Annotated in this window: 411 protein-coding genes, 8 tRNA genes and 2 pseudogenes (2 of these 421 cut by a window edge); 268 read left to right on the plus strand and 153 right to left on the minus strand. The window is 63.7% G+C overall.

Annotated elements, in window-relative coordinates; translation table 11 throughout:
* Nucleotides 1-395, plus strand: the 3' portion of a protein-coding gene (locus J7548_RS00280; protein WP_290968746.1) for an ABC transporter ATP-binding protein. It extends 334 nt beyond the left edge of the window; 395 of the gene's 729 nt are visible here — the last part of the coding sequence; its start codon lies beyond the left edge, outside the window; it ends in the stop codon at nt 393-395.
* Nucleotides 396-578: 183 nt separating this feature from the next.
* Nucleotides 579-1499 (plus strand): alpha/beta fold hydrolase, encoded by a 921-nt coding sequence (locus J7548_RS00285; protein ID WP_290968748.1) that lies wholly within the window; start codon nt 579-581, stop codon nt 1497-1499.
* A 69-nt stretch (nt 1500-1568) separates the two neighbouring features.
* Here the strand turns inward: J7548_RS00285 and J7548_RS00290 are convergent, their stop codons facing one another.
* The 3 genes from J7548_RS00290 to J7548_RS00300 all read right to left on the minus strand — a co-directional run bounded on the left by J7548_RS00290 (nt 1569) and on the right by J7548_RS00300 (nt 5944).
* Nucleotides 1569-2840, minus strand: coding sequence for an MFS transporter (locus J7548_RS00290; protein ID WP_290968751.1), 1272 nt, complete (start codon nt 2838-2840; stop codon nt 1569-1571).
* A 442-nt stretch (nt 2841-3282) separates the two neighbouring features.
* The gene (locus J7548_RS00295; protein WP_290968754.1) at nt 3283-4506 is read right to left on the minus strand and encodes an ABC transporter substrate-binding protein; all 1224 of its coding nucleotides are present in this window, start codon (nt 4504-4506) and stop codon (nt 3283-3285) included.
* A gap of 70 nt (nt 4507-4576) precedes the next feature.
* Nucleotides 4577-5944 (minus strand): hydroxymethylglutaryl-CoA reductase, degradative, encoded by a 1368-nt coding sequence (locus tag J7548_RS00300; protein ID WP_290971521.1) that lies wholly within the window; start codon nt 5942-5944, stop codon nt 4577-4579.
* 102 nt (nt 5945-6046) lie between these two features.
* Here J7548_RS00300 and J7548_RS00305 point away from each other — a divergent pair, with 102 nt between their 5' ends.
* The 3 genes from J7548_RS00305 to J7548_RS00315 all read left to right on the plus strand — a co-directional run bounded on the left by J7548_RS00305 (nt 6047) and on the right by J7548_RS00315 (nt 10682).
* Nucleotides 6047-7483, plus strand: a complete 1437-nt coding sequence (locus tag J7548_RS00305) for a PLP-dependent aminotransferase family protein (RefSeq protein WP_290968757.1) — start codon at nt 6047-6049, stop codon at nt 7481-7483.
* A 180-nt stretch (nt 7484-7663) separates the two neighbouring features.
* Complete coding sequence (locus J7548_RS00310) at nt 7664-9274, plus strand: methyl-accepting chemotaxis protein (protein WP_290968760.1); 1611 nt, start codon at nt 7664-7666, stop codon at nt 9272-9274.
* 187 nt (nt 9275-9461) lie between these two features.
* A complete protein-coding gene (locus tag J7548_RS00315; protein ID WP_290968764.1) occupies nt 9462-10682 on the plus strand; it encodes a serine hydrolase in 1221 nt (406 codons plus the stop codon).
* Nucleotides 10683-10702: 20 nt separating this feature from the next.
* On the opposite strand, the gene J7548_RS00320 is transcribed toward J7548_RS00315, so the two are convergent.
* Nucleotides 10703-11611 carry a LysR family transcriptional regulator gene (locus tag J7548_RS00320; RefSeq protein ID WP_290968768.1) on the minus strand — a complete coding sequence of 303 codons (909 nt, stop codon included), beginning with the start codon at nt 11609-11611 and terminating at the stop codon, nt 10703-10705.
* A 198-nt stretch (nt 11612-11809) separates the two neighbouring features.
* Here J7548_RS00320 and aceB point away from each other — a divergent pair, with 198 nt between their 5' ends.
* Nucleotides 11810-13396 carry a malate synthase A gene (gene aceB, locus J7548_RS00325; protein WP_290968770.1) on the plus strand — a complete coding sequence of 529 codons (1587 nt, stop codon included), beginning with the start codon at nt 11810-11812 and terminating at the stop codon, nt 13394-13396.
* Between the two features lie 107 nt (nt 13397-13503).
* Here aceB and J7548_RS00330 read toward each other — a convergent pair whose 3' ends face one another.
* Complete coding sequence (locus J7548_RS00330; protein WP_290968773.1) at nt 13504-14451, minus strand: LysR family transcriptional regulator; 948 nt, start codon at nt 14449-14451, stop codon at nt 13504-13506.
* A gap of 164 nt (nt 14452-14615) precedes the next feature.
* On the opposite strand from J7548_RS00330, the gene J7548_RS00335 reads away from it, so the two are divergent.
* The 7 genes from J7548_RS00335 (at nt 14616) to J7548_RS00365 (ending at nt 20185) form a co-directional block, all read left to right on the plus strand.
* A complete protein-coding gene (locus J7548_RS00335; protein WP_290968776.1) occupies nt 14616-15326 on the plus strand; it encodes a pirin family protein in 711 nt (236 codons plus the stop codon).
* Nucleotides 15327-15431: 105 nt separating this feature from the next.
* Nucleotides 15432-16124: a hydrolase gene (locus J7548_RS00340; RefSeq protein ID WP_290968780.1), complete on the plus strand. Its 693-nt coding sequence runs from the start codon at nt 15432-15434 to the stop codon at nt 16122-16124.
* Between the two features lie 73 nt (nt 16125-16197).
* Complete coding sequence (locus J7548_RS00345; RefSeq protein WP_290968783.1) at nt 16198-16470, plus strand: XapX domain-containing protein; 273 nt, start codon at nt 16198-16200, stop codon at nt 16468-16470.
* Nucleotides 16471-16526: 56 nt separating this feature from the next.
* Nucleotides 16527-18419 (plus strand): amidohydrolase, encoded by a 1893-nt coding sequence (locus tag J7548_RS00350; protein ID WP_290968786.1) that lies wholly within the window; start codon nt 16527-16529, stop codon nt 18417-18419.
* 14 nt (nt 18420-18433) lie between these two features.
* Complete coding sequence (locus J7548_RS00355) at nt 18434-18883, plus strand: DoxX family protein (protein ID WP_290968789.1); 450 nt, start codon at nt 18434-18436, stop codon at nt 18881-18883.
* On the plus strand, nt 18880-19578 hold the full coding sequence (locus J7548_RS00360; RefSeq protein WP_290968792.1) for a YoaK family protein: 699 nt from the start codon (nt 18880-18882) through the stop codon (nt 19576-19578). The genes J7548_RS00355 and J7548_RS00360 overlap by 4 nt, the downstream gene beginning before the upstream one ends.
* Before the next feature lie 13 nt (nt 19579-19591).
* The gene (locus tag J7548_RS00365; RefSeq protein ID WP_290968794.1) at nt 19592-20185 is read left to right on the plus strand and encodes a TMEM175 family protein; all 594 of its coding nucleotides are present in this window, start codon (nt 19592-19594) and stop codon (nt 20183-20185) included.
* An 89-nt stretch (nt 20186-20274) separates the two neighbouring features.
* Here the strand turns inward: J7548_RS00365 and J7548_RS00370 are convergent, their stop codons facing one another.
* From J7548_RS00370 to ispD, 3 genes are all read right to left on the minus strand, one after another.
* Complete coding sequence (locus tag J7548_RS00370) at nt 20275-20481, minus strand: cold-shock protein (protein WP_290968796.1); 207 nt, start codon at nt 20479-20481, stop codon at nt 20275-20277.
* A gap of 308 nt (nt 20482-20789) precedes the next feature.
* Nucleotides 20790-21287, minus strand: coding sequence for a 2-C-methyl-D-erythritol 2,4-cyclodiphosphate synthase (ispF, locus tag J7548_RS00375; RefSeq protein ID WP_290968798.1), 498 nt, complete (start codon nt 21285-21287; stop codon nt 20790-20792).
* Between the two features lie 5 nt (nt 21288-21292).
* The gene (gene ispD, locus J7548_RS00380) at nt 21293-22027 is read right to left on the minus strand and encodes a 2-C-methyl-D-erythritol 4-phosphate cytidylyltransferase (RefSeq protein WP_290968801.1); all 735 of its coding nucleotides are present in this window, start codon (nt 22025-22027) and stop codon (nt 21293-21295) included.
* A 129-nt stretch (nt 22028-22156) separates the two neighbouring features.
* On the opposite strand from ispD, the gene mfd reads away from it, so the two are divergent.
* From mfd to J7548_RS00405, 5 genes are all read left to right on the plus strand, one after another.
* A complete protein-coding gene (gene mfd / locus J7548_RS00385) occupies nt 22157-25597 on the plus strand; it encodes a transcription-repair coupling factor (protein ID WP_290971523.1) in 3441 nt (1146 codons plus the stop codon).
* 35 nt (nt 25598-25632) lie between these two features.
* Nucleotides 25633-26499: a phosphoserine phosphatase SerB gene (gene serB, locus J7548_RS00390; protein WP_290968804.1), complete on the plus strand. Its 867-nt coding sequence runs from the start codon at nt 25633-25635 to the stop codon at nt 26497-26499.
* A gap of 33 nt (nt 26500-26532) precedes the next feature.
* Complete coding sequence (locus J7548_RS00395) at nt 26533-26895, plus strand: hypothetical protein (protein ID WP_290968807.1); 363 nt, start codon at nt 26533-26535, stop codon at nt 26893-26895.
* A gap of 45 nt (nt 26896-26940) precedes the next feature.
* Complete coding sequence (locus tag J7548_RS00400; protein ID WP_290968810.1) at nt 26941-27396, plus strand: MaoC family dehydratase; 456 nt, start codon at nt 26941-26943, stop codon at nt 27394-27396.
* Between the two features lie 237 nt (nt 27397-27633).
* Nucleotides 27634-29475: a sensor domain-containing diguanylate cyclase gene (locus J7548_RS00405; protein WP_290968813.1), complete on the plus strand. Its 1842-nt coding sequence runs from the start codon at nt 27634-27636 to the stop codon at nt 29473-29475.
* A 6-nt stretch (nt 29476-29481) separates the two neighbouring features.
* Here J7548_RS00405 and J7548_RS00410 read toward each other — a convergent pair whose 3' ends face one another.
* The 5 genes from J7548_RS00410 to J7548_RS00430 all read right to left on the minus strand — a co-directional run bounded on the left by J7548_RS00410 (nt 29482) and on the right by J7548_RS00430 (nt 34343).
* On the minus strand, nt 29482-30174 hold the full coding sequence (locus J7548_RS00410) for a glutathione binding-like protein (protein WP_290968816.1): 693 nt from the start codon (nt 30172-30174) through the stop codon (nt 29482-29484).
* Nucleotides 30175-30327: 153 nt separating this feature from the next.
* The gene (locus J7548_RS00415) at nt 30328-31488 is read right to left on the minus strand and encodes a pyridoxal phosphate-dependent aminotransferase (RefSeq protein WP_290968817.1); all 1161 of its coding nucleotides are present in this window, start codon (nt 31486-31488) and stop codon (nt 30328-30330) included.
* Nucleotides 31489-31577: 89 nt separating this feature from the next.
* A complete protein-coding gene (locus tag J7548_RS00420; RefSeq protein ID WP_290968818.1) occupies nt 31578-32090 on the minus strand; it encodes a putative toxin-antitoxin system toxin component, PIN family in 513 nt (170 codons plus the stop codon).
* 12 nt (nt 32091-32102) lie between these two features.
* Nucleotides 32103-32390 (minus strand): hypothetical protein, encoded by a 288-nt coding sequence (locus tag J7548_RS00425; protein WP_290968820.1) that lies wholly within the window; start codon nt 32388-32390, stop codon nt 32103-32105.
* A 243-nt stretch (nt 32391-32633) separates the two neighbouring features.
* Nucleotides 32634-34343: a methyl-accepting chemotaxis protein gene (locus J7548_RS00430; RefSeq protein ID WP_290968823.1), complete on the minus strand. Its 1710-nt coding sequence runs from the start codon at nt 34341-34343 to the stop codon at nt 32634-32636.
* 245 nt (nt 34344-34588) lie between these two features.
* Between J7548_RS00430 and yaaA the strand changes: the two genes are divergently transcribed.
* Nucleotides 34589-35365, plus strand: coding sequence for a peroxide stress protein YaaA (yaaA, locus tag J7548_RS00435; protein ID WP_290968826.1), 777 nt, complete (start codon nt 34589-34591; stop codon nt 35363-35365).
* A gap of 86 nt (nt 35366-35451) precedes the next feature.
* On the opposite strand, the gene J7548_RS00440 is transcribed toward yaaA, so the two are convergent.
* A complete protein-coding gene (locus J7548_RS00440) occupies nt 35452-36252 on the minus strand; it encodes an outer membrane protein assembly factor BamD (protein WP_290968828.1) in 801 nt (266 codons plus the stop codon).
* Between the two features lie 117 nt (nt 36253-36369).
* On the opposite strand from J7548_RS00440, the gene J7548_RS00445 reads away from it, so the two are divergent.
* Together J7548_RS00445 and pgeF are read left to right on the plus strand one after the other, a co-directional pair.
* Nucleotides 36370-37491, plus strand: coding sequence for an RluA family pseudouridine synthase (locus J7548_RS00445; protein ID WP_290968830.1), 1122 nt, complete (start codon nt 36370-36372; stop codon nt 37489-37491).
* 9 nt (nt 37492-37500) lie between these two features.
* On the plus strand, nt 37501-38247 hold the full coding sequence (pgeF, locus tag J7548_RS00450) for a peptidoglycan editing factor PgeF (RefSeq protein ID WP_290968833.1): 747 nt from the start codon (nt 37501-37503) through the stop codon (nt 38245-38247).
* Between the two features lie 46 nt (nt 38248-38293).
* Here the strand turns inward: pgeF and J7548_RS00455 are convergent, their stop codons facing one another.
* On the minus strand, nt 38294-39217 hold the full coding sequence (locus tag J7548_RS00455) for a LysR substrate-binding domain-containing protein (RefSeq protein ID WP_290968836.1): 924 nt from the start codon (nt 39215-39217) through the stop codon (nt 38294-38296).
* 138 nt (nt 39218-39355) lie between these two features.
* On the opposite strand from J7548_RS00455, the gene J7548_RS00460 reads away from it, so the two are divergent.
* Both J7548_RS00460 and J7548_RS00465 read left to right on the plus strand, forming a co-directional pair.
* A complete protein-coding gene (locus J7548_RS00460; protein ID WP_290968838.1) occupies nt 39356-40123 on the plus strand; it encodes a sulfite exporter TauE/SafE family protein in 768 nt (255 codons plus the stop codon).
* Nucleotides 40124-40129: 6 nt separating this feature from the next.
* Nucleotides 40130-40405 (plus strand): hypothetical protein, encoded by a 276-nt coding sequence (locus J7548_RS00465; protein WP_290968841.1) that lies wholly within the window; start codon nt 40130-40132, stop codon nt 40403-40405.
* A 109-nt stretch (nt 40406-40514) separates the two neighbouring features.
* Here J7548_RS00465 and J7548_RS00470 read toward each other — a convergent pair whose 3' ends face one another.
* Nucleotides 40515-40751 carry a hypothetical protein gene (locus J7548_RS00470; RefSeq protein ID WP_290968844.1) on the minus strand — a complete coding sequence of 79 codons (237 nt, stop codon included), beginning with the start codon at nt 40749-40751 and terminating at the stop codon, nt 40515-40517.
* Between the two features lie 56 nt (nt 40752-40807).
* On the opposite strand from J7548_RS00470, the gene phaC reads away from it, so the two are divergent.
* From phaC to J7548_RS00545, 15 genes are all read left to right on the plus strand, one after another.
* Nucleotides 40808-42625 carry a class I poly(R)-hydroxyalkanoic acid synthase gene (gene phaC / locus J7548_RS00475; protein ID WP_290968847.1) on the plus strand — a complete coding sequence of 606 codons (1818 nt, stop codon included), beginning with the start codon at nt 40808-40810 and terminating at the stop codon, nt 42623-42625.
* A 156-nt stretch (nt 42626-42781) separates the two neighbouring features.
* Entirely contained in the window at nt 42782-43522 is a 741-nt protein-coding gene (locus tag J7548_RS00480) for a 3-ketoacyl-ACP reductase (RefSeq protein WP_290968851.1), read from the plus strand.
* A gap of 290 nt (nt 43523-43812) precedes the next feature.
* Nucleotides 43813-44370, plus strand: a complete 558-nt coding sequence (phaR, locus tag J7548_RS00485; RefSeq protein ID WP_290968854.1) for a polyhydroxyalkanoate synthesis repressor PhaR — start codon at nt 43813-43815, stop codon at nt 44368-44370.
* 205 nt (nt 44371-44575) lie between these two features.
* A complete protein-coding gene (gene rimO, locus J7548_RS00490) occupies nt 44576-45952 on the plus strand; it encodes a 30S ribosomal protein S12 methylthiotransferase RimO (protein ID WP_290968856.1) in 1377 nt (458 codons plus the stop codon).
* On the plus strand, nt 45949-46365 hold the full coding sequence (locus J7548_RS00495) for a hypothetical protein (RefSeq protein ID WP_290968859.1): 417 nt from the start codon (nt 45949-45951) through the stop codon (nt 46363-46365). Before rimO ends, J7548_RS00495 begins: the two co-directional genes overlap by 4 nt.
* 160 nt (nt 46366-46525) lie before the next feature.
* Complete coding sequence (locus J7548_RS00500) at nt 46526-47695, plus strand: cystathionine beta-lyase (protein ID WP_290968861.1); 1170 nt, start codon at nt 46526-46528, stop codon at nt 47693-47695.
* A gap of 591 nt (nt 47696-48286) precedes the next feature.
* Entirely contained in the window at nt 48287-48604 is a 318-nt protein-coding gene (gene flhD, locus J7548_RS00505; protein WP_058896060.1) for a flagellar transcriptional regulator FlhD, read from the plus strand.
* 162 nt (nt 48605-48766) lie between these two features.
* Entirely contained in the window at nt 48767-49366 is a 600-nt protein-coding gene (flhC, locus tag J7548_RS00510; RefSeq protein ID WP_290968870.1) for a flagellar transcriptional regulator FlhC, read from the plus strand.
* Nucleotides 49367-49428: 62 nt separating this feature from the next.
* Nucleotides 49429-50235 (plus strand): class I SAM-dependent methyltransferase, encoded by an 807-nt coding sequence (locus J7548_RS00515; protein WP_290968872.1) that lies wholly within the window; start codon nt 49429-49431, stop codon nt 50233-50235.
* A 173-nt stretch (nt 50236-50408) separates the two neighbouring features.
* Nucleotides 50409-51269: a flagellar motor stator protein MotA gene (motA, locus tag J7548_RS00520; RefSeq protein ID WP_290968875.1), complete on the plus strand. Its 861-nt coding sequence runs from the start codon at nt 50409-50411 to the stop codon at nt 51267-51269.
* A gap of 55 nt (nt 51270-51324) precedes the next feature.
* Nucleotides 51325-52254 carry a flagellar motor protein MotB gene (gene motB / locus J7548_RS00525; protein WP_290968878.1) on the plus strand — a complete coding sequence of 310 codons (930 nt, stop codon included), beginning with the start codon at nt 51325-51327 and terminating at the stop codon, nt 52252-52254.
* A gap of 35 nt (nt 52255-52289) precedes the next feature.
* Nucleotides 52290-52844: a chemotaxis protein gene (locus tag J7548_RS00530; protein ID WP_290968881.1), complete on the plus strand. Its 555-nt coding sequence runs from the start codon at nt 52290-52292 to the stop codon at nt 52842-52844.
* A gap of 154 nt (nt 52845-52998) precedes the next feature.
* Nucleotides 52999-53364: a response regulator gene (locus tag J7548_RS00535; RefSeq protein WP_290968883.1), complete on the plus strand. Its 366-nt coding sequence runs from the start codon at nt 52999-53001 to the stop codon at nt 53362-53364.
* Between the two features lie 49 nt (nt 53365-53413).
* Complete coding sequence (gene cheA / locus J7548_RS00540; RefSeq protein ID WP_290968886.1) at nt 53414-55564, plus strand: chemotaxis protein CheA; 2151 nt, start codon at nt 53414-53416, stop codon at nt 55562-55564.
* Between the two features lie 18 nt (nt 55565-55582).
* Nucleotides 55583-56089, plus strand: coding sequence for a chemotaxis protein CheW (locus tag J7548_RS00545; protein ID WP_290968889.1), 507 nt, complete (start codon nt 55583-55585; stop codon nt 56087-56089).
* A gap of 166 nt (nt 56090-56255) precedes the next feature.
* On the opposite strand, the gene J7548_RS00550 is transcribed toward J7548_RS00545, so the two are convergent.
* From J7548_RS00550 to J7548_RS00570, 5 genes are all read right to left on the minus strand, one after another.
* Nucleotides 56256-57506 carry a DUF2863 family protein gene (locus tag J7548_RS00550; protein ID WP_290968893.1) on the minus strand — a complete coding sequence of 417 codons (1251 nt, stop codon included), beginning with the start codon at nt 57504-57506 and terminating at the stop codon, nt 56256-56258.
* A 171-nt stretch (nt 57507-57677) separates the two neighbouring features.
* The gene (gene acnA / locus J7548_RS00555) at nt 57678-60389 is read right to left on the minus strand and encodes an aconitate hydratase AcnA (RefSeq protein ID WP_290968895.1); all 2712 of its coding nucleotides are present in this window, start codon (nt 60387-60389) and stop codon (nt 57678-57680) included.
* Between the two features lie 148 nt (nt 60390-60537).
* Nucleotides 60538-61071: a hypothetical protein gene (locus J7548_RS00560; protein WP_290968899.1), complete on the minus strand. Its 534-nt coding sequence runs from the start codon at nt 61069-61071 to the stop codon at nt 60538-60540.
* A 14-nt stretch (nt 61072-61085) separates the two neighbouring features.
* Nucleotides 61086-62087, minus strand: a complete 1002-nt coding sequence (locus tag J7548_RS00565) for an aldolase/citrate lyase family protein (protein WP_290968901.1) — start codon at nt 62085-62087, stop codon at nt 61086-61088.
* Between the two features lie 75 nt (nt 62088-62162).
* Nucleotides 62163-63152 (minus strand): malate dehydrogenase, encoded by a 990-nt coding sequence (locus J7548_RS00570; protein ID WP_290968904.1) that lies wholly within the window; start codon nt 63150-63152, stop codon nt 62163-62165.
* A gap of 472 nt (nt 63153-63624) precedes the next feature.
* Here J7548_RS00570 and J7548_RS00575 point away from each other — a divergent pair, with 472 nt between their 5' ends.
* From J7548_RS00575 to rlmD, 20 genes are all read left to right on the plus strand, one after another.
* Nucleotides 63625-64410, plus strand: coding sequence for a GntR family transcriptional regulator (locus J7548_RS00575; RefSeq protein WP_290971526.1), 786 nt, complete (start codon nt 63625-63627; stop codon nt 64408-64410).
* A gap of 151 nt (nt 64411-64561) precedes the next feature.
* Entirely contained in the window at nt 64562-64972 is a 411-nt protein-coding gene (gene sdhC, locus J7548_RS00580) for a succinate dehydrogenase, cytochrome b556 subunit (RefSeq protein ID WP_290968907.1), read from the plus strand.
* Nucleotides 64973-64974: 2 nt separating this feature from the next.
* Nucleotides 64975-65343: a succinate dehydrogenase, hydrophobic membrane anchor protein gene (gene sdhD / locus J7548_RS00585; RefSeq protein WP_290968910.1), complete on the plus strand. Its 369-nt coding sequence runs from the start codon at nt 64975-64977 to the stop codon at nt 65341-65343.
* A 3-nt stretch (nt 65344-65346) separates the two neighbouring features.
* On the plus strand, nt 65347-67125 hold the full coding sequence (sdhA, locus tag J7548_RS00590; RefSeq protein WP_290968913.1) for a succinate dehydrogenase flavoprotein subunit: 1779 nt from the start codon (nt 65347-65349) through the stop codon (nt 67123-67125).
* Between the two features lie 11 nt (nt 67126-67136).
* Nucleotides 67137-67847: a succinate dehydrogenase iron-sulfur subunit gene (locus J7548_RS00595; protein ID WP_141916252.1), complete on the plus strand. Its 711-nt coding sequence runs from the start codon at nt 67137-67139 to the stop codon at nt 67845-67847.
* A 169-nt stretch (nt 67848-68016) separates the two neighbouring features.
* On the plus strand, nt 68017-68286 hold the full coding sequence (locus J7548_RS00600; protein ID WP_290968925.1) for a succinate dehydrogenase assembly factor 2: 270 nt from the start codon (nt 68017-68019) through the stop codon (nt 68284-68286).
* 148 nt (nt 68287-68434) lie between these two features.
* On the plus strand, nt 68435-69736 hold the full coding sequence (gene gltA / locus J7548_RS00605) for a citrate synthase (protein ID WP_290968927.1): 1302 nt from the start codon (nt 68435-68437) through the stop codon (nt 69734-69736).
* 377 nt (nt 69737-70113) lie between these two features.
* Complete coding sequence (locus J7548_RS00610; protein WP_290968930.1) at nt 70114-72978, plus strand: 2-oxoglutarate dehydrogenase E1 component; 2865 nt, start codon at nt 70114-70116, stop codon at nt 72976-72978.
* A gap of 83 nt (nt 72979-73061) precedes the next feature.
* Nucleotides 73062-74297 (plus strand): 2-oxoglutarate dehydrogenase complex dihydrolipoyllysine-residue succinyltransferase, encoded by a 1236-nt coding sequence (gene odhB / locus J7548_RS00615; RefSeq protein ID WP_290968934.1) that lies wholly within the window; start codon nt 73062-73064, stop codon nt 74295-74297.
* A 118-nt stretch (nt 74298-74415) separates the two neighbouring features.
* The gene (gene lpdA / locus J7548_RS00620; RefSeq protein WP_290968937.1) at nt 74416-75843 is read left to right on the plus strand and encodes a dihydrolipoyl dehydrogenase; all 1428 of its coding nucleotides are present in this window, start codon (nt 74416-74418) and stop codon (nt 75841-75843) included.
* 105 nt (nt 75844-75948) lie between these two features.
* A complete protein-coding gene (gene zapE / locus J7548_RS00625; protein WP_290968939.1) occupies nt 75949-77046 on the plus strand; it encodes a cell division protein ZapE in 1098 nt (365 codons plus the stop codon).
* Nucleotides 77047-77072: 26 nt separating this feature from the next.
* On the plus strand, nt 77073-77867 hold the full coding sequence (locus tag J7548_RS00630; RefSeq protein WP_366004584.1) for a hypothetical protein: 795 nt from the start codon (nt 77073-77075) through the stop codon (nt 77865-77867).
* Between the two features lie 92 nt (nt 77868-77959).
* Nucleotides 77960-78166 carry a YdcH family protein gene (locus J7548_RS00635; RefSeq protein ID WP_290968945.1) on the plus strand — a complete coding sequence of 69 codons (207 nt, stop codon included), beginning with the start codon at nt 77960-77962 and terminating at the stop codon, nt 78164-78166.
* A 176-nt stretch (nt 78167-78342) separates the two neighbouring features.
* On the plus strand, nt 78343-80436 hold the full coding sequence (locus tag J7548_RS00640; protein ID WP_290968948.1) for an ATP-dependent DNA helicase: 2094 nt from the start codon (nt 78343-78345) through the stop codon (nt 80434-80436).
* Between the two features lie 3 nt (nt 80437-80439).
* Complete coding sequence (locus J7548_RS00645) at nt 80440-81390, plus strand: flagellar brake protein (RefSeq protein WP_290968951.1); 951 nt, start codon at nt 80440-80442, stop codon at nt 81388-81390.
* Between the two features lie 94 nt (nt 81391-81484).
* Nucleotides 81485-82222, plus strand: coding sequence for a 5'/3'-nucleotidase SurE (surE, locus tag J7548_RS00650; RefSeq protein WP_290968954.1), 738 nt, complete (start codon nt 81485-81487; stop codon nt 82220-82222).
* Nucleotides 82219-83220, plus strand: coding sequence for a protein-L-isoaspartate(D-aspartate) O-methyltransferase (locus tag J7548_RS00655; RefSeq protein ID WP_290968957.1), 1002 nt, complete (start codon nt 82219-82221; stop codon nt 83218-83220). The genes surE and J7548_RS00655 overlap by 4 nt, the downstream gene beginning before the upstream one ends.
* A gap of 192 nt (nt 83221-83412) precedes the next feature.
* The gene (locus J7548_RS00660; RefSeq protein WP_290968960.1) at nt 83413-84384 is read left to right on the plus strand and encodes a peptidoglycan DD-metalloendopeptidase family protein; all 972 of its coding nucleotides are present in this window, start codon (nt 83413-83415) and stop codon (nt 84382-84384) included.
* 3 nt (nt 84385-84387) lie between these two features.
* A complete protein-coding gene (gene rpoS, locus J7548_RS00665) occupies nt 84388-85407 on the plus strand; it encodes an RNA polymerase sigma factor RpoS (RefSeq protein ID WP_290968964.1) in 1020 nt (339 codons plus the stop codon).
* Nucleotides 85408-85575: 168 nt separating this feature from the next.
* Nucleotides 85576-86937, plus strand: coding sequence for a 23S rRNA (uracil(1939)-C(5))-methyltransferase RlmD (gene rlmD, locus J7548_RS00670; RefSeq protein WP_290968967.1), 1362 nt, complete (start codon nt 85576-85578; stop codon nt 86935-86937).
* 65 nt (nt 86938-87002) lie between these two features.
* Here rlmD and J7548_RS00675 read toward each other — a convergent pair whose 3' ends face one another.
* Complete coding sequence (locus tag J7548_RS00675; protein WP_290968969.1) at nt 87003-87695, minus strand: Bax inhibitor-1/YccA family protein; 693 nt, start codon at nt 87693-87695, stop codon at nt 87003-87005.
* Nucleotides 87696-87932: 237 nt separating this feature from the next.
* On the opposite strand from J7548_RS00675, the gene ndk reads away from it, so the two are divergent.
* From ndk to J7548_RS00755, 16 genes are all read left to right on the plus strand, one after another.
* Nucleotides 87933-88358 carry a nucleoside-diphosphate kinase gene (ndk, locus tag J7548_RS00680; RefSeq protein ID WP_290968970.1) on the plus strand — a complete coding sequence of 142 codons (426 nt, stop codon included), beginning with the start codon at nt 87933-87935 and terminating at the stop codon, nt 88356-88358.
* Nucleotides 88359-88457: 99 nt separating this feature from the next.
* Nucleotides 88458-89630, plus strand: coding sequence for a 23S rRNA (adenine(2503)-C(2))-methyltransferase RlmN (gene rlmN, locus J7548_RS00685; RefSeq protein WP_290968975.1), 1173 nt, complete (start codon nt 88458-88460; stop codon nt 89628-89630).
* Complete coding sequence (locus tag J7548_RS00690) at nt 89627-89932, plus strand: hypothetical protein (protein WP_290968978.1); 306 nt, start codon at nt 89627-89629, stop codon at nt 89930-89932. The genes rlmN and J7548_RS00690 overlap by 4 nt, the downstream gene beginning before the upstream one ends.
* Nucleotides 89925-91028 carry a helix-turn-helix domain-containing protein gene (locus J7548_RS00695; RefSeq protein ID WP_290968982.1) on the plus strand — a complete coding sequence of 368 codons (1104 nt, stop codon included), beginning with the start codon at nt 89925-89927 and terminating at the stop codon, nt 91026-91028. Before J7548_RS00690 ends, J7548_RS00695 begins: the two co-directional genes overlap by 8 nt.
* A gap of 4 nt (nt 91029-91032) precedes the next feature.
* Entirely contained in the window at nt 91033-92295 is a 1263-nt protein-coding gene (ispG, locus tag J7548_RS00700; RefSeq protein WP_290968984.1) for a flavodoxin-dependent (E)-4-hydroxy-3-methylbut-2-enyl-diphosphate synthase, read from the plus strand.
* 86 nt (nt 92296-92381) lie between these two features.
* Nucleotides 92382-93740 carry a histidine--tRNA ligase gene (hisS, locus tag J7548_RS00705; protein ID WP_290968987.1) on the plus strand — a complete coding sequence of 453 codons (1359 nt, stop codon included), beginning with the start codon at nt 92382-92384 and terminating at the stop codon, nt 93738-93740.
* 25 nt (nt 93741-93765) lie between these two features.
* On the plus strand, nt 93766-94410 hold the full coding sequence (locus tag J7548_RS00710; RefSeq protein ID WP_290968990.1) for a tetratricopeptide repeat protein: 645 nt from the start codon (nt 93766-93768) through the stop codon (nt 94408-94410).
* A gap of 126 nt (nt 94411-94536) precedes the next feature.
* Nucleotides 94537-95733: an outer membrane protein assembly factor BamB gene (gene bamB, locus J7548_RS00715; RefSeq protein ID WP_290968993.1), complete on the plus strand. Its 1197-nt coding sequence runs from the start codon at nt 94537-94539 to the stop codon at nt 95731-95733.
* Nucleotides 95734-95740: 7 nt separating this feature from the next.
* Entirely contained in the window at nt 95741-97084 is a 1344-nt protein-coding gene (gene der / locus J7548_RS00720) for a ribosome biogenesis GTPase Der (protein ID WP_290968996.1), read from the plus strand.
* A gap of 143 nt (nt 97085-97227) precedes the next feature.
* On the plus strand, nt 97228-97467 hold the full coding sequence (hfq, locus tag J7548_RS00725) for an RNA chaperone Hfq (RefSeq protein ID WP_050467890.1): 240 nt from the start codon (nt 97228-97230) through the stop codon (nt 97465-97467).
* 39 nt (nt 97468-97506) lie between these two features.
* Nucleotides 97507-98631, plus strand: a complete 1125-nt coding sequence (hflX, locus tag J7548_RS00730; protein ID WP_290969003.1) for a GTPase HflX — start codon at nt 97507-97509, stop codon at nt 98629-98631.
* A 68-nt stretch (nt 98632-98699) separates the two neighbouring features.
* A complete protein-coding gene (gene hflK / locus J7548_RS00735) occupies nt 98700-100052 on the plus strand; it encodes an FtsH protease activity modulator HflK (RefSeq protein ID WP_290969004.1) in 1353 nt (450 codons plus the stop codon).
* Nucleotides 100052-100942, plus strand: a complete 891-nt coding sequence (gene hflC, locus J7548_RS00740) for a protease modulator HflC (RefSeq protein WP_290969006.1) — start codon at nt 100052-100054, stop codon at nt 100940-100942. The genes hflK and hflC overlap by 1 nt, the downstream gene beginning before the upstream one ends.
* 275 nt (nt 100943-101217) lie before the next feature.
* Complete coding sequence (locus tag J7548_RS00745) at nt 101218-102378, plus strand: ATP phosphoribosyltransferase regulatory subunit (protein ID WP_290969008.1); 1161 nt, start codon at nt 101218-101220, stop codon at nt 102376-102378.
* A 3-nt stretch (nt 102379-102381) separates the two neighbouring features.
* Nucleotides 102382-103695 (plus strand): adenylosuccinate synthase, encoded by a 1314-nt coding sequence (locus J7548_RS00750; protein WP_290969010.1) that lies wholly within the window; start codon nt 102382-102384, stop codon nt 103693-103695.
* 54 nt (nt 103696-103749) lie between these two features.
* Nucleotides 103750-104283, plus strand: a complete 534-nt coding sequence (locus J7548_RS00755; protein WP_290969012.1) for a phosphoribosyltransferase family protein — start codon at nt 103750-103752, stop codon at nt 104281-104283.
* 90 nt (nt 104284-104373) lie between these two features.
* On the opposite strand, the gene J7548_RS00760 is transcribed toward J7548_RS00755, so the two are convergent.
* On the minus strand, nt 104374-105768 hold the full coding sequence (locus J7548_RS00760; RefSeq protein WP_290969014.1) for an ATP-binding protein: 1395 nt from the start codon (nt 105766-105768) through the stop codon (nt 104374-104376).
* Complete coding sequence (locus J7548_RS00765; RefSeq protein WP_290969016.1) at nt 105768-106445, minus strand: response regulator transcription factor; 678 nt, start codon at nt 106443-106445, stop codon at nt 105768-105770. The genes J7548_RS00760 and J7548_RS00765 overlap by 1 nt, the downstream gene beginning before the upstream one ends.
* Before the next feature lie 239 nt (nt 106446-106684).
* On the opposite strand from J7548_RS00765, the gene J7548_RS00770 reads away from it, so the two are divergent.
* Genes J7548_RS00770 through J7548_RS00790 form a run of 5 tightly spaced genes read left to right on the plus strand, consistent with a single transcriptional unit; the run spans nt 106685 to nt 114133 of the window.
* On the plus strand, nt 106685-107830 hold the full coding sequence (locus J7548_RS00770; RefSeq protein ID WP_290969019.1) for an efflux RND transporter periplasmic adaptor subunit: 1146 nt from the start codon (nt 106685-106687) through the stop codon (nt 107828-107830).
* Nucleotides 107823-110909, plus strand: a complete 3087-nt coding sequence (locus J7548_RS00775) for a CusA/CzcA family heavy metal efflux RND transporter (RefSeq protein ID WP_290969023.1) — start codon at nt 107823-107825, stop codon at nt 110907-110909. Before J7548_RS00770 ends, J7548_RS00775 begins: the two co-directional genes overlap by 8 nt.
* A 16-nt stretch (nt 110910-110925) precedes the next feature.
* Entirely contained in the window at nt 110926-112395 is a 1470-nt protein-coding gene (locus J7548_RS00780) for an efflux transporter outer membrane subunit (protein WP_290969026.1), read from the plus strand.
* 39 nt (nt 112396-112434) lie between these two features.
* Nucleotides 112435-113739, plus strand: a complete 1305-nt coding sequence (locus J7548_RS00785) for a carbohydrate porin (protein WP_290969029.1) — start codon at nt 112435-112437, stop codon at nt 113737-113739.
* Nucleotides 113726-114133, plus strand: a complete 408-nt coding sequence (locus J7548_RS00790; protein WP_290969032.1) for a hypothetical protein — start codon at nt 113726-113728, stop codon at nt 114131-114133. Before J7548_RS00785 ends, J7548_RS00790 begins: the two co-directional genes overlap by 14 nt.
* Here the strand turns inward: J7548_RS00790 and J7548_RS00795 are convergent.
* Entirely contained in the window at nt 114130-115209 is a 1080-nt protein-coding gene (locus J7548_RS00795) for an SDR family oxidoreductase (RefSeq protein WP_290969035.1), read from the minus strand. The genes J7548_RS00790 and J7548_RS00795 overlap by 4 nt on opposite strands.
* Before the next feature lie 114 nt (nt 115210-115323).
* Between J7548_RS00795 and J7548_RS00800 the strand changes: the two genes are divergently transcribed.
* The gene (locus J7548_RS00800; RefSeq protein WP_290969039.1) at nt 115324-116205 is read left to right on the plus strand and encodes a LysR family transcriptional regulator; all 882 of its coding nucleotides are present in this window, start codon (nt 115324-115326) and stop codon (nt 116203-116205) included.
* 1 nt (nt 116206) lies between these two features.
* Here J7548_RS00800 and J7548_RS00805 read toward each other — a convergent pair whose 3' ends face one another.
* A complete protein-coding gene (locus J7548_RS00805) occupies nt 116207-117796 on the minus strand; it encodes an MASE4 domain-containing protein (RefSeq protein ID WP_290969042.1) in 1590 nt (529 codons plus the stop codon).
* Nucleotides 117797-118127: 331 nt separating this feature from the next.
* Here J7548_RS00805 and J7548_RS00810 point away from each other — a divergent pair, with 331 nt between their 5' ends.
* Nucleotides 118128-124016: an MG2 domain-containing protein gene (locus tag J7548_RS00810; RefSeq protein WP_290969045.1), complete on the plus strand. Its 5889-nt coding sequence runs from the start codon at nt 118128-118130 to the stop codon at nt 124014-124016.
* Nucleotides 124017-124044: 28 nt separating this feature from the next.
* Nucleotides 124045-126252, plus strand: a complete 2208-nt coding sequence (gene pbpC / locus J7548_RS00815; RefSeq protein ID WP_290969046.1) for a penicillin-binding protein 1C — start codon at nt 124045-124047, stop codon at nt 126250-126252.
* Nucleotides 126253-126322: 70 nt separating this feature from the next.
* On the opposite strand, the gene J7548_RS00820 is transcribed toward pbpC, so the two are convergent.
* From J7548_RS00820 to argH, 8 genes are all read right to left on the minus strand, one after another.
* A tRNA-Leu gene (locus J7548_RS00820) sits at nt 126323-126407 on the minus strand.
* 138 nt (nt 126408-126545) lie between these two features.
* Nucleotides 126546-127961 (minus strand): DHA2 family efflux MFS transporter permease subunit, encoded by a 1416-nt coding sequence (locus J7548_RS00825; RefSeq protein ID WP_290969048.1) that lies wholly within the window; start codon nt 127959-127961, stop codon nt 126546-126548.
* A 198-nt stretch (nt 127962-128159) separates the two neighbouring features.
* Entirely contained in the window at nt 128160-128906 is a 747-nt protein-coding gene (locus J7548_RS00830; protein ID WP_290969053.1) for an ABC transporter ATP-binding protein, read from the minus strand.
* Nucleotides 128903-129664: an ABC transporter ATP-binding protein gene (locus J7548_RS00835; RefSeq protein ID WP_290969058.1), complete on the minus strand. Its 762-nt coding sequence runs from the start codon at nt 129662-129664 to the stop codon at nt 128903-128905. The genes J7548_RS00830 and J7548_RS00835 overlap by 4 nt, the downstream gene beginning before the upstream one ends.
* Complete coding sequence (locus J7548_RS00840) at nt 129664-130542, minus strand: branched-chain amino acid ABC transporter permease (protein WP_290969061.1); 879 nt, start codon at nt 130540-130542, stop codon at nt 129664-129666. Before J7548_RS00840 ends, J7548_RS00835 begins: the two co-directional genes overlap by 1 nt.
* Nucleotides 130543-130546: 4 nt before the next feature.
* On the minus strand, nt 130547-131428 hold the full coding sequence (locus tag J7548_RS00845) for a branched-chain amino acid ABC transporter permease (RefSeq protein ID WP_290969063.1): 882 nt from the start codon (nt 131426-131428) through the stop codon (nt 130547-130549).
* 255 nt (nt 131429-131683) lie between these two features.
* Nucleotides 131684-132841: an ABC transporter substrate-binding protein gene (locus J7548_RS00850; protein ID WP_290969066.1), complete on the minus strand. Its 1158-nt coding sequence runs from the start codon at nt 132839-132841 to the stop codon at nt 131684-131686.
* A gap of 298 nt (nt 132842-133139) precedes the next feature.
* A complete protein-coding gene (argH, locus tag J7548_RS00855; protein WP_290969069.1) occupies nt 133140-134534 on the minus strand; it encodes an argininosuccinate lyase in 1395 nt (464 codons plus the stop codon).
* A gap of 309 nt (nt 134535-134843) precedes the next feature.
* On the opposite strand from argH, the gene J7548_RS00860 reads away from it, so the two are divergent.
* A complete protein-coding gene (locus tag J7548_RS00860; RefSeq protein ID WP_290969072.1) occupies nt 134844-135668 on the plus strand; it encodes an HDOD domain-containing protein in 825 nt (274 codons plus the stop codon).
* Between the two features lie 112 nt (nt 135669-135780).
* On the opposite strand, the gene J7548_RS00865 is transcribed toward J7548_RS00860, so the two are convergent.
* Together J7548_RS00865 and ppc are read right to left on the minus strand one after the other, a co-directional pair.
* Nucleotides 135781-136737, minus strand: coding sequence for a dienelactone hydrolase family protein (locus J7548_RS00865; protein ID WP_290969074.1), 957 nt, complete (start codon nt 136735-136737; stop codon nt 135781-135783).
* A gap of 413 nt (nt 136738-137150) precedes the next feature.
* Nucleotides 137151-140048: a phosphoenolpyruvate carboxylase gene (gene ppc, locus J7548_RS00870; RefSeq protein ID WP_290969076.1), complete on the minus strand. Its 2898-nt coding sequence runs from the start codon at nt 140046-140048 to the stop codon at nt 137151-137153.
* A gap of 200 nt (nt 140049-140248) precedes the next feature.
* Between ppc and hemC the strand changes: the two genes are divergently transcribed.
* The 5 genes from hemC to ppa all read left to right on the plus strand — a co-directional run bounded on the left by hemC (nt 140249) and on the right by ppa (nt 145226).
* Nucleotides 140249-141205, plus strand: coding sequence for a hydroxymethylbilane synthase (hemC, locus tag J7548_RS00875; protein ID WP_290969079.1), 957 nt, complete (start codon nt 140249-140251; stop codon nt 141203-141205).
* Nucleotides 141189-141983: a uroporphyrinogen-III synthase gene (locus J7548_RS00880; RefSeq protein WP_290969083.1), complete on the plus strand. Its 795-nt coding sequence runs from the start codon at nt 141189-141191 to the stop codon at nt 141981-141983. Before hemC ends, J7548_RS00880 begins: the two co-directional genes overlap by 17 nt.
* On the plus strand, nt 141980-143176 hold the full coding sequence (locus tag J7548_RS00885; RefSeq protein ID WP_290969086.1) for a uroporphyrinogen-III C-methyltransferase: 1197 nt from the start codon (nt 141980-141982) through the stop codon (nt 143174-143176). Before J7548_RS00880 ends, J7548_RS00885 begins: the two co-directional genes overlap by 4 nt.
* A gap of 20 nt (nt 143177-143196) precedes the next feature.
* The gene (locus tag J7548_RS00890) at nt 143197-144396 is read left to right on the plus strand and encodes a heme biosynthesis protein HemY (protein WP_290969089.1); all 1200 of its coding nucleotides are present in this window, start codon (nt 143197-143199) and stop codon (nt 144394-144396) included.
* A gap of 293 nt (nt 144397-144689) precedes the next feature.
* Entirely contained in the window at nt 144690-145226 is a 537-nt protein-coding gene (gene ppa / locus J7548_RS00895) for an inorganic diphosphatase (protein WP_290969092.1), read from the plus strand.
* 87 nt (nt 145227-145313) lie between these two features.
* Here ppa and J7548_RS00900 read toward each other — a convergent pair whose 3' ends face one another.
* Entirely contained in the window at nt 145314-145859 is a 546-nt protein-coding gene (locus J7548_RS00900; RefSeq protein ID WP_290969095.1) for a MarR family transcriptional regulator, read from the minus strand.
* Between the two features lie 69 nt (nt 145860-145928).
* On the opposite strand from J7548_RS00900, the gene J7548_RS00905 reads away from it, so the two are divergent.
* Nucleotides 145929-146801 carry an EamA family transporter gene (locus J7548_RS00905; RefSeq protein ID WP_290969098.1) on the plus strand — a complete coding sequence of 291 codons (873 nt, stop codon included), beginning with the start codon at nt 145929-145931 and terminating at the stop codon, nt 146799-146801.
* Between the two features lie 79 nt (nt 146802-146880).
* Here the strand turns inward: J7548_RS00905 and J7548_RS00910 are convergent, their stop codons facing one another.
* A complete protein-coding gene (locus J7548_RS00910; protein WP_290969101.1) occupies nt 146881-148557 on the minus strand; it encodes a peptide chain release factor 3 in 1677 nt (558 codons plus the stop codon).
* A 255-nt stretch (nt 148558-148812) separates the two neighbouring features.
* Nucleotides 148813-150240 (minus strand): DUF3300 domain-containing protein, encoded by a 1428-nt coding sequence (locus J7548_RS00915; RefSeq protein ID WP_290969104.1) that lies wholly within the window; start codon nt 150238-150240, stop codon nt 148813-148815.
* 286 nt (nt 150241-150526) lie between these two features.
* Here J7548_RS00915 and J7548_RS00920 point away from each other — a divergent pair, with 286 nt between their 5' ends.
* Both J7548_RS00920 and J7548_RS00925 read left to right on the plus strand, forming a co-directional pair.
* Nucleotides 150527-150985, plus strand: a complete 459-nt coding sequence (locus tag J7548_RS00920; protein ID WP_290969107.1) for a GNAT family N-acetyltransferase — start codon at nt 150527-150529, stop codon at nt 150983-150985.
* A 69-nt stretch (nt 150986-151054) separates the two neighbouring features.
* Nucleotides 151055-151453: a DUF3224 domain-containing protein gene (locus J7548_RS00925; RefSeq protein ID WP_290969109.1), complete on the plus strand. Its 399-nt coding sequence runs from the start codon at nt 151055-151057 to the stop codon at nt 151451-151453.
* 5 nt (nt 151454-151458) lie between these two features.
* Here the strand turns inward: J7548_RS00925 and J7548_RS00930 are convergent, their stop codons facing one another.
* Nucleotides 151459-152373 (minus strand): LysR family transcriptional regulator, encoded by a 915-nt coding sequence (locus J7548_RS00930; RefSeq protein ID WP_290969112.1) that lies wholly within the window; start codon nt 152371-152373, stop codon nt 151459-151461.
* Between the two features lie 132 nt (nt 152374-152505).
* Here J7548_RS00930 and J7548_RS00935 point away from each other — a divergent pair, with 132 nt between their 5' ends.
* The 8 genes from J7548_RS00935 to J7548_RS00970 all read left to right on the plus strand — a co-directional run bounded on the left by J7548_RS00935 (nt 152506) and on the right by J7548_RS00970 (nt 160933).
* On the plus strand, nt 152506-153453 hold the full coding sequence (locus J7548_RS00935; RefSeq protein ID WP_290969114.1) for a ketopantoate reductase family protein: 948 nt from the start codon (nt 152506-152508) through the stop codon (nt 153451-153453).
* Nucleotides 153450-153830, plus strand: coding sequence for a VOC family protein (locus J7548_RS00940; RefSeq protein WP_290969117.1), 381 nt, complete (start codon nt 153450-153452; stop codon nt 153828-153830). The genes J7548_RS00935 and J7548_RS00940 overlap by 4 nt, the downstream gene beginning before the upstream one ends.
* A gap of 39 nt (nt 153831-153869) precedes the next feature.
* Nucleotides 153870-154358: a MaoC family dehydratase gene (locus J7548_RS00945; protein ID WP_290969120.1), complete on the plus strand. Its 489-nt coding sequence runs from the start codon at nt 153870-153872 to the stop codon at nt 154356-154358.
* Nucleotides 154358-155584, plus strand: coding sequence for a CoA transferase (locus J7548_RS00950; RefSeq protein WP_290971529.1), 1227 nt, complete (start codon nt 154358-154360; stop codon nt 155582-155584). Before J7548_RS00945 ends, J7548_RS00950 begins: the two co-directional genes overlap by 1 nt.
* A 13-nt stretch (nt 155585-155597) precedes the next feature.
* On the plus strand, nt 155598-156419 hold the full coding sequence (gene aroE / locus J7548_RS00955; protein WP_290969123.1) for a shikimate dehydrogenase: 822 nt from the start codon (nt 155598-155600) through the stop codon (nt 156417-156419).
* Nucleotides 156420-156455: 36 nt separating this feature from the next.
* On the plus strand, nt 156456-156911 hold the full coding sequence (gene aroQ / locus J7548_RS00960; protein ID WP_290969126.1) for a type II 3-dehydroquinate dehydratase: 456 nt from the start codon (nt 156456-156458) through the stop codon (nt 156909-156911).
* Between the two features lie 576 nt (nt 156912-157487).
* The gene (locus tag J7548_RS00965) at nt 157488-160403 is read left to right on the plus strand and encodes a YadA-like family protein (RefSeq protein WP_290969129.1); all 2916 of its coding nucleotides are present in this window, start codon (nt 157488-157490) and stop codon (nt 160401-160403) included.
* An 11-nt stretch (nt 160404-160414) separates the two neighbouring features.
* Nucleotides 160415-160933: a DUF4019 domain-containing protein gene (locus J7548_RS00970; protein WP_290969132.1), complete on the plus strand. Its 519-nt coding sequence runs from the start codon at nt 160415-160417 to the stop codon at nt 160931-160933.
* A gap of 209 nt (nt 160934-161142) precedes the next feature.
* Here J7548_RS00970 and J7548_RS00975 read toward each other — a convergent pair whose 3' ends face one another.
* Nucleotides 161143-161901 (minus strand): MCP four helix bundle domain-containing protein, encoded by a 759-nt coding sequence (locus J7548_RS00975; protein ID WP_290969135.1) that lies wholly within the window; start codon nt 161899-161901, stop codon nt 161143-161145.
* 271 nt (nt 161902-162172) lie between these two features.
* On the opposite strand from J7548_RS00975, the gene J7548_RS00980 reads away from it, so the two are divergent.
* Nucleotides 162173-163138 carry a site-specific integrase gene (locus J7548_RS00980; protein WP_290969138.1) on the plus strand — a complete coding sequence of 322 codons (966 nt, stop codon included), beginning with the start codon at nt 162173-162175 and terminating at the stop codon, nt 163136-163138.
* Nucleotides 163139-163274: 136 nt separating this feature from the next.
* Nucleotides 163275-164357: a site-specific integrase gene (locus tag J7548_RS00985; protein WP_290969141.1), complete on the plus strand. Its 1083-nt coding sequence runs from the start codon at nt 163275-163277 to the stop codon at nt 164355-164357.
* A 2-nt stretch (nt 164358-164359) separates the two neighbouring features.
* On the opposite strand, the gene J7548_RS00990 is transcribed toward J7548_RS00985, so the two are convergent.
* The 3 genes from J7548_RS00990 to J7548_RS01000 all read right to left on the minus strand — a co-directional run bounded on the left by J7548_RS00990 (nt 164360) and on the right by J7548_RS01000 (nt 167574).
* On the minus strand, nt 164360-165574 hold the full coding sequence (locus tag J7548_RS00990; protein ID WP_290969144.1) for a hypothetical protein: 1215 nt from the start codon (nt 165572-165574) through the stop codon (nt 164360-164362).
* A gap of 480 nt (nt 165575-166054) precedes the next feature.
* The gene (locus J7548_RS00995; RefSeq protein ID WP_290969146.1) at nt 166055-166756 is read right to left on the minus strand and encodes a hypothetical protein; all 702 of its coding nucleotides are present in this window, start codon (nt 166754-166756) and stop codon (nt 166055-166057) included.
* 206 nt (nt 166757-166962) lie between these two features.
* Nucleotides 166963-167574, minus strand: a complete 612-nt coding sequence (locus tag J7548_RS01000) for a recombinase family protein (protein WP_290969149.1) — start codon at nt 167572-167574, stop codon at nt 166963-166965.
* A gap of 32 nt (nt 167575-167606) precedes the next feature.
* On the opposite strand from J7548_RS01000, the gene J7548_RS01005 reads away from it, so the two are divergent.
* Nucleotides 167607-168578: a hypothetical protein gene (locus J7548_RS01005; RefSeq protein WP_290969152.1), complete on the plus strand. Its 972-nt coding sequence runs from the start codon at nt 167607-167609 to the stop codon at nt 168576-168578.
* Between the two features lie 165 nt (nt 168579-168743).
* Entirely contained in the window at nt 168744-169454 is a 711-nt protein-coding gene (locus J7548_RS01010) for a hypothetical protein (protein ID WP_290969154.1), read from the plus strand.
* Nucleotides 169455-169598: 144 nt separating this feature from the next.
* On the opposite strand, the gene J7548_RS01015 is transcribed toward J7548_RS01010, so the two are convergent.
* The 9 genes from J7548_RS01015 to J7548_RS01055 form a co-directional block, all read right to left on the minus strand.
* A tRNA-Arg gene (locus tag J7548_RS01015) sits at nt 169599-169675 on the minus strand.
* 88 nt (nt 169676-169763) lie between these two features.
* Nucleotides 169764-169840: transfer RNA gene (locus J7548_RS01020), tRNA-Pro, on the minus strand.
* Between the two features lie 72 nt (nt 169841-169912).
* The gene (locus tag J7548_RS01025) at nt 169913-172678 is read right to left on the minus strand and encodes a nitrate reductase (protein WP_290969158.1); all 2766 of its coding nucleotides are present in this window, start codon (nt 172676-172678) and stop codon (nt 169913-169915) included.
* A 27-nt stretch (nt 172679-172705) separates the two neighbouring features.
* A complete protein-coding gene (locus tag J7548_RS01030; protein WP_290969161.1) occupies nt 172706-173944 on the minus strand; it encodes an FAD-dependent oxidoreductase in 1239 nt (412 codons plus the stop codon).
* Between the two features lies 1 nt (nt 173945).
* Nucleotides 173946-174308 (minus strand): nitrite reductase small subunit NirD, encoded by a 363-nt coding sequence (nirD, locus tag J7548_RS01035; RefSeq protein ID WP_290969162.1) that lies wholly within the window; start codon nt 174306-174308, stop codon nt 173946-173948.
* Between the two features lie 42 nt (nt 174309-174350).
* Complete coding sequence (gene nirB / locus J7548_RS01040; RefSeq protein WP_290971532.1) at nt 174351-176930, minus strand: nitrite reductase large subunit NirB; 2580 nt, start codon at nt 176928-176930, stop codon at nt 174351-174353.
* Nucleotides 176931-176949: 19 nt separating this feature from the next.
* Nucleotides 176950-178269 carry an MFS transporter gene (locus tag J7548_RS01045; RefSeq protein WP_290969164.1) on the minus strand — a complete coding sequence of 440 codons (1320 nt, stop codon included), beginning with the start codon at nt 178267-178269 and terminating at the stop codon, nt 176950-176952.
* Between the two features lie 335 nt (nt 178270-178604).
* Nucleotides 178605-178922, minus strand: a complete 318-nt coding sequence (locus tag J7548_RS01050; RefSeq protein ID WP_290969166.1) for a YnfA family protein — start codon at nt 178920-178922, stop codon at nt 178605-178607.
* A 36-nt stretch (nt 178923-178958) separates the two neighbouring features.
* Complete coding sequence (locus J7548_RS01055) at nt 178959-179450, minus strand: MgtC/SapB family protein (protein ID WP_290969169.1); 492 nt, start codon at nt 179448-179450, stop codon at nt 178959-178961.
* A gap of 177 nt (nt 179451-179627) precedes the next feature.
* On the opposite strand from J7548_RS01055, the gene J7548_RS01060 reads away from it, so the two are divergent.
* Nucleotides 179628-180665 (plus strand): glycoside hydrolase family 16 protein, encoded by a 1038-nt coding sequence (locus J7548_RS01060; protein WP_290969171.1) that lies wholly within the window; start codon nt 179628-179630, stop codon nt 180663-180665.
* Between the two features lie 28 nt (nt 180666-180693).
* Here J7548_RS01060 and J7548_RS01065 read toward each other — a convergent pair whose 3' ends face one another.
* The 6 genes from J7548_RS01065 to xylF form a co-directional block, all read right to left on the minus strand.
* Entirely contained in the window at nt 180694-181575 is an 882-nt protein-coding gene (locus J7548_RS01065; RefSeq protein WP_290969172.1) for an amidohydrolase family protein, read from the minus strand.
* A 73-nt stretch (nt 181576-181648) separates the two neighbouring features.
* Nucleotides 181649-183433, minus strand: coding sequence for an IlvD/Edd family dehydratase (locus tag J7548_RS01070; RefSeq protein WP_290969176.1), 1785 nt, complete (start codon nt 183431-183433; stop codon nt 181649-181651).
* Between the two features lie 75 nt (nt 183434-183508).
* Nucleotides 183509-184276: an SDR family oxidoreductase gene (locus tag J7548_RS01075; RefSeq protein ID WP_290971534.1), complete on the minus strand. Its 768-nt coding sequence runs from the start codon at nt 184274-184276 to the stop codon at nt 183509-183511.
* Nucleotides 184277-184394: 118 nt separating this feature from the next.
* On the minus strand, nt 184395-185534 hold the full coding sequence (locus J7548_RS01080; protein ID WP_290969179.1) for a sugar ABC transporter permease: 1140 nt from the start codon (nt 185532-185534) through the stop codon (nt 184395-184397).
* A gap of 22 nt (nt 185535-185556) precedes the next feature.
* Complete coding sequence (gene xylG / locus J7548_RS01085; RefSeq protein WP_290969182.1) at nt 185557-187113, minus strand: D-xylose ABC transporter ATP-binding protein; 1557 nt, start codon at nt 187111-187113, stop codon at nt 185557-185559.
* Between the two features lie 107 nt (nt 187114-187220).
* Complete coding sequence (xylF, locus tag J7548_RS01090) at nt 187221-188237, minus strand: D-xylose ABC transporter substrate-binding protein (protein WP_290969184.1); 1017 nt, start codon at nt 188235-188237, stop codon at nt 187221-187223.
* A gap of 483 nt (nt 188238-188720) precedes the next feature.
* On the opposite strand from xylF, the gene J7548_RS01095 reads away from it, so the two are divergent.
* The 4 genes from J7548_RS01095 to J7548_RS01110 all read left to right on the plus strand — a co-directional run bounded on the left by J7548_RS01095 (nt 188721) and on the right by J7548_RS01110 (nt 192304).
* Complete coding sequence (locus tag J7548_RS01095; RefSeq protein ID WP_290969186.1) at nt 188721-189992, plus strand: DNA-binding transcriptional regulator; 1272 nt, start codon at nt 188721-188723, stop codon at nt 189990-189992.
* 69 nt (nt 189993-190061) lie between these two features.
* Entirely contained in the window at nt 190062-191126 is a 1065-nt protein-coding gene (locus tag J7548_RS01100) for an aldose epimerase family protein (RefSeq protein ID WP_290969189.1), read from the plus strand.
* A gap of 303 nt (nt 191127-191429) precedes the next feature.
* Nucleotides 191430-191726 (plus strand): cupin domain-containing protein, encoded by a 297-nt coding sequence (locus J7548_RS01105; RefSeq protein WP_290969191.1) that lies wholly within the window; start codon nt 191430-191432, stop codon nt 191724-191726.
* 143 nt (nt 191727-191869) lie between these two features.
* Nucleotides 191870-192304 carry a hypothetical protein gene (locus tag J7548_RS01110; RefSeq protein WP_290969193.1) on the plus strand — a complete coding sequence of 145 codons (435 nt, stop codon included), beginning with the start codon at nt 191870-191872 and terminating at the stop codon, nt 192302-192304.
* Nucleotides 192305-192385: 81 nt separating this feature from the next.
* Here the strand turns inward: J7548_RS01110 and J7548_RS01115 are convergent, their stop codons facing one another.
* The 4 genes from J7548_RS01115 to acnA (J7548_RS01130) form a co-directional block, all read right to left on the minus strand.
* Nucleotides 192386-192553 (minus strand): hypothetical protein, encoded by a 168-nt coding sequence (locus tag J7548_RS01115; protein WP_290969196.1) that lies wholly within the window; start codon nt 192551-192553, stop codon nt 192386-192388.
* A gap of 63 nt (nt 192554-192616) precedes the next feature.
* Nucleotides 192617-193357, minus strand: a complete 741-nt coding sequence (locus J7548_RS01120; RefSeq protein WP_290969199.1) for an ABC transporter substrate-binding protein — start codon at nt 193355-193357, stop codon at nt 192617-192619.
* 17 nt (nt 193358-193374) lie between these two features.
* On the minus strand, nt 193375-194280 hold the full coding sequence (locus tag J7548_RS01125; RefSeq protein WP_290969201.1) for a GntR family transcriptional regulator: 906 nt from the start codon (nt 194278-194280) through the stop codon (nt 193375-193377).
* Nucleotides 194281-194312: 32 nt separating this feature from the next.
* On the minus strand, nt 194313-196940 hold the full coding sequence (acnA, locus tag J7548_RS01130; protein WP_290969203.1) for an aconitate hydratase AcnA: 2628 nt from the start codon (nt 196938-196940) through the stop codon (nt 194313-194315).
* Nucleotides 196941-197194: 254 nt separating this feature from the next.
* On the opposite strand from acnA (J7548_RS01130), the gene J7548_RS01135 reads away from it, so the two are divergent.
* Entirely contained in the window at nt 197195-198241 is a 1047-nt protein-coding gene (locus J7548_RS01135) for a beta-propeller fold lactonase family protein (protein WP_290969205.1), read from the plus strand.
* Between the two features lie 61 nt (nt 198242-198302).
* On the plus strand, nt 198303-199601 hold the full coding sequence (locus J7548_RS01140) for an MFS transporter (protein WP_290969207.1): 1299 nt from the start codon (nt 198303-198305) through the stop codon (nt 199599-199601).
* Here the strand turns inward: J7548_RS01140 and J7548_RS01145 are convergent.
* The 8 genes from J7548_RS01145 to J7548_RS01180 are packed head-to-tail and all read right to left on the minus strand — an operon-like array spanning nt 199598 to nt 206817.
* Entirely contained in the window at nt 199598-199882 is a 285-nt protein-coding gene (locus tag J7548_RS01145) for a DUF971 domain-containing protein (RefSeq protein ID WP_290969209.1), read from the minus strand. The two genes, J7548_RS01140 and J7548_RS01145, sit on opposite strands and share 4 nt — an antisense overlap.
* 11 nt (nt 199883-199893) lie before the next feature.
* Nucleotides 199894-200862, minus strand: a complete 969-nt coding sequence (locus J7548_RS01150; protein WP_290969212.1) for a HEAT repeat domain-containing protein — start codon at nt 200860-200862, stop codon at nt 199894-199896.
* Nucleotides 200863-200871: 9 nt separating this feature from the next.
* Nucleotides 200872-201711 carry an ABC transporter ATP-binding protein gene (locus J7548_RS01155; protein ID WP_290969215.1) on the minus strand — a complete coding sequence of 280 codons (840 nt, stop codon included), beginning with the start codon at nt 201709-201711 and terminating at the stop codon, nt 200872-200874.
* Between the two features lie 3 nt (nt 201712-201714).
* Nucleotides 201715-202566: an ABC transporter permease gene (locus tag J7548_RS01160; RefSeq protein ID WP_290969218.1), complete on the minus strand. Its 852-nt coding sequence runs from the start codon at nt 202564-202566 to the stop codon at nt 201715-201717.
* A gap of 25 nt (nt 202567-202591) precedes the next feature.
* On the minus strand, nt 202592-204001 hold the full coding sequence (locus J7548_RS01165) for an ABC transporter substrate-binding protein (protein ID WP_290969221.1): 1410 nt from the start codon (nt 203999-204001) through the stop codon (nt 202592-202594).
* A 38-nt stretch (nt 204002-204039) separates the two neighbouring features.
* Nucleotides 204040-204273, minus strand: a complete 234-nt coding sequence (locus tag J7548_RS01170) for a ferredoxin family protein (protein ID WP_290969224.1) — start codon at nt 204271-204273, stop codon at nt 204040-204042.
* A 20-nt stretch (nt 204274-204293) separates the two neighbouring features.
* Nucleotides 204294-206027 (minus strand): fumarate reductase/succinate dehydrogenase flavoprotein subunit, encoded by a 1734-nt coding sequence (locus J7548_RS01175; protein ID WP_290969226.1) that lies wholly within the window; start codon nt 206025-206027, stop codon nt 204294-204296.
* Between the two features lie 34 nt (nt 206028-206061).
* Nucleotides 206062-206817 (minus strand): GntR family transcriptional regulator, encoded by a 756-nt coding sequence (locus tag J7548_RS01180; RefSeq protein ID WP_290969228.1) that lies wholly within the window; start codon nt 206815-206817, stop codon nt 206062-206064.
* A 273-nt stretch (nt 206818-207090) separates the two neighbouring features.
* On the opposite strand from J7548_RS01180, the gene J7548_RS01185 reads away from it, so the two are divergent.
* From J7548_RS01185 to J7548_RS01195, 3 genes are all read left to right on the plus strand, one after another.
* Nucleotides 207091-207588 (plus strand): sigma-70 family RNA polymerase sigma factor, encoded by a 498-nt coding sequence (locus tag J7548_RS01185; protein ID WP_290969230.1) that lies wholly within the window; start codon nt 207091-207093, stop codon nt 207586-207588.
* 13 nt (nt 207589-207601) lie between these two features.
* Nucleotides 207602-208570, plus strand: a complete 969-nt coding sequence (locus tag J7548_RS01190) for a FecR family protein (protein WP_290969232.1) — start codon at nt 207602-207604, stop codon at nt 208568-208570.
* Between the two features lie 148 nt (nt 208571-208718).
* A complete protein-coding gene (locus tag J7548_RS01195) occupies nt 208719-211157 on the plus strand; it encodes a TonB-dependent receptor (protein ID WP_290969235.1) in 2439 nt (812 codons plus the stop codon).
* 82 nt (nt 211158-211239) lie between these two features.
* Here J7548_RS01195 and J7548_RS01200 read toward each other — a convergent pair whose 3' ends face one another.
* A complete protein-coding gene (locus J7548_RS01200) occupies nt 211240-212154 on the minus strand; it encodes a LysR family transcriptional regulator (RefSeq protein ID WP_290969239.1) in 915 nt (304 codons plus the stop codon).
* A 171-nt stretch (nt 212155-212325) separates the two neighbouring features.
* On the opposite strand from J7548_RS01200, the gene J7548_RS01205 reads away from it, so the two are divergent.
* The gene (locus J7548_RS01205) at nt 212326-213891 is read left to right on the plus strand and encodes an MFS transporter (protein ID WP_290969242.1); all 1566 of its coding nucleotides are present in this window, start codon (nt 212326-212328) and stop codon (nt 213889-213891) included.
* A gap of 522 nt (nt 213892-214413) precedes the next feature.
* Here J7548_RS01205 and J7548_RS01210 read toward each other — a convergent pair.
* From J7548_RS01210 to J7548_RS01225, 4 genes are all read right to left on the minus strand, one after another.
* Nucleotides 214414-214845 (minus strand): hypothetical protein, encoded by a 432-nt coding sequence (locus J7548_RS01210; protein WP_290969245.1) that lies wholly within the window; start codon nt 214843-214845, stop codon nt 214414-214416.
* 357 nt (nt 214846-215202) lie between these two features.
* Nucleotides 215203-215361 (minus strand): hypothetical protein, encoded by a 159-nt coding sequence (locus J7548_RS01215; RefSeq protein ID WP_290969248.1) that lies wholly within the window; start codon nt 215359-215361, stop codon nt 215203-215205.
* Between the two features lie 246 nt (nt 215362-215607).
* Nucleotides 215608-215697: transfer RNA gene (locus tag J7548_RS01220), tRNA-Ser, on the minus strand.
* A gap of 96 nt (nt 215698-215793) precedes the next feature.
* Complete coding sequence (locus J7548_RS01225; protein ID WP_290969251.1) at nt 215794-216582, minus strand: SDR family oxidoreductase; 789 nt, start codon at nt 216580-216582, stop codon at nt 215794-215796.
* Nucleotides 216583-216955: 373 nt separating this feature from the next.
* Here J7548_RS01225 and J7548_RS01230 point away from each other — a divergent pair, with 373 nt between their 5' ends.
* Complete coding sequence (locus J7548_RS01230) at nt 216956-217720, plus strand: sulfite exporter TauE/SafE family protein (protein WP_290969254.1); 765 nt, start codon at nt 216956-216958, stop codon at nt 217718-217720.
* Here the strand turns inward: J7548_RS01230 and J7548_RS01235 are convergent, their stop codons facing one another.
* Complete coding sequence (locus J7548_RS01235; protein WP_290969257.1) at nt 217721-218695, minus strand: LysR family transcriptional regulator; 975 nt, start codon at nt 218693-218695, stop codon at nt 217721-217723. It lies immediately after the preceding gene.
* Between the two features lie 214 nt (nt 218696-218909).
* Here J7548_RS01235 and J7548_RS01240 point away from each other — a divergent pair, with 214 nt between their 5' ends.
* Genes J7548_RS01240 through J7548_RS01265 form a run of 6 tightly spaced genes read left to right on the plus strand, consistent with a single transcriptional unit; the run spans nt 218910 to nt 225259 of the window.
* Nucleotides 218910-219770 carry a MaoC family dehydratase N-terminal domain-containing protein gene (locus J7548_RS01240; RefSeq protein WP_290969259.1) on the plus strand — a complete coding sequence of 287 codons (861 nt, stop codon included), beginning with the start codon at nt 218910-218912 and terminating at the stop codon, nt 219768-219770.
* A gap of 42 nt (nt 219771-219812) precedes the next feature.
* A complete protein-coding gene (locus tag J7548_RS01245) occupies nt 219813-220979 on the plus strand; it encodes an acyl-CoA dehydrogenase family protein (RefSeq protein WP_290969262.1) in 1167 nt (388 codons plus the stop codon).
* A gap of 33 nt (nt 220980-221012) precedes the next feature.
* Complete coding sequence (locus tag J7548_RS01250; RefSeq protein WP_290969264.1) at nt 221013-222203, plus strand: CaiB/BaiF CoA-transferase family protein; 1191 nt, start codon at nt 221013-221015, stop codon at nt 222201-222203.
* Nucleotides 222203-223030 (plus strand): CoA ester lyase, encoded by an 828-nt coding sequence (locus tag J7548_RS01255; RefSeq protein ID WP_290969267.1) that lies wholly within the window; start codon nt 222203-222205, stop codon nt 223028-223030. Before J7548_RS01250 ends, J7548_RS01255 begins: the two co-directional genes overlap by 1 nt.
* 38 nt (nt 223031-223068) lie before the next feature.
* On the plus strand, nt 223069-224193 hold the full coding sequence (locus tag J7548_RS01260) for a zinc-dependent alcohol dehydrogenase family protein (protein WP_290969270.1): 1125 nt from the start codon (nt 223069-223071) through the stop codon (nt 224191-224193).
* Nucleotides 224194-224230: 37 nt separating this feature from the next.
* Entirely contained in the window at nt 224231-225259 is a 1029-nt protein-coding gene (locus J7548_RS01265; RefSeq protein WP_290969273.1) for a TRAP transporter substrate-binding protein, read from the plus strand.
* Between the two features lie 74 nt (nt 225260-225333).
* Here J7548_RS01265 and argC read toward each other — a convergent pair whose 3' ends face one another.
* Complete coding sequence (gene argC / locus J7548_RS01270; protein WP_290969276.1) at nt 225334-226266, minus strand: N-acetyl-gamma-glutamyl-phosphate reductase; 933 nt, start codon at nt 226264-226266, stop codon at nt 225334-225336.
* A 143-nt stretch (nt 226267-226409) separates the two neighbouring features.
* Here argC and J7548_RS01275 point away from each other — a divergent pair, with 143 nt between their 5' ends.
* Nucleotides 226410-227309, plus strand: coding sequence for a LysR substrate-binding domain-containing protein (locus tag J7548_RS01275; RefSeq protein ID WP_290969280.1), 900 nt, complete (start codon nt 226410-226412; stop codon nt 227307-227309).
* Nucleotides 227310-227331: 22 nt separating this feature from the next.
* On the opposite strand, the pseudogene J7548_RS01280 reads toward J7548_RS01275, so the two are convergent.
* Nucleotides 227332-228048, minus strand: a pseudogene (locus J7548_RS01280) (GNAT family protein); the annotation flags it as partial.
* A 124-nt stretch (nt 228049-228172) separates the two neighbouring features.
* Between J7548_RS01280 and J7548_RS01285 the strand changes: the two are divergent.
* Entirely contained in the window at nt 228173-229645 is a 1473-nt protein-coding gene (locus J7548_RS01285; RefSeq protein ID WP_290969284.1) for a PLP-dependent aminotransferase family protein, read from the plus strand.
* Between the two features lie 13 nt (nt 229646-229658).
* On the opposite strand, the gene J7548_RS01290 is transcribed toward J7548_RS01285, so the two are convergent.
* The 5 genes from J7548_RS01290 to prfB all read right to left on the minus strand — a co-directional run bounded on the left by J7548_RS01290 (nt 229659) and on the right by prfB (nt 235386).
* Complete coding sequence (locus J7548_RS01290) at nt 229659-230141, minus strand: DUF4118 domain-containing protein (protein ID WP_290969286.1); 483 nt, start codon at nt 230139-230141, stop codon at nt 229659-229661.
* Nucleotides 230142-230273: 132 nt separating this feature from the next.
* Nucleotides 230274-231185, minus strand: coding sequence for an alpha/beta fold hydrolase (locus J7548_RS01295; RefSeq protein WP_290969288.1), 912 nt, complete (start codon nt 231183-231185; stop codon nt 230274-230276).
* 414 nt (nt 231186-231599) lie between these two features.
* Nucleotides 231600-232247 carry a glycine zipper 2TM domain-containing protein gene (locus J7548_RS01300; protein ID WP_290969290.1) on the minus strand — a complete coding sequence of 216 codons (648 nt, stop codon included), beginning with the start codon at nt 232245-232247 and terminating at the stop codon, nt 231600-231602.
* A gap of 412 nt (nt 232248-232659) precedes the next feature.
* Nucleotides 232660-234207: a lysine--tRNA ligase gene (lysS, locus tag J7548_RS01305; protein ID WP_290969292.1), complete on the minus strand. Its 1548-nt coding sequence runs from the start codon at nt 234205-234207 to the stop codon at nt 232660-232662.
* Between the two features lie 74 nt (nt 234208-234281).
* Nucleotides 234282-235386, minus strand: a protein-coding gene (prfB, locus tag J7548_RS01310; protein WP_290969293.1) for a peptide chain release factor 2 whose coding sequence is annotated in 2 segments (ribosomal slippage) — nt 234282-235304 and nt 235306-235386 — 1104 coding nt in all. Because the reading frame shifts where the segments join, the coding sequence is not laid out codon by codon here.
* Between the two features lie 170 nt (nt 235387-235556).
* Here prfB and J7548_RS01315 point away from each other — a divergent pair.
* On the plus strand, nt 235557-237509 hold the full coding sequence (locus J7548_RS01315) for an alkaline phosphatase PhoX (protein ID WP_290969295.1): 1953 nt from the start codon (nt 235557-235559) through the stop codon (nt 237507-237509).
* A gap of 173 nt (nt 237510-237682) precedes the next feature.
* The gene (locus tag J7548_RS01320) at nt 237683-238381 is read left to right on the plus strand and encodes a hypothetical protein (RefSeq protein WP_290969297.1); all 699 of its coding nucleotides are present in this window, start codon (nt 237683-237685) and stop codon (nt 238379-238381) included.
* On the opposite strand, the gene J7548_RS01325 is transcribed toward J7548_RS01320, so the two are convergent.
* The 4 genes from J7548_RS01325 to J7548_RS01340 all read right to left on the minus strand — a co-directional run bounded on the left by J7548_RS01325 (nt 238323) and on the right by J7548_RS01340 (nt 245119).
* Complete coding sequence (locus J7548_RS01325) at nt 238323-240008, minus strand: diguanylate cyclase (protein WP_290969299.1); 1686 nt, start codon at nt 240006-240008, stop codon at nt 238323-238325. The genes J7548_RS01320 and J7548_RS01325 overlap by 59 nt on opposite strands.
* A 206-nt stretch (nt 240009-240214) precedes the next feature.
* Nucleotides 240215-241909, minus strand: coding sequence for a single-stranded-DNA-specific exonuclease RecJ (gene recJ, locus J7548_RS01330; protein ID WP_290969301.1), 1695 nt, complete (start codon nt 241907-241909; stop codon nt 240215-240217).
* On the minus strand, nt 241906-242943 hold the full coding sequence (locus tag J7548_RS01335; RefSeq protein WP_290969303.1) for a hypothetical protein: 1038 nt from the start codon (nt 242941-242943) through the stop codon (nt 241906-241908). The genes recJ and J7548_RS01335 overlap by 4 nt, the downstream gene beginning before the upstream one ends.
* Before the next feature lie 52 nt (nt 242944-242995).
* The gene (locus J7548_RS01340; RefSeq protein ID WP_290969304.1) at nt 242996-245119 is read right to left on the minus strand and encodes an ATP-dependent helicase; all 2124 of its coding nucleotides are present in this window, start codon (nt 245117-245119) and stop codon (nt 242996-242998) included.
* A 289-nt stretch (nt 245120-245408) separates the two neighbouring features.
* Here J7548_RS01340 and J7548_RS01345 point away from each other — a divergent pair, with 289 nt between their 5' ends.
* The 12 genes from J7548_RS01345 to pnuC all read left to right on the plus strand — a co-directional run bounded on the left by J7548_RS01345 (nt 245409) and on the right by pnuC (nt 258986).
* Nucleotides 245409-246674 (plus strand): lipoprotein-releasing ABC transporter permease subunit, encoded by a 1266-nt coding sequence (locus tag J7548_RS01345; RefSeq protein WP_290969306.1) that lies wholly within the window; start codon nt 245409-245411, stop codon nt 246672-246674.
* A gap of 16 nt (nt 246675-246690) precedes the next feature.
* A complete protein-coding gene (lolD, locus tag J7548_RS01350) occupies nt 246691-247377 on the plus strand; it encodes a lipoprotein-releasing ABC transporter ATP-binding protein LolD (RefSeq protein ID WP_290969308.1) in 687 nt (228 codons plus the stop codon).
* 5 nt (nt 247378-247382) lie between these two features.
* Nucleotides 247383-247997 (plus strand): hypothetical protein, encoded by a 615-nt coding sequence (locus J7548_RS01355; RefSeq protein WP_290969310.1) that lies wholly within the window; start codon nt 247383-247385, stop codon nt 247995-247997.
* A 61-nt stretch (nt 247998-248058) separates the two neighbouring features.
* A complete protein-coding gene (argE, locus tag J7548_RS01360) occupies nt 248059-249231 on the plus strand; it encodes an acetylornithine deacetylase (RefSeq protein ID WP_290971537.1) in 1173 nt (390 codons plus the stop codon).
* 331 nt (nt 249232-249562) lie between these two features.
* Nucleotides 249563-250369, plus strand: coding sequence for a TatD family hydrolase (locus tag J7548_RS01365; protein WP_290969312.1), 807 nt, complete (start codon nt 249563-249565; stop codon nt 250367-250369).
* Nucleotides 250369-252855, plus strand: coding sequence for a DNA internalization-related competence protein ComEC/Rec2 (locus tag J7548_RS01370; RefSeq protein ID WP_290969314.1), 2487 nt, complete (start codon nt 250369-250371; stop codon nt 252853-252855). The genes J7548_RS01365 and J7548_RS01370 overlap by 1 nt, the downstream gene beginning before the upstream one ends.
* A gap of 115 nt (nt 252856-252970) precedes the next feature.
* Nucleotides 252971-253786: an alpha/beta hydrolase gene (locus tag J7548_RS01375; protein WP_290969315.1), complete on the plus strand. Its 816-nt coding sequence runs from the start codon at nt 252971-252973 to the stop codon at nt 253784-253786.
* A gap of 140 nt (nt 253787-253926) precedes the next feature.
* Entirely contained in the window at nt 253927-255582 is a 1656-nt protein-coding gene (locus tag J7548_RS01380; RefSeq protein WP_290969317.1) for a CTP synthase, read from the plus strand.
* The gene (gene kdsA / locus J7548_RS01385) at nt 255579-256433 is read left to right on the plus strand and encodes a 3-deoxy-8-phosphooctulonate synthase (RefSeq protein WP_290969318.1); all 855 of its coding nucleotides are present in this window, start codon (nt 255579-255581) and stop codon (nt 256431-256433) included. Before J7548_RS01380 ends, kdsA begins: the two co-directional genes overlap by 4 nt.
* A 113-nt stretch (nt 256434-256546) precedes the next feature.
* Nucleotides 256547-257830 (plus strand): phosphopyruvate hydratase, encoded by a 1284-nt coding sequence (gene eno, locus J7548_RS01390; RefSeq protein WP_290969321.1) that lies wholly within the window; start codon nt 256547-256549, stop codon nt 257828-257830.
* Nucleotides 257831-257888: 58 nt separating this feature from the next.
* The gene (gene ftsB, locus J7548_RS01395; RefSeq protein ID WP_290969324.1) at nt 257889-258278 is read left to right on the plus strand and encodes a cell division protein FtsB; all 390 of its coding nucleotides are present in this window, start codon (nt 257889-257891) and stop codon (nt 258276-258278) included.
* A 90-nt stretch (nt 258279-258368) separates the two neighbouring features.
* The gene (gene pnuC / locus J7548_RS01400; RefSeq protein ID WP_290969327.1) at nt 258369-258986 is read left to right on the plus strand and encodes a nicotinamide riboside transporter PnuC; all 618 of its coding nucleotides are present in this window, start codon (nt 258369-258371) and stop codon (nt 258984-258986) included.
* Nucleotides 258987-259010: 24 nt separating this feature from the next.
* On the opposite strand, the gene J7548_RS01405 is transcribed toward pnuC, so the two are convergent.
* The 3 genes from J7548_RS01405 to J7548_RS01415 all read right to left on the minus strand — a co-directional run bounded on the left by J7548_RS01405 (nt 259011) and on the right by J7548_RS01415 (nt 262267).
* Nucleotides 259011-260609, minus strand: coding sequence for a GGDEF domain-containing protein (locus J7548_RS01405; protein WP_290969331.1), 1599 nt, complete (start codon nt 260607-260609; stop codon nt 259011-259013).
* Nucleotides 260610-260887: 278 nt separating this feature from the next.
* The gene (locus J7548_RS01410) at nt 260888-261541 is read right to left on the minus strand and encodes a response regulator transcription factor (RefSeq protein ID WP_290969334.1); all 654 of its coding nucleotides are present in this window, start codon (nt 261539-261541) and stop codon (nt 260888-260890) included.
* Between the two features lie 51 nt (nt 261542-261592).
* Nucleotides 261593-262267: a sensor histidine kinase gene (locus J7548_RS01415; protein ID WP_290969337.1), complete on the minus strand. Its 675-nt coding sequence runs from the start codon at nt 262265-262267 to the stop codon at nt 261593-261595.
* A gap of 196 nt (nt 262268-262463) precedes the next feature.
* On the opposite strand from J7548_RS01415, the gene J7548_RS01420 reads away from it, so the two are divergent.
* Nucleotides 262464-262540, plus strand: a tRNA-Arg gene (locus tag J7548_RS01420).
* A 163-nt stretch (nt 262541-262703) separates the two neighbouring features.
* Here the strand turns inward: J7548_RS01420 and J7548_RS01425 are convergent.
* Entirely contained in the window at nt 262704-264443 is a 1740-nt protein-coding gene (locus J7548_RS01425; RefSeq protein WP_290969340.1) for a methyl-accepting chemotaxis protein, read from the minus strand.
* Nucleotides 264444-264997: 554 nt separating this feature from the next.
* Between J7548_RS01425 and J7548_RS01430 the strand changes: the two genes are divergently transcribed.
* From J7548_RS01430 to J7548_RS01465, 8 genes are all read left to right on the plus strand, one after another.
* A complete protein-coding gene (locus tag J7548_RS01430; protein WP_290969343.1) occupies nt 264998-266113 on the plus strand; it encodes a patatin-like phospholipase family protein in 1116 nt (371 codons plus the stop codon).
* Between the two features lie 134 nt (nt 266114-266247).
* A complete protein-coding gene (locus J7548_RS01435) occupies nt 266248-267909 on the plus strand; it encodes a methyl-accepting chemotaxis protein (protein ID WP_290969346.1) in 1662 nt (553 codons plus the stop codon).
* Between the two features lie 196 nt (nt 267910-268105).
* Entirely contained in the window at nt 268106-268651 is a 546-nt protein-coding gene (locus J7548_RS01440; RefSeq protein ID WP_290969349.1) for an iron transporter, read from the plus strand.
* Nucleotides 268652-268788: 137 nt separating this feature from the next.
* The gene (locus tag J7548_RS01445) at nt 268789-269106 is read left to right on the plus strand and encodes a cupredoxin domain-containing protein (RefSeq protein WP_290971540.1); all 318 of its coding nucleotides are present in this window, start codon (nt 268789-268791) and stop codon (nt 269104-269106) included.
* Nucleotides 269107-269142: 36 nt separating this feature from the next.
* Nucleotides 269143-270015 carry an FTR1 family protein gene (locus J7548_RS01450; RefSeq protein WP_290969352.1) on the plus strand — a complete coding sequence of 291 codons (873 nt, stop codon included), beginning with the start codon at nt 269143-269145 and terminating at the stop codon, nt 270013-270015.
* Between the two features lie 58 nt (nt 270016-270073).
* Complete coding sequence (locus J7548_RS01455; protein ID WP_290971543.1) at nt 270074-271411, plus strand: 4Fe-4S binding protein; 1338 nt, start codon at nt 270074-270076, stop codon at nt 271409-271411.
* 146 nt (nt 271412-271557) lie between these two features.
* Complete coding sequence (locus tag J7548_RS01460) at nt 271558-271899, plus strand: zinc ribbon domain-containing protein YjdM (RefSeq protein ID WP_290969353.1); 342 nt, start codon at nt 271558-271560, stop codon at nt 271897-271899.
* 55 nt (nt 271900-271954) lie between these two features.
* Nucleotides 271955-272962 carry a bile acid:sodium symporter family protein gene (locus J7548_RS01465; protein WP_290969355.1) on the plus strand — a complete coding sequence of 336 codons (1008 nt, stop codon included), beginning with the start codon at nt 271955-271957 and terminating at the stop codon, nt 272960-272962.
* Between the two features lie 81 nt (nt 272963-273043).
* Here J7548_RS01465 and J7548_RS01470 read toward each other — a convergent pair whose 3' ends face one another.
* Together J7548_RS01470 and J7548_RS01475 are read right to left on the minus strand one after the other, a co-directional pair.
* The gene (locus J7548_RS01470) at nt 273044-274093 is read right to left on the minus strand and encodes an NADP(H)-dependent aldo-keto reductase (protein ID WP_290969357.1); all 1050 of its coding nucleotides are present in this window, start codon (nt 274091-274093) and stop codon (nt 273044-273046) included.
* Nucleotides 274094-274176: 83 nt separating this feature from the next.
* Nucleotides 274177-277383 (minus strand): EAL domain-containing protein, encoded by a 3207-nt coding sequence (locus J7548_RS01475; protein WP_290969359.1) that lies wholly within the window; start codon nt 277381-277383, stop codon nt 274177-274179.
* Between the two features lie 519 nt (nt 277384-277902).
* Here J7548_RS01475 and J7548_RS01480 point away from each other — a divergent pair.
* Both J7548_RS01480 and fghA read left to right on the plus strand, forming a co-directional pair.
* Nucleotides 277903-279009 (plus strand): S-(hydroxymethyl)glutathione dehydrogenase/class III alcohol dehydrogenase, encoded by a 1107-nt coding sequence (locus J7548_RS01480; protein WP_290969361.1) that lies wholly within the window; start codon nt 277903-277905, stop codon nt 279007-279009.
* 1 nt (nt 279010) lies between these two features.
* A complete protein-coding gene (fghA, locus tag J7548_RS01485) occupies nt 279011-279859 on the plus strand; it encodes an S-formylglutathione hydrolase (protein ID WP_290969363.1) in 849 nt (282 codons plus the stop codon).
* 85 nt (nt 279860-279944) lie between these two features.
* On the opposite strand, the gene J7548_RS01490 is transcribed toward fghA, so the two are convergent.
* Nucleotides 279945-280868, minus strand: a complete 924-nt coding sequence (locus J7548_RS01490) for a Gfo/Idh/MocA family oxidoreductase (protein ID WP_290969365.1) — start codon at nt 280866-280868, stop codon at nt 279945-279947.
* A 32-nt stretch (nt 280869-280900) separates the two neighbouring features.
* A complete protein-coding gene (locus J7548_RS01495) occupies nt 280901-281887 on the minus strand; it encodes an aldo/keto reductase (protein WP_290969368.1) in 987 nt (328 codons plus the stop codon).
* Nucleotides 281888-282042: 155 nt separating this feature from the next.
* Between J7548_RS01495 and J7548_RS01500 the strand changes: the two genes are divergently transcribed.
* On the plus strand, nt 282043-282960 hold the full coding sequence (locus J7548_RS01500; protein WP_290969370.1) for a LysR family transcriptional regulator: 918 nt from the start codon (nt 282043-282045) through the stop codon (nt 282958-282960).
* A gap of 24 nt (nt 282961-282984) precedes the next feature.
* Here the strand turns inward: J7548_RS01500 and J7548_RS01505 are convergent, their stop codons facing one another.
* From J7548_RS01505 to J7548_RS01515, 3 genes are all read right to left on the minus strand, one after another.
* Complete coding sequence (locus J7548_RS01505) at nt 282985-284550, minus strand: DHA2 family efflux MFS transporter permease subunit (protein WP_290969372.1); 1566 nt, start codon at nt 284548-284550, stop codon at nt 282985-282987.
* A gap of 14 nt (nt 284551-284564) precedes the next feature.
* Complete coding sequence (locus J7548_RS01510; protein ID WP_290969374.1) at nt 284565-285791, minus strand: HlyD family efflux transporter periplasmic adaptor subunit; 1227 nt, start codon at nt 285789-285791, stop codon at nt 284565-284567.
* Between the two features lie 80 nt (nt 285792-285871).
* Nucleotides 285872-287353, minus strand: coding sequence for an efflux transporter outer membrane subunit (locus J7548_RS01515; protein ID WP_290969376.1), 1482 nt, complete (start codon nt 287351-287353; stop codon nt 285872-285874).
* Nucleotides 287354-287638: 285 nt separating this feature from the next.
* Here J7548_RS01515 and J7548_RS01520 point away from each other — a divergent pair, with 285 nt between their 5' ends.
* The 4 genes from J7548_RS01520 to J7548_RS01535 all read left to right on the plus strand — a co-directional run bounded on the left by J7548_RS01520 (nt 287639) and on the right by J7548_RS01535 (nt 290133).
* Nucleotides 287639-288253, plus strand: coding sequence for a TetR/AcrR family transcriptional regulator (locus J7548_RS01520; protein WP_290969377.1), 615 nt, complete (start codon nt 287639-287641; stop codon nt 288251-288253).
* Nucleotides 288254-288348: 95 nt separating this feature from the next.
* Nucleotides 288349-288720, plus strand: coding sequence for a hypothetical protein (locus J7548_RS01525; protein ID WP_290969379.1), 372 nt, complete (start codon nt 288349-288351; stop codon nt 288718-288720).
* A gap of 31 nt (nt 288721-288751) precedes the next feature.
* On the plus strand, nt 288752-289300 hold the full coding sequence (locus J7548_RS01530; protein WP_290969381.1) for an RNA polymerase sigma factor: 549 nt from the start codon (nt 288752-288754) through the stop codon (nt 289298-289300).
* Nucleotides 289297-290133, plus strand: a complete 837-nt coding sequence (locus J7548_RS01535; RefSeq protein ID WP_290969382.1) for an anti-sigma factor — start codon at nt 289297-289299, stop codon at nt 290131-290133. Before J7548_RS01530 ends, J7548_RS01535 begins: the two co-directional genes overlap by 4 nt.
* A gap of 24 nt (nt 290134-290157) precedes the next feature.
* Here J7548_RS01535 and J7548_RS01540 read toward each other — a convergent pair whose 3' ends face one another.
* Nucleotides 290158-292194 carry a site-specific recombinase gene (locus tag J7548_RS01540; protein WP_290969384.1) on the minus strand — a complete coding sequence of 679 codons (2037 nt, stop codon included), beginning with the start codon at nt 292192-292194 and terminating at the stop codon, nt 290158-290160.
* Between the two features lie 219 nt (nt 292195-292413).
* On the opposite strand from J7548_RS01540, the gene J7548_RS01545 reads away from it, so the two are divergent.
* Nucleotides 292414-292602 (plus strand): hypothetical protein, encoded by a 189-nt coding sequence (locus J7548_RS01545; protein ID WP_290969386.1) that lies wholly within the window; start codon nt 292414-292416, stop codon nt 292600-292602.
* A 309-nt stretch (nt 292603-292911) separates the two neighbouring features.
* Nucleotides 292912-293100 carry a YjfB family protein gene (locus J7548_RS01550; RefSeq protein ID WP_290969388.1) on the plus strand — a complete coding sequence of 63 codons (189 nt, stop codon included), beginning with the start codon at nt 292912-292914 and terminating at the stop codon, nt 293098-293100.
* 92 nt (nt 293101-293192) lie between these two features.
* On the opposite strand, the gene J7548_RS01555 is transcribed toward J7548_RS01550, so the two are convergent.
* Nucleotides 293193-294746: a methyl-accepting chemotaxis protein gene (locus J7548_RS01555; RefSeq protein WP_290969390.1), complete on the minus strand. Its 1554-nt coding sequence runs from the start codon at nt 294744-294746 to the stop codon at nt 293193-293195.
* Nucleotides 294743-294955: a hypothetical protein gene (locus tag J7548_RS01560; RefSeq protein ID WP_290969392.1), complete on the minus strand. Its 213-nt coding sequence runs from the start codon at nt 294953-294955 to the stop codon at nt 294743-294745. The genes J7548_RS01555 and J7548_RS01560 overlap by 4 nt, the downstream gene beginning before the upstream one ends.
* 103 nt (nt 294956-295058) lie before the next feature.
* Here J7548_RS01560 and J7548_RS01565 point away from each other — a divergent pair, with 103 nt between their 5' ends.
* From J7548_RS01565 to J7548_RS01580, 4 genes are all read left to right on the plus strand, one after another.
* On the plus strand, nt 295059-295358 hold the full coding sequence (locus J7548_RS01565; RefSeq protein ID WP_290969394.1) for a helix-turn-helix domain-containing protein: 300 nt from the start codon (nt 295059-295061) through the stop codon (nt 295356-295358).
* Nucleotides 295355-296671, plus strand: a complete 1317-nt coding sequence (locus tag J7548_RS01570) for a type II toxin-antitoxin system HipA family toxin (protein WP_290969396.1) — start codon at nt 295355-295357, stop codon at nt 296669-296671. Before J7548_RS01565 ends, J7548_RS01570 begins: the two co-directional genes overlap by 4 nt.
* Nucleotides 296668-297567 (plus strand): pseudouridine synthase, encoded by a 900-nt coding sequence (locus J7548_RS01575; protein ID WP_290969398.1) that lies wholly within the window; start codon nt 296668-296670, stop codon nt 297565-297567. The genes J7548_RS01570 and J7548_RS01575 overlap by 4 nt, the downstream gene beginning before the upstream one ends.
* Before the next feature lie 103 nt (nt 297568-297670).
* Nucleotides 297671-298921, plus strand: a complete 1251-nt coding sequence (locus J7548_RS01580) for a M20/M25/M40 family metallo-hydrolase (RefSeq protein ID WP_290971545.1) — start codon at nt 297671-297673, stop codon at nt 298919-298921.
* A 57-nt stretch (nt 298922-298978) separates the two neighbouring features.
* On the opposite strand, the gene J7548_RS01585 is transcribed toward J7548_RS01580, so the two are convergent.
* The 3 genes from J7548_RS01585 to J7548_RS01595 form a co-directional block, all read right to left on the minus strand.
* Entirely contained in the window at nt 298979-299263 is a 285-nt protein-coding gene (locus J7548_RS01585) for a BrnA antitoxin family protein (RefSeq protein ID WP_290969400.1), read from the minus strand.
* A complete protein-coding gene (locus J7548_RS01590) occupies nt 299250-299516 on the minus strand; it encodes a BrnT family toxin (RefSeq protein WP_290969402.1) in 267 nt (88 codons plus the stop codon). Before J7548_RS01590 ends, J7548_RS01585 begins: the two co-directional genes overlap by 14 nt.
* A gap of 127 nt (nt 299517-299643) precedes the next feature.
* Nucleotides 299644-300312 carry a GntR family transcriptional regulator gene (locus tag J7548_RS01595; protein ID WP_290969403.1) on the minus strand — a complete coding sequence of 223 codons (669 nt, stop codon included), beginning with the start codon at nt 300310-300312 and terminating at the stop codon, nt 299644-299646.
* Nucleotides 300313-300466: 154 nt separating this feature from the next.
* Between J7548_RS01595 and dctP the strand changes: the two genes are divergently transcribed.
* The 17 genes from dctP to J7548_RS01680 all read left to right on the plus strand — a co-directional run bounded on the left by dctP (nt 300467) and on the right by J7548_RS01680 (nt 315623).
* Entirely contained in the window at nt 300467-301492 is a 1026-nt protein-coding gene (gene dctP / locus J7548_RS01600; protein WP_290969405.1) for a TRAP transporter substrate-binding protein DctP, read from the plus strand.
* The gene (locus J7548_RS01605) at nt 301489-302061 is read left to right on the plus strand and encodes a TRAP transporter small permease (protein ID WP_290969408.1); all 573 of its coding nucleotides are present in this window, start codon (nt 301489-301491) and stop codon (nt 302059-302061) included. Before dctP ends, J7548_RS01605 begins: the two co-directional genes overlap by 4 nt.
* Complete coding sequence (locus tag J7548_RS01610) at nt 302058-303407, plus strand: TRAP transporter large permease (protein ID WP_290969411.1); 1350 nt, start codon at nt 302058-302060, stop codon at nt 303405-303407. Before J7548_RS01605 ends, J7548_RS01610 begins: the two co-directional genes overlap by 4 nt.
* Nucleotide 303408: 1 nt before the next feature.
* Nucleotides 303409-305076: a malonate decarboxylase subunit alpha gene (gene mdcA / locus J7548_RS01615; RefSeq protein WP_290969414.1), complete on the plus strand. Its 1668-nt coding sequence runs from the start codon at nt 303409-303411 to the stop codon at nt 305074-305076.
* 293 nt (nt 305077-305369) lie between these two features.
* Nucleotides 305370-306842 carry an amidase gene (locus J7548_RS01620; RefSeq protein WP_290969417.1) on the plus strand — a complete coding sequence of 491 codons (1473 nt, stop codon included), beginning with the start codon at nt 305370-305372 and terminating at the stop codon, nt 306840-306842.
* Nucleotides 306843-306875: 33 nt separating this feature from the next.
* The gene (gene mdcC / locus J7548_RS01625) at nt 306876-307190 is read left to right on the plus strand and encodes a malonate decarboxylase acyl carrier protein (protein ID WP_290969419.1); all 315 of its coding nucleotides are present in this window, start codon (nt 306876-306878) and stop codon (nt 307188-307190) included.
* Complete coding sequence (locus J7548_RS01630) at nt 307187-308083, plus strand: biotin-independent malonate decarboxylase subunit beta (protein WP_290969421.1); 897 nt, start codon at nt 307187-307189, stop codon at nt 308081-308083. Before mdcC ends, J7548_RS01630 begins: the two co-directional genes overlap by 4 nt.
* An 11-nt stretch (nt 308084-308094) precedes the next feature.
* On the plus strand, nt 308095-308835 hold the full coding sequence (gene mdcE, locus J7548_RS01635) for a biotin-independent malonate decarboxylase subunit gamma (RefSeq protein WP_290969422.1): 741 nt from the start codon (nt 308095-308097) through the stop codon (nt 308833-308835).
* A gap of 19 nt (nt 308836-308854) precedes the next feature.
* Complete coding sequence (gene mdcG, locus J7548_RS01640; RefSeq protein ID WP_290969424.1) at nt 308855-309562, plus strand: malonate decarboxylase holo-[acyl-carrier-protein] synthase; 708 nt, start codon at nt 308855-308857, stop codon at nt 309560-309562.
* Nucleotides 309550-310518 carry a triphosphoribosyl-dephospho-CoA synthase MdcB gene (mdcB, locus tag J7548_RS01645; RefSeq protein WP_290969427.1) on the plus strand — a complete coding sequence of 323 codons (969 nt, stop codon included), beginning with the start codon at nt 309550-309552 and terminating at the stop codon, nt 310516-310518. The genes mdcG and mdcB overlap by 13 nt, the downstream gene beginning before the upstream one ends.
* The gene (locus J7548_RS01650; RefSeq protein WP_290969430.1) at nt 310515-311471 is read left to right on the plus strand and encodes an acyltransferase domain-containing protein; all 957 of its coding nucleotides are present in this window, start codon (nt 310515-310517) and stop codon (nt 311469-311471) included. The genes mdcB and J7548_RS01650 overlap by 4 nt, the downstream gene beginning before the upstream one ends.
* 12 nt (nt 311472-311483) lie before the next feature.
* The gene (locus tag J7548_RS01655) at nt 311484-312089 is read left to right on the plus strand and encodes a TIGR00730 family Rossman fold protein (protein ID WP_290969433.1); all 606 of its coding nucleotides are present in this window, start codon (nt 311484-311486) and stop codon (nt 312087-312089) included.
* A gap of 112 nt (nt 312090-312201) precedes the next feature.
* The gene (locus tag J7548_RS01660) at nt 312202-312450 is read left to right on the plus strand and encodes a DUF6139 family protein (RefSeq protein ID WP_290969436.1); all 249 of its coding nucleotides are present in this window, start codon (nt 312202-312204) and stop codon (nt 312448-312450) included.
* A gap of 32 nt (nt 312451-312482) precedes the next feature.
* Nucleotides 312483-312734, plus strand: a complete 252-nt coding sequence (locus J7548_RS01665) for a hypothetical protein (protein WP_290969438.1) — start codon at nt 312483-312485, stop codon at nt 312732-312734.
* Nucleotides 312735-312939: 205 nt separating this feature from the next.
* Nucleotides 312940-313929, plus strand: coding sequence for a fimbrial protein (locus J7548_RS01670; RefSeq protein ID WP_290969441.1), 990 nt, complete (start codon nt 312940-312942; stop codon nt 313927-313929).
* 140 nt (nt 313930-314069) lie between these two features.
* The gene (locus J7548_RS01675; protein ID WP_290969444.1) at nt 314070-315002 is read left to right on the plus strand and encodes a 2-hydroxyacid dehydrogenase; all 933 of its coding nucleotides are present in this window, start codon (nt 314070-314072) and stop codon (nt 315000-315002) included.
* A 141-nt stretch (nt 315003-315143) separates the two neighbouring features.
* Nucleotides 315144-315623: an acyl-CoA thioesterase gene (locus J7548_RS01680; protein WP_290969447.1), complete on the plus strand. Its 480-nt coding sequence runs from the start codon at nt 315144-315146 to the stop codon at nt 315621-315623.
* 72 nt (nt 315624-315695) lie between these two features.
* On the opposite strand, the gene J7548_RS01685 is transcribed toward J7548_RS01680, so the two are convergent.
* The gene (locus J7548_RS01685; RefSeq protein ID WP_290969450.1) at nt 315696-316484 is read right to left on the minus strand and encodes a fumarylacetoacetate hydrolase family protein; all 789 of its coding nucleotides are present in this window, start codon (nt 316482-316484) and stop codon (nt 315696-315698) included.
* A gap of 36 nt (nt 316485-316520) precedes the next feature.
* A complete protein-coding gene (locus J7548_RS01690; protein ID WP_290969453.1) occupies nt 316521-316976 on the minus strand; it encodes a CopD family protein in 456 nt (151 codons plus the stop codon).
* A 143-nt stretch (nt 316977-317119) separates the two neighbouring features.
* Between J7548_RS01690 and J7548_RS01695 the strand changes: the two genes are divergently transcribed.
* From J7548_RS01695 to J7548_RS01740, 10 genes are all read left to right on the plus strand, one after another.
* Nucleotides 317120-317947 (plus strand): IclR family transcriptional regulator, encoded by an 828-nt coding sequence (locus tag J7548_RS01695; protein ID WP_290969455.1) that lies wholly within the window; start codon nt 317120-317122, stop codon nt 317945-317947.
* Nucleotides 317948-318124: 177 nt separating this feature from the next.
* The gene (locus tag J7548_RS01700; RefSeq protein WP_290969458.1) at nt 318125-319747 is read left to right on the plus strand and encodes an ABC transporter substrate-binding protein; all 1623 of its coding nucleotides are present in this window, start codon (nt 318125-318127) and stop codon (nt 319745-319747) included.
* Nucleotides 319748-319812: 65 nt separating this feature from the next.
* Nucleotides 319813-320760, plus strand: a complete 948-nt coding sequence (locus J7548_RS01705; protein ID WP_290971547.1) for an ABC transporter permease — start codon at nt 319813-319815, stop codon at nt 320758-320760.
* Nucleotides 320757-321644: an ABC transporter permease gene (locus J7548_RS01710; protein WP_290969461.1), complete on the plus strand. Its 888-nt coding sequence runs from the start codon at nt 320757-320759 to the stop codon at nt 321642-321644. Before J7548_RS01705 ends, J7548_RS01710 begins: the two co-directional genes overlap by 4 nt.
* The gene (locus tag J7548_RS01715) at nt 321641-322735 is read left to right on the plus strand and encodes an oligopeptide/dipeptide ABC transporter ATP-binding protein (protein WP_290969464.1); all 1095 of its coding nucleotides are present in this window, start codon (nt 321641-321643) and stop codon (nt 322733-322735) included. The genes J7548_RS01710 and J7548_RS01715 overlap by 4 nt, the downstream gene beginning before the upstream one ends.
* Complete coding sequence (locus J7548_RS01720) at nt 322732-323727, plus strand: ABC transporter ATP-binding protein (protein ID WP_290969466.1); 996 nt, start codon at nt 322732-322734, stop codon at nt 323725-323727. The genes J7548_RS01715 and J7548_RS01720 overlap by 4 nt, the downstream gene beginning before the upstream one ends.
* Before the next feature lie 6 nt (nt 323728-323733).
* Nucleotides 323734-325119: an amidase gene (locus tag J7548_RS01725; protein WP_290969469.1), complete on the plus strand. Its 1386-nt coding sequence runs from the start codon at nt 323734-323736 to the stop codon at nt 325117-325119.
* Nucleotides 325083-325862, plus strand: a complete 780-nt coding sequence (locus J7548_RS01730) for a fumarylacetoacetate hydrolase family protein (protein ID WP_290969472.1) — start codon at nt 325083-325085, stop codon at nt 325860-325862. Before J7548_RS01725 ends, J7548_RS01730 begins: the two co-directional genes overlap by 37 nt.
* Before the next feature lie 121 nt (nt 325863-325983).
* Nucleotides 325984-326841 (plus strand): MOSC N-terminal beta barrel domain-containing protein, encoded by an 858-nt coding sequence (locus J7548_RS01735; protein WP_290969475.1) that lies wholly within the window; start codon nt 325984-325986, stop codon nt 326839-326841.
* 74 nt (nt 326842-326915) lie between these two features.
* A complete protein-coding gene (locus tag J7548_RS01740; protein WP_290969477.1) occupies nt 326916-328049 on the plus strand; it encodes a branched-chain amino acid ABC transporter substrate-binding protein in 1134 nt (377 codons plus the stop codon).
* 100 nt (nt 328050-328149) lie between these two features.
* Here the strand turns inward: J7548_RS01740 and J7548_RS01745 are convergent, their stop codons facing one another.
* On the minus strand, nt 328150-328629 hold the full coding sequence (locus tag J7548_RS01745; RefSeq protein ID WP_290969480.1) for a hypothetical protein: 480 nt from the start codon (nt 328627-328629) through the stop codon (nt 328150-328152).
* Between the two features lie 397 nt (nt 328630-329026).
* Complete coding sequence (gene galU / locus J7548_RS01750; protein WP_290969482.1) at nt 329027-329929, minus strand: UTP--glucose-1-phosphate uridylyltransferase GalU; 903 nt, start codon at nt 329927-329929, stop codon at nt 329027-329029.
* 235 nt (nt 329930-330164) lie between these two features.
* On the opposite strand from galU, the gene pgm reads away from it, so the two are divergent.
* From pgm to J7548_RS01775, 5 genes are all read left to right on the plus strand, one after another.
* On the plus strand, nt 330165-331814 hold the full coding sequence (gene pgm, locus J7548_RS01755) for a phosphoglucomutase (alpha-D-glucose-1,6-bisphosphate-dependent) (protein ID WP_290971550.1): 1650 nt from the start codon (nt 330165-330167) through the stop codon (nt 331812-331814).
* Between the two features lie 144 nt (nt 331815-331958).
* Complete coding sequence (locus J7548_RS01760; protein ID WP_290969486.1) at nt 331959-332195, plus strand: hypothetical protein; 237 nt, start codon at nt 331959-331961, stop codon at nt 332193-332195.
* A 370-nt stretch (nt 332196-332565) separates the two neighbouring features.
* On the plus strand, nt 332566-332841 hold the full coding sequence (locus tag J7548_RS01765; protein ID WP_290969489.1) for a hypothetical protein: 276 nt from the start codon (nt 332566-332568) through the stop codon (nt 332839-332841).
* Between the two features lie 108 nt (nt 332842-332949).
* Nucleotides 332950-333543, plus strand: a complete 594-nt coding sequence (gene cobU, locus J7548_RS01770) for a bifunctional adenosylcobinamide kinase/adenosylcobinamide-phosphate guanylyltransferase (RefSeq protein WP_290969492.1) — start codon at nt 332950-332952, stop codon at nt 333541-333543.
* Between the two features lie 38 nt (nt 333544-333581).
* Complete coding sequence (locus tag J7548_RS01775; protein ID WP_290971553.1) at nt 333582-335018, plus strand: cobyric acid synthase; 1437 nt, start codon at nt 333582-333584, stop codon at nt 335016-335018.
* Nucleotides 335019-335078: 60 nt separating this feature from the next.
* On the opposite strand, the gene J7548_RS01780 is transcribed toward J7548_RS01775, so the two are convergent.
* The 3 genes from J7548_RS01780 to J7548_RS01790 form a co-directional block, all read right to left on the minus strand.
* Nucleotides 335079-335276: a hypothetical protein gene (locus J7548_RS01780; RefSeq protein WP_290969494.1), complete on the minus strand. Its 198-nt coding sequence runs from the start codon at nt 335274-335276 to the stop codon at nt 335079-335081.
* Nucleotides 335277-335376: 100 nt separating this feature from the next.
* On the minus strand, nt 335377-336390 hold the full coding sequence (locus J7548_RS01785; protein WP_290969497.1) for a response regulator transcription factor: 1014 nt from the start codon (nt 336388-336390) through the stop codon (nt 335377-335379).
* Complete coding sequence (locus J7548_RS01790; RefSeq protein ID WP_290969500.1) at nt 336368-339778, minus strand: ATP-binding protein; 3411 nt, start codon at nt 339776-339778, stop codon at nt 336368-336370. The genes J7548_RS01785 and J7548_RS01790 overlap by 23 nt, the downstream gene beginning before the upstream one ends.
* A gap of 539 nt (nt 339779-340317) precedes the next feature.
* On the opposite strand from J7548_RS01790, the gene urtA reads away from it, so the two are divergent.
* From urtA to J7548_RS01830, 8 genes are all read left to right on the plus strand, one after another.
* A complete protein-coding gene (gene urtA / locus J7548_RS01795) occupies nt 340318-341574 on the plus strand; it encodes an urea ABC transporter substrate-binding protein (RefSeq protein ID WP_290969504.1) in 1257 nt (418 codons plus the stop codon).
* A gap of 226 nt (nt 341575-341800) precedes the next feature.
* Complete coding sequence (gene urtB, locus J7548_RS01800; RefSeq protein WP_290969506.1) at nt 341801-342718, plus strand: urea ABC transporter permease subunit UrtB; 918 nt, start codon at nt 341801-341803, stop codon at nt 342716-342718.
* A 43-nt stretch (nt 342719-342761) separates the two neighbouring features.
* The gene (gene urtC, locus J7548_RS01805) at nt 342762-343961 is read left to right on the plus strand and encodes an urea ABC transporter permease subunit UrtC (RefSeq protein WP_290969510.1); all 1200 of its coding nucleotides are present in this window, start codon (nt 342762-342764) and stop codon (nt 343959-343961) included.
* Complete coding sequence (gene urtD, locus J7548_RS01810; protein WP_290969513.1) at nt 343958-344725, plus strand: urea ABC transporter ATP-binding protein UrtD; 768 nt, start codon at nt 343958-343960, stop codon at nt 344723-344725. The genes urtC and urtD overlap by 4 nt, the downstream gene beginning before the upstream one ends.
* Before the next feature lie 18 nt (nt 344726-344743).
* Nucleotides 344744-345433, plus strand: a complete 690-nt coding sequence (gene urtE / locus J7548_RS01815) for an urea ABC transporter ATP-binding subunit UrtE (RefSeq protein WP_290969515.1) — start codon at nt 344744-344746, stop codon at nt 345431-345433.
* Nucleotides 345434-345472: 39 nt separating this feature from the next.
* A complete protein-coding gene (locus J7548_RS01820) occupies nt 345473-346495 on the plus strand; it encodes an aliphatic amidase (RefSeq protein WP_290969518.1) in 1023 nt (340 codons plus the stop codon).
* 65 nt (nt 346496-346560) lie between these two features.
* Nucleotides 346561-347739, plus strand: a complete 1179-nt coding sequence (gene fmdA, locus J7548_RS01825; protein WP_290969521.1) for a formamidase — start codon at nt 346561-346563, stop codon at nt 347737-347739.
* An 85-nt stretch (nt 347740-347824) separates the two neighbouring features.
* Nucleotides 347825-348121, plus strand: coding sequence for an FmdB family zinc ribbon protein (locus J7548_RS01830; protein ID WP_290969524.1), 297 nt, complete (start codon nt 347825-347827; stop codon nt 348119-348121).
* 28 nt (nt 348122-348149) lie between these two features.
* On the opposite strand, the gene phnX is transcribed toward J7548_RS01830, so the two are convergent.
* From phnX to phnD, 5 genes are read right to left on the minus strand one after another with little or no spacing between them, the layout of a single operon-like run.
* On the minus strand, nt 348150-348983 hold the full coding sequence (phnX, locus tag J7548_RS01835) for a phosphonoacetaldehyde hydrolase (protein ID WP_290969527.1): 834 nt from the start codon (nt 348981-348983) through the stop codon (nt 348150-348152).
* Nucleotides 348984-349008: 25 nt separating this feature from the next.
* Nucleotides 349009-350091 (minus strand): iron-containing alcohol dehydrogenase PsrA, encoded by a 1083-nt coding sequence (gene psrA, locus J7548_RS01840; RefSeq protein ID WP_290969529.1) that lies wholly within the window; start codon nt 350089-350091, stop codon nt 349009-349011.
* Nucleotides 350092-350128: 37 nt separating this feature from the next.
* Complete coding sequence (gene phnE / locus J7548_RS01845) at nt 350129-350977, minus strand: phosphonate ABC transporter, permease protein PhnE (protein ID WP_290969533.1); 849 nt, start codon at nt 350975-350977, stop codon at nt 350129-350131.
* Nucleotides 350974-351777, minus strand: a complete 804-nt coding sequence (gene phnC, locus J7548_RS01850) for a phosphonate ABC transporter ATP-binding protein (protein WP_290969536.1) — start codon at nt 351775-351777, stop codon at nt 350974-350976. The genes phnE and phnC overlap by 4 nt, the downstream gene beginning before the upstream one ends.
* Nucleotides 351774-352640 carry a phosphonate ABC transporter substrate-binding protein gene (phnD, locus tag J7548_RS01855; RefSeq protein ID WP_290969539.1) on the minus strand — a complete coding sequence of 289 codons (867 nt, stop codon included), beginning with the start codon at nt 352638-352640 and terminating at the stop codon, nt 351774-351776. Before phnD ends, phnC begins: the two co-directional genes overlap by 4 nt.
* A gap of 179 nt (nt 352641-352819) precedes the next feature.
* Between phnD and J7548_RS01860 the strand changes: the two genes are divergently transcribed.
* From J7548_RS01860 to J7548_RS01875, 4 genes are all read left to right on the plus strand, one after another.
* Nucleotides 352820-353680 carry a LysR substrate-binding domain-containing protein gene (locus tag J7548_RS01860; protein ID WP_290969542.1) on the plus strand — a complete coding sequence of 287 codons (861 nt, stop codon included), beginning with the start codon at nt 352820-352822 and terminating at the stop codon, nt 353678-353680.
* Nucleotides 353681-353757: 77 nt separating this feature from the next.
* Entirely contained in the window at nt 353758-354060 is a 303-nt protein-coding gene (locus J7548_RS01865) for a Dabb family protein (protein ID WP_290969545.1), read from the plus strand.
* 11 nt (nt 354061-354071) lie between these two features.
* Nucleotides 354072-354506, plus strand: coding sequence for a PaaI family thioesterase (locus J7548_RS01870; protein ID WP_290969548.1), 435 nt, complete (start codon nt 354072-354074; stop codon nt 354504-354506).
* Nucleotides 354507-354551: 45 nt separating this feature from the next.
* Nucleotides 354552-354971, plus strand: coding sequence for a GNAT family N-acetyltransferase (locus J7548_RS01875; RefSeq protein ID WP_290969551.1), 420 nt, complete (start codon nt 354552-354554; stop codon nt 354969-354971).
* A 7-nt stretch (nt 354972-354978) separates the two neighbouring features.
* Here J7548_RS01875 and J7548_RS01880 read toward each other — a convergent pair whose 3' ends face one another.
* Nucleotides 354979-356595: a methyl-accepting chemotaxis protein gene (locus J7548_RS01880; protein ID WP_290969554.1), complete on the minus strand. Its 1617-nt coding sequence runs from the start codon at nt 356593-356595 to the stop codon at nt 354979-354981.
* A gap of 302 nt (nt 356596-356897) precedes the next feature.
* Between J7548_RS01880 and J7548_RS01885 the strand changes: the two genes are divergently transcribed.
* Nucleotides 356898-358220, plus strand: a complete 1323-nt coding sequence (locus tag J7548_RS01885; protein WP_290969557.1) for a dicarboxylate/amino acid:cation symporter — start codon at nt 356898-356900, stop codon at nt 358218-358220.
* Nucleotides 358221-358534: 314 nt separating this feature from the next.
* Here the strand turns inward: J7548_RS01885 and J7548_RS01890 are convergent, their stop codons facing one another.
* From J7548_RS01890 to J7548_RS01900, 3 genes are read right to left on the minus strand one after another with little or no spacing between them, the layout of a single operon-like run.
* Nucleotides 358535-359371 carry an NRDE family protein gene (locus J7548_RS01890; RefSeq protein ID WP_290969561.1) on the minus strand — a complete coding sequence of 279 codons (837 nt, stop codon included), beginning with the start codon at nt 359369-359371 and terminating at the stop codon, nt 358535-358537.
* Complete coding sequence (locus J7548_RS01895; protein ID WP_290969564.1) at nt 359362-359661, minus strand: DUF4936 family protein; 300 nt, start codon at nt 359659-359661, stop codon at nt 359362-359364. Before J7548_RS01895 ends, J7548_RS01890 begins: the two co-directional genes overlap by 10 nt.
* A gap of 33 nt (nt 359662-359694) precedes the next feature.
* Nucleotides 359695-360759: a folate-binding protein gene (locus tag J7548_RS01900; protein ID WP_290969567.1), complete on the minus strand. Its 1065-nt coding sequence runs from the start codon at nt 360757-360759 to the stop codon at nt 359695-359697.
* A gap of 149 nt (nt 360760-360908) precedes the next feature.
* On the opposite strand from J7548_RS01900, the gene mltG reads away from it, so the two are divergent.
* From mltG to J7548_RS01940, 8 genes are read left to right on the plus strand one after another with little or no spacing between them, the layout of a single operon-like run.
* Nucleotides 360909-361889, plus strand: coding sequence for an endolytic transglycosylase MltG (mltG, locus tag J7548_RS01905; RefSeq protein ID WP_290969569.1), 981 nt, complete (start codon nt 360909-360911; stop codon nt 361887-361889).
* A gap of 31 nt (nt 361890-361920) precedes the next feature.
* Nucleotides 361921-362529 (plus strand): dTMP kinase, encoded by a 609-nt coding sequence (gene tmk / locus J7548_RS01910; protein ID WP_290969572.1) that lies wholly within the window; start codon nt 361921-361923, stop codon nt 362527-362529.
* Nucleotides 362530-362541: 12 nt separating this feature from the next.
* On the plus strand, nt 362542-363579 hold the full coding sequence (locus tag J7548_RS01915) for a DNA polymerase III subunit delta' (protein ID WP_290969575.1): 1038 nt from the start codon (nt 362542-362544) through the stop codon (nt 363577-363579).
* Nucleotides 363580-363615: 36 nt separating this feature from the next.
* Entirely contained in the window at nt 363616-364122 is a 507-nt protein-coding gene (locus J7548_RS01920; RefSeq protein WP_290969578.1) for a GNAT family N-acetyltransferase, read from the plus strand.
* An 18-nt stretch (nt 364123-364140) separates the two neighbouring features.
* Nucleotides 364141-365388 (plus strand): ATP-binding protein, encoded by a 1248-nt coding sequence (locus J7548_RS01925; RefSeq protein ID WP_290969581.1) that lies wholly within the window; start codon nt 364141-364143, stop codon nt 365386-365388.
* Nucleotides 365389-365421: 33 nt separating this feature from the next.
* The gene (locus J7548_RS01930) at nt 365422-365952 is read left to right on the plus strand and encodes a response regulator transcription factor (RefSeq protein WP_290969584.1); all 531 of its coding nucleotides are present in this window, start codon (nt 365422-365424) and stop codon (nt 365950-365952) included.
* 49 nt (nt 365953-366001) lie between these two features.
* Entirely contained in the window at nt 366002-366781 is a 780-nt protein-coding gene (locus tag J7548_RS01935; RefSeq protein ID WP_290969586.1) for a TatD family hydrolase, read from the plus strand.
* The gene (locus J7548_RS01940; RefSeq protein WP_343586386.1) at nt 366781-367452 is read left to right on the plus strand and encodes an ankyrin repeat domain-containing protein; all 672 of its coding nucleotides are present in this window, start codon (nt 366781-366783) and stop codon (nt 367450-367452) included. Before J7548_RS01935 ends, J7548_RS01940 begins: the two co-directional genes overlap by 1 nt.
* A gap of 78 nt (nt 367453-367530) precedes the next feature.
* On the opposite strand, the gene J7548_RS01945 is transcribed toward J7548_RS01940, so the two are convergent.
* The 3 genes from J7548_RS01945 to hpnD all read right to left on the minus strand — a co-directional run bounded on the left by J7548_RS01945 (nt 367531) and on the right by hpnD (nt 370949).
* Complete coding sequence (locus tag J7548_RS01945) at nt 367531-368673, minus strand: alpha-hydroxy acid oxidase (RefSeq protein ID WP_290969591.1); 1143 nt, start codon at nt 368671-368673, stop codon at nt 367531-367533.
* A gap of 114 nt (nt 368674-368787) precedes the next feature.
* Nucleotides 368788-370116, minus strand: coding sequence for a hydroxysqualene dehydroxylase HpnE (hpnE, locus tag J7548_RS01950; RefSeq protein ID WP_290969594.1), 1329 nt, complete (start codon nt 370114-370116; stop codon nt 368788-368790).
* Entirely contained in the window at nt 370116-370949 is an 834-nt protein-coding gene (hpnD, locus tag J7548_RS01955) for a presqualene diphosphate synthase HpnD (protein WP_290969597.1), read from the minus strand. The genes hpnE and hpnD overlap by 1 nt, the downstream gene beginning before the upstream one ends.
* A gap of 195 nt (nt 370950-371144) precedes the next feature.
* Between hpnD and J7548_RS01960 the strand changes: the two genes are divergently transcribed.
* Entirely contained in the window at nt 371145-371981 is an 837-nt protein-coding gene (locus J7548_RS01960; protein ID WP_290969600.1) for an HDOD domain-containing protein, read from the plus strand.
* Nucleotides 371982-372067: 86 nt separating this feature from the next.
* Here the strand turns inward: J7548_RS01960 and hpnC are convergent, their stop codons facing one another.
* The 4 genes from hpnC to J7548_RS01980 all read right to left on the minus strand — a co-directional run bounded on the left by hpnC (nt 372068) and on the right by J7548_RS01980 (nt 374916).
* Entirely contained in the window at nt 372068-372880 is an 813-nt protein-coding gene (gene hpnC / locus J7548_RS01965; RefSeq protein WP_290969602.1) for a squalene synthase HpnC, read from the minus strand.
* An 81-nt stretch (nt 372881-372961) separates the two neighbouring features.
* Nucleotides 372962-374146, minus strand: coding sequence for a GGDEF domain-containing protein (locus J7548_RS01970; protein ID WP_290969604.1), 1185 nt, complete (start codon nt 374144-374146; stop codon nt 372962-372964).
* Nucleotides 374147-374462: 316 nt separating this feature from the next.
* Nucleotides 374463-374747 carry a hypothetical protein gene (locus J7548_RS01975; protein ID WP_290969606.1) on the minus strand — a complete coding sequence of 95 codons (285 nt, stop codon included), beginning with the start codon at nt 374745-374747 and terminating at the stop codon, nt 374463-374465.
* Between the two features lie 82 nt (nt 374748-374829).
* Nucleotides 374830-374916: transfer RNA gene (locus J7548_RS01980), tRNA-Leu, on the minus strand.
* 772 nt (nt 374917-375688) lie between these two features.
* On the opposite strand from J7548_RS01980, the gene J7548_RS01985 reads away from it, so the two are divergent.
* From J7548_RS01985 to J7548_RS02070, 18 genes are all read left to right on the plus strand, one after another.
* Nucleotides 375689-377041, plus strand: coding sequence for an HD domain-containing phosphohydrolase (locus J7548_RS01985; RefSeq protein WP_290969608.1), 1353 nt, complete (start codon nt 375689-375691; stop codon nt 377039-377041).
* A gap of 16 nt (nt 377042-377057) precedes the next feature.
* Nucleotides 377058-377885 (plus strand): response regulator, encoded by an 828-nt coding sequence (locus J7548_RS01990; protein ID WP_290969610.1) that lies wholly within the window; start codon nt 377058-377060, stop codon nt 377883-377885.
* Nucleotides 377882-378226, plus strand: a complete 345-nt coding sequence (locus tag J7548_RS01995; protein ID WP_290969612.1) for a hypothetical protein — start codon at nt 377882-377884, stop codon at nt 378224-378226. Before J7548_RS01990 ends, J7548_RS01995 begins: the two co-directional genes overlap by 4 nt.
* Nucleotides 378210-379052, plus strand: a complete 843-nt coding sequence (locus tag J7548_RS02000) for an HDOD domain-containing protein (protein ID WP_290969614.1) — start codon at nt 378210-378212, stop codon at nt 379050-379052. Before J7548_RS01995 ends, J7548_RS02000 begins: the two co-directional genes overlap by 17 nt.
* A gap of 26 nt (nt 379053-379078) precedes the next feature.
* Nucleotides 379079-380518: an ATP-binding protein gene (locus J7548_RS02005; RefSeq protein WP_290969617.1), complete on the plus strand. Its 1440-nt coding sequence runs from the start codon at nt 379079-379081 to the stop codon at nt 380516-380518.
* A gap of 170 nt (nt 380519-380688) precedes the next feature.
* Nucleotides 380689-381174: a CreA family protein gene (locus J7548_RS02010; protein WP_290969620.1), complete on the plus strand. Its 486-nt coding sequence runs from the start codon at nt 380689-380691 to the stop codon at nt 381172-381174.
* A 316-nt stretch (nt 381175-381490) separates the two neighbouring features.
* Nucleotides 381491-382840, plus strand: coding sequence for a trigger factor (tig, locus tag J7548_RS02015; RefSeq protein WP_290969622.1), 1350 nt, complete (start codon nt 381491-381493; stop codon nt 382838-382840).
* A 50-nt stretch (nt 382841-382890) separates the two neighbouring features.
* Entirely contained in the window at nt 382891-383517 is a 627-nt protein-coding gene (gene clpP / locus J7548_RS02020; RefSeq protein WP_290969625.1) for an ATP-dependent Clp endopeptidase proteolytic subunit ClpP, read from the plus strand.
* 247 nt (nt 383518-383764) lie between these two features.
* A complete protein-coding gene (clpX, locus tag J7548_RS02025; protein WP_290969658.1) occupies nt 383765-385030 on the plus strand; it encodes an ATP-dependent Clp protease ATP-binding subunit ClpX in 1266 nt (421 codons plus the stop codon).
* A gap of 286 nt (nt 385031-385316) precedes the next feature.
* A complete protein-coding gene (gene lon / locus J7548_RS02030; RefSeq protein WP_290969661.1) occupies nt 385317-387725 on the plus strand; it encodes an endopeptidase La in 2409 nt (802 codons plus the stop codon).
* A gap of 277 nt (nt 387726-388002) precedes the next feature.
* Entirely contained in the window at nt 388003-388275 is a 273-nt protein-coding gene (locus tag J7548_RS02035; RefSeq protein WP_141916721.1) for an HU family DNA-binding protein, read from the plus strand.
* Nucleotides 388276-388321: 46 nt separating this feature from the next.
* A tRNA-Val gene (locus J7548_RS02040) sits at nt 388322-388397 on the plus strand.
* A gap of 27 nt (nt 388398-388424) precedes the next feature.
* A tRNA-Asp gene (locus J7548_RS02045) sits at nt 388425-388501 on the plus strand.
* 484 nt (nt 388502-388985) lie between these two features.
* Nucleotides 388986-390776, plus strand: coding sequence for a CHASE3 domain-containing protein (locus tag J7548_RS02050; protein ID WP_290969668.1), 1791 nt, complete (start codon nt 388986-388988; stop codon nt 390774-390776).
* 72 nt (nt 390777-390848) lie between these two features.
* Entirely contained in the window at nt 390849-392312 is a 1464-nt protein-coding gene (locus J7548_RS02055) for an ATP-binding protein (protein ID WP_290969671.1), read from the plus strand.
* 2 nt (nt 392313-392314) lie between these two features.
* Nucleotides 392315-392965: a response regulator transcription factor gene (locus J7548_RS02060; protein WP_290969673.1), complete on the plus strand. Its 651-nt coding sequence runs from the start codon at nt 392315-392317 to the stop codon at nt 392963-392965.
* Between the two features lie 256 nt (nt 392966-393221).
* Nucleotides 393222-393710, plus strand: coding sequence for a response regulator (locus tag J7548_RS02065; RefSeq protein ID WP_290969677.1), 489 nt, complete (start codon nt 393222-393224; stop codon nt 393708-393710).
* 231 nt (nt 393711-393941) lie between these two features.
* A complete protein-coding gene (locus tag J7548_RS02070; protein ID WP_290969679.1) occupies nt 393942-394547 on the plus strand; it encodes a hypothetical protein in 606 nt (201 codons plus the stop codon).
* Here J7548_RS02070 and J7548_RS02075 read toward each other — a convergent pair.
* Nucleotides 394531-395619 (minus strand): nickel/cobalt efflux protein RcnA, encoded by a 1089-nt coding sequence (locus J7548_RS02075; protein WP_290969681.1) that lies wholly within the window; start codon nt 395617-395619, stop codon nt 394531-394533. The genes J7548_RS02070 and J7548_RS02075 overlap by 17 nt on opposite strands.
* Before the next feature lie 82 nt (nt 395620-395701).
* On the opposite strand from J7548_RS02075, the gene J7548_RS02080 reads away from it, so the two are divergent.
* A complete protein-coding gene (locus J7548_RS02080; RefSeq protein ID WP_290969683.1) occupies nt 395702-395971 on the plus strand; it encodes a metal/formaldehyde-sensitive transcriptional repressor in 270 nt (89 codons plus the stop codon).
* A 98-nt stretch (nt 395972-396069) separates the two neighbouring features.
* The gene (locus J7548_RS02085) at nt 396070-396636 is read left to right on the plus strand and encodes an undecaprenyl-diphosphatase (protein ID WP_290969686.1); all 567 of its coding nucleotides are present in this window, start codon (nt 396070-396072) and stop codon (nt 396634-396636) included.
* Nucleotides 396637-396760: 124 nt separating this feature from the next.
* Here the strand turns inward: J7548_RS02085 and J7548_RS02090 are convergent, their stop codons facing one another.
* Complete coding sequence (locus tag J7548_RS02090; RefSeq protein WP_290969688.1) at nt 396761-397417, minus strand: Crp/Fnr family transcriptional regulator; 657 nt, start codon at nt 397415-397417, stop codon at nt 396761-396763.
* A 261-nt stretch (nt 397418-397678) separates the two neighbouring features.
* Here J7548_RS02090 and J7548_RS02095 point away from each other — a divergent pair, with 261 nt between their 5' ends.
* The 9 genes from J7548_RS02095 to J7548_RS02135 all read left to right on the plus strand — a co-directional run bounded on the left by J7548_RS02095 (nt 397679) and on the right by J7548_RS02135 (nt 408049).
* The gene (locus J7548_RS02095) at nt 397679-399640 is read left to right on the plus strand and encodes an AMP-binding protein (protein ID WP_290969690.1); all 1962 of its coding nucleotides are present in this window, start codon (nt 397679-397681) and stop codon (nt 399638-399640) included.
* Nucleotides 399641-399677: 37 nt separating this feature from the next.
* Nucleotides 399678-400508, plus strand: coding sequence for an ABC transporter ATP-binding protein (locus J7548_RS02100; RefSeq protein WP_290969692.1), 831 nt, complete (start codon nt 399678-399680; stop codon nt 400506-400508).
* A gap of 48 nt (nt 400509-400556) precedes the next feature.
* Nucleotides 400557-401471: a branched-chain amino acid ABC transporter permease gene (locus J7548_RS02105; protein ID WP_290969694.1), complete on the plus strand. Its 915-nt coding sequence runs from the start codon at nt 400557-400559 to the stop codon at nt 401469-401471.
* A 33-nt stretch (nt 401472-401504) separates the two neighbouring features.
* Nucleotides 401505-402581 (plus strand): branched-chain amino acid ABC transporter permease, encoded by a 1077-nt coding sequence (locus tag J7548_RS02110; protein ID WP_290969696.1) that lies wholly within the window; start codon nt 401505-401507, stop codon nt 402579-402581.
* Between the two features lie 69 nt (nt 402582-402650).
* On the plus strand, nt 402651-403973 hold the full coding sequence (locus J7548_RS02115) for an ABC transporter substrate-binding protein (RefSeq protein WP_290969698.1): 1323 nt from the start codon (nt 402651-402653) through the stop codon (nt 403971-403973).
* 68 nt (nt 403974-404041) lie between these two features.
* Nucleotides 404042-404845 carry an ABC transporter ATP-binding protein gene (locus J7548_RS02120; protein ID WP_290969700.1) on the plus strand — a complete coding sequence of 268 codons (804 nt, stop codon included), beginning with the start codon at nt 404042-404044 and terminating at the stop codon, nt 404843-404845.
* Between the two features lie 16 nt (nt 404846-404861).
* Nucleotides 404862-406133, plus strand: coding sequence for an AMP-binding protein (locus J7548_RS02125; RefSeq protein WP_290969702.1), 1272 nt, complete (start codon nt 404862-404864; stop codon nt 406131-406133).
* Nucleotides 406134-406246: 113 nt separating this feature from the next.
* Nucleotides 406247-407515 (plus strand): alanine transaminase, encoded by a 1269-nt coding sequence (alaC, locus tag J7548_RS02130; RefSeq protein ID WP_290969704.1) that lies wholly within the window; start codon nt 406247-406249, stop codon nt 407513-407515.
* Nucleotides 407516-407635: 120 nt separating this feature from the next.
* Nucleotides 407636-408049, plus strand: a complete 414-nt coding sequence (locus tag J7548_RS02135; RefSeq protein ID WP_366004677.1) for a YXWGXW repeat-containing protein — start codon at nt 407636-407638, stop codon at nt 408047-408049.
* Between the two features lie 98 nt (nt 408050-408147).
* On the opposite strand, the gene J7548_RS02140 is transcribed toward J7548_RS02135, so the two are convergent.
* From J7548_RS02140 to J7548_RS02165, 6 genes are all read right to left on the minus strand, one after another.
* Entirely contained in the window at nt 408148-408303 is a 156-nt protein-coding gene (locus J7548_RS02140; protein WP_290969706.1) for a hypothetical protein, read from the minus strand.
* 76 nt (nt 408304-408379) lie between these two features.
* The gene (locus J7548_RS02145; RefSeq protein WP_290969708.1) at nt 408380-409432 is read right to left on the minus strand and encodes a PHB depolymerase family esterase; all 1053 of its coding nucleotides are present in this window, start codon (nt 409430-409432) and stop codon (nt 408380-408382) included.
* 124 nt (nt 409433-409556) lie between these two features.
* Nucleotides 409557-410261, minus strand: coding sequence for a glutathione S-transferase N-terminal domain-containing protein (locus tag J7548_RS02150; RefSeq protein WP_290969711.1), 705 nt, complete (start codon nt 410259-410261; stop codon nt 409557-409559).
* 9 nt (nt 410262-410270) lie between these two features.
* Nucleotides 410271-413378 (minus strand): EAL domain-containing protein, encoded by a 3108-nt coding sequence (locus tag J7548_RS02155; protein ID WP_290971559.1) that lies wholly within the window; start codon nt 413376-413378, stop codon nt 410271-410273.
* A gap of 5 nt (nt 413379-413383) precedes the next feature.
* Complete coding sequence (locus J7548_RS02160; protein WP_290971561.1) at nt 413384-414163, minus strand: transporter substrate-binding domain-containing protein; 780 nt, start codon at nt 414161-414163, stop codon at nt 413384-413386.
* 489 nt (nt 414164-414652) lie between these two features.
* Complete coding sequence (locus J7548_RS02165; protein WP_290969714.1) at nt 414653-415429, minus strand: SDR family oxidoreductase; 777 nt, start codon at nt 415427-415429, stop codon at nt 414653-414655.
* Nucleotides 415430-415562: 133 nt separating this feature from the next.
* Here J7548_RS02165 and J7548_RS02170 point away from each other — a divergent pair, with 133 nt between their 5' ends.
* Complete coding sequence (locus J7548_RS02170) at nt 415563-416480, plus strand: LysR family transcriptional regulator (protein ID WP_290969716.1); 918 nt, start codon at nt 415563-415565, stop codon at nt 416478-416480.
* Nucleotides 416481-416483: 3 nt separating this feature from the next.
* On the opposite strand, the gene J7548_RS02175 is transcribed toward J7548_RS02170, so the two are convergent.
* The gene (locus J7548_RS02175; RefSeq protein WP_290969719.1) at nt 416484-417377 is read right to left on the minus strand and encodes a PhzF family phenazine biosynthesis protein; all 894 of its coding nucleotides are present in this window, start codon (nt 417375-417377) and stop codon (nt 416484-416486) included.
* Nucleotides 417378-417790: 413 nt separating this feature from the next.
* Between J7548_RS02175 and J7548_RS02180 the strand changes: the two genes are divergently transcribed.
* The 5 genes from J7548_RS02180 to J7548_RS02200 all read left to right on the plus strand — a co-directional run bounded on the left by J7548_RS02180 (nt 417791) and on the right by J7548_RS02200 (nt 424439).
* Complete coding sequence (locus J7548_RS02180; protein WP_290971563.1) at nt 417791-421318, plus strand: indolepyruvate ferredoxin oxidoreductase family protein; 3528 nt, start codon at nt 417791-417793, stop codon at nt 421316-421318.
* 132 nt (nt 421319-421450) lie between these two features.
* A complete protein-coding gene (locus J7548_RS02185) occupies nt 421451-422611 on the plus strand; it encodes an acyl-CoA dehydrogenase family protein (RefSeq protein WP_290969722.1) in 1161 nt (386 codons plus the stop codon).
* A 14-nt stretch (nt 422612-422625) separates the two neighbouring features.
* Nucleotides 422626-423405, plus strand: coding sequence for an enoyl-CoA hydratase (locus J7548_RS02190; RefSeq protein ID WP_290969725.1), 780 nt, complete (start codon nt 422626-422628; stop codon nt 423403-423405).
* Between the two features lie 105 nt (nt 423406-423510).
* Nucleotides 423511-423924, plus strand: coding sequence for a GNAT family N-acetyltransferase (locus tag J7548_RS02195; RefSeq protein WP_290969729.1), 414 nt, complete (start codon nt 423511-423513; stop codon nt 423922-423924).
* Nucleotides 423925-423953: 29 nt separating this feature from the next.
* Nucleotides 423954-424439 (plus strand): GNAT family N-acetyltransferase, encoded by a 486-nt coding sequence (locus tag J7548_RS02200; protein ID WP_290969732.1) that lies wholly within the window; start codon nt 423954-423956, stop codon nt 424437-424439.
* Nucleotides 424440-424460: 21 nt separating this feature from the next.
* On the opposite strand, the gene J7548_RS02205 is transcribed toward J7548_RS02200, so the two are convergent.
* From J7548_RS02205 to zigA, 3 genes are all read right to left on the minus strand, one after another.
* Nucleotides 424461-425429: a succinylglutamate desuccinylase/aspartoacylase family protein gene (locus tag J7548_RS02205; RefSeq protein ID WP_290969735.1), complete on the minus strand. Its 969-nt coding sequence runs from the start codon at nt 425427-425429 to the stop codon at nt 424461-424463.
* A gap of 93 nt (nt 425430-425522) precedes the next feature.
* Nucleotides 425523-426437 carry a GTP cyclohydrolase FolE2 gene (folE2, locus tag J7548_RS02210; protein ID WP_290969738.1) on the minus strand — a complete coding sequence of 305 codons (915 nt, stop codon included), beginning with the start codon at nt 426435-426437 and terminating at the stop codon, nt 425523-425525.
* Between the two features lie 2 nt (nt 426438-426439).
* On the minus strand, nt 426440-427654 hold the full coding sequence (gene zigA / locus J7548_RS02215) for a zinc metallochaperone GTPase ZigA (protein ID WP_290969741.1): 1215 nt from the start codon (nt 427652-427654) through the stop codon (nt 426440-426442).
* Nucleotides 427655-427901: 247 nt separating this feature from the next.
* Here zigA and J7548_RS02220 point away from each other — a divergent pair, with 247 nt between their 5' ends.
* Nucleotides 427902-428054, plus strand: coding sequence for a hypothetical protein (locus J7548_RS02220; RefSeq protein WP_290969744.1), 153 nt, complete (start codon nt 427902-427904; stop codon nt 428052-428054).
* Nucleotides 428055-428209: 155 nt separating this feature from the next.
* Nucleotides 428210-429628: a PepSY-associated TM helix domain-containing protein gene (locus tag J7548_RS02225; protein WP_290969747.1), complete on the plus strand. Its 1419-nt coding sequence runs from the start codon at nt 428210-428212 to the stop codon at nt 429626-429628.
* On the opposite strand, the gene J7548_RS02230 is transcribed toward J7548_RS02225, so the two are convergent.
* The 7 genes from J7548_RS02230 to J7548_RS02260 all read right to left on the minus strand — a co-directional run bounded on the left by J7548_RS02230 (nt 429570) and on the right by J7548_RS02260 (nt 435573).
* Complete coding sequence (locus J7548_RS02230) at nt 429570-430457, minus strand: metallophosphoesterase (protein WP_290969750.1); 888 nt, start codon at nt 430455-430457, stop codon at nt 429570-429572. The genes J7548_RS02225 and J7548_RS02230 overlap by 59 nt on opposite strands.
* A complete protein-coding gene (locus J7548_RS02235; RefSeq protein WP_290969753.1) occupies nt 430457-431362 on the minus strand; it encodes a diacylglycerol kinase family protein in 906 nt (301 codons plus the stop codon). Before J7548_RS02235 ends, J7548_RS02230 begins: the two co-directional genes overlap by 1 nt.
* Before the next feature lie 124 nt (nt 431363-431486).
* Nucleotides 431487-432251, minus strand: a complete 765-nt coding sequence (locus J7548_RS02240) for a phosphatase PAP2 family protein (protein WP_290969757.1) — start codon at nt 432249-432251, stop codon at nt 431487-431489.
* Between the two features lie 29 nt (nt 432252-432280).
* Nucleotides 432281-433048 (minus strand): fumarate/nitrate reduction transcriptional regulator Fnr, encoded by a 768-nt coding sequence (fnr, locus tag J7548_RS02245; RefSeq protein ID WP_290969760.1) that lies wholly within the window; start codon nt 433046-433048, stop codon nt 432281-432283.
* A gap of 269 nt (nt 433049-433317) precedes the next feature.
* Complete coding sequence (locus J7548_RS02250; protein ID WP_290969763.1) at nt 433318-433848, minus strand: isochorismatase family protein; 531 nt, start codon at nt 433846-433848, stop codon at nt 433318-433320.
* Between the two features lie 79 nt (nt 433849-433927).
* On the minus strand, nt 433928-435253 hold the full coding sequence (locus tag J7548_RS02255) for a HipA domain-containing protein (protein WP_290969767.1): 1326 nt from the start codon (nt 435251-435253) through the stop codon (nt 433928-433930).
* On the minus strand, nt 435253-435573 hold the full coding sequence (locus J7548_RS02260; protein ID WP_290969770.1) for a helix-turn-helix domain-containing protein: 321 nt from the start codon (nt 435571-435573) through the stop codon (nt 435253-435255). Before J7548_RS02260 ends, J7548_RS02255 begins: the two co-directional genes overlap by 1 nt.
* A 241-nt stretch (nt 435574-435814) precedes the next feature.
* On the opposite strand from J7548_RS02260, the gene J7548_RS02265 reads away from it, so the two are divergent.
* Nucleotides 435815-437083, plus strand: a complete 1269-nt coding sequence (locus tag J7548_RS02265; protein WP_290969773.1) for an MFS transporter — start codon at nt 435815-435817, stop codon at nt 437081-437083.
* Nucleotides 437084-437107: 24 nt separating this feature from the next.
* A complete protein-coding gene (locus tag J7548_RS02270; RefSeq protein ID WP_290969776.1) occupies nt 437108-438124 on the plus strand; it encodes a GlxA family transcriptional regulator in 1017 nt (338 codons plus the stop codon).
* A gap of 13 nt (nt 438125-438137) precedes the next feature.
* Here J7548_RS02270 and J7548_RS02275 read toward each other — a convergent pair whose 3' ends face one another.
* Nucleotides 438138-439058: a LysR family transcriptional regulator gene (locus J7548_RS02275; RefSeq protein ID WP_290969779.1), complete on the minus strand. Its 921-nt coding sequence runs from the start codon at nt 439056-439058 to the stop codon at nt 438138-438140.
* A 186-nt stretch (nt 439059-439244) separates the two neighbouring features.
* On the opposite strand from J7548_RS02275, the gene J7548_RS02280 reads away from it, so the two are divergent.
* The 3 genes from J7548_RS02280 (at nt 439245) to J7548_RS02290 (ending at nt 441538) form a co-directional block, all read left to right on the plus strand.
* Nucleotides 439245-439640: a DoxX family protein gene (locus J7548_RS02280; protein ID WP_290969782.1), complete on the plus strand. Its 396-nt coding sequence runs from the start codon at nt 439245-439247 to the stop codon at nt 439638-439640.
* Nucleotides 439641-439751: 111 nt separating this feature from the next.
* The gene (locus J7548_RS02285) at nt 439752-440612 is read left to right on the plus strand and encodes a pirin family protein (protein ID WP_290969784.1); all 861 of its coding nucleotides are present in this window, start codon (nt 439752-439754) and stop codon (nt 440610-440612) included.
* Nucleotides 440613-440659: 47 nt separating this feature from the next.
* Nucleotides 440660-441538, plus strand: coding sequence for a pirin family protein (locus J7548_RS02290; RefSeq protein WP_290969786.1), 879 nt, complete (start codon nt 440660-440662; stop codon nt 441536-441538).
* A 92-nt stretch (nt 441539-441630) separates the two neighbouring features.
* Here J7548_RS02290 and J7548_RS02295 read toward each other — a convergent pair whose 3' ends face one another.
* A complete protein-coding gene (locus J7548_RS02295) occupies nt 441631-441921 on the minus strand; it encodes a hypothetical protein (protein WP_290969788.1) in 291 nt (96 codons plus the stop codon).
* 203 nt (nt 441922-442124) lie between these two features.
* Between J7548_RS02295 and J7548_RS02300 the strand changes: the two genes are divergently transcribed.
* From J7548_RS02300 to J7548_RS02310, 3 genes are all read left to right on the plus strand, one after another.
* Complete coding sequence (locus J7548_RS02300) at nt 442125-443300, plus strand: class I SAM-dependent methyltransferase (RefSeq protein WP_290969791.1); 1176 nt, start codon at nt 442125-442127, stop codon at nt 443298-443300.
* A gap of 29 nt (nt 443301-443329) precedes the next feature.
* Nucleotides 443330-443794, plus strand: a complete 465-nt coding sequence (locus J7548_RS02305) for a hypothetical protein (RefSeq protein ID WP_290969793.1) — start codon at nt 443330-443332, stop codon at nt 443792-443794.
* A gap of 93 nt (nt 443795-443887) precedes the next feature.
* A complete protein-coding gene (locus J7548_RS02310; RefSeq protein WP_290969794.1) occupies nt 443888-444322 on the plus strand; it encodes a DUF6196 family protein in 435 nt (144 codons plus the stop codon).
* 3 nt (nt 444323-444325) lie between these two features.
* On the opposite strand, the gene J7548_RS02315 is transcribed toward J7548_RS02310, so the two are convergent.
* The gene (locus tag J7548_RS02315) at nt 444326-445027 is read right to left on the minus strand and encodes a FadR/GntR family transcriptional regulator (protein WP_290969796.1); all 702 of its coding nucleotides are present in this window, start codon (nt 445025-445027) and stop codon (nt 444326-444328) included.
* A gap of 173 nt (nt 445028-445200) precedes the next feature.
* Between J7548_RS02315 and J7548_RS02320 the strand changes: the two genes are divergently transcribed.
* Genes J7548_RS02320 through J7548_RS02330 form a run of 3 tightly spaced genes read left to right on the plus strand, consistent with a single transcriptional unit; the run spans nt 445201 to nt 448590 of the window.
* Nucleotides 445201-446235 carry a zinc-binding alcohol dehydrogenase family protein gene (locus J7548_RS02320; protein ID WP_290969799.1) on the plus strand — a complete coding sequence of 345 codons (1035 nt, stop codon included), beginning with the start codon at nt 445201-445203 and terminating at the stop codon, nt 446233-446235.
* A gap of 9 nt (nt 446236-446244) precedes the next feature.
* On the plus strand, nt 446245-447372 hold the full coding sequence (locus J7548_RS02325; protein WP_290969801.1) for a mannitol dehydrogenase family protein: 1128 nt from the start codon (nt 446245-446247) through the stop codon (nt 447370-447372).
* Between the two features lie 27 nt (nt 447373-447399).
* Nucleotides 447400-448590: an alpha-hydroxy acid oxidase gene (locus tag J7548_RS02330; RefSeq protein ID WP_290971566.1), complete on the plus strand. Its 1191-nt coding sequence runs from the start codon at nt 447400-447402 to the stop codon at nt 448588-448590.
* A 36-nt stretch (nt 448591-448626) separates the two neighbouring features.
* Here the strand turns inward: J7548_RS02330 and J7548_RS02335 are convergent, their stop codons facing one another.
* From J7548_RS02335 to J7548_RS02345, 3 genes and pseudogenes are all read right to left on the minus strand, one after another.
* Nucleotides 448627-450018, minus strand: a complete 1392-nt coding sequence (locus tag J7548_RS02335) for a sensor histidine kinase (protein WP_290969804.1) — start codon at nt 450016-450018, stop codon at nt 448627-448629.
* The gene (locus J7548_RS02340; RefSeq protein ID WP_290969807.1) at nt 450018-450707 is read right to left on the minus strand and encodes a response regulator transcription factor; all 690 of its coding nucleotides are present in this window, start codon (nt 450705-450707) and stop codon (nt 450018-450020) included. The genes J7548_RS02335 and J7548_RS02340 overlap by 1 nt, the downstream gene beginning before the upstream one ends.
* Before the next feature lie 42 nt (nt 450708-450749).
* Nucleotides 450750-451660, minus strand: a pseudogene (locus tag J7548_RS02345) (GNAT family N-acetyltransferase).
* A gap of 270 nt (nt 451661-451930) precedes the next feature.
* Here J7548_RS02345 and J7548_RS02350 point away from each other — a divergent pair.
* From J7548_RS02350 to J7548_RS02380, 7 genes are all read left to right on the plus strand, one after another.
* Nucleotides 451931-452722, plus strand: a complete 792-nt coding sequence (locus tag J7548_RS02350; protein WP_290969810.1) for an ABC transporter ATP-binding protein — start codon at nt 451931-451933, stop codon at nt 452720-452722.
* Nucleotides 452723-452750: 28 nt separating this feature from the next.
* Nucleotides 452751-453623, plus strand: coding sequence for an ABC transporter permease (locus J7548_RS02355; protein ID WP_290969813.1), 873 nt, complete (start codon nt 452751-452753; stop codon nt 453621-453623).
* Between the two features lie 57 nt (nt 453624-453680).
* Nucleotides 453681-454703: an ABC transporter substrate-binding protein gene (locus tag J7548_RS02360; protein ID WP_290971569.1), complete on the plus strand. Its 1023-nt coding sequence runs from the start codon at nt 453681-453683 to the stop codon at nt 454701-454703.
* Nucleotides 454704-454964: 261 nt separating this feature from the next.
* A complete protein-coding gene (locus J7548_RS02365; protein ID WP_290969816.1) occupies nt 454965-455912 on the plus strand; it encodes a sugar ABC transporter substrate-binding protein in 948 nt (315 codons plus the stop codon).
* Between the two features lie 88 nt (nt 455913-456000).
* Nucleotides 456001-457566, plus strand: coding sequence for a sugar ABC transporter ATP-binding protein (locus J7548_RS02370; protein WP_290969819.1), 1566 nt, complete (start codon nt 456001-456003; stop codon nt 457564-457566).
* A gap of 49 nt (nt 457567-457615) precedes the next feature.
* Nucleotides 457616-458587, plus strand: a complete 972-nt coding sequence (locus J7548_RS02375) for an ABC transporter permease (protein WP_290969822.1) — start codon at nt 457616-457618, stop codon at nt 458585-458587.
* 22 nt (nt 458588-458609) lie between these two features.
* Nucleotides 458610-459391: the 5' portion of a LacI family DNA-binding transcriptional regulator gene (locus tag J7548_RS02380; RefSeq protein WP_290969825.1), read on the plus strand. 217 nt of this gene lie beyond the right edge of the window; only the first 782 of its 999 coding nucleotides appear in the window; it begins with the start codon at nt 458610-458612; its stop codon lies beyond the right edge, outside the window.

Consider the following 459391-nt stretch of genomic DNA (forward strand, 5'->3'; position numbering starts at 1 on the left):
GCGACATCGCGCACGACCTGGAGCGTGCGCTGGAACTGTTCCCGCGCCTGAAGGAGCGCCAGACGCAACTGGCCGGCACGCTTTCCGGCGGCGAACAGCAGATGCTCGCCATGGCCCGCGCCGTGATGCTGAACCCTGAAGTGATCCTGCTCGACGAACCGTCGATGGGCCTGGCGCCGATCCTGGTCGATGAAGTCTTCCGCATCATCCTGCGCCTGAAGGAGCAGGGCGTGACGATGTTGCTGGTCGAACAATTCGCCGCCGCCGCGCTCAATGTTGCGGATTACGGCTATGTGTTGGAGAATGGCAAGATCTCCGTACATGGCCCCGCCGACAAGTTGCAAAACGACCCGGCGGTGCAAGCCGCCTACCTTGGCGGCGGTGCGCACCACTGATCGCAAGGCAAGCTGCATCGGAGGTGCGCCCTTCAAGATACCTCGGCTCGCACGTCGCTTCGGCTGGCAGCGTGTCGGGTATATTAAGGGGGAGGCATACCTCTTGAATGTTGTTTAAGGCGCACCTTCGGGTGCGCCTTTTCTTTTGTCCGGAAGAACTGGGGAAGCGAGGTTGTCGCTGCAATGACAGCACCGGGACCTGTTCGCGGTCACAATCAGGATTTACGCAATGGGCGGGAGCATCAGGTGGTAATTCAAGGCATGGCGGCAGCAAGCGGGGCGGGTATCGCCAACGCTACAAGACATGATCGGTATGCCGATATCAGTGGCCGCAGGATTGGCGTATCGGCCTGGAACTACCCGGCGCAAAGCGGTCGCCTGCCTATCGTCTTGCTCCATGATTCGCTTGGCGCAATCGGGCTATGGCGCGATTTCCCCGCGATGTTGGCCGCCTGCACCGGACATCCCGTCATTGCCTATGACCGGCTCGGTTTCGGCAACTCCGATTCGCATCCCTCCAGACTTGGCCATGACTTCATTCGCGACGAAGCGCATGCATTCCTGTTGCCATTGATGGACCACCTGGAGGTGGAGCAAGCCATCCTCTTCGGCCACAGCGTCGGCGGTGGCATGGCCCTTGCCGCCGCAGCGCAACTTCCCGGCCGCATCGCCGCAGTGATCACAGAATCCGCCCAGGCCTTCGTCGAAGACCGCACGCTGGAAGGCATCCGAGCCGCCAAGAAGAACTTCGCCGATCCGGCGCAACTGGCGCGGCTGGCGAAGTATCACGGCAACGACCTGGAGAAGGCGCGATGGGTGCTCGATGCCTGGACCGAAACCTGGCTGGCGCCGGAGTTCGCCGGCTGGTCGCTGGAGGAGGATTTGCGCAAGCTGCGATGCCCGGTGCTGGCGATGCATGGCGACTTGGACGAGTTCGGCTCCGGGCGGCATCCGGAGATGATCGCAGGCTTGCCGTCGGCGTTCGCCGGGCAGGGCGAATGCGTGATGTTCGAAGGCTGCGGGCATGTGCCGCATCGGGAAAATCCGGCGCTGGTGCTTGAAACCGTCATGGGTTTCCTGAACCGGCATTTCCCGGGAAAATGAAACAAATGAAACAGGCACAATGAAAAAGGCGGGCATGATGCCCGCCTTTTTCATTGGAGATGGAGATGCTCAGGCCTTGTTCGCCGCGGCAGCCACTGCCGCGTGCGCCTGCACCTCACGGTTCAGCCGCCATACCAGCAACGAAGCCGCCAGCGTGGTGCCGACGATCACATAACCCACCACATCGAAATTGGACAGCCGCCCATCGGCGCCGAGCGTGACGATGTGGCCGGCCACCACCGAAGCGATGCCGCCCGACAACTGCTGGATCGATGCGCTGATGGCGTTGAACGAGCCGCGCTGGGTGGGCGTGGGCACGGTCGATACCAGCGCCTGGAAGGGGATCATGCGCGAGAAGATCCCCAGGAACAGCACCGCGTTGATCAGGATGATCATCGGCACCGTCACCGGACCCAGATGCGTGTAGATCAGCACCATGATGATGGAGAGAACGGCGCCGAACATGAATACGCGGAACTTGCCGGCCTTGTCGGCGGCGCGGCCGATCAGCGGGCCGAAGCCGATGGTGCAGATGCCGGTGACCATGTAGACCGTCGGCAGGTGGTGCAGGTCGATGCCGAGGTTGCCGACCAGGTAGGCGCTGGAGAACGGCATCAGCATGAAGCCGCCGGTCATCAGCAGCGCGGTGGTGGCGAAGGCAACCAGGTAACGCGGTTCGGTGACGGTGTGCAGCAGGTGCGAGAAGGCGCTGTGTTCCTGTTTCAGCTTCAGGTGTTCAGCGACCGGCTGCATCTTCCACAGCACGGCGATGCCGCCGACCAGGCCCAGCGCCGCCATGGCGATGAAGGGCACATGCCAGTTCCAGCTATTGGACAGGTACAGGCCGATCGGGATGCCCAGCACCTGGCTGGCGGCGAAGGCGGTCTGGATCAGGCCCATCACGCGGCCGCGCAGTTGCAGCGGGAACAGGTCGGTGGCGATTGCCAGCACGATGGAACCGATCACGCCGCCGAACAGGCCGGTCACGATGCGCGCGGCCAGCAGGCTTTCAAAGCTCTGCGCCAGCCCGCACCACAGCGTGCCGAGTACGAAGCCGGTGTAGAAGAACAGCAGCAGGCGCTTGCGGTCGAAGCGGTCGGCGAAGCCGGCCGTCAGCAGCCCGGAGATGCCGGCCGAAAAGGCGTAGGCCGACACCACCAGCCCGAACTGCTGCGCGCTGATCTTCATGTCGGGCATGATCATCGCGCCCAGCGGCGACATCAGCATGAAGTCGAGGATGACGGCGAACTGCAGGAAGGCCAGCAGGCCGACCACGGTTTTCTGGTAGGGACTGAAACTGGCCGGTGCGGCGGCAATTGTGGCGTTGTCTTTGTTATTCAAATGAACTCCTTGGCGTTTTCTTTATCGAGGGTGCGCATGCGCGCCGGTGGCGATGGCGGGCAGGAAAGGGCGCACGTGTCCGCATGCGGGAACTGGCAGCGGTAGTGACGAATCAGGGCCGGGGATATTGTGCCGGAGGCCGCTTGTATGGAAAGCGGATCGGCGCCGGTGCGGCGGTCAGCAAGAGTATGCCTAAGCGGCGCGTTGCGCAAGCGGTTCGTACTGACGAATGCCTGACGGGATCTTGTTTTGGCAGCTCGGCCGGAGCAGTGCCGGGGGAGATGTGATGTGAAAGCCGCTGGGTCCTGACTTTCGTCCGGACGACGCAGAGGGGATAGGTTATGCGCTCAATCTCAATTGTTCGAGCGCATCCCGGCTCGTCGTCCCGGCGCAGGCCGGGACCCAGTGACGTTTGTCGCGTACCGAAGAACGTCGTTTCAGCTTATTGCTTCAGCAAGCTGCACTTGGACTCGGCCACGGTGGTGAAAGCCTGTTCGCCCGGGATGGTCTCCAGCAGCTTCAGGTAATCCCAAGGCTTCTTCGATTCCGCCGGCGACTTCACCTGGTACAGGTACATGTCGTGGATGTTGCGGCCATCGGCGCGGATGTAGCCCTTGTTGTAGAAGTCGTCGATCTTCATCTTCTTCAGCTCGGCCATGACCTTGGTCGAGTCGTCGGTGCCGGCCGCCGTTACCGCCTTGAGGTAGGTGGTAGTGGCGGAATAGGCGGCCGCCTGGTGCGTGCTCGGCATCTTCTTCATCTTCTGGTAGAAGCGCTGGGCGAATTTACGCGAAGGCTCGTCCTTGTCCCAGTACCAGCTGTCGGTCATCATCAGGCCTTCGGCATTGGCCAGGCCCAGCGCGTGGATGTCGTTGATCACCATCAGCAGGCCCACCAGTTTCATGTGCTTGGTGACGCCGAATTCCTTGGCGGCCTTGATCGAGTTGACGGTGTCTTCGCCGGCGTTGGCCAGCCCCAGGATCTGCGCCTTGGAGGCTTGCGCCTGCAGCATGAAGGACGACAGGTCGGAGGACAGCGGCGGATGCTTGACCGAGCCGACCACGGTGCCGCCGTTGGCCTTGACCACGGCGCTGGTGTCGTTGGCCAGCGAATGGCCGAAGGCGTAGTCGGCCACCAGGAAGAACCAGCTCTTGCCGCCTTGCTTGATCACGGCCTGGCCGGTGCCCTTGGCCAGCGCCACGGTGTCGTATTCATAGTGCACGGTGTAGGGCGTGCATTCCTCGTTGGTCAGGCGCGCGGTGCCGGCGCCGATGTTGATGTAGACGCGCTTCTTCTCCGCCATCACCTTGTTCATCGACAAGGCCGTGGCCGAGTTGACGCCGCCGATCAGCATGTCCAGGCCGCGCTCGTCGGCCCATTCGCGGGCGCGGGTGGCGGCAATGTCGGCCTTGTTCTGGTGGTCGGCCGAGATGATCTCGACCGGCTTGCCCAGCACCTTGCCGCCATAGTCGACCACCGCCATGCGGATCGCTTCCAGGCCGCCGGCGCCGTCGGTATCGGCATAGGGGCCGGACATGTCGGTGATGAAGCCGATGCGCACGGCATCGTTGGATACCTGCGCCTGCGCGGTGCCGCAGGCGGCTGCCACGGCGAGCGTGCAAGCTAGCAGGCGCAGCGATCCGGCGCGTGGGTTGGATTGGTTCATGGTGCTGTCTCCTTTGGTTTTTATCGGCCGCCTTTGGACGGCTCGTGGGGGATGTCTCGATTTGGTCCGCTTATTGCCCGCGCTTTTGCGCCAGCAGTTGCGCGGCATAGTCGACGCGTACATCGTGCTTGGCCACCATCTGCTGCACCAGCCAATCCATCTCTTCCGGCCTGGCGCCGGCCGCCAGCGCGATATTGCGCGCATGCAGCGCCATGTGGCCGCGCTGGATGCCTTCGGTGGCCAGCGCGCGCAGCGCCGCCATGTTCTGCGCCAGGCCCACGGCCACGGCGACCTCGGCCAGTTCCTGTGCGCTTTGCACCTTGAGGATCTTCAGCGCCGCGCGCGCCACCGGATGGGTCTTGGTGGCGCCGCCCACAAGACCTACCGGCATCGGGATTTCCAGCGTGCCGACCAGGTCGCCGTCGGCGGCGATCTCCCAGTGCGTCAGCGACGTGTAGTGGCCGTTGCGGCTGGCGTAGGCGTGGGCGCCGGCTTCCACCGCGCGCCAGTCGTTGCCGGTAGCGACGATCACCGGATCGATGCCGTTCATGATGCCCTTGTTGTGCGTGGCGGCGCGGTAGGGATCGACCCGGGCGAACTCGTAGGCGTCGACGATGCCATTGATCACTTCATCGCCGCTGTACTGTTGGGTGCCCAATACCTTGGCCGAGACCTTCACGCGCGCCCGCGCCAGGCGCAGGTCGGCCAGGTTGGAGAGGATGCGCAGGCGCACCTTGCCGCCGGTGACCTTTTCGATATGGCCGGCCACCGCCTCGGCCATGGTGTTGACGGTATTGGCGCCCATCGCGTCGCGCACGTCGACGATCAGGTGGGTGACCACCATGGCGCCGCGCCGGGTGTCGGGGAAGACATGCACCTCGATGTCGCGGCAGCCGCCGCCGAGCTTGTTCAGCAACTGGTCGCGGCTGTTGGCGATGTCGATGATGGCCTGGCGTTCCTTCAGGATCGCCAGCCGCGCGCCGTGCGGATCGGTAATGCCGATCAGCTGGATCTGGGCGCGCATCAGCGGCGCGCTGCTGGAGGTCTGGAAGCCGCCGCATTCGCGGATCAGCTTGGCCATGAAGGAGGCCGCGGCTACGACCGACGGTTCTTCCACCGCCATCGGCACCAGCACGTCGCGCCCGTTCAACTGGAAATAGCCGGCCACGCCCAGCGGCAACTGGAAGGTGCCGACCACGTTCTCGATCATGCCGTCGGCGGTGGCCAGCGGCAGCGCGCCGGCATCGGCCAGCAGCGCCTGCTCGGCGGCATCCAGGCCGGCGAGGCGGGCCACCTCGGCCAGGCGCCGTTCGGGATTGAAGTTACGGAAGCCGGGCAGGCGGGAGTCGGTGGTGGTGCTCATGGGTGTTTGTCTCTCTGTCTCTCTTGATGTTTTTTCGCTTGACCGGGGGAGGCCGGGTCGGGAGCAGAATACCAGCGTGTACCAATTTCAATGGGTACAGTTATGTGCCAACAGTGCCGTAACTGTACCTAAGACAATTACTTTGCGACGCAACAAGAACCGGCAAGGAAAGAGGCCATGGCAACCGAACATCGCAACGCCCGCACGCTCACTGGCAAGCTGGTGCAACTGGTGCGCCAGCAGATCGAGGAGGGCATCTACCCGCCCGGCAGCCGCCTGCCGTCGATCCGCGAGATGGCGGCACGGCATGACTGTGCCAAGAACACCATCGTCAATGTCTTCGACGAGCTGACCGCACTGGGCGTGGCCGAGCCGCGCCGCGGTTCCGGCTTTTTCGTCTGCGCCGCGCCGCCGCCGGTGAAGGAGGATGACGAGGGAAGCTTGAGCCGGGCGATGGACGTGGTGTGGCTGATGCGCGAACAGTTGAAGAGCGACCCCGAACACCTGCGCCTGGGCGATGGTTTCCCGCCGCTGGAATGGCTGAGCGATGTGCGCCTGGACAAATTCCACCAGAAGGTGGTGCGCACCGGCATCGGCGCGCTGTTCGGCTACGGCAGCCGCTTCGGCTACCTGCCGCTGCGCCAGCACCTGTCGCACAAGCTGGCGCAGCATGGCATCGAGGCGGCTACCGGGCAGATCGTGCTGACCCACGGCGCCAACCAGGCGCTGGACATCGTGATCCGCAACTTCATCCGCCCCGGCGACCGGGTGCTGGTGGACGAACCCGGCTACTACATGTTGTACGGCAAGCTGAAGCTGTCCGGCGCGCGCATCGTCGGCATTCCGCGTCTGGCGGACGGGCCGGACGTGGCGGCGCTGGAGCGCGAACTCAGCCAGCCGGGCAAGCCGCCGCTGTTCTTCACGCAGTCGCTGGCGCACAACCCGACCGCTTCCGACACCTCGCCGCACAAGGCGCACACGATCCTGCAACTGGCCGACCGCCACAACGCGATCATCGTCGAGAACGATGCCTTCGCCGATTTCAAGCCGGCCACCGCCGCGCGCATTTCGACGCTGGACCAGTTGCGCCGCACGATCTATATCGGCAGCTTTTCCAAGTCGGTATCGGCGGCGCTGCGGGTAGGGTTCATCGCCTGCCACCGCGACCTCGCCAGCGACCTGGCCGACATCAAGATGCTGGTGCATGTCTCCAGCTCCGAATATTGCGAACGCACGCTGGACGTGATCCTCTCCGATGGCCACTTCAGCCGCCATACCGCACGCCTGCGCGACCGCCTTACGCAGGCCACCGAGCAGGCGCGCCACCTGCTGGAGCAGCTCGGCGCCGAACTGTTCTGCACGCCGCAGCAGTCGATGTACCTGTGGGCGCGCTTTCCCCAATTCGGGGATGCCAAGCGGCTGGCGCAAGGGCTGATGGCGCGCAATATCGTGCTGGCGCCGGGCAGCATCTTCCGGCTCGATACCGAAGAGACGGTGGCGTGGTCGCGTTTCAATGTCGGCTTGCTGGGGGATGAACGATTCCGGCGTGCGATGCCCGAATTGCTGAACGAATGTCAAACGGGAGGCGGGATTGCGCAGCCGTGTGCGAAGTAGGGGCGCAATCCCTGCTTGTTCCGCGCTTAGCGTCCTTGTTCCTGCAACGGGGGCATGCCATAGTACAAAGTTGCTGCAGGGATACCAGGCTGCGGGCAGGCAGGGAAACAACAAAAAACGCAAACAACGAAAAATGGCATCGGCATTGAGGCCGGTTGCCGGTATTTGGGGCTGAACGAAATGAATATCCTCGGTAACATGAAAATCGGCAAACGCCTGATGGCCGGCTTTGCCCTGATCCTCGCCTTCTCGGTCATCATCGCCGGCATCGGCGTCTGGCGCTTGCAGAACGTATCGGCCGCCACGCGGGAAATGATGGACGTGCCGCTGCTGAAGGAGCGCCTGATTGCCGACTGGTACGCCAATCTCGTCAGCGGCATTCGCCGCACCACCGCCATCGCCAAGAGCAACGACCCTGCGCTGGGTCCTTATTTTGCCGAGGAGGCGGCGGCTTCGTCCAAGAGCTCGGGCGAGTACCAGAAGAAGGTCGAAGGGCTGATCAGTTCGCCCCAGGAGAAGGAGCTGTTCCAGAAGATCGGCGAATACCGCAAGGCCTACCTTTCCTCGCGCGACGAGATCAACAAGGCCAAGGCGGCAGGCAACCTGGAAGAGGCGGCGCGTGTCCTCGACAAGGTGTTCGTGCCGGCTTCGACAGCGTACCAGGACACCATGCGCCAGTTGGTGGAATTGCAGCGCAGGGAAATCGATGATCACGCCAAGGAGATCGACACCATCGCCGACAAGAGCAGAACCCTGATCGTGGTGCTGGAAGGCCTGATCCTGCTGCTGGGCATCGTCTGCGCGCGTTACCTGACGCTGGGCATCACCCGTCCGCTGGATGTGGCCGTCAACATCTCGCGCCGCGTGGCCGAAGGCGACCTCTCCAGCGATGTGGCGGTAAAGTCGCGGGACGAGACCGGCCAGTTGCTGCAGTCGCTCAAGGACATGAACCACAGCCTGCGCGGCATCGTCAGCAACGTGCGCAGCGGCACCGATACCATCACCACCGCCTCGGCCGAGATCGCCGCCGGCAACCTCGACCTTTCCTCGCGCACGGAAGAGCAGGCCAGTTCGCTGGAAGAAACCGCTTCGGCCATGGAAGAGCTGATCTCCACCGTGCGCCAGAATGCCGACAATGCGCGCCAGGCCAGCCAACTGGCGGTATCGGCCTCGGCCGTGGCGGAGCAGGGCGGCGGCGTGGTCAGCCAGGTGGTCGATACCATGGGCGCGATCAACGAATCCTCGCGCAAGATCGTCGACATCATCAGCGTCATTGACGGCATCGCCTTCCAGACCAACATCCTGGCGCTCAACGCGGCGGTGGAAGCGGCGCGCGCCGGAGAACAGGGCCGCGGCTTCGCGGTGGTGGCTTCCGAGGTGCGTTCGCTGGCCCAGCGTTCGGCGGCCGCCGCCAAGGAAATCAAGCAACTCATCGACGATTCGGTGGCCAAGGTCGATACCGGCAGCAAGCTGGTCGAACAGGCCGGCGCCACCATGACCGAAGTGGTCGCCAGCGTGAAACGCGTGACCGACATCGTCGCCGAGATCAGCGCGGCCAGCGCCGAGCAGACCAACGGCATCGAACAGGTCAACCACGCCATCACGCAGATGGACCAGGTCACGCAGCAGAATGCGGCGCTGGTGGAGCAGGCCGCGGCGGCGGCCGCATCGATGCAGAACCAGGCCGATGCCCTGGCGCACCTGGTCAGCGTGTTTACGCTACACGCGGGCGAACAACCGGCGCGGCGCGAGATCGACATCACGCCGACGTCGGCTATGTTGACGGCATAGTCCGGGAACAACAAGTGGGAGCGAAAATGGCACCTTGGACGGGTGCCATTTTTACGCCGGGAGTCCGGAGCAGTCGCTTGGCGGCGCGTCTTGTGCCATCATCGGAAATCAGAAAAACAAAGGGGGGAGCGCTATGCGCCAAGAGATTAAGCAAACAAGCGGCTGGATGCGATTGTTGGGATATGCCTTGCCTGCGCTGCTGGCAACGGCGACCGCGGTTGCCGCGCCGGATGAAGAGGCGCTGGGGCGCGACGCCGGATATCCGGTCGGCGCCAACCTGGCGCAGGCCTACCAGCAACGCTATATGGTCGGCTCCTTCAGCGCGATGGACAGTGTCGGCCCCTCATGCGAGCAGCCGCCATCGGACAATCCGCTGCCATTGGAAAAGGCGGCCAGTCAGACCGCGTTTCATTACCGTTATCGCGGCGGCTATTATTCGCTGGACGATTACATGCAGCACCAGCGCGCCACCGCCGTGGTCGTGGTCAAGGACGGGCGTATCGTCGCCGAGCGCTACAACTACGGGCGCACCGCGCAAATGCGCATGCTCTCCAATTCCATGGCCAAGACCGTCGTTGCGCTGGGCATCATGAAAGCGCTGGAAGAGGGCCGTATCCGTTCGCTCGACGACCGCGCGCAGGATTACGTGCCGGCGCTGGCCGGCACGCTGTACGGCGGCACACGTATCGTCAACCTGATGCGGATGGCTTCCGGGGCGCGATTTGTGGAGGACTATTCGGGCCGCGACGACCTGACGCGCTTCAACGTGGTGATGCGCAACCAGGGGGCGCTGCAGGCGGCGCAGAGCATTACCGAGCGCGCTTCCCCAGAGGGCGAGCGTTTCAACTACGAGGGGGCGCAGACCACGGTGCTGGGCCTGGTGCTGGAAGGCGCAACCGGACAAACGCTGTGCGCCTGGATCGGCGACAAGATATGGAAGCCGATCGGCGCGCAGGCGGCATCGTTCTGGCTGCTCAATCCGGTGGACTCTACCGCGCGCGCCGCCGGCGGTTTCAATGCCACGGTCTACGACTACGCCCGCCTGGGCATGATGATGGCCGCAGACGGCATGGTGCGCGGACAAGCGGTAATCAGCCGCGAACATTTGCTGGACATGACCGATGCCTCACGCCAGCCCCAGGCTTTCCGGCCCGGCTACATGGCCGATAGCCGTGGCAGCACTTACTTCGGCTACGGCCTGCAAACCTGGATCATGCCGGGCAGCCATCGCCGTTTCGTATTGCTGGGCATCTACGGCCAGGCCATCCTCGTCGATCCCGACCTGAAGCTGGTGGTGGTGCATATGGGCGTCGGCAAGGATGCATCCGGCGATGCCAGCGGCAATCACTTCGGTTTGGAGCGGGATGCCTTGCTGCGCGGCATCGTGGGGACTTATGGCAATTGGTGATGCCTGGCAGGGGCGCTGAGTCAGGCGCCTTTTTTCCAATAATCCGGCTGCGCATAGGCATGCCGCAAGAAATCCACGAAAGCGCGGATGCGCAACGGCAAATGGCGGCGCTGGGCGAAGACCGCATAAATGGACGGCGCGGGGGCGGCGAACTTGTCCAGCACCGTGACCAGCTCGCCGGCCTCGATGGCGGCGCCGACTTCCCACATCGAACGCCAGGCCAGCCCTTTGCCGTTGAGGGCCCAGTTGTGCAGCACCTCGCCGTCGTTGCAGACCATGTTGCCGCCCACCTTGAACACGCTTTCCTTGCCGGATTGCTTGAGCGTCCAGCCGCGCTGGCTGCCTTCGCTGCTGATGGCCAGGCAGTTGTGGCGCGCCAGCTCGTCAGGCGTTTGCGGCGTGCCGTGGCGGCGCAGGTAGGAGGGGGCGGCGACGATCACGCGGTGGTTGTCGGCCAGCTTGACGCTGACCAGGTTGGAGTCGGTCAGGGTGGCGATGCGGATGGCCACGTCGATGCCTTCGCCGATGACGTCGGCGATGCGGTCGTTGAGGTTCAGGGTCAGCGTGACGTCGCGGTGCTCGGCCAGGAAGGAGGGCACCAGCGGCGCCACGTGCTGGCGGCCGAATCCGGCCGGGGCCGAGATCAGCAGGTCGCCGCTGGCGCGCGCGCTGCGCTCGGATACCGCCGATTCGGCATCTTCCAGGTCGGCCAGGATGCGCTGGCAATCTTCCAGGAAGGCGGCGCCTTCGTTGGTCAGCATGATCTTGCGCGTCGTGCGCTGCAGCAACTTGACCCCCAGCCGCTCTTCCAGGGCGTCGAGCCGGCGGCCGATCATGGCGGGGGCGATGCCCTCGGCGCGGGCGGCGGCGGACAGGCTGCCGCGCGCGGCGACTTCGGCGAAGGTGGAAATCTGCTTGAACTGGTCCATGGCGATGCCTCAAAACGGATGTCAGGGATTATCGGCTCACTTGTGACTAAAACGCAAAGATAAATTGATAAAACGTTTCACTCATATCGATTTAGTTTAAATATACTGCGTACATAACAAGTCTGATGCAATGCAGCTAAGCTGCTTGGACATCAGGCACAATTCGAACGTTTTTCTTTTCTTTCTGAGGAGTCCAGCATGACGCAATTGAAGCTGCCCGCCGGCATGGCTATTTCCGGTGAAATCAAGCCGGGTTACGAGAACATCCTGACTTTCGAAGCCCTGTCGCTGGTCGCCAAGCTGTCGCGCGCCTTCGAAGGCCGCCGCCAGGAACTGCTGGCCGCGCGCGCCGAACGCGTCAAGCGCCTGGATGCCGGCGAGCGCCCGGACTTCCTGAAGGAAACCGAAGCTATCCGCAACGGCGACTGGAAGATCACCCCGATCCCCGAAGCGCTGAAGTGCCGCCGCGTGGAAATCACCGGCCCGGTCGAGCGCAAGATGGTCATCAACGCCTTCAACTCGGGCGCCGACAGCTACATGACCGACTTCGAGGATTCCAACTCGCCGGTATGGGACAACCAGATCAGCGGCCAGATCAACCTGTTCGACGCGATCCGCCGCACCATCTCGCTGGAATCCAACGGCAAGAGCTACAAGCTCAACGACAAGATCGCCACCCTGGTGGTGCGTCCGCGCGGCTGGCACCTGGATGAGAAGCACGTCACCATCGACGGCAAGCGCATCTCCGGCGGCATTTTCGACTTCGCGCTGTTCCTGTTCCACAACGCCAAGGAACAGCTGGCGCGCGGCGCCGGCCCGTACTTCTACCTGCCGAAGATGGAATCGCACCTGGAAGCGCGCCTGTGGAACGACATCTTCGTGATGGCGCAAAACGAGATCGGCCTGCCGCAAGGCACCATCAAGGCCACCGTGCTGATCGAGACCATCACCGCCGCCTTCGAGATGGACGAGATCCTGTACGAACTGCGCGAGCACAGCTCGGGCCTGAACGCCGGCCGCTGGGACTACATCTTCTCCTGCATCAAGAAGTTCAAGAACGACAAGGACTTCTGCCTGGCCGACCGCGCCAAGGTCACCATGACCTCGCCGTTCATGCGCGCCTATGCGCTGCTGCTGCTGAAGACCTGCCACAAGCGCGGCGCCCCGGCCATCGGCGGCATGAGCGCGCTGATCCCGATCAAGAACGATCCGGAAAAGAACGCCATCGCCATGCAGGGCATCATCAACGACAAGCGCCGCGACGCCACCGACGGCTACGACGGCGGCTGGGTCGCGCACCCGGGCCTGGTCGAGGCATCGATGAAGGAATTCGTCGCGGTGCTGGGCGACAAGCCGAACCAGTTCGAGAAGCAGCGCCCCGACGTCGACGTCAAGGCCGCCGACCTGCTGGACTTCAAGCCGGAAACCCCGATCACCGAAGCCGGCCTGCGCTACAACATCAACGTCGGCATCCACTACCTGGGCGCCTGGCTGGCCGGCAACGGCTGCGTGCCGATCCACAACCTGATGGAAGATGCGGCCACCGCCGAAATCAGCCGCGCGCAGGTGTGGCAGTGGATCCGCAGCGCCAAGGGCAACCTGGAAGACGGCCGCAAGGTCACCGCCGACATGGTGCGCGCGATGATCCCGGAAGAACTGGCCAAGGTGAAGGAAGTCGCCGGCAACGGTCCGACCTACGACCGCGCCGCCAAGATCTTCGAAGAGATGTCGACTTCCGAGAAGTTCGCGGAATTCCTGACGCTGCCGCTGTACGAAGAGATCTAAGCGCTACCTGAGTAGTGTGATTGGGCCGGGTCCTGTATTGAGCAGGACCCGGCCCTTTTATTTTGCGAATGGAAATCGGACAGCCGGCCCGGCCGTTCCGGTGAAAATCAGGATTCGGTCAGCGGGCGATTCACCAGCTCCGCCACGCCGGCCCAGGGTTCGTTGGAGAACGATGCCGCCAGATGGTCAATGAACGCCTGCACGCGCGCCGGACGGTTGCGTCCCGGCGGCGTCACGATATGCAGCGCGATCGGCTCCACCTGCCAGTCTTCCATGACCACTTCCAATTGCTTCGTCTGCAATTCCTGCCAGACCAGGAAGGCAGGCTGCAGCGCCACGCCCAGGCCCGCCAGCAGGGCGGGCGTCAGGGCTTCGGCATTGTTGGCCTGCATCTGCACGGCCATCGACTGGGTGAATTCGCCGTGCTTGGGGTGCTTGAAGCGCCAGTGCGTGCCGTTGCGCGCATAGCTGTATTGCAGCGCCTTGTGCTGCGCCAGATCGTGCGGATGGCGCGGCCGGCCATGCCGCTCGAAGTAGGACGGCGAACCTACCAGCAGGATGCGCACCTTGCACAGCTGGCGGGCCAGCAGGCTGGAGTCGACCAGGTTGGCGATGCGCAGGGCCAGGTCGAAGCGGTCGCCCACCAGATCCACCTGCTTGTCGTTGAAGTGCACATCCAGTTCGACGTCCGGGTTGGCCTGCAAGAATCCGGGCAGCGCCGGCGCCAGTCGCGCGATGCCGAAGGACATCGGGGCCGATAGCCGTATTACCCCCCGCAGGCTGCTGGACTGTTCGGCCACTTCGGCCTCCACGGCCAGGCCTTCTTCAAGAATGCGCGTGGCATGCTCCAGCGCCGCGTAGCCGTTCGCAGTCAGCGAGATGCGGCGCGAAGTGCGGTGGAACAGCGTGGTCTTCATGCGCGCTTCGAGCCGTGAAATGGCTTTCGACACCGTGGCCTGGGATAGCGAGAACTCATCCGCAGTGCGCGCAAACGAGCCGGTTTCGGCGACCTTGGCAAAGATTGCCCATGCTTCCAGGTCTGGCAGTTTATTCATATCGGCCTTTGGGAGAACATCTTTGCTGCGTGCTTTGGGGTGATCGCCAGCCGCGAATGTACGTCAAAAATGGAAAGAATGGAATTCCATTTCTTGTCTTCTCACCATAGTCGCCCGCTCCTACACTGCCTCCATCGTCATTCACGCACTCAGCGGAGCACACCATGATTGAGCATCGTCCCGTCGGCAGTCTCGGTGTCGCCCGCCATGGCCAGATTGATTCGAAGAGCCATTTTTCTTTCGCCCAGTACCATGATCCGCTGCGTATGCACTGGGGCGTGCTGCGGGCCTGGAACGACGACGCCATTGCGCCGGGTTCCGGTTTTCTTCCCCAGCCGCAGGCCGACATGGAAATCATCACCTATGTGCACGAAGGCGCCATCACTCACAAGGACAGCCTTGGCAACCTGGGCCGCACCGCCGCCGGCGATGTCCAGGTGGTAAGCACAGGGACGGGCATTCGCCATTCCGAATACAACCTGGAGCCTGGCGTCACGCGCATCTTCCAGATCTGGATTCACCCCAGCCAGCAGGGCGCATTGCCATCCTGGGGATGCAAGCCGTTTCCCAAGGACGAGCGCCAGCACCGCTTTGTGGCGCTGGCCAGCGGCGCCAGCGGCGATGAGGATGCCTTGCCGATCCGTGCCGATGCCCGGGTGCTGGGGACCTTGCTCAAGGCCGGCGAAACCGCGACGTATCGCTTCGCCCATGCCGGCCGCTATGGTTACATGGTATTGGCCAAGGGCCGTGCCGAGATCAATGGCATAGCGCTGCGCTCGCAGGATGGTGCCGCCATCCACGGCGAACGGGAGATTGCCGTCACCGCCAGCGAAGATGCCGAGCTGGTGCTGGTCGATGCCGCCGGGCTGGCCTGAACAGATTTTCAATGCTTCATCAAACCGGAAGGGGATTGTGCGGCAGCCCCTTGCCGAAAGAATGCCGCCGCTTTTGATCCTATTCATCCACTAAAGGAAAAGACCATGTCCAGCAAATACCTCGAAGTCCTGACCCCGCAGAACAGCCAGATCATCTTCATCGACCAGCAGCCGCAGATGGCGTTCGGCGTGCAGTCGATCGACCGCCAGGTCCTGAAGAACAATGTCGTGGGCCTGGCCAAGGCGGCAAAGGTGTTCAATATCCCGACCACGATCACCACGGTCGAGACCGAGAGCTTCTCGGGCCATACCTATCCGGAACTGCTGGCCGTGTTTCCGGAGCATAAGATCCTCGAACGCACGTCGATGAACTCCTGGGACGACCAGAACGTGCGCGATGCGCTGGCAGCGAATGCCGCCCAGGGCCGCAAGAAAATCATCGTCTCGGGCCTGTGGACCGAGGTCTGCAATACCACGTTCGCGCTGTCGGCGATGCATGACACCGACTACGAGATCTACATGGTGGCCGACGCTTCGGGCGGCACTTCGCTGGATGCGCACAACTACGCCATGGACCGCATGGTGCAGGCCGGCGTGGTGCCGGTGACCTGGCAGCAGGTGCTGCTGGAGTGGCAGCGCGACTGGGCCCGCCGCGACAGCTACGATGCGGTGATGAATATCGTGCGCGAACATTCCGGCGCATATGGCATGGGCGTGGACTATGCCTATACCATGGTGCACAAGGCTCCTGAGCGCGTACAGCATGGCCAGCGCATTGGCCCCAACCCGGCCAAGTAATATCACACCGCAGTCCCGTGGCTTGCCGTGAAGACGGCAGGCCGCGGACGCCAACATTCCATCGAGGTCCACCATGAAACTCTATGCAATGTCGCTCGGCGCCGGCCTGCTGGTCGGCATCATCTACAGTTTGCTCAACGTGCGTTCCCCGGCGCCGCCGCTGGTGGCGCTGGTCGGGTTGCTGGGCATCCTGCTGGGCGAGCAAGTCATTCCAGTCGGGAAGCAACTGTTGCACGGCATGGCCTTCAACACGGCCTGCGAGCAGACCAGGGCTACAGAACATGTGCTGGGCCAACTGCCCGGACGCAACGAGCAAGCGCCTGCGGACAAGCAGGAATCCGCGTGAGCCGGAACCATTCCGCAGCACGCTCCAGATAAACCTATTGCGCAGGAGAAGCCGACATGTCCCATTCCCAGCCAGACATCATTTTTCACAACGCCCGCATCACCACGCTCAATCGCAGCCAACCCGTCGCCACGGCGATGGCCGTCCAGGATGGCCGCTTCGTGGCCGTGGGCGACGACAAGGAGGTGCTGGCGCTGGCCGGCGCCGGCACCCGGGTGGTCGACCTGAAGCGGCGGGAGGTGCTGCCGGGCCTGTTCGATAACCATACCCACGTGGTGCGCGGCGGCCTGAACTACAACATGGAACTGCGCTGGGACGGCGTGCGTTCGCTGGCGGACGCCATGGAGATGCTGCGCCGCCAGGTGGCCGTCACGCCGGCGCCGCAATGGGTGCGCGTGGTGGGCGGTTTCACCGAGCACCAGTTCGCCGAAAAGCGCTTGCCCACGCTGGAAGAGATCAATGCCATCGCGCCCGATACGCCGGTGTTCCTGCTGCACCTGTACGACCGCGCCTTGCTCAACGGCGCCGCGCTGCGCGCCGTGGGCTATACCAAGGACACGCAGGCGCCGCCGGGCGGCGAGATCATGCGCGATGCCTCCGGCAACCCCACCGGCCTGCTGCTGGCCAAGCCCAATGCGTCGATTCTCTACGCTACGCTGGCCAAGGGACCCAAACTGCCGCTGGAGTACCAAGTCAACTCGACGCGCCACTTCATGCGCGAACTCAACCGCCTGGGCGTGACCGGCGTGATCGATGCCGGCGGCGGTTTCCAGAACTATCCGCAAGACTACCAGGTGATCCAGCAACTGGCCGACGCCGGCCAGATGACGGTGCGCCTGGCCTACAACCTGTTCACGCAAAAGCCGAAGGAGGAAAAGCAGGATTTCCTCAACTGGACCGCCAGCGTGAAATACAAGCAGGGCAACGATTACTTCCGCCACAACGGCGCCGGCGAAATGCTGGTGTTCTCGGCTGCGGACTTCGAGGACTTCCGCCAGCCGCGCCCGGAGATGCCGCCCGAGATGGAGGGCGAGCTGGAAGAGGTGGTGCGCATCCTGGCGCAGAACCGGTGGCCGTGGCGCTTGCATGCCACCTACGATGAAACCATTTCGCGCGCGCTCGACGTGTTCGAGAAAGTCAACCGCGACACGCCGCTGGCAGGCATCAACTGGTTCTTCGACCATGCCGAGACCATCTCCGACCAATCGATCGACCGCATCGCCGCGCTGGGCGGCGGCATCGCCGTGCAGCACCGGATGGCCTACCAGGGCGAATATTTCGTCGAACGCTACGGCGCACGAGCGGCCGAGGCCACCCCGCCCGTCAAGCGCATGCTGGAGCGGGGCGTCAAGGTATCGGCCGGCACCGATGCCACGCGCGTGGCTTCGTACAATCCCTGGGTCTCGCTGTCATGGATGGTCACCGGCAAGACCGTGGGCGGCATGAGCCTGTACCCGCAGCGCAACCTGCTCGACCGCGAGACCGCATTGCGCATGTGGACCGAAAACGTCGCCTGGTTCTCCAACGAAGAAGGCCGGCGCGGGCGCATCGAGGCGGGCCAGATGGCGGACTTCATCGTGCCCAGCAAGGACTATTTCAGCGTTCCCGAAGACGAGATCGCTTTCCTCACTTCCGATCTCACGGTGGTGGGCGGCCGCGTGGTCTACGGCGCGGGCCCCTTCGCGCCGCTGGACGACAATCCGCTGCCGCCGGCCATGCCGGACTGGTCGCCTACCCGTACCTTCAAGGGCTATGCGGCCTGGGGCGAACCCGAAGGCGCGGGCCGCAATTCGCTGCAACCGGCGCACCGGCACATGGCCGCCTGCGGTTGCGGCAGCAGTTGCGGCTTGCATGGGCACAGCCATGCCAAGGCCTGGGCGTCGAGCGTTCCCGCTTCCGACCTGCAGGGATTCTTCGGTGCACTGGGTTGTTCATGCTGGATGGCTTGAGACAGGAGCGTGAGATGAAAAACAATGTCAATTCCGGTATCGAGGGCCGCCTGGCGGCGCTGGCGCGGCCCCTGTTCGGCAGCCGCACACTGCAATGGCTGGCTTATCTGGGCCTGTGCGCGGCCTATCTGCAGGGCGGGCTGGTCAAGCTGACCGACTTTGCCGGGGCCATCGGCGAGATGAACCATTTCGGCCTGGCGCCGGCGCCCGTGTTCGCGGTGCTGGTGATCGTGCTGGAGCTGGGCGCTTCCGCGCTGATCCTCTGCAGGCGGCTGCGCTGGCTGGGCGCGCTGGCGCTGGCAGGCTTCACCTTGCTGGCCACGTTCATCGCGCTGCGCTTCTGGATGCTGCCGGCGGGCCAGGAACGTTTCATGGCGGCCAATTCCTTTTTTGAGCATTTGGGCCTGGCGGGCGGTTTCCTGCTGGTGGCCTGGCTCGATCTTCAGGATAAGGAGACCGCATGAGCGCCATGGATAACGCGCAGCCGCCGGGTTTTTGGGCGCAATCCAGGGCGCCTCTGATCCTGACGGTGGTGGCCGGCGCCATCGACACCATCGGTTTCGTCGCCTTGCTGGGTTTTTTCACTGCCCACGTGACCGGCAACCTGGTGCTGGCCGGCGCCGCGTTCGTCCAGGGCGGCGCCGGCGTATGGATCAAGTTGGGAGCCATCCCGCTGTTCATCGTCACGGTGATGTTCACCAAGATGTGGATCGACCGCTGCAGCCAGTCCGGCACGACCCTGGGCTGGCTGCTGGTGGGGGAGGCGCTCTTCCTGGCGGGATTCATGCTGGCCGGCCTGCACTTCGCGCCTTTTTCCGATCCCGACGATGTCGCGCTGGCGCTGACCGGCGGGCTGGGACTGATCGCGCTGGCCATCCGCAATACGGCCAGCAAGACGCTGATCAAGCACATCAGCCCCAGCACCATGATGACCGGCAATACCACCCAGTTCGGCATCGACCTCTCCAACTATGTCCGCCAGCCCGGCCGCGAGCAGGGGCTGGCATTGCTCAAAAGCGGCAGCATCGTGGCCGCTTTCATCCTGGGCGCATTGCTCGGGGCGGTGCTTTACGTGTACCTGGGGTTCTGGAGCGTGCTGCCGTTCCTGCTGGCCGTGCTGTACCTGGCGAGCCTGTCCTTCCGCAAGCGGTTCATCTGATGGGGAGGCGGCCATGAACAAGGGCAGGCTTGAATCCTTCAGCGACGGCGTCATCGCCGTGAGCCTGACGCTGATGCTGTACCAGATCCAGCTCCCCGCCGATTTCACCTGGGCGGGGCTGCGCGCGGAAGCCCAGCATTTCCTTGGCTATGTGCTCAGCTTCATCTATGTCGGCATCTACTGGAACAACCACCATCACCTGTTCCAGGTGGTCCGCGGCATCAACGGCAGGATCATGTGGGCCAACCTGAACCTGCTGTTCTGGCTGACGATGATCCCGATTACCACCACCTGGGCCGGGAAATCGGAATGGCTGGCGCTGCCCACCGCCCTGTACGCGCTGGCGCTGTTCATTTGCGCGGCTTCCTACTGGCTGCTCGGGCGCGCCATCGTCGCGCGGGAAGGGCCGGACTCGCCGGCGGCGCAGACCATCGGCCGCGGCCTCAAAGGGAAAGTCTCCCTGGCGATCTATGCGCTGGCTGTCGGCGTCAGTTTCTGCAGCAGCATCGCGGCATTTGCCATCCTGGCGGCGATGGCGGCGCTGTGGTTCTTTCCCGATGCGCGGATCGAACGGTATTTGCAGGAGCAGGATGACAAAAGGCACTGAACCGCCAAAGGGCGGCGCAGTGCCTTGCAAGCGGCACGGACGAAAAAAATCCCCGACGAGTCGGGGATTTTTTATTTCAGCGCTGAAACTTAAGCAACAGGCTGGATGTTCGAAGCTTGCTTACCCTTCGGGCCAGTGGTCACTTCGAAGGAAACGCGTTGGTTTTCCTTCAGCGACTTGAAGCCGCTCGATTGGATAGCCGAGAAGTGAGCGAACAGATCTTCGCCGCCTTCATCGGGAGTGATAAAACCAAAACCTTTTGCATCATTGAACCACTTGACGGTACCAGTTGCCATTACGGACTCCTTAATTAATTGATTGGGGCGTGTTAATGCCCGGCTCTTTATCGTTACTCGGGAGGAATGACAGCGATGACCGCACTACCAGCTCGAATCCTAACGACGCGCTGATTATACTCATTAAATCGGGAATGCAAGCTATTTTCGGTTGCAAAGTTCAATTTAAATATTTAATTATTTTTGCTTGCACTTTAGTTTTCGATTCTCGCCAAAAAACGGTGCGGGAAATCGCCCGGAATCCCTTGTCTGGTGCGGCTTTTGGCGTGTCGGTCATTGTCCTACGCGAATTTTGGAATTGGCCGGATTCAATCGTTTTTCTGATGGATCAGCACAACAGCATCCGCAGCAATGCCTTCTTCCCGGCCCAGGTAACCCAGTTTTTCATTGGTTTTGGCCTTGATATTGACTTGCTGTGAAGAAATTTTCAGGTCGTCGGCCACGTTTTTCACCATGGCGGGGATGTGCGGCGCCATTTTCGGCGCCTGGGCGATGATGGTGGCGTCCACGTTGCCGATCTCATAACCGGCGGCATCCAGGCGCCGGGCGGCTTCGCGCAGCAAGACGCGCGAGTCGGCGCCCTTGAATTGCGGGTCGGTATCGGGAAAGTGGCGGCCGATGTCGCCCAGCGCCGCGGCGCCGAACAGGGCGTCGGTGATGGCGTGCAGCAAGGCGTCGGCGTCGGAGTGGCCGAGCAGGCCTTTCTTGTGCGGGATCTCGACGCCGCCCAGGATCAGCGGGCGGCCTTCGACCAGCACGTGGCAGTCGTAGCCCTGGCCGATGCGGAAGGGGAATGCGGTGCTCATGTTAATCAGCCTTTCAGGAAGAATTCGGCCAGCGCGGCGTCCTGCGCCAGCGTGACCTTGAGGTTGCGGGGGCTGCCTTCGACCAGGCGCGGCTGCAGGCCGAGCATTTCGATGGCGCTGGCGTCGTCGGTGATGGCGCCGATGCGCCCCTGTTCTGCCGCCTGGCGCAAGGCGCGCTGCAGCAGCGCGTAGCGGAACATCTGGGGCGTTTGCGCGGCCCACAGGCCGGCGCGCGGAACGGTTTCCTGTGAACGGCCGCCGGCGCTTTCGCGCTTGAGCGTATCGACCACCGGCAGGGCCAGCAGGCCGCCGACCTCATCGCCGTCCAGGGTGTCGAGCAGGCGGTCGATCAAGCCGGCATCCAGGCCCGGCCGCGCGGCATCGTGCACCAGCACCCAGTCGGCGTCGCCGGCCGCATCGCGGATTTGGTTGAGGCCGTTGAACACGCTTTCCTGCCGCGTGGCGCCGCCCACGCGCAGCACGGTGGCGCGCGGGGCCAGTTCCGGCGTGACCAGTTCGTCGATCCAGGCGTCGCCGGCGCTGACCACCACGAAGGTATGGGCAATGCGCGCATGCGCGGCGAAAGTCTCCAGCGCATGGCGCAGCATCGGTTTGCCGGCGATGGGCATGTATTGCTTGGGAATCTGCGCGCCCATGCGGGCGCCGACGCCGGCGGCGGGGATCAGCGCGAAATGCTGCGGTTGGCTGGCGGTGGATGCGGAGGAGGCCGGTTGGTTCATACAAGGCGGGATGCGGGTTTCAGGCACCGCCCCGAAAGACGGCCTGCTTTATAATGCGAGGCTGAATTTTAATGCCAATTCCAGGCTAGCGGCGCCGATTTGCCTGCCATGCCGCCTTCCCAACATCCGATGTCCTTCGACCTGAAAAAATCCCTTCCCAAGCCCGGTGTGCGTTTTGTCCCGCCGGCGGTGCACGGTTCGGCCGATGCCTGGCTGCTGGCGCAAGCGGCGCTGGAGCTCAAGGCGCAAGGCCGCATGCTGGCCGTGATTGTGGCCGGCGCCACCGATGCCCAGCGCTTGCTGGCCGAAATTCCCTGGTTCCAGCCGCAATCCGGCGAGAAGCTGCGCTGCCACCTCCTGCCCGACTGGGAAACCCTGCCGTACGATGCCTTCTCGCCGCACCAGGACCTGGTGTCCGAGCGCCTGGCGACCTTGTATGAAGTGCAAAGCGGGCAATGCGACCTGCTGATCGTGCCGGCCACCACCGCCTTGCTGCGCATGGCGCCGCCGGAATTCCTGGCGGCCTACACTTTCTTCTTCAAGAAGGGCGAAAAGCTCGACGAGGGGCGCCTGAAGTCGCAACTGACCCTGGCCGGCTACAGCCACGTGGGGCAGGTGATGTCGCCCGGCGAATACTCGGTGCGCGGCGGCCTGATCGACATCTTCCCGATGGGTTCGGTGGTGCCGTACCGCCTCGACCTGTTCGGCGACACGGTGGAAACCATCCGCACCTTCGACGCCGATACCCAGCGCTCGCTGTACCCGGTGCCGGAAGTGCGCCTGCTGCCGGGCCGCGAATTCCCGATGGACGAGGCCGCGCGGCTGGCCTTCCGCAATCGCTGGCGCGAGGTGTTCGAAGGCGACCCGTCGCGCTCGGCGATCTACAAGGACATCGGCAACGGCATCGCCTCGGCCGGTATCGAGTATTACCTGCCGCTGTTCTTCGAACAGACCGCGACGCTGTTTCAGTACCTGCCCGAGAGCGCGATGTTCGCCACCGTGGGCGACATCGAGCAAGCGATCAAGCGTTTCTGGAGCGATACCCAGTCGCGCTGGAAATTCCTGAGCGCCGACCGCGAACGCCCGGTGCTGGAACCCAGTGCGATCTACCTCGACGACGAGGATTTCTTCACGCTGTTGAAGCCTCATGCGCGTTGGGTGTTGAAGGGAGATGATGCGCCGTCCGAACTGTCGGCGCCGCTGCCCAACATCGCCGTCAACCGCCGCATCGAAGACCCTCTGACCAACCTGCGCGCCTTCCTGCTGCAGACTGACAAGCGCGTGCTGATCTGCGCCGAGTCCAACGGCCGCCGCGAAACGCTGCAGCAGTATTTCGGCGAATACGACCTGCATCCTGTGCTGTGCGACGACTGGCAAGGATTCCTTGCCAGCGGCGAGCAACTGATGCTGGGCGTGGCGCCGCTGTATGCCGGTTTCGCGCTGCAGCACCCGGAACTGGTGTTCATCACCGAAACCGAACTGTACGCCGGCACCGGCCGCCGCGCCGGCAGCCGCAAGCAGCAGGCCGCCACCGAAGTCGAATACATGGTGCGCGACCTGTCGGAGCTGAAGATCGGCGATCCGGTGGTGCACTCCAACCACGGCATCGGCCGCTACATGGGCCTGATCAGCATGGACCTGGGCGAGGGCGAAACCGAATTCCTGCACCTGGAATACGCCAAGGAGAGCAAGCTCTACGTGCCGGTCTCGCAACTGCACGTGATCTCGCGCTACTCCGGCGCTTCGCCGGAAGACGCGCCGCTGCACGCGCTCGGTTCCGGCCAGTGGGAAAAGGCCAAGCGCAAGGCCGCCCAGCAGGTGCGCGACACCGCCGCCGAACTGCTCAACCTGTACGCGCGCCGCGCGCTGCGCCAGGGCCACGCCTTCCAGTATTCCGCGCATGACTACGAAGCCTTCGCCGACAGTTTCGGGTTTGAAGAGACCGCCGACCAGGCCGCCGCCATCAATGCGGTGATCCAGGACATGACCTCTGGCCGTCCGATGGATCGCCTGATCTGCGGCGACGTTGGTTTCGGCAAGACCGAGGTGGCCTTGCGCGCCGCCTTCGTCGCCGTGATGGGCGGCAAGCAGGTGGCCATCCTGGCGCCCACCACCTTGCTGGCGGAGCAGCACGCGCAGACCTTCGCCGACCGCTTCGCCAACTGGCCGGTGAAGATCGCCGAGCTGTCGCGCTTCCGTACCGGCAAGGAAGTCACGCAGGCGATCAAGGGCATGGGCGACGGCACCGTCGATATCGTTATCGGCACCCACAAGCTGCTGTCGGATGAAGTGAAATTCTCGCGCCTGGGGCTGGTCATCATCGACGAGGAACACCGTTTCGGCGTGCGCCAGAAAGAGGCCTTGAAGTCGCTGCGCGCCGAGGTCGACGTGCTGACGCTGACCGCCACGCCGATCCCGCGCACGCTGGGCATGGCGTTGGAAGGCTTGCGCGATTTCTCGGTGATCGCCACCGCGCCGCAAAAGCGCCTGGCGATCAAGACCTTCGTGCGCGGCGAGAGCGAATCGACGATACGCGAAGCCTGCCTGCGCGAACTGAAACGCGGCGGCCAGGTGTACTTCCTGCACAACGAAGTGGAAACCATCGCCAACCGCCGCGCCATGCTCGAAGCGCTGCTGCCGGAAGCGCGTATCGGCGTGGCGCACGGTCAGATGCACGAGCGCGACCTGGAAAAGGTGATGCGCGACTTCGTGGCGCAGCGCTTCAACATCCTGCTGTGCACCACCATCATCGAAACCGGCATCGACGTGCCGACCGCCAACACCATCATCATGCATCGCGCCGACAAGTTCGGCCTGGCGCAATTGCACCAGCTGCGCGGCCGCGTCGGCCGTTCGCACCACCAGGCCTATGCCTACCTGCTGGTGCAGGATGTGCAGGGCCTGACCAAGCAGGCGCAGCGCCGGCTGGAGGCGATCCAGCAGATGGAGGAACTGGGCAGCGGCTTCTACCTGGCCATGCACGACCTGGAAATCCGCGGCGCCGGCGAGGTGCTGGGCGACAACCAGTCGGGCGAGATCCACGAGATCGGTTTCCAGATGTATTCCGACATGTTGAACGAAGCCGTGAGGGCGCTGAAGAACGGCAAGGAGCCGGACCTGGCCGCGCCGCTGTCGTCCACCACCGAGATCAACCTGCACGTGCCGGCCTTGCTGCCCAACGATTATTGCGGCGACGTGCACGAGCGCCTGTCGCTGTACAAGCGCTTCGCCAACTGCGAGAAGGCGGACGCCATCGACGACCTGCAGGAAGAATTGATCGACCGCTTCGGCAAGCTGCCCGATCCGGCGCGCTCGCTGATCGAGACGCATCGCCTGCGCATCGCCGCCAAGCCGCTGGGCATCGTCAAGATCGATGCGCATTCCGAGGCGGCCTTGCTGCAGTTCGTGCCCAATCCGCCGATCGACGCCATGCGCATCATCGAACTGGTGCAGAAGAACCGCCAGGTCAAGCTGAACGGCCAGGACAAGCTGCGCATCACCGCCACCATGCCTGACCTCAACGCCCGCGTGCAGCAGGTCAAGGCGATCATGAAGGCGCTGGGCGCCTGAACCTTTTTCAATACGTACTGATAAACCAAGACAACATGAACCTGATCCTGCAAGCCCTGAAAAGCACCGCCGTCGCCCAGTCCGGGATCGACGCCATCGCCGCGCTGGCCGGCGGCAAGGCCGACAAGCTGGCGGATGCCCGCGTGCCCGATGCCGATGCCTGGCGCGTGGCCGGCGTGACGTTCAGCGATGAACTCAAGGCCAAGGTCGACGCTGCCTGCCTGGCGGCGAAGCTGGACTACGCCTTCCTCGATCCGGCGCGCAAGCTGGCCGATTTCAGGCTGGTGGCGATGGACATGGATTCCACCCTGATCACCATCGAATGCATCGACGAGATCGCCGACATGCAGGGCCTGAAGCCGCAGGTGGCCGAGATCACCGAAGCCGCCATGCGCGGCGAGATCGAATTCAACGAAAGCCTGACGCGCCGCGTGGCTCTGCTGAAGGGACTCGATGCGGCGGCCTTGCAGCGCGTCTACGATGAGCGCCTGAAGCTGTCGCCGGGCGCGGAAAACATGCTCAGGACTATCCAGGCCGCGGGCTTGAAGACGCTGCTGGTGTCGGGCGGCTTCACCTTCTTCACCGACCGCATGAAAACTCGCCTGGGCCTGGATTACACCCATTCCAATACGCTCGAGATCGTCGACGGCAAGCTGACCGGCCGCGTGGTGGGCGGCATCGTCAACGCCGAGGAAAAGCGCGCTACGGTCGAGCGCGTGTGCCGCGAGATCGGCGCCGAACCGGCGCAGGCCATCGTCATGGGCGATGGCGCCAACGACTTGAAGATGATGGGCATTTCCGGCTTGTCGGTGGCCTTCCGCGCCAAGCCGGTGGTGCGCGCGCAGGCGGACGTGGGCTTGAATTTCGTCGGCCTGGATGGCATCTTGAACCTGTTGGGCTGAGCGCCCGCCACCTACCTATCGATGGGAGACGCGATGACGCAGGAACTGGTATTGGACGGCAATACGCAATCGGCCAAGGATCTGGCCTGGTGGCTCTATATTTTCCATGGCCTGTGCCTGGCGTTTTCGCTGGGCATGCTGTCGTGGCTGCCGCTGATCGTCAACTATCTCAAGCGCGGCGACGCGCAGGATACCTTTGTCTACAGCCACCACCGCTGGCAGATCCGTTCGTTCTGGTGGTACCTGTTCTGGATGTTCGCCGGCGGCCTGGTCTGGATCACGGTGGTCGGCATCCCGCTGGCGATCCTGATCTGGACGCTGGCCTGGATCTGGAAGGCGTACCGGCTGATCAAGGGCTTTCTCGACCTGCTCGACAACAAGCCGATGCCGGTCTGAGCGTTTCACTTGTTGGAACAACGAAAATAAGGATAGGGGAGCCACATGCGTGAAATCGCCACACTGGAAGAACTGAAATCGCTAGCCGGCCAGGAAGTGGCCGTCAGCGACTGGATCGAAGTGACGCAGGAACAGGTGAACCGCTTCGCCGACGCCACCGGCGACCACCAATGGATCCACGTCGACGTCGAGCGCGCGGCGCGCGAATTGCCCTCCGGCGGCACCGTGGCGCACGGCTTCTTTACCCTGGGCCTGTTGCCGCGCATGCTGGGCGAAGCCATCAGCCTGGGGCCGGACGTCAGGATGCTGCTCAACTACGGCCTGAACCGCGTGCGCTTTCCGGCGCCTTTGCCGGTGGGGCGCCGGGTGCGCGGCATCATCGTACTGGAAACGGTCGAGGATATTCCAGGCGGCGCCCAGCTGGCCTGGGAAATCACCGTCGAATGCGAGGGTTCGGAAAAGCCGGTCTGCGTGGCGCAGTTCCTGGTCCGGCGTTATTGATGCGGCCCGGCCTTGCCGGTTGCCGCGGATAAACTCGCAAAAGATCACGCCGGCGGCCGCCGATTTGTTGATGTACAACATCGGATTGCAGCCGGATGGACGGCGGGGATGATTTTCTTTCAAGTCCTGTTGGGATGATGCTAAGGTGAGTGCATCCGGCGTTGCCGGAAAGTAGCGCCGTACTGAACGATCTCGTGGCAGTTTGTTGTCGCCGCATTGTTTGCACAAGAATCGCCCATGACGTCCGACTGCCAAGAACAGCAAGCCGAAACAGGTTTCCACCGGAAGGCGCTCGCATTCAACAATGAGACCCTTTCCTATATCGCCCGTGGGGCGCCGCTAGACCATCTTCTCGACCGTATCGCCCGCGGCTTTTCCCAAGCCTACCCTGGGCGTTCGCTGGGCATTTTCCTGTTTGATGCGGCGCAGCGCCGCTTGCGCATCGGCGCCGCGCCGGGCATGTTGCCGGACCATCTGCGGCAGATCGAGGCGCTCGATGTGCGGGAACCCGACACCCCTCAATTCTGGCAACGCTTCCAGGACAGCGCCGTCGAGCATTGCGTCGAGATATTGGAGATGCTGCCGCTGCGCTCCTTCGCCGGGGAGGTTGCCGGCATCCTGGTGGTGTGCGGACAGTCCGGCGCGCCGGCCGATCCGCGATACGACGAGATGCCTTACCGGCAGACGGTGGGGGCGGCGGTATCGATGGCGATGCTGTCCATCGAGCGCTCGATGGCGCCGGCGCATATCCGGCCGCCGATAGAGTCGGCCGGGCCCGGCGACGAGCGCATGGCGCTGGCGATCGAAGGCAGCGGCACCGGCATCTGGGACCGCAACGCGGTCACCGGGGAGATTTATTATTCGCGCGGCTGGAAGGCGATCCTCGGGTATGAGGACTGGGAGCTCTCCAACCATATCGAAGACGCCTACAAGCGGGTGCATCCGGAAGATTTGCCGTATGTGAAAGAGACCATCCAGCGCCACTTCGCCGCGCAATCCGATACCTATGTCGTGGAGCACCGGATCCTGTGCCGCGATAACAGCTACAAGTGGATCTGCAGCCGCGGCAAAGTGGTGGCGCGCGATGCCCAGGGCAATGCCTTGCGCATGATCGGCACCACCACCGACATCACCGAACTCAAGCAGCTCACCGAGAAGTTGCGCAAAAGCGGGCAATTGCTGGCCGACCTGACCAACGAAATCCCGGGGATGGCTTTCCAGTACCGCATCCCACCGGGAAAGGCGGGCTATTTCACCTATGTCAGCGAAGGCGTGCGCGAGATCTATGGGTTCACGCCGGAACAGCTGCTGGCCGATGCCGCGATGGTCGAGGCCATCCTGCATCCGGAAGATCTCCCGGTTTACCAGTCTTCGCTGCGCGCCATCGCCGGCGGCGCCGGGCACTGGCGCCTCGAATACCGTGTGACGCCGCCCGGGGCCGGTCAGGGCGTGCGCTGGCTGCGCGGCCACGCCAAGCCGCGCTGGCTGGCCGACGGCAGCATGCTGTGGCACGGTTTCATCAGCGATGTCAGCGAAAGCAAGGCGATCGAACTGGAGCTGCAGGAGTTCGCGCTGACCGACTTCCTGACCCAGGTGCCCAACCGCCGCTATTTCATGAAGCGGCTGGAGGAGGAGCATGGCCGCATTCAGCGCAGCAGCGATGGCCGCGCCGCTTTGCTGATGTGCGACCTGGACCACTTCAAGGCCGTCAACGACACCTACGGCCACGCGGTCGGCGACCAGGTACTGAAGAATTTTGCCGACGTGCTCAAGGCGCAGTTGCGCAAGAGCGATACGGTAGGGCGTTTCGGCGGGGAGGAGTTCGCGGTGATCCTGGCCGATGCCGATGCGCAGGTCGCCGCCGTCTTCGCCGAGCGCCTGCAGCGCAGCTTTGCCGCCCAGCCGCTGGTAGTGGGCGGGCAAACCATCCTGGTGACGCTGAGCATCGGCATCGCCATCATCCTTCCCGATTGCGAATGCCCTGAGACGGCGCTGCGGCAAAGCGACGAAGCGCTCTACCGCGCCAAGGAAAGCGGGCGCAACCGTTTCGAGATCGCGCCCGTACAAGAACGGGATTGAAGCCGCTCAGCGCTTCTGGTACTGGCCTTTGCCGAACAGCAGATCCTTGGCCTTGTCGTCGGTCAGCGGCTTGCGCTTGTCGGCCAGTACCGCCACGCCGCGTTGCACCGCCGGGCGCGCGCCGATGGCGTCGAACCAGCGCTTGACGTTGGGGAAGTCGGCCAGGTCGATGCCCTGGTTCTTGTGCGAGCGGGTCCAGGGGAAGCAGGCGATGTCGGCGATGGTGTATTCGTCTCCGGCCAGGTAGGCGTGGCGGCCGAGCTGCTTGTCCATCACCTGGTACAGGCGACGGGCTTCGTTGCTGTAGCGGTTGACGGCGTACTCGATCTGTTCCGGGGCATACAGACGGAAGTGGTGCGCCTGGCCCAGCATCGGCCCCAGGCCGCCCATCTGGAACATCACCCATTGCAGCACTTCATATTTCTCGCGGACGGTATTGCCGAGGAAGCGGCCGGTCTTGCCCGCCAGGTAGATCAGGATCGCGCCCGACTCGAACAGCGAGATCGGCTTGCCGTCCGGGCCGTCGGGATCGGTGATGGCGGGGATCTTGTTGTTCGGGGAGATCTTCAGGAAGTCCGGCGCGAACTGGTCGCCGGCGCCGATATCGATGGCGTGCGCGGTGTAGGGCAGGCCGCATTCCTCCAGCATGATGTGAACCTTGTGGCCGTTGGGCGTGGCCCAGCTATAGACGTCGATCATGGGTGTCCTTGTCGTTATCCGGTTGATTCGGTGGCAGCCAGGGAGTGCTGCGTTTTTCGCCAGGCTAGTGTAGCGGAAGGCGGATACGGCTGCAGGAGGCGGGGGAAGGCGGGGTGCCTCGCCCGGAGTATCCGGGCGAGGGAGGGGGACGGGTCAGAGCTTGGCCAGGCGGTCCAGCGCCAGGCGCAGCGTCTCATCCTTCTTGGCAAAGCAGAAGCGCACGATGCCCGACTCCTTCGGCGTGTTGTAGAAGGCCGAGACGGGGATCGCCGCCACGCCGATCTCGGTGGTCAGCCACTTGCAGAACTCGGCTTCGGAAAGGTCGGAGATGGCGCCGTACTTCACGCACTGGAAGTAGGTGCCTTCGGACGGCAGCAGTTCGAAACGGGTGTTCTTGAGGCCGTCGCGGAACAGGTCGCGCTTGTGCTGGTAGAAGGCCGGCAGGTCGAGGTAGGGCGCCGGATCCTTCATGTAGGCGGCCAGGCCGTATTGCACCGGCGTGTTGACGGTGAACACGTTGAACTGGTGCACCTTGCGGAACTCCGCCGTCATGGCGGCCGGCGCGGCCACGAAACCGACCTTCCAGCCGGTGACGTGGTAGGTCTTGCCGAAGCTGGAGTTGATGAAGGTGCGCTGCGACAGTTCCGGATGGCGCGCCAGCGACTCGTGCGGGCGGCCGTCGTAGACCATGTGTTCGTACACTTCGTCGGACAGGACCAGGATGTCGGTGCCGCGCACGATGTCGGCCAGCGCCTGCACGTCGGCCGCTTTCAGGACGCTGCCGGTCGGGTTGTGCGGGGTGTTGACCATGATCATGCGGGTCTTGGGCGTGACGGCGGCCTTCACCTTGTCCCAGGGGATGCTGTAGCCGTGCACGCCGACTTCCATTTGCACGAAGACCGGGATGCCGCCGGCCAGTTCGATGGCGGGCACGTAGCAGTCGTAGGCCGGCTCGATGACGATCACCTCGTCGCCGGCATGCACCGCGCACAGCACCGAGGTCAGGATGCCCTGGGTGGCGCCGGCGGTGACGGTGATTTCGCTGGCCGGATCGTAGCGGCGGCCGTACAGCTTTTCGACCTTGTCGGCGATGGCTTCGCGCAGGACCTGCACGCCGGCCATCGGCGGGTATTGGTTCAGGCCGTCCTGCATGGCGTTGGTGACTGCCTGCACCAGCGCGGGGTCGCAGTTGAAGTCGGGGAATCCCTGGCCCAGGTTGACCGCGCCTTTTTCGCTGGCCAGCGCGGACATGACGGTGAAAATGGTAGTGCCGACCTTGGGCAGTTTGGTGACGATGTTGGCTGGGGTGCTCATTGCTGCGGGAACCGATCCTCAAGTGTTTTCGCAAGTCGGCTATTTTAGCCGGAATCGCCATCAGGCATTTTTGCGCCGCATCAGGGCGATCAGGACGAAAAGGCGAATGCGTCCGGCCGCCAGTGCTGCGGCGGCACGATGGCGAACATGCCTTTGCGCAGGGTCTTCTTCGCCAGCTTCAATACCGCCTTGTCCTTGCTGACCAGGACGTGCGCCCGGCATTGCAGGGCCAGCTCCAGGAATTTCTGGTCGTCCTTGTCGGTGCACAGCGGCAGGCCGAAGGTGTTGACTTCGGCCAGCGGCAGGCAGTGCAGCAGGCGGTCGAATTCGGCGCAGATGGCCGGCTTGTCGGCCGGCGTGACCGGCAGGTGCGGATAGTCGAGTACCGCCAGCCATTCGTTGCGGCAGTCTTCGCGGGTATAGGCTTGCACGCTGCCGTCCCGCAGCGCTTGCAGCAGGGCGTTCCAGCGCGGGTCGCGGAACACGAACAGGTCGAGGCAGACGTTGGTGTCCAGCACCAGCCGCTGGCGTTCGCCGGCGGCTGGTTCGGAAGAGGTCGGTGCGGGGGATGCGGTAGGAACGGGTATTGCCGGAATGCTCATTGAATCATCAGTCTAGTTGTCGATGCCCTGGTTGGCTTCAGGCGGCATGTCATGCGCTTGCAGCAGGTTGCCGCCGGCTTCGAGCACATCATACCCCTGGTCGGTGACGCGCCAGAAATTGTGCATGTCCACCGCTACCAGGCCGCGGTCGTGCAGCAGGCGCAAGTGGTGCAGGATCACTTCCGGCGCCTGGTGCTTGACCGACAATTCCCCCTGGATCTTTTCCACGTCGCCATAGGTGGTTCCGAACGAAGCCAGGGTGGTGAGGATCTCGGCCATCAGGGCCTTGTCGCGTTTCATGGTCTGCTCCTTGCCTCTCGGCGTGGCTGCCGCAATCGGGGCGATCGGGCTTTTGTCAATGTGTCACTATCAATGTAGTCGTTTCATGCGGCGACCGCAAAGCAGATGCAAGTCCCGCCCGGTCCGGCCTGCTGCTTGTATTGATTAACGGCAATTCGCGCGGCGGACTTGAATACCGCGCCGCCGGAAAAAAACAGCCTCGCGAACGAGGCTGCCGGGTAGTGAGCGGGACGAAACCGGCCCTCAGAACTGTTCCCAGTCGTCGTCGCCGGAGGGCATGGGTTTGGCGTCGGCTTTTTTCGCGGGCAGGGCGGGTTTGGCGCTGACTGGGCGGGCGGCAGGCGGCTGGATGGCCGGCCTGGCTGCCGCCAGTTGCGCCGGGGCCGCGTTTGCCGCGGCGTGCGGGCGGTCCAGCTTGAAGACGCTGACCAGTTCCGCCAATTTTCCTGCCTGCTCCTGCAGGGAACCGGCGGCGGCTGCCGCTTGTTCGACCAGCGCGGCGTTTTGCTGCGTGACTTCGTCCATCTGGGTGATGGCAAGGTTGACCTGTTCGATGCCGTCGCTCTGTTCCTGGCTGGCCGAACTGATCTCGGCCACGATGTCGGTCACGCGCTTCACGCTGGCGACCACTTCGGTCATGGTGGTGCCGGCCTGTTCGACCAGCTTGCTGCCGGTGTCGACCTTGGCCACGGAGTCGTCGATGAGCGCCTTGATCTCCTTGGCTGCCGAGGCCGAACGCTGCGCCAACGAGCGCACTTCGGAAGCCACCACGGCGAAGCCGCGGCCCTGTTCGCCGGCGCGCGCCGCTTCCACCGCCGCGTTCAGCGCCAGGATGTTGGTCTGGAACGCGATGCCGTCGATCACGCTGATGATGTCGACGATCTTTCTGGACGATTCGTTGATGGAGCCCATGGTCTCCACCACCTGGCCGACCACGCCGCCGCCCTGGACCGCCACGTCGGAGGCCGAGTTGGCCAACTGGTTGGCCTGGCGCGCGTTGTCGGCGTTCTGTTTCACGGTGGAGGTCAGTTCTTCCATCGCCGAGGCGGTTTCTTCCAGCGAGCTGGCCTGCTCTTCCGTGCGCGATGACAGGTCGAGGTTGCCGGTGGCGATTTCGCGCGAGGCGGTGTTGATGGTGTCGGTGCCCTGGCGCACCTGGCTGACGATGCGCAGCAGGCTGTCGTTCATGGCCTTGAGCGAGAGCATCAGGCGGCCGGTTTCGTCGCGGCTGGCGGGTTTGATGTCGACGGTCAGGTCGCCCTCGGCCACGCGCTCGGCGACATGCATCGCATCCTGCAGCGGGCGCGATACGATGCGCGCGACCCAGGTCGCCAGCAGCAGGCCCAGGCCGATACAGCAGGCCAGCAGGACGACGATCATGGTGCGGGAGCTCTCGTAGCGGGCCTGGGCGTCGTTGTTGGTGGCGTCGGCGGCGTCGACATTGATCTTCACCACCTTGTCCAGGGTGCCGAACAGGCGCAGGTAGACCGGCGTGAGCTGGTTGAGCAGGATGTCGCGCGCTTCGTCGATCTTTTGTTCCCTGACGCGCGCGGCGAGGGTCTGGTGGATGCCGGTGAAGGTCGCGAGATCGGTCTTGATGGCGGTGAAATTGGTTTTCTCCGCTTCGGTGTCGAGCAGCACCGAGTATTTTTCCAGCGCTTTGCTGAGTTCGTCGAACTGGCCGGCGATCAGCTTCTCGTTGACATCGAGATTGCTTTCATTGCCGGGCAGCAGGTGCTGGAGCTGGACCGTCCGGACGCGCGCCAGCGCGACCTTGGCTTCCAGCGGATAGCGCACGCTGGGCAGCGAGTCGTCGGCGATCTTGGTCGAGGCATCGTTGACCCTGGACAGTTGCACGATGGAAAACACGCCCTGGATGGCAGTCAGCACCAGGATCGCGGCGAAAGTGATGAGCAGCTTGCGTGCGATCCGCAGATCATAGAACCAGTTCATGGCCGTTTTCCTTCCTCGGATGGGGTTGTCTCCGGGGAGCGCGCAGGCGCGATCCCGTCCTGTATGGATCAGTCTGCCGCCCAGTGTAGAAGTGCGGATGGCCGGGCAAAGGGCGCAAAAGCGCTGCCTTTGCGTGGCAAATTCGGGTATCGCGGCCGCGCCGGGGACGATGCGGCGCATGGTGGCGCACGTAATGGACGAGCTTTGGGTATCATTGCGCCAACCTGTTGATTGGATGAAATCCCATGCTGATTGTTTTGTCTCCCGCCAAGTCGCTCGATTACGATACGCCCGCCGTCACCGATGTCCATACCACGCCCGCTTTCATTCCCCGCTCGGCCGAACTGATCGAGGTGCTCAAGAAGCTCTCGCCGGCCCAGGTCGGCAGCCTCATGGGCATCTCGGACCAACTGGCGGTGCTCAACGTGAACCGCTATGCCGCGTGGTCGCGCAAGTTCACCGGCAAGAATTCCAAGCAGGCGGTGCTGGCGTTCAACGGCGATGTGTACGAGGGACTGGATGCCAATTCGCTCAGCGCCAGGCAGCTCGATTATGTGCAGGGCCATGTGCGCATCCTGTCCGGCCTGTACGGCATGCTGCGCCCGCTGGACCTGATGCAGCCGTACCGCCTGGAGATGGGCACCAAGCTGGCCAATCCGCATGGCAAGGACTTGTACGCCTTCTGGGGCAGCGAAGTGACCGAAGCCCTCAATGCCGAACTGCAGGCGCAGAAGACGCCGGTGCTGGTGAACCTGGCTTCCGAGGAGTATTTCAAGGTGGTCAAGCCCAAGCTGCTCAAGGCCAAGGTGATCTCGCCGGTGTTCGAGGACTGGAAGGGCGGCAAGTACAAGATCATCTCGTTCTACGCCAAGCGCGCGCGCGGCCTGATGGCGCGCTACGCGGCGCAAAAGAACATCAGCCAGCCGGAGAAGCTCAAGGGCTTCGACCTGGAAGGCTATGCTTTTGCCGAAGAGGCGTCGAGCGACAGCACCTGGGTGTTCCGCCGCAAGCTGGAGGCCTGATCGCCGCATTCGCCGCATTGCATCCGGGAAATAAAAAAGCCTCGCATTGCGAGGCTTTTTGTTGGGTGCATCGGGTAGGCCGGGCCTTACCAGATCTTCCACCAGGGCTTGTCCTTCTTCTTGGGGCCGCCGGTGTAGTAGGGGCTGTTCGGGTAGTTGGCCTTGATGACGCGCTCGGTATCGTCGCGCAGCTTGGTTTGTCCCAGCGCATCGTAGGAGCGCATCAGGATGAACAGGGCCTCTTCGTTGGCCGGCGCGTCCGGGTATTGCTTGATGGCGGCCTGGGCGCGGTTGGCGGCCGACACATAGGCGCCGCGGCGGTAGTAGTAGCTGGCCACGTGGACGTCGTATTGCGACATGGCGTTGACCAGGTACTTCATGCGCAGGATGGCGTCCGGCGTGTACTTGCTGTCGGGGAAGCGTTCGGCCAGCAGCTTGAACGAGTCGAACGCGTCGCGCATCGCCTTCGGGTCGCGCTCGGTGTTGTCCTGGTCGGTGAAGGTGTCGAAGATGCTGGTGCGGTCGTTGAAGTTGATCAGGCCGCGCAGGTAGTACATGTAGTCGACGTTGGGGTGGTTCGGGTGCAGCTTGATGAAGCGGTCCACCGCGGCCAGGCCCTGCGGCTGGTCATTCTGGCGGTAGTAGGCGTAGGCGATGTCCATCTGCGCCTGCTGGGCGTAGGTGCCGAACGGGTAGCGCGATTCCAGCTTTTCGAAATACTTGATCGCCTTGTCGTAGCCGCCGGCGTTCAGTTCGTCCTTGGCTTCCGAGTATAATTTCGAGGCAGACCAGCCGACCGTCTCGTCCTTTTGCTCCGGCAACAGACCGCAAGCCGTGAGCGACAGGGCAAAGCCGACGGTGATGAACTTCAATAAGATTTTGTGCATGACTCTTGTGTGCTTGTCTGAATGCTTACCGTTTTTGCATGTCAGGCGCGAACGCCTTGCCGAGTCGGCTGCATGGTTACCCCAAATACAAACCGCCCGATCTGGCGATTATAGCTGATGTCACGTAAGAAACCCCCTCAGATTGCAAATGGCGAACAGCCTGCCAATATCGACCTTCCCGACGATGAATTCGACGAAGGCGACGATGCCTCCGATGCGTCGTCGTCCGCGCAGTTGTCCGAATTTGCGCCCATTTCGCTGCGCCTGACCGACGATGCGATCGGCCAGCGCCTGGACAAGGTGCTCTCGGGCCTGATCCCCGAATTTTCGCGCAGCCGCATCCAGCAATGGATCGAAGACGGCCACGTGACCGTGGACGGCGCCCCGGCCAAGGGCAAGATGACCATGCTGGGCGACGAACTGGTGGAAGTGGCGCCGCAATCGGCGCCGCAGGACCATGCCTACGGCCCGGAGCCGATGGCGCTGGACATCTTGCACGAAGACAAGTCCATCATCGTGCTCGACAAGCCGCCCGGGCTGGTGGTGCATCCCGCCGCCGGCAACTGGAGCGGCACCTTGCTCAACGGCTTGCTGCACCATTGCCCGGCGCTGGCCAACGTGCCGCGCGCGGGTATCGTCCACCGCCTCGACAAGGAAACCAGCGGCCTGATGGTGGTGGCCAAGACGCTGGCGGCGCAGACCGACCTGGTGCGCCAGTTGCAGGCGCGCAGCATGAAGCGCCAGTACCTGGCGCTGGTGTGGGGGCTGCCGCAATTGTCGGGCACCGTCGATGCGCGGATGGCGCGCCATCCGCGCGACCGCATCAAGATGGCGGTGTCGCAAAGCATGACCGCCAAGCCGGCGGTGACGCATTACCGCCGCCTGGCGACCGGAATGATCGACAGCAAGCCGGTCAGCCTGGTGCACTGCCGCCTGGAGACCGGGCGCACGCACCAGATCCGCGTGCACCTGCAGTCGCTGGGTTTCCCGCTGGTGGGCGATGCGCTGTACGGCAAGCACCACCTGGTCCAGGTATTCCCGCGCCAGGCGCTGCAGGCGGCCCGCCTGGGCCTGGTGCATCCGACTTCGGGCAAGTTCCGGCAATGGGCGGCGCCGCTGCCGCAGGACATCGCCGAGCTGCTGGCGCGCGCCGGCATCGATCCGGCCTTGGCGGTGATCCCGGAAATGTCCGACGAGCCGGATCCGGTGACGGGCGACCCGGACGATGACGAGTATTGAGGTGCGCGCATGGAGCTGCTGATCCCCGAATGGAATGCTCCCGCCAATATCGGCGCGTTGACCACGCTGCGCGCCGGCGGCTATAGCGCGGATCCTTATGGCGACGGCGAGGGCGGCCTGGGGCTGAACCTCGGCGCCCACGTCGAAGACGATCCCGCGCTGGTGGCGAAAAACCGCGCCTTGCTGCGTCGCCTGCTGCCGCGGGAGCCGGCCTGGCTGTCGCAGGTGCATGGCACGGCGGTGGCGGATGCGGCCACCGCGCAACCCGGGGAACAGGCCGACGGCTGCGTCAGCACCGCGGCCGGCGCCGTGTGCGTGATGATGACGGCCGATTGCCTGCCGGTGCTGTTGTGCGACCGCGCCGGGACGGTGGTGGGTGCGGCCCATGCCGGCTGGCGCGGGCTGGCGGCCGGCGTGTTGGAAAATACCGTGGCGGCCATGCGCGCGCGCGGCGCGCAAGAGGTGATGGCCTGGCTGGGCCCGGCCATCGGGCCGGAGCGCTTCGAAGTCGGCGCCGAGGTGCGCGAGGTCTTCGTGCGGCACGACGCCGCAGCCGACGCCGCCTTCCGCGGTGTCGTTGGCAAGCCGGGCAAATATCTCGCCGATATCTACCGCCTGGCGCGCCTGCGCTTGCAGGCGGCCGGAGTGGCGGACATTTCCGGCGGCGGCTTGTGTACGGTCGGCGATACGCGTTTTTATTCCTACCGTCGCGACAAGGCGACCGGCCGCATGGCTTCTCTGATCTGGATCAAATAACGGGCAGCGCGGGAATAACCACAAGGGCAGCTACAGGCTGCCCTTGTTATTTGCGTTTGCCGCTCGCCGGCGGCCGATGCGCATACGCCTGCAGGGCCTGGATCAGTTCGCGGGTGTGGCCGGGCAGGCCGTCGAGGCCGCGCACGCAGATCAGCAATTGCCGCCTGGCCCAGGCGTCGGTCAACGGCAGCACGCGGATATCCATATGGGCGGCGCAGGCCTGGGCCGCGGTTTCGGGAATCACCGCCACGCCGACCAGTTGTTCGACCATGCGGCAGATGCCGTCGAAGCTGCGCAGCCGCACCCGGTACTGCAGGCGTTTCCCGGCGCGCGCGGCATGGCCGGCGAGGTGTTGCTGCAAGGCGCTGTCGCCGGACAGGCCGACGAAGTCCTCATCCAGCAGCTCACCGAAGGCCAGCGCTTTGCGCCTGGCCAGCGGATGCTTCCTGGCCAGCACCGCGACCAGGTGGTCCTGGCGGAAGGGGAAGGTCTGCAAAGGGCCGCTGTCGGCCGAGTCGGCGATGATGCCGACGTCGGCCACGCCGTCCACGATGGCCTGCACCACTTCATAACTCAGTTTTTCTTCCAGCTCGATATCGGTGTGCGGATGGCGCGCCAGGAACGAGGCCAGCACTTCCGGTAGGAACTCGGTCATGGCCGAGGTATTGCACAGCAGCCGGATGCGGCCCTTGAGCCCTTGCGCGTACTGGCCCAGCTCATCGCGCAGCTGCTCCATCTGCTGGCCCAGCATGCGGGCATGGTGCGCCAGCGCGCGGCCGGCGTCGGTGGTCCGTATGCCGCGCCGGCCGCGTTCCAGCAGGGCGGCGCCGAGCGCGTCTTCCATGTTGCGGATGCGCGCGCTGGCCGATGCCAGCGCCATGTGGGTCCGGGCCGCGCCGGCGGTGATGCTGCCGCTTTCCACGATGTGCAGGAAAAGGCGCAGGTCGGAGAGGTCGAATCGGTTGCTCATCGGGGGATCGCATTGGTTGGCTCAGCCTTCGTCCATTACGAAGGCTGGCTAAGTGTATTCCACATTTTCAGGCGGCGCCGGGGCTGGCAGACTGCAAGCTGCCTGATTCCTCTTGTCACTGTTTTCCGGTTTCTCACTATGCAATCCTTTCTCTCGTTCATGGGCATGAACTCCACTGTGCTGGCGGTTTGCCTCGGGGTGTTCCTGCTCGCCGGCTTCGTCAAGGGCGTGATCGGCCTGGGGCTGCCTACTGTCGCGGTGGGCTTGCTCAGCCTGGCGATGCCGCCGGTCCAGGCCGCCGCGCTGCTGATCGTGCCTTCGATGGTGACTAATGTCTGGCAACTGCTGGCGGGCGGGGCCTTCATGGCGCTGGCGCGGCGCCTGTGGGCCATGCTGGCCGGGATCGTCGCCGGCACGCTGGCCGGCAGCGGATTCATGGGTGCCGACGGCGGCCGCCGGGTCATTGTCGCGCTGGGCGTGGCGCTGGTGCTGTATGCGGCGGCGGGCCTGGCATCGTTCAAGTTTCAGGTGCCTGAGCGCGCGGAGAAATGGTGGTCGCCGATAGTCGGCCTTGTCACCGGCCTCATTACCGCCGCCACCGGCGTCTTCGTGATCCCGGCGGTGCCTTACTTGCAGGCGCTGAATCTGGAACGCGACCAGTTGATCCAGGCGCTGGGCCTGTCGTTTACCGTCTCCACTGTCGCGCTGGCGATCAATCTGGGGCAGGGCGGGGCCTTGGGCGGCAACGTGGCCGGCGCATCGGCGGTGGTATTGTTGCCGGCCCTGCTGGGCATGGCCATCGGCACCTGGGTGCGCGGCAGGGTCAAGGCGCCGACGTTCCGGCGCTATTTCTTCGCCGGGATGCTGCTGCTCGGTTTGCATCTGGCATCGCACGTTGCGGGGTGAGCGGCAATGCGCGGCGGCGTGATCGATTGCGGCTGGAGGATCGACGGACCATGCAGCCATCGGCCGGACGAAGTGCATGTCTACGCTTATCTTGGCCAGCGGATGATCGGCATGCTCGATGGCGAATTATGCGGTGGCGGGGAGGTACGGTTGCGCATGGCCTATGTGTCGCCGCCCTGGCGCGGGAGTGCGGTGCTGCGCGACATGCTGGCCGCGCTGCGGAAGCGTTACCGGCGGATCGCGGTGCGGCGCCCGCGGCATCTTCATGCAACAGGGCAATGATGCATTGCGCAACCGGCGTACGGTCCGGGTTGCGCGGGTGTGGTTTCCTCACTGCCGGGAACGGTCGTGTCCGGCTTGATCGGGGCGGATGGCGACGCCGCTCCTCCGGTTATTTTTGCTCGCGTTCGGCGGGCTCATCATTTGCCCGCGCATGCTGGTTTGCGGCCTTCATTTTCTCCATCTTTTGTCGATTCCGCTTGCGTTGCGGTGTACCCATCAGGTATAAAACAACGGTCAAGGGAAATACGCCGTACAGCAGGAAAGTGGTCACTCCGGCGACCGCGCTCTGTTCGGTGATCGACATCATGAAGACGACGTAGAGCCATGCGATAGCAACGATATACATGGTGACTGGGGCTTCGAGACAAACCGTAAAGATACGCGAAAATTGCAGATCCGAGCATGAACAAGCAGAATCCGCAGCAACCCTCTCCTGATGTTCCCGCGTGGCTGGCGCAGATGTCCGATCCGAAATTCTGGGCCTCGCTGCCATCCCAATTCCAATCGCAATTCCAGCATCTCCAGCCCGCGTTGCAAGCCTTCCCCAATATGGCTTTTCCATTTGGCGGCGCAGCCGGCGCGGGACAGTTCGACCCATCGTCGCTGGTGAAACAGCTGGGCGAACTGGGCGCTTCGCTGGATGCGGCCGACATGGTGCGCCTGCAGCAGGATTACGCGCAGCAGTTTTCCGAACTCTGGCAAGCGGCGATGTCGGCCAGGGTGCCCCCGGTTACCGACCGCCGCTTGAGCGCGCCGGCCTGGCAGGAGAGTTCGTACTTCGCGTTCCAGGCGGCCGCTTACCAGCTCAATTCGCGCTTCCTGCTGGCCCTGGCCGATGCCGTCAAAGGCAGCGACAAGGTACGCAACAGGGTGCGCTTTGCGGTGCAGCAAATGATCGATGCGATGTCGCCGGCCAACTTCCTGGCGACCAATCCGGTCGCCCAGCAAAAGGTGATCGAGACCGGCGGCGAAAGCCTGACCAAGGGCATCGCGCAATTGATCGCGGACCTGCAGAAGGGGCACGTCTCGCAGACCGATGAAACCGCTTTCGAAGTCGGCAAGGACGTCGGCGCCAGCGAAGGTTCGGTGATCTACGAGAACGAACTGTTCCAGCTGATCCAGTACAAGCCGCTGACCAAGACCGTGCATGCGGTGCCGCTGCTGATCGTGCCGCCTTGCATCAACAAGTTCTACATCCTCGACCTGCAGCCGCAGAATTCGCTGGTGCGCTACACGGTCGAGCAGGGCCATACGGTGTTCCTGATCTCCTGGCGCAATGCCGACGCTTCTGTCGATGGCGCGACCTGGGACCAGTACGTCGACGGCGCTGTCGCCAACGCCATCCATATCGTCCAGGAAGTCAGCAAGCAGCCGCAGATCAATGCGCTGGGCTTCTGCGTCGGCGGCACCATCCTGTCGTGCGCGCTGGCGCTGCTGGCCGCGCGCGGCGAGGATCCGGTATCGAGCCTGACGCTGCTGACCACTTTCCTCGATTTTTCCGATACCGGCGCCATCGATGTCTATATCGACGAGATGCAGCTGGCCATGCGCGAGCAGATGATCGGCAAGCGCGGCCTGATGGCCGGGCGCGATTTCGCCAGCGCGTTTTCCAGCCTGCGGCCCAACGACCTGCTGTGGAACTACGTCGAGTCCAACTACCTCAAGGGCGAGGCGCCGACCGCGTTCGACCTGCTGTACTGGAATGCGGACAGCACCAACCTGCCGGGGCCGATGTTCTGCTACTACCTGCGCCACATGTACCTGGAGAATGCCCTGAAGGACCCAGGCCGGCTGACGGTGGCCGGCGAGAAGATCGACCTGCGCAAGATCACCGCGCCGGCGTTCATCTACGCCTCGCGCGAAGACCACATCGTGCCGTGGAAGTCGGCGTATGCGACGGTGGGGCTGATCAACGCCTCCCGGCGCGCCAACAACCGTTTCGTGCTGGGCGCATCCGGCCACATCGCCGGGGTGATCAATCCGGCCTCGAAGAACAAGCGCAATTACTGGGTCAACGACAAGCTGGAAGCCGATCCCGATGCCTGGTTCGCCAAGGCCAAGGAACATCCCGGCAGCTGGTGGACCGAGTGGGCGGCTTTCCTGGGCAAGCATGGCGGGCGCAAGGTCGCCGCGCCGAAGGCGGCGGGTTCGGCCAAGTACCGGCAGATCGAGCCGGCGCCGGGGCGCTACGTCAAGGTGAAGGCGGACCAGGTCATCTGAGAGCGGAGGTTCACGCTGCGGCCAGCCGGCCGGAGGAAAAAGGATTCAGGAACGCCGACGGCAGTCGGCACACTGGAAAATGCGGACGCAGAGCAGACGCGAGAGAGGGGAGAGCTTGATATCCCCGGTAATTAATCGACATCAGGAGATAGCATTATGAGCAAGCGTATCGCATATGTGACCGGAGGCATGGGCGGCATCGGAACCGCCATCTGCACACGCCTTTGCCAGGACGGCTATACCGTCGTGGCGGGTTGCGGTCCGAATTCCGCACGCAAGGACAAATGGCTGGCGGCCATGCGCGAAAAGGGTTTCGACATCCACGCGTCCGAGGGCAACGTCTCCGACTGGGAGTCGACCAAGGCGGCCTTCGAGAAGGTGCGCGCCGAGATCGGCGAAGTCGACGTGCTGGTCAACAACGCCGGCATCACCCGCGACGGCCAGTTCCGCAAGATGAGCAAGGCCGACTGGGACGCGGTCATCGACACCAACCTCAATTCCCTGTTCAACGTCACCAAGCAAGTCATCGACGGCATGGTCGAGCGCGGCTTCGGGCGCATCATCAACATCTCTTCCGTCAACGGCCAGAAGGGCCAGTTCGGGCAGACCAACTATTCGACCGCGAAGGCCGGCATCCACGGCTTCACCATGGCGCTGGCGCAGGAAGTGGCGACCAAGGGCGTGACCGTCAACACCGTCTCGCCTGGCTATATCGGTACCGACATGGTGCGCGCGATCCGTCCGGAAGTGCTGGAGAAGATCGTTTCCGGGATCCCGGTCAAGCGCCTGGGCGAGCCGGAGGAAATCGCCTCCATCGTCGCCTGGATCGCGTCAAGCGAAGGCGGCTACGCCACCGGTTCCGACTTCTCGCTGAACGGCGGCCTGTACATGGGCTGATGCAATTTGCCGCAGCCGGCGCGGCTTGCGCCGGCTGCGGCATTTATTCATCGCATCGCAATATTGGTTTGCCCATTCCCGCACTTTCCCCCCTATAATGTCCAAGCATGCTGCCCTGCAAAAGCGGGGTGGCATCGTGCTGGAACGAGTAGGACAAAATAAAAAAGACCGAGCAAGAGAGGACAGACAGGAATGTCCCGGACGTATGCGGGCTGGGCAACTGAAGCGGCCCGCAATCGCTGCAAACAATGACCGCAACAGCGGCAGAGAAGAGAGACTGGACTTCAGAGATGACTACTGCAAAAAATTCGGCCGATCGCTTGATCAAGAAGTATCCCAACCGCCGTCTTTACGATACCCAGACCAGTTCCTACATCACCTTGACCGACGTCAAGCAGCTGGTGCTGGACAATGAGGAATTCACCGTGGTCGACGCCAAGAACGGCGACGACCTGACCCGCAGCATCCTGCTGCAGATCATCCTGGAAGAAGAGTCGCACGGCGCGCCGATGTTCTCCAGCGCGGCGCTGTCGCAGATCATCCGCTACTACGGCCACGCCATGCAGGGCATGATGGGCTCCTACCTGGAAAAGAACATCCAGACCTTCATCGACATCCAGAACAAGCTGGCCGAGAACTCCAAGGGCTTCTACGAAGGCAAGCCGTTCAGCCCCGAGATGTGGACCCAGTTCATGAACGTGCAGGGGCCGATGATGCAGGGCATGATGAGCAACTACATCGAGCAGAGCAAGAACCTGTTCATCCAGATGCAGGAGCAGATGCAAAGCCAGACCAAGAACATGTTCGGCACTTTCCCGTTCGGCAATGCGCCGGACCAGAAGAAGTAAGGCGAAGCGCAACTGTTCGACTTCCAAGCGGCCCTGACGGGCCGTTTTGCATTTTGGCAAGGCTTGCTGCGCTTGCGTCGCAAATATGCGCCAGAAATATCGCCCAAAACTACGGGAAAAGGGCGAAAGGTGACGAACAAGGTACAATACCGCCCTGATTTTTAAAGCATTTTTCCGTTTCAGCCAGTTTTCCTGCCAGCCCATCATGTCCAACCCATCCTCTCCCAATACCCCGGCCCTGCCCAAGGTCGGTTTCGTTTCCCTCGGTTGCCCAAAGGCGCTGGTCGATTCCGAGCAGATCCTGACCCAGCTGCGCGCCGAAGGCTATGACACCGCCAAGTCCTACGACGGCGCCGACCTGGTGATCGTCAACACTTGCGGCTTCATCGACGCCGCGGTGCAGGAGTCGCTGGATGCCATCGGCGAGGCGCTCAATGAAAACGGCAAGGTGATCGTCACCGGTTGCCTGGGCGCGAAGAAGGATGCCGACGGCGACGACATCATCCAGAAGATCCACCCCAAGGTGCTGGAAGTGACCGGTCCGCACGCGGTCGGAGAAGTGATGCAGGCGGTGCACAAGCACCTGCCCAAGCCGCATGAACCCTTCATCGACCTGGTGCCGCCGCAGGGCGTCAAGCTCACGCCCAAGCATTTCGCCTACCTGAAGATTTCCGAAGGCTGCAACCATCGCTGCAGCTTCTGCATCATCCCGTCCATGCGCGGCGACCTGGTGTCGCGCCCGATCGCCGATGTCATGCTGGAGGCGGAAAACCTGTTCAAGGCCGGCGTCAAGGAACTGCTGGTGATTTCGCAGGACACCAGCGCCTACGGCGTGGACGTCAAGTTCCGCACCGGCTTCTGGAACGGCAAGCCGATCAAGACCCACATGACGCAACTGGTCGGCGCGCTCGGCGAGCTGGCCGCGCAGTACGGCGCCTGGGTGCGCCTGCACTATGTCTATCCGTATCCGCATGTGGACCAGATCATCCCGCTGATGGCAGAGGGCAAGATCCTGCCGTACCTGGACGTGCCGCTGCAGCATGCGCACCCGGATGTGTTGAAGCGCATGAAGCGCCCCGCCAACGGCGAGAAGAATATCGAGCGCATCCAGGCCTGGCGCGCCATGTGCCCGGACCTGACGATCCGCTCCACCTTCATCGCCGGCTTCCCGGGCGAGACCGAGGCGGAGTTCGAATACCTGCTGGACTTCCTCAAGGAAGCCGAGATCGACCGCCTGGGCTGCTTCGCCTATTCGCCGGTGGAAGGCGCGACCGCCAACGAGATCGCCAACCCGGTGCCGGAAGAAGTCCGCGAAGAGCGCCGCGCCCGCGTCATGCAGCTGCAGGAAGAGATTTCCAAGAAGCGCCTGCAAGCCAAGGTCGGCAAGACGCTGCGCGTGCTGATCGATGAGGTCGACCGCAACGGCGGCACCGGCCGCACCTATTCGGACGCGCCGGAAATCGACGGCGTGGTCTACGTGAAGCCACCGTTCGAACCGCATCGCAAGCTGGTGGTGGGCCAGTTCGTCGATGTGCGCATTACGGCTGCCGATGCCCACGACCTGTGGGGCGCGGCCGAGTGAGGGGGCGCTTCCCGGGGCTGCGCCGCCTGGTCTGCGCGGCGGCGCTGTTGTCCTGCTTTCACGCGGCATTGGCCGACGGCATCGCCGCGGCGCCGGCCGGTTCCTTGCAGCGAATCCTGATGGGGCGTGCCGTGGTGCTGCGCGGCGACATCGGTGGCCGCCAGATCCAGTTGTCGCTGCAGCCGAAGAAAAACGAGGACGGGCTGGAAGGGAGTTATTTCTTTTTCGGCGACTCGCAGGAAATCCTGGTCGCGGGCGAAGTGGAGGGCGATGACCTGGTGATGGAAGAGTCGGTCAATGGCCGGGATGTGTCCGGCCAGTGGGAAGGGCATCGCCAGGGGGCTGCCATCAGCGGCACCTGGTCCAGCGCCGACGGAACTGTCACCAAGCCGTTCTTCCTGCAGCTTCCCTGAGTATTCTCCGGGCGCATCGCCGCGATGCGCCTTCCTTTGGGGGCGATGCCCCCGTCTTCCCCGCTATTGAACGCTGCGCGCAACTTGTTGTCCGCGTATAGTGAGCTTTTTCCGAGGCGGCACTGTATCGCTGCCGCCATTTCGTCGCAGAGGCCGATTCGTGTCAGAACAAAAAAATACCCCGCAGACTTCCCTGATCCATAGCAGCTATCGCGCCCCGGACGGCTTCGAGGCGTTTCCGGTCGGCATCCATCATGCTTCCACCGTGCTGTTCCCCAATGTCGCGGCCATGCGCTCGCGCGACTGGCGCGAAAAGCTGGGCTATACCTATGGCCTGCACGGTACGCCGACCAGCTTCGTGCTGGAGGCCCGGCTGGCCGAGATAGAAGGCGGCCGGTATTGCCGCGTCACCCCCAGCGGCCTGGCGGCGATCGCGATGATCAATTTCGCCTTCCTGAAAACCGGCGAGGATGTGCTGCTGCCGGACAATGTCTATGGCCCCAGCAAGGATCTCGGGCAATGGCTGCAGCGCGATTTCAACATTACGGCGCGCTTCTACGATCCGATGATCGGCGCCGGCATCGCCGACCTGATCGAACCCAATACGCGCCTGGTCTGGACCGAGGCGCCGGGTTCGGTCTCGATGGAAGTGCCGGATATTCCCGCCATCTGCCGCGCCGCCCATGACAAGGGCGTGCTGGTGGCCATCGACAACACCTGGGCGGCAGGCCTGGCGTTCAAGGCGTTCGAGCATGGCGTGGACATCGTCATGCAGGCCCTCACCAAGTACCAGTCCGGCGGTTCCGATGTCTTGATGGGCGCGGTGATCGTGCGCGACCAGGCGCTCAACGAGCGGCTGGAGCTGGCGCATATGCGCCTCGGTTTCGGCGTCGGCATGGACGACGTCTACCTGGTGCTGCGCAGCCTGGCGTCGATGCGACTGCGTTTCGAAGCGCACGACGCGGCCGCGCGCAAGGTCGCGGGATGGCTCAAGCAGCGGCCGGAAATTGCCGCAGTGCTGCACCCCGCGTTCGAGGATTGCCCGGGGCATGCGGTCTGGAAACGCGATTTCACCGGGGCGGGCGGCCTGTTTTCGGTGATCTTCGATCCGCGCTTCAGCGAAGAGCAGACCGACCGTTTTGTCGACAGCCTGCGCCTGTTCAAGATCGGCTATAGCTGGGGCGGGGCGCACAGCTTGTGCGTGCCTTACCGGATGCGCGGCATGCGGCGCCAGTGGGAGCGGGAAGGCCAATTGGTCCGTTTCAATATCGGCCTGGAATCCCCGGAAGACCTCATCGGCGATATCGAGCAGGCGCTGGCGCGGATGTAATCGCCGGCACGGCATCAGGGGCGGCGCTTCCAATCGTTTTCCGGTTTGGCGTTGAAATAAAGGAAATGTTGCCTCTTTTCATCCCTTTACCGGATGCGATGACCCTCTACACTCTTTTTCAATTGCTGCCGTGTTGCGCAAACGGCGTAAGCCCTTGTAAAAATATGCAAGTTTCGGCCGTCGCGGCATGGAACAAAATTACATTGAAGACTTCAACAGGGCCTTCTGTTCTACGGATGAGCTAGTCGTTGCCAAGCAACATAAGCTCCGGATGTACAAATAATTTACATTTGATTTTGTTTCAATAACGACAATTTTTTTGTGAGTTTCATTGCGGAAATTTTTTCTGTTTCAAAAATTGAAATACTCACGGAATCCTTTTGCCATCAGCACTCAAAGTTTCTTCAATTGTATCGGTTGAAATAAAAACTCAATTTTGTAAGATAAACTCCTACAAAATGTACGAGGTCGTATCTGACGAAAAATACCGACCAAGTCTAATTTCCCGCCTTTCTCCCCCCCCTCAGAATTGGCTTGCAGTCAAGTAAATGTAACTGACTGTAAGTAGTTTTCTTTTGAGGCGGGGTGCAAATGAATACCAACGACATGATGGCGGAGATTCGCGACGCCAACCTGAGCTATCTCATGTTGGCGCAGCAGATGATCCGTTCCGACAAGCCGACGGCGATTTTCCGGCTCGGCATCAGCGCCGAGATCGCGGACCTGATCGAAGGCCTGAGCAATGCGCAGATCATGAAGTTGGCCGCCACGAACATGATGCTGACGCGCTTTCGCTTCGACGACAGCGCCATCCTCGGCATGCTGACCAACTACAACAAGGACAAAAGCCTGGCCCAGTCGCATGCGGCCATTCTGATGGCTTGTCAGCCCAGCGAACAAATTTCGTAAAACAACAAGACAAGAGGGGGCGGCGCTGCTGCATAGCAGTCAACGCGCCGCAGGGAAAGACGTTGAGCAGGACATAAACAGGTCTTGGAAGTTTGCAGTCCGACGTTCCGCTTACAGGTGGGTAGCGGGACGGATCGATACGAAATCATCGGGGGAATTAGCATGGCTAAGAAAAGCGTTGTCACAGAGGCGCAGGAAATTCAGTTGGCCATAGAATTGATCAACCTGGGAGCCAGGCTCCAGTTGCTGGAATCGGAAACTTCACTGTCGCGCGAGCGTTTGCTGAAGCTGTACAAGGAATTGAAAGGCGTTTCGCCGCCCAAGGGCATGCTGCCGTTTTCGACGGACTGGTTCATTACCTGGCAGCCCAACATCCATTCCTCGCTGTTCATCAACATCCATAAATACCTGATCGAGCATGCGCGCATCTCGGGTATCGAGGCGGTGATGAAGGCTTACAAGCTCTATCTGGAACAGGTCGGCCAGGCCGATCCGGGCGAGCCGGTGCTATCGCTGACCCGGGCCTGGACGCTGGTGCGCTTTTTCGAAAGCAAGATGCTGATGACCACCCCCTGTTGCAAGTGCAGCGGCCATTTCGTGGTGCATCGCCTCGACCTGCACCAGGATTACCTGTGCGGGCTGTGCCATATGCCTTCGCGCGCCGGCAAGACCAAGAAGGCCAAGGATGCCGTGGTCGCGCTGGTCGAGCCCGCCATGCTGCCGGTGGCGGCATCCGCGCCGCTGGCGGCGGTGGCCGCCTGAAGCTTGTCCGTATTTCCCGTCTCTTGCGGCATGCGCAGACCAGGATGAGGCCGTTCGCATAGATGCCCGCAGACCAGAATGATCCCGGCGTTCGCCGCAAGCCTTTGCTGCAGGCGCCGGCTATCCAGGCGCTGTTTCTCTTCTGTATTGGCCTGGTCGGCGCCAATGTGCTGGACGTGCTGGCCCAGCGCGCCGGACTCGCGCCGTTTTCCCCGCTCCAGACATCCCTGCTGCATGGCGTGATCGCCGCGCTGCTGGCGCGCTTGCGCCGCATGGCGGCCTGGTGGTGGTTCATCCTGCTGGTATTCCCGGCCGCCGCGCAGGGCGTGGCGCGCCTGCATCTTCCTTCCTGGCTGTTCCTGGCCGTTTTCCTGTTCATGCTGGTGCTGTTCTGGTCGACCTTCCGCAGCCAGGTGCCGTTCTATCCCTCCGGCCTGCCGGCATGGAATGCGGTGGCCGGGCTGCTGCCGGCCGGGCGCCCGATCCGCTTCATGGATATCGGCAGCGGCCTGGGCGGCGCCGTGCTGAACCTCTCGCAGCGCCGGCCGGACAGCGAATTCACCGGCATCGAGATCGCCCCTTTGCCCTGGCTGGTGAGCCGGGTGCGCGCCGCGCTGGCGGGGAATCGTTGCCGCTTTGTCCGGGGCGATTACCTGCAGCTCGATTTCGCCGACTACGACGTGGTGTTCGCCTACCTGTCGCCGGCCGCCATGACCGCGCTGTGGCAGAAGGCATCGGCGGAAATGCGCCCGGGCTCCCTGTTGCTCAGCTACGAATTCCATATCCCGGGGGCGCCGCCGGACATCGTGGTGCAGCCGGACGGGGGCGGGCCGGTGCTGCACGGATGGCGCATGGCATCGGCGGCGTGAGCGGCAGGGGAAAGCAGGTCGAGACGGAACGTATTAAGTTTCCCGTTTTCCAGCCGTAAATCGAAAAGGAAGGACGTTTTTCGGATATGTATTCCCCCATTTGCTTGAATGGAATACATGTAATCTGACGAACGTGAAAATACACTCAACGCCACTGGGACGGGAGTAGGCACTTGTTAGTCATAATTGGATATGTCATTGTCATGGCGTCCGTCTTCGGCGGATTTGCCCTCGCCGGCGGCCATTTGGGAGCATTGTTCCAGCCCGTCGAACTGCTCATGATCGGCGGCGCGGCAGGCGGCGCGTTCCTGGTCGGTAACAGCAGCAAGGCGATCAAGGCCACTCTCAAGGCGCTGCCGACCGTCCTGAAAGGCTCTCAGTACACCAAGGCGCTCTACATGGAGCTGATGGCGCTGCTGTTCGAGATCCTGACCAAATCGCGTAAAGAAGGCCTGATGTCCATCGAAGGCGACATCGAAGAGCCCGAAAGCAGCCCGATCTTCAGCAAGTATCCGGGCGTGCTGGCCGACCATCACCTGATCGAATTCATGACCGACTACCTGCGCCTGATGGTGTCGGGCAACATGGATGCGTTCCAGATCGAAAACCTGATGGATAACGAAATCGAAACCCATCACCATGAGGGCGAGGTGCCGGTGCACGCCATCGCCAAGCTGGGCGACGGCATGCCGGCGTTCGGTATCGTGGCGGCGGTGATGGGCGTGGTGCACACCATGGAATCGGTGGGCATCCCGCCGTCCGAACTGGGTATGCTGATCGCGCACGCGCTGGTCGGTACCTTCCTCGGTATTCTGCTGGCCTACGGTTTCGTCGGGCCGTTGTCGGGCCTGCTGGAGCAGAAGCTGCACGAATCGACCAAGATCTACCAATGCGTCAAGGTCACGCTGCTGGCCAGCCTGAACGGCTATGCGCCGGCGCTTTCGATCGAATTCGGCCGCAAGGTCCTGTTCTCGACCGAGCGCCCGAGCTTCCTCGAACTGGAAGAGCACGTGAAGCAGGCCCGCGGCAAGTAAGGCGGGCGGCAATCGATTTTGACGGCAACCACTAGCATTCAGCAGGAGTAGAGACATGGCCGACGAAGGGCTACGTCCCATTATCGTAAAACGGATCAAGAAGGGCGGCGGCGGCCACCACGGCGGCGCCTGGAAGATCGCCTACGCCGACTTCGTGACCGCGATGATGGCGTTCTTCCTGCTGATGTGGCTGCTGGGATCGACCGCCAAGGGCGATCTCAACGGTATCGCCGAATATTTCAAGACCCCGCTCAAGGTGGCCATGGCCGGCGGCTCCGGCAGCGGCGACGCCAACACCGTGCTGCCCGGCGGCGGCAAGGACCTGACGCGCCAGGAAGGCCAGTTGCGCAAGGGCGAGAACGATGTCACCGCGCGCCGCCAGAACCTGAAGGAGGCGCAGCAGGAAGTCGAGCGCGCCGACCGCGCCCGCCTGGAACAGCTCAAGCAGCGCATCGAAAAGGCGATGGACTCCAATCCGACGCTCAAGCAATTCAAGAACCAGCTGCTGATCGACATCACTTCGGAAGGCTTGCGCATCCAGATCGTGGACGAAAAGAACCGTCCGATGTTCGCGCTGGCCAGCGCCCAGTTGCAGCCCTATACCAAGGACATCCTGCACGAGATCGGCAAGACGCTCAACGACGTGCCCAACAAGGTCAGCCTGTCCGGCCACACCGATGCCACGCCTTATTCCAGCGGCGAAAAGGGCTACAGCAACTGGGAACTGTCGGCCGACCGCGCCAACGCTTCCCGGCGCGAGCTGATCCTGGGCGGCATGGACGAGTCCAAGGTGCTGCGCGTGGTGGGTTTGTCGTCGGCGGTGCTGCTGGATAAGGAAGACCCGTTCAATCCGATCAACCGCCGCATCAGCATCATCGTGATGAACAAGAAAGCGGAAGAACTGGTGGAAAAGGACAGCGGCGCGCTCAACGTCTCCACCGACGCGGATGTGCAAGAGGGATTGACCGGCCCGGCCAAGAATTGACGGGATGTTTAACTGACCACGGGGAAGAAGCCGGAATGCCGACACAGACAATGCTTCAGGAGCTGAAACGCCTGCTGCTCGACACGGCCAGCGGAGGCAGCCGCCAATTGACGGAGGTGGAGTCGGATCTGGTCCAGACCAACATCCTCCTGGGGGAGGCCATCGGCAAGCTGGGTGGGAGCTTCATGGACCTGCACCGTTCGGTGCAGGAGCAGCAGCAGATACTCGAAGCCCTGATGAACGGCAGCCAGGCGCTGACCGCGGAAAGCATCGAGCAGCTCAAGAAAACGCAAAGCGCGGTCAGCCAGCATGTGAATGAAGCGGTGACGGGACTGCAGTTCCAGGATATGACCAGCCAGCTGCTGGAGCGCATCGTGCGGCGGGTGATCGGCCTGCGCGAGGCGTTGGGCGTATTGAGCGCCAACAGTTTCGAGATCTTGCCCGAACAGGGGCAGACGGACCATGAATTGGAAAGCCTGCTCGCCAATACCGTCAACTCCATCGAAGAACGGTTGAACGTACTGGAACACGGCCTGTGGAAGGCGGTGCGGCAGACCAGGATGGAAAGCGGCGATATCGAATTGTTTTAGGGGACGGCCGGCAGTCCGCCGGATCCGCTGCGAGAGTGCGATAAGCTTGAACTAGGTCATCTCGGGGCGTCGGCGGCAATGCGGTTGGCGGTAATGGTGCGGCATAATCCGGTATCGCGATTGATGTCGGTAATTGAGGAAACAGGGAGTAACAATGTCCAAAACGATTCTCGCAGTAGACGATTCCGGATCTCTGCGTCAGATGGTGGTATTCAGTTTGAAGGCTGCGGGTTACAACGTCACCGAGGCGGTGGATGGCGTGGATGCGCTGGAAAAGGCCAAGGTGCAGACCTTCGACCTGGTGCTGACCGACCAGAACATGCCGCGCATGGACGGCCTGACGCTGATTCGTTCCCTGCGCGAGCTGACCAGCTATGCACGCGTGCCTATCCTGATGCTCACCACTGAGTTCAGCGATGAAATGAAGGCCAAGGGCAAGGCCGCGGGCGCCAACGGCTGGCTGGTCAAGCCTTTCGACCCGCAACGGCTGACCGAGGTCGTCAAGAAAGTGATCGGCTGAATTTTCAGAAGAAGAACAACACGTACCGCATTCATGACGGAGCCTAGGCATGAGCATTGATATGAGCCAGTTTTTCCAGGTGTTTTTCGACGAGGCCGAAGAAGGCCTCGCCGAAATGGAAAAGCTGTTGTTGGCTGTCAATGTCGCGTCGCCGGATCCAGAAGATCTGAACGCGATTTTCCGCGCAGCCCATTCCATCAAGGGGGGCTCGTCGACCTTCGGCCTGACCGATATCGCCGAGGTCACGCACGTACTGGAGTCGCTGCTGGACCGTATCCGCCAGGGCCAGATGGCCTTGACCGGCGAACACGTGGACGCCTTCCTGGCGGCCAAGGACGTGCTCAAATCCATGCTGGACGGCCACAAGCACGGCTCCGAAGTCGACCAGGATGCGGCCGGCGACGTGCGCATGCTGCTCGAGGCGCTGTCGCAGGGCAAGGTGTCGGCGCCGGCTGGCGCGGCTTCCGGCGCAGCGGCGAAAGCGGGCGGCATGAGCCGCTACCGCATCGAGATGCCGGCCATCGCCGACAAGGATGCCGAGGCGCTGGCCGACGAGCTGGGCATGCTGGGCAAGATCGAGAAGTCCAAGTCGCCGGAAGGGCGCTGGATCTTCATCCTGGATACGGCCGAACCCATCGATGACGCGGTCGCCATTTGCGCCTTCCTTGTCAACGTGGCCGACCTGAAGGTGTCGCAGGCGGTCGTCCCGGCCAGCCCGGCCAAGTCCAGGGAGGAAGAGCAGGGTTACGGCTTCTTCGATAACTTCACGACCCAGGAAGAGCGCGAGCGCCGCCAGGGCTACGGTTTCCTCGACAACCACACCACCATCGAAGACAAGGAACGCGCCCAGGGCTACGGTTTCTTCCCGCCCTTCGTGCCGCTGGACATTACCGCCAGGAAGCCCGAACCCGAGCCGGAGCAGCACCACCATCCGGACGAGGCGCCGCTGTCGATCACGGAAAACGGAGCGCATGAGAAAAAGGCGGCCAAGGCCGGCGCGGGAGGCGGGCACGAGTCGTCGTCGATCCGCGTCAGCGTGGAAAAGGTCGACCAGCTCATCAACCTGGTCGGCGAACTGGTGATCACCCAGGCCATGATCGAACAGCGCGTCGGCAAGCTCGACCCGATGACGCACGAACACCTGCTCAACAGCGTCAGCCAGTTGAGCCGCAACACGCGCGACCTGCAGGAATCGGTGATGTCGATCCGCATGATGCCGATGGACTACGTGTTCTCGCGCTTCCCTCGCATGGTGCGCGACCTGGCGGCCAAGCTGGGCAAGAAGGTCGAATTCGTCACCCACGGCGCCGCCACCGAGCTGGACAAAGGCCTGATCGAACGCATCGTCGACCCGCTGACGCACCTGGTGCGCAACAGCATCGACCACGGCATCGAACTGCCTGAAGCGCGCCGCGCCGCCGGCAAGAGCGATGCCGGCACGCTGTCGCTGTCGGCCGAGCACCAGGGCGGCAACATCATCATCGAAGTCTCCGACGACGGCGGCGGCCTGAACCGCGAAAAGATCCTGGCCAAGGCCAAGTCGCAGGGCATGCCGGTCTCGGACAACATCAGCGACGCCGATGTCTGGCAACTGATCTTCGAACCGGGCTTCTCGACCGCCGAGCAGGTGACCGACGTATCCGGCCGCGGCGTCGGCATGGACGTGGTCAAGCGCAACATCCTGGCCATGGGCGGCGCGGTGGATATCCGCTCCAGCAAGGGTTTCGGCACCACCATCTCGATCTCGCTGCCGCTGACGCTGGCGATCCTGGACGGCATGTCGATCCGTATCGGCGAGGAGGTCTACATCCTGCCGCTGGGTTATGTGGTTGAATCTTTGCAGCCGATAGCGCAAGATATCAAGGAAATCAGCGGGCAGGGCCAGGTGCTGCGCGTTCGCGGCGAATACCTGCCGTTGATACCGCTTTATCAGATTTTCAACATCGAACCCTCGTTCACCGACCCGTCGCAAGGGCTGGTGGTGATCCTGGAGTCCGACGGCAAGAAAGCGGCGCTGTTCGTGGACGACTTGATCGGACAGCAACAAATTGTCGTGAAGAATCTCGAATCGAATTATCGAAAGGTGGCAGGCATTTCCGGTGCTACCATTCTGGGCGACGGCGGCGTTGCCCTGATTGTCGATGTGGCAGCCTTGCTGCGATCCAGCCGCCAATTGAATGACGAATCCGTATTTTCCTGATTTTTAAAGGGCCTCAACATGTCTGACACTGCATCCAAGAATCTTTCCGGCTTCGGCGAAAAGTCCGACAGCAATGGGAATGAGTTTCTTGCCTTCACCTTGGGCAAGGAAGAGTACGGCATCGATATTCTGAAGGTTCAGGAAATCCGCGGTTATGAAGCCGTGACCCGCATCGCCAATTCGCCCGATTTCATCAAGGGCGTGGTGAACCTGCGCGGCATCATCGTGCCGATCGTCGATATGCGCATCAAGTTCCAGCTGGGCGAGCCGACCTACGACCAGTTCACCGTCGTGATCATCCTGAACATCTCCGGCCGCGTGGTCGGCATGGTGGTCGACAGCGTCTCCGACGTGATCACCCTGACCCAGGAACAGATCAAGCCGGCGCCGGAAATGGGCACCACGTTCGACTCCGACTACCTGATCGGCCTGGGCACGCTGGAACAGCGCATGCTGATCCTGGTGGACATCGACAAGCTGATGTCCAGCGCCGAAATGGGCCTGATCGAAAAGCTGGCCGCTTAAACCGGTTTTCCGGATTCGGGGGAGACCGGGGGCCCGGATGGCGCGTCAGCCGCCATCGGGCATAAAAAGGGCGGAACGCCCGCTGTAGAAGAAGGAAAAGGCACCTGCCGTTGTCGCGGCAGGTGCCTTTTTTATTGCCATTGCCGGCCGGGATCGGGCCGGGAGATCAGTGGAAGTGCTCGGCCGGCGGCGGCGTGTCTTCCGGCATCTCCGCATGCACCAGTTCGCCGTCGCGGTCCGGGAACAGCGGGGCGCCGCAGTCGTCGCAGAATTCCATCGTGAAGCGCTCGGTGTGGTGCTTGATGTGGACGATGCCGCATTCGCGCAGCACGGTCAGGATTTCCTGCAGCGGGCTGGCGTGCTGCGGCTCCGGCAAGGCGGTGCCGGCGGGCATCAGCAGCGGGGCCATCTCTTCGCCGCTTTCCTGCTCGTACAGGGGCCAGACGGTGCCGTAGACCACGGTCGGGTCGCCGCCGATGGCGAAGCCGATGCGGTATTCGTCGACCTGGCCGTTGATGTCTTCGGAGAATCCGCCGATGCTGGCGTGCAGCTCGACCGAGGAGATATCCAGGGTCTGGGTCAGGAAGTAGTCCGCGGCGCGGATCGAGGCCGGGCGGATGCGCTTATCGGCCTCGCGGCAGCCGAAGTAATAGGCTTGCGGCAGCAGCAGCTCGACGTTGCAGCCGGGCAGCATGCGGGTCAACAGCGGCGTGACCTGCTGCTTCCAGGCCTCGATGGCGGCGTTCTTTCCGGTCGAGAAATGGCTTTGCTGCTCGCTTTCCTGCCAGTGGAACAGGGCGGTGCTGGCCGGCACCGCGACGGCGGCGATCACATAGCGGGTGTCGGCCAGGAAGGCGGCGGCAGGCTGCTGCTCGCCGCGCAATTGCACCGGCCCGTGCTTGAGCGCGGCCTGGCCCAGTTGCCGGGTGAGGGCGAAGACCTCCGTGTGATAGCGCGGCAGCTGTTCGATGGCAAACAGCGTGGGAGCCAGCGCCAGCTTGGCGTCGCCGGCCAGCACGTGGGCGTGCAGGTGGGCGGCCAGCGCCTGCTGCATGTCGGCGGCGATGTTGCCGGAGGCGATCGAAAAGCGCGTCCAGGCCAGCACCGGCAGCACCAGCAGTTGCACGTCGTATTCCTTGCCTTCGAATTCCAGCGTGGTCGACTCGCTGCCGGCTTCGACCGCTTCGATCAGCACGTCGTAGGCATCCAGGTCGGCCTTGAACAGGTGGTCCAGGGCGGCATCGATCAAGGCCTGGTGGCCGGTGCGCAAGAGCTTGTGCAGCAGGGCGTCCAGCGGCTTGAGCCAGGCCTTTTCCTCCAGCCGGCTGGAAGCCTGCGCGATGGCTTGCGCATAGGTGACCAGATGCTGGCTGTCGGAGGAAAGCTTGGAGGAGGAACGTTTGGCGGGACGACGCATGAGGAAATTGGCTGTTGGGGAAACCTTATATTGTAGACCTGCCGCCGTCCTGATGAAAGCCAGGGGCCTTTCGGGGCGGCCGGCAATAAAAAAACACCGTGGCGAACAGGTTCGCCACGGTGTTTTTCGTTTGCGGCGACGCCCGCAGGCATCGCCGTAACGCCAATTCGCTTAAGCTGCCAGCAGTTGACGCAGCACGAACGGCAGGATGCCGCCATGCTTGTAGTAGTCCACTTCGATCGGGGTGTCGATACGCAGCAGCACCTTGACTTCCTTGGTTTCGCCGTTCTTGCGGTGGATCACCAGGGTAGCGTCTTGTTGCGGCTTGATTTCGCCGTCCAGGCCCTTCAGGTCGAAGGTTTCATCGCCGGTGATGCCCAGCGACTGCACACTGTCGCTGCCCTTGAACTGCAGCGGCAGCACGCCCATGCCCACCAGGTTGGAACGGTGGATACGCTCGAAGGAACGGGCGATCACCGCCTTCACGCCCAGCAACTGGGTGCCCTTGGCTGCCCAGTCGCGCGAGGAGCCGGTGCCGTACTCTTCGCCGCCGAACACCATGGTCGGCACGCCGTCCTTGATGTACTGCATCGCTGCGTCGTAGATCGAGGTCTGCTCGCCGCTCGGCTGGTGGATGGTGATGCCGCCTTCGACGCGCGAACCGTCGGCCTTGGGCGGGATCATCAGGTTCTTGATGCGCACGTTGGCGAAGGTGCCGCGCATCATGATCTCGTGGTTGCCGCGGCGCGAGCCGTAGGAGTTGAAGTCGGCCTTGAGCACGCCGTTGGCTTGCAGCCACTTGCCGGCCGGGCTGGTTTCCTTGATCGAACCGGCCGGGGAGATGTGGTCGGTGGTGATCGAGTCGCCGAACACGCCCAGCGCGCGGGCGCCGGTGATGCCGGCCGAGGCGGCCTTCGGCTCTTCGCTGAAGTTTTCGAAGAACGGCGGTTCGGCGATGTAGGTCGACGACGGCCAGTTGTAGACTTCGCCCTTGGCGACGCCCTTGATGGCTTCCCACAGCTTGCCCGGCGCGCCTTTCACATCGGCGTAGTTTTCCTTGAAGGTCTTGGCGTTCATCGCGAACTTGAGCAGCTTCTCGATCTCTTGCGAGGTCGGCCAGATGTCGCCCAGGTAAATGTCCTTGCCGCCCTTGCCCTTGCCGACCGGTTGGGTCATCAGGTCGCGGGTGACGTTGCCGGCGATGGCGTAGGCCACGACCAGCGGCGGCGATGCCAGGAAGTTGGCGCGGATGTTCGGGTGGATACGCGCTTCGAAGTTACGGTTGCCCGACAGCACGGCTGCGGCCACCACGTCGTTCTTGACGATCGCTTCGTTCATGGCCGGAGTCAGGTCGCCGGCGTTGCCGATGCAAGTGGTGCAACCGTAGGCGGTCACGCCGAAGCCCAGCTTTTCCAGGTAGGGCAAGAGGCCTGCCGCTTCCAGGTACTTGGTCACCACGCGCGATCCCGGCGCCAGCGAGGTCTTGATGTGCGGAGCGACGGTCAGGCCGGCTTCCACCGCCTTCTTGGCCAGCAGGCCGGCGGCCAGCAGCACGCTCGGGTTGGAGGTGTTGGTGCACGAGGTGATCGCGGCGATCAGCACGTCGCCGTTGTGCAGGTCGACGCCGTCGGCGTTCTTGTAGGTCGCGTTCAGGTCTTCCGCCTTCTTGTTGAAGCCGTTTTCGGCCACCGGCTTGGTGAACAGGTCGGAGAAGGTGGACTTGACGTTGCCGATTTCGATGCGGTCTTGCGGACGCTTCGGGCCGGCCAGCGACGGGGCGACGGTGCCCAGGTCCAGCGAGACTTCCTGGGTGTAGTCGATCTGGCCCTTCTTGGGCACGCCGTACAGGCCCTGCGCCTTGAAATAGGCTTCGAAGGCGTCGATCTCGGCCTTGGTGCGGCCGGTGCCCTTGAAGTACTCGATGGTGGCGTCGTCGACCGGGAAGAAGCCCATGGTGGCGCCGTATTCCGGGGCCATGTTGGCGATGGTGGCGCGGTCGGTCAGCGACAGCGACTCGGTGCCTTCGCCGAAGAATTCGACGAACTTGCCCACGACCTTGGTCTGGCGCAGCAGTTCGGTGATGGTCAGCACCAGGTCGGTGGCGGTGACGCCTTCGCGCAGCGCGCCGGTCAGGTTCACGCCGACCACGTCCGGGGTCAGGAAGTAGACCGGCTGGCCCAGCATGCCGGCTTCCGCCTCGATGCCGCCCACGCCCCAGCCGACCACGCCGATGCCGTTGATCATGGTGGTGTGGGAGTCAGTGCCCACCAGGGTGTCGGGGTAGTACACGCCGCTCTTGTTGTGCACGCCGCGCGCCAGGTATTCCAGGTTGACCTGGTGCACGATGCCGAAGCCCGGGGGCACCACGCCGAAAGTGTCGAATGCCTGCATGCCCCACTTCATGAACTGGTAGCGCTCGTTGTTGCGCTGGAATTCCAGCTTCATGTTCAGGTCCAGCGCCTTCTTCTCGCGGAAGTGGTCGATCTGCACCGAGTGGTCGACCACCAGGTCGACGGGGACCAGCGGCTCGATGTTCTTGGGGTTCTTGCCCAGCTTGCTGGCGACGTTGCGCATCGCGGCCAGGTCGGCCAGCAGCGGCACGCCGGTGAAGTCCTGCAGCACCACGCGGGCGACCACGAACGGGATCTCGTCCACGCGGGCGGCCTTGGCTCCCCAGTTCGCCAGTTCCTTGACGTGCTGTTCTGTGACCTTCTGGCCGTCGACGTTACGCAGGACCGATTCCAGCACGATACGGATGGAAACCGGCAGGCGGGAGATCTTCACGCCCAGCGATTTTTCCAGCGCGGGCAGGGAGTAGAACTTGCCTTTCTTGGAACCGGAAATCTTGAATTCCTTTAGGGTGTTCAATGTGTTGCGGGACATGGCCTCTTCTCCTTAGATGGCAATTAGTGATGTTAGCTAGTCGAATCCGGTTTGCGCTGCAATGGTCAAACTGCTGGGTGCTGCCTGATTCTGTTGATTCTGGTGTTACGGCAGGAATGCCTGATTCCTGATGCTGCCTGATTCCTTATCAGCTCTTCGGTGCTGCTGCAGTCGCTGCCGGTGCGTTGGCGGCGGCTTGCTGCTCGACGTTCTTGCATTCGTTGGCCAGTTGCTGGCCCTTCTTGGAGTCCAGCAGCAGGCCCTTGGCCGGGATGCCGATCCACACCAGGCCGACCTTGCGGTTTTCGAAGCGGTTGGCGCCGGTGGTGGTTTCCACACGGGTCAGGCGGTGGATCCGCTTGTTCCAGCGGATGGCGATGTGCTTGTCGTCGGCCGCGTTCTTCCAGATGGTCAGCTTGTTGCCCAGTTCGCAGTTGAAGTCGGCGGAGAGGGTGCCGCCCAGTTCGGGTTCGCTGTCGTCGTCTTCGGCATCCGACGAGAACGGCATCTTGGCGGCCGGGGCGGCCGCTGCTGCTGCGGCAGCCTTCTTGGCCGGGGCCTTCTTCACGACTTTCTTCTTGGCGGCGGTCTGCTCCTGGGCGTTTTGCGCCTGTGCAGAGGGCAGGCCGGCGGCGGCGAACAGGGCGCCGAGCAGGGCGATTGCGGTCAGTTGTTTTTTCATGGATGCGGGTTTGGTTACTGAGAAGTTGAAGGGGAATCGCCGGCGGCAAACCAGAGCGCCGCTTGCGGCGGCAGCGCCACGCCAGCGGCGTGGGCGCGTTGCAGGATGCACCAGAAATAGCGGTAGCTTGCCCGATCGTGCAGATTTCCTTCGTGCTGGATCGGTCCCCATTGCACTGCCTGGGCTTTGAGCAAAATTTGTGCCGCCTGGCCGGCTTCCTCGACGGAAGGCGACATGGCGTGCACGATCGGCCTGATCTGGTCCGGATGAATGCTCCACATCCGGGTATAGCCGAATTCCTGTGCCGCGCGTCGCGCATCGTCGGCGACGGCGGCGGGATTCTTGATGTCGGTCGTCACGTTGTGCGACGGCGTCTTGCCGTGCGCGTGGCAGGCGGCGGCGATTTCCAGCTTGGCGCGGCGCACCAGCGGATGGTCGAACTGGCCGGGAGAGCGCATCGCGGCGCCCGGAATCGCGCCGTAGTGCGCGGAGACGAAATCCATCACGCCGAAGGAGAGCGATTCGACCTGCGGCAGCGCCGCGATCTTCCACACGTCGGCCAGCGCGCCGTGGGTCTCGATCAGCACATGCAGCGGCAGCGCATGGCGCCCGGCCGCGAGGCAGGTGTTGTTGATGGTTTCCAGCGCATGCAGCACATCGTTGACGCCTTCGACCTTGGGCAGCATCACGAAGGCCAGCTCGCGCGCCGCGGCCGAACAGATGATGGCGACGTCCTGCGCGAAGTGCGGGCTGCCGATGTCGTGCACGCGCACGCCGATGCGGCGGTGGCGGTTGTCGGGGCTCTTGACCAGCGAGGCGACCAGTTGCGCGTGTGCGGCTTCATTGCCGGCGCTGGCGCCATCCTCGCAGTCGAGCGTGATGTCGAATACGGGGCCGAGTTCCTGCTGCAGGGCGATCGATTTGCGCATCAGCTTTTCGGAGCCGGCGTAGTGATCGCAAACCGGAAGCGAAACCGGTTGCTGCGCACCTGGGAACAAGACCTGGGAGGGATGCATTGCTGCGGAATGAATGGTTGTGTATTCAGTGAAAACTGCGCGGCGGCGGCAAGCCGCACGCCGCGCTTGAGTCGATTAGCCGACCAGGTGCTTGACGCCTTCGCGCTCTTCCATCAGCTCCTTCAGGGTGATGTTGATGCGCTCTTGCGAGAATGCGTCGATTTCCAGGCCCTGGACGATCTTGTACTCGCCGTTTTCGGTGGTCACCGGGAAGCCGAACATGGTGCCTTCGGGGATGCCGTAGGAACCGTCGGACGGGATGCCCATGGTGGTCCACTTGCCGTTGGTGCCCAGCACCCAGTCACGCACGTGGTCGATGGCGGCGTTGGCAGCCGAAGCAGCCGACGACAGGCCGCGCGCTTCGATGATCGCGGCGCCGCGCTTGCCGACGGTCGGCAGGAACACGTTGGCGTTCCATTCCTGGTCGTTGATGGTGTCCTTCACGGACTTGCCGTCAGCGGTGGCGAAGCGGTAGTCGGCGTACATGGTCGGCGAGTGGTTGCCCCACACGCACAGCTTCTCGATGGCCGAGACCGGCTTGCCGATCTTGGCGGCCACTTGCGACAGGGCGCGGTTGTGGTCCAGGCGCAGCATGGCGGTGAAGTTCTTGGCCGGCAGGTTGGGGGCCGACTTCATGGCGATGTAGGCGTTGGTGTTGGCGGGGTTGCCGACCACCAGCACCTTGACGTCGCGCGAAGCCACGGCGTCCAGTGCCTTGCCTTGCACGGTGAAGATCTGGGCGTTGGCTTCCAGCAGGTCCTTGCGTTCCATGCCGGGGCCGCGCGGACGGGCGCCGACCAGCAGGGCGATGTCGGCGTCCTTGAACGCGGTCATCGGGTCGCTGTGGGCGGTCACGCCGGCCAGCAGCGGGAATGCGCAGTCGTCGATTTCCATGATGACGCCCTTGAGCGCCTTCTGCGCTTTTTCATCAGGAATTTCCAGCAGTTGCAGGATGACCGGCTGGTCTTTGCCGAGCAGGTCGCCATTGGCGATGCGGAACAGCAGGGAGTAACCGATTTGACCGGCGGCGCCGGTGACGGCGACACGCTTTGGGGCTTTAGCCATGTGAATCTCCAAAAGAGGTGATGAAAAAAAGCATTCCGGACTGCATCGAAGCGCACGTTGCGGTTGCGTCGCGTCGAAAACCAGGCGCGGCGGGCCGTCTGCGGTTGCTTCACATTTGCGCAAATAACTTGTGCGAGTTCCTCGTATTCTTGCCAGACCGCCATGATACCGTCGAAAGCGCAGGGCGTCAGTCGCTTTCGCGCGGGCCATTGCCGGCTGCTCGAAAAGGGGCTGCATTCATGTCCGGCTCGCATAAAAATGCGGGGCGCCGGGTCGTTAAATGCAATCGATTCTCGTTATCGTTGGTGTGGCGGAAGTTCGCGTCACGCCTGCGTTGCGGCTTTTCAGGTTGCTCGCGAGTGTAGGCTCGCGAGGGGCGCATGTCAATCAATATCTTATGTCTTATATAAGACATATTATTGCATCATTTGTGCTGGACGCCGGAGTCGGTTTTGTGGTGAAATTCGGGGTTATGAGCTCGATCCTGTCCAATTCGAACAACGGTGACGCGCAAGGCGTGGGATCGGGTGTCGCCAGTCCGGCCCCGACCTTCAGTCCGTTGTACCAGCAGATCAAGGCGCTCATCATGCAGCGCCTGGAAGCCGGCGAATGGAAGCCGGGCGAGCTTATCCCCAGCGAAGTCGAATTGGGCAGCCGTTTCAAGGTCAGCCAGGGAACGGTGCGCAAGGCCATCGACGAGCTGGCGGCCGAAAACCTGGTGGTGCGGCGCCAAGGCAAGGGCACTTTCGTCGCCACCCACCACGAAACGCAAGCGCAATTCCGCTTCCTCCGCCTGATGGCCGACAGCGACGAGCCGCAGCGTCCGGAAAACAAGATCCTCGAAGTCAAGCGCGTGCGCGCGCCCGCCGAAGTGGCGCGGCAGCTGGATGTGAAGTCCGGCGACTCGGTCATTTTCATCCGGCGGGTCAAATACTTTAACGGCGTTCCCATCATCCTCGAAGAAATCTGGCTCCCGGGCGCGATCTTCAAGGGGCTGACGGCCGAGCGCCTGGTGGAATATAAAGGGCCGTTGTACGGCCTGTTCGAGTCGGAATTCGGGACACGCATGATCCGCGCCGAGGAGCGCATTCGTGCCGTGGGGGCGGATCCGGAATCTGCGGAAATCCTGGGAGTTCCGCCCAACACGCCGTTGTTGAGTGTGGAGCGTGCCTCGTTTACCTATGGCGACAAGCCGGTGGAAATGCGGCGCGGGCTGTATTTGACGACAAATCATCATTACCAGAGCGAATTGAGCTGACGTCTGGCCGGAGTGCCCGGTTTCGCGTCTCCTGGCGCGGGAATCGGGCGCGTCCTGTCCCTTTGTTGTGCTGCAAAGCGGAATAATGTTGGTGACGATTTGTAAAATCGGCGAAAATTGCAAGATTGTTTTAATCTGAGGAGAACCTTGTATGTCTGAAGCCGCTAAACCACAACGGCCGCAATTTCGTAACATACACCTTACCCAAATTGCCGGTTACCGTATGCCGCTGGCTGCCCTGGTGTCGATCATGCACCGTATCAGCGGGCTGTTCCTGTTCCTGATGCTGCCGTTTATCCTGTATCTGCTGGATAACAGCCTGCTCTCCGAGGGCACCTTCGCGCACCTCAAAGGCTTCGCCTCCAACTGGTTCGTCAAGCTGGTCATCCTGGCCCTGTCCTGGGCTTACCTCCACCACTTCTGCGCCGGCATCCGCCACCTGATCATGGATAACCATATCGGCCTGGACAAGGACAGCGCGCGCAAATCCTCGGCTACGGTCCTGGTCGTCAGCATCGCGCTGATGGTCCTGGTTGCATTGAAACTGTTCGGAGCATTCTAAAAATGGCTGATAACAACAATATCGGACCCAAGCGCCTCGTCGTCGGCGCCCACTACGGCCTGCGCGACTGGATCGCGCAGCGCGCCACCGCGGTCGTCATGGCGATCTACACCGTGATCCTGCTGGTGTGCTTCTTCACTTCCACGCACTTCAGCTACGAAGGCTGGGGCGCGCTGTTCTCGCACCAATGGTTCAAGATCGCGACCTTCGCCGCGTTCATGGCGCTGTTCTTCCACGCCTGGATCGGTGTGCGCGATATCTGGATGGATTACGTCAAGCCGGTCGCCCTGCGCCTGGTCTTGCAAGTTGCCACGATCGTGTGGCTGATCGGTTGCGCAGGCTATGCCGCGCAGATTCTGTGGAGAATGTAAATCGTGGCTGCTATCAAATCCACAATCACTACCCGCCGCTTTGACGCGGTCATCGTTGGCGCCGGCGGTTCCGGCATGCGCGCCTCCCTGCAACTGGCGGAAGCCGGCCTGAACGTGGCCGTGCTGTCCAAGGTCTTCCCGACCCGCTCGCACACCGTGGCCGCGCAAGGCGGCATCGGCGCTTCGCTGGGCAACATGTCGGAAGACAACTGGTACTGGCACATGTTCGACACCGTCAAGGGCTCGGACTACCTGGGTGACCAGGACGCCATCGAATTCATGTGCCGCGAGGCGCCGAAGGCGGTCTACGAGCTGGAGCACTTCGGCATGCCGTTCGACCGCAACCCAGACGGCACCATCTACCAGCGTCCGTTCGGCGGCCATACCGCCAACTTCGGCGAAAAGCCGGTGCAGCGCGCCTGTGCCGCCGCCGACCGTACCGGTCACGCGCTGCTGCACACGCTGTACCAGCGTAACGTGCGCGCCAAGACCCACTTCTTCGTGGAGTGGATGGCGCTGGACCTGATCCGCAACGAAGAGGGCGATGTCCTCGGCGTGACCGCGCTGGAAATGGAAACCGGCGAAATCATGATGCTGCACGCCAAGACCACCCTGTTCGCCACCGGCGGCGCAGGCCGTATCTGGGCCGCATCGACCAACGCCTTCATCAACACCGGCGACGGCATGGGTATGGCGGCACGCGCCGGCCTGCCGCTGCAGGACATGGAATTCTGGCAGTTCCATCCGACCGGCGTGGCCGGCGCGGGCGTGCTGATCACCGAAGGCGTGCGCGGCGAAGGCGGCATCCTGATCAACAGCAACGGCGAGCGCTTCATGGAGCGTTACGCGCCGACCCTGAAGGACCTGGCGCCGCGCGACTTCGTCTCGCGTTCGATGGACCAGGAAATCAAGGAGGGTCGCGGCGTCGGCCCGCACAAGGACCACGTGCTGCTGGATCTGCGCCACATCGGCGCCGACACTATCAAGAAGCGCCTGCCGTCGATCCTGGAAATCGCCCACAAGTTCGCCAACGTCGATGCGACCAAGGAACCGATCCCCGTCGTGCCGACCATCCACTACCAGATGGGCGGTATCCCGACCAACGTGCACGGCCAGGTGGTCGTGCCCAAGGGCGGTTCGATGAAGGAAGTGGTGCAGGGCATGTACGCCATCGGCGAATGCGCCTGCGTCTCGGTGCACGGCGCCAACCGCCTGGGCACCAACTCGCTGCTGGACCTGGTGGTGTTCGGCCGTGCCGCCGGCAACCATATCGTCGGTTCCAAGCTGCAGGACCAGAGCCACAAGCCGATCCCGGCCGGCGCGCTGGACCGCTCGCTGGAGCGCATCGCCCGCATGGAAAACAGCACCGGTTCCGAGCGCGTGCAGGACGTCGCCAACGACATCCGCGCCACCATGCAGAAGTACTGCGGCGTGTTCCGCACCGATGCGCTGCTGCAGGAAGGCGTCAAGAAGATCATGGAGCTGGACGAGCGCCGCAAGCATGTCTCGTTCAAGGACAAGTCCAAGGTGTTCAACACCGCCCGCCAGGAAGCCCTGGAACTGGACAACCTGATCGAAACCGCCAAGGCCACCATCACGTCGGCCGCGGCTCGCAAGGAATCGCGCGGCGCCCACGCGCACAGCGACTACGAACACCGCGACGACGAGAACTGGCTCAAGCACACGCTGTGGTTCTCCGAGGGGAATCGTCTCGACTACAAGCCGGTCAACATGCAGCCACTGACCGTCGAGACATTTAAACCTAAAGCACGTACTTTCTAAGAGGTCGCAACATGACTCGCACTTTGAAATTCAAAATCTACCGTTACGATCCGGACAAGGACGAGAAGCCGTACATGCAGGACCTGACGGTCGAACTGAAGCCGACCGACAAGATGCTGCTCGACGCGCTGCAACGCATCAAGGCCGACGTGGACGACTCGCTGGCGCTGCGCCGCTCGTGCCGCGAAGGCGTGTGCGGTTCGGACGCGATGAACATCAACGGCAAGAACGGCCTGGCGTGCATCACCAACCTGAACGAGCTGACCGAACCCATCGTTCTGAAGCCGCTGCCCGGCCTGCCGGTCATCCGCGACCTGATCGTCGACATGACCAACTTCTTCAAGCAGTACGACTCGATCAAGCCGTACCTGATCAACGACAGCATCCCGCCCGAGAAGGAGCGCCTGCAGTCGCCCGAGCAGCGTGAAGAACTGGATGGCGTGTACGAGTGCATCCTGTGCGCCTGCTGCTCGACTTCCTGCCCGTCGTTCTGGTGGAACCCGGACAAGTTCGTCGGCCCGGCCGGCCTGCTGCAGGCCTACCGCTTCATCGCCGACAGCCGCGACGAAGCCACCGGCGCCCGCCTGGACAACCTGGAAGACCCGTACCGCCTGTTCCGCTGCCGTTCCATCATGAACTGCGTCGACGTCTGCCCGAAGGGTCTGAACCCCAACGCGGCCATCGGCAAGATCAAGGAACTGATGGTGCGCCGCGCGGTGTAAGCGCGCAGTTGTAGCATTGCAAGAGCAAGCGGACCGCCTGCGGGCGGTCCGCAGCGGGAAGCGGGCAGGGCAAGGCAGGTCTGGCCAAGCCCCGGAACCTCCCGCCGCCGGCCCGGAACGCCGGAATTCGGTAGTATCAGAAACTGAAAGATTTGAAGTGAGCGAGTTCATGACTGAACGTCACCAGGATGATCCGGCAAAGCGCGCGCGCTTGCGCTGGCGGGCACGCCGGGGCCTGCTGGAGAACGACCTGATCCTGACCCGCTATCTCGACGCCAACGAGGCGCGGATGAGCGACGAAGAGGTCGATGCGTTTTCGCGGTTGATGGACCTGACCGACAACGACCTGATGGACTTGCTGCTGGCTCGCAAGGAGCCGGAGGCGGCAGTCGACCTGCCGCACGTGCATGCGTTGTTGAAGAAACTTCGTACGGCCTGATTTTGCGCCTGGCCACAAGCCAGACGGATTTTGCTCGAACGCGGCCTGTTTTGTTCACGCCACCCGGCGCATCGGATCACGGATGTCGCCAGGCAGTGCGGCCGCGGTTTTGATTAACGGTTTCACCATCCCAGCAAAAGGAACAGCTATGTCCAACACCGATATCAAAGCTACCCTGTCGTTCTCCGACGGGTCTCCATCCGTAGATTTTCCCATCTACAAGGGCACCATCGGCCCTGACGTGATCGACATCCGCAAGCTGTACGCAGGCACCGGCAAGTTCACCTACGACCCCGGCTTCATGTCGACCGCTTCCTGCAACTCCTCGATCACCTACATCGACGGCGACAAGGGCGAACTGCTGTACCGCGGTTATCCGATCGAGCAGTTGGCCGTGAACTGCGACTTCCTGGAATCGTGCTACCTGCTGCTGCACGGCGAGCTGCCAAATGCCGCCCAGAAGAAAGAATTCGTCGGTACCGTGACCCAGCACACCATGGTGCACGAGCAGATGAACTTCTTCTTCCGCGGTTTCCGCCGCGACGCGCACCCGATGGCGGTGCTGACCGGTTCCGTGGGCGCGCTGTCGGCCTTCTACCACGACTCGCTGGACATCTCCAACGCCAACCACCGCGAAGTGTCGGCCATCCGCATGATCGCCAAGCTGCCGACCCTGGTGGCCATGGCCTACAAGTACAGCATCGGCCAGCCGTTCGTCTATCCGCGCAACGACCTGTCGTACACCGCCAACTTCATGCGCATGATGTTCGCCAACCCGTGCGAAGAGTACAAGGTCAATGAAGTGCTGGTGCGCGCGCTGGACCGCATCCTGATCCTGCACGCCGACCACGAGCAGAACGCCTCGACCTCGACCGTCCGCCTGGCCGGTTCCTCGGGCGCCAACCCGTTCGCATGTATCGCCGCCGGCATCGCCTGCCTGTGGGGCCCCGCGCACGGCGGCGCCAACGAGGCCGCCCTGAACATGCTGGAAGAAATCGGTTCGGTCGACAAGATCCCCGAATTCATCAAGCAAGTGAAGGACAAGAACTCCGGCGTCAAGCTGATGGGCTTCGGCCACCGCGTCTACAAGAACTACGACCCGCGCGCCAAGCTGATGCGCGAAACCTGCTACGAAGTGCTGAACGAACTGGGCCTGCACGACGACCCGCTGTTCAAGCTGGCCATGGAGCTGGAAAAGATCGCGCTGGAAGACGACTACTTCGTGTCCCGCAAGCTGTACCCGAACGTCGACTTCTACTCGGGCATCGTCCAGCGCGCGCTGGGCATCCCGACCTCGATGTTCACCTGCATCTTCGCCATGGCCCGCACCATCGGCTGGATCGCCCAGTGGAACGAGATGATCTCCGATCCGGAGCAGAAGATCGGCCGTCCCCGCCAGTTGTTCGTCGGTTCGCCGCGCCGCGACGTGCCGCCGATCGACAAGCGCTAAGCATGCGCGAGTCCGCCGGCCGTGTTGGCGGGCGGACAACAAAGCACGTTCGTACGCCCGTTCCTTCCCATCCGGAAGGAAGGCGAGGAAGGGCGGAAGGCATGTGCGGCGCGGTTTTGCAGGCGGGTGTTGGCGGTTTGAAACGCCCGCCGCAGGCGGCAGCAAATAAAAAAGCGAATCCTGTTGGATTCGCTTTTTTATTGGAGAGAAGGATATATAATTCCGACAGCGCTGGCTGGATGACGTGTAACAAACAGAATTTCAGGTAGACAAAAGTCCTTCCCCCACAACTTGATGCAATCCGCTAACCGGTCAGGCCGTGTCGCGGAAGGTGTAGAAACCCGCTAATCTCGCGAAACGCGAAGAAAGGTGAGCAAATGACGAAGCTCTACGAGCAATACAACATCAACTCCTACCTCTTCGGTGGGAACGCTCCGTACCTGGAAGAACTGTACGAAGCGTATCTGAACAATCCCGGATCCGTCCCCGACAACTGGCGCGCCTACTTCGACGCAGTCCAGCACGTTCCCGCCACCGATGGCTCGAACCGTCCCGACGTCGCCCATGCTCCTGTGATCGCCTCGTTCGCCGAGCGCGCCAAGCAAGGCCCGATCCGCACCGTCATCGCCTCCGCCGATTCCGACATGGGCCGCAAGCGCGTCGCTGCCACCCAGCTGATCGCCGGCTACCGCGACCTCGGTTCCCGCTTCGCCAACCTGGACCCGCTGCAACGCCAGGAACGCCCCAATATCCCTGAACTCGATCCTTCCTTCTACGGCTTCACCGATGCCGACATGGACATCGTGTTCAACATCAACAACACCTATTTCGGCCCGGAGACCGCATCGCTGCGCGACCTGCTGCAGATGCTGCGCGACACCTACACGCGCTCCATCGGCGCCGAGTTCACCTATATCTCGGACATGGCCGAAGTGCGCTGGCTGGAAGAGCGCCTGGAGCCGACCCGTGCCGTGCCCAGCTTCTCGGCCGAGAAGAAAAAGCACATCCTGGAGCGCCTGACCGCGGCCGAAGGCCTGGAACGCTACCTCCATACCAAGTACGTCGGCCAGAAGCGCTTCTCGCTGGAAGGCGGCGAGTCGTTCATCGCCTCCCTGGATGAAACCATCCAACGCGCTGGCGAAAACGGCGTGCAGGAAATCGTCATCGGCATGGCCCACCGCGGCCGCCTGAACGTGCTGGTCAACATCCTGGGCAAGACCCCGCAGGAACTGTTCTCCGAATTCGAAGGCCACCACGCCGACGACCTGCCGGCCGGCGACGTCAAGTACCACCAGGGCTTCTCGTCCGACGTCTCGACCCCTGGCGGCCCGGTCCACCTGTCGCTGGCGTTCAACCCCTCGCACCTGGAAATCGTCAACCCGGTGGTGGAAGGTTCGGTCAAGGCCCGTATGGACCGCCGCGGCGACAAGGACGGCTCGCAAGTGCTGCCGATCCTGGTGCACGGCGACGCCGCCTTCGCCGGCCAGGGCGTCGTGATGGAAACCCTGAACCTGGCGCAGACCCGCGGCTACGGCACCGGCGGCACGGTTCACATCGTCATCAACAACCAGATCGGCTTCACCACCTCCGACCCGCGCGACTCCCGTTCGACGCTGTACTGCTCGGACGTGGTCAAGATGATCGAAGCACCGGTGCTGCACGTCAACGGCGACGATCCGGAAGCCGTCGTGTTCGCGACCCAGATCGCTGTCGACTACCGCATGAAGTTCAAGAAGGACATCGTGGTCGACATCATCTGCTTCCGCAAACTGGGCCACAACGAGCAGGACACCCCGGCGCTGACCCAGCCGCTGATGTACAAGAAGATCGCCCAGCACCCCGGCACCCGCAAGCTGTACGCCGACAAGCTGGCTGCGCAAGGCACCATCCCCGCCGACGGCGGCGAAGCGCTGGTCAAGGAGTTCCGCGCCGCGATGGACGCCGGCAAGCACACCATCGACCCGGTGCTGACCAACTTCAAGAGCAAGTACGCGGTCGACTGGCTGCCGTTCCTGAACCGCAAGTGGACCGACGCGGCCGAAACCGCCGTGCCGCTGGCTGAACTGAAGCGCCTGGGCGCCAAGATCACCACCATCCCCGAAGGCTTCAAGGCGCACTCGCTGGTCGAGAAGGTCATCAACGACCGCGCCGCCATGGCCCGCGGCGAGATGAACCTGGACTGGGGCATGGGCGAACACCTGGCCTACGCCTCGCTGGTGTCGTCCGGCTATGCCGTGCGCCTGACCGGCCAGGACGCCGGCCGCGGCACCTTCGTGCACCGCCACGCCGTGCTGCACGACCAGAACCGCGAGCGTTGGGACGCCGGCACCTATGTGCCGCTGCAAAACGTCGCCGAGAACCAGTCGACCTTCACCGTCATCGACTCCGTGCTGTCGGAAGAAGCGGTGCTGGGCTTCGAATACGGCTACTCGACCGCCGAACCCAACACCCTGACCATCTGGGAAGCCCAGTTCGGCGACTTCGCCAACGGCGCCCAGGTCGTGATGGACCAGTTCATCAGCTCCGGCGAAGTGAAGTGGGGCCGCGCTTCGGGCCTGGTGCAGATGCTGCCGCACGGCTATGAAGGCCAGGGTCCCGAGCACTCCTCGGCACGCCTGGAGCGTTACCTGCAGCTGTGCGCGGACAACAACATGCAAGTGGTGCAGCCCACCACCGCCGCGCAGATCTTCCACCTGCTGCGCCGCCAGATGATCCGCCTGTTCCGCAAGCCGCTGATCATCATGACGCCGAAGTCGCTGCTGCGTAACAAGGATGCCGGCTCGCCGCTGTCCGACCTGGCCAAGGGGTCGTTCCAGACCGTGATCCCGGAAGTCGACGAGTCCATCGACGCCAAGAAGGTCAAGCGCGTGATCGCCTGCTCGGGCAAGGTGTACTACGACCTGGTCAACGCCCGCAAGGAACGCGGCCAGAACGACACCGCCATCATCCGTGTCGAGCAGCTGTATCCGTTCCCGCACAAGGCGTTCGCCGCTGCCCTCAAGCAGTTCCCGAACTTCAACGAGCTGGTATGGGCGCAGGACGAGCCGCAGAACCAGGGCGCATGGCTGCAGATCCAGCACAACATCTTCGAGAACCTGTCCGAAGGCCAGAAGCTGGCTTATGCCGGCCGTCCGGCCAGCGCATCGCCTGCCGTGGGTTACTACGACAAGCACTATGCGCAGCAGAAGGCCCTGATCGAAACCGCCTTCGCCAAGCTCAAGGGCTTTGTCCTGACCAAGTAATCATTGCTGCAAACCAGGCGCGCCCGCGAGGGCGGGGCGCCTGTGTTTCATAAAAACGAATCACCCGAATCGGAGAAATATAAATGGCTCAAATCGAAGTAAAAGTCCCGCAATTATCAGAATCCGTTGCTGAAGCGACCCTGCTGCAGTGGCACAAAAAAGTGGGCGAACAAGTTGCACGCGACGAAAACCTGATCGACATCGAAACCGATAAAGTCGTGCTGGAATTGCCGGCCCCGGACGCAGGCGTGATCGTCCAGGTCATCAAGGCTGACGGCGCTACCGTCGTCGCCGGCGAAGTCATCGCCATCATCGATACCGAAGCGTCGGCACAAGCCGGCGCTCCTGCCGCCGCAGCCGCTCCGGCGCCGCAAGCCGCCGCTCCCGCCGCCGCTGCCGCCGAACCCGCCAACAAGGGCAGCGTCGCCATGCCGGCCGCCGCCAAGCTGCTGGCCGACAACAACCTGTCGACTTCGCAAGTCACCGGCACCGGCAAGGATGGCCGCGTGACCAAGGGCGACGTGCTGGGCGCCCTGTCCGCACCGGCGGCAGCGCCTGCCGCAGCCGCCAAGCCGGCGCTGGCAGCAGTTGCCGCACCGGTTGCCGCCGGCCTGGAAAACCGCCCGGAACAGCGTGTGCCGATGAGCCGCCTGCGCGCCCGCGTGGCCGAGCGCCTGCTGCAATCGCAAGCGACCAACGCCATCCTGACCACCTTCAACGAAATCAACATGCAGCCGGTCATCGACCTGCGCAACAAGTACAAGGACAAGTTCGAGAAGGAACACGGCGTCAAGCTGGGCTTCATGTCCTTCTTCGTCAAGGCGGTCGTGCACGCGCTGAAGAAGTACCCGATCGTCAACGCTTCGGTTGACGGCAACGACATCGTCTACCACGGCTACTTCGACATCGGCGTGGCCGTCGGTTCGCCGCGCGGCCTGGTGGTGCCGGTCCTGCGCGACGCCGACCAGATGTCGATCGCCGCCATCGAGAAGAAGATCGGCGAATTCGGCCAGAAGGCCAAGGACGGCAAGCTGTCGATCGAAGAACTGTCGGGCGGTACCTTCACCGTCTCCAACGGCGGCACCTTCGGTTCCATGCTGTCGACCCCGATCATCAACCCGCCGCAATCGGCGATCCTGGGCATCCACGCCACCAAGGACCGCGCCGTGGTCGAGAACGGCCAAATCGTGATCCGTCCGATGAACTACTTCGCGCTGTCCTACGACCACCGCATCATCGACGGCCGCGAAGCCGTCCTGTCGCTGGTGGCGATCAAGGAAGCGCTGGAAGATCCGGCCCGTCTGCTGCTCGATCTGTAATCGGCAATAGGTAAGGAAAGGGGCGCGAACGGCAGGAACACCGAATCGGTTTCTCGCTGTTCGCGCCTTTCTCATTGCGGCCTGTGTGGCGCGCAAACAAACGAATCAGGAAAAACACATGAGCAAGAATTTTGACGTGGTCGTCATCGGCGGCGGCCCCGGCGGTTACATCGCCGCCATCCGCGCAGCGCAACTGGGTTTCAACACCGCTTGTATCGACGAGTGGAAGAACGACAAGGGCGGTCCCGCTCCGGGCGGCACCTGCACCAACGTCGGCTGCATCCCGTCCAAGGCGCTGCTGCAATCGTCCGAGCACTATGAGCATGCCAGCCACGGCTTCGCCGAGCACGGCATCGAAGTCAAGGGCCTGGGCCTGAACCTGGACAAGATGCTGGGCCGCAAGAACACCGTGGTCAAGCAGAACAACGACGGCATCCTGTACCTGTTCAAGAAGAACAAAGTGTCCTTCTTCCACGGCCGCGGCTCCTTCGTCAAGGGCGACGCCAACGGCTACGAGATCAAGGTGGCCGGCGCCGCTGAAGAAACCATCACCGCCAAGCACGTGATCGTCGCCACCGGTTCCAATGCCCGCGCATTGCCGGGCGTGCCGTTCGACGAGCAACTGATCCTGTCCAACACCGGCGCGCTGGCCATTACCGAAGTGCCGAAGAAGCTGGGCGTGATCGGCGCCGGCGTGATCGGCCTGGAAATGGGCTCGGTGTGGCGCCGCCTGGGCGCGGAAGTGACCGTGCTGGAAGCGCTGCCCGCATTCCTGGGCGCAGTCGACGAGCAGATCGCCAAGGAAGCGCAGAAGCTGCTGACCAAGCAGGGCCTGAACGTGAGCCTGGGCGTGAAGATCGGCGAGATCAAGGCCGGCAAGAAGAGCGTCACCGTGGAATACACCGACAGCAAGGGCGACGCGCAAAAGGGCGAGTTCGACAAGCTGATCGTCTCCATCGGCCGCACTCCCAACACCATCGGCCTGAACGCCGAAGGCGTGGGCCTGAAGCTGGACGAGCGCGGCTTCATCGCCGTCGACGGCGACTGCAAGACCAACCTGCCCAACGTGTGGGCGGTGGGTGACGTCGTGCGCGGCCCGATGCTGGCGCACAAGGCGGAAGAAGAGGGCGTCGCGGTTGCCGAGCGCATCGCCGGCCAGCACGGCCACGTCAACTTCAACACCATCCCCTGGGTCATCTACACCTCGCCGGAAATCGCCTGGGTCGGCAAGACCGAGCAGCAACTGAAGGCCGAAGGCGTGCAGTACAAGGCCGGCACCTTCCCGTTCCTGGCCAACGGCCGCGCACGCGCGCTGGGCGATACGTCGGGCATGGTCAAGTTCCTGGCCGACGCCAAGACCGATGAAATCCTGGGCGTGCACATTGTCGGCCCGATGGCATCCGAGCTGATCTCGGAAGCCGTGGTCGCGATGGAATTCCGCGCTTCCTCGGAAGACATCGCCCGCATCTGCCACGCCCACCCGTCGCTGTCCGAAGCGACCAAGGAAGCGGCGCTGGCGGTCGACAAGCGCGCGCTGAACTTCTGATGCGCGATCAATGCGACAATACGCCCCACGCGTATTGCTGAGCATTGATTTGTTGCTGCAATGGGCGAGCCTGGCTCGCCCATTTTTGTTTTAAGAGAATTTCCTATGGATGTCCGTCAATTCTACGAACACTCGCTGGCCGAGCGCGGCTATCGCTCCGACGAGGCGCAGTTGCGCGCGATCGGCCGCCTGCAGCAGGCGTATGAGGAGTGGGTCGCCTACAAGGCGCAGCGCGCGTCGGCTTTCAAGCGCCTGATCAGCCGGCCCGCGGTGCCGCGCGGCGTGTACATGTGGGGCGGCGTGGGCCGCGGCAAATCCTTTTTGATGGACAGCTTCTATTCGGTGGTGCCGGTGGTGCGCAAGACGCGCCTGCACTTCCACGAATTCATGCGCGATGTGCACCGCCAGCTGGATGAGTTGAAAGGCATCGCCGATCCGCTGGACGAAGTCGCCAAACGCATCGCCAGGAAATACCGCCTGATCTGCTTCGACGAATTCCACGTCTCCGACATCGCCGACGCGATGATCCTGTACAACCTGCTCAAAGGCTTGTTCGACAACGGCGTGTCCTTCGTGATGACCTCCAACTACGAACCGGGCACGCTGTACCCGGACGGCCTGCACCGCGACCGCATGCTGCCGACCATCGCGCTGCTCAAGGAAAAGCTGGACGTGATGAACATCGACGCCGGCATCGACTATCGCAAGCGCGTGCTGGAGCAGGTCAAGGTCTACCACACGCCGCTCAACGCGCAGACCGACGAGGAACTGCGCCAGGCTTTCGCCGCCGTCGCCGAGACCGCCGATGAGGACCCGCGCGTGCATATCGAGGCACGCGAGATCCGCGCCTTGCGCCGCGCCGGCAGCGCCATCTGGTTCGACTTCGCCACCCTGTGCGGCGGCCCGCGTTCGCAGAACGACTACCTGGAGCTGGCCAGCCAGTTCCAGACGGTGATCCTGTCGGACATCCCGCGCATGTCGGCGGCGATGTCGTCGGAGGCGCGCCGCTTCACCTGGCTGATCGACGTGTTCTACGACCACAAGGTCAAGCTGATCATGTCGGCGGCGGTGGAGCCGGACGAGCTTTACACCGTTGGTACCCTGTCCAACGAGTTCCACCGTACCGTTTCACGTATCATTGAGATGCAGTCGAAAGAGTATTTGGAGGCGGATCGCCGCATTGTGGCGGACCGGCTGTCCTGATTAACCAGAGAGTGGACAAGAATTACATGCAAGGTTTCTTCGCTGATGCCAACGGTGTTTCCCGTTTTCTTTGCGGCCTGTCGCTGATGCTGGCGGCGGGCTGGAGTTCGGCCCAGACGGCCGCGCCCGAGGGGGCGCCGGCGATGTCGAAGGAAACGTTCGAGGCGCTGGAGGCGCGCGCGCCGCTCAACCAGCGCTATCCCGCGGGCTCGATCAAATCCCGCGAGGTCGCGCAAAAGGCGCTGGCCGAGGCGGACGAGGACCGGAATGCGCTGGCCATCCGCTACATCATCGACCAGCGCGCCTGCTACAAGAAATTCCTGGTGTCGTCCTGCCTGGAAGAGGCCAGGGAACGCAAGCGCGTAGCTGAAAGCAATATCAAGCAGGTAGAGATCGAAGCCAATACCTACCAGCGCCAGGCCAACGTGGACGAGCGCGACCAGGCCCTGGCCGAGCAACGCAAGCAGGACCAGGCGGACGCCGCGCGCCGCCTGCAGGAACAGCAGCAGAAAGAAGCCGATTCGGCGCGCAAGGTGCAGGAGAGCGACGCCAAGCGCGAGCAGGTACAGCAGCGCATCGACCAGGGCCAGGGGCAGTCGCCGGATTACCGCATCCGCGAGCATGAGGCCAAGGTGCGGGAGCAGCAGGCCGAGGATGCGGCCCGTGCGCCCGAACGCGCCGCCAATGCGGCGGCCCGGGAGCAGCGCATCAAGGATGCCGAAGCCCATCGCCAGGAAGTGGAGCGCAAGAAGGCCGAGAACGAACGGGAGCGCGCCGAACGCAAGCAGCGCCAGGCCCAGCCGCCGGCAGCGCCCCAGTAACGCGCCTGTCCCGCCGGCGGCGATTGTTGGCGCGGCGCGGCTGGATTACACTATCTCAACCATTTGCCAGGAAGCGCATTCAGCTATCCACCATGACCAGCACGCATCGCGAAGACATCCAGCGCCGTATCATCGAACTTGAAGTCGAACACCGCGATCTCGACAGCGTGATCGACATGCTCATGCGTGATGCGCGTTCGGAAGACCTGCAATTGCGCCGGCTGAAAAAGCGCAAGCTGCAACTGAAAGATCACATTTCCCTGCTGAAGATGCAGCTGGTTCCCGACATCCCGGCGTAATTCCCTCGCCCGGGCGAGGGGACGCCGGCCCGGGCATGTTTCCATCCGGCCACCCGGCCTGTCTTCGGCTGCGGTTCGCCGCGCCGACTCCGCGTAAAATAGAGGTTTGCCGTATGCGGCAAACATAGGCCGGCGAGTCCGCCATTCCGTTTTCTTATCCCGACAGGTTTGCTGCAGTGAGTGCTCCAGAAGATACCGCCGTTCCGGAAACACCAGGTATCCATGATGCCGAAATCGAACAATTGTTCGGCGCCGGAGGGGCGCTGGGCGGTAGCGTAGGCAGCTACCGGCCGCGCCATTCGCAGACCGAGATGGCCAAGGCGATCGCCTCGGCCATCGCCAACCAGGGAACCCTGATCGCCGAAGCCGGCACCGGCACCGGCAAGACCTTCGCCTACCTGGTGCCGGCATTGCTGTGGGGCGGCAAGGTGATCGTCTCCACCGGCACCAAGACGCTGCAGGACCAGCTCTACACGCGCGACATCCCGACCGTGCGCCGCGCCTTGCAGGCGCCGGTATCGGTGGCGCTGCTGAAGGGGCGTTCCAATTACGTCTGCCATTTCCACCTTGAGCGCACGCTGCAAAACGGCCGCCTGACCGCGCGCGAGGACGTCGGCTACCTGCGCGAAATCTCGCGCTTCGTCAAAACCACCTCTTCCGGCGACAAGGCTGAGCTGTCCCAGGTGCCAGAGACGGCTTCGGTCTGGAACCTGGTCACTTCCACCCGCGACACCTGTTTCGGTTCCGAGTGCCAGTACTACCAGGATTGCTTCGTCATGAAGGCGCGCAAGGAAGCCCAGCAGGCCGACGTGGTGGTGGTCAACCACCACCTGTTCTTCGCCGACGTCGCGCTCAAGGACACCGGCATCGCCGAGCTGCTGCCGGCGGCCAACACGGTGATTTTCGACGAGGCGCACCAGTTGCCCGAAACGGCCACGCTGTTCTTCGGCGAGACGGTGTCGACCTCTCAGGTGTTGGAATTGTGCCGCGACGTGCTGGCCGAAGGCCTGTCGCACGCTCGCGACGGCGCCGACTGGGCGCGCCTGGTGGCGCCGGTGGAGCGGGCCGCGCGCGACTTGCGGCTGGTCTTCCCGGAAGACTCGGTGCGCCTGGCGCTCAACCAGATCGCCGCCTCCAGCCCGTTCTTCCCGGCGCTGGATACGCTCAAGGACTGCATGGACGACATGATCGCCGTGCTGGAAAAGCAGGCCGAGCGCGCCGAGACCATCCAGCAATGCCGCGACCGCGCCAAGGAAATCCTGTACCAGCTGGAAAACTGGAACGGCCCGTTGGAAGCGGCCCCGGCCAAGCCCGCGGCGGGCAAGAAAGGCGACGGGGAAGAACCGCCCCAGGAAAAGCAGTTCTACGTGCAATGGGTGGAGGCTTACGCGTCGTCGCTGCAGCTGCACCGCACGCCGCTGTCGATCGCCCCGATCTTCAACAAGCAGCGCGAAGGCACGCCGCGCTCATGGATCTTCACTTCGGCCACGCTGGCGGTGAAGCGTGACTTCAACCACTATGCGGCCCAGATGGGATTGTGGAACGAGCCGGCCCAATCCTGGCCGAGCCCGTTCGACTACGAGCGGCAGGGCATCCTGTACGTGCCGCAAAACCTGCCGCAACCCAATTCCTTCGAATACACCGACGCCGTCATCGACGCCGCCTTGCCCATCATCGAAGCCGCCGGCGGCCGCTGCTTCTTCCTGTGCACCACATTGCGCGCGGTCAACCGCACCGCCGAGCGCCTGCGCACCGAGTTCGAGGCGCGCAAGCTGCCTTATCCGCTGTTCGTCCAGGGCGAGGCCGGGCGCACCGAACTGCTGGACCGTTTCCGGGCCGCCGGCAACGGCGTGCTGATCGGCAGCCAGAGTTTCTGGGAGGGCGTGGACGTGCGCGGCGACGCGCTGTCGCTGGTGATCATCGACAAGCTGCCGTTCTCGCCGCCGGACGATCCGGTGCTGGCCGCGCGCATTGCCGAGATGGAAAAGCAGGGCATGAACGGTTTCGTACACCACCAGTTGCCGTCGGCCATCATCAACCTCAAGCAGGGCGCGGGGCGCCTGATCCGCGACGAGGGCGACCGAGGCGTGCTGATGATCTGCGATCCCCGCATCATCACCAAGAACTACGGCCGCCGCATCTGGCAGAGCCTGCCGCCGTTCAAGCGCACCCGCGAGGCCGCCGTGGTGCAGGAATTCTTCCGCCAGCAGGCCGCTGCCCGCGTGGCGGAAGAGGCCGCCGCGCAGCAGCCTGAACCGGACCTGGCCTGAGAGATGTCGAGCCTGACTTCACTGGTGCCGGTCAGGGCCTCCGAACTGGCGCTGGGAATCGCTTCTCCCTGGCCCATCTACAACCAGGCCGGCGAACTGCTGCTGGCGCGCGGCACCATCATCGAAACCCAGGGGCAACTGGACGGGCTGGTCGAGAACGGCCTGTACCGCAATGCCAACTGGGTCAGCGAACCCGATACCGAGTCGGTGCCGCTGCCGCAATCGCGCGACGAGCTGCGCAAGAAGCTGGCGGAAGGCAAGCCCCCCTTGAAGCCTGCGGCCGCCGTGCGCGGCGCCGAGAGCGTGATCACGCTGGACCAGGTGCGCTGGCAGATCGGCGATACCTTGTGGCTGCAATTCAAGGACGATGCCCAGCAGCGCTACAGCGTCAGCCTGGTCGGCTGTCTGCCCAACAAGAGCGTGCTGGTGACCGCGCCGATGAAGGACGGCAAGCAACTGTTCATCCGCGAAGGCCAGGCCCTGGTGGTGCGCGCGCTTTCCGGCAAGCGTGCCTATGCCTTCAGCGCGAACCTGGTCAAGTATCAGCAGACGCCATTCGTGTACCTGCATTTGTCGTGTCCGCGCGAAGTGCGCAGCACCGTGATCCGCCGGGATGCGCGCGTACCGGTCAGCGTGGAGGGATTCCTGTCCTTGGGCGGCGCCAGTCCCTTGCCGGCCAGGATGGTGGACTTGAGCATGGGCGGGGCATCGCTGGTGGCGCCGACGCTGCCGGGGCGGGTTGCGGCGCAGAAAGGGGCCAACGGGCAACTGCGTTTCGTCGCTTCGGTGGCGGACCAGCAACTGAACCTGGAGCTGCCGCTGGTATTGCGCGCCGCCGAGCCTGCGGGCGATCCGGATCACCTGAAGTACGGGGTCGAGTTTGCCGGGCTGGCCGTGCGCGACAGGCTGGTGCTCTCGGCCTACGTCTATCAGGAGTTGAGCGCGCAGGAATAGTGGCCTGCGGCAGCGGCGCCGAACGTCGGCGCGGCGCGATTTTGTCTGCCGAGGCGCGGATTGTTGACCCCGGGCTTCGGTTAAAATGCAGCCAATGAAAATCCTGATCAGCAACGACGATGGCTACCTCGCGCCCGGCATCAATGCCCTGGCCGAAGCGCTTGCGCCCATCGCCGACATCACTGTCGTCGCGCCGGACAGCAACCGTTCCGGCAGTTCCAATTCGCTCACGCTGGATCGCCCGCTGTGGGTGGAGCAAGCCGCCAACGGTTTCTACTATCTCAACGGCACGCCGTCCGATTGCGTCCACGTGGCGCTGACCGGGCTGCTCAAGGAGCGGCCCGACCTGATCGTCTCCGGCATCAACCAGGGACAGAACATGGGCGACGACACGCTGTACTCGGGCACCGTCGCGGCAGCGACCGAAGGTTTCCTGTTCGGCATCCCGTCGATCGCTTTTTCGCAGTTGCACAAAGGCTGGGCGGAGCTGAAAGCGGCGGCGCGCATCGCGCGCGAAGTGGTCGAGCGCCAGTTCGACGCCTTGCCCAAGCCGTACCTGCTCAACGTCAATATTCCCAATCTGCCCTACGAAGAACTGAAGGGGTGCGTAGCCACGCGCCTGGGCAAGCGCCACATGTCCGAGCCGGTGCACAAGCTGACCGACCCGCACGGGCGCGACCTGTACTGGATCGGCCCGGCGGGCGCGGCCAAGGATGCCGGCGAGGGCACCGATTTCCACGCGACCGCGCAGGGCTATGTCTCGGTTACCCCGTTGCAGATCGACCTGACCCACAACGCCCAGCTGGACAACCTGAAGAAAGCGCTTGCATGAGCGAAAAGCCGAGCCGCTTTCCGCTGAGCCTGTCCTCGGTGGTCGACAAGAAAAAGAACGGCGTCGCTTCCGCCAAGACGGCGGCCGGCGGTGTGCGGCCGCAAGCCACCACGCAGACCGCTGCGAAGAATGCGGCGCTGTCTTCGCAGCGAACGGAACGTTCCGTGCCCAAGCCGCTCAATCCGGTACAGCAAGGACTGTCGCAGGCCTTGCGTCCCCAGCCTGCGCCGCTGCCGGCAGCGGCCCGGCCGCAGGCGCCGGTACAACCGCTGTTGAGCGCCGCCCCGGCGCCCAGGACGGCGGTCAGGAATGTGATGACGGTTACCCAGACCAACAATTCCAGCCATGCCTCGCCGCTGGCATCCGAAGCGGTGCGCCGCGCGATGGCGGCGCGCGTGGCCAAGCAGGGCGTGGCCGATGCCAAGGTGCTGGCCGCGCTGGAGGCGGTGCCGCGCCATATGTTCGTCGAGCCGGGGCTGGCCAGCCAGGCCTATATCGACGCTTCCCTGCCGATCGGCCACCACCAGACCATTTCCCAGCCTTATATCGTGGCGCGCATGATAGAAATCATGCGCCAGAACGGCAACGGCGGCCGGCTCGACCGCGTGCTGGAGATTGGCACCGGCTGCGGCTACCAGGCGGCGGTGCTGTCACGGGTGGCGGGGGAGGTGTATTCGATCGAACGCATCAAGCCGTTGCATGAACTGGCCAAGAACAATCTGCGGCCGTTGAGAATCGCAAATATCCGCTTGCATTACGGAGATGGTATGCTTGGCTTGCCCCAGGTGGCGCCGTTCGACGGCATCATTTTGGCCGCGGCAGGCCTCGAGGTGCCGCAAGCCTTGCTGGAGCAACTGGCAGTAGGCGGCCGTCTGGTGGCGCCGGTGGGCGCGCGCCAGCAAGTGCTTGAGCTGATCGAGCGCGTAGGCAAAAACGAATGGAGCAGCACGACCATGGAGCAGTGCCATTTCGTGCCGTTGCGGCCGGGAACGGTGTAAGGCGGAGCTGGCGAGCGTGCGCCTATTGGCTCGTTATAGGATGGATTGGCGCCAGTATCAAGATCGGCGGCAAATTGTCGAAACCGGCACAGGGTGGGAGCGGCAGGCATGCGCGACGGCGGTGTTGCCCTGGATGAACTTCTCGCGCAGGCAGCGAGTCAACTAGCGTTGTACAAAATTTACAGTAAGAGCATGAAGAAAATTCGTTTGGCTGTGTTGGGGAGCGTCGTTGGGATATTGGCTGCTTGCAGCTCGGCGCCCAAGCAGCAGGCACCGGTGGTCGAGCGTACCAGCAGCGGCAAGGCGGCCGATGCGGCACCGGCGTCGGCGGCTCCCGCAGCTCCGGCCGGGCGCGGCTACTACACGGTGAAGAAGGGCGACACCCTGTATCGCATCGCGCTGGAGTCCGGCCAAAACTATCGCGACATCGTCAGTTGGAACAACCTGACCAACCCGAACGATATCAAGGTCGACCAGGTGTTGCGCGTGGCGCCGCCTGACGGCAACGGCGGCCAGGCGCAGACGGCGGCTGTCGCCGCGGCGCCGGCCTCTGGCATCGAAGTCAAGCCGCTGGGAGCGCCAGGCGCGGCACCGGCGGCCGGTGCTGCCGGCGCGTCGAACAAGACCGGTCCGCGCGGCGACAAGCGGGCGTATTCCGACAGCGCGCTGGCGGAACTGGAGAAGCCGGACTCGGCGAATGCGCCGGCTGCGGCCGCAGCCGCTTCGCCTGCGGCGCCGTCCAAGGCTGAGCCCGCCCATCCGGCCGAAAAACCGGTGGCGCCGGCGGCAAGCGAGGACGAGGGCGTGTCCTGGATGTGGCCGGCCGATGGCAAGGTGGTCGGCACCTTCGAGGGCGGCAAGAAGGGCCTGGACATCGCCGGCAAGTCCGGCCAGGCAGTGATGGCCGCCGGTGCGGGCAAGGTCATGTATGCCGGCAGCGGCATCCGCGGCTACGGCAACCTGGTGATCATCAAGCATACCAATAACCTGTTGTCGGCCTACGCGCACAACAAGACCATCCTGGTCAAGGAAGGCCAGAGCGTGACCAAGGGGCAGAAGATCGCCGAGATGGGCAACTCCGACAGCGACAATGTGAAGCTGCACTTTGAAATTCGCCAGCAGGGCAAGCCTGTTGATCCTTCCAAATATTTACCGCCACGGTAGCTTATGAGCAGCAATCGCCGCGATCATTTGCCGGACCACGATCCTCACAGCGAGGATATTGACGATCCCATCGAGGAGATCGATGAGGCTGAAGTGATCGATGGCGATCCCGCCGCCGCCGTGGAGCAGCAGGAGCCGGTGGTGGCCGAAGGCGTGGACGAGCTCAAGAAGGTGCTCGCCGCCGAGCTTTCCACCGATACCACCCAGCACTACCTCAACAAGATCGGCGCCAAGCCGTTGCTGACGGCGGCAGAGGAATTGCATTACGCTACCCTGGCCAAGCAGGGCGAGTTCATCGCGCGGCAGAAGATGATCGAGCACAACCTGCGGCTGGTGGTCTCCATCGCCAAGCATTACATCAACCGCGGCGTGGCCTTGCTGGACCTGATCGAGGAAGGCAACCTCGGCCTCATGCGCGCCATCGACAAGTTCGAACCCGAGCGCGGCTTCCGTTTTTCGACCTATGCCACCTGGTGGATACGCCAGAGCATCGAGCGCGCCATCATGAACCAGGCGCGTACCGTGCGCCTGCCGGTGCACATGGTGCGCGAGCTGAACCAGATCCTGCGCGCCAAGTACCACCTGGAGGCGCAGCAGCGCGACGGCCGCGACGCCAGCGCCGAGGATATCGCCCATCTGGTCGAGCGGCCGGTGGAAGAGGTGCAGGACGTGCTGGCTCTCTCCGAGCACGCCGCGTCGCTGGATACCCCGCTGGACAACGACCCGCAGGCCAGCCTGATGGACCTGCTGCCGAGCGCCGTGGAAGAAAACCCCGACACCCGCGCCGAAAGCCATGAAATGGCGATCCTGATCCGCGAATGGCTCAAGAGCCTGTCGGAAAAGCAGCGGGTGATCGTGGCGCGCCGCTTCGGCCTGGACAACGACGATCCTTCCACGCTGGAGCAGTTGGCCGGCGAAATGGGCATCACCCGCGAGCGGGTGCGCCAGGTGCAGCAGGAGGCGCTGGTCAAGCTCAAGCGGCTGCTGGCGTCGCGCGGCGTCAGCCGCGACGCCTTGTTCTGAGCGGCATTTACTGATGATTTGTGCGCCCGCCTGCGGCGCACTGTCGCTGTTTCTTCCGGTGAACGTTGCGCGGGGTGCGCGTCGCGCTTCCCTCAGGCCCCCGGATCGCGGACAATACCGCTTTTGTTTTCCGGCAGCGGGCATTCGCCCCACCTCGAAGTTTCCCTCATGCAACAAGACATCATCATTGAAATCAAGTCGCTCGACATGGACGGGCGCGGCGTCGGCCATCTCGAGAACGAGGACGGCACCCAGGGCAAGGTAATCTTCGTCGAGGGCGCCTTGCCCGGCGAGCGGGTCAGCTTCTCTTCCTTCCGCAAGAAACCCAAGTGGGAAGCGGCCACCATGACGGCGCTGCACAGCGAATCGTCGTTGCGGGTCAAGCCGCGTTGCGAATATTTCGGCAACTGCGGCGGCTGCGCCATGCAGCACCTGGAGCCGTCCGCGCAGGTGGCGATGAAGCAGCGCGTGCTGGAAGACAACCTCTGGCACCTCGGCAAAACCAAGGCCGAAACCATGCTGCGCCCGATCTACGGGCCGACCTGGGGCTATCGCTACCGCGCCCGCATCTCGGTGCGCTATGTGGCCAAGAAGGGCGGCGTACTGGTGGGCTTCCACGAGAAGCGTTCGTCCTTCATCGCCGACATGAAGACCTGCGAGATCCTGCCGCCCAATGTCTCGGCCATGCTGGTGCCGCTGCGTGAGCTGGTGGCCGGTCTGTCGATCCGCGACCGCATGCCGCAGATCGAGCTGGCGGTGGGCGAGGGCGACGACGGCGCCAAGGTCACGGTGCTGGTGCTGCGCATCATGGAAGCGCTGAATGCGGCCGACGAGGCCAGCCTGAAGGCCTTCGCCGACCTGCACAAGGTCGAATGGTGGCTGCAGACCAAGGGGCCGGATACGGCCGCGCCTTACTATCCGGCGCAGTCGAAGCTGCAGTACACGCTGCCGGAATTCGGCATCCGCATGCCGTTCAAGCCGACCGACTTCACCCAGGTCAACCACCAGATCAACCGCGTGCTGGTTGGGCGCGCGCTGCGCCTGCTGGATGTGCAGCCGCAAGACCGCGTGGCCGACCTGTTCTGCGGCCTGGGCAATTTCACGCTGCCGCTGGCCACGCAGGCGCGCGAGGTGGTGGGCATCGAAGGCAGCACCGCGCTGACCGAGCGCGCGCTGGACAATGCCAAGGTCAACGGCGTGGACGGCAAGACGACGTTCTACTGCCGCAACCTGTTCGAAGCCAAGCCCGAGGATTTCGTCGCGCTGGGCAAGTTCGACCGCATGCTGATCGACCCGCCGCGCGAAGGGGCGATGGAGGTATGCAAGGCCTTGGTCGAATTGCCGCCGGAGCAGCAGCACCTGAAGCCCAAGCGTATCGTCTACGTTTCGTGCAACCCTGCCACGCTGGCGCGCGACGCCGGCGTGCTGGTGCATCTGGGCGGCTACGTGCTGAAGCACGCGGGCGTGGTCAACATGTTCCCGCATACGGCCCACGTCGAGTCGATCGCGGTATTCGACCTGCCGCAGTAAGTCTTGGTCGTCAGGCAACAAAAAAGCCGGCTTGCGCCGGCTTTTTTGTTGTTGGAGAGGCAATCTCAGTCGCGGTTACCGCCCAGGATGCCCAGGATCGAGAGCAGGTTCACGAAGACGTTGTAGACGTCCAGGTAGATCGCCAGCGTGGCCGAGATGTAGTTGGTTTCGCCGCCGTTCACCACTTGCTGCACGTCGAACAGGATGTAGGCCGAGAAGATGGCGATGGCCACGACCGAAATGGTCAGTTGCAGCGCCGGCAGGTGCAGGAAGACGTTGGCCAGCGAAGCCACCAGGATCACCAGCACGCCGGCGAACAGGAATTTGCCCAGGCCGGAGAAGTCGCGCTTGGAAACGGTGACGATGGTGGCCATGCCGCCGAAGATGATGGCGGTGCCGCCGAAGGCCGTCATGATCAGGCCGGCGCCGTTGGAGAAGCCCAGCGTGAATTCGATCAGGCGCGACAGCATCAGGCCCATGAAGAAGGTGAAGCCCAGCAGCACGGCCACGCCCAGGCCGGAGTTCTTGGTCTTTTCAATGGCGTAGAAGAAGCCGAAGGCGATCGCCAGGAACAGCACGAAGCCGATCATCGGGCTGCCGGCGAACAGGCTGAAATGCAGTTGCACGCCCAGCCAGGCGCCCAGCACGGTCGGGATCATCGACAGCGCCAGCAGCCAGTAGGTGTTGCGCAGCACGCGGTTGCGCGTGGCCAGGCCGGTGCTCGAATGGCCGAAAGTGGTGTCCAGATGTTGGTTCATTTGTCCTCCTGAAGCGTTGAAATGCGAGCGACAGCATAGCATGCCGCATGATGATTAAGACAAGTTGCCGGACGGCCAAGTTCGAGGTTGCGGCCGGATAATCGCCAAATCGATCGTAAAGGCCATCCCGCAAGCCTCGAATTGCGATGTTAGTTGATGGTTTCATGCTAAAATACAAGGTTCATTGGATTATCACTTATTGGCTTTAAGCCATTATTTTTATTGGAGTTTTTTCTCATGGCAATTCAACGCACCCTGTCGATCATCAAGCCGGACGCCGTCGCTAAGAACGTGATCGGCCAGATCTATACCCGTTTCGAAAACGCCGGCCTGAAGATCGTCGCTGCGCGCATGGCCCAACTGTCGCGCGCCGAAGCCGAAGGCTTCTACGCCGTGCACCGCGAGCGTCCTTTCTTCAAGGATCTGGTGGACTTCATGGTTTCCGGCCCGGTCGTGATCCAAGTGCTGGAAGGCGAAGGCGCGATCCTGAAGAACCGCGACCTGATGGGCGCCACCGACCCGAAGAAGGCTGAGAAGGGCACCATCCGCGCCGACTTCGCCGACTCCATCGACGCCAACGCCGTGCACGGTTCGGACGCCGAAGAAACCGCCAAGGTCGAAATCGCTTATTTCTTCCCGGCACTGAACGTCTATTCGCGTTAATCTGTACCTGTTTTTAATCGGTTTTCCGGATTTGGGCGGAAACCGGCGCAGCAATCCTTGCCGCCGCGCCTTTCCGTCCGGGTTCCAGCCGAAGGCATCATGACTACAGCTCTCACCAATCTGCTGGATATGGATCCCGCGCAACTCGTCGCCTACTGCGGCGAGTTGGGTGAGAAGCCGTTTCGCGCCAAGCAGTTGCAACGTTGGATCCACCAGTTCGGCGTCGCTGATTTCGATCAGATGACCGACCTGGCAAAGTCCTTGCGCGACAAGCTGAAGACCCGCGCCGAAGTGCGTGCGCCGGCCATCATCAGCGACCACACTTCCAGCGACTGCACCCGCAAATGGCTGGTGGATGTGGGGCAGGGCAACGCGGTGGAAACCGTGTTCATCCCCGAAGAAAATCGCGGCACGCTGTGCGTTTCGACGCAGGCGGGCTGCGCAGTGAACTGCCGGTTCTGCTCGACCGGCAAGCAGGGCTTCAACCGCAACCTCAGCGTGGCCGAAATCATCGGCCAGCTGTGGATGGCGGAATTCGAGCTGCGCAAGACCAAGGGCATCGAGGGCGGCCCCAAGGGCGAACGCCAGATCACCAATGTGGTGATGATGGGTATGGGTGAGCCGCTGCTCAATTTCGAGCCGACCGTCACCGCGCTGCGCCTGATGCTGGACGATAATGCCTACGGCTTGTCGCGCCGCCGCGTCACGCTGTCGACCTCCGGCGTGGTGCCGATGATCGACAAGCTATCGCAGGAATGCCCGGTGGCGCTGGCGGTGTCGCTGCACGCGTCCAACGATGCGCTGCGCGACGGCCTGATCCCCTTGAACCGCAAGCATCCGCTGCGCGAGCTGATGGCCGCGTGCAAGCGCTACCTCGAATTCGCGCCGCGTGATTTCATCACTTTCGAATATTGCATGCTGGACGGCGTCAACGACAGCGACGCCAACGCCCGCGAACTGGTGGAGCTGGTGACGCAGGGCGATACCGCGATCCCGTGCAAGTTCAACCTGATTCCCTTCAATCCCTTCCCCGAGTCGGGCTTGAAGCGTTCGCATAACCCGCGCATCAAGGCCTTCGCGCAGATCCTGATGGATGCCGGCATCGTCACCACCATCCGCAAGACGCGCGGCGACGATATCGACGCCGCCTGCGGGCAGCTGGCCGGCGAGGTCAAGGACCGTACCCGGGTGCAGGAGCGTATGCAGAAACTGGCCGAATACCAGGGCAAGTTCGGCAAGGATTTCGGCCGCATCGTGGAGATTACCGGGTGACGGCAGCTTTGCTGAACGTTTTTGCCAGCCGCGCGGCAGTTTTCGCGGCGCCGCAGGGAATCCTGTTTGCCGTTGTTTCCGCAAGGACGCCGGCGGCGCGCTTTTTCGCCGTTGCCGCGCGTCCTTTCGCATTTTTTGTTGAAGGTTTTACGCCCGCTGCAAGCAGCATGTCGCCCGCGGCGGGCGCTGCAGTTGTCGAATTCCCGGGAGGGGCGCAGCAGGCGCTGCGCCGGGACGCTCCAGAAGAATCCGGCATGGGCCGGTTTAAAAAAGTTATTCCATGTGGAGCATTTGATGAGTGATCAACAAATGAACGAGGTACCCGCGCCGCAAGAGGACATCGCGCCTGCGCCGGCGCCCGCGATGCCCCTGCCGGGCGCCGTGCTGGCCGCGCAGCGGCAGAAGAAAGGCTGGACGGTCGAGCAGGTCGCGAGCCTGGTCAAGCTGGCGCCGCGCCAGATCCAGGCGATCGAAGCCGACAATTATTCGGTCTTGCCCGGCCTGGCCGTGGCGCGCGGTTTCGTGCGCAGTTATGCCAAGGCATTGGGCCTGGACGCCAATGAAGTGATCGCCGGCATGCCGCAGGAGTCCCCGGTGGCGCAGCGCGACCACATCGTGCCGCAGTATTCGCTGTCGACCCCGTTTTCGGAAGCGCCTTTGCCGGCGATGATGGGCGGCCGCAGCGGCACTTCGCCGGTGGCGCTGGCGGTCGGCGCGCTGGTGGTGGCGGTGGCGGCAGGCGCCGCGGCCGCGCACTGGACGAATATCGCCGACAACGTGCCGCAATTGGCATGGCTCAAGGCGAACAAGGCGCAGGAGCCTGTCGCGCCGGAAGCGGCTGCGGATGCCGCCTCCCAGGATGCGCAGACCTCGGACACGCCGGTCAACGCCAATGTCGAAACGGTAGAGCCTGCGCCTGCCGACAAGGTTGAAAAGGCCGAGAAGGCGGACAAGCCCGTCGCGAATGCGGCGCCGGCCGAACCTGTGAAGGAGGCGGCCCCGATCGTGCCGGCAACGCCGTCGGCATCGGTGCCGGCAAGCGCGCCGTCGGCAGCGAACGCGGCGGCTCCCGCTGTTGCGGCCAGTCAGCCGGCGCCAGCCGCATCGGCGGCGCAGCCCGCCGGTGCCACGGCGTCTCCCGGCCTGCACATCGTCAACAGCAAGGATATGTTGAAGCTGAGCTTCCGCGAGGATTCGTGGGTGGAAATCCGCCGGGCCGACAAGACCACGGTGATTTCGCGCCTGCTCAAGGCCGGCACCACCGAGTCATTCGATGTCTCGGATGCGACCATGCTGGTGATCGGCAACGCCGCCGGCGTCGATGCCACGCTGCGCGGCCAGCCGCTGGATTTGAAACCTGCGAACGGCAGCAATGTCGCACGCTTGAATTTGAACTGACGCCATGTCTTCTTCCCCGATCGCTTCCGGGCCGTTGGCCCGCCGCCAAAGCCGCCGTGTGCTGATCAGCCACGGCGCGCGCGAGATCGCCGTGGGCGGCGGCGCGCCGGTGATGGTGCAGTCGATGACCAATACCGACACCGCGGACGCCATCGGGACCGCGATCCAGATCAAGGAGCTGGCGCGCGCCGGCTCCGAAGTGGTGCGCCTGACCGTCAATACGCCGGAAGCCGCGGCCGCCGTGCCGGCCATCCGCGAGCAGCTCGACCGCATGGGCGTGGATGTGCCGCTGGTGGGCGACTTCCACTACAACGGCCACACGCTGCTGACCGATTATCCGGACTGCGCCAGGGCCTTGTCCAAGTACCGCATCAACCCCGGCAACGTCGGCAAGGGCGCCAAGCGCGATACGCAGTTCGCGCAGATGATCGAAGTGGCCTGCCAGTACGACAAGCCGGTGCGCATCGGCGTCAACTGGGGCAGCCTAGACCAGGCGCTGCTGGCGCGCATCATGGATGAAAATGCCCAGCGCGCAGAGCCCTGGCCGGCGCAGGCGGTGATGTACGAGGCGCTGGTGACCTCGGCCATCGAGAACGCCCAGCGCGCCGAAGAGTTGGGACTGGCGGGCGACAAGATCATCCTTTCGTGCAAGGTTTCCGGTGTGCAGGACCTGATCGCGGTGTACCGCGAACTGGCGCGCCGCTGCGACTATCCGCTGCACCTAGGCCTGACCGAGGCCGGCATGGGCAGCAAGGGCATCGTGGCTTCCACGGCGGCGCTGTCGGTGCTGCTGCAGGAAGGCATCGGCGACACCATCCGCATCTCGCTCACGCCCGAACCGGGCGGCGACCGTACCCGGGAAGTGGTGGTCGGCCAGGAAATCCTGCAGACCATGGGCTTGCGCAAGTTCACCCCGATGGTGATCGCCTGCCCCGGCTGCGGACGCACCACCTCGACCGTGTTCCAGGATTTGGCCGACAAGATCCAGACCTACCTGCGCGACCAGATGCCGGTGTGGAAGGGCAAGTATCCCGGCGTGGAAAGCATGAACGTGGCGGTGATGGGATGCATCGTCAACGGCCCCGGCGAATCCAAGCACGCCAACATCGGCATCAGCCTGCCCGGCACCGGCGAGTCGCCGGCCGCGCCCGTCTTCATCGACGGCGAGAAGCGCATGACGCTGCGCGGCGAGCGTATTGCAGAGGAATTCCAGAGCGTGGTGCTGGAATACGTCCAGACCCGCTATGGCCAGAATAGCCAGGCCTGATCCGCGTTTTACCCATGCCACATGCAGTGTATTGCGGCAAGCGGGCAATCCAATTTGAATTGAAGACAACACTATCCGGTATCGGTATGTCAGAGCAAAAGAAAGAAAAGATCGTTGGCGTCAAAGGGATGAACGACATCCTTCCCGCCGACGCGCCGCTGTGGGAACTGTTCGAGAACACCGTGCATTCCGTGCTCAAGAGCTACGGTTTCCAGCAGATCCGCACCCCCATCGTCGAACCGACCGCGCTGTTCGCGCGCGGCCTGGGCGAAGTGACGGACATCGTCGAGAAGGAAATGTATTCCTTCACCGACTCCATGAACGGCGACAACCTGACCCTGCGCCCGGAAAACACCGCCGGCGTGGTGCGCGCCGCGCTGGAACACAACCTGACCTATGACGGCCCCAAGCGCCTGTGGTACGTGGGACCGATGTTCCGCCACGAGCGTCCGCAGCGCGGCCGCTATCGCCAGTTCCACCAGGTCGGCGCGGAAGCGGTCGGCTTCACCGGCCCGGACATCGACGCCGAACTGATCATGATGTGCCAGCGCCTGTGGGATGACCTCGGCCTGTCCGACATCCGCCTGGAGCTGAACTCGATCGGCAATGCCGAAGAGCGCAACAAGCACCGCGCCGACCTGATCGCCTATTTCGAACAGCACAAGGAATTGCTGGATGCCGACGCCCAGCGTCGCCTGCATGCCAATCCGCTGCGCATCCTGGACACCAAGAACCCGGCGATGCAGGACATGGTCAATGCCGCGCCCAAGCTGCTGGACTACCTGGGCGAAGAGTCGCGCGCGCACTTCGAGGGCGTGCAGAAGATCCTGCGCCACAACAATATTCCGTTCACCATCAACCCGCGCCTGGTGCGCGGCATGGACTACTACAACCGCACCGTGTTCGAGTGGGTCACCGACCAGCTCGGTTCGCAGGGCACGGTCTGCGGCGGCGGCCGTTACGATCCGCTGATCGAGATGTTCGGCGGCAAGCCGACCCCGGCCTGCGGCTTCGCCATGGGCGTGGAGCGTTTGCTGGAGCTGATGAAGGCCAGCGGCGAACAATATGCACCTAACCAGTGCGACGTCTACCTGGTGCACCAGGGCGAAGATGCGCAGATGCAATCTTTCGTATTGGCAGAGCGTTTGCGGACTGCCGGCCTCGATGTTGTGCTACATTGCGCATCGTCGAACGGCGGCGGTAGCTTCAAGGCGCAGATGAAACGCGCCGACGGCAGCGGCGCGGCGTTCGCCGTGATCATCGGCGAGGACGAAGTGAAATCGGCGACGGCGACAGTCAAGCACCTGCGCGAAGGCGATGCCGAAGAAGGCCGCGCCAACCAGAGCAGCATGGCGTTCGACGCCGTGGTCGACTACATCGTGGACCAGATCGTGGACGGCCACGATCACGGGCATGACCACGACCACGTGCACTACCATCCCTAATCGTTAAGACTTTTTGCAGAGTTACATGGCATACGATCTCGAAGAACAAGAACAGCTCGACTCCATCAAGGCATGGTGGGCGAAGTACGGCAACCTGGTGACCTGGCTGGTGATCATTGCGCTGGCCGCCTATGCCGGCTGGACCGGCTGGAACACCTATCAAGCCCGCCAGGCCGCGCAGGCTTCAGTGCTGTATGAAGAACAGCAGAAGTCGCTGGCGGCGAAAGACAATGCCAAGGTGCAGCGCGCCGCCGCCGACATCCAGGACAAGTTCGGCCGTACCGCCTATGCCGAGATGAGCGCGCTGGTGGCCGCCAAGTCGGCGTTCGACGCCAACGATGCCGACGCCGCCAGGAAGCAGTTGCAGTGGGTGATCGACAACGGTCGTGGCCCGGAATACAAGGCCATCGCCGCAGTGCGCCTGGCCGGCCTGATGCTGGACGCCAAGGCCTATGACGATGCCCTGAAGGTGCTCTCGGGCGACTTCCCGGCGCAGTTCGCCGGCGCCATCGCCGACCGCAAGGGCGATGTGCTGCTGGCCCAGGGCAAGCGTGACGACGCCCGTGCCGCCTACAAGCTGGCGCTGGAAAAGACCGAGGCCAAGGATCCGGGCCGCCAGCTGATCCAGATCAAGCTGGACGCCATCGGCGGCGAGGCGCCCAAGGCCTGAAACGGATAAGGCAAGCGCGCGCCCGGCCGATGCGGGTTTGCGCGCAGCCGTCCAGGGCCGGATGTCCGGCCGAAGAATCAACCGCAATCCCACCGCGAACCTATCCATCGCTTAGAGGAAAACAACATGCGTAGTGCGACAGCGACTGCTGCCAAGGCAACACCTTTTGCTCGATCCCGGTCCGCCGGCAAGCTGGCGTTGAAGCTGGCCGCCGCAGCGGCGGTGGTGGCCCTTTCGGGCTGCTCCTGGTTTTCCAGCAAGAAAGACCCGAACCCGCCGGCTCCGCTGGTCGAGTTCAGCCAGAAGCTGCGCGTGCAGACGGCCTGGTCGGTTTCGGTCGGCCGTGCCGGCAACTTCGCTTTCACCCCGGCCTATGCCGCCGGCAGCGTGTTTGCCGCGGCTGCCGACGGCACCGTGGTGCGCATCAATGCCGAAAACGGCCAGACCATCTGGCGCGTGCGTGCCGATATGCCCCTGACCGCGGGCGTGGGCACCGATGGCAGCACTGTGGTGGTGGTCGGCGAAAAGGGCCAGGTCCAGGCGTTCGATGCTTCCGGCAAGCCGACCTGGAAGGCGCAGGCCTCCAGCGAGGTGCTGTCGGCTCCGGCCGTGGGCGAGGGCGTGGTGGTGGTGCGCAGCATCGACAACCGTGTGATCGCGTTTGACGCCGACAACGGCAGCCGCCGCTGGATGGCCCAGCGCAATGTACCGTCGCTGACCCTGCGCAATGCGCCGGGCATCGTGATCGGTTCGCAGACCGCCTTCGTGGCGCTGCCGGGCGGCCGCCTGTCGGCGCTGGCGCTGAACAACGGCGGCCCGCGCTGGGAAGTGCCGGTCGGCGACCCGCGCGGCACCACCGAGCTTGAGCGTATTTCCGATGTTTCCGGCGTGCCCGCGCTGGGCGCGCGCGATATCTGCGCGGTGGCCTATCAGGGCCGTATCGGCTGCTTCGACTTGATCAACGGCAATGTCCGCTGGATCAAGGAGTTTTCCAGCGATGTCGGCGTGTCGCTGGACGACAGCTATGTGTATGCCGCCGACGTGGGCGGCGTGGTCACCGGGTTCGCGCGCGACACCGGCGCCGCCGTGTGGCGCAACGACAAGCTGAAGAATCGCCAGCTGTCCACGCCGGTCGGCGTCGGCCGTGCTGTGGCCGTGGGCGATTACCAGGGGTATATTCACTTCCTGTCGCCTGAAGACGGTTCCTTCGTGGCCCGTCTGTCCAGCGACGGCAGCCCCATCCAGGCGCCGCCGGTCAAGGCCGGCCAGTCTGCTGTTTTCCAAACCAAATCAGGAACTGTGGTCGCTGTTGTGACCGAATAATATTGAAATGAAACCGGTAATTGCACTAGTAGGCCGTCCCAACGTCGGCAAATCGACGTTGTTCAACAGGCTCACCCGCAGCCGTGATGCATTGGTTGCGGATTTGCCCGGCCTCACGCGCGATCGTCACTACGGCGAAGGCCGGGTCGGCGAACGCCCGTTCTTGGTGATCGATACCGGTGGTTTCGAGCCCGTCGCCAAGGACGGCATCATGCACGAGATGGCCAAGCAGACCAAGCAGGCGGTGGTCGAGGCCGACGTGGTGGTGTTCATCGTCGACGGCCGCCAGGGTTTGACGCCGCACGACAAGACCATCACCGACTTCCTGCGCAAGTGCGGCCGTCCGGTGCTGCTGGTGGTCAACAAGTCCGAGGGCATGAAGTACACCGCGGTCACGGCCGACTTCTACGAGCTGGGCATGGGCGATCCCTACGTGATCTCCGCCGCCCACGGCGACGGCGTGGCCGACCTGGTGGAAGAGGCGCTCAATGTCGCCGAGGCGCAGCGCACGCCGGAGCCGGAACTTGACGAGGCGGTGATCCGCGGCATCAAGATCGCCATCGTCGGCCGTCCCAACGTCGGCAAGTCGACGCTGGTCAATACGCTGCTTGGCGAAGAGCGGGTGATCGCCTTCGACATGCCCGGCACCACGCGCGACTCGATCGAGATCCCGTTCGAGCGCGACGGCCGCCACTACACGCTGATCGACACCGCCGGCATCCGCCGCCGCGGCAAGGTGTTCGAGGCGATCGAGAAATTCTCGGTGGTCAAGACGCTGAAGTCGATTTCCGACGCCAACGTGGTCTTGCTGCTGCTTGATGCCCAGCAAGATATTTCCGAGCAGGACGCCCATATCGCCGGCTTCGTGCTGGAGTCCGGCAGGGCGCTGGTGGTGGGCGTGAACAAGTGGGACGGCATGCAAAGCGACCAGCGCGACCAGATCAAGATGGACCTGGAGCGCAAGCTCAATTTCCTCTCGTTCGCTAAATTCCATTTCATCTCGGCGCTGAAGTCGACCGGCATCGGCCCCCTGATGAAATCGATCGATTCCGCCTATGCCGCGGCGATGGCCAAGCTGACCACGCCCAAGCTCACGCGGGCGCTGGAAGAGGCGCTGGAGCACCAGCAGCCGCGCCGCAAGGGATCGATCCGGCCGAAGCTGCGCTATGCGCACCAGGGCGGACAGAACCCGCCGGTGGTGGTCATCCACGGCAACGCGCTGGAAGCCATCGACGACAACTACAAACGTTATCTGGAGAAGCACTTCCGGGAAACTTTCTCCCTGGTTGGAACTCCACTGCGTATCGAGTTCCGTTCCGGAAAGAATCCGTTTGTCCGCCAGGACAAATAAATCGTATGGATGCTGTAATTTAGTCAATGATTTTTGGCGTTGCCAGGAAAATCGTTTACATTGATAGAGCATCAGTTGGTAAAGCACTTGTTTTTTACTAAAGTGCCTCCAAGTCCCAATCACAACAACACCGTGGAGCTGCCATGAGCAACAAAGGGCAATTGTTACAAGACCCATTTCTGAACGCATTGAGAAAAGAGCACGTTCCCGTCTCTATCTACCTGGTCAACGGCATCAAGCTGCAAGGCCATGTGGAGTCTTTCGACCAATACGTGGTCCTGCTGCGCAATACCGTTACGCAGATGGTTTACAAACACGCCATTTCCACCGTCGTGCCTGCGCGCGCGGTCAACCTGAGTCTCGACTCGTCCGACGCTGAATAATGGTCTACCGAGCCGGCGCAACGCCGTGTGCATCTTGATATGCGTGCCGCGCTAGTCGGCCTGGATTTCGGCAAGAACGATTTCGCCGCAAGTCTGGATGAGTTGTTCCTGTTAGCCAAGTCCGCCGGAGCGGAGCCGGTGATCACCGTCACCGGCCGCCGCGCCAGCCCGGACGCCGCGCTTTTCGTCGGTTCCGGCAAGGCGCAGGAAATCGCCGACGCCGTCGCCGATCTGCAGCTCGAACTCGTCATCTTCAACCACGCATTGTCGCCCGCCCAGCAGCGCAACCTCGAGCGCGTGCTGCTGGTGCGCGTGCTCGACCGTACCAGCCTGATCCTGGATATCTTCGCCCAGCGGGCCAAGAGCCACGAAGGCAAGGTCCAGGTCGAACTGGCGCAGTTGCAGCACCTGTCCACCCGCCTGATCCGCGGCTGGACCCACCTGGAACGGCAAAAGGGCGGCATCGGCCTACGCGGCCCCGGCGAAACCCAGCTGGAAACCGACCGCCGGCTGCTGGGCGAACGGGTCAAGGCGCTGCGCGCGGTGCTGGCCAAGCTGCGGCGCCAGCATGCCACGCAACGCCGGGCGCGGGGACGCAACGAGACCTTTTCGGTGTCGCTGGTGGGTTATACCAACGCCGGCAAATCGACCATTTTCAACTCGCTGGCCAAGGCCGGCGTGTATGCCGCCAACCAGTTGTTCGCCACGCTGGATACGACTTCCCGCCGCGTCTACCTGGGCGAGGTCGGCCATGTTGTCATTTCGGATACGGTCGGCTTCATCCGCGAATTGCCCCACCAACTGGTGGAAGCCTTCCGCGCGACGCTGGAAGAGACCATCCATGCCGACCTGCTGCTGCATGTGGTGGACGCCGCCAGCCCGGTGCGCATGGAGCAGATCGAGCAGGTCAACGAGGTTTTGCGGGAGATCGGCGCCGACCACGTGCCGCAGATCCTGGTCTGGAACAAGATCGACGCGGCCGGCCTGGAACCGGCGGTCGAGTATGACGAATATGGTAAAATCCAGCGGGTTTTCGTCAGTGCGAAGTCTGGTGCTGGCCTGGATCTGCTGCGCGAAGCGGTCGCCGCTTCGCTGAAGGCCGCATTGGAGGCCAGGGGCCGCAGCCGATCCGAGCCAGTCGATTCCGAAGATATGCACGCCTGAAGCAATCTCCCGCCTCAGCGTGTATTCCTCCTTCTCTTAATCAATAACTACAGCCGGATCGCAAACGCATGCTTGTGTCTTTATTCAAGAAAATCGGTGTGAAGTTTTCGTTGAACGATCCCCAATGGGGGCGTGGTTCTCAAGACGACAACCGCGACAATCAGAATAACGGAAGTAACGGCGAAAAACGACCCGAAAAACCCACCGGCAACGGCGGCCCGCCGGATCTCGACCAGCTTTGGCGCGATTTCAACCAGCGCCTGTCCGGCATGTTCGGCCGCAAGGGTGGCGGCGGCTCCCCCGAGGGCGGCGGCTTCAACCGTGGCGACGTCAAGGGCGCCGGCATCGGCGTGGGCGTGATCGCCGTCATCGTCGCGTTCCTGTGGCTGGCCAGCGGCTTCTTCATCGTCCAGGAAGGCCAGACCGCCGTGGTGACCACCTTCGGCCGCTACAGCCATACCACCTTGCCGGGCTTCAACTGGCGCTGGCCGTATCCGATCCAGAGCCACGAGATCGTCAACATGTCGCAGGTGCGTACCGCCGAGATCGGCTACCGCGGCAACGTGCGCAACAAGCAGCTGAAGGAATCGCTGATGCTGACCGATGACGAGAACATCATCGACATCCAGTTCGCGGTCCAGTACAAGCTCAAGAACGCGGCCGAATGGCTGTTCAACAACCGCGACCAGGACGACTCCGTGCGCCAGGTCGCCGAGACCGCGATCCGCGAGATCGTCGGCCGCAGCAAGATGGACTTCGTGCTCTACGAAGGCCGTGAAAAAGTCGCGCTGGAAGTCAGCCAGCGCATGCAGCAAATTCTCGACCGCTACAAGTCCGGCGTGCAGATCACCAACGTGACCATGCAGGGCGTGCAGCCGCCCGAGCAGGTGCAGGCCGCGTTCGACGACGCCGTCAAGGCCGGCCAGGACCGCGAGCGCCTCAAGAACGAAGGCCAGGCCTATGCCAACGACGTGATCCCGCGCGCTTCCGGCGCCGCCTCGCGCCTGCTGGAAGAGGCCGAGGCCTACCGCTCCCGCGTCGTGGCCACCGCCGAGGGCGATGCCGCGCGCTTCAAGCAGGTGCTGGACGAATACCAGAAGGCGCCGGCCGTCACGCGCGACCGCATGTATCTCGAAACGATGCAGCAGATCTTCACCAACACCACCAAGGTGATGGTCGATGCCAAGAGCGGCAGCAACCTGTTGTATCTGCCGCTGGACAAGCTGATCCAGCAGACCGCGGGCGACACCGCCGCCAAGCCGCAGGGGCAGGCGCAACCTTCGGGCCAAGCCGCGAACCCGGCGGCGCCGGCCGCTTCCTCCAATCCGACTTCGGGAAATGACACAGTGTATTCGTCCGAGCTGATGCGCGACATGAGAAACCGGAACCCGCGCGAAGCGCGCGAAAGGGAGGTGCGCTGATGGGCCGCCTCATCTCTACCGTCATCGTCGCCGTGGTGGCGATCTGGCTGGCGTCCTCGACCATCTTCGTCGTCGACCAGCGTTCGTCGGCCATCGTGTTCGCCCTGGGCGAAGTCAAGCAGGTGATCAGCGAACCGGGCCTGCACTTCAAGCTGCCGCCGCCGTTCCAGAACGTGATGTACCTGGACAAGCGCATCCAGACCCTGGATACGCCCGATGCCGACCGCTTCATCACGGCCGAGAAGATGAACGTGCTGGTGGATGCCTACGTCAAGTGGCGCATCGTCGACCCGCGCCTGTATTTCGTCAGCTTCGGCGCCGATGAGCGCCGCACGCAGGACCGCCTGTCGCAGATCGTCAAGGCTGCGCTGAACGACGAGATCACCAAGCGCACCGTGCGCGAAGTGATTTCCAGCCAGCGCAACAGCGTCATGGATGCGCTCCAGGCGCGCGTGGCCAACGAGGCCAAGCAGATCGGCGTGGAAGTGGTCGACGTGCGCCTGCGTCGCGTCGACTATGTCGACCAGATCAACAATTCCGTTTTCGAGCGCATGAAGTCCGAGCGCGTGCGCGTGGCCAACGAACTGCGCTCCACCGGCGCGGCCGAGTCCGAGAAGATCCGCGCCGATGCCGACCGCCAGCGCGTGGTGATCCTGGCGGAAGCCTACCGCGAGTCCGAGAAGGCGCGCGGCGCGGGCGATGCCAAGGCTTCGCAGATCTACGCGCAAGCCTTCGGGCAGAACCCGGACTTCTACAAGTTCTATCGCAGCCTCGAAGCCTATCGCGCCAGCTTCAAGAATCGCCATGACCTGATGGTGGTGGATCCGAGCTCGGAGTTCTTTAAATATTTCAAGGGTATCGGCAACAGCAACAGCAGTTCCAAGAAGTAAACCGACAACGTGACAAGGCCCGCGCCGCGCAAGAAGACATTCAGGGGCGGAACGGGCGAGAGGATGGATGCCGCTGGTTGAGGGCATCTTTCCTTTTTTGTGTGGCGGATTGTTCCGGATTGGCAAGTTTCCCGGATTGTGGGAGTGGGGCGTCAGGATGTTCTTCTATTCCGAAGCGCCCCGGTTTTTCGTCCGGCCTCCGGCTTGAAAGGTTGACGGTTGCAGCAAATGCTTTGGCTGCCCGCCTGTTTTTTTTCTGAGTTATTTTTTCGTTTATGCCTAACTGGCTTCTTCCTGAAAACATCGCCGACGTCTTGCCGTCCGAAGCGCGCAAGATCGAAGAGTTGCGTCGGCGCCTGCTCGACAATTTCCGCCTGTACGGCTATGAGATGGTCATGCCGCCGCTGCTGGAATACCTGGAGTCGCTGCTGACCGGCGCCGGCGCCGACACCGACCTGCGCACCTTCAAGCTGGTGGACCAGCTCTCGGGCCGCACGCTGGGCGTGCGCGCCGACATGACCACCCAGGTCGCGCGCATCGATGCCCACCTGCTCAACCGCGCCTCGGTCACGCGCCTGTGCTATGCCGGCAGCGTGCTGCACACCCGTCCGACCGGCCTGCACGCCACCCGCGAGCCGATCCAGATCGGCGCTGAGATCTACGGCCATGCCGGCATCGAAGCCGACGCCGAAATCCAGGAACTGGCGCTCAATTCGCTGGCCCTGGCCGGCATGCGCACCATCCGCCTGGATCTGTGCCACGTCGGCGTGCTGCGCGCGATCATCGCCAACGACCCGGCCGCCAAGCGCCAGGAAGCCCAATTGTTCGGCTTGCTGGAAGCCAAGGATGTGCCGGGCCTGCAGGAAATCACCGCGGCCTACCAGGAAGGCACCCGCGCCGCGCTGCTGGCGCTGCCCAGCCTGTACGGCGATATCTCCGTCATCGCGCGCGCGCGCATCACGCTGCCGGCCTTGCCGGGCATCGCCCAGGCGCTCGACGAGCTGCAGGCGATGGTCGAACTGGCCGGCGGCCATGAAGGCGCGGTCGTGACCATCGATCTGGCCGACCTGCGCGGGTATCATTACCATAGCGGCGTGATGTTCTCCGCCTATGTGCCGGGCCTGCCCAATGCGGTGGTGCGCGGCGGCCGCTACGACCATGTCGGCGAGGCCTTCGGCCGCGCCCGCCCGGCTACCGGCTTCTCGATGGACCTGCGCGAACTTGCGCGCCTGATGCCGGGCGCCGAGAGGAAGCGCGCCATCCGCGCGCCGTGGGGCACCGAAGCCGGCCTGCGTGAGAAAATAGCGCAATTGCGGCAGGCGGGCGAAATCGTGATCCAGAGCCTGCCGGGTCACGACAACGATCAGGACGAATTCGACTGCGACCGCGTCGTCGAATTCAGCAATGGAAACTGGATTATCAAAAACTTGGGTTGAGTCATGTTACAGAACAGCAATGCAAAGAACGTCGTCGTCATCGGTACCCAGTGGGGGGATGAGGGCAAGGGCAAGATCGTCGACTGGCTGACCGACCACGCGCAAGGCGTGGTGCGTTTCCAGGGCGGCCACAACGCCGGCCACACGCTGGTCATCGGCGGCAAGAAGACGGCCCTGCAACTGATTCCCTCGGGCATCATGCGCGAAGGCGTGGCTTGCTACATCGGCAACGGCGTGGTGCTGTCGGTGCCCGACCTGCTGCGCGAGATCGACAAGCTGGAAGCCGCCGGCGTCGAAGTGTGCTCGCGCCTGAAGGTGTCGGAAGCCTGTCCGCTGATCCTGCCTTACCACGTCGCGCTGGACGTGGCGCGCGAAGCCGCCCGCGGCGCCGACAAGATCGGCACCACCGGCAAGGGCATCGGCCCGGCCTATGAAGACAAGGTGGCGCGCCGTGCCATCCGCGTGGCCGACCTGCTCAATGAAAAGCGCTTCGCCGAGAAGCTGCTGGCCAACCTGGACTACCACAACTTCGTCCTGACCCATTACCTCAAGACCCAGCCGGTCGACTACCAGAAGACCCTGGACGACGCGCTGGCCAACGTGCCGCGCATCAAGCCCATGGTCACCGACGTCTCCAGCGACCTGTACGCCGTGCACAACGCCGGCGGCAAGATCCTGTTCGAAGGCGCGCAGGGCAGCCTGCTGGACGTCGACCACGGCACCTACCCGTTCGTCACCTCGAGCAACTGCGTGGCCGGTAACGCCGCCGCCGGCGCCGGCGTCGGCCCGGGCATGCTGCACTACATCATGGGCATCACCAAGGCCTACACCACCCGCGTCGGCTCCGGCCCGTTCCCGGCCGAACTGCCCACCGATGCGGGCGTCGGCAAGCACCTGGCTTCGGTCGGCCACGAATTCGGCACCGTCACCGGCCGTGCGCGCCGCTGCGGCTGGTTCGATGCCGCGCTCCTGAAGCGCTCGGTGCAGATCAACGGCGTGTCCGGCATGTGCCTGACCAAGCTGGACGTGCTGGACGGCCTGGAGTCGCTCAAGCTGTGCACCGGCTACAAGCTCAACGGCAAGACCGTCGACATCTTCCCGGTCGGCGCCGAAGAAGCCGCCGCCTGCGAGCCGATCTACGAGGAAATGCCGGGCTGGACCGAGACCACCGTCGGCGCCAAGTCGCTGGACGCGCTGCCGGCCAACGCCCGCGCCTACATCAAGCGCATCGAAGAACTGGTGGGCGTGCCCATCGACATGATCTCGACCGGCCCCGACCGCGAGGAAACCATCGTCCTGCGCCATCCGTTCAAGTAAGCACAGGCCAGCGGCACAACAGCAACAAGCGATTAGCAACAAGCAATAAACAAGATGAAGATCTCTGATGACAAAGACCTGTGGGTCTCCTGGGACGACTACAACCGCCTGATCGAACGACTGGCGCTGAAGGTCTACGAATCCGGCTACCAGTTCGACCAGGTCCTGTGCCTGGCGCGCGGCGGCCTGCGTCCGGGCGACGTGATGTCGCGCATTTTCGATGTGCCGCTGGCGATCCTGTCGACCAGCTCCTACCGTGAAGCGGCCGGCACCATCCGCAGCTCGCTGGACATCGCCAAGTACATCACCATCACCAAGGGCACCCTGGGCGGCCGCATCCTGCTGGTGGACGACCTGGTCGATTCCGGCGTGACGCTGCAGAAGGTGCTGGTGCACCTGAAGGAGCATTACCCGGCCGTCACCGAGATCAAGTCCGCCGTCTTGTGGTGGAAAGCCTGCTCGGTGGTCGAACCCGATTACCATATCGACTACCTGCCGACCAACCCGTGGATCCACCAGCCGTTCGAGGAATACGACGGCCTGGGCCCGCACCAGTTGGCGGCATGGATCAAGAAGGGCGGCGCCTGAGCCGTCCGCGGGATGCAGTAAGTAGTAAGTAAAAAAGCGCCGACACATGTCGGCGCTTTTTTTTGCGTTGAAATGTATCGCCAGGCTTGCTCAGTCCGCCAGCGGAAAGCCGAGCGTGAATGCCGCTCCATGCCCGTCAAGGTTGGCCACATCGATGCGCGCGCCATAGAAGTCCATCACCGTCTTGGCGATGGCCAAGCCCAGCCCCGCGCCGGCGATCTCCCCGCTCTGGGAAGCGCTGCCGCGGTAAAAGCGGTCGAACAGATGCGGCATGTCGCTCTCCACGATGCCCGGGCCGCTATCGGCCACCGTGACCGTGGCCAGTTCCGCCGTCTTGCCCACTTCCACGCGAATGGCGGTGTGCGGCGGCGAAAACTTGATGGCATTGTCGATCAGGTTGTCCAGCACCAGCGCCGCGGCGCGATGGCCGACCTTGGCCAGCACCGCCGCCGGCGCGCTGACCCGGATCTCGACCTGGCGCCCCCCGGCCGCCGGGCGCAAGCGTTCGGCGCAGTCCTGCGCCAGTTCGGCCAGCGAGACTGTCTCCGCCGCGATGGTTTCCTGGCCGGCATCGAGGCGGGCCAGCAGCAGCTCTTCAACGATGCTGGTCAGGCGCTCCACCTCATCCAGGCAGGAGTGCAGGGTCTCTACATAGGCCTGCGCCTCGCGCGGACGCCGCAAGGCCAGCTCGATCTCGGTGCGCAGGCGTGAGAGGGGAGAGCGGATTTCGTGGGAAGCGTTTGCCGTGAAGCTGCGCTGCAGCGCGAAGGCATGTTCCAGGCGAGCCAGCATGGAATTGAGCGTTTCCACCAGATGCCCGAGTTCGTCATCGGTGCCGGGATGCGCCAGCCGTTCGCTCAGGTTGGCGTCGCCGATGCGCCGGGCTTGCGCGGCGACCCGTTCGACGGTGCCGAACAGGGTCCGGGTAAGCACCGTGCCGGCGACCGAGAGCGCGACCAGCAAGGCCGCGGCCAGTCCGCCGAACAGCAGCGCGGCCGATTGCAGGATATGGTTGACATCGTCCAGGGAGCCGGCCACCTGCACGGCGAACAGTTTGCCGTCGACCGTGACGGGGGTGGAAACGATGCGCAGCGGTTCTTCGATGACATGCGGGAAGGTCTGGAACACCGTCTGCCCCTGGGCCATCTGTGCCAGCAAGGCCGGGGATACCGGCAGTTGCGCCACGCCGAGATTATTGCTGCGTGCCACCACATCGCCGCGCGCATCGACGATCTGCACCAGCCGGTCCAGCCGGACCAGCGAAGGCGGGGCCGAGCCGGCGGCCGGCTCGTGCACGCGTATCGCATCGGCATGGTTTTCCGCGAGCAGGCCGCTTTCGGTTTCCGCCAGCGCCAGCAGCGCCGCGTCGAGCTGCCCGCGCACCGACTGCGACAGCAACCACCAGCCGGCCGCCGCCGCGCAGGTGACGATCACCACTACCGCCACCAGGTGCACCAGCAGCATGCGTTGTCGAAAGCCCAGCATCAGTCGGATGCCTCCCGGATAAAGCGGAATCCCTGGCCGCGCACCGTCTCGATGAGGGGCGGCTGCCCGTCCAGGTTGATCTTGCGGCGCAGGTTCTTGATGTGCACATCCATCAGGTTGTCGATGGCGATCAGGTCGGCATGCCACACATGCTGCGCCAATTGCTGGCGGCTGACGACCTGGCCGGCATGGCGCGCCAGCAGCAGGAGTACTGCGTATTCTTTTTGCGTCAGGTCGAGCCGGACCTCGCCGCGCTTGACCTGATGGGTTACCAAGTCGATATCGAGATCGGCGATCTGCATGCGGGTCGCCGGCATGCGGCGCGGACGCCGCAGCAGCGCATGGACCCGCGCCAGCAATTCTTCGAAGGCGAAGGGCTTGGTCAGGTAGTCGTCGGCGCCGGTGTTGAGTCCTTCGACCCTGTCGCTCACGGCGTCGCGCGCGGTGAGCATCAGGATCGGCAGGTCCACGCCCTCGCGGCGCAGTTGCCGGCAGAATTCGGTGCCGTCCATGCCGGGCAGCATCCAGTCGAAAATGGCGAGATCGCACTCCGGGCCGATCCGCGCCGCGGCTTCTTCGGCGGTGTGCGCCACGTCGACCGCAAAGCCTTCCTCCTGCAAACCTTGCGCCAGCAAGCGTGCCGCTTTCTTATCGTCTTCGAGTAACAGGATATGCATGCCCACGCGCCAGTATAGGAACAAAAGGGATCCGCGCATCCTGAAGAACAATTCAGAATGCGCCCAATCCATCGCTCCTATCATAGCGAAGTTTTTCGAGGCCCAGCATGTGCGAAGAGGGATGCATGCTGATGCCGCGTGCCCTATCCGGCGTATCGCCACGTCGATGACGCCTTGCCGCCGCCCCGGCTAGCCACTAGAAGGGGGCGCAAATCCATCCGCACAGTCACGGTGCCACCATGAACAAGAAATCCATACAGGCCAAGCGCCTGGCTATCCTGCTGGGCGCCATCGCCCTGATCGCCGTCGCCGCACGCGGCGTGCTGCCGCTGAAGGCCGGCGAACTGAAAGACAATGCCGCCGAAGGCACGGTCCTCAAGCGCGAGGGCGAAAGCCTGATCGTCCCGGCCGGCTCGTCGCTGCGCAAGACGCTGGCCACTGCCGCCATCGCCGAGCAGGACATAGCCGTTCCCTTCACGCTGCCGGCAAGCATCGAGGCCGACCCGGCCCGCCTGGCCAGGATACTGGCGCCGGCGACCGGGCGTATCGCCGTCATCCGCAAGCGGCTGGGCGACGAGGTCAAGGCCGGCGATGTCCTGTTCGAAGTCGATGCGGCCGATTTTGCCCAGGCCTCGAGCGACGACCGCAAGGCGCAAGCCGCGCTGGAATTGACGCGCCGCGCTCTGGAGCGCCAGCGCGCGCTGGACCAGGCCCAGATCTCCTCGCGCCGCGACCTCGAGCAAGCCCAAAGCGATTATGCGCAGGCTGAAAGCGAAGCCGCCCGCAGCCGCACCCGCCTGGCCCAACTGGGCGCCGGCCATGCGCAGGCGGCCGGCCGGCTGGCCGTGCGCTCGCCGGTCAGCGGCCATGTGATCGAACTCAACGCCGCTCCCGGCGGTTACTGGAATGACGCCACCGCCGCGGTGATGACGGTGGCCGACCTGTCTTCGGTATTCATCACCGCCAGCGCGCAGGAGAAAGACCTGTCGCACCTGTACGTCGGCCAAGAGGCAGAGGTCGCCCTCGATGCCTATCCCGCCCAACCCATGCGCGCCAGGATCGCGATGATCGGGCAAGTGCTGGATCCGGACACGCGCACGGTCAAGGTGCGCATGCTGGCCGCCAACCAGGACGGCCGCCTCAAGCCCGGCATGTTCGCCCAGGCCACCTTGCGCGACAAGCCGCACCGCGGCTTGCTGGTGCCGATGGCGGCGGTGGTGCAAAGCGGCTTTGCCGACCGCGTCTTCGTCGAGACTTCCTCATGGGCATTCCAGCCCCGCAAAGTCACCCTCGGCGCGCAGGTGGGCAGCGATGTCGAAGTGCTCTCCGGCCTGCAGTCCGGCGAGCGCGTGGTGACCAAGGATGGAGTGCTGCTCAATGATTGAACGCATCGTCTCCCTGTGCTTCCAGCGGCGCGGCATCGTCATGCTGGTATTCGCGCTGTCCGCCCTGTACGGCTGGTATAGCTGGAAGCAGCTTCCGCTGGAAGCCTATCCCGACATCGCCGACGTCACCTCCCAGGTGGTCACCCAGGTCAACGGCCTGGCCGCCGAAGAGGTGGAGCAGCAGATCACCATCCCGCTGGAACGCCAGATCATGGGCACGCCGGGCATGCACGTGATGCGTTCCAAGAGCACCTTCGGCCTGTCGCTGATCACGGTGGTGTTTCGCGACGGCGCCGAAGACTATTGGTCGCGCCAGCGCCTGCAGGAGCGCATCTCCAGCGTCAGCCTGCCGTACGGCGCCCAGCCTGCGCTGGATGCGCTGACTTCGCCCATCGGCGAAATCTACCGCTATACGCTGCAATCCAGGACGCGCGACCTGCGCGAACTGTCGGAGTTGCAGTTCTGGAAGGTCATCCCGCGCCTCAAGCAAGTGCCGGGCGTGGTGGATGTCTCCAATTTCGGCGGGCTGACCACGCAGTTCATGCTGGAATTCGATCCGGCCAAGCTGGTCAAGTACAACCTGTCGCTGAACCAGATCACGCAGGCGATCTCTTCCAACAACGCCAATGCCGGCGGCAGCATCATGCAGCGCGGCGAGCAGGGGCTGGTGATCCGGGGCGTCGGCCTGATCCGCAGCCTGGCCGATCTCGGCAATGTCGTGGTGACGCAGAAGAACGGCGTGCCGGTCCTGGTCAAGGACCTGGGCAAGGTCGTGCTGGGCGAGCAGGAGCGGCATGGCGTGGTGGGCATCGACGGCAATCCGGACGCGATCGAAGGCATCACCTTGTTGCTGAAGAACGAGAACCCCTCGCAAGTCATGCAGGGCGTGCATGAAGCGGTGCAGGACCTGAACGAACACATCCTGCCCAAGGACGTGAAGGTGGTGCCCTACATCGACCGCAGCAAGCTGGTCGATGCCACCGTGCATACGGTCGGCAAGACGCTGATGGAAGGCATGGTGCTGGTCTCGCTGGTGCTGTTCCTGTTCCTGGGCAGCCCGCGCGCTGCGGCGATCGTCGCCATCACGATCCCGCTGTCGCTGCTGGCGGCTTTCACGCTGATGCACCATTTCAAGATACCGGCCAACCTGCTGTCGCTGGGCGCCATCGACTTCGGCATCCTGGTGGACGGCGCCATCGTGGTGGTCGAAAGCGTGCTGCGGCTGCGCGAAGAGCGTCCCGACGGCGAGCTGACCGGCGACGACATCCTGCAACTGATGAAGCAGGTGGCGCGCCCGATCTTCTTCGGCATGCTGGTCATCATCATCGCCTACCTGCCGTTGTTCGCCTTCCAGCGCATCGAGTACAAGCTGTTCTCGCCGATGGCCTTCGCGGTCGGCTTCGCCTTGCTGGGCGCCTTGCTGGTGGCGCTCCTGCTGACGCCGGGATTGTCCTGGCTGGCGTACCGCAAGCGCGCCAAGGTGTTCCACAATCCGGTGCTGGCCTGGCTGGAGCCGCGCTACAAGGCCGTCCTGGCGCGCCTGGTGGGGCGCTCGCGCTTCGTGCTCGCCGTGACCGGCGCCACGATGGTCGCCATCGTGCTGCTGGGCGCGAGCATCGGCCGCGATTTCCTGCCCTACCTGGACGAGGGCTCGATCTGGCTGCAGGTGTCGCTGCCGCCGGGCGTATCGCTGGAAAAAGCCAGCGAGCTGGCCGGCCGCCTGCGTGCCGCCACGCTGGAATTCCCCGAGGTCGAGCACATCGTCACCCAGGTCGGGCGCAACGATGACGGCACCGATCCGTTCACGCCTTCGCATATCGAATGCGCGGTCACATTGCATCCTTACTCCGAATGGAAGTCCGGCTGGACCAAGCAGGAGCTGATCGCCCATATGGCCGAGCGCTACAAGAAACTGGCCGGCATCGAGGTCGGCTTCAGCCAGCCGATGATCGACGGCGTGCTGGACAAGCTGTCCGGCGCGCACAGCGACCTGGTGGTGAAAATCTACGGCGACGATTTCCGTGAGACGCGCGCGCTGGCCACGTCCGTGTTGCATGTGCTGGAAGCCACGCCCGGCGCTGCCGATGTGATCATCGACCAGGAACCGCGCCTGCCGCAGGTGCGGGTGGACGTCGACCGCGCGGCGGCGGCCCGGCTGGGCATCAACATCGCTGACGTGATGTCGCTGATCCAGACCGGCATCGGCGGCAGCCCGGTCACGCAGATCTTCATCGAGGAGCGCAGCTACAACGTGGCCGCCCGCTTTTCCGGCCAGGCGCGCGGTACGCCAGAAGCCCTGGGCAACCTGACCGTGAATGCCGCCAACGGCGCGCACGTGGCGCTGGCGCAGATCGCCAGGATCAGCATGCAGGACGGTGAAACCACCATCACGCGCGAGATGAACCGGCGCCACCTGACGGTGCGGCTGAACCTGCGCGGGCGCGACCTGGCTTCCTTCCTCGACGACGCCAAGCAGCGCCTGGCGCGCGAGGTCAACTACGACCACGGCCGCAACCAGATCAGCTGGGGCGGCCAGTTCGAGAACCAGCAACGCGCCCAGGCGCGCCTGGCGCTGATCCTGCCGATGGCGCTGGCCTTCATGTTCGTGCTGCTGTTCACCGAATTCAAGAACCTGCGCCAGCCGGCCCTGATCCTGCTGTGCGTGCCGCTGGCGACATTGGGCGGGCTGGTCGCGCTGCATCTGCGCGGCATGACCCTGAACGTCTCCTCGGCGGTGGGCTTCATCGCGCTGTTCGGGGTGGCGGTTCTCAACGCCATCATCATGATGTCCAACCTGAACCGCTGGGCGCGGGATTCCGGTTTGCCGCTGCGCGAAGCGGTCATCGCCGGCGCGCTGGAGCGCATGCGGCCGGTGCTGATGACCGCCACCGTGGCCGCGCTCGGCTTGGTGCCGGCGGCCATAGCGCACGGACTGGGCAGCGACGTGCAGCGGCCGCTGGCCACGGTCGTCGTGGGCGGGCTGGTGACCGCCACGGTGTTGACCCTGGTGCTGCTGCCTGCCTTGTATTACCTGGTCGAGGTTGCCGTCGAGCGGCGCGCTTCCAAATCGGCGAACTGATTTTGCGAGACCTGCCATGCATCAGAAAACACATTTCCTCTTTGCTTCCCGCTGGATCAGCCTGATCGGAACGGCCGTGTTCGGCGCCGCGCTGGGCGGCTGCGCCGTCGGCCCCGATTTCAAGCAGCCGGATGCGCCGCAAGTGAAGGCCTATACCGCCGAAGGGGTGGAAGCATCGGCCGCCGTCGACGGCCAGCGTTTCGTCTCCGGCCAGGACGTGTCCGGCCAATGGTGGACCGCGTTCGGATCGCAGCCGCTTAACGCGCTGGTCGAGGCCGCGCTGGCCAACAACGCCGATCTGCAGGCGGCGCAGGCGGCATTGCGCGCGGCGCGCGAGACGGCCGCGGCGCAGCGGGGCGGGTTGTTCCCCAGCGTCGATCTCCACTACCAGCCGTCCCGGCAATCCGTGGCCAGCCCGCTGGCCAGTCCGCTTGTCGACAACAGCTATATCTATACCTTGCACACCGCGCAGCTCAACATCTCCTACGCGCCTGATATCTTCGGCGGTTTGCGGCGGCAAATCGAGGCCGGCCAAGCGCAGGCCGAGGCGCAGCGTTTCCAACGTAACGCCACGTATCTGACGCTGGTATCGAACGTGGTGCTGGCAGCGCTCAATGAGGCTTCGCTCAGGGACCAGTTGGCGGCGGCCGAACAGGCGGCGACGCTGGCGGCGCAACAACTGGAACTGGTGCGCAAGCAGCGCGCGCTGGGCGCGCTCGGCCTGGCTGACGTCGCCGCGCAGGAGAGCCTGCTGGCCCAGGCCGAAGCGGCGCTGCCGGCGCTGCGCAAGCAATTGGCCCAGCAGCGAGACCAGGTTGCCGTGCTGGTCGGGCGCTTCCCCGGCGAAGGCGGCCTGCAGCGCATTGAATTGTCGTCGTTGTCGCTGCCGGCCGAATTGCCGCTGAGCCTGCCGTCGGCGCTGGTGCAGCAGCGTCCCGATGTGCGCGCGGCACAGGCGCAGTTGCAGGCGGCGTCGGCCCAGGTCGGCGTGGCGATCGCCAATCGCTTGCCCAGCTTCACGATCACCGGCGGCATCGGCAGCTCGGCGCTGGATTTCTCCAAACTGTTCACTTCCGGCACCGGCTTCTGGAGCCTGGGGCTGGACATCGCACAGCCGATCTTCAAGGGCGGCAGCCTGAGGCACCAGCAACGCGCCGCCGAGGCCGGCCTGGAGCAGGCCGGGGCGCAATACCGCAGCGTGGTGCTGGGCGCGTTCCAGAACGTGGCGGATACCTTGCACGCGATCGCTGCAGACGCCGATGCGCTGGCCACCGCCATGCGCGCCGAGAGCGCGGCGCGGCGCAGTTTCGATGTCGCCCAGGCGCAGTGGAAGGCCGGCCTTTCCGGCTATCCGCAAGTACTGCTGGCGCAGCAAAACCTGCTGCAGACGAGCCAGTCGCGGGTGCAGGCGCAGGCCGCCCGCCTGGCCGATACGGTGGCCTTGTTCCAGGCGCTGGGCGGCGGCTGGTGGAATCGGGACTTATAAAAATACCGGGGGACGGCTGCCTTCGCGCAGCCGATGAGCATGATGAAGAAATACCTGATCGCAGCGCTTCTGCAGATGCCGGTCCTGGCGATGGCGGCCGACACCGGCGAAGAAGAAAGCTGGAACCTCAAGGGGCAGGCCACGTATATCTGGCAGCGCAAGTCGCCTTTCAGCGCAGCCTATAGCGGCCCCAACAGCCTGGGCACGGAAGCCGAGAAGTCGTATTCGTTTTCCGGCACGTTGTTTTTCGGCTACCGGCTGGCGGCCGGGACCGAGCTGTACTTCAATCCGGAAGTCGTGCAGTCGGTTCCGATGTCGGAGCTGACGGGGCTGGGCGGCATGCTCAATTCGGAGCAGCAGAAATCGTCCGGGCCCAATCCCACGTTCTACCGGGCCCGCCTGTTCCTGCGCCAGACCTGGAATCTCGGCGGGGAAACCACCTGGCAGGAGTCGCAGGCCAACCAGCTTGCCGGCAACCTGAGCGCACGGCGCGTGGTCATGACCGTGGGCAACTATGCGATCACCGACATCTTCGACAACAACGCCTATGCGCACGACGGCCGCACGCAATTCATGAACTGGTCGCTGCTCACGCATGGCGCCTACGATTACGCGGCCGATACGCGCGGCTATACCTGGGGGGCGGCGCTGGAGTATTACAACGATGATTGGGTCTACCGTATCGGCCGTTCCCTGGTGCCCTGGGAGTCCAACGGCCAGAAGCTCGACACGCGCATCTTCCGGCATTTCAGCGACCAGGTCGAAATCGAGCACAGCTACACCTTGGGCGGACAGGCCGGCAAGCTGCGCCTGCTGGCATTCCACAACCGCATGATCAGCGGCAGTTTCCGCGATGCGCTGGCCGCCGCCGGCGGCGCCACGCCATCGGTGGCCGATGTGCGCAAGGAGCAGAGCAAGTACGGCGCCGGCATCAACATCGAGCAGAACCTGCGCCCCGACATCGGCATGTTCCTGCGGGCCAGCTGGAACGATGGCAAGACCGAGACTTACTCCTTCACCGAGGTGGAGCGCTCCGTGACCGTCGGCATGTCCATTGCCGGCACCCGCTGGGGCCGCGCCGATGACGTACTGGGCATCGCCGGCATCCGCAACGGCTTGTCCCAGGCGCACCGCGACTACCTGGCCGCCGGCGGAGTCGGGGTATTCATCGGCGACGGGCGCCTGAGCTACCGTCCCGAGGACATCGTCGAGGCCTACTACAACGTGCGGGTTTCGAAGAGCACGACGCTGGGGCTGGACGTGCAGAAGATTTTCCATCCGGCCTATAACGCCGACCGCGGCCCGGTGCTGGTGGCCGGGGCGCGGCTGCATGTCGAATTCTGAAGGACCGGATGGAAAGACGCCTTATGGAGCCACTTCAATGAAATCCTGTTTACAGAGGGGGCTGGCCTGCCTGGCCCTGGCCAGCCTCGCATCGTGTTCATCGGCCTCGCCCGAAAATTCCCAGTCCGTCTACGGAACAGTCTGGCGCATCATCGACGCGGGCGAAGACCAGGCCGCGCTGGAGCCGTGCCTGGCCAGCCGGTTTGCGCAATTGCAGGCAGGAGCGAAATTCGCGGCGATCCATTACCGCCATTGGGCCAGCCACTTCGTCACCACCGTTTTCGCCGAAATTCCCGAAGGCATGGCACTCAGGAAGGGCACGCGGCTGGAAATCGTTCCGGGTGAATGCGGCAAGAACGAGCTGGCGTCGATTGTCAGGCAAATCGGGGATTAAGGGATGACCTTGTTCCGCCTGAATTCCTCGAACAGCCGGTAGAACATCTGTTCGCTCTCCACATACTCATGGAAGCCGAAGCGACGCGCCTTTGAGCCGTCGCCGAACATATCGTAGTCCCACGAAAAAACGAAGTCGGCGAAACCCCATGACGACAGCGTTTCGTAGCGGTGCGCCGCCAGGCCGTGGGCGCGCGCGATGCTTTCCCACAGCGGCGCCTTGTCGCCCATCACATCGGCCAGCGCCAACGGCAGCGGCGGCCCGACTTCCATTTCGAACCAGCGCGCGATCTTCGGCCACATCTCGCTCCAGCGGAAGATGTCGCCGTTGCCGATATTGAAGGCCTGGTTGGCGCAGCCCTCGCTGGTCGCGGCCCAGAGCGTGGCCTTGGCCAGCAGGCCGGCATCGGTCATTTCCACCAGCTTGTCATAGGCGCCCGGTTTGCCTGGGAAGCGCAGCGGCAGGCCCAGCGCCTTCGAGATGCTGGCATATACCGCGATCGCCAGCGCCAGGTTCATCGGATTGCCCAGCGCAGCTCCGCCCACTACCGCGGGCCGGATGGCCGACCAGTTCCAGCGTTGGCCGGATTGCGCCTGTTGTTGTTCCAGCCAGCGCTGCTGGTCGAACATGAATTCGGGCGGCATGAACTGCGCATCGGTTTCGCGCGCCGGCGTCTTGAAGGGGCCAAGATGGCCGCCGTAAACCTTGTAGCCTTGCATCAGGCTGATGTGGCGCAGGTCCGGCGCGGCCGTTTCGAGCGCCTCCACCGTGTTCTTCAGCATCGCCAGGTTGGGCGCCACCAGTTCGCTCCAGGTGGCGCGATGCTGGTAGGCGGCGTAGAAGACATGGGTTACGTGTTCCAGCGGCGCCAGCTTGGCGCGCGTGTCGGCCGCATCCAGCAGGTCGACCGCGACGTGGCGCAGCCTGCCGTCCGCACTGTCTTCGCCGCCGCGGCGCGACAGGCCGATCACATTCCATTCTGGCAGCGTGAGCAGGTGCCCGATCAGGTTGCTGCCGATGACGCCATTGGCGCCGACGATCAGGGCGGTGGGTTTGCTTGCTTTGTCAGTGGACATCTGGATTCTCCGGTGGGGGTATCTGCGAGCTTCAATGCTGGCAAGGATTGTCCCCTCGGCTTTTGTTGAGAAAAATACCGGTAAAATCAAAAAATATTTGCTCCGGAGTCAACGATGTCGATCCAATCGGAAGAATTGCGCACCTTCGTCGCCGTGGTGGAAGCTGGCAGCCTGTCCGCCGCGGCCGAAGGGCTGGAGCAGACGACTTCGGGAGTGAGCCGGGCCTTGTCCCGGCTGGAGGAGAAACTGGGGGCCAGCCTGTTGACCCGTACCACGCGGCGCATGGAGCTGACGGAGGAGGGGCGGGTCTTGCTCGAACAGGCGCGCGACATCCTGGCCTCGATGGAGCAGGCCGAGGAGGCGGTGCGCATGCGCACGCAAAAGCCGGTCGGCAGGCTGCGCGTGGATGCGGCGGTGCCGTTCATGCTCCATTGTGTGGTGCCGCACGTGGGTGCCTTTCGCGAGGCGTATCCGGGGATCGAGCTGGAGCTGACCACCAACGACCGTTTCATCGACCTGGTCGAGCAGCGCACCGATATCGCCATCCGCATCGGCGAGCTGCAGGATTCCACGCTGCATGCCAAGCCGCTCAGTTCGGCGCGCCTGAATATCGTCGCCAGCCCCGATTATCTGGCGCGACATGGCACGCCGGCATCGGTGGAAGACCTGGAGCGGCACCGGCTGATCGGCTTCTCCCATCTGGAATCGCTCAACCACTGGCCGCTGCTGCACGCCGGCGGCGACCGCTATCCGGCCCGGCCAGGGATCCGCGCCTCCAGCGGCGAGACCATTCGCCAGCTGGCGCTGCATGGGCAAGGCATCGCCGCGCTGTCGAGTTTCGTATCGGATGCCGACATCGCCGCCGGCAGGCTGGTCAAGCTGCTGGAACCGGCATACAGCGGCTACCGGCAAAAGATCTCGGCGGTCTACTATCGCAATACCCAGCTATCGAAGCGGATCAGCTGCTTTTTGGATTTTTTGCAATGCAAGCTCTGATTCAGGGCTGGTTGCCTATACCGGTCAGCGGATCCGGCGCCAGCGTGAAGTAGAAGGTCGTCCCGCTCCCTTTGGCGGATTCGGCCCAGATATGCCCGCCATGTTTGTTGACGATGCGCTCCACGATGGCCAGGCCCACGCCCGTCCCCTCGAATTCCTGCTGGGTGTGCAGGCGCTGGAAAACGCCGAACAGCTTGTGCGCGTAGGCCATGTCGAAGCCCACGCCGTTGTCCGCCACGAAGTAGACGGCCGGATCGCCCGCCTTGTGGCCGACCGTGATCACGGCATCCTGCCGGGGGCGGGTGTATTTGACGGCATTCTCGAGCAAATTCCACCATACCTGGCGCAACAGCGCTTTCTCGGCCACGGCCGGTGGAAGGGGGGCGATGTCGAAACGAATATTCCGCCCGTTGTGCGTCGATTTCAGGTCTTGCAGGATGTCCTGGACCAGCCCATCGACATCCACCGTTTCGGTACGCAATGGCTTCGGTCCGATTTTCGAGAAGGCCAGCAGGCCCTCTAGCAGGGAATGCATCTTGGCGCTGCTTTTCTTGACCAGGGACAGGTAGCGCCGCCCATTCTCGTCCAGCGCGGACGCATGTTCTTCCTCCAGGATATTGGTGAACTGGGAGATGACCAGCAACGGACTGCGCAAATCGTGCGAGACCGAATAGCCGAACGATTCCAGATCGCGGTTGAGGCTCTCCAGTTCGGCGTTTTTCCGCCGCTGCTGCTCATGCATGCCGGCCAGCTTGGCGTAGAGTTTGGTATTTTCCAGCAAGAGCATCCACAAGACCAGGCTGGCGGCGAGCAGCCCGTAAATACGCCCGGCGTAAAATCCCAGATCGAATCTCTTGGCATTGAATATCGTTGACAGGCCGATGTCGAAAATCCAGGCGCAGAGAACCACCAGCAGCCACAGGTCGAGCACCGAGTAAGAGCGTTTTCGCCAGAGCATGGCGAGGGCGGCGAATGACAGGCCCCATATGCAAAATACGGTGATGAACAGCGCCGCGGTGTATTGACCCTGGAACAACAGCACCGGCAGATACGGATGTCCCGCGGAGACGACGAAGACCAGCGAGAGAACCAGTGCGAAGACCAGCGCGAACGCTGGAAGCAGCGGACGGGCCGATGCGGAAACCGGGCGCCGGTCCTTGAGCAGGGCATAGGCGATGACGAATAGTGGAAAGCCGCCATGCCAGAACATATACAGCCAGACCGTGGTCTGCGTACCGCCGCCCAGCAACCCGGCCGGGCTGAAGAGGCCGGGGAAGGAGAGGGCATGGATGGCCGTCATCAGCGCCGTGAACGTGTAGCCCAGCGCCAGGGCCAGTATCGCCTTGGAGCGCAGGATGGAAAACTGGCCGAAGAGCAGCAGCGCGGTGATGGCATCGTTGATGCAGAGCGCCGAGGCGTAGATCGGAATGAAAGCGTCGACTCTGGCCAAAGGCGTCCGCGCGAAGGGAAGGCAGACGGCGAAGAAGATTGCGGAAATGGCAATGAGCGCGATCGCCAGCTTTCTTTCGCTGCGGCTGGCCGGCATCGTAGGCAGGAACAGGGAAATATGTTCAGATTGTCTTTGCGTCATATGCTTTTTGGATCTCGCCGATGGAAAGCCGCACATAGGAAAACAATCCGGTCATTTCATTTGATGCGATACCGGGATATACCCATTCAATCCTCTGTCCGTCGGCTTGTCAACGGCCTCTCGTACGGCAGCGGCAATCGGCAAGAAATCTCCTTCGTACATTACCGAAACCGGCAGCTTTCAAGACGCATTAGTTGTCTTCTTGATTTTCTCCAATGTAAGCTCTGGTCAGGCAACGTTTTGCCGTAAATCAAGTCTGAGCACCTGCGATGCCGCAAGGGGGAACATGGCCTGCGGCGGCGACCACTACAAGATCGACCCGGAGAACAAGATGAAGCAAACGGAGGCCGGTATGGCCGCAGGCTGGAATATCAGAACAAAGCAGGTGCTGCGCAAGGTATGCGACGCAAGCTTCCTGGCACTGAGTGCTTTGGCCTGCATCGCGCTGGCGCCTTCGACCGCAGTCGCGGCCAACGCCAGTGTCGCCGCTTTTTCGCCGCAAGGCGAAGTGGCGCGCATCCGCCAGGTGCGGGCGCGCTTTTCGGAGGCGATGGTCAAGTTCGGCGACCCCAAGGCCGCTTCGCCCTTCGATGTCGATTGCCCGGTGGCCGGCAGTTCGCGCTGGGCCGACGACAAGAACTGGATCTTCGACTTCGAGCGCGACCTGCCGCCCGGCACAAGCTGCGGCTTCAGCCTGCGCACCGGCACCCGCTCGGCGGTCGGCAATCCCGTCGGCGGCAAGGCCAGCTTCCGTTTCAGCACCGGCGGTCCGGCCGTGATGCGCATGGAACCCTATGCCGGATCGCGTATCGCCGAAGACCAGGCGTTCATCCTGTTCCAGAACGGCGCGGCCACGGCGGCCTCGGTGCGCGAGCACCTGTATTGCGAAGCCGAAGGCATCAATGAGCGCATCCCGGTCAAGCAGTTGGCCGAGGGCGACCGCAAGGCCTTGCTCAAGGAGTTCGCCAAGAATATCGACCCCGCCTCGGTCACCACCGTGCAATGCCAGCAACGCCTGCCCAGCGACGCCCATGTGAAGCTGGTGTGGGACCGCGGCATCGCCGCCGCCAATGCGCCGTCCATCGTGACCGCGCAGCCGCAGGTGTTCAAGTTCCAGGTGCGCAGCGAGTTCACGGCCAGCATCAGTTGCCAGCGCGAGAACGCCAATGCCGCCTGCTCGCCCATCCTGCCGGTGACGCTGTCGTTCTCGGCGCCGGTGCCGCGCAAGCTGGCCGAGCAGATCGTGATGAACACCAGCACCGGCAAGATCAAGCCCGCCCTGAATCCGAACGAGCAGGGCGAGACCGTCCACGATCTCAGCTTCAAGCCGCCGTTCCCGGAAAAGTCCGAATTCACGATCACGCTGCCGTCCGGTTTCCAGGATGAGGATGGCCGCCCGCTGGGTAATGCCGGCTCCTTCCCGCTGAAGTCGGCGCTGGCCGACTTCCCGCCATTGGCCAAATTCCCGGCGGCGCCATTCGGCATCATCGAACTCAATGCCGATCCGGCCCTGCCGGTGACCCTGCGCCGCGTCGAAGCCGGTTTGCAGGTGCGGGGCGCGGACGGCCGCGCCATGCCCGGCAAGGTGGCCGACCTCAAGGTCGACGGCGACAAGGGCATCATTGCCTGGCTGACCCGCCTGAACAAGTACCACGAGAAATGGGGCAATCCGAAGAAGGTCGATTCGCGCAGCATCAGCCTGCTGCAGAAGGAACCGGGCGTGAAGAAGCTGGACCTGCCGCCGCTGAAGGAGGCCAAGGAGGGCGTGTGGCCTTTCGAAGTGGTCGGCATCCCGCTGCCGGATCCGGGCTTCTACGTGGTCGAACTGGAGTCGCAAAAGCTCGGCGCATCGCTGCTGGGCAAGCCGCAGCCGATGTATGTGCGCACCAGCGCGCTGGTGACCAACCTCGCCGTCCATGTCAAGCTGGGCCGCGCCAACGGCGCCGTCTGGGTGACCCGGCTGGATAATGCCAAGCCGGTCGCCGGCGCCGATGTGCGCGTATCGAACTGCGAAGGCACGCAGCTCTGGCAAGGCAAGACCGACGCCAACGGCGTGGCCGCCATGCCGCCGCTGGAAGACGCCTGTGCCAGCCGGCCTTATAACGAAGCGAATGCCGACAGCATCAACGGCCTGTTCGTCAGCGCGCGCAAGACCGACGAGAAGGGCCGGGCCGACATGGCCTTCGCGCTGAGCTCGTGGAACGACGGCATCGAGTCCTGGCGTTTCAACCTGCCGACCGAAACGGGCAAGGTCGCCACCACGCGCGCCACCACCATCTTCGACCGCACGCTGTTCCGCGCCGGCGAAACGGTGTCGATGAAGCACGTGATCCGCAGCGAAACCATGCAAGGCTTCGGCACGCTGCGCAAGGAAGACTTGCCTACGCGCGTGCGCATCACCCACCAGGGCAGCGGCCAGGAATACCAGTTCCCGCTGTCCTGGCGCGGGCTCAAGAGCGCCGAGACGGTGTTCGCCTTGCCCAGGCAGGCCAAGCTCGGCATCTATGAAGTGGTGCTGGACCAAGGCAAGGTCAATGCCAATGCCAGCAACCAGGATGCCGACAACGACCAGGCCGACGGCGAGCGCGGATGGGATGGCGGACGCCGCGCCTATTACACCGGCAGCTTCCGCGTCGAGGAATTCCGCCTGCCGCTGATGCAGGGACGCATCACGCCGCCCAAGGGGGCGCAGGTCGCCATCAAGGAATTGCCGCTCGACCTGCAACTGAACTACATCAACGGCGGCGGCGCGGCCGGCCAGAACGTGAGCGTGTCCAGCCTGGTACGCGCACGCGGCGTCAGCATAGCCGGCTATGACGGCTTCTCCTTCGACCCGCCGCGCGCCGATGACAACAGCAATGCCGACGACCAGAAGATCGTGGCCGACAAGCTGCCCGTCACGCTCGACAAGAACGGCGCCGGGCGCGCCGTGATCGCCCGGCTGCCGGCATCCACGCGGCCGCAGGAACTGCTGACCGAGATGACCTACAACGATCCCAACGGCGAGGTGCAGACTATCTCCAGCGTCACGCCGCTGTGGCCGTCGGGCGTGGTGGTCGGCCTGCGCGCCGGCAACTGGATTTCGGTGAAGAAGAAGCTGACGCTGACGGCGGTGACGCTGGACACCGCCGGCCGGCCGCAGGCCAACGTGCCGGTCGAGATCCGCGCCATCGCGCGCAAGACCAATTCGCACCGCAAGCGCATGGTCGGCGGTTTCTATGCCTATGAAAACGACCAGAGCACGCAAGACCTCGGCAAGCTGTGTTCGGGCAAGAGCGATGCGCACGGCATGTTCCTGTGCGACACCGAATTGTCGGAGCCGGGCAATGTCGACTTGATCGCCTCGGCCAAGGATGCGCGCGGCAATGCCGCTTCGGCGTATTCCTCGGTGTGGGTGACCGGCCGCGGCGAGCTGTGGTTCGAAGGCGAGAACCAGGACCGCATCGACATCCTGCCGGAGAAGAAGAACTACCAGCCCGGCGACACCGCCAAGTTCCAGGTGCGCATGCCGTTCCGCTACGCCAGTGCGCTGGTGGCGGTGGAGCGCGAAGGCGTGATCGATACGCAGGTGGTGCAACTGTCGGGGCAGGATCCGACCATTTCGGTGCCGGTGAAGGCCGAGTACGGGCCCAACGTCTATGTCTCGGTGCTGGCCGTGCGCGGCCGCATGCGTGAAGTGCCGTGGTATTCCTTCTTCCAGTGGGGCTGGAAGGAACCGATCAACTGGTGGCATGAATTCCGCGAATACCAGGCGCCGGGTCCCATCGTCGACCTCTCCAAGCCGGCCTGGAAGTTCGGCATCGCCGAGATCAACGTCGGCGAAGCCGGACATAAATTGCAGGTGGCGGTGAGCGCCGACAAGCCGACCTATCCGATCCGCGCCACGGCCAAGGTGACGGTGCAGGTCAAGCTGCCCGACGGCAAGCCGGCGGCCGGCGCCGAATTCGCGCTGGCGGCGGTGGATGAAGCACTGCTCGAACTGCAGCCCAACGGCAGTTGGGATGTGCTACATGCGATGCTGCAGCGGCGCAGCTATGGCGTGGAAACCTCGACCGCGCAGATGCAGGTGGTCGGCAAGCGCCATTACGGCAAGAAGGCCACTCCGGCGGGCGGCGGCGGTGGCAGGGCACCCACGCGCGAACTGTTCGACACGCTGCTGCTGTGGAAGCCGAATGTGACGCTGGATGCGGAAGGGCGCGCCCAGCTTGAGGTGCCGTTGAACGATGCACTGACCTCGTTCCGCATCGTCGCCATCGCTGAAAGCGGCGCCAACTACTTCGGCACCGGCAGCGTCAGCATCCGCTCGACCCAGGACGTGCAGGTCATCTCCGGCTTGCCGCCGCTGGTGCGCGAGGGCGACAGCTTCAACGGCACGGTCACGCTGCGCAACACCACCACGCATGACATGAAAATCAAGGTCACGGCACGCGCCCAAGGCAACCTGCCGGCGGTCGTGCTGACCCTGCCGGAACGCGTGGTGGCAGTGGCCGCCGGGCAGTCGGCCGAAGTGGCGTGGCCGGTGCAGGTGCCGGAAGGCATAGCGCAACTGGCCTGGGAAATCGCCGCGCAGGAGCAGGGCGGGCAAAACGCCAGGGATGCGATGAAGTTCAGCCAGCGCGTGCTGCCGGCGGTGCCGGTCACGGTGCAGCAGGCTACGCTGTTCCAGCTCGACAAGAGCGCGGCGATCAGCGTCGCCCAGCCCGCCGGCAGCCTGCCCGGGCGCGGCGGCCTGGCGATGGCGCTCAAGCCCAGCTTGGCTGGCGGCACCGAAGGCTTGACGCGCTACTTCGCCGACTACCCGTTCTCTTGCCTGGAGCAGAAAACCTCCAAGGCCATCGGCCTGCGCGACGAGGCCGGCTGGCAGAAGATCGCCGCCGACCTGCCGACCTATCTCGACGGCGATGGCCTGGCGTATTACTTCCCGCCTTCCGACAGCGGTGCGCGGCGCGGCAGCGATACGCTGACGGCCTACCTGCTGGCGGTCACCAGCGAGGCCGGCTATGCGATCCCGCAGCAAAGCCGCGACAAGATGCTGGAGGGTTTGGCGAACTTCGTCGAGGGCCGCGTCACGCGCGATTTCTGGTCGCCGCAAAAGGACCTGGACGTGCGCAAGCTGGCCGCGCTGGAGGCGCTGTCTCGCTACAACCGCGTGCAGCCGGCCATGCTGGGATCGCTGCAGATCAATCCCAACCAGTGGCCGACTTCCGGCCTGCTGGACTGGATCGCGCTGCTGCAGCGTGTATCGGCCATTCCCGAGCGCCAGAAGAAGCTCGACGAAGCCGAACAGATCCTGCGCGCGCGCCTGAATTTCCAGGGCACGCGCATGGGCTTCTCCAACGAGGAAGGCGATTACTGGTGGTGGCTGATGAGCGGCGGCGACGCCAACGCCAACCGCCTGATCCTGCTGGAACTGAACAACCCGGCCTGGCGCGATGACATGCCACGCCTGGTGGCCGGCGCGATCGGACGCCAGCAGCGCGGCCACTGGAACACCACCACCGCCAACGTCTGGGGCCGCCTGGCGCTGGAGAAATTCGCGCGCAAGTTTGAAAGCGAACCGGTCGGCGGCACTACCCGCGCCAGCCTGGAGCAAGGCGGCACCACGGTGGCGACCCAGGACCAGGCATGGAGCGGCGCGGCCGGCGGCGGCAAGCTGCAACTGCCGTGGCCCAAGGCCGGCGGCGCCAGCGCGGCGGTGCGCTTCACCCAGGACGGCAGCGGCAAGCCGTGGGTGACGCTGCAGAGCCTGGCGGCGGTGCCGCTGGCGCAGCCGTTCTCCAGCGGCTACCGGATCACGCGCAAGGTCGAAGCGGTTGAGCAGAAGCAGGCCGGCAGCTACACCCGCGGCGATGTGCTGCGGGTGACGCTGGAGATCGACGCCCAGACGGATATGACCTGGGTAGTGGTCACCGACCCGATACCGGGTGGCGCGACCTTGCTGGGTTCCGGCCTGGGCCGCGATTCGGCCATCGCCCAGGGGCAGGAGGACAAGCCGCGCGATCGCGGCCTGGGCTGGCTGGCGTATGAGGAACGCAGCTTCGAAGGTTATCGCGCCTATTACGAATCCATGCCCAAGGGCCGCACCAGCGTCAGCTACACGGTGCGCCTGAACAACGCCGGCGAATTCAACCTGCCGCCAACGCGGGTCGAGGCCCTGTATGCGCCGGAAATGTTCGGTGAAGTCCCGAACCGCAAGGTCGTGGTCAAGGCCGCGCAATAAGGGAGCAGGGATGTCGATACGATGCGCAATGGGACGCAAGCTGGCACGGCTGCTGTTGGCCGCCTTGCTGGCGCCTGCGGCCGCGCATGCGGTGCCCGGCTTCGCCGACGTCAAGCGGGATTTCATGCCGTCCGAGGCCAGCCTCTACGACCGCCATGGCGAGCTGCTGCAGCAGCAGCGCGTCAACATGGACGAGCGCAAGCTGGCCTGGGTCGGGCTGGAAGACGTATCGCCGGCGCTGCGCAATGCGTTGATCGCCTCGGAAGACCGGCGCTTCTACCAGCACAGCGGGATCGACTGGAGCGCGGTGGCCGCTTCTGCCTGGGGCAACCTGTGGCACACGCGCACGCGCGGCGCTTCCACCATCACCATGCAACTGGCCGGGCTGATGGACGAGGGCTTACGCCGCAAATCGTCCGCGCGCAGCGTCACGCAGAAGGTGTCCCAGGCCTTTGTCGCACAGTCGCTGGAGCGTTCATGGCGCAAGGATCAGATCCTTGAGGCTTATCTCAACATGGTGGCGTTCCGCGGCGAACTGGTCGGCGTGCATGCGTTGTCGCGCGTGATGTTCGGCAAGCATCCGAGCGGCCTCAACCAGAGCGAGGCGGCCATAGCCGTGGCGCTGATCCGCGCGCCCAACGCCTCGCCGCGCCGCGTATTCGAGCGCGCCTGCGCCATCCTGAAGGAAGAGCGCGCGCCGGAGCAATGCAACGGGCTGGACGGCGCGACCGAACTGGCGCTGGCGCGCGCCGCCGGCCGCCGCGACCTGCCGGGCGCCAGCGATGCGCCGCAACTGGCGCCCCATCTTGCGCGCAAGCTGCTCACGCAACCCGGCCAGCGCCTGCGCTCGACGCTGGACGCCGACCTGCAGCGCTTCGCCTCGCAAGCCTTGCGCCGGCAATTGGCCGGCCTCGTCGAGCGCAATATCGAAGACGGCGCGGTGATCGTCATCGACAACGCCAGCGGCGAGGTGCTGGCCTGGGTCGGCTCCAGCGGCAGCGCGCTGTCGTCGGCGGCCAATGTCGACGGCGTGGTGTCGCAGCGCCAGGCCGGCTCTACCCTGAAGCCTTTCCTGTACGAACTGGCGATCGAAAAGAAATGGATGACCGCGGCCTCGCTGCTGGACGATTCGCCGGTCAACCTCGCCACCTCGGCGGGGCTCTACATTCCGCAGAACTACGACAAGCAGTTCAAGGGGCTGGTCAGCCTGCGCACCGCGCTGGGTTCCTCGCTCAACATCCCGGCCGTGCGCACGCTGGTGATGGTGACGCCGGAACGCTTCTTCCAGCGCTTGCAGTCGCTGGGTTTCAATTTGCGCGAAAGCGGGGACTATTACGGCTACAGCCTGGCGCTGGGCAGTGCCGATGTGACGCTGGCCAATCTCGCCAATGCCTATCGGGCGCTGGCCAACCAGGGGCGCTATTCGACACTGCGCACCCGGCTCGACGAGGGCAGGGCGGCGGTGCGTTTCACCCAGGTGATGGATCCCGCGGCCTCGTTCATCATCGGCGACATCCTCGCCGACCGCAGCGCCCGCGCGCGTACCTTCGGTTTGGAGAATGCGCTGTCCACACGGATCTGGACTGCGGTCAAGACCGGCACGTCGAAGGACATGCGCGACAACTGGTGCGTCGGCTATTCGGCGCGTTACACGGTCGGGGTGTGGGTCGGCAATGCCTCTGGCGCGCCGATGTGGGATGTGTCCGGCGTGACCGGCGCGGCGCCGGTGTGGCAGGAGGTAATGCAATACCTGCACGCGCGCCGTCCGGATGCGGCGCCTGCCAAGCCTGCGAGTGTGGCGATGCGTTCGATCCGCTACGAGGGCGATGTGGAAGCGGCCCGCACCGAATACTTCTTGCCGGGCACCGCGCAGTCCGACATCCGCATTGCCCGCGCGCGCGAAATCCGGCCCGCCATCACGTATCCCACCGCCGGCATGCTGGCCGCATTGGATCCGGATATTCCTCCGGCGCGTCAGCGTATCCGCTTCCGCGCACAAGGTACACCGGCCGGCAGCCGTTGGGTGCTGGATGGGAAGGTGATGCCGGATGCCGTCATGCGTGCAGGCCGGGTGGTATCGGCGGATACAGGAGAAGAACTGGCGTATGACTGGATGCCGTGGCCCGGCAAGCATGTGCTCGCGCTGCAGGACAAGTCGGGAACGGAGCTGGACAGCATCCGGTTTGAAGTGCGCGGCGCCGTGGAGCGGCCGCAGGAAAAGGCGAAGAAGAAATAAAGGGGCCGACAATAAGACCGCCCAAAACGCAAAAGGCCGATTGATTTTCATCAATCGACCTTTTATGTTTTGGTGCCCACGGAGGGACTCGAACCCCCACACCTCGCGGCACATGGACCTGAACCATGCGCGTCTACCAATTCCGCCACGTGGGCCTTGTCAGGCAGAGCGTTGAAGCTGCTGTGCTTGAAAGAGGCTGCATATTAAGGGTAATTGAGTAGGTGGTCAACAGCTAATTTGAATTTTTTACGGATTTTTTGCGGAACAGGCTAAACGATATACATATCAGGGCTTCACGATGAGGTGAGGCGCGTACGCACGAAGGCGCCAGCCAGCACTGCGGCCAGTGTCGCCGTCAAGGCACCCAACAGGAAAGCAAGGCGATAACCGCCATTGAGCGCGGTAACGGCATCTGCTCCCGCGACAGCCAGCCCGGCGGTGCTGCTCGCGGCCAGGCTGGCCAGGATGGCAAGGCCGAGCGCGCCGCCCATCATGAACGAAGTATTGACGATGCCGGATGCCAGGCCCGATTCCTCGACGGCGACGTCGCTCATCGCCGCCAGCAGCACTGGATTGAATGCCACGCCCGCGCCCAGGCCGATCAGCAGCATGCCTGGGAACACATCTGCCATGAAGCTGCCGTCGACCGGCACACGCGCGAACAGCGCCAGCCCGGCCGCGGCTCCCAGCAACCCCACCGCCAATGGCAGGCGGATGCCGAAGCGCATCACCAGCTTGGCCGACAGCCCCAGCGAAAGCGCCGCCATCGGGAGGCAGGCCGGCAGGAAAGCCAGTCCGACCTGCATGGCGCTGTAGTTCAGTATGCGCTGGAGATACAGCGCCGAGATGAAGGACCAGGCAAACAGCGAGGCCGCCCACAGTACGCCCACCACGTTGGCGGTCGCCACATTGCGCAACGCCAGCATGCGCAGCGGCATGAGCGGATGCGGGACGCGCGCTTCGATGGCCAGGAACACGATGGCCAGCAGGAGCGCGATGGCCAACTGGATCAGCGTTTGCGCCGATGTCCAGCCGGCTTCGTTGCCATGCACGACGGTATAGACCGCCAGCATCAGCGATGCGGTCACGGTGATGGCGCCCGCCACATCCAGTCTGGGGCGTTCGGCAGCCGGCTTGTCCGCGGGCAGGAGCGCCACGCATGCGGCATACACCGCCACGCCGATCGGCAGGTTGACCAGGAAAATCCAGTGCCAGTTGAAGGCGCTGGTCAGCAGTCCGCCCAGCAGCACGCCGATGGTGCCGCCGCCGGCGGCCACGAAGCCGTAGATGCCCATGGCCTTGGCACGGTCTTCGGGCGAGGTGAACAAATTCATGATGAGCGACAGCGACACCGCCGACACCAGCGCGCCGCCGAATCCCTGCACGGCGCGCGCCGTCACCAGCAGCACTTGCGAATTCGCCAGTCCGCACGCGGTCGAGGCCAGCGTGAACAGCGCAATTCCCAGCAGGAACAGCTTGCGCTGCCCGTACAGGTCGCCCAGCCGCCCGCCCAACAGGAGGAAACCGCCGAAGGTCAGCATGTAGGCGTTGACCACCCACACCAGCGAGGTTTCGGTAAAGCCGAGGTCGCTGCGGATGGAGGGCAGCGCGACGTTCACGATGGTCGTGTCCAGCACGATCATCAGCACGCCAAGGCAGAGCACGGTCAGGGCGATCCAGCGTTTGCGTTCGTCGATGTCATGCGTCATGGGAGCGTTCCTGTCGAGGGAGGCGCCATTGCACTGATGCGGCGCCAAGTCTTGTTTGGACAATGGATTGCATCGGGGGCGAGAGGTTCGTCGCCGTTCAGGCGGCCCACTTTACTACAATCGGCGCCTCCAGTCGCAGCCCGAAAAAAAACGGCGACCGCAAGGGCCGCCGTTTTTTCCGGGAAGGGATGGGCAAGCTCAGCCGCCCAGATACGCCTCCACCACCTTCGGATTGCCCAGCAGGTTGGCGCCGGTATCTTGCAGCACGATCTTGCCGGTCTCCAGCACGTAGCCGCGTTGGGCGATGCGCAGCGCCTGGCGCACGTTCTGTTCCACCAGCAGCACCGTCATGCCGGTCTTGTTGATCTCCTGCACGATGCGGAAGATTTCCTGGATGATCAGCGGGGCCAGGCCCATCGACGGTTCGTCCAGCAGCAGGACCTTGGGCTTGGCCATCAGCGCGCGGCCGATCGCCAGCATCTGCTGCTCGCCGCCGGAGAGGTTGCCGGCCAGGCCGGCGGCGCGGTTCTTCAGCACCGGGAACAGCGAATACACCCACTCCAGGTCGCGCGCCACGCCGTCCTTGTCCTTGCGGGTATAGGCGCCCAGCGCGAGGTTTTCCTCGACCGTCAGCGTGGTCAAGGTGGCACGGCCTTCTGCCACCTGCACCACGCCGGATTCGACGATCTTGTGCGGCGACATCTGTACGAGGTCTTCGCCCTCGTTTTTTTCTCCTCTGTACAGCACGCGGCCGCGTTGTGCCTTCACCAGGCCGGAGATGGCCAGCAGCGAGGTGCTCTTGCCGGCGCCGTTGGCGCCGACCAGGGCGGTGATCTCGCCTTCGTTCAAGGTCAGGCTGATGCCCTTGACCGCCTCGATATGTCCGTAGGCGACGGCCAGGTCTTCCACCTGCAGGATGGGTTGTTGGGATCCTGTCTGGCTCATGCTTCTTCCTTGCCGAGGTAGGCCTCGATCACTTCCTGGTTGTTCTTGATCTGGTCCGGCGTGCCTTCGGCGATGATCTTGCCGAAGTTGAGCACGGCGATGCGCTCGCACAGGCCCATCACGAAGCGCATGTCGTGCTCGATCATGAAGATCGTGAAGCCGCGCTCTTTGATGTTGACGATCTCGGCCATCAGTTCGGTCTTTTCCGCCGGGTTCATGCCGGCCACCGGTTCGTCCAGCAACAGCAGCTTGGGGCGGGTCGCCAGCGCGCGGGCGAATTCCAGCTTGCGCTGCTCGCCGTAGGAGAGGCTGTCGGCCAGCATGTGCGCCTTGTGGTCCAGCTTGACCCACGACAGCAGTTCCAGCGCGCGCTCGCGCGCTTCCTTCTCCGCCTTGCGGAAACCGCCCAGGTTGAACAGCATGCCGGCCACGCCGTAGTTCAGGTGTTCGTGCATGCCGACCACCACGTTTTCCAGCAGCGTCATTTCCTTGAACACGCGGATGTTCTGGAAGGTGCGCGCGATGCCGCGTTCGGTGATCTTGTGCGGGGCGACCTCGCCGATGTCCTCGCCGTTGAAGCCGATGCTGCCGGAGGAGGCGCGCAACAGGCCGGTGATGAGGTTGAAGACGGTGGTCTTGCCGGCGCCGTTGGGGCCGATCAGGCCGAAGATCTCGCCTTCGCGGACATTGAAGTCGACGCCTTGCAGCACCTGCAGGCCGCCGAAGTTCTTGCTGATCTGCTTGAGTTCTAAGAGCATTACTTCACCTTCTTGTCAGCGGCGTTGCGGCCCAGCAGCGCGCGGATGCGGCGCGGGTCCCAGATGCCCTTGGGCAGGTACAGCACCACCAGGATCAGGATCAGGCCGTTGATGGCCAGGCGGAAGTCCTTGAAGTGGCGCAGCACTTCGGGCAGCAGCGACAGGATGGTCGAGCCGATCATCGGGCCGATCAGGTTGCTGGTGCCGCCGAAGACCGCCATGGTCAGGATGTCGACCGCGTTCTCGAAGCCGTAGTTGTTGGGGCCGATGGTGAAGGTGTAGTGCGCGTTCAGGCCGCCGGCCACGCCGGCAATGGCCGCGCCGATGACGAAGGCCAGCAGCTTGTAGCCGGCCACGTTCACGCCCATCAGGCGCGCCGCCACCTCGTCTTCCTTGATCGCCTCGAAGGCGCGGCCGGTCTTGGAACGGCGCAGGCGCGCCAGGCAATAGATGGTCACGCCCAGCAGCAGCACGATATGCCACCACTCGGTCAGCGGCGGCACGCCGTTCAGGCCCATCGGGCCGCCGGTGATCTCCAGGTTGAGCACGATCACGCGCACCACTTCGCCGAAGCCCAGCGTCGCCATCGCGAGGTAGACGCCGGAGAGACGCAGGGTCGGAATGCCGATCACCAATGCCACCAGCGAAGGCAGTACGCCGCCGGCCGCCAGCGCGACAGGGAAGGGCAGCTCGAACTGCATCGTCAGCAGCGACGCGGTGTAGGCGCCGATGCCCATGAAGGCGGCGTTGGCCAGCGACAGCAGGCCGCACGACAGCGTCACGTAGATCGACAGGGCCAGCATGGCGTTGACGCCGATGCTGAAAATGACTGTGTTGTAGGTGGCCCAGAAGCCATCCCACCATTCCATAAAGCTCATGGTCTTATGCCTTTCTTTCCAGCACTTTGCCAAACATGCCGGACGGCTTGACCAGCAGGATCAGGAACAGGAGGCCGAAGGCCACCGCGTCGCGGAAGTCGCTCGAGATATAGGCCACCGTCAGCACCTCGGCGAAACCGAGGAACAGGCCGCCGATCATCGCGCCGCGGATGTCGCCCATGCCGCCCAGGATGATCACGGCGATGCCCTTGTGCAGCATCGGCTGGCCCATGAAGGGCGAGATCGCGTTGAACGACACGCCCACCAGCACGCCGGCGGCGCCGCCCAGCGCGGCGGCCGCGAACGAGGTCAGCAGGAACAGGCCTTCGACGTTGATGCCCAGCAGGTAGGCCGCCTTGGGCGACTCGGCGATGGCGCGCAGCGCGCGGCCGAGCTGCGTCTTGCGCATCACTGCCAGCAGTACCACCATCAGCACGAAGGCGATCACCACGATGGCGACTTGTACGGCGGTGATATGCAGGCTGCCCAGGCTGACGCTTTCCTCGGGGATGGTGCCGACCGGGAAGCGCTTGTTCTCGGCGCCGAACAGGCCTTGCGAGATGTTGGTGATCATGATGGCCACGCCGATGGTGGCGATCATCGGAATCAGGTGCGGCGCATTGCGTTTGCGCAAGGGCTTCAGGACCAGCACGTCGATCACCAGGCCGAGCAGGCCGGTGGCTACCATGGCCAGGATCAGCGCCAGCCACAGCGGCAGCGCCATCTGCTCGACCAGCAGCAGGGCGGCGTAGCTGCCCAGCATGAAGATCGCGCCGTGCGAAAGGTTGATCACGCCCAGCACGCCGAAGACCAGCGTGAAGCCGAGTGCGAAGAGCGCATACACGCTGCCCAGCGAGAGGGCATTGATGAGCTGTTGTTCTAACATAGAGCCTGCGATAGGTAATGGGAGGGTGTTCTTCACCGCGCCTGTCTCATCGGGAGCGGTGGCGACGTATCCCTCGTTACGTCGGAAGTGCGGCCCTCGCTTGTCGCCGGGCCTGTCTGGTTTCCGCTTTGTCTGGTTTGGCCGGATTGGCGGCCGGCGCTCCCAGGCGCGTCGGTCGTTACGCGCATGGCCGGCACCGGGCCGGCCATGCGGTACTGCACCTCAGGAGAGCTTCGCTGCTATTACTGAATTGCCTTACTTCAGCAGGACGAACTTGCCGCCCTTGGCGATGTTGACGATCGCTTCCTGGTCGGCGTCGAAGCCGACTTGCTTGCCGGCCACGGCCGGAGCGGGACGGAAGGCGAACTTGCCGGTCGCGCCGTCGATCTTCACCGATGGCAGCGCCTTGCGCACGGCGTCGCGGTCGTTGGCCAGGTTGCCGGTCAGCTTCACGTTCTTCAGCGCATCGGCCATGATGTACAGGGCGTCATACGCTTGCGCTGCGAACTGGTCGGGATCGGAGCCGAACTTGGCCTTGTAGGCCGCGATGAAGGCCTTGTTGGCCGGGGTCAGGTTTTCCGACGACCAGGGGCTGCCCATCAGGGTGTTGTCGCCGGCGTCCTTGGCGATCTCGAACAGCTTCGGCGAGTTCAGGCCGTTGCCGCCGATGAACGGCTGCTTCATGCCCAGCGCGCGGGTCTGCAGGATGATGTTGGCGGCTTCCTCGGCCAGGCAGGAGCACACGATGGCGTCCGGGTTGCCGGCCTTGATCTTGGTCAGCTGCGCCTTGAAGTCGACGTCGCCCTTGGCATAGGCCTCGGTGGTGGTGGTCGGGATCTTCTGCTGTTCCAGCGTGGCCTTGAAGACGTCGTAGCCGGACTTGGTGAAGGCGTCGTCGTTACCGTAGATCACGGCGACCTTCTTGATGCCGAAGTGCTTCACGGCGGCCTTGACGGTGACCGGCAGCACGTCGGCTTCCATCACGGAGTTGCGGAAGGTGAACGGGCCCATCGCGGTGATGCCGTCAGCGGTGTTGCTGGTGCCGAACGCCACGACCTTGGCGGCGTTGGCGATCGGGTCGGCGGCGAAGGCCGAGTTGGACAGGGTGGGGCCGAACACCGCCAGCACCTTGTCCTGGAAAATCAGTTTCTTGAAGACGTTGATGGCTTCTTCTTTCTTGCCCTGTTCGTCTTCGATGACCAGCGCCAGCTTGTTGCCGTTGACGCCGCCACGGGCGTTGACTTCCTCGGCGGCCAGCGTGAAGCCGTTCTTGATGGCCACGCCATACTTGGCGGCCGGGCCGGTCAGCGCTTCGGCGACGCCCAGCTTGATGTCGGCGGCCATGACGCCTTGCGACAGGGTGGCGCCCAGCAGCAGCGCGGGAATGGTCTTGAGCATGGTATTGATTTGCATCGAGTTCTCTCCTCAGTTAGATATTGTAGAAACCGGCTGTCGTCTCCCGTGCAGCCCGGCGCGGGTTCCTACAGCGATTCCTTCATCGAGGATGATGCAAAAGGCGCCCGGGATAACGGGACTTGTGCTCCATCCTCTGAAGACCGTTTTGCGGCCTCTTTCGATACAGCCGGGCACAGCATATCCCAAAATACGCGCGCCGGCTTTTACAACCCGCACCGATGGGCCCGGGTAGGGCACATCGATACGGCATGCGAATGACCGCTCCCTGAGGAACGGCGGGTGGTGCTTACTTCACTTACTTCAATTCGTTGCGGATATGCGCGATGGCCGCGCGCACCTGCTTGGGCGCGGTGCCGCCGATGTGGTCGCGGGCGGCGACCGAACCTTCCAGCGTCAGTACCTCGAAGACATCCTCGCCGACCAGCGGCGAGAAGGCGCGCAGTTCGTCCAGCGACAGGTCGGCCAGGTCGCAGCCCTTGTCCACGCAGGTACGCACCGCATGCGCGACGGCTTCGTGGGCGTCGCGGAAGGGCAGGCCCTTCTTGACCAGGTAGTCAGCCAGGTCGGTGGCGGTGGCGTAGCCCTGCAGCGCGGCGGCGCGCATGGCTTCCGGCTTGACGTTGATGCCGCGCGCCATGTCGGCGAAGATGCGCAGCGTGTCGGTCAGGGTGTCGACGGTGTCGAACAGCGGTTCCTTGTCTTCCTGGTTGTCCTTGTTGTAGGCCAGCGGCTGGCCCTTCATCAGGGTCAGCAGCGAAACCAGGTTGCCGTTGACGCGGCCGGTCTTGCCGCGCGCCAGTTCCGGCACATCCGGGTTCTTCTTCTGCGGCATGATCGAGGAGCCGGTGCAGAAGCGGTCGGCGATGTCGATGAAGCCCACGCGCGGGCTCATCCAGATCACCAGTTCTTCCGACATGCGCGAGATGTGGGTCATCACCAGCGCGGCGGCCGCGCAGAATTCGATGGCGAAGTCGCGGTCGGATACGGCGTCCAGCGAGTTGCGGCAGACGTCGTCGAAGCCCAGGGTCTTGGCCACGCGCAGGCGGTCGATCGGGAAGGTGGTGCCGGCGAGAGCCGCGGCGCCCAGCGGCAGGCGGTTGATGCGCTTGCGGGCGTCGGCCATGCGCTCGGCGTCGCGGCCGAACATCTCGACGTAGGCCAGCACGTGGTGGCCGAAGGTGATCGGCTGCGCCACCTGCATGTGGGTGAAGCCCGGCAGGATGGTGTCGGCGTGCTGCTCGGCCAGGTCCAGCAGGGACAGGCGCAGTTCGCGCAGCAGGCCGATGATGTCGTCGACCGCGCCGCGCATGTACAGGCGGATGTCGGTGGCGACCTGGTCGTTGCGCGAGCGGCCGGTGTGCAGGCGCTTGCCGGCGTCGCCGACCAGTTCGGTCAGGCGTTTTTCGATGTTCAGGTGGACGTCTTCCAGGTCCAGCAGCCATTCGAACTTGCCGGCGTCGATTTCGCCCTTGATCTGCGCCATGCCGCGCTGGATGTCAGCGTAGTCGGCGGCGCTGATGATGCCCTGGTGGGCCAGCATTTCGGCATGGGCCAGCGAGCCCTGGATGTCGACCTGGGCCAGGCGGTTGTCGAAGAACACCGATGCGGTATAGCGCTTGACGAGATCGGAGACGGGTTCAGAAAAGCGAGCCGACCAGGCTTCGCCTTTTTTCGCAAATTGGTCTGTCATATTGGGAATTCCGGAGAATGGGCGATTATAGCAAGCGCGGCAGCGTCAAGCCACGTCGCGGCGGCCGGAAATGCTGTACAAGGCGGCTTTTTCCGTCTTTGCGACAACGGATTCCCATGCACTGGTGACGCGCCGGATAATATTTCCCGCCGGTATCGCCGGGGAATGCTGCCTTGCAGCGGATAAAGGCGGGGGAACCGGGCCGCCCCAACCGCTATACTGCAGATCGCAGCAAGATTGGGAAGATGTTCGGGGGGACGTCTTGGATCCTGAACGGCTTTCATCTGATGGAATACAGGAGAAATGCTCATGGATCTGGACGCCCTGTTTCAGCAGCAAGCCGCATTGCCCGGTATTCCCAGGGTGGCGCAGGAAGTCATCGAAAGCTTCAACAAGGATTCCGTCTCGATCGAGGCGATCGGCAAGAAGCTGGCGGCCGACCAGGTGCTTAGCGCCAGAATCCTGCGCCTGGCCAATTCCTCCTATTACCATGTCTCGCGCACCATCGGCACCGTCGAGGATGCGCTGTTGATCCTGGGATTCATGACCGTGCGCTCGCTGGTGGTCAGCGCCAGCATGACGGATTGTTTCAAGGCGCTGCCGGGCGTGGATCTGAAGCGCTTCTGGCGCTACAGCCTGGATACCGCCATCGTCGCCAGATGGCTGGCCAGGCGGGCCGGGGCCAATACCGATTTCGCCTTCACCGTCGGCCTGATGCACGCCATTGGCCAGTTGGTGATGCATGCCGGCATGCCGCAGCAGGCGCTGCAGGTGGACAAGGTCGCCGGTCCGCTGGACGCGTGCCGGCTGGAGGTGGAGCTGCAGTCCTTCGGCTACGATTTTTCCGATGTCGGGGCCGAGCTGGCCAGGCGCTGGCGCTTTCCGGACGCGTTCTCGCAGGTCATCAAGTCCTTTCCCCGGCCGCTGCAGGGCGAATTCGACCTGTATGCCGCCATCGTGCACCTGGCCGCCTGGCGCGCACGCGCCGAAGAGAACCGGTATTCGGCCGATGAGCTGGCGCTGACTTTTCCGGCCGAGGTGGCCGGGCGACTGGGGCTGAAGCTGGAAACCTTCACCGTGGAAATGCCGCCGCTGGCGGAACTGGGCGAGGGCATGCAGGAACTGATCGGCTGACCGGCGGGACCGGGAACAGGTTCTTGAACCGGTTCATGAAAAAGGAAATGCCGGCACGCGTTGGCGCGCCGGCATTTTTGTTTGGATGGGCGGGGGCGTCCCGGATACGGCCTCAGTTGCCTCCCCGGTTGAGCTTGGCTTCGAGGAAGTTCAGCATCGAACGGTAAGCCATCGCGCGGGCATCCGGGTTGGCGCCGCTGGTCACGCCCGAGCCGGGCTTGCCGATGCCGCTGATGTCCATGCGCACATGCACCGGCAGGCCGGGCGCGTCGAAGTCGTGGTAGGTGTCCGGATACAGGCGCAGGGCGATTTCTGTGTCGCTGCCTTCCATTTTCTTTTCCATCGCTTCGCAAGCCTGCGGCGGCGTCCAGTCGTCGTTCTCGCCCATCAGCACCAGCAGCGGCGCGGCCGGCTTGAACGGCGTGCCGGGCTTGGCATAGGGCTGGCAGTTCGGATAGAACGCGATGGCGGCGCGCGGCTGCACCTTGCGCACGGCGACGTCGGTGTCGGCCAGGTTCATCGCGGCCAGCACCGTGCTGGCGCCTTGCGACCAGCCCAGCAACGCCAGGCGCGACATGTCGATATCGGGTTGGGTGGCGGCCCAGCGCAGCGCCGCTTGCACGTCGTGGCGCCGGTTCATGACGCTGGCCTCGCGCTGGGCGACGCTGTCCTGGCAATTGGAGCGCCGGCCGCGCGGCGTGAAGCTGTCCGGGAACAGCACGTTGTAGCCGGCATCGGTGAGCGCGCGCGCCATGGCCAGGTGGCGCGGCGTGAATTCGCCCTTGCCGTTGCGCACCGTGCTGTACAGCCCGCCGCAGCCATGCAGGGCGATGACAGTCGGGTACTTGCCTTTCTTGTCGGTGGACAGCGATTTGCGCGCCTTGATCCACACGCCGTATAGCGCGGTGGCTTTGCCGCCCTTGTCGTCGATGCTGGTCAGCGAGACGCGTTCGGCCACCAGCGGCGCCGGCGGCGCGGAATTGGGCGCGGCGTGGACGAGTTTGGGCGCGGCCGCGAAAAAGAGAGCGCCGACGCAAAACGAGACAAGAGATGTTCCCCGGATACGCATGTTGTGTGATTCCCCGTGTCGATACCCGCGCCGCCGTTCTCGGCTTGTCTCCACGTACCGTCGATGCTGGTGTCCCGATAAGGTCCAGCATCCCGGCGGCGGCAGCTGCGGTTGAAGCCCTGATGAGGCTTCATTTTACAAAAATTGGAGGGCGCTGCTGGGTGCGTGGACGGTTTTTGCGGTGCAAAAACTGATCCAGCGCATGAAAACAACCCGCTTGTACGGCCGGCGCAACATAGTTGCCTGTCCGTCAAATGCAACCCTGGCCAGATGTTATCGGCAAGGAAACCCGATTCTTGAGACGGAGCGTTTCATTTTTTGCCGGGCAGGCGGTGGCGGGGACGGGGAAGGCGGGAAGGGATGCGGCATGGCCATCCATGGGACAGCCATGCCGCGGGGACTGCGGATAAGGCTCAGCCGGTGTTGCGCAAGCCGGCGGCGACGCCGTTGATGGTCAGGTGGATGCCGCGCTGCACGCGTTCTTCCGGCGCCCGGCCGGCGGCGACGGTGGTGCGGTAGCGCTTGATCAGCTCGACCTGCAGGTGGTTCAGCGGATCGAGATAGGCGAAGCGGTTCTTGATCGAGCGCGCCAGGAGCGGGTTGGCGGTCAGGCGTTCCTTGCTGCCGGTGATGGTGCCGAGGACGGTGCTGGTGCGTCCGTGCTCATCGGCGATGCGCCCGAAGATCGCGTTGCGCAGCTTGCGGTCGGCCACCAGGCCGGCGTAGCGCGACGCTACGGCGAGGTCGGTCTTGGACAGCACCATGTCCATGTTCGACAGCAGGGCGGCGAAGAACGGCCATTCCTTGCACATCGCGCGCAGCGTGGCCTGGCGTTTGGCGGTTTCCTTGGCGTTGCCGGCATCGGCCAGCCAGCCCGAGACCGCGCTGCCGAAACCGTACCAGCCCGGCAGCAGCAGGCGGCACTGGCCCCAGGAGAAGCCCCAGGGGATCGCACGCAGGTCTTCGATGCGCTGGGTCGCCTTGCGCGAGGCCGGGCGCGAGCCGATGTTCAGCTGCGCGATCTCGGCGATCGGGGTGGCGGCGAAGAAGTAGTCGGTGAAGCCGGGGGTTTCATAGACCAGGTTGCGGTAGGCGCGATAGGCGCGTTCCGACAGCTCTTCCATCACGCGTTCGAACTCGGCCAGCTTGCGGGTTTCCCTGGCGTCGGTAGTCTGCGGCATCAGGCTGGCTTCCAGCGTGGCCGCGACCAGCAGTTCCAGGTTGCGGCGGCCGATTTCCGGGTTGGAGAACTTGGAGGCGATGATCTCGCCTTGCTCGGTCAGGCGGATCTGGCCGTTCACGGTGCCGGTCGGCTGCGCCAGGATGGCCTGGTAGCTGGGGCCGCCGCCGCGGCCGACGGTGCCGCCGCGGCCATGGAACAGGCGCAGCTTGACGCCGGCTTCGTTGAACAGTTCGACCAGCTGGATCTCGGCCTTGTACAGCTCCCAGTTGGAGGTCAGGAAGCCGCCGTCCTTGTTGGAGTCGGAATAGCCCAGCATCACTTCCTGCAGCTTGCCCTGCTTGGCGATGAGCGGCTTGACCTGCGGCAGCGTCAGCCAGCCGCGCATGATCTCGGCCGCGCAGCGCAGGTCGGGGATGGTCTCGAACAGCGGGATCACCATCAGCTCCAGTTCCTTCAACTGGTTGCCTTCGATATGCAGGAGGCCGGTTTCCTTTTGCAGCAGCAGCACTTCCAGCAGGTCGGACAGGGTCTCGGTGTGCGAGATGATGTAGTTGCGGATGGCGCGCTCGCCATAGCGGCGGCGGATTTCGCGCGCGGTGCGCAGGATGGCCAGCTCGGAATTGGTTTCGTCGGCGTATTCCAGGTAGGGCGAATACAGCAGGCGCGGCTTGCTCAGCTCGCCCAGCAGCAGCGCCACCTTGCGCTCTTCGGTCAGGGCGGCGTAGCCGCTTTCGACCTGGGCCTTGGCGAACAGCTCGGCCAGCACGCGCTCGTGGATGTCGGAGCTCTGGCGCATGTCCAGCGTGGCCAGGTGGAAACCGAAGATTTCCACTGCGCGCTTCAAGCCGGCCAGGCGCGGCTTGACCAGCGCGGCGCCGTGGTTGGCCTGCAGCGAGGCGACCAGCACGTCCAGTTCGGCCACGCATTCGGCCGGTGCGCCGTAAGGGGCGGCGGCGCCGACTTCCTGGCGCAGGATGTTGGCCGCGCCCAGCGCGCGGGCGGTCGCCGCCAGGCGCGCGTAGATGCCGATCAGCGCGCGGCGGTAAGGCTCGTCGGCGCGGTGGTCGGAATGGTCGGGCGAGGCGGACGCCAGCGCCAGCAGTTCCGGGCTGGCATCGACCATCAGGGTCGAGATCGACAGCTCGGCGCCCAGCGTGTGCACTTCTTCCAGGTAGTAGTCGAAGATGGTGGTGGACTGGCGTTCCAGCGCATGCTGCATGGTGCCGGCATTGACGTTGGGGTTACCGTCGCGGTCGCCGCCGATCCAGCTGCCCATCTGCAGGTAGGGCGGCAGCTCGGCGCCGGCGCGCGATTTTGTGCGCGACGGGAACTGGCTGTCGATCTCGCTTTCGATGTCGTCGTACAGCGCCGGCAATTCGCGCAGGAAGGTGATGCGGTAGTAGGACAGGGCGTTTTCGATCTCGTCGGCCACCGTCAGCTTGGTATAGCGCAGCATGCGCGTCTGCCACAGCGTGGCGATGCGCGCGCGCAGCAGTTCGGTGTTGTGGCGCAGTTCCTTGGGCGTGAGCGGATTGTCGCGTTCGGCCACCAGGCGCGCGATCTCGCGCTCGGCGTCGAGGATGCTCTTGCGCTGCACTTCGGTGGGGTGGGCGGTCAACACCGGCGACACCAGCGCATCCTTGAGGAAGGAGCGCACCTGCGCGCCGGAGACGCCGGCGTCATCCAGGCGCGACAGCGCGTAGGCCACGCTGCCGGGCTGCGCGGCCGAGCCGGCCAGCAGGTGCGCGCGGCGGCGGCGGTTGTGGTGCTGGTCTTCGGCGATGTTGGCCAGGTGCGAGAAGTACGAGAAGGCGCGCACCACGGAATTGGTCTGGTCGCGGGTGAGTTTCTTCAACAGCTTGTCGAGTTCGGCGCCTGCCTTGGCATCGGATTCGCGGCGGAATCGCACGGCGGTCTGGCGGATGGTTTCGACCACGTCGAACACTTCGTCGCCTTCCTGTTCGCGCAACACTTCGCCCAGGAGGCGGCCGAGCAGGCGGATGTCCTCTTTCAATGGCGCGTCTTTGTCGGTGCTGCGGGTGGTTTTGGTGGCGGCGGTATTGCCGGAGCGAGCGGTGGATGGGGCGGAACGGGCACTGCGTTTAGTCTGGTTATTTGTAGTTGCCATGATCGACGATTGCTGCGGTTTTCAAGGGAGAAAGTCGTGCTTGTGGATCGAACTGCCGGGGTGCTGCGTGCTACTAGGTGCTAGAATTTGCCTCGATATTTTTTGTCTTTATCTAATTAGGTTTCAGTCTGGGATCGCCGGTCGCCGGCTTGTTGTCCTTCCTCCGCCGCAGGTGCCACGACTGGATCGGAAAGCCCGCCTTGAAAGAATTCCCGCCTTCGAACATCGTCATCGTGTCCCGTGAAAGCCGCCTTGCCATGTGGCAAGCGGAACACGTGCGCGACCGGATCAAAGCATTATATCCGCAGTGCAGCATAAGTATCCTCGGCACCACCACGCGCGGCGACCAGATTTTGGATCGCACGCTGTCCAAGGTCGGCGGCAAGGGCCTGTTCGTCAAGGAACTGGAAGTGGCGATGGCCGAAGGGCGCGCCGATCTCGCGGTGCATTGCCTCAAGGATATGCCGATGGAGCTGCCCGAAGGCTTCGAGCTGGCGGCCATCTTGGAGCGCGAAGATCCGCGCGACGCCTTCGTCTCCAACGACTTCGCCTCGCTGGACGCGCTGCCGGCCGGCGCCGTCGTCGGCACCAGCAGCTTGCGCCGCCAGGCCATGATCGCCGCGCGCTATCCGCAACTGGTGGTCAAGCCGTTGCGTGGCAACCTCGACACGCGCCTGGCCAAACTCGACCGCGGCGACTATGCCGCCATCATCCTGGCCGTGGCCGGCCTGAATCGCCTCGGCCTGAAGCAGCGCATCCGCGCCTATCTCGATCCCGGGCAAAGCCTGCCGTCGCCGGGGCAGGGCACGCTGGCCATCGAAATCCCGGCCGGCCGCGACGACGTCAGGCGCTTCCTGGCGCCGCTGCATGACGCCACCGCCGCCGTGGCCTCGGCCGCCGAGCGCTCGGTGTCGCGCATCTTCGGCGCCAGCTGCCAGATTCCGCTGTCGGCATACGCGACTGTCGACGGCCAACGCCTGCGCCTGCGCGCCATGATCGCCACGCCCGACGGCAGCCGCAGCGCCGCGGCCGAGGCCGAGGGCTCCGTCAACGCTCCCGAGGCGCTGGGCGAGCAGGTCGCCGGCTTGCTCAAGGCGCAGGATGCCGATGCGATCCTGGCGGCCTGCAAGGCGCAGGTCGATGCCGATCCGTCCTGAGGCATCCGCTGCCGCGCCGGTCGTCGTCACGCGGCCGCTGCAGCAGGCGACGGCCTTCGCCGCCCAGGTCGAGGCGCTGGGGCGCCGGGTTGAAATCTTTCCCTTGCTTGCCATCGAGCCGGTCGAAGACGCTGCCGAACTGCGGGCCGTGCTGGACCGGCTGGAGGCGTTCGCGCTGGCGGTCTTCGTCAGCCCCAACGCCATCGACGCGGCGTTGCGCCTGCGTCCGCAGTGGCCGCGGCAAGTGGCCATCGGCATCGTCGGCGAGGGCAGCCGCGCCGCCTTGCGCGCGCACGGCATCGATGAGCGCAGCGCCACCATCTTTTGCCCGCAGCACACCGGCAAGATGGATTCCGAAGAATTGCTCAAGGCGCTGCCGTTGGCGCAACTGCGCGGCCGGCGCGCTTTGATCGTGCGCGGCCAGGCCGGGCGCGACTTCCTCAGCGAGGCGTTGCGGCAGCAGGGCGTGGCGGTCGAATACGTCACCGCCTATCGCCGCCTCATGCCCACGCTGGATGCGGATCGGCGCGCCCGCTTGCTGGCGCTGGCCGACGGCGGCGCCGACTGGGTCATCACCAGTTCCGAGGCATTGCGCAATTTGCTGGAGTTGGCAAGACTAGCCGGAGGAGAGGATCGTGTGGTAAAACTGCAACGACAGAGAATATTCGTTTCGCACCACAGGATCGCGCAAACCGCCCAGTCGCTGGGCTTTTGCAGCGTGACCCTGACCGGTTCGGGCGACGAACGACTACTTGCCGCGTTACAATCCAGCCCATGAACGAACAGCAATCCACCCCCGAGTCCAATCTGCCGGAGACCAAGCCGGAGGCGAGTTACACCAGCCCTGCGAGCGCTCCCTATTTTTCATCCGCGCCGGACGGCACCGCGGCATTGCGCAAGAAGATGCGCTTGCTGAGCGTGCTGCTGTTGCTGGTCATCGCCGCATTGGCCGCCCAGTGGTGGATGTCGCACAACGAGCTGCGCAGCTTGCGCAACGAAGTCGCGCAACGCCTGCAAAGCGGCGACAACACCAATAACGAAGTCAAGGGCGTGCTCAAGACCGTCCAGGAAAGCACCAAGGAACTGCAGGCCAAGGTCAGCGTGCTCGACAGCAAGCAGGCCGAGTCGCAAAGCCAGCAACTGGCCCTGGAGCAGATGTACCAGGACCTCTCCAAGAACCGCGACGACTGGGCGCTCTCCGAGATCGAGGAAGTGCTGTCCACCGCCGACCAGCAGCTGGAGCTGGCCGGCAACGTGCAGGGCGCGCTGATCGCCCTGCAGAATGCCGACAAGAACCTGTCGCGTTCCGACAAGCCGCAATTCATCGCCATCCGCCGCGCCATCGCGCGCGACATCGACCGCCTGAAGGCGCTGCCGACGGTGGACATCGCCGGCATCGCCGTGCGCCTGGACAGCGCCATCGGCCAGGTCGACAACATGCCGCTGCTGGTGGACGAGAAGCCGGTCGAATCGGCGACCGAACCCAAGCGTGTGCAGCCGCAATCGCAACCGGTCAAGGCCGCCAACGGCAAGGCAGCCAAGGACGGCAAGCCGGCCGATGCCGCCGCCGAGCCGTCGGCGTGGTCGCAGTGGCTGGCCGGCGCGCAAGACAAATGGCAGAGCATGAGCACCGAGATGTGGGCCGAGCTGAAGCAGCTGGTGCGCATCCGCGAAGTGCAGACGCCGGACGCGATCCTGCTGTCGCCGGGCCAGGCCTACTTCGTGCGCGAGAACCTGAAGCTGCGCCTGCTCAACGCGCGCCTGGCGCTGCTCTCGCGCAACGAGTTCGCCTTCCGCAACGACCTGTCGGCCGCGCAGGACAACATCGCCAAGTATTTCGACACCCGCGCCAAGCAGGTGCAGACCACGCAGGCGCTGCTCAAGCAGGTGCAGGGCAGCAACCTGTCGATCCAGATGCCTTCGTTGGCCGAGAGCCTGAATGCAGTGCGCAACTACAAAGCCCGTCACTGAGCGGATGACGGGATAGCGATATGAAAATACTGCTCTGGCTTCTTACTCTGTTCGCGTCCGCCATCGGCCTGGCCGTGCTGGCGCGCTTCAATCCCGGCAACGTGGTGCTGTTCTACCCGCCGTACCGCCTGGATCTTTCGCTGAACTTCTTCATCTTCCTGGTGCTGGCGCTGTTCCTGGCGATCTACGTGGTCATCCGCGCCGTGCGCCTGACCCAGAAATTGCCCGGCCGCGTGATCGCCTATCGCCGCGCCAAGCGCGAGAACGAAAGCAACAAGGCCCTGCGCGATGCATTGAAGGCTTACTTCGAAGGCCGCTTCGGCCAGGCCGAGAAGTCCGCCACCCGCGCTGCCGACCTGCCTGAGAACGCCGGCATTTCGGCCCTGATCGGCGCACGCGCCGCGCACCGTATGCGCCAGGCCGACCGCCGCGATATCTGGCTGGCCAGCACTGAGGTCGATCCCACGCTCAAGGCCGCGCGCCTGATGACCGCGCTGGAACTGCAGGTCGACGAACACCAGTTCAAGCAGGCGCTGGAAACCGTGGAAGAGCTCAACGCCAACGGCACGCGCCACATCCAGGCGCTGCAATGGGCGCTCAAGGCCAACCAGCAAGCCAAGAACTGGAGCGAAGTGCTGCGCCTGGTGCAGACGCTGGACAAGCGCAATGCGCTGCATCCGGCGCTATCCAACCGCCTGCGCGAGATGTCCTACGACGCCTTGCTGTCGGACCGTTCGCACGATGCCGAATCGATCCGCCTGCTGTGGTCGGGCGTGCCCAATACCGACAAGCTCAAGCCTTTCATCGCCGCGCGCGCGGCCCATGCCTTCTCCAGCCGCGGCTTGCATGACGAGGCGCGCACCTTGCTGGAACGCGCCCTGGCCGCCGACTGGGATATCCGCCTGCTGCGCGCCTACCGCGAGTCGACCGCCGAAGCCGGTTCCCCGGCCTTGCTGGCGCAGATCGAGCATTGCGAGGCCTGGCTGGCCAAGAACCCGACCGATGCCGAACTGGCGCTGACGCTGGGCATGTTCTGCCTGCGCCAGAAGCTGTGGGGCAAGGCGCAGCGCCACCTGGAACAGGCCTTGTCGGACGCCATTGAGCCGCGCACCGTGCGCGAATCGCACCTGGCGCTGGCGCAGTTGCACGAGGCGCTGGACCAGTCCGAGCAGGCGGCGGCGCATTACAAGCAATGCGCGTTGGCGACGGCGATCCGCTGATCCGGGATTGCCGGCTGAAAACAAAGGCGGAAGCGGCTGCGGCCCTTCCGCCTTTTTCTTTGGCGCCGGGCGCCGTCATGCTGGCGTAAGTTCCGGCTTGCATAGTGTGCGCATGTGCGCTGGCGGCGGCTTGCAGCCATGCTTCCGGCCGGATTGCGCGGTTTTTCCTGTTGGATTGGGCCGGAATTCGGGCAGAAAGCCGCTATAATTGCCGTTTTCTGCGTATTCCGGCGGTGTATGCGCCAATCCAGAAGCTAGCTTCCGTTTTCTTTCCCCTTTAGCGAGAAATCCCCATGAGCCTGAACAACGTCCCCTCCGGCCGCGACCTGCCGAATGACTTCAACGTGATCATCGAGATCCCGATGAACGCCGATCCGATCAAGTACGAAGTGGACAAGGACACCGGCGCGATCTTCGTCGACCGTTTCATGGGCACTGCCATGCACTATCCGTGCAACTACGGCTACATTCCCCAGACCCTGTCGCAAGACGGCGACCCGGTCGACGTGCTGGTGATCACCCCGTTCCCGCTGATCCCGGGCGTGGTGGTGCGCTGCCGCCCGATCGGCGTGCTGAAGATGACCGACGAATCCGGCGTCGACGCCAAGCTGCTGGCCGTGCCGGTCGACAAGATCCTGCCGATCTACACCCACTGGCAAAAGCCGGAAGACATGAACGAACTGCGCCTGAACCAGATCAAGCACTTCTTCGAACACTACAAGGACCTGGAAAAGGGCAAGTGGGTCAAGGTCGAGGGCTGGGAAGGCCCGGACGCGGCCCGCGCCGAAATCCTGGCTGGCGTGGAAGCCTACAAGAAGGCGGCCAAGTAAGTCGCTGCCAACCGTTGCAAAAAGAAGCCGGCCTCGTGCCGGCTTTTTTGTTGCGCGATGACTTCGGACGGTAGTTTGCCGGGGCCCCTAGCTTGCGTGCGGGGAGCCGCTGTGCCTGGCAGCCGCCTCCAGGGCTTGCAGCAGCATGGACAGGTGTTCATCGAGGCTTGCCAGCGCATCGGCAGGCAGCGCGGAAAGCACAAGGCGCTCGTTCTCGACATGCCCCTCGACGGCGCGATTGATCAGTGCCAGCCCTTTGCGGGTGAGTTGCACGAGCATGCTGCGGGCGTCCTGCTCGTTGGGGACGCGCTCGACCAGCTCCCGGGTTTCCAGCCGCTTGAGCCGATGGGTCATCGTTCCCGAAGTCACCATCAATGCCGAGAACAGTTCGGTCGGACTCAGGCGATACGGTGCGCCGGCGCGCCGCAGCGTGGCCAGCATGTCGAATTCCCAAAGATTCAGGTCGAACGGGGCGAATCCGGATTCCAGGCGCTGCTCCAGAAGCATCGCGCATCGCTTGATGCGTCCGATCGGCCCCATGGGGCTGGCGTCGAGATCGGGACGCTCTACCCGCCACTGTTCGAGGATGGCATCCACAGCATCGCGCTGCCGTTGGCTGGATTGATGTTTCATTTGTCTTGACTTCAAGATAGTTGCTATGCACAATCATATTACCTTGAATTGAAGATAAATGGTGAAACCATGTCCACTACAACCTCATCGCACCATTGGCGCGATGTCATGCTCACCGCGGCGGCCCCGGCGATCTGGGGTTCGACCTACATCGTGACCACGGAACTCCTGCCGCCGGACCGGCCTTTCACGGCGGCTCTCATCCGGGCGCTGCCTGCAGGTTTGCTGCTGCTCCTGTTCACCCGCCGGATGCCCGCCCGGCGGGACTGGTGGCGTTTGCTGGTGCTGGGGGCATTGAACATCGGCATCTTCCAGGCCTTGTTGTTCGTGGCGGCTTATCGCCTGCCCGGCGGATTGGCGGCAGTGCTTGGCGCGATCCAGCCGTTGCTGGTGATGGTGCTGGCCTGGATTGCTGATGGCCGGTCGCCTGTGCCAGCCACGCTATGGTCGGCCCTGGCGGGCATGCTTGGCATGGCCGTGCTGCTGTTGTCGCCGCAGACGGTGTTCGAGCCCGTGGGGATTGCCGCCGCATTGCTGGGGGCGGCGTGCATGGCGGCCGGCGTGTGGCTGACGCGCCGCTGGCAACTCGATCTGCCCTTGTTGCCGCTGACCGGCTGGCAGCTCGTCATCGGCGGTTTGATGCTGGCGCCCGCAGCGTGGCTGGCCGATGCGCCGCTGCCGCCCTTGGGGCCTGTGGAGTGGGGCGCCTATGCCTACCTCAGCCTGGCTGGCGCCTTGCTTGCCTATGTGCTCTGGTTTCGCGGCGTGGCCCGCCTGCCGACCGTGGCTGTTTCATCCCTGGGACTGCTGAGCCCGCTTACCGCTGTGGTACTGGGGTGGGCATTGCTCTCGCAGTCGATCACAGGAACCGCGCTCTTGGGGCTGGTCACCGTGCTGGCCAGCGTCTTCGCCGTGCAATGGACAGCGGCGCGCAGCAAATGACGAGCCCTGGCGGATGAAGAAACGCCCGGCAGGCAAAGAACCTGGCCGGGCGTTTCGGTAAGGGCGCGGGGAAAACCGTTCAATCCAGCTTGGCCGCATGCTCCCGCGTCGCGTGGAACACCACATCCGGCCAGCGTTCCTGCGTCAGGCGCAGGTTCACGCCCGAACTGGCCAGGTAGGCCAGGTTGCCGGCGGCGTCGGTCGCCAGGTTGGCGCCGGCCGAGGAGCGTTCGAAGTCGGCCAGCTTCTTCTTGTCTTCGCAGGTGACCCAGCGCGCGCTGCTGATGCTGGTGCCTTCGAACACGGCATCCACGCCGTATTCGTTCAACAGGCGGCTCGCCACCACTTCGAACTGCAGCACGCCGACCGCGCCCAGGATCAGGTCGCTGCCGGTGACCGGCTTGAACACCTGCACCGCGCCTTCTTCGCCCAACTGCTGCAGGCCCTTGTGCAACTGCTTGATCTTCAGCGGATTGCGGATGCGCGCCACGCGGAAGAAGTCCGGCGCGAAGTAGGGGATGCCGGTGAACTGCAGCATCTCGCCTTCGGAGAAGCTGTCGCCGATCTGCATGTTGCCGTGGTTGGGCAGGCCGATGATGTCGCCGGCGTAGGCTTCTTCCACCTGTTCGCGGCTGGAGGCCATGAAGGTCACCACCGACGACACCTTGATGTCGCGGTTCAGGCGCAGGTGCTTGAGCTTCATGCCGCGTTCGAAGCGGCCCGAGCACACGCGCAGGAAGGCGATGCGGTCGCGGTGCGCCGGGTCCATGTTGGCCTGGATCTTGAACACGAAGCCGGAGAACGGCTCTTCGGTCGGCGCCACGCTGCGCACGGTGGCGTCGCGGCCGCCTGGGCCCGGGGCCCAGTCCAGCAGCGCGTCGAGGATCTCGCGCACGCCGAAGTTGTTGATGGCGGAGCCGAAGAACACAGGGGTCTGGATGCCGGCCAGGAAGTCTTCCAGGTTGAACGGATGCGAGGCGCCATGCACCAGCTCGACTTCCATTTTCAACTGTTCGATTTCCAGCGGGAACATCTCGGCCAGCTTCGGGTTGTCGATGCCCTTGATGATTTCCACGTTGCCGTTGGCGCGCTCTTCGCCAGCCTTGAACAGCATGATCTCGTCGCGCAGCAGGTGGTACACGCCGCGGAAGTTCTTGCCCATGCCGATCGGCCAAGTCACCGGTGCGCACTGGATCTTCAGCACCGATTCCAGTTCGTCGAGCAGTTCCAGCGAATCGCGGGTTTCGCGGTCCAGCTTGTTCATGAAGGTGATGATGGGGGTGTTGCGCATGCGGCAGACGTTGAGCAGCTTGATGGTCTGCTCTTCCACGCCCTTGGCCGCGTCGATCACCATCAGCGCCGAGTCCACCGCGGTCAGCACGCGGTAGGTGTCTTCCGAGAAATCCTGGTGGCCCGGGGTGTCGAGCAGGTTCACCACGTGGTCGCGGTATTCGAACTGCATCACCGAGCTGGCCACCGAGATGCCGCGCTGCTTTTCGATCTCCATCCAGTCCGAGGTCGCATGGCGGCCGCTCTTGCGCGCCTTGACGGTGCCCGCCAGCTGGATCGCGCCCGAGAACAGCAGCAGCTTTTCGGTCAGCGTGGTCTTGCCGGCGTCGGGGTGGGAGATGATGCCGAAGGTACGGCGGCGCTTGACTTCGCGCGCGATCAGTTCGGTCGATACCTTGCGGTTGCCGCCTTCGTTGTCTGCGGCGGCCGCATTGGCGCCGGTGATGTCGTTGCTTGGTTCTTGCATGTCGGATCTGTCGGTTCGGGTCGGAGCGCCGCGGGCCCAACAATGGCAGCCCGGCGGAGGAGCTGCCAATGAAAAAAGGGCTGGAAAATCCAACCCTTGACTGGCCTTGCGTGCGCCGCCGCGGATGGCCGGCGCAGCATGTTCGGAAAGCTCTGGAAAGAGCGTGATTATAACTGATCCGGAATGCCCGGACCTATCTTTGCCGGCAGGCAATACCGCTCGCCAAGGCGGTATTGCCTGATCCGGATGCCGGCATCAGCCCCGATCGTCGCGCCTGTCGTCACGCCGGCGTTCCTGCGGACGTTCTTCGCGCTGCTGTTGCGGCGGCCGGGCCTGTTGTTCCCGATGCATCTGTTCCGGCTGCGGGCGGGCCTGCTGGGCCTGGCGCTGCTGTTCGCGTACCTGCTGCTGCTCACGTACCTGCTGTTCACGTACCTGCTGTTCACGTACTTGTTGTTCTCGCGCCTGTTGTTCATGCATCTGCTGCTGGCGTTGCTGTTGCTGCGCCAGTTGTTCGCGCTGGCGTTGCTGGTTGTTGGCTTGCTGCTCACGCTGGCGCTGCTGCTCTTGCGCCAGATGTTCCCGTTGCTGCTGTTGCGCCTGGGCTTCCCGCACCTGGCTGGCTTGCTGCTCGCGTACCTGGCGCTGGCGGGCCTGGTCTTCCTGGACCACGCGCTGCTGCGGATTGGCTGCAGGCGGCATGGCCGGGCGCTCCGGATGCGGCTGCTGGGCTTGCAATTGCGCAGCGGGTTGCGCCTGCTGCGGGCGGGAGGGCGGGATATTGGGCTGCTGCGCATTGGCCCGCTGCTGGTAGCGCGCGCCGTCATAGCGGGCGTAGTCGTGGCGCCATACCACCGGCCGCTGGTTGACGGTCACGTTGCGGTTCACCGTGACATTGTTGGTGACGTTGTTGGTCACATTGGTGATGTTCGTCTGCGTCACCATCACTTGCCGCTGGCGCCAGTCCGGGCGGGCATCGCCAAAAGCGGCGCGGATCACGCCAACACCGATGCCGCTGCTGAAGCTGATGCCGACCGTCACGCTGGAATTGTACTGGGGCGGCCGATAACGCGGCGGCGGATCCCAATACACCGGCGGATTGGCCGGCCACCACCAACTGCCGTACACCACCACCGGATTGTAGTAAGGCACGTAGACCACCTGCGGATCGACCGGCTCGATCACGATCACGTCGTCGCTCACCAGTACGCGCTGCTGCGGGCTGCTGCGCAGCGAACCGGCGATCTGCGCGCGCTCGCGCAGGTTTTGCACGGTGTCCATCACCGCCGCCTGCTGCGACAGGAAGGCCTGGCCCAGTTGCTGCATCCAGTCGAGGCGATCGTTCATCATCGCCAGCACGGACGGGAACTGCACCAGCGATTTCACGCTGGGATCCCAGGGCATCGGCGCCACCGCGCGCGCCAGGCCGTCGCCGTGCAAGCCGGGACGGGCTTCGACGAAGCGCTGCGCCTGCACCACTTCCAGCGGATAGGTGGAAGCCATCAGTACCTGCGCCAGCAGCGAGTCGGGATACAAGGCCACCGGCGCCAGCATCTGGTCCAGTTGTGTCTGGGTGTAGCTGGCAGCCGGTGGCGGATAAGCGGATTGGGCCTGTGCGGCGGGCATGCCCGATACCAGCGAAAACACCAGGCAGGCGGCCCAGGCGAGAGTTTTCTTGTTCACTTGATCCTCCGGTTTGTTGTGCTGCACGCGCCACCGCCTAGTCTTTGGCATGCGCGGTGATCCTATAGTCGGCCAGGATGGCGCGGGCAGGTGTAACGGAATTGCAAGCGGTGTTTCAATGCCCTCAGGCATTGAAGATTGAAGAGCTTGTCGAGGGAGGGCGCATTTCCTTCAAGGCAAGTGCTGCGCCGCGGCGCCGTGCTGTGGCATGATGACGGCCACTGCCCCGGATCGGAAGCTGATCCGTTGCCATCGCAAAAAATTAGCGCAAAGGAATATCACGAATATGAGCGAACACCTCGTCTGGCGCCGCGACGAACTGGTCATCGATACCGATCCCGAGCGCCTGAACATCCCCCTGATACATGACGTGCTGACCCATTCGACCTGGGCTGCCGGCATCGACATCGACACCGTGCGCACCTCGATCGCCAACAGCCTGTGCTTCGGCATGTACCTCGGGAACCAGCAGATCGGCTTCGCCCGCGTGGTGACCGACCACGCCACTTTCGGCTACCTGTGCGACGTGTTCGTCATCGACGGCCAGCGGGGACACGGGCTGGGGCGCTGGCTGATCGAGTCGTGCAACCAGCATCCCACGCTGCTCAAGCTGCGGCGGGTGATGCTGACGACATCCACGGCGCCATGGCTGTACGCGCGCTGCGGCTTCGAGGCGATTGCCCGCGGGGACCTGGTGTGGCACATCACGCGGCCGGATATCTATGCCAAGGCGGGGAAGGCCTGACAGGGCAGTTGTGTAGCCGGCCGAATGTGATTGAAACAGCTGATTCATCGTTAAAGCAGAGAACAACCCATGACGAGCACGCAAGCCAATGGCGCTTTCGAAGTCAAGTTAAACCCCGAACCGCTCAGCGGCGTTGCCGAAGGCGCGGGCCTTGGCCGCATGTCCCTAGACAAGACATTCCACGGCGACCTCGTGGCCACCAGCCGCGGGGAAATGCTGGCTTTCCGCAGCAGCGAACCGGGCTCGGCCGGCTACGTGGCGATGGAAAAAGTCACCGGCACATTGCATGGCCGCGACGGCAGCTTTGTGCTGCAGCACAGCTCCACCATGACGCGAGGCGTGCCCGAGCAGTCCATCAGCGTCGTGCCGGATTCCGGTACGGGGGAGCTGGTCGGACTCTCAGGGAGGATGGTGATTACCATCGCGGAAGGTCAGCATTCCTATGCGTTTGACTACACGCTTGCCTGAGTTTCTTACCGTTCCCTCTTTCCCTTTTTCTTGCCCATGAACAGCTCCGCCAGCAACTGGCGCAGCCAGCGGTTTGCCGGGTCATGGTGATAGCGGGCGTGCCAGTGCTGTTTCACTTCGAAGCCCGGAACGCTGACCGGGCAGGTGAAGACCTTCAACTGATTCAGGGCCGCCAGCGTTTCACCGATGTGCCGCGGAAGGGTCGCGATCAGGTCGGTGTTCGAAATGATGGCGCCCAGGCCGAGGAATCCCGGCAGCTCCAACAGGACGGTGCGCTGGATCTGCTGCTGGTGCAGGGCGCTTTCCAGTAATTGGTAGCCCGTACCGGCGGAGATGACGATGTGGGACTCCCGCTGGTAATCGTCCACTTGCAATTGCCTGCCGATGCGGGGATGGGTAGCGCTAGCCAGGCAGACCCAGTCCTGCGAGTACAGGGTCTGCTGGTAAATGCCGGACTCCAGCCAGGGCGCATAGCCGACCGCCAGGTCGGCTTCACCGGTTTCCAGCGCTTCCGCCGTGACGCCATCCATACGCAAAGCTTTCAGCCCGACTCCCGGGGCACAGATGCGGACTTGCTCAAGCAGTCGCGGCAACAGTGTGATGTGGCTGGCATCGGTCATGCAGATGCGGAACTGCCTGGTTGCGGTGGCAGGGTCGAAAGCCGCTTCCCAGTTAGCCAGGCGGCGCAATGATTCCAGTATTTGCCGCGCCGGACCGATCAGGGCATCGGCGGCCGGTGTGGGTTGCATGCCCGAGGGGGTGCGCACGAACAGCTGGTCGTGAAAATGGTCGCGCAGGAGGCGCAGCCAGATGCTGACGGTCGGTTGCGCCAATCCCAGTTCGTCGGCGGAGCGGGTGACGCTGCGCGTGCGGTAAAGCAAGTCGAACAATTGCAGCAGTTTGGGATCCAGCAAGTCCATCGTTATCTCAATTATTGCAATACGCAATATATATATTTTTTCTATTGCATTGGCAATAGCCGTTCCACCTCTTAATGTTCACGCCACAAAGGCCGGGAGCCGCCCGGCCGAATGGATGGAAGAGGTGGCAGAGTGAAGATTTGCATTTTGGGAGCCGGGGCGCTGGGTTGCGCCATCGGTGCCGCGTTAACCGAAGGCGGTTCGGATGTCTGGCTGATCAATCGCGATGCCAGGCACGTCGAGGCCATGAACCGCCATGGCCTGCGGATAGAACGGGCCGGCCGCGATAGCTATTTGCCCGTCAAGGCGGCGCGTAGCGCCGATGAGGTCGGCGTTGTCGATCTGGTCGTCGTGCTGGTGAAATCGTTCAGCACGCGAGAGGCCATCGAAGGCGCGAAGAGCCTGGTGGGGGACAACACCGTGGTGTTGTCCCTGCAAAACGGGCTGGGGCACGAGGACATCCTGGCCGAGGTAGTGGGGCGCGAGCGGGTACTGGCCGGCAAGACCTATGTCGGCGGCGTGCTCCTGGGGCCGGGCCATATCGTTTCCGGCGTAGAAGGCAAGGAAACCCTGATCGGCGAACTGGATGGCAGCCTGAGCCATCGCGCGCAGGCCATTGCCGAAGTGTTCAACCGCGCCGGGCTAAGCACGACGGTCAGCGCCAACATCATGGGCACCATGTGGGACAAGCTGCTGATCAATGTCGCGACAGGCGCATTGAGCGGCATCACCCGGCTGGTCTATGGCGAGCTGTATGCCATTCCCCAAATCCGCGAAACCGCACTGGCGGCCGTCGCCGAAGCGATGGCCGTGGCCAGGGCTGCCGGCATTCGCCTGTCGTTCACCCATCCCGAACAAGCCTGGACGCTGGCCGCCGAAGGGCTGCCGGCCGCGTTCAAGACTTCCATGCTGCAAAGCCTGGAAAAGGGCTCCCCGACCGAAATCGATTTCATCAACGGCTCCGTCGTGCGCTGGGGGCAGCGTTTTAACGTCCCCACACCGGTCAATGCCGCCCTGGTGGCGTGCATCAAAGGGATCGAACGGGCCCAGATTCTCTCACGCAAGGAGCACACAGCATGACTGGCAAGGCATACGTGGAACACGTCGCCATCTGGGTTCGCGACATCCAGTGGCACATCCGCTTTTTCAAGGAAGTACTGGGCATGGACATGCGCGAGGTGCAGGGCAGCGTGGAGCAGCCCAAGCAATATTGGACCCTGGGTGGCATGCAATTCATGTCGTCGCCCGACTTCGGCGACAACGAGGGGCGCCTGGGGCATATCGGGATCATGTGCGAAGACATGGAGGCCGCTCTCGCCGCCGCGCAAGCGTTCGGCGTGACCGCCATGCCGCAGGGGGCCAACTGGATCCGGCTGCCGGATGGGCTGGCGCTGGAACTGATCCAGGCGGCTCCGGGCAGCGTCGCACAAGCGCTCGCCGTGCAACCGCGCCAATGAACGTGACGACCCGTCAGACATACCGAAAAGGAAGCAAACATGCCTGCAGAAATTCTTGAGCGCTACTGGGACGACGCCAAGGTAGGCGACGCCTGCCTCAGCCCCGAATATGCCGTGACCGAGGCGCGCGTCATGGCCTATGCCGATCTGACCGGGGACCATACGCCGGTCCATACCGATGAAGCCTATGCACGGACCACCCCTTTCGGTACGCGGGTGGCGCACGGCTTGTTCGGCCTCTCGATCGCCGACGGCCTGAAAACCATCAGCGACTACCGCTTCATTCCCGGCATGTCGCTGGGCTGGGAGTGGAGCTTTATCAAGCCGATCAAGCTGGGCGACACCCTCCGGGTGAAGTTTTCCGTCGGCAGCATGCGCCTGTCGAATTCGAAACCCGGCTGGGGAATCGTTACGCTGCCTTCCGAGCTGATCAACCAGCAGGGCGAAGTCGTCCAGAAAGGCGAGCACCGCCTGATGATTCCGCGCCGGCCGGGCTGGGATGCCAAGCAATCCGGGGAGGTCCAATGATGCAGCAGCTTCCCCTGGATGGCATCCGCGTCATCGATTACACCCACTTCCTGGCAGGGCCTTATCTCTCGCGCTGCCTGTCGGCGCTCGGCGCCGAAGTGATCAAGGTCGAGCGCCCGGTCAGCGGCGATGCCGGCCGCCAGCACGCTTATTTCATCAATGGCCAGAGCGGCTATTTCCTGCAGCAGAACATGGGCAAGAAAGGGCTGAGCATCAATCTGAAAGACCCGCGCGGCCTGGAGTTGATGCAGAAGCTGGCCGACAGCGCCGACGTATTCGTCGAGAACTATCGCCCCGGCACGCTGGACAAGCTTGGGCTGGGCTACAAGACGCTCGCCGGCCGCAATCCCGGCCTGGTGTATTGCTCGGTCTCCGCCTACGGCCATACCGGGCCGGATTCGCACCGTGCCGGCTTCGGCCTGATTGCCGAAGCCAAGAGCGGCATCATGCAGATGGTCGGCGTCCCGGAAGATGCGCCTCCCTTGTTGCGCATCGCGCTCGGCGACATGTACACCGGCATCCACGGCGTCGCCTCGGTATGCGCGGCGCTGCTGGGACGGGTGAAGTCGGGACGCGGGCAGCATATCGACCTGGCCCTGTACGACTGCCTGGTTTCGATGCACGAATACGCCATCCAGTGCTACACGCTCTCCGGCGGGCAGGAAGTGCCGATACAGACCGGCCATGACCTGCCGCAATCCACGCTCTACGGCGTGTTCCGCGCCAAGGACGGCGACCTGGTGATCGCCGCGCAAGTGGACGACGCCTGGAAACGGCTGGCGGACCTGCTCGGCAATCCCGATTTCGCCGCGGATACCCGCTTCCACAGCGCCGCCGGGCGCAACAAGCACCGGCTCGAAATCCTGCCGGTCGTGCGCGCATGGACCGCGCAACGCACGGTGGGCGAATGCCTGGCGGCGCTGGATGCCGTCGACGTACCTTGCGCCAAGGTGCAGCGCATCGACGAAGTGCTGAACGATCCGCAGATCATTGCGCGCGGCATGGTGATAGAACAGGAACACCCCCTGGTCGGCAAGGTGCGCTTGCCTAACCTGCCGTTCCATTTCTCCGAGTGCGATACCACCCAGAGCATGCCGGCCCCGCTGTTGGGGCAACACAATCGCGAGATCTCCGCCAGCCTCGGTTATTCGTCCGAGGACATCGACACCTTGTTTGCGGCCGGCGTGCTGTATGCGGAAGAAGCCGTCGCCAAACTGAACCTGTAAGAAGGAGCGCAGCATGACCGACCTTTACGCGGTGATCGGCAACCCCATCGGCCACACCAAGTCACCTTTCATTCATGGCCGCTTTGCCGGCCTGACCGGCCAGGATCTGAACTATTCCGCCATCGAAGGCCACGCGGAAAGCTTTGTCGAGACTGTGCAAGGCTTTTTCCGCGCAGGCGGAAAGGGAATGAATGTCACGGCGCCTTTCAAGCTGCAGGCTTTTGAAATGGCAGATGAGCGCAGCGAACGGGCCCGCCTGGCCGGCGCGGTGAACGCCCTCAAGTACGAGAATGGCCGGATCCATGCCGAGAATTTCGACGGCATCGGCCTGCTCAACGATATCCAGCGCAATATCGGCCTGCCTTTCCAAGGCAAGCGCGTACTGGTGCTGGGCGCCGGCGGCGCAGCCCGTGGAGCATTGCTGCCGTTTTTGCAGGCGGGCCCGGCCGAGCTGGTGGTCTGCAACCGTACCCACGCCAAAGCGCAAGGGCTGGCCGGCCAGTTTGCCGGCTTCGGTCCCATTCGCGCCGAAACGGCCGGGCAACTCGCAGGCCGGCACTTCGACATCGTGATCAACGCTACCTCCGCCAGCCTGCGTGGCGAGCTGCCGGAAGTCCCGTCTGCGGTATTCGAAAAGGCCGCGCTGGCCTATGAACTGGCCTATGGAAAAGGGCTGACCCCGTTCCTGAAACAAGCGCAGCAATCCGGCGCGCAACGGCTTGCCGATGGTGTCGGGATGCTGGTCGAGCAGGCCGCGGAGGCATTCGTCTGGTGGCGCGGAGTGCGACCGGAAACGGCTGGCCTGATCGGTGAAATGACGATTCCTTTGATCTGACAATCCTGAACAACCTGAAGACCAGCCAAGATCCTTATGAAAAAAATCCTGATTCTGAACGGCCCCAACCTGAATCTGCTGGGAACCCGCGAACCGGCCATCTATGGCCATGAAACCCTGGCCGACGTCGAACAGCTCTGCCGCAACGAGGGCGAGCGGCTTGGTTTCGAGGTCGATTGCCGGCAATCGAATTACGAGGGGCAGTTGATTGATTGGATACACGAGGCCGGTCGCCAATGCGCGACGGGGAAGATGATCGGCGTGGTATTCAACCCCGGCGCCTTGACCCATACCTCGGTCGCCTTGCACGACGCGATCCGGGGCGCCAACGTACCCGTGGTCGAGTACCACATCTCCAACGTCCACACGCGCGAGTCGTTCCGCCATCACTCGTGGATTTCGCCGGTGGCCAAGGCCGTCATGGCGGGCTTTGGCGTGCGCGGTTACGCGCTGGCGGTACAGGCTTTGGTCCAGGTGGCCGGGGCGGCATAGCTTTCGCTCCCGGCCTCCTCTTTGATAGGAGGCGATGGAATCGATTTGTTCTTTTGCGCGTACATCCCAATGTACAAGCTGCGAGGCGTGCCTGGGCAATCCATCGGTACTGCGCCGAATTCCGGCACGCCAGGTTTTCCGGGAAAATAATTCTGTTTTTGTATTCGTCGGATTTCTTTGTGAAGCCGAGATTTTTTTGGAATTCCAATCATTGTTATTGCAGGGCGTGAAAATTAAAAATTAATAAATAAAATGGCCCTGTCGTAATTTCGCTGTGCAAGATTTCCTCGTCGGGAGATTGCCATGCCAGCGATTTCCGGGAGGACATCACGCAATCTTCATTTCACACCATGGTCGGTGCTACCGGAACCGATATCTCCAAAAAAGCCAGATACGCATCGTGCAGCACGATTGACGTTTGGCGAAAACCCCAGGGAAGACACGCAAGCTGAATGTGGCGATGAGCCAGTGACAGCGAAATTCTGATCAAACAATACGAGGCGAGTTTAACGATATCGGAGGCGAAGCCAGGCCGATAGGGGAGAGCTCATGCCTGCGAATTGAGAAAGGCTAGCAATGAATCGCGTATTCCACACCATATGGAACCATGGCTCCGGTACTTGGACTGCGGTTTCCGAACTGGCATCGGCCCAAGGGAAACGTAATAGCGAGGGATGCGGCGATTCCCGCGAACCGGCCGGGATCATGCGCGCGGCGGTCTTGTCGGTGTCGCCGATTGCCTTGTCGATGGCGCTGTTCAATCCATCGTTGGCCTACGCGCAAGCTTCCAACACAGGGAATAACCAGGGTTTTGCGATAGGCAGCGCGACAAGCGATGGCCAATGCGTTGCGATCGGGGGATCGGGATCGTTCGGTGCGACCGCTGTTTGTTCCGGAGCGGATTCTCTGGCGGTGGGCAATGGCGCCCAGGGTACGGCCCAGGCGACCATCGCTTTGGGGGCATCAGCCAGGGCAAGCAACGCCTATGCGACTGCTATCGGAGACAATGCCAGTGCTTCCGGCGCAGTATCTTCCGCAATTGGATCTTTTTCAAACGCATCGGGGGATCGGTCTTTCGCAGGCGGGGCCAATGCCAGCGCATCCGGAGCCAGCGCCGTGGCGATCGGCAATGGAGCGGTCGCCAATGCGGCAGGCTCCAGCGGTACGCTCACCGATAACTGGCGGCCGGACAGCGGTCGCCGGGTAAGCAGTTTTGTCGCCGGCAATACCGCCGTCGGAGCCGGCGCCACCAGCAACAACAATGGCACGGCAGTGGGTAATTCCGCGCAGGCGACCGGCAGTACATCTTTCGCGGGAGGATCGGGAGCGGTGGCGAGCGGGCGCGTTGGGGTGGCCGTCGGCGGCGGGAGCCTTGCGTCCGGCGATTCGGCCGTATCGATCGGCAATACGTCTACGGCATCCGGCGCGCAAGGCATAGCACTTGGCGCCGGCGCACATGCATCAGGCATCAGAAGCGCTTCGTTAGGCGTGGGCGCCTTTGCCACGGGCAACCAGACGATAGCGATCGGCAATACGGCGACTGCGAGCGGCACCGGCGATACGGCCATCGGTAATGCCGCGCAGGCGACGGGCGGCAGTTCCTTTGCCGGCGGCAACGGCGCGATTGCCTCGGCGGCCAATGCGGTGGCGTTGGGCAACGCCGCGCAGGCGACGATGGCGGGAGCGCTGGCCCTGGGCAATACGGCGCTGGCCAACCAATCCAATGCCATTGCGTTTGGGGCGGCTGCGCAAGCCGTGCATGCCAATAGCGTGGCGCTGGGGGCGAACGCCCAGACTGCAGTCGGGGCCCAGACCAATTACACCGCGTTTGCACTGAGTACATTGCAAAACTCGGTGGGGGAAGTATCGGTCGGCTCGGCCGGCAATGAGCGGACCATTACCAATGTGGCGGCGGGTGTCAACGGCACCGATGCGGTCAATGTCAATCAATTGAGCGCGATAAACAATAAATTCACCGCGTTGCAGCAAGATGCTTTGCTGTGGGATCCGGCGGCAAACGGCGGCGCCGGGGCATTCAGCGCCAACCATCTTGGGACGGGGCCGAACAAGATCACCAATGTGGCCGCCGGCACGCTGAGCGCGGGCAGTACCGATGCGGTCAACGGTTCGCAATTGTTTGCGACGAACACCAATGTCACCAATCTTGGCAACCTGATCGGCAATCTTGTCGGGGACGGCAGCAATGGCGCGGGCGTCAAGTACGTACGCACCAACGATACCGGACTGGCGCCTGACGATGCGCATGCCTCGGCGCAAGGGGCGACGGCGGTCGGCTACAACGCCCAGGCCTCTGCCGAGAATGCCGTGGCGCTCGGCAATGCCGCGGCAGCTTCCGTACTGGGCGGTGTGGCGCTGGGCTCCGGCTCCATTTCCAATCGGACGATCGCCACCTCCAACGGCAGTATCCCTGTGGGCGCCACGGGGATTCCCTACAACACCGCCGACCAGCTCTTGTTGGGCGCCATCTCGGTCGGCGGTGGGGGAACGTATCGCCAGATCATCAACGTCGCCGACGGCACGCAAGACCATGATGCGGTCACGCTACGCCAGTTGAGAGGTTCGCTGCAGTCGTTTGCGACCTCCACCACCAAGTATTTCCATGCCAATTCGAGCGGGGCGGATTCGCTGGCGATCGGTACCGATTCGGTGGCGGTGGGCCCCAATACGGTGGTCAACGGCAATAACGGCATCGGCATCGGTAACGGCGCCGTGGTCGATATGGCTGCCACCGGCGGCATGGCGATCGGACAGAATGCGCAATCTTTGCAGGCCGATGCGATGGCGCTGGGCAACGGCGCTATCGCCGGCGGTGCGCAATCGATCGCCCAGGGGGCCAACGCCAATGCCAGCGGCGGCGCCAGCATTGCGCTCGGCTCCGGCGCCACGGCTTCCCATGCGGACAGCATCGCGCTGGGATCGGGATCGGCCACGACCGTCGGTGCGCAGGCGGGTTATATCGCCTACGCGCTGGCGGCGGCGCAGACCTCGGCCGGCGAAGTCAACATCGGCAATCGCAAGATCACCGGTGTGGCCGCCGGCAGCGCCGATACCGATGCGGTCAACGTCAGCCAGTTGAAGGCGTTGGCGGCCAGCATCCCGGGAGGAGGCAGCGGGGGCGAAGGAGGAGGCGGCGGCATGCCACCTGCCGGCGATCTCATCAACAACGCCGTCGGCCAGGCAAAGCAATATACCGACAGCCAGATCAACAACCTGCGTGGCGATCTGGACAAGTATCGCCACGATGCCAATGGCGGCACCGCATCAGCGCTGGCGGTGGCAGGTTTGCCGCAGCCAGGTGCGCCGGGAAAGAGCATGTTGTCGATTGCCGGCAGCACTTATGAAGGCCAGACCGGCCTGGCTTTGGGCTTGTCGACCTATACCGAAAACGGCCGCTGGATCGTTAAAGCCGCCGCGACGACGAACAGCCGCGGCAAAACCGGGGCGGCAGTCGGCGCCGGTTTCCAATGGTGAGGAAAAACAGAATGAACACGCATCCGATATATCGGAAGAACAGGAAGAGAAAAATGGCCGCATGCCCATCATTTAAAAAATTCTCCTGCCTCGTCGCATTTTCCATGGCTGCTATCGCCGCGTCGCATCAGGCCTTGGCGCAATCTACCGCATCGATCGATACGGCGGTTGCGGCGGCCACCCGCTGGGCAGCATTGGCCGACGACAATCAGTCCGACCGGATGTGGGGGCTGAGCGATCCTGTCATGCAAAAGGGTGTCAGCAAGGAAAATTGGGGTAAATACCTTGCATCCCTGCAAGGAGAACTGGGGCCTATCGGGACCCGGGAATGGATCCAGATCGTGCGGATCAGCAATCCGGCGAACCTGCCGCCAGGCGAGTACGTCAATGTGGTGTTTTCCTCCCGTTTCGCCAAAGCGCCGACAGTGGAAAAGATTTCGCTGGTGCAAACCTTGGATCGCTGGACGCCAGTCGGTTATGTCGTGACCAGGCTGGAAACATCCCCGGCGCCGGCCGCCGCCGCAAGATAAGTGCGGCGGCAACGCCTTGCCATCGCTAGCGCGACAAGGTTCGATGCGCTGCGAGTGCGGGAAACTGCTAAGGTTGTTTGAGGCTGCGCCCGAACGGGATCGAATTCGCAACCGATGGTTTGGAAAGCCGTTGTCCTCAAAAGAAAACGGGCTGTTGCAAGAGCCCGTTTTTGATCAGAACCTTGGATCGCCGAGTCCCAAACCTAAATTCATCGTATCTCCCTTGCCAGCGCAAGCAGCCGATCCACTTGCGCGATTTCATCTCCGACCTGTTGTTCGCCCTTCAGGCGATTGCGGGAAATGTCATTGGCCAGCCGGTGTATCTGGCTGAGGTAGGACCAGATCGTCCTGAATGTCAGGATGGCAATGAAAAGTGAAATGCCGATGCAAGCGATGGCGAAACCGGCAAAGACGACGAGCGAGGCGTCAATCGAAGAACTCAGTTCTTTTGAAATCCGTTGGCTTTGGCTTTCATTTGCCGCATAGAGTTTCTCGGAGCTTTCCTTGATGGATGTGCGCACCGGTTGGATGCGTTGATGGAGAAAAACCTTCGCTTCTTCGAAACGCCGATTCTCGATCAATAAAACCATTTGATCGACCAGTTTCATGTAGTCGGGCAGGAGGGCGGCGATGCGGTCTGCCGACTCGACCTCCGCCCGGCTGCTGACGCCGGAAGCGTAGTACACCCGCCAGGCGCGGGTCATGTTTCGCTGGAGTTCGCCGATCGGCGCGGTTGGCGTGGGATCGTTGTCGAGCAATGCCGAGAGCAGGTACTCGTTCAACATGGTGTCGTTGCGCCGGAAATCGGCAATCTGAGTGATCGGGATCAGGTTGGAATCGAGAACCTGATGGAGTCCGGCATCGCTCTCCTTGAGCTTCATATACCCCAGTCCGCCGATGATTGAGCCGACAAGAAAATTGATTACGATCAGCGCCAGCAGTTGCCACTTGATATCACGAATCATCATTCGACATTCCCCCAAAGTAATTTCAACCCGCCCCCGAACTTAACCAGTTGCAAGTGAATTCTAAGTGAGTTTGGGAGGAATCGATGTCGGAAAAGTACGAAAGAAACTGGCCTGCCCTAAGGGAATCGAACCCCTAACCTACGGCTTAGAAGGCCGTTGCTCGTTGGCTTGCATCCCTTACGGGACGCGGCGCTGTATCCGGTTGAGCGATTCTGAGCACATATTGAGCACACTTACTGATTAAGTGACGGCGACCGTATACGAGGTCGCAATGGCAACAATCAGTCAGTACCGGGGCAAGTGGAAAGCCCAAATTCGCATGAAGGGTTACCCAGCCCAAACCAAGACGTTCGATACCAAGAGCGAGGCCCAAGCATGGGGCCGTGAGGTCGAGTCCCAGATGGCCCGGCAGCAGTTCTCCGGTTCCACCTCTGGGCAGACCATGACAGTCCGAGAGATGCTGCAACGGTATCTCGATGAGGTATCCGTCACCAAGGCCCGCCCCAAGGACGATGTGTCCCGAGCCAAGCCCGTATTCGCCGCTCTAGGCGATTACCGGGTGCATACCCTTACATCCCTCAACCTATCCCAATACAAGGCCGCTAGGCTGCTCTCAGTCGGCCCACAGACCGTAATCCACGAGTTGAACCTCCTGCACCGTGCCTACGTGATCGCGGCGAGCGAAAGGGGCGTGGTATTGCCCAATGGCATTCCGAAGACCAGACGACCGCCTATGCCCAAGGGCCGGGACATGCGGGTGCCGCCAGAGGTCGTGGACAGGATCGTGGCCTCAACGGAGTCCCCAGAGCTAAAGGTAATCATCCGGTTCGCCGTGGAGACGGCCATGCGCCGGAGCGAGATCATGGGCATCCGGTGGGAACACGTCAATCTGGCCCGCCGGTCGGTGTACCTGCCAAAGACCAAGACCGACCAGCCACGGACGGTACCGCTGTCCACCGTGGCACTGGGGCTGCTGGAGGAGATGGGGCCGGAGAAGGAGGGCAAGGTGTTCTCGCTTGCCCCGGACTCCGTGACTCAAGGCTTCAAGCGGGCAGCAGTCCGCGCCCGGATGGGGGATATCAACTTCCATGACCTGCGGCATGAGGCCACGAGCAGGCTGTTCGAGAAAGGGCTGAACGTCATCGAGGTGGCCCGGATCACCGGACATAAGACGCTGGCGATGCTGGATCGCTACACGCACCTCGACGTTGCCAACCTCGTTCAGAAGCTGAATTAAGTGGAGGCGGGTGATGATCACTGATAGCATTTGTATTCACATGGCTCGCACGAGCATTGGTATCAGCCTATAAGCGCTGACAGGCGCAGCCTAGTACGAGGACTTGCCCAAACAAATTCACTTTACGGAGAATTGTGTGGGAACGATCCAAGTACGTGATGACAATATCGGGCTAACAACATATCAAGCCCGTGTACGCCGAGTAGGCTACCGGGCGGTTTCCAAAAATTTCCCCAACAGGGCGGAGGCCGAGAAGTGGATTGCTGCGGTAGAAGCTGATCTCGATAGAGACGCCGCCTTGCGGGCGCAAGAGAGTGCGAGGCAGAAGCTTGGATTGCATGTAGAGGCTCGTGCGCCAGTACCGATGGATGCGCCGCTGGTATCGGATGCAACGCCGTTCCGCGATCTTATGCAGCGGTACAGCGTTCTTGTATCACCGCTGAAGAAGTCGGCGGAAAGCGAGATATTGCGGCTGGGGAAGCTGGGGAGAGACAAGATTTCCAGTTATGCGGTAGGGAGTCTCACTCCATCAATCATCGCGCAATGGCGGGATCGCCGCTTGGGGGAAGTCGCCCCTGATACCGTAACCCGCGAGATGCATTTGATGTCGGCGGTGATTAACATGGCGCGGCGGGAGTGGGGGCTTGAGCTTGTCTGTAATCCATTCGCGTTACCTCGCAAGCCGAAGCGATCGAAAGGTCGAATACGCCGGCTGCGGGGGAATGAACTGGCCCGCTTGCTTCTTGCAGCGGAGACAGCGCAGGGCGGATTCCTATACTCAATGATTCAATTCGCCATCGAGACGGCCATGCGGCAAGGAGAGATCGTCTCGCTTGATTGGCGCTATATTGACCTCGACAAGCGCACTGCGCACCTACCCAATACAAAGAACGGCGACCATAGGACGGTGCCGCTCTCAATGCGTGCGATAGAGTTGCTACGAAAACTCGCGGTCATAGAGCTAACACTGGATCGTGCTGGCCCGGTGTTCCCCGGAGTGACCGGGGAGGCTGTTAAGCGCGCATTCCAGAATGCTCGGAAGCGTGCTGGTATCGAAGACCTCCGCTTCCATGACCTGCGGCATGAAGCAATCACTCGACTATTTGAAAAGGGACTTAATCCGATTGAAGTCGCATCTATTAGCGGCCACAAAGACATGCGTATGCTTCAACGATACACTCACCTTGAAGCCAATAAGTTAGCCCAGAAGCTGAACTAAGGTCAGTCATCCTGCGTCGCTTTTGAATCAGGGGGCGTTTGTTGCTTGCTCTTGCCGCCCCCTCCCTTTTGCATCCCTGTCTTTGCTATTTCAACAAACTTATCTTTTAGCTCTGGTACCACCCCTATCGCCTTTTGGAATGCGGCTGAGCTAATCAATTCGTGCCAAGGGCTTCCGTGAGTCTCGCTCTCAACCAGTCGCAGTGGCGCTTCTTCTAGGCGGGTCAGTGCTGAACCGAACAGTCTGGCTTCAAACGCTTCGTCGATACGAGCTGCCTCCTTGCGATAGCCCTCGTATGCCTTGGCTACTGACGCCTTGAAGGCATAGTCTTCAGCAAGCCGGAATCGCTGCCCAATCTGCTTTGTCGCCAACCAAGAGAACCACAATGGTGGGCCAATGCTTAGCAAGGAAAGGACAATGTGCATCCAAATGACGTTCCATTGCGGGTTGTCCGATGTCATTGCGGTTGACAGTAGTGTTACGCGGCCAATTCCCAGATATGCGCCAATGGTGAGGCCCGCCAATAGTCCAAAAACCCAGACCCACATGGAGACACCTAGTTTGGACGCACGTTGATCGAATGCTGCTGCAAGGCCTTTGGTCGTAGTGATGCGGTATGCTTCTTCGCATTGAGCGACCAAACGACTAGCTTCGTCTTGCTTGGCTGTGAGATCAGCTGATGCTGCATTTGCTTCGTCGGATCGACCCTGAATCTTGCCGAGAAGCGCCGCAGATTCGTCCGAGATTCGTGACACTTCGGCGCGTGCTGAATTGAGGCTTTCCAAATCTGAAGGGAGTGTTTCTGCTGCTTCAAAGGCCTCTTTAATCAAGTTGATTTGATTCGTAAGGGCTTCTTTGTCGGGGGTAAGTTGCTCTATTTGGGCATTGAGAGAACGGAGTCGCCGAGCGAGCTTTGTCGGCAAAATGTTGTTATCGACCTTTTCCCACCCCAAAGCACTTGCGACTTGTGCCTCTATATTACTCAAAGTGGACATGTAGGCTGGTGCAGCCTGTTGCCCGTGGCCGTTAAACAAATACTGGACAGTTTGTGTTTGAAGAAGCGTTAGTTGCGTTGGCAGTCTTGCCAAGGCATTTTCTAGTGGTGCAGGGACTGTATCGCTTGCTGTTGCTCTAATACGTTCGGACAGCCCAGTTGCAGCTCTCGCTAGATCGTGTCGGTTCAATGCTGGGTGATTCCATCCATACATTTCCGTCATCGTTCTGTCATCGCTAGTCGTCGCTAAAACAGCTGTCCCAACGCTGTCCAGTGATGTGCAAAGTTTCTCAAGTCCAGCGTGCATTGATTACCTCTTTGATTTTTATATTCGGTTTGTTAACCATATCACGCAGTTAAATGAAGTTAAGTACATTTTTAATGTAGAAATGACGACTAGCCTGCTGAAAGGAAAACAGATAGGACGCACGCGCACAGAGAAGGGAGGAGCAGGGCTGATGCCCCGCTCTTGCACTCAATACAACTGGTACCCACCGTTGTCCAAGTAGTCTTCGGGAGAAGAGAATCCGCCTGTGCTGTTGGAGGGCTACCACCGCCTACCCGTAGAAGCCAGAGCCAAGGCCCGGCGTCGAGATGAAGTTCTTTGACATTTCTTTGATAGCTTTCTTGATAAGCAAGGTCTTTTTGACGTCTCCTTTCTTTCTCATGTTGCTGTTTCCTTCATTTTTGATGTGTGAAACGATCACTCGTCGCATTGATACGCTGATGCCCAATCCTTGCAAATGCCCTTGGTTGCACGAACCCTCTCCATGATCCTATCCAGCAGTTGGTTCATCCGGGTCTCAACGTTGGCTAGCCATTGCGGGCTTTGTATGCATGATGGTTGCTGTTGTTTGATCGCAAGGGTGAGGAGCCGAAGGGCGGCTATTGAGTCCTTTGAGAGATGTGCTTTAGCTGTGAGATGCTTACCGGCTGATTGGAAGAGTGGGCCAAGGAGGGATTCACCAGCCAGAATACCCGCTTCCATGAGTTTCGGGAGATACCTGCGGATATGCTGGGCTTGGCGGTTGTGTAGCTTGGCGTACCAGCGGGTGAGTATGCTGACGCCTGGAGTGATGCCGCGCCGCTGGTTAGTGAACTGAAGCACGAACAAAGCGAAGTCTCTTACTTCTTTTCGTAGACTGGCGACTGCTGCTTGACGTTGTAAGCTTCTTTCACTGACGTGAATCTCGGGCCAGAAGCCCTTGTGTTTCTTCGCCTCTGCTGCTGACACTATTTCCCCTGTGTCAATGTCCACGTACTCAGTGATGACCGATGCGTGGTACTTCGTTCTTGCTTCGCTTTTTATTTTGAGCGGGGTCGTGACTGTCCTCAACTGAGGAGCCAAGGTGGCAGGTATGAATCGCGGGCGTGGCTCATCACCACATCCAGTCTTATAATTCAATAGGAATTCCTTTAAGTATTTGTTTTGAAATGGTTTTTTTTAAGATGAAAGTGGACGTATTCACCACTTCAGTCTCGGTTTTATGACTTTCACTCCTTGGCTGTGTCGTGCACATAGCTGACCGAAATTACCTGTGCCGTTCTGGCGTCAAAGAGAAGAGCCAGTCAGTTTGCTTCTGACTGGCCTTAATGGGACGTCTATAGCAGCTATTGCGCCTGCTGTGCCGCCTTCATAATAGTTGGGTGGGAGACGCCGTACTCCTTCGCCAGTCCTCGCGCTGTAGCCCCTCTGGCCAGCTTCTCACGTATCTCTTCATGCAACTGGGACAGCTTCATCCCTTGCTTCTCTGCGAGTACGGCAAGGGTGTCCCTGCGGCCTAGTACCTTCCCTTCGGCCTTTGCACGCGCTAACCCTGCTTGTGTTCGCTCTATCAACTGATCCCGTTCGAACTGGGCGAATGCGGCGAACATTCGGCGCACCAATTCACCGGCGGCACTGGTCACTTCCATCACAGGCAAGTCGAGTACTACGACGCGAATGCCTTTTTGCCGTAGCATTTCTACCGTCCGATCAACGTCGGCGGCATTGCGCCCTAGGCGATCCAGCTTCGCGACCACGAGGATGTCATCCGGCTCAAGCTCGGAGACTAACTGAACGAACACTGGACGCTCCATTGCTGGAACGGTGCCGCTAATAGTCTCCGCCCGAACACGGCGCGGGAGGATGTCGTATCCAGCCTGCTTGGCGAGGAGAGCTTGGTTATCTGTGGTTTGGTCTACCGTGGAGACACGGGCATACAGGAAGGTGCGGGAGGACATGATTACCTTGAAAAACAAATGTGGTAATCATTGTGCGTGGTAATCAATGTGTTTACAAGGATTTTATTACCACTCCCGAAGAGGTGCTACCGCTGGCAAACAAACGGTCGATTAATTACCGGGCCTTTTGCGGTAAATTTAGCGACTTCATTGCGGGGAGTGACATGACATCTCATAGGTACTACTCAGAACGGCAAGGACTGAACCCAAATGCTAAGGGGCTTCCCCTGCTAGACATTTGTGGGTTGTTTATCCGAGTTTTTAGCCAGTTGCAAACTGATGGCTATTTTGATGAGGCACTTGGTTCTTGGTGTGTCGATGCGGGACACACGCCGGGTTACATTGGAGATGTGGACTTGGAGATGCTTCTCGCCATCAGAAAGAAAGACTTGTATCCAATTGAGGATCGGGCGCTTTCGTATTCCGAAGATGATCTATTCGACGTGATCGAATTCCTATATCAGCATGTGTCTGCGCCCGTTGATGGAACCATGCACAACTTTGGCGGATGTGGGATGCATTGGGAGACCTTTAATAAACAGAAAGGGCAGGTGCTGTTCCGCGAGAAAATCAATGGTGTGTTGGGAAACTATGCGCGGAGATATGAGCTATCAGTTAAGGGGGAGATTCTTCAGAGTCCAGATGTTGGTTTTGAGATGATCTTCGAGGCAGATTTACCAACAAAGGATCAGACCATCGTCGAGAGAACGAACGCTGCTATCGTGAGATACAGACGACACGGGTCAACAACGGATGATCGCCGGCAGGCTGTACGCGATCTTGTAGACGTTCTCGAATATCTGCGTCCCCAGTTGAAGGTGTTACTGACTAAGAGCGATGAGAGCGAGCTATTTAACATAGCGAACAACTTTGGTATTCGGCATTTGAATGACCAGCAGAAGACCGCCTATGACGCCTCTATTTGGCTGAGTTGGATGTTCTACTATTATCTTTCGACAATCCACGTGGTGCTTCGCAAAATCGAGGCATCGAAATCAAAATGACCAAAACCGTCACGGGGGAGTGGCATCTCTGGCGCAGCGCAGTAGGCCGCGTAAAAATCCGAATCAAGTTTTGGTCGTGAGTAGTTGTGGGTTGATGAGTTTGCTAAATTGCGCCAACAAAACTAGAAAACGAAGGGGGGGGCGATGTGCGCCGTTAATTGGACGATGCTGCTGGAGTATCTGAAGGTCGTGTTCAGTTGGCCGCCGATGGCCGTTGTGATTACGCTGTTCGCAGTGTTCAAGTTTAAAGCTGCTATAGATGACCTCTTGAGCCGCATTGTCAGTGGCAAGATTCTAGGTCAAGAGATTCACGCTGCCCCGCCTAAAGATGCACCTCAAGGCAGTGTCAATGCCCCGGATGTTTTAGTACCACCGGTGCCCGATTTCGTGGCACCAGTGGGCGTAGGTGTTGCACTGCGGGATGAGCCAGCCGTCAATGAGCCACATCCGCCAGCCGAAGAGCCTCTACCGCCTGAGCTGGTCAACGACCCGCATGCAAGGGCGGCCATAGCTTATGTGCGTGAGAATCCCGCCCAAACGGTTATCGAATACAAGAAAGTGATGACGGCGTTATCGTCAGAGAGGTTGTACGTCCGCATATTCGGGACACAAATATCGGTGTTGGTTTTTCTTAGCAGTCGAAATGGCGGGCCTGTCTCTGCGCCTGCCCTATCTGCATATCACGAGGAGTACCAGCGACTGTCCGACAATATGGAGTACTCGTTTGAAAGCTACATGGATTTCCTCGTTGGTGCCGGGGCCGTTGAGAAAGTGGAGGCTGCCGTACCTCAATATCGGATGACGCCGTTTGGTGTGGAATTCCTTGCGTACATAAGAGCGCAGTACCCCATTGCATGGATGCAGCGGGCATTTTAGCTGGGGGGCACGCTGGAAGCCGGAGGGCGAGTGAGCACACTTTGAGCACACTGCTGAAGTAAAATTATCGGGTCGGTCTCGGTGATTGCCGTCCACCCTCGACGCAGTAAGTGCCTGATCTGCAAAGAAAAGTACGAAAGAAACTGGCCTGCCCTAAGGGAATCGAACCCCTAACCTACGGCTTAGAAGGCCGTTGCTCTATCCGGTTGAGCTAAGGGCAGAGACGCAAGCCGTTTCGCGGAAGCTTGCCGAAACGATTGCGGAAAAGAAAACGGGCTGTCTTGCGACAGCCCGTTTTCTTTTAATGAGTGGTCGGAGTACAAGGATTCGAACCTTGGACCCCCTGGTCCCAAACCAGGTGCGCTACCGGGCTGCGCTACACTCCGAGAAGCGGAATAATAGCAGCATCCGGCCATCCAGGTCAACTTGCCCTTGTGGAAATATCTGCGGCGGCGCGCTCAGGCCGCTTCAGCGGCATCCGCCGCCTTGATTTCCACCAGCAGTTTCTTGATCTCCGGCACGCACGAGCCGCAGTTGCCGCCGGCTTTCAGGCAGGCGGTGACTTCGCCGACTTCCTTCAGGCCCTTGCTGCGGATGGCGCCGCAGATGGTGTTGCGGCCCACGCCGAAGCAGGAGCATACGGTCGGGCCGGCATCGGCGCCTCTTTCTATCGGCTGGCCCACCAGCAGGCCGACGCGGTCGGCTTCTTCCAGTTGTTCCTTGGCGAACAATCCGGCCAGCCACGAACGCGAGGGCAGGTCGGGGCGTGCCGACATGAAGATGCACATGTCGATACGGTTTTTGACCACATGCACGGCGCGGTAGGCGCCGGCGCTCAGGTCTTCGTATTCCAGCCAGTCGGCCTCGGGGTCTTCCACGCCCAGCAGCTTGCGCGCCCATGCCGCATGGTCGTCGATGTTGTTGCGGCTGGCCAGTTCGAAGCGGGTGAAGTCGCGGCCCTGCACGCGGGTCCAGTGCGTGATGTCGTCCAGCGCCAGGTCGTGGCGGGTCAGGATGAAGCCGTGCCACGACACGCGGAATTCCTCGATCGCCACCGGCGTGTGCTTGAACTCCGGTTCGCCCGATACCGGGTCGACCACCGGGTTGACCAGGGCGCCCACGCGCGCGTCCGAGGCCGACTGGTTGTTCCAGTGGATCGGCACGAACACGCTGCCGCGCGGGATGCCGCCGCCGTGCTGCACGCGCGCCACCATTGCGCCCCAGCGGCTGGAAATGCGCGCCAGGCCGCCTTCGCGCACGCCGTACAGCAACGCGTCCTGCGGATGGATGTCGATGAAGGATTCCGGGATATGGTTGGCCAGCGTGGCCGACTTGCCGGTGCGTGTCATCGTGTGCCAGTGGTCGCGCACGCGGCCGGTGTTGAGCACCAGCGGGAAGTCGTCGCAGGTCTTGTTGGCCGGGTTGCGCGGTGCGGTCGCCACGAAGCGCGCGCGGCCGTCGGCATGGGTGAAGTGCAGGTCTTCCAGCACGCGCGCGGCGCCGGCGATGCTGCCGTCGGACAGGCGCCGCACCGGCCACTGGATCGGCTGCAGGGCGTCATATTGCCGCTTGTCCATGCCAACCAGGCCTGCCAGGTTGAATACGCGGCGGATCTTGCCGGCCGCGCCTGCAGTGATGCCCGGTTCGCCGTTGCGGTGCGCCGACAGCCGCGCATGTTCGTCGAAGATCGCATGCGGGCCGTCGAAGTCGAAGCCGTCGAAGCCCATGCGCCGGGCCACGTCGCAGATGACCTGCCAGTCCGGGCGCGCTTCGCCGGGCGCCAGCAGGAAGCCGCGCTGGCGCGAGATGCGGCGCTCCGAGTTGGTGACGGTGCCGTCCTTCTCGCCCCAGCCCAGCGCCGGCAGCAGCACGTGGGCGAAGGCGTTGGTGTCGGTCTTTTCGATGATGTCGGAAGATACCACCAGTTCGCATTTCTCCAGGGCGCGTCGCACCAGGTCTGCATCCGGCAGGCTGACCATCGGATTGGTCGCCATGATCCAGACCGCCTTCACGCGCCCGTCCTCGATGGCGCGGAACAGGTCGACCGCCTTCAGGCCCTGCTTGTCGGCGATGCGCGGCGATGCCCAGAAGCCTTGCACGATCTCGCGGTGGGCGGCGTTGTCCAGGTCCATGTGCGCAGCCAGCATGTTGGCCAGGCCGCCGACTTCGCGCCCGCCCATCGCATTGGGCTGGCCGGTGATCGAGAACGGCCCCATGCCGGGACGGCCGATGCGCCCGGTGATCAGGTGGCAGTTGATGATGCTGTTGACCTTGTCGGTGCCGGCCGAGGACTGGTTCACGCCCATCGAAAAACCGGTCACGACTTTTTCGGTGGCGGCAAAGGCTTCGTAAAAGGCCATCAGATCCTTTAGGTCGACCTTGCAGATGCGCGCCACCGTGGCGGGATCGGCGCAGTCGGCGTCGGCCGCGGCCAGCGCTTCGTCGAAGCCGCTGGTATGCGCTTCGATGAAACCGTTGTCGCGCGCGCCACGATGCGCCAGGTAGCTCAGCAGGCCGTTGAACAGCCAGACGTCGGTGCCGGCCTTGACCGGCAGGTGCAGGTCGGCCAGTTCGCAGGTGGCGGTGCGGCGCGGGTCGATCACTACCAGCCTGGCGTGCGGCCGGGTTTCCTTGATGCGGGCGATGCGCTGGAACAGGATAGGATGGCACCACGCCGCATTGGAGCCGACCAGCACCACCATGTCGGCCAGTTCCAGGTCCTCGTAGCAGACCGGCACCAGGTCTTCGCCGAAGGCGCGCTTGTGGCCGGCCACCGCCGACGACATGCACAGGCGCGAATTGGTGTCGATGTTGGCGCTGCCGATGTAGCCCTTCATCAGCTTGTTGGCGAGGTAGTAGTCCTCGGTCAGCAACTGGCCGGAGACGTACAGCGCGACCGCATCCGGGCCGTGCTCGGCGACGATGGCCGACAGCTTGCCGGCCACGGTATCGAGCGCGGCATCCCAGGAGACGCGCTGCATTACGCCGTTGCCGTCGCGCATCTGGGGATACAGCAGGCGGCCGTCGAGGTCGACCGTCTCGCCCAGGGTCGAACCTTTCACGCACAGGCGTCCCTTGTTGGCCGGATGCCGCTCGTCGCCCTTGACGCCGATGGCCCCGTCTTGCCGCAGCGAGGCCGAGACGCCACAGCCCACGCCGCAGTAGGGGCAGGTGGTCTGGACGGTGGCGGCGGCAATGGCGATCGGGGTGGGGGACAGGTTCACGTATCGGTTCCTTTGAAACTATGCAGCCTAGGCAGCTTTCTGGCACATCGCCTGCCCGAACGGCAGTTCGCGCCGGAAGGCGGAAATATCGCGTCCGCTCTGGATCAGGTCGAAATACCACGGCCCGTCCTTGACGTCGCCGTACAGCACCGCGCCCACCAGCCGGCTGCCGCGCAGCACCAGGCGCTTGTAGATGCCGCGCCGCGGATCGCGCAGCACCAGGTCTTCGGTATCTTCGGCGCCGATGAAGTCGCCGGCGGAATAGAGGTCGACGCCGGTCACCTTGAGCTTGGTCGCCGTGGCTTGCTGCACGTAGCGGCGATGCCCGGCGCCGGCCAGGTGCGCGCCACAGACGCGCGCCTGGTCCCAGATCGGCGCCACCAGGCCGAAGGTGGCCTTGCGGTGCTGCACGCATTCGCCCACGGCGTAGATGCGCGGGTCATAGGTCTGCAGCGTGTCGTCGACGATGATGGCGCGCTCGCAATGCAGGCCGGCTGATTTGGCCAGCGCGATGTTGGGGCGTACGCCGGCGGTCATCACCACCAGGTCGGCGGGAATCTCGCTGCCGTCCTTGAAGCGCACCGCGCTCACGCGGTCCGGTCCGACGATTTCGGCGGTGTTGGCATTGAGCAGGAAACGCAGCCCCTTGGCTTCCAGCGCCTTCTTCAATAGTTCGGCGGCCGGCTTGTCCAGCTGCTGGTTCATCAGCGTGTCGGTGACGTGCACCACGGTCACCTCCATGCCCTGGCGCATCAGCCCGTTGGCCGCTTCCAGCCCCAGCAGGCCGCCGCCGATCACGATCGCGTGGCGGTGCGTGCGTGCCGCTTCCAGCATGGCGTCGACGTCCTGGATGTCGCGGAAGGCGATTACGCCCGGCAGTTCATGGCCCGGCACCGGGATGATGAACGGCGTGGAGCCGGTGGCCAGCAGCAGGCGGTCGTATTGCACCTCGACGCCGCTCCGGGAGCGCACCACGCGGCGGCGGCGGTCGATGTGTTCGACCGGATCGCCGGCATGCAGCGTGATGCCGTTCTGCGCATACCACTCGCGCGTGTTGAGCATGATGTCGGCGATGCTCTTGTCGCCGGCCAGCACCGGCGAGAGCATGATGCGGTTGTAGTTGCCGTGCGGCTCGGCGCCGAACACGGTGATGTCGTACAGGTCGGGCGCCAGCTTCAGCAATTCCTCCACCGTACGCATGCCGGCCATGCCGTTGCCGATGACGACCAGCGCGGGTTTGCCGTCCTTGTCGGCCGGGGCGTTCATGTCAGGCGCCGATCAGGATACGGCCGGCCTCGATGCGGGCGGGCCAGGCGGGCACCGAATTGGCCGGCTCTTCCAGGCATTCGCCGGTCTGCAGGTCGAAGTGCTGCTTGTAGATCGGCGAGGCCACCACGATGCGTTCGCCCAGGTTGCCCACCAGGCCGCGCGAGAGCACCGCAGCCCCGGCGTTGGGGTCATAGTTGCCGATGGCGAACACGCGGGTTTCCTGGCCGCCGCCGGTGGTGTCGATCACGTGGAACACCGCCACCTGTTCGCCGTCGATGAGGGCGCATACGCCGGTGTTGGGCACGATGTCGTCGAGGTCGCAGACCGGGATCCAGTTCTTGATTTGTTGGTCGCTGTGCATGGCTAGCTCCTGTTGCTGTGCGCTTCGTGCAGTTGGTTCGATTCAGACGGCTTCCGCCACCACCGGAATATCCAGCAGCTTGCGCTCGGCCGTGGTGGCCGGGCGGATCTGGCCGCGTTCCTCGACGAACCTGATGTTGCCGTCGGCGGCTTTGCTGTTGACGAAGTGGCGGAAGCGCTTGCGGGTTTCCGGATCGGTCACGGCCTTCTTCCATTCGCATTCGTAGGTGTCGACCACGTGCTGCATCTCGGCTTCCAGTTCGGCGGCGATGCCCAGCTTGTCGTCGATGACCACGCTCTTGAGGTAATCGATGCCGCCTTCCAGGTTCTCGCGCCAGGTGCTGGTGCGCTGCAGGCGGTCGGCGGTGCGCACGTAGAACATCAGGAAGCGGTCGACGTAGCGGGTCAGGGTGGCTTCGTCGAGGTCGGAGGCGATCAGCTCGGCGTGGCGCGGCTTCATGCCGCCGTTGCCGCACACGTACAGGTTCCAGCCTTTCTCGGTGGCGATGATGCCGACATCCTTGCCCTGGGCTTCGGCGCATTCGCGGGTGCAGCCGGACACGCCGAACTTGATCTTGTGCGGCGAGCGCAGGCCCTTGTAGCGGTTTTCCAGGCGCACCGCGAAGCCGACGCTGTCGCCCGCGCCATAGCGGCACCAGGTCGAACCGACGCAGGACTTCACCGTGCGCAGCGACTTGCCGTAGGCGTGGCCGGTTTCGAAGCCGGCGGCGATCAGCTCTTCCCAGATGTCGGGCAACTGCTCCACGCGCGCGCCGAACAGGTCCACCCGCTGGCCGCCGGTGATCTTGGTGTACAGGCCGTACTTCTTGGCGATCTGGCCGACCGCGATCAGGCCGTCGGGCGTCACTTCGCCGCCGGCCATGCGCGGCACCACCGAGTAGGTGCCGTCCTTCTGGATGTTGCCGAGGAAGTAGTCGTTCGAATCCTGCAGGCTGGCGTGTTCCTTCTTCAGCACGAAGTCGTTCCAGCAGGACGCCAGCACGCTGGCCGCGACCGGTTTGCAGATGTCGCAGCCCAGGCCTTTGCCATGTTTGGCCAGCAGTTCGCCGAAACTCCTGATATTGCCCACGCGCACCAGGTGGTAGATTTCCTGGCGCGAGTACGGGAAGTGCTCGCAGATGTGGTTGTTGACGGCCAGGCCCTGCTTCTTCATCTCGGCCTTCATCACCTGCGTCACCAGCGGCACGCAGCCGCCGCAGGTGGCGCCGGCCTTGGTGCAGGCCTTCAGTTCGCCGATGCTGGTCGCGCCCGCCGCCACGGCCGCGCACAGCTGGCCCTTGGAGACGTTGTTGCAGGAGCAGATCTGCGCCGACTCCGGCAGCGCATCGACGCCCAGGCCGGGTTTGGCCTTGCCGTCCGATTGCGGCAGGATCAGGAATTCCGGCGACTCGGGCAGCTCGATCTTGTTGAGCATCATCTGCAGCAGCGTGCCGTATTCGGCGGCGTCGCCCACCATCACCGCGCCCAGCAGGTGCTTGCCCGATTCGGACACCACGATCTTCTTGTAGATCTGGCGGCGCTCGTCGGTGAACTGGTAGGAGCGGCTGCCGGCTTCTTTGCCGTGCGCATCGCCGATGCTGGCCACGTCCACGCCCATGAGCTTCAGCTTGGTGCTCATGTCGGCGCCGTTGAAGGCCGGCACTTCGACGGCCTCATCCATGTGCGACAGCAAGTGCCTGGCCGTGGTGCGGGCCATGTCGTAGCCGGGCGCCACCAGGCCGAAGATGCGGCCGTTCCACAGCGCGCATTCGCCGATGGCGTAGATGCTCGGATCGGAAGTCAGGCAACTGTTGTCGATCACGATGCCGCCGCGGTCGCCCACCTTCAGGCCGGCTTCGCGCGCCAGTTCGTCGCGCGGGCGGATGCCGGCGGAGAACACGATCATGTCGGTTTCCAGGTGCGAGCCGTCCTCGAAGTTCATGCGGTGGGTGTGGTTCTTGCCGTCCACGATCTCCACGGTGTTCTTTTGGGTATGCGCGGTCACGCCCAGGTCTTCGATCTTCTGGCGCAGGATGCGGCCGCCGCTCTCGTCGACCTGCACCGCCATCAGGCGCGGCGCGAATTCCACCACGTGCGTCTGCAGGTCCATGTCGCGCAGCGCCTTGGCGCATTCCAGGCCCAGCAGGCCGCCGCCGATCACCACGCCGCTGGTGGAGCGCTTGCCGCATTCGAGCATCGCTTCCAGGTCTTCGATGGTGCGGTAGACGAAGCAATCGCGGCGCTGGTTGCCCGACACGGTCGGCACGAAAGGGTAGGAGCCGGTGGCCAGGACCAGCTTGTCGTAGGCCAGCGTTTCTTCCACGCCGTTGACATTGACCAGCACCGTCCTGGCGACGCAATCGATGTGCTGGGCCTTGGCGTTGAGCTTGAGGTCGAACTCGACCGGGCTGTGGCCGGCATCGAAGAAGCCCGGCGCCACCAGCGACAGGTCGTCGGCGCTCTTGCCGGCGAAGAATTCGGACAGGTGCACGCGGTCGTAGGCCGGGCGCGGCTCTTCGCACAGGATGGTGACCTTGAGGTTGAGGTCGGGCGTGCCGCTCTCGGCCAGGCACTCCAGGAATTTGTGGCCGACCATGCCGTGGCCGATGACGATGATGTTCATGCTCATGTTGGGTTGCTCCTCAGGCTGCTGCTTTGTTGTCGGCCAGTACCGCTTCGTCGTTCTTGTCCGGCGCCGTGAAGCGCACCGCCACCGCGCACAGCGCCGAGATGGTGACCAGCACGCCCAGCATCGACAATGTCTGCTGGGTGTTGCCAAGGCCCTTCATCAGGAAACCGGCGGCGACCGCGCCGACATTGCCGCCGGCGCCGATGATGCCGGCCACGCCGCCCAGCGCGCGGCGGTCGATGAAGGGCACCAGCGCATAGGTGGCGCCGCAGGCCATGTGGGTGAACAGGCCGAAGCACAGCATGGCGATTACCGCGCCGGCGACGCTGCCGGCGTGGGCGAACCACAGCAGGCCGAGGCCTTCGCCCAGCATCATCACGAACAGCAGGGTGGCGCGGCGGTTCAGCCCGCCCGCGGCGGCCACCTTGTCGGACACGATCCCGCCCAGGGCGCGGGCGAACAGCGCCAGCAGGCCGAAGCTGGCTGCGGCGATGCCGGCGGATTCCAGCGACAGCTTGAAATGCTCGACGTAATAGATGGCGGCGATGTTGTGGATGAAGATTTCCACGCCGAAGCAGGCGCCGTAGGTGATGAACAGCATCCACACGCGGTAGTTGCCGGCGGCGGCGCGGAAGCTGTACCAGCCGCCGCTTTTTCCTCCTCCTTTGCCGCTTTCGACATTCACGCCGGCGGCGCGCAGCGCATCGAAATTGCCTTCCGGGCAATCCTGGGTAAAGCGCCAGTAGAGCGCGGCCATGACCAGCATCAGCGCGCCCGGCACCAGCAGGGCCACGCGCCAGCCCCAGCCGTGCGACACGCCCAGCATCAGTACGGCGGCCATCAGTAGCGGCATCGCGCCTTGCGCCACGCCGCCGCCGGCATTGCCCCAGCCGGCGGTGGCGGCGTTGGCGGTGCCTACCACGTTGGGGGCGAACATCACCGAGGTGTGGTACTGGGTGATCACGAAGCTGGCGCCGACCGCGCCGATCAGCAGGCGGAAGAACAGGAAGCTTTCATAGCTCTGCGCGAAGGCCACGCCGATCACCGGCACGGCGCCCGCCAGCAGCAGGCCGGTATAGGCCTTGCGCGGGCCGAAGCGGTCGCACATCGGGCCGATGATGAGGCGCACCAGGATGGTCACGGCCACGGCGGCGATGTTGATGTTGGCGATCTGGCCGGGGCTGAGCTGGAACTCGCCCTTGATCACCGGCATCAGCGGCGCGCAGGCGAACCAGGCGAAGAAGCAGACGAAGAAGGCCATCCAGGTCAGGTGGAAGGCGCGCATCTGGGGCGTGCCCAGCGAAAACAGCGCGATACGGTTTGCTTTGCCCATTGTTGATCCCTAACAATAAAAAAAGCGCCCGCTTGAGCCCGGGCATTGCCTCGGGTCAAACGGACGCCATTGTCCTTGTGTGTTGCAGATCCATCGTTAGAGCTGCATCGCAAATTGGTGGGATCGCCTTTGATCCTGACGGGGATAATGCAAAGCTCGTGCCAGCGATCGGAATCGGCTGGAAAGCCTTGCCAGAAAAGGATCTTCAGAGAGGAAGGTGCGAAGCGGGAAAGACCGGCCGGGGACGGTTATATATCATTCCATGATGTATTGCAGTGCACGTTGCGCGCAAATGGTGCGGTGCGTTGAATCGTTTTGGGGGGAGAGACAGGTTCTTAGCGCGGCTGGAAAGCGATGATCCCCATCCCGGCCAGCGCCACGGCGACGCCGGCCACGTCCCAGGCCGAGGGGCGGATGCCGTCCACCAGCCACAGCCAGGCGATCGCCACCGCGATGTACATCCCGCCATAGGCGGCATACACGCGCCCGGAAGCCGCATCGTGCAAGGTCAGCAGCCAGGCGAACAGGGCCAGGCTGGCCGCGGCCGGCAACAGCAGCCATGCGCTGCGATCCTGCTTGAGCCAAAGATAGGGGAGGTAGCAGCCGACGATTTCGGCCAGGGCGGTGCAGAGGTAGAGAAACAGGGTTTTCATGACGGTTCAGCCAGTGTCGCGGACTTGGAACGGCGCTCAGGCTTCATCGTGCAAACTGATGTCGGCGCGTTCGCGGTCGGTTTTTTCCATCCAGCGATGGTGCAGGGCGCTCTCTATCTTGCGCCCGAGGACGAACAGCAGCAGGATCAGCGCGGTCGCCATCAGCGCCACTTGCCACCAGCCCAGGCCGCACACGATGCCTACCGCGGCCGTGACCCAGATCGAGGCGGCGGTGGTCAGGCCGCGCACTTTCTCGGAAGTGCGCTCATGGACGATCACGCCGGCGCCGAGAAAGCCGATGCCGGTGATCACCCCCTGGATCGCGCGGCTGGCCGCGTCATGGCTGTAGCCGCCGCTCGTGATCGCGAAGTTCATGCTGGCCATGGTGGCCAGGGCCGAACCCAGCGCCACCAGGCCAAGCGTCTTCATGCCGGTGGGCTTGCCGCGCAGGTTGTGGTCGATGCCGATGGCGCAGCCGATCAGCATGGCCACAAGCAGGCGAAGAAAAATTTCCAGTTGGTCGCTCATGGCATCAGGAGGGGGGGTAGCGGTTAAATGGGGTTACGTAACTATTTCCCCGCGGAGGGAAACTGCAGGCGTTGTCCGACAGCGTCTTGCTGATTTTTTCGGCATGGCGATTTTATCCTTGCCTTGGACTTTTCTCTATTTAAACTCAAAGGTAGCGCATCCTGATCGGAGGCTGTCATGCGATACCCCATGCTGTTTTGGGGGCTGCTTGCCAGTGCATTCCAGGCAGTGGCCGGCCCTAATTACTCCGAGGCGCCGCTGCGCGTACCGGCGGCCAATGTCATCCTTTACGTGCCATGGGAAACGCCGCAAGCCTATTGCCAGCCGGTTTCCCGCTGGACCAGCGACAAGCCGCGCGTATTCAGCCCGAGCCTGCGCAAGACATTCACCGAGAATTTCGACATCGTGCCGCCGCTGGCCAACGGCGACGGCAGCGCGGGCAAGTGGGCGCCGCACTTCGACGGCGGCTACTCGAACGGAAAATTCATGGGATATGAATGGGAGGTCAAGCGCTACCAGCCGGCGGCGCACGAACAGCAGCTTTATGTCGATCCCGCATTCAAGGGGGCGGGTACTGCAGCGCTGAACCTCAACCCCTTCAGCGTGAGCGACAGCGTGCTGACCATTACTGCCCAGCGCACGCCATCGGCGCTATTGCTTGCATTGTGGGGCCACGCCTACACCTCGGGAGCGCTGTCCACGCATGAGATGTTCGGGCAGACCTACGGCTATTTCGAGATGAGCGCCCAGGTACCCAGCTCCCAGGCGCTGCTGCCGGCATTCTGGATGCTGCCGGTCGACCGGAGCTGGCCGCCGGAGATCGACATCATGGAAGCGCCGGGGCATGAGACGCTTACCTACAGCACCGGCTCCCACTGGATCGAAGGCAGCCCTTCGGTGGCCCAGACCTCGGTCTGCAAGATCCCGTCGCCGGGATTCGGCACGGGTTTCCACACCTATGGCATTCTCTGGCAGCCCGACCGCATCGTCTATTACTACGACCGCCTGGCGGTGGCGCAGATCGCCACCAAGCCGGGGCAGGACAAGCCCTTCTACATGATGGTCAACCTCGCCGTCGGCGGGGACTGGCAGGGATTCGCCACCCCGGACACGGTATTGCCGCAGCAAATGAAAGTCGACTGGATCGCAGCTTATACCGTGACGGGTCCCGTCGGCTGTGCCAAGGATGCGCGCGGGGTGACCCTTTGCAAATGAGTGCAATGGCGCGGCCCGGCCGCTTGCCTCAGGAAGACAAACCGTACACCTTGGCCGAAGTCTCTCCCCACAGGGCATCCTGTTCGCTTGCCGACATGCGCGTCTGGGCCCATTCGCGGGTCACCGACACCACCCTGGAGTAGGACGCGGCGAGCAGGCAGACCGGCCAGTCCGACCCGAAGATGAGCCGTTGCGGCCCGAAGACTTCCAATGCGGTATCCAGGCACAGCAGGATATGGTCGAAGTCGCGCAGGCATAGGCCGCGTATCCAGTCGGCTTCGGTCACCAGGCCGGAAAGCTTGCAGGTGACGTGGGGCATGGCGGCCAGCTCCCGCACTTCCTCGCGCCAGCGTTCGAAAGCGCCCTTGTTCTTGCGGAACTCCTTGAGCGCCGGCTTGCCCAGATGGTTGAGCACCAGCCAGTGCTTGTCATGGCGCGAGCAGAAGGCGCGCACCGACGGCAGTTGGCGCTCATGCACCAGCACGTCATAGACGTAGCCCCGCTCTTGCAGCCAGCGGATCCCGTCGTTGAATTGCGGCTGCGCCAGGAAGGCCGAGGGATCGCTCTCGTCCTGGATCTGGTGGCGGAAACCCAGCAGCTTGGTGCGTCCCCATTGTTCGACATGGTCCGCCAGTTCGGGCGAGGAAATGTCTTCCCAGCCGATCACCCCGGCGATGCAGCGGTCCTGCCGCGCCAGGCCCAGCAGGAAGGCGGTCTCGTCGCGCCCGGCGCGCGCCTGCACCGTGATCGACGCATGCAGGCCATGCGCCTCCAGCAGCGGCTGGAACTGGTAAGGCAGCCGGTCCTGCGCCAGCAGGTCCATGTCGGTGCCTATCCATGGATAGTCTTCCGAGCGGTAGCGCCAGAAATGCTGGTGGGCATCGATCCGTAGGGGTTTTTTCGTCTTCATGGGGACAACTCCGCTCGGTAACCGGTGGGACTGTCGGGCAAAGGGTCGAATATCGGCATAACGGTTGCTGCGCTTAGTGGTTGTGGCGCGGCAAGGTCTGCGCCACACCCTGGTACTTGACCGCGAGCTCCATGCAGGCGCCGGTTTCCAGCTGGCCGACGGTGCTGCGGTAGATTTCCTGCCACGGCGTCTGGCTCGGCGGCACGGCGGGAATGCCTTCGGTCTTGCGCCGGGCCAGTTCTTCATCGCTGACCAGCATGTCGCATCGCCCGGTGTTGAGGTCGATGCGCACCTTGTCGCCGTGGCGCAGATAGGCCAGACCGCCGCCGACGGCGCTTTCCGGGGAAGCGTTGAGAATCGACGGGCTGTCGGAAGTACCCGACTGGCGGCCGTCGCCCAGGGTCGGCAGCGTGCTGATGCCGTTGCGCAGCAGGGCGTCGGGCGGTTGCATGTTGACCACCTCGGCCGAACCCGGCCAGCCGACCGGGCCGGCGCCGCGGATGACCAGGATGGTGTTTTCGTCGATGCCCAGCGCCGGATCGTTGATGCGGGCGTGGTAATCGTCGGAACCGTCGAACACGGCGGCGGTGCATTCGAAGATGCCCTCGCTGCCGGGCGTGCTCAGGTAGCGCTGGCGGAAGGTGTCCGAGATGACGCTGGTTTTCATGATGGCGAAGTTGAACAGGTTGCCCTTCAACACCAGGAAGCCGGCCCGCTCGCGCAGCGGCGCGGCGAACGGGAAGATCACTTCGCGGTCGCCGGTTTCGCGGCCTTCCAGGTTTTGCGCCATGTTCTTGCCGGTGGCGGTGATGCGTTCGGAACGCAGCTTGCCGGCCTGCTGCAGCTCCCACATGACGGCGGGCACGCCGCCGGCGCGGTGGAAGCGCTCGCCGAGATACTTGCCGGCCGGTTGCATGTTGAGCAGCAGCGGCACGTCGTAGCCGTACTTCATCCAGTCGTCGGAATGCAGTTCGACGCCGGCGTGGCGCGCCATCGCCATGATGTGCGGCTGGGCGTTGGTGGAGCCGCCGATGGCGGCGTTGACCACGATCGCATCGAGGAAGGCGTCGCGCGTGAGGATGGCCGACGGGCGCAGGTCTTCATAGGCCATGCCGACGATGCGGCGGCCGGTTTCATACGCCATCTGGCCGCGCTCCCGGTACGGCGCGGGAATCGCCGAGCAGCCGGTGAGCGACATGCCGAGCGCCTCGGCGATGGCGTTCATGGTCGAGGCCGTGCCCATGGTGTTGCAGTGGCCGGAAGAGGGCGCGGAGGCCGCGGCGATCTCCAGGAATTTCTCGTTGTCGATCAGGCCGGCCGACAATTGCTTGCGGCCTTTCCAGATCGCCGCACCGGAACCGACCAGTTCGCCGTCCATCCAGCCGTCCAGCATCGGTCCGCCGGACAGCACGATGGCGGGAATATCCACGGTGGCCGCCGCCATGATCTGCGCCGGCGTGGTCTTGTCGCAGCCGGTGGTCAGCACCACCGCGTCGATCGGGTAGCCGTGCAGGATCTCGACCAGGCCCATGTAGGACAGGTTGCGGTCGATCGCGGCGGTCGGTCGGCGGCAGTTTTCAAATACCGGGTGCAGCGGGAATTCCATCGGGATCCCTCCCGCGTCGCGGATGCCGTCGCGCACGCGGCGCGCCAGTTCCAGGTGGATGCGGTTGCACGGGCTGATGTCGCTGCCGCTTTGCGCGATGCCGATGATGGGACGGCCGGAGCGCAGCTCCTCGGCGGTGATGCCGTAGTTCATGAAGCGCTCGAGGTAGAGCGCCGTCATGTCGATGTGATCGGGATTGTCGAACCAGTCCAGGGAGCGGAACCGGCGGGGAGTTGGCTGTTGATTCTTCATGGGTTACCTCTGCTGTGGAATGTCGGCGGAACCTGCCAATATTGCCGATCCGCCGACATCGCACTGTTCATCGCTTCAGGCGCCGAGCCAGCCGGCGTCGACGTAATAGTTGCGACCGGTGCACATGGCCGCGCTGTCGGAGGCCAGGAACAGCGCCATCGCCGCCACGTCATGCGGTTCGATGCGCTTGGGCAGGCATTGCGAGGACAGGATGTTGGCTTCTTCCTCCGGGTTGTGCCACAGGCGCGTCTGGCGCGGCGTGCGGATCGCGCCGGGCAGGATGCAGTTGACCCGCACGCCGTGCGCGCCGAGGTCGCGCGCCAGGCCGTGGGTGAGGCCTTCGATGGCGGCCTTGGCGGTCATGTACAGCGTCAGGTTGGGCAGGCCCAGGTGCCAGGAAATGGAACCGAAGTTGATGATCGCGCCGCGGCCCTGTTCGCGCATGCCGGGAGCCACCGCCTGCGCGCAGAAGAACTGGTGGCGCAGGTTGACCGCCATGCGTTCGTCCCAATAGGTGGGGCTGACGTCGGCGAGGGCATGGCGGTCGTCGTTGGCGGCGTTGTTGATCAGGACGTCCACCGTGCCGGCGCTTTCATGGATGCGCGCGAAGGTGGCGGACAGGGCGTCCAGGTCCATCAGGTTGCAAGGCAGGAAGACGGGCGGGAAGACCGAATCTTTCAGCGACGCTTCCAGCGCGCGCGATTCCGCTTCCGCGATATCGAGAAAGAACACCTTCGCCCCTTGCCCGGCGAAGCCGGTGACCAAGGCCGCGCCGATGCCGGTGCCGCCACCGGTGATGACGACCCGCTTGCCGGCCAGGCTGGGGTAGATCGCGTGCTCCATCGGAATGGGGGCGGGTGCTGCGGATTGAACTGATGCGGTCATGCTGAGGTACTCCAGTAATAGGGTGAAACACCCCTGGGCAATGCCCAGGGGAATTAAGTGGATATCGGGCCTGCGTTCAACGTCCCGAACGGGTGCTCACGTCCACCCAAACGGCCAGCACCAGGATGCTGCCCTTGACGATCATCTGCCAGTAGGTGCCGACGTCGAGCATCGACATGCCGTTGTCCAGGCTGGCCATCACCAGCGCGCCGATCAGCGCGCCGTAGATGGTGCCCGAGCCGCCGCGCATCGAGGTGCCGCCGATGAAGCAGGCGGCGATGGCGTCGAGTTCGCCCATGTTGCCCGCCGATGGCGAGCCGGCGGCCAGGCGCGCCGTGTTGACCAGGCCGGCCAGTGCGCACATCACGCCCATGATGCCGAACACCCAGAGCTTGACCGCCTGCACGTTGACGCCGGACAGTCGGGTGGCCTCCATGTTGCTGCCCACCGAGTAGATGCGGCGGCCGAATACGGTTTGCGTGGTGATGTAGCTGAACAGGCCCAGCAGCGCCAGCAACAGCAGCACCGGCACCGGAATGCCGTCATAGCTGTTGAGCGTGCGCACGAAGGCCAGCAGCACGGCGCCGATGACCAGCACCTTCACCGCATCGCGCCACAGGGGCGGCACCGGCAGCGCGTGGCGCGCATGGTTGACGCGCTGGCGCCATGTCAGCACCAGCGTCAACGCGAACAGGGCGACCATCAGCGCAATCCCCAGTTGCGGCGGCAGGTAGCCTTGGCCCAGGTACACCAGGTGTTCCGACACCGGGGCGATGGTCAGGCCGCCGGTCACGCCCAGCAGCACGCCGCGGAAGGCCAGCATGCCGCCCAGGCCGACGATGAACGAGGGGATGCGCTTGTAGGCGGTCAGGTAGCCGCTGAACAGGCCGAACACCAGGCCCAAGGCCAGCACCAGCGCCAGGTTGAGCGGCAGCGGCAGGTGGTAGGTCACGTCCAGGATGGCGGCGGCGCCGCCCAGCAGGCCCAGCAGCGAGCCGACCGACAGGTCGATCTCGCCGGCGATGATGACCAGCACCATGCCGCAGGCCAGGATGCCGGTGACGGCCATCTGGCGCAGCAGGTTGGACAGGTTGCGGGGCGTCACGAAGCCGCCTTCGGTCTGCCAGCTGAAGAAGGCCCAGATGATGGCGATGGCGATGAGCAGGGCGATGATCTTGTAGCGGCCGAAGATCTGCTTGATATTGGTTGTTGTCATACTCGGTTCCGGATGGTGTTGGTTATGCCGCAGCGGCTTGCGCTGCCTGGTGCTGTGCCGATTGGTTGATGGCGGCGGCCAGCACGGTCTCCTGGCTCAGGTTTTCATTGACGAAATCGCCGCGCAGCTTGCCTTCGCCGATCACCAGTACGCGGTCGGATACGCCCAGCACTTCGGCCAGTTCCGACGACACCATGATGACCGCCACGCCTTGCCTGGCCAGCGCCGCGATCAGGCGGTAGATTTCCGCCTTGGCGCCGACGTCGACGCCGCGCGTGGGTTCGTCGAGGATGAGCACCTTGGGGTTGGCCAGCAGCATCTTGGCCAGCACCGCCTTTTGCTGGTTGCCGCCAGAGAGGCCGGTGATGGGCAGGAAGGGGCTGGACGTCTTGAGCTGCATGCGGACGATTTCGTCCTGGATGGTCTTCAGTTCGGAGCCGGCGTCGATGCGGGTGCGGTGAGAAAACCGGTCCAGCACCGTCAGCGTGATGTTCTGGCCGACGCCGAAATCCGGCACGATGCCGTGATGCTTGCGGTCTTCCGGCACCATGCACAGGCCGAGGCGGATCGACTTGAGCGGCGTGCTGGTATCGACTTCGGCGCCATCCATGAATACCTTGCCTTCATAGCGGCCGGGGTAGGCGCCGAACAGGGCCGACACCAGTTCGGTGCGGCCGGCGCCGACCAGCCCGGCGATGCCGACGATCTCGCCGCGGCGCACCGAGAACGAGACGTCGTCGACGCGCTTGCGCCTGGGGTTGTCGACGTCGTAGCAGGTGACGTTGCGCGCCTCGAAAACCACTTCGCCGACTTCGTGCGCGCGCTCCGGATACATGGCCGTGATTTCGCGGCCGACCATTTGCGTGATGATCTTGTCCACGCTCATCTCTTGCATGGGCGTGGTGGCGATGTGCTTGCCGTCGCGGATCACCGAAATGGTGTCGCAGATTTCGGCCACTTCGTCGAGCTTGTGCGAGATATAGACGCAGGCCACGCCTTTGGCTTTGAGGTCCTTGATGATCTTCAGCAGCACGGAAATCTCGGCCGCCGTCAGCGAGGACGAAGGTTCGTCCAGAATCAGCAGGCGCGCCTTCTTGTTGAGCGCCTTGGCGATTTCCACCAGCTGCTGGTGGCCGCCGCCGTATTGCATCACGGGCAGGGCGACATTGATGTCCGGCATGTTCAGCTCGCGCATCAGTTCTTCGGCGCGGCGATACATCGCCGGGTAATTCATGCGGCCGCCGGGCAGGGTGATCTCGTGGCCCATGAAGATGTTCTCGGCCACCGACAGCTCGGGCACCAGCATCAGTTCCTGGTGGATGATGACGATGCCGGCCGCTTCGGTGTCGCGGATCGAATGGGCCACCAGCGGCTTGCCATCCCATTCGATTTCACCTTCCCATGTGCCGTGCGGATAGACGCCGGAAAGGATCTTCATCAGGGTGGACTTGCCGGCGCCGTTCTCGCCGCACAAGCCGACGCATTCGCCGGCCTTGATCTTGAGGTCGATGCCGTCCAGGGCGCGGACGCCGCCAAACTGCTTGGCGATGCCTTTCATCGCTAACAAATACTCAGACATGCCTGCTCTCGTGGAGTGGAAAAGGATGCGGCTGTCCGGCAGGCGCGCAGCCTGCCGGATAGCTTAAGAACCCGTTTCATTGTGAAACGGGTTCTAAGTCGACGCGATTACTTGCCGTCGATCTGGGCTTGGGTGTAGAAGCCGTCCTTGACCAGGATGCCGATGTTTTCCTTGGTCAGCAGGGTCGGCTTGAGCACGATGGTGTCGACCTTCTTCAGGCCATTGTCGTACTGCGCGTTGTAGGTCGGCTTTTCGTTGCGGGCCAGCTTCACCGACAGGTCGGCAGCTTCGGTCGCGATCAGCTTGAGCGGCTTGTACACGGTCATGGTCTGGGTGCCGGCGATGACGCGTTTCACAGCTGCCAGGTCGGCATCCTGGCCCGACACCGGCACCTTGCCCGCCAGTTTCTGGGCCGCCAGCGCCTGGATCGCGCCGCCGGCGGTGCCGTCGTTGGACGCGATGATGGCGTCGATCTTGTTGTTGTTGGCCGTCAGCGCGTTTTCGACGATGGACAGCGCTTCGGTCGGGTTCCATTCCTTCACCCATTGCTGGCCGACGATCTTGATGTCGCCGCGGTCGATGGCCGGCTGCAGGCCCTTCATCTGGCCGGCGCGGAACATCTTGGCGTTGTTGTCGGTCGGCGAGCCGCCCAGCAGGTAGTAGTTGCCCTTCGGCTTGGCCTTGAGCACGCCTTCGGCCTGCATTTCGCCGACCTTCTCGTTGTCGAAGGAGATGTAGGCATCGACATCCGCATTCAGGATCAGGCGGTCGTACGACACCACCTTGATGCCGGCCTTCTTGGCTTCCTTGATGGTGTTGGTCAGCACGGTCGCGTTGAAGGGCACGATCACAATGACATCCACGCCGCGCGAGATCAGGTTTTCGATCTGCGAAATCTGGCGGGATTCGCTGGCGTCGGCCGACTGGACGAATACCTTGGCGCCTTGCTTTTCAGCGGCGGCGGTGAAGAAATCGCGGTCGCGCGCCCAGCGCTCGACGCGCAGGTCATCGATGGAAAAACCGATCTTGGGGTTCTTGGCATCGGCCATCGCGCCGGTGCTCACCAGCGAAACGCTGGCTACCGCCATCAAGGCCATCACACTTTTTTTCAGGATTGCGTTCATTGCCTAATCTCCAATTTGATTATGATTTTTAAGGGGGCGCATTCCGGAGCTGGGCTGATGCTGGTCTTGTCGCCAGCCTGTTCACCAGCCGATTTTCATGGGGCGATTCGTATGCCGCTACCGTTTGGGGGAGGATGTAGCGGTTTGCCGTCTCGCTCCGCAAACTCGCGGAGGGCAAGTGTTCTACCCATTTATTGCTGCACATCAATGCCTTGTAAGGAATTGCAACCGGTTTTGATGTGAGGGCGATACTAGCAATCGGCGATTCATGTCTACAATTATGAAATTCACCAACCGGGATAGCGATTCTTTCTGTTGCGGTTGCACAAAGTCGTTACCGGGCAGATGGCTCGCTACAATTCCCGACGTGAAAAGAATGCCGGCCAAAACGCCGGAAAAGATGCTGACAAAACGCTGAATGGATGAGCCGGGCCGGCGCTTCCGGCGAGCAAAGAAAAAAGAAACATCAGGAGATAGAGCAGAGTGGCAAGAGCGCCGACAGTGCATCGCATTGCGTTGCTGTTCAATGCGAACAAGATATTCGACCGCGAGATCATCGCCGGCATCGGCGAGTACCTCAGCAGCACGCGCGCCTCGTGGGACCTGTATCTGGAAGAGGATTTCCGCGCGCGCCTGCAAGGGATCGAGCGCTGGCAGGGGCACGGCATCATCGCCGAATACGACGACCCCGCCACCGCCGAAGCCTTGTCGCGGGTGAGCCTGCCGGTGGTCGCCATCGGCGGCTCGTATGCCGATGAGAGCTTTTATCCGGAAGGCCGGCCCTATGTCGCCACCGACAACTTCAAGCTGGTCAAGCTGGCCTACGACCATCTGATCGAGGCCGGCCTGCAGAATTTCGCCTTCTTCAGTTTACCCGCGGCCGGCGGCAATCGCTGGGCGCAGGAGCGCGAGCGGATTTTCGACTCGCTCACGCAGCGCGACGGCATCCAGGGCTACATCTATCGCGGCGTCGGCACCAGCGCGCAGTCCTGGGACAGCGCCGTGGAGCAGTTGATCGCCTGGGTGCGCAGCCTGCCCAAGCCGATCGGCATCATCGCCGTCACCGACGCGCGCGCCCGCCAGCTCTTGCAGGCCTGCCTGTTCGCCGGCATCGCCGTGCCCGAGCAAGTGGCCCTGATCGGCATCGACAACGATCCGCTGGCGCGCGTGCTCACCCGCGTGCCGCTCAGTTCCGTGATCCAGGGCACCATCGAAATGGGGCGCACCGCGGCGCACTTGCTGCACCAGATGCTGCACGGCGCGCAGTTCCCCAATACGCGCATCATGGTGCCGCCGGCCGGCATCAATGTGCTGGCCTCCAGCCGCCACGAAGTGCGCAACCACCCGCACGTGATGCAGGCGATGCACTTCATCCGCCAATACGCCTGCCAGGGCATCAAGACGGAGCAGGTGGCCGACTACGTAGGCATCTCGCGCTCCTCGCTGGAATGGTATTTCCGGCGCGAGCTGGGGCGCAGCGTGCACGACGAAATCCTGCGCTTCAAGCTCGACGCCGCCAAGCGCATGCTGCAACAGGCCGGCAGCAACGCCGCCGACATCGCCGTGACCTGCGGCTTCACGTCGGTGCAATACATGCACGCGGTCTTCAAGCGCGAACTGGGCTGCACGCCCAGGGAGTACCAGGAACAGTTGGCCGTCAGTGGGGATGCGCCAAAGCAGGAGGCCGCGCGGCCGAGGAAAAAATTGCCGGTTTCCGGGGCGGCGCCGCCATTGGATGACGGCGGCAACCTGTAGCGATCGAACCATCAGTTAACGAACACACAGATGGGTTGGGCATCCGATCCATTACCAATTTCCCAGACGATGACGCACTTCACAATCTCCAGCACATCCGCCGAACACGGCGTCAACCTGTATACCTTGCGCAATGCCTACGGCATGCGCGTCATCATCAGCGACCGCGGCGCCGCCATGGTTTCCTGGTGGGCGCCGGACCGCTACGGCCGCGAAGCCGACGTCTTGCTCGGCTACCAGGACATCGAGCGCTACATCGCCAATCCGGCCTACTTCGGCAGCATCGTCGGCAGGTGGGGCAACCGCATCGCCGACGGCCGCTTCACGATGGACGGCGTCGATTACCAGGTGGACCGCAACAACGGCGACAACCACCTGCATGGCGGCGAGAGCGGCTTCCACCTGATGCAATGGCAGGTACAGCCCGATCCCGAAGGCCTGCGGATGACGCTGGTATCGCCCGACGGCGCGGCCGGCTTCCCGGGCAACGTGCTGGCCTCGGTGCTGTACCGCCTCGACGACGAAGGACGGCTGCGTATCGACTATACCGCCACCACCGACGCGCCCACGCCGATCAACCTGACATCGCACGGCTATTTCAACCTCAACGGCGGCTGCGACAACATCTGCGACCACATCCTGTCCATCGACGCCGATACCTATTTGCAGGTCAACAGCAAGCTGATTCCCGAACGGGCCGCGGAAGTCGCCGGCAGCGCTTTCGATTTCCGCCAGCCGGCGCCGATCGGTCCCCGTTTGTCATGGCCGGACGAGCAACTCAACATCGCCGGCGGCTTCGACCATTGCTACTGCCTGCACCGCGAGGAGCCGGATGCCGCCGAACCGGGGCGCCACCCGCAGGCATTGCGCGAGGTGGCAACGGTCTACGATCCGGGCTCGGGACGGCAGCTCACCGTATCGACGACCGAAATCGGGCTGCAGTTCTACAGCGGCAATTTCCTGAAAAACGTGCCGGGGCGGGGCGACAAACCTTATGCGCCGCATGACGGTTTTTGCCTGGAGGCGCAGGCCTATCCCAACCAGATCAACGGCCCCGAGGCTGAGGCGGTGATCTTGCGGCCCGGGCAGGTGTATCGCCAGACCACGGTGTATCGCCTGAGCGTGCGGGAGTAACGGGAAAATCCCGGGCTGTTTCTGCATACCGATATGCGGGAATATTCGTCGTTCGCGGCTTACGGATTGCTTATCCTGCCTGCCTCTTCAGCTCACATTGAAATGCCGGGTTCTGCCGGTAATGCTGCTCAGTCAAGTTGAAATCCATCTCCGTCGCCCTGACGAAGGTCAGGGCCCAGCGTCGTTGAGCGGCCATTGAGGCGCCACGAAAGACACTGGATCCCGGCCTTCGCCGGGACGACGATTTACAGATTGGAGGCCTAACTGAACGACATCAGGGTTCTGCCCGGCATTTTTCATTTCATGCCATTCATCGATTTCGCCAAACAGGCCATGGCGCTGCCGGCTGCCTGGTCTTCATCCGTGGTCGGGGAAGTAGGGCCGGCCCGCATCAAAGTGCTGCGCATGGACCGGCGCCCATACCCGGAAGAATCCCATGCGTACAACGAGGCATTGATCGTCATTGACGGCAAGCTGGAGCTGGACCTCGAGGGTGAGGCGCTTACTATCGCCAGTGGGGAAATGTATGTGGTTGCGGCAGGGACGCCGCATCGGGTCAGGGAGGGGAGCTACGGGACACTGGTTATTGTCGACCTCTAGTGATGCGCAGCGGTTTTTGCATGAAAAATGCCCTCGTTTAACCCTCAATGCATTATTCCAGCGTTTACCCTAAGCCTGCCCCTTACTTTGCAGGAAAGGGGTGACTCCCGGTTAACGTGTGTAACTGACTTTCAGGAAATCTTATGCTTAAGAAAATGATATTGGCTGCAAGCTTGGCTATGTCGCTGGGCCAGGCCTTTGCCATGGAGTTGTATTTCACGGTCAGTTATCAAAGCTATCCACTGGATACGCCCAACAACGCCGGCCGCGACATCGTTTTTGAAAAAAAGCCGATCCATCTTTCCGTGAGCGAAAACAACGAAGCGCTTGTGACAGAGGCCAAGAACCTCAAAAAGGCATACATCGACTACGTGAAGGCAACGTATCCGGCCTACATTGAGCGCGTGCTGAAATCCAAATATCACGACAACCTGGAGTCGCATTTGGATGCCAACGTCAATGTTGCCTACTTCGGGACGGCAGCCAAGGCGCAGGCCGACATCGCAGACAATATCGAGCACGCCAAGAAACTGGGATTTTCGATTGTCGAGTCCAGGGGATTTAGCTACAAGAAGTGATCATTTTTTTGGGGTGGCGGGCAAGCCCGCCACCGGAGGGGAGGCGGGGGGAGAAATCTTTCTGCGTTGTCGCCTGCGCGCTCAGAGCGCCTCTTCTTTCCTTTGCCTGGCTTCTTCCCTCGCATCTTCCATTAGCCGCCGGGTATCCACTTTCTCCCGAAGATAGGCTGCATGCGCTTCCCGGCTGAGGGGCGCGGTCGTCATCAATTCCTTCAGATCTACCGTGCTTTCGTTGTATCGCTGATACATGGCTGCTCCTGATTGAAAGGGATTCCCTGTCTTTTTACCACGGATTGAAGGAAGTGTTGTGTTTCAGGCCGCCTCCCTGCCTGGCGCCACCGAAGCCCCGATGATGCCGTGCCGCTGCAATGCTCCGGCGACAAAGCCATTAGCCTTCATCTTTTCCACAAACGCCGACAGGAATGCGGCCGCCTCCGGACCGCGGCTCTTGGGTGTGCCCATTGCCTGCCGGATCACCATGAAGCGTTCATTGAGCAGGCGCAGGCCGCCAAGCTGGGCGGCGTCGTGTTCCAACTGCTGTTTGACGCCGGCCGCGACTTCCGCGCCTTCCTTGAGGAAGAAATCGACGACGGCAGGCGAGGTGGGGGCGCGCAGGATGGTTGCGTTTTGCAGGGTGCGGGTCAGGTAGAGGTCGTATGCGCTGCCTTTGCCGACCACTACCCGATGGCCGGCGACGTCGACTTCGTCGTTGCTGCGCAGCGGGGAATCGTTCTTGACCAGGTAGAAGCCCTCGATCAGCACATAGGCATCGGTGAAGGCGATCTGTTCGCCCCGCACCGGGTCGATGGCGAAGAAACCGAAATCGGCCTGCTCCGCCGCTACCGCTTCCACCGACTTGCCGGCGGCATCGAACACGACCAGTTCCAGTTCGGCATCGAGTTCCTTCGCCAAGGCGCGAGCCAGGTCGACCGAAACGCCGCAGGGCGCGCCGGAGGCATCCTTGTTGGCGAGGATGGGGTTGCCCAGGTTGATCGAGGCGCGCAGCTTGCCGGTCGGGGTGAAGGCGGAGCGGATGTGGGGAGTCAGGTGCATGGCCGGTTCGGTGGATGTCAGGGTTGAAGGATGTCTCCGATCTTGGCGATGGAAGACAGGGTGTATTGCAGGTGTTCTTTCATGAACGCCGAGGCTTCTTCGTTGCGCTCCCGTTCCAGCAGTTCCAGGATGTGCAGGTGCTGGCGGCAATGTTCGGGATAGCGGTCGCGCCGGCGCATCGAGCGGTACGACAAAAGGCGGCGCACCCGGTTCACGCGCTTGATGGTATCGATGAAAAAGGCGTTGCCGGAAGCTTCCACCAGGCTTTCATGGAAGCGTACGCCGCGGTTATGCAGCTCGTCCGCGGTGGCGGTTTCGATGCCGCCATCGAGCAGGTGGAGTTCGGTAGCGCGGCAGCGCTCCAGCACTTCGCGTTCGATCCTGAAACCGGGTTCCAGCAGGGCGGCAGGCTCCAGCGCCAGGCGCAGGCGGTACGATTGCAGCAGGCTATCGGGGGTGAGCAGCATGCTGGAGAAGATCCAGCCATAGCCCGGCTTGCGCTCGGCCCAGCCTTCCTTGGCGATTCGGCTTAGGACGGCGTTGAGCTGGGAAGCGGTCAGGTTGTACGTATTCTTGATCAGTTGTTCCGAAAATTCCTGGGGCAAATCGCCCTTGAGCAGGTCGTCGGCGATGCGGAAATAGACCGATGTCACGACATCGTTCTCTTCCAGGCCGAGCGCCTGGACGATGTCCGAGGTTTTTTCAGAAAAACCGTCGGCGACGAAATAGCCTTTGTTCTTTTCGCGGGTCAGCAGGCCGTTCTCGTGCAAGAGCGCGAGGGCGGTATTGATCGGCTGGCGCGACACCCGCAGGCGGTCGGCCAGCATCTGGGCCGGCAAATGGGTGCCGACTTCCCAGGACTGGCTTTTCACCAGTTCCACAATTTGTTTCGAAATAGAGGATTCCGCGTCCATCGTCGTCATGGCTGTTGGGGCCGGGCGGCCCGATTCTCCTATTATGACTGACGCTGCGCCGCGATCGCGTTTCTCAGGATAAACGGGATCACGCCGCCGCGTCGCAGAAGCTCTGTCTCAAGCTGCGTTTCCACGGCGGCGCGGGCGATGATGCTTTCCACTGTTCCGTCATTCCTGACCAGGCGCACCGCGATGTCGCAGCGCGGTTGCAGCTTGTCTGCATCGGCATCGATTTCGATCCGGTCGCCGGGCCGGATGTTCAGCGCGGCCGGCGTCATGCCCTGGGGCAGGCGCAGCGGCAGGATGCCCATGCCGATCAGGTTGGAGCGGTGGATGCGTTCGAAGCTCATCGCCAGCACCGTGCGGATGCCCAGCAGGCGTTGGCCCTTGGCGGCCCAGTCGCGTGAGGAACCGGTACCGTAGCGTTCGCCGGCCAGCAGCACCACCGATTCCCCTGCTTCGCGGTAGCGCGCCGCCACTTCGAAGATCGGCGCGATGTCGCCGCTTGGCACATGCAAGGTCTGCCCCACAGGCGCATCGGGCGCCAGCAGGTTGCGCAGGGTTTTGCTGTAGAACGCCGCGCGCATCATCACTTCCCAGTTGCCGCGGCGCGAGGCGAACACATTCAGGTCGTTGCGATCGTCGCCACGCCCGACCAGGAAATCCGCGACGAAGCTGTCCTTGGGGATGGCGCTGGCCGGGGAGATGTGATCGGTGGTGATGTCATCGCCCAGCACCAGCAGCGGATAGGCGCTGAAGCGGCCGAGCTGCGTGCCTTCCTCCAGCGAGGCGAACGGCGGGCGGCGCAATGCCGTCGAGGCGGGCGACCAGGGGAAGCGCGGGGCATCAGGCACTTGCAGGGCGTGCCAGAGCGGATTTGCGGCGGCGATGGCGAAGGCCTTGGGGAAATCTTCCGCGCGCACGCCGGCGCGCACGGCGGCATCGATGTCTTCGCGGCTCGGCCACAGGTCGGCCAGGAACACCGGCACGCCTTCGGCGGTGTGCTGTATCGGCATGCTGGCGACATCGACCATGGCGTCGCCGGCCAGCGCGTGAACGATCACCAGTGCCGGCGACATCAGGAAGCCGAGATCCAGGTCCGGATGCACGCGGCCGGGGAAATTGCGGTTGCCGGAGAGAACGGCGACCGGGTGGATATCGTCGGCGGCCAGGGCCTGCTGGATCGGCGCGGTCAACGGGCCGGAGTTGCCGATGCAGGTGGTGCAACCATAGCCGACGATGTCGAAGCCGACGGCGGAGAGGTCATCGATCAGGCCAGCGCGCGCCAGGTAATCGGCCGCGGCGGGCGAGCCGGGACCAAGCGAGGTCTTGACCCAGCGGGGGACTTTCAGGCCCAGCGCGCGCGCCTTGCGGGCCACCAGTCCGGCGGCGGCCAGCAGGGCCGGATCCGAGGTATTGGTGCAACTGGTGATGGCGGCGATGGCGATGGGATGTTTCGGCAGCGGGCCGCCTTCATGTTTGGGCCGGAAGCCGAGCGCCGCCACCGTGGCGGCCAGCCGGTCGAACGGGAGCAGATCTTGCGGACGGCGCGGACCGGCGATGTGCATCCCGATCTGCTCCAGATCCACTTCGATGGTCTTGGTGTAGCGAGGGGCGTTGTCCGGTTCGTACCAGAAGGCATTGCGCTTGGCATATGCCTGCACCAGGTCGAGCAACGCCGCGGGCCGGCCGGTTTCGCGCAAATATTGGATGGTGGCGTCGTCGATCGGGAAGTAGCCCGAGCTTGCGCCGTATTCGGGGGCCATGTTGGCAACCACCGAACGCTCTCCGGCCGACAGGGCGGCTACGCCCGGGCCATAGAATTCCACAAACTCTCCAGACACGCCGATGGCGCGCAGGCGCTGGGTCACGGTCAGGGCCAGGTCGGTGGCCTGGACGCCCGGCTGCAGATTCCCGGTGAGCCTGACGCCGATGACGTCCGGAATGCGCATCATGGTCGGCATGCCGAACATCACAGTCTGCGCCTCCAGCCCGCCGACGCCCCAGCCGAGCACGCCGATGCCGTTGATCATCGGCGTGTGGCTGTCGGTGCCGATCAACGTATCGGGCACTACCCAGGCCTGGCCGTCGCGCACTTCGGTGGTCACGACGGTGGCCAGTTGCTCCAGGTTGATGGTGTGCATGATGCCGGTGCCGGGCGGATGGATCCGCACGCCGCGCATCACCTTCGAAGCCCAGCGCAGGAAGCTGTAGCGCTCGCCGTTGCGTTTGACTTCCAGCTTCAGGTTGCGCGCGATGGCATCTTTCTCCGCAAAAAATTCCACCGCCAGTGAATGATCCACCGAGATGTCCACGGGCAGGCCCGGGTTCAGCGCGGTCGGATCCCAGCCCGCTTCGGCCAGCGCATCCCGCATGCCAGCGATGTCCACCAGCGCCGGCGTGCTGGTCGTGTCGTGCATCAGCACGCGGCCGGGCTGGAAGGCGATTTCCGCTTCGCTGGTTCCCTCGTCGAGCCAGTCGAAAACCGCCGCGACCGCGTCCTCACGCTCTTGTCCGCTCGTATTGCGGATGATGTTTTCAAGAAGGATGCGCAGCACGACCGGCAACTCGCGCAAGCGCGGGCCGAACTGGGCCGGCAGATCCACCAGGAGGTAAGTGTCGCCGGCATGCGCAAGAACGCCCGGCGCGGATGAGGATAAATTTCGCATAAATCATTCTTGCATATTTTTATTGAAAAATGCAATATAAAGAAAAGAACAAATCATCAACCGACGGAGACGACACGATGCATCGAGGAAAAAACATGCCAGAACCCGCTCCGCAAGCCGCTGAGCCAGGGCGTCGACTGGTACTGCAAGCCTTGGGGGCGGCAGGTGGATTGGCCGCCTGGGGATTGACCGGCTGTGCCGCAGGAACAACAAACCAGGGTGCCGCGGCACTCACCACTACGAAAGGAAATGCAATGTTTGCTTACGTTGGCTGCCGCACGACGCGGGAACGCAACGCGCGCGGAGATGGGATCAGCGTCTTCAAGGTCGATACCGCGACCGGGAACCTGGAGCTGGTGCAATTGGTGAAGGATCTGGTCAATCCATCGTTCCTGGCCTTGAGCAAGGACGGCCAATATCTGTACACGGTGCACGGCGACCTGTCCGACATCAGCGCCTTCAAGGTCGACCGGGCCAGCGGCAAGCTGAGCTTCATCAACCGCAAGAGCACTCATGGCAAGAACCCGGTGCACCTGGCAATCGACCCGAGCGGCAAGTATGTAGTGGTGTCGAATCACCTCGGCTCCAGCCTGGCGGTGCTGCCGATTGCGGTCGACGGTTCGCTGCAGGAAATGACGCAACTGGTTACGCTGGAAGGGCCGACCGGGCCGCACCGGGTGGAGCAGAAGCTGTCCAAGCCGCACTTCAACCCGTTCGATCCGAGCGGCAAGTTCGTCGTGGTGCCGGACAAGGGGCTGGACCGTACCTTCACGTTCCGTTTCGCCGACGGCAAGCTCACGCCGGCCGGCAAGCCGTTTGTCGTATCGCGCGAAACCGCCGGCCCGCGCCACATTGCTTTCCACCAGCGCCTGCCGATGGCCTACGTCGTCAACGAACTGGATTCGACCGTGACGGCCTATGCGTATTCCGCGGAAGACGGCAGCCTGGCGCCGAAGCAGATCCTGAGCACCTTGCCGGAAAGCTTCACCGGGAATAGCCGGGCCTCGGAAATCGAGATCGACAAGACCGGACGCTTCCTGTACGCCTCCAACCGCGGTTACGACAGCATCGCGTCCTTCCACATCGACCAGCAAACCGGCCTGTTGAAGGCCGGCGCCGTGGTGCAGACGCAGGGCAAGACGCCGCGCTTCTTCGCCATTACCCCGGATAACCGTTTCCTGTACGCATTGAATGAAGACAGCGATTCCATCGTCGCCTTCTCCCTGCGGGTCGACGGCTCGCTCCATCCGACCGGCTTCTCCGTGGCATCGGGCAGTCCGGTCTGCATGGTGTTCTCGTAATCCAGGCCGCTGCCGTTTCATTCCCTTTTCAGGATGCCGGCGACCCGCCGGCAGTCACACCATGCAAACAAATCAGACCATCAACGAACGCGCGCTGGTCCGGAAGATCACCTCCAAGATCATTCCTTTCGTCTTCATCCTGTACATCATCTCGTACCTGGACCGCGCCAACATCGGCTATGCGGCCCTGCAGATGAACAAGGAGCTGGCGCTGTCCGCGGAAGCGTTCGGTTTCATTTCCGGCATCTTCTTCATCGGCTACTTCCTGTTCGAAGTGCCGAGCAACGTCATGCTCAACAAGTTCGGCGCGCGCCGCTGGATCGCCCGCATCCTGTTGAGCTGGGGGCTGGTGTCGGTGGCGTGCGGCTTCGTGCAGAACGCGACACAGCTCTACGTGCTGCGCTTTCTGCTGGGCGTGGCCGAGGCAGGCTTCTTCCCCGGGATCATCGTCTACCTGACCTACTGGTTCCGGCAAAAGGAACTGGCGACGACGGTGGCGCTGTTCACTGCCGCTATCCCCGTTTCCTACATCATCGGTGCGCCGCTCTCGACCTGGATCATGGATAACGTCCACTGGTTTGGCTGGAGCGGCTGGCGCTGGATGCTGGTGCTGGAGGGCGTGCCGGCAGTCATTGGCGGTTTGTTTTGCTATTTCTACCTGATCGATAGGCCTCAAGACGCCAAATGGCTGACCGACCAGGAAAAGGCGTGGATCCTCGATGAACTGGAAAAGGATCGCCAGGCCAAGCCTGAGGCCAAGCACCTCAGTACCGTCAAGACCATGACCAATCCGAAGGTGCTGTACCTGTCCTTTATCTACTTTGTGTACCAGTGCGGCAGCCTCGGCGTCGGTTACTGGATGCCGCAGATCATCAAGGGTTTCGCATCTTCGCTTACGCACACCCAGGTCGGCCTGATTGCGATGATTCCCTACCTGTTCGCCACCATCGTCATGGTGCTGTGGTCCAGGAGTTCGGACCGGCGTGTCGAGCGCCGCCTGCACTCGGCCATTCCCCTGGCAGTCGCGGCGGCAGCCATGGGCAGTATCGCGTATGTCGGCAATCCTTATGTGTCGATCTTGCTCATCAGCCTGAGCCTGGCGGGGCTGTATGCGTTCAAATCGCCGTTCTGGGCGCTGCCGACATTGTTCCTCTCGCGTGAGACCGCGGCGGTTTCGATTGCCGTCATCAATTCGCTGGGCAATCTCGGCGGTTTCGTAGGCCCGTCGCTCATCGGCTATGTGAAAGGCAAGGAAAACAGCGCGACCCTCGGCCTGCTGTTCCTGGCGGTGCTGCTTGTGATTTCCTTCTTGATGACCTTTTTCATTCGCATCAAAGAGACGAGGGCCGGGCAGGTTTAGCCGAACTCCCGAAGAAATTGCCACGGGTAGATGCCACGCTCATGCCCGTCGCTAAATATCAGTTGAACGCCGTATTGCCCCACCGGCGCCAGCGTTTCCAGGCGCACGCCGGGATCGGGTTCCAGCGCTTGCCCGGTGCGTTGCGTATAGGCCTTGCAATCGGCGCAGCGGCAAGCCTGGCGCAGTGCGAAGTAGGAGAGCACCTGGTGGCGGTCGTCATCCCATTCGATGTGCAAGGCCGCGCTGCCGGTCTGGTTGGTGAGGTGGAGGGGATGCGGCATGGCGATGGCGTTCAGGCGGCTGCGCGGATCTGTTCCAGGGCCAGCCGCACCGACTTGCGCACTTCCGGATCGGCATCCTGTTCCGCCCGTTGCAAGGCGGGCAGGGCAGCGGCATCGCCGATCTCGCCCAGCGCCAGTGCCGCTTCCTTGCGCAGGTTGCTGATCTCGTGCGTCAGCGTCACCAGTAGCGGTTCCACTGCCGCGCGATCGCGCAGGCGGCCCAGGCTGCGCGCGGCGCGCAAGCGGACTTGCCAGTAGGGATCGTCCAGCGCGGCGATGAGCGGTTCCAGCGCGCTGGCCGGCTTCAGTTTTCCCAAGGTGGTCGCCGCTTCTTCCCGGACTTGCCAGGCGGCGTCGCGCAATGCTGCCAGCAGCGCCGGCAGGGCCTGGATGCCTTGCGAGAAGCCCAGGGCGCCGGTCGCGGCGCGGCGCACTTCGGCTTCGCGGTCTTTCGCGGCCAGATGCATCAAGGCGGCGATGGCGCGGTTGTCCTTCAGGTAGCCGAGGACGGCGACCGCTTCGCGCCGCACCAGCGGATCGCTGTGCGCCAGCGCGTCCAGGGCCGGATCGAAGCTGGCGGCTACCCGCAGTTCGCGCAAGCCGCGCAGGATCGAAACCAGGACGAAGGGATGCTCGTCGCGGGCATGAGGCAGCAGCAGTTGCGCCGATTCGGGGTGCTTCAGTTCGCTCAGTGCATGGGCGGCGGCTTCCCGCACTTCCAGGTCTTCGTCGCGCAGCAGCGGCACGATGCCGGCTACGCTGGCGGGGCTTTCGAAGGCTTCCAGGGCGCGCGCCGCTTCCAGGCGCACGGCGGGAGAGGTGTCAGCCAGCGCCGCCACCAACAGCGGCGCGTGCTCGTCGCCGGCCACATCGATCAGGTCCAGCACGGCGATGCGGCGCACCGCCGCATCGGGATCGCGCAGGCGTTGGCGGAGCGCTTCGGTGTCATCGTCATACGTGGCGAAATCTGCTGCGTTCACTTCATTTCCTCAAATGGCAAATTGGACTTCGGAAAGCGTGGCCCCGAGCGGGCTCAGCCTTTCCAGCGGGATGGCCTTGGCCTGCGGATGCAGCAGGGCCAGGCAATGGCGCTTCAGTTCGATGAAGCGCGGCGAGGTGACCAGGCCGGCCTCGCGCGGCCGCGGAAAGTCGATGCGCAGTTCTTCGATGATGCGCCCGGGGCGCGGGCTCATCACCAGGATGCGGTCGGCCAGGAACAGCGCTTCGTCGATGTCGTGGGTGATGAACAGGATGGTGGTCGGGATCCGGGACCAGACATCCAGCAGCAGCTCCTGCATCTTCAGGCGGGTCTGCGCATCCAGCGCGCCGAACGGCTCATCCATGAGCATCAGGCGCGGATGGTTGATCAGCACGCGGGCGATCTCCACCCGCTGCTGCATGCCACCCGACAGCTGGGCCGGATAGCTGTGTTCGAAGCCGGCCAGGCCGACCAGTTCCAGCAGCTCGCGCGCCTTCTCATGGCGTTGCGCGCGCGGGATGCCTTTCATCTTCAGGCCGAAGGCGACGTTGTCGATCACGCGTTGCCAGGGGAACAGCGTATGGTGCTGGAACACCAGGCCGCGCTCGGGATGCGGGCCGGAGACGGCGGCGCCGTCGACCCTGACCTGTCCGGCGCCGGACGCCAGATGGCCGGCCAGCGCGCCCAGCAGGGTCGACTTGCCGCAGCCGGAAGGGCCCAGCACGCATACGAATTCGCCGGGGGCGATGTCGAGCGATACCTCTTGCAGCGCTGCGAAGCGGCGCCGGCCGGCGCCGAGTTCGATGGTCAGGCGGTCGATGGCGACGGCGCCGGGTTGTCTGGTGGCCATGTCTTACCTCTGCAGCAGATACCAGGGCATCAGCAGGTCGCCGATCTTGCGGATCGCCATGCTGCTGACCATGCCCATGATGCCGATGAACATCATCCCGACCACGATGTCGCTGTAGTTCTGGATGGTGTAGGAAGCCCAGGTGTAATAGCCGATGCCGAACTGGCCGGCGATCATCTCGGCCGTCACCAGGCAGAACCAGGCCGTGCCCATGCCGATCGACAGGCCGGTGACGATGCTGGGCGCGGCCGCCGGCAGGATCACCTGGGAAAATACCGCGCGCCGGCCGCTGCCCAGGCTGCGGGCGGAAGCGACCAGGCGCGGGTCGACGCCTTCCACGCCGTGGATGGTATTGAGCAGGATGGGGAACAGGGCGCCGATGAAGGTGATGTAGATCATCGATAGCTCCGACGAGGGAAACATCAGGATCGCCAATGGAATCCAGGCTACCGCCGGAATCGGCCGCAGCAGCTCCAGCGGCGGCAGCAGCACGTCGGACAGCCAGCGCAACCGGCCGATCAGCATGCCCAGCAGGATGCCGGCTGCGGCGGCCGCGGCAAAGCCGGCAAGCACCCGCACCAGGCTGGCCCACAGGTGCGACAGCAGTTTGGGCGATTGCGCCAGCGTCCAGGCCGCCGCCAGCACCTCGGCCGGCGCCGGGACGTTCTGGAACGTGACCAGGCCGAGATTGAGCCGGTGCTGCGACGCCCACTGCCAGAGCAGCAGGCAAACCGCGATCGATGCGATGCGCAAGGCATGCCGCCGCCATTGGCCGGGCTGGCCGGCGCCGGCCGGCGCGGGATCGGCGGCCACTCGCGCATCTTCCTGCACCGGCAACGATGAACTCAGGGTCATGGTCGGTTTCCTTGTGGCGGAAGCATCAGACGGCGCCGGCCTTGGCCGCGTTGAAGTCGAGCACGGCGCCGCCGTTCTTCCTGGCCCATGCCTCGGCCGCGTGCTTGAGCAGGAAGGCGCTGGTCTCGTTCTTACCCTGTACGTACCAGGCGTCCGCCGCCAGCAGCTTCAGGCCGGTGTCGCGGTCGTGCGCGTAGACGGTGCGGATCTTCCTGCCGGACTGTTCCAGCTTGCGGGCCTCGGCCAGCGCCGTTCCCAGCGTCGCGTAGTGGCGCACCAGCGGTTCGCCCTGCACCCAGATCTGGCCGACCCGCTTGGGATCGGCGATGGGCTTGCCGGTCAGCGCGTCCTTGCCGGTCAGCGGCAGCTTGGCGTAGTTCTTCAGTTGCGCTTCATAGTCCAGCCCGGATTGCTTGAAGGCGGCGCGGAGGTACTGGTCGTCGACGAAGGTGTTGGGATCGAGGTCGGTCTCGGTGCGCTTCATGGCCTTGAGCGTATCGACCGAAGTCTTGACCGCCTGCCGGTATTCCGGCTTCCAGGTGAAGTCGCGCGTCTGCAGGCCGAGCGGGCCGTGGAACAGGTAGTCGATCTCGGCCTCGATGCCGGTCACCTTTTCGATCAGTTCGCTGTACTTCTCGGGCTCGGCGGCGATGAGGCGGTTGGCCTCGATGGCCGCGCGCAGGAAGGCCACCACGACCTCGGGATACTTCTTCGCATAGTCGGCATCGACCAGGCTGCCGTGGAAGGTCGGCGTGTCGGCCTGCGAGCCGTCGAAGATCTTGCGCGCGTAACCGCGGTGCGGGAACAGTTCGGCGAACGGCACGAAATCGGCATGCGCCTCGATCTTGTTGCTTTGCAGGGCCGAGCCCGCCACCTCAGGCGCTTGGGTAATGATGTTGACGTCCTTCTCCGGATCCCAGCCCTGGTCCTTCACGGCGCGCAGCAGCATGCCGTGCGCGGTCGAGGCGAAGGGCACGGAGATGATCTTGCCCTTGAGCTCGGCCAGCGACTGCACCGGCGAACCCTTGGGAACCACGATGCCGTTGCCGCTGCCGGTGGTGCTGCCCGACAGCACGGTGATGAAGATGCTCTTCTTGCCGGCCTTCTGGAAGGCAGCGCCGTTGAACGAACCCGGGAAGTCGGCCATGGAGCCGATATCCAGCTTGCCGGCCACCATCTCATTGGTCAGCGGCGCGCCGGAGGTGAAGTTCTTCCACTGGATGTCGTATTGGGCATCCTTGTATTTGCCGTCATGCGGCAGGTATTTTTCCAGCAGCTTGAGTTCGCGGATCAGCAGGCCGCCGGTGGCGCAGTTGATGGTGGTGTCCTGCGTGCCGATGGCGATGCGGATGGTCTCGGCGCCAGCCGAGGCCGAGCCCGCGGCCAGCAGGGACAGTCCTAACAATGTCGTTGTAATGGTGTGGCGCAATTGCATGGTGGGTTCCCCAGGGTAATGGCCTGCCGGCCTCGTGGTCAGCGCAGCAGGTAAGGTATGTCGACATGGACCGCCCCGGTCGGGCAGTCCTTCTCACAGGGCATGCAGTACCAGCACTCGTCGAACTTCATGTAGGCCTTGCCCTTGTCGAAGTCGATGGCCAGCACATCGAGCGGGCAGACGTCGACGCAGACCGTGCAGCCTTTTTCGGCAATGCATTTGTCTTCGTCGATGGTGACGGGAACGTTGGTGATGGAAAAGGCGGTTGGCATGGGAATGTCCTCGCGTGGGCTCAGGCGGCGGCCTGTTCGGGTTCTTTCTTGATGCGCAGATGCTGGTAGGCCGATTTCTCCCGGTCGTCCAGCGGCACGATGTAGGGATCGACGGCGCGCTTGAAGCTGACCATGCGGCCATCCTGTTTCTGCAACTGCGCATGCACCATCCATTCGGCATCGTTGCGCTGCGGATAATCGACGCGGTTGTGGTACAGCCCCCAGCGGCTCTCGGTGCGGTACAGCGAGGCGCGCGCCGCCATTTCGGCGCAGTCGCGGATGGCGTGGACTTCCATGGCGCGCATCAGCTCATGCGGGTTGCGCGCCTGCAGGCGTTCCAGGTCTTCATGGATGGCTTCGAAGCGCTGCAGGCCGATTTCCATCTTGCGGGTGATCTTGGGCGGCTGCAGGTAGTCGTTGACCATGCGGCGCAGCTTGTATTCGACCTGGTTGGGCGGCAAGCCGTCCTGGCGCGCCAGCGGCGCCCAGACGCGGGCGCGCTCGGCGGCGACCTGCTGCTCGTCGACCTCGGCCAGCGGCTTGTCGGCGCAATAGCGGGCCGCGTTTTCCCCGGCCAGGCGGCCGTAGACGAAAGCGCCCAGCATGTAGTTGTGCGGCACGCAGGCCAGGTCGCCGGCGGCGTACAGGCCCGGCACGGTAGTCTCGGCATGCTCGTTGACCCACACGCCCGAGGCCGAATGGCCGCTGCACAGGCCGATCTCGGAGATGTGCATCTCCACCATCTGCTGGCGGTAGTCGGTGCCGCGCCCGGCGTGGAAGCGGCCGCGGCTGGGGCGTTCATTGGTGTGCAGGATGGTTTCGATGGTGCTGATGGTTTCCTCGGCCAAATGGTTCAGCTTGAGGAACACCGGGCCGTTGCCGCCCTGCAGTTCGTTGTAGAACTCCTGCATCATCTGGCCGCTCCAGTAGTCGCACTCGATGAAGCGCTCGCCGTGACTGTTGGTGGTGAAGCCGCCGAAGGGGCCGGTGACGTAGGCGCAGGCCGGGCCGTTGTAGTCCTTGATCAGCGGGTTGATCTGGAAACATTCGATGCCCGACAACTCGGCTCCGGCGTGATAGGCCATGCTGTAGCCGTCGCCGGCGTTGGTCGGATTTTCATAAGTACCGAACAGGTAGCCGGAGGCGGGCAAGCCAAGTCGGCCGGCTGCGCCAGTGGACAGCACCACGGTCTTGGCGCGCACCACGTGGAAGTCGCCGGTGCGGCAATCGAAAGCCATGGCGCCGGCGATGCTGCCGTCGCCGGCGGTCAGCAGGCGCGTGGCCACCAGCCGGTTGGTGATCTCCACCCGCGCGCGCTTCAGGCGCCGGTACAGCACTTTCTTGATGTCGTGGCCTTCCGGCATGGGCAGCACGTAGGTTCCCATGTGATGCACCTTGCGCATGGCGTAGTCGCCGGTCTCGTCCTTCTCGAACTTGACGCCCCAGCGGTCCAGCTCCTCGATCATCGAAAAGCTGTTCCGCGCATAGGCCATTACCGCCTTCTGGTTGACGATGCCGTCGTTGGCGATGGTGATTTCCTTGACGTACTGCTCGGGCGTGGCGAAGCCCGGCACGATGGCGTTGTTCAGGCCATCCATGCCCATCGAGATGGCGCCGCTGCGCTTGACGTTGGCTTTTTCCAGCAACAGCACGCGCAGCGCCGGATTGGCCTCCTTGGCCTTGGCCGCGGCCATCGGCCCGGCGGTGCCGCCGCCGATCACGAGGACGTCGACGGTCTGTACATGCGTTTGCATGGCGTTTCCTTTCAGGATTGCAGGAGTCTGGAGATCAGGCCGAGGCTTCCGGCCGGCGCGCGATGCGCAGGTGGTACTGGAAGGCTTCGCTGCGGAAATAGAGGTATTCGAAGTCGAAGGGCTTGCCCTCGGCGGTACAGGTCAGGCGCTCGATGCGCAGCAGGGCAGAACCCTCGGCCACCTGGAGCGCCGCGGCCAGTTCGCTGTCGGCCGATACCGCGCCGATCTGCAGGTCGGCGTGGCCGAGCGGGATGCCAAAGTCGTTTTCGAAGATCAGGAAGATGTCGCGGTTGCTCAGGTCTTCGTGGCGCAAGCGTTCGCCCAGTTCTTCCGGCAGATAGGTGATTTCCAGCGACACCGGTTCCCGGTCGAGATGCCGGATGCGGCGGATCTCCGAGACCGCGGCGCCGGGTTCCACGCCCAGCCGTTCGGCCACTTCAGGCGTGGCCGGCACGCTGCGATGGCCGGTCACGCGGTTGTAGATGGCGTAGCCCTTGCGCGTCATGGCCTCGGCGAAGCCTTCCAGGCGCGTGAGTTCCTGGGCCGCCTTCTTCTTGGCGACGAAGGTGCCCTTGCCGGGAATCTTGAAGATCGCCCCTTCGCGCTGCAGGTCGGACAGGGCTTGGCGCACCGTGATGCGGCTCACGCCGAAGACGGCGCCCAGCTCGCTCTCCGGCGGCAGTTGCGCATGCGCGGCATAGGTGCCGTCGAAGATGCGTTCGCGCAGCCGGTCCTTGACCTGTACATACAGGGGCACAGGCGAGTGGGCGATAGCTTCGAAGGCGGACATGGCGTTTCCCGTTGGGGCGGATCGGATTGGTTGAACCTGTTATGACAGGTGATGACCATGCGATCTTAGGGAGAGGCGCGCGGGCTGGGAACGAATCTCTTTGCACATCCATATACGTAAAACGTGTTTGGCCCATGGCAGTTTTACGGGCGATTCAAGTCATGTTGCTCAACGGCCTTGCTTCCTGGAGGGCATTGCGCAAGGCCACTTACTTAATATATAGTGAGAATTATTCTCATTTATTCGAGGCCGGGGCGGCCAACAAGACAAATCATGTCCAATGCGGGCGTACATGAACAAATTGGCGCGTTATACAACCATCACCACGGTTGGCTGGCGGACTGGCTCAGCGGCAAGCTGAAGTGCCGGCACCTGGGGGCGGATCTGGCGCAAGACACCTTCCTGCGCCTGTTCTCAGGCCGCCTGCCGAGCCAATTGGACAATCCCAGGGCCTATCTGACGACGGTTGCCAAAGGCATCGTCAACACCTATTTCCGCAGGAAGAACCTGGAGCAAGCCTATCTGGACGCATTGGCGTTGTTGCCCGAACAGGTGCAGCCTGCGCCGGAAGAGCGCTTGCAGGTGCTCGAAGCCTTGAACGAGATCGACCGCATCCTGGATGGGCTGCCGGCGAAGGTGCGGCAAGTGTTCCTGCTGGCCCAATTGGATGGACTGCCTTACGCCGATATTTGCGGGATGCTGGATCTCTCGCTGGCCACAGTCAAACGGCATATGGTGAAGGCTTATGCCCATTGCCTGAGCGCTGTGTGAGACGGGGTTCATCTTGACCAAGCAATCACCGCACGCGCAGCCGTCCGCGCAGATCCTGCAAGAAGCCGCCACCTGGCTGATGGAAATGCACGATGGCCCGTTGTCGCCGACGGCGCGCATGCGCTTCAACCAATGGCGCGGGCGCAGTGCCGAGCATGAACTGGCGTGGCAAAAAGCCGCCATGCTGCGCAATAAATTCCAGGACATTTCCGCGCCGGGCGCGGCTGCCCTTAAAAATACCCTGGCATCGTCCCGGCGCACCGCAGTCAAAACGCTGGTGGTGTTGCTGGCCGCAGGGCCGGTAGCATGGGGTGCGTATCGCTTGTCGCCGCTGGCCGGGCGGGAAGGGCGGCTAGCGACGGCCACGGGAGAGCGTCGCAACCTGGTGCTGGAGGACGGTACCCGGATCACCATGAATACGGCAACCGAAATCCAGGTCAGGTTCGATGCCCGCTGGCGGCATATCCGCTTGCTTCAGGGCGAAATCCTGGTTGCCACGGCCCCGGACCAACAGCATCCGGCGCGCCCGTTCATTGTGCAAACCGATGAAGGCAACCTGCGCCCATTGGGCACGCGTTTCACGGCGCGGCAGTTGGATGGCCGTTCCCAGGTGGCGGTCTATGAGGGCGCGGTCGAGGTAACGCCGGCCGGGGCCGCCATGGAGCGCAAAGTGATCGAAGCAGGCCATCAGGCAGGTTTCTCATCGCAGGGTATCGAAGCGATAAACGCTTGCGACGAACTGGGCTTGTCCTGGATGAACGGCATGCTGGTGGCGGACCGGATGCCGCTTGCCATGTTCGCGGGCGAGCTGGGGCGATACCGCGCCGGCTTGCTCCAGGTCGATGCCGATGTCGCGGCGCTTCCGGTTTCCGGGGTGTTCCCATTGGGCGATACAGGCGCCAGCCTGACTTTGCTGGAACAGACGATGCCGGTGCGTATCCGGTATTTCACGCGCTACTTGGCGCGCATCGTGCCGAAGTAATCTTAAAAATATTTTAAAAAAACTGAGCCATTTCCGATTCTCGTTGGGCATACCAACGAAGACGCTCAATTCGGACATCGAAAGGTTCAGTATGAAACAACAACATCTTGGGGAAGGCGGGCGGAAACGCCCTGTGGAAAAGGCATTCATGCGCAAGTCCGCGATGGCGGTCGCCATTCATTGCGCGGCAGCGGCAATGGCCATTTCCTCGCTGGCTTGCATGGCGCCTGCCATGGCTGCCGAAGCCGCGGGCGGCGCGCAAAGCTTCAGCATTCCGCCCGGGGCGCTGGCCCAGACCCTGCAGGCTTTCGCCGCCCGCGCAGGCGTGGCCCTGTCGTTCGACGCCAGGCTGCTGGAAGGCAAGAACAGCCCCGGCCTGACCGGAACCTACCCGGTCGACGAAGGCTTTTCCCGCCTGTTGCAAGGAACCGGCCTGCAAGCCCAGCGCCTGCCGGGCGGCGGCTATACCGTGAAAGCACCGGTGGCGGCCGCAGCGGCCACCATCGGCGAGCTGCAGCCTATCGAAATCAGCGCGCAGCGCACCAGCAGCACCATCATCCGTCCGACGCGCCAGAGCAATGTCATCGAGCGTGAAGAGTTGAACGAACTGCGCCAGTCGTCCGACAGCCTGGCCACCGTGCTGGGCAAGATCGTTCCCGGGATGGCCGATTCCAGCCACACGATCACCGACTACGGACAGACGCTGCGCGGCCGCAATACGCTGGTGCTGGTCGACGGCATTCCGCTCAATACCAACCGTGACTCCTCGCGCAACATGGCTACCCTGAACCTGGCCAGCATCGACAAGGTGGAAGTATTGCGGGGCAGCAGCGCCATCTACGGCGCCGGCGCCGCGGGCGGGATCATCGCCGTCACGACGCGCCCGGCAGGCGGCGAGCCCTATGCGGAAACCAGTTTCACGCTCAAATCCCCGCTGTCGCACCTGAGTAGCGACGGCCTGGGCGGCGAGGTGAACCATTACATGTCCGGCGGCAATGGCGTGGTCGATTACGCGTTCAACATCGGCTACCAGCACGTGGGCGGCTCCTTCGAGGGCAAGGGCAATCGCATCGCGCCCGAGCCCAGCCAGGGCGACCTGTTCGACAGCAACAACTACACGCTGGGCGGCAAGCTGGGATTTCGCATCGACAAGAACCAGCGTTTGCAGTTATCCGTGAGCCGCTATGTCGCCGAGCAGGACAGTTCCTACGGCTCCGATCCGGCAGTGGCGAAGCTGCCCGCCGGATCCGCCGTGGCGCGCCCGCTGGACGGTCTGCAATTGGCTGACCAGAACCAGATCAGGAACACGCTGCTGAGCCTGGACTACCAGAACCAGGACGTCTTCGGCAGCACGCTGTCGACCCAGTTGTACTACCGCGACTACTTCACGCGCTTCACGCCATTCGATGCGCGGGCGGTCTCCACCCGCGGCAACAACGTCGACCAGGTGATGCAGAACTCCCGCGTGCTGGGCGGCCGGGCCACATTGACTACGCCGCTGGCGGAGAACACCAAGCTGCTGTGGGGGCTGGATTTCAACCAGGAACGCAGCGACATGCCGGACGACATCTTCAATGCCGCCGCCTATGACGCCAGCGGCGGCCGCGTTTTCCAGCGCACCGGCACCTTGCTTTACATGCCCTTGCTCACGACCCGTTCGATCGGCGGCTTCGGGCAATTGCAGCACAAGTTCAACGACCAATGGTCGGTCGAGGTGGGGCTGCGCTATGAGCGCGCCTATGCCAGCTACGACGACTTCATTCCGCTCTCGCAAAGCAAATCGGCCACGCCGCAAAAGGTGCGCGGCGGCTCGGTTTCCTTCAGCTCCTGGATGAGCAATGCCGGCGTCGTGTTCAAGCCGGTCGCAGGGCATGAGGTCTATGCCTCGTTCAGCCAGGGCTTCCAGCTGCCTGACATCGGCGTACAGGTTCGCAACGCCACGCCGGCATTCAACATTTCGTCATCGTCGCTGGAACCGGTGAAGACCAACAGCTACGAGCTGGGCTGGCGCGGTGCGTCCGGCAATGTCCTGGGCAACCTGACCGTGTTTCACACGACCTCGAAGCTGGGGGATATCCAGAGCTTCAACAACGGCCTGATCCTGACGCGCACGGAAGAGAAGATCACCGGCATCGAGGCCGGCGCGGACTATCTGCCGGACGATTCGGCCTGGGGCGGCGGCGCCACCTACACCATGATGTGGGGACGGGAAACGCCGCAAGGCAGCACCAGCGACCAGATCATGAGCGGCTACCGGATCCCGCCGATGAAGGTGACGGCTTATGTGCAGTACAAGCCGGGCAGCAAGTGGAGCAACCGCCTGCAGGCGACTTACTTCGCCGCGCGCGATTACCGCCTGAAAGGCCAGACCGCCTTTGGTCGCCAGAGCATCGGAAGCTATACGACGCTTGATCTGGTCAGCCGTTATCAACTGACCGATAAAGACAGCGTGTCGCTGGGGATCGAGAACCTGTTGAACCGCTACTACATTCCTGCGTATAGCCAGTTGATGCGCAATAGCAATAACACCAGCCGGTTGCCGGGATCGGGGGCGGTGATGAGCCTGACTTACAGTCATCGCTGGTAAGCGGCAAGGCCGGTCAGCCAGTCGCCATGGCAGGGCTGATAAAACCTCCGTCGCCCTGACGAAGGTCAGGGCCCAGTGTCGTTCAACGGCTGCCTGGATTTATCATCGCCGGGATATGGGCGACGAGCGCATCGATGGCAACCCGGGTCTTGCAACGCAGATGGCGCACCTGCGGCCACACCGCATGGATTTCCTGGGAAACGGCACGGTAGCTCTCCAGGACGGGAACCAGTTCACCGCTTTGCACGTATTTGCTCAATAGCCAGCAAGGGAGCCAGGCCAGGCCGTAGCCTTTGACGGCTGCGGCAGCGATTGCCTGAACGTCATCCATGCTGATCTGAGACCGTATCGCCAGCCGCCGTGCATGGCCGCTGCCCACTTGCGCACTCCACGGCGCGGGGACGCCGGTGCGGGACTGTACGATTGCCGTGTGCCCGTCCAGTTCTTCCAGGCTGCCTGGCGTGCCGTGTCGCGACAGATAGTCCGCAGACGCGCCGATGCTGATGTGCTGGGTACCCAGGCGCCGGGCAGCCAGCGTACTGCTGTCCTGCAGTGGGCCGATGCGCACGGCGATATCAAAGCCTTCTTCGATCAGGTCGACGTAGCGGTCGCTGAACGACAGGTCGATATCCAGTTGCGGATAGCGGCGGGTCAGCTCCAGCAGGACCGGCGCGACGCATAGATGCCCGAAGGCCTCGGGCACGCTAACCCGCAGCCGGCCACTTGGCGCCATGAGGCCGTGCTCAAGGTCGGCTTCCGCAGCGTCCAGCTCCGTTAGCGCGCGCACGCAGCGCTCGTAGTATGCCTGCCCCTCCGCCGTCAGCATTTGGCTGCGCGTATTGCGCTGAAGCAGGCACACACCCAAGCGTGCTTCCAAACGCGCGATGGCTTTGCCGACCGCCGAGCGCGTCAGGCCAAGTTGCTCTGCCGCGGGCGCAAATCCGCCGGCTTCGACGACCTGCACGAACGTTGTGATCCCATCCAGTCTGTCTTGCATTGCTATCCCAATTGGTTCCTGTGTGGATTATTTTATCGGAATGTTTCTCTCCAATATGGGAAATTTATTCCCATAAACTGTGCCGCAGTGTGGGCAGCCGCGCACACCTTATCTAGAACGCATCTCACGCCTATTGATGAAATGAGTTCTACATCCTGGAGTGAAACAACCATGCAGGTACGTGACATCGAACAGCCGGCCCGGCCGCAAACAGACCATCCCTTTGCCATGCGCAACACCGTGGCGCTACTGGCCGTATGCCTGGCCGCCTTGATGTTCGGGTTGGAGATTTCCAGCGTGCCGGTGATCCTGCCCACGCTGGAAGTTGTTCTGCACAGCGACTTCAGCGGCATCCAATGGATCATGAATGCCTACACCATTGCCTGCACCGCCGTACTGATGGCAACGGGAACGCTGGCGGACCGCTATGGCCGCAAGCGCGTATTCCTTTTCTCAATCGCACTGTTTGGAATCGCCTCGCTGCTGTGCGGCCTGGCATGGAGTACGCCGGTCCTGATCGCCGGTCGTTTCTTGCAGGGGGCGAGCGGCGGGGCGATGCTCATTTGCCTGGTGGCGGTACTCTCGCACCAGTTCCCCGAAGGAGCCGAACGCGGCAGGGCGTTCGGAATCTGGGGCATTGTCTTTGGCATCGGGCTGGGATTTGGGCCGCTGATCGGTGGCCTGATCGTCGCCGTGTCCAGTTGGAAGTGGGTCTTCTGGGCGCACGTCTTCATCGCGGCCCTGACGTTCGGCCTGGCCATCGCCGGCGTGCGCGAATCGCGCGATCCGCATGCAAGGAAATTGGACCTGGCCGGCATCGTCACCCTGTCCCTCGCGGTGCTGGGACTTGCCTACTTCGTGACCCAGGGCGCCGACACCGGATTCGGCAGTGCTTCAGCCCTGTGCATCATCGCGGCAAGCGCCGCCAGTTTCGTGCTGTTCCTCGTCGTGGAGATGCGCGCAGCGCACCCGATGTTCGATTTTTCGGTATTCCGGGTGCGCAATTTCTCGGGGGCGCTGCTTGGCTCTGTGGGGATGAACTTCAGTTTCTGGCCGTTCATCATCTACCTGCCGATTTACTTCCAGAGTGCGCTGGGCCAAGGTCCCGCAGCCTCAGGCATGTCGCTGCTGGCCTACACCTTGCCCACGCTGATATTCCCGCCCATCGGCGAACGCCTGGCATTGCGCTACCGGCCCGGCATCGTCATTCCCGCCGGCTTGTTCATCATCGGGCTGGGGTTCTTCCTGATGTTCATCGGCAGCGGCATCGAACAGGCGGGCTGGATGAGCGTGCTGCCTGGCTGCCTGTTGGCCGGCGCGGGTTTGGGCATGATCAATACTCCGGTGACCAACACCACCACGGGTTCGGTATCGAGCACGCGCGCCGGCATGGCATCAGGCATCGACATGAGCGCCCGCATGATCTCCCTGGCCATCAATATCGCCTTGATGGGTTTTCTGCTGGTGCAAGGGGTATTGCAGTATCTGCAAACGGCGCTGTCCAAACCGTCCGATGATGCATCGTTGCGCGCACTGGCCAATAGCATCGCATCCGGGAGTATGCATTCCGCTAACGCCGGCGCATGGGCATCCATGCCTGCGGAGACGCTGGCGGAGATCGGCCGTGCGGCGCTGGTGCATGGTTTTGGCGGGATCATGCTCTATAGCGGCATTGCTGTCTGGGTGCTCGCCGGTATTAGTTTCCTGATCTTTGGGGAGAGGAGGGCGGTGTCATGATTGGTCGCTGGCGGGCATTCGTGAATGGACGCGCGTGCGCCTTTTAAATTAAGGTTTGCGGCCTCATTGCCATTACAGTTTCAGTAGGAAAAAGAGTAGAAAGAGATATGTATTTGTGACCGTACCCCGGAATTAGTACCGGTCTAAAGTAGAAATTTCTGGCTTCTGACCGTATCCCGGAAGGAAAAAGACGCGGCGCCTAAGCCGCCGGAAAAAACGCACGGAACCAGGCAGCGTGCGGCAGCGGAAACCAAGGCCGGCAAAAAGACGGAAAACCAAGGTACTTAGGTAGCCGTGGCATCCTCTGGGGCGGGAGCATGCCACTCTCGCCCCCAACATTCAGAATTCAGGAGGGACTCGCTATGCAGCAATCCCAAGGCCAACAGGAATTCGATTTCTACGTGAATATCGACAAGCCTACTCTCGGTCTCTATGTCCGCAAGGGAACCGGCTTGCCTGATCTGGCGGATGCCCTGTCATGGCTGTTTTCCGGGCATGTCTGGCAGAGCGAGTTATTGGGACTCATTTTCCGCCTGTGTAAACACCCATTTTCTTCTGAATGTCTCGAAGGTGATCGCAAAGGAAGATCGACTCCTCCTTCATCACGGGGTGGTTGTACATTGTCTCGTAATGCCAGTGTTCTTCACCGTCGAGTTTGTATCGGAAGTTTCCTGGATAATTGCTGGGATCTTTCCAGTAGCCCCAGCAATATTCGACAGCCATCTGGACTTCCCGAGTATGAGCCTCGTGGGTCTGGATGTTGACTTCGCCGAAGGTCAGACCGATAACGGGAGTATGTTCTGAATTGTTAGCTCTGAAGGCTTGCCACGACTCTTTCTTCCCGAGAAGAACCCACGAATCAACGCTTCGTTCCAAGGATACGAAATCCCTTGCATCAGGTTCCGCGAATGCGAGCATCGGAAGGAATGTTAGGAGGATAAGAAACCGTTTCATTCGATGCTTTTGATATGAGCCTTGGTGATCGCACTGTCCAAGCAGCCCTTCAGATAGGCATAGAGCGTGTCGATGATTCGATGGCATAGGTTGCTCGACAGATAAGATGCGGGTGAAGTGCCGCCCAGCAAAAAATAGACGGGTGTCGGTGCTAAGGATTATTTTCCCCTGGTTAGGGGAGGGTAGCAGCTTTTCCTTCACCTAGATCTTCTTCTAAACAAAGAAATATTTCTGTTTTGAAAATATAGAAACGGATTTATTTCTACGTAGAAAAGGAAAGCCGCAATCTCATTTTCCTTCGGCTTGGCAGTGCGCAGCTTGGCGTCATTGAGCGGGGTAACGATCTTAGGCATAGGATCAATCCAGACGAATGATGACGCTGCTGCCGAATGCCGAGTCGATCAGGATGGCGCGGTCCTTCGTGGGGGGACTGAGTCGATAGATAAATGCGCTGCCGATATTTAGCTTTTCATCAGTGCGCCAGTCCGCGTTCAGGTAGTCGGGTAAGTCATCCAACCCCAGCGGCTGAATTTTTGCGCCGCCGCTGACCCAATGGCGGGGGATATTGGTGATGGGGTTTGTGTGGCGGTGTTCATGCGGAACGCTATCTGTTTTAACGGTATTAGCTGATACCGCGAAACATACCGTTAAAAATCTAGGATTTCAATGCACGTAAAAACACGTTAAAAAACAAAAAACCCGCGTCAGTACTGAGCTTGAGGCGGGCTCTTGGATTGAAAAACACTTTCTAACACAAACTTTTGGCGGAGGCTGTGAGATTCGAACTCACGGACGGGTCACCCCGTCGGCAGTTTTCAAGACTGCTGGTTTAAACCACTCACCCAAACCTCCTTGATCGGCGGATGCCTGCGCAGGGCAGGCATCGCGAGCGGCGCATTATACATCACTTGCGCCGCGTCCCAATCTTTCCGGATTGAAACCCGGCGCTCAGAACGTACCCGGATAGGCGCCGCCGTCCATCAGCAGGTTCTGGCCGGTGATGAAGCCGGCCTGGGCGCTGCACAGGTAGGCGCAGGCGTCGCCGAATTCGGCCGGGTCGCCGAAGCGGCCGGCCGGGTTTTGCTTGCTGCGTTCGGCCAGCACGTCGTCCACGCTCCGGCCGCTTTCCTGGGCGGCGCCGACGGCGGTGGCGCGCAGGCGGTCGGTTTGGAAGGGGCCGGGCAGCAGGTTGTTGATGGTGACGTTATGCGCCACGGTCTTGCGCGAGAGGCCGGCGACAAAGCCGGTCAGGCCCGAGCGGGCGCCGTTGGACAGGCCGAGGATGTCGATCGGCGCGCGCACCGCGCTGGAGGTGATGTTGACGATGCGGCCGAATTTGCGCGCGATCATGCCGTCGACGGTGGCCTTGATCAGTTCGATCGGGGTCAGCATATTGGCGTCGACCGCGGCGATCCAGTCGTCGCGCGACCAGTCGCGGAAGTCGCCCGGCTTGGGGCCGCCGGCGTTGGTCACCAGGATGTCCGGGGTGGGGCAGGCGGCCAGGGCCAGGGCGCGGCCTTCGGCGGTGGTGATGTCGCAGGCGACGGTGGTGATGGTGGCGCCGTTTCCGGCAACTTCGGCGCGGATTTCCGCGGCGGCGGCTTCCAGCGCTTCCTTGCCGCGCGCAAGCATGGTCACGGACACGCCTTCGCGCGCCAGCGAAAGCGCGCAGGCGCGTCCCAGGCCTTTGCTCGATGCGCATACCAGCGCGGTTTTACCTTTGAGTCCTAAATCCATTTTGCTGCTTCCTTTGCATGAGGTAGGTTGACGGGCGGTCGTGCCGCTTATCGTCTAATTGTTGTGCCGATTGTTGTACATCATGCATGCCATTGCACTTCAGGAGATCTGGCCGGGCGGCGCGCGGGCATTGCCCCGGCTTATGACAGCTGGGGGCGGCTGCGCTACACTGGCGGGCTTCGCAGGCTCTGCTGAGCCTACTTCTTGACCACCATGTAGACAGCCAGCGCGATGATGGCAACCACGCCTATTTCCAACGCGAATACGATGGCGCCGCTCATGACAGTCTCCTTGTCTTGTTTGAACGCCGAACCTGCATGGCAGGCAATGATGCCTGGCCCTGCACGCGCGGCAGAGGCATAACTTTACACCGATGATGGATTCTTTGTTTTTGTCGAGCCTGCTCAACTTCCTGCTGGGCGGCGTGCTGGGAGCGACCGGCGGGTTGTTCGGGATCGGCGGCGGACTGATCGCCATTCCGGTGCTGGGTTATCTGTACGGCATGGACCAGCAATTGGCGCAGGGCACGTCGCTGGTGATGATCGTGCCCAATGTGGTGATCGCGTTCTGGCGCTACAAGCAGCGCAACAGGATCGAGTGGAGTTCGGCCCTGATGATGTGCGTGCCGGCGGTAGTGACGACGTATTTCTCGGCGCGCATGGCCACCAGCATCGATGCGCGCAGCCTGCATTTCTGTTTCGCCGCCTTCATGGGGCTGCTGGCGCTGTATTACCTGTGGACGCTGCTGCGCCGGCAGCGCAGCGTGCAATCTTCCATCGTGCTGCCGCGCAGGTATATCTTCGCGGTGGGCATGTCGGCCGGCGCTTCGGCGGGATTTTTCAGCGTGGGCGGGGCGATCGTGGCGGTGCCGATGCTGACCGCCTTTTTCGGCGCTACGCAGACTGCGGCGCAAGGGCTGGGCCTGGCGATGGTCACGCCGGGGACACTGGTGGCGCTGTGGACCTATGCCCATGCCGGCCATGTCGATTGGGCCGTGGGGATTCCGATGGCGCTGGGCGGCGTGCTCAGCATCTCATGGGGCGTGGCGCTGGCGCACCATCTGCCGGAGCGGCGCTTGCGCATCCTGTTTTGCGGTGCGTTGCTGCTGTTGTCGGTGTGGATGATGGCCGAAGGCTGATTAGGCCCTTTTCTTTTCCCTCGCGTTTTTCTTCTTCGCCGCGTCGGCGATGGCGCTGACCTTGTCGTCGTCGGCCGCCTGCGGCTGCGCCATCTGTTCGCCGATGAAGTCGACCAGGTTGCGCGCGTGCGGCGATAGCGTGTCGATGTCCTGGAACACCATGCTGCGCTCGCGCACGCTCCACGGGTCGGAGAGTTCGACGATGGCGAGCTGCATGGTCTGCTGGTGGCGCTGCGCGGCCGACAGCGGCACGATGCCGATGCCGACGTTGGTTTCGATCATGCGGCACATCGCCTCGAAGCTGCGTACCTGGATGCGCAGCTTCAGCCGCTGGCCGTTTTCGGAAACGATCTTGTTCAGGAAGTGGTGCAGGGTGCTGCCTTCGTGCAGGCCGATGTGCTCATACTCCAGCGTTTCCACGAACGGGAGGGGGCCGGCGCCGGCCAGCGGGTGTTCCAGCGCGGTGACCAGCACCAGGCGGTCGGTCGAGAAATTGAGGATTTCCAGGCCATCGCCCTGCACCGGGCCGGCCACGATGCCGATGTCGGCCGTGCCTTCCTGGATGCCGCGCATGATGTCGTGGTTCAGCCGTTCTTCCAGCGCCACGTTGACTTGCGGATAGAGCGCCAGGAACTTGCCCAGGATCTCGGGCATGAATTCGGTCACGGCGGTGGTGTTGGCGAAGATGCGGATGTAGCCCTTGATGCCGTTGTTGTACTGCTGCATGTCGCTCTTGAGGTGTTCCACCTGCTGCATGAACTGTTGCGCATGATGCAGTAGCGTCTGCCCGGCCGGGGTCAGTTGCACGCCCTTGCTTTCGCGGTAGAGCAGGCGGGTGCCGAAGCGCGTCTCCAGTTCCTTGATGCGGTTGCTGGTGGCCGCCAGCGAGAGATTCATGCGCTCGGCGCTGCGCGTGAGACTGTTGAGTTCGGCAATCAGGATGAAGAGGCGCAGGTCGGTCAGGTCGAAGAGCATGGTGTGATCCGCTGAAGGTGGCTGAAGGAATCGGTGCTGAGCCATGTTACGCCGATTTTCCGTTGTGCATGTGCGCTCTCCTTGCTGCGTTGCCGCATGCGCGAGGCTTCACTGCGACCAAAGCCCCCCTTCCAAAAATACAGATTGCCCGGGCGCTGGCGCCGGGACAGACTTGCCCGCATTCCAATGAAACGGTAAGGATGCGGAGAAGTACATGGCGAATTCGGAGCTAGACCTGGCGATGTTGCGGCAATGGGTAGACAAGAGCGAACACCGCGAAGACTTCATCAATCCTGCCTTCGCCGCCGCGCTGGCGGCTACCATCGACGGCCCGCGCCAGCCGCAGGCGGGCGACGCCTTGCCGCCGCTGTGGCACTGGATCTATTTCTGGACCGTGTGCAAGGAATCCGAAATCGGCGCTGACGGCCATCCCCGGCGCGGTGGATTCCTGCCGCCGATACCCTTGCCGCGCCGCATGTGGGCCGGCGGCCGCCTGCGTTTCGAGGCGCCGCTGCCGATCGGCGCGGTGGCGCAGAAGACTTCGCGCATCGCCAGCGTCGACGTCAAGCAGGGCCGCACCGGCGCGCTGGCCTTCGTTACCGTCAAGCATGAGATTGGCCACGGCGGCCGGGTCTGCCTGCATGAAGAGCACGACATCGTCTACCGCGACCTGCCGCAGCCGGGCACGGCGGCGGTTGCGCCCAAGGCGGCGCCGACGGATGCGCAGTGGAAGCGCCGCGTCGATCCCGATCCGGTGCTGCTGTTCCGTTATTCGGCGTTGACTTTCAACGGCCATCGCATCCATTACGACCGCAGCTACGTTACCGGCGTCGAAGGCTATCCCGGCCTGATCGTGCACGGCCCGCTGATCGCTACCTTGCTGGCTGACCTGCTGGCGCGCGAGATGCCGCAGGCGGTGCTGCGCGAATTCAATTTCCGCGCGGTGGGCAGCCTGTTCGACACCGAGGGCTTCGATCTGTGCGGAAAACTGGCCGCCGACGGCAAGTCGGCCTCGCTGTGGGCGCAGAACCTGCGCGGCGAGCTGGCGATGCAGGCTGAGGCTATTCTGGCCTGACTTGGCCTGATACACATTCATTTCCTATCTCGGAGATTCATCATGTCTTACCAGGCGCCCAACGACGCGTATGGCGATCTGCGCGATGCCGTGCGCGATCTGTGCAATACCTTTCCTCCCGAATACTGGCGCCGGGTGGATGAAGCGCGCGGCTATCCGGAAGAGTTCGTCGAGGCGCTGACCAGGGCCGGCTGGCTGGCGGCGCTAATCCCGCAGGAGTACGGCGGCTCCGGCCTGGGTCTGACCGAGGCTTCGGTGATCATGGAAGAGATTAATCGCACCGGCGGCAACTCCGGCGCCTGCCACGGCCAGATGTACAACATGGGCACGCTGCTGCGCCATGGTTCCGAGCAGCAGAAGCAACAGTACTTGCCCAGGATCGCCAGCGGCGAACTGCGCCTGCAGTCGATGGGCGTGACCGAACCCACCACCGGCACCGACACCACCAGGATCAAGACCGTGGCCGTGAAGAAGGGCGACCGCTACGTGGTCAACGGCCAGAAGGTGTGGATCTCGCGCATCCAGCATTCCGACCTGATGATCCTGCTGGCGCGCACCACGCCGCTGGAACAGGTCAGGAAGAAATCGGAGGGCATGTCGATTTTCATCGTCGATCTGAAGCAAGCGATCGGCCGCGGGATGGAGGTGCGGCCGATCCTGAACATGGTCAATCACGAGACCAATGAACTGTTCTTCGACAACCTGGAAATCCCGGCGGAAAACCTGATCGGCGAAGAGGGCCGTGGCTTCAAGTACATCCTCGACGGCTTGAACGCCGAGCGCACGCTGATCGCCGCCGAGTGCATCGGCGACGGCTACTGGTTCATCGACAAGGCCGCGCAGTACGCCAAGGAGCGCGTGGTGTTCGACCGCCCGATCGGCATGAACCAGGGCGTGCAGTTCCCCATCGCCGACGCCTATATCGAGCTGGAGGCCGCCAACCTGATGCGCTACAAGGCCTGCGAGCTGTTCGATGCGCACCAGCCCTGCGGCGCCCAGGCCAACATGGCCAAGTTCCTGGCGGCCAAGGCTTCGTGGGAAGCGGCCAACGTCTGCCTGCAGACGCACGGCGGCTTCGGCTTCGCCTGCGAATACGACGTCGAGCGCAAGTTCCGCGAGACGCGCCTGTACCAGGTGGCGCCGATCTCGACCAACCTGATCTATTCCTACGTGGCCGAACACGTGCTGGGCTTGCCGCGCTCGTTCTGACGAGCGGTGCGAAAACGTCAACAAGGAAACGCCATGCTGCCATCGAACCGCCCGCTGGAGGGCATCACCGTCATCAGCCTCGAACACGCGATCGCCGCGCCGTTCTGCACGCGCCAGCTGGCCGACCTCGGCGCCCGCGTGATCAAGATCGAACGCCCCGGCGTGGGCGATTTCGCGCGCGGCTACGATACCCGCGTCAATGGCTTGTCGTCGCATTTCGTCTGGACCAACCGCTCCAAGGAAAGCCTGACGCTGAACTTGAAGGATGAGGACGGCAAGCAGGTCATCGGCAAGCTGCTGGAGCAGGCCGACGTGCTGGTGCAGAACCTGGCGCCGGGCGCCGCCGCCGGTTTGGGCTTGTCGGCCGAGGCGCTGCACAAGAAGCATCCGCGCCTGATCGTGTGCGACATCTCCGGCTACGGCGAGGATGGCCCTTATCGCGACAAGAAAGCCTATGACCTGCTGATCCAGAGCGAGGCCGGCTTCCTGTCGGTGACCGGTTCACGCGACGAGATGGCCAAGGCCGGCTGCTCGATCGCCGACATCGCCGCCGGCATGTATGCCTATTCCAATATTCTCGCTGCACTGATCAAGCGCGGGCGCGATGGCCGTGGCAGCCATATCGACCTCTCCATGCTGGAGGCGCTGACCGAATGGATGAGCTTCCCGATGTATTACGCCTACCAGGGCGCGTCGGCGCCGGTGCGCTCGGGCGCCGAGCACGCGACCATCTATCCCTACGGCCCGTTTGCCGCCGGCGACGGCAAGACCGTGATGCTGGGCCTGCAGAACGAGCGCGAGTGGAAGGTGTTTTGCGAGGTGGTGCTGCAGGATCCGGCGCTGGCGACCGACGAACGCTTCTCCAACAACTCGCGCCGCCATGAGCATCGCGATGCACTACGCGCGCTGATCCTCAAGATGTTTGCCGGCATGAGCGCCGAGCAGGTCGTGGCGCGCCTGGACGAAGCGCAGATCGCCAACGCCGGCGTCAGCACCATGCAAGACCTGTGGCAGCACCCGCAACTGGCGGCGCGCCGGCGCTGGACCGAGGTCGCTTCGCCGGCCGGCATGCTGCCCGCGCTGCTGCCGCCGGGCGCCAACGACAGCTACGACTACCGCATGGATGCGGTGCCGTCGCTGGGCCAGCATACCGACAGCATCCTGGCCGGGCTGGGTTATGAGGCCGGGCAGATCGCGGCGATGCGCGAGCGGGGAGCGGTCTGATGGCAGCGCTGCCGACCAGCTACTTGTTCGTGCCGGCCAACCGCAGGGAGCGCTATGCCAAGGCGCTGGACAGCGGCGCCGACGCGGTGATCGTCGACCTGGAAGATGCGGTTGGTCCGCAACTGAAGGTAGAGGCGCGTGCCGCACTGGATGAATGGTTGCGGCAGCACGGCCCGCAGCCCAGGCTGTGGGTGCGCGTCAATGCCGCCGATACCGATTGGCACGAAGCGGATGTGGCCGCATTCACCGGCATGCCGATCGCCGGCATCGTGCTGCCCAAGGCGGAGAGTCCGGCGGCGATTGCCGCCATCGCCAAACGCCTGGGCGGCAGCGGGCAAGGCGTGATCGCCTTGATCGAGACGGCAGCCGGCATCGCCGCCATGCGCGAGATTGCGCGCATGGCCGGCGTGGTGCGACTGGCGTTCGGTTCCATCGACCTGCAGGTCGACCTGGGCATGCAATGCGATGCCGTCGAGAGCGAACTGGCGCATTTGCGGGTGGAGATGGTGCTGGCTTCCCGCCTGGCCGGAATCGCACCGCCCATCGACGGTGTGACCGCCGCGTTCGACGACATGCCGTTCCTGGTGGCCGCTGTGCAGCGTTCACTGCACCTGGGTTTCGGCGCCAAGCTGTGCATCCATCCCAAACAGGTGGCGGCGGTCAACGCGGGTTTCCGTCCAACGGCGCAGGAACTGGCCTGGGCGCGCGCGGTGATGGCGGCGGTGGACAAGGGCGACGGCGGGGCCATTTCCCTGGACGGCAGGATGATCGACAAGCCGGTGATCCTGCAGGCGCAGCGTTTCCTGCAACGCGGCGGCCTCGTGTAACCTGCCTGTTTCTTTCCAATTCAACAGAGGAGCGAGACATGAAAATCCAGGCAGCCGTTTTGCGCGAGATGACCGACGTGCATCCGTTTGCGCAAAGCCAGCCGCTGAAAATAGAAGAACTGGAACTGGATCCGCCCGGTCCCGGTGAAGTGCTGGTGAAGATGAAGGCCGCCGGCCTGTGCCATTCGGACTTGTCGGTGATCACCGGCGTGCGTCCGCGTCCGGTGCCGATGGCGCTGGGGCATGAGGCATCGGCCGAAGTGGTGCAGGTGGGCAGCGGCGTGACCGACCTGCGCGCCGGCGACCTGGTGGTGCTGGTGTTCGTGCCTAGCTGCGGCCATTGCATGCCGTGCATGGAAGGCCGCCCGGCGCTATGCGAGCCGGGCGCGGCGACCAATACCATGGGCGAGCTGCTGGCGGGCGGTCGTCGCCTGCACGCGAATGGCAACGCGATTCATCACCATCTGGGCGTTTCGGCCTTCGCCGACCATGCGGTGGTATCGCGCCGCTCCTGCGTCAAGATCGAGGCCGATATCGATCCGGTGGAAGCCGCGCTGTTCGGCTGTGCGGTGCTGACCGGCGTAGGCGCCGCGGTCAACACCGCCGAGGTCAAGGCCGGCACCACGGCTGCCGTGCTGGGGCTGGGAGGCGTCGGCCTGTGCGCGATGTTGGGGGCGCTGGCTTCCGGCGCGCGCGAGGTGATCGCGGTCGACCTGCACGACAGCAAGCTGGAAGTGGCCAAGGCACTGGGCGCGACCGCGACGGTGAACGCGCGCGATCCGGATGCGGTGGAAAAGGTCAAGGCGCTGACCCGCGGCGGCGTCGACTACGCCTTCGAGATGGCGGGTTCGGTGCAGGCGATGGAAGCGGCCTACCGCATGACGCGGCGCGGCGGCATGACTATCACCGCCGGCCTGCCGGCGCCGGACCAGAAGTGGAACCTGCAGCAGGTCAGCCTGGTGGCCGAGGAGCGTACCGTCAAGGGTAGCTACATCGGTTCCTGCGTGCCGCTGCGCGATATCCCGCGCTACATCGGGCTGTACCGGGCCGGCAAGCTGCCGGTGGACAAGCTGATGGGCGAGCGTCTGGCGCTGGCCGACATCAATCGCGGTTTCGATCGCCTGCATACCGGGGAGGGCTTGCGGGACTTGATTGTGTTTTAACGCCTTTGTTTGAAGGCATCACAGGAGGAGACACGGCATGACCAAAACAACATTCAGCAGATTCAGAAGAACCGCATTGGCCGCCATCGCCATTTCCGGGCTGGCGCCGCTGGCATCGGCGCAGCAGCCCATCGTCATCAAGTTCAGCCACGTGGTGGCCAACGATACGCCCAAGGGCAAGGGCGCCGAGCGTTTCAAGGAACTGGCCGAGAAGGCCACCAAGGGCCGCGTGAAGGTCGAGGTCTACCCGAACAGCACGCTGTACAAGGACAAGGAAGAGCTGGAGGCGCTGCAACTGGGCGCGGTGCAGATGCTGGCGCCGTCGCTGGCCAAGTTCGGCCCGCTGGGTGTGAAGGAGTTCGAGGTGTTCGACCTGCCGTACATTTTCCCCAACCGCGCGGTGCTGCAGCGCGTGACCGAAGGGCCGGTCGGACAAGGGCTGTTCCAGAAGCTGGAAGGCAAGGGCATCAAGGGCCTGGCCTATTGGGACAACGGCATGAAGGTGATGACGGCCAACAAGCCCCTGCACAAGGTCACGGACTTCCGTGGCTTGAAGATGCGCATCCAGTCCTCCAAGGTGCTGGACGAGCAGTTCCGCGCCCTGAAGGCCAATCCGCAGGTGCTGGCGTTCTCCGAGGTGTACCAGGCGTTGCAGACCGGCGTGGTGGACGGCAGCGAGAACACGCCTTCGAACGTCTTTACGCAGAAGATGCATGAGGTGCAATCCAACCTGACGGTGTCCGACCACGGCTACATCGGCTATGCGGTGATCGTGAACAAGAAATTCTGGGATTCGCTGCCGGCTGACGTCCGCACCCAACTGGAAGGCGCGATGAAGGAGGCCACTGCCTACGCCAACACCATCGCGCAGAAGGAGAACGACGATGCGCTGGCGGCTATCAAGGCTTCCGGCAAGACCAAGGTCTATTACCTGACCGACGAAGAGAAGGCCGAATGGCGCAAGGCCTTGATGCCCGTGCACAAGAGCATGACCTCGCGCGTCGGCAAGGACCTGATCGAGGCGATCTACAAGGAGAGTGAGGCGGCCGGCGTGAAGATGAACTGAGGCTGCGCCGGACACATTGTTTCAATACGGCCCGCAGTGATGCGGGCCGTATTCATTTTGGCCGGGGCAATGCGTCAGGCGCCATGCAGCATCAGGTCCAGGTTCTGCACCGCCGCGCCAGAGGCGCCCTTGCCCAGGTTGTCGAAGACCGCGCATAGCAGGAAGTGGCCTTCCTGGTCGCTGCCGAACACGCCCAGCGTCATGTCGTTGCTGTTGTTGTGAGCGGTGGGATCGAGACGTTCGGTGGTCGCGCTTTGCCCGGCCGTCAGCACCTTGACATGGCGCGCGCCCGCATAGTGGCTTTCCAGCGCCGCGCGCAGGCTTTCCTTGCTGGCATGCGCAGGCAGCAGGCGCGCCTGCAGGGCGATCGTCAGGACGATGCCCTGGCGGAAGGCGCCGTAGGACGGCACAAATACCGGGCGCTGGGTCAGGTCGGCGTGCAATTGCATTTCCGGCGGATGCTTGTGTTGCAGGCCCAGGCCGTAGGTGACGAAGGGGGCAGCGTTGGCGGCATGTTCGCCTTCATATTGTTCGACCTGGGTGCGGCCGCCGCCCGAATAACCCGATACCGCGTGGATCGCCAGCGGATAGTCCGGCGGCACCAGTCCCGCCTGTACCAGCGGGCGCAGCAGAGCGATGGCGCCGGTCGGGTAGCAGCCGGGATTGGTCACGCGCAGCGCCGTGGCGATGCGCGAGGGCTGGTCGGATGACATTTCGGGGAAACCGTAGGTCCAGCCGGGATCGGTGCGGTGCGCCGAACTGGCGTCGATGATGCGCACCTTGGGGTTGTCGACCAGCGCCACCGCTTCGCGCGCGGCGGCGTCCGGCAGGCACAGCAGGGCGATGTCAGCGGTGTTGATGGCTTCGGCGCGGCGCCGCACATCCTTGCGCTCGGCGGCGGGCAAGCTCAGCAGGCGCAGGTCGCTGCGCCCGCGCAGGCGTTCGTTGATTTGCAGGCCGGTAGTGCCCTGGTCGCCGTCGATGAAAATCAGGGGAAGATTGCTCACGATGTGCTCCTGTCGGTACGTCGATACGGGTTCAGGCAGCCATCTTGCGGTAAACCCTATAATTGGAAAAGTTGAATATTTAAAAGAGATGATTCAGGTTTTCTGAATGATCGTTTCGATTTAATCCATTTCCATACGGCACCATGCGCGAACTCAATCTCGACCGCCTGCGTACCCTGGTCGCCATCGTCGACCTCGGCTCCTTTGCCGCCGCCGCCCGCGCGCTGCACCTGGCGCCGCCCACGGTGAGCCTGCATATCAGCGAGCTGGAAAGCAGCGTCGGCGCGACTTTGCTGCTGCGCCAGCGCAGCCGGGTGCGGCCTTCGGGCGTGGGCGAGACGCTGGTGGCGCGGGCGCGGCAATTGCTGGCCGATGCCGAGCAGGCGCTGGAAGAGGTCAAGCGCCAGGTGCAGGGGCTGGAAGGGCGGGTGCGCCTGGGTGCCTCGACCGGGGCCATCGCCTATCTGCTGCCGCAGGCGCTGGAGATGGTGGGGCAGCGCCATCCCGGCATCGATGTGCAGGTGATGGTGCTGACCTCGGAAGAGACCTTGGCGCGGCTGTCCGGCGGCACGCTCGATATCGGCCTGGTGGCGCTGCCGCAGGCGGCGGTGGACGGCTTGTCGGTCAAGCCGTGGCGGCGCGATCCGGTGATGGCATTCGTGCCGGCCGGCTGGAATGCGCCGCGCACGGTCACGCCGCAATGGCTGGCGGCGCAGCCGCTGATCCTGAATGCGCCCAATACGCGGTTGTCGCGCCTGACGACGGAGTGGTTCGCGGCGGCCGGCGAGCACCCGGCGGCGCGCATCCAGCTCAATTTCAACGATGCGGTGAAAAGCCTGGTGGCGGCCGGTTATGGCGCGACCTTGCTGCCGCATGAAGTCGGCCAGCAGGACATGGGTGGGCCGCCCGCCGATCCGCGCATCGCCATGCGGCCGCTCAAGCCGAAGCTATGGCGGCCGCTGGGGATCGCGCACCGTACCGGCGAGCCCGAGCCGGCCACGCGGTACATGCTGGAGGCCTTATGGGCGCTCAAGCAGGCTTGAGCGCGAGGTCATCGCATCATGCTCGCAAAGCTGACAGCGACTGGCGCTGTTGGCCCTGGCTGTCGAAATTGGTCGGGGACAGCCAGCGTTCGAAGGCGCCGCGCAGCGCCGGCCATTCGCCGTCGATGATGGAGAACCAGGCCGTGTCGCGGTTGCGGCCGCGATAGACGATGGCCTGGCGGAAGATCCCTTCGAAGCTGAAGCCGAGTCGCAGCGCCGCGTTGCGCGAGGGGGTGTTGAGGCTGTCGCATTTCCATTCATAGCGGCGGTAGCCCAGTTGCTCGAAGGCGTAGCGCATCAGCAGGAATTGCGCCTCGGTGGCCACGCGTGTGCGCTTGAGCTGGCGCGATAGCGCGACATGCCCGACCTCGATCACGCCATGCTTCGGCTCGATGCGCATCAGCGCCAGGGTGCCGACGGCGCGCCCGCTGGCCTTGTCGATGACGGCGTAGTGCAGCGGGTCTTCGCTCTTTTCCAGGGCTTGCGCATGGTTGCGGTAAGAGGCCTGATCGGGGAAGGGGCCGCCCGTCATGTAGGTCCAGTCGCTGCCGTCCGGCGCCTGGGCAAAGGCTTGGTAGAGGTCGGCGGCATGGCGCTCGGCATTGACCGGTTCCAGCCGGCAGTAGCTGCCTTCGAGCACGATGCGCTGCGGGAGCGGGCGGGCTTGCCAGTCGGGCAGGGGGAAGCCGATGGGCTGGTTCCAGGCGTTGGTGGCGGGGCTCTTGTTGTCTTGGCTCATGGCGTGGTTGGCGTCGGCGGGACGCTTGCGGTTGGAATGGTTCAAACGATAGCGCTTTCGTGGCATCATAAAAAGTGCCACTATGTCCTTATCTTATGGAGCCACGATTTTTGCCGCCCGACCCATGACGGATCCTCTCCTTTTTTCCGCGCTGGCCGATGGCCCCGGCGTGCCGTCGCGCCAGCGGCAGTTGCTGGCGCGTTTCAAGCAAGCCATCCTGGACGGACGCCTGGCCGCCGGGAGCAGGCTGCCTTCCTCGCGCGCGTTGTGCGAGGAGCTGCAGGTTTCCCGCAATACCGTGCTGGCGGTGTACGAGCAATTGAGCGCCGAGGGATATGCCCAGGCCGACCGCCAGGGCACGCGGGTGGCGCCGCTGTCGTCGCTGTCTTCCCTGCCGCGCAAGCCGGCGGTGGAGGTTCCCGCCAAGGCCGCTCCGGCTCCGCTACAGTCGCGGCGGGTGCAGACGCTGGCGCTTACGCGCGATGCCGGCGACCGCAGCCTGCCGCTGACGCCGGGCATGCCGGCCTTGAACCGGTTTCCCATCAACGCCTGGCTGCGGGCGCAGGAGCGCGCATTGCGGCGGGCGCCGCCGCAGGTGCTGGGATATGGCGATCCCCTGGGCGAGCCGGCGTTGCGCAGCGCCATCGCGCAGTATTTGCGGGTGGCGCGCGGTGTGCGCTGCGAGGCAGCGCAGGTGGTGGTGACGGAGGGCGCGCAAGGCGCCTTGTCGCTGTGCGTGCGCCTGTTTTCCAATCCCGGCGACACAGCCTGGGTGGAGGATCCCGGCTATGGCGGGGCGCGTACGGCCTTCCACGCCGGCGACCTGAAGACGGTGGGCATGGCGGTGGATAGCGAGGGGATTGTGATTCCCGAACGCCTGTGGCGCACCAGGCCGGCGCGGCTGGTGCATGTCACGCCTTCGCACCAGTATCCGACCGGCGCCGTGCTGTCGCTGGCGCGCCGGCTGTCGTTGATAGAGCAGGCGCATCGGGCCGGCAGCTGGATCATCGAAGACGACTACGACAGCGAGTTCCGTCATCGTGGCCATCCGGTGCCGGCCATGCAGGGGCTGTTGCCGCGGGCGCCTGTGCTGTATGTGGGGACGTTCAGCAAGACCATGTTCCCGGCCTTGCGCATCGGTTTCCTGGTATTGCCGAAGTCGGCGGGAGAGGGGGCTTACCCGGCGCTGGCCGAACTGTTGCGCGGCGGCCATCGGCTGGAGCAGCTGGCATTGGCGGAGTTCATCGCCAGCGGCCAGTTCTCGCGGCACTTGGGGCGCATGCGGCGTTTATACCGGGAGCGCCAGCGGGCGCTGCGGGAGGCGCTGGCCTCGCACCTGAAGATGGAACATGAGGTGCTGGGCGGCGACAGCGGGCTGCACCTGACGGTGCGGCTGCCCGAGGCTTATGACGACGCCGCCATCAGCGCCGCGGCGCGCGCGGCGGGGATCAACGTCGGGGCGCTGTCGTCGTTTTCGGCAGCACGTCCGAAGGCGACCTGCAATGGCCTGGTGATCGGTTATGGCGATACGTCGGAAGACCAGTTCTTGCCGTTGATCGGGCGACTGGGAGGAATACTGCGCAAGCTTGCGCGCTGAAGGACGCTCGGCCCTAGCTTTCCACTATGGCATCGCCTTCGAACTGTTTGGCATATTCGGCGCGGCGCGCCTGGTCCGATTCGATCAGTAGCTGGTAGCGGGTCTCGGAGACGCGTTGCTGCAGCACCGCGGCATAGCGCTCGCGCTGCAGCCATTCGATGATGATGGAGGCGGTCATCACGATCACGGTGTAGACGATGATCATGAAGATGTCCTTGTCGTTGAGGCCGTCGATCATGTAGAACGGCTTGCGGAAGAAGAACATCGCGGTGGGAATGCTGACGGCTAGCAGTCCCAGCGCATAAAGGTAGCCGGCCAGGTAGCTGATGACGATGCAATTGACCGCGAAAAACAGCATCGACATGGATTCGTCGACAATGGGCGCCAAGGCATAGCGCAGGCCGAAGGCCATGATGAAACCGGTCACGCTGAAGTAAAGCGGCCGCAGGCCCTGCGGGCGCCAGCTCTTCGCGTTCTTGAGTTTGATCAGCCTCATGAGGACTCTGGAATGGGGGCGGGTTGAAGTCATCTTCTCTTGCATTGCGCCACGGCGCAATATCCTCATGTTAAGAAACGCATCTGTCAAAAAACTGACGGAATGGCTTTTTTTTGCGATGTCGTGTTTGCGTTACTGGCGGCGGTCCTTCAGCGGCGAGGAGTGCGCCAGGTACTTGCGCGACAGCTCGTTACCGTGCAGGTCGATGCCGCGCTTGATGAACATGACCGTTTCATTGGTCACGATCTCGCGCTCGTTGTCGACGGTGATGATGTGGTAGCAGTCTCCCAGCCAGATCACCTTGCGCACTTCCGATGAAATGCCTTGCAGGATGAGTTCCGCGTTCTTCGGCGAGGCGGTTTCGTCGTCGATGGAATGGATGATGAGGATGTTGGCGCGCACCAGCGGCAGCGATTCCCGCACATAAGCCATCATCCGCTGCGCCGCGCGCAGGTGGCGCGCCGGTATCGACGCCGCGCCGACTGCCGCCACGCCATCCTTTTCCAGGGCGCTGGCCACGCGCCGGCGCATGTCGAAATTCTTGATGCCGTAGGGTTCGCTCTCCTTGTACGACCAGTTGCGGATGCCCATGTCATAGAACACCCGCAGCAGGTTCTGGTACCAAGGCACCGACCAGCCGTCATATTGCAGCACCGGCGACAGCAGCACCACGCTCAGCAGTTCGCTGCTGCGCGAAGCGACTGCCAGCGCCAGCGTCGCGCCCATGCTGAGGCCGCAGATGGAAACCGTCTTGAACTCTTCCCGCAGGCGCGCCACCTTGCTTTCGACGGCGGCGCACCAGTCTTCCCAATTGGGCGTGACCTGCGAATTGGTCAGCGACGCGGAATAGTTGTCGATGACCATCGGAATGACGGTGCAGCCGACCTTCTTCAATTGCTTGGGGATCGAGCCCAGCTCGAGCTGGGAGCCGCACAGGCCGTGCAACAGGAGGACGGCATGCTCCTTGTGCGGGCCGCCATGGCGTTCTTCGGTCAGCAAGCCGGCAAAGGTTTCGGTGTTGTCAATGGATGACGGTGAGTCCATAAATCTTCGTTTGCCGGCATTCAAGCCGGCGGTCTTTCTGGCGAACCGTTCGCCCCCGGACATACGGGATGGCGCGGCGGTTTGGCGTGCGCTTTGTGTTTCCCGGATGCATTTCCCTGGCCGCCCGTAGCGTGGGCGTGTTTTTTTGCAAAAGTCTAACCGTCCGGGATGAATGTTGCCAGCGTTAATCGTTCTCATCTGCCGGTTGAGGCCCTTTCTGGGAGCAGGATGTTTCAGCAGGCGGGAATTGGCCAGAATTATTTGCCGTTAATGCAACAATGCCATGTTTGATTGTTTGATGGAAATAATGGTTTTTATGGGATGGCAGCCTGTGCCGGGAAATTCCGGCGCCAATGAAAAAAGCCCTCCGATTTGCATCGAAGGGCTTTCTCGACCGGGGATTGCCGAGGTCGCTTAGCCGCGGCCTTCCAGGTGGCCGTTGACTACGCGAACCTGGTCGCCGACGCGCCAGTTGTCGGCGGTTTGCGGGAAGCTGCGGGTCTTGCCGTTTTCCATCCGCACGTCGACTTCATAGGAGGTGGTGGTGCGGGCGCGCTTTTCCACTTCATTGCCGGCATAGCCGCCGCCTACTGCGCCGGCGACGGTTGCCAGCGTGCGGCCGGTGCCGCCGCCGATCTGGTTGCCCAGCAGGCCGCCGACGATGGCGCCGCCGGCAATGCCCACGCCGCTGGTGCTGGGGGTGTGCTGGATGGCGCGCACGGCGACCACTTCACCGCAGCTATTGCAAATGGCGGGAGCCGGTGCTGCCTGGCCGGGGGCAGCTGCTCTGACGGCTTGTCGGGCCGGGGCTGCTTGTTGCGCCTGTCGTGCTTGTTGTTGGGCGCTGGCTTGTGCTTGCTGCTGCTGTTGTTGCTCGGCTTGTTGAGCTTGCTGTGCCAGCGCTGCCTGTTGCTGCGGCGAGTTGGTGCTGTTCGAATTGGGGATCAGGCCGGTCATGGCGGCGACGCCGATCAGGCTGACCAGGATGACGGCAACCGCAGCACCGGCGACCAGCGGGTGCAGACGATTCGAGGATGCTTGTTTGATAACAGGGGTGTCCATGATGGCCTCTCCATTTATTGTGTTGATGTGATTCGAATTATGGCGAGATGCGGGGACGAAAAAAATCCCGTTAGTGTGTCAGTTGTAAAAACTTGTAATGGATGGCAGTCCCATCAGGCGCGGCATCGCATGCCATGGGGGATTGGTGCGGATTGGCCGGGGTTCGTTGCCGCTACGGCAATGTTGCGCGGGAGGGACGATCGCAGGGAAAGCCGCACCCCGGAGCCGGGGTGCGGTGGGCAGGCGCTTAGAACCTGTTCACGATCTCGTCCGGGGCCGTTCAAATGCCCTTTCAGGCGATCTGCGGCGTTGCAAAGCCTCGCCGGGCCAACCGGCCCGGCTGCGTTTTGCGCCTTGCATCTCATCCTGAAATGACATTTGACCGACTCCCGGCGAGATCGTGAACAGGTTCTTAGTCTTCGCGGCGCAGGTGCGGGAACAGGATCACGTCGCGGATGTTGGGCGAGTCGGTGATCAGCATCATCAGGCGGTCGATGCCGATGCCGCAGCCGCCGGCCGGCGGCATGCCGTATTCCAGCGCGCGGATGTAGTCGGCGTCGTAGTACATCGCCTCTTCGTCGCCGGCGTCCTTGGCGGCCACCTGCGCCTGGAAGCGCGCGGCCTGGTCTTCGGCGTCGTTGAGCTCGGAGAAGCCGTTGGCGATCTCGCGGCCGGTGATGAACAGCTCGAAGCGTTCGGTGATGCCCGGCACGGTGTCGGAAGCGCGCGCCAGCGGCGAGACTTCGACCGGGTAGTCGATGATGTAGGTCGGGTTCCACAACTGCGATTCGGCGGTCTCTTCGAACAGCGCCAGTTGCAGCGAGCCGATGCCGGCGCCGGCCAGCGGAGCCTGGTCGGTCTTGACGCCGAACTTCTTCAGTTCGGTGCGCAGGAAGTCGATGTCGGCCAGTTGCGCTTCGGTGTACTGCGGCGCGTACTTCAGGATCGCGCCGGTGATGGTCAGGCGGTCGAACGGCTTGGACAGGTCCAGCTCGCGGCCCTGGTAGGTCAGCACGGCGGTGCCGTGGGCGTCGATCGCGGCCTGGCGGATCACCTGTTCGGTGAAGCCCATCAGCCACTGGTAATCCACGTAGGCGGCGTAGAACTCCATCATCGTGAATTCCGGATTGTGGCGCGGCGAGACGCCTTCATTGCGGAAGTTGCGGTTGACTTCGAACACGCGCTCGAAACCGCCCACCACCAGGCGCTTCAGGTACAGCTCGGGCGCGATGCGCATGAACATCTGCATGTCCAGCGCGTTGTGGTGGGTGATGAAGGGTTTGGCCGCGGCGCCGCCCGGGATCGGGTGCAGCATCGGGGTTTCCACTTCCATGAAACCATTGGTTTCCATGAAGCGGCGGATCGACGACATGGCGGCGGTGCGCGCCTTGAAGGTGCGGCGGGTTTCCTCGCTCATGATCAGGTCGACATAGCGCTGGCGGTACTTCATTTCCTGGTCTGCCAGGCCGTGGAACTTGTCCGGCAGCGGGCGCAGCGACTTGGTGATCAGCTTGAGCCTGGTCACCTTGACCGACAGCTCGCCGGTCTTGGTCTTGAACAGCGTGCCTTCGGCGCCCAGGATGTCGCCCAGGTCGTAGTGCTTGAAGGCGGCCATGGCTTCGTCGCCGGTCACGTCCTTGGTCACGTAGAGCTGGATGCGGCCGTCGGCGCGCGCGCCCGAGGCATCCTGCAGGGTGGCGAAGGCGGCCTTGCCCATGACCCGCTTCAACATCATGCGGCCGGCCACCGAGACGGTTACCGGGTTGGCTTCCAGCGCTTCGTTTTCCAGGCCGTCGTATTTGGCGTGCAGGTCGGAGGCCTTGTCGGCCGGGCGGAAATCGTTGGGGAAGGCGACGCCTTGTTCGCGGATCGCGGCCAGCTTGGCGCGGCGTTCGGCGATGATGCTGTTCTCGTCGGCTGCAGGTGCTGCTTGTGCAGCGTTGTTGTTTTGCGTGGTCATGGTTGGAAATCGTGAATGTTGAACGGTCGGCCGGAGGTGGCGATGCCGCGGAGCGAACCCCGCGGCATGCGACGTCAGACGCCCTGTTTCAGCGAAGCGGCGATGAAGTCGTCGAGGTCGCCGTCGAGCACCGCCTTGGTGTTGCCGGTTTCATGGTTGGTGCGCAAGTCCTTGATGCGGGACTGGTCCAGCACGTAGGAGCGGATCTGGTGGCCCCAGCCGACATCGGTCTTGGAGTCTTCCAGTTTCTGCTGCTCGCTCATGCGCTTGCGCAGTTCCAGTTCGAACAGCTTGGCGCGCAGCATGTCCCAGGCTTCGGCGCGGTTGCGGTGCTGGCTGCGGTCGTTCTGGCACTGCACGACAATGCCGGACGGCGCGTGCGTCAGGCGCACCGCGGAGTCGGTCTTGTTGATGTGCTGGCCGCCGGCGCCGGAAGCGCGGTAGGTGTCCACGCGCACGTCGGCCGGGTTGATCTCGATCTCGAAGGATTCGTCGACTTCCGGGTAGACGAACAGGCTGGAGAACGAGGTATGGCGGCCGTTGCTGGAGTCGAATGGCGACTTGCGCACCAGGCGGTGCACGCCGGTCTCGGTGCGCAGGAAACCGTAGGCGTATTCGCCCTCGACCTTGATGGTGGCGGTCTTGATGCCGGCCACTTCGCCGTCGGACTGTTCCATGATCTCGGCCTTGAAGCCCTTGCGTTCGCAATAACGCAGGTACTGGCGCAGCAGCATGGACGCCCAGTCCTGCGCCTCGGTGCCGCCGGCGCCGGCCTGGATGTCGATGAAGCAGTTGTTGGCGTCCATCGGGCCGCTGAACATGCGGCGGAACTCCATTTCCTCGACCAGCTTCTTCAGGCCTTCGGCATCGCTTTCGATGGCGACGATGGTGTCCTCGTCCTTTTCCTCGCGCGCCATCTCGAAGAGATCACGGGCGTCGTTCAGGTCGGCGTCGATCTTGATGAGGGTGTGGACGATCGCTTCCAGCGATTTCTTTTCCTTGCCGAGGTCCTGGGCCCGTTTCTGGTCGTTCCAGACGTTCGGGTCTTCCAGTTCGGCGTTGACTTGTTCGAGTTTCTCCGACTTCACATCGAAGTCAAAGATACCTCCGTAGCTCGGTGGCGCGGGTGGCCAGGTCGTCGAGCAAGGATTGGAGGGAATTGAGGCGTTCTGCTTCCATGACGGTTTCTTTTGCGATCAAACCGCACATTATACAAGAGGAGGGCGGCAATTCGCCCGTTGCCGGGTCACAAGGCTGTCATTTTCGGCCGCTACCATCGCTGCGCCTGCATGGCTGACAAGATACTGACAGTGCATCGGGCCCCCTCAAGTTAATCCGGAGAAACATCGATGAGACAGCCCGACCAGTACGCCATCCAATCCGACACCCAAGACGCCGGCCCGCAGGCCGGCCGCCGCAGCCTGCTCAAGGCGCTGTCCGCCGCGCCGCTGCTGCCGTTGGCCGGCGGCGTCGCCGCCGCGCTGTCGGCCTGCGCCACGCCGGGCGCGGGCAAGCCCTTCGTCTCGGCCCGCTTCACCGGCATGCCCGCGCCCACGCTGGCCGATCCGGCCGCGATGGCCGGCACCACCGTGGGCTCGGCGCTGGAAGTGGCGTTCGCCGACGGCAGCAAGCAGAGCTACAAGCTGGCCTACCAGCCTTTCTTCATGACCGGCGACATGGTGCCGGACGGCCGTGGCGGCACGGTGCTGGCCGGCGGCTATGTCGACATCAACAACCAGCCCATCATCGACCGCTCGGTGCCGGGCAAGGAGCGCCAGTTCTTCTCCGACTGTCCGGACGGCTCCTCGCTGCTGGTCATCGAGGGCGCCAGGGTGGCCGGCGTGAAGGGCAACACCGTCTTCGCCGTGGTGCAGTTCGAATACACCACGCGCGACCAGAAGCAGGCCGCCATGTACGGCCAGTTGCCGTCGCCGATCGCGGTGCTGACGCTGGACCAGGATCCATCCTCGGGCAAGCTGTCGCTGGTCAAGTACCACAACGTCGATACCTCGCAGGTCAACGGCCTGTGGATCACCTGCGGCGCCAGCCTGTCGCCGTGGAATACCCACCTGTCCTCCGAAGAGTACGAGCCGGATGCCTCGGCGATCGCCTCCAACCCGCAATTCAAGGCTTTCAGCAAGAACCTGTACGGCGATGAAACGCGCGCCAATCCCTACCACTACGGCCACTTGCCGGAAGTCACCGTCCATGCCGACGGCACCGGCTCGATCCGGAAGCACTATTGCCTGGGCCGCATCTCGCACGAGCTGGTGCAGGTCATGCCCGACCGGCGCACCGTGCTGATGGGCGACGACGCCACCAACGGCGGCCTGTTCATGTTCATCGCCGACCGCGCCGCCGACCTGTCGGCCGGTACCTTGTACGTGGCGCGCTGGGAGCAGGTCTCGGGTGTGGGTCCGGGCGCCGGCAAGCTGTCGTGGATCAGGCTGGGCAGCGCTTCCAGCGACGAAATCAAGGCCATGGCCGAGCGCTACAAGGCCGCCGGCATCATGGACATCCGCACCAGCGATCCGTCGGACGCCTCGTTCACCAAGATCCCGTTCGGCGGCAAGCCCAACTGGGTGCGCCTCAAGCCGGGTATGGAAAAGGCGGCGGCCTTCCTCGAAACCCACCGCTACGCCGCGCTGGCCGGCGGCAGCCTGGGCTTCACCAAGATGGAAGGCACCACCGTCAACGCGCGCGACAAGGTCGCCTATTCGGCCATGTCCTATGTGCAGACCTCGATGCTGGACGGCTCCGGCCACATCAAGGTGCAAGGCCCCAAGGCCGGCGCCGTGTACGCGCTGAACCTGCGCGGCGGCCAGCGCGACGCCACCGGCGCGGCGATCGGCAGCGAATGGGTGCCGGTCGACATGGCGGCGCCGGCCGAGCTGGTCGGCGCGGACCTGAAGACGCCGGACGCGCTGGGCAACCTGGCGGCGCAGGACCGCATCGCCAACCCGGACAACATCAAGTTCTCCGAAAAGCTGCGCACGCTGTTCATCGGCGAAGACAGCGGCATGCACGTCAACAACTTCCTGTGGGCCTACAACGTCGACACCAAGGCCCTGACGCGAGTGCTGTCCTGCCCGGCCGGGGCCGAGTCGACCGGTTTGCACGCGGTCGACGAGATCAACGGCTGGACCTATGTGATGAGCAATTTCCAGCATGCCGGCGATTGGGAGAAGGGCTTGCACGACAAGGTCAAGGACACGCTCGATCCGTTGGTACGCGCCAATTACAAGGATCGTTTCGGCGCTACGGTGGGCTACCTGACCGGACTGCCTTACTCCAAGGCTTGATGCGTTTGAACGCATGACTGGCGGCAGGCCTGCGGGCCTGCCGTTTTTTGTTGTGTCCGGCCGATGTCTCCAATCGGCATACTTGCTGTGAACGCAATCTGCTAGGATCGGTCTCATCAGCTTGCTTCCTACGCCTGCCGATGACAACAACCAAAACGAGACCGCTGCTCCTTATGCTGTTATGCGCCGCCGCGCTGGCCGGTTGCGCCAGTTCACCGGCGCCGCACGGCGAGGTCAAGGGAGCCTCGGCCAGTTCGCGCGAGATGGGGCAGTCCGACACCAACCGCGTCGCCACGCTGGCCATGCGCGCCAATCTCGACGGGCTCTACCTGCTGATGGACAAGCTCTACCGGCGCAACCCGGCGGAATGGAAAAAGACCGCCGCCAGCCGCGAAGAGGCGCTCGCCAAGGTGCGCGATGCGGTGGAGAAGCGCCAGTCCTGGCCGGAATTGCAGGGCAAGCGCGATATCGCCGCCATGGCGCTGGCGCTGAGCCCGGACTTCAAGGGCGACCGCGTGGCTGCCTTCGTCTATGCCACCGCCGACATGATCATCGTCGCGCACGGCAACAAGATCGAATTCTTCCTGATCGACAGCCTCGACGCCCAGCACCTGTACAACGCCGCCCGCAATGTCGAGATCGGCGCCTGGATCCTGGCCAGCCGCCGCAATCCGGCCGGCGGCCCCTTGCTGCTGTCCGACGAGATCAGCGCCGACATGCGCAACCTCAGCTTCGAGCGGGAATTCGGCAAGATCGTCGGCCGCCTCGACCTGCTCGCCACGTTCATCACTGAAAAATACCGCCGCGCCGGGATCAGCTATGTGCAGAACCTGCTGGGCGGTTCGTTCCTTCAGTTTCTGCCGGTGCGTTGATGACGACATGGCTGCAACCGATGCCGGCCGGCGCGATCACATAGCAGCCGCGGCCGCTGGCCTTGGCGCAATACATGGCCTGGTCGGCGGCTTGCAGCAGGCTGTCGGCATCGCAGCGGCCGTCGCAGATGGCAATCCCGATCGACACGCCCAGCCGGTATTCCCCTTGCGCCAGCAGCAGCGGCTCGGACACCGCCTTGATGCATTTCTCGGCCAGGGCGCGCGCGCCGTTTTGCAGCGGCGCCTCCAGGTCGGTCGCCAGCAGTACGAATTCGTCCCCGCCGACGCGCGCCAGGGTATCGCTGTGGCGCGCCACCTGGCGCAGGCGCCGGGTGATTTCCTGCAACACGAGGTCGCCGGCCTTGTGCCCGAGGCTATCGTTGATCGGCTTGAACCCGTCCAGGTCGAGGAACAGCAGCGCGATGCCGCTTTGTTCGCAGCAGACGTCGCCTATTGCTTGCCGCATGCGCTCGGCCAGCATCATGCGGTTGGGCAGGCCGGTCAGGACATCGTGGTGGGCCTGGTGCTGCAGCTCGGACTGGTGCAGTTTGAGACGCGCCAGCAAACCGTTGAAGGCCATGGTGAGATGGCCGACCTCATCGCGCGACGTCACCGGCAGCGGCGACAGGGGGATTTCCCCGCGTGTCATCTTGTCGGCCAGCTCGGCCGCCCGGCGCAGCGGGCGGAAGAACATGAAATAAGTCAGCATGATGAGCAGGACAATCACGCCAGCCTGGACCGTCCCGCCGCGCGCGACCAGGTGGCGCATGCGGTCTGCGCCCGGTATCGAGGATGCCAGCGGCAGGCAGGCAACGACAAACCAGTCGGTGCCGGGCACCGAGGCGAAACCCCTGACTTGTTCGATGCCCTTGGCGTTGTGGCCGACGCCGTTGCCGCGGAAACCTGTCAGTGCGCGGTCCAGCATCGGATCGGCGCCTGCGGCCGGCAGCGGGGTGACCGCCATGGACGGATCGTTGGAGGTGATGATCAGCCGCCGCGCCGGCGACACCAGCAGGAAAACGCCTTTCGGTTCCAGGTGCTTTTGCTGCAGCTGCTCCAGGAATCCGGTCGGAGTGAGCGTGTTGGTGCCGCCCAGCACGCCAGTGACTTTGCCGGCCGCATCCCTGATCGGGACCAGCATCCCAAGCAGCGGCGCGCCCGCTTCCCAGGCCGAAAGCGGGGCGTCGGTCACGGCGCTTCCTGCCAGGGCACGCTGGTAATCGGAATCGGCGGCCAGCGACGGGGTGCGTTGGTTCAGCAGGTCAGGATAGCCGGCGACGACCGTACCGGAGGTGTCGGCCACGAACAGGCGTTGCAGCAGCAATGGTTGTATCGCATGGCGTTCGCCCAGCCATTCGCGCAGGGCTGCCGGATCGCGCGCCAGGCCGGGCGGCATTTGCGCGGCCAGCCGTTCCAGGAAAAGGCGTCGTTCGCCGATGCGGTAGCCGATGCTCTCGGCAAGATAGCCGGCCACGACGCCTTGCCGTTCGGCCGCCACCGCGCTTTGCTCAGTCTCAAGGAAGTTGACCAGGAAGTAATAGCGCGCGACGGCGGAGCAGGCGATAAGCACGATCCCGAACAGAACGAGACGCGTGAGAAGGCTGTTGGTGAGGCGTTCTGTCTTCATCGGCGAAGTGGGGGGCGTGTTTCCCAAGAGGCCGGTTTCGCGATGAAAGCGGCTTGTGCCGGGCCGGGACGTCGTGTGCTGCCGGACGTATGCGAAGCGTCATCGTACCACCCGGCTGCGCTTTAGAACCCGTTTCATTGCGAAACGGGTTCTTAGATGGAGTCCTGTTTCCACTTTGCCACAAAATCGGTGGCGTCAGGGCTTTTTCAGGCCGGTTCGGCGTGTTCCACCATCAGTTGCACGGTGGTCTTGCCGTTGTATTCGTTGGCGTCCAGGCGGAAGGCGACCGTGGCGTAGTCGGGCAGGGCGTCGGCGTGGCCGAACCAGATGGCGTCGTACTTCTGGCCGTTCTTTTCCAGCAGCAGCTTCAGGTGCTTTTCCTTCAGGATGCGTTGGTTCAGCACGCGGAAGGTGTCGCAGAACACCGGCGGCGCGAAGCCCTGGCCCCACACCTGCTGGTCCATCACCCCGATGAACTGCACCGAATAATAGGCGTCCTCCAGCACGCCGTCGGTCTCGATCACGCGTTCCAACTGGTTTTGCGTCAGCCAGTCGCGGCCGACCGCTTCGAACGCCTGGGCAAAGGCGTCGAAGGCTTCGGCATGGATGGTCAGCCCGGCCGCCATCGCATGGCCGCCGAACTTGGTGATCACCGAAGGCGCGTGCTTGGACACCAGGTCCAGCGCGTCGCGCAGGTGGAAGCCGGGGATCGAGCGGCCCGAGCCCTTGAGGAAACCGTCGTCGCCCGGTGCGAAGGTGATGGTGGGGCGGTAGAAGCGATCCTTCAGGCGCGAGGCCACGATGCCGATCACCCCCTGGTGCCAGGAGGCGTCGAACACGGCGATGGTGCGGCGGTCGGCCGGGTTGAAGTCGTCCAGCAGGTTCAGCGCGGTGTCTTGCATGCCGGCCTCGATGTCGCGCCGTTCGCGGTTGATGCTGTCGAGTTCCTGGGCGATGGCCCAGGCGCGGCCTTCGTCGTCGGTGGTCAGGCATTCGATGCCCAGCGCCATGTCGGCCAGGCGGCCGGCCGCGTTCAGGCGCGGCCCGACCGCGAATCCCAGGTCGAACGGGGTGGCGCGGCGCGCCTCGCGGCCAGCGGCGCGGAACAGCGCGGCGATGCCGGGATGCATCTTGCCGCTGCGCATGCGCTTCAGGCCTTGCGCCACCAGGATGCGGTTGTTGGCGTCCAGCTTGACCACGTCGGCCACCGTGCCCAGCGCCACCAGGTCCAGCAGCGTGTCCAGCCGCGGCTGCGTCTGGGCATCGAAGATGCCGCGTTTGCGCATCTCGGCGCGCAGCGCCAGCAGCACATAGAACATCACGCCCACGCCGGCCAGGTTCTTGCTGGGGAAGCCGCATTGCGGCTGGTTCGGGTTGACGATCACGCGCGCCTCCGGCAGCGTGTCGCCCGGCAGGTGGTGGTCGGTCACCACCACGTCGATGCCGCGCCGCTTGGCCTCGGCCACGCCGTCGATGCTGGCGATGCCGTTGTCGACGGTGACGATCACATCCGGCGCCTTCTCGCGCACGGTCAGCTCGACGATCTCGGGCGTGAGGCCGTAGCCGTATTCGAAACGGTTGGGCACGATGTAGTCGACCTGCGCGCCCAGCAGGCGCAAGCCGCGCAGGCCCACGGCGCAGGCGGTGGCGCCGTCGCAGTCGTAGTCGGCCACGATCACCAGCTTCTTGCGCGCGGCGATGGCGTCGGCCAGGTAGCTGGCGGCGGCGTCGATATGCAACAGGCCGGACGGCGCGATCAGGGCGTTGAGCTCGCTCGCCAGCTCGCTCGCGCTGGCCAGGCCGCGCGCCGCGTACACGCGCGCCAGCACCGGATGGACGCCCTCGGCGATCAGTTGCTCGGCTTGCTGGATGGAATAGGGGCGGGTGGCGATGCGGATCATGCGGACAGCTTGGATAAGGAGGGTTTGAGCCAGAACTTGCGCAGCGCGCCGCGCGTGGTGGAAATCTGCACCAGCTTGTCGGCGCCGGTCAGGATCAGGTTGACGGCATCGAAGGCGCCGTCGCGCAGCGAGGCCAGCAGCGGCGCCAGCCATTCGCGGTCGATGCTTTCCATGCGCTGCAGCCACAGGCCCCATTCCTGGGCCAGGGCGACTTCGACCAACTGGTCCAGCAGCAGCAAGCGGTGGCCGTTGCCGGCGGCGATGTCGGCGGCGCCGGGCAAGCTTGCCGGCGCGCTGCCGAAAGCCTGGGTCCAGCCGTTCAGGCCATAGCCGGCGGCGTAGGCCGATGCAGGGGCGGCCGAGGTATCGGCGCCGCCCCAGATCCACATCGAATTGACCGTTTTCAGGCCGCGCATCTCGCGCTCTTCATTCAGGCTTTCCGAGAACCATTGCATCTGCACTTCGTTCTGCAGCTTGCGCCAGGCCAGCTCGCCCGGCCCCTCCGGCATCCAGATGTCGACATTGCGGCCGCTGGCGGCGGACGGGGTCGAGGTGCGCAGGCCGGCCCAGGCGTCGGCGCGGATGAACCAGGTGCCGGCGTCGCCATAGACGACTTCATGGCCGATCTCGGTGAACAGCGGAGCGGCGGATGCGAACAGTTTTTGCGATTGCGCCTCGTCCAATTGCAACTGGCTGATATCGGTCAGCACCAGGTGGTCGCGCGCAACGTGGATATGGGCCGGATGCAGTACGAACCAGTGGCCGGCGGCCGGGGTATGGCCGAGGCTGCGCATCAGCGCGGCGGCGGCGGCCGGGCTGCTGTCCTGGGCCGGCTGCGGCAAGCCGAAGCGCCGGGCCAGCCAGTGCTCATGCGGCAAGGCGCGCGAGAATGGATCGTGCGATTGCGTCGGCGCGGCGGGTTTGCCGCGCGCCAGCAGCATCGCCAGCGCCGGGGCCTGGCATTGGCGCAGCAGGTCGCGCGCCATTTCGGCCGGGGGCAGGGCGAAGGGGATGAGGATGTCGAGTTGGTTCATGGGGCGATATTTTAGCGGTTGCCAGGTTATTACTCCCGGCTTGCATCGAGGCTCAGCTTTTCTTCCAGGCGTTCTTGGCCCGCTGCCGCACCAGCATCTTCACGCTTTCGGGCATGGGCGTGCGGGCGCCGTTGGTTTCCGCCGAGAACCACAGACTGTCTTCGAAATGCGGCAGCATGCGCGGCGTGATGAAGCGGCTGCGGATGGCGTTGACGTGGCGGTCGCCTTGCTGCGTTTGCTGGACGACGTAGAAGCGCTGCGGCACGATCAGGTGCAAATACTCCTTGGCGCGCGTCATGGCAACGTACAGCAGGCGGCGCTCTTCGGCGATCTCGGCTTCGCTGCCGGTGGTCAGGTCGGACGGGATGCAGCCGTCCACCACGTTGAGCACATGCACCGAGCGCCATTCCTGGCCCTTGGCGGAGTGGATAGTGGACAGCGTCAGGTAGTCCTCGTCGCGGTAGGGCGGCTCCGCATAGTCGCTGCTGGCTTCGGGCGGATCCAGCGTCAGCTCGGTCAGGAATTTCTCGCGCGAGGCATAGCCGCGGGCCAGCGCGGCCAGTTGTTCGATGTCGGCGCGGCGGGCGGAGGCATCGTCGTATCGGCGTTCCAGTTGCGGCAGGTACCAGTCGCGCGCGGCTTCGATGTCGGCCGGCCACGGCGCCCCGGCGCTTCGCATCAGCGCATAGGCGTCGGCGAAGGCTTGCCATTCCAGCGCGGCATTGGCGGGCGGCGCGAACTCGCGCAGGGCTGCTGCCGGGTCGTTGGCGGCGGCCATCCGGTCCAGTACCTTCCTGGCGGTGGCCGGGCCGATGCCGGGGATCAGTTGCAGGGCGCGGAAACCCGCCATGCGGCCGCTGGGATTGTGGGCCAGGCGCAGCAGCGAGAGGATGTCCTTGATGTGGGTGCTTTCGAGGAACTTCAGGCCGCCGAACTTCAGGAAGGGGATGTTGCGCCGGGACAGTTCCAGTTCCAGCGCGGCGCTGTGGGTGACGGTGCGGAACAGTACCGCCTGCGATTTCAGCGTCAGGCCTTGTTCGCGGTGCGCCAGCACGCGGTTGGCGACCCAGCGCGCCTGCTCCACCTCGTCCGGGATCACGACCAGTTGCGGTTTCTGCGAGGACGGCTTCCCGCTCCACAGGTGCTTGTGGTGGCGTTCGGGGGCGTCGGTGATGACGGCGTTGGAGGCGGCCAGTATCGGTTCGGTCGAACGGTAGTTGCGTTCCAGCGTGACGATATGCGCCGGGCGCGAGAACAGCGCCGGGAAGTCTAGGATGTTGCGCACCGTGGCGCCGCGGAAGGAATAGATCGATTGGGCGTCGTCGCCCACCGCCGTGACGCCGGCGCCGTCGGGCTTCAGACGCTGCAGGATTTCGGCCTGCAGGCGGTTGGTGTCCTGGTATTCATCCACCAGCACGTGGTCGAAGCGTTCGCTCACGTGGCGCGCCAGTTCGGCGTCGGACAGCATGTCGGCCCAGAACAGCAGCAGGTCGTCGTAGTCCAGCACGTGCTGCTGTTCCTTGGCCTCGGCATAGCGTCCAAACAGCTCGGCCAGTTGCGCTTCCCATTCGCGGCACCAGGGGAATTGCGTTGGCAGCACCGTGCCGAGGTCTTCGCGGGTGTTGAGCGCGCGGGAATAGATGGCCAGGCAGGTGGCCTTGAGCGGGAAGCGTTTGTCGGTCGCGGTCAGTCCCATCTCGTGGCGCAGCAGTCCCATCAGGTCTTCCGAGTCGCCGCGGTCCTGGATGGTGAAGTCGGGCTCCAGGCCGATCGGGGCCGCATAGTCGCGCAGCAGGCGCGCGCCGATCGCATGGAAGGTGCCCGACCATGCCAGCCCCGGCGGCGACGCCGATGGCGGCAGTTGCAGCACTTGGCCGATCACCTGGCTGACGCGCTTGCCCAGGTCGGCGGCGGCGCGCCGCGAAAACGTCAGCAGCAGGATGCGTTGCGGGTCCGCGCCGTCGAGGATCAGTTTCGCCACCCGGTGCGCCAGCGTATTGGTCTTGCCGGTGCCGGCGCCGGCCACGATCAGCAAGGGGAGGTGCTGGGCGGGCGGCAGCTTGCCGCCATGCTCCACTGCGGCGCGCTGTTCGTCGTTGAGTCTGGCGAAGGGATCCCCGGCGGCGGGCGCGATCCCGGATGTCGGGACATCGAAATCGGCGGGATCTGGCGGCATGGGCGTATCGGGGCGAAGTGTTGCGGAAAGCCTTGCACTGTATATATAACCAGTTCCGTGCGCAACATCGGCCCGGATGTTGTTGCCTGGAAATGCTGGCCGCAAGGAGCGGATTTTGCGGCGCCGCGAACCTCCGCGCAAAGCCCGACTCTATTCCGGCACGGCGGCGAGCGGGGCGGCCGGGCTGGGCCGGACGGTCCATTCTGTGGCAAACTTCGCGCTTCGCCTGTCGAAATGTGCTGCCGCCGGCGGCGTATTTCATCCAACACGGCCTTCTCTCGGAGCAATTTTGAGTCTAATAAAAAACCTGCCGTTCGAATGGCTGGTCGGCATCCGCTATACGCGCGCCGGCAAGCGCAGCGGCCGCAACAGCTTCATCTCCTTTATTTCCCTCATTTCCATGGCCGGCATCGCGCTCGGCGTGGCCGCGCTGATCGTGGTGCTGTCGGTCATGAACGGCTTCCAGAAGGAAGTGCGCGACCGCATGCTGTCGGTGCTGGCGCATATCGAGGTGTTTGACGCCTCCGGCTCCATGCGCGACTGGCAAGCGGTGGCCAAGCAGACCTTCCAGAACAAGGAAGTGCTGGGCGCTGCGCCCTACGTGGCGGCGCAGGCGATGGTGATGCGCGACGACAACCTGCGCGGCGTGGTGGTGCGCGGCGTGCTGCCGGAAGAGGAGCCCAAGGTTTCCGATGTCGCCAAACAGATCAAGCAGGGCAGTTTCGACGCCCTGAAGCCGGGTGAATTCAATATCGTGCTGGGCGGCGAACTGGCACGCGGACTGCGGGTGGGCATCGGCGACAAGGTGACGCTGATCGCGCCGCAGGGGCAGGTGACGCCGGCCGGCGTGCTGCCGCGCCTGAAACAGTTCACGGTGGGCGGCATCTTCGAGGCCGGGCATTATGAGTTCGACTCCTCGCTGGCCTTCCTCCATCTGCAGGATGCCGAAACCCTGTTCCGCCAGGATGCGCCGACCGGCGTGCGGCTGCGCATCCGCGACATGCTGCAGGCGCCGCAGGTGACCCGGGAGCTGGCTTCCACGCTGACCGGCGACCTCTACCTGCGCGACTGGTCGCAGCAGAACAGCAACTGGTTCGCGGCGGTCAAGACCGAGAAGCGCATGATGTTCATCATCCTGACCCTGATCATCGCGGTGGCCGCCTTCAACCTGGTGTCGACGCTGGTGATGACGGTCACCGACAAGCAGGCCGACATCGCCATCCTGCGCACGCTGGGCGCTTCGCCCGGCTCCATCATGAAGATCTTCGTGATCCAGGGCGCGCTGGTGGGCCTGGTCGGCACCGCCATCGGCGTCGGCCTGGGCGTGCTGGTGGCGCTCAATATCGATGTGGTGGTGCCGGCCATCGAGCGCCTGTTCCATGTGCAGTTCCTGCCCAAGAGCATCTATGTGATTTCCGAGCTGCCTTCGCAGTTGATCTGGTCCGATGTCTACACCATCGGCGGCGTGGCGGTGGTGCTGGCTTTCCTGGCGACGCTGTATCCGAGCTGGGCCGCGGCCCGCGTCAAACCGGCGGAGGCGCTGCGCTATGAGTAACACGACAGGTCAGGCAATGAACGACAAGCAAGTGGTGCTGGCCGCGCGCGGCCTGGGCAAGACATTCACGCAGGGCAAGTATTCGGTCAAGGTGCTGGCCGGCATCGACATCGATGTGCGCCATGGAGAGCAGGTCGCCATCGTCGGCGCTTCCGGTTCCGGCAAGTCAACCCTGCTGCATCTGCTGGGCGGGCTGGATACGCCGACGGCCGGTTCGGTCACGTTGCAGGGCCAGGACTTCGCCGGTCTGGGCGAGGCGGCGCGCGGCGAGCTGCGCAACAAGTCGCTGGGCTTCGTCTACCAGTTCCACCATCTGCTGCCGGAATTCTCGGCGTTGGACAACGTGGCCATGCCGCTGCTGATCCGCCGCGTCAGGCGCGAACAGGCGCAGCAGCAGGCGCGCGAGATCCTGGCCCGGGTCGGCTTGGAACAGCGCGTCTCGCACGTGCCGGGCGAACTGTCCGGCGGCGAACGCCAGCGCGTGGCCCTGGCGCGCGCGCTGGTGACGCATCCGGCCTGCGTGCTGGCCGACGAGCCGACCGGCAACCTCGACCGCGGCACCGCCGACAAGACGTTTGAATTGATGATCGAGCTGTCGCAGAAGCTGGGCACGGCCTTTGTGATCGTGACCCATGACAACGACCTGGCCGGGCGCTGTGGCAGGGTGCTGCGGCTGTCGGAACAGGGCCTGCGACAGGACTGAAACATTTGACCAACCTGGATTGCGACTGGGGAGCAATGAGCAAGAAGACAATCAAGTGTGCGCTGTTGGCAGCGATGCTGCTCAACGCATTGGAAACGCGAGCGGAGTCGCTGCGTGTGCAGGTACCGGCTCCGTACGCGGACAATGCTCCGGTGATGGATCGCATCCGCGAGGAATGCGCTGTGGAAGAGATGGTGGGCAACTACGTGTTTCGCCACGTGGCGCAGAAGTATCCGGATGCTTTGCAGGTTTCCGATCCTGCCGAGCTCGACAAGGGGCGTGTGCTCAAGCTCACCGTACTGTCGGTGCAGGGCGTGGGAGGCGGCGGCTGGAGCGGTTCCAAGGCGATTCTGGTGCGCGGCGACTTGATGCAGGATGGGAAGGTAGTACGTTCCGCCGTGCAGCGCGATCATTCGCGTGGCGGCATGTGGGGCGGCATGCGTGGCACATGCGGGATTCTCGAGATCGTCGCCGACTCGCTGGGCAAGCAATTCACCGCTTGGCTGGGACGCATGGAAGGGCTGCAGCCGACAGTAGTACCGGCCGCCGCTACGTTCCATGAGCCACCGGCCGTGGCTGAAACGCAGGGCGCGGGCGGCAATCCTCAATCAGCGCCATAATGTAGTTTTGGTTCGTCTTCGGCGGGCCGGTCTTTTTTATTTGTTGAATGGCAAGAACATGATGAATACCCGTCAATGGCTGGAAACGCTGGTCGGCTTCGATACCACCAGCCGCAATTCCAACCTGGAGCTGATCGCCGCGCTGCGCGACAGCCTGGAGCAGCAGGGCATCAAGCCCTGGTTCGCCCATAACAAGGAAAAAACCAAGGCCAACCTGTTCGCCACGCTGCCGGCTACTACCGGCCCCAACGCGGGCGCGACCCAGGGCGGCATCGTCCTGTCCGGGCATACCGACGTGGTGCCGGTGGACGGCCAGAAGTGGGATACCGACCCGTTCAAGCTGGTCGAAAAGGATGGCGCACTGTATGGGCGCGGCACTTGCGACATGAAGGGCTTCATCGCCACCGCGATGGCCCTGACGCCGGAATTCCTGGCCATGCCGCGTACCAAGCCGATGCACCTGGCGTTCTCGTTCGATGAGGAAATCGGCTGCATCGGCGCGCCGGTGATGCTGGAGGAAATCGTCAAGCGAGGCATCAAGGTCGACGGCTGCGTGGTGGGCGAACCCACCAGCATGAACGTGGTGGTGGCGCACAAGGGCATCAACGTGTTCGCCTGCAAGGTGCACGGCAAGTCGGCCCACTCCTCGCTTACGCCCCAGGGCTGCAACGCCATCGAATACGCCGCGCGCATGATCTGCGCCATCCGCGATTTCGCTGACGCCTACAAGGCCAACGGTCCGTACGACCAGTTCTTCGACGTGCCGTTCACCACCATGACCACCAACCAGATCCGCGGCGGCATCGCGGTCAACACGATCCCCGAGCTGTGCGAATTCACCTATGAGTTCCGCAACCTGCCGGGCATGACCGTGGCCGACATCCAGGCACAGATTGATGTCTACGTGCGCGACGTGCTGCTGCCGAAGATGAAGGCAGAGTTCGCCGATGCCCGCATCGAGATCGATAATTTCGCCGGCAGCCCGGCGCTGGAAGCGGCCGAGCAGGCGGCGATCACCGAGCTGGTGCGGGCGCTGACCGGCGACCGCCAGACGCGCAAGGTGGCCTATGGCACCGAGGCCGGCCTGTTCCAGCAGATCGGTATCCCGACCATCGTGTGCGGCCCCGGCAGCATCGACAATGCGCACAAGCCCAACGAGTTCGTGACGCTGGCGCAACTGGACCACTGCGAACAGTTCCTGCGCAAGCTGGGCAAGTCGCTGGAAGCTGCTTAGAACCTGTTTACAAGGCCCAAGTGGAAAAAGGACGCAAGCGATTGCGTCCTTTTTATTTATCGTGCCTGCCTTTTCGAGGGCGATACAGGCCGGGGCTGATCCGGGTTAAATCGGGTTTGCCCGTCTCTTTACGCATGTTAAGGGTCGCAAGCGGCGGTTAAACGGTAAACTCCTGCTTCTGGATCCGGAGCGATTCCGGGTATGCTGCATTAAAAAAATACGCTTCGGGGGAAGCATGCCAGCGCGATAACGGCGGCCCGGCCCTCTTTGCGTGCGCCAGCCGGCGGCTTAACGTATTTTTATCGGGTCATCACGCCATACCAGTACGCACATGTGGGTCGACACGCACTGCCATCTCGACGCCGGGGAATTCGGCGGACATTCCGTTTCCATCGCCGGCGATGCGGCGCGGGCCGGCGTGCGGGCGATCGTGATACCGGCCATCGCGCGGGTCAATTTCGGCACAGTGGCGCAGTTGGCGCGCGAAGCGGGCAACGGCGTCTATGCGCTGGGCATCCATCCGATGTATGTGCCGACAGCCAGGGAGTCCGACCTGCAGGCGTTGCGCGCCGCCATCGAAGCCGCCTTGGATGACCCCCTTTTCGTCGGCATCGGCGAGATCGGGCTGGATTTCTTCGTGCCTGAACTGAAGGAAACGCCGTTGCGCGAGAAGCAGGAATTCTTCTTTGCCGAGCAGTTGAAGCTGGCCCGTGATTTCGGGCTGCCGGTGCTGCTGCATGTGCGCCGTTCGCAGGACATCATCCTGAAATACCTGCGCCGCATCCGCGTGCCGGGCGGCATCGCGCATGCCTTCAACGGCAGCGAGCAGCAGGCGCGGGCGTTCATCGAACTGGGCTTGCGCCTGGGCTTCGGCGGCGCCATGACATTCCCGCGCTCGCTGCAGATCCGCCGGCTGGCGGCCGAACTGCCGCTGTCGTCGATTGTGCTGGAGACCGACGCCCCCGATATCGCCCCCGCCTGGCGCCATCCCGGCGTCAATACGCCGGACCAGATCCCGCGCATCGGCGAAGTGCTGGCCGGGCTGCGCGGCATGCTGCCGGCGGAAGTCGCCGCCGCCACCTCCGCCAATGCACTGGCCGTCTTGCCGCGGCTGGCTTCTTCCGGATTGGGCTTCTGATGCGCAGTGTGATCATCGGCTTTGCCTTCGGCATCGGTTTGCTGCAGATGCAGGCGCGGCTGCCCGGCATCGAGTGGTACGCGGTCGGCCTGGTGCTGGCCGGACTGCTGGCGTTCACCGCGTGGAAATTCTGGCAACCCTATCTGCGCATCCCGTTGCTGCTCACCTGTGGCGCCTGGGTGGGTTTTTTGTGGGCCGCGGCTTTCGCGAACTATTACCTTGAGCAGGAGCTGCCGCCGGCATGGGAGGGCAGGGACGTGACCGTGATCGGCACCGTGGCCGACCTGCCGGACCGCAATGCGCAGGGCGTGCGCTTTCGTTTCGATGTCGAACAGGTGGTGCTGCAGGGGACGGTGAAGCCGCCGGTGCCGCCCAGACTGGCGCTGGCGTGGTACGGCAACCGCCGTTACCAGGCGCCGGTCGAGGATGGCGAGGGAACGTTGCCGGCGCCGCAGGCGACGGCCGAGATCCGGCCCGGCGAACGCTGGCGGCTGACGGTGCGCCTGAAGCGCCCGCACGGCAACGCCAATCCGGATGGATTCGATTACGAGCTGTGGCTGTTGCAGGACGACGTGCGCGCCACCGGTTATGTGGTGGGCGCGCCGGCTGCGGCCGGCGCCCCGGCGAGCGCGGCCAACCGGCGTCTCGACGCTTTCGTCTGGACCCCGTCCAACGCCGTCGAATACGCGCGCGGCTGGCTGCGCGACCGCATCCTGGCGGCATTGCCGGGTGAACCGTACGCGCCGGTGGTGGCGGCGCTGGTCATGGGCGACCAGCGCGGCATCAGCCAATCCGACTGGAGCATCTTCAATCGCACCGGCATCGGCCACCTGATGGCCATTTCCGGCCTGCACATCACCATGTTGGCGGCCTTGTGCGGCGGCCTGGCGAGCTGGCTGTGGCGGCGTTCGTTCTTTACCGGCGCGCAGTTGCCGCTGCTGCTGCCGGCGCAGAAGGTGGCGGTCATCGCCGGCATGCTCACGGCGATCCTGTATGTCTTGCTGGCCGGCTTCGGCGTGCCGGCGCAGCGCACGCTGTACATGCTGGTGGTGGTCGGCATCGCCTTCTGGAGCGGTCGCATCACGCGCGTGTCGGTAGTGCTGTGCCTGGCGCTGGGGCTGGTGCTGCTGCTCGATCCCTGGTCGCTGATGTGGCCGGGCTTCTGGCTGTCGTTCGGCGCCGTGGCCCTGCTGATGTACGGCACGGTCGGGCGCATGCAGCCGGGCCGCGCGATGGAGGCGGCCGCGCGTACCCAATGGTGGCAGAAGCTGTGGCTGGCGACCAAGGCCGGCGCCCAGGCCCAGTACATCATCACGCTCGGCCTGGTGCCGCTGACGGTGTTGCTGTTCGGCCAATATTCGTTGGTCAGCCCGATCGCCAACGCTGTCGCTATCCCGCTGGTGGGGCTGGTGGTCACGCCGCTGTCGCTCTTGGGCAGCGTGTTGCCGGCCTTCGCCGCCGGGTGGGTGCTGCAGATACCGCACCAGTTGCTGGCGTGGCTGGCCGAATTCCTGGGCTGGTTGAACGCGATGCCTTTCGCGGTATGGGAGACGCCGCTGCCGAGTTGGTGGATGTTCCTGCTGGCGTTGGGCGGTACGCTGCTGGTGCTGGCGCCGCGCGGCTGGCCGGCCCGCTGGCTGGGCGTGTTCGGCTGGCTGCCGCTGCTGTTGAACGGGCCCTCGGCGCCGCCCGACGGCAGCATGCGCGTCACCGCCTTCGACATCGGGCAAGGCATGGCGCTGCTGGTGGAGACGCCGGGCCACCGCCTGCTGTACGACACCGGCCCGTATTACACGCCACAATCCGACGGCGCTACCCGGGTGCTGCTGCCTTACTTGCGCGCGCGCGGCATCGACCGGCTCGACCGGGTGGTTATCTCGCATAGCGATATCGACCACTCCGGCGGCGCCTTGTCGCTGTTCAAGGGCGTGCGGGTCGACAGCGTCTATTCGTCGCTGGCCGCCGACAGCCCCATCGTCAAGGCGGCGCCGGCGCACCGGCGCTGCGTGGCGGGGCAGTCGTGGAACTGGGACGGCATCGGCTTCACCATGCTGCATCCGGCGCCGGCGATCTATGACAGCGACAAATGGAAACCCAATGCGCTTAGCTGCGTGCTGAAGGTGCAGATCGGGCGCCAGTCGATCCTGCTAGCCGGCGATGCCGAGGCGATACAGGAAGACCAGATGCTCAACGGCGCCATGGCCGAGCAGTTGCCGTCGACGGTGCTGCTGGCGCCGCATCACGGCAGCAGGACTTCCTCGACCGAGCCGTTCCTGCGCGCCGTGCGGCCGGAGGCGGCGATCTTCCAGGTCGGTTACCGCAATCGCTTCAACCATCCCAATCCGGAAGTCTTTGAGCGCTACCAGCGCCTGGGCATCCGCCGTTTGCGCACCGATGAATCGGGGGCGGTGACCGTCACCTTCGGCGACCAGTTGGGCGTGGAGGAATACCGCAAGGCGCATCGGCGCTACTGGTACGGGCGTTAAAGCCCGTTAAGAATGCTGCCAGGGGCGCGCATTTCGCGATCCGGGAAAATAGCACGCTTGCGGTCGTCGCGGTTTTGCTATGCTGCCGCCAGAGCCTTTCTCCGATTCCGTTTCCATGAGTTTGCCCATCCTGCATTTCGCCCATGCCAACAGCTACCCGGCGGGTACCTATGGCATGTTTTTCGAACAACTGCGCCAACACTATGACGTGCGGGCGCTGGCCATGCATGCCCACAATCCGCGCTACCCGGTCGATGACGGCTGGCGCAAGCTCACGCGCGAACTGATCGAGGAGCTGGAGCGCAATTATCGCGAACCGGTGATCCTGGTCGGCCATTCGATGGGCGGCATCCTGTCGCTGATGGCCGCGCGCAAGCGGCCCGACCTGGCGCGCTGCGTAGTGCTGCTGGATTCGCCGGTGGTGGCCGGCTGGCGCGCGCAGGCGTTGCGCGTGGTCAAGCTGCTCAAGTTCGAAACCAAACGCTCGCCGTCGGTGGCGTCGAGCAAGCGGCGCAACGCCTGGCCCGACATGGAGGCCGCCTATCAGCATTACGCCGCCAAGGCCATGTTCGCCGCCTGGCCGCAGCGGGTGCTGCGCGACTACGTCGAACATGGCACCGCGCCCAACGAAGACGGCAGCGTGCGCCTGCGCTTCACGCGCGAGGCCGAGACCGCGGTCTACCGTACCATTCCGCATCATCTGGGTTGCCTGACCCGGCGGCCTTATCCGGTACCCATCGGCTTCGTCGGCGGCACCGACTCGGTGGAGTGCCGCCTGGCCGGGCTGGACGCCACCAAACGGCTGGTCGGCAAGCATTTCCGCCAGATTCCGGGCGGCCACCTGTTCCCGATGGAGTCGCCAACGCCGGCGGCGCAGGCCACCCACGAGATGATCCAGGAGCTCCTGCAGGCGGGAAGGGCGTCGAACTAGACGGGAAGCTCCGGGTGCGGTGTTTTCCCCATGCAAGTTTCGCTTCGGCGAGACAGATATCGGCAAGGGGGATTAAAAATACGTGCGCTTTTGGGGTATAATTTGAATTTCCCGCATGTGCCGTTCGGCACTCACCTGTAATGACCAAGTTTGTATTTGTCACTGGCGGCGTCGTGTCTTCCCTGGGTAAAGGGATTGCCGCCGCATCCCTGGCTGCCATCCTCGAATCGCGCGGCCTCAAAGTCACCCTCCTCAAGCTCGATCCCTACATCAACGTCGACCCCGGCACGATGAGCCCGTTGCAGCACGGCGAAGTGTTCGTCACCGACGACGGCGCCGAGACCGACCTCGACCTGGGCCACTATGAGCGCTTCATCTCCGCGAAGATGAAGAAGGTGAACAACTTCACCACCGGCCAGGTCTACGAATCGGTGATCCGCAAGGAACGCCGCGGCGAGTACCTGGGCAAGACCGTGCAGGTGATCCCGCACATCACCAACGAGATCCAGGAATTCATCCATCGCGGCGCCGAAGGCTACGATGTTGCCCTGGTGGAAATCGGCGGCACCGTCGGCGACATCGAGTCGCTGCCGTTCCTCGAAGCCGCGCGCCAGCTGAGCCTGCGCTCGGGCCGCAACGCCACCGCCTTCGTCCACCTGACGCTGGTGCCGTTCCTGGCATCGGCCGGCGAACTCAAGACCAAGCCGACCCAGCACAGCGTGCAGAAGCTGCGCGAAATCGGTATCTTGCCGGACGCGCTGCTGTGCCGCGCCGACCGCCGCATCCCGGACGACGAGCGCGACAAGATCTCGCTGTTCTCCAACGTCGCCGCCGACGCCGTCATTTCGGTGTGGGACGCGGATACCATCTATAAGATTCCGCAGATGCTGCACGACCAGGGTTTGGATACCATCATCTGCGAAAAGCTGGGCCTGTCGCCGAAGCCGGCCGACCTGTCGATGTGGGACAAGCTGATCGACGCGCAGAACAACCCGTCGCACGAAGTGACCATCGGCATGGTCGGCAAGTACGTCGACCTGACCGAATCGTACAAGTCGCTGACCGAAGCGCTGCGCCACGCCGGCATCCATACCGGCAGCCGCGTGAACATCGAGTACCTGGATTCGGAAGAGATCGAAGCCAACGGCACCGCCGGCCTCGCCAAGTACGACGCGATCCTGGTGCCGGGCGGTTTCGGCAAGCGCGGCGTGGAAGGCAAGATCGCCGCCGCCCGCTATGCCCGCGAGAACAAGGTGCCGTACCTGGGCATCTGCCTGGGCATGCAGGTGGCGCTGCTGGAATACGCGCGCAACAAGGCCGGCCTGACCAAGGCCAACTCGACCGAGTTCGATCCGGATACCGAACAGCCGGTGGTGGCCCTGATCGACGAGTGGCAGAACCACGACGGCAAGGTCGAGCGCCGCGACGAGAATTCCGACCTGGGCGGCACCATGCGCCTGGGCGCGCAGACCTGTGCGGTCAAGCCGGGCACGCTGGCGGCAGAAATTTATGGGGAGACGGTGACCGAACGTCACCGTCACCGTTACGAAGCAAACAATTTTTATCTCGGCCGCGTGGAAGAGGCCGGCATGGTCGTGTCGGCGCGCACGCCGACCGAAGACCTGTGCGAAATCATGGAGCTGCCGCGCACCGGCGAGAACGCCCACCCGTTCTACATCGGCGTGCAGTACCACCCGGAGTTCAAGTCGACTCCGCGTGACGGCCATCCGCTGTTCATTTCGTACATCCGTGCCGCGCTGGCGCACCACGATGCGGCCGCAAAGGGCAAAGCATGAAACTCTGCGGTTTTGAGGCCGGCCTCGACCAGCCGTTCTTCCTGATTGCCGGCACCTGCGTCATCGAGTCGGAACAGATGGCGCTCGATACCGCCGGCACCTTGAAGGAAATCACCGGCGAACTGGGCATCCCGTTCATCTACAAGTCGTCCTTCGACAAGGCCAACCGCTCCTCGGGCACCTCGTTCCGCGGCCTGGGCATGGAGAAGGGCCTGGAGATCCTGGCCAAGGTCAAGAAGGAGATCGGCGTGCCGGTCTTGACCGACATCCACGAGATCGACGAGATCAAGCCGGTCGCCGCCGTGGTCGACGTGCTGCAGACGCCGGCCTTCCTGTGCCGCCAGACCGACTTCATCCGCGCCTGCGCGCAGTCGGGCAAGCCGGTCAACATCAAGAAGGGCCAGTTCCTGGCGCCGCACGACATGGTCAACGTGATCGACAAGGCACGCGCCGCCGCCAAGGAAGCCGGCCTGCCGACCGACCAGTTCATGGCCTGCGAACGCGGTGTGTCCTTCGGCTACAACAACCTGGTCTCGGACATGCGCAGCCTTGCGATCATGCGCGAGACCGGCGCGCCGGTGGTGTTCGACGCCACCCACTCGGTGCAGTTGCCGGGCGGGCAGGGCACGTCTTCGGGCGGCCAGCGCGAGTTCGTGCCGGTGCTGGCGCGCGCCGCGATCGCCACCGGCGTCGCCGGCGTGTTCATGGAAACCCATCCGAACCCGGACGAAGCCAAGTCGGACGGCCCCAACGCCGTGCCGCTGGCGCGCATGAAGGACCTGCTGGGCACGATGATCGAGCTGGACCGCATCGTGAAAAAAGCCGGCTTCCTGGAAAACAATTTTTCCTGATCGCGCGTGAAACGGCTGCCAGGCTGGAGTCCGGCAGCCGTTTCATCATTGGAAGAGCCCCGTTGCCGGGGCGCCTTTGCCGACAATTTTTAAAACCTTGATGGAGATTTGGAATGAGTGCAATCGTTGATATCATCGGCCGCGAAGTGATCGATTCGCGCGGTAACCCCACCGTTGAATGCGACGTGCTGCTGGAATCGGGCGTGCTGGGCCGCGCCGCCGTGCCGTCGGGCGCCTCCACCGGTTCGCGCGAAGCGATCGAACTGCGCGACGGCGACAAGAGCCGCTACTTCGGCAAGGGCGTGCTGCAAGCCTGTGAAAACATCAACACCGAAATCTCCGAAGCCATCATGGGCCTGGACGCCAACGAACAGGCTTTCCTGGACCGCACCCTGATCGACCTGGACGGCACCGAGAACAAGAGCCGCCTGGGCGCCAACGCCATGCTGGCCGTGTCGATGGCGGTGGCCAAGGCCGCCGCAGAAGAGTCGGGCCTGCCGCTGTACCGCTATTTCGGCGGCAGCGGTTCGATGCAGATGCCGGTGCCGATGATGAACGTCATCAACGGCGGCGCGCACGCCGACAACAACCTGGACCTGCAAGAGTTCATGATCATCCCGGTGGGCGCACCGAGCTTCCGTGAAGCGCTGCGCTACGGCGCCGAAGTGTTCCACACCCTGAAGAAGATCCTGCACGACCGCGGCCTGGCGACTTCGGTCGGCGACGAAGGCGGTTTCGCTCCCAACGTGGCCAGCCACGAAGACGCCATCAAGCTGATCATCGAAGCCATCGAGAAGGCCGGCTACGAGCCGGGCACCCAGGTCGCCCTGGGCCTGGACTGCGCCGCTTCCGAATACTACAAGGATGGCAACTACCACCTGGCCGGCGAAAACATGGTGCTGACCCCGGCGCAGAAGGTCGGCCTGCTGGCATCGTGGTGCGACAAGTACCCGATCATCAGCATCGAAGACGGCATGGCCGAGAACGACTGGGCCGGCTGGAAGCTGCTGACCGAAACCCTGGGCAAGAAGGTGCAATTGGTGGGCGACGACCTGTTCGTGACCAACACCAAGATCCTGAAGGAAGGCATCGACAAGGGCATCGCCAACTCGATCCTGATCAAGATCAACCAGATCGGCACCCTGACCGAGACCTTCGCCGCCATCGAAATGGCCAAGCGCGCCGGCTACACCGCCGTGATCTCGCACCGTTCGGGCGAAACCGAAGACTCGACCATCGCCGACATCGCCGTGGGCATGAACGCGCTGCAGATCAAGACCGGCTCGATGTCGCGTTCGGACCGCATGGCCAAGTACAACCAGCTGCTGCGCATCGAAGAGGATCTGGGCGATATCGCCACCTATCCGGGCCGCGCTGCGTTCTACAACCTGAAGTAACAGCGTGGCGGCGCATGCTTTGAACCTGAAGCATGCGCCGCGCTGAAAGCTCCCGGCTATGCGCCTGATCATCCTTTGCCTGTCCGTCCTGCTGGTGCTGATACAGTACCCGTTGTGGCTGGGCAAGGGCGGATGGTTCAAGGTCTGGGAGCTTGACCGCCAGGTGCAGCAGGCGCACAAGAAGAACGACGAGCTCAAGGAGCGCAACGATAAGCTGGCTTCCGAAGTCGACGACCTGAAGCAGAGCAAGGGCGCGGTCGAGGAGCGCGCGCGTTTCGAACTGGGGATGATCAAGCAGAACGAGGTCTTCATCCAGGTGCTGGACGGCGCGTCCGGCAAGCCTTTCGCCTCGGCCAATCCGAATCCATACATGCCTGACTCCGGCCAGCCCGGGAGCGTTTCCGTTCCTGCCGCGGCGCCATCGGGCGCAGCCGGGGCGGCGCGCTAGCGGCAGCCGGCGCCGGCCATCGGCGCGGGAAGCGTTCCGCCTATTCCTGCCGGTTTCCCATCATTTTCTTACCGTTCCTGATCCAAGCGAATGTCGATCGATACGCCGCTGTCGCTGTTCGGCCTGAGCACCACGCCGCTGGAGCTGGTTTCCTTCCTGCTGGCGCTGATCACGGTCTGGCTCAACATCCGCCAGAACCACTGGGCCTGGCTGTTCGCCATCCTGTCTTCGCTGCTGTATGCGGCGGTATTCACCGATGCCCGCCTGTATGGCGACGCCGGCTTGCAATTCGTCTTCGTCGCGGTATCCGTCTGGGGCTGGTACCAGTGGCTGCGCGGCGGTGAGCAGCACCGGCCGTTGCAGGTGTCCTATCTGGAGCGCGACGGTTGGGCATGGGCGCTGGCCGGTTGGCTGGCGGGATTTGCGTTCCTGTCCTGGTTCCTGCACCGCTATACCGATACCGACGTGCCGCATATGGACGCCTTCCTTACCGCCGGCAGCCTGGTCGGGCAATTCCTGCTGTCGCGCAAGAAGATCGAAAACTGGCTGGTGTGGATCCTGGTGGATGTGCTGTACGTCGGCCTTTACCTGTACAAGCACCTGGCGCTGACGGCCATGCTGTATGGCCTGTTCGTCGCCATGGCGGCGGCCGGCTGGCGGCGCTGGCGGCGCGCCGAAAAACAAGGCCGGGATCCTGTCCCGGCCTGATTCCATTCCTGATTCCTATACGGACTATGCCGCAGGCAGGGCGTCCGGCGCCGGCGGATCGGCGAAAACGATGCGGTTCTTGCCGGCGTTCTTGGCCTTGTAGAGGGCCACATCGGCGCGCTTGATCAGTTGCGCCTGGGTTTCGCCCTTGTGGTGCTCGGCCACGCCGGCGCTGAAGGTGATCAGCAGGCGCTGGCTTTCGTGCATGAAGATGCGCTTGGTCAGTTCGCGCTGCACCCGGGTGATGATCTGGACCGCATCGTGCGGCTCGGTTTCCGGCATCAGCACGATGAATTCCTCGCCGCCGAAGCGGGCGATCACATCCAGCTTGCGCAGCGTCTCCCGGATCACCTTGACCAGGTGGACCAACACTTCGTCGCCGGCGGCATGGCCGTGGGTATCGTTGATGCGCTTGAAGTCGTCAAGGTCCAGCAGGGCGATGCACAGCGGCGTGTCGCGCCGTTCGGCGTTGGTGATCTCGCGGTCCAGCGACTCGTCCATGCCGCGCCGGTTCAGGCTGCCGGTAAGCTGGTCTTCGCGCACCAGCTCGCCCATCTGCACCAGTTGGTTTTCCAGCGCCAGGATGCGCTCCTCGGCCTTTTCCACTTCCTGCCGCGCATCTTCCATGGCGTCGCGCGAACGGATGGTTTCTTCCTGCGCGTTCTGGGTTTCGCGCATGATCTCGGTGAGCACCGTATTGAGGTCGCTGATGTTGCCGGCCTGGCTGATCTGCTGCGAGAAGCCGCTGATGGTCTTCTGGTAGTTGCTGGTGGTGGAGACCATCGCCGAGAGCCGGTCGACGAAGGTCAGCATCATGTTCTTAACCACCACCTTTTCCTCGGCCAGCGTGTTCTTCAGCAGGCCTTGCTTGTAGATCACTTCCTTCAGGTTCTTGGTGGCGTCGGCCAGCGAAGTCTGGCTGATCGGGCCGGCGATCAGGGCCTGCACGGTCTCGATCTGGCCGGAGAGCCAGGAACCTTGCTCCAGCAGCCCGTTGATGTTTTCCAGCAGGAGCTGGAACAGGCGCATCAGCAGTTCCTGCTGCTGCGCCATGTCGTCGGTCTTGAGTTCGATCTGGAAGCTCAGTTGCTTGACGCGCGCGATGACCTCGTTCATCGCCTGTTCGGAGAAGGCGGTCTTCAAGTCCTGGCCGCTGGATTTGGATTCGTTGGCCAGTTCCGGCGCATTTTCCAGCAGCGAGGGCAGGTTGAACACCAGCACCCGCGCCAGCACTTCGCGCAGCATCTTTTCCTTCTTGCTGTCGCGGATGAATTGCCGCTCCAGGTCCACCGGCACCAGTTCTCCGCGCGGGACGACAGGGCGGCCGTACCAGTTTTCCTCCGCGAATTCGCTGAGCTGGCGCGCGTACTCCGTCCAGTCGTTGCTTTCCTGGGCGCGCACCAGGCGGGTTCCCAGCAGGCCGTTTTCGCCCGGCTGCTTGGCCAGGCTGGCGGCGAAGTCGGCCAGGACGGTTTCGGCCCGCATTTCGGGCTGGTTGCCCAGGATTTCCTCGTAGGCGATGCGATAGGCTTCCGGGGTCGGGGCGATGCGGCGGGTGCCGAGGCGCTGGAAGGCCTCGCGAGCGATTTCGACAGGGGTAAGCGTGGGCGTTTTCTTGGACATGCCGGCTGACAATATTGTTGGCTGCTTTGTATGGCTTTGTATTTATATCACTGCGACAAGGCGCATTTCGTCCGCTGGTAACGGATCATCCGGCCTTTCCTTTAGCGTTTGGAAAAGTACACGGCCTGCTCCAAGGCTTATTGGCATCCTCGATCGTGTACGGGCAGCGCGTTGCGAGGCGGGCGGACGGCCGGAAGTATCGATCCATTTTACGCCAGGCATCCTGGCGCCGAGTGTTTTTTATGGCGGGGAAAAATCACCGGATGGGAATGTCTCTTTTATTCCACCAGGTCGTTTTTCAGAGCGTAGTGGGTGAGTTCGGCGTTGTGCCGCATCTTCATCTTGGCCAGCACCCGGGAGCGGTACATGCTGATGGTCTTCACCGAGAGCGAGAGGTCGGCAGCGATATCACCGACGGTCTTGCCGGAGGCGATCATGATCATGGTCTGGTATTCGCGGTCCGAAAGCGTCTCGTGCAGCGGCGTCTCATGGTCGAAACCGATCTGGTTGGCCAGCTCCTGCGCCAGGGACGGGCTGATGTATTTGCGTCCGGCCGCAGCCTGGCGGATGGCGGCCAGCAGTTCGGACGGCGCCAGCTGCTTGTTGAGGAAGCCGGCCGCGCCGGCCCGCAGCGCGCGGATCGCGTACTGGTCTTCACGATGGATGGACAGCACCAGCACCGGCAATTGCGGATGCTCCTTGCGGATCTGCTTGAGGATGTCGATGCCGTTGCGGTCGGGCAGGACGATGTCCAGCAGCATCACGTCGCCATTGCCGGTGCGCGCCAGCTTGACCGCTTCCACGCCGTTGGCGGCATTGCCGGCCACGACGATGTCCTTGGCGCCGGCGCAGATCTGGCGTAAGCCTTCCCGCACGATGGCGTGGTCGTCGGCGATCAGGACCTTGATGGCTGCAGTGGCTTTCTTGCTCATGGGCGGGACGTATCGATCCTCTGTATGTGGCGAGCCGGTATTCTATAGCGTTCAGCGCGCGACAGGGATCTCCACCCGGATCGAGGTGCCTTTGCCCGGCGCGCTATCCAGTTGCAGCGTGCCGCCCAGCGCCTGCGCCCGGCGCCGCATGTTGCCCAGCCCATGGCCGTTGTGCAAGGCCGGGGCAGGGTCGAAGCCGCAGCCGTCGTCTTCGATGCGCAGCGACAGGGTATCGCCCGCACGCGCGATGGTCAGCAGGACATTGTCGGCCTGCGCATATTTGGCGACATTGTTGAGGGCTTCCCGCACGATGCGGAACAAGGTGATGACCTCGAATTCTTCCAATGCCTCCAGGCCTTCGCCGCAGCGCTGGCGGCAAACGATGCCGGTCTGGCGGGTGAACATGCGGCTTTGCCATTCGAGCGCCTCGGCCAGCCCGAACTCGACGATGGGCGGGCACAGGTCGTCGATGATGCCGTGCATGGCATCCCCGGCCTCGTCGATCAGTTGCTCGGCGTAATGCGCCTGGTCGCGCTGCTGTTCCATTCCCGTCGCCTGCGCCAGCGATTCGCGCAATTGCCCGAGGGCCATCTTGATGCCCGTCAGGTGCGCGCCCAGCTCGTCGTGCAGGTCGCGGGCGATGCGCGCACGCTCTTGTTCGCGGATTTTTTCGGTAAGGGAGAGGGCTTCCTGGGAACGGTCGCCGGAAATGATTTCCTGGGGCATGTCGGGCGTAGTAAGGAATGGAAAGCGCCAATCATATCCGGCATGCGTGGCGCGGTCATCAGGCGGGCATGCAGAATTCGCCACAGGGGAAACCGGGCGCCAGGCCTTGCCGGAAGGGCATCGAGGCGCGCAATGGATAAAATTTCAGGCGGGGGCTTCCCATTAATGCGAGGCTGGTGCTATAATTTCATTTTTCGCGGCTGTAGCTCAGCTGGATAGAGTACTTGGCTACGAACCAAGGGGTCGTGGGTTCGATTCCTGCCAGCCGCACCAGATATAAAGGGTCCATCGCAAGATGGACCCTTTTTTCTTTCTTGCCGAAACGATATCGGCAAATAAAACAGGCCGCATGAAGCGGCCTGTCTCTTGTCTCCGATGTGCGCGCATTCATGTGCCATGCGCGCCGGGTATCGGATCCAAATCCCGATTTCTCCCCTTAAAACTGCTCCCACGAATCGTGGTCGCCGCTGCCGGCCATCGTCTTCGCGCCGGCGGCCGCTTTGGCTGGCAATTCGGCTTTCTTCGGCGTCACATCCACCGTGCGCTTGTACGCGGGGGCGGCCGGCCGCGCGGCGGCGGTGTGCCGCGGCGCCGTCCTTGCGGCATGGGAATGGGATGCCACGGCATTCTGGTCGAGCTTGAAGACGCTGACGGTATCGGTCAGTTTTTCGGCCTGTTCCTGCAGCGACTGGGCCGCCGCCGCGGCCTGTTCCACCAGCGCCGCGTTTTGCTGCGTCACTTCATCCATCTGCGAAATGGCGATGTTGACCTGTTCGATGCCGTCGCTCTGTTCCTGGCTGGCCGAGCTGATTTCAGCCACGATGTCGGTGACCCGGCGCACGCTGCTGACCACTTCGTTCATGGTATTGCCGGCTTCCTCGACCAGCTTGCTGCCCTGGTGAACCTGCGCCACCGAACCTTCGATGAGCTCCTTGATTTCCTTGGCGGCGGCAGCCGAGCGCTGCGCCAGGTTGCGCACTTCGGAGGCCACCACGGCAAAGCCGCGGCCCTGTTCGCCGGCGCGCGCGGCTTCCACCGCGGCATTCAGCGCCAGGATATTGGTCTGGAAAGCGATGCCGTCGATCACGCCGATGATGTCGGAAATCTTGCGCGAGGATTCGTTGATCGATCCCATGGTGTCGACCACCTTGCTGACCACGTCGCCGCCGGCCACTGCCACTTCCGAGGCGGATGCCGCCAGTTGGTTGGCCTGGCGCGCATTGTCGGCGTTTTGCTTGACGGTGGAAGTCAGTTCTTCCATGGCCGAGGCGGTTTCTTCCAGCGAACTGGCCTGCTGCTCGGTCCGGGAGGAGAGGTCGAGGTTGCCGCTGGCGATTTCGGTGGAGGCGACGGTGATGGTGCCGGTGCCCTGGCGCACTTCGGTGACGATGTTGAGCAGGCTGTCGTTCATGCTCTTCAACGCCGCCAGCAACTGGCCGGCCTCATCCTTGCTGGCCGGCTGGATGTCCGCGGTCAGGTCGCCGCCGGCCACGCGCTGGGCGACTGAAACGGCTTGCTCCAGCGGCCGGGCGATCAGGCGCGAAACCCAGGTCGCCAGCAGGAGGGCCAACGCGATACAGGTGACGACGGTGCCGATGATCCACACGCGCGCCTGGCTATAGATATCGTCGGCCAGCGCATTGGAGGTGCTTGCACCCTTGTCGTTGACGGTGGCCAGCTTGTCCAGGTTGTCCAGTGCGCCACGATAGGCGAGCGAAGAGTCGCCGCGCTGCAGGTTGCGTCCCTCTTCGCTCTTGCCCTGTCTGGAAAGCGCAATGATCTTGCCATGCTCGGACAGCATGGTGGCGATCTGTTTTTCTATCTCAGGGTAGAGGTTTTTTTCTTCCGGCTCGGTAATTTGCGTCTGGTATAGCGCCTGTTGCTTCTTCAGGGTTTCGACATGCTTGCTAACGCTTTGCTCGATCTCGTCGTATTCCTTGGGGTCCTTGGCCAGGAGATGCTGCATCTCCAGGCTGCGAATACGCGCCAGGGTCATCTGGATGGAAGACAGGGAGCGGATGCTGGGCAGCCAGTTGGTGGCGATATCGGTCGAGGCTTTATTGACCTGGTCCAGTTCGCGTATCGAGAAGGTGCCGAGGGCGGCGACCATGGCGACGACGACCAGGAAAGTGGAGATCAGTTTTTTGGAAATTTTAAGATCGTAGAACCATTTCATTTTCTTCTCCCCGGTGGATTACCTGAAAACGGCAATACACATACTTTATGATAAATAATGCAAAAAGATTAATAAAATTTAAAGATTAATGTTGATCGTGGTGAGAGGAAACGGATAGGCGCACCGACGGGGAAATGCTCTATCCGCATTTCCGATTTTTCCGTATTGCCCAAAGTGTAAGGATGTGGGCATGGAGCGAGAATCAGGAATTTCCTGGTGGAGGTGTGATCCTTTGCTGGTTGGGTAATGTTGCTCAAAAGAATGTTGCAATGCGGTATAGCCTATTTTCGTTACGGCATGGTTACAAAATATTTTCCCTGCGATGCACTTTCGGGTATCTCTCCTCCGCAGCCCAGGCCAGGTCAAACTTATTAAATTCATGAATGCCTGATATACGGGAATAAAATCGCACAACCCGGAAATTGCAAGTTGCTTTGCGTCTATATTTGTTGCGTACGCGATAGTTACGTTGGGGGCCGACGGCTCCTCATAGCGACTTCATGCGGCGCAATGACGGGGGAAGCCCGCGAGCGCACGCGCATACGGGGGAATTCATGGGTAATTCACAGGGGCAGGGGAAAAAGGCTCTGGTGATCGGCGGGGGCGCGCCCAATTCGACGCTGATCGCCGGCGCATTGGCGGCATTCCTGGCGGAGGGCGTCGAGTTCGACGTCATTTCGGCATCCGGTGCCGGGGTCCTGATGGGCTTGCTGTACACCGCGCCGCGCGATGCGGCGCCGCGCGAAGCGCTGATGCGCTGGGCCGAGGTCGGCGTGGCCGACAGCATCTACAAGCTGTTTCCGGTCAACTACAAGGTGTTCAAGAAACCGGGAGCGCAAGCCGAAAGCTATCGCGATTCGGTTCTGGCGCAACTGAAGGCGCTGCCCAGCATGGGGACCAATCCGTTCGCGGAAATGTTCACCCACCAGTTCGCCGAGGCCTCGGCCAAATGGAACGACTGGATGCACCTGCTGATGTCGGCCCTGTCGCCGTCCGATCTCCATTCCGGCAGCCTGGGCCTGTGCGCGCACCTGCCGTTCCTGGAGCAGTCGATCGACTTCGGCGCCGTTGCCGGCATGCGTCCGGAGTTCTACATCAACGCCTACAACATCGACCGCCACCGCATGCAGATATGGGGCAAGCGCGAGATCACCGCGGCCCATGTGCGGGCTTCGCTGTCGTTTCCCTTCCTCTATGCGCCTACCGAGATCGACGGCGAAAACTACATCGAAGGCGCGGCGCTCGACACCCTCAGCTTCGACCCCTTCATTCCCGGCCCCAACGGCGAGCCGCCGCTGCACGGCGATGTCGATACGCTGGTAGTGCTGGACATCCTGGGCGAGGAACGCCTGATCCGGAAGCCGCGCAACCTGTACGACGCCTGGGTGCGCTCCATCATCACGCCGCTGGTCAAGATTTCCAAGGCCGAACAACGCCTGTTCGAACTCGAGCACAACCGTGACCCGGCCACCGGCAAGCCGCGCCGCAAGGTGCTCAAGGTCGACCTGATGCGGGAGATGCCGCAGCACCATTGGCCGGAAATACTGGACTGGTCCTCTTCCAACATGCAACTGCTGTTCGATGTCGGCTACCGCGCCGGCGTCGCATTCTGCCGCGCGCACGGCGATGCGCTGGGCGCGCAGGAACGGGTGGCGCCGCTGGCGGCGTGAGCGGTATCCCGCGCCACATCCACATATAACGGCATCAAGAACCGGCGGGCCTCCCAAGGCATCGCGACCGCGGAGACAAAACGGTTCCGGAACATGTTCCGGGTTTGACTCACTCACTTCATGGACTTTTCATCATGACGATCATCAAGCGCCTGATCATCACCCTGTCGACAGCCTTGCTAGCGCTGCTGTTCGTCGGCGCCGACGGGCTGTGGCAATTGCAGCGCGCCCAGGAGCGCCTGGACACGATCCAGAACCGCATCATTCCGGGCATCGAAAGCCTCAATGCCTTGAAGGGTTATATCGCCGATTCGCGCCTGGCCGGCTACCGCCTGTCTGTATTTGCCAACCTGACGGACAAGAGCGCGCTGCAAAAGGCGGTCGATGCCGCCAACAAGTCCCTGGACGAGGAATTCGCGCGCTATGGCCGCGAGCATGTGTTCAATGAGGATGACCGCAAGCTGCTGGAGGTCGACAAGGCCAACGTCGAGGCCTACCGCAAGGCGCTTGTGCCGTTCTTCGCCGCTGCCTACGCCAACGACATGGACGGCGTGCGCGCCACGCTGGAAGCCGGCACGCCGCTGGCCGTCAGCGCCGCCGCGGCCAAGAAGGGCATCGATGCGCACATCGCCGCCAGCGGCAAGCTGATCGCCGCCATTCGCGCCGAAAGTGATGACGCCTATGCCTTCGCCTTGCGCGCCATGGTGGCGGCGATCGTCGCCGCCGTGCTGCTGACCGGCTTGCTGGGCTACCAGACGCTGCGCAATGTGAGCCGCAGCCTGTCCCGGATCCAGGATACGTTCGAGCATGTCAGCCAGACGCTGGACCTGTCGCGTCCGGTGCCGGTTGAGCGCATGGATGAAATCGGCCGCACCGGCGCCGCGTTCAACAAGCTGCTGGCGCGCATCGTGGACGTGGTGGCCACCACGCGCAGCTCGACCGACTCGGTGACCGTCGCCGCGCGCCAGATCGCCGCCGGCAATGCCGACCTCTCGAGCCGCACCGAGCAGCAGGCCGCGGCGCTGGAAGAAAGCGCATCGAGCTTGGAGCAATTGACCTCGGTGGTGCGGCAAAACACCGAAAACGCGCGCGCCGCCAACAAGCTGGCGCTGTCGGCATCGGACATCGCTTCGCAAGGCGGCGACGTGGTGCGCCAGGTGGTCGAGACGATGAATTCGATCAACGATTCCTCGCGCAAGATCGTCGACATCATCGGCGTGATCGACGGCATCGCCTTCCAGACCAATATCCTGGCGTTGAACGCGGCGGTGGAAGCGGCGCGCGCCGGCGAGCAGGGCCGCGGCTTCGCCGTGGTGGCGACCGAAGTGCGTTCGCTGGCGCAGCGCTCGGCGGCGGCGGCCAAGGAAATCAAGATGCTCATCGATGACTCCGTCGACAAGGTCGGCGCCGGCAGCAAGCTGGTGGAGCAGGCTGGCGCCACCATGAGCGAGATCGTCGGCAGCGTCGAGCGCGTCACCCAGATCGTGGGCGATATCGCCGCGGCCAGCGAAGAACAGAGCGCCGGCATTGCGCAGGTCAACCAGGCAGTGTCGCAGATGGACCAGACCACGCAGCAAAATGCCGCCCTGGTGGAAGAGGCCGCCGCCGCCGCGCAGGCGCTGCAGCGGCAGGCGGAGACGCTGGAGCAGGTGGTCGGCGTCTTCAAGCTGGGCGCAGGCCGCCTGGCCGATCCGGCCGCGGCGCGCGCTTCGGTCGACATCACGCCGCAAAAGGCGCGCATCGGGGACGGCGCTTCCCATGTGAAAAAGCTGGAAATGGAATTGCAGGAATCCTGATCCCGCCGGCCAGGGCAGCGGGACGAGTTCGTCGTCCCGCTGCAAGGAAAAGCTCCTCGACGAGGAGCTTTTTCATTTTGGGCGGGAGATCCGGCAAACGCTTCCGGTTGTTTCCATGCGGTCATGCAGCAACGATAGGGATAGTGATATAATTAATGCTAATCATTATCATTTGATCGACCAGGAGAACACGAAGATGATGGGTATCAAGAAACTCGCTGTTGCCGCCGCCCTGATGGCTTGTACCGCAGGCGTGGCCATGGCCGCCGAATATCCGATCGGCAAGCCGCAGATCCAGAACGGTTTCGAAGTCAATGCCGTCTACCTGCAGCCGGTCAAGATGGAACCGGACGGCATGATGCGCAAGGCGGAAGAGTCCGACATCCACCTGGAAGCGGACGTGCGCGCCGTCGCCAAGAACCCCAACGGTTTCGCCGAAGGCGACTGGATGCCTTACCTGGTGATCAAGTACGAACTGACCAAGGCCGGTTCGGCCAAGACCATCAAGGGCGACATGATGCCGATGGTGGCCAACGACGGTCCGCACTACGGCGACAACGTCAAGCTGGAAGGCCCGGGCAAGTACAAGCTGAAGCTGACCATCTCTTCGCCGGCCGCCAACGAGCATGCCCACTTCGGCCGCCACGTCGACAAGGAAACCGGTGTCGGCCCCTGGTTCAAGACCTTTGAACTGAACTATGACTTCACCTTCGCCGGCATCGGCAAGAAGGGCGGTTACTGATCCATGACGGTGCCGGCCGCGGGAGGCTTCCTGCGCCGCAACGACAGCGTGTTGCATACCGGCTGCCTGGGGCATGAACTTCAGCGCGGCCGGCTTCCATTTCTGGAGCGTCCATGTTTTTACGCAAAGCCCGATTGATGTTTGGCGCAGTCCTGCTGCTGGCGGGAGCCGCGCTGGCGTCGGCCGCCGACCTGCCCGCCTTCAAGCTGGAAATGCAGGACGGCAAGCTGATTCCGCCGCGCATCGAGGTGCCGGCCGGCCAGCGCATCAAGATCGAGATCCACAACATCGGCAAGTCCGCCGCCGAGTTCGAAAGCATCGAGTTGCGCAAGGAAAAGGTATTGGCGCCCGGCGCCCAGTCGTTCGTGGTGATCGCGCCGCTGCGCCCGGGCGAATACAAGTTCTTCGACGACTTTCACCTGAACATGCCGCAAGGCGTGATCGTCGCCAAGTAAGCCGGCAGGTTGCAATAACGCAAGGGAAGGGTTGGAATGGGACAGGTCATGTTCATCGTCTGGCGCGAAAGCGTCGAGGCGCTTCTGGTGGTCGGCATCCTGTATGCCTGGCTGAACAACGGCGATGCCGGCGCGCGCCGCGGCCTGCCGTACCTGTGGAGCGGGGTGGCCGCCGGCGTGCTGCTGGCGCTGGCCCTGGGCGGTGCGCTGCTGGGCTTTTCCGAGTTGCTGGCGGGCGACGCCCAGACCTGGTTCCAGATCGCCATCGTGCTGGTCGCCTCGGTGCTGATCGTGCAGATGGTGTTCTGGATGCGCAAGCACGGCCGCACGCTGAAAAAGGATATGGAAAGCTCCATGCAATCCAGCGTCGAGAGCGGCAACTGGTGGGGCGTGTTCGTGCTGGTGGCGCTGGCGATCGCACGCGAAGGCAGCGAAACCGCGGTGTTCCTCTACGGCATCGGTCTGGGGCAGCAGGACGCCAGTACGGCATCGCTGGTGCTGGCCGGCGCGATCGGCTTCGGCCTGGCGTTCCTGACGTTCTACATCCTGCAACTGGGCGGCAAGGTGTTCTCGTGGCGCCGTTTCTTCCAGATCACTGAAGTCATCCTGCTGCTGCTGGCGGCCGGCCTGCTGGTGACCGGCATCGAAAAACTGTTCGACGTGCTGCTGGAAAGCTCCGATACGCTGGCCTCGGCCAACTGGACCATGACGCTGACCGCGCCGCTGTGGGATACCTCGGCCTGGCTGGACGATTCCTCGACCCTGGGCAGCCTGGTGTCGACCCTGACCGGCTACCGCGCGCGCCCGGCGCTGCTGTCGGTCATCGTCTATGCGGCGTATTGGGTTGTGGTATGTTCGGCCCTTTACCGCAAACCGAAGCCGCAGCCGAAGAGGCAAGAGGCCGCCTGAACCAGCCATGAATACCTGTACGCAATCGCCGACACTGCTCTCACGTACGGGCGACTGGATGCGCCGCCACGGCGCATTCATCCGCGGCTTGCAGTGGCTCGTGGTGGCGGTCTACGCCATCCTGATCCTGGTGCCGGTATTCCTGCCGCTGCCGGACGAAACCGCCCACCTCTGGTCCAACATGACGCTCATCGCCCAGTTCGCCTTCTGGGGCATCTGGTGGCCGTTCGTGCTGGTGAGCATGGTGCTGATGGGGCGCGTATGGTGCGGCGTGCTGTGCCCGGAAGGCGCGCTGACCGAATTCGCCAGCAAGCACGGCCGCGGCCGTGCGATTCCCAAATGGATGCGCTGGGGCGGCTGGCCCTTCGTCGCTTTCGCGCTGACCACGGTCTACGGCCAGATGGTCAGCGTCTACCAGTATCCCAAGGCGGTGCTGCTGGTGCTGGGCGGCTCCACCGTCGGCGCCATGATCGTTGGCTACCTGTACGGCCGCGACAAGCGCGTCTGGTGCAAGTACCTGTGCCCGGTCAATGGCGTGTTCGGCCTGCTGGCCAAGCTGGCGCCGCTGCACTACAAGGTCAACGAGGATGCTTGGCGCGCCTCCTACCATCCTACGCACAAGATCATCCCGATCAACTGCGCGCCGCTGGTGCCGCTGCGCAACATGAAGGGCGCCTCCGACTGCCACATGTGCGGGCGCTGCAGCGGCCACCGCGACGCCATCGCGCTGACTTTCCGCGCGCCGACGGCGGAAGTGGTCGATCTCGGCAAGACCCACAACAACCTGTGGGAAAGCGCATTGGTGCTGTACGGCCTGCTGGGCATCGCCATCGGCGCCTTCCACTGGACCGTCAGCCCCTGGTTCATCGCCATCAAGCAGGACATCGCCGGCTGGCTGATCGACCGCGACATCATGTGGCCCTTCGGCACCCAGGCGCCGTGGTGGCTGCTGACCAACTATCCGCAACAAAGCGATGTGTTCTCCTGGCTGGACGGCGCGATGGTGGTGGGCTACATCCTGGGCACCGGGCTGCTGCTGGGCACCGGCGTTGCGCTGCTGTTCGCGCTGGCCACGCGCCTGCTCGGGAAATGGGAATGGGGCCGCTTCAACCACCTGGTGCAGTCGCTGATTCCGCTGGCCGGCTGCGGCGTGTTCATCGGCCTGTCGGCCACCACCATCAGCCTGCTGCGCGCCGAGCACTTGCCGGTGGACTGGGCCAACGATGTGCGCGCCGCGCTGCTGTCGGTGATGACATTGTGGAGCTTCTTGCTGGCCTGGAAGGTCGTGGGGCGCCATACCGCATCCTGGCCGCGGCGCCTGGTGGCGATGGCGCCGCTGATCGGCGGCCTGGCCCTGGTCAACTATGCCTGGTTGCTGATGTTCTGGATCTGGTGAGATTGCAGCGTCGGGCAGCTTGCCAAAACGGCAAATTCCCATCGGGGGATTTGCCGTTTTTTCTTGCCCGTTGCGCCTGCTCAAGGCTCCTGCTGGCCTGGCGCGGTACAATTCCGCCTTTCTCTTTTTCCGCACAAGGATTCCTCATGAGTACGTTGCCCGCCTGTCCCCAATGCAAATCCGAGTTTACTTACGAGGATGGCGGCATGTTCGTCTGCCCGGAGTGCGCGCATGAATGGTCGGCGCAGCAAGCCCCGGCCGCCGCCGAAGAGGTCAAGGTCTGGCGCGATGCCGCCGGCAACGTCCTGCAGGATGGCGATACGGTCACCGTCATCAAGGACCTGAAGCTCAAGGGCGGTGGCGGCGTGGTCAAGATGGGCACCAAGGTGAAGAATATCCGCCTGGTCGACGGCGACCACGACATCGATTGCAAGATCGACGGCTTCGGCTCCATGGGGCTGAAGACCGAGTTCGTCAAGAAGGTCTGAGGGCCGTCTTCCGGTATTCAGCACAAGCTTCAGAACCAGGACAAACGACAACGCCATGGCACGACCGCGCTTCATCCCCGACAACATGACCTTACTGCTGATCGCCGTGGTGGCGACGGCGTCCATTTTCCCTTGCACCGGCGACGTCGCCGCCGGTTTCGAGTGGCTGACCACGTTCATGATCGGGCTGCTGTTCTTCATGCACGGCGCCAAGCTTTCGCGCGAGGCGGTGGTGGCCGGCATGACGCACTGGCGGCTGCATGTCACGGTGCTGCTGTGCACCTTCGCCATCTTCCCGCTGATCGGCCTGGCCTTGAAGCCGGTGCTGTCCCACTTCATCACGCCGGATCTGTATCTCGGCCTGCTGTTCCTGTGCGTGCTGCCGTCCACCGTGCAGTCGTCGATCGCCTTCACCTCGGTGGCGCGCGGCAACGTGCCGGCGGCGATCTGCGCCGCATCCGCCTCCAACCTGCTGGGCATCTTCCTCACGCCGCTCTTGGTCGGCGTGCTGGTGGTGGCGCATGACGGCGGCGGCCAGGCCTCGCTGGGCTCCATCCTCAAGATCGTCTACCAGCTGTTGCTGCCGTTCGTCGCCGGCCAGGTGCTGCGCCGATGGATCGGTGGCTGGATCGAGCGCAACAAGTCCTGGCTCAAGTTCGTCGACCAGAGCTCGATCCTGCTGGTGGTCTACGTCGCCTTCAGCGAAGCAGTGGCGCAGGGCCTGTGGCGCCAGGTGCCGCCGGCCATGCTGGTGGCGCTGCTGGTGATCAGCATGCTGATGCTGGCCCTGATCATGGCCATTACCACATACGGCAGCCGTCGCCTGGGCTTCAACAAGGAAGACGAGATCACCATCGTCTTCTGCGGTTCCAAGAAGAGCCTGGCCAGCGGCGTGCCGATGGCCAAGGTGCTGTTTTCCAGCGGCGCCATCGGCATGGTGCTGCTGCCGCTGATGCTGTTCCACCAATTGCAGCTGATGGTGTGCGCGGTGCTGGCGCAACGCTACGGCGCGCGCCCGGATGAGCTGCAGGCGGCGATCGATGCCGAAAACGCCGGCGATTGATTCGGACCGGCATCGTTGCCCTCAAAACAAAAACCGGCCAACAGGCCGGTTTTTGTTTTTGGAGCGAGGACGCGGGGACGATCAGGGCGCCGGATTGGGCTGGCCCTTGTGGATGGCCTCGATGCCGGCGACCACGTCATCGCTCAGTTGCACCTGCAGGCTGTCCAGGTTGCTGCGCAACTGTTCCAGCGTGGTGGCGCCGATGATGTTGGAGGTCAGGAACGGGCGGCTGTTGACATAGGCCAGCGCCATCTGCGCCGGGTCCAGCCCGTGCTGCCTGGCCAGCGCCACGTAATCGGCGGTGGCGCGTTCGGCCTGCGGGTTGGTGTAGCGCACGAAACGGTCGAACAGCGTCAGGCGGGCGGCGGCGGGACGCGCGCCGTTGAGGTATTTGCCGCTCAGCATGCCGAAGGCCAGCGGCGAATAGGCCAGCAGGCCGACCTGTTCGCGGTGCGCGAACTCTGCCAGGTTGACCTCGAAGGTGCGGTTGAGCAGGCTGTACGGATTCTGGATGGTGACCACGCGTTCCAGCCCGTGCTGTTCGGCCGCGCGCAGGAATTGCGCCACGCCCCACGAGGTTTCGTTGGACAGGCCGATATGGCGGATCTTGCCGGCCTTGACGAATTCGGAAAGCACCTTCAGCGTCTCTTCGACCGGCACCGTCTGCTCGTTGTCGATGTGCTGGTAGCCGAGCTGGCCGAAGCTGTTGATGCTGCGGTCGGGCCAGTGCAGCTGGTACAGGTCGACGTGGTCCAGCTGCAGCCGTTCCAGGCTGCCGTGCAGCGCATCGGTGAGGCCCTTGCGGTCGAGGTCGTTGACGCCGCCGCGGATGTGGCGCGGATTGTGCGGCTTGCGGGCGGGGCCGGTGCATTTGGTGGCGATCAGCAGCTTGTCGCGCAGGCCGGACTTCTTCAGCCAGGTGCCGAGGTAACGCTCGGACAGGCCCTGGGTTTCCGGCTTGGGCGGCACCGGATACATTTCCGCCACGTCGATCAGGTTGACGCCGCGCTCCACCGCCAGGTCCAGCTGGGAATGGGCTTCGGCTTCGGTGTTCTGCTCGCCCCAGGTCATGGTGCCCAGCGTGATCAGGCTGACCTTGGCGTCGGTGCGGCCCAGTTGGCGATACTGCATGTGTTTCTCCTTGTCGTTGTCGGCGCAGGGGAAGAGTATAGCCGCGCCGCTTTTTCGGTGCAGGAGGCGGCCGGCGGCGCCCGCTACGGCCGTTCGCCGTTGGCCTCGAACACCGGCTGTTCTTCCGGCACGGCCTCGGGATGCTGCGCCAGCAGCAGTTGCAGGAACTGGGCATAGGGCACCGGCTTGCTGAAGTAGTAGCCCTGGTAGTCGTCCGATCCGAACTCGCGCAACGCATTGAGCTGCCTTGCCGTTTCCACCCCTTCGGTCACCACCTTCAGATTCAAGGCATGGCCCATCGCGATGATGGCCTGCACGATGGCGCTGTCGTTGGGGTCGTCCGGAATGTCGTTGATGAAGGACTTGTCTATCTTCAGCGTATTGACCGGGAAGCGCTTCAGGTAGGCCAGCGAGGAATAGCCGGTGCCGAAATCGTCGATCGAGATCGTGAAGCCTTCGGCGCGGATGCCGTCCATGATGGCGATGGCCTGGTCGCGGTTGTGCATCACCATGCTTTCGGTGATCTCGAACTCCAGGCAGGAAGGCGGCGTGCCGTGGTGCTCGACGACCCGCTTGATATCTTCCAGCAGGTTCTCGTCGCCGAACTGGCTGCCGGTCAGGTTGATCGAGATGCGGCCGAATTCCAGCCGGCGCGCCAGCAACTGGCCGACATCGCGGCAGGTGGTGTCCAGCACTGCCAGGCCGATCTGGTCGATCAGGCGGGTCTCTTCGGCTAGCATGATGAACTCGCCCGGCGGCAGCAGGCCGCGCACCGGGTGCTGCCAGCGCACCAGCGCCTCGGCGCCGACGATGCGCGCGCTTTCCAGGTTGACCTTGGGCTGGTAATGGACCACGAACTCGCCGCGTTCGATGGCACGCCGCAGCTCCGACTCCAGGGCGATGCGCTCGATCGTGTTGGTGTTGACCTCGTCGGAGAAGAAGCGGTAGTCGTCCTTGCCGTGGTGCTTGGCGCGGTACATGGCGATGTCGGCGTTCTTGATCAGCGCCTGCGCATTATGGCCGTCGCCGGGATAGGTGGCGATGCCGATGCTGGCCGAGAGCGTCGCCTCCTGGCCGTCGATGATGAACGGCTTGCGCGCTTCGGCCAGCAGCTTTTGCGCGATCTCGCCCACTTGCAGCGGGTCGTCGAAATCGTCCACCAGCACGATGAATTCGTCGCCGCCCACGCGCGCCAGGATGTCCAGCTCGCGCAGGCTGCCGCGGAAGCGCTGGGCGATTTCCTGCAGCACCGCCTCCCCGGTTTCGTGGCCGAAGGTATCGTTGATGTTCTTGAAGCGGTCCAGGTCGAGCAGCAGCACCGCCACCATGCCGTCGCGGTGTTCGGCGTGGGCGATCGCGTTGGAGACGTGCTGGGTGCACAGGAAGCGGTTGGGCAGCCCGGTCAGTTCGTCGTAGTGCGCCAGGTGGCGGATGCGCTCGTCGGCGCGGCGGCTTTCGATGGCCACGCTGGCCAGGTCGGCGGCGATGTTGGCCAATTGCAGGTATTCGTTGCTGGGCGCCTGGTTTTCCTTGAGCAGCGCCGAGAAGACGCCCAGCAATTGCCCCTCCTTGCCGATGATGGGCCAGGCGCCGCAGGAAGGATAGGCGGCGGTATCGATCAGCGGGCGCAGATGCTCCATCATCGGATCGTGCATGATGTTGGTGACGACGCAGGGCGTGCGCCGCAGCGCCGCTTCCGCGGCCACGCCGTTGCCGTGGCGGATGGCCAGGCCTTGCAGCACGCGCATGATGCGTTCCGGATAGCGCTGGCTCAGCACCGAAGTGAAATGCGTGGCATGTTCGTTGGCCAGCAGGATGCTGCAGGCGCTGTAGGGGATTTGCGAATCGGCGAAGCCGACGATCTCCGACAGGATGGCGTCGAGGTCTTCGTCGGCCATCACCATGTGCAGCACGCGGTTCTGTTCGGTTTGCAGCAGTTCGGCGCGCTTGCGGGCGGTGATGTCGCGCAGGATGGTGAAGATCGCATAACCGCGGTCGAGTTCGGCGCGGTGCAGGGTGACGTCGGTATAGATGATCTTGTTGCGGCGTACCGTCACCCATTCGAATTGCTGGGGGTGGCCGGAGAGCGTTTTGGCGACCAGCTCGCCGATATCCGGCTGGGCGATATGCAGCGGCTTGTTGCGCGAAAACAGGCCGACCTTGCGGCCGATGATGCGCTTCTTGTCCAGCACGCCGAAAAAGCGCACCGCGGCCGCGTTGCAGTCGAGGTAGCGCAGATCGGCCGAGATCAGCACGATGGGGTCGTTGCCGTCCTCGTACAGCTTGCGGTAGCGGTATTCGCTGGCCGAGAGCGCATTGTCGACGCGGCGCTGGTAGCGGTAGTAGACCAGGAAGGACACCAGCGCGATCAGGATGAAGCCGAGGATGCCGGTGGCCAGCAGGATGCGGTTTTCGGTGCGGCTGCGCCACGGGGCAAGCACATCATCCATGCGGCGCGCATACACCACCAGCAGCGGCCAGTCCTGCAGCCGCTTGTAGGTGAACAGCAGTTGTTCGCCGGTCAGGTAGGAGGCTTCTTCGAAACCGCCTTCGTCCGGGCCGCTGCTGATCCTGGCCATGCTCTTGGCGTCGCGCAGGCTGGCGTTGAGCCAGCGCTCCTCGAAGGGCGACCGGATCATCATCGTGCCGTCGTCGCTGCGCAGCGAGACGATCGCCTTGTAGTTGGTGATGTGCTTGTAGAAGTCGAAGAAGTAAGAGGCGCGCAGTTCGGCCACCAGCATGCCGGCCGGGCGCGCGGCGCGGTCGTACAGGTTCATGGCCACCGGCAGCACCAGTTCGCGGTTGTAGTGGCTGCGGGCGAGCGGCCCGACGAACAGGCGCGGGCGCGCGGGGTTGCTGTCGACATACTTGAGCTTGAGGTCGGCGGCGACGTTTTCCTGCTCCAGGGGCAGGAAGGAGCTGGAGCGGCTGAAACCGGTGCGGTCGATATAGCGCAGCGCCAGCACGGCCGGTTGCTGCTGCTGTTGGGCGGCGAGCAGGCGGTGCAGGCCCGCGTCGTCGACGAGCAGGTCGTGATCGGCTTGATGGATGGCCTCGGAGGTCGCCCAGAGCATGCTGTCGATACCGCGGAAGATGCGCTCGGCATGTTCCTGCACGCTGCGTACGGCGACCATCGAATTGCTCTTTTCGGCTTCGATGGTCAGAAGGCGATCCTGGCGGATTTCCCACCATGTCTGGATGACGATGAACGAGCCGACGAAGGCGACGAAGATCAACAGGGTCCTGAGGGTGCTGCCAGCCCGTCCGGCGGTCTTTTTCTGTTTTCCCATGTAGACGAATATCGGTGACGCTAAGAACCCGTTTCATTGTGAAATGGGTTCTTACGGTGATGCGGCTTCCCATGGCCTGCCGGCGATCGACGACAGGCCATGACAATCATTCCATGCGGCCATTGCGCGGATGCCGTCAATATTGCGCAACCATCTTTGCCGTATGCGCTTCCCGGGGCGATCTGAAGCATTGTTGTCGTATTTTTTGCGAGCCGGTGCCGGCCGCATATTTTTGCGCACAATGCGATGCTTTTATTGGTTCGAACCTTACCCCATGCGACGGCCTTTGTCATTATCGCCAGATGGGAGAATACACTCTTTGGCGGTATTTAATTCTCGGCGGAAAGTTCGCAGGGAAGGCGGCCCCGGCCCATTTCTGCCCGCAATGCGATAATACCGCCCTGGTTTCGCGCGAACATTCCGCACTTCCGCCGTTCCCGGCCATCCCGGGCAACAAGGTCGGCAGGGCTATTGCACCATCATATTTTCACCATCATATTGACAAAGGACAACATCCCTATGAAAACAAGAGCAGCGGTAGCATGGCAGGCAGGCAAGCCCTTGACCATCGAGGAAGTCGAACTTGGCGGCCCCAAGGCCGGCGAAGTGCTGGTGGAAATCAAGGCGACCGGCATTTGCCACACCGACTACTACACGCTGTCCGGCGCCGACCCCGAGGGCATCTTCCCCGCCATCCTGGGCCATGAGGGCGCCGGCGTGGTGGTGGATGTTGGCCCCGGAGTGAAGTCGCTGAAGAAGGACGACCACGTCATCCCGCTGTACACCCCGGAATGCCGCGAGTGCAAATTCTGCCTCTCGCAAAAGACCAACCTGTGCCAGGCCATCCGCGCCACGCAAGGCCGCGGCCTGATGCCGGACGCCACCAGCCGCTTCTCGCTGGACGGCAAGCCGCTGTTCCACTACATGGGCACTTCGACCTTCTCCAACTACATCGTGGTGCCGGAGATCGCGCTGGCCAAGATCCGTTCCGACGCGCCGTTCGACAAGGTCTGCTACATCGGCTGCGGCGTCACCACCGGCGTGGGCGCGGTGCTGTTCACCGCCAAGGTGGAGGCGGGCGCCAATGTGGTGGTGTTCGGCCTGGGCGGCATCGGCCTGAACGTGATCCAGGCGGCCAGGATGGTGGGCGCCAACAAGATCATCGGGGTCGACCTGAACCCTGGCCGCGAGGCGATGGCGCGCAAGTTCGGCATGACCGACTTCATCAATCCCAAGGACGTGCCCAACGTGGTCGACGCCATCATCGGCATGACCGACGGCGGCGCCGACTACAGCTTCGAGTGCATCGGCAACACCACCACCATGCGCCAGGCGCTGGAGTGCTGCCACAAGGGCTGGGGCCAGTCCATCATCATCGGCGTGGCGGCGGCCGGCCAGGAAATCTCGACCCGCCCGTTCCAGCTGGTGACCGGCCGCGTCTGGAAGGGTTCGGCCTTCGGCGGCGCGCGCGGCCGCACCGACGTGCCCAAGATCGTCGACTGGTACATGGAAGGCAAGCTCAACATCGACGACCTGATCACCCACAAGCTGCCGCTGGAGCGCATCAACGAAGGTTTCGACCTGATGAAGAGCGGCGAGTCGATCCGTTCGGTGGTCGAGTTCTGACATGATGGAAACCATCAGCGAGCACGGCTGCTTCGGCGGCGTCCAGGGCTACTATCGCCACGAATCGGCCGAGACCGATCTGCCGATGCGGTTCTCGGTGTTCGTCCCGCCGCAAGCCAAGGCCGGCGGCAAGCTGCCGGTGCTGTTCTACCTGGCCGGGCTGACCTGTACCGAGGAAACCTTCATGGTCAAGGCCGGCGCGCAACGCGTGGCGGCCGAACTGGGGATCATCCTGGTGGCGCCGGACACCAGCCCGCGCGGCGCCGGCATCGAAGGTGAGAGCGACAACTGGGACTTCGGCGTGGGCGCCGGCTTTTACCTCGACGCCACCCAAGCGCCGTGGGAAAAGAACTATCGCATGTACTCGTACGTAGTGCATGGCCTGCGCCAGGCGATCCTGCGCGAGTTCCCGGCCGACCCGCAGCGCATCGGCATCTTCGGCCATTCGATGGGCGGCCACGGCGCGCTGGTGCTGGCGCTGCGCAACCGCGACATCTACCGTTCGGTGTCGGCGTTCGCGCCGGTTGCCGCGCCCAGCCAGTGCCCGTGGGGCCGCAAGGCGTTCGGCAACTACCTTGGCCCGGACCGGGAGGCATGGAAACAGTACGATGCCAGCGAATTGATGCGGGAATTGCAGGCGCCGTATCCGCACGGCATCCTGATCGACCAGGGGCTGGCCGACAAATTCCTGGCCGAGCAGTTGCTGCCCGAGCAGTTCGAGGCGGCTTGCCAGGCGGCGCGGCAGCCGCTGACGCTACGCCGCCATGAAGGCTATGACCACGGGTATTACTTCATCCAAAGCTTCGTGGAAGACCATCTGCGCTTCCATCACGGCATCCTGACCCGCTAATCCCTGGCTGGTCGGCACAGGCCGTCGCGGGTTCATCGACCCGTGGCGGCCTGCGTCTTTTCTAGCTGCACTTTCCTTGGATTTCTCAGATAAACGCGTCCGTGACGATGTGCTGCCCCAGCATGAAGGCATCGGCGACATGCCGTAGCGGCGCCACATCCACATCCGAGGATTTGCCGCGGATCAATTGGCTGAAGTGCCGGTAGAGCGAGGGATACTCACCCTCGGCCGTCAGCGCGCACTGCGCACCGTCGATCCACAACTCGTGGCCGCCCTTCTTCAGGTGCAGGTGGCTGCCGTCGGTATCGATGACGATGTCCCAGGTCTGCTCGCCAGTCTGGCGCCAGTCGAAATCGGCTTCCACCTCCGTCCCTGTCGCGTCGGTGAAGGCCAGTCGCGCCGCAATCGGCGTTTGCCTGTTGGCCGGCACTTCCAGGGCCGCCTTGGTCAGGAAGATCATCTCCGGCAGGATTTCCGTCACGATCGACAGGGCATTGATGCCCGGATCGAACACGCCCAGCCCGCCCGGTTGCCAGATCCACTCCTGGTCGGGATGCCAGTGGCGCACGTCCTCGCGCCAGATCACCCGGACCCGGCGCGGGCGATGCGCCTGCAGGTGGCGCTTGACCACCTGCACGGCCGGCGCATGGCGCGAGTGCCAGCTGGCCAGCATGGTCACGCCGCGTTCCGCCGCCAGCGCCTTGAGCGATTCGACTTCGGACAGCGTGGCGCCGGGCGGTTTTTCCAGGAACACGTGCTTGCCGGCGCAGATCGCCTGGCGCGCCGCCTCGTAGCGGTATTGCGGCGGCATGCACAGGGAGATGGCATCGATGCGGGTGTCCGATGCCAGCATCTCGGCCATGGTCTTGTAGGCGGGCACGCCCTCGACGCTGTTGTTGCGGCTGGCCGTGGCCGCCAGCGCATAGCCGGCATTGCCGCGGATGGCCGGGACGTGCTGGTCGTGGACGATCTTTCCGACACCGGCGATGGCAAGTTGTATGGGATCCATGTTGTCCTTGTCGTTGAGTCAGTCGAGAGGGATTACCAGCGTTGATGCACGTAGGGGGCGATGTCATCCAGATACAGCTGCCGCAGGGCCTGCATGAGCTGTGCCGGGATCTCCGGCAGTGCGCTGGCGGCGCTGTTGGATTGCGCCTGCTGCACGTTGCGCGCGCCCGGGATGACGGTACTGACGCCGCTTTCCATGAGGATCCAGCGCAGCGCGAATTGCGCCATCGGTACATCCTGCGGCAGCAGCCGGCGGATCTTTTCCACGGCGGCCAGCGCCACCTCGTAGGGTACACCGGAGAAGGTCTCGCCGACATCGAAGGCTTCGCCATTGCGGTTGAAGTGGCGATGATCGTCGGCGGCAAAGGTGGTTTGCGCCGACATCTTGCCGGTCAGCAGGCCCGAGGCCAGCGGCACGCGCGCGATGATGGCGACGTTGCGGCGCTGCGCCTCGCGCATCAGCAGGGCGCTGGGGCGCTGGCGGAAGATGTTGAAGATGATCTGGATCGAGGCGACGTTGGGATACTCCAGCGCCTTGAGGGCTTCCTCCACTTTCTCGACCGAGACGCCGTAGTGGCGGATCTTGCCGGCGGCGACCAGCTCGTCCATGGCGCCGAAGACTTCCTGCCGGTAATAGACTTCGGTGGGCGGGCAATGCAGCTGGACCAGGTCCAGGCAATCCACTTCCAGGTTGAGCAGCGAGCGTTCGACAAAGGCCTGCAGGTTCTCTTTCGTGTAGCCGTCGGCGACATGGGGCGAGAGCCGGCGGCCGGCCTTGGTGGCCACGAAGGGGCGCGCGCCGCCGCGTTCCTTGAGCACCTGGGCGATGAGCTGTTCCGAGCGGCCGTCGCCATAGACATCGGCGGTATCGATGAAGCTCACGCCGCTATCGAGGGCCGCGTGCAGGGCGGCCTTGGCATCCTGGCTGGAGACGTCGCCCCAGGAGCCGCCGATGGCCCAGGCGCCGAAGCCGATTTCCGATACCGCCGCGCCGGTGCGGCCGAACTGTCTTGATTTCATGTTGCTTGCTCCTTTGCATTGGCATTGCATGGATCGCCTTGCACGGCATGCCGAGGCCGATCCATGGCAGACCGTCATTTATACCGCTTGGCACGCGCGCGGGAGGATGGTTTAAGATGATTTACATTAATTCATGAAATGAATGGAATTCATCAATGTCCCTGCTGGATCACGTCGATTTTTCGGACCTGCGCATCTTCGTCACCATCCTGCGCACCGGCAGTTTCAAGGCCGCGGCGATCCAGTTGGGCTTGACGCCATCGGCCACCAGCCATGCGATGAAGCGGCTGGAAGAAAAGCTTTCGACGCAACTGCTGTACCGCTCCAGCCGCGCAGTGGCACCCACGGCCGCCGGCGCCGAGCTGGCGCTGCGCCTGGAGGAGGGCTTCGAGAAGATCGGCGCCGCGCTCGGCAGCTTGGACAGCACCGTGCTCGGCAGCCTGGGCCAGCTGCGCATCAATGTCTTCGCCGATGCGGCGCATCTGCTGATCGAGCCAGCCATTCCAGAATTCGTCCGGCAATGCCCGCAGGTCAAGCTGACGGTGGTGGTCGACGACAAGCCCATCGATATCGTCAGCGAAGGCTATGACGCGGGAATCCGCTATGGGCATTACGTGCCCGAGGGCATGGTGACGGCGCCGCTCACGCGCGCGCAGCGCTGGGTGGCGGCGGCCTCGCCGGCTTATCTGGAGCGGCATGGACGTCCGCAGACGCTGGAGGACCTGGCCGGCCACAACTGCATCCAGTTGCTGCTGGGCGATAACTCCAGCTACAAGTGGGAATTCGGCAAGGGCAAGAACAGCCGGCGCTTGCGTGTGCCGGGGCTGGTGACGATCAACAATACGGCCGCCACGATTGCGGCCGCCAGGGCGGGGGTAGGGATTGCCTACCTGCTGGAGGGAAGGATCAGGAAGGAGCTGGAAGAGGGCGCGCTGGAGGTGGTGCTGCCCGAGTGGGCCGCACCCAGCGAGCCTTTCCATATGTACTACAGCAGCCGGCGCCATGCGCACCCGGCTTTGCGCAAGCTGATCGACATCGTCCGGCTGCAGAACGGACTGGCCAGGCTGCGTTGATCGTCCTGGCCAGTCCGGGAAGCGTCAGTGCGCTGCCGAGGCTTCGGCGGAGCCGGCGCCGCCCTTGGACGGCTTGATCACCCAGATCAGCGGGATGATCACCAGGAAGATCACCGCCGAGACATAGAAGATGTCGTTGATCCCCAGCATCGCCGCCTGGAACGTGATGGTGCGTTCGATCATGCCGGTGGTCTGCTGCTGGTCCAGGCCCAGCAGGCCGCTGATGTTGCTCACGGATTGCTGCAGCCAGGGGCTGTACGGCGTGGCGTGCTCCGTCAGTTGCGCATGGTGCATGATGGAGCGGTTGTTCCAGGCGGTGGTCGAGATCGAGGTGCCGACCGCGCCGCAGAACACGCGCACGAAGGACGACAGGCCGGCCGCGGCCGGGATGCGCTCCGGCGGCAGGCCCGACAGCAGCAGCACCGTCAGCGGCACGAAGAACATCGCCGTCGGGATGCCTTGCAGCAGGGTCGGGGCGATCACCGTCCACTGGTCGACGTCGAGGTTGTAGCGGGAGCGCAGCCAGAACACCAGGGCGAAGCCGATGAAGGAGGCGGTAGCCACTTTGCGCGCATCGACCAGCGGCAGGAAGCGCCCGATCAGCGGCATCAGGATCACCGCGAAGATGCCGATCGGCGCGGTCGACAGGCCGGAGTCGATCGAGCGGTAGCCCAGGTATTGCTGCAGCCACTGCGGCAGGATCACCAGGTTGCCGAAGAACACCCCGTAGCCGATCGAGATGGCGATGGTGCCGCCGGCGAAATTGCGCCGGCCGAACAGGCGCAGGTCCACCACCGGATGGTCGTTGTTGAGTTCCCACACGATGAAGTAGGCGAAGGCGACAGCGGCGATGATGCCCAGCGTGACGATGGTGGAGGAGGAGAACCAGTCCAGGTCCTTGCCCTTGTCGAGCATGATCTGGAAGGCAGCCACCCAGGTCACCAGCAGCGCCAGTCCGATCTTGTCGATCGGCAGCTTGCGGGTAGGCGTCTCGCGTGAGCGGTAGATGGCCAGCGTGACGCCGGCCGCGACCAGGCCCACCGGCACGTTGATGTAGAAGATCCACGGCCAGGTGTAGCTGTCGGTGATCCAGCCGCCCAGGGCGGGGCCGGCCACCGGCGCCACCACCGCCGTCATGCCCCATAGCGCCAGCGCGAACGAGGCTTTTGACTTGGGATAGGCACCCAGCAGCAGCGACTGCGACAGCGGCACCATCGGGCCCGCCACCAGGCCTTGCAGCACGCGTGCGGCCAGCAGGATGGGCAGGGTGGGGGCCAGCCCGCACAGCCAGGAGGCCAGCACGAACAGCAGCACCGAGGCGACGAACAGGCGCACCGCGCCCAGGCGCTGGGTCAGCCAGCCGGTCAGGGGAATCGAGATCGCGTTGGCCGCCGCGAACGAGGTGATTACCCAGGTGCCTTCGTCGACGGAGACGCCGAGGTTGCCCGAAATGGTGGGGATCGCCACGTTCGCGATCGACGAATCGAGCACGTTCATGAACACCGCCAGCGACACCGACAGCGTGCCCAGCACCAGGTTGGTGCCGGTCAGCGGCGGCGGCGGGGTGTAGGGAGCAGGGCTGTTAGCCATAAGCGCTTATCGGATCAGGTATGCGGGATGACCACGGCCGCCTTGTTCTTTTTCTGCACCGGCAGGCCGCTGGCGTTGTCGCCGATGATGCGTTCGACGATGGCGTCGGCCTGCTTGCCGAGGTCTTCATAGACGCTGGTCTGGTAATTGATAGGGGCGTTTTCGAGGGCGTTGCCGTCGCCGTGGATGTCGACGGTGGCGGTGGTCGACAGGCCGATGCGCAGTGGATGCGCGCGCACCTGTTCCGGATCCAGCGCGATGCGCACCGGCACGCGCTGCACCACCTTGATCCAGTTGCCGGTGGCGTTCTGCGCCGGCAGCAGCGAGAAGGCGCCGCCGGTGCCGGCCGAGAAGCCGATCACGGTGCCGTTGTACTTCACGCTGGAGCCGTAGATGTCGGCCACCACTTCAACCGGCTGGCCGATGCGGATGTGTTTCAACTGGCCTTCCTTGAAGTTGGCGTCGATCCAGATCTGCTCCAGCGGCACGATGGCCATCAGCGGGTTGCCGGCGGCGATGCGCTGGCCGACCTGCACCGAACGCTTGGAGACGAAGCCCGACACCGGCGCCACGATGTTGACGCGGGCGTAGTTCAGGTAGGCGTTGCGCACGGCGGTGGCGGCTTGCTGCACGTTGGGGTGCTCCGTGACGCTGGTGCGGTCGGTCAGGGCGCGATTGGCGGCCGCTGCGGCGCGTGCCTGGTCGAGCGCGGCGGTGGCGCTCTTGAAGGCGTCGCGGGCGTGCGCGACGTCTTCGGCCGAGACCGCGCCGGAGGCCACGCCGGCCTGGCGGCGCTGCAAGTCGTCCTTGGCGCGCGCCAGGTTCGATTCGGCGGCGTCGACGTTGGCGGCCAGCGTGTCGTTGTTGAGGAACAGCTGGCGCGTCTGGCGCACCGCCTGGGCCAGCGCGGCTTCGGCCTGCGACAGCGCCAGCTTGGTATCGGCCGCGTCCAGCGTCACGAGCTGCTGGCCGGCCGTGACTACCTGGGTATCGTCGGCCTTGATGGCGGTGACGGTGCCGCCGACCTGGGCCGAAATCTGCACGATGTTGCCGCCGACATAGGCATCGTCGGTTTCCTCGAAGAAGCGGCCGTGCAGGAACCAGTACAGGAAGCAGGCGGCGGCGATGACGACCAGGGCCAGCGTCAGCAGGAACAACTGGCGCTTGCGCTTGCCGTTGCCATTCCCGTTGGCGGTTGGGGTGGGAGCGCTCGTGGCGTTCGGGGAAGTGCTTTCACTCATGGATTACTCCGTTTGATTTTCTTTGCAGTGATGTATTGGAGATGCCGCTTTGGCGGGCGGCATAGGTGTCCGTTATCCGTTCAGGGCTGTTTCAGCGCCAGGCCGGCCTGCTGGGCCTCGAAGCCGCCGCCCAGCGCCTTGTACAGCGCCACCTGCTGGTCGCGGCGCGCCGCTTCCAGGTTGACCAGGGCCTGGCGCTGCGCCAGCACGCCGGTCTCGGCCGAGAGCAGCGTCAGTTGCGACACCAGGCCGAGGCGATAGCGTTCGCTGGCCAACTGGTAGGCCCGTTCGGCCGCTTCCAGCGCTTCGCGTCGGATCGGCAACTGGCGCTCGGTCGAGTGGATCGAGGCGATCTGGCGCGCCACGTCGGCATAGGCGTCGTTGAGGGTCTTGTTGTAGGTCGCCACGGCCAGGTCGTAGTTGGCGTACTCGCCCTTGAGGCCGGCGCGCAGGGCGCCGCCTTCGAAGATCGGCAGGCTGATGGCCGGCCCGAAGGCGATCGTCTTGCTGGCGGCGGTGAATGGGTTGGTATTGAGCAGGGTATCGAAGCCGATGGTTGCGCTCAGGTTGATGTCGGGATAAAAGCGCGCCTTGGCCACGTCGATGCCGTGGGTCGCGGCTTCCACCTGCCAGCGCGCGGCCACGATGTCGGGACGGCGGCCCAGCAGATTCAGCGGCAGGTCGGCCGGCAGGCCTGGCGTGGCCAGGTTGGCCATCTGCGGCGCGGCCAGTTGCAGGCCGCGGTCGGGGCCGTGGCCGGTGAGCGCGCCCAGTTGCTGCCGGGTCAGCGTGATCTGGCCTTCGATTTGCTCAAGCTGGGCACGGGCGTCGGCGCTGCTGCTGCGCGACTGGTTGCGTTCGATCTGGGTGTCCAGGCCGGTGCGCACGCGTTCGATGGTGATCTTTTGCAGCGCCTCGCGCTGGTCGACGGTGCGTTGCAGGATGTCGCGCAGCGCGTATTGCGCCGCCAACTGGCTGTAGGCCGAGACGATCGAGGCGGTCAGCGCCAGGCGCGCTTCCTGCTCGCTGGCGGCAGCCGCCTTCTCGTTGGAGATGGCCTGCGCCAGCGCGGCGTGGTTCTTGCTCCACAGGTCGAGCTCGTAGCCGATGTTGAGCATCGCCTTCTTGTCGTTGAACCAGTTGCCGCCGTACGGTTCCGGGTAGATGGTGGTGCTGGAGAACTGGTTGCGGATCACCGACGCGTCGGCGCTGACGCTGGGCAGCAGCGGCGCGCCGCGGGCCTCGGCCAGGGCGCCGGCGGCGGCGATGCGCGCCTGCGCCTGCTGCAGGTTGGGGCTGGACGCCAGCGCTTCGTCGATCAGGGCGTTGAGCTGCGGATCGCCGAACTGCTTGACCCAGTCGCTACCGGGCCATTGGCCCGGGTTCCCTTGTTGCGGGTCCGACAGGCTGCGCTGCGTGGCAAAATCGTTTGCCTGGGCGATGTGCCGGTCGCTGCCGATGCCGCTGAAGCTGGCGCAGCCTGACAGGCCCGCCAGGCCGATCATGGTGATGCAAACGGCGATCGCCCGCGGCCGGAAGGCGGGCGACATGATGCGTTTCATAGAATTCTCCACGTTGAAATTTTGGCGATGCGAGTTTCTTTGCGATCTCGTTAATACTGGTTGCGGGTTTGTCTCGCCTGGCGTGGCGTCTTGCTGGGCAGGCGTCGGGGCGGGCGCTGGGGTGGAAGTCCGGCCGCCTGTAAACTGTGACGCGAGTCCGCTGCAAAATGTTGGCGATTGGCTGGCGAGTAAAAACTCATTTTTGTATTATACTCTGAGATACGAACAATAACTCATGTTGCGAATTCGCGTTGGAGACGGGCGAATTCCTCACCGAAGCTGAAAATGAAACTGCAACCCCGCAAAGAACCTCGCCAGGCACGTTCCCGGGCGATGGTCGACACGATTCTCGATGCCATGTCGCGCGTGCTGGTCGAACGTGGCTACGCCAAGACCAATACCAACCTGGTAGCCGAGTCGGCCGGCATCAGCGTTGGCTCGCTGTACCAGTACTTCCCGAACAAGGACGCCCTGATCTTCGCGCTGCGCGAGCGCCATGTGACGCGCATGCTGGCGCTGTTCGAAGACGTGGCCGCGCACATCGACGGCGCCGGTTCGCTGCACAGCGACTTCGAGGCGCTGATCAACGCGCTGGTGGCGGCGCACCTGGTCGAACCCGAACTCAACCGCATCCTGGAAGAAGAGTTTCCCGCCTACAACCTGCCGGTCTCCACCGAGATCCGCCAGCGTTTCTTCGACGCCATCCGCGGCGTGCTGGAAAAGCATCGCAGCAGCCTCACCACGCCGGACCTGGACGTGGCGACCTTCGTGCTGCAGCGCATGCTCAAGGCGCTGATCAACGCCGTCGTGCTGACCGGCCCCGGCGGCCTGTCCGCCGGCAGCGTGCGCCCGGAAATCCTGCCGGCGGTGATTGGCTACCTGACTGCGCCGCGCAGCTAAAAATATTTTTCCCGGACTGGAATAATCGGGGATGCCTGGCGTATACCGAGTCAGGGTATGGCAAACCGCGCAACCCGGCCAAGAAAGGAAATGACATGAGACTGCTTGCAACTTCCCTGATCGCGCTGGCTTGCGCCGGCACCTCGCTGGGCGCATTCGCGCAGGGCGCCGGCGTGAAGGCCATGAACGGCATATTGACCGACAGCAAGGGCATGACCGTCTACACCTTCGACAAGGATGCCGCCAACAGCGGCAAGAGCGCCTGCAACGGCCCCTGCGCCAAGCTGTGGCCGCCGGTCATGCCGATGGGCACGCCGGCAGCGCCGTATTCCAGCATCACCCGCGAAGACGGCAGCGCCCAGCTGGCCTATGAAGGCAAGCCGCTGTACCTGTACGAAAAAGACCAGAAGCCGGGCGACCGCGACGGCGACAACTTCAAGGACGTCTGGCACGTGGTCAAGCAATAAGCCCGACCCGAGACGCTCCCTTCCATCCCATATGTTCGGACGCAAAGCCAGGCAGGAACAGGCGCGGCAGGCCGACGAGCAACTGATGCTCGCCTGCCTGCCGCGTTTGCGCCGCTACGCCCGCGCGCTGATGGGCGAGCGCAGCGCCGCCGACGACCTGGTGCAGGATACCCTGGAGCGCGGCTGGGAAAAGCTGGCCTCATGGCAGCGCAGCGACGACATGCGTCCCTGGCTGTTCGCCATCATGCACAACCTGTATGTGGACCAGCGCCGCCGGCCCGCGCTGGCCACGGTCGAACTGGACGAAGCAGACTTGCCGGAGGCCGGCGCCATGCCGGCCGACCACGGCCTGGCGCTGGACCTGGAGGCCGCGCTGCAATTGTTGCCCGCCGGACAGCGCGAAACCCTGCTGCTGGTGGTGCTGGAAGACATGTCTTACGAAGAGGTGGCGGCAGCGCTCGGCGTCCCGGTGGGGACGGTGATGTCGCGCCTGTCGCGCGGCCGCGAGCGTTTGCGCCTGCTGATGGAGGGCGGCGCGCATGGGGCTGCCGCGGCGACGTCGTTGAAGGTGGTGAAATGAAACCCTCGGCAATCAGTGAAAACGACCTGCACGCCTACATCGACGGCAAGCTGCCCGCTGCGCGCGAGCGCGAGATCGCCGACTGGCTGGAGCGGGAGCCTGAGCATCAGGAAACGCTGGCGCGCATGCGCGCTTACCGGCGGCAAAACGCAGCGCTGCATGCACTCTATGACGAAGTGCTGGACGAAGCCCTGCCGCAGAGGCTGGCCGGTTTTGCGCGAACGCCTCTTACCGCAGCAGCGAACAATGCATCTTGGCTGCGTTATGCCGCGATGCTGGCACTGGTGCTGATCGGCGGCGCCGGCGGCTGGCTGCTGCACGATGCCGCCCAGGATGGGGTGATGCAATGGATGCCCGGGGCGCGCACCCGGATGGCGGCGGCGCCGATTACCCTGGCGCGCCAGGCGGCGGTGGCGCATAGCGTCTACAGCCCGGACATGCGGCGCCCGGTCGAGGTCGGGGCCGACCAGGAGCAGGCGCTGGTGACCTGGCTGTCGCGCCGCATCGGCGCCAACGTGCGGGCGCCCAAGCTGGCGCCGCTGGGCTACGACCTGATCGGCGGGCGCTTGCTGCCGGGGCAGAGCGGGCCGGTGGCGCAGTTCATGTACCAGGATGCCGGCGGCCAGCGCCTGACCCTGTATGTGTCGCGCGACCAGGTCCAGAGCCAGGGAACCGGTTTCCGCTTCGCCCAGGAGGGCAAGGTCAACGTGTTCTACTGGATCGACGGCCAGTTCGGTTATGCGCTGTCGGGCGGCATTGCGCGCAACGAGCTGTCGCGCATTGCCAGCTCGGTCTACGAGCAATTGGAAACGGCGCCGCAGCCGGCCAATTGATGCGGCGGATGAGGCGCGCCGGCTTTACGGATGGCGCGCCTCATCGGTGGCGCCATCCGCCGCTTGCGGCGCATCCTTGGGCGGCCAGAAGAAGGCTCCCGGTTTTTTCAGGAAGCGCACCGACAAGGCCTTGAGCAGCTTGCCGCCCTGACGGAAGCGCACCTGCCTCGAGCGCAGCGCCACGAACAGCGCCAGCGCGAAACTGACCCACAGGTTGACTGCGCCCACCGCCAGCACGCCTACCGCCGACAGCACGAAAGTGTGCATGCCCACACCCCATTGCAGCGCTTCCATGGCGATGGCCAGGTTGGCCGCCGAGAAGGTGATGTGGCGGATGTCGATCGGCAGGCCGAGCATGAAGCCGATGGTGCCGATCGTGCCCAGCATGATGCCGAAGTAGAAATTCCCCATCAGGCCGCCCAGGCCGGTTTCCAGGTAATCTCCCAGCCGCTGCGCGCGGCGCCGGCCGACGATGGCGGTCAGCCAGCGCGCCCGCACCACGCGCTGCGACATGCGGGTGTAGAGCGCCTTGTTGTCGTAGTAGCCCGAGATCAGCCCGGCCAGGAACAGGCATACGCCGGCGATGGCGGCATGGAACAGCGCCAGGCTGCTGATCGGGTCGAGATCGTGCAGCAGGTGCGCGGCCTTGTCGGCATCGACGAAGTGCGAACCGGTCAGGTAGAAATAGGCGCTTACCAGCAGGTAGGCGACCGGGAAGGCCAGCGTCAGGTTGCCCAGCACCGCGATGAACTGCGTGCGGAACACCTGCACGATGATGTCGACCAGGCTTTCGATGTCGATGTTGCGGCTGTCGCCGCTGCGGTGCAGGTCGGCGGCGATGCGCGAGGCGGTCATGGCCGGCTGCTTGGTGGCCACGGTGAAGTGCAGCACCTGGATCAGCATGAAGCCCAGCGAATAATTCATGCTGAACAGGAATGCTTCCACCAGCGGCGCAGCATGCAGTTTGGAAAACAGGATCTTGACCAGCGCCATGAAGCCGATGATGAAACCGGCGCCGGCGGCCGAGCGGTACATGGCGCCAAATTCGCGGCGGTTCTCGGCGATGTAGTGCTCGCCGGTGCGGCTGGCGTTTTCGGTGACGTTGCGCGCCAGCAGGTGGATGTTGCCGGCCAGGAGCCCGCGCACGGTGTACTTGCGGTTGTGCGCTTCCACCAGTTCCAGCGCCAGCGCGAAGCCGGTGCGGCGCTTTTCCTGCACATCTTCCGCGGCGGCCGGCTCCGCCAGCGCCAGCAACTGGCGCAGGCGCTGCAGGTTCTGCTCCAGCCGCAGCAGGCGGTAGGTGAGGGATACGCTGGTGCCGATGCGCAGCGCGTGCTTGCGGATCTTGTCGACCACTTCCTGGCACTGGTCCAGCAGCACCAGCACATGCAGCGCATCCTCCACCGGCGCATCCTCATCCTGCAGACGGCGGCGATAGCTTTCCATCCAGGCATGCAATTCCACGTTCTGCATCAGGAACGGCGATTCGAACGCCTTGACGTCGCTGTAGAGGCGGATCAGCTCGGGCTCGGTGCCGATGGCGCTGATGCGGTAGGAAAGCACCTGTATCGCCTGCAGCAGTTCGGTCAGGGTCTTGCCCCGGTCGGCAGGTAGCGGAGGCGTCGGGCCGGCGGCGGCCACGGTTTGCCACAGGGTGTCCCAGGCTTCGAACGGCACCGCCTGCAGCCACAGGTGGTCGCGTTCGTAGGGAAATACGATTTCGAGGCAGTCTTGCAGGTTGCGTTCGTCCAGCGCCGGCGGCAGCACGCGGTAGACTAGGCGCCGGCGCAGCTCATGGAAGAAGCCGTCGTTGGAAAGGACGCCGGTATCGGTGTACAGGCTGGCCTGGCGCCGCACGGACAACAGGTGCAGCAGATGGCTGCGCAGCGCCGCGGCGTATTGCGGATTGTCTTGCAGCAGCCGCGTGAGCGTCAGCACTTGTCCCAGCGCCGAAGCCGGATCGCCGCCGCGTGGCGGACGCAGGCGCGCCACCAGTGCGCGAATGCCGGAGAGGTCGGTCGAGAGCGGGTCGGAGGCAATTTTTTCCAGGGCAGGCAGCATGAAGTCTTGGCAGGGAAGATGGAAACAGGGATGGAAACGGGGCAAGCCTGGGGGCGAAGTTCACCGTATCGGATATTGGCGGAAATTAACACATGCAAAGTCAGGTAAGGACGATGCAATCGCCGTTAAGAGTTCGGCGGCGCTTGCCGCTAACATGTTTGGCCATTGCGTAAAGGTAAATGCGATGGCATTCGGTTGCACTTCAATCAAGGAGTTCCCATGGAGATGGCAACTATCGCCAGCGGCGCGGCAACCGCCTGGCTGGCCAACAAGGCGGCGCAGTCCGTCGGGGTGGATCTGACCAAGGTCGCCAAGCGTGTAGCGGACGATGCGATCGACGCCGCCGGGACGGTTTTGCGCCTGCCGGCCAATATCAATATCGGCCGCATCATCAACACGATAGCCTAGGCAGCATGTGCGCAGCGGTTGGGTGCACGGATTTGGATCGCATCCTCCGGGATGCGATTTTTTTGTTTTCATTCCGCAAATTTTACGGGTGGGCGGCATGGGGGAGAGTGTCCGAAGGCAGCCGAAAATCTTGATGGGACGCAGATTTTTCTATTGCTTCTTGATTAATTACGCGAATGCGCTATGAAAGAAATTCCCCTTATTCCTTTAAAATCATTGATTGATGTAAAGAAACGGGTTTGAATGCCGTTATGCAGATACTGCCGGTTCCATTTAGCCGGCAGCGATCTTCCCATCAAGGAGTTGTTCATGGATGTTTCGCAAATTGCTTCGCTGGCAACCAGCCTTGCCTCGGCGCAGACCTCCGATGCCGTCAACGTGCTGATGCTGAAGAAAGCGCTCAACACGCAAGCCGCCGCGGCCATCGGCGTGCTGCAGGCATTGCCGCCGCTTCCGGCCAATCCCAATATCGGCCGTAACGTGAATACGACCGCCTGAGCGGCAACTGCCGGGTTTTCAGAAATCGCAGCCTTCGGGCTGCGATTTTTTTTGATTTACCGGGGGCTCGGCCCGCTGACCCCGGCAGCGGCTTAGCGCTGGTGCGACAGCCTGAAAATGCTCACCGAATTGCGCAGCGTGCCGGCCTGGTTCTGCAAGGAGGCGGCAGCTGCGGCGGCCTGTTCGACCAGGGCGGCGTTCTGCTGGGTCACTTCATCCATTTGCGCCACGGCGATGTTGACCTGGTCGATCCCCTCGGCCTGTTCGGTTGAAGCCGACGAGATCTCGCCCATGATGTCGGTCACGCGCTGGACGGCGCTGACGATCTCTTGCATGGTGGTGCCCGCGCGCTCGACTTGCTCGGCGCCGACTTCGACTTGGGATACCGAGCTTTCGATCAGTTCCTTGATCTCCTTTGCCGCGACCGACGAGCGTTGCGCCAACGTGCGCACTTCCGTGGCCACCACGGCGAATCCCCGGCCCAGTTCGCCTGCGCGGGCTGCTTCCACGGCGGCGTTCAGGGCCAGGATATTGGTTTGGAAGGCGATACCTTCGATGACGCCGACGATTTCCGAGATTTTCTTGGAGCTGGCCGACATCGCCTCCATCGTCGACACCACTTCGCCGACGGTCGCGCCACCGCGCACGGCGACTTCCGAGGCGTTGGCGGCCAGTTGGTTGGCAGTGCTGGCGTTATCGGCGTTTTGCTTGACGTTGGACGCCAGCTGCTCCATGGACGATGCTGTTTCCTCCAGCGAGGCCGCCTGTTGCTCGGTGCGCTGGGAAAGGTCGGTATTGCCCAATGCGATTTCCTGGGAACCGATGTTGATTTCCTCGACGCCCCGGTGCACCTGCGCAACCAGCTGCGCCAGGTTCTGCTGCATGCCGCGCAAGGCCGCCAGCAGCTTGCCGATTTCGTTATTGCTGGTCACCTCGATATTGGAGGTCAGGTCGCCCTGGGCAACCAGGCCGAGCTGGGCGACGGCATAGTCAAGCGGCTTCAGGACGACGCTCCTGAGCAGGTAAAGCACCGTCGCGGCGAGGATGAGGGCGATGCCCAGGCATACCCACATGGCCCAGCGCATGGTCTGGAACTCCTGGCGACGGGCGTCCTGGGTCTGGCTGACCTTGTCTTTCTCGGTGTTCTGGTATTTCTCAAGCGCTTTGGAGAAACGGCCGCCGGCCTTGTCGATCTGCTCGATATTGAGCTTGTAATAAGCCTCGGCATCGCCGGATTTGAGCAACTGCTGGGCCTGGTCGAGCAGGCGGGCCAGGGCGCCGGCCGAATCGATCAGCTCGGTTCTGAGGGCCGCGTCGTCGGTGGGCAGGACAGGCAGGTTGCCGAATTGCTGCACCTTGCCGAGCATCCGGTCATAGGTCGTCTTGATATTGTCGAAAAACCAGGATTCCGGCTGGATGTTTTTCATCAGGTTGGCATAAACCAGGGCGAAACCGGCGCGGGTACGGGCAGAGTCTTTATAGACATCGTTGATCAGGATGACCCGGCTCGATGTGTCATGCACGAAATCGGTCGATTCGTTCGAGCGCGTAAGCAGGGTGATCCCGGCGGCCAGGCTGGCGAGGATCAGCAGGGTAAAGACAGTGATGGCGGCGGTGATAGCGAATCGGACCGAAATATTTTTCATTTTTCTTGAGGTTGCAGGTTGCTGAACTGAAACAGGCATAAGGCCGGACGCATTTTCCCATATCGAATGAGGGAAAAGAGATTCCAATGGGACGGGAAGGGTTTGGCGGGCAAATCAGCAACACTCTTCAAGGCAAGGGCAATGGCTCCTGCCCGATCAAGGTTCCAGGCAGGCAGAAGGGTGATTGAAAGTAATAATTTATTGGTCATTTTTAAAATTACACAATAAATTATTTATTTCTTGTTTTGAACAATAATTTGGATAAAAATAAAGGAAATCTTCCCCCTGACCTTGAATATCGAGGCATATCGTATGGCAAGTATCCTGGACATTGGCGAGCAGGTCCGGCGCGCCCGCAAGGCCCGCAAATGGAGCGCGGCCGATCTTGCGCTGCGGGCCGGCATCCACCGCAATACCTTGCTGGCGCTGGAAACCGGCAAGGGCAATATCGAACTGGCCAAACTGCTGGCCATCTGCGGCGAACTGGAGCTGGCGCTGGAACTGGTGCCGCAGGCGGTGGCCGGGCTGCGGCGGGCCGATGCCGAAGCGGGCGGCGCCACTGAGTTGGCCGAGCGCCTGCATGCGCTGATGCGGGAACGGAGCCGTCCATGAGCATGCTGCGTTCCCTGCGCATCCGCCTGGGGCGGAATGAAGTCGGCTCGCTGTTCGCGCTGGATGACGGACGCTGCTATTTCCGCTTCGACGACGCCTATGCCCTCGACAGCGGGCGCCCGGTGCTGTCGCAGCTTTACCTCGCAGCCAGCGAAGAGCGCACGATTGCCCAGTTGCTCGATCCGACGCTGGCGGTCAATCGCGGCGACGGCCGCGGCGGCTTGCCGCCGTTCTTCCAGAACCTGCTGCCCGAGGGCCAGTTGCGCAAGCACCTGGTACAGCGCGCGGGCCTGCCGCCGGACGATGAGTTCGGCCTGCTGGCCTATTGCGGCAAGGATTTGCCCGGCGACGTCTCGGCCGTGGCCGAGCAGCTCGACGACAAGCGCATGGGGCGCCTGCTCGGGCAGGGGCATGACAGCTACGAAATGAGTTCGGGGCAGTTGCCGGTGCCGGGCGGCGAATCCTTGTCCGGCGTACAGCCGAAGCTGGCGCTGGTGCAGGAGGGCGGCCGCTACGTGATGCGTTCCAAGGACCGGCAGGGCAGCCACTTCATCGCCAAGCTGCCGGCTACCGACTATCTCAACATGCCGCAGGTGGAATTCTCCTCGCTGACCCTGGCCGCCGCCGCCGGCGTCGACGTCTGCCGGTTTGCGCTGGAGCCGCTGTCGGCCATTGCCGACCATTTGCCGTTCGGCTTGCGCAACGACGCCAGCCGTTTTCTGCTGGTACACCGTTTCGACCGCGATGCGCCCATGCCGACCGGCCGCCGGCACATGGAAGACTTCGCCCAGGTCACCGGCACCGCGCCGGGCGCCAAATACGCAGGCACCTATGCCGCCATCGGCATGGTACTGAAAGAGCGCAGCGCGCGCGGCGTGGAAGACGTGTTCGAATTGCTGCGCCGGATCAAGGTCAACGAATTGCTGGGCAACTTCGACGCCCACCTGAAGAATTTCAGCCTGTTGTACCGCACCCCGCAACAGGCCGTGCTGTCTCCGGCCTATGACATCGTCGCCTATGCCGCCTACGTCGGCGGCAACGGCCATGCCCTGAATTTCGTGCCGGAGCAGAAGGGCAAGCAATTGCTCACGCCGGCCATCCTGCGCCGGCTCGCCAACATCTGGAGCATCCCGGAACCCAAGCTGCAGGCGGTATTGGTGGAGACGGTGGAGCGCGCCATGACGCAATGGCCGGTGCTGATCGGGGAGCTGCCGTTTACCGGCGACCAGCGCGAAAAGCTGCTGGCGCATCTCGACGCCAATGCCAGCGTGGCCGCATGGCGGCGGCGCGCAGCGCGCAGGAGGCCGGCATGAGGCCGACGCCGACCTTGCCGGTGCGAGACGGCCTGTCCCCGAGTTATCTGTGGCTGCAGCCGGGGCCGTGGGGCGACATGCTGTCTTTCCTCGCCGCGCGCTTTACCGCCGTCCCGCAGGAAGTGTGGCGCGAGCGCCTGCTGCGTGGCGAAGTGCGCAACCAGCGCGGCGAGGAGCTGCGGCCCGATTCTCCCTACCGCAGCGGCGACTGCATTTTCTACTACCGCGAACTGCCGCAAGGGGAACAACACATTCCGGTGGAGGAAAAGATCCTGCACATCGACGACCACCTGCTGGTGGCTGACAAGCCGCATTTCCTGCCGGTGATCCCGACCGGCCGCTTCGTGCAGGAAACGCTGCTGGTGCGCCTGAAGAAGGCCACCGGTTTCGAAGACCTGGTGCCTATCCATCGGCTGGACCGTGAAACGGCCGGCGTGATCGTGTTCTCGCACAATCCGGGCAGCCGCGGCAAATACCAGTCGATGTTCCAGCAGCGCTCCATGTTCAAGGTGTACGAAGCGATCGCGCCGCTGCGCGCCGATCTGGAGCTGCCGCGGGTGCACCGCAGCCGGGTGGAGGAAATCCCGGAGCAGTTCTTCAAGATGTACGAGGCGCCGGGCGAGCCGAACTCGGAAACCTATGTCTCGCTGATCGAGGCGCGCGGCGACCTGGGTTTGTATCGCCTGGAGCCGGTCACAGGCCGGCGCCACCAGTTGCGCGTGCACATGGCCTCGTTGGGCATCCCTATCGTCAACGACCTGTTCTATCCGGACGCGGTGCCGGTCGGCGTGGCCGACGACCTCGACAAGCCCTTGAAGCTGCTGGCGCGCTCATTGTTCTTCATGGATCCGTTGGATGGCAGCGAGCGCCATTTCCAAAGCGAGCGCACTCTCTGAACGGCGATGCCGCTACAATCGCTGTCCGCAAGACCGTAATCCATCCGAGAGAGAGACATCCATGACACTTGCATTCGCATTGCATAAGAAAAAAACACTGAAAATGCTTGCCGCCGCGCTGTTGGCGCTGGGCGCCCAATCCGCATTGGCCGCGCCGCAGGCCCCGTTCTACGACATGGCGCAGCAAGAGAAAGCCGGACTGATCGACACCATGCGCGACCTGGTCTCGATCGAGTCGGGCAGCAAGGACCTGGAAGGACTGGCCAGGATCGCCGCGCTGATCCGCGACCGCCTGGCCGCGTTGGGCGGCAAGGTCGAGTTGCTGGACGCGCCCGAGGTCTACCGCATGGACGACACGCCGGAAAAGATTGGCCAGGTGGTGCATGCCGAGTTCAAGGGAACGGGCAAGCGCAAGATCATGCTGATCGCTCACATGGATACGGTGTATCTGCGCGGCATGCTGAAAGACCAGCCGTTCCGCGTCGACGGCAACAAGGCCTACGGCCTGGGCATCGCCGACGACAAGCAGGGCATCGCCACCATCCTGCACACTATCGCCATCCTGCAGAAGGCAGGCTTCAAGGACTACGACACGCTGACCGTGCTGATCAACGGCGACGAGGAAATCAGCTCGCCGGGCGGGCGCAGCCTGCATACCAAATACGGCGCAGAGCAGGATGTGGTCCTGTCCTTCGAGGGCGGCGGCGCCGACGGCCAACTGCGCCTGGCCACCAGCGGCATCGGCGCGGCCTACCTGGATGTCGTCGGCAAGTCCTCGCACGCCGGCGCGGCGCCGGAGAAGGGTGTCAACGCGCTGTACGAGCTGTCGCATCAGTTGCTGCAACTGGACAAGTTGTCCCAGCCCGAGCGCGGCCTGAAGCTGAACTGGACCGTGGCCCAGGCCGGCACCAACCGCAACGTCATACCGGCCACCGCCAGCGCGCAAGCCGATGCGCGGGCGCTCAAGGTGAGCGACTTCGAGCAGCTGCAGCAGCGCCTCAACGACGGCATCAGGAAGCAGATGATCCCCGAGGCCAAGGTCAGCGTGAAGTTCGAGATGCGCCGCCCGCCGCTGGAAGCCACGCCGGCTTCGCGCAAGGTATCGGCGTATGCGCGCGGCATCTATGAAGAAATCGGTCTGCCGCTGAAGGTCGCGGAAGTCGCCACCGGCGGCGGCACGGATGCGGCCTTCGCCGCGCTGAAGAGCAAAGGCGCAGTGATAGAGGGGATGGGCCTGAGCGGTTTCGGCGCGCATTCCAACGATGCCGAATACGTGCTGCTCGACACCATCGTGCCGCGCCTGTACCTGACCACGCGCCTGATCATGGATGTGGCGCAGGACAAGGTGAAATAAGCAGGAAGAAATAAAGCAGGACAGGCGGCGGCCCCGGCGACGGGCCGCCGTTTTTTGTCAGTGCTGGTGCTCCTGGCGCCACTGGCGCAATGCATCGTTCATGCGGGTCTGCCAGCCGTCGCCATCTTTCTTGAACGCGGCAATGATATCTTCATCGAAACGCATGGTGACCTGCACCTTCTTACCGCTGCCGGCAGGCCGGCCCCGTGGCCGTACCGGTTGCAGATTCTCCAATTGGGCATCGGTCAGCGGTGGCGCATCAGGGTCGTTCAACGCCGCCGCCGTAATTTCGGCATCTTCTTGATCCGTCACCCGGATCGTTCCGGCTTTAAGCTTTGGCATAACGGTTTTCCTCACGTCGGTTTGCTTTGCGCAGGCTGATAATCCGGCGCCTGTCATCGCGATCAACATACACGACGACAAACAGGCGCAGCCCGATGTAGCCGATGCCGATCATCCGTTCTTCGCCATACGTCTGTCGGGTATCGGGCACCGCATACAGCGTATCCCATTCGATTCTGGTGGCGGCAGCTAGCGATATCCCATGCTTGGCAAGATTGATGGCGTCTTTGGCTGGATTGAAAGCGATCCTCATGTGATGAATTTGATTACAAACTCATCGCATGTACAAAGCTTTATTGTAGCTACATTTATTATTTTACGGTATATCGTAATGCAGCCTGTTTTTTCTCAAAATGATTGAGATGATCTCGCCCCGGCGCTCAGGCCGCCGACTTCAACTGGTGCAGCGACGCCACCAGGTCGGCGAAGCGCTGCCCCTGGATCATGATGTGGTCGCGCAGCACTTCCATGGTTTTTTCCTCATTGCCGGCAATGATCGCGTCGACCGCGGCGCCATGTTCGTCGAAGGACATCTTCAGTCGGTCGCGCACCCGTAACTGCAGGCGGCGGTAGGGGCGCAGGCGGCGGTGCAGGGCGCGCGCCTGTTCGGCCAGGAAGGTGTTGTGGCTGCCGGCGTAGATGTGGTCGTGGAAGACCTCGTTCAGGTAGAAGTAGGCGTCGGGGTCCGAGGCGTCGCGCGCGGCCTGGCAGGCCTGGTGCGCGGCCAGCAGGTCGGCGTGTTCGGCCGGCGTCATGCGGCGCGCCGCCAGGCGGCCGCACATGGCTTCGAACTCGGCCATCACCTCGAACATTTCAATCAGTTGCTGCGGGCCGATCTCGGCCACGATGGCGCCGCGCCGCGGCCGCATCTCGACGATGCCCATCGAGGCCAGCTGGATCAGCGCTTCGCGGATGGGGGTGCGCGATACCCCGAACTCCTCGGCCAGCGAGGTCTCGTCCAGGTGCTGTCCCGGCACCAGCTTGCCTACGGCGATCAGTTCCTCGATCGATTCACGCAGGGTTTCAGAACGTTTTTTGGCGGGTTCCATCTTGAAATCCTTTTCGTCAGGCCAGGATTGTATGCAAGACAATATTTTAAATTGGATTGGTACTTGACAATGTATGCCTTTTGGAAGAAATTGTATACACGATGAGATCATAAAAACACACGCAGCATCCATCAATCCTTGGAGGAGACTCAAAATGACTGGAATCACGCGCCGCCATTTCCTTGGCACGCTGGCCGCCGCCCCCTTCGCGGCAGGCTTGCCCACCGCAGCATGGGCACAGACGACCAACCTCAAGATTTCCCACCAGTTTCCCGGCGGCACCATCAATGAAGGCGACTTCCGCGACCGCCTGGTGCGCATGTTCGCCCAGCAGGTCAGCGAACGCACCAAGGGCGGCCTGAAGTTCGAGATCTATCCCGGCTCTTCGCTGATGAAGACCAACGCGCAGTTCTCCGCCATGCGCAAGGGCGCGCTGGACATGTCGCTGGTGCCGCTGAACTATGCCGGCGGCGAAGTCCCGGAAACCAACATCGGCCTGATGCCCGGCCTGGTGACTTCCTACCAGCAGGGCGCCTCCTGGAAGAATGCGGAAGTCGGCAAGGAGCTGGCGCGCATCCTGGGTGAGAAGGGCGTGGTCATCGTCAGCTGGATCTGGCAGGCGGGCGGCGTGGCGTCGCGCGGCAAGCCGATCGTCGAGCCGGCCGATGCCAAGGGCATGAAAATACGCGGCGGTTCGCGCGAGATGGACATGATCCTGAAGGAAGTCGGCGCCGCCGTGGTGACGCTGCCCTCCAATGAAATCTATGCGGCCATGCAGACCGGCGCGATGGACGCGGCGATGACTTCGTCGACTTCCTTCATGTCGTTCCGCCTGGAAGAAGTCGCCAAGGCGCTCACCACCGGCCGCGACAAGGCCTACTGGTACATGTTCGAGCCGCTGATGATGTCCAAGGCGGTGTTCGATCGTCTGTCCAAGGACCAGCAGGCCACGGTCATGGCCGTGGGCGCCGAGATGGAGCAGTTCGCCATGAAGGCCGCGCAGGCCGACGACATCGCCGTGGCCCAGGTCTACCAGAAGGCCGGCGCCAAGGTAGTCGACCTGAATGCGGCAGTGGTCAAGAAGTGGCAGGACATCGCCCGCAACACCGCCTGGAAGGATTTCGCCGCGCGCAATGCCAATTGCGCCAAGCTGCTGGCATTGGCGGAGAAGACCCTATGAGCCACGGTTTCGAGATGCCGGGCGCCGCCCCGGCGCGGCCGGCGGTGCCTGCCTGGGCGCCGTTGGCGTGGCTGGCCGCCGCGCTGGAAAAATTCCACAAGCTGGCCGTGTTCCTGGGCATGATCGCGCTGGTGGTGACTTCGTGCATCCTGACCTATTCGGTGGTGGTGCGCTATTTTCTGCACCATCCCACCGACTGGCAGGACGAGGCCTCGGTGTTCATGCTGGTCGGCGTGATCTTCCTGTGCTCGGCTTACGTGCAGTCGCTGCGCGGCCATATCGGCATCGAAGCGCTGGCCGGTTTCCTTTCGCCCGCCGTCAATCGCGCGCGCATGTTCATCGTCGACCTGCTGTCCTTCCTCTTTTGCGCCTTCTTCGCCTGGAAGTCGTGGGCGCTGTTCCATGAAGCCTGGGTGGACGGCCAGACCACATCGTCGACCTTCGCGCCGCCGCTGTGGATTCCCTATTCGATGATGGCGCTGGGCATGACCGTGCTCACGCTGCAATTGCTGGTGCAGGTGCTGGTGCGCGTCACCGGCACGGTCGAAGCGAAGGAGGGCGCCCAATGAGCCCGCTCATGCTTGGCGCCCTGTACGGGATCGTCACCATCGCCGTCATGTGTTCCGGCATGCCCATCGCGTTCGCGCTGGGCGTGGTGGCCACCGGCTTCATGTACTTCTTCATGCCGGAATCGGCGCTGGATACCGTCACCCAGAACGTCTACGAAGAGATCGCCTCGATCACGCTGCTGTCGATTCCGCTATTCATCCTGAAGGGAGCGGCGATCGGCAAATCGCCGGCGGGCAAGGACTTGTATTCGGCCATCCACGCCTGGCTGAACCGCGTGCCGGGCGGCCTGGGCATCGCCAACGTGTTCGCCTGCGCGCTGTTCGCGGCGATGGCAGGTTCTTCTCCGGCGACCTGCTCGGCGATCGGTTCGGCCGGCATTCCCGAGATGCGCCGCCGCGGCTATTCGCCGGGCTTCGCGGCCGGCATCATCGCCGCCGGCGGCACGCTGGGCATCCTGTTGCCGCCGTCAATCACGATGATCCTGTACGCGGTGGCCGCCGAGCAGTCGCTGGGTCGCCTGTTCCTGGCCGGCATAGGTCCGGGCGTGCTGCTGGTGGTGCTGTTCGCCGGTTACGCGGTGTACCGTGCCCGCAAGGAGTACAAGCTGGCGCATGCGATCTACAGCGCCGGCGGCGCCAAGTCGGCCTACCTGGACGACGAGCACTTCACCCTGGCGCAGAAGGTGGAAATGCTGCCGCGCGTGCTGCCGTTCCTGATCCTGCTGATCGGCGTGATGGTGGCGCTGTACGGCGGGCTGGCCACGCCGTCCGAGACCGCCGGCCTGGGCGCGCTGCTGGCGCTGGTGCTGATCGCCATCGTCTACCGCATCTACAGGCCGCGCGAGATCGCGCCCTTCCTCAGTTCCACCATCAAGGAATCCGGCATGCTGCTGCTGATCATCGGCATGTCGCTGCTGTATTCCTACGTGATGAGCTACCTGCACATCAGCCAGTCGGCGGCGCAGTGGGTGGTCGACCTGCACCTGTCGAAGTGGCTGCTGCTGGCGGTGATCCTGCTGATGGTGATCGTGCTGGGCTTCTTCCTGCCGCCGGTGTCGATCATACTGATGACCGCGCCCATCATCCTGCCGCCGCTGAAGGCCGCCGGTTTCGACCTCATCTGGTTCGGCATCGTGATGACGGTGGTGATGGAAATGGGGCTGATCCACCCGCCGGTGGGGCTGAACCTGTTCGTGATCAAGAACATCGCGCCGGACATCGCGCTGGGCGACGTGATCAAGGGCACCATTCCTTTCCTGGCGCTGATGTTCCTGGCGGTCGTGCTGTTGTGCATGTTCCCCGGCATCGCGACCGTATTGCCTGACTTACTGATGGGAGCGAAGTAATATGAGCGGGAGCGAACGCGTCTGGAACGCGCGCCAGAAGAACCGGGACGCCCGGCTGGCGCGCGCCGTGGCGGCACTGGGCGGCAAACTGCAAGGCAAGCTGGCGCCGGCGGCGCAACTGGCCGACCTGCTGTACGCGGTGATCGAGCCGGGCGACCGGGTCTGCGTCGAGGGCAACAACCAGAAGCAGGCCGACTTCCTGGCCAAGGGGCTGGCCTCGCTCGATCCGGCGCGCGTGCACGACCTGCACATGCTGTTCTCGGTGCTGGCCTTGCCCGAGCATCTGGACGTGTTCGAAAAGGGGATCGCCTCGAAGCTGGACTTTTCCTTCTCCGGCCCGCAAGCCGGCCGGTTGGCGAAACTGGCTTCGGCCGGCAAGCTCAACATCGGCGCGATCCACACCTACCTCGAACTGTTCGGCCGCTATTTCATCGACCTGACGCCGCGCGTGGCGCTGGTGGCCGCCCAGGCGGCCGACCGCCACGGCAACCTCTACACCGGCCCCAACACCGAAGACACGCCGGCGATCGCCGAGGCCACGGCGTTTTCCAGCGGCATCGTGATCGCCCAGGTCAACGAGATCGTCGACGAGCTGCCGCGCGTGGACATTCCCTCGGACTGGGTCAGCTTCGCCATCAAGGCGCCCACGCCGCATTACATCGAGCCGCTGTTCACGCGCGACCCGGCGCAGATTTCGGAGATCCAGGTGCTGATGGCGATGATGGCCATCAAGGGCATCTATGCCGAATACGGCGTGCAGCGCCTGAACCACGGCATCGGTTTCGACACCGCCGCCATCGAGCTGATCCTGCCGACCTATGCCGAGTCGCTCGGCCTGCGCGGCAAGATCTGCAAGCACTGGGCGCTCAACCCGCATCCGGCGCTGATCCCGGCGATCGAAGCCGGCTTCGTCGAGTCGATCCATTCCTTCGGTTCCGAACTGGGCATGGAGGAATACATCCGGGCCCGCCCCGATATCTTCTTCGTCGGCCCCGACGGCTCCATGCGCAGCAACCGGGCGTTTTCGCAGACGGCCGGCCACTACGGCTGCGACATGTTCATCGGTTCCACGCTGCAGATCGATTTGCAGGGCAATTCCTCCACCGCCACGCTGGGCCGCATTTCCGGCTTCGGCGGCGCCCCCAACATGGGCGCCGACGCCCGCGGACGGCGCCATGCCAGCGAGGCCTGGCTCAAGGCCGGGCAGCAGGCGCGCGCCGGCAAGAACACCATCCCGCGCGGCCAGAAGCTGGTGGTGCAGACGGTGGAAACCTTCCGCGAGCACATGCAGCCGGCCTTCGTCGACAAGCTGGACGCCTGGCAACTGGGCGAGCAGGCCAAGATGCCGATCCCGCCGGTGATGATCTATGGCGACGACGTGACCCACATCCTGACCGAGGAAGGCATCGCCAACCTCCTGCTGTGCCGCACCGACGAGGAGCGCGAGCAAGCTATCCGCGGCGTGGCCGGCTACACGCCGGTGGGCCTGGGGCGGGACAAGCGCATGGTGGAAAACCTGCGCGACCGCGGCGTGATCCGCCGCGCCGAAGACATGGGCATCGACAAGCGCCTGGCCACCCGCGACCTGCTGGCGGCCAAGAACATGAAGGACTTGGTGCGCGCTTCGGGCGGGCTGTACAACCCGCCCAAGCGGTTCCGCAACTGGTAGCGCCGGGAACAGCCGGTTGGCGGGAATGAAAGGCAGTCGAAAAACGCAACTTGCCTGTCTCCCCGTATCACGTTGTTGGGCAGGCATTCTCAACCGTAGTTGTCCGAGACAGTGAGGAACCCATGCAGCAGTGTGACGGCATCGGCAGTACAGATTCCCCGGAGGTGAACCAGCAACGTCGCCGGTTCGTCGCAGGCAGCGGCCTGCTGCTGGGAGGAGCAGCGTTCGGGATGACGGCATCCAGGCCGGCAGCGGGCGCAACCACGGAAAATACAACAGACAATGCCAAGACCATGACTTCATCGCAACGCTACTCGCCACCGGACATCGTCGCGCTCGACGCGCTGGCGCTGTCGTCGGCCATCCGCAACAAGCAGGTCTCCTGCCGCGAAGTGATGGCGGCCTACCTGTCGCACATCGAACGCGTCAATCCCAAGGTCAACGCCATCGTCGCGCTGCAGGACGGCGACGGCTTGCTGCGGCAGGCCGATGAAAAGGACCGCCAACTGGCCGCCGGCCAGTATATGGGCTGGATGCACGGCATGCCGCACGCGGTGAAGGATCTGGCGCTCACGCGCGGCATCCGCACCACCTTCGGTTCGCCGATGTTCAAGGACAATGTGCCCAAGACCGACGATATCTTCGTCGAGCGCATCAGGAAGCAGGGCGCGATCCTGATCGGCAAGACCAACACGCCGGAGTTCGGACTGGGCTCCAACTCCTACAACCCGGTCTATGGCACCACGCTCAACGCCTACGACCAGAGCCGCATCGCCGGCGGCAGCAGCGGCGGCGCGGCGGTTTCGCTGGCCCTGCAGATGGTGCCGGTGGCCGACGGCAGCGACATGATGGGTTCGTTGCGCAATCCGGCGGCCTACAACAATGTCTACGGTTTCCGTCCTTCGGCCGGCGCCATCCCCAGCGGACCAGGGCCGGAACTGTATCTCGGCGGGCTGTCTACCAATGGCCCGATGGGGCGCAACGTCAGCGACCTGGCAAGGCTGATGGCGACCCAGGCCGGCTATGACGAGCGCGCCCCGATGTCGACGGTGCAGGATGCGGCGCGCTACGCGCAGCCGCTGCAGCGCGACTTCAAGGGAACGCGCATCGGCTGGCTGGGCGACCTGCACGGCTACCTGACCATGGAAGACGGGGTGATGGACATCTGCCGCAGCACGTTCGGCGCGTTTGAAAGCCTGGGCTGCAGCGTGGCCGAAGTCGGCAAGGCCGAACTGGATTTCGCGCCTGAGCGCTTGTGGCATTCATGGCTGGTGCACCGCCAGTCGACATTGGCCGGCGCCTGGGGCGAGGCCTATGCCGACCCGGCCAGGCGCGCGCTGATGAAGCCGGAATTCGTGTGGGAAGTGGAAAACGGCCTGAAGTGGAGCGCCCGCGATTTCTACCGCGCATCGGTAGAACGCAGCGCATGGTACAAAGCCATCCATCGCTTGCTGGGCAGCTACGATTACCTGCTCATGCCGACCGCCCAGGTATTCCCGTTCAGCGCGCAGGAACACTGGCCCAAGAGCATCGCCGGCAAGGCGATGGACACCTACCATCGCTGGATGGAGGTGGTGATCCCGGTATCGCTGGCCGGCACCCCGGCCATCAGCGTACCGGCCGGATTCGGCAAGCAAGGGCTGCCGATGGGCGTGCAGATCATCGGCAAGCGCTTCTCCGATTATGAAGTGCTGCAGCTGGCCTACGCCTACGAGCAGGCCACGCATTGGGAACGCAAGCGGCGGCCGGTGCTGCTGCAGGCATGAGCATCATAGGTACAAGCAACGACGACATCTTCTATGGAAACCTTAAACTTTCGTTTTGAAAACGGCGTGCGTCGCCTCAAGGCCGACCCGGAGCTGGTCGGTGTGGTCAGCTCCGGCAATCTTGAAGTGCTGATTGAAAACGCTCCGCTCGGCGGCGCTTGCGCAATCGAAGTCAAGACCGCCGCGCGCGGTTTCGGCGCCATCTGGGAGGCAGTGATGAACGACTTCTTCCAGCGCTGGCGACTGGCCGATACCCGCATTTCCATCAACGACATGGGCGCCACCCCGGCGGTGGTCAGCCTGCGCCTGGACCAGGCGGTGGAAGCCGCGGTGGAGGAATCCAAATGAGCGCCAGCTATCTCGAAGCCACCGCCCGCGAACGCATCCTGCAAGTGCTCGATGCCGGCAGTTTCACCGAATTGCTGCCGCCGGCGCAGCGCGTGGTCAGCCCGCACCTGGGGCAGCTCGATGCGCCGGTCTCGTTCGATGACGGCGTGGTGGTCGGCGAAGGCACGTTGGGCGGCAAGCCCGTGATGGCGGCGGCGCAGGAGGGCGGTTTCATGGGCGGCGCGGTGGGCGAGGTACACGGCGCCAAGCTGGTCGGCCTGCTCAAGCGCGCCATCCGCAAGCAGGCGGCGGGCGTGGTGCTGCTGCTGGAAACCGGCGGCGTGCGCCTGCATGAAGCCAATGCCGGGCTGATCGCGGTGTCGGAAGTGATGCGCGCCGTGCTCGATGCGCGTGCCGCCGGCATTCCGGTGATCGTGCTGGTGGGCGGCGCCAACGGCTGCTTCGGCGGCATGGGCATCGTGGCGCGTTGCGCCAGCACGGTGATCATGTCGGAAGAAGGGCGGCTGGCCATGTCCGGCCCCGAGGTGATCGAGACCGCCAACGGCGTGGAGGAATTCGACTCGCGCGACCGCGCCCTGGTATGGCGCACTACCGGCGGCAAGCACCGCTACCTGATCGGCGATTGCCAGGTGCTGGTCAATGACGATGTGGACGCGTTCCGCGCCGCGGCCGTGGCGGCATTGGACAGCGCCGGCCCGACCGCATTGACGCTGCAGGGACTGGAGGCTGAACAGGAAGTGCTGCGCCAGCGCATCGAACGCTTCGGCGACACCCGCGATCCGATGGAGATATGGGAAGCGCTGGGCGTGGCCGCGCCCGAAGCGGTGCCGATGCTCGAAGCCCAGCCGTTCGTCGCCATGGCCGACGCGCATCGCGTTCGCACGCAGGCATAAGGAAGACAGGTATGCAAAACACTGAAGCAGAGGTCAAACAGGTCGACTGGCGCGCGCTGGCGCAGCAGTTGTTTCCACAGGGACATGAGATCGCCGAGAAGGATAATTTCCTGTCCGGCACGGCCCAGGTCGACGGCGCTACCGTGACCGTGGTCGGCACCACCGGCCATACGCCGATCGGCATCGAGATCGCGCTGGCGCAGGCCGCCGCCATCCTCGACACCGTGCGCAAGCATCCGGGCCGCGCCATCGTGATCCTGGTCGATACGCAAGGCCAGCGCCTGCGCCACCGCGACGAGATGCTGGGCATCAACAGCTACATGGCGCACCTGGGCAAGTGCGTGGAACTGGCGCGCCGCTCTGGCCACCGCGTGGTCGGGCTGGTCTACGACCAGGCCTTGTCGGGCGGCTTCATCACCAGCGGGCTGATCGCCGACGCCTGTTATGCCTTGCCGGACGCCACCATCCGCGTGATGGGCTTGCCGGCGATGGCGCGCATCACCAAGGTGCCGCAGGAGCGCCTGACCGAACTGGCGAGGAGCAATCCGGTATTCGCTCCCGGCCCGGAAAATTACCTGCGCATGGGCGGCGTGGCTGACATCTGGAACGGCGACCTGGCGCAGGCGCTGCGCGAGGCGCTGGCGGCGGACCGCTCGGCCGACCGGCGCGCCGCAGCCGGCCTGGAACGCGGCGGGCGCAAGCTGGCCCAGCGCGTGATCGACGCCGTCGCCAACGACGCGCCGCTCGATTGAAACAGTACGGGACGACGGTATGCACGAACGCCACCATCTGATCTGGCTGAACGAAGCGGGCTGGCAACGCGCGCGGGAGCGCGCGGCGGATGCCCGCCAGCGCGAGGCGATGGAACACTGGCGGCGCAACCGCTGGCCGGTGGTGGTGCGGCGCGCCGATGCCGACGCTGCGCCCGGCGAGATCTGTGCCGGCATCGCATTGCCGCCCGACGCGCAGGGCAACAAGCCGCGCATCGCGCTGCGCCTGCAGGCTTCGGAGGTGGCGGCATCCCGCGCGCCTTTCCTGCTGCGCGACATTGCCGCCGCGCGCCTGGCCAGCCTGCCGCCGGCATGGCATGCGCCGATGGCGCAGTTGCAGCAAGACATGGCGCGCGCAGGGATCGCGCTGGCCGTGTTCGGTTCGCTGGCATGGCAGGTGGCGACCGGGCAGCCCTACCTGCGCGGCAGTTCCGACATCGACCTGCTGTTCGAGCCGGCCAGCCGGGAACAACTGGCGCAGGGCGTGCGCCTGCTGGCCTATCACGCGATGTTCCTGCCGCTGGATGGCGAGATCGTCTTCCCGGGCGGCGCGGCGGTGTCGTGGAAGGAGTGGCGGCAGGTCGCCGTCAAGGGCGGCGACCCGGACAACAAGGTGCTGGTCAAGACGCCGGACGCGGTGCGCCTGGAGCGCGTCGGCGCGCTCGCGGCCGTCCTGCCGCAACAGGGGGGCGAACGATGCGCGGCCTGAACCCGGAACCGGCACGGCCCGATAGCCGGCGCGGCGCGATCAGGCCGGCGCCGCATTACACCCAGAAGCGCCGCGATGCGCGCAACAACCAGCGCTTTGCGCGCACGCTGGCGCGCCTGGCGCTGCGCAGCCTGCACCAGGAGCTGGTGCTCTATCCCAAGCCGGGCCTGGTCTCGCTGGTGGACAACGGCAGCCACCGCGACATGGATGCGGCCACCTTCATGCGCAGCCTGTTTTCTCTGCGCCACTATTTTTACCAGATCGCCGTCGCCGGCATGCAGGCGGCGCCGTTCAGGCAGCTGCAGCATCTGGCGATTGCCGCGGAGGCGCGCATGCTGCGCGCCACCGGCGGCGTCAATACCCATCGCGGCGCGATTTTCGCGCTGGGCATGCTGTGCGCGGCGATGGCGTATTGCCGCGCCAGGAAGATGCCGCTATCGGAGCCGACGATACGCGCCGCGCTGCTGATCCGCTGGGGCGATGCGCTGACGGGCCATACCCATGCCGATGGGCAAGACCGGGCCAGCCACGGCCAGCAGGTGGCCGCGGCCCATGCGGTGGGCGGCGCGCGCGAGGAAGGAGCGCTGGGATTCCCATCGGTATTCGAGATCGCGCTGCCGCGCATGCGCCGGACGCTGGAACAGGGCCGCGCCTGGCAAGACGCCAAGATCGACGCCTTGTTCGCACTGATGCAGCACATCAGCGACACCAACGTCTACCACCGCGGCGGCGCGCAGGGCGCGGCGCTGGTGCGCGGGCGCAGCGCCGGATTCCTGGCCGCCGGCGGCACCGGCAATCCCGGCTGGCAGGCGCTGGCGCTCGATTGCCATCGCGCCTTCGTGGCGCAGCGCCTGTCGCCGGGCGGCGCGGCCGACCTGCTGGCGGCCGCGTGCCTGGTGCACCAGGTGTGCGCGCTGGACGGCGAGGCCGGTTTGCCGCGGCGCAGAGCAGGTTGAGCATGCGCCTGGCGATCCTTTGCCCGGGCCAGGGCGGACAGAATCCCGCCATGTTCGACATGGCGCGCAGCGACGCCAACGGCGCCGCCTTCCTGGCGCGATGCGGCCTTGAGCGGTGGCTGGACGCGCCGCTGGCCGAAGTGCTGGCCGACCCGCGGCGCCTGTATGCCAACCGTTATGCCCAGCCGCTGATCGTGTCGTCCCAGCTTGCCGCCTGGCATGCCATTGCCGATGAGCTTGCCGCTATCGCCGGCGCGCCGGCGGTAGTGGCCGGCTATAGCGTCGGAGAGCTGTCCGCTTATGCGGTGGCCGGCGTGTTCGATGCGGCCGGTGCCGTCGGTATCGCGGCGCGACGCGCAGCGTTGATGGATCAGGCCCGGCAGCAGGCGCCGGCCATGCTGCGCGAGCAGGGCCTGATGTCGGTCGGCGGCATTGCCGGCGCGGCGGCGCGCGCCGTCCTGCAGCGGCATGGCGCGTATGCCGCCATCGATACCGGCGAAGACACGCTGATCGCCGGCGGCGCGGCAGGCAGCCTGCGCGCCGCAGCCGAAGAACTGGCCGCGATGGGCGCGCGTATCGGCGACCTGCCGGTCGGGCTGGCCTCGCATACGCCGCTGATGCAGGCCGCGGCCATGCCGTTTGACGAAGTGCTGGAACAGGCGGCTTGCGCGGCACCGGTGCTTACCTTGCTGGCGGGCGTGACCGGGCAGGCCATCGATGACGCGGCGCAGGCACGCAGCTTGCTGGTGCGGCAACTGACCGAAACCATCCAATGGGCCGCCTGCATGGATGCCTGCGCCGAGCGGGGCGTCACGGTCGCGCTGGAGCTGGGCGCATGCCCGGCGTTGTCGCGCATGTTGCGCGCGCGCCATCCGCAGATAGAATGCCGTTCTTTGTCCGATTTCCGCAGTTTTGCCGGGGTACTGGCATGGTTGCGGCGACAGGCGGACTGATATGGAGGCGGCATGACCCAGGGCAACACTTCACCGATTCGCAGCATCGCCGTTTTCTGCGGCTCGAACTTCGGCAATTCTCCTGAATACGCAGAAGCCGCACGCGTGCTTGGCAGCGAACTGGGCCGGCGCGGCATCCGGCTCGTCTACGGCGGGACCAACAAGGGATTGATGGGCGTCGTGGCGGAGTCCGCGCTCGCCGGCGGTGCCGAGGTGACGGGCATCATCACCCGGCGCCTGTTCGAGCGCGGCCATCTGGCGCCGGGCTTGTCTTCCCATGAAATCGTCGACGGCATGCGCGTGCGCAAGGCGCGCATGGCCGAGCTGGCGGATGCCTTCATCGCCTTGCCGGGGGGCCTTGGCACGCTGGAGGAGCTGTTCGAGGTCGCCACCCTGACGCAACTGGGCGACCACAGCAAGGCTTGCGGCGTGCTCAACATCCGCGGCTTCTACGAGCCGATGCGCGCCATGCTGGCGCTGGCCACCGAACAGGGATTCATGAAGCCGGAACATCGGGATATGATCATCTCGGCCGATGCGCCGGATTTGTTGCTGGATGCCATCGCCTCCTGGACCGCGCCGACCGTCACCAAGTGGATCGGCCAGCCGGACTCCTGATATCGCTTGAATGCCTTGGCCGGGCTTTGCCGGGGCGATTGCGCCGCGCTGGCATCTCGCTGGCGCAAGTGCTATGTTGAATCAGTGTTGTTATTATTTTTGGAGGCCAGCCATGAAAGTCGACGTGTACAAGCGCCCGGATAGCGATGGATTGTTTTCCTATCTGGTCATCCCGCATCGGCATGCCTTGCCGGAAGAGGTGACCAATACCGACTGGCTGGTACACGAGCAGGATGTCGATTTCGAGCGCGACGGCAGGCGGCATTTCACGCTGCAACCGGAAGATGCCTTCCGGCAGATCGGCGAGAAGGGATACGCGATCACCCATCTGGCCGAACGCGCCAGGGATGGGGCGGCCTGACGCCGCTGGGCGCAACAAGGAGGAGGCCGTACATGCCAACCGAACACATGGGCGACTATGAGATCGAGTATTCGGGCGTTCGCGTGATCGGCGGCGACGAGTGGGTCGCCCACGTGGCCATCTTCGGGCCGTCGCACAATCCCATGCACCGCAATCCGGTATTCCCGTCGCAGCGGGTGTTGGTGGACAAGACCTTCGGCGACGAGAAATCGGCCGAGCAGGGGGCCTTGCGGGCTGCGCATGCGTTGCTCGAATCCAGCCGGCATGGGCAGGCCGGACGCTGATTCTGCATATTGTAATCGCCATTTTTCAAGCCTCGTCGGTTGACGGGGCTTTTTTCATTATTTGGCATGCGTTCCCGGATTTCAGATTCTTCTTATAGAGACGCGTAACAGGGCTTGGCAGTATGCCTGATATCAAATATTGCATTGCAGCGACTGATGATGGGAGCTGCTTTGCAGGCATCTTTTCCTTACCTTGATATCGATCATGCGCAAAGTCATCCGGTTTCTGTTGTCATTCAGGTTGTGTTCGGGGGTGTTGGCGCTATTGTTTTCCGTTGGCGCCGAGGCGGTGCAATGCAAGCAAAGTTCCGGCGGCACCGTGATTTCCCTGATGGCCCCTGCCAACCTGAAGATTCCCGCATCGACTCCGAACGGTACTGAAATCTGGCGCTCCGCACCACAAACTGTAGAAGTTGAGTGCTGGGACTCCGCCTCTGGCGATGGATTGTATTTCTGGCTCAATCCGGACAGAAGAATGCTCGCCGATGGAGTCGTGGTCGGGCTGGTATATAACGGCGTGACGACAATTTCCAATCCCGTGATGAGCGGCGGGCTTGCCAGGGTTGCGACCGGCCATAGCATTTCGGGCAGGCCATCGACACGCAGGTTTACGATCAGCTATTCGGTCGTCTTTATCAAACAGGGCGCCAATCCCTCCAGCGGCACCGCCCGTATTCAGGACTTCGCGGTTTTCCAGATCGATGGGGACGGCGGCCTGAATACGATCAGGGGGCAGTCCAGGCTGCGCCAGACCGTCAGCGGCAGCGTCGTCTTCACCGAGGGTGGGACATGCGTGATTGCGGCCGGCGACCAGAGAAAAACAGTGCCGCTGCCCCCCGTCCGGATATCGGACTTGCCTTCGATCGGGGCGGCCGCCGGGAAAACCCCTTTCAACCTGAGTCTCCACAACTGCAGCGATGCGGTCCGCTCGGCGCGTTTCATTTTCAGTGGTAGCCCGGCGACCGGGAATGCGCGTTATTTCGCCAATTCCGGCGCTGCGCAGGGTATCGCGCTGAGGCTCGCCGCCGACAACGACAGTACCGTGATCACCCCGCAGCCGACCGGCAACGAAACCACCATACCGATCATCAACAAGAGCGGCACATTGGGCTTGCATGCGTCTTATGTGAGAACGGCTGAGATCGTACCGGGAGACCTGCGGGCGATGGCGGAATTCACCATCATTTATCAATAGGCGGGGATGGGGACGGATGAGGAATGGCGGCATGGCATGAAACTGGCATATGCGGATACCAGCCGCTTTTCACGGATTGAAGAGTTTCGAAATAAAATGCCGACTATCTGCTGTCTTTTTGCCATCTCTACCGGATCAACATGAAGCCGCCACTCCTCGTCCTTATCCATCTTGCCGACTCCAGCTACGCCAGCATCGCCGAGCACTACGAAATCCTGTACGCCCCCGACCAGCAGCGCCGCGCCGAGATGATCGCCGGCCCGGCCAGGCATGTCGCGGTGGTGCTGACCAATGGCAGCACCGGGCTGACCGCCGACGAGATGCGCGCCTTGCCGCGCCTGCAACTGGTGTGCGCATTCGGGGCCGGCTATGAAAACGTCGACGTCGCCCACGCCGAGGCGGCCGGCATCGGGATCGCCACCGGCGCCGGCACCAACGAGGATTGCGTGGCCGACCACGCCATGGGCCTGCTGCTGGCTACCGTGCGCCACATCCCGGCGCTGGACCAGGCCACCCGCGCCGGCGCCTGGCGCGACAATCTGCCGCTGCAACCGCAGGTGGCGGGCAAGCGCCTGGGCATCGTCGGCCTGGGCAGCATCGGCAAGAAGATCGCCCGCCGCGCGACGGGCTTCGACATCGACATCGGCTATTGCAACCGCAAGCGGCGCGACGATGTCGATTACCACTATTTTCCCGATGTGGCGCAATTGGCCGGCTGGGCCGATTTCATCATCGTCGCGGCGCCCGGCGGGGCCGATACCCGGCACCTGATTTCCGGGCGCGTGATCGATGCGCTGGGGCCGCGCGGCTACCTGGTCAACATCGGCCGCGGCAGCATCGTCGACACCGCCGCACTGGCCGCCGCCTTGCGCGAAGGCCGCCTGGCCGGCGCCGGACTGGACGTCTACGAGAGCGAACCGAAGCCGCCGCAAGAGCTGGCCGGCCTGTCCAACGTGGTGCTCACGCCGCACATCGCCGGCTGGTCGCCGGAGGCGATTGATGCCTCGGTGCAACAATTCCTGCGCAACTGCGAAGAGCATTTCGCCGCCGCCGAGCCGGTGGTGAGGGCGTGAAGAGGTTCCAGGCCAAGCCCGAAATAGTGCATAACGGCTTCCAAGACTGGTAATATCGCGGCCACCGGATCGCACGGGGATGCGTTCCGGTCTTCAACCATTCCAAACGCTGACAGCGCATTACAGAGAGAGCCAAGCACCATGGATCTGCCATCTCACCAACTCACCATGACGGTCCTGATGACCCCCGACATGGCCAATTTCGCCGGCAATGTGCACGGGGGCACCATCCTGAAACTGCTGGACCAGGTCGCCTATGCCTGCGGCAGCCGCTACGCGGGCCAGTATGTGGTGACGCTCTCGGTCGACCAGGTGATGTTCCGCCAGCCGATCCACGTGGGCGAGCTGGTGACCTTCCTGGCCAGCGTCAACCATACCGGCACTTCGTCGATGGAGATCGGGGTGAAGGTGGTGGCCGAGAACATCCGCACCCAGGTCACGCGCCACGTCAACAGCTGCTTCTTCACCATGGTGGCGGTGGACGACAAGCGCAAGCCGATTCCGGTGCCGCCGCTGCGTCCTTTCTCGCAGGAGGAAAAGCGCCGCTTCGAGGCGGCGGTCCTGCGCAAGTCGCTGCGCAAGGAGCTGGAACGCCGCTTCGAGGAAGTCAAGCCGAGCTGATTGCCGGCCGCGCATCAAAGAAAACGGGATGGCTTGCCATCCCGTTTTTTCATATGCGCGATCCGCGCCCGCTCAGGTGAGTTCGACTTCGACCGTCCCCAGCGGCCCCAGGTCGCCCAGGATGCGCTGGCCGGCGCGCACCGGCATTGGCACGATGGTCGAACCGCTGGCCACGATCTGGCCTTCGGCCAGCGTCATTCCGTAGCGCGACAGCTCGTTGGCCAGCCAGGTCAGGGCGATGCGCGGATCTCCCAGCACTTCGGCGCCGCTGCCGTCGCGCTGTTCGCCGCCGTCGATGCGGCCGAAGGTCTTGAGCGCGGCCAGGTCGAGCGAACGCCAGTCGACAGTGGCGGGGGCGCCCAGCACGAACTGGTCGGCGCAGGTGTTGTCGGCGATCAGTTGGGCCGCGCCGACCTGTTTGAAATTGTCGTAGCGGGTATCGGGGATTTCGATGGCGGGGTGGACGGAGCCGACCGCATCGAGCACTTCTTCCCGGGAATACGGGGTGTCGCGCGGCGGCAGGGATTTGCGCATGCGGAAAGCGATTTCCACTTCAATCACCTTCATCAGGCTGTCGCCCAGCGAGACGGTAGCGCCGTTGCGGTGTACGCGCTCGGCCAGCAGGCGGCCGGCCAGCGGGGCGTCGACGTTGAGCAGGCGCTGGCCGCCGGGGCCGGTGGCGCCGATCTTCCATCCGGCCAGCGGCGCGAAACTGCGCGCTTCCAGCCGCGCCTGGATGTCATAGGCCTGCGCGCGGTCGGCGGGGGCGAGTTCCGGCGGCAACTGGGCGATGCGGCGTCCATGCGCCCAGCAGTCCCACAGCAGGTCGGCGGCTTGTTGGCGTTGCGATTCGGTCAGCACTTGGAGTTCCCCCTTATTTATTGTTGGTTGTTCGATTCATGCTCCGGCCATCATCGGCCCCAGCGCGCCGATGGCGATGGCCAGCAGGCCGAGGCACAGGTTGATGCCCACCAGCATGCGGATCTGGCGCAGCGCGCGCGAGGCGCGGTCCCAGTCCTGCTGGGCCGAAGCCCGTTTCAGGCGGCGGAACGGCGCGAAGAATATGTGGCCGAAAATCATCATCATCACGACCCCCACGCCGGCCATCGCATGCACATAAGGCGGCGCATGGCCCGCGCCCATGAGCATCATCATGTGCACGCCGCTACCCAGCACCAGCGCAATGGCGATCCATACCCAGACGAAGAACGAGCCCAGCACGGCGGCCATCAGCACCAGGCGCTGCGGCGGCTGCAGCACCGGCAGCGCCGGGCGCAGGGCCATGTGGGCGAAGAACATGCCGCCGACCCAGATGGTCAGGCCGAGCAGGTGGAAGAATTTCGCAAATAGCATGTCGATCCAGTCGGTAACAGGCGATATGTGTCGTTGAGCGGTTCCGAACCCTCGGGAAATCCGGTTTCCGTGACAATACAGCAATTCCGCGCGCTTGGCAGGGGGATAGCTGTGGCGCAGAAATTGCTTTCTTCCACTGGACCATGAGCACAACAATCCCCCCAATGCGTAAATCCGCCAAGGCCGATGTCGTCACCCGCATCGATCGCGACAGCACCGTGCAATCTCTCACCCGGGCAATGCAATTACTGGAATTGCTGGCCGAGGATGACGAGGGGTTTCGCCTGGTCGATATCGCGGCCCATAGCGGATTGTCCTCATCCACCGCGCATCGCCTGCTTACCACGATGGAACAGCGCCAGTTCGTACAGTTCGACCGCGAGACCAATTTGTGGCACGTAGGCGTGCGCTGCTTTTCGGTCGGCGCGGCTTTCGCCCGCCGGCGCCGCATTACGCCGGTTGCCTTGCCGATCATGCGGCGTTTGCGCGACCACACCGGCGAGAGCATCAATCTGGGGATTGCCGATCTGGGCGATATCGTCTTTGTCAGTCAAGTGGAAAGCCGCGAGCAAATGCGGGCGATCGGCAAGCAAGGATTTCGCGCGCCATTGCATAGCACCGCTATGGGCCTGGCGATCCTGGCGGCCATGCCGGAAGACGACGTCTTGCAGTATCTGCGCACCTACGGTCTTCCAAAACTGACCAACAACACGATTGCGCGCGCCTCGCGCCTGCACGAAACCCTCGTTGAAATACGCCGTGCCGGATACGCGGTCGACGACGAGCAAAACGCCGTCGGCTTGTGCTGCGTGGCAGCCCCGATTTATGACGAGCAGGGCCTGCCGTTCGGCGCGATTTCCCTGGTCGGGCCGACCTTGCGGATGAAATGCGCCGATTTTTCAGAACTGGGGGCCACCGTGCGTGCCGCTGCCGACGACATTACCGAAGCATTCGGGGGGCGGCGGCGCTGACAAGCGGCTCTGCAAAAAATTCTCGTATTTCATTTTGTGAAAATTCTAAGTCAATGATTTAAAAGAGAATTTTTGGCTATTTCCGCTGGGCGGAATAGTTCGCCCGCCAGGCGCCGGATGCGGTCTGATGCAGGTGTACGGAACATTCCGGTATTTGCCATGAAAGGAAAGCATGCCATGACCAGTTCTTTATCTGGACACCCGCAACGGCACTGGCGCCGTATCGCCATCGGCCTGCTGCTGTGTGCCGCTGCAGGCTGCGCCGCGGCCGCGGGGACGCTGCGCATCGCGATGACCAGCTCCGATATTCCCCTGCCTAACGGGCAGACCGACCAGGGGGCGGAAGGGCAGCGCTTCATCGGCTTTTCACTGTTCGAATCGCTGGTCGCCTATGACCTCAGTTCCGCCGACAAGCCGTCGCAGCTGATGCCGGGCCTCGCTACCGAATGGAAAGTCGACGGCGCCGACAAGACCCGCTGGATTTTCAAGCTGCGCCCGAACGTCAAGTTCCACGATGGTTCGCTGTTTACTGCGGAATCAGTGGTGTGGAACCTGGATAAAATCCTCAATCCCAACGCAGAGCAATTCGATCCCAAGCAGTCGGCGCAGGGCAAGGGACGTATCCCGACGGTCAAAAGCTACAAGGCCATCAATCCCGATACGCTGGAAATCGTCACCAGCGAACCCGATGCCTTGCTGCCTTACCAGCTGGCGCTGATCGTCATGTCCAGCCCGGCCCAATGGCAAAAAGTGGGCAAGAGTTGGGATGCTTTCCTGAAAGCGCCAGCCGGCACCGGGCCGTGGAAATTGCAAAGCTATGTGCCGCGCGAGCGCGCCGTGCTGATACCGAACGCCGGCTACTGGAACCCCAAGCGCATCCCCAGGCTGGATGCGATGGTATTGCTGCCGGTGCCGGATGCCTCCGCTCGGGTGGCGGCATTGCGCTCCGGCCAGGTCGACTGGATCGAAGCGCCGCCGGGCGAGTCGATCGCCGCGCTCAAGGCAGCCGGATTCAATATCACCAGCAACGTTTATCCGCATGTCTGGCCCTGGCATTTTTCGCGCCTGGAAGGTTCTCCCTGGAACGACATCCGCATTCGCAAGGCGGCCAATCTGGCGATAGACCGGGAAGGCATGAAGCAGCTGCTGGGCGGGATGATGCTCTCCGCCAAGGGCATGGTCCCCCCCAACAGCCCCTGGTTCGGCAAGCCATCGTTCGATATCAAATATGATCTCCCAGCCGCCAAGGCGCTCATGGCGCAAGCCGGGATTTCGAAAGAAAAGCCGATTACCGTGCGCGCCATCATTTCGCCATCGGGGTCGGGACAGATGCAGCCGCAACTGATGAACGAATTCATCCAGCAAAACCTGGCGGAGATCGGTATCAATGTCGAGTTTGACGTGCGCGACTGGAATGCCTTGCTGGCCAACTGGCGCGCCGGCGCGAAAGATCCCGGTACCAAGGGGGCGGCTTCGACCAACAGTTCCTATTTCAGCCAGGACCCGTTCAGTGCCTTGATCCGCCACCTCGACAGCCGCCTGGTCGCGCCCAAGGGAAGCAACTGGGGGTATTACTCGGATAAGGAGATGGATGTGATGTTCGACCGCATCCGCACCGAATTCGACCCCAAGGCCCAGTTGGCGACCATTCAGAAAGTGCACGAAAAATATGTCAACGAGGCGCTGTTCCTGTTTGTCGCCCACGACGTGGGGCCGCGCGCCATGTCGAAGAAGGTGAAGGGTTTCGTGCAGGCGCAGAACTGGTTCCAGGACTTCACGACGATTTCGATGGACAAGTAAGCGGCGCGCTCCATCCAAACGGGGCCCGCTCGTACTCATGCCAGCCTATCTATGAAATGAGTTCTATGTTCAGCTACTTCATCAAGCGCGTGCTGTATGCGATACCGATTGCCCTGGCCGTGACCATGCTTTGCTTTTCGCTGGTCTATCTGGCGCCGGGCGACCCATTGCAGGCGGTGCTGCCGGCCGATGCCTCGCAGGAAGTCATCGATAGCGTCAAGGCCGAATACGGGCTGGACAAGCCGCTGCCGGCGCAATACCTGATGTGGCTGGAGCGGGCGCTCAAGGGCGACCTGGGGAAATCCATCGGCAGCGGCCGGGCCGTGACCGAAGAAATTGGCAAGGCGATCGGCAATTCGCTGTTGCTGGCCGTCCTGGCGGCGACCCTGGCCTTCACCGTCGGCAGCCTCATGGGGATTGCGGCGGGCTACCGGCAAGGCAGCGCGTATGACCGCGCACTTTCTTCGGTTGCCATTGCCGGCGTTTCGATTCCGCATTACTGGCTCGGCATCGTCCTGGTCGCGATCTTTTCGGCCAAACTGAACTGGCTGCCTTCCATCGGCTCCGGAGTCGAGGGGGACGGCCATTGGTCGATGGCGCAGGTTCATTACCTGATCCTGCCGGTGCTGACGCTGTCGGCCATGCCGGCCGGTATCGTGATGCGTTCGGTGCGGGCGCTGGTTGCCGATACGCTGAACAAGGATTTCGTGACCGGCCTAGTCGCCAAAGGCATGGGGAAAGGGGCGATCTTTCGCCATCTGGCCAAAAATATCGCACCGACCACCCTGGCCGTGTTCGGCGTCCAGCTGGGTTATCTGATGGCCGGCTCGATCCTGGTGGAGACGGTGTTCGCATGGCCCGGAACGGGGTTGCTGCTGAGTACGGCGATCCTGCAGCGCGACATCCCGTTGCTGCAAGGAACCATCTTCGTCCTGTCACTGTTGTTCGTCGGCTTGAATCTCGTCGTCGACCTGCTGCAACCGTTCTTCGATCCTAGGATGAAACGCTCATGAACACCACCACCGCAAGCCTGCCGCGCGCGCAAGCGGCGCCAGTCCAGGGCGGCAGCTATTGGTCTGACATCGGCCGGCGCCTGGTGCGCGACCGTATTGCCGTCGGCTGCATGATCCTGCTGGCCTTGATCATCTTCGGCGCCATTGCCGCGCCGATGCTCACCTCGGTTGATCCCACCAAGGGCAGCGCGCTGCTGCGTTTGAAACCGATCGGCACGGCTGGCCATTGGCTGGGCACCGACGAACTGGGCCGCGACATGTTGACGCGGCTGCTGTACGGCGGCCGCATGTCGCTGTTGATGGGCATTGCGCCGGTGGCCATGGCGCTGGCTATCGGCGGCAGCCTGGGCATGGTTGCCGGCTTTGTCGGCGGCAGGCTGAACGCCATCATCATGCGCAGCGTCGATGTGGTGTTTGCGTTCCCGTCGGTGCTGCTGGCAGTGGCCATCGCCGGCGCGCTGGGAGCCGGCATCGGCAATACCTTGCTGGCCTTGACCATTGTCATGGTGCCGCCGCTGGTGCGAGTGACCGAAAGCGCCGTTACCCAAGTGCGCGCCGTCGAGTTCATCGACGCCGCGCGCGCCAGCGGCGCCGGCAGCGTGCAGATCATGCGTGCGCATGTCCTGGGCAATGTCATCGGGCCGGTTCTGGTGTACGTCACTAGCCTGATGTCGGTTTCCATCATCATGGCCGCCGGCTTGTCTTTCATCGGGCTTGGCGTCAAGCCGCCGACGCCCGAGTGGGGGCTGATGCTCAACACGCTGCGCAACTCGCTGTATTCGCAGCCCTTGCTGGCGGCGCTGCCGGGCGTGCTGATCTTTATCGTGTCGCTGTGCTTCAATCTGGTGGCGGATGCCTTGCGTAGCGCAATGGAGGTGAAATGACGGCGCAATCCCCTCTGGGCGAGCCGATGGATGCCGGCGGCGGCCTGCCTATCGTCGACATCGCCGGCTTGCGCAAGCAGTTCCGCGTGCGTGCGGAAAAGTTCGGCGGCAAGCCACGCATGGTGCATGCGGTATCGGATATTTCCTTCAAGCTCGACGCCGGCGTCACCCTGGGCATCGTGGGCGAGTCGGGATGCGGGAAATCCACCCTGGCGCGCCTGCTCATGGGGCTGACCGAGCTGGATGACGGCGGCGTACGCATCGCCGGCGTCCAACTGTCCCAGGACCCGGAGCGCCTGAGGGCGCTGCGTCGCAAGGTGCAGATGGTATTCCAGGATTCTTTCGCCTCGCTCAATCCGCGGATGACGATCGCCAACTCGATTATCTTCGGCCAGACGGTGCAAGGCGTACCGCGCGCGCAGGCGCGCACCACCGCGCATGATTTGTTGCAACGGGTCGGACTGGAACCGGGGCGCTTCGCCACGCGCTATCCGCATGAGCTGTCCGGCGGCCAGCGCCAGCGCGTCAATATCGCGCGCGCATTGGCGATCAGGCCTGATGTGGTGATTTTCGACGAGGCCGTCTCCGCGCTCGACAAGTCAGTGGAAATCCAGGTCCTCAATCTCTTGCGCGATTTGAAAGAGGAATTCGGATTGACATACCTGTTCATTTCGCACGACCTGAACGTGGTGCAATACATCAGCGACCAGGTGCTGGTGATGTACCTGGGCAAGATTGTTGAAATCGGCCCCGTGCAAGAGGTCTACGAACGGCCGGCGCATCCCTACACGCGCGCCTTGCTGGCCTCCATGCCGAGCATGGATCCGCGCCGCCGCACGCTGGAGCCGCCTCTCGTCGGCGACCCACCCAGCCCGATCGATCCGCCCTCCGGCTGCCGCTTCCGCACGCGCTGTGCGCATGCCGCCGCGCTGTGCGCTTCCGAAGAACCGCTGTTCAGCACCTTGAGCAACAATATCGCGCAGCCGCACCGGGCGGCCTGCCATATGCTGCAGGCTGAGCCGGGGAGCTGGAATGCCTCGGTGGTTGTCTTGCCGCGGCAGAAGAGCGGGCAGCAGGGAGCGGCATCGTGACTGCGCATCGGAGTGAAATCGCCGCCGTTGCGCCGATGGCGAGCGTGGATGATCTATCGGTGCGTTTTCGGACGGCGAGGGGAGCGGTGCAGGCAGTCGATGGCGTCAGCTTCGCGGTGCGGCCGGGCGAAGTGCTGGGGCTGATCGGCGAATCGGGGTGCGGCAAGAGCGTCACCATGCGCGCCTTGATGCGCCTGCTGCCGGCCGCCGCCACGGATATCTCGGGCAAGGTCGAAGTCGATGGCCTCGATGTGATGACGCTGGGCGAGAAGGCGCTGGGCGCATATCGGGGCCGTACCACGGCGATGATTTTTCAGGACCCCGGACTGGCATTCGATCCGGTATATACCATCGGCCAGCAGATCGTGGAGATGTTGCGCCGCCATACGGGCTGCTCGCGCAAGGAGGCACTGGAACGCGCGCAGGAATTGCTGGAACTGGTCAAGGTGCCTTCTGCGCGTGCGCGCCTGGACAATTACCCGCACGAAATGTCGGGCGGCATGCGCCAGCGCGCGATGATCGCGCTCGCCTTATCTTGCCGGCCCAAGCTGGTACTGGCCGATGAACCGACCACGGCGCTCGACGCCACGGTGCAGATCCAGGTCTTGCTGACATTGCGCGAATTGCAGCAGCGCTTCGGAATGAGCGCCATTTTCGTCACCCACGACCTGGGCGTGGCAGCGGAGATTTGCGACCGCATCGCTGTCATGTATGCCGGGCGCATTGTAGAAACCGGCAGCGCCGAGCAGGTCTTGCTGCAACCGAGGCACCCTTATACGCAGGCCTTGCTGGCGTCGACGATCCACGGTTCGATGCGGGGAACGCGCATCCATGGCATTCCCGGTGCACCGCCCGATTTGGCGCAGGCGCTGCCCGGATGCGCCTTTCGCGCGCGTTGCCCGCGCGCTGTTGCCGATTGCGCGCACGCCAGGCCGGCACTGGAAAGCGTGGCGGCCGGACATGCGGCAGCGTGCTTGCTGAGCCGGGAATAAAGCGCCATGACCCCATTGTGGCAATTTGGCGCAACCCAACTCGCGGCTGGTTTTGCGGCCGGGGCGTTTACTCCCGTCGAGGCGCTCCAGTCTTGCCTGGCGCGCTGCCAGGACATCAATCCGGCGCTCAACGCGCTTATCTTTACCGATGCCGAAGGCGCCATGCAGGCTGCCGCCGGCAGTGGTGAACGATGGCGCGCCGGCCGGCCGGCAAGTCCGCTCGACGGCGTACCCGTCACGATCAAGGACAACCTGCATGTGCAAGGCTGGCCGACGCAATGGGGCAGCCGCGCCCTGGCCGGCCTGGTGGCCAAACGCGATGAACTGCCGGTCGCCCGGCTGCGCGAGGCAGGCCTGGTCCTGTTCGGGAAAACCAATGTCCCGGAATTCACCATGCAGGGATATACCGATAACCTGGTCTTCGGGCCTACCCGTAACCCCTGGAACCTCGATCTGACGCCGGGCGGTTCTTCAGGCGGCGCTGCGGCGCTGGTTGCGGCGGGTGGATGTCCGCTGGCGCTGGGCACGGACGGCGGCGGCTCGATACGCCGGCCGGCCTCGCACACCAATACCGTCGGTTTCAAGCCTTCGCGCGGGCGTGTGCCGCGCAGCGGCGGCTTGCCGCCGATCTTTCTTGAATTCGAGGTGGCGGCGCCTTTGGCGCGCAACGTCGAGGATGTGTCGGCGCTGATGCGGATCATCGGCGGGGAGGCGCCGGCCGATCTCGCGTCAGGCCCGTATCGCATCCTCCATATTCCGCAATTCGGCGAGCATCCGGTCGATCCGGCCATCGCCGCCTTGACCGAGCGTGCCGCCGGGCATTTTGCCGGCTTGGGGCATCGTGTCGTGCGCGCTTCGGCTTTCGACCTTGCCGAAGAGGTCAACCGGCTCTGGCCGTTGCTGTCGCAGATCGGCCTGGCGTGGTTGGCTGCGCATCCCCAGGAACTGGCCCAACCTGCATTCGACACCGCGCTTTTCGGTCCGGCGATGCAAGCCAATCTGGAAGCCGGCCGCCAGCTGTCGGCGCAATCGCTGTTCGATCTGCTGCTTGAGATCGGCCGGCTTAAGAACCGGCTATCGGCATTGTTCGAGGACTACGATTTCTTGCTGACGCCGGCGGCGGCGGCCTTGCCATGGCCCGCTACGCAAACGCATCCGCATACCATCGGCGGCCGGGAAGCGGGACCGCGCGGCCATGCCGTTTTCGCGGCGTTCGCCAATGCCGCCGGCTTGCCGGCGATTGCGCTGCCATGCGGTTTTGCGCAAGGCTTGCCGGTCGGCTTGCAACTGCTGGCGCAGGAAGGGCGCGACGAGGCGTTGCTGGCGCTGGCGGGCCGCTATCAGCAGGCCCATTCATGGGCAAGTTTCCCAATCTGGCAGGGTACGACATGACTGAATCGCATATGCCGGCACAGGCGCTTTATCGCGCGCGGAAAGAAGGGGCGCGTATCCCGTCGGCGCTTCTGCAATCGGCAGACCGCAGTGCGGCCTATGCCATCCAGGATGCGACGCTGGCGGCCATCGGCCCCATCGGCGGCTGGAAAGTCGGCGCTGCCCGCACCGGCGCCGAGCCGACTTGCGCGCCATTGCCGGCGCAATGCCTGCTGCCGGACGGCGTCGCGTTTTCGGGACCGGCCTGGCGGTTGCGCGGCATCGAAGCCGAAGTGGCATTCCTGCTCGGCGCCGACTTGCCGCCGCGCCCGGCTGCCTACAGCGTGCAAGAGGTAGCGGCCGCCATCGTGGCGGTGATGCCGGTGATCGAGGTGGTTGAGACCCGGCTCAGCGATTGGTTCGATGCGCCGCCGCCGGCGTTGTTGGCGGATTTGCTGAGCCATGGGGCCCTGGTGATGGGACCGCGCCAGCCATTCGATCCGGCCTGGCTCGACCTGCGGAAAACCGAAGCGGTCCTGCATTTCAACGATCAAGTGGTGGCGCATACCGTCGGCGGCCATCCTTGTCCGGATATCGGCGCCTTGCTGGCCTGGCTGGCCAATCATTGCATGCGGCGCAACGGCGGGCTCAAGCGCGGCCAGGTCCTTACCACCGGCTCCTGCACCGGCATGCTGTTTGCCTCGCAGGGAATGCGCGTCAATGCCGATATTGCAGGGCTGGCGCCTCTGAGCCTGTCATTCTGAGGCGTGGCGATATGGAACGCCTCCCAGGCCCGTTCATGAAATGAGCTCCAGCTTGTGCAGATGAGGCCGCCCCGCTCATAATGAAGGGTTGCGGCGACTGGCGCCGGACACAGGGACGAGCATGGCAATACTCAGCGCAATCAATATCTATCCGATCAAATCCTGCGGCGGCATCGCCCTGGAACAAGCCGCCATCGGCCCGCTCGGGCTGGCGCTGGATCGCCACTGGATGGTGGTGGATGGCGCGGGGGAATTCCTGACGCAACGCAGCCATGCGCGCATGGCCTGCATCGCGCCCCGTTTCGCGGACGGCGCGATGCTGCTGTCGGCGCCCGGCATGCCCGAGTTGCGAATGGCGGCCACCGGTGAAGATGGCGCAAGCGTCCAGGTGCAGGTGTGGAAGGATCGCGTTGCGGCGCTGGACCAGGGGGAGCACGCCCGCCGATGGTTCTCCGACTTCCTGGAAACCGACGCCCGGCTGGTGCGTTTCGACCCGGCCGGGGAGCGGGCCTGCAGCGAGCGCTGGACTGGCCAATACCGGGCCACGACGCAGTTTTCCGACGGCTATCCGCTGCTGGTGATCGGCCAGGCGTCGCTGGACGACCTCAATGCGCGGCTTGGCGCCAAGGGCGCGCCCGCGCTGCCGATGGAGCGCTTTCGGCCGAACCTGGTGATACAGGGGCTGGAAGCCTACGAGGAAGACTTCATCGATACCCTCACTTTGGAAGATGACGATGGCGCCGCCGTGGTGCTCAAGCTGGTCAAGCCATGCGCGCGCTGCCCGGTGCCGGGCATCGACCAGCGCACCGGTTTGCGCGATCCGCAATGGCCCGACGAGCCGCTCGATACGCTGGCGGCCTATCGCGCCAACCCGCGTGTGGATGGCGGCCTGACTTTCGGCCAGAATGCCATCGTCGTCGGCGGCGTGGGCGGCTCATTGCGCGTGGGGCAGGAATGCGGCTGGGAATTGAATTTCTGAACCTGGGACGGCGGGAAGGCCGGCCAGGACAAGCAACAAGAAAAGAGAGAGGGAATGTGAGGAGCAGGTTATTGATGGGCGCCGCCATGCTGGGGCTGGCGGGGTTGGGAGCGCTGCCGGCAGCTGGGCAGGCGGCCGAAAGGACTGTGCAGATCGGCCTGGCGGCGCCGATGAGCGGCTTGTCCGGCAGTACCGGCATCAGCCTGGAACGCGCGGCGCAACTGGCGATCGACGACGTCAACGAGACCCAGCCGGTGATCGGCGGGGACAAGATCACCTTCAAGCTGTTGCCGCAGGACGACCGCGCCGATCCGCGCACCGGCGAGCTGATCGCCGAATACCTGGTCAAGAGCAAGGTGGCAGCCGTGGTGGGGCACTGGAACAGCGGCGTCGGCATTCCGGCTTCGAGGATTTATGCCGCGGCCGGGATTCCCCACGTGTCTCCGGCGGTGACATCGCCGGCATATACGCAGCAAGGATACCCGAGCGCCTTTCGCGTGGTCCCGCATGACGGCGACGGCGCGCGCCATACCGCGGAATATGTGGTCAGGGAAATGAAGGCCAGGAATATCGTCGTCATCGACGACCGCACGGTATTCGGCGCAGACTACGCGGCGGCATTCGAGAAAAGCCTGGCGGCGTTGAATACCAAGGCCGTCGCGCATTACACGGTCAGCAGCAAGAGTTCGACCTTCAACCAGATTTTGCCCGCGGCGCGCAGCCTCAATCCCGACGTCATCCTTTTCGCCGGCATCGATGCGCAGGCGGCGCAACTGGCCAGCGAACTGCGCCGCCTGCAGATCAAGGCGACGCTGGTAGGCATCGGCGGCATGGTCGGCCCGACCTTCCTGACGCTGGCCGGGCCGGCGGCCGAAGGCACCATCGTCCTGGAACCGGGGCCGCCTTCCTACAAGGGCGCGCAATGGAGCCGTTTCGAGAACGCATGGAAGGCCAGGTACAAGGAAGACATCTATCTGTACGCTCCCTTTGCCTATGACGCCGTGCGCACCATCGTCGCCGCCATGCGCGAAGCCAACTCGGTGGATACCGCCAAGGTGACGGCGGCATTGCACAAGATACGCTACCGGGGCATTACCGGGCCCATCGCGTTCGACAAGGAGGGGAACTTGCGCGACCCTGTCTTTACTCTTTATGAAATCAAAGGCGGGCGTTGGAAGGTGGTCAAGACGTTTGGAGGGAAGAACTGAGCGCTTCGGGCTACCGGTCAACTGGCCGGCCGGGATCAGGTAAATTCCTAATAAAAAACGCACCGTAAAGACGGTGCGTTTTTTATTGGGGGCGCGATCCTTATTTCTTGGGACGGCCGACCTTCAGCGGCGTCAGGCTGCTGAGGATGTCCTTGAGCTCGGCGATCTTCAGGTTCTTGATCAGCGATACGCCGATGCGCAGCAGGTCGCTCTTCTTGATCTCGACGCCGGCCTTCAGGCAGGACTTCTTGACTTGCGCCAGCACGGCGTATTCGTTCTCCGGCATGGTGAAGCTGTCGCGCACTTGCTTGACCTTCTTCGGCTTGGCGGCTTTCTTCTCGGCCTTGGTCGGCGCGGCCGGTTTCGGCAGCGGCTTGGCCGGCACGGCGGCAGGCTTCTTCGGTGCCGGGGCTGCGGCCTTGACTGCTGCGGCCGGCGCGGCGGCTTTGGGAGCGGCCTTCACGGCAGGGCGGGCGGCCGGTTTGGCGACGGGCTTTTTGGCGGCCGGCTTGGCTGCGGGCGCGGCCTTGGCCACGGGTTTTTTCTTTGCGGTTGTTGCGGCTTGAATTCTGGTTGCCATGAACCCTCCTCTGAAAATTAATATAAACAATATATATTGTTTGAGATGCTGCCGCAATCCATGCGGCAGCATGTGAACGATTCCATCATGTTTTGCGTGCGTTGCAAACGTTTACATCGCTTATTCCCGTGCTGAAAAAAGACAAAAGGGGAGGGGAAAAGGGGGACTCGATGCCATGCCCGCGATCCTAGCAATCCCAGGTTAAAGCTTTGTGACAATGCGGGAAAACGATTTACGCCGGCGGGCGGGCAAGCAAGGGCGGGGGAGGGATGCGGATAAAAAAACAGCCCGGCCGCGAACGGCAGGGCTGTTGACGCTGCTTTTCCAGGAGCTTGCGTGAAACGGCAGGTTGCGGCCGGCTTGCCTTGGGCGCGCCGGCTTTCGTCAGCGGCGCGGCTTAGGCGGCTCGCTGCAGGTCGTGGCCGGCGGCGAAGTCGCGCAGGAAATGCGCGAAATCGCCGCCGATTTCCTTGTGCCTGATGCCCATGGCCACGGCCGCCTGCAGGTAGCCCAGTTTGGAGCCGCAGTCGAAGCGATGGCCTTCGTAGCGATACGCCAGGATCTGCTCGTCAGCCAGCAGGCCGGAAATGGCATCGGTCAGTTGCAGTTCGCCGCCGGCTCCGGTGGTGATGTTTTCCAGGTGGTCGAAGATGGCCGGCGTGAGCACATAGCGGCCGACCACGGCCAGGGTCGAGGGGGCGGACTCGGGCGAGGGCTTTTCGACGATGGCGCTGACCCGTTCCAGGCGGTCGCGGTAGCGGGTGCCGCTGACGATGCCGTACTGGCGCGTATCCTGGCGCGGCACGTCCTGCACGGCCAGCAGGCTCTTGCCTTCGCGTTCGTACATGGCGCACATCTGGGCCATGACGTTTTTCCGGCCCGCATCGATATCCATGAAATCGTCCGCCAGCAGCACGGCGAACGGCTCGTCGCCCACCAGCGGCTTGGCCAGCAGCACCGCATGGCCCAGGCCCAGCGGTTCGGCCTGGCGCACGTAGACGCAATTGATATGCTTGGGGATCACGTTTTGGACGGTTTCCAGCAGCTTGAGCTTGCCGGCCGCCTCCAGTTCGCTCTCCAGTTCGTAGGCCTTGTCGAAATGGTCTTCGATGGCCCGCTTGTTGCGGCCGGTGACGAAGATCATTTCGGTGATGCCGGCCTCGACAGCCTCTTCGACCGCGTACTGGATCAGCGGCTTGTCGACGATGGGCAGCATTTCCTTGGGCTGTGCCTTGGTGGCGGGCAGGAAACGGCTGCCCAGACCGGCGACGGGAAAGACGGCTTTGGTGATTTTTTTCATGGGAGAATCCAAGTGGAGGTTGATTGATGGGCGTGTCGTCCTCGCCCATTGCTGCTGTTGCCATGGGGCAGCGATTACGCGGCCCGGCTTTTTGAATTTGTCCAAGCTTAAAAAATGCGCAAAGCACCAGCTATAGGAAAGCCGCTTTTTGACATGTAGGACAAGAGGAACAGGCGGTAAAGAATATCGTTCTTGTCCTACAATGCTGTCTTCGTTCATCAAGAAAAGCATGTCTATGAGTAGCGCCAACCCACAGGCCGGCAAACGCGCGGCACCCTCGGCACTGGCCAACCTGCCAGTCCTGCTTTCCAATTACTACAGCCTGCGCCCCGACATGGGCGAGGCCACCCACCGGGTCGCCTTCGGCACCTCGGGGCACCGCGGCAACGCCAATGCCCACAGTTTCAACGAATGGCACGTGCTGGCCATCACCCAGGCCATCTGCGACTACCGCAAGGCGCAGGGTTTCACCGGCCCGCTGTTTCTCGGCATCGATACGCATGCCTTGTCCGAACCGGCCTGGCACAGCGCGCTGGAGGTGCTGGCCGCCAACGAAGTGGTGACCATGCTGGCCGAGGGCAGCCCCTATGCGCCCACGCCCGCGGTGTCGCACGCGATCCTGGCGCACAACCGCGTCAACCGGACGGCGCCGGCCGACGGCATCGTCATCACGCCTTCGCACAACCCGCCGGACAACGGCGGCTTCAAGTACAACATGCCCAACGGCGGCCCGGCCGATTCCGATGTCACGGGCTGGGTCGAAAAGCGCGCCAACGCCTATCTTGAAAAGCATCTGGAAGGCGTCAGGCGGATTACCTTCGACAAGGCGCTCAAGGCCGACACCACGCGCCGCTACGACTACCTCGACAACTATGTCGGCGACCTGCCCAACATCATCGACCTGGCCGCCATCGCCGGCGCCAACGTCAGGATCGGCGTCGATCCGCTGGGCGGCGCCGGGGTGCATTACTGGTCGGCCATCGCCGACCGCTACAAGCTCAACCTGGAAGTGGTCAATACCGAGGTCGATCCGACTTTCCGCTTCGTGCCGCTGGACTGGGACGGGCAGATCCGCATGGATCCGTCCTCGCCGCACGCGATGGCCGAGCTGATCGCGCTGAAGGAGCGTTTCGACGTCGCGCTGGCGTGCGACACCGACCATGACCGCCACGGCATCATCGCCGGGAGCAGCGGCTTGCTGCCGGCCAACAACTACCTCGCCGTCGCTGTGTATTACCTGTTCGGCCATCGTCCCTCCTGGCGCGCCGATGCGGCGGTCGGCAAGACCCTGGTGTCGAGCCAGATGATCAACCGCGTGGCGGCCCACCTCGGCCGCAAGCTGCTGGAAATGCCGGTCGGCTTCAAGTGGTTCGTCGACGGCCTGTATGACGGCAGCATCGCCTTCGGCTGCGAAGAGAGCGCCGGCGCTTCCTTCGTGCGTTTCGACGGCCAGCCCTGGAGCACCGACAAGGACGGCATCACCGCGGCCCTGCTCGCCGCCGAGATGACCGCGCGCACCGGCAACGATCCGGGCCGGATCTACCAGGAACTGACCCAGCAGCTCGGCGCGCCGCTCAACGGCCGCATCGAAGCCGCCGCCACGCCGGAGCAGAAGGCGCGCCTGTCAAGGCTCTCGCCGGCCGACGTCAGCTCGACCGAACTGGCCGGCGAGACGATCCGGGAGGTGATGACCACCGCGCCGGCCAACGGCAAGCCCTTCGGCGGCCTCAAGATCGTCACCGACAACGGCTGGTTCGCCGCGCGTCCGTCCGGCACCGAAAACATCTACAAGATCTACGGCGAAAGCTTCCGCGACCAGGCGCATCTGGACAAGATTTTCGCCGAGGCCAAGGAGATCGTGGCGCGCGCATTGAAGGGCGCCTGAACGGGTGTTTTTGCTGTCAGGCAATGGGGAATCCGTCTTCCGGACCTCCTACACCGGAATTCCCCAATCTCGGGTTGCCTGACGCTTGCCGCGTTCCTAAGATGAATGGATCGCGTCAGATTACGTCAGGCAGGAGGGCCGCTCATGGACAAGCACGCGCCACCGGGTACGCCAGCCGCTGCCGCAAGCGGCGTCCGGGGCAAGCGCAACGGCGGCGAGCCTGCGCCGCCCGCCGGGCACAAGCCGCCGCGGCCGGAGACCGAAGCGCTTGAAGTGCCGGAACCCGACGGCACGGAAGACCCGGGCGCCAGCGCCGACGATGGGCTGATGCCCGAACAAGGCGCCAGGGGCGGCGGGGAGCCGCGCCAAGGCAAGCGCTAGATCCCCGTTTCCGCGCGTCCGCCTGAACCTCTGAACCTTGTACACGGAGGCCATCATGCACAGACCCCAGGATGTTCCGCCGATGGAGGTTCCTCCCCTGGACCCGACACCGCAACAAGAGCCGATTCCACACCAGCATCCCAGCCGGCAATACGCCGCCGGGTGATGCGCAGCAGGAGGCGCCATTTGAAAAACGCTTTGCATACGCCGCAGGAAACGCCGCCGATCCCGGAACCGCCACCACCACCGCCGCCGGAGCTGCCTGACGACGATCCGGTGCCGGTCGAGGACCCGCCGCTCAATCCGCGCCCACCGGATAAGCCTATCCGTATGCGGTGAGGCGCCAGATTGCGCCGGAGAGGAGATTGCCATGTCCAAGTCCGATTCGTCGGATTCATCTTCCGCAGAGCGGGAGCGCCGCCGCCGCGGTAGCGCCAATGCGCCCGCAGTGAAGCAGGCCGCTTCCGACAACGAGATCGGCCGCGGCATCGTCGAGGACGATGCGCGCAAGCTGGCCGAGCAAAACAAGACGGTGCGCGATAACGAACGCGACAAGCGGGAGCGCAGGCAGGAAGCGGAAATCGACCAGGCGCTGGCCGACACCTTTCCTGCCAGCGACGCCATCGACCGTTCGACGGGACGCTGACGAAGGCTTTCTTGCCGGCGCGACAGGCGTGACCGCATCCGGTTGTCCCCGCAAAGCCCGGCCTTTATACTGCCCGGCTAAAGACGACGGCAGACGGGGGAAAGCGACATGAAGAGCATGCAGACGCGGCGTACGCTGGTGTTCGGCGGCGCCCGTTCCGGCAAGAGCGCGCACGCCGAGAAGGAGGCGCTGGCCGCCTTGCGGGCGGGAGCCGGGGAGATCGTCTACATCGCCACCGCCGGCCGCACCGATGCCGAGATGCAGGCGCGCATCGACCATCACCGCCGGCGGCGCGAATCGCTGGAAGGGCGCTGGCGTACCGTGGAGGAACCGCTGGCACTGGGCCGGGCGCTGCGCGACAACGCCGGGCCCGGCAGGGTGGTGCTGGTCGATTGCCTGACGGTGTGGCTGTCCAACCTGCTGTTCGCCGAAGGCGGGGATTTTCCGGAAATGGGGCCGATTGACGCGCCCGCCGCTTTCGTGGCGCAGCGCGCCGACTTCCTGAGCGCTTTACAGGAGGCACAGGGCACGGTGCTGCTGGTATCCAACGAGGTCGGCATGGGCGTCGTGCCGCAGGGCGCGGTGTCGCGCTGGTTCGTCGACGAAGCCGGTCGCCTGAACCAGGCGGTGGCGGCGCTCTGCGAGCGGGTGCAATGGGTCGCCGCTGGACTGCCGCTGAACTTCAAGGACCTGCCGTGCTGACAGGTCCGCCGCCTTCCGCATTTCCCTTCCATACCCTGATGATCCAGGGCACCACGTCGGATGCCGGCAAGAGCACGCTGGCCGCGGCGCTGTGCCGGCTGCTCAGGCGCGACGGCATCGCGGTGGCGCCGTTCAAGCCGCAGAACATGGCGCTGAACAGCGCGGTCACCGCCGACGGCGGTGAGATCGGCCGCGCCCAGGCGCTGCAGGCGCAGGCCGCCGGCATCGCCCCGCATACCGACATGAACCCGGTGCTGCTCAAGCCTTCCAGCGACACCGACGCGCAAATCATCGTGCACGGCAAGGTGCGCGCCGATATGAACGCGCGCGACTACCACCACTACAAGACCGAGGCGATGCAGGCGGTGCTGGCGTCCTACCGGCGCCTGCGCAACCAGTACCGGGCCATCATCGTCGAAGGCGCTGGCAGCCCGGCCGAAATCAACCTGCGGGCGCGCGATATCGCCAACATGGGCTTCGCCGAGGCGGTCGATTGCCCGGTCATCATCGTCGCCGATATCGATCGTGGCGGCGTGTTCGCGCACCTGACCGGCACGCTGGACTGCCTTGCCGAGAGCGAGCGCGCACGCGTAGTCGGCTTTGTCATCAACCGCTTCCGCGGCGACATCGGCCTGCTGGAGCCGGGCCTGGACTGGCTGGAACAGCGTACCGGCAAGCCGGTGCTGGCGGTGCTGCCGTACCTGCATGGCCTGCACCTGGACGCGGAGGATGCGATCGCCACGGCGCAGGGCGCGCGCGGGCAATTCCGGGTGGTGGTGCCGGTGCTGCCGCGCATCAGCAACCACACCGATTTCGACGCATTGCGCGCGCATCCGGAGGTGGACTTGCAATTCATCGGGCCGGGCCGCCCCATTCCGCCCGCCGACCTGGTCATCCTGCCCGGCAGCAAGAACACCCGCGGCGACTTGGCATGGCTGCGGCAGCAAGGCTGGCCCGCCGCGATCGGCAAGCACCTGCGCTACGGCGGCAAGCTGATCGGCATCTGCGGCGGCTTCCAGATGCTGGGCCAGAGCGTGGACGACCCGCACGGCGTGGAAGGCGCGCCGGGCAGCACGCCCGGCCTGGGCCTGCTGGCCATGCGTACCGAACTTACACGTGACAAGCGCCTGCTGCAGGTCAGCGGCCATTGCAGCTTCGGCGCAGGCGCGGCCGATGTGCGCGGCTACGAGATCCACATGGGCGTGTCGGAAGGCCCGGCCTTGCAGCGTCCGGCCTTCATCATAGAAGGGCGCGGCGAAGGGGCCTTGTCGGAAGACGGGCAGATCCTTGGCAGCTACCTGCACGGCATGTTCGATACGCCGCAGGCGTTTTCGGCGCTGCTGTCATGGGCGGGACTGGACGGCGCCAGCGCGGTCGACCTGGATGCCTTGCGCGAAGCGAGCCTGGAGCGGCTGGCCGATGCGGCGCTGCCGTTGTACGAGGCCTTGAAGAAATTGCGGTCGCGCTTCAGCTGAAGAGGCGGAAAAAGAAAGTCCCGGCGCGCGGGCCGGGACGGTGGGGGAATCGGCGCGGCTTCAGGCCAGCGCTTCCTTGGCGGCTTCTTCCGGGGTGAGGCCTTCGTAGAACATGTCGGTGAACCATTCGACCTGCTCTTCGATGTGCTCCTGCGCCTGGTCCAGCGTCGCGCCGCCCTTGACCAGGAACTGTTCGACTTCGGTGCACCATTGGATCAGGGCTTCGGTTTCCGGATCCAGCTTTTCTTTCTTGGGCATGATGATTCCTTGCATCGGTGATGTATCGCGTGAACTGAACGCATTTGCAAGGATATGCCAAACACGGCGAGCGCGTGGGAATTATCTCTCCGGATGCCGGCTATTGCAGCAGCCCGCCGCCGGCCGGCTGCGCCATGCCGCTGGCGAGAACGGCGGCCGCCGACCGGGTTTCCACGCCGAGTTTCACGAAGATGTGCTCCAGGTGCTTGTTCACGGTGCGCGGGCTCATGCCGAGGATCTCGGCGATGTCGCGGTTGGTCTTGCCTTTGCCGAGCCACATCAGCACATCGTTTTCGCGCGGGGTCAGGCGGAAGCCGTCGAATGAGGATGCTGAAGCAGCATCGTCGCCGGCTTCCTTCGAAGCCCGCACGGTGAGCGCAGTGGCGGAGTGTTTTTCTTCAAGCAACAGCGTAATGCCGTGGCCTTGCCCTGCCAGCGAGGCGGCGATGCTCAATTCGCTGTCGCCTTGCTTGACCACCAGCGGCGCGATGCCGCCGATGCCGTCGACGCCGCCGTCCTGGCGCTGCCGAGCCAGGTTCTCGTTGAGCCAGAGTTGCAGCGGCGCCGGCAACTTGTGGCCGGCCGGCGTGGCGGATCCCGCAGGGAAATATTTTTCCAGCCATATCGATGCCTTGCTGGTCTGCCACAGCGGCAAGCCATTGCCGCCCAGCACGATGACGGCATGCGCCGCATGTTCCAGCACGCCGCGCGTCTGCGACATCATGCGCGCCGTGCGGATGTGCGAGCCGATGCGCGCCACCACCTCTTGCGGCCGGATCGGCTTGGTCACGTAGTCGATGCCGCCCACCTCGAAGCCGCGCACCACGTGTTCGGTCTCGGAGAGGCCGGTCATGAAGACCACCGGAACGTGGCTCACGCTCTTGAGCAGCTTGATGCGGCGGCAGGTTTCGAAACCGTCGATGCCGGGCATCACCGCGTCCAGCAGGATCAGGTCGGGCGTGATGCGATCCAGGCGTTCCAGCGCGCTCATGCCGTCCGTGGCCACCAGCACGATGTGGCCGCTTTCGTCGAGCGAATCCGACAGCATGGACAGGTTGTCGGGCATGTCGTCGACGATGAGGACCACATGCCTATCGAACGTCGTTGAGATCATGGCGGATCATCTCCTTGATGCGGGTGACATATTCGTTGAGGCGGAACTGCTTGACCAGTTGCCTGAGTTCGGTGGTGAAGGGGAGGTAGGCGGGATTTTGCCGCTCCATGTCGTCGAGCTGCCGGAGGATTTCCTTCGCGTAGCCGATCGTTCCCAGTTCCAGCAGCGCGTGCAGCTTCTTCTGGGGCGGCACCAGCATCAGGGGTTGCGCCGCGCCGGTCGTGGGCGGCGAGTCTGATTGCGGCGCAGAGACCCAGTCGATACTCAACTGCTGCCTGATCTTGGCCAGCAGATCGCCGTACGACACCGGCTTGACGATGAAATCGTTGTACAGCAGCGGATCGCTGCGCTCGTGCCCGGCTTCGAAGGCATCGGCGGAAACGAACACCACGGGCAAGCGCGTCAGCCCGCGCGCGCGGATCGCGCGCGCCACCGACCAGCCATCCATCAGCGGCATGGCGATGTCGAGCAGGACCAGGTCCGGGATGGCGCGCGCCAGCTCCTCCATGCAGGCGATGCCGCCATCCGCCTCCACCACCTCGAAACCCAGCGGCAGCAGCATCTCCTTGAGGATCTGCCGCTGCGACGCCTGGTCGTCCACCACCAGCACCCGTTTGGGCGGGCCGATGTAGCCCGGCATCTGCTCTTCCAGTTTCAGGATCGGACGCGGCACATGCACTTCCGGCAGGTAGATCTTCAGGTGGAAGCTGCTACCGCGGCCAACCTCGCTCTCCACGGCCAGCTCGCCGCCCATGATATGGGTCAGCATGCGGCTGATCGCCAGGCCCAGGCCGGTGCCGATGTCGCCGCGCAGGTTGGCGGCGTTGCTGCGTTCGAAGGGCAGGAAGATGCGCTCGAGATCGTCCTTGGCGATACCGATGCCGGTGTCGACGATGTCGAAGTAGGCGATCTCGCGCGCATAGCGCACCCGCACGGTCACGCCGCCGCTGTCGGTGAACTTGACCGCGTTGCCCAGCAGGTTGATCAGGATCTGGCGCAGGCGCTTCTGGTCGGCGTGGACGATATGGGGCAGGCGGCCGATTTTCTCGAAGCGGAAGCCCAGCCCTTTCTGTTCCGCCTGCGGGGCGAACATGCCGGCGATCTGGTCGAGGAAACCCGGCAGCGCCAGCTCGTCCGACGCCAGGCGCATCTTGCCGGCCTCGATCTTGGCGATGTCGAGCAAGCCGTCGATCAGGCTCAGCAGGTGCTCGCCGCTGCGGCGGATGATGGCGATGGCGTCCTTTCGCGCCGGCGGGATGGTGGCGTCCACATGCAGGATCTGCGCGTAGCCGAGGATGCTGTTGAGCGGCGTGCGCAGCTCGTGGCTCATGCCGGCCACGAAGCGGCTCTTGGCCAGGTTGGCCGACTCGGCGGCTTCCTTGGCGCGCTGCAGCTCGGCATCGGTGCGCTTGTGCGCCTCGATTTCCTGCAGCAGCAGGTTGGTCTGGCGTTCCGATTCCTCCTGCGCCACCGCGCGGCTTTCATTGGTCAGCACCAGCCACCATGCGCCCACGCCGAGCACCACCAGCAGCATGCAGAACAGCTTGATGAAGATGCCGCGCAGGGATGCGGGCGAGCCGGGCGCCACGCCGGAAAGGTCGGCCATCTGCTGGAAGTACAGCATCCACAGCATGACGGCCAGGCTGCCGGCGAGGATGCCGAACACGATCAGGTAGTGGCCGATGCGGGTGTTGAGCTTGAGCGAGAAGCGCGCCGGCATCAGGCGGCGCAAGCTCAGGAAGATCTGGTTCGGCAGGCGCGCCGCCGGCGTCTTGCAGCGGTCGTTGCAGCGCGCGTCGAGCGAACAGCACAGCGAGCAGATGGCGCCCTGGTAGGCCGGGCAGTGGGCCATGTCCGGCGTTTCGAAGCGGTTGCCGCAGATGACGCAGTCGAGCTGCCCCTGGTGCGCATGCCCGGCCAGCGTGTCGCGCCGCGCGGTGTAGTAGCGGCTGCCGGTGGCCACGGCGATCAGCGGCGCGCACAGCAGCGCGGTGCCCAGCGCGATGAAGGGCGCCATCGCCGCGGCCAGCTTGCCCAGCACGCCGGACATGGCAACGGCCGACAGGATCGAGGCGATCGCCATCGAACCTACGCCCACCGGGTTGACGTCATACAGGTGGGCGCGCTTGAACTCGATGTGCGCCGGCGAGAGCTTGAGCGGCTTGTTGATGACCAGGTCTGAGACCACCGCGCCTATCCATGAGATCGCCACCAGGCTGTACAGCGCCAGCACGTGCTCAAGCGCGTTGAACACGCCCAGCTCCATGAGCAGCACCGCGATCAGCACGTTGAACACCAGCCACACCACGCGGCCGGGATGGCTGTGCGTCAGGCGCGCGAAGAAGTTCGACCAGGCCAGCGAACCGGCATAGGCGTTGGTCACGTTGATCTTGATTTGCGAGACCACCACGAACAGCACCACCGCCCCCAGCGCCAGCGCCGGATTGGAGAATACGTAGCGGTAGCCGACCAGGTACATCTGGGTCGGCTCCACCGCCTTGTCCATCGGGATTTCATGCTGGATGGCCAGGAAGGCCAGCAGGGCGCCGCCCAGCATCTTGGCGCCGCCCAGCAGGATCCAGCCGGGCCCGGCCAGCAGCAGGGCGCTCCACCAGCGGCCGCGGTTGGCCGCGGTCTTCTCCGGCAGGAAGCGCAGGAAGTCGACCTGCTCCCCGATCTGCGCGATCAGCGAGAACGCCACCGTGGCGGCGGCGCCGAACAGCAGGATGTTGAACGAGCTGCCATCCTCGGCGCGGCCGGCGAAGGTGATCAGGTTGGCCAGCGCCTCCGGTTCCTTGTGCAGCACGCAGATGTAAGGCAGCACCAGCAGCGCGATCCACAGCGACTGCGTCCACATCTGCAGCCGGTTGATCAGGGTGATGCCGTAGGCCACCATGGGAATGACGATCAGCGAACACAAGACGTAGCCATAGACCAGCGGCAGGCCGAAATAGATTTCGATGGCCTGCGCCATGATCGCCGCTTCCAGCGCGAAGAAGATGAAGGTGAAGCTGGCGTAGATCAGCGAAGTCACGGTCGAGCCGATGTAGCCGAAGCCGGCGCCGCGCGTGAGCAGGTCCATGTCGACGCCGTAGCGGGCGGCATAGTAGCTGATCGGCAGGCCGGTCAGGAAGAACAGCACGACCACGCAGATGATCGCCCAGAAGGTATTGGTAAAGCCATAACTCAGCGTGATGGCGCCGCTGATCGCTTCCAGCGCCAGGAAGGAGGTCGCCCCCAGCGCGGTATTGGCCAGGCGGAACTCGGACCAGCGGCGGAACGAACGCGGCGTGTAGCGCAGCGCGTAGTCTTCCAGCGTTTCGTTGGCGACCCAGGTGTTGTAGTCGCGTCGTACCTTGACGATCCGTTGTATGGCGGGATTGCTCACATTTTGCTCGCGTTCTTATAGGCGGTTTGCTGCCGCATGGCGGATTGCGCGGTGCTGCCGGGGCGGATGCCGCATGTCGCGGCACGGCATCGCGGCCCCCGGCCTCCCTTGAAAGCAATTTTCAAACCAATCGGCGTCCGATGGCATACGTCATTTGACGTATGCCATCGGGCCGATACCGGCGCATTTCACCAAAACACGGCACGGTTGTGGCGTTGACCATCCCTGTGCGATGGGCGGCAGGCCGGCGGCGCGCACCAATACCATGCCGCGTATGCGCGAAACGTGTGCAGGCGCATGCCGGGCGCGCCGCATGGTTTTTACGTCAAACGACGTATTGTTGCGCCGCATCGTCAATCCTATTCTTCGTCCCAGAACGAACGGCAATGAAGCGCGAACGACGGCGAGGGAACAATGGCTCGCATGTTGGCAAGAGCAGGGGCGCGTTTCATCCGGCATGTTCGTTTCGACCGGCGCACCGGTCCAACCACGCGCAGACCGCGTCCATGACATCCAACAAAGCCCGAAAGGAGTACCGCATGTCGCACCGTTCCTCTTCCAGACCTCCCTCATCCCAACGGCGCAAGATCCTGATGGGGCTGGCCGCCGGTGCGGTTGCCGCGGCGCTGCCGGGCATGGCCTCGGCGCAGCAATTCCCGACCGCCAAGATCAACACCACCAAGCTGGCCATCACCGACACCGAAGTCACCGTCGGCCAGTTGCACTCGGCCACCGGCACCATGGCCATCAGCGAGACCGGCTCGATCCAGGCCGAACGCCTGGCCATCGAGCAGATCAACTCCATGGGCGGCATCCTCGGCCGCAAGATCAAGATCATCCAGGAAGACGGCGCCAGCGACTGGCCCACCTTCGCCGAGAAGGCCAAGAAGCTGCTGGAGAACGACCGCGTCGCCGCCGTTTTCGGCTGCTGGACCTCGGCCTCGCGCAAGGCCGTGCTGCCGGTGTTCGAGAAGGACAACGGCCTGCTGTACTACCCGACCTTCTACGAGGGGCTGGAACAATCCAAGAACGTGTTCTACACCGGCCAGGAGGCCACGCAGCAGGTGCTGGCCGGCCTGAACTGGGTGGCCAAGGAAAAGAAGGCCAAGACCTTCTTCCTGATCGGCTCGGACTACATCTGGCCGCGCACCTCCAACAAGATCGCCCGCAAGCACATCGAAAACGTCCTCAAGGGTTCGGTGGTGGGCGAGGAGTACTACCCGCTGGGCAATACCCAGTTCGGTTCGCTGATCAACAAGATCAAGCTGAAAAAGCCGGACGTGATCTTCGCCGACGTGGTCGGCGGCAGCAACGTCGCCTTCTACAAGCAGTTGAAGGCGGCCGGCGTCACCGCCAAGACCCAGAATCTGCTGACCATCTCGGTGACCGAGGATGAGATGCTGGGCATCGGCGGCGAGAACGTCGAGGGCTTCTTCGCGTCGATGAAGTATTTCCAGAGCCTGGACAATGCCAACAACAAGAAATTCGTGGCCGAATTCAAGGCCAAGTTCGGCGCCAATTCGGTGATCGGCGACGTCACCCAGGCGGCCTACCTCGGCCCCTGGCTGTGGAAGGCGGCAGTTGAAAAGGCCGGCAGCTTCGACGTCGACAAGGTGGTGGCGGCATCGCCCGGCATCGAGCTCAAGACCGCGCCGGAAGGTTACGTCAAGGTCCACGAGAACCATCACCTGTGGAGCAAGACACGTATCGGCGAGGCGCAGAAGAACGGCCAGTTCAAGGTCATCTACGAGTCCGACCTGATCGAGCCGAATCCCTTCCCCAAGGGCTATCAATAAGCTTGCATGGCCACGGCTGCATCAAGTCCTGCCGGTGGCGTTCTTTCTCCAGGCCTTTGCGGCTGCGCGACGAACGACACTGGATCCCGGCCTGCGCCGGGATGACGGAGGTGGAGCTGCGGCCGTCGATCCGAGCAACAAAGCGGCGGCGCCTGTTGTGACATGCGGGCGCTGCCGCCCACGCGATCCGCGCGTTTCCATTTCATCGCCCACGGCGGGAGTCAATATGGTTTCTCTATCCGAATTCGGCGCCATCTTCGCCATGCAGGGCTTCAACGGCCTGTCGGTGTTTTGCGTGCTGCTGCTCATGGCATTGGGCCTGGCCATCATCTTCGGCCAGATGGGCGTGATCAACATGGCGCATGGCGAGTTCCTGACCATCGGCGCCTACATCACCTACCTGCTGTCGCACCTGACCGCCACCTACGCGCCGGCGCTGCAGCCGTTCTATTTCTTCGGCGCGGTGGCGCTGTCCTTCGCGGTGGCCTACGGCGTCGGCTACCTGACCGAGATGCTGCTGATCAGCCGCCTCTACAAGCGCCCGCTGGATACGCTGCTGGCGACCTGGGGCCTGTCGCTGGCGATGCAGCAGACCTTCCGCTCCATCTTCGGCGCCAAGGAAGTCAGCGCGACCTTACCGGACTGGCTGCTGGGCTCGTTCAAGCCGACCGAGGACATCGACATCCCGCTCAACGGCCTGTTCATGATGGGACTGACGGTGCTGCTCACCGGCACCATCTTCGTGTTGCTGTTCCGCTCGCGCTGGGGCCTGCAGGTGCGCGCCACGATGCAGAACCGGGTCATGAGCGGGGCGGTGGGCATCAACACCCGCAAGGTCGACCGCACCACCTTTGCACTGGGCTGCGGCGTGGCCGGGGTGGCTGGCGCGGCGTTCACCACGATCGGCTCGACCGGGCCCACCAGCGGCTCGCTGTACATCGTCGACACCTTCCTGGTGGTGGTGTTCGGCGGCGCCCAGAGCCTGGTCGGCACGATCGCCTCGGCCTTCTCGATCGCCCAGACCCAGTCTACCGCCGAGTTCTTCCTGACCGGTTCGATGGCCAAGGTGCTGACGTTGTCGGCGGTGATCCTGATCCTGATGCTGCGTCCGCAAGGCCTGTTCTCGGCCAAGGTCCGCAAATGAGGCAGGCCTGATTTTCCAGACTCCCCCTTCGCGAGGTTAGACAATGAATGCAGCATACGAAAAATTATTGGGCGGCAGATCCGGACTGATCGGCTTGCTGGTGCTGGCGGCGCTGTTGCTGCTGGTGTTTCCGCTGGCGCTGGACATGTTCCGCCTCAACCTGGTCGGCAAATACCTGTCGTATGCCTTCGTGGCGGTCAGCCTGGTGCTGTGCTGGGGCTATGGCGGCATCCTCAGCCTGGGGCAGGGCGTGTTCTTCGGCCTGGGCGGCTACTGCATGGCGATGTTCCTGAAGCTGGAGGCGTCCGACCCGGTCAGCACCAAGATCCAGTCGACGCCGGGCATTCCCGATTTCATGGACTGGAACCAGCTCACCGCCTTGCCGGCGATGTGGCAACCCTTCCACAGCTTCAGCTTCACCGTGCTGGCGGTGCTGGCGGTGCCCACGCTGCTGGCCCTGCTGATCGGCCTGGCGATGTTCAAGCGGCGCGTGGGCGACGTGTATTTCTCGATCGTGACGCAGGCCATCGCGGCGATCCTGTCGATCCTGATCATCGGCCAGCAGGGCTTGACCGGCGGCGTCAACGGCATCACCGACCTGAAGACCCTGATGGGTTGGGACATCCGCACCGACAGCGCCAAGCTGATCCTGTACTTCGTCAACGCCGGCCTGCTGTTCGCCTGCATCTTGTTCGGCCGCTACATCCTCGGCTCCAAGCTCGGCCGCTTGCTGGTGGCCATGCGCGACAAGGAAGAGCGGGTGCGTTTCTCCGGCTATGACGTGGCCAGCTTCAAGGTCTTCGTGTTTTGCGCAGCGGCCATGTTCTCGGCCGTCGGCGGCGCCATGTTCACGTTGCAGGTGGGCTTCATGTCGCCGTCCTTCGTGGGCATCGTGCCTTCCATCGAGATGGTGATCTATGCCGCCGTCGGCGGACGCATGTCGCTGCTGGGGGCGGTCTACGGCACGCTGCTGGTGAATTTCGGCAAGACCTATTTTTCCGAGACCTTCCCCGAGCTGTGGCTGTTTCTGATGGGCGGCCTGTTCATTGCGGTGGTCATGTACTTCCCCAACGGCCTGGCCGGGTTGTACCAGAGCCAGGGCAAGCGCTTGCTGGCGCGCTTGCGGCGCAAGCCGGCTCCCGAGCCGGAGCGGGCCAAGCCCAAGGCGGTAGCCAAAGCGGCCCAGATTGAAACCACCCGCGACGGCATCGAGCCCGGCGCTACCCTGGAGGCCAGCAAATGAGCGACGCACCTATCGGATTCGAATCGGATGCCCACCCGGTCCTGGCGATCGAAGACCTGACGGTTTCCTTCGACGGCTTCAAGGCGGTCGACAAGCTGAACCTGTACGTGCAGCGCAACGAGGTGCGCGTGGTGATCGGCCCTAACGGCGCCGGCAAGACCACGGTGCTGGATCTGATCTGCGGCAAGACGCGCGCCACCTCGGGCAGCATCCGCTTCAACAACCATGAGCTCACGAAGATGAGCGAGCACGCCATCGTGCGCGCCGGCGTCGGGCGCAAGTTCCAGACGCCGTCGATCTACGAGAACCTCTCGGTGTTCGAGAACCTGGAAATGTCCTTTCCGCGCGGCCGCAAGGTGTTCGGCGCGCTGACCTTCAAGCGCTCGCCGGACGTGGTGGCGCGGGTGGAAGCGGTGGCCGCGGAGATATTCCTGGATGAATTCCTGCACACCCAGGCCGACCTGCTTTCGCATGGGCAGAAGCAGTGGCTGGAGATCGGCATGCTACTGATGCAGGAGCCGGAACTGCTGATGCTGGACGAGCCGGTGGCCGGCATGAGCGTCTCCGAACGGGAAAAGACCGCGCAACTGCTGGGCCGCATCAGCCAGGGGCGCTCGGTGGTGGTGATCGAGCACGACATGGATTTTGTAAAAAGCATAGCGCACAAGGTCACCGTGCTGCACCAGGGAAAGATCCTCGCTGAAGGCAGCATGGACAAGGTGCAGTCCGACCCCAAGGTCATCGACGTCTATCTCGGCCATTAACCCAACCCGGAGCCAGCCATGTTCAAGGTCTCGCAACTCGCCTCCGGCTACGGCCAGAGCGCGGTCATCCACGATATCAACCTGTCGGTGGCGAAGGAGGAAATCGTCGCCGTCATGGGGCGCAACGGCATGGGCAAGACCACGCTGTTCAAGACCCTGATGGGCATCCTCCCGCTGCGCGGCGGCAGCATCAGCATCGACGGCGTCGAGCTGAGCGGCATGGAGAGCTACCAGCGCGTGGAGTGCGGCGTGGCTTATGTGCCGCAGGGCCGCATGATCTTTCCCGGCATGACGGTGCTGGAAAATATCCAGACCGGCCTGGGGCCGGCCGCGCGCGGCAAGGTGCCCGACGAACTCTACGCGCTGTTCCCGGTGCTGTATGACATGCGTACCCGCAAGGGCGGCAACCTCTCCGGCGGCCAGCAGCAGCAACTGGCGATCGCCCGCGCGCTGGCGACCAATCCGCGCGTGCTGCTGCTGGACGAGCCGACCGAGGGTATCCAGCCCTCCATCATCAAGGACATCGCGCGAAGCCTGAAGGAGATCCGCAAGATCCGCGAGCTGACCATCATCGTCTCGGAGCAGGTGCTCAGCTTCACGCTGGAGATCGCCGACCGCTTCCTGGTGATCGACAAGGGCCGCTTCGTCTACGAGGACACGCGCGACCACGTCGATGCGCCGACCATCAGCAAGTACCTGTCCGTATAAGTCAATTCGTCACAGCAGTTTTCGCCAGGGAGTGAAGCCATGAGGCATGGAGATATATCGAGCAGCAAGGACGCCGTGGGCGTGGCAGTCGTCAACTACAAGATGCCGCGCCTGCATAACCGCAGCGAAGTGCTGGACAACGCCAGGAAGATCGCCGCCATGCTGGTGGGGATGAAGCAGGGCCTGCCGGGGCTGGACCTGGTGGTGTTCCCGGAGTACTCGACGCACGGGATCATGTACGACGAAAGGGAGATGTACGAGACCGCCGCCACCGTCCCCGGCGACGAGACCCGCATCTTCTCGGAAGCCTGCCGCATCGCCGGCGTATGGGGCGTGTTTTCGCTGACCGGAGAACGCCATGAGGAGCATCCGCGCAAGGCGCCGTACAACACGCTGGTGCTGATCAACGACCAGGGCGAGATCGTGCAGAAGTACCGCAAGATCATGCCGTGGACGCCGATCGAAGGCTGGTATCCGGGCGATGCCACCTATGTGTGCGAGGGCCCCAAGGGCCTGAAGATCAGCCTGATCATCTGCGACGACGGCAATTACCCGGAAATCTGGCGCGACTGCGCCATGAAGGGCGCCGAGCTGGTCGTGCGCTGCCAGGGCTACATGTATCCGGCCAAGGAGCAGCAGGTGCTGGTGGCCAAGGCGATGGCATGGATGAACAACGTATACGTCGCGGTGGCCAACGCCGCCGGTTTCGATGGCGTGTATTCCTATTTCGGCCATTCGGCCATCGTCGGTTTCGACGGCCGCACGCTGGGCGAATGCGGCACCGAGGAAATGGGCATCCAGTACGCCGAACTGTCGGTGGCAGCGATCCGCGACGCTCGCCGCAACTGGCAGTCGCAGAACCACCTGTTCAAGCTGCTGCACCGCGGCTACACCGGCAAGATCAATTCCGGCGAAGCGCCGGCGGGCGTGGCCGACTGCCCGTTCGATTTCTACAAGACCTGGGTCAACGACCCGCAGGCCGCGCGCGCCGCGGTGGAGTCGATCACGCGCCAGAGCGCCGGCACGCCCGAGTGCCCGGTGCCGGGCATTCCGGCCGAATGAAGCGGAGCCGGCCGCACAGCATGTCAGACGCAGCAACACCATGAACCACATCCAAAGGAGGTCACATGCAACACTTCAAGATCAAGCCCGGCGTACCGCTGGCGGAGCAACCTGAACTGGGACACAACCGCTGGCATCCGGACCTGCCGTTCCTGTCCTCGGTCAAGCCGGGCGAATCGATATTGATCGAATCGCTGGATTTCCTGGACGCCCAGATCAAGGACACCGACGACGTCTCCGACGTCAAGAACGTCGACCTGACCCGCGCCCACCCGCTGACCGGGCCGTTCCACGTCGAAGGCGCGGAGCCGGGCGACCTGCTGGTGATCGACCTGCTGGACATCAAGCCGGTTACGCCGGTGGGTTTTTCCGGCGTGTTCTCGAAAGAAAACGGCGGCGGTTTCCTGGCCGACTATTTCCCCGAGGCGGACAAGGCGATCTGGGACTTGAAGGGCCTGTACGCGACCTCGCGCCACATTCCCGGCGTGCGCATCGCCGGACTCACGCACCCGGGCCTGATGGGATGCTTGCCGTCGCATGATCTGCTGGCCGAATGGAACCGTCGCGAGGCGCCGCTGGCGGCCAAGGGCCTGGCCAAGCCGCCCGATCCGAGCACCGCAGTGCTGCGCGGCTTGAGCGGCGCCAAGTTCGACGAGATGGCCAAGGTCGCGGCGCGCACCGTGCCGCCGCGCGAGCATGGCGGCAATACCGACATCAAGGACCTGTCGGCCGGCACCCGGATCTTCTTCCCGGTGTATGTGAAGGGCGCGGGCTTCTCGATGGGCGACCTGCACTTTTCGCAGGGCGACGGCGAGATCGGCTTTTGCGGTGCGATCGAGATGGACGGCGTCAGCCACGTCGGCTTCGACCTGATCAAGGGCGGCATGGCGAAGTACAACATCACCTCGCCGATCTTCATGCCCAGCATCGTCAAGCCGCACTATGAGCAATGGCTGACCTTCGAAGGCATCAGCGTGGAGAACGGCACCAACTACTACCTGGATGCCACGGTGGCCTATCGCCAGGCCTGCCTGAAGGCGATCGATTACCTGACCCATTTCGGCTATACCGGCAGCCAGGCCTACATGCTGCTGACGGCGGCGCCGGTGGAAGGGCGCATCGGCGGCATCGTCGACATCCCCAACTGCGCTTGCACGGTGGCCTTGCCGACGTCGATCTTCGACCAGGACATCACGCCCAAGGGCATGCTCAACGACAAGTCCTATTGGGGACGCAAGCCTTAGTGTCTGGCGTGCCGGTCGCGGAATCGGGCCTGGCCCGGTCCGCGGCCAGGCGCACAGTTGGAACTCACCGCACATCGGAGTACATATGCCTTTATACGATATCCGCTGCAGCCACTGCGAAGGCATCTTCGAGAAGCTGCTCGGCATGCAGGCCCTGGAGGGGAAGGTCGCCTGCCCTTATTGCAAGCAGGACACCGCCGCGGCGCCGCTGTTGACGGGCGGGCGCGTCGGTTTGCAGGTCAGGGAGCGCTGGCGGCCGCGCAACGGCGCAGAGCAATTGGCGGGGCAGGGAGCCGCCGGCCCGGGCGCGCACGCCGGCGCGGGGCGCAGCAGCGTATTGCACAACTGCAAAGGGCATAGCTGCAGTATCTGCGCGACCTGAGCGCCATGGCAGCGAGGATGGGACGCGTTCAGGGCCTCTCGCCGACCTTCAGGCGCGCTTCGATCTGCGCCACCACGCCAGGCAAATCCGCCACCGAATCGATCACGTAGTGGGCGCCCGCGGCGCGCAGCTTCTGTTCCGCCTGCGCCTTGAGGGCGCTTACCTTGGCGGGTTCAAGCCCGACCAGTTCGCGATGGGTGTAGCCGACTTCATTGCCCGACAGCGATACTCCCACGCTCCACATGCCGGCGCGGACGCCTTCCTCGATGCCGGGCACGGTGTCGTCAACCTTGATGCAGCCGGCCACGTCGCCGATCTTCAGCGCCAGCACGTTGGCCAGCGCCATGTAGGGGCCGGGTCGGCCGCCGGCGGCCAGTTCGTCGCCGGCCACCACGTGGTCGGGGGCGATGCCGTCCCTGGCCGCCAGCGGCAGCAGCACATCGAGCACTTCACGCGGATAGCCGGAGCAGGAGCCGACCTTCAGGCCGCGCCCGCGCAGCCAGGCGAGCATCTGCGCGGCGCCGTCGATGGGTTGTGAATACTGGCCGACCTTGGCGATCTGCATCGGCATGAAGCGCGCATAGATGGCGTCGACATCCTGGTCGGTCGGGGCGCGGCCGGTGCAGCGTTGCCACTGGGCGGCGATGTCGGCGTCGTCCAGCAGCGTGCGGATGTGCTGCCACTTGGACAGCCCCATCGGGCCGCGCGCCTGCTGCAGCGTGATGTTGATGTCGAAGCTCTTGAACGCGTCGACGAAGATCTGGGTCGGCGCCAGCGAGCCGAAGTCGACCAGGGTGCCGGCCCAGTCGAAGATGACGGCTTCGAGGGCGATGGCGGTTTTGTTTGCAGCGGACATGGACATTCCTTGATGGATGGATCGGTTATATTCAGGCGGCGGCGATGAAGTTGCGGCCGCGCGGGCCTTGCAGGGCGCGCTGTACCAGCGTGTCCCAGTCGTCGGCAATACCGTAGCGGGCGGAATCGGTCGATACGCCCAGCCCTTCCAGGAAGCCTGACAGGCGAGCCACGGCGTCGTCTTCACCGGTAGCATCGAATATTTGCAGCAGCAGGGCATCGACGCCGGCATCGCGGCCGAAGGCCAGGCGCATCACGTGCGGCAGCGAGAACGAACAGGCAATGCCGTGCGCGATGCCATGGTGCAGCGTGATGTCGTAGGAGAGCGAATGCGCCAGCGCGGTCTTGGTGTTGGAGAAGGCCAGCCCGGCCTGCAGCGCCGCCACCGCCATGCGCTCGCGCAGGGCCGGGTCGCGCGGCTGGCGCATCAACGGCGGCAGCGTGGCGACGATCTCGCGCGCGGCGGCCGCGGCCAGGCTGGACGAGACCGGGTTGCGGTTGACGTTCCAGATCGACTCCAGCGCGTGCGACAGCGCATCCAGGCCGCTGGCCAGGGTGGCGCCGGGCGGCAGGCTCAGCATCAGTTGGGGATCGACGATGGCGGCTTCGGGCCAGGTCCAGTCCCGGTGCAGCGAATACTTGCTGCCGGCGGCGGCGTCCCAGATGGTGGCCCAGGGCGTGACCTCGCTGCCGGTGCCGGCGGTGGTGGGAATGGCGATCAGCGCCTTGGTGCGCTTGGCTTCCAGCGGCGCGCCGTCGCGCAGGTGCGCCAGCAATTCGTCGAAGCGGCCCGATCCGGTAGCCGCCAGCATGGCCTTGGCGCAGTCGATCACGCTGCCGCCGCCGAGGGCGATCACGCATTCGGCATCAGCATGTTTCGACCAGACGCGTTCGAACATGGCCGATAGCCAGCGGACGTCGGGGTTGGGCTGCACGGCGTTTTCGATGCCGGCCAGTTGCGGGCCGAGCAGATCGGCCATGTCTTGCTCCAGGCCCAGCGCGGCGGCTTCCGGAAAGGTGACCAGCAAGGCGCGGCGGCCTGCCAGCAGGGCCGGCAGGCGTTCCAGGCTGCCGATTCCGGCGTGTACCGCGACCGGATTATGAAAATTCCACATGAGCGTGTTTCTTGATCTTGAATGGGAGTAAGGGGATTCAGTGCGCGCGGCCGTCCTGGATCATCTGGCGCAGGCGGCTGGAGATGGCATCGGCGGCGACCACCATCAGCGTCACTACGACGATGCAGGTGGCGGTGTCCTGGTACTTGAACAGCTTCAGGCTGTTGACCAGTTCGAAGCCCAGCCCGCCGGCGCCGACCATGCCCAGCACGGTGGCCTGGCGCAGGTTGACCTCGAAGCGATACAGCACGGTGGCGATCCAGGCCGTGACGACCTGCGGCAGCACGCCGAACACGATCACCTGCAGCGGCCGGGCGCCGGTGGCGCGCAGGGCTTCCAGCGGGCCGTCGTCGATTTCCTCGATGCTTTCGGCGAAGAACTTGCCGACCATGCCCACGCCATGCAGCGCCAGGGCCAGCACGCCGGGGAAGGGGCCAAGGCCGACCGCCGAGACGAACACCAGCGCCAGGATCAGCTCGTTGATGCTGCGCGTGACGTTGAGCAACTGGCGCACGCCCTGGTACACGACGCGGTTGCGGTTCAGGTTGCGGGCGGCGAGGAAGGAAACGGGGATGGCGCCGAGTACGCCCAGCAAGGTGCCCCACAGTGCGATCTGCACGGTTTCGATGGCCGGGTTGACCAGCTTGCCGAGGATGCTCCAGTTGGGCGGGAACGAGCGGCTGAGGAAGTCGCCGATCTGCGGCAGGCCGTTGGCCAGTTCGCTCCAGGAGAGTTGCGTGCCTTGCGCGCTCCAGGCCAGCACGAAAGCGGCCAGCGCGACGGCGCCCACGCACAGCAGCCAGGCGCGCAGGTTCAGCGGGCGCGGGCCGGTCCAGACGTAGTCGTGGTAGCTGCCGGTGGCGGCGTTTTGCAGGGGGGCGTTCATGGCAGGGCTCCTTGCGCGGCCAGTTCCGGGGTGTGCAGGGACGCGGCCGGCTGCCCGGCGTTGTGGGCGTGCACGGGACCGGCGTAGATCTGGCTGAGGTGCGACTCGTGCAATTCGTCGCCGCGGCCGTCGAACACCAGCTTGCCGCCGGCCAGGCCGACGATGCGGTCGCCGAACTCGCGGGCGTAGTCGACCTGGTGCAGGTTGCACACCACGGTGATGCCCAGTTCGCGGCAGGCCGCGCGCAGATATTGCAGCACCAGGCGCGCGGTCTTGGGATCGAGGCTGGCCACCGGTTCGTCGGCCAGGATCACCTGCGGCCGCTGCGCCAGGGCGCGCGCGATGCCCACGCGCTGGCGCTGGCCGCCGGAGAGGGCGTCGGTGCGCTCATGCGCCTTGTGGCCGAGTTCGACCCGCTGCAGGCAATCCATCGCCAGCGCCACATCCTGCCGCGAGAACAGCTGCAGGATGGAGGCCAGCGAAGACACCTGGCCGAGGCGGCCGGTCAGCACGTTCTTCAGCACCGACAGGCGCGGCACCACATTGTGGTGCTGGAAGATCATGGCCACGTTGCGGCGCAGGCGGCGTACGTTGCGCGCATCGGTGGCGTCGTATCCGGCCGCCACCAGTTCGCCGGAAGTCGGTGCGACCAGGCCGTTGATACAGCGTAGCAGGGTCGACTTGCCGGCGCCCGAGGGGCCCAGCACCACCAGGAACTCGCCGGCGGCGACATCGAGGTCGATGCCGCGCAGCACGGCATTGCTGCCGTATCGCTTGGTGAGCGAGCGGATCCGGATCATTTCATCGCCTTGAGGTCAAGGTTGAGGATCTTGGCGGTCTCGCGCACGACGTTGTAGGCGGCATCGTTGGTCGGCACGAAGCCGTTGAGCATGCCTTGGTCTCCCCATTGCACGTCCTTGACGCTGGCGAAGGCGGCGGCGATCTTCTGCTTCAGCGCCGGGTCGAGGTCGCGGCGCCAGACCATCGGCGACTCGGGAATGTCGGGCGAGGTCCACACCACATTCAGGTCGGACTGCTGCACCACGCCCTTGGCAACGGCGGCGGCCAGGATGCGGTCGGCCACCGCTGCGGCATCGACCTTCTTGTTGGCCACCGCCAGGATGCTGGCGTCATGCGAACCGGAGAAGATCACCCGCGAGAAGTACTTGTTGGGATCGATGTTGAGCTTTTGCAGGCCGGCGCTGGGGAACAGGTGGCCCGAGGCGGACGACGGGTCGACGAAGGCCATGGTGCGGCCCTTCAGTTGCTCCAGGTTCTGGATGCCGCTGTCCTTGCGGGCGATGATCAGGCTCTTGTAGTAGCTGCGGCCGCTCTTCTTGGTTTCGGCGACCGAGAACGCCTCGACATTGGCCACCGAACTGGCCAGCACGTAGGAGAAGGGGCCGAGGTAGGCCACGTCCAGCTTCCTGGCGCGCAGCGCCTCGATGATGCCGTTGTAGTCGGTGGCGATGAAGGGCTTGACCGGCATGCCGAGCTGCTTTTGCAGGGTGTCGATGACGGCCTTGCTGTTTTCCAGCATGGCTTGCGAGTCTTCGGCCGGGATCAGGCCCACGGTCAGGGGCTGTGCGGCCAGTGCCGGCAGGCCCGGCAGCGATGCGGCCAGGGTGCCCAGGCAGAGGGCGATGAGGGAGCGGCGTTTCATGTTCTATCCTTAATCTTGTGGCGCGGTCGGTAGGCGCCGCCCAGGCGGCGGGCGGTGGCATGGATTCAGATGTGGCAAGGGTTCCAGTCCGGACAGGGTGAAGATTAAAGAGGCTTTATGACGACGGTGTTATCGATATAATCGAAAAAAGTGCTGACAACTATTGATCAAGGCTATAGATGACTCCTTCGCAACTACGCGCCTTCCTGGCCGTGGCCCGCCATCGCGGCTTTTCCGCCGCGGCGCGCGCGCTGGGCGTGAGCCAGCCGACCCTGACCACCCAGGTGCAATTGCTGGAGCGCGAGCACAATGTCGAACTGTTCTTCCGTCGCGGGCGCCGGCTGGATTTGTCCGAAACCGCGCAGCGCCTGTTGCCGATCGCGCAGAACATCGCCGAGCTGGAGCTGGATGCGCTGAACCTGCTGGTCAATTCCGGCGCGCTGCATGTCGGCCACCTGCGCATCGGCGCGGTGGGGCCGTTCCATGTGATCGAGATGGTGGATGCCTACCGGGCGCGCTATCCCAAGGTCGAGTTGTCGATCAAGCTGGGCAATTCGGCGCAATCGCTGGCCGACCTGGAAAACTACGTGACCGATGTGGCGGTGCTGGCCAGCTTCACCGACGACGCGCGCTTCCATGCCGTGCCTTACGCCGACCATGCGGTGGTGCTGTTCGCCCACCGCAGCCATCCCTTCTACAAACGTGAATCGGTTGCCTTGGCCGAGCTGGCCGGCCAACCGATGCTGATGCGCGAGCAAGGCTCGACCACGCGGCTGGCGCTGGAAAAGGCGCTGGCGCAGGCCGGCGTGGCGCCGCAGGTAGTGATGGAGATCGGCAGCCGCGAAGCGTTGCGCGAGGCAGTGGCGCGCGGCCTGGGGCTGGGCGCGGTGTCGGAAGCCGAGTTCGTGCCCGATCCTCGTTTCCGTATGGTGCGCATCGAGGGCGATCCGGTGGCGACCCATACCTATGTCTATTGCCTGGCCGAGCGGCGCGAGGGGCGGTTGGTCGGTTCCTTCATGAAGATCGCGGCGCGCGGCTGAGGGCGGTATCGGCTCGAAAGAGGCCTTTCGCTTATCATTACGGTTTGCCCAAATTTGCAAGCCACCGGAGACCGGAGATGATCAAGCATATCGTGATGTGGAAGTTGAAAGAGCAGGCCGAAGGCGCCGACCGCGCGACCAATATCGTCAAGATGAAGGCGCTGCTCGATAGCTGCGCCAACGTGGTGCCCGGCATCCTGAAGTTCGAGGCGGCGGTAGCCCAGCCCGGCCTGGAAGCGACCTACGACGTGGTGCTGTACTCCGAGTTCGAGTCGCGCGCCGCGCTCGACGCCTACCAGGAGCACCCCGACCACGTAGCCATCAAACCTTTCATCGGCGCGGTGCGCGAAGCGCGCCAGTGCATGGATTACGAAGTCTGAGCGGCCAGACGATGAGCCTGGCCTTGACCGATGTTTTCCCGCAGGGGAATCCTTATTTGCACGCGCTCGGCGTGGAAGTGCTGGAGTACGGCGACGACCGCGCCGTGATGGCGCTGCGCCTGAAGCCGGAATTCATGAACAGCTGGCAGGTGGCGCAGGGCGGCATCTCGATGACGCTGATGGATGTGGCGATGGGGCTGGCGGCGCGCGCCGGCGTGCCGGATGCCAAGTCGTCGGCCACGGTGGAGATGAGCAGCAGCTTCCTGCAGCCGGCCGGCCATACGGGCGACACCATCGTCGCCCGCGGGCATACCTACCACCGTTCGACCACCATGTGCTTTTGCCAGGCCGAGCTGTGGAACGGCGACAAGCTGGTGGCCAAGGCCATGGGAACCTTCAAGCTGATCCGTCGTCTCGATATCTCCAAGAAGCTCGATCACGAGTGATCGGGCAAGTTATTTCAGGAATTTCAGGATCGTAAAGGAGCACCAATGAAAATCATCGTGGGCAATTGGGAACAATTGCGCGCCCATGCGCAGCCGATCCGCTTCGAAGTCTTTGTCGACGAACAGAACGTGCCGCCCGAGCTGGAGCTCGACGAGATGGATGCGGTGTGCGTGCATGCCGTGGCCTATGCCGAGGACGGTACGCCGCTGGCGACCGGCCGCCTGCTGCCGGACGGCCATGTGGGCCGCATGGCGGTCTTGAAGGCGGGACGCGGCAAGGGCATCGGCGGCGCGGTGCTGCAGGCGCTGATCGGGGCGGCGCGTGCGCGCGGCGACCGGGAAGTGATCCTGAATGCCCAGACCCATGCTGAACCGTTTTATGTCGCCCATGGCTTCGCCCGCGAAGGGGAGGAGTTCATGGATGCCGGCATTCCTCACATCACCATGCGCGCCAGCCTGGCGTAAGCATCCGCTACTGCCGGCGCCGTCCCTGGATGGCCGCCGGCGGGCTTTCTTTCAGTTCCAGTCCCGGTTCCCGCGCATTCCCGGCCAGGCGGAAGTAGCCTAGCTGCGCGCTCAGTTCGCGCGCGTTTTCGGCCACCAGTTCGGCGGTGGTGGCGAGTTCTTCCGAGACGGCGGCATTGCGCTGGGTGGTCTGGTTGAGCTGCATCACGGCGGTGCCGATCTCTTGCGCGCTTTCTTCCTGCATGGCGGAGGACAGGGTGATCTGGTTGATTTCCCGGGAGGCCTGGCGGATGCCGTCCAGGGTGCCGTCCAGCAGGCGCTGGCTGGTTTCCTCGGCCAGGGTCACGCTTTGCCCGGCGATCTCGCTGATTTCGCGGGCGCTGTCCTGGCTGCGTTCGGCCAGTTTGCGGATTTCCATGGCCACCACCGAGAAACCGCGCCCGTGTTCGCCGGCGCGCGCCGCTTCGATGGCGGCGTTGAGCGCCAGCAGGTTGGTCTGGTAGGCGATATCGTCGATCACGCCGACTTGCTGGGCGATGCCGCGCATGGCCTGTACCGTCGATTGCACGGCGGTGCCGCTCTTGTCGGCATCGGCCGCGGCGGCCAGGGCGATCTGGTCGGTGCGGCGGGCATGTTCGCCGGTTTCCTGGATGGCGTTGCCCATGCTGGAGATGGCGGCATTGACTTCTTCCACCGTGGCCGCCTGTTCGCTGGAGGCATGGGCCAGCGCTTGCGCGGTGGCGTTGAGCTGGCGCGAAGAGTGGCCCAGCGACTGGGTCGAGAGCGTGACGCGCTCGATGATCTGGGTCAGCCGCAGGCGCATCGATTGCATGGCGTACAACAGGCTGCCGTTGTCGTTGCGGCGCAGCCTGACGTCGATGTCGAGGTTGCCCTCGGCGATCTGGCGCACGATATGGGCGGCGTAAGCCGGTTCGCCGCCCAGTTCCCGGCGCAGGCCGGTAATGATCCATACCGCCAGGGCAATGCCCAGCAGCAGGCTGGTGCCGGCGAGCTGCAGGGTACGCAGGCGCAGGCGGCCGTATTCGGCCAGCGCTTCGTCATAGAGGGTGCGCGTGGCTTGTTCCTGCAACTGGCCGAGCTTGGCCAGTTGGGACGCCAGCGTGGCGAGCAGGGGCGTGATCTGCGGCCAGAGCTGGTTGGCCTGGCTGACTTGGCCGGAGTCGATCAGGCCGGTCATGCCGGCGCGCTGTTCCTGGTATTTCAGCCAGTTTTTCTCGAATTCACGGGCCGCCTGCTGTTCTTCAGCGGTCATGCCGGTGCCCATATAGATGCGCCAGCTTTCGTTGAGGGAGGCGTCCAGCGCCTTCAGGCGGGCCAACTGCCCGGCCACTTGCTGTTGCGGCGTCAAGCCGTCGCGTCCGGGATCGTTGGGGACGTTGAGCAGCATCAGCGCCCGGCCCATGACATCCCGGTTGAGGTACAGCGCATCGCGCACCTTGGCGATCTGAACCAGGCTCAGGGTGCGGTCTTCATAAACGTCTTTCAGCTTGTCGTTGCTGGAGGCGATGCCCAGCATGCCGTACCAGGCCACCAGCACCACAATGGCGCACAGCACCGCGACCAGGATTCCCAGGCGGGCGGTGACTGTCAGTTTGCGTTGCACAATGCTTTCCTCGCTATTTTTGCTCGATTCGTACTATAACGAACTTACTGCGGTGCAAAAGGAGGAATAGGCCGGGATGGGGCGCCTTTTTGCTGCAGATGTGGTTTCCCACAATACCGGAGGGGAGGCCCCTGATTCATACTTGCGCCCGAACCGGAGAGGAGGAGTCTCCCGGACAAAAACGAAGCCAGGGCGGACGACGCATGAACCCGCCGATGGCCGGCGGCTTGCCGGGCGCGGAAGCGCCATGCGCCATATGTCAGGCGGCAGGCTGGAAATTGATGTTTTTTGGAGAATGAAAAATGACGGCGAAACAGCCTGTATATAAGTCGCTTTACTTCCAGGTTCTGGTGGCGATCGTGATCGGCGTGCTGCTGGGGCACTTCTACCCATCCACCGGCGAAGCCATGAAACCGCTCGGCGACGGTTTCGTCAAGCTGATCAAGATGATCATCGCGCCGGTGATCTTTTGTACCGTCGTGACCGGCATCGCCGGCATGGAAGACATGAAGAAGGTCGGCAAGACCGGCGGCCTGGCCCTGCTGTACTTTGAAATCGTCAGCACCGTGGCGCTGATCATCGGCCTGGTGCTGGTCAACGTGCTCAAGCCCGGCGTGGGCATGAACATCGACCCGACCACGCTCGATACCAAGGCGATCGCTTCCTATACTGCTCCCGGCAAGCTGGGTTCGATCACCGATTTCATCATGAGCATCATCCCCAGCAGCATGTTCGATGCCTTCGCCAAGGGCGACGTGCTGCAGGTGCTGCTGGTGGCGGTGTTGTTCGGTTTCGCGCTGCACAAGTTCGGCGGCCGCGGCACCCTGGTGTTCGACTTCATCGAAAAGATCTCGCACGTGCTGTTCTCGGTGGTCGGCACCATCATGAAGGTGGCCCCGATCGGCGCATTCGGCGCGATGTCGTTCACCATCGGCAAGTACGGCGTGGGTTCGCTGTTCTCGCTGGCCAAGCTGATGGGCACCTTCTACCTGACCTGCCTGCTGTTCATCTTCGTGGTGCTGGGCATCATCACCCGCCTGCACGGCTTCTCGATCTGGAAGTTCGTCAAGTACATCAAGGAAGAACTGCTGATCGTGCTGGGCACTTCGTCGTCGGAATCGGTGCTGCCGCGCATGCTGGCCAAGATGGAAAACGCCGGCGCCAAGAAGACCGTGGTCGGCCTGGTGATCCCCACCGGCTACTCGTTCAACCTGGACGGCACCGCGATCTACCTGACCATGGCGGCCGTCTTCATCGCCCAGGCGACCAACACGCCGATGACTTTCGTGCAGGAACTGACCCTGCTGGCGGTGCTGCTGCTGACTTCCAAGGGCGCGGCCGGCATCACCGGTTCGGGCTTCATCGTGCTGGCGGCGACGCTGTCGGCGGTGGGCCACCTGCCGGTGGCGGGCCTGGCGCTGATCCTGGGCATCGACCGTTTCATGTCCGAAGCGCGCGCATTGACCAACACCATCGGCAACGGCGTGGCGACCCTGGTTGTGGCGAAGTGGAGTGGAGAGCTGGATGACAAGCGCCTGCAGGCGGCGCTGAACAATGAAACCAGCGAGGAGGCAAGTGCACCGGAAGCCGTGCTGAACCGTACGGAATCCAAGATGCACCATTAATTAAAGAGCGATTCCCGGACGGGGCCGGTGCAGGAAACGCAGGAAATGGCCCCGCCGGGATTGCCGGCAAGCGGAAAAGCGGACTTCGGTCCGCTTTTCTTTTTTGTGCAGCGCCAACGGGCAGGGCGCAGGCGAAAAAAAAGCCCACGACCTTGCGGTGTGGGCTTGAATCCAATTCTTTAAGGAGGAAATTGGAGGAGACAGGTGTGACTTTACTGCTGCGCATCAAATCAGGCCAATTTATCTTTCAAATATCAGATATATGGTTTTTTTATTTCATGCGGGAAAGCCGATCGTGTCTCCCGGCCGCGCCATCAACGCGCGCCAGCCGCCTTGTCATCCTCTATAGCCGCCTGCACGCTGGGTTTGCAGGGAATCTTGCACTTGGCGTCGGTCGCCGGCTCGGCCGCATAATGCACCGCCATCGGGTCGATCACATGTTCGGTCAGCAACGGTTCGCCCACGATGGGTACGCGCAACACGCTGGAGCAGCGGGTGCCGTATTCGGGCGAACGGATAAAGATCGGCGAGAGCATGCGTTCCTTTTCCAGGCCGACGCCGGTATCGGGCAGGCGGCAGTCGTTGGCGCGGGTGGCATCGGTCAGCATTTCGAAGAAAGTCTCTTCCGGCGCGCCCTGGCACAACAGGCTGGCGAATTGCGCCTTGGCCCGCGTGACCTTGGGCCAGGGCGAGTCGAGCAAGGCATTGGACAGGCCGTAGACGCCATACTCCAGCGGTTTGCCGTTGCGCGCGTCTTCCTGGCCGCGGTTGGAATACCACAGCATGCTGTCGCGGTCGCCGACCAGCAGGTTGAAGCCGTTGAAGCGCTGGGCGCCGGCTTCGATGTGTCGGATGTATTCGTCCGGGGCCATGCTGCCGGTAAGATAATCGGACACCAGCAGGCCGCGGGTGGGGGCGTCGGTGCGGCGTTCGGCCGGCGAGCGCACATTGGTCAGGGCGGCGAAGCGGCCGTCGCGGGTGGTGCCCAGCCAGGTGCCGCCGCCTTGCAGGTCGCGGCCGGCGAACACTTGCGGGTAATCGCTCCACCAGCCGGCATCGGCGGCCGGGCGGGCATAGAACTCGTCACGGTTGGCCGCCAGGATCAGCGGCATGCCGGGGATGACTTTCCAGGCGAAGATGATCAGGCACATGGGGCGACATCCTCGAAACGTTCCACATGGCGCGGCCCGTCCAGCAGGGCGGGAATGCCGGCTTCGGCAAGCGCCTGTTCCAGCGTGTGGCTGAAGTCGCCTTCGCGGCCGGATGGCAGGTGTTCGTAGACCTCCATCCAGGTTTGCAGGCCGTCTTGTTCGCCCGGCCTGCGTTTGAGCTTGCCGGCGATGCCGAAGCGGGCCTGCAGCATGGCCTGCACGGCGCCGAGCTTGTCCTGCAGCGCCTGCGTTTGCACGGAGCGGACGCGGTAGTAAATATAGAGATCCATGGCCTGGCCTTCGGGCGTGGGCGCGTTGTCCGCTTATTGCGGATCGGCCAGTTCGTAGGGCAGGTCGTGGAAATGCAGGGCCGGGCCGCCGGCCGAACCCAGGTGCACCGGGCCGTCGGCTGCCGCCAGCTTCATTTCCACCAAGGCCAGTGCTTGTCCGGCGCCGGTCGCCTCGGCATTGACCACCATGCCGCAGGGCTGCTCCGGATCGGCGCTGGAAAACACTTCATTGCCGGCCGCCGCGGCGTCGCTGTCGATGGTTGCCAGCAAGGTGCGGCGTTTGAGCTTGCCGAGATACTGGCTGCGCGCCACGATTTCCTGGCCGGGATAGCAGCCTTTCTTGAAATTGACGCCGCCGATCAGTTCGAAGTTGACCATCTGCGGGACGAACTGCTCCTGCGTCGGCAAGGTAATCTGCGGTACGCCGGCGCGGATGTCGGACAGGCGCCATGCCTGCGGGCCGGCCGGCGCCAGGTGCTGGCTCAGTCTGGGCCAGGCGGCGATGACGATTTCCGGCGTGGTGACCCATTGGTAGCGGGCGCTGCCGGCGGCGTCGGCCACGCGGATCAGCGTGCCGTTGGCGTTGTCGATCTTGGCGTAGGGTTCGGCCGGCAGCACCGGGTACCATTCGGCCAGCGAGTTTTTTGCCGCCGGGCCGGCCAGGCCGATGATGGCGGTATTGGCGCCCTGGTCGGACAGCTTGGCCTTGGCGCGCATGACGAACATTTGCAGGCGCTTCTGGATCGCAGCCTGCAGCGGGCGCGGCAATTGCAGGAAAATGAACTCGGGATTGCGCCACATCAGGAAGCTGGCCAGCAGCCGCCCCTTGGGCGAGCAATAGCCGGCCAGGCGGGCAGCCGAGGTGTCCAGGCGCTGGACGTCGTTGGTGAGCTGGCTGTGCAGGAAGCTGGCGGCATCGTCGCCGGATACGCCGATCAGTCCCAAGCCGGTCAGCGGCGCCATGAAGCTTTCCAGGCTTGCCGGCGCGGGAGCGGCGGCGCCAAAGCCGAGCAGTTCGGCGCCGTCGGCGTCGAATTGCGCGCCTTGTCGTTTCAGGAAGTCGAGCCAGACGGAGGTCGAGGCGGTCAGTTCGGTCATAAATAGTTTACGTGTGCTTGTGTTGCCTGCTGAAAAGCGCAGGGGTGGCAGGGAGATTAGGCAACTGCCGTGCCAGCGATTATCATTGATGCCTCGATTATAGTGATGTCCGAAAAAACGCGTCAGGAAACAGGGATTTTGCATTTGGTATGAAGAAGTTACTTGCGGCATTACTCGTGCTGGCGGCCCTGGTGGCGGCGGCCGGCGTCTATTGGTCCAAGCAGCCCATCGTCGATGCGAGCGGGCAGGTCATCGCCTTCACCATCACGCCGGGCAGCGGCGTATCGGGTTCGGCGCAGCAGATCGCGGCGGCGGGCGTGCCGATCAATCCCGACCTGTTCGCCCTTTATGCGCGCCTGAGCGGCGAGGGCGGCCGCATCAAGGCCGGCAGCTATGAACTCAAACCCGGCTACACGCCGGCCCGCCTGCTGCAGCAACTGGTGCGCGGCGAATTCGCCCAGGAGGCCCTGACCGTGATCGAAGGCTGGAGCTTCAAGCAGATGCGCCGCGCCATCGCCGAGCAGCCGGCCCTCAAGCATGACACCATCACCTGGACCGACCAGCAGGTGCTGGCCAAGCTGACCACCGAATACACCTATCCGGAAGGCCTGTTCTTCCCCGATACCTATCTGTTCGCCAAGGGCGCGAGCGACATGCAGATCTACAAGCAGGCATTCGCCCTGATGAACAAGAAACTGAACGAAGCCTGGAGCAAGCGCGACCTGTCGCTGCCGTACCGCACGCCTTACGAGGCGCTGACCATGGCCTCGATCGTGGAAAAGGAAACCGGCCAGAAGTCCGAACGCGGCATGGTGGCCGGGGTGTTCGTCAACCGCCTGAAGACGGGCATGCTGCTGCAGACCGACCCGACCGTGATCTACGGCATGGGCGAGCGCTACCAGGGCAAGATCCGCAAGGCCGACCTGCTGGCCGATACGCCCTACAACACCTACACCCGCGCCGGCCTGCCGCCCACGCCGATCGCCTTGCCCGGCGCCGCCTCGCTGGCGGCGGCGATGAACCCGGACAAGACCGAAGCCTTATACTTCGTCGCGCGCGGCGACGGCACCAGCCATTTTTCGAGCAGCCTCACCGAACACAACCAGGCCGTCAACCGCTACCAGCGTTGACCCCCTTACTTATTTCTTCAGCGATTCCTTCATGGCATCTGGCAAATTCATTACCTTCGAAGGCATCGACGGCGCCGGCAAGTCGACGCATATCGCTTTCGTCACCGAGCAACTGCGCGCGCGCGGCCTGACCGTGGTCGCCACCCGCGAGCCGGGCGGCACCGAACTGGGCGAACGGCTGCGCGAACTGCTGCTGCACCAGAAAATGCACCTGGAAACCGAAGCCTTGCTGATGTTCGCCGCCCGCCGCGAACACCTGGCGCAGGTGATCGAACCGGCGCTGGCGCGCGGCGACTGGGTGATTTCCGACCGCTTCACCGACGCCAGCTTCGCCTACCAGGGCGGCGGCCGCAAATTGCCGCTGGACAAGCTCGATGCGCTGGAACGCTGGGTTCATCCGCACCTGCAGCCGGACCTGACGCTGCTGTTCGACGTGCCGCTGGAAGTGGCGCGCGCGCGCCTGGATGCCGAGCGCACGCCGGACAAGTTCGAACAGGAAAAGGCTGACTTCTTCGCCGCCACCCGCGCCGAATACCTGCGCCGCGCCGCCGAATTCCCGGCGCGGTTCCGCATCATCGACTCCACGCGGCCCATTCCCGAGATCCGGGACGAGCTGCGCGGCATCGTCGCGGCCCTGTGAGATTGCCATTCCATGAGTACACCCGCTAATTCATCGCTGCTGCCCTGGCAGGACGAGAGCTGGAAGCAGTTGCAGCAACTGCGCGAACGCCTGCCGCACGCCTTGCTGTTCTACGGCGCGCAAGGCACTGGCAAGACCGCCTTCGTCGAAGCCTTCGCCAAGTCGCTGCTGTGCGAAGCGCCCACGCCCGAGGCGCATGCCTGCGGCGCCTGCGCTTCCTGCAACTGGTTCGAGCAATACAACCATCCCGACTACCGCCGCGTGCGGCCCGAGGCGCTGGAAGACGAGATCGCCGACGACGAGGGCGGCGAGGAAAAGAAGGGCGCCAAGGCCAGCAAGACGCCTTCCAAGGAAATCAAGATCGACCAGATCCGCGCGCTGGCCGATTTCATGAACGTCTCGACCCACCGTTCCGGCTTGCGCGTGGTGATGCTGTATCCGGCCGAGGCGCTCAATACCGCCGCCGCCAACGCCTTGCTCAAGACGCTGGAAGAACCGCCGCCGGGCACCATGTTCCTGCTGCTGTCGAACCGCCTCGACCGCCTGCTGCCGACCATCCTCTCGCGCTGCCGCAAGTTCGCCTTGCCGGCGCCGCCGCGGGACGTCGCATTGGCCTGGCTCAAGGCGCAGGGCGTCAAGGATGCCGATGCCTGGCTGGCCGAGCAGGGCGGCGCGCCGCTGGCGGCATTGGAAGCGGCCCAGGGCGACAGCCGCGAGATCCTGGACGAACTGCTGCGCCACCTGGCCCAGCCCGGCGTGGACGGCGCCTTGCGCACGGCCGACAAGCTGCAGAAGGCGCCGGTGTCGGAGCTGGTCGGCTGGGTGCAGCGCTGGCTGTACGACCTGTTCTCGCTGAAATCGACCGGCCAGATCCGCTATTACCCGCGTTATGCGAAGGAGCTGGGCCGGCTGGCCGAGCGCGCGGACGCCATCGCCATCTCGCGCGCCATCAAGGGCATGGGCGAGCGCCGCGCCATCGCCGACCATCCGCTGTCGGCCAAGCTGTTCATCGAAGAGATGCTGATCGACTATGCCGGCCTGTTCGACTGAACCGGCCGGTTTTCCTGTTTTCCCCTTATTTGCATCATGACCGCTTCCCACTACACCCATCGCCTGGCCGTGCAGGCCGACCTGCCGGCCATCGTCGCCATCTATAACAGCACCATCGCCTCGCGCCAGGTCACGGCCGATACCGAACCGGTCTCCGTCCAGTCGCGCCAGGCCTGGTTCGACGAGCACCAGCCGGAGCGGCGCCCGCTGTGGGTGGCCGAGCGCGACGGCGAAATCATCGGCTGGCTGTCTTATTCCAATTTCTACGGCCGCCCGGCCTATGCCGGTACCGCTGAACTGTCGGTCTACCTGCACGAAAAGGCGCGCGGCCAGGGCCTGGGACGCTACTTCCTGGAGCAGGCCATCGCCCATGCGCCGCAGATCAAGGTGCATACGCTCTTGGGCTTCATCTTCGGCCACAACGGTCCCAGCCTGAAGCTGTTCGGCGCGCTGGGCTTCGAGCAATGGGGCCACTTGCCGCGCGTGGCGACGCTGGATGGCGTCGAGCGCGACCTGGTGATCCTGGGCAAGCGGCTGGGATAAACCACGATGGGGCTGGAAATGCAGCATCAGCTTCTGGCACGCCTGTTCTGGCTGCGTTGGACCACCATCGCTGGCGAACTGGCGGTGCTGGCCGGCGCGCATTTCTGGCTGCGGATTGATCTGCCGCTGCCGGCCTTGTTGTGGCTGATCGGCGTGCAAGTCCTGATCAATGCCGCGACCTGGGGGCGGATGCGCTGGGCGCGTCCGGCTGGCCAGCCGGAACTGTTGCTGCAACTGCTGCTGGACCTGTGCGTACTGACGGCCCTGCTGTATTTCTCGGGCGGCGCGACCAATCCCTTCGTCTCGTTCTACCTGCCGGCATTGGCCGCGGGCGCGGCGACGCTGGCCTGGCCGTATGGCCTGGCATTGGCGCTGTGCGCGCTGGCGGCTTATTCGGGGCTGGTCTACGTCTACCAGCCCTTGCATATCCACGACCACGGGCAAGCCATGGCTTACCACCTGGCCGGGATGTGGATCAATTTTTCGATCTCGGCGCTGCTCATTACCTGGTTCGTCACGCGCATCGCCGCCGCGGTGCGTTCGCGTGATAGTTTGCTGGCGCAAGCGCGGGAGCAGCAGTTGCAGGGGCAGCGCATCCTCGCCTTGGGGACTCAGGCGGCGGGAGCCGCGCATGCGCTCAATACGCCTTTGTCGACAGTGGCGGTGATTGCCGGGGAAATGCGGCGCGAAATTCGTCGTGACATGGCCGGCAATGCTGCGTTGGCCATGTACGAGGAAGACCTGCGCATCGTCGAGGAACAGATCGCGGTATGCAAGCAAGCGCTGGAAAGCATGCGGCTGGATGCCGATGCGCAAGGGCGCGGCGATGATACAGCGGCGCTGGCGCCGTGGCTGGCTGCATTGGCCGATGGTTGGCGCTTGCACTATCCCGCAGTGCAGTTGGCGGTAGAGACGGGGCAAGCCACGTTGGTCGCTGGCCAGTTGCAGGAGCTATCGCAGATCTTGCTGACTTTGCTCGACAATGCCGCCCATGCCGTCAAGGAGCGCGGCGGCGAAGTGCGTTTATCCTTGATGGCGGACGCTGGCGAAAAGACCGCTATCATCCGGGTTGCCGACAACGGCTGCGGCATCGCCCCCGAACTGTTGTCCCGACTGGGACACGGGCCGGTGGACAGCCGTTCCGGCGGCAAAGGCATCGGCCTCATGCTGGCGTTCGCGGCCGCAACGCAGATGGGCGGCCACCTGCAACTGCGTTCGACGCAGGGCGAGGGGACGGTGGCCGAATTGCGGTTTCCGCTGTCCTGAACCGATAACTTGTACCGATAAGGCCGATTTTCGATGAGTGCCGCATTCCTGATCCTCGACGACAACGACGTCTTTGCCGACACGCTGGCGCGCTCGCTCACGCGCCGGGGTTTTCGCGCCGTCGTGGCCCGCAGCGGCGAGGAAGCGCTGGCGGCGGCGGGCCAGGAAAGCTTCAGCTACGCCACCATCGACCTGCAACTGGCAAACGATTCCGGCCTGCAATGGATCTCGCCCTTGCGCCGGGCGCTACCGGAGGCGCGCCTGCTGGTACTGACCGGCTACGCCAGCATCGCCACCACGGTGCAGGCGATCAAGTCGGGCGCCGACAATTACCTGGCCAAGCCGGCCAATGTGGACTCCATCCTCTCAGCGCTGGCGCATGACGGCGCGGGCGAGGACATGGCGGCTGAGGCCGCGCCGCTGTCGCTGGAACGCCTGGAATGGGAGCACATCCAGCGGGTCCTGGCCGAGCATGAGGGCAATATTTCCTCCACCGCCCGTGCGCTCAACATGCACCGCCGCACCCTCCAGCGCAAGCTGGCCAAGCGGCCGGTGGCGAAGTAGGTCGCCTGGGCATAACACACCCCAGGCGCATCGCTTTACAATAGCGCCCATGTATATCGATTCCCATTGCCACATCAATTTCCCCGATCTCGCCGCGCGCCTGCCCGAGATTTTCGGCAAGATGGCCGAAAACAAGGTCAGTCATGCGCTGTGCGTTTCGGTCGATTTGCCTGATTTCCCGCAAGTGCTGGCACTGGCCGAGCAATATCCCAACATCTACGCCTCGGTCGGCGTGCATCCCGACTATGAAGACACGCCCGAACCGGACGTCGAGCAGCTGGTCCGGCTGGCCGACCACCCGCGCATCGTCGCCATCGGCGAGACCGGGCTGGACTACTACCGCCTGCAAGGCGACCTGGAATGGCAGCGCGAGCGTTTCCGCACCCACATCCGCGCCTCGCGCGCGACCGGCAAGCCGCTGATCATCCATACCCGCTCGGCTTCGGAAGACACCATCCGCATCATGCGCGAGGAGGGCGCCAGCCCCGAGGCCGGCGGCGCGGCGGGCGTGATGCACTGCTTCACCGAGTCGCAGGAAGTGGCCGACGCCGCCATCGAGCTGGGTTTCTACATCTCGTTTTCCGGCATCGTCACCTTCAAGTCGGCCAAGGACTTGCAGCAGGTGGCGCGCACCATCCCGCTGGAGCGCATGCTGATCGAGACCGATTCGCCCTACCTGGCGCCGGTGCCGTTCCGCGGCAAGACCAACGAACCCGGCTATGTGCGCCACGTTGGCGAATTCATCGCCGACTTGCGCGGCATTTCCGCCGACGAAGTCGCCCGGCAGACCAGCGACAATTTCTTCAAGCTGTTTGGAATCGCCCCATGATGCCTTTGCTGGAAAAGATCCGTTCCCGTTTCAGCCGCCTCGGCCGCGTGCTGCTGTATACCTCGATGCTGCTGCCGGGCGCGGCGCGCGCCGGCGCCTACGAGGAGTATTTCCAGGCGATCCGCATGGACAACGTCTACTTCCTGAAGCAATTGATGGAACGCGGGATGGGGCCCAACCTGATCGAACCCAGGCGCGGCTACACCGGGCTGATGCTGGCGATCCGCGAGGATTCCATGCAGGCCTTCAACCTGCTGGTCAACGCGCCCGACGTCAATCTCGAGGCGCAAGCCACCAATGGCGATACGCCGCTGATGCTGGCTGCCTTCTACGGCAACGTGCCGGTGGTGAAGCTGCTGCTGTCGCGCGAGGTGGAGGTTAACCGGCCGGGCTGGACGGCATTGCACTACGCCGCTATTAACGGCAATGCGCAAATCGTCGGGATGTTGCTGGAAGCGTCGGCCTATATCGATGCCGAGTCGCCGGACGACAAGATGACCCCGGTCATGCTGGCTGCCATGCGCGGCCGGGTGGCCGTGGTGGCGGCGTTGCGCGACGGCGGCGCCGACCTCACGCTGAAGAATAAGGATGGCCTGACCGCGATGGACCTGGCGCGACGCCATGGACAGGTTGAAGTGATCGAGGTATTGAAGGAAAAGCCGCGCTCCTGAACGGTTTTTTCGGACAGGGAATGAAAAATCCCGGACACCGCGAGGCTGTCCGGGATTTTTATTGGCTGCGGCCCGCTATCAGGGCACGAGGATCTGGCGGCCGACGTCCTTGATGTCCTTGGTGCCGGTCAGCGCCATGCTTACGTCCAGTTCCTTGCGCAGGATTTCCAGCATCTGCGAGACGCCTTCGCCGCCCATGGCGCCCAGGCTGTAGAGGAAGGCGCGGCCGATCATGGTGCCTTTGGCGCCCAGCGCCACGGCTTTCAGGATGTCCTGGCCGGAGCGGATGCCGCCGTCGAACCAGACTTCGATCTGGTCGCCCACCGCTTCGGCGATGGCCGGCAGCGCCTGGATCGACGACATCGCGCCGTCCAGCTGGCGGCCGCCGTGGTTGGACACCACCAGCGCATCGGCGCCGGTCTGGGCCGCGATCTTGGCGTCTTCCACGTCCAGGATGCCCTTCAGGATCAGCTTGCCGCCCCATTGTTCCTTGATCCAAGCGACGTCGTCCCAGTTCAGGGTCGGGTCGAACTGGCTGGCGGTCCACTTGGACAGGGTTTGCACGCCGCCGCCGCTGTTGCCGCCGTTGATGTGGCCGGCCAGGTTGCCGAAGGTCTTGCGGCCGCCCAGAGCGCGCAGCGCCCAGCCAGGCTTGCTGGCCAGGTCGAGCAGGGTGTCCAGGGTCAGCTTGGGCGGCACCGACATGCCGTTCTTCAGGTCCTTGTGGCGCTGGCCGAGGATCTGCAGGTCCAGCGTCAGCACCAGCGCCGAGCACTTGGCGGCCTTGGCGCGCTCGATCATCGACTTGACGAAGCCGCGGTCGCGCATCACGTACAGCTGGAACCAGAACGGCTTGGTGGTCACGCTGGCGACGTCTTCGATGGAGCAGATGCTCATGGTCGACAGGGTGAAGGGGATGCCGAACTTCTCGGCGGCGATGGCGCCCAGCATTTCGCCGTTGGCCCATTGCATGCCGGTCAGGCCGGTCGGGGCGATGGCCACCGGCATGGTGACGTCGTGGCCGATCATGGTGGTGCGGGTGCTGCGCTCGTCGACATTGATCGCCACGCGCTGGCGCAGCTTCAGCGCGGCCAGGTCGTCGTTGTTGGCGCGATAGGTGCTCTCGGTGTAGGAGCCGCTGTCGGCGTAGTCGTAGAAGGCCTTGGGAACCCGTTTTTTCGCCAGCAGGCGAAAGTCTTCGACACAGGTCATGACCGGCATATTATTTTCTCCGTAAGAATGAAATGCGGCAGAGGGCCGCTCAGAATTTGTCCATATGCTAGATCAAAGCGGCCATGCGTGGGGTGAATCCCTTTCCACCGATCCATGAAAATTTTATAGGGCGCGGGCCGCCGCAATGCCGCTGCGCACCGCGCCTTCCAGCGTGGCCGGGTAATCACCTGCAACGTAATCGCCAGCCAGCGCGAGTCCGGTTGGCAGGCCGGTATTGTCCGGCCGTCGCAGCCCCGGCGTGCAGGAAAACGTCGCGCGCTTTTCGGTGATCACCTTGCTCCATTGCGCAACGGACAACTCGGGGCGTCCGAAATCGGCCGCCAATTGCTGCGCGATGCCTTCCAGCAGCGTCGCATGGCCATCCTCGATGGCGCGGCCGGCGGCGCTGACGACGACTGCCAGCAGCCCGGCATCGCCGTTCAATTGGCCGCGGTCGAAAACGAATTGCCCCCAGGCGCGGCGCTGCGGATCGTCGGTCAGCGCGCAGAACGGCAGCGGCAGGCGCAGCGTGGGGGCGTATTGCAGGTAGCAGGTGGTGATCGGTTCGTAGGCCAGCGCGCGCAGGGCGCTGGTGTCGCAAGGAGCTGCCAGGCCCTGGGCCTCGTCCAGCAACTGCGCGGCGACGTCGGCGCCGGTGGCAATGACCACGCCGGCGAATTCGCCAAGATCGCGGCCCTGGCGGTCTTGCAGGCGCCAGATGCCGGTTTCTCCCATGGCGTGCAGGCTGGCTACCGCCGTGCCTGCGATGGTACGCCCCCCACGCTGTTCTATAAATGCGGCGGCGGCTTGCGGCAGCAGGGCGCTGAGGTCGGTGCGCGGAATCAGCATGTCGGATGCGGCGCGGCGCGCGCCCAGGCTGTCGCGCAGCACGTTCAGGAATACCTTGGCCGAGGCGCGTTCAGGGGGAGTGTTCAGCGCGGCGATGCACAGCGGGTTCCACATCAGTTTGATCAGGCGCGGCGTCTGGTCGAAGCGTTCCAGCAGTTCGGCCACGCTGCAATCCTGGTGCAACTGCCAGCCCATCCAGCGCGCGGTGGTGGAAAAGCGTGCCAGCGCCATCTTGTCGGCACGTTCCAGGCCCCTGGCGCGCAGCAGGGCGACGGCAAGGTGCAAGGGGGCGGGCAGGCGCGGAGCGATGAAATCCATGCCGGTTTGCGACGGATAGCGCATTTGCAGCGGCAGGCGCAGCATGGCGTCGGCCGGTTTCACGCCGACCTGTTTCATCAGGCTGAGCGAGGCGGAATAGGCGCCCAGCAGGATGTGCTGGCCGTTGTCCAGCGTGCGGCCGCCGATTTCCACGCGGCGCGCCCGCCCGCCGAGGATCTTGCCGGCTTCGAACAGGCTGACCCGCTTGCCGGCGGCCGCCAGCGTGACCGCGGCGGCGCATCCGGCCCAGCCGCCGCCGATGACGGCGTAATGACCTGCCGGCATCAGCCGAACACGTAGGTTTTCCACGCCAGCCACAGCTTGCGGATGGGCGTGAGCGAGATGCGCTGCTTGAGCACGTGGTAGCCGTCGCGTTCGATTTCTTCCAGCAGGGTGCGGTAGATCGCCGCCATCATCAGGCCTGGGCGCTGGGCGCGGCGGTCTTCCTTGGGCAGCAGCGCGAAGGCTTCCTCGTAGACGGCGCGGGCGCGCTGCACCTGGAACTTCATCAGCGCCTCGAAGCGTTCGCTGTGGCGGCCGTTGAGGATGTCGGCGGCGGTCACGTTGAATTGCTGCAGTTCGTTGACGGGCAGGTAGATGCGGCCTTTGCGGCCGTCTTCGCCGACGTCGCGGATAATGTTGGTGAGCTGGAACGCCAGGCCCAGCTTTTCGGCATACTGCAGGGTTTGCGCCCGGGTATGGCCGAAGATGCTGGCCGAGAGGATGCCGACCACGCCGGCCACGTGCCAGCAATAGCGCTGCAGGCCGGGGTAGTCGAGATAGCGGCTTTGGTCGAGGTCCATCTCCATGCCATCGATGATGGCTTGCAGGTGCTCGCCCTTGAGCTGGTAGACGGCCACGTGCGGATACAGGGCCTTGGTCACCGGGTGGCTGGGATTGCCCTCTAGCATGGCGGCGATTTCCTTGCGCCACCACATCAGCTTGGTGCGCGCCACCATCGGATCCTCGATTTCATCGACGGTGTCGTCGACTTCGCGGCAGAAGGCGTACAGTGCCGTGATCGCGCGCCGGCGCTCCGGCGGCAGGAACAGGAAGCTGTAGTAAAAGCTGGAACCGCTGGCGGCGGCCTTCTGCTGGCAGTATTCGTCTGGAGACATGGGTAGCGGCGGTGGCGGCCAGGATAGGGAAAACTCTGGGAAACCCGGAAAAATCCGGCAAAGGCGCTATGCTAGCCGAGTGCGTACGGGAGGGCAAATATAGGGCGTCGCATCGTATTGCAGCGGCCGGCGATGTCCATTAAGCTCAAGGAAAAAATTGCCCCTACTACCAATAACCTGGAGGCTGGAGACGTCATGGACAGACTGGAACTCTTTCGTAGCATCGCATCGCAGGCCGGGCGCGGGGAGCTGGTGTTTCCGGCCAACGTCAGCGCGTCGATCAAGCTGCAGCAGGCCTTGGCGGACCCGGACTGCCACCTGGAACAGGCCGCCAAGCTGGTGATGGCCGAGCCGCTGGTGGCGGCGCGTACCGTGGCCATCGCCAATTCGGCGGCCTACAACCGCTCCGGCGGCGAAATCGACAATGTGCGCGTGGCCGTCATGCGGCTGGGCTTCCGCACCCTCAACACCATCACCACCTCGGTCATCGTGCGCCAGTTGGGCCGCACCATCAGCAACCCGGCCATGCGCATCAAGGCCGCGCAGCTCTGGGAGCATTGCGCGCATGTGGCGGCCACCGCCCATGTGCTGACCGCCAAGCTGACCAACGGCGACCCGGAGACGGCCATGTTCGCCGGCATCGTGCATGAGGTCGGCGGCTTCTACCTGCTCTCGCGTACCGACGAGTTTCCGGACCTGCTGGCCGGCGGCATGGAGGATTGGGCCGAATACGGCGAGAAGATGATCGGCCGCGCCGTGCTCAAGAAGCTGGGCGTGCCGCAGCCGGTGGTGGAGGCCATCGAATCGCTGTGGCACGGCGTGCGCGTGCTGCCGCCGGTCACCATCGGCGACGTCCTGCTGCTGGCCAAGGAATTGTCGCCGGTGCCGTCGCCGTTCCAGCGTACCGTGGCCGAAGCCGGCATCGGCGGCGAGAACCTGGTCGACGACTATATCGGCGACCAGTCGCTGCGCAGCCTGCTGGACGATTCGGAAGAGCAGATCCGCTCGCTCACTACGGCCTTGCTGGTCTGACAACAACCGCAGGCGCGGTTTCACCCGTCTTCATCCTTGCAGCGCCCGCCCGGCCGCCAACGGCCCGGCGGGCGTTGTTGCATGGATCACATGGTGAGGCCGCGCCAGCCTATCGCTAGCCAGTCGGTGCGGCCCAGCTTGGGGCGGTGGCGGAAGACGTCGCCGTTGACCCGTTCGATGCGCTCCAGGATGCGCAATCCGCCCTGGACCACCAGCCGCAATTCCCAGCCGATCCGCCCCGGCAGGCGCTTGGCCAGCGGCGCGCCCGACAGCATCAGCGCCCGCGCCCGTTCCACTTCAAACCGCATCAGCGCCTGCCAGCGGGCATCGGACCTGGCCTCGGCGATGTCCTGCTCGCCGAGGCCGAAGCGTTCCAGGTCTTCCTGCGGAAGGTAGATGCGCGACTTTTGCCAGTCGATGGCGACGTCCTGCCAGAAGTTGACCAGTTGCAGGGCGCTGCAGATGGCGTCGGAGTCGCGCAGGTTTTGCGCGGTCGGCGCCTGGTACAGGTGCAGCATCAGGGTGCCGACCGGATTGGCCGAACGGCGGCAATAGTCAAGCAGATCGTCGTAGCGCGCATAGCGGGTGGTCACGACATCCTGCCTGAACGCGGAGAGCAGGTCGCGCATGGGTTGCAGCGGCAAGCCATATTCTTTTACGGCCTGCTGCAGGTGGCGGAAGATGGGGGGCTCGCAAGGCCCGGCATCGGCGGCGATCAGGTCGAGCTGCTCCTCGTAGGCTTGCAGCGCGGCCAGCCGCTGCGTCGGCTCGGCATCGCCCTCGTCGGCGATATCGTCGGCGCTGCGCGCGAAGCCGTAGATGGCGGCGACGGCAGGCCGCAGGCGGGCCGGCAGCAGCAGGGAGGCGACAGGGAAGTTCTCGTAGTGGTCGACAGCCATGGAGGCGTTTTCTATCGGCGTTGGAAAAAGTCGGGCTGACTATAATCCATGCGCCTTGCCGGTGCCAAGCCGAAGTTGCCGCTAGTGCGCCATCTGCGGTTGCATCGGGGCGCCGTCGTTTTGCGCCTTGTAGATTTCGTAGCCGCTCTTGCCGTTGCGCTTGACCTGGTACATCGCGCTGTCGGCGCACTGGATCAACTCCGACAAGTCGCGCGCATGGTGCGGATAGAGGCTGATGCCGATGCTGGCGCCGAGCATGTACTGGTGCTCGCCGACCTGCACCTTCTGCGTCATCTGGGACAGCAGTTTCTTGGCCACTTCGAAGGCCTGGTTCTCGCTTTCAAGCTGGGTGCCGATCACGATGAACTCGTCGCCGCCCACGCGGGCGCAGATGTCGGTGCTGCGCACGATGCCCTTGATCCGCGCGGCGATGGCCTTGAGCACTTCGTCGCCGACATGGTGGCCGGCGGTATCGTTGATCGGCTTGAAGTTGTCGAGGTCGATGTAGAAGATCGCCACCAGGTGATGCGGACGGGTGGCCAGCAGCAGCGCATGGTCGAACAGGGTGTTCATGTAGCGCTTGTTGTTCAGGCCGGTCAGCGGGTCGAGGAAGGCCATGTCCAACGCCTTGGACTCGGCATCGATCAGGCGTTTCTGGAACTGCGAGAGCGTCGCGCCCAGCAGCGACATGTACTGCAGCAGCACCAGCATGGTGCCCAGCAGGAAGCCGTCCAGGAACCAGCTTGGGTAGAGTTTGATGAGCACCGGCCCGCATAGCCAGTGGATTCCCATCGCCGCAAATGCGACAGAAGCCGATAGCAGCCAGCGTGGGACTTCGTTGCGGTGCTTGTAACAGGTCCATGCCATCCAGGACATGAAGCCGGCATTCACCAGCGAATAGCCGATATTGCGGTTGAATTGCGATATATCCGTCACCCAGGCGGCCAGCAGCCACAGTTCGGCCAGCATGACAACCAGCCAGGGCCAGCGCGGCTTGGTATCGAGATTGAGGAAGCGGTACAAGCCGATCAGCAGGAAGGGCTTTTCCAGGAGATTGATGGCTGCGTAGATAGAAGTGATCAGACGCAAATCATTGGTGGGGATCAGCAGCATCAGGCTCAGGCGAGCCAGCAGCGCGAAAGAGATGGAGATTGCCCACCAGCCGGAACCGGCATTGGTACGGGGGATACTGCGGGCCCAGAGAAATAGAAGGAAGAAAACGAAATAAACGCTGAAACCGAAAGTGTGGACAATCAGGTACGACATGGACATGTTTCCCGCCTCTGCAAATTACATCCCCCATTCATTGAACAACGCCTGCTCTGCGATGAGCCGGTTTCAGGTGGCGCCCGTCAATGATTCCCCGTGTGGCTGAGTCGGATGATAAACAAGCAAACCCGCGCGGTAAACAACGCGTTGGGGACAAACGCGATTTATTGCAATCCTTGCCTGGCAAGGCTTTGCGCGTAGCGTAAATTATTTCCGGGTGGATACTTCGGCGTGAGTTTTTGTGTGTCGGGAGACGCTGCGGGAGATGTTTGCGCGCACTTCGGCGCATGCGCGCAAGGGGCGGATATGCGCCTTAGTCGAACTTGTCCTTGAGCAGCGCTTCGATGGTCGCGATGCGGGTCTCGACCGTATCGAGCAGCGACTTTGGCATGGTGCCGCCGGCCGCCAGCTGCGACGCCAGCGAACGGGCGATGCCCATGGCGCCCTGGGTGAACTGCCTTCCGTCCTTGGACAGCACCGCGGCGGCGGTAAACAGCGTCGAGAACAGGATCTGGTCGGCGGTATTGTTCTCGATGAATTTATTCAGCAAGGCGTTATGGCTTTGCTTGAGTGCGTCGAATTCTTCCTGGGTCGGCATGGTGGTTCCTGGGCGCTGGCCTGAACGGCCTCCGGGCCTGGGTTGATCAGGCACGGGAGGCATGCAATATCAAGGGATCGTCTGGTGCGAGGAGGGGGACTCGAACCCCCACACCATTGCTGGCGTCAGGACCTAAACCTGGTGCGTCTACCAATTTCGCCATCCTCGCTGAAGGTGTCGGACATCGGCGCGATAGCAGTCCGGGCGCGGTGTCGCCGCAGACCTGCCGCTACCGATGCGGGTAGCATTTTCGTAAAGCGCGCTATTGTACTGCAAGCCGCTGCGCATGTCTGTGTTTTTCCGAAACGTCGACCCGCAGGTATAGGGCGGTGGTCGGCGCTTGGGTTTTGCCGGTTCGGCAGTGCCGTGCCGGGGCTGGCTTTGCGCCGGTTCCACCGGCATTTTCGGGAGCCGCCATGGCACGCGATGCCGCCATTTCTGCAAGAGGAAACAAGTGCGCCGACGCCTCATTACGGCTATTGTTTCTTTTTGGAAAAATGTTGTCTTCCTGAAAACGTCAAAGATATCGTTCAGCAACCGAAGACGCCTCCCATGCCGCTGGAAGCGATTGGCAAATGCCTGACTTGATTAAATGCCTGGAAAGTACCGTAGCGATTGCCAATAATGGACGGAGGTACTAAGCAGGCATTGAGAGGGGCTCTATGGCGGGAAGCCCCTTGTAAAAGACCCGGTCTCGCAGTTAAATCAAGTATTCATGAAATTATTGGTTAAGTTCCGCTCACCCGGTCGCTGAGCGGAACAGGTTCCGGGCTGTCTTTGCCATATGGCTTTGTTCAACAGTACAAGGCCGAATTGAAGCGCAAGGCAAAGCAGGCATCGGCATCGACATCAGTTTTGCAGTGCGCCTGCTGATGATCCAAGCGGCGGGAGGAAGCTGGAGGCGGCGAACCTTCGCCGGGCGGAGACGAGAAAAGGGGAGCATGGTGTCGAACAATGTGCCAACGTTGGAGCAAATCAATATCGAGAAGCCGGTTGCGGCCCCCGTCATTTTGCTGGTTGACGACGAAGCGAGCATCCTTTCTTCTCTCAAGCGCGTACTAAGGCCGAAGGGATATGTGGTGCTGACGGCTGAAAGCGGCGCTGCGGGCCTCGAGTTGCTGAAGGAAAATACAGTCGACTTGATCATTTCGGATATGCGCATGCCTGAAATGACGGGAGCCCAGTTCCTGAAGAAGGCCAAGGAAAGCTATCCCGATATCACCCGCATCCTGCTCACGGGGTATTCGGAGATCAGCGCCACGATCTCGGCGATCAATGAAGGCGGGGTCTACCACTATCTGCAGAAACCCTGGGATGAGCAAGACCTGCTTCTGACCATAGAGAGGGCGCTGGAACAGCAATTCCTGAAGAAGGAAGCTGCGCGCCTGAATGCGCTGGTGCGCAAGCAAAATGAGGAGCTGTTGACCTTTAATGCGCGGTTGGAGAAGCAAGTCCAGGCCCGTACGGAAGAACTGCGGCAGACCGTGCTTTTCCTGGAAAAGGGGCAAGAGGAAATCAAACAGAATTTCTTGACGATGCTCAAGGTGTTCTCCAGCCTGATCGAGCTTCGTTCCGGCATGCTGGGCGGGCAGTCCGATCGGGTGAGCGCGCTCGGCCGCAGGCTCGGAAAGAAATTCCAACTGACGGAAGGGCAGATCCAGCATCTCGGAATTGCCGGTTTGCTGCATGCGATCGGAAAGATCGGCCTGCCGGATGAACTCATACGCAAGCCGCAGGAAAAAATGACTGGCGAAGAGTCACGCATGTTCATGAATCATGCGGTCAAGGGGCACATGGTGCTCACGCCTCTGGCGTCGTTTGGCGAAATAAGCGAATTCATCCTGCATCAGCATGAGCGTTATGACGGGCGAGGGCTTCCTTCCGGCATTGCCGGCGACCAGATCCCCTTGGGATCGCGCATCCTGGCCTTGGCCCGGGATTTCGAAGCGCTGCGTTCCGGCGCGATCGCCGCGCAGCCGTTGCCGCTGGAGAAGGCCATCCAGGTCATCAAGTCGCAAAGCGGCATCCGATACGATCCGTCGGTCGTGGAAGCCTTCGTGGCGCTGGTCAATGAAGAGGATTCGCTCCTTCGTGAAAAGTCGCGTGAAGTCAAGTCAAGGGATCTCGAGGCCGGCATGAAGCTCGCGGAAGATCTGCGCACTGGCGAAGGCGTCCTGCTGATCGTCAAAGACTCCGTACTCACCCAGAACAACATTCAGCAGATACGCAAATTCGAGCAATTGGAAGACATCAGCCTGCAGATATCGATCACGATTGAGGAAAAGAAGAACTGATACGAAAGCGACGGCCATGCCTGACGGACTTAGTGCATCCACGGCTCCGCGTCGACTGTTGCTGGTCGACGATGAGGCAAATATCTTGTCGGCCTTGCGGCGTTTGTTGCGCCAGGATCGTTACGAAATAGTCACTGCAAACAGTGGCGACGAGGCGCTGGAAGTGCTCAAGAGCAGTCCTGTGGACGTGATCATCACCGACCAGAGAATGCCGGGGATGACCGGCGTCGAATTCTTGCGCCTGGCCAAGGATACATATCCGGATACTGTGCGCATCGTATTGAGCGGGTACACGGAGTTGCAATCCGTCACCGATGCCGTCAACGAAGGAGCCGTCTATAAATTCCTGACCAAACCCTGGGATGACGAACAGCTTCGGGAGCATGTGGCCGAAGCATTCAGGCGCAAGGAGATGGAGGATGAAAACAATCGCCTGCAACACGAGCTCAAATTGGCTAATTCAGCGCTTGCCGCAACCAACCAGGAATTGGACCGGCTGCTCAAGGAGCAGGAGCAGCGAATAGAAAACGATGAGGTAAGCCTGCAGATCACCCATGAAATCCTGGAGCATCTCAACATTCCGCTGATGGGGGCGGATGAGGAAAGGAATATCGTATTTCTCAATTCAGCGGCGCAGCAGCTATTGGGCAGCGACAAGGCCTTGCTTGGCACCAACCTGATGCGCAGCATTCCGTTGGTAGCGCAGGCTTGGGGGCAGGGGAATCTCCATATGGAAATTCGGGACGATCTCTACGGCGTGAACATCTATCCCATGGGGAAGACCTCGCGCTCCAGGGGAAAACTCATCACCTTTGTCAGGCTGCCAGAGGAGCAGGGCCAATGAGCGCCGCCAAGCTGGTCAAGGAAATACCTCTGGATAAGGCCGTTTCCGGAATGGTGCTGGCCCAGCCGATAGAGGAGAAGCCCGGGACATATCTCATGCCTGCCGGTACCAAGCTATCGGAAAAATCGCTGCACACCTTGAAAAACCGGGGCGTGCTCCATGTGACCGTGGTGTTGTCGCCGGCCGATGACATGCGCGGGCAGGCAGAGATGCAGGTTGATGAACAATTGAAGAGGGTTGACGTACTCTTCAGAAATAGCCGTCACAGCGACGCAAATCGTGTCCTGATGAATTGCCTGCGGCGATACAGAACAAAAGGACGCCATGATTCCCCTGACTAAGGATGAGATAAGCGAGGCGGTCCTCGATCTCCCGGCGCTGCCCCATATCGTGATGGAGCTGTTTCGGGCCCTTGAGAAGGAGGATGTCGACGCCAACCTTCTCTCTCAAAAGATATCCTATGACCAGGCCCTGGCGGCAAAGGTGCTCGGTCTTGCAAATTCCTCGTTCTACGGCATGCAAGGCAAAGTCGGCTCCATCGCTTATGCGGTCGCCGTTCTCGGTTTTGGCTGCATCCGTTCGCTGGCCACTGCCGCAGGCTTGGCGCAGATATTTTCAGGACGCGCTTCCAGTGAGCTGCATGCGCAATTGTGGACACATGCCATCGCGACGGCCTTAGCGGCCAGAAGCCTGGCGAAGTGCATCGGCGAGAATGAAGACCAGGCTTTCATCGCGGGACTCTTGCACAACATTGGACGACTGGTTTTGATTACCCACTATCCGGTTCGGTACCAGGATGTGCTGTCCTGGAGCAGCGCGCACGATGCCGAATTGTCTCTTGCGGAAGTTGCCGTCCTCGGCGTTGACCACAAGCTGGTAGGCCGCGCAGTGCTGACCCGCTGGAAATTTCCGGCCTCCATCGTGGCGACGCTCGATACCGTTGCGCAAGGCGCCCCTGATCTCCATGGCAAGGCGGCGTCGGTCATTGTCGTGGCCGATGCCATCGCGCATGCCCTGGACCTCCAAAGCCCTCCCGACAACCAAGTGCCGGTCATCCCCCAATCCCAATGGGACCAGCTTGGGTTGAGCGAAGCAATATTGACGGAAGTATTCAGCAGTACCGAAAAGTCCTTTGAAGACGTCTGCGCTATCTTGAGGGCGCCATAAGAACGATCCTAGCCAGGGAGACGGGAATGTCATCTATTCAGCAGCCTCTGTTCGAGCCCCAAATTTCCGAGTTCTTCGACGGATGCCCCGTGCCTGCCTTCGCGATCGACAACAACCATGTCATTACGCACTGGAACAAGGCTTGCGAACACATCCTCGGCATGCCCGCCGCGAGTATGGTGGGGACGAAAAAGCAATGGACGCCGTTTTATCCCGCCGAGCGTCCCGTCCTGGCCGACCTGATTGTCAACGGTTCCTTCGAAAATGTCGTGGGAATGTACTACCACGACAATGACAACTTCCAGAAGTCGCGCCTTATCCCGGGGGCGGTAGAGGCCGAGAAATTCTTCCCCCACCTGGGCAATGAGGGACGCTGGCTTTACTTTTCTGCCGCGCCCTTGCGCGACCAGAACGGCCAGATCGTAGGCGCCATCGAAGTGCTTCAGGATGTGACGGCACAGAAAAACGCCGAACTGGACTTGCGGCGCATGTGGCAGGAACTGGAAATGAAAGTGGAACAGCGCACGTCGGAACTTGCGGTGGCGAACCAGAAGATGGAGGAAGACCTGCTCCGGCGCGTTGCCGCAGAGGCCGAGCTGGTCAAGCGAAATGCAGCATTGACGGAGCTGAACCGGAAGCTGTCGATGGCGCAGGAGCAGCTCATGCAATCGGAAAAGCTCGCTTCCATCGGGCAATTGGCCGCCGGCGTGGCGCATGAAATCAATAATCCTGTCGGATATATATTTTCGAATTTCAGTTCGCTCGAAACGTATATCGAGTCCTTGCTGAAAGTGCTGGATGCCTATCAGCGGCTGGACAATGCGGAAGATAAGGCCGCGGCAAGCCTCGAACTGCAGGCCATCCAGAAAGAAGTGGATCTGGATTATCTGAAAGAGGATATTCCGGCACTGATGAGCGAGTCGCGCGAAGGGATAAGCCGGGTAAGAAAGATTGTCCAGGACTTAAAGGATTTTTCGCGCACGGATACCGCGCTGGAATGGCAGTGGGTGAATCTCCATAACGGCATCGACTCGACGCTCAATATTGTCAGCAACGAAATCAAGTACAAGGCGGATGTCATCAAGAATTATGGGGACATTCCTGAAATTGAATGCTTGCCCAGCCAGATCAACCAGGTTGTGATGAACCTGATTGTCAATGCCGCGCAATCGATTGGGGAGCAAAGAGGTTCGATTTCAATTGCCACCCGCAGAGTCGACGAGGACGTTGAAATTGAAATCCAGGATACGGGGTGTGGCATTCCCGCGGAAAACCTGACCAAGATTTTTGACCCGTTCTTCACCACCAAACCCGTCGGCAAGGGAACGGGGCTAGGCCTGTCGCTTTCCTATGGAATAATCCAGAAGCACGGGGGAGACATCAGTGTGCGCAGCGTGGTCGATGCCGGTACGACCTTTGTGTTGCGTATTCCTATCAAGCACAAGGACGACGCAAGCCCGGTCTGACCGGCGCGCGTTCCGGCGAAGCCGGCCGCCTGGCTGGGGCTGTCGATCCCGTGCCGGATGCATGCGCTGCTTGTGGTAAGTTCCTTCAATGTCCGGGCTGCTGGCAGAATAGCGGGCCCCGGCATGCCTTTTTACTTTCCCCTTTTCCCTTTCCTTTTTCAAAGATATCCATGAAATTCAATGCACGCTCCCTGGCTTGCCTAGTTCTTTGCGCCGCCGCCTTCGCCGCGGGCAGCGTGAAGGCGGAAGACCTGGCGGAGGTAAGCACCGCCTTCCGCTGGCTGGGCAAGAACGACCGGGTGGTCATCGAAGCCTATGACGACCCCAAGGTGGGCGGCGTGACCTGCTACGTCTCGCGGGCGCGTACCGGCGGCGTCAAGGGTACGGTGGGGCTGGCCGAGGACAAGTCGGAGGCGTCGATCGCCTGCCGCCAGGTGGCGGCGGTGCAGTTCAACGGCAAGCTGCCGGTGCAGGAAGACGTGTTCACCGAACGCATGTCGATCCTGTTCAAGCGCCTGCACGTGGTGCGGGTGGTGGACGTCAAGCGCAATACGCTGGTCTACCTGACCTATTCGGACAAACTGATCGACGGCAGCCCGATGAATGCGGTGACGGCCGTGCCAGTGGCGGCATCGTCGCCGATTCCGGTCAAATAAACAGGCGCTGCGATTGCCGGAGGCTGGCAATCGTGTCGGCCGGATTGCCTTGTGGAAATTGTGGTATCGGGCGGCGGTTGCGATGCGCGATGCGATTCTTGCAACTGCCTGTACCGGCCGGCGTTTCAAGGCAATGCCGGCGCTTTGGCCGGGCTTTGCGGGGCCATCGGCCCAATTTTGGACTCCGCAAGGTTTTTCCGTATAAAATAGAAGGCTTTAGCGCGGTCGGGCAGGCCGTTTCTCGTCTGGCACATCGGTGCGGGCGGGAAAACGAATGTTCCGGCTTACGGAATTCTTAATTATTTGGACGATTTAAATGGCAACTGCAGTCGAAACCCTGAGCAAACTCGAACGTCGTATGACCCTGACTTTCCCGCTGGCCGATGTTCAGGCTGAAGTGGAAAAGCGCCTGAAGGTGCGTGCCCGCACTGCCAAGGCGCCGGGCTTCCGTCCGGGTAAAGTGCCGATGAAGATGGTTGCCGCCCAGTTCGGCTACCAGGTCGAAACCGAAGTCCTGAACGACAAGGTCGGCCGCGCATTCAACGACGCAGCGGTCGAGAACAACCTGCGCGTGGCCGGTTTCCCGTCGATCGAACCCAAGACCAGCGAAGAAGCCGGCGAAGGCCAACTGGCTTTCAACGCCACCTTCGAAGTCTATCCGGAAGTGGTCATCGGAGACCTGTCCGGTTCGGAAGTCGAAAAGACCACCGCATCGGTCTCCGACGCTGAAATCGACAAGACCATCGACATCCTGCGCAAGCAGCGCGTGCACTACCACGTCAAGGGCGAGCAAGGCGCGCACGGCGACGGCGGCGCCGACCAGTCGGCCCAGAACGGCGACCGCGTGACCGTGGACTTCGTCGGCAAGATCGACGGCGTGGAATTCCAGGGCGGCAAGGCCGACAACTTCCCGTTCGTGCTGGGCGAAGGCCGCATGCTGCCGGAATTCGAAGCCGCCACCATCGGCCTGAAGGTCGGCGAGTCCAAGACTTTCCCGCTGCCGTTCCCGGCCGACTACCACGGCAAGGACGTGGCCGGCAAGACCGCTGAATTCACCATCACCCTGAAGAAGGTCGAATGGGCGCACATGCCTGAAGTCGACGCCGACTTCGCACAGTCGCTGGGCATCGAAGACGGCGACCTGGCCAAGATGCGCGAAGATATCAAGAAGAACCTGGAACGCGAAGTCACCGCGCGCACCAAGGCCAAGACCAAGGACAGCGTGATGGACGCCCTGATCAAGGCCAGCGACCTGGAAGTGCCGAAGGCCCTGATCGAGCAGGACGTCGAGCGCCTGTCGGAAATGGCCAAGCAGGACATGGCCCAGCGCGGCATGGACCCGAAGGTCATGCAACTGCCGAAGGAACTGTTCACCGCCCAGGCCGAGCGCCGCGTGCGCCTGGGCCTGATCCTGGCCGAAGTGGTCAAGCAGAACAAGCTGGAAGCCACCGAAGAGCAGGTCAAGGCGCAGATCGAAGACTTCGCGCAAAGCTATGAAGACCCGCAGCAAGTGCTGAAGTACTACTTCTCCGACCGTCGCCGCCTGGCCGAAGTCGAAGCTCTTGTTTTGGAAGAAAACGTCGTCAACTACGTTCTCGGCAAGGCCAAGGTTTCGGAAAAGCCGGTTTCGTTCGACGAACTGATGGGTAATCAGGCGCAAGCGTAATCCGGTTTTCTCGCGTAGTATCGGAAAACTTTTACGCTAAGGATGCACACATGACAGGTCTGATCAAGGAGTCTGCACTGGACACGCAAATGCTCGGCTTGGTGCCGATGGTGGTCGAACAGAGCGGCCGCGGCGAGCGCGCGTACGACATTTACTCGCGCCTGCTGAAGGAACGCATCATTTTCCTGGTCGGACCGGTCAATGACGCTTCCGCCAACCTGATCGTCGCCCAGTTGCTGTTCCTGGAAAGCGAAAATCCGGACAAGGATATTTCGCTGTACATCAACTCGCCGGGCGGCTCGGTTTCGGCCGGCATGGCGATCTTCGACACGATGCAGTTCATCAAGCCGCAAGTGTCGACGCTGTGCACCGGCCTGGCCGCGTCCATGGGCGCGTTCCTGCTGGCGGCCGGCGCCAAGGGCAAGCGTTTCTCGCTGCCGAACTCTCGCATCATGATCCACCAGCCCCTGGGCGGCGCCCAGGGCCAGGCATCGGATATCGAGATCCAGGCGCGTGAAATCCTGTACCTGCGCGAACGCCTCAATGGCATCCTGGCTGAAAAGACCGGCCGCTCGGTCGACCAGATCAGCAAGGACACCGATCGCGACAATTTCATGTCGGCCGATGCCGCCGTGGAATATGGCCTGATCGACAAGGTGTTGACCGAACGTGCCTGAACCGGCCCGGCAGTAAGACAGTAAAACGCCTGAAAATGCCCGGACGAATTGCCGTCCGGGCATTTTTTATGGGAATTTCGCAAAGAACGGCTTTTTCGCTTCTGTTTCCTTGATAAACCGGGGGCGGGATGACATATAAATGTCACATGGCGAACCGGAGATGCGGGGCGCGGCCGAAAACGGCCAAACCGTGACGAATTCGCATTTCGCAGGTATGATCAAGTCGTAAATTACCTCCTTTAGCTCTATGTCCGAGAAAAAATCTTCCAGCGGCGAAAAGTTGCTTTATTGCTCTTTCTGCGGCAAAAGCCAGCACGAAGTCAAAAAGCTGATCGCCGGCCCTTCGGTATTCATCTGCGACGAATGCATCGACCTGTGCAACGACATCATCCGTGATGAAGCCGCCAGCGTGGAATCGGTCCCCGGCGCCAAGTCGGACCTGCCCACGCCGCAGGAGATTTGCGACCTGCTGGACCAGTACGTGATCGGACAATCCACCGCCAAGCGCATCCTGTCGGTGGCGGTGTACAACCATTACAAGCGCCTGAAGCACCTGGGCAAGAAGGACGACGTCGAACTGGCCAAGAGCAACATCCTGCTGGTCGGTCCCACCGGCTCCGGCAAGACGCTGCTGGCGCAAACGCTGGCGCGCATGCTCAACGTCCCCTTCGTGATCGCCGACGCCACCACGCTGACCGAAGCCGGCTACGTGGGCGAGGACGTCGAGAACATCATCCAGAAGCTGCTGCAGAACTGCAATTACGAAGTCGAGAAGGCCCAGAAGGGCATCGTCTACATCGACGAAATCGACAAGATCTCGCGCAAGTCTGACAACCCCTCGATCACCCGCGACGTGTCGGGCGAAGGCGTGCAGCAGGCGCTGTTGAAACTGATCGAAGGCACCATGGCATCGGTGCCGCCGCAGGGCGGCCGCAAGCACCCGAACCAGGATTTCGTGCAGATCGACACGACCAACATCATGTTCATCTGCGGCGGCGCGTTCGACGGCCTGGCCAAGATCATTTCCGACCGTTCGGAAAAGAGCGGCATCGGTTTCTCGGCCAGCGTCAAGAGCCAGTCCGAGAAGACCAACTCCGAGGTGCTGCTCAATGCCGAGCCGGAAGACTTGGTCAAGTTCGGCTTGATTCCCGAACTGGTCGGCCGCCTGCCGGTCATCGCCACCCTGAACGAACTGGACGAGGCGGCGCTGATCGAGATCCTGATCGAGCCGAAGAATGCGCTGGTCAAGCAATATGCCAAGCTGCTGCAGATGGAAGGCGCCGAGCTGGAGATCCGTCCCGCCGCCATGCACGCGATCGCCAAGAAGGCGCTGGCGCGCAAGACCGGCGCGCGCGGTCTGCGTTCGATCCTGGAGCATGCCTTGCTGGACGTGATGTACGAACTGCCCAGCCAGCAGAATGTGGCCAAGGTTGTGGTCGATGAAAACACCATCACCAACGGCGCCAAGCCGCTGATGATCTACCACGACCAACCGAAGGTTTCCGGCGCCTGAGGGGGCGCGGGATTTTCGAAGCAGTAGGGAGCGGCGCGGCATCATGCGCCGTTCCATGCAGTAACAGGCCGCATAAGTCCGGTAACCGCAAACGCGGTAAAATAAACCGGCGCAAATCACTCTGGCTTCCATCGCAAAGCCACCCGAGGGCGACTTCGTGTGTGGCTTTTTTATTTTGTTGCGATCATGACATCGGTTTCCCGGCCGTGATTTTTTAGCTCAGCCGGACTTGTGTTTTGGTCACTCGTGCCAACATCATTCACAGTATTCATTGATAAGGCCCGCCATGACGACTCCAATACTCACAGAACAATCGCAATTGCCGCTGTTGCCGTTACGGGATGTGGTTGTCTTCCCGCACATGGTGATCCCGCTCTTCGTTGGTCGCCCCAAGTCGATCAAAGCGCTGGAAGCGGCCATGGAGCAGGGCAAGAGCATCATGCTCGCAGCCCAGAAGGCGGCCGCCAAGGACGAGCCTTCGGCCGATGATATCTACGAAATCGGCTGCGTCGCCAACATCCTGCAAATGCTGAAATTGCCGGACGGCACGGTCAAGGTGCTGGTCGAAGGAGCGCAGCGCGCGCGTATCCACCACATCAGCGAACTGGACACGCATTTCGTGGCCGACCTGACCCCGGTGGAGTCGGAGCAGGGCGACGAGGCTGAAGTCGAAGCCATGCGCCGCACCATCGTGCAGCAGTTCGACCAGTACGTGAAGCTGAACAAGAAGATCCCGCCCGAGATCCTGACTTCGCTGGCCGGCATCGACGACGCCGGCCGCCTGGCCGACACCATCGCCGCGCATCTGCCGCTCAAGCTCGAGCAGAAGCAGGTCATCCTGGAGATCTTCAACGTCGCCAAGCGCTACGAGCACCTGCTCGGCCAGCTGGAAGGCGAACTCGACATCCTGCAGGTGGAAAAGCGCATCCGTGGCCGCGTCAAGCGCCAGATGGAAAAGTCGCAGCGCGAGTACTACCTGAACGAACAGGTCAAGGCAATCCAGAAGGAACTGGGCGAGGGCGAAGACGGCGCCGACCTGGAAGAGCTGGAAAAGAAGATCCTGGCCGCCAAGATGCCCAAGGAAGCGCTGGAAAAGGCACAGAGCGAGCTGAAGAAGCTCAAGCTGATGTCGCCGATGTCGGCCGAGGCGACCGTGGTGCGCAACTACATCGATACGCTGGTGGCGTTGCCCTGGAAGAAGAAGTCCAAGGTCAACAACGACCTGACCAACGCCGAGAAGGTGCTGGAAGGCGACCACTACGGCCTGGAGAAGGTCAAGGAACGCATCCTCGAATATCTCGCCGTGCAACAGCGCGTGGACAAGCTGAAGGCGCCGATCCTGTGCTTCGTCGGTCCTCCGGGCGTCGGTAAAACCTCACTGGGCCAGTCGATCGCGCGCGCCACCAACCGCAAGTTCGTGCGCATGGCGCTGGGCGGTGTGCGTGACGAAGCCGAGATCCGCGGCCACCGCCGCACCTACATCGGCTCCATGCCGGGCAAGATCCTGCAAAGTCTGTCCAAGGTCGGCGTGCGCAACCCGCTGTTCCTGCTCGACGAAATCGACAAGCTGGGCATGGACTTCCGCGGCGACCCGTCGTCGGCGCTGCTCGAAGTGCTGGATCCGGAACAGAACCATACGTTCTCGGACCACTACATCGAAGTGGACTTCGACCTGTCGGACGTGATGTTCGTGGCGACCTCGAACTCCTTCAGCATCCCGCCGGCGCTGCTGGACCGGATGGAAGTGATCCGCCTGTCGGGTTACACCGAGGACGAGAAGACCAGCATCGCGCAGCGTTACCTGCTGCCCAAGCAGATCAAGAACAACGGCCTGAAGGAAGGCGAGATCAGCGTCGCCGAATCGGCGATCCGCGACATCATCCGCTACTACACCCGCGAAGCCGGCGTGCGTTCACTGGAACGCGAAGTGTCGAAGATCTGCCGCAAGGTAGTGAAGATGCTGCTGCTGAAAAAGCAGGAGAAGAAGGTCACCGTCACCTCGCGCAACCTGGACAAGTTCCTGGGCGTGCGCCGCTTCGATTTCGGCATCGCCGAAAAGGAAAACCAGATCGGCCAGGTGGTCGGCCTGGCCTGGACCGAAGTGGGCGGCGACCTGCTGACCATCGAAGCCGTCAACATGCCCGGCAAGGGACAGATCATCCGCACCGGCACGCTGGGCGACGTGATGAAGGAATCGATCGAAGCGGCCCGCACCGTGGTGCGCAGCCGCGCCCGCAAGCTGGGCATCAAGAACGAAGTGTTCGAGAAGAGCGATATCCACATCCACGTGCCTGAAGGCGCGACGCCGAAGGACGGTCCGTCCGCCGGCATCGCCATGACGACTGCGCTGGTGTCGATCTTCAGCGGCATTCCGGTGCGCGCCGATGTGGCGATGACGGGCGAAATCACCCTGCGCGGCGAAGTGCTGCCGATCGGCGGCCTGAAGGAAAAGCTGCTGGCGGCGCACCGCGGCGGCATCAAGACGGTGTTGATCCCCGAGCAGAACGTCAAGGACCTCGCCGAGATCCCGGACAACGTCAAGAACAAGCTGGAGATCGTTCCGGTGCGTTGGATAGACAAAGTCCTGGAAATCGCGCTGGAACGCCAGCCGATGCCGTTGCCGGAAGACGAAGCGATTGTCGAAGCGGCTGTCGCACCGAAGGATGGCGCTGTCGATCCGGTGGTCAAGCACTGATCGGGAAGCCATATCGCAATATCGCAAGTATGGAAAACGCCTCTTCGGAGGCGTTTTTTCTTGCCTCAGCGGCTTTCGCCTTGATTTCCGCCGGGGAACCAGCCTTGTCGCCCCAAAATTGCCGAAAAACCCGGAAACCCGCTTGACACAAGGATTTGCGGCTTGTTTAATAGCCGCTGCGGAATTTTTCCGCAAGGCAAGCGACGGTGAGAGGACTCTACCGTTGAGTCGCAAGCGCTGTCACTGATAATTAAACTTATTTGTACAAGGGGCGTAAGTGAATAAAGGCGAACTGATTGAACATATTGCCGGTGCCGCAGACATCTCCAAGGCCGCAGCCGGCCGCGCAGTGGATGCATTCATCGGTGCAGTGAAGACCACGCTGAAGAAGAATGGCAGCGTGACCCTGGTCGGTTTCGGCACCTTCGCCGTCGGCAAGCGCGCAGCGCGTACCGGCCGCAATCCGCAGACCGGTGCAGCGATCAAGATCAAGGCAGCGAAAGTACCTAAATTTAAAGCTGGCAAGGCGCTGAAAGATGCTATAAAATAACGGACTTTCGTCGCTGGTGACACAGCGGCAGACTGTTAAGGTATCGGGGTGCTTAGCTCAGTTGGTAGAGCGGAGCCCTTACAAGGCTTAGGTCGGGAGTTCGAGCCTCTCAGCACCCACCATCGGCATCCAACAGTCAAACAGGTTTAGGAGCGGTAGTTCAGTTGGTTAGAATACCGGCCTGTCACGCCGGGGGTCGCGGGTTCGAGCCCCGTCCGCTCCGCCAGATAAAAACGCCCGCGCAAGCGGGCGTTTTTACGTTTACACCCTGATTCGCGTAGCGAGTCCTCCGATCAGAAGCGGAGTGGAGCAAGCCGCCTGCGCGGCTTGCGGCGGGGCGAGAAGGGAATCGCTTGCAAGCGATTCCGCGGCCTGCAGCATGTAGGAGAGCCCCGTCCGCTCCGCCAGATGAAAACGCCCGCGTAAGCGGGCGTTTTTACGTTTACGCCTTGATTTGCGCAGCGAATCTTTCCCCGATTTGAAGACATCCCTTTCAGTGACGGAATGCATGCTGTCTAGTAACAAATCGAAGGGATGTTATAGAATAAATAAAAATTAATAAGAAAAAATACGGAGATGCAGCAGCGGCGCATCTTGAAAGCCGGCAGACGCACGCAAGCACTGACTGTTTCAGAAGCAAGGCAATACCAATCGAATCGGAACGCTTCGTCTGAAGCGACATTGTTGGAGTTTCCCGCATACCGAAAAAGATGCCGACCTTCAATCAAACCAAATTAGCGGCTGCCGGCACCGCCATCTTCTTTTTCCTGGCCTTGCTGCTTTCGGTGGGCGTCGCAGGTTTCTCGTATTACTCGGTGCGCAATTTCGAAGAGCGCGCGGTCTGGACGCAGCATACGCATACGGTGCTCAACGCCCTGGAAGAGGCGCATTCGACATTGCGCGACATCGTCGGCAGCGCGCGCGGCTATGCCTTGTCCGGCAACAATGAATACCGGGGCAATTTCGAGGCCGGCGTACGCCGGCTCAACGCCCTGATGCATGAATTGCGCCTGCTCATGCAGGACGATCCCGCCCAGTTGCAACGGCTGTCGGCCATCGAATACCTCCTGGAGCAACGCCTGGAGCTGGCGCGCAAGCTGCTGGAACTAGCGCCGCAAGCGGCGCAGGCGCAACTGCTGGCCGGCAAGGCATTGAGCGACGATATCCGTGCCAGCTTCGCCGACTTGAAGGGGAGGGAGAATGCCTTGCTGGCGATCCGTTCCCAGGAAACCGCCGACAGTGCCCGGGTTACCAGCCTGGCGGTGCTTGGCGGCAGTCTGCTTAGCATCGTCCTGCTGGTGGCGGTGTACCGCAAACTCCGGCTCGAGATGGCCAAGCGCGCGGAGGCCCAGCGCAAGACCCAGGCCTACACCGCCGAGATCGAAGACTTGTACAACAATGCTCCCTGCGGCTACCACGCCGTGGATGAAACGAACAAGACGATCATCAAGATCAACGACACCGAACTGAAGTGGCTGGGCTACACGCGCGAACAGGTGGTGGGCAAGATGACGCATGCGGACCTGCTGGCGCCGAAAAGCGCCGAACGCTACACCAGGGAATTGTTGCCGCAGCTGCTGCTCAAGCGGGAACTCGTCAGCCAGGACCTGGAATACCGGCGCGCCGACGGTTCGGTGTTTACGGCGTTGCTCAATGCCACCGCCATCCTGAACCCGGACAACGGCCACCTGGTCAGCCGCACCGTGATATACGACATCTCGGAGCGCAAACATGCCGAGGAAGCGATCGAAACGCTCAATGCCGACCTGAAGCGCCAGGCCCTGCACTTGCATAACGTGAACAAGGAACTGGAGAGTTTTTCTTATTCGGTTTCGCACGACTTGCGCGCGCCGCTGCGCGCCATCTCCGGCTACGCCATGATCCTCGAAGAGGATTTCGCCGCGGCGTTGCAGGAGAAGGGGCGCGAGCAGCTGCAGGTGATCCGCCGCAACGTCAGGAAGATGGACGATCTGATCAACGACCTGCTGAAGCTGGCCAAGTCGACCACCGGCGAGCTGGCGCCGGAGCGCTTCGCCATGGGCGAGCTGGTGGAGCAGGTGATTGCCGGACTGCGCCGGGAAAACCCGCACGTGGTTTTCGATTTCGATGCGGCGGCCATGGGCAGCGTGGAGGCCAACCGCGGGCTGATCGCCCAGGTCTGGGAAAACCTGCTGAGCAACGCTATCAAATTCAGCAGCAGGAGCGAACAGCCGCAGGTGCGCGTGATGGCCGAGGAGGGCGAGGACGAGATCGTCTACGGCGTGCATGATAATGGCGTCGGTTTCGACATGCGCTATGCCCACAAGCTGTTCGGAACGTTCCAGCGCCTGCACCGCCAGGAAGACTTTGCCGGCACCGGAATCGGGCTGGCGCTGGTGCAGCGCATCGTGATCCGCCATGCCGGCCGCGTCTGGGCCGAGAGCAGGCCGAAGGAAGGCGCCAGCTTCTATTTTTCGCTGCCGACCAAGGGCCTGCCCCCGGGCGCGGCCGAACAGCAATGAAGGATAAACCGCCAGGCCGGCCATGAGCGCCGCCCTGGTTTGATTGCAATACTCTTTCGAGAGGCCGGATACATGAGCATTCCGCTTCGCGTTTTGTTTGTCGAGGACATGGAGGAAGATGCCGTGCTGATGGTGCGCGAGCTCAAACGCGCCGGTTTCGAGCCGACCTGGCTGCGGGTCGACAACGAGGCCGCGCTGCTGGGCGCGTTGCGCGATTCGCGCTGGGACATCGTCATCTCCGATTATTCGATGCCGGCCTTCAGCGGCGTGGAAGCCTTGAAAGTCGTCAAGAAGGACAACGACCAGACGCCGTTCATCATCGTCTCCGGCGTCATTGGCGAGCAGACCGCGGTCGAAGTGATGAAGGCGGGCGCCCAGGATTATTTCCTCAAGAGCGCCATCACCCGCCTGCCGCACGCGGTGGAGCGCGAACTGCGCGACGCCCAGGCGCGGCGCAAGCAGCGCGCCAGCGCCCAGGCCTTGCGCGAGATGCAGGCGCGCTTCAACGCCTTCATGAACGCGGCGCCGATGCCGACCTGGATCAAGGATGCGCAATTGCGCTACAGCTATGTCAACCCGGCGCAATCGGCTTTCTTCGGGATGACGCCAGGCGACATGGATGGCCTGACCGACGCCGACCTGATGTCGAGCGGCGCGGCCGAAGCCGCGCAGGAGAACGACCGTAAGGTGCTGCAGGACAGGTGCGAGCTGCATACGCAGGAAACCGTGTTCGACCACAACCACAACGCCCGCATCCTGGAGGTGGTGCGCTTTCCGCTCCACGGGGAAGGCCGGGGTGACATGGTGGCCGGGCTGGCGCTCGACGTGACCGAGCGCGAAGAGTCGCGGCGCGAACTGGAGCTGGCCATCCAGCGCCAGCAATTGCTGTCGTCCCGCGTGATCGAGGTGCAGGAGCGCGAACGCCAGCATCTGGCGCGCGGCCTGCACGATGACGTCGGCCAGTCGCTCACGGCCTTGAAGATCACACTGGAAACCATCCGCAAGACAGGCACGCTGGAAGGCCCGGCGTTGCAGAACGGCATCGACATCGTGACCTCGGTGCTGGCGCAGGTGCGCAGCCTGTCGCTGGATCTGCGCCCGCCGCAGTTGGACAACCTGGGCCTGACCGCGGCCCTGCGCTCCTATGTCGAGCAGAAGTCCAGGATGGCCGGCGTCAACGGCTGGTTCGAAAGCGGCGGCCAGGAAGGCAAGCTGCACCATGACATCGAAAACACGGCTTTCCGCATCGTCCAGGAAGCCGTCACCAATATCCTGCGTCATGCCGGATGCCGCAACATCTGGGTCAGGATCGAACGCCAGCAAGACCAGCTCTACCTGAGCATACGCGACGACGGCCAAGGCTTCGACGTCGAGCGCGCGCGCAGCAACGCCATTTCCGGCACCAGCTTCGGCCTGCTCAACATGGAGGAGCGCGCGGTGCTGGTCGGCGGTTCCATGGACATTTCATCGGCGCCGGGCGAGGGGACGGAAATCGTCATGCACCTGCCGGCCGCACCTGTCGTAAGGAGGATCTGAACATGCAGACACGCATCGTATTGGCGGATGACCATGCGCTGGTGCGCAGCGGCATCAAGGCGCTGCTGGCGGCCATGCCGGGAGTGGAGGTGGTCGGCGAAGCCGCCGACGGCAGCGAGGCGATCGAACTGATCGCCCGCCTCAAGCCCGACCTGGTGATACTGGATATCGCCATGAAAGGCATGAACGGCCTGGAGGCGCTGCGCCGCCTGCGCGGCGATTATCCGGCCACGCGCTTCCTGATGCTGTCGATGTACGGCAGCGAGGAATATGTGATGCAGGCCTTGAATGCCGGCGCCAACGGCTACCTGTTCAAGGATTCCGCCGCCACCGAACTGGAAAAGGCACTGGCCGAACTCAAACAGGGGCGGCAATACCTGGATTCGCACATCTCGCGCGAGGCGCTGGACAGCTACATGAAACGGGTGTCGCAGAACGGCGCGCCGGTCGAAGTGTTGACGCCGCGGCAGCGCGAGATCCTGCAACTGATTGCCGAAGGCAACAACACCAAGGAAATCGCCTACCAGCTCAACGTCAGCGCCAAGACCATCGAGACGCACCGCGCGCAACTGATGGAACGGCTGGATATCCGCGACGTCCCGGGGCTGGTCCGTTACGCGATCCGCACCGGCATCGCGACGTCCGACAAATGACTGTCCGCAGCAACGGCAGCCGGCGGGGATCAGGAAAACCCTGATTTATTTTCAAACCAGCTATGCAATAATCTGTGCAGGGGCAAGCTGAAAACGCTGTCTGCACTGGCTCTCCGGCGGATTTTCGACCGCGCCGGCATGGCTTGCAGTGCAACGCACCAATGTGTGCGCAGCGTATGGGATGGCCGGAAAATGGCCGGATTGACAACAATGGTTCCAGCTTGGAATTGACAGAAGACGGAAGAAAGCGCTCCTTATGGATATCGGGCAATATGACATCATCCTCGTGGACGACAGCGAGGAAGTGGCCGAGTTGACGCGCCTGGCCCTGGGCACCCGCAAGCTTGCCGACAAGATGACCTGGTTCGCCGATGCCGAGCTGGCGCAGGATTTCTTTTTCGCGCAGGGAGGATACGCGGAGCGCAAGGAAGCGCATCCCGCCCTGATCCTGCTCGACCTCAACCTGCCGCTGATGAGCGGGCACGAGTTCCTGCAGATCATCAAATCCAATGCCGCGACCGCGCACATCCCGGTCGTGATGTTCTCCTCCTCGGAAGACCAGCGCGACATCGACCAAAGCTACGATCTCGGCGCCAACGGCTACGTGGTGAAATCGGCCGACCCCAAGGAATTCATGGGGACGGTGGCCGATACCGGCGCTTACTGGCTTAACCGCAACCGACCCGCGCGCGGGAGCGACGGGCCGCCGCCGGGGCGCTTGCCGTCTGCTTCCGGGAACGGGTGAGTTCTTTATTGTTGGCCTGATATCAATGGATGTAAAAAAACGCTCAGATGATGAGCGTTTTTTTTCGGCAGCAATCGTTCGTTGTTTCTACTGCTCCTTGGCAATATTTTTCATTTAACCATTACACTCTACGGAGTATTTTCATTCGTGCGGAGAGGCGTCTTATCGTTACGACGCCAGGGGGCATCATGAAAATGAATCTTCTCCACGTAAATAACAACAGAAATGGCGATGAAGTTTGTTGATCGAATCAAGAAGGAAATGACCGAAGGCATCGTGCGCGCGATTCTCGAGGATGCGCAATACCGGGTCATCGACAGCGGCATCGAAAAGGTCTTGCGGGAACTCTCCTGTATGTCCGCGGTGGAATACAAGGCATTGGGATATCCGGATGCGATGAGCCATCTGCCTGATTTCACCGTGATGAACCGCGACCAGAGCAGCAAGCAACTGGTGGAAGTCAAATACCGCAGCAACTGGGGCAAGGCCTTGTTCGAAGAGGTGAGGGAGCAGGTGCGGCTGTTTGGGGAAATCGTCCTGGTTTCGCTCAATGCCGGCGCCGACGATCCCAGGAAGATCAATATGCCTTCCAGGTTCCTGCGCTGCTGCGGCCTGAAATTCGACGGCGGCGTCTACATGGTGCAACGGAACATCGACAAAGCCGCCGTCTGGACGCCGGTCGACGAGATCAAGGACGGCTCCGGCCTATGGTGGTCCATGCTCAAGCTGCACGAGAAATTCCCGCAACTCGGTGAAGAAAGCAACAAGGACACCTTGTTCCAGGCGGTCAGCGCGTTGGCCGGCATCCTGGAAAGCCAGCCTAAGCCAGCGCAGTGATGCCCTGGTAGCCGACATACAGCCCGACCAGCACGATCAGCACGCCGGAAAAATACGGCGCCTTGCGCGCGAACTCGCCGAATCCGCTCCAACGCCTGGAGACATGCTTCACGCTCAAGGCCGCCAGCGCGCCGGAAGCCACCATCGTCAGCGCCAGGCCGATGCTGAAGCACAGCACCAGCGCCGCGCCCAGGCTGATCTTCTTGAGTTGCAGGCACAGCAGCAGCACGGTGATGGAGGCCGGGCAGGGTATCAGGCCGCCGGTCAGGCCGAAGACGACGATCTGCCCCGTGCTGACGTTGCGGTTGGCGAAGCGGCGGCGGATGTCGTTGGCGTGCGCCAGTTCGTGCGCATCCTGGTAGCCGGCGCCGGCAACGTCCAGGCCGCCGTCGTGATGGTGGTCGTGCTCGGTGAAGACGACGTCGTAATCATGGTGGTGATGGCCGTGGCCCAGGCGCAGGCGGGCCGTGAATTCGTGCGGCTCGTCGATGGCCTGTTCCGACTCCATGAAGCCGTCGCGCTGGACGAACGTGAAGACCTCGCGCTTGCCGCCGGGCCGTTCGATCTCGATCTGCGCCTGGCTGGCGGGCCAGGCCGGGCCGGATTTGTTCTCGCTGCGAAGGCGGAAGCGCGGCGGCACCCCATCTTCGAAAATCTCCAGCCTGACGATGCCGTGGCCGGTGTCGATGCGCCTGGCTTCGTCATGGTGGTGGTGATGCCCGTTCGCCTGGCGCTGCTCGCGCCAGACGCGCCAGAGCATCCAGGCGGCCACGCCGATGATCAGCACCGCGGAAGCGATCTGGAAATAGGGTTCCGTGGTTTCGGCATTCCAGTTGCGGCCGAAGTACAGGCCCGCCATGGCTACCGCCCAGACCACCGCCGTATGGGAAATCGTGGCGGACAGCCCCAGCAGCACGGCTTGCGCGAATGTTCCCCGGATGGCGACAATGAACGCCGCCATCATGGTCTTGGAGTGGCCCGGCTCAAGGCCGTGCAAGGCGCCCAGTAGGATGGCGCTGGGCACGAACAGCCAGGCATTGCCCTGTTGGAGTAAAGTGGAGAATTCGGTCATATCGTTTTCCGGTCGTATCTGGCCGGTGGATGGGCAAGTCGCTCCATTATACTCCCCCCTAGTATATTTTTGAGAAAGAGAAATGCACACGATTCACGAAAAACCAAAGTTGCTGGCACGGGTGCGCCGGATGCAGGGCCAGTTGCGGGCCTTGGAAACGCAGTTGGAGCAGGAAGGCGATTGCATCGAAATCCTCCAGCAAATCGCGGCGATTCGCGGCGCGGCCAACGGTCTCATGTCCACCCTCATCGAGGGGCACATGAGGGATCACGTGGTCAGGGAGGCTAAAGAGGAGTTGCGCGAAGAGGAGGCGAAGGTGGTCTTGCAGGTGGTCAAATCCTATTTGAAATAGGGCCAGGAACCTGTGCCGGCCAAAGGCGTTCCAAATGACCTTGTCTTGGAAACAGAAAGTGCAACGATATGTTTGAAGCGTTAAACCGCAGTCTTTTTATGCAGATCAACGCCGGCGCCGATACGCCTGGTTGGCAGATCGGCGTGGCGACCGGCCTGGCCGATTACCTGATTTATTTGATTCCCTTGTGCCTGCTCGGCGCATGGCTGTGGGGAGGCCGCGGGCAGCGCCTGGTCCTGCTCAATGCGCTGGCGGTCACCATGATCGCGCTGGGCGTCAATCAGCTCATCGGCCTGCTCTGGACCCATCCGCGTCCGTTCATGATCGGGCTGGGGCATACCTGGATTGCGCATGCGGCGGATTCCTCCTTCCCGAGCGACCATGTGACGGTTTTCGCCAGCGTGGGATTGAGCTTGTTGCTGGGCGGCATGCGTGTCCCGGGCCTGGTGACATTGCTGCTGGGCATGCCGGTGGCCTGGGCGCGGATTTTCCTGGGCGTGCATTTCCCGCTGGATATGGCAGGAGCGGTGGTCGTCGCGGCAGCGGTCTGCCTGCTGGCCGCGCCGGCCTGGCGCAGCATGGGCGGCGCGCTGACCGATCTTTGCGAGCGCCTGTACCGCAAGCTGCTGTCGCGGCCGATTGCGGCGGGGTGGTTCCGGGCTTGAGAGGGTGAAGCGGGCAAGCACCGGAATCAGGTTCCGGCGCTTGCCGTCCTTTGACGTTGCCCTGTATTAACGCAGGCTTGCATGCCAGGTTTGGCCGTGGAAATGCCGGGCAGGCAAGGGGAGCTCATCCGTGGAATTGGCGCAAGCCATCCAGGTCGTTGATGGTAATGCTGCCGTAATCCACTTTCAGCAGGCCCGCCTTTTCCAGCACTTGCAGAGCCTGGTTGGCGCGCTGGCGCGAGGTACCGGAGAGGTTGCCGACTTCCTCCTGGGAAATCTGCAGGTTCAGGCCGATGCCGGGGTTCAGGTAGGGATTGAACAAGGCCGCCAGGCAGCGCGCTACACGCGCATCCGGTTCCAGCATGCGGTCGTATTCCACCAGCGAGATGAACAGCCCGAGGCGCTCGTTCAGTTGCGTGATCAGGAAGCGGTTGAACGGGATGCTGTTGTCCAGCAGCCAGATGTAGGTGGCCTTGGGCATGTACAGCAACTGGCTTTCGCGCAGCGCCACCACGTCGTATTTGCGCGGCTCGTCCTTGAGCAGCGAGCCTTCGCCCAGCCAGCCGCCGTTGGCCATGCCGGCGAACGACACCGTCTTGCCCTCGGGCGAGACGCTGCTCATTTTCAGCAGGCCTTCATGCACGCCGATCCAGTGCGTCACGGGATCGCCCTTGCGGCATACGTAGCCGCCGGCGGGAATCTTGCGGCTCGATACCTCGGACTCCACCCGGGCCAACTGTTCCTCGGTCAGCGCCTGCGCCCAGATGCTCTTTGCCAGCATGCTTCTTATTGGTGTCTCCATCATGATGCGTCGCAATATCGAAAGTTTGACAATTGTCGGTGAGATGACATCCGCTGGCAACAACTGACTCTACTATCATCGCAAAAAAGCAGTGATGAAAAATACAGGGCGGCTGGCACGTAAAAACTCACGAGGGATGCAGTAAGACCCGCGTAAGCAAGACGGCACAGACTGACCCGACACCGGACATTGCCCGCATCCGGGAAATGTCCTCCGAGCCTACAAAAAGAAGGTGGGAAGATGGTGGAGACGAAACACGACACGGAAACGCAAACGTTTCCGCGGTTGCTGCTTGCGCATGCGCAGGCACGCCCGCAACGGCCGGCCTTCCGCGAGAAGGACCTGGGCATCTGGCAGGCCACGACCTGGCAGCAGGTGGCCGAGGAAGTGCGCGCCTTCGCCTGCGGACTGGCGGCGCTGGGCTTCAAGCGCGGCATGAGCCTGGCGATCATCGGCAACAATTGCCCGCGCCTGTATTGGGCGATGTCGGCGGCCCAGGCATTGGGCGGCCGGCCGGTGCCGCTGTACCAGGACGCGCCGGCGGCCGACATGGCCTATGTGCTGGCCGACGCCAATGTCGACTTCGTCATGGCCGAAGACCAGGAGCAGGTCGATAAGGTATTCGAGATCAAGGAAAACCTGCCGCGCATCGCGCACGTCATCTACGACGACGAGCGCGGCATGCGCAACTACCACCAGCCCGAACTGCTGTCGTTTGCCCGCGTGCAGGACCTGGGGCGCGCCTACGAGCGTGCGCATCCCGGTTTCTTCATGGACGAGGTCAATGCCGGCAGCCCGGACGACGTCGCCATCATCCTCTATACCTCCGGCACCACCGGCAAGCCCAAGGGCGTGTGCCATTCACATCGGGCGATGATCACCACCGCTCGCACCCTGGTGGAGTTCGACCATCTCAACGAAGATGACGACATCCTCTGCTACCTGCCGCTGGCCTGGGTCGGCGACTTCCTCTACTCGTTCGCGCAGCAGCATGTGGCGGGCTTCTGCCTGAATTGCCCGGAGTCGCCCAACACCGTCATGAGCGACCTGCGCGAGATCGGCCCGACCTATTACTTCGCGCCGCCGCGCATCTATGAAAACATCCTGACCCAGGTGATGATCCGCATCGAGGACGCCGGCTGGATCAAGCGCAAGATGTTCCACGGCTTCATGCGCGTGGCGCGCCGCGTCGGCATGCGCATCCTCGACAAGAAGCCCGGCGTCTCGCTGGCCGATCGCCTGCAATACGCGCTGGGCGACCTGCTGGTGTACGGCCCGCTGAAGAATGTGCTGGGCATGTCGCGGCTGCGCGTGGCCTATACCGGCGGCGAGGCCATCGGCCCCGACCTGTTCGACTTCTACCGCTCGCTGGGCATCAACCTGAAGCAGCTCTACGGCATGACCGAAACCTGCGTCACCGTCTGCATGCAGCCCTCGGGCGATGTCAAGCTCGACAGCGTCGGGCGGCCGATGAAGGGCGTGGAAGTACGCATCGACGACAACGGCGAAGTGCTGGTGCGTTCGCCGGGCCTGATGAAGGAATACTTCAATCGCCCCGATGCCACCGCCGAAGCGATCGACCCCCAGGGCTATTTCCATACCGGCGACGCCGGCTTCTTCGACAGCGACGGCCACCTCAAGATCATCGACCGCGCCAAGGATGTCGGCAAGATGGCTAGCGGCAGCATGTTCGCGCCCAAGTACATCGAGAACAAGCTGAAGTTCTTCCCCTTCATCAAGGAAGCCGTCACCTTCGGCAACGGACGCGAGCAGTGCATGGCCTTCATCAACATCGACATGGATGCGGTGGGCAACTGGGCCGAGCGGCGCAACCTGCCGTACAGCGGCTATACCGACCTGGCGGCCAATCCGGCGGTGTACGAGCTGGTGCGCGAATGCGTGGAAAAGGTCAACGCCGACCTGGCGCAGGATCCGTTGCTGGCCGATTCGCAGATCCACCGTTTCCTGATCCTGCACAAGGAGCTCGACCCGGATGACGAGGAACTGACCCGCACCCGCAAGGTCCGGCGCGGCTTCATCGCCGACAAGTACGCGGTGCTGATCGACGCGCTGTACGGCGGCTTGGCGACGCAGTACATCGAGACCCAGGTGAAGTTCGAAGACGGCCGCCAGGGTTCGATCGCGGCCGACCTGAAGATCGCCGACGCCAAGACCTTCACGGCGCTGGAACGTGCGGCTTGATGCCGACCTATCGATGAGTGCGAGCATGAAACGACACATGACTGAAGAAATCACGCCAGAGCAGGCATCGCAAGGCAGCGTCGCCAAGGGGCGTCAAATTGGCGAGGTGATCCTCGATTTGCAGAACATCTCGCTGTCCTTCGGCGGCGTCAAGGCGCTGACCGACATCTCCTTCAATGTGCGCGAACACGAGATCCGCGCCATCATCGGCCCCAACGGCGCCGGCAAGAGCTCGATGATCAATGTCATCAACGGCGTCTACCATCCGCAAAAGGGCAACATCGTCTACCGCGGCGAGCAGCGCCGGGGGATGCATCCGAGCGCTATCGCGCGCCAGGGCATCGCGCGCACCTTCCAGAACATCGCGCTGTTCAAGGGCATGACCGTGCTCGACAACATCATGACCGGACGCAACACCAAGATGCGTTCGGGCCTGTTGTCCAACGCGCTGTGGTGGGGCGCCGCCCGCAACGAGGAAATCGAGCACCGGCACAAGGTGGAGGAGGTGATCGACTTCCTCGAGATCCAGCACATCCGCAAGACCCCGGTGGGACGCCTGCCCTACGGCCTGCAAAAGCGCGTGGAGCTGGCGCGCGCGCTGGCGGCCGAGCCCGGCATGCTGCTGCTGGACGAACCGATGGCCGGCATGAACGTGGAAGAGAAGCAGGACATGTGCCGCTTCATCCTGGACGTCAACGACCAGTTCGGTACCACCATCGTGCTGATCGAGCACGACATGGGCGTGGTGATGGACATCTCCGACCGCGTCGTGGTGCTGGACTACGGCAAGAAGATCGGCGACGGCACGCCCGATGAGGTGATGAACAACGAGGAAGTGATCAAGGCCTACCTGGGCACCTCGCACTGAACCGAAAAAACAAGAACAACAAGAACAACGCAGCGGCAAGGAGATGACATGCAATTCTTTTTCGAAGTGACGCTGAGCGGCTTGCTCTCCGGCCTGATGTATTCGCTGGTGGCGCTGGGCTTCGTGCTGATCTACAAGGCTTCCGGCGTATTCAACTTCGCCCAGGGGGCGATGGTGTATTTCGCGGCGCTGGCGGTGGTGGGGCTGATGGACAAGGGCATGCCGATGTGGGCGGCGGTGATCGGCGCCTTCCTGGTGATGATCCTGGTAGGCCTGGCGACCGAGCGCTTCGTGCTGCGCAAGCTGGTCAACCAGCCGCCGATCACGCTGTTCATGGCCACCATCGGCCTGACCTTCTTCCTCGAAGGCCTAGGACCCTTGCTGTTCGGTAACGAAGTGCGCCCGATCGACCTGGGCATCGTCGACGAACCGATCATGTCGGTGATGGACAGCATCGGCATCGGCATTTCCAAGTTCGACCTGTTCGCTTCCGGCATGGTGGTGGCGCTGGTGGCGGCGCTGGCGCTGTTCTTCCAGAAGACCAAGGTCGGTCGCGCGCTGCGCGCCGTGGCCGACGACCACCAGGCGGCCCTGTCGCTGGGCATCCCGCTGCAGCATATCTGGGCCGTGGTGTGGGGCGTGGCCGGTTTCGTGGCGCTAGTGGCGGGGCTGCTGTGGGGCTCGCGCAATGGCGTGCAGTTCGCGCTCACCATGACGGCGCTGAAGGCGCTGCCGGTGCTGATTCTGGGCGGCTTCACCTCGATCCCCGGCGCCATCGTCGGCGGCCTGATCATCGGCGCTTCCGAAAAGCTGGCGGAAATCTACATCCCGCCGGTCATGCAGGATGCCTTCGGCGGCAATTTCGGCGGCATCGAAGGCTGGTTCCCTTATGTGTTCGCGCTGCTGTTCCTGCTGGTGCGGCCGGAGGGATTGTTCGGCGAACGGCATATCGACCGGGTGTAAGCAAACCGGCAGTCAATTCATTGGAGACGCACCATGCTGTACCGTGAAGCAGGACAATTCAAGACAAGCTACATCGCCGACAGCCAGATCTTCCCGATCCGGCAAGACCGCATCGTATTCGCGCTGTTCATGGCGGTGGCGTTCATCGCCGTGCCGCTGGCCGGCAGCGAATACTGGTTCTCGGCGATCCTGATCCCGTTCCTGGTGTTCGCGCTGGCCGCGCTCGGCCTGAACGTGCTGACCGGCTATGCCGGCCAGTTGTCGCTCGGCTCGGCCGCCTTCATGGCGGTGGGCGCTTACGCCGCCTACAACTTCCAGTTGCGGGTGGAGGGCATCCCCATCCTGCTGACGCTGATCCTGGCCGGCGGCTGCGCGGCGGTGGTGGGCGTGCTGTTCGGCTTGCCGTCGCTGCGCATCAAGGGCTTCTACCTGGCGGTGGCGACGCTGGCGGCGCAGTTCTTCGTGGTGTGGGCGCTGACCAAGTTCTCCTGGTTCTCCAACAACAGTTCCTCGGGCGTGATCAGTACGCCCAAGATCGACCTGTTCGGCATCGACATCAATACGCCGGTCAAGAAATACCTGTTCGTGCTGGCCATCGTCAGCGTCATGGCGCTGGTGGCAAAGAACCTGGTGCGTTCTTCCACCGGCCGCGCCTGGATGGCGGTGCGCGACATGGACGTGGCGGCGGAAGTGATCGGCATCCCGCTGATGCGCACCAAGCTGACCGCCTTCGCCGTCAGTTCCTTCTACTGCGGCGTGGCCGGCGCGCTGTACGCGTTCTGCTACCTGGGATCGGTGGAGCCGGACGGCTTTGCGCTGGACCTGTCGTTCCGCATCCTGTTCATGATCATCATCGGCGGCGTCGGCAGCATCCTCGGTTCCTTCCTGGGGTCGGCCTTCATCCTGCTGCTACCGATCTTCCTCGACAACGTCTTGCCGCCACTGGCCACGCTGCTGCATCTGCCGTTCACCAACGCCACCGTGTCGCATATCCAACTGATGGTGTTTGGCGCATTGATCATCTTTTTCCTGATCGTCGAGCCGCACGGGCTGGCGCGGCTGTGGCAGATCGCCAAGGAGAAATTGCGGTTGTGGCCGTTCCCGCATTGAAAGGGCGCGGGGTGGGATGCATGAATGCATGAGTTGGATGGAATAACAACACAACAAGGAGACGAGACCATGAAGAGCATGAAACACCTGATGCTGGCAGCGGCAACCGCCGCCAGCCTGCTGTCGACGGCGCTGCCGGCGGCGGCCCAGGCCAATGACCAGTTCATCGCCATTCCCAGCTACCGCGTCGGGCCTTATGGCACCAACGGCCAGTCCTACTACGGCGGCTATGTCGATTACCTGAACTACGTCAACCTGAAGGACGGCGGCGTCAACGGCGTCAAGCTGTCGTGGGAAGAGTGCGAGACCGAGTACAACAACGCCAAGGGCGTGGAGTGCTACGAGCGCATGAAGAACAAGAACAGCGTGACCCGCGGCACCGCGATCAATCCGATGGCCACAGGCATCTCCTACGCGCTGATCGACAAGACCGCGGAAGACAAGGTGCCGCTCCTGATGATCGGCTACGGCCGCACCGACGCGGTGGACGGTTCGGTGTTCCCGTACGCCTTCCCGCTGGTGACCACCTACCAGATGCAGGTCTCGGCCATCGTCAAGTACCTGGCCGGCAAGAACGGCGGTTCGTTGGCGGGCAAGAAGATCGTGTTCCTGTACCACGATTCGGCCTACGGCAAGGAGCCGATCGTGGCATTGCAGGCCGAGTCCAGCATCGGCAAGTTCAAGCTGGTGGAAATCCCGGTGGCGCACCCCGGCAACGAGCAGGGCGCGCAATGGCTGCGCATCCGCCAGGAGAACCCCGACTACGTGATCTTCTGGGGCTGGGGCGTGATGAACCAGACCGCGCTGAAGGCGGCGCAGAAGGTCGGCTATGCGCGCGACAAGATCGTCGGTTCCTGGTGGGCCGGCTCTGAGGAAGACACCATCCCCGCCGGCGAAGCCGCCAAGGGCTACCTCTCCGCCACCTGGAACGTGGCCGGCAAGAACGTGCCGGTGATCACCGATATCGAAAAGGTGGTCTACGGCGCCGGCCGCGGCAACATGCAGGACAAGAACAAGCTCGGCTCGGTGCTGTACAACCGCGGCGTCTCGGCCGCCATCGCCACGGTGGAAGCGGTGCGCACCGCGCAGGACAAGTTCGGCAAGGGCAAGGTCATGAGCGGCGAGCAGGTGCGCTGGGGCCTGGAAAACCTGAACATCACCAATGCCCGCCTGCAGCAGCTGGGCGCGACCGGCCTGCTGCCGGAGATCAAGACCTCGTGCGACAACCATGAAGGTTCCGGCAAGGTGAAGATCCAGCAGTGGGACGGCAGCAAGTGGGTGCTGGTGTCGGACTGGATCGAAGGCAACAAGAACCTGATCCACCCGCTGTTCAAGGCATCGGCCGCCAAATACGCAAAAGAAAAAGGTATGACTCCTGCCTGCATGAAGTAGGCGCTTGCGCCGGCGGCCATGCATGTCTCCCATCGCCGCCGGTGCTTTTTTGAATAGCGAACGAACCTATGAGTACTGCGCTCTCGATCAATAACATCGAAGTCATCTACGACCACGTGATCCTGGTCTTGAAAGGCGTTTCGCTGGACGTGCCGGACGGCAAGATCGTGGCGCTCTTGGGCGCCAACGGCGCCGGCAAGAGCACCACGCTCAAGGCCATCTCCAACCTGCTGCGCGCCGAGCGCGGCGACGTCACCAAGGGCAGCATCGAGTTCCGCGGCGAGCGGGTCGATCGCATGACGCCCAACGACCTCGTCAAGCGCGGCGTGATCCAGGTGATGGAAGGGCGGCACTGCTTCGGCCACCTGACGGTGGAAGAGAACCTGCTGACCGGCGCCTACACGCGCGGCATCAGCAACAGCGAAGTGAAGCAGGAGCTGGAAAAGATCTATGACTATTTCCCGCGCCTGAAGGTCAGGCGCAAGTCGCAGTCGGGCTACACCTCGGGCGGCGAGCAGCAGATGACGGCGATCGGCCGCGCCATGATGGCCAAGCCCTCGATGATCCTGCTGGACGAACCGTCGATGGGCCTGGCGCCGCAGATCGTCGAAGAGATCTTCGAGATCGTGAAGGACCTGAACACCAAGGAAAAAGTCTCGTTCCTGCTGGCCGAGCAAAACACCATGGTGGCGCTGCGCTACGCCGATTTCGGCTACATCCTGGAAAACGGCCGGGTGGTGATGGAGGGCGCGGCCCGGGAGCTGTCGGATAACGAGGACGTCAAGGAGTTCTACCTCGGCGTGTCGTCCGGTGAACGCAAGAATTTCCGCGACATGAAGTTCTACCGCCGCCGCAAACGCTGGCTGGCTTGAGACGAGGGCACTGGAAATGGCAGACAGCAGACAAGCCCTTGCGGAACTGGACGCGCTGGAACGGCGCGACCCGCAGCAGCGCGAAGAGCAATTGCTGGCGCGCCTGCCGCAGTTGCTGGCGCGCGCGCAGATGGCGCCGGGCTGGGCGCGCATCCTGCACGGCATCGATGCGCAGGCGGTGCGCACACGCGCCGACCTGGCGCGCTTGCCAGTCACGCGCAAGTCCGACCTGAAGGAACTGCAGACGAGGGAGGCGCCGTTCGGCGGCCTCAACAGCACGCCGGCGCGGCAATTGCGGCGGCTGTTCATGTCGCCCGGGCCGATCTTCGATCCGGAAGGGCATGGCGCCGACTGGTGGCGCTTCGCCAGTCCGATGAAGGCGCTGGGGCTGGCGGCCGGCCATATCGTGCAGAACTGTTTCGCCTACCATTTCACGCCGGCCGCCTTCATGGTCGAAGGCGCCGCCGCCAAACTGGGGTGCGCGGTGATCCCGGCGGGCATCGGCCAGACCGAGCTGCAGGTCAACGCGATGGCTGCGTTGAAGCCGGATGCCTATGTCGGCACGCCATCCTTCCTCAAGATCATCATCGAGAAGGCGCGCGAGATGAACGCCGACATCGGCAGCGTGCAGCGCGCGCTGGTCAGCGGCGAGGCCTTGCCGCCGTCGTTGCGCGCCTGGTTCCATGAGCATGGCGTGCCGCATGTGCTGCAGCTGTACGCCTCGGCCGACATCGGCAATATCGCCTACGAAACCATGAGCGAAGGGACGGTGCATCCCGGCATGGTGCTGGACGAGGAACTGATCCTGGAGATCGTGCGCCCCGGCACCGGCGATCCCGTCGCCGAAGGCGAGGTGGGCGAAGTGGTGGTGACCTCGTTCAACCCGGATTACCCGCTGCTGCGTTTCGGCACCGGCGACTTGTCGGCGGTACTGCCGGGGGTATCGCCTTGCGGGCGCACCAATGTGCGCATCAAGGGCTGGATGGGGCGCGCCGACCAGACCACCAAGGTGCGCGGCATGTTCGTGCATCCCTCCCAGGTGGCCGACGTGCTGCGCCGGCATGGCGACGTGCTCAAGGCGCGGCTGGTGGTGAGCGGCGAGATGGCCAACGACATCATGACCCTGCATTGCGAGATCGGCAATCCGGACGACCCGGCCATCGATGCGGCCGCCGTGGCCGGCAGCCTGCGCGAGCTGACCAAGCTGCGCGGCGAGGTGATGTTCGTGGCGCCGGGCAGCCTGCCCAATGACGGCAAGGTGATCGAGGACGCGCGCAAATACGAATGACGAAAGGGCGCTGTTGCATCTTGTGCGACAGCGCATTCGCGCATAGAATCTTCTGCGGAACATTCGTTCCAACGTCGCTCGGACGGTTCCGGGCGCTGACGTGAAAGTCCAACATGACGCAATCCGCAGATCCGCGCGAGCCTTCGCGCACGCCTGACGTTTCCCCTTCCTCACCTGTTCCCGATACCAACGCCATCCCGGTCAGCTTTCCGCGCATTGATCGCCTGCCGCCGTACGTCTTCAACATCACCGCCGAACTGAAGATGGCCGCGCGCCGCCGCGGCGAGGACATCATCGACATGTCGATGGGCAACCCGGACGGCTCCACGCCGCCGCACATCGTGCAGAAGCTGGTGGAAGTCGCGCAGCGGCCCGATACGCATGGCTATTCCGCATCCAAAGGCATTCCGCGGCTGCGCCGTGCGATCGCGCACTGGTACAAGTCGCGCTATGAAGTGGACTTCGACCCGGACAGCGAAGCCATCGTCACCATCGGCTCCAAGGAAGGCCTGGCGCACCTGATGCTGGCCACGCTGGACAAGGGCGACACCGTGCTGGTGCCCAATCCGAGCTACCCGATCCACATCTACGGCGCGGTCATCGCCGGCGCCAGCATCCGCTCGGTGCGCATGAGCCCGGGCGTGGATTTCTTCGACGAGCTGGAACGCGCGGTGCGCGAAAGCTATCCCAAGCCCAAGATGATGATCTTGGGTTTCCCTTCGAACCCGACCGCGCAATGCGTGGAGCTGGAGTTCTTCGAACGTGTGGTGAAGCTGGCGCGCGAGCACAATATCCTGGTGGTGCACGACCTGGCCTACGCCGACATCACCTTCGATGGCTGGAAAGCGCCGTCCATCATGCAGGTGCCGGGCGCGCGCGATGTCGCGGTGGAATTCTTCACGATGTCCAAGAGCTATAACATGGCCGGCTGGCGGATCGGCTTCATGGTCGGCAACCAGAAGCTGGTGGCGGCGCTGGCGCGCATCAAGAGCTACCACGACTACGGCAGTTTCACGCCGGTACAGGTGGCTGCGATCGCCGCGCTGGAAGGCGACCAGTCCTGCGTGGAGGAAATCCGCGCCAATTACGAAAAGCGCCGCAACGTGCTGGTCAAGGGCTTGCACGAGGCCGGCTGGATGGTCGATGTGCCCAAGGCCTCGATGTACATCTGGGCGCGCATTCCCGAGCCTTACCGCGCCCTGGGTTCGCTGGAGTTTTCCAAGATCCTGATGGAGCAGGCCAAGGTCTGCGTGTCGCCGGGCATCGGCTTCGGCGAATACGGCGACGAGTATGTGCGCTTCGCCCTGATCGAGAACGAGTCGCGCATCCGCCAGGCGGTGCGCGGAATCAAGGCCATGTTCAAGGCTGCGAAGGGAGGTTGAGGCGTTGCGGCGCCGCCTGCGCAAGGGCGGGAACGGTGGTATTGTTCCACGGCAATGTTGCATGCGGCATTTCAGGAACCGGGCTGGACATTGCCCGGTCTGAATTAAATCTTCTTCACTTTGATCAATATCATGAAAAAAATAATACTCGCCACCGTACTCGCCGCCGCCTCGCTGGGTGCGGTTCCGCTTGCGGCGCAGGCACAGGTTTCCGTCAGCATCAATATCGGTCCGCCGCCGCTGCGGGTCGAACCGTTGCCGCCGCCGCGTTACGGCTACATCTGGGCGCCCGGCTACTGGGACTGGGATGGTCATGACCACATCTGGCGCGAAGGCCGCTGGATGCGCGAGCGCCCCGGTTATGTCTATGCGCAGCCGGTGTGGCGCCAGGGGCCGAACGGATGGGTGCTGGATCGCGGCGGTTGGCGCGGCGGTCGCCATCACGACGATGACGACGACCAGGGCCGTGGACATGGACGCGGCCACGACCGCGATCACTGCCCGCCGGGGCATGCGAAAAAGGGCGAGTGCTGATAGTTCCCCGGTGCGCTTCACCGGTAATGAGAACGGCCGCGACGTGCAATACGTCGCGGCCGTTTTTCATTGTCCCGCGGGTGTTTTTGCGTTGCCGCTCAGACCTTGTCCATCAGCGCCGATACCGCAAACGAGACGATGCCGGCGGTGATGCACCAGACCGCCAGGCGATACTGCGGAATGAATTTGGTCACGAAGGGCAACAGGAAATACAGCACGACGGCGATCAGGATGCTGGTGATGAGTCTTTTCATTGTCATGGCGATGTTGGTTGGACGCTGGCCGCTATGATAGTGCGATTTGGCCCCGCAGTGGCATAGGCCCGCCGGATCAGAGGGCCGGCTTGGCGGGCATGGCTGGTGTTGCCGCTTCCGGTTTGGGCGGCGCCGCGCCCGGAGGCAGGTCGCCGTCGGCGGCCCCATCGTCCTTCCGGCCGCCGCCGTGGCGGTTGAAGAACTCGACAATCGCGCGCGAGGCATCCAGGTTCTGCGATGCCTTGCCGCCGTTGGGCATGGGCGCGGTGCCGCCCGGCCAGTTGTGGCCGCCGCCCTTGACCTCGTACAGCACCACCGCCTGCGGGTCGTTCTTGCTGTGGTAGGTGTACTGGCGCACGGTGGTGCCGTCGCCCGCGACGTCGGGGATGTCGCTCACCGCGGGCTTGGGATCGGCGCCGTTGGCCTTGACCCAGGCATCGATGGTTTTGGCGACCGACAGGCGCGGCACCTGCGAGGCTTCCTTGGCGCCGATGCCGCCCAGGAACGGGATGAACGGGTCGTCGCTGCCGTGGATGTGCAAGACCGGCACGCCGGTCTTGACCGTTTCGGGCGGCACGTCCAGCACGGCGCTGACCACGGCCACGCCCTTGAACAGTTCCGGCGCTTCGGCTGCCAGGCGGTAGGCCAGCATGCCGCCGTTGGACAGGCCCACCAGATAGACCCGGCTGCGGTCGGCCAGGCCGTCGGATGCCAGCTTGTCGATCAGCGTCCGGATGAAGGCGACGTCGTCCACCTTGTGTATCTGCGCATAGCCGCAGCAGCCGCCGGAATTCCAGGTGCGGGCATCGATGGTCAGGCCGGTGCCGTTGGGATAGGCCACCATGTAGCCGGCGGCCTCGGCGATTTCGGTCAGGCCGGTGGCGCGCGCCAGCTGCGAACCGCTGGAGCCGCTGCCGTGCAGGGCGATGATCAGCGGTTGCGGCGCGCCCTGGCCGCTGCGTTCGGAAAAGTAGGCGCGCGCCAGGTTGCCCACGCGTATCGATTTGAGCGAGAGGTCGACCGCTTGCGCCGGCTGGGCGACAAGGCCGAGGCAGAGGCCGGCCAGAAAAAGGGGGCATACGAAGGCGAGGAGGGAATTGCGGATCGTCATGGGCAGGCGTTGTTCCATAAGGCGTTGGTCCAATGCTAACGCGCGGCTCCGAAGGCGGGAAGGGAATTTACACGTGCTTTGAGCGAGCCGCCTGCCGCCACCCTTGGCGGCAGGCGAATGGGGGAAAGGCCAGTGCGCCTCTTCAGCCGCGGGCCGGGATAGTCAGGCCCTTGGCCACGGCCGGACGCGCCACGAAGGCCTCCAGCGCGCGCGCCACATGGGGGAAGTCCTTGAAGCCGACCAGTTCGCCCGCGTCATAGAAGCCGATCAGGTTGCGCACCCAGGGGAAGGTGGCGATGTCGGCGATGCTGTATTCGTCGCCGGCCAGCCACTTGCTTTCGGCCAGGCGCTTGTCCATCACGCCCAGCAGGCGCTTGGATTCGTTGACGTAGCGGTCGCGCGGGCGCTTGTCCTCGTATTCCTTGCCGGCGAAACGGTGGAAGAAGCCGAGCTGGCCGAACATCGGGCCGATGCCGCCCATCTGGAACATCACCCACTGGATCACCTGGTAGCGCGCGGCCGGATCGGCCGGGATGAATTTGCCGGTCTTCTCGGCCAGGTACAGCAGGATCGCGCCCGACTCGAACAGCGGCAGCGGTTTGCCGCCGGGGCCGTTGGGGTCGATGATGGCGGGGATCTTGTTGTTCGGGTTCAGCGACAGGAACTCCGGCGACATCTGGTCGTTGGTATCGAAGCTGAGCAGGTGCGGCTCGTAGGGCAGGCCGGTTTCTTCCAGCATGATCGACACCTTCACGCCGTTGGGCGTGGGCAGCGAATACAACTGGATGCGGTCGGGATGCTGGGCCGGCCATTTGTTGTTGATGGCGAAGTTCGACAATGCGTTCATGTAGGCGTCCTATGCGGCAGTGAATTGGGGATCGAATTCCTGCGCGAACTTCTCGAAAGCGTCGACCGCGACCGGGCGGCAGAAGAAATAGCCCTGGTAGGCATGGCATCCGGCATCGGCCAGGAAGCTGCGCTGGGCATCGGTTTCCACCCCTTCGGCGATGACGCCCAGGCCCAGGCTTTGGGCCAGGTTGACGATGGTCTTGGCGATCGATGCATCGTTGGGATCGATCAAGACGTCGCGCACGAAAGACTGGTCGATTTTAAGCTGATTCAACGGCAGCCGCTTGAGGTAGGACAGCGACGAGTAGCCGATGCCGAAGTCGTCCAGCGAAAACTCCACGCCATAGGCCTTCAAGGCGAACATCTTCTGGATGATGTCCTCGACGTTGTCCACCAGCAGGCTCTCGGTCAGTTCCAGTTTCAGGCGCCGCGGGTTGGCGCCGGTGCGTTCGATCGTCTCCAGCACCGTCTGCACGAAGTTAGGCTCGCGGAATTGCTGGGCACTGACGTTGACGGCGATGGTGAGATGTTCGGTATGCCGGTTTTGCGCCCAGATGGCCAACTGCTTGCAGGCGGCTTCCAGCACCCAGTTGCCCAGCGACAGGATGAGGCCGGTTTCCTCGGCCAGCGGGATGAAGTCGCCCGGCGGCACCATGCCGCGCTGCGGATGCTGCCAGCGCACCAGCACTTCGGCGCCGGTCACGCGGCCGCCCGCCACCACTTGCGGCTGGTAGTGCAGCAGCAACTGGTCGCCTTCGATGGCCTTGCGCAAGCCTGTTTCCAGCGCGGCGCGCTCCAGCACCACGGTCTGCATGGCCGGATCGAAGAAGCGCAGCGCATTGCGTCCGGTTTCCTTGGCCTTGTACATGGCGAGGTCAGCCTGTTTCATCAGCTCGTCCACCGAGGACTGGCGCCCGCGGAACAGGGTGGCGCCGACGCTGGCGGTAGTGCGGTATTCGACCTCGTCGAGCTGGTAGGTGTTGCCCAGAGTGGCAAGGATCTTTTCGCCGATCGCCTTGGTCTGGCTGGCCGCTTCTTCCTGGTGCTCGTTCAGGCCTTCCAGCACCACCACGAACTCGTCGCCGCCCACGCGCGCGACGGTATCGTTTTCGCGCACGCTGGCCACCAGGCGCTGCGATACCTGCTTGAGCAGCAGGTCACCCTTTTCATGGCCAACGGTGTCGTTGAGGGTCTTGAAGTGGTCGAGGTCGATGAACAGCAGCGCCGAGCAGGTCTTGCCGCGCGCCGACAGCGCCACGGCCTGCTTCAGGCGTTCCAGCAGCAAGGCGCGGTTGGGCAGGCGGGTCAGGGCGTCGAACGAGGCCAGTTCGCGGATGCGTTCCTCGGCCAGCTTGCGGTCGCTGATGTCGTGGTGGGTGCTGACGTAATGGGTGACGTGGCCATCCTTGTTCTTGACGGCCGAGATGGTCAGCCATTCGGGGTAGACCTCGCCGTTCTTGCGGCGGTCCCAGATCTCGCCCTGCCATTTGCCGAAACGGGCGATGCTCTGGCGCATTTCCTGGAAGAAAGCGGGGCCGTGGCGGTCCGAGCGCAACAGGTTGGGATGTTTGCCGACGATCTCCTCGGCGCTGTAGCCGGTGATCTCGGTGAAGGCCTTGTTCACGCGCAGGATCTTGCTGTTGGCGTCGGTGATGAGCATGCCCTCGCGCGAATCGAACGCCACCGCCGAGATGCGCAGCTCGGCTTCGATCTGCTTGCGCTCGGTGATGTCGCGGCTGCTGGTGCGGAAACCCGTGAAGGTGCCGTGCGGGTCGGTGATCGGCGCCGACGACAGCGACAGCCAGAACACCGAGCCGTCCTTGCGCACGCAGCGGAATTCGACATCCTCGCGCTTGTGGCCGTCGATGCATTTGGACAATTCGGCGCGGATGCGCGGTTCGTCTTCCGGATGCACGATGGTGCCGACGAAGTCTTTCATCGCCAGGCATTCCTCGACCGTGTAGCCGGTATAGTCGGCCACCGCATGGTTGACCCAGCGCGGCCGGCCGTCCAGGCCCCACCAGACTTCCCAGTTCACGGTGCAGTCGGCGATGGCGCGGAACTGTTCCTCGCTGGCGCGCAGCGAGGCCGTCATCCGCTGCGCCAGGCGCACCGCGCGCACGCGGGAAGACATCATCAGCCAGGCCAGCAGCGTCAGCGTGACGCTCATGCCGATGCCGGTCGCGGCGATCAGCTGCTCGGCATTGCGGCCGAACTGGGAGGTGAAGTTGTCTTGCGCGCTCATCCTCAGCGTCCAGTTGTGGTTCGCCACCACCAGGTATTCGGTGGCGGAGATGCGCGCCGGCAGCGCTTGCGCCGTCTCGTCGCGCGAACGGTAGAGCAGGGCCTCGGGTACCGCTTCGACGCCGTCGTACAGCGAGAAGGCGATGCCGTGCGTGCTTTCGCCGTACAGGCTGGCGATCACGTCGTTCATGCGCAATACTGCCTGCACCCAGCCCAGCAGGCTGGCGCGGCGTTCGGCGATAGTGCCTTGCGGCTTGCCGCGCTCGTACAGCGGCAAGTACATCAGGAAGGAAGGCTCGGTCCGGTTGCCGCTGAGGTCCGTCTCGACCTTGCCGGAGATGGCCGCCATGCCGGAGTCGCGCGCCTTTTCCATGGCCACGCGGCGCACCGGGTCGGACCAGTGGTCCAGGCCGAAGGGGACGCGGTTGCGGCCGACGTAAGGCTCCAGCAGGGTCAGGGGCGCGTAGGCTTCACGCCCGCCCGGCGGGCGGATCGCATAGCCGGCCAGGCCTTGCTTGCGCATGCGTTCCAGATGGGCGTCCAGGCGCTCGGCGGGAACCCATTCCTCGATCGAGATGGCCTGGATGCCGGAGAAATTGGCGTCGAGGTTCAGCGCGCCGACATAGTCGTGGAAGCTGCCGCGGTCGATCGCGCCGGTGGCCGAGACCAGCCCTTGCACGCCATGCAGCATCTGCTCGTAGGAGGCCATGCGCTGTTCGATGCGGCTGACCGTCTCGCGCAGCGCCGAGGCGAACTGAGCGTTGAGTTCCTTGGCGGCGGCCTGGCGCTCATGGTCCCAGGCGACCCAGGTCACGCCCAGTCCCGTGAACAGGATCAGCAGCGGGAGCAGGATCTTGCGGATCCAGTGCACGGCTCTCATGGTTTGGCCTGGAATTGAACCATCGAAGCCGCCAGGTCCGGGTTGAAATATTTTTCGAAGATGCGCCGCACCGTGCCGTCGGCCAGCATGCCGTCGACCAGCGCGCGCCACTTGTTCTGCTCGGCCGGCGTCAGCGCCTTCCTGGACATGATCAGCCCGTGCGGCACCGAAGGATCCTCGAAGCCGATGATGGAAGTGGCGTCGCGGATGCGCTTTTCCTGCACCGCGGGGTAATCGAACGGCTCCATGATCATGCCCTGGATGCGGTTGAGCAGCAGGGCTTCATACAAAGGCTCGAGGCCGCCGGCCTGGCTCACGCGGTTGGCGGCGCTGAGCTTGTCGACCAGGCGGTTGGCGTTGCGGCTGTAGCGGAAGCCGCGGATGGCGCCCAACTGGAAATGCCCGTTGCGCGCGAAATCCTGCAGCCGCGAGATGCCGGAATCCTTGCGCACCAGCAGGTAGTACTTGTTGCTGAAGTACCAGGCGAAGGAGGCGAACCGCTCGCGCTCGGGGCTGGAGATGCCCGACAGGCTGAAGTCCAGCGCGCCGGATTCGATCAGTTGCCAGATGCGCGCGCGCGACATCAGGCTGACGTTGACCTTGCAGCCGCTGCGGCGGATCAGTTCGTCGGCGAAATCCTTGTCGATGCCGGTGTCGGTGGCCGCCGAGTACAGCAGGCCGTGGTCGTGCAGCGCCAGTGTAAACGGGCGCGAGCAATCGGGGCCGGAATGGGCCGCGCAAGCCGGGGTGAGGGATGCAAGAAGCGCAATCAGCAGGGACGCTGCGCAGGCAGGCAGGAATGCTGCGCGATTGCGAAAGATATGACTGAAAATACCCGCCCCCTATTCGTGCTCCGTCATTGGGACACATGGGCGCAAGAGCGGGCTGTGCGGCGCGTGCTGCCTGCCATCCTCCATTGGCCTGTGTCTCTTCCCGATCGGCAGCGCAGGCGCGGCCGTATGTCACTGCGTCGAGTCCGGCTCACTATCGGACGGTGTAACCATCCGATGGCTCTACAAGCTACATAAAGTGAGTCGATTTATTGAAAAAATTCTAGTTCAACGCTGAGCGATGTTACCCGAGCACAATGCAATCCGCAACACAATGCGGCGGTCTTTGCACTTGCCCCGGCCATGCTGGCGCAGGGCAGATGCGGCAAGCTCGGCAGTAGCGTGCGCGGAGGCGCGGGGAGACGGAAAAAGAGGGGAAAAAAGAGGGGAAAGCGGCGCCGGGAATGCCGATGGCAAGGCATTCCCGGCGGCGGCTCAGACGAACATGCCGCCCGAGACTTCGATGCGCTGGGCGTTGATCCAGCCGTTTTCCGGGCGCAGCAGCGAGGCCACGGCGGCGCCGATGTCATCCGGACGGCCGACGCGGCCCAGCGCGGTCTGGCCGGCGACGAAGGCGTTGATTTCCGCATTGTCGCGCACCAGGCCGCCGCCGAAATCGGTTTCGATGGCGCCAGGCGCCACCGTGTTGACGGCGATGCCGCGCGCGCCGAATTCCTTGGCCATGTAGCGCGTCATCACTTCGATGCCGCCCTTCATCGCCGCGTAGGCCGCATAGCCGGGCAGGGAGAAGCGCGCCAGGCCGCTGGAGGTGTTGACGATGCGCCCGCCATCGGCGATCAGCGGCAGCAGCGCCTGGGTCAGGAAGAAGGTGCCTTTCAGGTGCACGTTGTACAGCTCGTCGAAGGCCGCTTCGGTGGTTTCGGCGATGGCGGCGTGGACGCCCATGCCGCCGTTGTTGACCAGGTAGGTGAAGCGCTCGGCGTTCCAGGTCGATTTGAGCGCGGCGCGCACGGCGTCGGCGAAGGCCGGGAAGGTGCTGCTCTTGGCCAGGTCCAGTTGCAGGGCTACGGCCTTGGCGCCGGTGGCGGCGATCTCGGCCACGGTCTGTTCGGCGGCGGCGCGGTTGCCGACATAGGTGAGGATCACGCCGACGCCGTCGCGCGCCAGGTGCAGGGCGGTGTTCTTGCCGAGGCCGCGGCTGCCGCCGGTGATCAGGGCGATGCGGGGTGCGGTAGAGTTTGCTTGGTTCATGCTGGGCTCCTGTCGATGGGATGGAAGAGAGATATGCCTGACTACGGAGCCCAGTATATTGAGAAGATTTTTATTAATAAATTTCTTGTTTAATATTAGACTTTTCAATATTTAATAATAATTGGAGAGCGCCTTGAACCAGCTCGACACCCTCCAGATCTTCCAGCGCGTGGCCGAACTGGCCAGTTTCAGCGGCGCCGCGCGCCAGCTCGGCCTGCCCAACGCCACCGTGTCGCTGGCGGTGCAGCAACTGGAGCAGATGCTGGGCACGCGCCTGCTCCAACGCACCACCCGGCGCGTGCAGATGACCGCCGACGGCGAGGCTTTCTACCGGCGCAGCAAGGAATTGCTGGACGATTTCGAATCGTTGCGGGCGATGTTCCGGGCCGGCGGCAAGGCGCTGGCCGGCAAGCTGCGGGTGGACATGTCCAGCGCCATGGCGCGCGAAGTGGTGTTGCCGGAATTGTCGGGATTCCTTGAGCGGCATCCGCAACTGGAGATCGAGCTCTCCGCCAGCGACCGCCGGGTCGACCTCATCGGCGAAGGCTTCGACTGCGTGCTGCGCACCGGCACGCTGGACGATTCGTCGCTGGTGGCGCGCCCGATCGGGCATCTGGTGCAGATCAACTGCGCCAGCCCGGCCTATCTGGAGCGGTATGGCGTGCCGCGCACGCTGGAGGATCTGGCGCACCACAAGCTGGTGCATTACCGTCAAATGCTGGGCGGCCGCTCGCCGGGCTGGGAATGGTTCGACGGCAAGCAGACCCACTACGTGCCGATGGCCGGCAGCCTCACCGTCAACAGCACAGAAACCTACGACGCCGCCTGCCAGGCCGGCCTCGGCATGATCCAGCTGCCGCTGGTGGGGCCGCGCAAGCGCCGCTTGCTGGCGCAGGGGACGCTGGTGGAAGTGCTGCCGCAATACCGTCCGGCGCCGATGCCGGTATCGCTGCTCTACGCCAGCCGCCGCCACGTGCCGGCGCGCGTGGCCGAGTTCATGGACTGGCTGCACGCGCTGATCCTGCCGCTGACGCAAGAAGGGCAGGAGTAAGGTTCAGGCCAGCGCGGTGCGTCCGACCGGATCGATGGTGACGGTGCCGCGGCCGATTTCGATGACGCGGCCGCCGACCTGGATCGCGCCGTTTTCCGATACCGCCAGATGCAGGCGCGAAGGGCGATCGACCGCCGCGCCCTGGTCGATCGCGTAGCGCGCCGGCAGGGCATGGCCGGTCGCCAGCAGCCAGCCGCCCAGGTTGGCGCAGGCCGAACCGGTGCCCGGATCCTCTGCCACGCCGCCGCCTTGCTTGGTGAAGAAATAGCGCGCCAGCACATTGCCCGGTTCCTTGTCGTCGAAGGCGAAGACATAGGCCGTCTTGCGTTCCAGGCTGCTTTGCGGCCAGCGTTCCAGCGCGCCGCTGTCGGGCTGGGCGCGGCGCACCGCATCCGGCGACTTCAACGGCACCAGGAGCTGGTCGGCGCCGGTATCGACCCAGATCGGTTCGCCCGCCAGGTCTTGCTCGGACAGGCCGACCAGTGCCGCGACTTCAGCCGGCGACAGGCCGACGACAGGCGCGGTCTTGGGGCCGCCGGCGCTGGGCGCGGTGAAGGTCCAGACGTCGCCGTCGGCGGTGACCGGCACCACGCCGGCCTTGAATTCCAATGTCAGCGCATTCCCGGTTTGCAGCAATTCGCGCACCACCTGCGCCGTCCCCAGCGTGGGGTGGCCGGCGAACGGCATCTCGTAGCCGGTGGTGAAGATGCGCACGCGCGCATCGGCCACGGCCGAGGGCAGGATGAAGGTGGTTTCCGACAGGTTGAACTGCAGGGCCAGCGCCTGCATCGTGGCGTCGTCGATGCCGCGGGCGTCTTCGAACACGCACAGGGGATTGCCGCCGAAGGTGGATTCGGCGAATACGTTGAGCAGGCGGTAGGCGTAGGTGGCAGGCATGGCGCTCCCTTGGCAATGGAAAAGAAGTCGCCGAGTCTAGCGCCGGCCAGCGCAAAGGGACAGATACAGTTTTTGCATTAGCTATCGTTTTTCCTTATGGCCCTATCCCCAATCGGTATTTCCATGCCGGGACGGCGCGGGGATAGACTTCAGTCACAGCAGTTTTCCAGACGGGGATTGTTGTGATGGCCGCTACCACGGCCGAGGTGTCTGACAGTGATGCGCCGTACCCGGCGCAGTAATGACAGGCGCTATCTGAATCAAAATTTTGGAGACAAGCAATGCATATCCGTTCGGCAGCTGAGCCTGCCGGCATGACGGCGCCAACCGTAGAAGGCGCGCGTGATTCCGGTCTGGCTGCGACCCAAGTGAGCGCTCACTCGCCGGTCCCCGGCACCCCCGCGACAGGCGGCTTGCATACCGCCGTTGCAAACACTTCGGAATCGATCCCGCTGGCGCCCGTCAGCCTGGACGATAAATATACCGCCACCGAAGGCTCGATTTACCTCTCCGGCATCCAGGCTTTAGTGCGCCTGCCGATGCTGCAGCAAATCCGCGACCAACAGGCCGGCCTGCATACCGCCGGCTTCATTTCCGGCTACCGCGGCTCGCCGCTGGGCGGCCTGGACGAGGCGCTATGGAAGGCGCAGCCGCACCTGGCGGCGCACCGCGTCAAGTTCCAGCCCGGCGTCAACGAAGACATGGCCGCCACTGCCGTCTGGGGTACCCAGCAGGTCAAGCTGATCGGCCCGTCCGAATACGACGGCGTATTCGCCATGTGGTACGGCAAGGGACCCGGCGTGGACCGCTGCGGCGATGTGCTGAAACACATGAACCACGCCGGCACTTCCGCCCACGGCGGCGTGCTGCTGGTGGCCGGCGACGACCACGGCGCCTATTCCTCGACGCTGCCGCACCAGTCCGACCATATTTTCTCGGCATCGATGATCCCGATGCTCTATCCCTGCAACGTGCAGGAATACCTCGACCTCGGCCTGCACGGCTGGGCCATGTCGCGCTATTCCGGCTGCGTGGTGGGCTTCAAGGCGCTGGCCGACACGGTCGAGTCGAGCGCCTCGGTGGACGCCAATCCGTTCCGCATCGACATCCAATATCCTGCCGACTTCGTCATGCCCGAAGGTGGGCTCAACGCCCGCCTGTCGACCGACACGCTGGGCGTGCAGGCGCGCAAGCAGGAAGCGCTGATGCAGGACTACAAGATCTACGCGGCGCTGGCCTACGCCCGCGCCAACAAGCTCAACCGCGTGATGATCGACAGCCCCAAGGCGCGGCTGGGCATCATCGCCTCCGGCAAGTCCTATCTCGACGTGCTGGAAGCGCTGTCGGAACTGGGCATCGACGAAGCCTTCGCGGCCGAGATCGGCCTGCGCCTGTTCAAGGTCTCGATGCCCTGGCCGCTAGAACCGGAAGGCGTGCGCGAGTTCGCGCAAGGCCTGGACGAAATCCTGGTGGTGGAAGAAAAGCGCCAGATGGTCGAATACCAGCTGAAGGAACAGCTCTACAACTGGCGCGACGACGTGCGCCCGCGCGTGATCGGCAAGTTCGACGAAAAGGGCGAATGGGTGGCGCCGCGCGGCGAGTGGCTGCTGACTTCCAAGGCCGACTTCTCGGTGGCCCAGATCGCCCGCGTGATCGCCGCGCGCATCGCGCGCTTCCACACCAGCGACCTGATCAAGGCGCGCCTGGCCTTCCTCGACGCCAAGGACGCGGTGCTGTCCAAGGCGGTCAACACGCCGCCGCGTCCGGCGTACTATTGCTCGGGCTGCCCGCACAATACCTCGACCAAGGTGCCCGAAGGCAGCTTCGCGCTGGCCGGCATCGGCTGCCACGTGATGGCCACCGCCATCTATCCCGAATACAACAAGCTGACCACCCACATGGGCGGCGAGGGCGCGCCCTGGATCGGCCAGGCGCCGTTCTCGCAGGTGCCGCACGTGTTCGCCAACCTGGGAGACGGCACCTATTTCCACTCCGGCTACCTGGCGATCCGCGCCGCCGTGGCGGCCAAGGTCAACATGACCTACAAGATCCTCTACAACGACGCGGTGGCGATGACCGGCGGCCAGCCGGTGGACGGCACGGTATCGGTGCCGATGATCGCGCAGCAGATGGCGGCTGAAGGCGTGCAGCGCATCGCGCTGGTGTCTGAAGACATCTCGCGCTACACCGACCGCTCGAACCTGCCGCCGGCGGTCACCGTGCATGATCGCAAGGACATGGACGCCGTGCAGCGCGAATTGCGCGAGCTGCCGGGCGTGACGGTCATCATCTACGACCAGACCTGCGCCGCCGAGAAGCGCCGCCGCCGCAAGAAGGGCGAGTTCCCCGACCCCAACCAGCGCCTGTTCATCAACGAGGCGGTGTGCGAAGGCTGCGGCGACTGCGGCGTGCAGTCCAACTGCACCTCGATCCTGCCGCTGGAGACCGAATTCGGCCGCAAGCGCGCCATCGACCAGTCGTCCTGCAACAAGGACTACTCCTGCGTGAAGGGTTTCTGCCCCAGCTTCGTCACCGTCACCGGCGGCAAGCTGAAGAAATCCAAGGCCGGCGTGAGCCGCCAGGCCGATGACTTCGGCGCACTGCCGCAGCCGGTGCTGCCGTCCTGCGACACGCCGTTCAACATCCTCATCAACGGCATCGGCGGCACCGGCGTGATCACCATCGGCGCGCTGATGGGCATGGCCGCGCACCTGGAAGGCAAGGGCGCTTCAGTGCTGGACATGACCGGCATGTCGCAGAAGAACGGTTCGGTCACTTCGCACGTGCGCATCGCCGCCAAGCGCGACGGCATCCGCGCCCAGCGCATCGCCACCGGCGAGGCCGACCTGATCCTGGGTTGCGACATGCTCACCGCCGGTTCCTTCGACGCCATTTCCAAGATGCGCCCGGGCCGCACGCGCGCGGTGGTGAACGTGCACCAGCAGCCGCCAGGCCAGTTCGCCAAGAACCCGGACTGGCAATTCCCGTTCGAGGAAGTCAAGGCGCTGATCGTCGAATCGGTGGACGGCCAGGCCGACTTCATCGACGCCACCCGCCTGGCCACCGCGTTGATGGGCGACTCCATCGCCACCAACCTGTTCATGCTGGGCTACGCCTGGCAGCGCGGCGAGCTGCCGCTGACTGAAGCATCGCTGCTGCGCGCCATCGAGATGAACGGCGTGGCGGTGGAATCCAACAAGACCGCCTTCCTGTGGGGCCGCCGCGCCGCGGTCGAGCTGGCGAAGGTGGAACGGATCGCGCTGCCGGCGCAGCCGGTGGTGCTGCGCATGCCGGAGACGCTGGACAAGCTGGTCAAGCGCCGCGTCGCCTTCCTGACCGAGTACCAGAACGCCGCCTACGCCGCCCAGTTCGCCGAAGTGGTGGAAGCGGTGCGCGCCGCCGAAGCGCCGCTGGGCGGCACCAGGCTGGCGCTGGCGGTGGCGCGCAACCTGTCCAAGCTGATGGCCTACAAGGACGAATACGAAGTGGCGCGCTTGTACACCGACGGCAAGTTCATGCAGCAACTGGAACAGCAGTTCGAGGGCGATTTCTCGTTGAGCTTCAACCTCGCGCCGCCGATCTTCGCGAAGAAGGATGCCAAGGGCCATCTGGTCAAGGCGCGCTACGGCAGTTGGATGTTCAAGGCATTCAAGCTGCTGGCGAAGATGAAGGGGCTGCGCGGCACGGCGCTGGACATCTTCGGCCGCACCGAAGAGCGGCGCATGGAACGGCAACTGGTCGTCGACTACCGCGACATGGTGTTGGGCCTGCTGCGCAAGCTGGACGCCTCCAACCATGCGCTCGCCATCGAACTGGCGCAGTTGCCGGACCAGGTGCGCGGTTACGGCCATGTCAAGGACAAGGCGGTACAGGCGATGCAGGCGCGCCGGACCGAATTGCTGGCGCAATTCGGCAAGCCGGCACTCGATCGGGCGGCCTGATTCAAAGCCAAGGGCGGCGGCCTCTGCGCAAGCAGGGGCCCGCTGCCGTCAGCCAATGTCGCCCCCGCGACAACTCATCTCCCCAAATTCCATTAATCTAGACCGATATCAAGACCAAAACAGGAGACAAGCATGGACTTCGAACTCAACGAGGATCAACTGGCCTTCCAGCAAAGCGCGCGCGACTTCGCCGCCGGCGAGATGGCGCCGTTCGCCGCCAAGTGGGACGAGGAGGCGCATTTCCCGCTGGACGTGATCGCCAAGGCCGGCGAGCTGGGTTTCTGCGGCCTGTACACGCCGGAAGAGGTCGGCGGGCTGGGCCTGACGCGGCTGGACGCCACCATCGTGTTCGAGGAACTGGCGCACGCCTGTCCCTCCACCGCCGCTTATCTGACCATCCACAACATGGTGAGCTGGATGATCGCCTCCTGGGGCACCGCCGCCATCAAGGCCGAATGGTGCGAAAAGCTGGCCGCCGGCCGCAAGATCGGCTCCTATTGCCTGACCGAACCCGGTTCGGGTTCCGACGCGGCCTCGCTCAAGACCACCGCCAAGCTGGTGGATGGCCATTATGTATTGAACGGTTCCAAGGCCTTCATCTCCGGCGCCGGCTCGACCGACGTGCTGGTGGTGATGGCGCGCACCGGCGGCGAGGGCGCCAAGGGCGTTTCCGCCATCGTGGTGCCGGGCAATGCGGCCGGCATCAGCTACGGCAAGAAGGAAACCAAGATGGGCTGGAACAGCCAGCCGACCCGCACCATCAGCTTCGACAACGTCAAGGTGCCGGCCGACCACCTGCTGGGCAACGAGGGCGAGGGTTTCGTGTTCGCCATGAAGGGCCTGGACGGCGGCCGCATCAACATCGCCACCTGTTCGGTCGGCGCGGCGCAGGCGGCGCTGGACGCGGCGCACGCCTACATGAAGGAGCGCAAGCAGTTCGGCCGTCCGATCGCCGACTTCCAGGCGCTGCAGTTCAAGCTGGCCGACATGCAGACCGAACTGGTCGCGGCGCGCCAGATGGTGCGGCTGGCCGCGGTCAAGCTGGACAACAAGGCGCCCGGCGCCACCACCTACTGCGCGATGGCCAAGCGTTTCGCCACCGACCTGGGCTTCCGCATCTGCAACGAGGCGCTGCAGATCCATGGCGGCTACGGCTACATCCGCGAATACCCGCTGGAACGCTATTTCCGCGACGTGCGCGTGCACCAGATCCTGGAAGGCACCAACGAGATCATGCGCGTGATCGTCTCGCGCCATTTACTCAACGCCGATAACCTCGACGACATCCGATAAGCCGAAAGGACACCATGAGCTACACCAACCTGAAGCTGGAAAAGATCAACCACACCGCGCTGCTGACGCTGTCCAACCCGCCGGCCAATACCTGGACGCGCGAGGCGCTGGTCGATCTGACGCAACTGGTCGCCGACCTCAACGCCGACCGCAACATCTACACGCTGGTGGTGACCGGCGAGGGCGAGAAGTTCTTTTCCGCCGGCGCCGACCTGAAACTGTTCGCCGACGGCGATAAGGCCAGGGCGCGCGAAATGGCGCGCCGCTTCGGCCAGGCGTTCGAAGCGCTGTCCAATTTCCGCGGCGTCTCGATCGCCGCCATCAACGGCTACGCCATGGGCGGCGGTCTGGAATGCGCGCTGGCCTGCGACATCCGCATCGCCGAGGAACAGGCGCAGATGGCCTTGCCGGAAGCGGCGGTGGGCTTGCTGCCCTGCGCCGGCGGCACGCAGAACCTGCCGTGGCTGGTGGGCGAGGGCTGGGCCAAGCGCATGATCCTGTGCGGCGAGCGCGTCAATGCCGAGACCGCCTTGCGCATCGGCCTGGTGGAAGAGGTGGTGGGCAAGGGGCAAGCGAAGGCGCGCGCGCTGGAGCTGGCGCTGCAGGCCGAGAAGCAAAGCCCGTCGTCGGTGGCGGCCAGCAAGACGCTGATCCAGGGCGCGCGCCACAATCCGCTGGGCACCATCCTGCAGACCGAGCGCGAACTGTTCATCGACCTGTTCGACACGCAGGACCAGCAGGAGGGCGTCAACGCTTTCCTGGAGAAGCGCGCGCCGGTGTGGAAGAACGGCTGAGTTTTTCTTGAAAGGCGGCTCATGCATCGCCGGCTCTGCGCCGGCGATTTTTTTGCTCCGCTTTCGGTATGATGCTGGCTTCGGCCCCGACTTTTGCTTGCCGCCATGAACATCGAATACAAGACCGACGTCGCCCTTACCGTGGAGCAGTTCATCGACATCCTCTCGCGCACTTCGCTGGGGCCGCGCCGGCCTTTGGACGACCGCGAATGCATGCAGGCCATGATCGGCAATGCCAGCCTGGTCGCCACCGCCTGGGATGGCGAGCTGCTGGTCGGCGTGGCGCGCTGCGTGACCGACTTTGTCTATGCCTGCTACATGTCGGAATTGGCGGTCGATGAAAACTACCAGCGCCGCGGCATCGGCAAGGAACTGATCCGCCATGCCCGCAACCGGCTCGGTCCGCGTTGCCGCCTGCGCCTGCTGGCTGCGCCCGATGCCGCCGACTACTACGGCCACATCGGTTTCAACCACAGTCCGCGCTGCTGGGAGCTGATGCCCGGCGGCGAACTCAAGTAAATCCTTTCGTTTTTCTTCACCAACAGACCATGATAGAAATTCGTCCCTTTTCTCCTGAACATGCCGAAGGCGTGGTCAACGTCATCCTGCCGATCCAGCAACAGGAGTTCGAGATCCCGATTACGCTGGAAGGCCAGCCCGACCTGAACGACATTCCCGGTTTCTATCAAAAGGGCCAAGGCAATTTCTGGGTAGCGCTGGATGGCGGCAAGGTGGTCGGCACGGTATCGCTGCTCGATATCGGCGACGACCAGGTGGCGTTGCGCAAGATGTTCGTCGCGGCCAGCCATCGCGGGCGCGAGTACGGCACCGCCAAGCGTTTGCTGGACGGCGCCATCGGCTGGGCCAGGGAGCAGGAGGTGAAGCGGATCTATCTCGGTACCACCGACAAGTTCCTGGCGGCGCACCGCTTCTATGAGAAGAACGGCTTCGCGCTGGTCGAAAAAGATGCGCTGCCGCCGTCGTTTCCGGTGATGGCGGTGGATACGCGCTTTTATGCGCTGGATTGCGCCTGAATATACGTGCGGCTATCAGGCTTACAGCCTGCGGTCGCTTTTCACGCCGAAGTAGAACCACTCATTACCCGCCTGCGCCTTGGGATTGGGAAAGACGATGTAGCCGTCGTCCGGCGCCAGCACCGCGGCGCCGCCGTGGCGATGCCCGATAGTCTCCCCTTTGGCGACGCGGTCGAAGCTGGCCCATTCGCGGGTGAAGGCATCGGCCGGATGTTCCATGTCGATCACGTCGACCAGGCGGATGATCTCGATATCCTCCTTTGGCACTTCCAGCGGCACATCCGCCATGCCCAGCAGCGCCAGCGTCTGCAGGATCGCATGGTAGGCAACCTCCGGCGCGCGCGGGTCCTCGTGCTGCCCGCATTCCAGGGTAATGCCGTAGGCCCCCTGGGTGCGGGCGAATTCCGTGGTGCCTACGCCGTAGTTGCGCTCCAGCAGGTCGGGCGCGCCGGCTTTGCCTTCCTTGCGGCGGCGTTCGACGCCGCGCGCGTAAGTCGTCATCCATCCTTCCACGATGCGCGTCGTCCCCAGGTGGGCGGCCATGCGTTGTTCGGCCTGCGCATGCGAGAAGGGTTCGATGTCGCCGGCATTGTTTTCCGGCCCCAGCATGGCGAAAGGCACGCCGCCGGTATGGAAGGAGTGCAGGTCGAGCAGCACGTCGTGCTCGGCGATCCACGGGCACAGCACATTGGCGATGCGGTCTTCGTAGTTGGCCGGCGCGGCATTGACCTGCATGTTGCGGTTGAGGTTGCGCTCGCCCTGGCGCTGTTTTTTCTGGTAAGCGAGGGGATTGGTGACGGGCACCAGCGTCAGCAGGCCGCGCGCGATGGCGAGCGAGCCGCCTTCCAGTTCGCGCAGCAGCCGTTCGATGGCGCGTGTGCCGCAAGTCTCGTTGCCGTGCACCGCGCCCAGCACCAGCAGGCGCGGGCCGGGGGCGAGCGCGGCGAATTGGTGGCGTTGCAAGGTGTTGGGGATACTGCTGGAAGTCATGGGAAATCTGTTGTTCTGGCGTTGGCGTTTAAAGATACTCCAGTTCTGGCAGATGGGCCAGGGCATACCGGTATCGGCATGGGGTGATCGTCATCACCCCATGCGTTTCCAGCCGGGCGTCGCACAAGAGGCGACCGCGTCATGTGGATGCAGGCTTTCATGGTGGCTGACCGCAACCGAGCAGGCGCCGAAATGCTGCTCCAATGCCTGCCGCAGGCGGCGTGCGGCATCTTCCACGTACATCAGGTTGGCGCCGTTGAGTTGGGCGAACGCCTGTTCATCGGCGCGCTTGACGGCGGTTTGCACCGGTGTGGCCAAGGCCATTTCGGCGCAGTCGATCATGGCCAGGAGCGGAAGCGTATCGGCGGCGGGGGAGAGCCTGATGCGTATCTCGGCTTCGCTGCGCTGGCTATGCGGCGTCGCCAGGCTGGCATGGCTGGAAATCCAGTCGAGCGCATCGCCGCGGGCGATGCCGGGGGCGTCGCCGAAGTGTTCGGCAAATGCATCGCGCACGGCTTGCCGCGACAGGGCGGCGGAACAAGGGCAGGTGGAGGAGTACTGGATGCGGATCGCCAGTTCTACCTGCGTGATGCCATCGCGGTGCATGGCCTGCACGTTGACCGGATAGCTCTTCCAGCCCGCCAGGCCAGGCGTGCGCAGTGCCGGCCGTTGCTGCAGCAAGCCGAACTCCAGCCCGATGCGCGCGGCGCGTGATCCGCAATCGGCATGGCTTTCCATCATTTCGCGCAACAGCCGTTGCAGCGAACCCGGCGACAGTTTCCCATGTTGGGCGAATGCGCCCAGCAGGCGATACAGGCGCGACATATGGATGCCCTTGGCATGCGGATCGGGCAGGTCTACGGCAAGTTCCGCGGTGGCCGCCACCGGCGCGGCTTCCGGACCGCCAAGCACCAGGGGAATGGCGATGCCGCGCATGCCTACCCAATCCAGCGCCAGGGCAATGTCGGACGCCTCGTGGCGCGCCACATCGGGCAGTGCGGACGTCACCGTCAGCCCCATAACGGAAAAGGATCTTCCATGCGCGCCCAGCCGGCCGGGCCTTGGGCCATTTCGGCGTCGTCCAGCAGGCAGGCGTCCAGCTTGTCGCGCAGCATGGGCTGGTCCAGGTCCATGCCGATGAGGACCAGTTCCTGGCGGGCATCGCCGACGTTCTCATCCCATTGCTCCATGATGAAATCGATCGATTCCTGATCTTGCGGCCATTGTTCGCGCGCTACCGCGGCCCACCATTTTCCTGCCAGCCCGTGGCGACATATGCCGCCCGCCTGTGACCAGGAGCCGGCCTGCGTCGGCCGGCTGGCAAGCCAGAAGAAGCCCTTGGAGCGCACCACGCCCGGCCATTCGGTGTTGATCAGGTCGAAGAAGCGCCGCGGGTGAAAAGGGCGGCGCGCCCTATAGGCGAAACTGGAGATGCCGTATTGCTCGGACTCCGGCACATGTTCGCCGCGCAGTTCCCGCAGCCAGCCGGGGGCTTGCTGGGCCTGCTCGAAGTCGAACAGGCCGGTTCGAAGGACCTTGTCCAGCGCAACGCGGCCGAAGGCCGACGTTTCGATGCGGGCGCGCGGATTGAGGCCGCGCAGGATGGCGGTGAGGCGTTCCAGTTCCTGCGGGGAGACCAGGTCCAGCTTGTTGAGCACCAGCACGTCGCAGAACTCGATCTGTTCGATGAGAAGGTCGACCACGGTGCGGCCATCTTCCTCTCCCATCGATTCTCCGCGCTCTTGCAGGCTGTCTTGCGAGCTGTAGTCCTTGAGGAAATTGTAGGCATCGACCACCGTGACCATGGTATCCAGCCGTGCCACGTCGGACAGGCTGGCGCCGTCTTCGCCGGTGAATGTGAAGGTTTCGGCAACCGGCAAGGGTTCGGAAATGCCGGTCGACTCGATGACCAATTGGTCGAAGCGCCGCTCGCGCGCCAGCTTGCGCACTTCCTGCAGCAAATCTTCACGTAGCGTGCAGCAGATGCAGCCATTGCTCATTTCGACCAGCTTTTCATCGGTGCGCGACAGTTCCGCGCCGCCGTTCCTCACCAGTGCCGCATCTATATTGATTTCCGACATGTCGTTGACGATGACGGCGACGCGGCGTCCTTCACGGTTATTGAGGATGTGGTTGAGCAGGGTGGTTTTTCCGGCCCCGAGGAAACCGGAAAGGACTGTGACGGGAAGCTTGCCATCGGCGAGCTGTGGGGCGGTTGTTGGCATGGGAAAAGACCGTTGGCAATGGGGATGGGATGCTGATGTAAATGCAACTTAGTTGCGAAATATCTCATATTTGCAACTAAGTTGCAAATTGTGCGGCTTTGCCATTGGGAAGCCTTGTCCCGTGGGTAACGCGGGTTCGTGCTAGCATTGCGCCTCGCAATCAGGAGGCGTTTTCATGTCCAATCTCTTTCCCTACAAGGGGAATTCAGTCATTCCACAAGTTCAACAAACGGACAATGGAAAATTCATGGCCTGCTTCGTGATCCACGAAGGCAAGGATGGCAGCGGCAAGCTGCGCTACCAGCGCAAGTCGCCCACCAACGAGTTCGATACCGAAGATGAGGCGGTCGCCTACATCCTGGACTTCTCGGGCGACTGGATCGACCAGAATCCCCTGTAAGCCGGCCCGCACAGCGGGAGTCAAAAAGAGCCGCTCGCTGCGGCTCTTTTTATTGGTGCGGCAAATTGCCACATTCGCAGCGCCTAGCGCGCCGCCTACAATACGCGGCTTGTCCAAGCCATCGCCAGCGCTCTTTCTGCGCGGGCCTTTCCTCCATGACCACCACCTACCAGCCGGCCGCTGCCGCGGCCGTCCAGCGCAAGGGCGCCTCGGCGTTGACGGCCTTGCTGTTGCGACTGCATTTCTATATCGGCCTGTTCGTCGGCCCCTTCATCCTGGTGGCGGCCGTCACCGGCACCTTGTTCGTGCTGACGCCGCAGATCGAAGCGCGCGTATATGCCCAACAGCTGTACAACCAATCGCACGGTGAGATACAGCCGCTGGCGGCGCAGGTCAAGGCGGCGCAAGCCTATATGGATGGCTTGGATCACCAGGGCGAACGCCCGCGCCTGTTCGCCGTGCGTCCATCCAAGGCGGAAGGCTGGAATACCCGCGTCATGTTCAGCCAGGAAGGACTGGGCGACCAGAGCCGCGCCGTGTTCGTCGACCCGGTCAGCCTCCAGGTGCATGGAGAACTGCTGGTCTACGGCACCAGCGGCACGCTGCCGTTTCGCACTGCGCTGGATTACCTGCACCGCAACCTGATGCTGGGCGACCTCGGCCGCAACTACAGCGAACTGGCCGCTTCCTGGCTGTGGCTGGGCGCGCTGGGCGGCGTCTGGCTGTGGTGGAATGCGCGCCGCCGGGCGTGGCCGGAAGTGCGCAGGCCGATGAACGCGCGCCGCCTGCATGCGCTGCTGGGCATCTGGATCGTGGTCGGGCTGGTGTTCTTCTCGGCTACCGGGCTGACCTGGTCGAAGTGGGCCGGCGCCCGCGTCAACATGCTGCGCGCCGAACTGGGCTGGATCACGCCTTCGGCCTCGATGCAGTTGCCGCAGGCGAAGGCGGTGGACGGCATGGCTGGCATGGACATGGGCGAGCACGCCGGGCACATGGGGCATCAGCACCACGGCGGCATGGCGATGCCCGTGCCAGCAGTCGGCGATCCGGCCCGCTTCGACCTGGTGCAATCGATCGCGCGCGCCGGCGGCATCGATGCATCCGAGATCGAAATCCGTCCGCCGCGCGCCGGGAACCAGGCCTGGATGGTGCGCGAGACCGACCGCTCGTGGCCGACCCAGGTCGATACGGTGGCGGTCGATCCGGATCGCATGGCCATCACCAGCCGCGCCGATTTCGCCACCTTCCCGCTGGTCGCCAAGCTGATCCGCTGGGGTGTGGATGCGCACATGGGCATCCTGTTCGGCGTGGCCAACCAGATTGTGATGGCGGCCTTCGGCATCGCGCTGACGGCGATGATCGTGCTGGGCTATGTCATGTGGTGGCGCCGCCGTCCGGCTGCCGGCTCCGGTTTGGCGCCGCTGTCGGAAGCCTTCATGCGGCTGCCGCCGGCGCAGCGCGCCACGGTTGCCGTGCTGGCCATCCTGCTGGGCTGGAACCTGCCGCTGATGGGCGTTAGCCTGCTGCTGTTCCTGCTGGTGGATGTGATCCGCTGGCGGCTGGCCCGGCGCTGAGGCCGGCATCCGGCTCCTGCTCCTGTTCGAACCACTCGCTGCCGCGTTGCACGAAAGTCTGCGACGCGGCCAGCGCGAAGGACTTCTCCCCGGGCTCCCAGCCCAGCCTGTGCACCGCGATCTGGTGCGCCTCCACCTGCAAGACATTGAACGAATTGGTTTCGCCGCGCCCGCGGGTGGAAGTGGCCGTGCCGGCCTGCACCACCAGCGCCGAATAGCCGGGGATGTCGTAGTTTTCGGCGCTGCTGGCCGCCGAGCTGGTATGCACATGGCCTGCCAGCAGCAAGTCGGCGCCGCATAGCGCGAAGGCGCGCATGGCGGGCACGGCCTTGCCGACCAGGCCGTGGTAGCGCGGTCCGGTCGGCAGGTCGAAGGGATGGTGGGTGACGATGATCTTGACCATATGGTCGCCGGCGGCGGCCAGCTGGCGGCGCGTCAATTCGATCTGGCGGTCGTTCACGCGCCCGTCCTTGATGGTCAGCGAGCGCGCGGTGTTGATGCCGACCACGATCATCTCGTCGTCCAGGTAGACCGGGTGCAGGTCTTCGCCGATGTAGCGGCGGTACTTGCGCAGCGGCTGCAGCAGGCGCGCGGCGAGGTTGAACAGCGGCACGTCATGGTTGCCCGGCACCACCAGTTGCGGCTGCGGCAGGGCATCCAGGAAGCGGCGCGCCTGCTTGAACTGGCTGCTGCGCGCGCGCTGGGTCAGGTCGCCGGACACTACCACCAGGTCGGGCTTGAGTTCGTGTATCTGCGCGACCAGCGGTTCGATGATGTCGGCGTCGATACGGCCGAAGTGCAGGTCGGAGAGATGGATGACGGTGCGCATCAGCCGTCCTCCCCGGGTTCCGGCACGATCACTTCCAGCGAGGCCGGGCGGATGCGGTACCGCAGCGGCGTCTGCATGACGGTGACTTCGCCGTCGGTGGCGACCAGCAGGCGTTTCTTGTGGGTTTCGATCAGGATTTCAGCGGCCGTGAGCGCATCGAAGTCGTGCGCTTCGCGCAGCCGTCCGAACAGGGCGTTGATGGCCAGGCGCAGCAGGCCGAGGCGGCCGGTATGGTGGCAGACGTAGAGGCTGAGCCTGCCGCCTGTGAGCGAAGAGCGCTTGCCGATGTCGAGGCCGCGCATCAGGTATTCGTTGTTGCCGATGAATACCAGGGGCGTGCGGCGCTGGTGGTCCTGGCCGCCGACATGCAGCCGCACGCGCAGGAAGGGGTAGCGCCGCAGCGCCCCCAGCGCCGCCCAACAGAAGGCCAGCCACTTGCCTCGACCCAGGCGGGCCTGTTGCTTCTCGCGCTCGCGCACGATGTCGGGATACAGGCCGAGGCTGGAATTGTTGATGAAGGGCACGCCGTTGACTTCGCCGCTGTCGACGCGGATGCGCCGGCCATGGGCGATATTGGCGACGGCCGCTTCCAGCGCCAGCGGGATGTTCAGGTCCCTGGCGAAATGGTTGAGCGTGCCCAGCGGCAGCACGCCCAGGGCGCTGCGGCAACCGGCATGGGCGAGCAGCGCGGAGGCGGCCGCGTTGACGCTGCCGTCTCCGCCGCCCACGGCGACGATCCCGACCTGATCCTGCACGGCCTGGCGGATGGCGGCCAGCATCTCTTCGCCGCCGGCGGCCAGGAGGACGCTGGCGCGCAGGCCATGCCCCGAGAATTGCGCGGCGATGCGCCCGGCCAGTTCCTGCGCATGGCCGTTTCCGGCCCTGGCGTTGATGACGGCCACCACATCGGGGCGGCCTTGGCCGGGGTCCTGTCGTTGGCTTGCCGGAAATGCATCCGGCGCGGTTTGTTCTGGGAGCGGGTGTGTCGTCATAAGCGGCGTTGCAGATGGCGCAGACATCGGCCGGAAGTCAGTTGGAGCGGGCTTGCGCCCGATAGTGCCGGAACACCGTGAAAATCGCCGTGGTGCACAAGGCGAACCAGGCGGCGCCCAGCAGCATCGCGCCCAGCACGTCGCTCAGGAAATGGACGCCGAGATAGACCCGGCTCAAGGCCGTCAGCGCCACCAGCAGCAAGGCGGCGCCGATGACGGCGGCTTGCGTGCCGCGCCGGCCCGCGCGCAGCCACGCGCCGATGCGCCGGGACAGGGCCGGCTGGCTGAGCAGGTAGGCCGCCAGCACCGCGTACAGCAAGGTCGCGCCGATCGTATGGCCGCTGGGGAAACTGTAGCTGTGCAGCACCAGGATAGGATTGTCGAGATGCGGCCGCGGCCGCATGAAGACATGCTTCAGGCCGAAGTTGAGCAGCATGCCGCCCGGCACCACCAGCCACAGCTCGGCCACCCAGTACCACTGCCGCTCGCGCGCCATGCGCCATAGCAGCAGCGCGCCCATCGCCAGTACGCCGATGGTGCCGTGCAGGTGGGTGTAGCCGAGCATCAGTTCGGTCAAGGGAGAGAAGGCGTGGCGGTTGAACCAGGCCGCCAGTTCCAGGTCGAGCCGCACCAGCGCGCCGTCGGCGGCTATCCCGGCGGCCACCAGGGCGAACAGCAGGGTGGCGACGACGGTGGCCAGCACGCCGGCGGTCAGCGGCAGGCCGGGGCCATGGCCGCGCTCGAAACGGGCCGGGAGGAATCCCCGATGGGGGGAGGATGAGTTGCGTTGCCGGTTTGCCATCCGGCCATTCTAGCGCGCCGCGGGAGCGGTCAGGCGCAAGGGTCGCTGCCCAGCGCAATGGAGCGCAGCGCCGGCAGGTCGAGCAATTCGAGCTCGCGGTGGTTGACGTCGATGACGCCGGTTTTCTTGAAACCGGACAGCAGGCGGCTCACGCTTTCCACCGCCAGGCCGAGATAGTTGCCGATTTCCTCGCGCGTCATGCGCAACTGGAAACGGGTAGAAGAGTAGCCGCGGCTCATGTAGCGCGACGACAGGTTGACCAGGAAGGCGGCCATCTTCTGCTGCGCGGTCATGCTGCCCAGGGTCAGCATCACGCGTTGCTCGCGCGAGATTTCCAGGCTCATCATGCGGTGGAACTGGCGCAGCAGCATCGGCATGTCGCGGAACAGGTCTTCCAGGTTGGAGAAGGGGATCTCGCAGACCTCGCTGTCTTCCAGCGCCACCGCTTCGCACAGGTGGTGGCCGGCGCCGATGGCGTCCATGCCGAGCAATTCCCCTGCCATCTGGAAACCGGTGATCTGCTGGCCGCCGTTGAGATTGTGCTGGAACGTCTTGAAGTGGCCCAGCCGGATCGCATACAGCATGTCGAACTTGTCGTTGACGCGGTACAGGGTCTCGTCGCGCCTGACCTTGCGGCGGCGGCTGATCACTTGTTCCAGCCGCTGCATGTCGCCCTGGTCCAGGCCCATCGGCAGGCACAGCTGGTGCATGCCGCAGGCGGAGCAACTGGCGCGCAGCGCCTGCACGGTGGCGCCGGGTGCGGAGCGGGGCAAGGCGGAGGGCGATAAGCTGGACATAAGTGTTTCAGATTCCTTCTTGGTGGTTGCTGCGCAGTCGGGATTGCTGCGCTGCAACTGGATATGACATGCCTGCCGGTGCACGAGTGTTCAGGCAAACATCATCATACGGCGCGGTAAAAGCATTCAAATCGATGGATAGCGATGCATCTTGGCCCCTGTATTGGCCCTTGTATCACAGTTGCGGTGCCGGGACGCCTTTCGGATGTACGGTTCAGAAATTTTCATCTGTTATTTTCATCTGTTGCATCCGTGCTTGCCGCTATTGCTTATTTGATGAGCTTCAGTATGTCCCGGAATGCCGGGTGCGCGGCATCGCGCATCCATTCGTAAGCCACCATCTCCACCGTCACCGGCACCGCGCCGGCCTGTCGCAGCCGCTCGAAGGCGGCCTCGCGGTCGGCGGGCTTGCGTGATCCGCAGGCGTCCAGCAACGGCAGGACCTGGTAGCCGCGTTCCAGCAGTGAGAGCGCGGTCTGCAGCATGCAGATATGCGCCTCGCAGCCGGCGATGACGATCTGGCGCGCCGAAGCCGGCAGGGCCGGCAGCAGGCCTTCGGCGCAGGCGTCGAAGTGGCTCTTGGCCAGTGTCCGGCCGCACAGGCCACGCACGTCGGGGTGGTTGGGGCCGAGCTTGTCGGGAAGCTGTTCGGTGCCGATCACCGGTACGCCGAGCAGGCCGGCGATGGTGGCCATGCGCACGGCTTGCGCCAGGATGGCCTGGTTGTCGTCGATCACCGGCAGCAGTTTTTGCTGCAGGTCGACGATCAGCAGTACGGATTGGCTTGCATCGATCAGCATGGCATGGCCTTCATCAAATCAGGTGGCGATGTGCCCATGTTACGGCAGCTTTCTTACCGCAGGCTTATCGGGCGGACAGTCATTGCGCGGCGGCATTGGCGGCGCCGAGCAGGAAGCGTTCGCTTTCGCCGCGCATGCCGCGCGCAATGCGTTCCCAGGTGCGGGCCGGGAAATCCGCCGGCAGTTCCGCCTGCACTTGGTCAAGCGCCGCACCGGTGCGCTGCGCCAGCGCCAGCATGGCCTTCCAGGTGGCGCCGCCGCCATGCCTCATGGCAAGTTGGCGCCAATGGCGCGCCTCTATCGTATGGAAATGGCGATGCGGGTTCTTGGCGCGGATCGTCATGGCCGGGCCGGCCTGGCGGGCCCGGAACTGGTTGGCGCCATGGCCGAAGTAAGGCCACATGGAAATGACGTCGTAGAGCGGCGTCATTTCATAGCGGCCTCCGGTGTGCAGGTGCAGCGAGAAGTTCTTGGCATGGCCGTCGGTCGCGGCCAGCAGGAAGAACGCCAGTTGGGCCAGCAGGAAATACGCCTTGTCGCCGGCATCGCTGCTGCCGTTGAGCAGGGCCAGGCATTGTTCCAGCCCGGGGCCGCCATGGCTCTCATATTTCAGCGCCGGGGCAACTCCCAGCGCCTGGCAGAAATCCTCTTGGGGCAGGCGCGCAATCCAGCTGCCGCCATCCATCCAGGCGCGGTCGAAACGTTCCACCGCCAGCACCGTATGCTCGCCGAAGCGTTCCACCGATGCCGGCGCCGCCGGCAAGCCAAGTGCGGCGAGGATACGGGAGCACAGCCATTCGTTATGCACCGAATCCCCTGCGTCGACACGCCGCATGGCGCCGCCGATCAGGCCCAGCGGCAGCTTGATGATGTGGGTCGTCGGCGTGGCGCCGAGGGGCCGGGACCATCTTCCCTGATGCAGCGTCAGCGCGGTTTTCTCCTGGGCGCCGGCGATCGAGATGCGCAGAAGCTCATCGTCCTGCAGGGAAGAGGCGGCTTCCGACGGCACCGCATACAGCAGGCTTGAGATCTCATCCTCATCCAGGGGCTGGCAATGGATGCGTTGCCAATCCCTGGGCTCCTGGCCTTCGGGCAGCAGTTGTACCGCGCCCACGCAATCGCGTCCCAGCGCTTCCAGCAGGTCGAACACTTCGGTGGACGCCAGCCGGTAGCGGCGCAGTAGCCGGTCCCGGATGTGCTGGTTGTCCGGCAGGAGGTTGTCGAAGTAATTCCTGACGGCGTCGCCCCGCACTTCGCGCGAGGCGGTGAGCGGCATCGACAGGGACAGCGGGCGGAAATGGGGAGAGGCCGGCCAGCTGTCGGCATAGCGAAAACTGTGCACTTGGCGGTCGATGCTCCAGGTGCCGACCAATTGGCCGTTCATCCAGGCGTTGAGGGACTTCATTACCACGAGCCCTGTTTCTTCGTCGCAGGCTTGCCGTTGTCGTATGGCGCATCGGCTTGTTGGGCTACTTGGGAAATGGGGGATGGCGGCGAGCCAGCGCCCTCCATGTGCAGCCGCAACGAGGCGCCCAGGGTCGACAGCACGTGCTGCAACTGGTCGAAACTGACCACGCCCGGATTGGCCTCGATTTCGGCGATGCGCGCCTGGCTCACGCCGGTTCTTTCGCCCAACTGCGCCTGGGTCAGGCCATGTTGCTTGCGCAGGGCGCGCAAGTGTTCGCGCAATTGCGTGGAGATGCTGATGATGAAGTCTTCTGCCATGGGCGCTCCGGAACAGGAAATGGCGCGTTGAATCGATACAGGGTTTAACTTGTATTTTCAATATAAAGGATAAAGCCGATAATTTCAAATTATCGGTTTTGACTTGTAAATTCAATATATCGGTTTAATCTTGTATTTTGAGGGTAAATGGTCTTGGCAGAAATTGAATGGTTTGTGTCATTGACGCCAAATTGGCTCAAATTGACAATTTTTCCTTCGACAACACACCGGAGCGAAAACCATGACAACCCCACCGGCCAGCCATTCCGGGCCGCAAACCGTCCCATTGCAAGCCGCCCGGGCTGATGCCGGTCGATACAACGCCGCAGTACTGGCCCTGTGCCAGGGATTGTTCACCTGCGCCATTTCCATCGACTTGACGCTCACCGCGCTGACAGGCTGGCAACTGGCGCCCGACAAATCGCTGGCGACCTTGCCGTTCGCCCTGATCACCGTCGCCGGGGCATTCGTTACCTGGTTTGCCGCTTTCCTGATCCAGCGCCTGGGCCGGCGCTGGTCGTTCGCGCTGGGCGCCGCCAGTTGCTGCGTGGGTGGGCTGGTGTCGGTATGGTCGGTATGGCATGGCGACTTCTGGACTTTTTGCGCCGGCACCGCGCTGGTCGGCGTATTCCAGGCCTTCGCCCAGTATTACCGGCTGGCTGCGGCCGATGCCGTTGCCGATGAATTCAAGGGCCGTGCCGTTTCCACGGTGCTGGCTGGCGGCGTGATCGCGGCCATTGCCGGCCCCGCATTGGCCGCATGGAGCAAGGATCTGTTCCCGGCCGTTTTATTCGCCGGCGCCTATCTGGTGGTGGCGGTGATGGGGGCGTTGTCGGTGCTGGTGCTGCTGCTGTTGTACCGGGACACGGCGCCTTCCCCGGGGACGGTCGCGGCGGATGCCTTCGCCTTGGCGCCGGCCCGTCCGTTGCGGCGGATCGCGAGCACGCCGGTATTTGTCGCATCGGTAGCCAACAATGTGGCGGGTTCCATGGTGATGATGTTCATCATGACGGCGGCGCCGTTGGCGGCGGTCGCTTGCCAGCATCGCATCGACGATGGCGCCGCGATCATCCAGTGGCATCTGGTGGGCATGTATGCGCCATCTTTCTTCACCGGCAAGCTGATCAAGCGTTTCGGCCTGGGGCCGGTGCTGATGGCCGGGATGGCGTTGAACCTGGCCTGCGCCGTTACCGCCATCGCTTCGACCAGCCTGCCGGCTTTCTATGCGGCCTTGCTGTTTCTGGGGATAGGCTGGAATTTCATGTTCGTCGGCGGCACCACGTTGCTGGCGCGCTCCTATACGCCATCCGAACAAGCCAAGACCCAGGGCTTCTCCGAGTTGTTGCGCTATGCCGCGACGGCCCTGGCCACGCTGGGCGCCGGCCCCTTGCTGGCGCGCTTCGGCTGGCAGACGCTCAATGCGGCGATCTTGCCGGTCCTGCTGTTGAGCGCGCTGGCCACTGTGCATTGGATGCTGAAACAGCGGGCCGGGCAGCCGGCCTTGAATTGATGGGCATGGGATAAGATCGGCAATATGAATCAGACTTTATCCCCATCGCGAAACCCATCCTCCCGCGCCAAACGCGTGGTGGTGCTGGCCTACGAAGGCATGAACCTGATCGACCTGTCCGGCCCGTTGCAGGTGTTCGCCACCACGAACCGGCTGATCGGCGAAGGGGGCTTGTATCGCCTGCATGTGGTGTCCGCCAGCGGCGGCAGCATCGTGACAGGCCCCGGTTTGCCGGTCGCTACCCAATCGCTGGCGGAGCTGGATGCCGAGCTGGAGTCCGATCCCGGCATCCACACGTTGATTTCCCCCGGCGGCTGTCTTGGCGAGACCTTCGTCATCGATACGGCGCTGGTGCAATGGATACGCCGCCGGGCGCCGCAGGTGCAGCGGGTGTGCTCCGTCTGTACCGGCGCTTTTCATCTGGCCGCGGCCGGCGTTCTGGACGGCTTGCGCGTGACCACGCATTGGGAATGGGCCGCCGAATTGCAGCGGCAATATCCCCGGCTGCAGGTGGATCCGGAGCCCATCTTCATCCGGCAAGGAAATATCTGGACGTCGGCCGGCGTGACTTCCGGCATCGACCTGGCATTGGCCCTGGTGGAGCAGGATTGCGGGCACAAGCAGGCCATTGCCACGGCGCGCCAGTTGGTGATGTTCATCAAGCGTCCCGGCGGACAGTCCCAGTTCAGTGCACCGCTGGCCTCGCAATCGGCCGGAGCGGGGCGCTTCGCCGAGCTGCATGCCTGGATCGCCGCGCACCTGGGCGAGGATCTGCGGGTGGAAAATCTCGCAAGTTATGTCCACATGAGCCCGCGCACCTTTGCCCGCACCTATGCGGCAGAACTCGGACGCACGCCGGCGCGCACGGTGGAGCTGATGCGCCTGGAAGCGGCGCGGCGGGCGCTGGAAGAAACCTCGCTGCCGCTCAAGCGGATCGCCATCGATTCCGGCTATGGGGAAGAACAGAACCTGCGCCGCGTGTTTCAACGCCAGTTGGGCGTGAGCCCGGGGCAGTATCGCGAACGGTTTTCGGCGCATTGAGCGCCGCCGGCAGTCATGACGGCGGCAGCGGCTCCAGCGTCCTGAGTTCAGCCAGCGAATCGAGCCACCACGACAGCGCCGGCCCGGCGCGGTAGTCGGGCTTGTAGACGCATTGCACCGGCAGTTCGGTACCCTGCGGCGGATGATGGATGGTGGCGATGCTGACCAGCCGGCCGGCAGCGAGGTCGTCTTGCACCACGTGCAGCGGCATGTTGCCCCAGCCCATGCCGGCGCGCAGCAGCGCGTGCTTGGTGCCGAGGTCGCTCATGCGCCAGGTCAGCCGCGAATGCACCGAGAAGTCCTGGCGCGCGGTCAACTCGCTGCGGTCCGACAGCACCAGCTGGGTTTGCTGCAGCAGCAGTTTTTCCGATATCCGTCCCTTGACCTGCGCCAGCGGATGGTGCGGCGCCACCACGGCCACCAGCTTGACGCTGGGCAGGGTGATGCGCAGCAGGTTGGGCGGGGTGGTCGGCAAGGTGCCGAGGATGCCCAGCATGGCGCGCCCGTCCAGCACGCGCTCGGCCACTGCGCCCAGCGCCTCGATCTCCAGCCGTACCGTGACCGCCGGGAAGGCATCGCGGAAACGCCGCAGCAAATCCACCAGGCAAGCCGTGGGAAAGAACACGTCGACAGCCAGCGCCACTTCCAGCTCCTGCCCCTTGGCATACGAACTGGCCCGCACCTGCAGCGCATCCACATGGTCCAGCACCTGGCGCGCATCGGCCAGCAGGGCCTGGCCCGCATCGGTCAGTTGCGGCCGGTAGCCGCTGCGGTCGAACAGCATGACGTCCAACTGCTCCTCCAGCGTGGCGATGGCATAGCTGACCGCCGATTGCGCGCGCGCCAGCTTGCGGGCCGCGGCCAGGAAGCTGCCGCTGTCGGCGACCTGGGCGAAGACCCGCAGCTGGTCCAGGGAAAGGCGTTCGATGTTCATGGTGGGCTTCAAACTATATCTAATAATCAGATATTGATTATATAAAGATAATCTGTTTTGTTTGTCGGAGATTTTGCTTATTCTGTCGCTACCGGTTGCAGCAAGACAGGCCACCGGGAAAACCGACAACCGGCGGAACAACACCCCGAAGCGTCGCAAACCAAATCCAATACGGAGAGGAACATCATGATCACCAACATCAACACCTATCGCATCGGCCGCATCCTGCTGGCATCGCTGTTCGTCGTTTCCGGCATCTTCAAGATCCTCGGCTTTTCCGGCACCGTCGGCTACTTCACCAGCCTGGGCCTGCCGGTGCCGACCGTGGCGGTCATCGTGACCATCCTGGTCGAAGTCGGTGGCGGCCTGCTGCTGATGTTCGGCCGCGGCGTCAAGCCGGTGTCGCTGGTGATCGCGCTGTTCACCGTCGGCGCCACGTTGGCGGCCCACCATTTCTGGACCCTGGAAGGCGCCGCCGCCCAGATGCAACTGACCCAGTTCCTGAAGAACCTGTCGCTGATCGGCGCCTTGCTGCTGGTGTCGTCGATCGACCCGGAAGGCCAGCCTGAGCGTCCCCACTAAGACCCGCTCCGGCCGGCGCCCGCAGCAGCGTGGCGCCGGCCGGATGGGCATCGACTTACCCAGGCGGCCGTCCATGTACCCATGAAGCGGACGCACCAAGGAGAAAGCACCATGAATACCCCCTATACCCGCCAGATCGAACGCCTCGTCAACGGCATCCCGACCCAGGATGGCGCCGGCGTCAGCCTCACCCGCGTGCTGACCCATGACCTGCAGCGCCGCCTGGATCCGTTCCTGATGCTGGACGCTTTCCATTCGGACGAGCCCAGCGATTACCTGGCCGGTTTTCCCGACCATCCGCACCGCGGCTTCGAGACCGTGACCTACATGCTGGCCGGCCGCATGCGCCACCGCGACAATGCCGGCAACGAAGGCTTGCTGGAACCGGGCGGCATGCAGTGGATGACCGCCGGCCGCGGACTGGTGCATTCCGAATTGCCGGAACAGGAAAACGGCCTGATGAGCGGTTTCCAGCTGTGGGTCAACCTGGCCGGCCGCGACAAGATGACCGAACCCGGCTACAGCGATATTCCGTCCGCCGGCATTCCCGAGGTGGCGCCGCAGCCCGGCGTGAAAGTGCGCGTGCTGGCCGGCGAGGCCTTCGGCACGGCCGGCGCGATCCGCCGCGAGACCACCGAGCCGCTGTACCTGGATATCGCGCTGGAAGCGGGCGTGGCGATCGATTTGCCGATTCCGGCCACGCACAATGCCTTCCTGTACGTGTACGAAGGCAAGCTGGCGGTCGGGGCCGAGGGCAGCGAGCGCCGCACGGCCGAGGCCGGCCGCATGGCGGTGCTCAGCAATGTCGCCGGTGCCGCGGGCGTGTCGGTGCAGGCGGAGCAGGGCAGCCGCTTCCTGCTGATCGCCGGCAAGCCCTTGAACGAACCCATCGCCCAATGGGGGCCGTTCGTGATGAATACCCGCGAGCAGGTCGAGCAAGCCATCGACGATTTCCGCGCCGGCCGTTTCTGAGGCGGCTTTTACGCGAATCTTCGAATCCGACAATAAAGGAGCACACCATGAGCAACATCCGCCACAAGATCCAGGGCCTGACGCGCGACATCGGTTTCCCGGTCCGCCGCCTGCTGCCGGCCGCCGCCGCCCGCACCGTCGGTCCGTTCGTCTTCTTCGATCACATGGGGCCGGTCGAATTCGATGCCGGCACTACCGAAGGGGATGTCCGCCCGCACCCGCACATCGGCCTGGCGACCGTGACCTACCTGTTTTCCGGCGCCATGATGCACCGCGACAGCCTGGGCGTGGTCCAGCGCATTACGCCGGGCGCGGTGAACTGGATGGCTTCCGGCCGCGGCATCGTCCACTCCGAACGCATCCCCGACGATATCCGCGAGCAGAAGGTGCCGGTGCACGGCCTGCAGATGTGGGTGGCCTTGCCGGCCGATCAGGAAGACGGCGCGCCGCTGTTCCGCCACTATGCTTCCGAAGATATGCCGGTGGCCGAAGTCGGCGGCGCCAAATTGCATGTGCTGGCAGGCTCGGCCTTCGGCGTAACCTCGCCGGTGGCGACCGCCAGCCCGACGCTGTACGTGGCCGCCAGTGTGGAGAATGGCGCTGAGATGGAGATTCCGGCCGCGGTCGCCGAGCGCGCCGTTTATGTGGTCAAGGGCGAGGTCGCGCTGGATGGCGAACGCCTGGAACCCGGCACGCTGGCGATCCTGGAACCGGGCGCGGCAGTTGCGCTCAAGGCCGGCGGCGACACCGTCTTCATGCTGCTGGGCGGCGAACCGCTGGATGGCCCGCGCTTCGTTTGGTGGAATTTCGTTGCCACTTCGAAAGACAAGATCGAGGCCGCCAAGGTCGCCTGGGATGCGCGCGACAAGAGCGTGTTCCCGGATATCCCCGGCGAAACCGAATGGATTCCGTTGCCGGCGCACTGAGCGCCTGCCCACGATCCTTCGTAAAGAAAAACCGCCTGCCGCAGTCGATGCGGCAGGCGGTTTTTTATTGGAATCCGGATTGGGAAAAGGAATTACAGCAAACCGATGATGCGGCCCATCTCGGCGATGTAGGGGCTGTCTTTCAAGACCGCGTTTTCGACGCTGTCGGCGGCCCGGCGCAGCGACTGCCAGGAGTCGCGCACCGCGCCGGTATGCGGTTGCGGCGCCGACAGGTGGGTTTTCAGGCGGGCGATGTCTTCGCGCAACTGCTGCGCATCCGGGCTGTCGGCAGGCTGCTTCTGCAATTCCAGTTCAAATTCGTTCACCATCTGCAGCAGGCGCTGGTGGTCGAAGCGCGGCGTTTCCGCTTGCTGGTCGCTCATGTCATCTCCTTCGGTCGTTGGCCTGTCTCCATCATAGCCAGAATGTGCCGGCGCCGGCGAAAAAGCTGCCGCGAGTTTGTCCGGCATCAATTGGTCTGCGCCTGCAAAAGCAAGTTCCACAAGCGCGGCGCCGGCGCGCTTTGTTACACTGGCGGCTGTTTCCGGCGCGGCAAGCGCCGCGCCGATATCCCGATTGCCGATCAATGACCATTTCCCAAGATTTTCCTCCCCATATCGCATGGCAGGCCGACGGTGCGCAGCACACGCTGCCCTGGCATTCGGAAGCCGGCAATGCGCCGCCCAAGCGCGTGCAGGAGGCGGATGACCAGATTCCCGCCGATACCGCCTACAAGCTGGCCTGCGAAGGCACCGGCCTGCTGTGGCGAGGCGACTTCCAGAATGCGCGCCAGTTGCTCCAAGCCTTGGGGCGCCGCATCGACCGTGCGCGTGAGCGTGCCGAAGCGAAGAAGAAGGGGGCCGACAAGGGAACGGCAGAGCAGCCGGCCCAGGCCTTCCACCACCATCGGCAGATGCAGGCGCAGCGCGCGCGCATCCTTGGCATGCTGCTGATCCCGCTCGATGCCGGTTTCAGCATTCCGCTGCGGCGCGCGCCCGATGTGCGAGACGCTTGCGCCGAAGCTTATGGCCCGCAACTGGGCAAGCAGCCGTTCGCGGTATCGCTGCGTGAACTGCAGGGCCTGATCGGCGCCCATGAGTGGCGCAAGAAGGGTGTCGAGATCAACGCGCTGGGCGCGCGCATCCATCCGTACTACGGCGTGTTCTCCCCGGTGCGGGGCGAATATGTCGACCTGGTGGCGCAGGCGCCGCTGCCGTCGGCTGAACTGGCTTTCGATATCGGCGTGGGCAGCGGCGTGCTGTCGGCGATGCTGGCGCGGCGCGGCGTGCGCAAGGTGGTGGCCACCGACATGGATGAGCGGGCGCTGGCATGCGCGCGTGAGAACCTGCAGGGACTGGGTTTGCTGGCGCAGGTGGAGTTGCGCAAGGCCGACCTGTTTCCCGAAGGCCGGGCGCCGCTGATCGTCTGCAACCCGCCCTGGCTGCCGGCGCGCCCCAGTTCGCCGATCGAGTACGCGGTCTACGATCCCGACAGCCGCATGCTGCTCAGTTTCCTCAACGGCCTGGCCGAACATCTGGCGCCGGGCGGCGAGGGCTGGCTGATCATGTCCGATTTCGCCGAACACCTGGGTTTGCGCGCGCCGACCATGCTGGCCGAGGCGATCGCCGCCGCCGGCCTCGAAGTGGCGGGCCGCATCGACACCAAGCCGCGCCACGGCAAGGCTGCCGACCGCGACGATCCCTTGCATGCGGCGCGCAGCAAGGAAACCACTTCGCTGTGGCGCCTCAAGGCGCGCGCCTGAATATCTCCGTCGAACCAAGGGAGCAGACGATGAACGCCAATGCCATCCATGCCGTATTCCTGCGCTGCGCAGCCCTCGCGCTGGCAGTGAGCTGCACTGCACCGTCATGGGCGCAGGGCGTGACCACACGCGATCTTGGCGGCAGCTACGGCACGCAGCAGCATGGTATTCCGGTGCCGGTGCCGATTCCCGTGCCGGATCCGTTGAACCGCAACCAGCAACTGAACGAACCGATCACCACTTCGGGCAATAGCTGCACCTGCCAGGTAGCCCAGGCCAGCGGCAGCGCCTGCATGATTTTCCTGCGCACCAATGCGGCCGACTGGATCGCCAGGAATGCGCCGCAGACCGCCATGCGCTCCTCGGCCGGCGGCCGTTTCTACGACGCGCCGTTCAGCCTCGCGGCGAGCGCCTGCGCCGGCCGCAAGGTGTCGCCGAGCGGCATCAAGGTGCATTGGCTGGATCGCGGCAATGCGATCCTGGAATGGAAATGAGCGGAGCGCATCTCATCTTCGCTTGAGATGCGCCGCAGGCTGCTGGCGCCTATTTACGACTTTTCGAGTTACCGACCCATTTTCGGAATAAGCATGGTTGATATTTCACGTGAGACCGTCGAGCAAACTGAGCGTCGCCTCCGACGCGTCATCACCGAGGCGCGCCTGCGGATATACCCCGGCACGTATGCATTCGTTGAATTTCCGCTGGATCAATTTCCAGGCGCCGCGCGAGCTGACGCACTTGCCCTGGTGCGGGACGACAACGTATGGAGCCAGCTTGTTCCGAGCGACGGTGCGCACAAGGAACAGTTCGGCATCTTTCGGTTTCACTTCCCGGCAGGCGCGGACAATAGCGGTTTCGTCGGCTGGCTGGCCACGCATCTCAAGAACCGATTTGGCACCGGCGTATTTGTGACATGCGGACAAAACTCCGCAGATGGCGGTATCTTCGATTACTGGGGCGTGCCCGAAGTGCTGGCAGACGAAGTGTTTGATGAGATCAAGCGGCTCGTTCAGGGAGTCTAGCGCCTAGGTATGGGCCGCACAGCGCTCCAGCGACAGCCGCAAATGCCGCTGCATGGCCGCCTGCGCCTGGATCGGATCATGCGCTTCCAGCGCTTCCAGGATGGCCTGGTGCTCGACCAGCGCGGTCAGCCAGGTATGGGTATTTTCAAAGTGGCCGAACAGCTTGGCCGGCAGCGGCGCGTGGCGCGCGTCATAGTAGTTTTCCACGGTGCGCACCAGCACTTCGTTGCCGGTCATCTGGGCGATCGCCACGTGGAAGGCGCGATCGGTGGCGATGGGGATGTGGCCGGCATGCGCTTCGCGCGCCATGGTCTCGTAGATCGCCCTTAGCCCCTTGAGCGAACGGGCCGTGCAAAACGGCGCCACGCTGGCGGCGATGGCGCCTTCCAATACTGCGCGGGCGTTCATGATGTCGATCAGGCTATCCCCAAGCTCCCCGAGTTCGGCCGGCGCCGCGGCGGCGTCCCGGTGCGCCGGCGCGCACACGTAGACGCCCGATCCCTGCCGTATTTCCACCAATCCTTCCAGTTCCAGCACCACCAGCGCTTCGCGCACCGACGGACGAGACACGCCGAGCTGCTCGGCCAGCGCGCGCTCGGCCGGCAGGCGGCCGCCGGGCGCGAAGTCGGGCTGGGCGAGCAGGGCGCGCACCTTGTCGGCGATTTGCAGGTAGAGGCGGCGGGTTTCGGGGGCTTTGGCAAGCACGCGGGCTCCAGGAAGGGCGGAAATGGCTGCGATTGTAAAACAAAAATTGGCTTGACCACTTTGGCGTATTCTATTATTTTCCTGCAATTGGTAAGGCCACTGAATGTGGTTTCGCACATTTGCCGCTCCCGCCAATTTCCATCCATTTTTGTCATTTCCAACCGGAGACCCCCATGGCATCCACCATGAAAACCGTCATCTGCGCGCAGCCGCACCAACTGGTCGTGTCCGAGCGCCCGATTCCCGCCGCCGGCCCGGGCGACGTGCTGGTGCGCGTCAAGCGCATCGGCGTGTGCGGCACCGATTTGCATATCTTCACCGGCAACCAGCCCTACCTGTCCTATCCCCGCGTGATGGGCCACGAACTGGCCGGCATCGCCGAGACGGCACCGGCCGGCGCGCGCGTGAAGGCGGGCGACGCCGTGTACGTGATGCCATACCTGTCGTGCGGCGCCTGCATCGCCTGCCGCGCCGGCAAGACCAATTGCTGCACCAACATCAAGGTGCTGGGCGTGCATACCGACGGCGGCATGGCTGAATACCTGGCCGTGCCGCAGGAGTTCGTGTTCAACGCCAACGGCATTTCGCTGGACCAGGCGGCGATGATCGAATTTCTCGCCATCGGCGCGCATGCTGTGGCGCGTGCCGATGTGGCCGCCGGCGCGCGCGTGCTGGTGGTCGGCGCCGGCCCGATCGGCATGGCCGCGCTGATTTTCGCCAAGCTGCGTGGGGCGCCGGTGGCGATGCTCGATGCCCGTGCCGACCGCCTGGCGGTGTGCGCCAAGTCGCTCGGCGCCGATCTGACCGTCACGCTCGACACCAGCGGCGGGAACGCCGACGCCAAGGAGCTGCTGGACTGGACCGGCGGCGAGGCCTTCGACGCCGTATTCGACGCCACCGGCAATCCGAAGGCGATGGAACGCGGCCTGGAGTTCGTCGCGCACGGCGGCAAATACGTGCTGATTTCCATCGTCAATGCGCGCATCAGCTTCTTCGATCCGGATTTCCACAAGCGCGAGACCACGCTGCTGGCCAGCCGCAACGCCACGCCGGCCGACTTCGAGACGGTGCTCGACGCCATGCGTGCCGGCAAGATCCCGACCGATGTCCTGAATACCCACAAGCTCGACCTGGCGACCCTGCCGGAGACTTTCCCCAAATTGCTGGAACCCGACGCCGGTGTGATCAAGGCGCTGGTGGTCTGCTGAAGGGCGGGCATGGGCAATCCTATCCTGCAATTCGGCACCAGCCGGTTCCTGCAAGCGCACGCCGACCTGTTCGTGTCCGAGGCGCTTGACGCCGGCCGCGCGCTGGGCCGCATCACGGTGGTCCAGACCACCTCCAACCCCGACAGCCGCGCCCGCATCGACGCCTTGCGCGCGCAGGGCAGCTATCCGGTGCGCGTGCGCGGCAGGCAGCGCAACGCCACGATAGACCGCACGCAGACCTGCCGCGCCATCGCTGAGGCGCTTGACGCCAATACCGATTGGGAACGGGTGCGGGCCGCCTTCATCGATGCCCGGGTGGTGATTTCCAACACCGGGGACCGCGGCTACCAGTGTTTCGAGGAAGACGGCGCGGCGGCGCTGTTGCCCGGCGCGCCGCCGCCGCGCGGCTTCGTCGCCAAGCTGGCGGTGCTGCTCAAGGCGCGCTTCGATGCCGGCGCGGCGCCGCTGACGCTGCTGCCTTGCGAACTGGTCACGCACAATGGCGACGTGTTGCGCGCGCTGGTGGCGGAGCTTGCGCGCCAATGGGGGCTGGGCGACGCGTTCGCACATTACGTCGAGCACGGATGCATCTGGGTCAATTCGCTGGTCGACCGCATCGTGTCCGAACCGATCCAGCCGGTGGGCGCCGTGGCCGAACCGTACGCGCTGTGGGCCATCGAACGGCGCGCCGGCATGGTGCTGCCTTGCGAGCATGAGGCCATGGTCGTCACCGACGATCTCGAGCATTACGTACAGCTGAAGCTGCTGCTGCTCAACCTGGGCCACAGCTACCTGGCGGAGCGCTGGCTGCTGCTGCGGCGCCGGGCCGACGAGAACACGCTGCAGGCGATGGGCGACCCGCTGCTGCGCGATGCGCTGGAAGCGGTGTGGCGCGACGAAGTGCTGCCGGTATTCGATGCGCTGGGCAAAGGCGCGGATGCGCGCGCCTACCTGGAGGATGTGCGCGAGCGCTTCCAGAATCCCTTCCTCGACCACCGCCTGGCCGACATCGCGCGCGACCATGAGCAAAAGAAGGAACGCCGCTTCGGCGCCGTGATCAAGCTGGCCGGGGAACTGAAGCTGGACTTGCCGCAGTCCGCGCTGCGCGCCGCGCTGGCGTCGGGCGCGGGCGCTTGAAACTTGTCAATATGGGGGTGTGATTTGCTGCAACGCCGTTTGTACACCGGGCGCGACATGGCGCGCGTGCAAAGTATCGAAGAACTGCGCGCCATCGCGCGCAAGCGGGTGCCCAATTTCTGTTTCGAATACGTCGAGGGCGGTTCTGAAGAGGAGGCCAGCCTGCGCCGCAACCGGGAAGTATTTTCCGACATTTCCTTCCTGCCGCGCACACTGGTCGACGTGAAGACGCGCAACCAGGGCATTTCGCTGTTCGGCCAACGCAGCGCCTCGCCGTTCATGATCGGCCCGACCGGCTTCAGCGGCCTGCTCAGCCGCGAAGGCGACGTCTCCATGGCCAAGGCCGCCGCCGCCGCGGGAGTGCCGTTCGTGCTGACCAACGTCTCGACCACGTCGGTGGAAAACGTCGTCAAGCGCGCCGGCGGGCGGATCTGGATGCAGGTCTACATGTACCGCACGCGCGCTTTCGTCGAAAAGGTCGCGCAGCGCGCCCGCGATGCCGGCGTCGAAACGCTGGTGCTGACCACCGACAGCGCCGTCTACGGCAAGCGCGAATGGGACGTGCGCAATTTTTCCTCGCCGATGTCGCTGGACTGGCGCAACAAGATCGACGTGCTCAGGCACCCGCGCTGGATAGTCGACATCCTTTACCCGAACGGCTTCCCGCATTTCGCCAACCTGGGCGACCTGCTGCCGCCGGGGCAGACCAGCGTGCGCGGCGCGGCTTCCTCGATCCTGGGGCAGCAGCTCGATCCTTCGCTGTCGTGGCGGGATGTGGAATGGCTGCGCGATATCTGGAAGGGCAAGCTGGTCATCAAGGGCATCATGACGGCGCAGGATGCCGAGCGCGCCGTGGCCGTGGGCGCCGACGGCATCGTGCTGTCCAACCATGGCGGCCGCCAGCTCGACAGCGCGCTGTCGCCGATGGACGTGCTGCCGGAAGTGGCGGCGGCGGTGAACAAGCGCCTGGCGGTGATGCTGGACGGCGGTTTCAGGCGCGGCGCCGACGTGGTCAAGGCCGTCGCCCTGGGCGCCGATGCCGTGCTGCTGGGGCGCGCCACCACCTACGGCCTGGCGGCCGGCGGCCAGGCCGGCGCGGCGCGCGCGCTGGAAATCATGCGCAGCGAGGTCGACCGCGTGCTGGGCTTGCTGGGTTGTCCTGACATCGCGCAAGTGGACCGCAGCTATCTGCGCAGCCAGCGCTTCGGTATTTCCTGACGCGCCGGCATGGCCCGTACCCGGTTGCGGGCCGTGTCAGCCGTCGCGCAACTCGGGGAAACTCAACACCACCATAAAGCTGCCGTCGCTGCCGTCGTCGAAGCGCAAGGCGCCGCCGTGCGCGCGCATCACTTCCTCGACGATCGACAGGCCCAGGCTGGCGCCGACGCGTCCGCCGCTGCGCGGGGAGAACGGCTTGCGGATGCGTTCGCGGTCGGCGGCGGGGATGCCGGGGCCGTCGTCGATGACGTACAGGGAAACCTGCCCGCCGGCATGCTCCAGCCGCACGTGCAGGAAACTGCGCGCGCCATATTGCAGGGCGTTGCCCAGCACGTTCTTGACCGCTTCGCGCAGGCTGATGGCGTCGCCCATGATGGTGCAGGGCGCGTCCGGCGCGTCCAGGGCGACATCCAGGTCGCGCTCCTGGTGCGACAGCATGTCGGCCATTTCCTGGCGCACCAGCAGCGCCAGGTCGATGCGCTCGGGCGCGACGGAGTCGCTGCGGTGCTGCACCATCGCATGGTTGATCAGCTGGTTCACCAGCGCGCCCAGGTGGCGGGTGCGTTCGCTCAGGCGCTGCAGGTGGCGCTGGCGGCCGGCCTCGTCGCTTTGCGCCGACAGCAGTTCCATCTGCGCCACCAGCGCCGTGACCGGCGTGCGCAACTGGTGGGCGGCGTCGCCGATCACGCGCCGCATGGTGGCGCGGTGCACCGCCAGCCGCTGCATGAAGGCATTGATGGCCGAGACCAGCGCATGCGTTTCGGCCGGCACGGTCAGGTTCAGCGGCGAGAGGTCGTTGAGGTCGCGTTCGCGGATGGCGGCTTCGATGCGCTTCAGCGGCGCCAGCGCCTGGTACAGCGTGAACATGGCCGCCACCAGCGTCAGCACGCTCATGGCGATGATCACCAGCAGCGCCTTGCTGCCCAGGCTTTGGGCGAACGACATGCGGGCATTGGTGGTCTGGGCCAGCACGATCACCGCCCACGGGTGCGGGCCGGCGACCGGCATGCGGCGGCCGATGATGGCCATGCGCACCGGCGTGCCCAGGTATTGGCCGTCGCGCAGCAGCGGGCCATGTTCCAGTTCATTCCAGGGGATGTCGGGGCGGAAATCGCCATCGCCGGCGATCACCCGGCCTTGCGGGTCGAACACCACGTAGATCGAATGGTCGCCGGTGCCCAGCATCGACAGCGCCGCCAGCGGCACGTCGACGTTGACGGCGCCGTTCTCGTACCAGGTGTTTTCGGCGATCTGCAGCGCGCTGCCGGAAAGGATGCGGTCGTAGGCCTGGTTGGCCGCCAGCTGGGTCGAGATCCAGATGGCGATCAGCAGGGCGGCGGCGCTGATGGCCAGCACCGCGCCCATGCGGGTGACCAGCCGGACATAGAGCGAACGTCCGGCGACGACGTGCTGCGCGCGCGGTTGCATCAGTGCAGCGCGCCGCCGTCGGCCGGCGCATGCAGCACCAGCTGGTAGCCCAGGCCGCGCAGGGTGCGGATCTCGAAGGCGGCGCCGGCCAGCTTCTTGCGCAGGCGCGCCACGTATTGCTCGACGGTGTTGGCGTTGGGCGTGTCGTCCACCGTGAACAGGCGATCCATCAGTTCGTCCTTGTTGAAGATGCGCCCCGGGCGGGCGGCGATGATCTCCAGCAGCGTCACCTCGCGCCGGGTCAGATCGATCGGCGCGCCGTCCAGCGTGGCGCTGCGGCTCTTGCGGTCGATGCTGACGTTGGCGCAGTGGATCAGGTTGGTGGACTCGCCGCCGCTGCGGCGCAGCAGCACGCGGATGCGCGCATCCAGCTCGCGGAAGTCGAAGGGCTTGATCAGGTAGTCGTCGGCGCCCAGGTCGAGCGCGCGCACGCGTTCCTCGATCTCGGCGCAGGCGGTCAGCATCAGCACCGGGGTTTTCTGGCCGCGCCCGCGCAATTGCTCCAGCAGCGAAAAGCCGTCCTGCTGCGGCAGCATGACGTCCAGGATCACCAGGTCGTAGGACTCGGCCATGCGGCGGCCGGCGGCGGCGCCGTTGCTTTCCCATTCCACGGTGTGGCCGATGCGGGCGAGGTGGGACACGATGGCCTCGGCCACGTCAGAGGTATCTTCGACCAGCAGGATACGCATGGGTTGTCTCCGGTTTGTTGCGACGCCGCAGCCGTGGCCGATTTACAGATGGAAATCGCCCGCGGCTTCCGGCTGGTAAAGCACTTTCTCGATGCCGATACGGCAGGTCCGGCCCGGGATCCGCCAGTCGATGGTATCGCCTTCCTTGTAGCCCAGGATCGCGGTGCGACGCCGGAGAAAATCGACAGTTTTCCGGCGCTGCCGTCGGCGTCTTGCGGATAGACCAGGTCCACTTCCATTTCCTCGTCGTCCAGGTGCAGCAAGGCCCTTGAGTTCATCGTGACCACATCCCGCGCCACCTGCCGCGCATCGACGACCGTGGCCCGCTCGATCTCGTACTCCAGGTCGACCACATCCGGGCCTTGCTCCAGCATGACCAGGTCCCTGAGCCGGGCCTGGTCGATTTCCGTGATGTAGATATCGGAAGGGCCGCCCGCGGCGCCTTCGCGCAGGAGCTGGAGATAACGCACCGAGCTCATGGCGAACGACTTCAGCGTGGGCGTTTCGCTGTCGAGCAGGAAACCGCAGCGCAGGAAGGCATTCAGCGAGCGTGTGTTGTCCGCGTGGATCTTGGCGATGATTTTCTCGGCCCGCATGTCGAAGAAGGCCAGTTTCATGCCTTCGCGCAGGGCGCTGGCGCCGAGCTTCCGGCCCCAGTTGTCGCGGTTGCCGATGACCAGGACGATCTCGCAGTCCGGCCCCGTCTTGACGAGGCGGACGAAGCCCACCGGCACGTCATGCCGGTCGTAGGCCATGAAGAAGCGGCCGCCCTGGTTGAACAGGTGGGTCAGGATCGGCAACTGGACGCGGCCGATGACTTGTTCGATGAAGCGGGAGACATTGCGCGAATCGCTCAGGTAGCGGATGACGCTTTCGTCTTCCAGCCAGTCCATCAGATTCAACGCGTTTGCCCGGGTGATCTCGGGGCACAGAGAAATGAAAGGCTTGCTCATTTTCACCACACTAGGTTGCAAGAATAAAAGCCTTTCATGGCTGCGGCCATGACGGTTCTTTCGACAGAACGCGCTATTTTAATGCAGAGGGCGCCAGCGGGGGAGTCCGATGTCCCGAATGCAACATCTTGCGTGCCACGGACAGGCGGCCGCTTCCTGAACTGCGAGCTTGCCGGGGCAAAGAATCCGGCTGTCAGAATTTAGTCAGATTCGTTACAGCTTCGCGCCCTAGCATTGCCGTCAACCATTAAAAACAAACTGGAGACCTGCATGAGCAATGCTGCCCATGGCGCGCCGGCCATCGATCCGTCCCGTCCGCTGCTGGAAATCGACAACGTCACCCTGCAATACAAGACCAGCGATGCGCTGGTGACCGCGACCCAGCAAGTCAGCTTCAACGTCCATCCGTCCGACCGCTACATCCTGCTCGGCCCCTCGGGCTGCGGCAAGTCGACGCTGCTGAAGGCCATCGGCGGCTACCTGCAGCCGACTTCGGGCGCGATCCGCCTGAAGGGGCGCGAGGTGCACGAACCCGGTCCGGACCGCATGATGGTGTTCCAGGAGTTCGACCAGTTGCTGCCCTGGAAGACCGTGCGCCAGAACGTCGAATTCGCGCTCAACGCCAGCGGCCGCCTGCATGGCAAGGAAGCGGCCGACCGTGCGGCGTACTACATCGAGAAGGTCGGCCTGGCCAAGTTCATCGACAGCTACCCGCACATGCTCTCGGGCGGCATGAAGCAGCGCGTGTCGATCGCGCGCGGCATGGCGATGGAGCCGGACGTGCTGCTGATGGACGAACCCTTCGCCGCGCTGGACGCGCTCACGCGCCGCAAGATGCAGGACGAGCTGCTGCGCCTGTGGGACGACACCCGTTTCACCGTGCTGTTCGTGACGCACTCGATCGAGGAAGCGATCCGCGTCGGCACCCGCATCCTGCTGCTGACGCCGCACCCCGGCCAGGTGCGCGCCGAACTGAACAGCATCGCGCCGGAACAGATGGGCACCGCGGCCCAGGCCGAGCTCGAAACCCGCATCAACGACATGCTGTTCGCCCACCACTAATCGGCGCGGCCACAGCCAGGAGACATACATGAACAACAACACCTTGCCCTTCGTCCGCCCGGAAATCGTGGTGGAACCCAACCGCAACGCCACCGCTGAAGTGCAGCGCCCGCTGTCGGCTTTCGAGTCGCTGTACCGCATGGGCTGGCTGCGCAAGACCGCGATCCTGCTGGTGCTGGCGGTGATCTGGGAAATCTACGGCCGCTGGCTGGACAACGCGCTGCTGTTCCCCAGCTTCAGCGAAACCCTGGCAGCTTTCCTGGACGGCCTGGGCAGCGGCGTGCTGCTGCAGCGCGCCGCGGTGTCGATGCAGACGCTGCTGGTGGGCTACGGCCTTGGCATCCTGCTGGCGGGCCTGCTGACGACGGTCGCCATCAGCTCGCGCATCGGCAACGACCTGCTGGAAACCCTGACTTCGATGTTCAACCCGCTGCCCGCCATCGCCTTGCTGCCGCTGGCGCTGATCTGGTTCGGCCTGGGCACCGGCAGCATCATCTTCGTGCTGGTGCACTCGGTGCTGTGGGCCGTGGCGTTGAATACCCACGGCGGTTTCCGCGCGGTCTCCAATACCTTGCGCATGGTGGGGCAGAACTACGGCCTGCGCCGTTTCTCGCTGGTCAAATCGATCCTGATTCCGGCCGCCTTCCCGAGCATCCTGACCGGCCTCAAGGTGGGCTGGGCCTTCGCCTGGCGTACCCTGATCGCCGCCGAGCTGGTGTTCGGCGTGTCTTCCGGCTCGGGCGGCCTGGGCTGGTACATCTTCGAAAACCGCAACCAGCTGGAAACCGCCAACGTGTTCTCGGGCCTGTTCTTCGTGATCATGATCGGCCTGGTCGTGGAAAACCTGATCTTCGCCCAGATCGAGAAGCGCACCATCCGCCGCTGGGGCATGCAGCACTGAGCCTCCAAGGCCGCCCAAGATACCGATAAACTTCCGATAATGAAGGAGACGACAATGATGAACCGCCGCATTTTTTCCCGCATGATGATCGCCGCCACGCTGGCGCTGCCGATGGTTGCCGCAACCGGCACCGCCCGCGCCGAGGCGACCGAGGTGCGCCTCTCGCACGGCTACGGCCTGCTGTACTTGCCGCTGATGGTGATCCGCGACCAAGGCCTGGTCGAGAAGCACGCCAAGGCGCTCGGCCTGGGCGACGTCAAGACCAAGTGGGTGCTGCTCGATGGCGGCAACGTGATCAACGACGCCATGCTGGCGGGCAATCTCGACATCGCCGGTACCGGCGCCCCCGGTTTCGTGACACTGTGGTCCAAGGCGCGCGGCATCCCGCGTTCGGAAGTGGTGGGCCTGGGCGCGTTGTCGACCTCGCCGCTGTGGCTCAACACCAATAACCCCAACGTCAAGTCCCTGAAGGATTTCACCGCCAAGGACAAGATCGCCATCCCCGGCATCAAGACCTCGCTGTCGGCCGTGCTGCTGCAGATGGCCGCGGCCAAGACTTTCGGCATCGAGAACTACGCCAAGCTGGACCCGCTGACGGTCGGCCTGTCGCATCCGGAAGCCATGGGCTCGCTGCTGTCGGGCAAGACCGAGATCACCGCCCACTTCACTTCGCCGCCGTTCTCCTACCAGGAAGCCAAGGAGCCGCGCATCACCCGCGTGCTCAATACTTCCGACGTGCTGGGCCACATCACCATGGACGTGGTGTTCTCGCTGAAGTCGTTTACCGAGAAGAACCCCAAGCTGACCCAGGCCTTCATGGCGGCGCAGGAAGAAGCCAACGCCTACATCGCCAAGAACCGCAAGGGCGCGGCCGAGACCTTCCTGCGCGTGTCGAAGATGAAGCTGCCGCAGGCGGAAGTGGAGCAGATGCTGGCCGACCCCGGCACCGAGTTCTCGACCACGCCGGTGGACATCATGCAATACGTGCTGTTCATGAGCAAAGCCGGCACCATCAAGACCAAGCCGGCGGTATGGAACGAGATGTTCGTGCCGGCGTTCAAGGATCGCAAGGGCAGTTGATTTGCCGGCCTGCTGTCTGGGCGCATCTGAAAAAGGCTTCCTGAGGGAAGCCTTTTTCATGGGCGTTTCCTGCCGGCCGATACGAAAAAATCCCTGGAGCGGCGGTATTCCCGCGTCGGGGTATTGCCAGGCAATGTGCAAATGCAGCTTGTCCGTCGATATTTTTTGGTGCTATTCTTTGCTGCGCGCAAACGTTTGCGCACCCATTAACGGTAATCAACATCGTTGAAAAGCCGATAACACCAGAATATGGAGACATGAATGAAAAATCTGACCCGCCGCCAATTCGCGCTCGCCGCATTGCTCGCATGCTCGGTACTGCCCGCCGCCGTCATGGCGCAGACGCCGGCCAAACCCAAGGTCGCGCTGGTGATGAAATCGCTGGCCAACGAATTTTTCCTGAACATGGAAAACGGCGCGCGCGAACACCAGAAGGCGCATGCCAGCCAGTACGACCTGATCGCCAACGGCATCAAGGACGAACAGGACACCGCCAACCAGATCAAGATCATCGAACAGATGATCGTCTCCAAGGTCAACGCGCTGGTGATTGCGCCGGCCGACTCCAAGGCCCTGGTGCCGGTGGTGAAGAAGGCGATCGACGCCGGCATCATCGTGGTCAACATCGACAACAAGCTCGATGATGCGGCGCTCAAGGAGAAGGGTATCAGTGTGCCTTTCGTCGGCCCGGATAACCGCAAGGGCGCCAAGCTGGCCGGCGACTATCTCGGCAAGCAACTGAAGAAGGGCGACAAGGTCGCCATCATCGAAGGCGTGTCGACCACCGTCAACGCGCAGCAGCGCACGCTGGGCTTCCAGGATGCGATGAAGGAAGTCGGCGCCAACGTCGTGACCGTGCAGTCGGGCCAATGGGAAATCGACCAGGGCAACAAGGTGGCCGCTTCCATCCTCAACGCCCATCCTGACATCAAGGCCATCCTGGCCGGCAACGACAACATGGCGCTGGGCGCGGTGGCCGCGATCCGCGCCGCCGGCAAGGCCGGCAAGGTGCTGCTGGTGGGTTACGACAACATCAACGCCATCAAGCCGATGCTTAAGGATGGCCGCGTGCTGGCGACCGTCGACCAGTTCGCCTCGCAGCAGGCCGTGAACGGCATCGAAATCGCCTTGAAGGCGGTGACCGAGAAAAAGTCGCAGAGCAGCCTGGGCGGCATCGTCGAGACCAAGGTTTCGCTGATCACCAAGTAAGCAGCCTTGCTTTGACTTGATTTGCGGATGGCCGGTGCCCGAATTGTGGCGCCGGCTGCCCGCCATGTTCCAACCAGCACCGCCGCCCATGTCGCCAACCGATTCCCCATCTCAAACTACTCCCTTGCTGGTCCTGTCGGGCATCGGCAAGAGCTACGCTACGCCGGTGCTGGAAGGCATCGACCTGCAACTGCGCGCCGGCCAGGTGCTGGCGCTGACCGGCGAAAACGGCGCCGGCAAGAGCACCTTGTCCAAGATCGTGTGCGGCCTGGTCGAGGCCAGCGCCGGCCGGATGTCGCTGGACGGCCAGCCCTACGCGCCAGGCTCGCGCACCGAGGCCGAAGCGCTGGGCATCCGCATGGTGATGCAGGAGCTCAACCTCATTCCCACGCTCAGCATCGCCGAAAACCTGTTCCTGGAAAAGCTGCCGCAGCGTTTCGGCTGGATCGACCGCAAGAAGCTGGCCGCCGCCGCGCAAGTGCAGATGGAAGCGGTCGGCCTGGGCGAGCTCGACCCGTGGACGCCGGTGGGCGAACTGGGCCTGGGCCACCAGCAGATGGTGGAGATCGCGCGCAACCTGATCGGCAGCTGCCGCTGCCTGGTGCTGGACGAGCCTACCGCCATGCTGACCAGCCGCGAGGTGGAGCTGCTGTTCTCGCGCATCGAAAAGCTGCGCGCCGAGGGCGTGGCCATCATCTATATTTCGCACCGGCTGGAAGAACTCAAGCGCATCGCCGACCGCATCGTGGTGCTGCGCGACGGCCGCCTGGTATGCGACGAGGACATCACCCGCCACAGCACCGAGCAATTGGTGCAGATGATGGCCGGCGAGCTGACCAAGGTCGACCTCGATACCGAACATCGCCGCATCGGCGCGCCGCTGCTCAAGGTGCGCGGGCTGGGCCGCAGCGGCGCCGTGCAGCCGGCCAGCTTCGACCTGCACAGCGGGGAGATCCTCGGCGTGGCCGGGCTGATCGGCTCCGGCCGCACCGAATTGCTGCGCCTGATCTTCGGCGCCGACCGCGCCGACAGCGGCGAAGTCTTCATCGGCGACGCCGCGCGCGCAGCCGACCTGCGCAGCCCCAGGCATGCGGTCAGGACCGGCATCGCCATGGTCACGGAAGATCGCAAGGGGCAGGGCCTGCTGCTGCCGCAATCGATCAGCGTCAACACTTCGCTGGCCGACCTGGGGCGCGTCAGCCGCGCCGGCGTGCTCGATCATGACGCCGAAGACGGCGCCGCGCGCGAATTCGTCGGCAAGCTGCGTATCCGCTCCAACCATGTCGGCCAGGCGGCCGGCGAGCTGTCCGGCGGCAACCAGCAGAAAGTCGTGATTGCGCGCTGGCTGTACCGCGATTGCCCGGTGATGCTGTTCGACGAACCAACGCGCGGCATCGATATCGGCGCCAAGGCCGATATCTACAAGCTGTTCGCCGAACTGTCAGCGCAGGGCAAGGGGCTGCTGGTGGTGTCCAGCGACCTGCGCGAGCTGATGCAAATCTGCGACCGTATCGCCGTCATGAGCGCCGGGCGCATCGTCGAGACCTTTGCCCGTACCGACTGGTCGCAGGAACGCATCCTGGCCGCGGCCTTCAGCGGCTACGTGGGCCGGCAGGAAGCCGGCGCCGCCGAGCATGCCGGGAACGCTGCCTGAGGCGCAGGCTTCTTCTTTACCAGTACAGAACAACACAGAGAACCGAAACATGTCGACTTCGTCCAACCGCCGCCAGACCGCACTGGCCGGCTTCAAGAACTACACCGGACTGGTCATCGCGCTGCTGGCGATGTGCGCGATGTTCGCCTTCCTGAGCGAGAACTTCCTGTCCGCCGCCACCTTCATCACGCTGTCCAACGACATCCCGCCGCTGGTGGTGATGGCGGTGGGCATGACCTTCATCCTGATCATCGGCGGCATCGACCTGTCGGTCGGCTCGGTGATGGCGCTGGCGGCCTCGATACTGTCCATGGCCATGGTGCGCTGGGGCTGGCCGCTGTACGCCGCCGCGCCCCTGGGCGTGGTGGTGGCCGCCGCTTGCGGCACGGTGACCGGGATGATCTCGGTGCACTGGCGCATCCCATCCTTCATCGTCTCGCTGGGCGTGCTGGAAATCGCCCGCGGGCTGGCCTACCAGGTCACCAATTCGCGCACCGAATACATCGGCAGCGCGGTCGACGTGGTCAGCTCGCCGATCCTGCTGGGCATGTCGCCAGCCTTCCTGTCGGCCATCGCCATCGTGGTGGCGGCGCACCTGGTGCTGACCCGCACCGTGCTGGGCCGCTACTGGATCGGCATCGGCACCAACCAGGAGGCGGTGCGGCTGTCGGGCGTGAACCCCAATCCCAGCAAGGTGCTGGCCTTCGCCCTGATGGGCGCGTTCGCCGGCATCGCCGCGCTGTTCCAGGTCTCGCGCCTGGAGGCGGCCGATCCCAACGGCGGCGTCGGCATGGAGCTGCAGGTCATCGCGGCGGTGGTGATCGGCGGCACCAGCCTGATGGGCGGACGCGGCTCCATCATCAGCACCTTCATCGGCGTGCTGATCATCTCGGTGCTGGAGGCCGGCCTGGCGCAGATCGGCGTTTCCGAACCGATGAAGCGTATCATCACGGGCGCAGTCATCGTCGCAGCGGTGATCCTCGACACCTATCGCCGTCGCGGCGAGCGCAACGGCCGCTAAGCGCCGGGCATCTGAATTTGTTATGGCAACCATCAAGGACGTCGCACGGCTGGCCGGGGTTTCCTTCACCACGGTCTCGCACGTGCTCAACGAGACGCGGCCGGTCAGCCCCGAGGCGCGCCAGCGCGTGCTCAGCGCGGTCGAAGAGCTGGCCTACGTGCCCAGCGCGCTGGCGCGTTCGCTCAAGAGCAAGGTGACCGGCAGTATCGGCCTGATCATCCCCAACAATACCAACCCATATTTCTCGGAGCTGGCGCGCGGCATCGAAGACTTCTGCTACGGCGCCGGCTACAGCGTCATCCTGTGCAACTCCGACGACGATGCCGACAAGCAGAACGACTACCTGCAGGTGCTGCTGACCAAGCGCTGCGACGGCCTGATCATCGCCACCCTGACGCAGACCGACCACGCGCTGCTGGGCCGGCTGAAAATCCCCACCGTGCTGCTGGACCGCGCGCCCAAGGAACTGAAGATCGACCTGGTCAGCACCGACAACGTACAGGGCGGCCGCTTGGCGGCGCAGCACCTGCTGGCCCTGAAGCGCCGGCGCCTGGCCTGCATCGCCGGGCCGCGCGGGCTGGCGCTGTCGGACGAACGCGTTGGCGGCTTTCGCGACAGCGTCGAGCAGCAGGGCGCCCGGCTGGCACCGGCGGCCGTGCTGCATGCCGACTTCACCAGCATCGGCGGCTACCGCGCGGCGATGCAGCTATTGCAGGCGCAGCCGGCGCCGGACGCCATCTTCTGCTGCAACGACCTGATGGCTATCGGCGTGCTGCGCGCGGCCGGGGAGCTTGGCATCGCCGT

The sequence above is a fragment of the Herbaspirillum sp. genome (assembly GCF_017744395.1).
Classification (GTDB): domain Bacteria; phylum Pseudomonadota; class Gammaproteobacteria; order Burkholderiales; family Burkholderiaceae_D; genus Herbaspirillum.

Excerpts from the sequence above, each read along its gene's own strand:
- J7548_RS00285 (WP_290968748.1), top strand. The coding sequence starts at position 579 with ATGACAGCACCGGGACCTGTTCGCGGTCACAATCAGGATTTACGCAAT.
- J7548_RS00295 (WP_290968754.1), bottom strand. The coding sequence starts at position 4,506 with ATGAACCAATCCAACCCACGCGCCGGATCGCTGCGCCTGCTAGCTTGC.
- J7548_RS00305 (WP_290968757.1), top strand. The coding sequence starts at position 6,047 with ATGGCAACCGAACATCGCAACGCCCGCACGCTCACTGGCAAGCTGGTG.
- J7548_RS00310 (WP_290968760.1), top strand. The coding sequence starts at position 7,664 with ATGAATATCCTCGGTAACATGAAAATCGGCAAACGCCTGATGGCCGGC.
- J7548_RS00320 (WP_290968768.1), bottom strand. The coding sequence starts at position 11,611 with ATGGACCAGTTCAAGCAGATTTCCACCTTCGCCGAAGTCGCCGCGCGC.
- aceB (WP_290968770.1), top strand. The coding sequence starts at position 11,810 with ATGACGCAATTGAAGCTGCCCGCCGGCATGGCTATTTCCGGTGAAATC.
- J7548_RS00330 (WP_290968773.1), bottom strand. The coding sequence starts at position 14,451 with ATGAATAAACTGCCAGACCTGGAAGCATGGGCAATCTTTGCCAAGGTC.
- J7548_RS00335 (WP_290968776.1), top strand. The coding sequence starts at position 14,616 with ATGATTGAGCATCGTCCCGTCGGCAGTCTCGGTGTCGCCCGCCATGGC.
- J7548_RS00340 (WP_290968780.1), top strand. The coding sequence starts at position 15,432 with ATGTCCAGCAAATACCTCGAAGTCCTGACCCCGCAGAACAGCCAGATC.
- J7548_RS00345 (WP_290968783.1), top strand. The coding sequence starts at position 16,198 with ATGAAACTCTATGCAATGTCGCTCGGCGCCGGCCTGCTGGTCGGCATC.
- J7548_RS00350 (WP_290968786.1), top strand. The coding sequence starts at position 16,527 with ATGTCCCATTCCCAGCCAGACATCATTTTTCACAACGCCCGCATCACC.
- J7548_RS00355 (WP_290968789.1), top strand. The coding sequence starts at position 18,434 with ATGAAAAACAATGTCAATTCCGGTATCGAGGGCCGCCTGGCGGCGCTG.
- J7548_RS00360 (WP_290968792.1), top strand. The coding sequence starts at position 18,880 with ATGAGCGCCATGGATAACGCGCAGCCGCCGGGTTTTTGGGCGCAATCC.
- J7548_RS00365 (WP_290968794.1), top strand. The coding sequence starts at position 19,592 with ATGAACAAGGGCAGGCTTGAATCCTTCAGCGACGGCGTCATCGCCGTG.
- J7548_RS00370 (WP_290968796.1), bottom strand. The coding sequence starts at position 20,481 with ATGGCAACTGGTACCGTCAAGTGGTTCAATGATGCAAAAGGTTTTGGT.
- ispF (WP_290968798.1), bottom strand. The coding sequence starts at position 21,287 with ATGAGCACCGCATTCCCCTTCCGCATCGGCCAGGGCTACGACTGCCAC.
- ispD (WP_290968801.1), bottom strand. The coding sequence starts at position 22,027 with ATGAACCAACCGGCCTCCTCCGCATCCACCGCCAGCCAACCGCAGCAT.
- mfd (WP_290971523.1), top strand. The coding sequence starts at position 22,157 with ATGTCCTTCGACCTGAAAAAATCCCTTCCCAAGCCCGGTGTGCGTTTT.
- serB (WP_290968804.1), top strand. The coding sequence starts at position 25,633 with ATGAACCTGATCCTGCAAGCCCTGAAAAGCACCGCCGTCGCCCAGTCC.
- J7548_RS00395 (WP_290968807.1), top strand. The coding sequence starts at position 26,533 with ATGACGCAGGAACTGGTATTGGACGGCAATACGCAATCGGCCAAGGAT.
- J7548_RS00400 (WP_290968810.1), top strand. The coding sequence starts at position 26,941 with ATGCGTGAAATCGCCACACTGGAAGAACTGAAATCGCTAGCCGGCCAG.
- J7548_RS00405 (WP_290968813.1), top strand. The coding sequence starts at position 27,634 with ATGACGTCCGACTGCCAAGAACAGCAAGCCGAAACAGGTTTCCACCGG.
- J7548_RS00410 (WP_290968816.1), bottom strand. The coding sequence starts at position 30,174 with ATGATCGACGTCTATAGCTGGGCCACGCCCAACGGCCACAAGGTTCAC.
- J7548_RS00415 (WP_290968817.1), bottom strand. The coding sequence starts at position 31,488 with ATGAGCACCCCAGCCAACATCGTCACCAAACTGCCCAAGGTCGGCACT.
- J7548_RS00420 (WP_290968818.1), bottom strand. The coding sequence starts at position 32,090 with ATGAGCATTCCGGCAATACCCGTTCCTACCGCATCCCCCGCACCGACC.
- J7548_RS00425 (WP_290968820.1), bottom strand. The coding sequence starts at position 32,390 with ATGAAACGCGACAAGGCCCTGATGGCCGAGATCCTCACCACCCTGGCT.
- J7548_RS00430 (WP_290968823.1), bottom strand. The coding sequence starts at position 34,343 with ATGAACTGGTTCTATGATCTGCGGATCGCACGCAAGCTGCTCATCACT.
- yaaA (WP_290968826.1), top strand. The coding sequence starts at position 34,589 with ATGCTGATTGTTTTGTCTCCCGCCAAGTCGCTCGATTACGATACGCCC.
- J7548_RS00440 (WP_290968828.1), bottom strand. The coding sequence starts at position 36,252 with ATGCACAAAATCTTATTGAAGTTCATCACCGTCGGCTTTGCCCTGTCG.
- J7548_RS00445 (WP_290968830.1), top strand. The coding sequence starts at position 36,370 with ATGTCACGTAAGAAACCCCCTCAGATTGCAAATGGCGAACAGCCTGCC.
- pgeF (WP_290968833.1), top strand. The coding sequence starts at position 37,501 with ATGGAGCTGCTGATCCCCGAATGGAATGCTCCCGCCAATATCGGCGCG.
- J7548_RS00455 (WP_290968836.1), bottom strand. The coding sequence starts at position 39,217 with ATGAGCAACCGATTCGACCTCTCCGACCTGCGCCTTTTCCTGCACATC.
- J7548_RS00460 (WP_290968838.1), top strand. The coding sequence starts at position 39,356 with ATGCAATCCTTTCTCTCGTTCATGGGCATGAACTCCACTGTGCTGGCG.
- J7548_RS00465 (WP_290968841.1), top strand. The coding sequence starts at position 40,130 with ATGCGCGGCGGCGTGATCGATTGCGGCTGGAGGATCGACGGACCATGC.
- J7548_RS00470 (WP_290968844.1), bottom strand. The coding sequence starts at position 40,751 with ATGTATATCGTTGCTATCGCATGGCTCTACGTCGTCTTCATGATGTCG.
- phaC (WP_290968847.1), top strand. The coding sequence starts at position 40,808 with ATGAACAAGCAGAATCCGCAGCAACCCTCTCCTGATGTTCCCGCGTGG.
- J7548_RS00480 (WP_290968851.1), top strand. The coding sequence starts at position 42,782 with ATGAGCAAGCGTATCGCATATGTGACCGGAGGCATGGGCGGCATCGGA.
- phaR (WP_290968854.1), top strand. The coding sequence starts at position 43,813 with ATGACTACTGCAAAAAATTCGGCCGATCGCTTGATCAAGAAGTATCCC.
- rimO (WP_290968856.1), top strand. The coding sequence starts at position 44,576 with ATGTCCAACCCATCCTCTCCCAATACCCCGGCCCTGCCCAAGGTCGGT.
- flhD (WP_058896060.1), top strand. The coding sequence starts at position 48,287 with ATGAATACCAACGACATGATGGCGGAGATTCGCGACGCCAACCTGAGC.
- flhC (WP_290968870.1), top strand. The coding sequence starts at position 48,767 with ATGGCTAAGAAAAGCGTTGTCACAGAGGCGCAGGAAATTCAGTTGGCC.
- J7548_RS00515 (WP_290968872.1), top strand. The coding sequence starts at position 49,429 with ATGCCCGCAGACCAGAATGATCCCGGCGTTCGCCGCAAGCCTTTGCTG.
- motB (WP_290968878.1), top strand. The coding sequence starts at position 51,325 with ATGGCCGACGAAGGGCTACGTCCCATTATCGTAAAACGGATCAAGAAG.
- J7548_RS00530 (WP_290968881.1), top strand. The coding sequence starts at position 52,290 with ATGCCGACACAGACAATGCTTCAGGAGCTGAAACGCCTGCTGCTCGAC.
- J7548_RS00535 (WP_290968883.1), top strand. The coding sequence starts at position 52,999 with ATGTCCAAAACGATTCTCGCAGTAGACGATTCCGGATCTCTGCGTCAG.
- cheA (WP_290968886.1), top strand. The coding sequence starts at position 53,414 with ATGAGCATTGATATGAGCCAGTTTTTCCAGGTGTTTTTCGACGAGGCC.
- J7548_RS00545 (WP_290968889.1), top strand. The coding sequence starts at position 55,583 with ATGTCTGACACTGCATCCAAGAATCTTTCCGGCTTCGGCGAAAAGTCC.
- J7548_RS00550 (WP_290968893.1), bottom strand. The coding sequence starts at position 57,506 with ATGCGTCGTCCCGCCAAACGTTCCTCCTCCAAGCTTTCCTCCGACAGC.
- acnA (WP_290968895.1), bottom strand. The coding sequence starts at position 60,389 with ATGTCCCGCAACACATTGAACACCCTAAAGGAATTCAAGATTTCCGGT.
- J7548_RS00560 (WP_290968899.1), bottom strand. The coding sequence starts at position 61,071 with ATGAAAAAACAACTGACCGCAATCGCCCTGCTCGGCGCCCTGTTCGCC.
- J7548_RS00565 (WP_290968901.1), bottom strand. The coding sequence starts at position 62,087 with ATGCATCCCTCCCAGGTCTTGTTCCCAGGTGCGCAGCAACCGGTTTCG.
- J7548_RS00570 (WP_290968904.1), bottom strand. The coding sequence starts at position 63,152 with ATGGCTAAAGCCCCAAAGCGTGTCGCCGTCACCGGCGCCGCCGGTCAA.
- J7548_RS00575 (WP_290971526.1), top strand. The coding sequence starts at position 63,625 with ATGAGCTCGATCCTGTCCAATTCGAACAACGGTGACGCGCAAGGCGTG.
- sdhC (WP_290968907.1), top strand. The coding sequence starts at position 64,562 with ATGTCTGAAGCCGCTAAACCACAACGGCCGCAATTTCGTAACATACAC.
- sdhD (WP_290968910.1), top strand. The coding sequence starts at position 64,975 with ATGGCTGATAACAACAATATCGGACCCAAGCGCCTCGTCGTCGGCGCC.
- J7548_RS00595 (WP_141916252.1), top strand. The coding sequence starts at position 67,137 with ATGACTCGCACTTTGAAATTCAAAATCTACCGTTACGATCCGGACAAG.
- J7548_RS00600 (WP_290968925.1), top strand. The coding sequence starts at position 68,017 with ATGACTGAACGTCACCAGGATGATCCGGCAAAGCGCGCGCGCTTGCGC.
- gltA (WP_290968927.1), top strand. The coding sequence starts at position 68,435 with ATGTCCAACACCGATATCAAAGCTACCCTGTCGTTCTCCGACGGGTCT.
- J7548_RS00610 (WP_290968930.1), top strand. The coding sequence starts at position 70,114 with ATGACGAAGCTCTACGAGCAATACAACATCAACTCCTACCTCTTCGGT.
- odhB (WP_290968934.1), top strand. The coding sequence starts at position 73,062 with ATGGCTCAAATCGAAGTAAAAGTCCCGCAATTATCAGAATCCGTTGCT.
- lpdA (WP_290968937.1), top strand. The coding sequence starts at position 74,416 with ATGAGCAAGAATTTTGACGTGGTCGTCATCGGCGGCGGCCCCGGCGGT.
- zapE (WP_290968939.1), top strand. The coding sequence starts at position 75,949 with ATGGATGTCCGTCAATTCTACGAACACTCGCTGGCCGAGCGCGGCTAT.
- J7548_RS00630 (WP_366004584.1), top strand. The coding sequence starts at position 77,073 with ATGCAAGGTTTCTTCGCTGATGCCAACGGTGTTTCCCGTTTTCTTTGC.
- J7548_RS00635 (WP_290968945.1), top strand. The coding sequence starts at position 77,960 with ATGACCAGCACGCATCGCGAAGACATCCAGCGCCGTATCATCGAACTT.
- J7548_RS00645 (WP_290968951.1), top strand. The coding sequence starts at position 80,440 with ATGTCGAGCCTGACTTCACTGGTGCCGGTCAGGGCCTCCGAACTGGCG.
- surE (WP_290968954.1), top strand. The coding sequence starts at position 81,485 with ATGAAAATCCTGATCAGCAACGACGATGGCTACCTCGCGCCCGGCATC.
- J7548_RS00655 (WP_290968957.1), top strand. The coding sequence starts at position 82,219 with ATGAGCGAAAAGCCGAGCCGCTTTCCGCTGAGCCTGTCCTCGGTGGTC.
- J7548_RS00660 (WP_290968960.1), top strand. The coding sequence starts at position 83,413 with ATGAAGAAAATTCGTTTGGCTGTGTTGGGGAGCGTCGTTGGGATATTG.
- rpoS (WP_290968964.1), top strand. The coding sequence starts at position 84,388 with ATGAGCAGCAATCGCCGCGATCATTTGCCGGACCACGATCCTCACAGC.
- rlmD (WP_290968967.1), top strand. The coding sequence starts at position 85,576 with ATGCAACAAGACATCATCATTGAAATCAAGTCGCTCGACATGGACGGG.
- J7548_RS00675 (WP_290968969.1), bottom strand. The coding sequence starts at position 87,695 with ATGAACCAACATCTGGACACCACTTTCGGCCATTCGAGCACCGGCCTG.
- ndk (WP_290968970.1), top strand. The coding sequence starts at position 87,933 with ATGGCAATTCAACGCACCCTGTCGATCATCAAGCCGGACGCCGTCGCT.
- rlmN (WP_290968975.1), top strand. The coding sequence starts at position 88,458 with ATGACTACAGCTCTCACCAATCTGCTGGATATGGATCCCGCGCAACTC.
- J7548_RS00695 (WP_290968982.1), top strand. The coding sequence starts at position 89,925 with ATGAGTGATCAACAAATGAACGAGGTACCCGCGCCGCAAGAGGACATC.
- ispG (WP_290968984.1), top strand. The coding sequence starts at position 91,033 with ATGTCTTCTTCCCCGATCGCTTCCGGGCCGTTGGCCCGCCGCCAAAGC.
- hisS (WP_290968987.1), top strand. The coding sequence starts at position 92,382 with ATGTCAGAGCAAAAGAAAGAAAAGATCGTTGGCGTCAAAGGGATGAAC.
- J7548_RS00710 (WP_290968990.1), top strand. The coding sequence starts at position 93,766 with ATGGCATACGATCTCGAAGAACAAGAACAGCTCGACTCCATCAAGGCA.
- bamB (WP_290968993.1), top strand. The coding sequence starts at position 94,537 with ATGCGTAGTGCGACAGCGACTGCTGCCAAGGCAACACCTTTTGCTCGA.
- der (WP_290968996.1), top strand. The coding sequence starts at position 95,741 with ATGAAACCGGTAATTGCACTAGTAGGCCGTCCCAACGTCGGCAAATCG.
- hfq (WP_050467890.1), top strand. The coding sequence starts at position 97,228 with ATGAGCAACAAAGGGCAATTGTTACAAGACCCATTTCTGAACGCATTG.
- hflX (WP_290969003.1), top strand. The coding sequence starts at position 97,507 with ATGCGTGCCGCGCTAGTCGGCCTGGATTTCGGCAAGAACGATTTCGCC.
- hflK (WP_290969004.1), top strand. The coding sequence starts at position 98,700 with ATGCTTGTGTCTTTATTCAAGAAAATCGGTGTGAAGTTTTCGTTGAAC.
- hflC (WP_290969006.1), top strand. The coding sequence starts at position 100,052 with ATGGGCCGCCTCATCTCTACCGTCATCGTCGCCGTGGTGGCGATCTGG.
- J7548_RS00745 (WP_290969008.1), top strand. The coding sequence starts at position 101,218 with ATGCCTAACTGGCTTCTTCCTGAAAACATCGCCGACGTCTTGCCGTCC.
- J7548_RS00750 (WP_290969010.1), top strand. The coding sequence starts at position 102,382 with ATGTTACAGAACAGCAATGCAAAGAACGTCGTCGTCATCGGTACCCAG.
- J7548_RS00755 (WP_290969012.1), top strand. The coding sequence starts at position 103,750 with ATGAAGATCTCTGATGACAAAGACCTGTGGGTCTCCTGGGACGACTAC.
- J7548_RS00760 (WP_290969014.1), bottom strand. The coding sequence starts at position 105,768 with ATGCTGGGCTTTCGACAACGCATGCTGCTGGTGCACCTGGTGGCGGTA.
- J7548_RS00765 (WP_290969016.1), bottom strand. The coding sequence starts at position 106,445 with ATGCATATCCTGTTACTCGAAGACGATAAGAAAGCGGCACGCTTGCTG.
- J7548_RS00770 (WP_290969019.1), top strand. The coding sequence starts at position 106,685 with ATGAACAAGAAATCCATACAGGCCAAGCGCCTGGCTATCCTGCTGGGC.
- J7548_RS00775 (WP_290969023.1), top strand. The coding sequence starts at position 107,823 with ATGATTGAACGCATCGTCTCCCTGTGCTTCCAGCGGCGCGGCATCGTC.
- J7548_RS00780 (WP_290969026.1), top strand. The coding sequence starts at position 110,926 with ATGCATCAGAAAACACATTTCCTCTTTGCTTCCCGCTGGATCAGCCTG.
- J7548_RS00785 (WP_290969029.1), top strand. The coding sequence starts at position 112,435 with ATGATGAAGAAATACCTGATCGCAGCGCTTCTGCAGATGCCGGTCCTG.
- J7548_RS00790 (WP_290969032.1), top strand. The coding sequence starts at position 113,726 with ATGTCGAATTCTGAAGGACCGGATGGAAAGACGCCTTATGGAGCCACT.
- J7548_RS00795 (WP_290969035.1), bottom strand. The coding sequence starts at position 115,209 with ATGTCCACTGACAAAGCAAGCAAACCCACCGCCCTGATCGTCGGCGCC.
- J7548_RS00800 (WP_290969039.1), top strand. The coding sequence starts at position 115,324 with ATGTCGATCCAATCGGAAGAATTGCGCACCTTCGTCGCCGTGGTGGAA.
- J7548_RS00805 (WP_290969042.1), bottom strand. The coding sequence starts at position 117,796 with ATGACGCAAAGACAATCTGAACATATTTCCCTGTTCCTGCCTACGATG.
- J7548_RS00810 (WP_290969045.1), top strand. The coding sequence starts at position 118,128 with ATGAAGCAAACGGAGGCCGGTATGGCCGCAGGCTGGAATATCAGAACA.
- pbpC (WP_290969046.1), top strand. The coding sequence starts at position 124,045 with ATGGGACGCAAGCTGGCACGGCTGCTGTTGGCCGCCTTGCTGGCGCCT.
- J7548_RS00825 (WP_290969048.1), bottom strand. The coding sequence starts at position 127,961 with ATGACGCATGACATCGACGAACGCAAACGCTGGATCGCCCTGACCGTG.
- J7548_RS00830 (WP_290969053.1), bottom strand. The coding sequence starts at position 128,906 with ATGAGCCAGACAGGATCCCAACAACCCATCCTGCAGGTGGAAGACCTG.
- J7548_RS00835 (WP_290969058.1), bottom strand. The coding sequence starts at position 129,664 with ATGCTCTTAGAACTCAAGCAGATCAGCAAGAACTTCGGCGGCCTGCAG.
- J7548_RS00840 (WP_290969061.1), bottom strand. The coding sequence starts at position 130,542 with ATGAGCTTTATGGAATGGTGGGATGGCTTCTGGGCCACCTACAACACA.
- J7548_RS00845 (WP_290969063.1), bottom strand. The coding sequence starts at position 131,428 with ATGTTAGAACAACAGCTCATCAATGCCCTCTCGCTGGGCAGCGTGTAT.
- J7548_RS00850 (WP_290969066.1), bottom strand. The coding sequence starts at position 132,841 with ATGCAAATCAATACCATGCTCAAGACCATTCCCGCGCTGCTGCTGGGC.
- argH (WP_290969069.1), bottom strand. The coding sequence starts at position 134,534 with ATGACAGACCAATTTGCGAAAAAAGGCGAAGCCTGGTCGGCTCGCTTT.
- J7548_RS00860 (WP_290969072.1), top strand. The coding sequence starts at position 134,844 with ATGGATCTGGACGCCCTGTTTCAGCAGCAAGCCGCATTGCCCGGTATT.
- J7548_RS00865 (WP_290969074.1), bottom strand. The coding sequence starts at position 136,737 with ATGCGTATCCGGGGAACATCTCTTGTCTCGTTTTGCGTCGGCGCTCTC.
- ppc (WP_290969076.1), bottom strand. The coding sequence starts at position 140,048 with ATGGCAACTACAAATAACCAGACTAAACGCAGTGCCCGTTCCGCCCCA.
- J7548_RS00880 (WP_290969083.1), top strand. The coding sequence starts at position 141,189 with ATGCCGATCCGTCCTGAGGCATCCGCTGCCGCGCCGGTCGTCGTCACG.
- J7548_RS00885 (WP_290969086.1), top strand. The coding sequence starts at position 141,980 with ATGAACGAACAGCAATCCACCCCCGAGTCCAATCTGCCGGAGACCAAG.
- J7548_RS00890 (WP_290969089.1), top strand. The coding sequence starts at position 143,197 with ATGAAAATACTGCTCTGGCTTCTTACTCTGTTCGCGTCCGCCATCGGC.
- ppa (WP_290969092.1), top strand. The coding sequence starts at position 144,690 with ATGAGCCTGAACAACGTCCCCTCCGGCCGCGACCTGCCGAATGACTTC.
- J7548_RS00900 (WP_290969095.1), bottom strand. The coding sequence starts at position 145,859 with ATGAAACATCAATCCAGCCAACGGCAGCGCGATGCTGTGGATGCCATC.
- J7548_RS00905 (WP_290969098.1), top strand. The coding sequence starts at position 145,929 with ATGTCCACTACAACCTCATCGCACCATTGGCGCGATGTCATGCTCACC.
- J7548_RS00910 (WP_290969101.1), bottom strand. The coding sequence starts at position 148,557 with ATGCAAGAACCAAGCAACGACATCACCGGCGCCAATGCGGCCGCCGCA.
- J7548_RS00920 (WP_290969107.1), top strand. The coding sequence starts at position 150,527 with ATGAGCGAACACCTCGTCTGGCGCCGCGACGAACTGGTCATCGATACC.
- J7548_RS00925 (WP_290969109.1), top strand. The coding sequence starts at position 151,055 with ATGACGAGCACGCAAGCCAATGGCGCTTTCGAAGTCAAGTTAAACCCC.
- J7548_RS00930 (WP_290969112.1), bottom strand. The coding sequence starts at position 152,373 with ATGGACTTGCTGGATCCCAAACTGCTGCAATTGTTCGACTTGCTTTAC.
- J7548_RS00940 (WP_290969117.1), top strand. The coding sequence starts at position 153,450 with ATGACTGGCAAGGCATACGTGGAACACGTCGCCATCTGGGTTCGCGAC.
- J7548_RS00945 (WP_290969120.1), top strand. The coding sequence starts at position 153,870 with ATGCCTGCAGAAATTCTTGAGCGCTACTGGGACGACGCCAAGGTAGGC.
- J7548_RS00950 (WP_290971529.1), top strand. The coding sequence starts at position 154,358 with ATGCAGCAGCTTCCCCTGGATGGCATCCGCGTCATCGATTACACCCAC.
- aroE (WP_290969123.1), top strand. The coding sequence starts at position 155,598 with ATGACCGACCTTTACGCGGTGATCGGCAACCCCATCGGCCACACCAAG.
- aroQ (WP_290969126.1), top strand. The coding sequence starts at position 156,456 with ATGAAAAAAATCCTGATTCTGAACGGCCCCAACCTGAATCTGCTGGGA.
- J7548_RS00965 (WP_290969129.1), top strand. The coding sequence starts at position 157,488 with ATGAATCGCGTATTCCACACCATATGGAACCATGGCTCCGGTACTTGG.
- J7548_RS00970 (WP_290969132.1), top strand. The coding sequence starts at position 160,415 with ATGAACACGCATCCGATATATCGGAAGAACAGGAAGAGAAAAATGGCC.
- J7548_RS00975 (WP_290969135.1), bottom strand. The coding sequence starts at position 161,901 with ATGATGATTCGTGATATCAAGTGGCAACTGCTGGCGCTGATCGTAATC.
- J7548_RS00980 (WP_290969138.1), top strand. The coding sequence starts at position 162,173 with ATGGCAACAATCAGTCAGTACCGGGGCAAGTGGAAAGCCCAAATTCGC.
- J7548_RS00990 (WP_290969144.1), bottom strand. The coding sequence starts at position 165,574 with ATGACGGAAATGTATGGATGGAATCACCCAGCATTGAACCGACACGAT.
- J7548_RS01000 (WP_290969149.1), bottom strand. The coding sequence starts at position 167,574 with ATGTCCTCCCGCACCTTCCTGTATGCCCGTGTCTCCACGGTAGACCAA.
- J7548_RS01010 (WP_290969154.1), top strand. The coding sequence starts at position 168,744 with ATGCTGCTGGAGTATCTGAAGGTCGTGTTCAGTTGGCCGCCGATGGCC.
- J7548_RS01030 (WP_290969161.1), bottom strand. The coding sequence starts at position 173,944 with ATGAACGCCCCGGCCGACAAGGACGGCAAACCCGCGCTGGTCGTCATC.
- nirD (WP_290969162.1), bottom strand. The coding sequence starts at position 174,308 with ATGCACAGCGACCAACAAATCAAGAACTGGATCCCGGTCTGCGACCTC.
- nirB (WP_290971532.1), bottom strand. The coding sequence starts at position 176,930 with ATGAACATCATCGTCATCGGCCACGGCATGGTCGGCCACAAATTCCTG.
- J7548_RS01045 (WP_290969164.1), bottom strand. The coding sequence starts at position 178,269 with ATGGGCAAAGCAAACCGTATCGCGCTGTTTTCGCTGGGCACGCCCCAG.
- J7548_RS01050 (WP_290969166.1), bottom strand. The coding sequence starts at position 178,922 with ATGAAAACCCTGTTTCTCTACCTCTGCACCGCCCTGGCCGAAATCGTC.
- J7548_RS01055 (WP_290969169.1), bottom strand. The coding sequence starts at position 179,450 with ATGAGCGACCAACTGGAAATTTTTCTTCGCCTGCTTGTGGCCATGCTG.
- J7548_RS01060 (WP_290969171.1), top strand. The coding sequence starts at position 179,628 with ATGCGATACCCCATGCTGTTTTGGGGGCTGCTTGCCAGTGCATTCCAG.
- J7548_RS01065 (WP_290969172.1), bottom strand. The coding sequence starts at position 181,575 with ATGAAGACGAAAAAACCCCTACGGATCGATGCCCACCAGCATTTCTGG.
- J7548_RS01070 (WP_290969176.1), bottom strand. The coding sequence starts at position 183,433 with ATGAAGAATCAACAGCCAACTCCCCGCCGGTTCCGCTCCCTGGACTGG.
- J7548_RS01075 (WP_290971534.1), bottom strand. The coding sequence starts at position 184,276 with ATGGAGCACGCGATCTACCCCAGCCTGGCCGGCAAGCGGGTCGTCATC.
- J7548_RS01080 (WP_290969179.1), bottom strand. The coding sequence starts at position 185,534 with ATGACAACAACCAATATCAAGCAGATCTTCGGCCGCTACAAGATCATC.
- xylG (WP_290969182.1), bottom strand. The coding sequence starts at position 187,113 with ATGTCTGAGTATTTGTTAGCGATGAAAGGCATCGCCAAGCAGTTTGGC.
- xylF (WP_290969184.1), bottom strand. The coding sequence starts at position 188,237 with ATGAACGCAATCCTGAAAAAAAGTGTGATGGCCTTGATGGCGGTAGCC.
- J7548_RS01100 (WP_290969189.1), top strand. The coding sequence starts at position 190,062 with ATGACGCACTTCACAATCTCCAGCACATCCGCCGAACACGGCGTCAAC.
- J7548_RS01105 (WP_290969191.1), top strand. The coding sequence starts at position 191,430 with ATGCCATTCATCGATTTCGCCAAACAGGCCATGGCGCTGCCGGCTGCC.
- J7548_RS01110 (WP_290969193.1), top strand. The coding sequence starts at position 191,870 with ATGCTTAAGAAAATGATATTGGCTGCAAGCTTGGCTATGTCGCTGGGC.
- J7548_RS01115 (WP_290969196.1), bottom strand. The coding sequence starts at position 192,553 with ATGTATCAGCGATACAACGAAAGCACGGTAGATCTGAAGGAATTGATG.
- J7548_RS01120 (WP_290969199.1), bottom strand. The coding sequence starts at position 193,357 with ATGCACCTGACTCCCCACATCCGCTCCGCCTTCACCCCGACCGGCAAG.
- J7548_RS01125 (WP_290969201.1), bottom strand. The coding sequence starts at position 194,280 with ATGACGACGATGGACGCGGAATCCTCTATTTCGAAACAAATTGTGGAA.
- acnA (WP_290969203.1), bottom strand. The coding sequence starts at position 196,940 with ATGCGAAATTTATCCTCATCCGCGCCGGGCGTTCTTGCGCATGCCGGC.
- J7548_RS01135 (WP_290969205.1), top strand. The coding sequence starts at position 197,195 with ATGTTTGCTTACGTTGGCTGCCGCACGACGCGGGAACGCAACGCGCGC.
- J7548_RS01140 (WP_290969207.1), top strand. The coding sequence starts at position 198,303 with ATGCAAACAAATCAGACCATCAACGAACGCGCGCTGGTCCGGAAGATC.
- J7548_RS01145 (WP_290969209.1), bottom strand. The coding sequence starts at position 199,882 with ATGCCGCATCCCCTCCACCTCACCAACCAGACCGGCAGCGCGGCCTTG.
- J7548_RS01155 (WP_290969215.1), bottom strand. The coding sequence starts at position 201,711 with ATGGCCACCAGACAACCCGGCGCCGTCGCCATCGACCGCCTGACCATC.
- J7548_RS01160 (WP_290969218.1), bottom strand. The coding sequence starts at position 202,566 with ATGACCCTGAGTTCATCGTTGCCGGTGCAGGAAGATGCGCGAGTGGCC.
- J7548_RS01165 (WP_290969221.1), bottom strand. The coding sequence starts at position 204,001 with ATGCAATTGCGCCACACCATTACAACGACATTGTTAGGACTGTCCCTG.
- J7548_RS01170 (WP_290969224.1), bottom strand. The coding sequence starts at position 204,273 with ATGCCAACCGCCTTTTCCATCACCAACGTTCCCGTCACCATCGACGAA.
- J7548_RS01175 (WP_290969226.1), bottom strand. The coding sequence starts at position 206,027 with ATGCAAACGCATGTACAGACCGTCGACGTCCTCGTGATCGGCGGCGGC.
- J7548_RS01180 (WP_290969228.1), bottom strand. The coding sequence starts at position 206,817 with ATGTCCGCCTTCGAAGCTATCGCCCACTCGCCTGTGCCCCTGTATGTA.
- J7548_RS01185 (WP_290969230.1), top strand. The coding sequence starts at position 207,091 with ATGTCCAATGCGGGCGTACATGAACAAATTGGCGCGTTATACAACCAT.
- J7548_RS01195 (WP_290969235.1), top strand. The coding sequence starts at position 208,719 with ATGCGCAAGTCCGCGATGGCGGTCGCCATTCATTGCGCGGCAGCGGCA.
- J7548_RS01200 (WP_290969239.1), bottom strand. The coding sequence starts at position 212,154 with ATGCAAGACAGACTGGATGGGATCACAACGTTCGTGCAGGTCGTCGAA.
- J7548_RS01205 (WP_290969242.1), top strand. The coding sequence starts at position 212,326 with ATGCAGGTACGTGACATCGAACAGCCGGCCCGGCCGCAAACAGACCAT.
- J7548_RS01210 (WP_290969245.1), bottom strand. The coding sequence starts at position 214,845 with ATGAAACGGTTTCTTATCCTCCTAACATTCCTTCCGATGCTCGCATTC.
- J7548_RS01225 (WP_290969251.1), bottom strand. The coding sequence starts at position 216,582 with ATGGATTTAGGACTCAAAGGTAAAACCGCGCTGGTATGCGCATCGAGC.
- J7548_RS01230 (WP_290969254.1), top strand. The coding sequence starts at position 216,956 with ATGATGGATTCTTTGTTTTTGTCGAGCCTGCTCAACTTCCTGCTGGGC.
- J7548_RS01235 (WP_290969257.1), bottom strand. The coding sequence starts at position 218,695 with ATGCTCTTCGACCTGACCGACCTGCGCCTCTTCATCCTGATTGCCGAA.
- J7548_RS01240 (WP_290969259.1), top strand. The coding sequence starts at position 218,910 with ATGGCGAATTCGGAGCTAGACCTGGCGATGTTGCGGCAATGGGTAGAC.
- J7548_RS01245 (WP_290969262.1), top strand. The coding sequence starts at position 219,813 with ATGTCTTACCAGGCGCCCAACGACGCGTATGGCGATCTGCGCGATGCC.
- J7548_RS01250 (WP_290969264.1), top strand. The coding sequence starts at position 221,013 with ATGCTGCCATCGAACCGCCCGCTGGAGGGCATCACCGTCATCAGCCTC.
- J7548_RS01255 (WP_290969267.1), top strand. The coding sequence starts at position 222,203 with ATGGCAGCGCTGCCGACCAGCTACTTGTTCGTGCCGGCCAACCGCAGG.
- J7548_RS01260 (WP_290969270.1), top strand. The coding sequence starts at position 223,069 with ATGAAAATCCAGGCAGCCGTTTTGCGCGAGATGACCGACGTGCATCCG.
- J7548_RS01265 (WP_290969273.1), top strand. The coding sequence starts at position 224,231 with ATGACCAAAACAACATTCAGCAGATTCAGAAGAACCGCATTGGCCGCC.
- J7548_RS01275 (WP_290969280.1), top strand. The coding sequence starts at position 226,410 with ATGCGCGAACTCAATCTCGACCGCCTGCGTACCCTGGTCGCCATCGTC.
- J7548_RS01285 (WP_290969284.1), top strand. The coding sequence starts at position 228,173 with ATGACGGATCCTCTCCTTTTTTCCGCGCTGGCCGATGGCCCCGGCGTG.
- J7548_RS01290 (WP_290969286.1), bottom strand. The coding sequence starts at position 230,141 with ATGAGGCTGATCAAACTCAAGAACGCGAAGAGCTGGCGCCCGCAGGGC.
- J7548_RS01295 (WP_290969288.1), bottom strand. The coding sequence starts at position 231,185 with ATGGACTCACCGTCATCCATTGACAACACCGAAACCTTTGCCGGCTTG.
- J7548_RS01300 (WP_290969290.1), bottom strand. The coding sequence starts at position 232,247 with ATGGACACCCCTGTTATCAAACAAGCATCCTCGAATCGTCTGCACCCG.
- lysS (WP_290969292.1), bottom strand. The coding sequence starts at position 234,207 with ATGACCACGCAAAACAACAACGCTGCACAAGCAGCACCTGCAGCCGAC.
- J7548_RS01315 (WP_290969295.1), top strand. The coding sequence starts at position 235,557 with ATGAGACAGCCCGACCAGTACGCCATCCAATCCGACACCCAAGACGCC.
- J7548_RS01320 (WP_290969297.1), top strand. The coding sequence starts at position 237,683 with ATGCTGTTATGCGCCGCCGCGCTGGCCGGTTGCGCCAGTTCACCGGCG.
- J7548_RS01325 (WP_290969299.1), bottom strand. The coding sequence starts at position 240,008 with ATGAAGACAGAACGCCTCACCAACAGCCTTCTCACGCGTCTCGTTCTG.
- recJ (WP_290969301.1), bottom strand. The coding sequence starts at position 241,909 with ATGATCCGCATCGCCACCCGCCCCTATTCCATCCAGCAAGCCGAGCAA.
- J7548_RS01335 (WP_290969303.1), bottom strand. The coding sequence starts at position 242,943 with ATGAACCAACTCGACATCCTCATCCCCTTCGCCCTGCCCCCGGCCGAA.
- J7548_RS01340 (WP_290969304.1), bottom strand. The coding sequence starts at position 245,119 with ATGCCGCCAGATCCCGCCGATTTCGATGTCCCGACATCCGGGATCGCG.
- lolD (WP_290969308.1), top strand. The coding sequence starts at position 246,691 with ATGAACGACAAGCAAGTGGTGCTGGCCGCGCGCGGCCTGGGCAAGACA.
- argE (WP_290971537.1), top strand. The coding sequence starts at position 248,059 with ATGAATACCCGTCAATGGCTGGAAACGCTGGTCGGCTTCGATACCACC.
- J7548_RS01365 (WP_290969312.1), top strand. The coding sequence starts at position 249,563 with ATGTGGGTCGACACGCACTGCCATCTCGACGCCGGGGAATTCGGCGGA.
- J7548_RS01370 (WP_290969314.1), top strand. The coding sequence starts at position 250,369 with ATGCGCAGTGTGATCATCGGCTTTGCCTTCGGCATCGGTTTGCTGCAG.
- J7548_RS01375 (WP_290969315.1), top strand. The coding sequence starts at position 252,971 with ATGAGTTTGCCCATCCTGCATTTCGCCCATGCCAACAGCTACCCGGCG.
- J7548_RS01380 (WP_290969317.1), top strand. The coding sequence starts at position 253,927 with ATGACCAAGTTTGTATTTGTCACTGGCGGCGTCGTGTCTTCCCTGGGT.
- kdsA (WP_290969318.1), top strand. The coding sequence starts at position 255,579 with ATGAAACTCTGCGGTTTTGAGGCCGGCCTCGACCAGCCGTTCTTCCTG.
- eno (WP_290969321.1), top strand. The coding sequence starts at position 256,547 with ATGAGTGCAATCGTTGATATCATCGGCCGCGAAGTGATCGATTCGCGC.
- ftsB (WP_290969324.1), top strand. The coding sequence starts at position 257,889 with ATGCGCCTGATCATCCTTTGCCTGTCCGTCCTGCTGGTGCTGATACAG.
- pnuC (WP_290969327.1), top strand. The coding sequence starts at position 258,369 with ATGTCGATCGATACGCCGCTGTCGCTGTTCGGCCTGAGCACCACGCCG.
- J7548_RS01405 (WP_290969331.1), bottom strand. The coding sequence starts at position 260,609 with ATGTCCAAGAAAACGCCCACGCTTACCCCTGTCGAAATCGCTCGCGAG.
- J7548_RS01410 (WP_290969334.1), bottom strand. The coding sequence starts at position 261,541 with ATGAGCAAGAAAGCCACTGCAGCCATCAAGGTCCTGATCGCCGACGAC.
- J7548_RS01415 (WP_290969337.1), bottom strand. The coding sequence starts at position 262,267 with ATGCCCCAGGAAATCATTTCCGGCGACCGTTCCCAGGAAGCCCTCTCC.
- J7548_RS01425 (WP_290969340.1), bottom strand. The coding sequence starts at position 264,443 with ATGAAATGGTTCTACGATCTTAAAATTTCCAAAAAACTGATCTCCACT.
- J7548_RS01430 (WP_290969343.1), top strand. The coding sequence starts at position 264,998 with ATGGGTAATTCACAGGGGCAGGGGAAAAAGGCTCTGGTGATCGGCGGG.
- J7548_RS01435 (WP_290969346.1), top strand. The coding sequence starts at position 266,248 with ATGACGATCATCAAGCGCCTGATCATCACCCTGTCGACAGCCTTGCTA.
- J7548_RS01440 (WP_290969349.1), top strand. The coding sequence starts at position 268,106 with ATGATGGGTATCAAGAAACTCGCTGTTGCCGCCGCCCTGATGGCTTGT.
- J7548_RS01445 (WP_290971540.1), top strand. The coding sequence starts at position 268,789 with ATGTTTGGCGCAGTCCTGCTGCTGGCGGGAGCCGCGCTGGCGTCGGCC.
- J7548_RS01450 (WP_290969352.1), top strand. The coding sequence starts at position 269,143 with ATGGGACAGGTCATGTTCATCGTCTGGCGCGAAAGCGTCGAGGCGCTT.
- J7548_RS01455 (WP_290971543.1), top strand. The coding sequence starts at position 270,074 with ATGCGCCGCCACGGCGCATTCATCCGCGGCTTGCAGTGGCTCGTGGTG.
- J7548_RS01460 (WP_290969353.1), top strand. The coding sequence starts at position 271,558 with ATGAGTACGTTGCCCGCCTGTCCCCAATGCAAATCCGAGTTTACTTAC.
- J7548_RS01465 (WP_290969355.1), top strand. The coding sequence starts at position 271,955 with ATGGCACGACCGCGCTTCATCCCCGACAACATGACCTTACTGCTGATC.
- J7548_RS01470 (WP_290969357.1), bottom strand. The coding sequence starts at position 274,093 with ATGCAGTATCGCCAACTGGGCCGCACCGACGCCAAGGTCAGCCTGATC.
- J7548_RS01475 (WP_290969359.1), bottom strand. The coding sequence starts at position 277,383 with ATGGGAAAACAGAAAAAGACCGCCGGACGGGCTGGCAGCACCCTCAGG.
- J7548_RS01480 (WP_290969361.1), top strand. The coding sequence starts at position 277,903 with ATGAAAACAAGAGCAGCGGTAGCATGGCAGGCAGGCAAGCCCTTGACC.
- fghA (WP_290969363.1), top strand. The coding sequence starts at position 279,011 with ATGATGGAAACCATCAGCGAGCACGGCTGCTTCGGCGGCGTCCAGGGC.
- J7548_RS01490 (WP_290969365.1), bottom strand. The coding sequence starts at position 280,868 with ATGGATCCCATACAACTTGCCATCGCCGGTGTCGGAAAGATCGTCCAC.
- J7548_RS01495 (WP_290969368.1), bottom strand. The coding sequence starts at position 281,887 with ATGAAATCAAGACAGTTCGGCCGCACCGGCGCGGCGGTATCGGAAATC.
- J7548_RS01500 (WP_290969370.1), top strand. The coding sequence starts at position 282,043 with ATGTCCCTGCTGGATCACGTCGATTTTTCGGACCTGCGCATCTTCGTC.
- J7548_RS01505 (WP_290969372.1), bottom strand. The coding sequence starts at position 284,550 with ATGGCTAACAGCCCTGCTCCCTACACCCCGCCGCCGCCGCTGACCGGC.
- J7548_RS01510 (WP_290969374.1), bottom strand. The coding sequence starts at position 285,791 with ATGAGTGAAAGCACTTCCCCGAACGCCACGAGCGCTCCCACCCCAACC.
- J7548_RS01515 (WP_290969376.1), bottom strand. The coding sequence starts at position 287,353 with ATGAAACGCATCATGTCGCCCGCCTTCCGGCCGCGGGCGATCGCCGTT.
- J7548_RS01520 (WP_290969377.1), top strand. The coding sequence starts at position 287,639 with ATGAAACTGCAACCCCGCAAAGAACCTCGCCAGGCACGTTCCCGGGCG.
- J7548_RS01525 (WP_290969379.1), top strand. The coding sequence starts at position 288,349 with ATGAGACTGCTTGCAACTTCCCTGATCGCGCTGGCTTGCGCCGGCACC.
- J7548_RS01530 (WP_290969381.1), top strand. The coding sequence starts at position 288,752 with ATGTTCGGACGCAAAGCCAGGCAGGAACAGGCGCGGCAGGCCGACGAG.
- J7548_RS01535 (WP_290969382.1), top strand. The coding sequence starts at position 289,297 with ATGAAACCCTCGGCAATCAGTGAAAACGACCTGCACGCCTACATCGAC.
- J7548_RS01540 (WP_290969384.1), bottom strand. The coding sequence starts at position 292,194 with ATGCTGCCTGCCCTGGAAAAAATTGCCTCCGACCCGCTCTCGACCGAC.
- J7548_RS01545 (WP_290969386.1), top strand. The coding sequence starts at position 292,414 with ATGGAGATGGCAACTATCGCCAGCGGCGCGGCAACCGCCTGGCTGGCC.
- J7548_RS01550 (WP_290969388.1), top strand. The coding sequence starts at position 292,912 with ATGGATGTTTCGCAAATTGCTTCGCTGGCAACCAGCCTTGCCTCGGCG.
- J7548_RS01555 (WP_290969390.1), bottom strand. The coding sequence starts at position 294,746 with ATGAAAAATATTTCGGTCCGATTCGCTATCACCGCCGCCATCACTGTC.
- J7548_RS01560 (WP_290969392.1), bottom strand. The coding sequence starts at position 294,955 with ATGACCAATAAATTATTACTTTCAATCACCCTTCTGCCTGCCTGGAAC.
- J7548_RS01565 (WP_290969394.1), top strand. The coding sequence starts at position 295,059 with ATGGCAAGTATCCTGGACATTGGCGAGCAGGTCCGGCGCGCCCGCAAG.
- J7548_RS01570 (WP_290969396.1), top strand. The coding sequence starts at position 295,355 with ATGAGCATGCTGCGTTCCCTGCGCATCCGCCTGGGGCGGAATGAAGTC.
- J7548_RS01575 (WP_290969398.1), top strand. The coding sequence starts at position 296,668 with ATGAGGCCGACGCCGACCTTGCCGGTGCGAGACGGCCTGTCCCCGAGT.
- J7548_RS01580 (WP_290971545.1), top strand. The coding sequence starts at position 297,671 with ATGCTTGCCGCCGCGCTGTTGGCGCTGGGCGCCCAATCCGCATTGGCC.
- J7548_RS01585 (WP_290969400.1), bottom strand. The coding sequence starts at position 299,263 with ATGCCAAAGCTTAAAGCCGGAACGATCCGGGTGACGGATCAAGAAGAT.
- J7548_RS01590 (WP_290969402.1), bottom strand. The coding sequence starts at position 299,516 with ATGAGGATCGCTTTCAATCCAGCCAAAGACGCCATCAATCTTGCCAAG.
- J7548_RS01595 (WP_290969403.1), bottom strand. The coding sequence starts at position 300,312 with ATGGAACCCGCCAAAAAACGTTCTGAAACCCTGCGTGAATCGATCGAG.
- dctP (WP_290969405.1), top strand. The coding sequence starts at position 300,467 with ATGACTGGAATCACGCGCCGCCATTTCCTTGGCACGCTGGCCGCCGCC.
- J7548_RS01605 (WP_290969408.1), top strand. The coding sequence starts at position 301,489 with ATGAGCCACGGTTTCGAGATGCCGGGCGCCGCCCCGGCGCGGCCGGCG.
- J7548_RS01610 (WP_290969411.1), top strand. The coding sequence starts at position 302,058 with ATGAGCCCGCTCATGCTTGGCGCCCTGTACGGGATCGTCACCATCGCC.
- mdcA (WP_290969414.1), top strand. The coding sequence starts at position 303,409 with ATGAGCGGGAGCGAACGCGTCTGGAACGCGCGCCAGAAGAACCGGGAC.
- J7548_RS01620 (WP_290969417.1), top strand. The coding sequence starts at position 305,370 with ATGACTTCATCGCAACGCTACTCGCCACCGGACATCGTCGCGCTCGAC.
- mdcC (WP_290969419.1), top strand. The coding sequence starts at position 306,876 with ATGGAAACCTTAAACTTTCGTTTTGAAAACGGCGTGCGTCGCCTCAAG.
- J7548_RS01630 (WP_290969421.1), top strand. The coding sequence starts at position 307,187 with ATGAGCGCCAGCTATCTCGAAGCCACCGCCCGCGAACGCATCCTGCAA.
- mdcE (WP_290969422.1), top strand. The coding sequence starts at position 308,095 with ATGCAAAACACTGAAGCAGAGGTCAAACAGGTCGACTGGCGCGCGCTG.
- mdcG (WP_290969424.1), top strand. The coding sequence starts at position 308,855 with ATGCACGAACGCCACCATCTGATCTGGCTGAACGAAGCGGGCTGGCAA.
- mdcB (WP_290969427.1), top strand. The coding sequence starts at position 309,550 with ATGCGCGGCCTGAACCCGGAACCGGCACGGCCCGATAGCCGGCGCGGC.
- J7548_RS01655 (WP_290969433.1), top strand. The coding sequence starts at position 311,484 with ATGACCCAGGGCAACACTTCACCGATTCGCAGCATCGCCGTTTTCTGC.
- J7548_RS01660 (WP_290969436.1), top strand. The coding sequence starts at position 312,202 with ATGAAAGTCGACGTGTACAAGCGCCCGGATAGCGATGGATTGTTTTCC.
- J7548_RS01665 (WP_290969438.1), top strand. The coding sequence starts at position 312,483 with ATGCCAACCGAACACATGGGCGACTATGAGATCGAGTATTCGGGCGTT.
- J7548_RS01670 (WP_290969441.1), top strand. The coding sequence starts at position 312,940 with ATGCGCAAAGTCATCCGGTTTCTGTTGTCATTCAGGTTGTGTTCGGGG.
- J7548_RS01675 (WP_290969444.1), top strand. The coding sequence starts at position 314,070 with ATGAAGCCGCCACTCCTCGTCCTTATCCATCTTGCCGACTCCAGCTAC.
- J7548_RS01680 (WP_290969447.1), top strand. The coding sequence starts at position 315,144 with ATGGATCTGCCATCTCACCAACTCACCATGACGGTCCTGATGACCCCC.
- J7548_RS01690 (WP_290969453.1), bottom strand. The coding sequence starts at position 316,976 with ATGCTATTTGCGAAATTCTTCCACCTGCTCGGCCTGACCATCTGGGTC.
- J7548_RS01695 (WP_290969455.1), top strand. The coding sequence starts at position 317,120 with ATGAGCACAACAATCCCCCCAATGCGTAAATCCGCCAAGGCCGATGTC.
- J7548_RS01700 (WP_290969458.1), top strand. The coding sequence starts at position 318,125 with ATGACCAGTTCTTTATCTGGACACCCGCAACGGCACTGGCGCCGTATC.
- J7548_RS01705 (WP_290971547.1), top strand. The coding sequence starts at position 319,813 with ATGTTCAGCTACTTCATCAAGCGCGTGCTGTATGCGATACCGATTGCC.
- J7548_RS01710 (WP_290969461.1), top strand. The coding sequence starts at position 320,757 with ATGAACACCACCACCGCAAGCCTGCCGCGCGCGCAAGCGGCGCCAGTC.
- J7548_RS01715 (WP_290969464.1), top strand. The coding sequence starts at position 321,641 with ATGACGGCGCAATCCCCTCTGGGCGAGCCGATGGATGCCGGCGGCGGC.
- J7548_RS01725 (WP_290969469.1), top strand. The coding sequence starts at position 323,734 with ATGACCCCATTGTGGCAATTTGGCGCAACCCAACTCGCGGCTGGTTTT.
- J7548_RS01730 (WP_290969472.1), top strand. The coding sequence starts at position 325,083 with ATGGGCAAGTTTCCCAATCTGGCAGGGTACGACATGACTGAATCGCAT.
- J7548_RS01735 (WP_290969475.1), top strand. The coding sequence starts at position 325,984 with ATGGCAATACTCAGCGCAATCAATATCTATCCGATCAAATCCTGCGGC.
- J7548_RS01740 (WP_290969477.1), top strand. The coding sequence starts at position 326,916 with ATGGGCGCCGCCATGCTGGGGCTGGCGGGGTTGGGAGCGCTGCCGGCA.
- J7548_RS01745 (WP_290969480.1), bottom strand. The coding sequence starts at position 328,629 with ATGGCAACCAGAATTCAAGCCGCAACAACCGCAAAGAAAAAACCCGTG.
- galU (WP_290969482.1), bottom strand. The coding sequence starts at position 329,929 with ATGAAAAAAATCACCAAAGCCGTCTTTCCCGTCGCCGGTCTGGGCAGC.
- pgm (WP_290971550.1), top strand. The coding sequence starts at position 330,165 with ATGAGTAGCGCCAACCCACAGGCCGGCAAACGCGCGGCACCCTCGGCA.
- J7548_RS01760 (WP_290969486.1), top strand. The coding sequence starts at position 331,959 with ATGGACAAGCACGCGCCACCGGGTACGCCAGCCGCTGCCGCAAGCGGC.
- J7548_RS01765 (WP_290969489.1), top strand. The coding sequence starts at position 332,566 with ATGTCCAAGTCCGATTCGTCGGATTCATCTTCCGCAGAGCGGGAGCGC.
- cobU (WP_290969492.1), top strand. The coding sequence starts at position 332,950 with ATGAAGAGCATGCAGACGCGGCGTACGCTGGTGTTCGGCGGCGCCCGT.
- J7548_RS01775 (WP_290971553.1), top strand. The coding sequence starts at position 333,582 with ATGATCCAGGGCACCACGTCGGATGCCGGCAAGAGCACGCTGGCCGCG.
- J7548_RS01780 (WP_290969494.1), bottom strand. The coding sequence starts at position 335,276 with ATGCCCAAGAAAGAAAAGCTGGATCCGGAAACCGAAGCCCTGATCCAA.
- J7548_RS01785 (WP_290969497.1), bottom strand. The coding sequence starts at position 336,390 with ATGATCTCAACGACGTTCGATAGGCATGTGGTCCTCATCGTCGACGAC.
- urtA (WP_290969504.1), top strand. The coding sequence starts at position 340,318 with ATGTCGCACCGTTCCTCTTCCAGACCTCCCTCATCCCAACGGCGCAAG.
- urtB (WP_290969506.1), top strand. The coding sequence starts at position 341,801 with ATGGTTTCTCTATCCGAATTCGGCGCCATCTTCGCCATGCAGGGCTTC.
- urtC (WP_290969510.1), top strand. The coding sequence starts at position 342,762 with ATGAATGCAGCATACGAAAAATTATTGGGCGGCAGATCCGGACTGATC.
- urtD (WP_290969513.1), top strand. The coding sequence starts at position 343,958 with ATGAGCGACGCACCTATCGGATTCGAATCGGATGCCCACCCGGTCCTG.
- urtE (WP_290969515.1), top strand. The coding sequence starts at position 344,744 with ATGTTCAAGGTCTCGCAACTCGCCTCCGGCTACGGCCAGAGCGCGGTC.
- J7548_RS01820 (WP_290969518.1), top strand. The coding sequence starts at position 345,473 with ATGAGGCATGGAGATATATCGAGCAGCAAGGACGCCGTGGGCGTGGCA.
- fmdA (WP_290969521.1), top strand. The coding sequence starts at position 346,561 with ATGCAACACTTCAAGATCAAGCCCGGCGTACCGCTGGCGGAGCAACCT.
- J7548_RS01830 (WP_290969524.1), top strand. The coding sequence starts at position 347,825 with ATGCCTTTATACGATATCCGCTGCAGCCACTGCGAAGGCATCTTCGAG.
- phnX (WP_290969527.1), bottom strand. The coding sequence starts at position 348,983 with ATGTCCATGTCCGCTGCAAACAAAACCGCCATCGCCCTCGAAGCCGTC.
- psrA (WP_290969529.1), bottom strand. The coding sequence starts at position 350,091 with ATGTGGAATTTTCATAATCCGGTCGCGGTACACGCCGGAATCGGCAGC.
- phnE (WP_290969533.1), bottom strand. The coding sequence starts at position 350,977 with ATGAACGCCCCCCTGCAAAACGCCGCCACCGGCAGCTACCACGACTAC.
- phnC (WP_290969536.1), bottom strand. The coding sequence starts at position 351,777 with ATGATCCGGATCCGCTCGCTCACCAAGCGATACGGCAGCAATGCCGTG.
- phnD (WP_290969539.1), bottom strand. The coding sequence starts at position 352,640 with ATGAAACGCCGCTCCCTCATCGCCCTCTGCCTGGGCACCCTGGCCGCA.
- J7548_RS01860 (WP_290969542.1), top strand. The coding sequence starts at position 352,820 with ATGACTCCTTCGCAACTACGCGCCTTCCTGGCCGTGGCCCGCCATCGC.
- J7548_RS01865 (WP_290969545.1), top strand. The coding sequence starts at position 353,758 with ATGATCAAGCATATCGTGATGTGGAAGTTGAAAGAGCAGGCCGAAGGC.
- J7548_RS01870 (WP_290969548.1), top strand. The coding sequence starts at position 354,072 with ATGAGCCTGGCCTTGACCGATGTTTTCCCGCAGGGGAATCCTTATTTG.
- J7548_RS01875 (WP_290969551.1), top strand. The coding sequence starts at position 354,552 with ATGAAAATCATCGTGGGCAATTGGGAACAATTGCGCGCCCATGCGCAG.
- J7548_RS01885 (WP_290969557.1), top strand. The coding sequence starts at position 356,898 with ATGACGGCGAAACAGCCTGTATATAAGTCGCTTTACTTCCAGGTTCTG.
- J7548_RS01890 (WP_290969561.1), bottom strand. The coding sequence starts at position 359,371 with ATGTGCCTGATCATCTTCGCCTGGAAAGTCATCCCCGGCATGCCGCTG.
- J7548_RS01895 (WP_290969564.1), bottom strand. The coding sequence starts at position 359,661 with ATGGATCTCTATATTTACTACCGCGTCCGCTCCGTGCAAACGCAGGCG.
- J7548_RS01900 (WP_290969567.1), bottom strand. The coding sequence starts at position 360,759 with ATGACCGAACTGACCGCCTCGACCTCCGTCTGGCTCGACTTCCTGAAA.
- mltG (WP_290969569.1), top strand. The coding sequence starts at position 360,909 with ATGAAGAAGTTACTTGCGGCATTACTCGTGCTGGCGGCCCTGGTGGCG.
- tmk (WP_290969572.1), top strand. The coding sequence starts at position 361,921 with ATGGCATCTGGCAAATTCATTACCTTCGAAGGCATCGACGGCGCCGGC.
- J7548_RS01915 (WP_290969575.1), top strand. The coding sequence starts at position 362,542 with ATGAGTACACCCGCTAATTCATCGCTGCTGCCCTGGCAGGACGAGAGC.
- J7548_RS01920 (WP_290969578.1), top strand. The coding sequence starts at position 363,616 with ATGACCGCTTCCCACTACACCCATCGCCTGGCCGTGCAGGCCGACCTG.
- J7548_RS01925 (WP_290969581.1), top strand. The coding sequence starts at position 364,141 with ATGCAGCATCAGCTTCTGGCACGCCTGTTCTGGCTGCGTTGGACCACC.
- J7548_RS01930 (WP_290969584.1), top strand. The coding sequence starts at position 365,422 with ATGAGTGCCGCATTCCTGATCCTCGACGACAACGACGTCTTTGCCGAC.
- J7548_RS01935 (WP_290969586.1), top strand. The coding sequence starts at position 366,002 with ATGTATATCGATTCCCATTGCCACATCAATTTCCCCGATCTCGCCGCG.
- J7548_RS01940 (WP_343586386.1), top strand. The coding sequence starts at position 366,781 with ATGCCTTTGCTGGAAAAGATCCGTTCCCGTTTCAGCCGCCTCGGCCGC.
- J7548_RS01945 (WP_290969591.1), bottom strand. The coding sequence starts at position 368,673 with ATGCCGGTCATGACCTGTGTCGAAGACTTTCGCCTGCTGGCGAAAAAA.
- hpnE (WP_290969594.1), bottom strand. The coding sequence starts at position 370,116 with ATGCCGGCAGGTCATTACGCCGTCATCGGCGGCGGCTGGGCCGGATGC.
- hpnD (WP_290969597.1), bottom strand. The coding sequence starts at position 370,949 with ATGTCTCCAGACGAATACTGCCAGCAGAAGGCCGCCGCCAGCGGTTCC.
- J7548_RS01960 (WP_290969600.1), top strand. The coding sequence starts at position 371,145 with ATGGACAGACTGGAACTCTTTCGTAGCATCGCATCGCAGGCCGGGCGC.
- hpnC (WP_290969602.1), bottom strand. The coding sequence starts at position 372,880 with ATGGCTGTCGACCACTACGAGAACTTCCCTGTCGCCTCCCTGCTGCTG.
- J7548_RS01970 (WP_290969604.1), bottom strand. The coding sequence starts at position 374,146 with ATGTCGTACCTGATTGTCCACACTTTCGGTTTCAGCGTTTATTTCGTT.
- J7548_RS01975 (WP_290969606.1), bottom strand. The coding sequence starts at position 374,747 with ATGCCGACCCAGGAAGAATTCGACGCACTCAAGCAAAGCCATAACGCC.
- J7548_RS01985 (WP_290969608.1), top strand. The coding sequence starts at position 375,689 with ATGGTGTCGAACAATGTGCCAACGTTGGAGCAAATCAATATCGAGAAG.
- J7548_RS01990 (WP_290969610.1), top strand. The coding sequence starts at position 377,058 with ATGCCTGACGGACTTAGTGCATCCACGGCTCCGCGTCGACTGTTGCTG.
- J7548_RS01995 (WP_290969612.1), top strand. The coding sequence starts at position 377,882 with ATGAGCGCCGCCAAGCTGGTCAAGGAAATACCTCTGGATAAGGCCGTT.
- J7548_RS02000 (WP_290969614.1), top strand. The coding sequence starts at position 378,210 with ATGATTCCCCTGACTAAGGATGAGATAAGCGAGGCGGTCCTCGATCTC.
- J7548_RS02005 (WP_290969617.1), top strand. The coding sequence starts at position 379,079 with ATGTCATCTATTCAGCAGCCTCTGTTCGAGCCCCAAATTTCCGAGTTC.
- J7548_RS02010 (WP_290969620.1), top strand. The coding sequence starts at position 380,689 with ATGAAATTCAATGCACGCTCCCTGGCTTGCCTAGTTCTTTGCGCCGCC.
- tig (WP_290969622.1), top strand. The coding sequence starts at position 381,491 with ATGGCAACTGCAGTCGAAACCCTGAGCAAACTCGAACGTCGTATGACC.
- clpP (WP_290969625.1), top strand. The coding sequence starts at position 382,891 with ATGACAGGTCTGATCAAGGAGTCTGCACTGGACACGCAAATGCTCGGC.
- clpX (WP_290969658.1), top strand. The coding sequence starts at position 383,765 with ATGTCCGAGAAAAAATCTTCCAGCGGCGAAAAGTTGCTTTATTGCTCT.
- lon (WP_290969661.1), top strand. The coding sequence starts at position 385,317 with ATGACGACTCCAATACTCACAGAACAATCGCAATTGCCGCTGTTGCCG.
- J7548_RS02050 (WP_290969668.1), top strand. The coding sequence starts at position 388,986 with ATGCCGACCTTCAATCAAACCAAATTAGCGGCTGCCGGCACCGCCATC.
- J7548_RS02055 (WP_290969671.1), top strand. The coding sequence starts at position 390,849 with ATGAGCATTCCGCTTCGCGTTTTGTTTGTCGAGGACATGGAGGAAGAT.
- J7548_RS02060 (WP_290969673.1), top strand. The coding sequence starts at position 392,315 with ATGCAGACACGCATCGTATTGGCGGATGACCATGCGCTGGTGCGCAGC.
- J7548_RS02065 (WP_290969677.1), top strand. The coding sequence starts at position 393,222 with ATGGATATCGGGCAATATGACATCATCCTCGTGGACGACAGCGAGGAA.
- J7548_RS02070 (WP_290969679.1), top strand. The coding sequence starts at position 393,942 with ATGAAGTTTGTTGATCGAATCAAGAAGGAAATGACCGAAGGCATCGTG.
- J7548_RS02075 (WP_290969681.1), bottom strand. The coding sequence starts at position 395,619 with ATGACCGAATTCTCCACTTTACTCCAACAGGGCAATGCCTGGCTGTTC.
- J7548_RS02080 (WP_290969683.1), top strand. The coding sequence starts at position 395,702 with ATGCACACGATTCACGAAAAACCAAAGTTGCTGGCACGGGTGCGCCGG.
- J7548_RS02085 (WP_290969686.1), top strand. The coding sequence starts at position 396,070 with ATGCAGATCAACGCCGGCGCCGATACGCCTGGTTGGCAGATCGGCGTG.
- J7548_RS02090 (WP_290969688.1), bottom strand. The coding sequence starts at position 397,417 with ATGCTGGCAAAGAGCATCTGGGCGCAGGCGCTGACCGAGGAACAGTTG.
- J7548_RS02095 (WP_290969690.1), top strand. The coding sequence starts at position 397,679 with ATGGTGGAGACGAAACACGACACGGAAACGCAAACGTTTCCGCGGTTG.
- J7548_RS02100 (WP_290969692.1), top strand. The coding sequence starts at position 399,678 with ATGACTGAAGAAATCACGCCAGAGCAGGCATCGCAAGGCAGCGTCGCC.
- J7548_RS02105 (WP_290969694.1), top strand. The coding sequence starts at position 400,557 with ATGCAATTCTTTTTCGAAGTGACGCTGAGCGGCTTGCTCTCCGGCCTG.
- J7548_RS02110 (WP_290969696.1), top strand. The coding sequence starts at position 401,505 with ATGCTGTACCGTGAAGCAGGACAATTCAAGACAAGCTACATCGCCGAC.
- J7548_RS02115 (WP_290969698.1), top strand. The coding sequence starts at position 402,651 with ATGAAGAGCATGAAACACCTGATGCTGGCAGCGGCAACCGCCGCCAGC.
- J7548_RS02120 (WP_290969700.1), top strand. The coding sequence starts at position 404,042 with ATGAGTACTGCGCTCTCGATCAATAACATCGAAGTCATCTACGACCAC.
- J7548_RS02125 (WP_290969702.1), top strand. The coding sequence starts at position 404,862 with ATGGCAGACAGCAGACAAGCCCTTGCGGAACTGGACGCGCTGGAACGG.
- alaC (WP_290969704.1), top strand. The coding sequence starts at position 406,247 with ATGACGCAATCCGCAGATCCGCGCGAGCCTTCGCGCACGCCTGACGTT.
- J7548_RS02140 (WP_290969706.1), bottom strand. The coding sequence starts at position 408,303 with ATGAAAAGACTCATCACCAGCATCCTGATCGCCGTCGTGCTGTATTTC.
- J7548_RS02145 (WP_290969708.1), bottom strand. The coding sequence starts at position 409,432 with ATGGAACAACGCCTGCCCATGACGATCCGCAATTCCCTCCTCGCCTTC.
- J7548_RS02150 (WP_290969711.1), bottom strand. The coding sequence starts at position 410,261 with ATGAACGCATTGTCGAACTTCGCCATCAACAACAAATGGCCGGCCCAG.
- J7548_RS02165 (WP_290969714.1), bottom strand. The coding sequence starts at position 415,429 with ATGAACCAAGCAAACTCTACCGCACCCCGCATCGCCCTGATCACCGGC.
- J7548_RS02175 (WP_290969719.1), bottom strand. The coding sequence starts at position 417,377 with ATGCCTGCCACCTACGCCTACCGCCTGCTCAACGTATTCGCCGAATCC.
- J7548_RS02185 (WP_290969722.1), top strand. The coding sequence starts at position 421,451 with ATGGACTTCGAACTCAACGAGGATCAACTGGCCTTCCAGCAAAGCGCG.
- J7548_RS02190 (WP_290969725.1), top strand. The coding sequence starts at position 422,626 with ATGAGCTACACCAACCTGAAGCTGGAAAAGATCAACCACACCGCGCTG.
- J7548_RS02195 (WP_290969729.1), top strand. The coding sequence starts at position 423,511 with ATGAACATCGAATACAAGACCGACGTCGCCCTTACCGTGGAGCAGTTC.
- J7548_RS02200 (WP_290969732.1), top strand. The coding sequence starts at position 423,954 with ATGATAGAAATTCGTCCCTTTTCTCCTGAACATGCCGAAGGCGTGGTC.
- J7548_RS02205 (WP_290969735.1), bottom strand. The coding sequence starts at position 425,429 with ATGACTTCCAGCAGTATCCCCAACACCTTGCAACGCCACCAATTCGCC.
- zigA (WP_290969741.1), bottom strand. The coding sequence starts at position 427,654 with ATGCCAACAACCGCCCCACAGCTCGCCGATGGCAAGCTTCCCGTCACA.
- J7548_RS02220 (WP_290969744.1), top strand. The coding sequence starts at position 427,902 with ATGGCCTGCTTCGTGATCCACGAAGGCAAGGATGGCAGCGGCAAGCTG.
- J7548_RS02225 (WP_290969747.1), top strand. The coding sequence starts at position 428,210 with ATGACCACCACCTACCAGCCGGCCGCTGCCGCGGCCGTCCAGCGCAAG.
- J7548_RS02230 (WP_290969750.1), bottom strand. The coding sequence starts at position 430,457 with ATGCGCACCGTCATCCATCTCTCCGACCTGCACTTCGGCCGTATCGAC.
- J7548_RS02240 (WP_290969757.1), bottom strand. The coding sequence starts at position 432,251 with ATGGCAAACCGGCAACGCAACTCATCCTCCCCCCATCGGGGATTCCTC.
- fnr (WP_290969760.1), bottom strand. The coding sequence starts at position 433,048 with ATGTCCAGCTTATCGCCCTCCGCCTTGCCCCGCTCCGCACCCGGCGCC.
- J7548_RS02250 (WP_290969763.1), bottom strand. The coding sequence starts at position 433,848 with ATGCTGATCGATGCAAGCCAATCCGTACTGCTGATCGTCGACCTGCAG.
- J7548_RS02255 (WP_290969767.1), bottom strand. The coding sequence starts at position 435,253 with ATGAAGTCCCTCAACGCCTGGATGAACGGCCAATTGGTCGGCACCTGG.
- J7548_RS02260 (WP_290969770.1), bottom strand. The coding sequence starts at position 435,573 with ATGGCAGAAGACTTCATCATCAGCATCTCCACGCAATTGCGCGAACAC.
- J7548_RS02265 (WP_290969773.1), top strand. The coding sequence starts at position 435,815 with ATGACAACCCCACCGGCCAGCCATTCCGGGCCGCAAACCGTCCCATTG.
- J7548_RS02270 (WP_290969776.1), top strand. The coding sequence starts at position 437,108 with ATGAATCAGACTTTATCCCCATCGCGAAACCCATCCTCCCGCGCCAAA.
- J7548_RS02275 (WP_290969779.1), bottom strand. The coding sequence starts at position 439,058 with ATGAACATCGAACGCCTTTCCCTGGACCAGCTGCGGGTCTTCGCCCAG.
- J7548_RS02280 (WP_290969782.1), top strand. The coding sequence starts at position 439,245 with ATGATCACCAACATCAACACCTATCGCATCGGCCGCATCCTGCTGGCA.
- J7548_RS02285 (WP_290969784.1), top strand. The coding sequence starts at position 439,752 with ATGAATACCCCCTATACCCGCCAGATCGAACGCCTCGTCAACGGCATC.
- J7548_RS02290 (WP_290969786.1), top strand. The coding sequence starts at position 440,660 with ATGAGCAACATCCGCCACAAGATCCAGGGCCTGACGCGCGACATCGGT.
- J7548_RS02295 (WP_290969788.1), bottom strand. The coding sequence starts at position 441,921 with ATGAGCGACCAGCAAGCGGAAACGCCGCGCTTCGACCACCAGCGCCTG.
- J7548_RS02300 (WP_290969791.1), top strand. The coding sequence starts at position 442,125 with ATGACCATTTCCCAAGATTTTCCTCCCCATATCGCATGGCAGGCCGAC.
- J7548_RS02305 (WP_290969793.1), top strand. The coding sequence starts at position 443,330 with ATGAACGCCAATGCCATCCATGCCGTATTCCTGCGCTGCGCAGCCCTC.
- J7548_RS02310 (WP_290969794.1), top strand. The coding sequence starts at position 443,888 with ATGGTTGATATTTCACGTGAGACCGTCGAGCAAACTGAGCGTCGCCTC.
- J7548_RS02320 (WP_290969799.1), top strand. The coding sequence starts at position 445,201 with ATGGCATCCACCATGAAAACCGTCATCTGCGCGCAGCCGCACCAACTG.
- J7548_RS02325 (WP_290969801.1), top strand. The coding sequence starts at position 446,245 with ATGGGCAATCCTATCCTGCAATTCGGCACCAGCCGGTTCCTGCAAGCG.
- J7548_RS02335 (WP_290969804.1), bottom strand. The coding sequence starts at position 450,018 with ATGCAACCGCGCGCGCAGCACGTCGTCGCCGGACGTTCGCTCTATGTC.
- J7548_RS02340 (WP_290969807.1), bottom strand. The coding sequence starts at position 450,707 with ATGCGTATCCTGCTGGTCGAAGATACCTCTGACGTGGCCGAGGCCATC.
- J7548_RS02350 (WP_290969810.1), top strand. The coding sequence starts at position 451,931 with ATGAGCAATGCTGCCCATGGCGCGCCGGCCATCGATCCGTCCCGTCCG.
- J7548_RS02355 (WP_290969813.1), top strand. The coding sequence starts at position 452,751 with ATGAACAACAACACCTTGCCCTTCGTCCGCCCGGAAATCGTGGTGGAA.
- J7548_RS02360 (WP_290971569.1), top strand. The coding sequence starts at position 453,681 with ATGAACCGCCGCATTTTTTCCCGCATGATGATCGCCGCCACGCTGGCG.
- J7548_RS02365 (WP_290969816.1), top strand. The coding sequence starts at position 454,965 with ATGAAAAATCTGACCCGCCGCCAATTCGCGCTCGCCGCATTGCTCGCA.
- J7548_RS02370 (WP_290969819.1), top strand. The coding sequence starts at position 456,001 with ATGTCGCCAACCGATTCCCCATCTCAAACTACTCCCTTGCTGGTCCTG.
- J7548_RS02375 (WP_290969822.1), top strand. The coding sequence starts at position 457,616 with ATGTCGACTTCGTCCAACCGCCGCCAGACCGCACTGGCCGGCTTCAAG.